The 461373-nt window shown below is 69.1% G+C and carries 411 protein-coding genes, 1 tRNA gene, 15 pseudogenes and 1 riboswitch (2 of these 428 only partly in view); of the genes and pseudogenes, 243 read left to right on the forward strand and 184 right to left on the reverse strand.

Going from position 1 to position 461373, the window contains the following annotated elements; translation table 11 throughout:
* The 8 genes from mfd to ATK36_RS21915 form a co-directional block, all read left to right on the forward strand.
* Nucleotides 1-344: the final stretch of a transcription-repair coupling factor gene (mfd, locus tag ATK36_RS21880; protein ID WP_098515080.1), read on the forward strand. It extends 3232 nt beyond the left edge of the window; 344 of the gene's 3576 nt are visible here — the last part of the coding sequence; the start codon falls outside the window, past its left edge; it ends in the stop codon at nt 342-344.
* 78 nt (nt 345-422) lie between these two features.
* Nucleotides 423-1421, forward strand: a complete 999-nt coding sequence (locus ATK36_RS21885; protein WP_342752044.1) for a hypothetical protein — start codon at nt 423-425, stop codon at nt 1419-1421.
* Nucleotides 1418-2341, forward strand: a complete 924-nt coding sequence (locus ATK36_RS21890) for a nucleoside triphosphate pyrophosphohydrolase (RefSeq protein WP_098513223.1) — start codon at nt 1418-1420, stop codon at nt 2339-2341. Before ATK36_RS21885 ends, ATK36_RS21890 begins: the two co-directional genes overlap by 4 nt.
* Before the next feature lie 116 nt (nt 2342-2457).
* On the forward strand, nt 2458-3012 hold the full coding sequence (locus tag ATK36_RS21895; protein ID WP_098513224.1) for an RNA polymerase sigma factor: 555 nt from the start codon (nt 2458-2460) through the stop codon (nt 3010-3012).
* Nucleotides 3013-3053: 41 nt separating this feature from the next.
* Nucleotides 3054-3842: a zf-HC2 domain-containing protein gene (locus ATK36_RS21900; protein WP_098513225.1), complete on the forward strand. Its 789-nt coding sequence runs from the start codon at nt 3054-3056 to the stop codon at nt 3840-3842.
* 16 nt (nt 3843-3858) lie between these two features.
* Nucleotides 3859-4659: an ABC transporter ATP-binding protein gene (locus ATK36_RS21905; RefSeq protein WP_098513226.1), complete on the forward strand. Its 801-nt coding sequence runs from the start codon at nt 3859-3861 to the stop codon at nt 4657-4659.
* 2 nt (nt 4660-4661) lie between these two features.
* Nucleotides 4662-6014, forward strand: coding sequence for a hypothetical protein (locus ATK36_RS21910; RefSeq protein ID WP_211292057.1), 1353 nt, complete (start codon nt 4662-4664; stop codon nt 6012-6014).
* Nucleotides 6014-6577 (forward strand): hypothetical protein, encoded by a 564-nt coding sequence (locus tag ATK36_RS21915; RefSeq protein ID WP_098513227.1) that lies wholly within the window; start codon nt 6014-6016, stop codon nt 6575-6577. Before ATK36_RS21910 ends, ATK36_RS21915 begins: the two co-directional genes overlap by 1 nt.
* Before the next feature lie 63 nt (nt 6578-6640).
* Here ATK36_RS21915 and ATK36_RS21920 read toward each other — a convergent pair whose 3' ends face one another.
* Genes ATK36_RS21920 through efeU form a run of 4 tightly spaced genes read right to left on the reverse strand, consistent with a single transcriptional unit; the run spans nt 6641 to nt 10342 of the window.
* Nucleotides 6641-7051 carry a PPOX class F420-dependent oxidoreductase gene (locus tag ATK36_RS21920; protein WP_098513228.1) on the reverse strand — a complete coding sequence of 137 codons (411 nt, stop codon included), beginning with the start codon at nt 7049-7051 and terminating at the stop codon, nt 6641-6643.
* Nucleotides 7052-7107: 56 nt separating this feature from the next.
* Nucleotides 7108-8355 carry an iron uptake transporter deferrochelatase/peroxidase subunit gene (gene efeB, locus ATK36_RS21925; RefSeq protein ID WP_098513229.1) on the reverse strand — a complete coding sequence of 416 codons (1248 nt, stop codon included), beginning with the start codon at nt 8353-8355 and terminating at the stop codon, nt 7108-7110.
* Nucleotides 8352-9497 (reverse strand): iron uptake system protein EfeO, encoded by a 1146-nt coding sequence (gene efeO, locus ATK36_RS21930; RefSeq protein WP_098513230.1) that lies wholly within the window; start codon nt 9495-9497, stop codon nt 8352-8354. The genes efeB and efeO overlap by 4 nt, the downstream gene beginning before the upstream one ends.
* Entirely contained in the window at nt 9494-10342 is an 849-nt protein-coding gene (gene efeU / locus ATK36_RS21935) for an iron uptake transporter permease EfeU (protein ID WP_098513231.1), read from the reverse strand. The genes efeO and efeU overlap by 4 nt, the downstream gene beginning before the upstream one ends.
* 269 nt (nt 10343-10611) lie before the next feature.
* On the opposite strand from efeU, the gene ATK36_RS21940 reads away from it, so the two are divergent.
* Together ATK36_RS21940 and ATK36_RS32395 are read left to right on the forward strand one after the other, a co-directional pair.
* On the forward strand, nt 10612-11409 hold the full coding sequence (locus tag ATK36_RS21940; RefSeq protein WP_342752045.1) for a lysozyme family protein: 798 nt from the start codon (nt 10612-10614) through the stop codon (nt 11407-11409).
* On the forward strand, nt 11396-11551 hold the full coding sequence (locus tag ATK36_RS32395) for a hypothetical protein (protein ID WP_170069842.1): 156 nt from the start codon (nt 11396-11398) through the stop codon (nt 11549-11551). Before ATK36_RS21940 ends, ATK36_RS32395 begins: the two co-directional genes overlap by 14 nt.
* Before the next feature lie 82 nt (nt 11552-11633).
* Here ATK36_RS32395 and ATK36_RS21945 read toward each other — a convergent pair whose 3' ends face one another.
* Nucleotides 11634-11876, reverse strand: a complete 243-nt coding sequence (locus ATK36_RS21945) for a hypothetical protein (RefSeq protein WP_098513232.1) — start codon at nt 11874-11876, stop codon at nt 11634-11636.
* Nucleotides 11877-12158: 282 nt separating this feature from the next.
* A complete protein-coding gene (locus ATK36_RS21950; RefSeq protein WP_098513233.1) occupies nt 12159-12563 on the reverse strand; it encodes a tetratricopeptide repeat protein in 405 nt (134 codons plus the stop codon).
* Nucleotides 12564-12634: 71 nt separating this feature from the next.
* Here ATK36_RS21950 and ATK36_RS21955 point away from each other — a divergent pair, with 71 nt between their 5' ends.
* The 12 genes from ATK36_RS21955 to ATK36_RS22010 all read left to right on the forward strand — a co-directional run bounded on the left by ATK36_RS21955 (nt 12635) and on the right by ATK36_RS22010 (nt 24627).
* The gene (locus ATK36_RS21955) at nt 12635-13156 is read left to right on the forward strand and encodes a VOC family protein (RefSeq protein WP_098515083.1); all 522 of its coding nucleotides are present in this window, start codon (nt 12635-12637) and stop codon (nt 13154-13156) included.
* Between the two features lie 60 nt (nt 13157-13216).
* A complete protein-coding gene (eno, locus tag ATK36_RS21960) occupies nt 13217-14503 on the forward strand; it encodes a phosphopyruvate hydratase (RefSeq protein WP_098513234.1) in 1287 nt (428 codons plus the stop codon).
* 193 nt (nt 14504-14696) lie between these two features.
* Complete coding sequence (locus tag ATK36_RS21965) at nt 14697-15059, forward strand: FtsB family cell division protein (protein WP_098515084.1); 363 nt, start codon at nt 14697-14699, stop codon at nt 15057-15059.
* Between the two features lie 217 nt (nt 15060-15276).
* A complete protein-coding gene (locus ATK36_RS21970; protein WP_245915386.1) occupies nt 15277-15798 on the forward strand; it encodes a DUF501 domain-containing protein in 522 nt (173 codons plus the stop codon).
* Nucleotides 15799-16252: 454 nt separating this feature from the next.
* Nucleotides 16253-16531 (forward strand): hypothetical protein, encoded by a 279-nt coding sequence (locus ATK36_RS21975; protein ID WP_141544500.1) that lies wholly within the window; start codon nt 16253-16255, stop codon nt 16529-16531.
* Between the two features lie 155 nt (nt 16532-16686).
* On the forward strand, nt 16687-17826 hold the full coding sequence (locus tag ATK36_RS21980; RefSeq protein ID WP_387000808.1) for a lytic transglycosylase domain-containing protein: 1140 nt from the start codon (nt 16687-16689) through the stop codon (nt 17824-17826).
* 101 nt (nt 17827-17927) lie between these two features.
* Complete coding sequence (locus tag ATK36_RS21985; protein WP_098513236.1) at nt 17928-18881, forward strand: Ppx/GppA phosphatase family protein; 954 nt, start codon at nt 17928-17930, stop codon at nt 18879-18881.
* Between the two features lie 161 nt (nt 18882-19042).
* The gene (locus ATK36_RS21990) at nt 19043-20665 is read left to right on the forward strand and encodes a peptide ABC transporter substrate-binding protein (RefSeq protein ID WP_098513237.1); all 1623 of its coding nucleotides are present in this window, start codon (nt 19043-19045) and stop codon (nt 20663-20665) included.
* Nucleotides 20666-20756: 91 nt separating this feature from the next.
* Entirely contained in the window at nt 20757-21683 is a 927-nt protein-coding gene (locus ATK36_RS21995) for an ABC transporter permease (RefSeq protein WP_098513238.1), read from the forward strand.
* Entirely contained in the window at nt 21676-22629 is a 954-nt protein-coding gene (locus ATK36_RS22000) for an ABC transporter permease (RefSeq protein WP_098513239.1), read from the forward strand. The genes ATK36_RS21995 and ATK36_RS22000 overlap by 8 nt, the downstream gene beginning before the upstream one ends.
* A 5-nt stretch (nt 22630-22634) precedes the next feature.
* Complete coding sequence (locus ATK36_RS22005) at nt 22635-23636, forward strand: ABC transporter ATP-binding protein (protein ID WP_098513240.1); 1002 nt, start codon at nt 22635-22637, stop codon at nt 23634-23636.
* The gene (locus tag ATK36_RS22010; protein ID WP_098513241.1) at nt 23629-24627 is read left to right on the forward strand and encodes an ABC transporter ATP-binding protein; all 999 of its coding nucleotides are present in this window, start codon (nt 23629-23631) and stop codon (nt 24625-24627) included. Before ATK36_RS22005 ends, ATK36_RS22010 begins: the two co-directional genes overlap by 8 nt.
* Before the next feature lie 63 nt (nt 24628-24690).
* Here ATK36_RS22010 and ATK36_RS22015 read toward each other — a convergent pair whose 3' ends face one another.
* Nucleotides 24691-26184: a S10 family peptidase gene (locus ATK36_RS22015; RefSeq protein WP_098513242.1), complete on the reverse strand. Its 1494-nt coding sequence runs from the start codon at nt 26182-26184 to the stop codon at nt 24691-24693.
* Between the two features lie 54 nt (nt 26185-26238).
* Here ATK36_RS22015 and ATK36_RS22020 point away from each other — a divergent pair, with 54 nt between their 5' ends.
* From ATK36_RS22020 to ATK36_RS22030, 3 genes are all read left to right on the forward strand, one after another.
* A complete protein-coding gene (locus ATK36_RS22020; protein WP_098513243.1) occupies nt 26239-26925 on the forward strand; it encodes a uracil-DNA glycosylase in 687 nt (228 codons plus the stop codon).
* An 84-nt stretch (nt 26926-27009) separates the two neighbouring features.
* On the forward strand, nt 27010-28338 hold the full coding sequence (locus tag ATK36_RS22025; RefSeq protein WP_098513244.1) for an NAD(P)/FAD-dependent oxidoreductase: 1329 nt from the start codon (nt 27010-27012) through the stop codon (nt 28336-28338).
* Nucleotides 28339-28419: 81 nt separating this feature from the next.
* A tRNA-Leu gene (locus tag ATK36_RS22030) sits at nt 28420-28493 on the forward strand.
* A gap of 26 nt (nt 28494-28519) precedes the next feature.
* Here ATK36_RS22030 and ATK36_RS34770 read toward each other — a convergent pair.
* A complete protein-coding gene (locus ATK36_RS34770) occupies nt 28520-28741 on the reverse strand; it encodes a DUF5994 family protein (protein ID WP_423682653.1) in 222 nt (73 codons plus the stop codon).
* Between the two features lie 137 nt (nt 28742-28878).
* Between ATK36_RS34770 and ATK36_RS22040 the strand changes: the two genes are divergently transcribed.
* The 3 genes and pseudogenes from ATK36_RS22040 to ATK36_RS22045 form a co-directional block, all read left to right on the forward strand.
* On the forward strand, nt 28879-30030 hold the full coding sequence (locus ATK36_RS22040; RefSeq protein WP_098513246.1) for a N(5)-(carboxyethyl)ornithine synthase: 1152 nt from the start codon (nt 28879-28881) through the stop codon (nt 30028-30030).
* A 97-nt stretch (nt 30031-30127) separates the two neighbouring features.
* Nucleotides 30128-30286: a DUF6307 family protein gene (locus ATK36_RS32400; RefSeq protein ID WP_170069846.1), complete on the forward strand. Its 159-nt coding sequence runs from the start codon at nt 30128-30130 to the stop codon at nt 30284-30286.
* A 229-nt stretch (nt 30287-30515) separates the two neighbouring features.
* A pseudogene (locus ATK36_RS22045) lies at nt 30516-31103 on the forward strand (fatty acid desaturase); the annotation flags it as partial.
* Nucleotides 31104-31288: 185 nt separating this feature from the next.
* Here the strand turns inward: ATK36_RS22045 and ATK36_RS32405 are convergent.
* From ATK36_RS32405 to ATK36_RS22060, 3 genes and pseudogenes are all read right to left on the reverse strand, one after another.
* Nucleotides 31289-31528 carry a hypothetical protein gene (locus ATK36_RS32405; protein WP_098513248.1) on the reverse strand — a complete coding sequence of 80 codons (240 nt, stop codon included), beginning with the start codon at nt 31526-31528 and terminating at the stop codon, nt 31289-31291.
* 14 nt (nt 31529-31542) lie between these two features.
* A pseudogene (locus ATK36_RS22055) lies at nt 31543-31710 on the reverse strand (helix-turn-helix domain-containing protein); the annotation flags it as partial.
* A 516-nt stretch (nt 31711-32226) separates the two neighbouring features.
* Nucleotides 32227-32460 (reverse strand): hypothetical protein, encoded by a 234-nt coding sequence (locus ATK36_RS22060; RefSeq protein ID WP_098513249.1) that lies wholly within the window; start codon nt 32458-32460, stop codon nt 32227-32229.
* Between the two features lie 632 nt (nt 32461-33092).
* Here ATK36_RS22060 and ATK36_RS22065 point away from each other — a divergent pair.
* Nucleotides 33093-33431 carry a hypothetical protein gene (locus tag ATK36_RS22065; protein ID WP_098513250.1) on the forward strand — a complete coding sequence of 113 codons (339 nt, stop codon included), beginning with the start codon at nt 33093-33095 and terminating at the stop codon, nt 33429-33431.
* Between the two features lie 378 nt (nt 33432-33809).
* Nucleotides 33810-34157, forward strand: coding sequence for a hypothetical protein (locus ATK36_RS22070; protein ID WP_098513251.1), 348 nt, complete (start codon nt 33810-33812; stop codon nt 34155-34157).
* A 730-nt stretch (nt 34158-34887) separates the two neighbouring features.
* Here the strand turns inward: ATK36_RS22070 and ATK36_RS22075 are convergent.
* Nucleotides 34888-35253 carry a hypothetical protein gene (locus tag ATK36_RS22075; protein WP_098513252.1) on the reverse strand — a complete coding sequence of 122 codons (366 nt, stop codon included), beginning with the start codon at nt 35251-35253 and terminating at the stop codon, nt 34888-34890.
* Nucleotides 35254-35847: 594 nt separating this feature from the next.
* Entirely contained in the window at nt 35848-36321 is a 474-nt protein-coding gene (locus ATK36_RS22080) for a DUF4188 domain-containing protein (protein ID WP_098513253.1), read from the reverse strand.
* Nucleotides 36322-36399: 78 nt separating this feature from the next.
* On the opposite strand from ATK36_RS22080, the gene ATK36_RS22085 reads away from it, so the two are divergent.
* On the forward strand, nt 36400-37014 hold the full coding sequence (locus tag ATK36_RS22085; RefSeq protein WP_098513254.1) for a MerR family transcriptional regulator: 615 nt from the start codon (nt 36400-36402) through the stop codon (nt 37012-37014).
* A 93-nt stretch (nt 37015-37107) separates the two neighbouring features.
* Here the strand turns inward: ATK36_RS22085 and ATK36_RS34455 are convergent, their stop codons facing one another.
* On the reverse strand, nt 37108-37284 hold the full coding sequence (locus tag ATK36_RS34455) for a glycoside hydrolase family 2 protein (RefSeq protein ID WP_342752046.1): 177 nt from the start codon (nt 37282-37284) through the stop codon (nt 37108-37110).
* Nucleotides 37285-37595: 311 nt separating this feature from the next.
* On the opposite strand from ATK36_RS34455, the gene ATK36_RS22090 reads away from it, so the two are divergent.
* Nucleotides 37596-40421, forward strand: a complete 2826-nt coding sequence (locus ATK36_RS22090; protein ID WP_170069847.1) for an AfsR/SARP family transcriptional regulator — start codon at nt 37596-37598, stop codon at nt 40419-40421.
* A gap of 114 nt (nt 40422-40535) precedes the next feature.
* Nucleotides 40536-41981, forward strand: a complete 1446-nt coding sequence (locus tag ATK36_RS22095) for an alpha/beta hydrolase (RefSeq protein WP_098513256.1) — start codon at nt 40536-40538, stop codon at nt 41979-41981.
* 732 nt (nt 41982-42713) lie between these two features.
* On the opposite strand, the gene ATK36_RS22100 is transcribed toward ATK36_RS22095, so the two are convergent.
* Together ATK36_RS22100 and ATK36_RS22105 are read right to left on the reverse strand one after the other, a co-directional pair.
* A complete protein-coding gene (locus ATK36_RS22100; protein ID WP_098513257.1) occupies nt 42714-43544 on the reverse strand; it encodes an SAM-dependent methyltransferase in 831 nt (276 codons plus the stop codon).
* A gap of 101 nt (nt 43545-43645) precedes the next feature.
* Complete coding sequence (locus ATK36_RS22105; RefSeq protein ID WP_170069848.1) at nt 43646-44023, reverse strand: DUF5997 family protein; 378 nt, start codon at nt 44021-44023, stop codon at nt 43646-43648.
* 42 nt (nt 44024-44065) lie between these two features.
* On the opposite strand from ATK36_RS22105, the gene ATK36_RS22110 reads away from it, so the two are divergent.
* The 3 genes and pseudogenes from ATK36_RS22110 (at nt 44066) to ATK36_RS22120 (ending at nt 46120) form a co-directional block, all read left to right on the forward strand.
* Complete coding sequence (locus tag ATK36_RS22110) at nt 44066-44791, forward strand: LysR family substrate-binding domain-containing protein (protein WP_098513258.1); 726 nt, start codon at nt 44066-44068, stop codon at nt 44789-44791.
* Nucleotides 44748-44936 (forward strand): annotated as a pseudogene (locus tag ATK36_RS33725) (adenylosuccinate synthetase); the annotation flags it as partial. The gene ATK36_RS22110 and the pseudogene ATK36_RS33725, both read left to right, overlap by 44 nt.
* Nucleotides 44937-45430: 494 nt before the next feature.
* Nucleotides 45431-46120, forward strand: a complete 690-nt coding sequence (locus ATK36_RS22120) for a TetR/AcrR family transcriptional regulator (protein ID WP_098513259.1) — start codon at nt 45431-45433, stop codon at nt 46118-46120.
* A gap of 32 nt (nt 46121-46152) precedes the next feature.
* Here ATK36_RS22120 and ATK36_RS22125 read toward each other — a convergent pair whose 3' ends face one another.
* The gene (locus ATK36_RS22125) at nt 46153-46983 is read right to left on the reverse strand and encodes an SAM-dependent methyltransferase (RefSeq protein ID WP_098513260.1); all 831 of its coding nucleotides are present in this window, start codon (nt 46981-46983) and stop codon (nt 46153-46155) included.
* Nucleotides 46984-47123: 140 nt separating this feature from the next.
* On the opposite strand from ATK36_RS22125, the gene ATK36_RS22130 reads away from it, so the two are divergent.
* Both ATK36_RS22130 and katG read left to right on the forward strand, forming a co-directional pair.
* On the forward strand, nt 47124-47555 hold the full coding sequence (locus ATK36_RS22130) for a Fur family transcriptional regulator (protein WP_098515088.1): 432 nt from the start codon (nt 47124-47126) through the stop codon (nt 47553-47555).
* A 27-nt stretch (nt 47556-47582) separates the two neighbouring features.
* Nucleotides 47583-49814, forward strand: a complete 2232-nt coding sequence (gene katG, locus ATK36_RS22135; protein WP_098513261.1) for a catalase/peroxidase HPI — start codon at nt 47583-47585, stop codon at nt 49812-49814.
* 84 nt (nt 49815-49898) lie between these two features.
* Here the strand turns inward: katG and ATK36_RS22140 are convergent, their stop codons facing one another.
* The 4 genes from ATK36_RS22140 to ATK36_RS22150 form a co-directional block, all read right to left on the reverse strand.
* Nucleotides 49899-51035, reverse strand: a complete 1137-nt coding sequence (locus tag ATK36_RS22140) for a right-handed parallel beta-helix repeat-containing protein (RefSeq protein WP_098513262.1) — start codon at nt 51033-51035, stop codon at nt 49899-49901.
* 106 nt (nt 51036-51141) lie between these two features.
* Nucleotides 51142-51642: a helix-turn-helix transcriptional regulator gene (locus tag ATK36_RS22145; RefSeq protein ID WP_245914981.1), complete on the reverse strand. Its 501-nt coding sequence runs from the start codon at nt 51640-51642 to the stop codon at nt 51142-51144.
* A gap of 144 nt (nt 51643-51786) precedes the next feature.
* Nucleotides 51787-51945: a hypothetical protein gene (locus ATK36_RS32410; RefSeq protein WP_170069849.1), complete on the reverse strand. Its 159-nt coding sequence runs from the start codon at nt 51943-51945 to the stop codon at nt 51787-51789.
* A gap of 139 nt (nt 51946-52084) precedes the next feature.
* Entirely contained in the window at nt 52085-52363 is a 279-nt protein-coding gene (locus ATK36_RS22150; protein ID WP_245914983.1) for a YbaB/EbfC family nucleoid-associated protein, read from the reverse strand.
* 39 nt (nt 52364-52402) lie between these two features.
* On the opposite strand from ATK36_RS22150, the gene ATK36_RS34460 reads away from it, so the two are divergent.
* Nucleotides 52403-52627 (forward strand): hypothetical protein, encoded by a 225-nt coding sequence (locus ATK36_RS34460; protein WP_342752048.1) that lies wholly within the window; start codon nt 52403-52405, stop codon nt 52625-52627.
* A 21-nt stretch (nt 52628-52648) separates the two neighbouring features.
* A complete protein-coding gene (gene mycP, locus ATK36_RS22155; RefSeq protein WP_342752049.1) occupies nt 52649-53779 on the forward strand; it encodes a type VII secretion-associated serine protease mycosin in 1131 nt (376 codons plus the stop codon).
* Here the strand turns inward: mycP and ATK36_RS31605 are convergent.
* Complete coding sequence (locus tag ATK36_RS31605; RefSeq protein WP_141544502.1) at nt 53709-54068, reverse strand: hypothetical protein; 360 nt, start codon at nt 54066-54068, stop codon at nt 53709-53711. The genes mycP and ATK36_RS31605 overlap by 71 nt on opposite strands.
* Nucleotides 54069-54294: 226 nt before the next feature.
* Here ATK36_RS31605 and ATK36_RS22160 point away from each other — a divergent pair, with 226 nt between their 5' ends.
* Nucleotides 54295-54639 (forward strand): hypothetical protein, encoded by a 345-nt coding sequence (locus ATK36_RS22160; RefSeq protein ID WP_245914985.1) that lies wholly within the window; start codon nt 54295-54297, stop codon nt 54637-54639.
* A 296-nt stretch (nt 54640-54935) separates the two neighbouring features.
* On the opposite strand, the gene ATK36_RS22165 is transcribed toward ATK36_RS22160, so the two are convergent.
* The 4 genes from ATK36_RS22165 to ATK36_RS22180 form a co-directional block, all read right to left on the reverse strand.
* A complete protein-coding gene (locus ATK36_RS22165; protein WP_211291895.1) occupies nt 54936-56123 on the reverse strand; it encodes an IS701 family transposase in 1188 nt (395 codons plus the stop codon).
* A gap of 157 nt (nt 56124-56280) precedes the next feature.
* Nucleotides 56281-56472, reverse strand: coding sequence for a hypothetical protein (locus tag ATK36_RS22170; protein WP_098513263.1), 192 nt, complete (start codon nt 56470-56472; stop codon nt 56281-56283).
* An 83-nt stretch (nt 56473-56555) separates the two neighbouring features.
* Nucleotides 56556-56852, reverse strand: a complete 297-nt coding sequence (locus ATK36_RS22175) for a WXG100 family type VII secretion target (protein WP_098513264.1) — start codon at nt 56850-56852, stop codon at nt 56556-56558.
* A 1-nt stretch (nt 56853) separates the two neighbouring features.
* Nucleotides 56854-57066, reverse strand: coding sequence for a hypothetical protein (locus ATK36_RS22180; protein ID WP_098513265.1), 213 nt, complete (start codon nt 57064-57066; stop codon nt 56854-56856).
* Between the two features lie 302 nt (nt 57067-57368).
* On the opposite strand from ATK36_RS22180, the gene eccCb reads away from it, so the two are divergent.
* Both eccCb and ATK36_RS22190 read left to right on the forward strand, forming a co-directional pair.
* Nucleotides 57369-58823 (forward strand): type VII secretion protein EccCb, encoded by a 1455-nt coding sequence (eccCb, locus tag ATK36_RS22185; RefSeq protein ID WP_245914987.1) that lies wholly within the window; start codon nt 57369-57371, stop codon nt 58821-58823.
* Nucleotides 58814-59422 carry a hypothetical protein gene (locus tag ATK36_RS22190; RefSeq protein WP_098513267.1) on the forward strand — a complete coding sequence of 203 codons (609 nt, stop codon included), beginning with the start codon at nt 58814-58816 and terminating at the stop codon, nt 59420-59422. The genes eccCb and ATK36_RS22190 overlap by 10 nt, the downstream gene beginning before the upstream one ends.
* A 1-nt stretch (nt 59423) precedes the next feature.
* On the opposite strand, the gene ATK36_RS22195 is transcribed toward ATK36_RS22190, so the two are convergent.
* From ATK36_RS22195 to ATK36_RS22210, 4 genes are all read right to left on the reverse strand, one after another.
* Nucleotides 59424-59726 (reverse strand): MoaD/ThiS family protein, encoded by a 303-nt coding sequence (locus ATK36_RS22195; RefSeq protein ID WP_098513268.1) that lies wholly within the window; start codon nt 59724-59726, stop codon nt 59424-59426.
* Nucleotides 59723-60838, reverse strand: a complete 1116-nt coding sequence (locus ATK36_RS22200) for a WD40/YVTN/BNR-like repeat-containing protein (protein WP_098513269.1) — start codon at nt 60836-60838, stop codon at nt 59723-59725. Before ATK36_RS22200 ends, ATK36_RS22195 begins: the two co-directional genes overlap by 4 nt.
* A gap of 124 nt (nt 60839-60962) precedes the next feature.
* Entirely contained in the window at nt 60963-61784 is an 822-nt protein-coding gene (locus ATK36_RS22205) for a helix-turn-helix transcriptional regulator (protein ID WP_098513270.1), read from the reverse strand.
* A gap of 79 nt (nt 61785-61863) precedes the next feature.
* Nucleotides 61864-62763 (reverse strand): RNA polymerase sigma-70 factor, encoded by a 900-nt coding sequence (locus tag ATK36_RS22210; RefSeq protein WP_098513271.1) that lies wholly within the window; start codon nt 62761-62763, stop codon nt 61864-61866.
* A 156-nt stretch (nt 62764-62919) separates the two neighbouring features.
* On the opposite strand from ATK36_RS22210, the gene ATK36_RS22215 reads away from it, so the two are divergent.
* From ATK36_RS22215 to ATK36_RS22220, 3 genes are read left to right on the forward strand one after another with little or no spacing between them, the layout of a single operon-like run.
* Nucleotides 62920-63405 carry a carboxymuconolactone decarboxylase family protein gene (locus ATK36_RS22215; protein WP_098515091.1) on the forward strand — a complete coding sequence of 162 codons (486 nt, stop codon included), beginning with the start codon at nt 62920-62922 and terminating at the stop codon, nt 63403-63405.
* 31 nt (nt 63406-63436) lie between these two features.
* On the forward strand, nt 63437-63559 hold the full coding sequence (locus tag ATK36_RS34255) for a hypothetical protein (RefSeq protein WP_281259079.1): 123 nt from the start codon (nt 63437-63439) through the stop codon (nt 63557-63559).
* A gap of 57 nt (nt 63560-63616) precedes the next feature.
* On the forward strand, nt 63617-64510 hold the full coding sequence (locus ATK36_RS22220; protein ID WP_098513272.1) for a 2-hydroxyacid dehydrogenase: 894 nt from the start codon (nt 63617-63619) through the stop codon (nt 64508-64510).
* Nucleotides 64511-64516: 6 nt separating this feature from the next.
* On the opposite strand, the gene ATK36_RS22225 is transcribed toward ATK36_RS22220, so the two are convergent.
* On the reverse strand, nt 64517-65209 hold the full coding sequence (locus tag ATK36_RS22225; RefSeq protein WP_098513273.1) for a response regulator transcription factor: 693 nt from the start codon (nt 65207-65209) through the stop codon (nt 64517-64519).
* 364 nt (nt 65210-65573) lie between these two features.
* Here ATK36_RS22225 and ATK36_RS22230 point away from each other — a divergent pair, with 364 nt between their 5' ends.
* On the forward strand, nt 65574-66749 hold the full coding sequence (locus tag ATK36_RS22230) for a thioester domain-containing protein (protein ID WP_098515092.1): 1176 nt from the start codon (nt 65574-65576) through the stop codon (nt 66747-66749).
* A gap of 303 nt (nt 66750-67052) precedes the next feature.
* Here the strand turns inward: ATK36_RS22230 and ATK36_RS22235 are convergent, their stop codons facing one another.
* The gene (locus ATK36_RS22235) at nt 67053-68531 is read right to left on the reverse strand and encodes an LCP family protein (protein ID WP_098513274.1); all 1479 of its coding nucleotides are present in this window, start codon (nt 68529-68531) and stop codon (nt 67053-67055) included.
* A gap of 242 nt (nt 68532-68773) precedes the next feature.
* Here ATK36_RS22235 and ATK36_RS22240 point away from each other — a divergent pair, with 242 nt between their 5' ends.
* Nucleotides 68774-69781 (forward strand): glycosyltransferase family protein, encoded by a 1008-nt coding sequence (locus ATK36_RS22240; RefSeq protein WP_098515093.1) that lies wholly within the window; start codon nt 68774-68776, stop codon nt 69779-69781.
* Nucleotides 69778-70209: pseudogene (locus tag ATK36_RS33730) on the forward strand (polysaccharide deacetylase family protein); the annotation flags it as partial. The gene ATK36_RS22240 and the pseudogene ATK36_RS33730, both read left to right, overlap by 4 nt.
* A 156-nt stretch (nt 70210-70365) precedes the next feature.
* Here the strand turns inward: ATK36_RS33730 and ATK36_RS22250 are convergent.
* Both ATK36_RS22250 and ATK36_RS22255 read right to left on the reverse strand, forming a co-directional pair.
* Nucleotides 70366-71373 (reverse strand): M56 family metallopeptidase, encoded by a 1008-nt coding sequence (locus ATK36_RS22250; protein WP_211291931.1) that lies wholly within the window; start codon nt 71371-71373, stop codon nt 70366-70368.
* A 3-nt stretch (nt 71374-71376) separates the two neighbouring features.
* Nucleotides 71377-71754, reverse strand: a complete 378-nt coding sequence (locus ATK36_RS22255) for a BlaI/MecI/CopY family transcriptional regulator (protein WP_098513276.1) — start codon at nt 71752-71754, stop codon at nt 71377-71379.
* Nucleotides 71755-71845: 91 nt separating this feature from the next.
* Here ATK36_RS22255 and ATK36_RS22260 point away from each other — a divergent pair, with 91 nt between their 5' ends.
* The 7 genes and pseudogenes from ATK36_RS22260 to ATK36_RS22290 all read left to right on the forward strand — a co-directional run bounded on the left by ATK36_RS22260 (nt 71846) and on the right by ATK36_RS22290 (nt 77052).
* On the forward strand, nt 71846-72457 hold the full coding sequence (locus tag ATK36_RS22260; protein WP_098513277.1) for a DedA family protein: 612 nt from the start codon (nt 71846-71848) through the stop codon (nt 72455-72457).
* Nucleotides 72454-73017 (forward strand): phosphatase PAP2 family protein, encoded by a 564-nt coding sequence (locus ATK36_RS22265; RefSeq protein WP_098513278.1) that lies wholly within the window; start codon nt 72454-72456, stop codon nt 73015-73017. The genes ATK36_RS22260 and ATK36_RS22265 overlap by 4 nt, the downstream gene beginning before the upstream one ends.
* 41 nt (nt 73018-73058) lie before the next feature.
* Nucleotides 73059-73196: pseudogene (locus ATK36_RS22270) on the forward strand (SDR family NAD(P)-dependent oxidoreductase); the annotation flags it as partial.
* A 399-nt stretch (nt 73197-73595) separates the two neighbouring features.
* On the forward strand, nt 73596-74210 hold the full coding sequence (locus tag ATK36_RS22275; RefSeq protein ID WP_098515094.1) for a TetR/AcrR family transcriptional regulator: 615 nt from the start codon (nt 73596-73598) through the stop codon (nt 74208-74210).
* A gap of 91 nt (nt 74211-74301) precedes the next feature.
* The gene (locus ATK36_RS22280) at nt 74302-75324 is read left to right on the forward strand and encodes a Dyp-type peroxidase (RefSeq protein WP_245914988.1); all 1023 of its coding nucleotides are present in this window, start codon (nt 74302-74304) and stop codon (nt 75322-75324) included.
* Complete coding sequence (locus ATK36_RS22285; protein ID WP_098513280.1) at nt 75321-76118, forward strand: family 1 encapsulin nanocompartment shell protein; 798 nt, start codon at nt 75321-75323, stop codon at nt 76116-76118. The genes ATK36_RS22280 and ATK36_RS22285 overlap by 4 nt, the downstream gene beginning before the upstream one ends.
* Nucleotides 76119-76203: 85 nt before the next feature.
* Entirely contained in the window at nt 76204-77052 is an 849-nt protein-coding gene (locus ATK36_RS22290; protein WP_098513281.1) for an ion transporter, read from the forward strand.
* Between the two features lie 529 nt (nt 77053-77581).
* Here ATK36_RS22290 and ATK36_RS22300 read toward each other — a convergent pair.
* The gene (locus tag ATK36_RS22300) at nt 77582-77779 is read right to left on the reverse strand and encodes a hypothetical protein (RefSeq protein ID WP_098513283.1); all 198 of its coding nucleotides are present in this window, start codon (nt 77777-77779) and stop codon (nt 77582-77584) included.
* A gap of 1454 nt (nt 77780-79233) precedes the next feature.
* Here ATK36_RS22300 and ATK36_RS34775 point away from each other — a divergent pair.
* Nucleotides 79234-79884: pseudogene (locus ATK36_RS34775) on the forward strand (cytochrome P450); the annotation flags it as partial.
* A gap of 180 nt (nt 79885-80064) precedes the next feature.
* Here the strand turns inward: ATK36_RS34775 and ATK36_RS22310 are convergent.
* Both ATK36_RS22310 and ATK36_RS22315 read right to left on the reverse strand, forming a co-directional pair.
* A complete protein-coding gene (locus tag ATK36_RS22310) occupies nt 80065-80994 on the reverse strand; it encodes a CE1 family esterase (protein WP_098515095.1) in 930 nt (309 codons plus the stop codon).
* Between the two features lie 82 nt (nt 80995-81076).
* Nucleotides 81077-82048, reverse strand: a complete 972-nt coding sequence (locus ATK36_RS22315; RefSeq protein ID WP_098515096.1) for a glycoside hydrolase family 3 N-terminal domain-containing protein — start codon at nt 82046-82048, stop codon at nt 81077-81079.
* A gap of 544 nt (nt 82049-82592) precedes the next feature.
* Between ATK36_RS22315 and ATK36_RS22320 the strand changes: the two genes are divergently transcribed.
* The 4 genes from ATK36_RS22320 to ATK36_RS22335 are packed head-to-tail and all read left to right on the forward strand — an operon-like array spanning nt 82593 to nt 86207.
* A complete protein-coding gene (locus tag ATK36_RS22320) occupies nt 82593-83186 on the forward strand; it encodes a helix-turn-helix transcriptional regulator (RefSeq protein WP_098513284.1) in 594 nt (197 codons plus the stop codon).
* A gap of 14 nt (nt 83187-83200) precedes the next feature.
* Complete coding sequence (locus ATK36_RS22325; RefSeq protein WP_098513285.1) at nt 83201-84466, forward strand: ABC transporter substrate-binding protein; 1266 nt, start codon at nt 83201-83203, stop codon at nt 84464-84466.
* A gap of 5 nt (nt 84467-84471) precedes the next feature.
* Nucleotides 84472-85383 (forward strand): carbohydrate ABC transporter permease, encoded by a 912-nt coding sequence (locus ATK36_RS22330; protein WP_170069850.1) that lies wholly within the window; start codon nt 84472-84474, stop codon nt 85381-85383.
* Entirely contained in the window at nt 85380-86207 is an 828-nt protein-coding gene (locus ATK36_RS22335) for a carbohydrate ABC transporter permease (RefSeq protein WP_098513286.1), read from the forward strand. The genes ATK36_RS22330 and ATK36_RS22335 overlap by 4 nt, the downstream gene beginning before the upstream one ends.
* A 741-nt stretch (nt 86208-86948) precedes the next feature.
* Here ATK36_RS22335 and ATK36_RS22345 read toward each other — a convergent pair.
* The 5 genes from ATK36_RS22345 to ATK36_RS22365 all read right to left on the reverse strand — a co-directional run bounded on the left by ATK36_RS22345 (nt 86949) and on the right by ATK36_RS22365 (nt 100324).
* Nucleotides 86949-88607: an alpha/beta hydrolase gene (locus ATK36_RS22345; protein ID WP_098513288.1), complete on the reverse strand. Its 1659-nt coding sequence runs from the start codon at nt 88605-88607 to the stop codon at nt 86949-86951.
* Nucleotides 88608-89180: 573 nt separating this feature from the next.
* Nucleotides 89181-91535, reverse strand: a complete 2355-nt coding sequence (locus ATK36_RS22350; RefSeq protein WP_098513289.1) for an arylsulfatase — start codon at nt 91533-91535, stop codon at nt 89181-89183.
* 630 nt (nt 91536-92165) lie between these two features.
* Nucleotides 92166-93041: a LysR family transcriptional regulator gene (locus ATK36_RS22355; protein ID WP_098513290.1), complete on the reverse strand. Its 876-nt coding sequence runs from the start codon at nt 93039-93041 to the stop codon at nt 92166-92168.
* 247 nt (nt 93042-93288) lie between these two features.
* Nucleotides 93289-96960: an ATP-binding protein gene (locus ATK36_RS22360; RefSeq protein WP_245914997.1), complete on the reverse strand. Its 3672-nt coding sequence runs from the start codon at nt 96958-96960 to the stop codon at nt 93289-93291.
* Nucleotides 96961-97054: 94 nt separating this feature from the next.
* Entirely contained in the window at nt 97055-100324 is a 3270-nt protein-coding gene (locus ATK36_RS22365; protein WP_098513292.1) for an ATP-binding protein, read from the reverse strand.
* A gap of 376 nt (nt 100325-100700) precedes the next feature.
* Between ATK36_RS22365 and ATK36_RS33740 the strand changes: the two genes are divergently transcribed.
* The 5 genes and pseudogenes from ATK36_RS33740 to ATK36_RS22390 all read left to right on the forward strand — a co-directional run.
* Nucleotides 100701-100979 carry a WXG100 family type VII secretion target gene (locus tag ATK36_RS33740; RefSeq protein ID WP_245914999.1) on the forward strand — a complete coding sequence of 93 codons (279 nt, stop codon included), beginning with the start codon at nt 100701-100703 and terminating at the stop codon, nt 100977-100979.
* Entirely contained in the window at nt 100976-101242 is a 267-nt protein-coding gene (locus ATK36_RS22375; RefSeq protein ID WP_098515098.1) for a WXG100 family type VII secretion target, read from the forward strand. The genes ATK36_RS33740 and ATK36_RS22375 overlap by 4 nt, the downstream gene beginning before the upstream one ends.
* A 121-nt stretch (nt 101243-101363) precedes the next feature.
* The gene (locus ATK36_RS22380) at nt 101364-101999 is read left to right on the forward strand and encodes a response regulator transcription factor (protein ID WP_098513294.1); all 636 of its coding nucleotides are present in this window, start codon (nt 101364-101366) and stop codon (nt 101997-101999) included.
* A gap of 178 nt (nt 102000-102177) precedes the next feature.
* Nucleotides 102178-102255: pseudogene (locus tag ATK36_RS33745) on the forward strand (hypothetical protein); the annotation flags it as partial.
* Between the two features lie 383 nt (nt 102256-102638).
* A pseudogene (locus tag ATK36_RS22390) lies at nt 102639-103205 on the forward strand (amidase family protein); the annotation flags it as partial.
* Nucleotides 103206-103458: 253 nt separating this feature from the next.
* Here the strand turns inward: ATK36_RS22390 and ATK36_RS22395 are convergent.
* The 4 genes from ATK36_RS22395 to ATK36_RS22410 form a co-directional block, all read right to left on the reverse strand.
* Complete coding sequence (locus tag ATK36_RS22395) at nt 103459-104592, reverse strand: coiled-coil domain-containing protein (protein WP_098515099.1); 1134 nt, start codon at nt 104590-104592, stop codon at nt 103459-103461.
* Between the two features lie 99 nt (nt 104593-104691).
* Nucleotides 104692-106686: an SDR family oxidoreductase gene (locus ATK36_RS22400; RefSeq protein ID WP_098513295.1), complete on the reverse strand. Its 1995-nt coding sequence runs from the start codon at nt 106684-106686 to the stop codon at nt 104692-104694.
* A 125-nt stretch (nt 106687-106811) separates the two neighbouring features.
* On the reverse strand, nt 106812-107516 hold the full coding sequence (locus ATK36_RS22405; protein WP_098513296.1) for a class F sortase: 705 nt from the start codon (nt 107514-107516) through the stop codon (nt 106812-106814).
* A gap of 25 nt (nt 107517-107541) precedes the next feature.
* Nucleotides 107542-109113: an MSCRAMM family protein gene (locus ATK36_RS22410; RefSeq protein ID WP_098513297.1), complete on the reverse strand. Its 1572-nt coding sequence runs from the start codon at nt 109111-109113 to the stop codon at nt 107542-107544.
* Nucleotides 109114-109431: 318 nt separating this feature from the next.
* Here ATK36_RS22410 and ATK36_RS22415 point away from each other — a divergent pair, with 318 nt between their 5' ends.
* The 3 genes from ATK36_RS22415 to ATK36_RS22425 all read left to right on the forward strand — a co-directional run bounded on the left by ATK36_RS22415 (nt 109432) and on the right by ATK36_RS22425 (nt 113004).
* Nucleotides 109432-110295: a Bax inhibitor-1/YccA family protein gene (locus ATK36_RS22415; RefSeq protein ID WP_098513298.1), complete on the forward strand. Its 864-nt coding sequence runs from the start codon at nt 109432-109434 to the stop codon at nt 110293-110295.
* A 546-nt stretch (nt 110296-110841) separates the two neighbouring features.
* Nucleotides 110842-111222 (forward strand): hypothetical protein, encoded by a 381-nt coding sequence (locus tag ATK36_RS22420; protein WP_098513299.1) that lies wholly within the window; start codon nt 110842-110844, stop codon nt 111220-111222.
* A 255-nt stretch (nt 111223-111477) separates the two neighbouring features.
* A complete protein-coding gene (locus tag ATK36_RS22425; protein ID WP_098513300.1) occupies nt 111478-113004 on the forward strand; it encodes a DHA2 family efflux MFS transporter permease subunit in 1527 nt (508 codons plus the stop codon).
* Nucleotides 113005-113061: 57 nt separating this feature from the next.
* Here ATK36_RS22425 and ATK36_RS22430 read toward each other — a convergent pair whose 3' ends face one another.
* Nucleotides 113062-114282, reverse strand: a complete 1221-nt coding sequence (locus ATK36_RS22430; RefSeq protein WP_098513301.1) for an acetyl-CoA C-acetyltransferase — start codon at nt 114280-114282, stop codon at nt 113062-113064.
* A 403-nt stretch (nt 114283-114685) separates the two neighbouring features.
* Here ATK36_RS22430 and ATK36_RS22435 point away from each other — a divergent pair, with 403 nt between their 5' ends.
* From ATK36_RS22435 to ATK36_RS22460, 6 genes are all read left to right on the forward strand, one after another.
* Nucleotides 114686-115600, forward strand: a complete 915-nt coding sequence (locus ATK36_RS22435; protein ID WP_098513302.1) for a pentapeptide repeat-containing protein — start codon at nt 114686-114688, stop codon at nt 115598-115600.
* A 354-nt stretch (nt 115601-115954) separates the two neighbouring features.
* Nucleotides 115955-117325, forward strand: a complete 1371-nt coding sequence (locus ATK36_RS22440) for a cystathionine beta-synthase (protein WP_098513303.1) — start codon at nt 115955-115957, stop codon at nt 117323-117325.
* Between the two features lie 112 nt (nt 117326-117437).
* A complete protein-coding gene (locus ATK36_RS22445; RefSeq protein WP_245915001.1) occupies nt 117438-118949 on the forward strand; it encodes a hypothetical protein in 1512 nt (503 codons plus the stop codon).
* Between the two features lie 231 nt (nt 118950-119180).
* A complete protein-coding gene (locus ATK36_RS22450; protein ID WP_245915004.1) occupies nt 119181-119696 on the forward strand; it encodes a hypothetical protein in 516 nt (171 codons plus the stop codon).
* A gap of 108 nt (nt 119697-119804) precedes the next feature.
* Nucleotides 119805-120704 (forward strand): hypothetical protein, encoded by a 900-nt coding sequence (locus tag ATK36_RS22455; RefSeq protein ID WP_098513304.1) that lies wholly within the window; start codon nt 119805-119807, stop codon nt 120702-120704.
* 82 nt (nt 120705-120786) lie between these two features.
* Complete coding sequence (locus ATK36_RS22460; protein ID WP_098513305.1) at nt 120787-121944, forward strand: cystathionine gamma-synthase; 1158 nt, start codon at nt 120787-120789, stop codon at nt 121942-121944.
* A 393-nt stretch (nt 121945-122337) separates the two neighbouring features.
* On the opposite strand, the gene ATK36_RS22465 is transcribed toward ATK36_RS22460, so the two are convergent.
* The gene (locus ATK36_RS22465; protein WP_245915005.1) at nt 122338-122538 is read right to left on the reverse strand and encodes a helix-turn-helix domain-containing protein; all 201 of its coding nucleotides are present in this window, start codon (nt 122536-122538) and stop codon (nt 122338-122340) included.
* 105 nt (nt 122539-122643) lie between these two features.
* On the opposite strand from ATK36_RS22465, the gene ATK36_RS22470 reads away from it, so the two are divergent.
* On the forward strand, nt 122644-123090 hold the full coding sequence (locus ATK36_RS22470) for a hypothetical protein (RefSeq protein WP_141544504.1): 447 nt from the start codon (nt 122644-122646) through the stop codon (nt 123088-123090).
* The gene (locus ATK36_RS22475; protein WP_245915007.1) at nt 123090-123698 is read left to right on the forward strand and encodes a DUF3558 domain-containing protein; all 609 of its coding nucleotides are present in this window, start codon (nt 123090-123092) and stop codon (nt 123696-123698) included. Before ATK36_RS22470 ends, ATK36_RS22475 begins: the two co-directional genes overlap by 1 nt.
* A gap of 404 nt (nt 123699-124102) precedes the next feature.
* Here the strand turns inward: ATK36_RS22475 and ATK36_RS22480 are convergent, their stop codons facing one another.
* Nucleotides 124103-124402, reverse strand: a complete 300-nt coding sequence (locus ATK36_RS22480; RefSeq protein WP_098513308.1) for a hypothetical protein — start codon at nt 124400-124402, stop codon at nt 124103-124105.
* A 97-nt stretch (nt 124403-124499) separates the two neighbouring features.
* On the opposite strand from ATK36_RS22480, the gene ilvA reads away from it, so the two are divergent.
* On the forward strand, nt 124500-125705 hold the full coding sequence (gene ilvA, locus ATK36_RS22485) for a threonine ammonia-lyase (protein ID WP_098513309.1): 1206 nt from the start codon (nt 124500-124502) through the stop codon (nt 125703-125705).
* 80 nt (nt 125706-125785) lie between these two features.
* Here the strand turns inward: ilvA and hppD are convergent, their stop codons facing one another.
* Entirely contained in the window at nt 125786-126985 is a 1200-nt protein-coding gene (gene hppD / locus ATK36_RS22490) for a 4-hydroxyphenylpyruvate dioxygenase (RefSeq protein ID WP_098513310.1), read from the reverse strand.
* A 120-nt stretch (nt 126986-127105) separates the two neighbouring features.
* On the opposite strand from hppD, the gene ATK36_RS22495 reads away from it, so the two are divergent.
* Nucleotides 127106-127573, forward strand: a complete 468-nt coding sequence (locus ATK36_RS22495) for an Lrp/AsnC family transcriptional regulator (RefSeq protein WP_098513311.1) — start codon at nt 127106-127108, stop codon at nt 127571-127573.
* A gap of 111 nt (nt 127574-127684) precedes the next feature.
* Here the strand turns inward: ATK36_RS22495 and ATK36_RS32420 are convergent, their stop codons facing one another.
* On the reverse strand, nt 127685-127822 hold the full coding sequence (locus tag ATK36_RS32420) for a hypothetical protein (RefSeq protein WP_170069852.1): 138 nt from the start codon (nt 127820-127822) through the stop codon (nt 127685-127687).
* A gap of 225 nt (nt 127823-128047) precedes the next feature.
* Between ATK36_RS32420 and ATK36_RS22500 the strand changes: the two genes are divergently transcribed.
* On the forward strand, nt 128048-129322 hold the full coding sequence (locus ATK36_RS22500) for a diaminopimelate decarboxylase family protein (protein ID WP_098513312.1): 1275 nt from the start codon (nt 128048-128050) through the stop codon (nt 129320-129322).
* 205 nt (nt 129323-129527) lie between these two features.
* On the opposite strand, the gene ATK36_RS22505 is transcribed toward ATK36_RS22500, so the two are convergent.
* The gene (locus ATK36_RS22505) at nt 129528-130589 is read right to left on the reverse strand and encodes a class I SAM-dependent methyltransferase (protein ID WP_170069853.1); all 1062 of its coding nucleotides are present in this window, start codon (nt 130587-130589) and stop codon (nt 129528-129530) included.
* Nucleotides 130586-131587 carry an arginine deiminase family protein gene (locus ATK36_RS22510; protein ID WP_245915387.1) on the reverse strand — a complete coding sequence of 334 codons (1002 nt, stop codon included), beginning with the start codon at nt 131585-131587 and terminating at the stop codon, nt 130586-130588. The genes ATK36_RS22505 and ATK36_RS22510 overlap by 4 nt, the downstream gene beginning before the upstream one ends.
* A gap of 313 nt (nt 131588-131900) precedes the next feature.
* Here ATK36_RS22510 and ATK36_RS22515 point away from each other — a divergent pair, with 313 nt between their 5' ends.
* From ATK36_RS22515 to ATK36_RS22530, 4 genes are read left to right on the forward strand one after another with little or no spacing between them, the layout of a single operon-like run.
* Nucleotides 131901-139073, forward strand: coding sequence for a non-ribosomal peptide synthetase/MFS transporter (locus ATK36_RS22515; RefSeq protein ID WP_098513315.1), 7173 nt, complete (start codon nt 131901-131903; stop codon nt 139071-139073).
* Nucleotides 139074-139098: 25 nt separating this feature from the next.
* Nucleotides 139099-140247, forward strand: coding sequence for a pyridoxal phosphate-dependent aminotransferase (locus ATK36_RS22520; protein WP_098513316.1), 1149 nt, complete (start codon nt 139099-139101; stop codon nt 140245-140247).
* Nucleotides 140244-141359, forward strand: coding sequence for a class I SAM-dependent methyltransferase (locus ATK36_RS22525; protein WP_098513317.1), 1116 nt, complete (start codon nt 140244-140246; stop codon nt 141357-141359). Before ATK36_RS22520 ends, ATK36_RS22525 begins: the two co-directional genes overlap by 4 nt.
* A complete protein-coding gene (locus tag ATK36_RS22530; RefSeq protein ID WP_098513318.1) occupies nt 141356-142207 on the forward strand; it encodes a class I SAM-dependent methyltransferase in 852 nt (283 codons plus the stop codon). Before ATK36_RS22525 ends, ATK36_RS22530 begins: the two co-directional genes overlap by 4 nt.
* 401 nt (nt 142208-142608) lie before the next feature.
* Here ATK36_RS22530 and ATK36_RS22540 read toward each other — a convergent pair whose 3' ends face one another.
* From ATK36_RS22540 to ATK36_RS22550, 3 genes are all read right to left on the reverse strand, one after another.
* On the reverse strand, nt 142609-143421 hold the full coding sequence (locus ATK36_RS22540) for an MBL fold metallo-hydrolase (protein ID WP_098513319.1): 813 nt from the start codon (nt 143419-143421) through the stop codon (nt 142609-142611).
* 94 nt (nt 143422-143515) lie between these two features.
* On the reverse strand, nt 143516-144016 hold the full coding sequence (gene greA / locus ATK36_RS22545) for a transcription elongation factor GreA (RefSeq protein WP_098513320.1): 501 nt from the start codon (nt 144014-144016) through the stop codon (nt 143516-143518).
* Nucleotides 144017-144216: 200 nt separating this feature from the next.
* Nucleotides 144217-144675: a DUF4307 domain-containing protein gene (locus ATK36_RS22550; RefSeq protein WP_211291932.1), complete on the reverse strand. Its 459-nt coding sequence runs from the start codon at nt 144673-144675 to the stop codon at nt 144217-144219.
* Nucleotides 144676-144856: 181 nt separating this feature from the next.
* Here ATK36_RS22550 and mca point away from each other — a divergent pair, with 181 nt between their 5' ends.
* The 5 genes from mca (at nt 144857) to ATK36_RS22575 (ending at nt 149888) form a co-directional block, all read left to right on the forward strand.
* Complete coding sequence (gene mca / locus ATK36_RS22555) at nt 144857-145771, forward strand: mycothiol conjugate amidase Mca (protein WP_098513322.1); 915 nt, start codon at nt 144857-144859, stop codon at nt 145769-145771.
* Nucleotides 145768-146097 carry a hypothetical protein gene (locus tag ATK36_RS22560; RefSeq protein ID WP_098513323.1) on the forward strand — a complete coding sequence of 110 codons (330 nt, stop codon included), beginning with the start codon at nt 145768-145770 and terminating at the stop codon, nt 146095-146097. The genes mca and ATK36_RS22560 overlap by 4 nt, the downstream gene beginning before the upstream one ends.
* Nucleotides 146098-146152: 55 nt before the next feature.
* Entirely contained in the window at nt 146153-148147 is a 1995-nt protein-coding gene (locus ATK36_RS22565) for a thioredoxin domain-containing protein (protein ID WP_245915010.1), read from the forward strand.
* 111 nt (nt 148148-148258) lie between these two features.
* Nucleotides 148259-149194 (forward strand): IS5 family transposase, encoded by a 936-nt coding sequence (locus ATK36_RS22570; protein WP_211291933.1) that lies wholly within the window; start codon nt 148259-148261, stop codon nt 149192-149194.
* Between the two features lie 142 nt (nt 149195-149336).
* Nucleotides 149337-149888 (forward strand): hypothetical protein, encoded by a 552-nt coding sequence (locus ATK36_RS22575; RefSeq protein ID WP_098515103.1) that lies wholly within the window; start codon nt 149337-149339, stop codon nt 149886-149888.
* Between the two features lie 548 nt (nt 149889-150436).
* On the opposite strand, the gene trhA is transcribed toward ATK36_RS22575, so the two are convergent.
* Nucleotides 150437-151111 carry a PAQR family membrane homeostasis protein TrhA gene (trhA, locus tag ATK36_RS22585; RefSeq protein ID WP_211291934.1) on the reverse strand — a complete coding sequence of 225 codons (675 nt, stop codon included), beginning with the start codon at nt 151109-151111 and terminating at the stop codon, nt 150437-150439.
* Between the two features lie 87 nt (nt 151112-151198).
* On the opposite strand from trhA, the gene ATK36_RS22590 reads away from it, so the two are divergent.
* The gene (locus tag ATK36_RS22590) at nt 151199-151975 is read left to right on the forward strand and encodes an isoprenyl transferase (protein WP_170069854.1); all 777 of its coding nucleotides are present in this window, start codon (nt 151199-151201) and stop codon (nt 151973-151975) included.
* Between the two features lie 246 nt (nt 151976-152221).
* On the opposite strand, the gene ATK36_RS22595 is transcribed toward ATK36_RS22590, so the two are convergent.
* Nucleotides 152222-152470: a hypothetical protein gene (locus tag ATK36_RS22595; protein ID WP_098513325.1), complete on the reverse strand. Its 249-nt coding sequence runs from the start codon at nt 152468-152470 to the stop codon at nt 152222-152224.
* 681 nt (nt 152471-153151) lie between these two features.
* Here ATK36_RS22595 and phoH2 point away from each other — a divergent pair.
* The gene (gene phoH2 / locus ATK36_RS22600; RefSeq protein ID WP_098515106.1) at nt 153152-154489 is read left to right on the forward strand and encodes an RNA 5'-3' helicase PhoH2; all 1338 of its coding nucleotides are present in this window, start codon (nt 153152-153154) and stop codon (nt 154487-154489) included.
* An 86-nt stretch (nt 154490-154575) separates the two neighbouring features.
* Here the strand turns inward: phoH2 and guaB1 are convergent, their stop codons facing one another.
* The gene (gene guaB1, locus ATK36_RS22605; RefSeq protein WP_098513326.1) at nt 154576-156015 is read right to left on the reverse strand and encodes a GMP reductase; all 1440 of its coding nucleotides are present in this window, start codon (nt 156013-156015) and stop codon (nt 154576-154578) included.
* A 68-nt stretch (nt 156016-156083) separates the two neighbouring features.
* Here guaB1 and ATK36_RS22610 point away from each other — a divergent pair, with 68 nt between their 5' ends.
* A complete protein-coding gene (locus ATK36_RS22610; RefSeq protein ID WP_098515107.1) occupies nt 156084-156551 on the forward strand; it encodes a DUF309 domain-containing protein in 468 nt (155 codons plus the stop codon).
* 95 nt (nt 156552-156646) lie between these two features.
* Here ATK36_RS22610 and ATK36_RS22615 read toward each other — a convergent pair whose 3' ends face one another.
* A complete protein-coding gene (locus ATK36_RS22615; protein ID WP_098513327.1) occupies nt 156647-157270 on the reverse strand; it encodes an MBL fold metallo-hydrolase in 624 nt (207 codons plus the stop codon).
* 597 nt (nt 157271-157867) lie between these two features.
* On the opposite strand from ATK36_RS22615, the gene ATK36_RS34265 reads away from it, so the two are divergent.
* Nucleotides 157868-158464, forward strand: coding sequence for an oxidoreductase (locus ATK36_RS34265; RefSeq protein ID WP_281259081.1), 597 nt, complete (start codon nt 157868-157870; stop codon nt 158462-158464).
* A gap of 75 nt (nt 158465-158539) precedes the next feature.
* Here the strand turns inward: ATK36_RS34265 and ATK36_RS22625 are convergent, their stop codons facing one another.
* The 3 genes from ATK36_RS22625 to ATK36_RS22635 form a co-directional block, all read right to left on the reverse strand.
* A complete protein-coding gene (locus ATK36_RS22625) occupies nt 158540-159847 on the reverse strand; it encodes a S53 family peptidase (protein ID WP_245915016.1) in 1308 nt (435 codons plus the stop codon).
* A 127-nt stretch (nt 159848-159974) separates the two neighbouring features.
* Entirely contained in the window at nt 159975-161498 is a 1524-nt protein-coding gene (locus ATK36_RS22630; RefSeq protein WP_098513328.1) for an ATP-dependent DNA ligase, read from the reverse strand.
* Between the two features lie 183 nt (nt 161499-161681).
* Complete coding sequence (locus ATK36_RS22635) at nt 161682-163079, reverse strand: class II fumarate hydratase (RefSeq protein WP_098513329.1); 1398 nt, start codon at nt 163077-163079, stop codon at nt 161682-161684.
* 181 nt (nt 163080-163260) lie between these two features.
* Here ATK36_RS22635 and ATK36_RS22640 point away from each other — a divergent pair, with 181 nt between their 5' ends.
* Nucleotides 163261-164235, forward strand: coding sequence for an NAD(P)/FAD-dependent oxidoreductase (locus tag ATK36_RS22640; RefSeq protein ID WP_170069856.1), 975 nt, complete (start codon nt 163261-163263; stop codon nt 164233-164235).
* Between the two features lies 1 nt (nt 164236).
* Here the strand turns inward: ATK36_RS22640 and ATK36_RS22645 are convergent, their stop codons facing one another.
* The 6 genes from ATK36_RS22645 to ATK36_RS22670 form a co-directional block, all read right to left on the reverse strand.
* Entirely contained in the window at nt 164237-164992 is a 756-nt protein-coding gene (locus ATK36_RS22645; protein ID WP_098513330.1) for a S1 family peptidase, read from the reverse strand.
* Nucleotides 164993-165012: 20 nt separating this feature from the next.
* A complete protein-coding gene (glpX, locus tag ATK36_RS22650; protein WP_170069857.1) occupies nt 165013-166071 on the reverse strand; it encodes a class II fructose-bisphosphatase in 1059 nt (352 codons plus the stop codon).
* Between the two features lie 89 nt (nt 166072-166160).
* Nucleotides 166161-166388, reverse strand: a complete 228-nt coding sequence (locus ATK36_RS22655; RefSeq protein WP_098513332.1) for an exodeoxyribonuclease VII small subunit — start codon at nt 166386-166388, stop codon at nt 166161-166163.
* A complete protein-coding gene (locus ATK36_RS22660; RefSeq protein ID WP_098513333.1) occupies nt 166385-166792 on the reverse strand; it encodes a hypothetical protein in 408 nt (135 codons plus the stop codon). The genes ATK36_RS22655 and ATK36_RS22660 overlap by 4 nt, the downstream gene beginning before the upstream one ends.
* Nucleotides 166789-168072, reverse strand: a complete 1284-nt coding sequence (gene xseA, locus ATK36_RS22665) for an exodeoxyribonuclease VII large subunit (protein ID WP_098513334.1) — start codon at nt 168070-168072, stop codon at nt 166789-166791. The genes ATK36_RS22660 and xseA overlap by 4 nt, the downstream gene beginning before the upstream one ends.
* A 159-nt stretch (nt 168073-168231) precedes the next feature.
* A complete protein-coding gene (locus tag ATK36_RS22670) occupies nt 168232-168903 on the reverse strand; it encodes a lipid droplet-associated protein (RefSeq protein WP_098513335.1) in 672 nt (223 codons plus the stop codon).
* Between the two features lie 151 nt (nt 168904-169054).
* Here ATK36_RS22670 and ATK36_RS22675 point away from each other — a divergent pair, with 151 nt between their 5' ends.
* On the forward strand, nt 169055-170074 hold the full coding sequence (locus tag ATK36_RS22675; protein ID WP_170069858.1) for a 4-hydroxy-3-methylbut-2-enyl diphosphate reductase: 1020 nt from the start codon (nt 169055-169057) through the stop codon (nt 170072-170074).
* 1043 nt (nt 170075-171117) lie between these two features.
* Here the strand turns inward: ATK36_RS22675 and ATK36_RS22680 are convergent.
* Nucleotides 171118-171951 carry a DUF6542 domain-containing protein gene (locus ATK36_RS22680; protein WP_245915018.1) on the reverse strand — a complete coding sequence of 278 codons (834 nt, stop codon included), beginning with the start codon at nt 171949-171951 and terminating at the stop codon, nt 171118-171120.
* Between the two features lie 662 nt (nt 171952-172613).
* Between ATK36_RS22680 and ATK36_RS22685 the strand changes: the two genes are divergently transcribed.
* On the forward strand, nt 172614-172871 hold the full coding sequence (locus tag ATK36_RS22685; RefSeq protein ID WP_098513337.1) for a hypothetical protein: 258 nt from the start codon (nt 172614-172616) through the stop codon (nt 172869-172871).
* A 269-nt stretch (nt 172872-173140) separates the two neighbouring features.
* Here ATK36_RS22685 and rmuC read toward each other — a convergent pair whose 3' ends face one another.
* Nucleotides 173141-174055, reverse strand: a complete 915-nt coding sequence (rmuC, locus tag ATK36_RS22690; protein WP_098513338.1) for a DNA recombination protein RmuC — start codon at nt 174053-174055, stop codon at nt 173141-173143.
* Nucleotides 174056-174275: 220 nt separating this feature from the next.
* Between rmuC and ATK36_RS22695 the strand changes: the two genes are divergently transcribed.
* The 3 genes from ATK36_RS22695 to ATK36_RS32425 all read left to right on the forward strand — a co-directional run bounded on the left by ATK36_RS22695 (nt 174276) and on the right by ATK36_RS32425 (nt 178998).
* Complete coding sequence (locus ATK36_RS22695) at nt 174276-175430, forward strand: exonuclease SbcCD subunit D (protein ID WP_170069860.1); 1155 nt, start codon at nt 174276-174278, stop codon at nt 175428-175430.
* Nucleotides 175427-178390, forward strand: coding sequence for an AAA family ATPase (locus ATK36_RS22700; RefSeq protein ID WP_098513340.1), 2964 nt, complete (start codon nt 175427-175429; stop codon nt 178388-178390). Before ATK36_RS22695 ends, ATK36_RS22700 begins: the two co-directional genes overlap by 4 nt.
* Before the next feature lie 161 nt (nt 178391-178551).
* Nucleotides 178552-178998, forward strand: a complete 447-nt coding sequence (locus tag ATK36_RS32425; protein ID WP_211291935.1) for a hypothetical protein — start codon at nt 178552-178554, stop codon at nt 178996-178998.
* Here ATK36_RS32425 and ATK36_RS22710 read toward each other — a convergent pair.
* Together ATK36_RS22710 and ATK36_RS33750 are read right to left on the reverse strand one after the other, a co-directional pair.
* Nucleotides 178933-179436 carry a methylated-DNA--[protein]-cysteine S-methyltransferase gene (locus tag ATK36_RS22710; RefSeq protein WP_098513341.1) on the reverse strand — a complete coding sequence of 168 codons (504 nt, stop codon included), beginning with the start codon at nt 179434-179436 and terminating at the stop codon, nt 178933-178935. The two genes, ATK36_RS32425 and ATK36_RS22710, sit on opposite strands and share 66 nt — an antisense overlap.
* The gene (locus tag ATK36_RS33750; RefSeq protein WP_245915020.1) at nt 179433-181166 is read right to left on the reverse strand and encodes a DNA-3-methyladenine glycosylase 2 family protein; all 1734 of its coding nucleotides are present in this window, start codon (nt 181164-181166) and stop codon (nt 179433-179435) included. Before ATK36_RS33750 ends, ATK36_RS22710 begins: the two co-directional genes overlap by 4 nt.
* A gap of 114 nt (nt 181167-181280) precedes the next feature.
* Between ATK36_RS33750 and ychF the strand changes: the two genes are divergently transcribed.
* The 9 genes and pseudogenes from ychF to ATK36_RS22765 all read left to right on the forward strand — a co-directional run bounded on the left by ychF (nt 181281) and on the right by ATK36_RS22765 (nt 189853).
* Nucleotides 181281-182387, forward strand: a complete 1107-nt coding sequence (gene ychF, locus ATK36_RS22725; protein ID WP_098515111.1) for a redox-regulated ATPase YchF — start codon at nt 181281-181283, stop codon at nt 182385-182387.
* A 524-nt stretch (nt 182388-182911) separates the two neighbouring features.
* Nucleotides 182912-183073: pseudogene (locus ATK36_RS33755) on the forward strand (helix-turn-helix domain-containing protein); the annotation flags it as partial.
* 466 nt (nt 183074-183539) lie between these two features.
* The gene (locus ATK36_RS22735; protein ID WP_098513342.1) at nt 183540-184232 is read left to right on the forward strand and encodes a hypothetical protein; all 693 of its coding nucleotides are present in this window, start codon (nt 183540-183542) and stop codon (nt 184230-184232) included.
* On the forward strand, nt 184229-185575 hold the full coding sequence (locus tag ATK36_RS31615; protein ID WP_141544506.1) for a hypothetical protein: 1347 nt from the start codon (nt 184229-184231) through the stop codon (nt 185573-185575). The genes ATK36_RS22735 and ATK36_RS31615 overlap by 4 nt, the downstream gene beginning before the upstream one ends.
* Nucleotides 185475-186389 (forward strand): hypothetical protein, encoded by a 915-nt coding sequence (locus ATK36_RS22745; protein WP_141544507.1) that lies wholly within the window; start codon nt 185475-185477, stop codon nt 186387-186389. The genes ATK36_RS31615 and ATK36_RS22745 overlap by 101 nt, the downstream gene beginning before the upstream one ends.
* Nucleotides 186390-186845: 456 nt before the next feature.
* The gene (locus ATK36_RS22750) at nt 186846-187520 is read left to right on the forward strand and encodes an SAV_915 family protein (RefSeq protein ID WP_098513345.1); all 675 of its coding nucleotides are present in this window, start codon (nt 186846-186848) and stop codon (nt 187518-187520) included.
* Nucleotides 187521-187524: 4 nt separating this feature from the next.
* Nucleotides 187525-187869 carry a hypothetical protein gene (locus ATK36_RS22755; RefSeq protein WP_098513346.1) on the forward strand — a complete coding sequence of 115 codons (345 nt, stop codon included), beginning with the start codon at nt 187525-187527 and terminating at the stop codon, nt 187867-187869.
* Nucleotides 187870-187928: 59 nt separating this feature from the next.
* Nucleotides 187929-189116, forward strand: coding sequence for a WXG100 family type VII secretion target (locus ATK36_RS22760; RefSeq protein ID WP_141544508.1), 1188 nt, complete (start codon nt 187929-187931; stop codon nt 189114-189116).
* A 17-nt stretch (nt 189117-189133) separates the two neighbouring features.
* On the forward strand, nt 189134-189853 hold the full coding sequence (locus ATK36_RS22765) for a hypothetical protein (protein WP_098513348.1): 720 nt from the start codon (nt 189134-189136) through the stop codon (nt 189851-189853).
* A 27-nt stretch (nt 189854-189880) separates the two neighbouring features.
* On the opposite strand, the gene ATK36_RS31620 is transcribed toward ATK36_RS22765, so the two are convergent.
* From ATK36_RS31620 to ATK36_RS22780, 4 genes are all read right to left on the reverse strand, one after another.
* Nucleotides 189881-190264 carry a hypothetical protein gene (locus tag ATK36_RS31620; RefSeq protein WP_141544509.1) on the reverse strand — a complete coding sequence of 128 codons (384 nt, stop codon included), beginning with the start codon at nt 190262-190264 and terminating at the stop codon, nt 189881-189883.
* The gene (locus ATK36_RS22770) at nt 190261-190506 is read right to left on the reverse strand and encodes a hypothetical protein (RefSeq protein ID WP_098513349.1); all 246 of its coding nucleotides are present in this window, start codon (nt 190504-190506) and stop codon (nt 190261-190263) included. Before ATK36_RS22770 ends, ATK36_RS31620 begins: the two co-directional genes overlap by 4 nt.
* Nucleotides 190503-190931 carry a recombinase family protein gene (locus ATK36_RS22775; protein WP_098513350.1) on the reverse strand — a complete coding sequence of 143 codons (429 nt, stop codon included), beginning with the start codon at nt 190929-190931 and terminating at the stop codon, nt 190503-190505. Before ATK36_RS22775 ends, ATK36_RS22770 begins: the two co-directional genes overlap by 4 nt.
* Before the next feature lie 439 nt (nt 190932-191370).
* Nucleotides 191371-192633, reverse strand: a complete 1263-nt coding sequence (locus tag ATK36_RS22780; RefSeq protein ID WP_245915022.1) for a helix-turn-helix domain-containing protein — start codon at nt 192631-192633, stop codon at nt 191371-191373.
* Between the two features lie 18 nt (nt 192634-192651).
* Here ATK36_RS22780 and ATK36_RS22785 point away from each other — a divergent pair, with 18 nt between their 5' ends.
* The 4 genes from ATK36_RS22785 to ATK36_RS22800 all read left to right on the forward strand — a co-directional run bounded on the left by ATK36_RS22785 (nt 192652) and on the right by ATK36_RS22800 (nt 197872).
* A complete protein-coding gene (locus ATK36_RS22785; protein WP_098513352.1) occupies nt 192652-193341 on the forward strand; it encodes an HAD hydrolase-like protein in 690 nt (229 codons plus the stop codon).
* Nucleotides 193342-193525: 184 nt separating this feature from the next.
* A complete protein-coding gene (locus ATK36_RS22790; RefSeq protein ID WP_141544510.1) occupies nt 193526-194860 on the forward strand; it encodes a hypothetical protein in 1335 nt (444 codons plus the stop codon).
* 48 nt (nt 194861-194908) lie between these two features.
* Nucleotides 194909-195661 carry a transposase family protein gene (locus ATK36_RS22795; RefSeq protein ID WP_245914325.1) on the forward strand — a complete coding sequence of 251 codons (753 nt, stop codon included), beginning with the start codon at nt 194909-194911 and terminating at the stop codon, nt 195659-195661.
* Between the two features lie 84 nt (nt 195662-195745).
* Nucleotides 195746-197872 carry a DEAD/DEAH box helicase gene (locus tag ATK36_RS22800; protein WP_098513354.1) on the forward strand — a complete coding sequence of 709 codons (2127 nt, stop codon included), beginning with the start codon at nt 195746-195748 and terminating at the stop codon, nt 197870-197872.
* 96 nt (nt 197873-197968) lie between these two features.
* On the opposite strand, the gene drmC is transcribed toward ATK36_RS22800, so the two are convergent.
* The 4 genes from drmC to ATK36_RS22820 are packed head-to-tail and all read right to left on the reverse strand — an operon-like array spanning nt 197969 to nt 205740.
* A complete protein-coding gene (drmC, locus tag ATK36_RS22805; protein WP_098513355.1) occupies nt 197969-198673 on the reverse strand; it encodes a DISARM system phospholipase D-like protein DrmC in 705 nt (234 codons plus the stop codon).
* Nucleotides 198663-200714 carry a DUF1998 domain-containing protein gene (drmB, locus tag ATK36_RS22810; protein ID WP_098513356.1) on the reverse strand — a complete coding sequence of 684 codons (2052 nt, stop codon included), beginning with the start codon at nt 200712-200714 and terminating at the stop codon, nt 198663-198665. Before drmB ends, drmC begins: the two co-directional genes overlap by 11 nt.
* Nucleotides 200714-204424 (reverse strand): DISARM system helicase DrmA, encoded by a 3711-nt coding sequence (gene drmA / locus ATK36_RS22815; RefSeq protein WP_098513357.1) that lies wholly within the window; start codon nt 204422-204424, stop codon nt 200714-200716. Before drmA ends, drmB begins: the two co-directional genes overlap by 1 nt.
* Nucleotides 204425-204426: 2 nt before the next feature.
* Nucleotides 204427-205740 (reverse strand): recombinase family protein, encoded by a 1314-nt coding sequence (locus tag ATK36_RS22820; protein ID WP_098515112.1) that lies wholly within the window; start codon nt 205738-205740, stop codon nt 204427-204429.
* 83 nt (nt 205741-205823) lie between these two features.
* Between ATK36_RS22820 and ATK36_RS22825 the strand changes: the two genes are divergently transcribed.
* On the forward strand, nt 205824-207065 hold the full coding sequence (locus tag ATK36_RS22825) for a type IIL restriction-modification enzyme MmeI (protein WP_098513358.1): 1242 nt from the start codon (nt 205824-205826) through the stop codon (nt 207063-207065).
* A 59-nt stretch (nt 207066-207124) separates the two neighbouring features.
* On the opposite strand, the gene ATK36_RS22830 is transcribed toward ATK36_RS22825, so the two are convergent.
* The 4 genes from ATK36_RS22830 to ATK36_RS22845 form a co-directional block, all read right to left on the reverse strand.
* Nucleotides 207125-211189: an Eco57I restriction-modification methylase domain-containing protein gene (locus ATK36_RS22830; RefSeq protein ID WP_098513359.1), complete on the reverse strand. Its 4065-nt coding sequence runs from the start codon at nt 211187-211189 to the stop codon at nt 207125-207127.
* Nucleotides 211189-214383, reverse strand: coding sequence for a DISARM system SNF2-like helicase DrmD (gene drmD / locus ATK36_RS22835; RefSeq protein WP_245915024.1), 3195 nt, complete (start codon nt 214381-214383; stop codon nt 211189-211191). Before drmD ends, ATK36_RS22830 begins: the two co-directional genes overlap by 1 nt.
* A 501-nt stretch (nt 214384-214884) precedes the next feature.
* Nucleotides 214885-215121 (reverse strand): hypothetical protein, encoded by a 237-nt coding sequence (locus tag ATK36_RS22840; RefSeq protein ID WP_098513361.1) that lies wholly within the window; start codon nt 215119-215121, stop codon nt 214885-214887.
* Between the two features lie 752 nt (nt 215122-215873).
* Complete coding sequence (locus ATK36_RS22845; RefSeq protein ID WP_098513362.1) at nt 215874-216164, reverse strand: 4a-hydroxytetrahydrobiopterin dehydratase; 291 nt, start codon at nt 216162-216164, stop codon at nt 215874-215876.
* Nucleotides 216165-216188: 24 nt separating this feature from the next.
* A riboswitch (TPP riboswitch) is annotated at nt 216189-216300 on the forward strand.
* Nucleotides 216301-216326: 26 nt separating this feature from the next.
* Between ATK36_RS22845 and ATK36_RS22850 the strand changes: the two genes are divergently transcribed.
* The 3 genes from ATK36_RS22850 to ATK36_RS22860 are packed head-to-tail and all read left to right on the forward strand — an operon-like array spanning nt 216327 to nt 219999.
* Nucleotides 216327-217394 carry a thiamine ABC transporter substrate-binding protein gene (locus ATK36_RS22850; RefSeq protein WP_098513363.1) on the forward strand — a complete coding sequence of 356 codons (1068 nt, stop codon included), beginning with the start codon at nt 216327-216329 and terminating at the stop codon, nt 217392-217394.
* Complete coding sequence (locus ATK36_RS22855; RefSeq protein ID WP_170069861.1) at nt 217370-218989, forward strand: ABC transporter permease; 1620 nt, start codon at nt 217370-217372, stop codon at nt 218987-218989. The genes ATK36_RS22850 and ATK36_RS22855 overlap by 25 nt, the downstream gene beginning before the upstream one ends.
* The gene (locus tag ATK36_RS22860) at nt 218989-219999 is read left to right on the forward strand and encodes an ABC transporter ATP-binding protein (RefSeq protein WP_098513364.1); all 1011 of its coding nucleotides are present in this window, start codon (nt 218989-218991) and stop codon (nt 219997-219999) included. The genes ATK36_RS22855 and ATK36_RS22860 overlap by 1 nt, the downstream gene beginning before the upstream one ends.
* A gap of 49 nt (nt 220000-220048) precedes the next feature.
* On the opposite strand, the gene ATK36_RS22865 is transcribed toward ATK36_RS22860, so the two are convergent.
* From ATK36_RS22865 to ATK36_RS22875, 3 genes are read right to left on the reverse strand one after another with little or no spacing between them, the layout of a single operon-like run.
* Nucleotides 220049-220927: an ABC transporter permease gene (locus tag ATK36_RS22865; RefSeq protein ID WP_098513365.1), complete on the reverse strand. Its 879-nt coding sequence runs from the start codon at nt 220925-220927 to the stop codon at nt 220049-220051.
* Nucleotides 220924-221925, reverse strand: a complete 1002-nt coding sequence (locus tag ATK36_RS22870) for an ABC transporter ATP-binding protein (protein ID WP_098513366.1) — start codon at nt 221923-221925, stop codon at nt 220924-220926. The genes ATK36_RS22865 and ATK36_RS22870 overlap by 4 nt, the downstream gene beginning before the upstream one ends.
* Nucleotides 221922-223010 carry a LolA family protein gene (locus ATK36_RS22875; protein WP_098513367.1) on the reverse strand — a complete coding sequence of 363 codons (1089 nt, stop codon included), beginning with the start codon at nt 223008-223010 and terminating at the stop codon, nt 221922-221924. The genes ATK36_RS22870 and ATK36_RS22875 overlap by 4 nt, the downstream gene beginning before the upstream one ends.
* A 145-nt stretch (nt 223011-223155) precedes the next feature.
* On the opposite strand from ATK36_RS22875, the gene ATK36_RS22880 reads away from it, so the two are divergent.
* The 3 genes from ATK36_RS22880 to ATK36_RS22890 all read left to right on the forward strand — a co-directional run bounded on the left by ATK36_RS22880 (nt 223156) and on the right by ATK36_RS22890 (nt 225729).
* Nucleotides 223156-223866, forward strand: coding sequence for a response regulator transcription factor (locus ATK36_RS22880; protein WP_170069862.1), 711 nt, complete (start codon nt 223156-223158; stop codon nt 223864-223866).
* Nucleotides 223863-225173 carry a sensor histidine kinase gene (locus ATK36_RS22885; RefSeq protein WP_098513368.1) on the forward strand — a complete coding sequence of 437 codons (1311 nt, stop codon included), beginning with the start codon at nt 223863-223865 and terminating at the stop codon, nt 225171-225173. The genes ATK36_RS22880 and ATK36_RS22885 overlap by 4 nt, the downstream gene beginning before the upstream one ends.
* Nucleotides 225174-225339: 166 nt before the next feature.
* The gene (locus tag ATK36_RS22890) at nt 225340-225729 is read left to right on the forward strand and encodes a (deoxy)nucleoside triphosphate pyrophosphohydrolase (RefSeq protein WP_098513369.1); all 390 of its coding nucleotides are present in this window, start codon (nt 225340-225342) and stop codon (nt 225727-225729) included.
* Nucleotides 225730-225814: 85 nt separating this feature from the next.
* Here the strand turns inward: ATK36_RS22890 and trpS are convergent, their stop codons facing one another.
* Complete coding sequence (gene trpS, locus ATK36_RS22895) at nt 225815-226780, reverse strand: tryptophan--tRNA ligase (protein WP_098513370.1); 966 nt, start codon at nt 226778-226780, stop codon at nt 225815-225817.
* 205 nt (nt 226781-226985) lie between these two features.
* Here trpS and ATK36_RS22900 point away from each other — a divergent pair, with 205 nt between their 5' ends.
* The gene (locus ATK36_RS22900; protein ID WP_098513371.1) at nt 226986-227285 is read left to right on the forward strand and encodes a YciI family protein; all 300 of its coding nucleotides are present in this window, start codon (nt 226986-226988) and stop codon (nt 227283-227285) included.
* A 237-nt stretch (nt 227286-227522) separates the two neighbouring features.
* Here ATK36_RS22900 and ATK36_RS32430 read toward each other — a convergent pair whose 3' ends face one another.
* Nucleotides 227523-227669, reverse strand: coding sequence for a hypothetical protein (locus ATK36_RS32430; protein ID WP_170069863.1), 147 nt, complete (start codon nt 227667-227669; stop codon nt 227523-227525).
* A 236-nt stretch (nt 227670-227905) separates the two neighbouring features.
* On the opposite strand from ATK36_RS32430, the gene typA reads away from it, so the two are divergent.
* Nucleotides 227906-229834 (forward strand): translational GTPase TypA, encoded by a 1929-nt coding sequence (typA, locus tag ATK36_RS22905; protein WP_098513372.1) that lies wholly within the window; start codon nt 227906-227908, stop codon nt 229832-229834.
* 269 nt (nt 229835-230103) lie between these two features.
* Nucleotides 230104-231864, forward strand: a complete 1761-nt coding sequence (locus ATK36_RS22910) for an ABC transporter family substrate-binding protein (protein WP_098513373.1) — start codon at nt 230104-230106, stop codon at nt 231862-231864.
* An 83-nt stretch (nt 231865-231947) separates the two neighbouring features.
* On the opposite strand, the gene ATK36_RS22915 is transcribed toward ATK36_RS22910, so the two are convergent.
* The 5 genes from ATK36_RS22915 to ATK36_RS22935 form a co-directional block, all read right to left on the reverse strand.
* On the reverse strand, nt 231948-232979 hold the full coding sequence (locus ATK36_RS22915) for an ABC transporter ATP-binding protein (protein ID WP_098513374.1): 1032 nt from the start codon (nt 232977-232979) through the stop codon (nt 231948-231950).
* Complete coding sequence (locus ATK36_RS22920) at nt 232976-234091, reverse strand: ABC transporter ATP-binding protein (protein ID WP_386999061.1); 1116 nt, start codon at nt 234089-234091, stop codon at nt 232976-232978. Before ATK36_RS22920 ends, ATK36_RS22915 begins: the two co-directional genes overlap by 4 nt.
* Nucleotides 234088-235035, reverse strand: a complete 948-nt coding sequence (locus ATK36_RS22925; RefSeq protein ID WP_098513375.1) for an ABC transporter permease — start codon at nt 235033-235035, stop codon at nt 234088-234090. The genes ATK36_RS22920 and ATK36_RS22925 overlap by 4 nt, the downstream gene beginning before the upstream one ends.
* A complete protein-coding gene (locus ATK36_RS22930; RefSeq protein WP_098513376.1) occupies nt 235028-236008 on the reverse strand; it encodes an ABC transporter permease in 981 nt (326 codons plus the stop codon). Before ATK36_RS22930 ends, ATK36_RS22925 begins: the two co-directional genes overlap by 8 nt.
* A 175-nt stretch (nt 236009-236183) precedes the next feature.
* Nucleotides 236184-237923: an ABC transporter family substrate-binding protein gene (locus tag ATK36_RS22935; RefSeq protein ID WP_098513377.1), complete on the reverse strand. Its 1740-nt coding sequence runs from the start codon at nt 237921-237923 to the stop codon at nt 236184-236186.
* Between the two features lie 701 nt (nt 237924-238624).
* Here ATK36_RS22935 and mshB point away from each other — a divergent pair.
* Genes mshB through ATK36_RS22950 form a run of 3 tightly spaced genes read left to right on the forward strand, consistent with a single transcriptional unit; the run spans nt 238625 to nt 240628 of the window.
* The gene (mshB, locus tag ATK36_RS22940; protein ID WP_098515116.1) at nt 238625-239443 is read left to right on the forward strand and encodes an N-acetyl-1-D-myo-inositol-2-amino-2-deoxy-alpha-D-glucopyranoside deacetylase; all 819 of its coding nucleotides are present in this window, start codon (nt 238625-238627) and stop codon (nt 239441-239443) included.
* Nucleotides 239444-239445: 2 nt separating this feature from the next.
* Nucleotides 239446-239844: a hypothetical protein gene (locus tag ATK36_RS22945; protein WP_098513378.1), complete on the forward strand. Its 399-nt coding sequence runs from the start codon at nt 239446-239448 to the stop codon at nt 239842-239844.
* Nucleotides 239837-240628 carry a hypothetical protein gene (locus ATK36_RS22950; protein ID WP_098513379.1) on the forward strand — a complete coding sequence of 264 codons (792 nt, stop codon included), beginning with the start codon at nt 239837-239839 and terminating at the stop codon, nt 240626-240628. Before ATK36_RS22945 ends, ATK36_RS22950 begins: the two co-directional genes overlap by 8 nt.
* Nucleotides 240629-240633: 5 nt before the next feature.
* Here ATK36_RS22950 and ATK36_RS22955 read toward each other — a convergent pair whose 3' ends face one another.
* Nucleotides 240634-241392, reverse strand: coding sequence for a site-2 protease family protein (locus ATK36_RS22955; protein ID WP_098513380.1), 759 nt, complete (start codon nt 241390-241392; stop codon nt 240634-240636).
* Between the two features lie 222 nt (nt 241393-241614).
* Between ATK36_RS22955 and ATK36_RS22960 the strand changes: the two genes are divergently transcribed.
* On the forward strand, nt 241615-241935 hold the full coding sequence (locus tag ATK36_RS22960; protein ID WP_098513381.1) for a WhiB family transcriptional regulator: 321 nt from the start codon (nt 241615-241617) through the stop codon (nt 241933-241935).
* Nucleotides 241936-242864: 929 nt separating this feature from the next.
* Nucleotides 242865-246191: a glycosyltransferase family 2 protein gene (locus ATK36_RS22965; protein ID WP_098513382.1), complete on the forward strand. Its 3327-nt coding sequence runs from the start codon at nt 242865-242867 to the stop codon at nt 246189-246191.
* Nucleotides 246192-246292: 101 nt separating this feature from the next.
* Here ATK36_RS22965 and ATK36_RS22970 read toward each other — a convergent pair whose 3' ends face one another.
* On the reverse strand, nt 246293-246757 hold the full coding sequence (locus ATK36_RS22970; protein WP_098513383.1) for a metallopeptidase family protein: 465 nt from the start codon (nt 246755-246757) through the stop codon (nt 246293-246295).
* Nucleotides 246758-246836: 79 nt separating this feature from the next.
* Between ATK36_RS22970 and ATK36_RS22975 the strand changes: the two genes are divergently transcribed.
* The 5 genes from ATK36_RS22975 (at nt 246837) to manA (ending at nt 251331) form a co-directional block, all read left to right on the forward strand.
* On the forward strand, nt 246837-247190 hold the full coding sequence (locus tag ATK36_RS22975; protein ID WP_098513384.1) for a DUF3499 domain-containing protein: 354 nt from the start codon (nt 246837-246839) through the stop codon (nt 247188-247190).
* Nucleotides 247191-247264: 74 nt separating this feature from the next.
* Nucleotides 247265-248620 carry a phosphomannomutase/phosphoglucomutase gene (locus ATK36_RS22980; protein WP_098513385.1) on the forward strand — a complete coding sequence of 452 codons (1356 nt, stop codon included), beginning with the start codon at nt 247265-247267 and terminating at the stop codon, nt 248618-248620.
* Between the two features lie 86 nt (nt 248621-248706).
* Nucleotides 248707-248937, forward strand: coding sequence for a Trm112 family protein (locus ATK36_RS22985; protein WP_098513386.1), 231 nt, complete (start codon nt 248707-248709; stop codon nt 248935-248937).
* Nucleotides 248921-250015, forward strand: a complete 1095-nt coding sequence (locus tag ATK36_RS22990; RefSeq protein WP_170070048.1) for an SIS domain-containing protein — start codon at nt 248921-248923, stop codon at nt 250013-250015. Before ATK36_RS22985 ends, ATK36_RS22990 begins: the two co-directional genes overlap by 17 nt.
* Before the next feature lie 83 nt (nt 250016-250098).
* The gene (manA, locus tag ATK36_RS22995; RefSeq protein WP_098513388.1) at nt 250099-251331 is read left to right on the forward strand and encodes a mannose-6-phosphate isomerase, class I; all 1233 of its coding nucleotides are present in this window, start codon (nt 250099-250101) and stop codon (nt 251329-251331) included.
* A gap of 7 nt (nt 251332-251338) precedes the next feature.
* Here the strand turns inward: manA and ATK36_RS23000 are convergent, their stop codons facing one another.
* Nucleotides 251339-251974 (reverse strand): nucleotidyl transferase AbiEii/AbiGii toxin family protein, encoded by a 636-nt coding sequence (locus tag ATK36_RS23000; RefSeq protein ID WP_211291936.1) that lies wholly within the window; start codon nt 251972-251974, stop codon nt 251339-251341.
* Nucleotides 251971-252492: a helix-turn-helix domain-containing protein gene (locus tag ATK36_RS23005; protein WP_098513389.1), complete on the reverse strand. Its 522-nt coding sequence runs from the start codon at nt 252490-252492 to the stop codon at nt 251971-251973. Before ATK36_RS23005 ends, ATK36_RS23000 begins: the two co-directional genes overlap by 4 nt.
* A gap of 205 nt (nt 252493-252697) precedes the next feature.
* Here ATK36_RS23005 and ATK36_RS23010 point away from each other — a divergent pair, with 205 nt between their 5' ends.
* Both ATK36_RS23010 and ATK36_RS23015 read left to right on the forward strand, forming a co-directional pair.
* Nucleotides 252698-253612, forward strand: coding sequence for a cation diffusion facilitator family transporter (locus ATK36_RS23010; protein WP_098513390.1), 915 nt, complete (start codon nt 252698-252700; stop codon nt 253610-253612).
* Between the two features lie 75 nt (nt 253613-253687).
* On the forward strand, nt 253688-255220 hold the full coding sequence (locus ATK36_RS23015; protein WP_098513391.1) for an amino acid permease: 1533 nt from the start codon (nt 253688-253690) through the stop codon (nt 255218-255220).
* 91 nt (nt 255221-255311) lie between these two features.
* On the opposite strand, the gene ATK36_RS23020 is transcribed toward ATK36_RS23015, so the two are convergent.
* Nucleotides 255312-257591, reverse strand: coding sequence for a hypothetical protein (locus tag ATK36_RS23020; protein WP_098513392.1), 2280 nt, complete (start codon nt 257589-257591; stop codon nt 255312-255314).
* An 85-nt stretch (nt 257592-257676) separates the two neighbouring features.
* Here ATK36_RS23020 and ahcY point away from each other — a divergent pair, with 85 nt between their 5' ends.
* The 4 genes from ahcY to ATK36_RS23040 all read left to right on the forward strand — a co-directional run bounded on the left by ahcY (nt 257677) and on the right by ATK36_RS23040 (nt 260420).
* Nucleotides 257677-259185, forward strand: coding sequence for an adenosylhomocysteinase (gene ahcY, locus ATK36_RS23025; RefSeq protein WP_098513393.1), 1509 nt, complete (start codon nt 257677-257679; stop codon nt 259183-259185).
* Nucleotides 259186-259285: 100 nt separating this feature from the next.
* Nucleotides 259286-259573 carry a FitA-like ribbon-helix-helix domain-containing protein gene (locus ATK36_RS23030; protein ID WP_098513394.1) on the forward strand — a complete coding sequence of 96 codons (288 nt, stop codon included), beginning with the start codon at nt 259286-259288 and terminating at the stop codon, nt 259571-259573.
* Complete coding sequence (locus ATK36_RS23035) at nt 259570-260013, forward strand: type II toxin-antitoxin system VapC family toxin (RefSeq protein ID WP_098513395.1); 444 nt, start codon at nt 259570-259572, stop codon at nt 260011-260013. Before ATK36_RS23030 ends, ATK36_RS23035 begins: the two co-directional genes overlap by 4 nt.
* A gap of 191 nt (nt 260014-260204) precedes the next feature.
* Nucleotides 260205-260420 carry a hypothetical protein gene (locus ATK36_RS23040; RefSeq protein ID WP_098513396.1) on the forward strand — a complete coding sequence of 72 codons (216 nt, stop codon included), beginning with the start codon at nt 260205-260207 and terminating at the stop codon, nt 260418-260420.
* A gap of 10 nt (nt 260421-260430) precedes the next feature.
* On the opposite strand, the gene ATK36_RS23045 is transcribed toward ATK36_RS23040, so the two are convergent.
* A complete protein-coding gene (locus ATK36_RS23045) occupies nt 260431-261363 on the reverse strand; it encodes a hypothetical protein (RefSeq protein WP_386999046.1) in 933 nt (310 codons plus the stop codon).
* Nucleotides 261364-261731: 368 nt separating this feature from the next.
* Here ATK36_RS23045 and ATK36_RS23050 point away from each other — a divergent pair, with 368 nt between their 5' ends.
* The 4 genes from ATK36_RS23050 (at nt 261732) to ATK36_RS23065 (ending at nt 263254) form a co-directional block, all read left to right on the forward strand.
* Nucleotides 261732-262004 (forward strand): hypothetical protein, encoded by a 273-nt coding sequence (locus ATK36_RS23050; protein ID WP_245915026.1) that lies wholly within the window; start codon nt 261732-261734, stop codon nt 262002-262004.
* Between the two features lie 21 nt (nt 262005-262025).
* Nucleotides 262026-262676, forward strand: coding sequence for a dTMP kinase (locus ATK36_RS23055; protein ID WP_098513397.1), 651 nt, complete (start codon nt 262026-262028; stop codon nt 262674-262676).
* Between the two features lie 63 nt (nt 262677-262739).
* Nucleotides 262740-262940, forward strand: coding sequence for a hypothetical protein (locus ATK36_RS23060; RefSeq protein ID WP_098513398.1), 201 nt, complete (start codon nt 262740-262742; stop codon nt 262938-262940).
* The gene (locus tag ATK36_RS23065) at nt 262937-263254 is read left to right on the forward strand and encodes a type II toxin-antitoxin system PemK/MazF family toxin (RefSeq protein ID WP_342752055.1); all 318 of its coding nucleotides are present in this window, start codon (nt 262937-262939) and stop codon (nt 263252-263254) included. Before ATK36_RS23060 ends, ATK36_RS23065 begins: the two co-directional genes overlap by 4 nt.
* Before the next feature lie 13 nt (nt 263255-263267).
* On the opposite strand, the gene ATK36_RS23070 is transcribed toward ATK36_RS23065, so the two are convergent.
* Entirely contained in the window at nt 263268-265571 is a 2304-nt protein-coding gene (locus ATK36_RS23070; protein WP_098513400.1) for an FAD-dependent oxidoreductase, read from the reverse strand.
* A gap of 178 nt (nt 265572-265749) precedes the next feature.
* A complete protein-coding gene (locus tag ATK36_RS23075) occupies nt 265750-266535 on the reverse strand; it encodes an IclR family transcriptional regulator (RefSeq protein ID WP_098513401.1) in 786 nt (261 codons plus the stop codon).
* Nucleotides 266536-266708: 173 nt separating this feature from the next.
* Between ATK36_RS23075 and mtrA the strand changes: the two genes are divergently transcribed.
* From mtrA to secA, 6 genes are all read left to right on the forward strand, one after another.
* Nucleotides 266709-267386: an MtrAB system response regulator MtrA gene (mtrA, locus tag ATK36_RS23080; RefSeq protein WP_005150760.1), complete on the forward strand. Its 678-nt coding sequence runs from the start codon at nt 266709-266711 to the stop codon at nt 267384-267386.
* 7 nt (nt 267387-267393) lie between these two features.
* Nucleotides 267394-269145, forward strand: a complete 1752-nt coding sequence (gene mtrB, locus ATK36_RS23085; protein WP_098513402.1) for an MtrAB system histidine kinase MtrB — start codon at nt 267394-267396, stop codon at nt 269143-269145.
* Nucleotides 269142-270893, forward strand: coding sequence for an LpqB family beta-propeller domain-containing protein (locus ATK36_RS23090; RefSeq protein WP_098513403.1), 1752 nt, complete (start codon nt 269142-269144; stop codon nt 270891-270893). The genes mtrB and ATK36_RS23090 overlap by 4 nt, the downstream gene beginning before the upstream one ends.
* A 645-nt stretch (nt 270894-271538) precedes the next feature.
* Complete coding sequence (locus tag ATK36_RS32965; RefSeq protein ID WP_245915028.1) at nt 271539-271829, forward strand: ComF family protein; 291 nt, start codon at nt 271539-271541, stop codon at nt 271827-271829.
* Between the two features lie 1026 nt (nt 271830-272855).
* The gene (gene hpf / locus ATK36_RS23100) at nt 272856-273545 is read left to right on the forward strand and encodes a ribosome hibernation-promoting factor, HPF/YfiA family (RefSeq protein WP_098513404.1); all 690 of its coding nucleotides are present in this window, start codon (nt 272856-272858) and stop codon (nt 273543-273545) included.
* Nucleotides 273546-273774: 229 nt separating this feature from the next.
* Nucleotides 273775-276684, forward strand: a complete 2910-nt coding sequence (secA, locus tag ATK36_RS23105; protein ID WP_098513405.1) for a preprotein translocase subunit SecA — start codon at nt 273775-273777, stop codon at nt 276682-276684.
* A gap of 543 nt (nt 276685-277227) precedes the next feature.
* Here the strand turns inward: secA and ATK36_RS23110 are convergent.
* Complete coding sequence (locus ATK36_RS23110; protein ID WP_098513406.1) at nt 277228-277704, reverse strand: Rv3235 family protein; 477 nt, start codon at nt 277702-277704, stop codon at nt 277228-277230.
* A 188-nt stretch (nt 277705-277892) separates the two neighbouring features.
* On the opposite strand from ATK36_RS23110, the gene ATK36_RS23115 reads away from it, so the two are divergent.
* Nucleotides 277893-278276, forward strand: coding sequence for an HAD-IA family hydrolase (locus tag ATK36_RS23115; RefSeq protein WP_098513407.1), 384 nt, complete (start codon nt 277893-277895; stop codon nt 278274-278276).
* Here the strand turns inward: ATK36_RS23115 and ATK36_RS23120 are convergent.
* Nucleotides 278269-279033: a TrmH family RNA methyltransferase gene (locus tag ATK36_RS23120; protein ID WP_098513408.1), complete on the reverse strand. Its 765-nt coding sequence runs from the start codon at nt 279031-279033 to the stop codon at nt 278269-278271. The genes ATK36_RS23115 and ATK36_RS23120 overlap by 8 nt on opposite strands.
* Before the next feature lie 34 nt (nt 279034-279067).
* On the opposite strand from ATK36_RS23120, the gene ATK36_RS23125 reads away from it, so the two are divergent.
* Nucleotides 279068-280465 (forward strand): WS/DGAT/MGAT family O-acyltransferase, encoded by a 1398-nt coding sequence (locus tag ATK36_RS23125; protein WP_098513409.1) that lies wholly within the window; start codon nt 279068-279070, stop codon nt 280463-280465.
* The gene (locus tag ATK36_RS23130) at nt 280462-280953 is read left to right on the forward strand and encodes a DUF6912 family protein (protein WP_098513410.1); all 492 of its coding nucleotides are present in this window, start codon (nt 280462-280464) and stop codon (nt 280951-280953) included. The genes ATK36_RS23125 and ATK36_RS23130 overlap by 4 nt, the downstream gene beginning before the upstream one ends.
* Nucleotides 280954-281063: 110 nt before the next feature.
* Here ATK36_RS23130 and ATK36_RS23135 read toward each other — a convergent pair whose 3' ends face one another.
* From ATK36_RS23135 to rsgA, 3 genes are all read right to left on the reverse strand, one after another.
* Nucleotides 281064-281858, reverse strand: a complete 795-nt coding sequence (locus tag ATK36_RS23135; protein ID WP_098513411.1) for an SCO4651 family lipoprotein — start codon at nt 281856-281858, stop codon at nt 281064-281066.
* Between the two features lie 139 nt (nt 281859-281997).
* Nucleotides 281998-282903 carry an SCO4651 family lipoprotein gene (locus tag ATK36_RS23140; RefSeq protein ID WP_098513412.1) on the reverse strand — a complete coding sequence of 302 codons (906 nt, stop codon included), beginning with the start codon at nt 282901-282903 and terminating at the stop codon, nt 281998-282000.
* A 147-nt stretch (nt 282904-283050) separates the two neighbouring features.
* The gene (rsgA, locus tag ATK36_RS23145; RefSeq protein ID WP_098515121.1) at nt 283051-284064 is read right to left on the reverse strand and encodes a ribosome small subunit-dependent GTPase A; all 1014 of its coding nucleotides are present in this window, start codon (nt 284062-284064) and stop codon (nt 283051-283053) included.
* Between the two features lie 134 nt (nt 284065-284198).
* Between rsgA and ATK36_RS23150 the strand changes: the two genes are divergently transcribed.
* Nucleotides 284199-284960, forward strand: coding sequence for an SOS response-associated peptidase (locus ATK36_RS23150; protein ID WP_098513413.1), 762 nt, complete (start codon nt 284199-284201; stop codon nt 284958-284960).
* Nucleotides 284957-285565, forward strand: coding sequence for an alpha/beta hydrolase family protein (locus tag ATK36_RS23155; RefSeq protein WP_098513414.1), 609 nt, complete (start codon nt 284957-284959; stop codon nt 285563-285565). The genes ATK36_RS23150 and ATK36_RS23155 overlap by 4 nt, the downstream gene beginning before the upstream one ends.
* A gap of 64 nt (nt 285566-285629) precedes the next feature.
* On the opposite strand, the gene ybaK is transcribed toward ATK36_RS23155, so the two are convergent.
* Complete coding sequence (gene ybaK, locus ATK36_RS23160) at nt 285630-286118, reverse strand: Cys-tRNA(Pro) deacylase (RefSeq protein WP_098513415.1); 489 nt, start codon at nt 286116-286118, stop codon at nt 285630-285632.
* A gap of 188 nt (nt 286119-286306) precedes the next feature.
* On the opposite strand from ybaK, the gene ATK36_RS23165 reads away from it, so the two are divergent.
* Together ATK36_RS23165 and rsrA are read left to right on the forward strand one after the other, a co-directional pair.
* Nucleotides 286307-286933, forward strand: a complete 627-nt coding sequence (locus ATK36_RS23165) for a sigma-70 family RNA polymerase sigma factor (RefSeq protein WP_098515122.1) — start codon at nt 286307-286309, stop codon at nt 286931-286933.
* Nucleotides 286930-287250, forward strand: a complete 321-nt coding sequence (gene rsrA / locus ATK36_RS23170) for a mycothiol system anti-sigma-R factor (protein ID WP_098513416.1) — start codon at nt 286930-286932, stop codon at nt 287248-287250. Before ATK36_RS23165 ends, rsrA begins: the two co-directional genes overlap by 4 nt.
* A 69-nt stretch (nt 287251-287319) precedes the next feature.
* Here the strand turns inward: rsrA and ATK36_RS34780 are convergent, their stop codons facing one another.
* Nucleotides 287320-287394 (reverse strand): 50S ribosomal protein bL37, encoded by a 75-nt coding sequence (locus tag ATK36_RS34780; protein ID WP_098515123.1) that lies wholly within the window; start codon nt 287392-287394, stop codon nt 287320-287322.
* A gap of 200 nt (nt 287395-287594) precedes the next feature.
* Here ATK36_RS34780 and ATK36_RS23180 point away from each other — a divergent pair, with 200 nt between their 5' ends.
* A complete protein-coding gene (locus ATK36_RS23180) occupies nt 287595-289115 on the forward strand; it encodes a sensor histidine kinase (protein WP_098513417.1) in 1521 nt (506 codons plus the stop codon).
* 314 nt (nt 289116-289429) lie between these two features.
* Here the strand turns inward: ATK36_RS23180 and ATK36_RS23185 are convergent, their stop codons facing one another.
* On the reverse strand, nt 289430-289684 hold the full coding sequence (locus ATK36_RS23185; protein ID WP_098515124.1) for a WhiB family transcriptional regulator: 255 nt from the start codon (nt 289682-289684) through the stop codon (nt 289430-289432).
* A gap of 258 nt (nt 289685-289942) precedes the next feature.
* Complete coding sequence (locus ATK36_RS23190) at nt 289943-290884, reverse strand: diacylglycerol/lipid kinase family protein (protein ID WP_098513418.1); 942 nt, start codon at nt 290882-290884, stop codon at nt 289943-289945.
* 997 nt (nt 290885-291881) lie between these two features.
* On the opposite strand from ATK36_RS23190, the gene ATK36_RS23200 reads away from it, so the two are divergent.
* Complete coding sequence (locus ATK36_RS23200) at nt 291882-292364, forward strand: hypothetical protein (RefSeq protein WP_098513419.1); 483 nt, start codon at nt 291882-291884, stop codon at nt 292362-292364.
* Between the two features lie 11 nt (nt 292365-292375).
* Here the strand turns inward: ATK36_RS23200 and ATK36_RS23205 are convergent, their stop codons facing one another.
* Complete coding sequence (locus ATK36_RS23205) at nt 292376-292858, reverse strand: GNAT family N-acetyltransferase (protein ID WP_098513420.1); 483 nt, start codon at nt 292856-292858, stop codon at nt 292376-292378.
* A 1-nt stretch (nt 292859) separates the two neighbouring features.
* Complete coding sequence (locus ATK36_RS23210) at nt 292860-293450, reverse strand: acid phosphatase (RefSeq protein WP_098513421.1); 591 nt, start codon at nt 293448-293450, stop codon at nt 292860-292862.
* 87 nt (nt 293451-293537) lie between these two features.
* On the opposite strand from ATK36_RS23210, the gene ATK36_RS23215 reads away from it, so the two are divergent.
* The gene (locus ATK36_RS23215) at nt 293538-294041 is read left to right on the forward strand and encodes a hotdog fold domain-containing protein (protein ID WP_098513422.1); all 504 of its coding nucleotides are present in this window, start codon (nt 293538-293540) and stop codon (nt 294039-294041) included.
* Here ATK36_RS23215 and rfbC read toward each other — a convergent pair.
* Nucleotides 294008-294619 (reverse strand): dTDP-4-dehydrorhamnose 3,5-epimerase, encoded by a 612-nt coding sequence (rfbC, locus tag ATK36_RS23220; protein ID WP_098513423.1) that lies wholly within the window; start codon nt 294617-294619, stop codon nt 294008-294010. The genes ATK36_RS23215 and rfbC overlap by 34 nt on opposite strands.
* 450 nt (nt 294620-295069) lie before the next feature.
* Here rfbC and ATK36_RS23225 point away from each other — a divergent pair, with 450 nt between their 5' ends.
* Nucleotides 295070-296257 carry an NAD(P)-dependent malic enzyme gene (locus ATK36_RS23225; RefSeq protein ID WP_098513424.1) on the forward strand — a complete coding sequence of 396 codons (1188 nt, stop codon included), beginning with the start codon at nt 295070-295072 and terminating at the stop codon, nt 296255-296257.
* Between the two features lie 193 nt (nt 296258-296450).
* Here the strand turns inward: ATK36_RS23225 and ATK36_RS23230 are convergent, their stop codons facing one another.
* Nucleotides 296451-297704: an ATP-binding protein gene (locus tag ATK36_RS23230; RefSeq protein WP_211291937.1), complete on the reverse strand. Its 1254-nt coding sequence runs from the start codon at nt 297702-297704 to the stop codon at nt 296451-296453.
* Nucleotides 297705-297847: 143 nt separating this feature from the next.
* Nucleotides 297848-299272, reverse strand: a complete 1425-nt coding sequence (locus tag ATK36_RS23235; protein ID WP_098513425.1) for a bis-aminopropyl spermidine synthase family protein — start codon at nt 299270-299272, stop codon at nt 297848-297850.
* Nucleotides 299273-299369: 97 nt separating this feature from the next.
* Here ATK36_RS23235 and ATK36_RS23240 point away from each other — a divergent pair, with 97 nt between their 5' ends.
* The 4 genes from ATK36_RS23240 to ATK36_RS23255 are packed head-to-tail and all read left to right on the forward strand — an operon-like array spanning nt 299370 to nt 302741.
* Nucleotides 299370-300458, forward strand: a complete 1089-nt coding sequence (locus ATK36_RS23240) for an ABC transporter ATP-binding protein (RefSeq protein ID WP_098513426.1) — start codon at nt 299370-299372, stop codon at nt 300456-300458.
* Nucleotides 300458-301153, forward strand: coding sequence for an ABC transporter permease (locus ATK36_RS23245; protein WP_098513427.1), 696 nt, complete (start codon nt 300458-300460; stop codon nt 301151-301153). Before ATK36_RS23240 ends, ATK36_RS23245 begins: the two co-directional genes overlap by 1 nt.
* Complete coding sequence (locus ATK36_RS23250; RefSeq protein ID WP_098513428.1) at nt 301150-301854, forward strand: ABC transporter permease; 705 nt, start codon at nt 301150-301152, stop codon at nt 301852-301854. Before ATK36_RS23245 ends, ATK36_RS23250 begins: the two co-directional genes overlap by 4 nt.
* On the forward strand, nt 301851-302741 hold the full coding sequence (locus ATK36_RS23255) for an ABC transporter substrate-binding protein (protein ID WP_098513429.1): 891 nt from the start codon (nt 301851-301853) through the stop codon (nt 302739-302741). The genes ATK36_RS23250 and ATK36_RS23255 overlap by 4 nt, the downstream gene beginning before the upstream one ends.
* A gap of 77 nt (nt 302742-302818) precedes the next feature.
* Here the strand turns inward: ATK36_RS23255 and ATK36_RS23260 are convergent, their stop codons facing one another.
* Together ATK36_RS23260 and ATK36_RS23265 are read right to left on the reverse strand one after the other, a co-directional pair.
* Entirely contained in the window at nt 302819-303346 is a 528-nt protein-coding gene (locus ATK36_RS23260) for a GNAT family N-acetyltransferase (RefSeq protein WP_098513430.1), read from the reverse strand.
* Nucleotides 303347-303604: 258 nt separating this feature from the next.
* Nucleotides 303605-307306: a multifunctional oxoglutarate decarboxylase/oxoglutarate dehydrogenase thiamine pyrophosphate-binding subunit/dihydrolipoyllysine-residue succinyltransferase subunit gene (locus ATK36_RS23265; protein WP_098513431.1), complete on the reverse strand. Its 3702-nt coding sequence runs from the start codon at nt 307304-307306 to the stop codon at nt 303605-303607.
* 250 nt (nt 307307-307556) lie between these two features.
* Between ATK36_RS23265 and ATK36_RS23270 the strand changes: the two genes are divergently transcribed.
* Nucleotides 307557-307949 carry a hypothetical protein gene (locus ATK36_RS23270; protein WP_245915030.1) on the forward strand — a complete coding sequence of 131 codons (393 nt, stop codon included), beginning with the start codon at nt 307557-307559 and terminating at the stop codon, nt 307947-307949.
* A gap of 7 nt (nt 307950-307956) precedes the next feature.
* Here ATK36_RS23270 and ATK36_RS23275 read toward each other — a convergent pair whose 3' ends face one another.
* Nucleotides 307957-311712 (reverse strand): ABC transporter ATP-binding protein, encoded by a 3756-nt coding sequence (locus ATK36_RS23275; RefSeq protein WP_098513432.1) that lies wholly within the window; start codon nt 311710-311712, stop codon nt 307957-307959.
* A gap of 435 nt (nt 311713-312147) precedes the next feature.
* On the reverse strand, nt 312148-313263 hold the full coding sequence (ald, locus tag ATK36_RS23280; protein ID WP_098513433.1) for an alanine dehydrogenase: 1116 nt from the start codon (nt 313261-313263) through the stop codon (nt 312148-312150).
* A gap of 187 nt (nt 313264-313450) precedes the next feature.
* Here ald and ATK36_RS23285 point away from each other — a divergent pair, with 187 nt between their 5' ends.
* Nucleotides 313451-314392: a zinc-binding dehydrogenase gene (locus tag ATK36_RS23285; protein ID WP_098513434.1), complete on the forward strand. Its 942-nt coding sequence runs from the start codon at nt 313451-313453 to the stop codon at nt 314390-314392.
* A 12-nt stretch (nt 314393-314404) separates the two neighbouring features.
* Here the strand turns inward: ATK36_RS23285 and ATK36_RS23290 are convergent, their stop codons facing one another.
* Complete coding sequence (locus ATK36_RS23290) at nt 314405-315973, reverse strand: PucR family transcriptional regulator (RefSeq protein WP_098513435.1); 1569 nt, start codon at nt 315971-315973, stop codon at nt 314405-314407.
* Nucleotides 315974-316179: 206 nt separating this feature from the next.
* Between ATK36_RS23290 and ATK36_RS23295 the strand changes: the two genes are divergently transcribed.
* Nucleotides 316180-317487 carry a bifunctional o-acetylhomoserine/o-acetylserine sulfhydrylase gene (locus ATK36_RS23295; RefSeq protein ID WP_098515127.1) on the forward strand — a complete coding sequence of 436 codons (1308 nt, stop codon included), beginning with the start codon at nt 316180-316182 and terminating at the stop codon, nt 317485-317487.
* Entirely contained in the window at nt 317484-318605 is a 1122-nt protein-coding gene (gene metX, locus ATK36_RS23300; RefSeq protein ID WP_170069866.1) for a homoserine O-acetyltransferase MetX, read from the forward strand. Before ATK36_RS23295 ends, metX begins: the two co-directional genes overlap by 4 nt.
* Nucleotides 318606-318669: 64 nt before the next feature.
* On the opposite strand, the gene ATK36_RS23305 is transcribed toward metX, so the two are convergent.
* Complete coding sequence (locus ATK36_RS23305; protein ID WP_098513436.1) at nt 318670-319443, reverse strand: SGNH/GDSL hydrolase family protein; 774 nt, start codon at nt 319441-319443, stop codon at nt 318670-318672.
* Between the two features lie 195 nt (nt 319444-319638).
* Between ATK36_RS23305 and ATK36_RS23310 the strand changes: the two genes are divergently transcribed.
* The 7 genes from ATK36_RS23310 (at nt 319639) to ATK36_RS23340 (ending at nt 328274) form a co-directional block, all read left to right on the forward strand.
* Nucleotides 319639-320229, forward strand: coding sequence for an SACE_7040 family transcriptional regulator (locus ATK36_RS23310; RefSeq protein ID WP_170069867.1), 591 nt, complete (start codon nt 319639-319641; stop codon nt 320227-320229).
* A 55-nt stretch (nt 320230-320284) separates the two neighbouring features.
* A complete protein-coding gene (locus ATK36_RS23315) occupies nt 320285-320782 on the forward strand; it encodes a hypothetical protein (protein WP_098513437.1) in 498 nt (165 codons plus the stop codon).
* A 202-nt stretch (nt 320783-320984) separates the two neighbouring features.
* Nucleotides 320985-322598, forward strand: a complete 1614-nt coding sequence (locus ATK36_RS23320; RefSeq protein ID WP_098513438.1) for a carboxyl transferase domain-containing protein — start codon at nt 320985-320987, stop codon at nt 322596-322598.
* A 5-nt stretch (nt 322599-322603) separates the two neighbouring features.
* On the forward strand, nt 322604-324589 hold the full coding sequence (locus tag ATK36_RS23325; protein ID WP_098515130.1) for an acetyl-CoA carboxylase biotin carboxylase subunit: 1986 nt from the start codon (nt 322604-322606) through the stop codon (nt 324587-324589).
* A complete protein-coding gene (locus ATK36_RS23330; RefSeq protein WP_098513439.1) occupies nt 324586-325746 on the forward strand; it encodes an acyl-CoA dehydrogenase family protein in 1161 nt (386 codons plus the stop codon). Before ATK36_RS23325 ends, ATK36_RS23330 begins: the two co-directional genes overlap by 4 nt.
* Before the next feature lie 573 nt (nt 325747-326319).
* Entirely contained in the window at nt 326320-327375 is a 1056-nt protein-coding gene (locus ATK36_RS23335; RefSeq protein WP_098513440.1) for an alpha/beta fold hydrolase, read from the forward strand.
* Nucleotides 327376-327812: 437 nt separating this feature from the next.
* Nucleotides 327813-328274: a DUF4190 domain-containing protein gene (locus tag ATK36_RS23340; protein WP_342752056.1), complete on the forward strand. Its 462-nt coding sequence runs from the start codon at nt 327813-327815 to the stop codon at nt 328272-328274.
* Between the two features lie 44 nt (nt 328275-328318).
* On the opposite strand, the gene ATK36_RS23345 is transcribed toward ATK36_RS23340, so the two are convergent.
* From ATK36_RS23345 to ATK36_RS23355, 3 genes are all read right to left on the reverse strand, one after another.
* Nucleotides 328319-329062, reverse strand: coding sequence for a MerR family transcriptional regulator (locus ATK36_RS23345; RefSeq protein ID WP_170069868.1), 744 nt, complete (start codon nt 329060-329062; stop codon nt 328319-328321).
* A 1115-nt stretch (nt 329063-330177) separates the two neighbouring features.
* Nucleotides 330178-331386, reverse strand: a complete 1209-nt coding sequence (locus ATK36_RS23350; RefSeq protein ID WP_098513443.1) for an acyl-CoA dehydrogenase family protein — start codon at nt 331384-331386, stop codon at nt 330178-330180.
* A 25-nt stretch (nt 331387-331411) separates the two neighbouring features.
* Entirely contained in the window at nt 331412-332707 is a 1296-nt protein-coding gene (locus ATK36_RS23355; RefSeq protein WP_098513444.1) for an acyl-CoA dehydrogenase family protein, read from the reverse strand.
* A gap of 273 nt (nt 332708-332980) precedes the next feature.
* On the opposite strand from ATK36_RS23355, the gene ATK36_RS23360 reads away from it, so the two are divergent.
* Both ATK36_RS23360 and ATK36_RS23365 read left to right on the forward strand, forming a co-directional pair.
* Complete coding sequence (locus ATK36_RS23360; protein ID WP_098513445.1) at nt 332981-333505, forward strand: EF-hand domain-containing protein; 525 nt, start codon at nt 332981-332983, stop codon at nt 333503-333505.
* 5 nt (nt 333506-333510) lie between these two features.
* Nucleotides 333511-334380: an SAM-dependent methyltransferase gene (locus ATK36_RS23365; RefSeq protein ID WP_245915033.1), complete on the forward strand. Its 870-nt coding sequence runs from the start codon at nt 333511-333513 to the stop codon at nt 334378-334380.
* 8 nt (nt 334381-334388) lie between these two features.
* Here the strand turns inward: ATK36_RS23365 and ATK36_RS23370 are convergent, their stop codons facing one another.
* Complete coding sequence (locus ATK36_RS23370) at nt 334389-335567, reverse strand: TetR/AcrR family transcriptional regulator (RefSeq protein ID WP_098515132.1); 1179 nt, start codon at nt 335565-335567, stop codon at nt 334389-334391.
* 159 nt (nt 335568-335726) lie between these two features.
* Here ATK36_RS23370 and ATK36_RS23375 point away from each other — a divergent pair, with 159 nt between their 5' ends.
* Together ATK36_RS23375 and ATK36_RS23380 are read left to right on the forward strand one after the other, a co-directional pair.
* The gene (locus ATK36_RS23375) at nt 335727-336938 is read left to right on the forward strand and encodes an acetyl-CoA C-acetyltransferase (RefSeq protein WP_098513446.1); all 1212 of its coding nucleotides are present in this window, start codon (nt 335727-335729) and stop codon (nt 336936-336938) included.
* An 8-nt stretch (nt 336939-336946) separates the two neighbouring features.
* Nucleotides 336947-339118, forward strand: a complete 2172-nt coding sequence (locus ATK36_RS23380; protein ID WP_098513447.1) for a 3-hydroxyacyl-CoA dehydrogenase NAD-binding domain-containing protein — start codon at nt 336947-336949, stop codon at nt 339116-339118.
* Between the two features lie 45 nt (nt 339119-339163).
* On the opposite strand, the gene ATK36_RS23385 is transcribed toward ATK36_RS23380, so the two are convergent.
* A complete protein-coding gene (locus ATK36_RS23385; RefSeq protein ID WP_098513448.1) occupies nt 339164-340594 on the reverse strand; it encodes a hypothetical protein in 1431 nt (476 codons plus the stop codon).
* A 408-nt stretch (nt 340595-341002) separates the two neighbouring features.
* The gene (locus ATK36_RS34465; RefSeq protein WP_342752102.1) at nt 341003-341173 is read right to left on the reverse strand and encodes a hypothetical protein; all 171 of its coding nucleotides are present in this window, start codon (nt 341171-341173) and stop codon (nt 341003-341005) included.
* On the opposite strand from ATK36_RS34465, the gene ATK36_RS34470 reads away from it, so the two are divergent.
* A complete protein-coding gene (locus ATK36_RS34470) occupies nt 341133-341402 on the forward strand; it encodes a DUF3761 domain-containing protein (protein WP_342752095.1) in 270 nt (89 codons plus the stop codon). The two genes, ATK36_RS34465 and ATK36_RS34470, sit on opposite strands and share 41 nt — an antisense overlap.
* Nucleotides 341403-341592: 190 nt before the next feature.
* Nucleotides 341593-342990, forward strand: coding sequence for an MFS transporter (locus ATK36_RS23395; RefSeq protein ID WP_098513450.1), 1398 nt, complete (start codon nt 341593-341595; stop codon nt 342988-342990).
* 21 nt (nt 342991-343011) lie between these two features.
* Here ATK36_RS23395 and ATK36_RS23400 read toward each other — a convergent pair whose 3' ends face one another.
* From ATK36_RS23400 to ATK36_RS23410, 4 genes are all read right to left on the reverse strand, one after another.
* Entirely contained in the window at nt 343012-344565 is a 1554-nt protein-coding gene (locus ATK36_RS23400; protein WP_098513451.1) for an acetolactate synthase large subunit, read from the reverse strand.
* Nucleotides 344562-344708 carry a hypothetical protein gene (locus tag ATK36_RS32435; protein ID WP_170069869.1) on the reverse strand — a complete coding sequence of 49 codons (147 nt, stop codon included), beginning with the start codon at nt 344706-344708 and terminating at the stop codon, nt 344562-344564. Before ATK36_RS32435 ends, ATK36_RS23400 begins: the two co-directional genes overlap by 4 nt.
* 889 nt (nt 344709-345597) lie before the next feature.
* Entirely contained in the window at nt 345598-346098 is a 501-nt protein-coding gene (locus ATK36_RS23405; protein WP_098513452.1) for a DUF3830 family protein, read from the reverse strand.
* Between the two features lie 3 nt (nt 346099-346101).
* Nucleotides 346102-347361 carry an aspartate aminotransferase family protein gene (locus ATK36_RS23410; RefSeq protein WP_098513453.1) on the reverse strand — a complete coding sequence of 420 codons (1260 nt, stop codon included), beginning with the start codon at nt 347359-347361 and terminating at the stop codon, nt 346102-346104.
* 91 nt (nt 347362-347452) lie between these two features.
* Between ATK36_RS23410 and ATK36_RS23415 the strand changes: the two genes are divergently transcribed.
* The 3 genes from ATK36_RS23415 (at nt 347453) to ATK36_RS23425 (ending at nt 350512) form a co-directional block, all read left to right on the forward strand.
* Nucleotides 347453-348916 (forward strand): NAD-dependent succinate-semialdehyde dehydrogenase, encoded by a 1464-nt coding sequence (locus ATK36_RS23415; RefSeq protein ID WP_098513454.1) that lies wholly within the window; start codon nt 347453-347455, stop codon nt 348914-348916.
* Nucleotides 348913-349968: a tartrate dehydrogenase gene (locus ATK36_RS23420; RefSeq protein ID WP_098513455.1), complete on the forward strand. Its 1056-nt coding sequence runs from the start codon at nt 348913-348915 to the stop codon at nt 349966-349968. Before ATK36_RS23415 ends, ATK36_RS23420 begins: the two co-directional genes overlap by 4 nt.
* Nucleotides 349969-350038: 70 nt before the next feature.
* A complete protein-coding gene (locus tag ATK36_RS23425) occupies nt 350039-350512 on the forward strand; it encodes a DUF4262 domain-containing protein (RefSeq protein WP_098513456.1) in 474 nt (157 codons plus the stop codon).
* A gap of 415 nt (nt 350513-350927) precedes the next feature.
* Here ATK36_RS23425 and ATK36_RS23430 read toward each other — a convergent pair whose 3' ends face one another.
* The 3 genes from ATK36_RS23430 to ATK36_RS23440 all read right to left on the reverse strand — a co-directional run bounded on the left by ATK36_RS23430 (nt 350928) and on the right by ATK36_RS23440 (nt 353196).
* Nucleotides 350928-351626: a GntR family transcriptional regulator gene (locus tag ATK36_RS23430; RefSeq protein WP_098513457.1), complete on the reverse strand. Its 699-nt coding sequence runs from the start codon at nt 351624-351626 to the stop codon at nt 350928-350930.
* A gap of 3 nt (nt 351627-351629) precedes the next feature.
* Nucleotides 351630-352364 (reverse strand): maleate cis-trans isomerase family protein, encoded by a 735-nt coding sequence (locus ATK36_RS23435; protein WP_098513458.1) that lies wholly within the window; start codon nt 352362-352364, stop codon nt 351630-351632.
* Between the two features lie 91 nt (nt 352365-352455).
* Complete coding sequence (locus ATK36_RS23440) at nt 352456-353196, reverse strand: maleate cis-trans isomerase family protein (RefSeq protein ID WP_098513459.1); 741 nt, start codon at nt 353194-353196, stop codon at nt 352456-352458.
* A gap of 163 nt (nt 353197-353359) precedes the next feature.
* Between ATK36_RS23440 and ATK36_RS23445 the strand changes: the two genes are divergently transcribed.
* The 3 genes from ATK36_RS23445 to ATK36_RS23455 all read left to right on the forward strand — a co-directional run bounded on the left by ATK36_RS23445 (nt 353360) and on the right by ATK36_RS23455 (nt 356282).
* Complete coding sequence (locus ATK36_RS23445; protein ID WP_386998998.1) at nt 353360-354292, forward strand: D-2-hydroxyacid dehydrogenase; 933 nt, start codon at nt 353360-353362, stop codon at nt 354290-354292.
* Nucleotides 354289-355671: an amidase gene (locus tag ATK36_RS23450; RefSeq protein WP_098513461.1), complete on the forward strand. Its 1383-nt coding sequence runs from the start codon at nt 354289-354291 to the stop codon at nt 355669-355671. Before ATK36_RS23445 ends, ATK36_RS23450 begins: the two co-directional genes overlap by 4 nt.
* Before the next feature lie 131 nt (nt 355672-355802).
* Nucleotides 355803-356282 carry a MaoC family dehydratase gene (locus ATK36_RS23455; protein ID WP_098513462.1) on the forward strand — a complete coding sequence of 160 codons (480 nt, stop codon included), beginning with the start codon at nt 355803-355805 and terminating at the stop codon, nt 356280-356282.
* Nucleotides 356283-356436: 154 nt separating this feature from the next.
* Here ATK36_RS23455 and ATK36_RS23460 read toward each other — a convergent pair whose 3' ends face one another.
* Nucleotides 356437-357807, reverse strand: coding sequence for a WS/DGAT/MGAT family O-acyltransferase (locus ATK36_RS23460; protein ID WP_098513463.1), 1371 nt, complete (start codon nt 357805-357807; stop codon nt 356437-356439).
* Between the two features lie 182 nt (nt 357808-357989).
* Between ATK36_RS23460 and ATK36_RS23465 the strand changes: the two genes are divergently transcribed.
* Together ATK36_RS23465 and ATK36_RS23470 are read left to right on the forward strand one after the other, a co-directional pair.
* Nucleotides 357990-359636, forward strand: coding sequence for a thiamine pyrophosphate-binding protein (locus ATK36_RS23465; protein WP_098513464.1), 1647 nt, complete (start codon nt 357990-357992; stop codon nt 359634-359636).
* A gap of 119 nt (nt 359637-359755) precedes the next feature.
* Nucleotides 359756-360556: a methyltransferase domain-containing protein gene (locus tag ATK36_RS23470; RefSeq protein WP_098513465.1), complete on the forward strand. Its 801-nt coding sequence runs from the start codon at nt 359756-359758 to the stop codon at nt 360554-360556.
* Nucleotides 360557-360776: 220 nt separating this feature from the next.
* Here the strand turns inward: ATK36_RS23470 and ATK36_RS23475 are convergent, their stop codons facing one another.
* The 3 genes from ATK36_RS23475 to ATK36_RS23485 are packed head-to-tail and all read right to left on the reverse strand — an operon-like array spanning nt 360777 to nt 363331.
* Nucleotides 360777-361277 (reverse strand): GNAT family N-acetyltransferase, encoded by a 501-nt coding sequence (locus ATK36_RS23475; RefSeq protein WP_098513466.1) that lies wholly within the window; start codon nt 361275-361277, stop codon nt 360777-360779.
* Nucleotides 361278-361286: 9 nt separating this feature from the next.
* Nucleotides 361287-362822 (reverse strand): PH domain-containing protein, encoded by a 1536-nt coding sequence (locus ATK36_RS23480; protein WP_386998992.1) that lies wholly within the window; start codon nt 362820-362822, stop codon nt 361287-361289.
* A complete protein-coding gene (locus tag ATK36_RS23485; protein ID WP_098515134.1) occupies nt 362819-363331 on the reverse strand; it encodes a PH domain-containing protein in 513 nt (170 codons plus the stop codon). Before ATK36_RS23485 ends, ATK36_RS23480 begins: the two co-directional genes overlap by 4 nt.
* Nucleotides 363332-363511: 180 nt before the next feature.
* Between ATK36_RS23485 and ATK36_RS23490 the strand changes: the two genes are divergently transcribed.
* Both ATK36_RS23490 and ATK36_RS23495 read left to right on the forward strand, forming a co-directional pair.
* The gene (locus tag ATK36_RS23490) at nt 363512-364420 is read left to right on the forward strand and encodes a proteasome assembly chaperone family protein (RefSeq protein WP_098513467.1); all 909 of its coding nucleotides are present in this window, start codon (nt 363512-363514) and stop codon (nt 364418-364420) included.
* A 256-nt stretch (nt 364421-364676) separates the two neighbouring features.
* On the forward strand, nt 364677-365534 hold the full coding sequence (locus ATK36_RS23495) for a class I SAM-dependent methyltransferase (protein WP_098513468.1): 858 nt from the start codon (nt 364677-364679) through the stop codon (nt 365532-365534).
* On the opposite strand, the gene ATK36_RS23500 is transcribed toward ATK36_RS23495, so the two are convergent.
* Entirely contained in the window at nt 365535-366524 is a 990-nt protein-coding gene (locus ATK36_RS23500; RefSeq protein ID WP_098513469.1) for an MCE family protein, read from the reverse strand.
* Between the two features lie 227 nt (nt 366525-366751).
* Here ATK36_RS23500 and ATK36_RS23505 point away from each other — a divergent pair, with 227 nt between their 5' ends.
* Nucleotides 366752-366949: a hypothetical protein gene (locus tag ATK36_RS23505; protein WP_098513470.1), complete on the forward strand. Its 198-nt coding sequence runs from the start codon at nt 366752-366754 to the stop codon at nt 366947-366949.
* 1564 nt (nt 366950-368513) lie between these two features.
* Nucleotides 368514-368975, forward strand: a complete 462-nt coding sequence (locus tag ATK36_RS23510) for a hypothetical protein (RefSeq protein WP_098513471.1) — start codon at nt 368514-368516, stop codon at nt 368973-368975.
* 16 nt (nt 368976-368991) lie between these two features.
* Here the strand turns inward: ATK36_RS23510 and ATK36_RS23515 are convergent, their stop codons facing one another.
* Nucleotides 368992-370044 (reverse strand): reverse transcriptase family protein, encoded by a 1053-nt coding sequence (locus ATK36_RS23515; protein WP_098513472.1) that lies wholly within the window; start codon nt 370042-370044, stop codon nt 368992-368994.
* A gap of 203 nt (nt 370045-370247) precedes the next feature.
* On the opposite strand from ATK36_RS23515, the gene ATK36_RS23520 reads away from it, so the two are divergent.
* Nucleotides 370248-370712, forward strand: a complete 465-nt coding sequence (locus ATK36_RS23520; protein ID WP_098513473.1) for a MarR family winged helix-turn-helix transcriptional regulator — start codon at nt 370248-370250, stop codon at nt 370710-370712.
* Between the two features lie 257 nt (nt 370713-370969).
* Nucleotides 370970-371572: a chloride channel protein gene (locus tag ATK36_RS23525; protein ID WP_245915035.1), complete on the forward strand. Its 603-nt coding sequence runs from the start codon at nt 370970-370972 to the stop codon at nt 371570-371572.
* On the opposite strand, the gene ATK36_RS23530 is transcribed toward ATK36_RS23525, so the two are convergent.
* Complete coding sequence (locus tag ATK36_RS23530) at nt 371496-372866, reverse strand: class I adenylate-forming enzyme family protein (protein WP_098515135.1); 1371 nt, start codon at nt 372864-372866, stop codon at nt 371496-371498. The two genes, ATK36_RS23525 and ATK36_RS23530, sit on opposite strands and share 77 nt — an antisense overlap.
* A 55-nt stretch (nt 372867-372921) precedes the next feature.
* Between ATK36_RS23530 and wzm the strand changes: the two genes are divergently transcribed.
* The 4 genes from wzm (at nt 372922) to ATK36_RS23550 (ending at nt 376225) form a co-directional block, all read left to right on the forward strand.
* Nucleotides 372922-373830: a galactan export ABC transporter permease subunit Wzm/RfbD gene (wzm, locus tag ATK36_RS23535; RefSeq protein WP_098515136.1), complete on the forward strand. Its 909-nt coding sequence runs from the start codon at nt 372922-372924 to the stop codon at nt 373828-373830.
* 104 nt (nt 373831-373934) lie between these two features.
* Nucleotides 373935-375035 carry a glycoside hydrolase family 3 N-terminal domain-containing protein gene (locus tag ATK36_RS23540; RefSeq protein ID WP_245915043.1) on the forward strand — a complete coding sequence of 367 codons (1101 nt, stop codon included), beginning with the start codon at nt 373935-373937 and terminating at the stop codon, nt 375033-375035.
* Nucleotides 375036-375677: 642 nt separating this feature from the next.
* Nucleotides 375678-375956 (forward strand): hypothetical protein, encoded by a 279-nt coding sequence (locus ATK36_RS23545; protein ID WP_098513474.1) that lies wholly within the window; start codon nt 375678-375680, stop codon nt 375954-375956.
* Between the two features lie 62 nt (nt 375957-376018).
* Nucleotides 376019-376225 (forward strand): hypothetical protein, encoded by a 207-nt coding sequence (locus tag ATK36_RS23550; protein WP_098513475.1) that lies wholly within the window; start codon nt 376019-376021, stop codon nt 376223-376225.
* On the opposite strand, the gene ATK36_RS23555 is transcribed toward ATK36_RS23550, so the two are convergent.
* The 3 genes from ATK36_RS23555 to ATK36_RS23565 all read right to left on the reverse strand — a co-directional run bounded on the left by ATK36_RS23555 (nt 376179) and on the right by ATK36_RS23565 (nt 379382).
* Nucleotides 376179-377042: a LysR family transcriptional regulator gene (locus ATK36_RS23555; protein ID WP_098513476.1), complete on the reverse strand. Its 864-nt coding sequence runs from the start codon at nt 377040-377042 to the stop codon at nt 376179-376181. The two genes, ATK36_RS23550 and ATK36_RS23555, sit on opposite strands and share 47 nt — an antisense overlap.
* A 611-nt stretch (nt 377043-377653) precedes the next feature.
* Nucleotides 377654-377917, reverse strand: coding sequence for a hypothetical protein (locus tag ATK36_RS23560; RefSeq protein ID WP_098513477.1), 264 nt, complete (start codon nt 377915-377917; stop codon nt 377654-377656).
* 277 nt (nt 377918-378194) lie between these two features.
* A complete protein-coding gene (locus ATK36_RS23565; RefSeq protein WP_098513478.1) occupies nt 378195-379382 on the reverse strand; it encodes a cytochrome P450 in 1188 nt (395 codons plus the stop codon).
* Between the two features lie 886 nt (nt 379383-380268).
* Between ATK36_RS23565 and ATK36_RS23575 the strand changes: the two genes are divergently transcribed.
* Nucleotides 380269-380691 carry a hypothetical protein gene (locus tag ATK36_RS23575; RefSeq protein ID WP_245915050.1) on the forward strand — a complete coding sequence of 141 codons (423 nt, stop codon included), beginning with the start codon at nt 380269-380271 and terminating at the stop codon, nt 380689-380691.
* 12 nt (nt 380692-380703) lie between these two features.
* Here ATK36_RS23575 and ATK36_RS34270 read toward each other — a convergent pair whose 3' ends face one another.
* Together ATK36_RS34270 and ATK36_RS34785 are read right to left on the reverse strand one after the other, a co-directional pair.
* Nucleotides 380704-381276: an FAD-dependent oxidoreductase gene (locus ATK36_RS34270; RefSeq protein WP_281259083.1), complete on the reverse strand. Its 573-nt coding sequence runs from the start codon at nt 381274-381276 to the stop codon at nt 380704-380706.
* A gap of 127 nt (nt 381277-381403) precedes the next feature.
* A pseudogene (locus tag ATK36_RS34785) lies at nt 381404-381922 on the reverse strand (FAD-dependent oxidoreductase); the annotation flags it as partial.
* Between the two features lie 171 nt (nt 381923-382093).
* Between ATK36_RS34785 and ATK36_RS23590 the strand changes: the two are divergent.
* The gene (locus ATK36_RS23590) at nt 382094-383635 is read left to right on the forward strand and encodes a S1 family serine peptidase (protein WP_098513482.1); all 1542 of its coding nucleotides are present in this window, start codon (nt 382094-382096) and stop codon (nt 383633-383635) included.
* Nucleotides 383636-383759: 124 nt separating this feature from the next.
* Here the strand turns inward: ATK36_RS23590 and ATK36_RS23595 are convergent, their stop codons facing one another.
* Nucleotides 383760-384986, reverse strand: coding sequence for a metal-dependent hydrolase family protein (locus ATK36_RS23595; RefSeq protein ID WP_098513483.1), 1227 nt, complete (start codon nt 384984-384986; stop codon nt 383760-383762).
* Nucleotides 384987-385216: 230 nt separating this feature from the next.
* On the opposite strand from ATK36_RS23595, the pseudogene ATK36_RS33765 reads away from it, so the two are divergent.
* A pseudogene (locus ATK36_RS33765) lies at nt 385217-385339 on the forward strand (FAD-dependent oxidoreductase); the annotation flags it as partial.
* Between the two features lie 9 nt (nt 385340-385348).
* Here ATK36_RS33765 and ATK36_RS33770 read toward each other — a convergent pair.
* Nucleotides 385349-385690 carry a hypothetical protein gene (locus tag ATK36_RS33770; protein WP_098513484.1) on the reverse strand — a complete coding sequence of 114 codons (342 nt, stop codon included), beginning with the start codon at nt 385688-385690 and terminating at the stop codon, nt 385349-385351.
* Between the two features lie 15 nt (nt 385691-385705).
* Nucleotides 385706-386071 carry an alpha/beta hydrolase gene (locus ATK36_RS33775; protein WP_245915415.1) on the reverse strand — a complete coding sequence of 122 codons (366 nt, stop codon included), beginning with the start codon at nt 386069-386071 and terminating at the stop codon, nt 385706-385708.
* Nucleotides 386072-386314: 243 nt separating this feature from the next.
* On the opposite strand from ATK36_RS33775, the gene ATK36_RS33780 reads away from it, so the two are divergent.
* The gene (locus tag ATK36_RS33780) at nt 386315-386617 is read left to right on the forward strand and encodes a hypothetical protein (RefSeq protein WP_098513486.1); all 303 of its coding nucleotides are present in this window, start codon (nt 386315-386317) and stop codon (nt 386615-386617) included.
* Nucleotides 386618-386633: 16 nt separating this feature from the next.
* On the opposite strand, the gene ATK36_RS23615 is transcribed toward ATK36_RS33780, so the two are convergent.
* The 4 genes from ATK36_RS23615 to ATK36_RS23630 all read right to left on the reverse strand — a co-directional run bounded on the left by ATK36_RS23615 (nt 386634) and on the right by ATK36_RS23630 (nt 389611).
* Nucleotides 386634-387977: a DUF4474 domain-containing protein gene (locus tag ATK36_RS23615; RefSeq protein ID WP_098513487.1), complete on the reverse strand. Its 1344-nt coding sequence runs from the start codon at nt 387975-387977 to the stop codon at nt 386634-386636.
* Nucleotides 387974-388282 carry a hypothetical protein gene (locus tag ATK36_RS23620; protein WP_098513488.1) on the reverse strand — a complete coding sequence of 103 codons (309 nt, stop codon included), beginning with the start codon at nt 388280-388282 and terminating at the stop codon, nt 387974-387976. Before ATK36_RS23620 ends, ATK36_RS23615 begins: the two co-directional genes overlap by 4 nt.
* A gap of 22 nt (nt 388283-388304) precedes the next feature.
* A complete protein-coding gene (locus tag ATK36_RS23625) occupies nt 388305-388598 on the reverse strand; it encodes a hypothetical protein (protein WP_098513489.1) in 294 nt (97 codons plus the stop codon).
* A gap of 101 nt (nt 388599-388699) precedes the next feature.
* Nucleotides 388700-389611, reverse strand: a complete 912-nt coding sequence (locus tag ATK36_RS23630; protein WP_098513490.1) for an alpha/beta fold hydrolase — start codon at nt 389609-389611, stop codon at nt 388700-388702.
* 677 nt (nt 389612-390288) lie between these two features.
* Between ATK36_RS23630 and ATK36_RS23635 the strand changes: the two genes are divergently transcribed.
* The 3 genes from ATK36_RS23635 to ATK36_RS23645 are packed head-to-tail and all read left to right on the forward strand — an operon-like array spanning nt 390289 to nt 393091.
* Nucleotides 390289-390669: a hypothetical protein gene (locus ATK36_RS23635; RefSeq protein ID WP_141544512.1), complete on the forward strand. Its 381-nt coding sequence runs from the start codon at nt 390289-390291 to the stop codon at nt 390667-390669.
* Between the two features lie 53 nt (nt 390670-390722).
* A complete protein-coding gene (locus ATK36_RS23640) occupies nt 390723-391844 on the forward strand; it encodes a PLP-dependent cysteine synthase family protein (RefSeq protein ID WP_098513492.1) in 1122 nt (373 codons plus the stop codon).
* Entirely contained in the window at nt 391841-393091 is a 1251-nt protein-coding gene (locus ATK36_RS23645) for an MFS transporter (RefSeq protein WP_098513493.1), read from the forward strand. The genes ATK36_RS23640 and ATK36_RS23645 overlap by 4 nt, the downstream gene beginning before the upstream one ends.
* 255 nt (nt 393092-393346) lie before the next feature.
* Here the strand turns inward: ATK36_RS23645 and ATK36_RS23650 are convergent, their stop codons facing one another.
* From ATK36_RS23650 to ATK36_RS23680, 7 genes are all read right to left on the reverse strand, one after another.
* Nucleotides 393347-394372 carry an oligopeptide/dipeptide ABC transporter ATP-binding protein gene (locus ATK36_RS23650; protein ID WP_098513494.1) on the reverse strand — a complete coding sequence of 342 codons (1026 nt, stop codon included), beginning with the start codon at nt 394370-394372 and terminating at the stop codon, nt 393347-393349.
* A complete protein-coding gene (locus ATK36_RS23655) occupies nt 394369-395394 on the reverse strand; it encodes an ABC transporter ATP-binding protein (RefSeq protein ID WP_098513495.1) in 1026 nt (341 codons plus the stop codon). The genes ATK36_RS23650 and ATK36_RS23655 overlap by 4 nt, the downstream gene beginning before the upstream one ends.
* Nucleotides 395391-396413, reverse strand: a complete 1023-nt coding sequence (locus tag ATK36_RS23660; RefSeq protein WP_098513496.1) for an ABC transporter permease — start codon at nt 396411-396413, stop codon at nt 395391-395393. Before ATK36_RS23660 ends, ATK36_RS23655 begins: the two co-directional genes overlap by 4 nt.
* A 2-nt stretch (nt 396414-396415) precedes the next feature.
* Nucleotides 396416-397063, reverse strand: coding sequence for an ABC transporter permease (locus tag ATK36_RS23665; RefSeq protein WP_211291938.1), 648 nt, complete (start codon nt 397061-397063; stop codon nt 396416-396418).
* 309 nt (nt 397064-397372) lie between these two features.
* Nucleotides 397373-398854 (reverse strand): ABC transporter substrate-binding protein, encoded by a 1482-nt coding sequence (locus tag ATK36_RS23670; protein WP_170069872.1) that lies wholly within the window; start codon nt 398852-398854, stop codon nt 397373-397375.
* 240 nt (nt 398855-399094) lie between these two features.
* Nucleotides 399095-399418 (reverse strand): hypothetical protein, encoded by a 324-nt coding sequence (locus ATK36_RS23675; protein WP_141544513.1) that lies wholly within the window; start codon nt 399416-399418, stop codon nt 399095-399097.
* Nucleotides 399419-399614: 196 nt separating this feature from the next.
* The gene (locus tag ATK36_RS23680) at nt 399615-400478 is read right to left on the reverse strand and encodes a MurR/RpiR family transcriptional regulator (RefSeq protein WP_098513500.1); all 864 of its coding nucleotides are present in this window, start codon (nt 400476-400478) and stop codon (nt 399615-399617) included.
* Between the two features lie 131 nt (nt 400479-400609).
* Between ATK36_RS23680 and ATK36_RS32445 the strand changes: the two genes are divergently transcribed.
* Together ATK36_RS32445 and ATK36_RS23685 are read left to right on the forward strand one after the other, a co-directional pair.
* Nucleotides 400610-401116 (forward strand): SRPBCC family protein, encoded by a 507-nt coding sequence (locus ATK36_RS32445; RefSeq protein WP_170069874.1) that lies wholly within the window; start codon nt 400610-400612, stop codon nt 401114-401116.
* The gene (locus ATK36_RS23685; protein WP_281259115.1) at nt 401113-402504 is read left to right on the forward strand and encodes an aldehyde dehydrogenase family protein; all 1392 of its coding nucleotides are present in this window, start codon (nt 401113-401115) and stop codon (nt 402502-402504) included. Before ATK36_RS32445 ends, ATK36_RS23685 begins: the two co-directional genes overlap by 4 nt.
* A 186-nt stretch (nt 402505-402690) precedes the next feature.
* Here ATK36_RS23685 and ATK36_RS23690 read toward each other — a convergent pair whose 3' ends face one another.
* Together ATK36_RS23690 and ATK36_RS23695 are read right to left on the reverse strand one after the other, a co-directional pair.
* Complete coding sequence (locus ATK36_RS23690; RefSeq protein WP_098513502.1) at nt 402691-404376, reverse strand: DUF885 domain-containing protein; 1686 nt, start codon at nt 404374-404376, stop codon at nt 402691-402693.
* A gap of 88 nt (nt 404377-404464) precedes the next feature.
* On the reverse strand, nt 404465-405442 hold the full coding sequence (locus tag ATK36_RS23695; protein WP_098513503.1) for an Lrp/AsnC family transcriptional regulator: 978 nt from the start codon (nt 405440-405442) through the stop codon (nt 404465-404467).
* A gap of 258 nt (nt 405443-405700) precedes the next feature.
* Between ATK36_RS23695 and ATK36_RS23700 the strand changes: the two genes are divergently transcribed.
* Nucleotides 405701-406864, forward strand: a complete 1164-nt coding sequence (locus tag ATK36_RS23700) for a M20 family metallopeptidase (protein ID WP_342752057.1) — start codon at nt 405701-405703, stop codon at nt 406862-406864.
* Nucleotides 406865-407273: 409 nt separating this feature from the next.
* Here the strand turns inward: ATK36_RS23700 and ATK36_RS23705 are convergent, their stop codons facing one another.
* Entirely contained in the window at nt 407274-408521 is a 1248-nt protein-coding gene (locus tag ATK36_RS23705) for a sensor histidine kinase (RefSeq protein ID WP_141544515.1), read from the reverse strand.
* 392 nt (nt 408522-408913) lie between these two features.
* Nucleotides 408914-409069 carry a hypothetical protein gene (locus ATK36_RS32450; protein ID WP_170069876.1) on the reverse strand — a complete coding sequence of 52 codons (156 nt, stop codon included), beginning with the start codon at nt 409067-409069 and terminating at the stop codon, nt 408914-408916.
* A gap of 677 nt (nt 409070-409746) precedes the next feature.
* Between ATK36_RS32450 and ATK36_RS34790 the strand changes: the two are divergent.
* From ATK36_RS34790 to ATK36_RS23785, 16 genes and pseudogenes are all read left to right on the forward strand, one after another.
* A pseudogene (locus ATK36_RS34790) lies at nt 409747-410127 on the forward strand (SbtR family transcriptional regulator); the annotation flags it as partial.
* A gap of 48 nt (nt 410128-410175) precedes the next feature.
* Nucleotides 410176-410966 (forward strand): annotated as a pseudogene (locus ATK36_RS23715) (TauD/TfdA dioxygenase family protein).
* A 17-nt stretch (nt 410967-410983) separates the two neighbouring features.
* Complete coding sequence (locus ATK36_RS23720; RefSeq protein ID WP_098513506.1) at nt 410984-411793, forward strand: DUF1684 domain-containing protein; 810 nt, start codon at nt 410984-410986, stop codon at nt 411791-411793.
* A gap of 336 nt (nt 411794-412129) precedes the next feature.
* Nucleotides 412130-413632 carry an APC family permease gene (locus ATK36_RS23725; RefSeq protein WP_098513507.1) on the forward strand — a complete coding sequence of 501 codons (1503 nt, stop codon included), beginning with the start codon at nt 412130-412132 and terminating at the stop codon, nt 413630-413632.
* A gap of 21 nt (nt 413633-413653) precedes the next feature.
* Complete coding sequence (locus ATK36_RS23730) at nt 413654-414430, forward strand: alpha/beta fold hydrolase (RefSeq protein WP_098513508.1); 777 nt, start codon at nt 413654-413656, stop codon at nt 414428-414430.
* A 3-nt stretch (nt 414431-414433) separates the two neighbouring features.
* A complete protein-coding gene (locus tag ATK36_RS23735; protein WP_098513509.1) occupies nt 414434-415561 on the forward strand; it encodes an LLM class flavin-dependent oxidoreductase in 1128 nt (375 codons plus the stop codon).
* Nucleotides 415558-416769: a GNAT family N-acetyltransferase gene (locus tag ATK36_RS23740; RefSeq protein WP_098513510.1), complete on the forward strand. Its 1212-nt coding sequence runs from the start codon at nt 415558-415560 to the stop codon at nt 416767-416769. The genes ATK36_RS23735 and ATK36_RS23740 overlap by 4 nt, the downstream gene beginning before the upstream one ends.
* A 13-nt stretch (nt 416770-416782) precedes the next feature.
* Nucleotides 416783-418120, forward strand: a complete 1338-nt coding sequence (locus tag ATK36_RS23745; RefSeq protein WP_098513511.1) for an NtaA/DmoA family FMN-dependent monooxygenase — start codon at nt 416783-416785, stop codon at nt 418118-418120.
* 80 nt (nt 418121-418200) lie between these two features.
* Complete coding sequence (locus ATK36_RS23750) at nt 418201-419802, forward strand: ABC transporter substrate-binding protein (RefSeq protein WP_098513512.1); 1602 nt, start codon at nt 418201-418203, stop codon at nt 419800-419802.
* 2 nt (nt 419803-419804) lie between these two features.
* Nucleotides 419805-420761, forward strand: coding sequence for an ABC transporter permease (locus ATK36_RS23755; RefSeq protein WP_098513513.1), 957 nt, complete (start codon nt 419805-419807; stop codon nt 420759-420761).
* On the forward strand, nt 420758-421615 hold the full coding sequence (locus ATK36_RS23760) for an ABC transporter permease (RefSeq protein ID WP_098513514.1): 858 nt from the start codon (nt 420758-420760) through the stop codon (nt 421613-421615). The genes ATK36_RS23755 and ATK36_RS23760 overlap by 4 nt, the downstream gene beginning before the upstream one ends.
* Nucleotides 421616-421627: 12 nt before the next feature.
* Nucleotides 421628-423262: a dipeptide ABC transporter ATP-binding protein gene (locus tag ATK36_RS23765; protein WP_098513515.1), complete on the forward strand. Its 1635-nt coding sequence runs from the start codon at nt 421628-421630 to the stop codon at nt 423260-423262.
* Nucleotides 423259-424509 (forward strand): acyl-CoA dehydrogenase family protein, encoded by a 1251-nt coding sequence (locus ATK36_RS23770; protein ID WP_098513516.1) that lies wholly within the window; start codon nt 423259-423261, stop codon nt 424507-424509. The genes ATK36_RS23765 and ATK36_RS23770 overlap by 4 nt, the downstream gene beginning before the upstream one ends.
* Complete coding sequence (locus tag ATK36_RS23775) at nt 424509-425537, forward strand: LLM class flavin-dependent oxidoreductase (protein ID WP_098513517.1); 1029 nt, start codon at nt 424509-424511, stop codon at nt 425535-425537. Before ATK36_RS23770 ends, ATK36_RS23775 begins: the two co-directional genes overlap by 1 nt.
* The gene (locus ATK36_RS23780; protein WP_098513518.1) at nt 425534-426376 is read left to right on the forward strand and encodes an LLM class flavin-dependent oxidoreductase; all 843 of its coding nucleotides are present in this window, start codon (nt 425534-425536) and stop codon (nt 426374-426376) included. The genes ATK36_RS23775 and ATK36_RS23780 overlap by 4 nt, the downstream gene beginning before the upstream one ends.
* A gap of 10 nt (nt 426377-426386) precedes the next feature.
* Complete coding sequence (locus ATK36_RS23785) at nt 426387-427679, forward strand: NtaA/DmoA family FMN-dependent monooxygenase (RefSeq protein WP_098513519.1); 1293 nt, start codon at nt 426387-426389, stop codon at nt 427677-427679.
* 366 nt (nt 427680-428045) lie between these two features.
* Here the strand turns inward: ATK36_RS23785 and ATK36_RS32975 are convergent, their stop codons facing one another.
* On the reverse strand, nt 428046-428474 hold the full coding sequence (locus ATK36_RS32975) for a hypothetical protein (RefSeq protein WP_211291939.1): 429 nt from the start codon (nt 428472-428474) through the stop codon (nt 428046-428048).
* A gap of 131 nt (nt 428475-428605) precedes the next feature.
* Entirely contained in the window at nt 428606-429781 is a 1176-nt protein-coding gene (locus tag ATK36_RS23795) for an LLM class flavin-dependent oxidoreductase (protein ID WP_098513520.1), read from the reverse strand.
* A gap of 131 nt (nt 429782-429912) precedes the next feature.
* On the opposite strand from ATK36_RS23795, the gene ATK36_RS23800 reads away from it, so the two are divergent.
* From ATK36_RS23800 to ATK36_RS23825, 6 genes are all read left to right on the forward strand, one after another.
* Nucleotides 429913-430770, forward strand: coding sequence for a substrate-binding periplasmic protein (locus tag ATK36_RS23800; RefSeq protein ID WP_170069877.1), 858 nt, complete (start codon nt 429913-429915; stop codon nt 430768-430770).
* 73 nt (nt 430771-430843) lie between these two features.
* The gene (locus ATK36_RS23805; protein WP_170069878.1) at nt 430844-431503 is read left to right on the forward strand and encodes an amino acid ABC transporter permease; all 660 of its coding nucleotides are present in this window, start codon (nt 430844-430846) and stop codon (nt 431501-431503) included.
* Nucleotides 431504-431507: 4 nt separating this feature from the next.
* Nucleotides 431508-432179 (forward strand): amino acid ABC transporter permease, encoded by a 672-nt coding sequence (locus tag ATK36_RS23810; protein ID WP_170069879.1) that lies wholly within the window; start codon nt 431508-431510, stop codon nt 432177-432179.
* Between the two features lie 26 nt (nt 432180-432205).
* Nucleotides 432206-432979, forward strand: a complete 774-nt coding sequence (locus ATK36_RS23815; RefSeq protein ID WP_098513524.1) for an amino acid ABC transporter ATP-binding protein — start codon at nt 432206-432208, stop codon at nt 432977-432979.
* Nucleotides 432976-434325 (forward strand): NtaA/DmoA family FMN-dependent monooxygenase, encoded by a 1350-nt coding sequence (locus ATK36_RS23820; RefSeq protein WP_098513525.1) that lies wholly within the window; start codon nt 432976-432978, stop codon nt 434323-434325. Before ATK36_RS23815 ends, ATK36_RS23820 begins: the two co-directional genes overlap by 4 nt.
* A complete protein-coding gene (locus ATK36_RS23825) occupies nt 434322-435071 on the forward strand; it encodes a GntR family transcriptional regulator (protein ID WP_098513526.1) in 750 nt (249 codons plus the stop codon). The genes ATK36_RS23820 and ATK36_RS23825 overlap by 4 nt, the downstream gene beginning before the upstream one ends.
* On the opposite strand, the gene ATK36_RS23830 is transcribed toward ATK36_RS23825, so the two are convergent.
* The 4 genes from ATK36_RS23830 to ATK36_RS23845 all read right to left on the reverse strand — a co-directional run bounded on the left by ATK36_RS23830 (nt 435026) and on the right by ATK36_RS23845 (nt 438415).
* A complete protein-coding gene (locus ATK36_RS23830; protein WP_170069880.1) occupies nt 435026-436255 on the reverse strand; it encodes a M20 metallopeptidase family protein in 1230 nt (409 codons plus the stop codon). The two genes, ATK36_RS23825 and ATK36_RS23830, sit on opposite strands and share 46 nt — an antisense overlap.
* Before the next feature lie 283 nt (nt 436256-436538).
* Nucleotides 436539-436781, reverse strand: a complete 243-nt coding sequence (locus ATK36_RS23835) for a hypothetical protein (protein ID WP_098513528.1) — start codon at nt 436779-436781, stop codon at nt 436539-436541.
* Between the two features lie 285 nt (nt 436782-437066).
* A complete protein-coding gene (locus ATK36_RS23840) occupies nt 437067-437861 on the reverse strand; it encodes an NYN domain-containing protein (RefSeq protein WP_098513529.1) in 795 nt (264 codons plus the stop codon).
* Nucleotides 437862-438076: 215 nt separating this feature from the next.
* Nucleotides 438077-438415 carry a MerR family transcriptional regulator gene (locus tag ATK36_RS23845; RefSeq protein ID WP_245915052.1) on the reverse strand — a complete coding sequence of 113 codons (339 nt, stop codon included), beginning with the start codon at nt 438413-438415 and terminating at the stop codon, nt 438077-438079.
* Nucleotides 438416-439235: 820 nt separating this feature from the next.
* On the opposite strand from ATK36_RS23845, the gene ATK36_RS32455 reads away from it, so the two are divergent.
* Entirely contained in the window at nt 439236-439649 is a 414-nt protein-coding gene (locus ATK36_RS32455) for a hypothetical protein (RefSeq protein ID WP_098513530.1), read from the forward strand.
* A 485-nt stretch (nt 439650-440134) separates the two neighbouring features.
* Here the strand turns inward: ATK36_RS32455 and ATK36_RS33785 are convergent, their stop codons facing one another.
* A complete protein-coding gene (locus ATK36_RS33785; protein WP_245915054.1) occupies nt 440135-440299 on the reverse strand; it encodes a hypothetical protein in 165 nt (54 codons plus the stop codon).
* 394 nt (nt 440300-440693) lie between these two features.
* Here ATK36_RS33785 and ATK36_RS33790 point away from each other — a divergent pair.
* Nucleotides 440694-440819 (forward strand): annotated as a pseudogene (locus tag ATK36_RS33790) (acyl-CoA dehydrogenase family protein); the annotation flags it as partial.
* Nucleotides 440820-441130: 311 nt separating this feature from the next.
* On the opposite strand, the gene ATK36_RS23860 reads toward ATK36_RS33790, so the two are convergent.
* The 3 genes from ATK36_RS23860 to ATK36_RS23870 all read right to left on the reverse strand — a co-directional run bounded on the left by ATK36_RS23860 (nt 441131) and on the right by ATK36_RS23870 (nt 442760).
* Nucleotides 441131-441712 carry a DUF6292 family protein gene (locus tag ATK36_RS23860; protein ID WP_245915056.1) on the reverse strand — a complete coding sequence of 194 codons (582 nt, stop codon included), beginning with the start codon at nt 441710-441712 and terminating at the stop codon, nt 441131-441133.
* A gap of 98 nt (nt 441713-441810) precedes the next feature.
* Nucleotides 441811-442014, reverse strand: coding sequence for a cold-shock protein (locus ATK36_RS23865; protein WP_098513531.1), 204 nt, complete (start codon nt 442012-442014; stop codon nt 441811-441813).
* Nucleotides 442015-442556: 542 nt separating this feature from the next.
* Entirely contained in the window at nt 442557-442760 is a 204-nt protein-coding gene (locus tag ATK36_RS23870) for a cold-shock protein (protein WP_098513532.1), read from the reverse strand.
* 645 nt (nt 442761-443405) lie between these two features.
* Here ATK36_RS23870 and ATK36_RS23875 point away from each other — a divergent pair.
* A complete protein-coding gene (locus ATK36_RS23875; RefSeq protein WP_098513533.1) occupies nt 443406-444425 on the forward strand; it encodes a fatty acid desaturase family protein in 1020 nt (339 codons plus the stop codon).
* A gap of 490 nt (nt 444426-444915) precedes the next feature.
* The gene (locus ATK36_RS23880) at nt 444916-445275 is read left to right on the forward strand and encodes an HPF/RaiA family ribosome-associated protein (RefSeq protein WP_098513534.1); all 360 of its coding nucleotides are present in this window, start codon (nt 444916-444918) and stop codon (nt 445273-445275) included.
* 119 nt (nt 445276-445394) lie between these two features.
* Here ATK36_RS23880 and ATK36_RS23885 read toward each other — a convergent pair.
* Together ATK36_RS23885 and ATK36_RS23890 are read right to left on the reverse strand one after the other, a co-directional pair.
* Nucleotides 445395-445598, reverse strand: a pseudogene (locus tag ATK36_RS23885) (IS66-like element ISFsp10 family transposase); the annotation flags it as partial.
* 376 nt (nt 445599-445974) lie between these two features.
* Nucleotides 445975-446682 carry a terpene synthase family protein gene (locus ATK36_RS23890; protein ID WP_483860565.1) on the reverse strand — a complete coding sequence of 236 codons (708 nt, stop codon included), beginning with the start codon at nt 446680-446682 and terminating at the stop codon, nt 445975-445977.
* Here ATK36_RS23890 and ATK36_RS34930 point away from each other — a divergent pair.
* A complete protein-coding gene (locus ATK36_RS34930) occupies nt 446597-447109 on the forward strand; it encodes an NsdA family TPR-like regulatory protein (RefSeq protein WP_479722930.1) in 513 nt (170 codons plus the stop codon). The genes ATK36_RS23890 and ATK36_RS34930 overlap by 86 nt on opposite strands.
* A 67-nt stretch (nt 447110-447176) precedes the next feature.
* Here ATK36_RS34930 and ATK36_RS34795 read toward each other — a convergent pair whose 3' ends face one another.
* From ATK36_RS34795 to ATK36_RS23930, 6 genes are all read right to left on the reverse strand, one after another.
* The gene (locus ATK36_RS34795) at nt 447177-447497 is read right to left on the reverse strand and encodes an IS3 family transposase (protein WP_098515141.1); all 321 of its coding nucleotides are present in this window, start codon (nt 447495-447497) and stop codon (nt 447177-447179) included.
* Between the two features lie 91 nt (nt 447498-447588).
* Nucleotides 447589-447972 carry an IS3 family transposase gene (locus tag ATK36_RS34800; protein ID WP_098515142.1) on the reverse strand — a complete coding sequence of 128 codons (384 nt, stop codon included), beginning with the start codon at nt 447970-447972 and terminating at the stop codon, nt 447589-447591.
* Nucleotides 447973-448077: 105 nt separating this feature from the next.
* Nucleotides 448078-448383 (reverse strand): transposase, encoded by a 306-nt coding sequence (locus ATK36_RS23910; protein ID WP_170069881.1) that lies wholly within the window; start codon nt 448381-448383, stop codon nt 448078-448080.
* A gap of 1118 nt (nt 448384-449501) precedes the next feature.
* Complete coding sequence (locus tag ATK36_RS23920; protein WP_098513539.1) at nt 449502-450428, reverse strand: hypothetical protein; 927 nt, start codon at nt 450426-450428, stop codon at nt 449502-449504.
* Nucleotides 450429-450616: 188 nt separating this feature from the next.
* Nucleotides 450617-451186 carry a TniQ family protein gene (locus ATK36_RS23925; RefSeq protein WP_170069882.1) on the reverse strand — a complete coding sequence of 190 codons (570 nt, stop codon included), beginning with the start codon at nt 451184-451186 and terminating at the stop codon, nt 450617-450619.
* 263 nt (nt 451187-451449) lie between these two features.
* On the reverse strand, nt 451450-453411 hold the full coding sequence (locus ATK36_RS23930) for an elongation factor G (RefSeq protein ID WP_098513541.1): 1962 nt from the start codon (nt 453409-453411) through the stop codon (nt 451450-451452).
* 393 nt (nt 453412-453804) lie between these two features.
* Here ATK36_RS23930 and ATK36_RS32460 point away from each other — a divergent pair, with 393 nt between their 5' ends.
* The 8 genes from ATK36_RS32460 to ATK36_RS23965 all read left to right on the forward strand — a co-directional run.
* The gene (locus tag ATK36_RS32460) at nt 453805-453945 is read left to right on the forward strand and encodes a hypothetical protein (protein WP_170069883.1); all 141 of its coding nucleotides are present in this window, start codon (nt 453805-453807) and stop codon (nt 453943-453945) included.
* Between the two features lie 70 nt (nt 453946-454015).
* Complete coding sequence (locus ATK36_RS23935) at nt 454016-455266, forward strand: tetratricopeptide repeat protein (RefSeq protein WP_098513542.1); 1251 nt, start codon at nt 454016-454018, stop codon at nt 455264-455266.
* 7 nt (nt 455267-455273) lie between these two features.
* Nucleotides 455274-456620 carry an MATE family efflux transporter gene (locus ATK36_RS23940; protein ID WP_098513543.1) on the forward strand — a complete coding sequence of 449 codons (1347 nt, stop codon included), beginning with the start codon at nt 455274-455276 and terminating at the stop codon, nt 456618-456620.
* A 58-nt stretch (nt 456621-456678) separates the two neighbouring features.
* Complete coding sequence (locus tag ATK36_RS23945; RefSeq protein ID WP_170069884.1) at nt 456679-457800, forward strand: outer membrane protein assembly factor BamB family protein; 1122 nt, start codon at nt 456679-456681, stop codon at nt 457798-457800.
* Nucleotides 457797-459557 carry a M3 family metallopeptidase gene (locus tag ATK36_RS23950; RefSeq protein ID WP_098513545.1) on the forward strand — a complete coding sequence of 587 codons (1761 nt, stop codon included), beginning with the start codon at nt 457797-457799 and terminating at the stop codon, nt 459555-459557. Before ATK36_RS23945 ends, ATK36_RS23950 begins: the two co-directional genes overlap by 4 nt.
* 17 nt (nt 459558-459574) lie before the next feature.
* On the forward strand, nt 459575-460252 hold the full coding sequence (locus ATK36_RS23955) for an O-methyltransferase (protein ID WP_098513546.1): 678 nt from the start codon (nt 459575-459577) through the stop codon (nt 460250-460252).
* Nucleotides 460249-460992, forward strand: coding sequence for an SDR family NAD(P)-dependent oxidoreductase (locus ATK36_RS23960; RefSeq protein ID WP_098513547.1), 744 nt, complete (start codon nt 460249-460251; stop codon nt 460990-460992). Before ATK36_RS23955 ends, ATK36_RS23960 begins: the two co-directional genes overlap by 4 nt.
* 12 nt (nt 460993-461004) lie before the next feature.
* Nucleotides 461005-461373 carry the beginning of an aldo/keto reductase gene (locus ATK36_RS23965; RefSeq protein ID WP_098513548.1) on the forward strand. Its footprint extends 693 nt past the window's final position, so 369 of the gene's 1062 nt are visible here — the first part of the coding sequence; it begins with the start codon at nt 461005-461007; its stop codon lies off the right edge, out of view.

Genomic DNA, 461373 nt, shown 5'->3' on the forward strand with positions numbered 1-461373 from the left:
AGCTGATCGACCGCTACGGCCAGCCGCCCGCCCCGGTCACCCGGCTGCTCGCCGTGGCCGCGTTCCGGCACGCCTGCCGTGCCGCCGGCGTCACCGAGGTGGCGGTGCAGGGCAGCACCATCCGGTTCGCCCCGCTGCCGCTGGCCGATTCCCAGATGGTGCGGCTGAAACGCTTGTATCCCAAGGCGTTGTACAAGGCGGTCACGAACACCGTCTCGGTCCCCAAGCCGACCGAAGGCCCGGCGGGCGGCCGGATGGGGGCGCCCGCGCTGCGGGATCAGGAGCTGCTCGACTGGTGCACGAAACTGCTGGCCCAGTTGACCAAGACCCCGGCCGTGGTCTGAGGTGAGCACCGAAATTGCCGCGACGGTATTGCGTTTCTGGGGCAGGCGTGTGAGAGGGTAGGGCCTGTGATGCGGATCATGAGGCGCCCCCGCGCGCTCGTCGCCGTCGTTGCCGGAGCGTTTCTCCTCGCCGGGTGCGGTGCCGGTCCGGGCCAGGTGGGCATGGCCGCGCTCGTCGACGGCAAGCTCACCACGATCGACCAGGTGCAGGGCCTGCTGAACCGCGCGGTGCGCGAGCAGCCCTTCGCCCGTGAGCTGGCCGCGCAGCACAAGCTCGACCTCGTCGGCCGCGAGATCGTCCGGCAGGCGGTGCTGCACGAGGTGCTGGCCAAAGTGGCGCAGAAGGAAGGCGTCACCGCCGACGCGGACGCCATCGACGCGGTCGCGCAGAAGGATCCGCTGGGCGGTGCGCTTCCCGCGGCCGCCGCGCAGGACGAGGCGGCCGGGGTCACCCAGCTCGTGTGGCGGCTGCGCGACCACCGGGAAGCGCTGACCGACCAGTACCTGGAGCAGAAGCTGGCGGTGAAGTACCTGCCCTCGCTCACCGTCAACTTCGACTACACCAGCGTCGGCGCGCCCTCTTCGGACGGTCAGGCACCGTCTGTCGACGCGAAGACCGCGCGCGGCGAGGCGATCGCCAAAGCCCAGGAGTACGCGAAGAACCCGGGCGCCATCACCGCCGAGCTGCAGGGCGGGGCGCAGGGCAATGTCGGGCAGCAGGTGCCCGCGCTGTCCTCGCCGGCGGACGCGGCGACCGTCCTTTTCGGCGTGCCGGCGAACACCGCCATCGCGTTCCAGCCGAACCCGGCCGCCGCGCCGACCTGGTGGGTCACCGCCGTGGTGCGGCAGCGCGCGACCGGCAAGCAGGTGGCCACCGACCAGGTCCAGCAGCCGACCGCGGCCCAGCTCGGTGCGATCGGGGTCCGGCTGCTGCAGCCCTACGTCCAGGAGGCCGACTACAAGATCAACCCGCGGTACGGCGTGTGGGATCCGGTCGGGATGAACCTCGCGCCGAACAGCGCCGAGCTCGCCGGTGTCGTCCTGCCGGTGCAGGGCGCCATCCCGGCACGGCCATGACCGGCCCGGTCGTCGTGCTCGTCCGGGGGGACGCGATTCCCGCGGCGGCGCTGCCCTTGCTGCGCTCCCCGGCCGCTTGCGCGGCGGCGGACGTCGATGCCGAGTGGCTCGGCCTGCCGCCGGTCGCGACGATGGCTGCCGGGCAGGATCTCGTGCTCGTGGCCGCCTCCCGTGCCGAGCCTGGCGCGGCGGAGCTGATCAAAGCCGGTGCGCGGGTGATCGAGGCGCCGATGCCGCCGCTCGTCGAAGCCGTCGAGGTGATGGACCGGCTGCGCTCGCCCGGCGGTTGCCCGTGGGACGCCGCGCAGACGCACGATTCCCTGCGGCAGTACCTGGTCGAGGAGACCTACGAACTGCTCGACGCGATCGAGGAGAACGATCGCGAGGCGCTGCGCGAGGAACTCGGCGACGTCCTGCTCCAGGTGCTCTTCCACGCCAGGGTGGCCGCCGAGGACGCGCGCGATCCGTTCACTGTGGACGATGTGGCGCGGGCACTGGTGACCAAGCTCGTCAGTCGCCATCCGCACGTGTTCGCCGACGCGGACCGCATGTCCAGCGCGGCTGGGCAGGAAGTGCAGTGGGAAGAGCTGAAGCAGGCCGAGAAACAACGTAAGTCCATTGTGGACGGCGTGGCGCTCGGCCAGCCCGCGGTCGCGCTCGCCGGCAAGCTGGGGCAGCGCAGCGGGCGCGCGGGTGTGCCCCTCGACCTGTTCCCCGGCGGTACCGAGGCCGCCGCGCAGCTCTTCCGCGTCGCCGCAACCGCCCGGCGGGCCGGGGTGGATCCGGAAGGTGAGCTGCGCGCGGTCGCCAAGCAGTTCGCGCAGGACATCCGGGCCGCCGAGGCCGCCGCCCGCGCGAACGGGGTCGAACCGGCGACGCTGGAGGCCGAGGGCTGGCGTCGGTTCTGGCCGTCCGTCTGAGGTGAACCGGGCGTTCTCTCGGCGAAGCCGGGTCGGCGTCCACCCATTCGGCTGAGTTGTGAGGCAGCCCACTCCCGGATGAGAACCGATTTCCGGATCTTGGCGTCTTGCCTGGTGTGAAGCACAAGCCCGCCCCGGAGCCGGACGAGGAACAGCTCGTCCGGCGCACTGCGCGGGGTGATCGTGCGGCGTTCGAGGAGTTCTACCGCCGCACCTCGCCCTGGCTCGCGGTCCGACTGCGCCGCCGCTGCAGCGACGAGCAGATCGTCGCCGAGGTCATGCAGGAGACCTATCTGGCCGTGTGGCGTGCCGCGGGGTCGCTCGCCGGTTCCGCGACCGGCGGCTCCGCCGTGGGCTGGGTGTGGACGATCGCGGCGCGGCGGCTGGTCGACGCCTTCCGCCGCCGCGCGCACCACGCCCAGCCGCCTGCCGCCGCGTACACCGCGGTGGTCGCGCCCGCCGCCGAAGAGGAGGCGCTGGCCGATTCGGTCGGCGATTCCGTCGGCGATGCGCTTCGCACGCTCGCGCCCGAGCTGCGTCAGGTGCTCCAGGCCATGGTTCTGGACGGATTGTCGGTCCGGGAGACCGCGGTCCTGCTGGGGCTGCCGGAGGGCACGGTGAAGACCCGGGCACGCCGTGCCCGGATCACGATGCGGGAGGCGCTGTCGTGAACGAGATCGCCATCCCCCCGCTCCGCGAAGGAGGTCCTGCTGTGAACCACGTGCCCGATCGGATGCTTGCCGAATACCTGGCCGGCGGTGCGCTGCCGGGCGATCAGGAGTGGGCGATGGAAGCGCATCTGGAGACGTGCGCGCAGTGCCGCGCCCGGCTCTCGGGCGCGCCCACCATGGCCGAGTCCGGCCTTCTCGACGCCGTGTGGGCCGGTCTGGAGCCGCGGCTGGCCGGGCAACCGGCCCCGCGATGCCACCGGGTGCGGGCCTGGTTGCATCGCTGGGCGACCCCGGCGATGGTGCCCTGGCTCGCGATGGTCGCGGTGGTCCTGGCGATCACCGTGATCCTGGACCGGATGGGCGACGGCAGTCGTTCGCTGCTGCAGCTGTTCGCGCCGGTACTGCCGGTGTTCGGGGTGGCCGCGGCGTGGTCGCGGGGACTCGACCCGGCCTACGAGCTGACCGCCGGCTCGCCGCGCGCCGGGCTCGAACTGGTGCTGCGGCGCAGCGCCGCGGTGCTGCTGCCGTTGGTGGCGATCCTGCTGCCGGCCGGCTGGTTCACCGGTGCGAACCTCGGGCTGGTGCTCCTGCCCGCGCTCGGTTTCAGCACCGGCACGCTCGCCCTCGGCTCGCTCATCGGAGTCGGCTGGGCGGCTTCGATCCTGAGCGGGGTGTGGCTGGGTGCGCTGGTGGTGCCGGCGATGAGCATGGACGACTCGGTCGCGCTGGAGCCCGCCGCGCTGCCCTACTGGATCGCGCTCGTCGTGCTGACCGCCGGTTTCGTGGTGTTCCGCAAGGACACCTTCATGCGGCTTGCCGCAACTCGTTGAGATAGAGGAGAAACAGATGCGGGCCATGGATGCCGCGGAGGTCGCCCCGGCGACGTATGCCTGGGAAATCCAGGCAGAAGGCCTGAAAGTGCGGGTCGGGCGCAAACGGCTGGCGGTCGACGGGCTGGATCTTTCGCTCGGGATCGGGGTGCACGGGCTGCTCGGCCCCAACGGCGCGGGCAAGACCACGCTGATCCGGGCGCTGGCCACGGTGCTGCGCCCGGAGGCGGGCCGGCTGGCCCTGTTCGGTCAGGAGGTGGGCAGGCTCGACCAGCGGGCGATGCGCCGCCGGATCGGCTATCTGCCGCAGGCATTCGGCTACTACAAGCGGTTCACCGTGCGCGAGTTCGTCGAATATCTGGCCTGGCTCAAGGAAATGCCGAAGCAAGAGATACCGGGGGCGGTGCAGCGCGCGATCGAGCGGGTCGGCCTCGCCGACCGCGCCGACGACAAGTTGAAGACTCTCTCCGGTGGCATGGTCCGCCGGGCGGGGATCGCCCAGGCGATCGTGAACGACCCGCAGATCCTGCTGCTGGACGAGCCGACCGTCGGTCTCGACCCGGCTCAGCGGGTGCGATTCCGGGAGCTGATGCAGGAACTGGGCCGGGAGTCCTGCGTGCTGGTGTCCACTCACCTGGTCGAGGACGTGGCCGCGGCCTGTTCCGACGTGGTCCTCTTCGCCGCCGGCAAGCTGGTTTTCCAGGGCACGCCGGACGATCTGGCCGCTGCGGGCAGCGCGGCAGACATCGGCGACAGCCCGATCGAACGTGGCTACTCGGCGCTGCTCGGGGACCGCGCGGGGAGGGAGTCGTGGTGAGAATGCTGCGCGTCGAACTGCGGCGCACGATCGCGCTCTGGCTCCCGGTCGCCATAGTGGTGGTGGCGGTGGCGATCCTGCTGATGTACCGCGCCCCGCGAATGACGAGCGCCGTACCCTGGGGACTCGACTCGCCAGGGACGGTGGAGTGGACGCGATTTTCCCTGATCTTCCTGTGGCCGATCATTGTCGGCGCGGCCGCGATCCAGGGTATGCGGGAAAGCCGCGCCGGGGTCGGCGAGCTGTTCTCCTCGACACCCCGTCCGACCGCGCATCGGGCGCTGATTCTCAGCCTCGCGGTCGGCCTCGCGGTCGTGGTGGGTTACCTGCTGCTGCTCGTGACGGGACTCGTCCAGGTGGCGGTACACGGCGGGATGTTCACGGCCGCTTCGCTGGTCTCGGTGGTGCTCGGGTTCGTCGCGGTGCTCGCCGGGGTCGCGCTCGGCCTCGGCGTCGGCCGATTGCTCCCGCATCCGGTCACCGCGCCGGCCTTGACCGTGCTCGCGCTGGTGGCCACGGTCGCCGGGCTGGTGGCGACCCAGGACGCCAGCCCCCAGGGCAGTTCGGTGCCGAGTTGGCTCACCGACCTGTCGGTCGCGGTGAGCCCGCCCGAGAGTGCGTTCCTGCTGCCCTCCGCGGGGTTCACCATCGGTCAGCTGTGCTGGCTTTCCGGGCTCACCGCGACCGGCCTGCTGGTGCTGATGGTCCGGCCCCGCGCCCGGTTGCTCGCGGTCCTGCCGGTGGTGGCCGGACTCACGGCCGCGTTGCTGGTCTTCCCCGCCGACAGAGCGGGCAATCTGACCCCGGACAAGACGGCGAGCGCGCTGGTCTGCGACGGCCCGGTGTGTGTGACGAAGCTGCGCGAGAAGTGGCTGCCGACGTTGGCCGGTCCGGGCAAGGAAGCCATCCAGGCACTGCAGAAACTGCCGCAGCACCCCGAACGGGTCGAAGAGTCGACCGAGTCCAATAACTATTACCTGAGGGGGCAGCGGGACCCAGCGCGGCTGCTGGTCCCGTATTCGTCCACGACTTACGTGCCCGTCAGTGACCTGACCGCGGTGCTGCTGGACGGAGCCGGAACCCCACGGTGTATCCCTAGCCACTACGACAGCCCGGAGGAGAAGCGCGAGACGGTGGCGCGGTGGGTGATGCAAGGCTGGCTCGCCGGTTCGGCGACGCCGCCTCCGGCCAAGTCCTACCAGCAGCGGGATGCGGCAGAATTGATGCCGCCGGTGTGGACCGCCCTGCACGCGTTGCCTGAGCAGGAGCAGATCGCGCGTGTCGCCGCGGCGCGGCAGGTCGAGCTGACTTGCCAGGGTGACCCGCTGGCCGCGCTCACCGGAGGCGCGGGCTGATGCGCTGGCTCACGTTGTACGCGCGTTCCCGGCACGTGCCGGTCGTGGTGGCGCCGCTGCTGCTGTCGGTCGTGCTGACCTGGTGGTTTGCCGAGGACAAGTGGACGCCCTTTGCTGCGACGCTCGGGCTGGGCCTGGCAGTCGTCTTCGCCGCGAGCGGGCTGAGCGGGCAGGACATCGACCTCGACCGCACGGCCGGGTTCAGCTGGTTTCCCCGGCGGCTCGCGCATCTGCTGCTGATCGGGGTGGTTGCCGCCGGTGTCATGCTCGCCGTGCAGGAAGCCGGCGACGTCCAGGTCGAGAGTGCGCTGATCGTCCGCGACACGGCCGGCCTGCTCGGCCTGGCCGGGCTGGCGGCCGTGCTGTTCGGCGGCCAGTTCGGCTGGACCCTGCCACTGGGCTGGACCATGCTGGGATTGGGCACGCCCGATGAACCGGAGACGCTGAATCGGGTCTTCACGTGGCTGCGGCTGCCGGCCGACGATGCGTTGTCCTGGTGGCTGGCGGGGGTGCTGTTCGTGCTGGGCGCCGGTGGATACGCGATGGCGGGTGCCCGCCGCTGACCTCGATGACGTGCCTGCGGCGAATCTCGCCGCGGGCACGTCGCCGGTTCAGGCCCTACCCGTTCAGACGCTGCGGTTGTTCGGCACCAGATCGAGCGGATCGTGGTCCGGATCGTCGATGCCGAAGCTGATGATGCGCTCGGGGTGGATGCGGATGGCGGCGTCGTCCAGGTGACCGTCGGTGGTGAAGGCGTCCGGGATGCCCTCCGCGTGCCCACGGATCTCCAGGCAGCGCACGCGCATCGGGTCCAGCGAAGGGCGGTCGTCGATGACGAAGGCCGCCCGTCCGTTGGCTTCGACGTTGCGGTACTTGCGGCTGCGGGTGAGGTGGTATCCGGTCACGTCGATCGCGCGGGCGTCCGGGTTCCAGGTGAACCCGACCGGGCTGACCTGCAGGGTGCCGTCCGGGTGCTGGGTGGCCAGCCGGCCGAGGTCGTGTTCGGCGAGGAACGCGAGTTCCGCTTCGGTGAACATGTTTCCAGCGTGCGACCTCGAGTGCACTCGAGGTCAACACCCGGACGGCCCGAGTTTCAGGTGAACAGCCCGTCGCCCCAGTTCGAGGTCGGCGTGAGCCCCGGCGGAACGGCGAAATGCGCGGATCCGGTGTGCTGCACGTACTCCATCATCGCGTCCTTCGCGGACAACGCCTGCTGCATCGGGATGTACTGCTTGCGCGTGTCCCGGTTGAAGGCCAGGAAGAACAATCCCGCTTCGAGGTGCCCGACACCGTCGGAGCCGTCGACGAAGTTGTAGCCGCGGCGCAGGATCCGGGCGCCGTTGAGCGTCTGGTGCGAGGCGAGCCGGACGTGCGCGTCCGGCGCGATCAGCGGCACGCCGCCCGCCCCGCCGACGTCCAGATCGACCTGGTCGAACTCGCCGGTCTGGCCGAGTGGCGCGCCGGTGCCTTTGGTTCGTCCGACGATCTGTTCCTGCCCGTCCAGCGTTTCCCGGTCCCAGGTTTCGACGTGCATCCGGATCCGGCGGGCCACCAGGTAGGTGCCGCCCGCCATCCAGGCCTGCCCGTCGCCGGACTGCGCCCACACCTGCTCGCGCAGGACGTCGGTGTCCTCGGACTTGACGTTGTTGGTGCCGTCCTTGAAACCGAACAGGTTGCGCGGGGTCTGCTGCGCCCGTGAGGTCGACGAACTGCGTCCGAACCCGAGCTGCGACCAGCGCACCTCGGTGACCCCGAAGCCGAGCCGCACCAGGTTGCGCACCGCGTGCACGGCCACCTGCGGATCGTTCGCGCAGGCCTGGATGCACAGATCGCCGCCGCTGCGGGCCGGGTCGAGCTTGTCCTTGGGGAACAAGGGCAGGTCGACCAGCTGCGGCGGGCGTTTCGCGGCCAGGCCGAACCGCTGGTCGAACAGCGAGGGGCCGAAGCCGATGGTCAGCGTGAGATCGCCGGGCGGCAGGTCGAGCGCTTCGCCGGTGTCGCCGGGCGGTGCCTGCGCCGCACCACCGACCGCGCCGTCGGCGACCACTTCCTGCCCGGCGGTCATCCGACGCGCCGCGGCAGTCCAGGTGCGCAGCAGTTCGCGCAGCTTCCCGACGTCCTTGGTGGTCACGTCCAGTGCAGCGAAGTGCAGGTTCTGCTGGGTGGGCGTGACAATGCCTGCCTGGTGCTCGCCGTGAAAGTCCACAGTGGACGGCTCGGCGTGCGCGGGGGAGCCCTCGCCGAGCCGGTCGATGCCGACCCCGGTGGCCACTCCTGCCCCGGCCAATGCGACACCCGCGCCGGCCATGCCGAACAGTGCGCGACGGGAGACTCCGGTCATTTCGCCACGACCGCCGCGACCTTGCTCAGCGGCTCGCTCAACGCGTCGACGGCCGAGGCGAAGGTCTTGATCTCGTCCTGGGACAGCTGGTCGTAGTACTTGAACCCGTCGCCGACGCGGGTCTTGTCCAGCAGTGCCTGCACGTTCGCGAACTCCTTGTCCAGGGTGGACACCAATGCCGGATCCTTGGCCTGCAAGATCGGCCGCAGCGCGACGATCGCGTTCTTAGAACCGTCCAGATTGGACTGGAAGTCCCACAGATCGGTGTGCGAGAAGGTCTCCTCCTCGCCGGTGATCTTGCCCGTGGCGACTTCGTCGAGCAGGCTCTTGGCGCCGTTGGCCAGATCGAGCGCGCTCAGCTGCAGGGTCTTGGCCTTGGTGACCAGATCCTTGACGTCGGTGAGCAGCTTGTCCGCGATCTGCGGGCTGTCCGGCTGCAGGCCGCTGCGCCACAGATCCTTCTCCAGCCGGTGGAAACCGGTGAACTGCTGGCCCGGCTCCAGATCGGCCTCGCGCGCGTCGATCGCCGGGTCGAGGTCGCCGAACTTCTCCGCGACCGGTTCGATCCGCTCATAGAACACCCGGGTGCGGGCGTACTCGGACTTGGCTTCGTCGACCTTGCCCGCCTTGACCGCGTCGACGAACTTGGCGGTCTCGGTCTCCAGCGCGGCACTGTTGTTGGCCACGTAGGTCGCGTAGCTCTTGGTGGCTTCGGCCTTCTGCGCGTTCGTGTCGTTCTGTCGCGCCACGCCACCGGTCACGGTGAAGTCGCCACGAATGCCGTTGCCGGCCATGCCCGGCTTGCACGCGGTCTGGTACTTGCCCGCGTCCGGCACCTCGACGATCAGCCGCCGGTTCAGCCCCGGCGCGATGTTCTCCACTTCGCCCATGATCCGGTCACCCTCGGCGTAGAGGTAGAACTCGGTCACCTTGGTGCCCTTGTTGGCGATTTCGAAGGTCAGGTTGCCCGCGGCCGCGGTGGTCGTGCTGACCGTGCATGAGGTGTCCGAGGCGTCGATCTTGATCGGTCCGTCCGCGGCATCGGTGGCGGCGCCCGTGCTGTCGCAGCCGGCGAGCGCCACCAGCGCGCCCACTCCGGCGAGCACGGTCAGCGGGGTTCTACGGGACTGGGGCACGGTCACTCCTTGACGGTGGCCGCGCTCGCCGGAGCGGGCGCGGTGGTTTTGCGGGTGGGCTTGAGGAACAGGGGCAGCACGATGGCGACGTACACGATCCACGCGACGGCCTGGAGCACCGTCGTCTGCTGCGAATAGTTGAAGATCCCCTTGAGCAGCGCGCCGTACCAGGATGTCTCCGGCAGCGTGCTGGAGGCGTCGAACGCCAGCGTCGTCAAGCCTGGGAGGAACCCTGCCTCCTGCAGGTCGTGCAGACCATAGCCGAGCACGCCGGCGGCGACGAACACCAGCAGTACGCCGGTGATCGTGAAGAACTTCGCCAGGTTGAAGCGCACCGCGCCGCGGTACAGCAGGTACGCGAGGAGGACCGCGACGATGATGCCGATCACGAAGCCGACCAACGGCTGGATGGTGTCGGACTGGGCGGTCTGTACGGCGGAGTAGAAGAACACTGCGGTCTCGAGACCTTCACGGCCGACCGCGAGGAACGACAGCAGCAGCACAGCCGCGGGGCCGACCTTGAGCGCGTCTTCCATCTTCCCGCGCAACTCCGCGGCGATGTGCCGCGACGCCTTACGCATCCAGAAGATCATCGCCGTGACGAACCCGACCGCGACGATGGACAGCCCGCCGCCGAGCAGCTCCTGGTGCTCGAAGCTCAGCTGCGCGGTGCTGTACGTGAGAATCGCGCCGACAGCCACCGACAGCAGCACCGCCGCGCCGACCCCCGGCCACACGAACCGCAGCGAGTGCCGGCGGTCGGTCTTCACCAGGAAGGCGACGAGGATGCTGACCACCAGCGCCGCTTCGAGGCCTTCGCGCAGCCCGATGAGCGCGCTCGAAAACACCACGTCCCCGCCCTCCTTTGAACGTTCGACCTCACGGTTTTAGGTAAGGCTTGCCTGTAAGTCCAGTGGCGCAGATCGCTCCACGGCGGCGAGGAGTACGGCAAAACGGGCACGAAGATCGGGTTAGGTTAGGGTAACCGCAGGTCAATACGGGTATGGTCGGGTCAGATAACGAATCGGGCGGCCCCAGAAGTTTCCGCGCGGAGTTAACCGTCCGTTTGCCCTTGGCGAGATTCGGACCTGCCGGGCAGGTTCATCAGTAATCTGGCCGGGTGGCCGATACCACCCCGCAGACCACTGCCGAAGCCGCTCCGCCCCGCCATTATCGCGGCCGCCTCGCCATGGCGCTGGGCCTGGTGCTGACCGGCGTGATCCTGGTGGTGACGATCGGCCTGCGGAATCCCGACCCGCCTGCCCCGGCGCCGATCGCCGCGCCACCCCCCGCGGCGACGGAACCCGAGAAGGCCCCCAAAGCGGGCTCGCAGGTTCCGCGCGCCGGGCTGGCTGCCCCTCCGGACCGTCCGGCCGTGTCCGATAAGGCAGAGCTGGACGCCTGGGCCACCCGCGTCCAGGCGAAGACCGGCCTGTCCGCGCGCCTGCTGGCCGGCTACGGCCGGGCGGAGATGTGGATGGCCCGGGAAAAGCCGACTTGTCACCTTTCGTGGCCCACCCTGGCCGCGATCGGCCACCTCACCTCGGACCAGCTGCAGCTCGCCGAGGACGGCACCGTCACCGGCCTGCCACCCGCTCCGCCGGCAGGCCCCGACACCGACGCCGGCAAACTCGACGGCGACCGCACCGCCGACCACAAGCTCGGCCCCCTGCAGATCCCCCCGTCCGCCTGGCAGAAATACGCGGAACGCGCCAACGGCGACGGCAAAATACCCACCCCCGCCAACCTCGACGACTCCGCCTACACCACCGCCCGCTACCTCTGCTCCGGCAACGACGACCTCGGCACCCCCGAAGGCTGGTGGCGCGCGATGCTGCTCTACAACGCGTCCGTGGAGTACGGCCAGAACGCTTTTCTTGCCGCGGATTCCTATGCTGCGGAGAGTGTCGCGCCCTGATTTTGTCGCGGGGTTGGTCTCGTGGTCGGTGCGGGTGGTGCGGGTGGTGCGGGTGGTGCGGGTGGTGCGGGTGGTGCGGGTGGTGCGGGTGGTGCGGGTGGTGACCGTGCGGAGGTGCAGACCGCGATGCGGTGCGGTGTGATGCGGTGTGCGGGTCGGGGTCGGTCGGGTGAACGTTCCCGGCCGGGAGGTTCGGTGCCTCGGTGGGCCTGCGCGTTGCTACGTCAGTGGGTCGGTGCCGCAGCGCTCACCCGGGCGCTCGCGGTCTGCTCGCGCACGGCTTGCGCTTTCGCCGACACGGTCTGGGTGATCGCGGCCTTCGCGGCCACTGCCTGCTTGCGCACGCTCTGCTTGCGCGGCGCCACAGGGAACCGCTCGTTCAGGTCCACCAGCGCCGGGGCGAGGGACATCAGCACCAGCACCATGAGCCCGGCGCTGGCTCCGATCACGGTGAGAGTGGTGTTCATCTCCGCCTCCTCAAGTCGTTCCCTGTGATGACTCAAGGTTGCTCCTTCCGGTCCTTGCCGCGGATCGGCCGACCGGCCGAGCGCCGCCGCCGGATGGCCAGAACGATCCGGCCGGAGCCACCTCGGGTGCCGGCTCCGGCGAGACCGGGCGGGGGCGCGACTAGGGGCCCGGCCAGTGAAGGGGGCGGGCGCGAGGGGGTGTTGATCGGCAGGTGCGGTCGTGCTCCGGAAGCTTCTTGAGCATGATCCACCCAGGTCAGCGTGCTGCGGCGGTGGGGCTGATCAGCTGTCGCTCAGGGTGATGCGGGCCCGGACCTCGCTGATCGCCTCGAGGTACTCCGGGATGGGGTTCATCGCGGAGGCCATCCGCAATTGTGCGAGCGCCTCGGCCAAACGGCCGAGGCGCTGAAGGGTGCGACCCAGGACGAACCGCGCGTAGTGATCGGTCGGATCGAGTTCCAGGACCTTGGTGAAGGCCCGCTCGGCTCGCCGCAGTTGTGCCGAGTGGAAGTAGGCGCGCCCGGCCAGCAGTTGCACGCTCGGCTTGTCGGACTCGTCGTCCAGCAGGGGTTCGAGGGCCTTCAACGCATCGAGCGGCCGACGGCGTCCCACCAGTTCTTCGGCCTGCCGGAAGGCACGGACCTGCGCTTCGCCGGTGGGCTCGGGGGCTGGTTCGGCGTCCGTCATGGTCGCTCCGACGATACCGCCGCGGAGGGTGTTGCACGACCGCCGTCTGCGACGTGATGGACTGTTCCGCCATGAGCAGCGATGAGGACTCCGGCTACCTGGGGCTGGCGCCGTACCTCTACTACACCGACGCCACCGCGGCGCTCGCGTGGCTGACCAGGGTGTTCGGCTTCACCGAGGAGGTCCGGTTCGAGGATGCCTCCGGGGAGGTCTTCCAGGCGACCCTGCGCGCCGGCAGCGGCCGGATCCAGCTTTCCGGCGTCGGTCCCGAGTATTGGGAGGCGAAAGGCGTCGAGGGGCCGGTCGGGCAGCTCAACGTCATCTACGTCACCGACGTGGACGCCCAGTACGAACGGGTGCGAGCCGCGCTCGGGGAGGACGCCGAACCGGAGCCGCCGCAGGACCAGCCCTACGGCGCGCGGCTGTTCACCGTCGCCGACCCGGGCGGCAACAGCTGGACGTTCTGGCAGCAGGTCACCGATACCGTCGATCTGCCTTCCGGATGGCGTGCGGTACGGCCGGACGAGGTTGTTGACCCGTCCGGGGAACACCGAGCGGAACCGCCGGACGACCGCCGAGCCTCCAACGGGTGAAAGCCCTGGACGGCTACGCTGGGCGGCGTCACCGCAGGCACGACCACCAAGGAGCAGAGCGTGGCTCTCATCGAGCAGGTAGGCGCGCGCGAGATCCTCGATTCGCGCGGCAACCCGACCGTCGAGGTGGAGGTGGCACTCGACGACGGCACGTTGGCGCGGGCCGCCGTCCCGTCGGGTGCGTCCACCGGCGAACACGAAGCCGTCGAGCTGCGGGACGGGGACACCGGCCGGTACAACGGCAAGGGCGTGGAGCGCGCGGTCGCCGCGGTGCTCGACGAGATCGGCCCCGACCTGACCGGGGTCGACGCAGTGGATCAGCGGATCGTCGACCAGAAGCTGGTCGACCTCGACGGCACCCCCGGCAAGTCCCGGCTCGGCGCGAACGCCATCCTCGGCGTCTCCCTCGCGGTCGCGAAGGCGGCCTCGGAGTCCGCCGAACTCGAGCTGTTCCGTTACCTCGGCGGCCCGAACGCGCACGTGCTGCCGGTTCCGATGCTCAATATCCTCAACGGTGGCGCGCACGCCGACACCGATGTGGACATCCAGGAGTTCATGATCGCGCCGATCGGCGCCGAGTCCTTCCGCGAAGCGCTCCGCTGGGGCACCGAGGTCTACCACGCGCTGAAGTCGGTGCTCAAGGGCCGCGGCCTGTCCACCGGCCTCGGCGACGAGGGCGGCTTCGCCCCCAGCCTCGGCAACAACCGTGAGGCGCTCGACCTGATCCTCCAGGCCATCGAGAAGGCCGGCTACGCCGCCGGCCGCGACGTGGCACTCGCCCTGGACGTCGCCGCGACGGAGTTCTACTCCGACGGCGCCTACACCTTCGAGGGCACGAAGCGCAGCGCGGAGCAGATGTCGGCCTACTACGCCGAACTCCTGCGCGACTACCCGCTGGTGTCCATCGAGGACCCGCTGAGCGAGGACGACTGGGACGGCTGGATCCAGCTGACCGCCGCGATCGGCGACAAGGTCCAGCTCGTGGGCGACGACCTGTTCGTCACGAACCCGGACCGCCTCGAGGAAGGCATCAGCCGGCGTGCGGCGAACGCGTTGCTGGTGAAGGTCAACCAGATCGGCACCCTTTCCGAGACGCTGGACGCGGTGTCCCTGGCCACGTCCTACGGCTACAAGTCGATGATGAGCCACCGCTCCGGCGAGACCGAGGACACGTTCATCGCCGATCTCGCCGTCGCCACCGGTGTCGGCCAGATCAAGACCGGCGCCCCGGCCCGCGGGGAGCGGATCGCGAAGTACAACCAGCTCCTGCGCATCGAGGAGACGCTGGCGGACGCCGCGCGTTACGCCGGCGACCTCGCCTTCCCGCGGTTCAGCGCGGAGGGCTGAGACGCCGATGGCCGACCGGGGGAGGGCGCGCAACCGCCGCGGCGGCCGGGCCGACGGGAACGGGTCCACCAGGGCCCGTCGTCCTGCGTCGGCCCGGCGCCGCACGGGCGCCGCTTCGACGGAGACGACCAGGTCGCGGCTTCGCCGCGGCCTGGCGGCGAAGCGTGCCTCCGGTGCGGCCAAGGTGCTCGGTATGTCGACCACCCGGCGGGCCGCCGTGGTGGCGATCGTGGTGTGTGCGCTCGCGTTCACCGTCGCCGTGCCGTTGCGCACCTACCTCAGCCAGCGCTCCGAGGTACGTGAGCAGGAGGCGCAGCAGGCCCAGCTCCAGCAGGAAGTGGCCGAACTGCGGAACCGCAAGAACCAGCTGAGTGATCCGGCGCAGATCGAGGCGGAGGCGCGCCGCCGGCTCCGGTACGTGAAGCCCGGCGAGACGCCGTATGTGGTGCAGCTGCCCGAGGACCAGCCCGTGGCCCAGCCTCAGCAACCGGGTCCGCAGCAGGCTCCGGCGGGTTCCTGGTACGAGAATCTCTGGAGCCAGATCTCCGGCGGTTGATGCGGTTCTGCTCGTTCTGGTGCGGGAGTTCAGCGGTGGCCGGCCCATGGCAGTGACCTCCTTCCGGTTCTCGGGTGGGCTCGATGCCATGGACGCTACGCCGCGGATCGGTGGGCGGGGGCGGCTCGCGGAGGGTTGTCCACAGGGGTGCGCCGTTGTGCACAACTCGGCCGTTTTGGCGGAGGGTCCGACCGGCCGGACGGCGGGCGGCATTAGCCTGGAGAGCGTGAACAGCAGCACGCAGACACCCCGTTTCGAACCCGTCACCGACGCCGACCGGGAGGTCATCGCGCAGCAGCTCGGACGGCCGCCACGGGCCTTGCGGGCGGTCGCGGCGCGGTGCCCCGGCGGACATCCTTCAGTGGTTCAGACCAATCCACGGCTGGAGAACGGTACCCCGTTCCCCACGCTGTATTACCTCACGTGCCCGCGGCTGACCTCGCTGGTCGGCACACTCGAGGCGTCCGGCGTGATGAAGGAGATGACCGAGCGGCTCGACACCGATCCCGAGCTTGCGGCGCTCTACCAGCGCACGCACGAGACCTACCTCGCCGAGCGGGATGCGATCGAGTCGCTCGGCACGCAGGTCACCGCCGGCGGGATGCCGGGCCGGGTGAAATGCCTGCACGTCCACCTTGCGCACAGCCTCGCTGCCGGGCCGGGCGTGAATCCGTTCGGTGACGAGACGCTGGAGTGGGTTCGTGCGCAGGGCTGGCCGAGCGGGGACTGCGCCGGGTAACGCCCAGGTTGCCGGTGTGGATGGTTCCAACGGGGCGTGATGCGCACCGAATCGGGGTCTGCACATCGCATGCGGCCGGCGGTGTGCGGAGGGGCATGGAAGGGGAGGGAAATGGGGGTGTTACGCAGGCTGCGGTGCGGGGGCCGCTCCGGTGTGGCGGGGTCGTCGGCCGGTGTGGTGAGCGGGGGTGTGGCTTCTGCGGCGTCGGTCGGCGGTGGCGAGGGGGCGGTGGTCGGCACGCGTGAATTGCCTTGTGGGGCAGGGAAAAACCCGAATGTCGAGGGTGCTGGTCCGGCCGGTGTTCTTTGTGCGCAGGCTTCTGCTGCGGAAGCGGGCGGGGTTGGTTCGGGCTCGGTCGACGAGGTTGTGGTGCCGTCCGGGAGTTCGGGCTGGAGTGGGCCGGATCACAGCGGGTTGGGTATAAGAGGGCTGTGTCAGGCGGGGTGGGATGGTGGTGAACCTGACCACGCCCGGGTGGGTCCGGTCGGGCTGGGTGAGGCTGGGTCTGGTCGAGGTGGGGTCGATCGAGCTGGGCCGGGTAGTGATGAATTTGGTCGCGCGAGGGTGGATCGAGCTGGGCTGGGTCAGGCTGGATCGGGCAGCGATGGACCTCACCACGCGGCGGTGGATCGAGTCGGGCCGGATGAGGCTGACCCAGGTGGTGCTGAGCCTGGCCGCGCTGGGGTTGATCGAGCCGGGCCAGACCAAACTGGACCAGGGCAAGCCAGACTAGAGCAAGCCGGACCAGAGCAAGCCGGACCAGAGCAAGCCGGGCTCGACCAAGCCGGACCGGGTGGCGACAAACGTGACCGCGCCAGAAGATCGGCCCGGAATAGGCCAGGCAACAGCCGGGGCCATCGGGCGCCGGCCCGTGGCAGCCGTGTGCGGATTGCGGTGCGGCGTGGGCGTTATCGGGTGCGGCGGGGCGTCGGGCGGCATCCGACGGTGGCTGCGGTGGTCGTCGGGGTGCTGGGCGTGGTTCCGGTGCTCGTCGGGGCCAAGGGGGTTGCCGCGTGGATGGGATCGGCGCCTGCGGAGCATTCCGTGGACGCGGCGTTGGTTCAGGGGTATGACCCCCGAGACACGGGGATTCGGCAGATCGCGGTGGACGGGCGGCTGCCGGGGGTGCCGTCGCCCCCGGAGTTGCCTGCCTACGATCTTCCGGCCGGGCCGTTGGGGATTCCGGCGTCCGCGCTGGCCGCGTATCGGGACGCGGCGGCAGTGCTCGGGCGGGAGCAGCCTGGCTGCCACCTCGACTGGGCGCTCGTCGGCAGTATCGGGCGGATCGAGTCGGGGCATGCGCGCGGCGGGTACGTCGACGCAGCGGGGGCCACGCTTGAGCCGATTCTCGGGCCTGAACTCAACGGCATCGGGCCGTATGCGGCGATCCCGGACACCGATCATGGCGCGCTCGACCGTGACACGGTCTGGGATCGGGCGGTCGGGCCGTTCCAGTTCATCCCGGCCACTTGGCCGGGCTACGCCTCGGACGGCAACGGGGACGGCCGATCCGATCCGAACAACCTCTTCGACGCCTCGCTGGCGGCGGGACGTTACCTCTGCTCCGGCGGGCTCGACCTGGCCAATCCGGATCAGCTGCGCACCGGCGTTTACCGCTACAACAACTCCGACTCCTACGTCGACACGGTGATCCTCTGGGCTGAGGGGTACCGCAAGGGTGCCGATCGGGTGCCGGACAGCAAGGTCCCGGTCGGCAACCCCAGCATCGCACCAGCCCCGGGCCTGGCGACGTCCACTCCGCTGCCTGCGCCGTTGCCGCCCGTCACCACGGCGGGGCCTCCGCCGATCACGTCGTTGCCGCCGTCGAGCACGACCACCCCGCCACCCACCACCGGTACGCCGACGACCTCGCCCAGTCCGACCTGCGTTTCCGTCCCGCCGTCGAGCACCTCTGCATCGAGTACCTCGCCGGCCAGCACACCGACGCTGCCGCCGTGCGATACGGCCACCAGCACGGCACCGGGCAGTCCGTCATCAGGGAGCACGGCGGAGATTCCCCGATCGTGAGGCGAGGGCGGGACAGCGCGGCGGAGTCGCCTTACCCGTGAGAGGCGGCCGGCCCAGCAGAGGTTCCTCACCCCCGAGCGCCGGGCAGTAAAGTCGGGGGCATGCCTCGGGTAGCCGCGATCGACTGTGGGACCAACTCCATCCGCTTGCTCGTCGCCGAGCTGACGCCCCGCCATGACGGGACGATCGACTTGCGTGACTTGCACCGCGAAATGCGCATCGTGCGGCTCGGCCAAGGTGTCGACGCCACCGGGCGGCTCGCGCCCGAAGCGCTTGAGCGCACCCGTGTCGCGCTCGCCGACTACACGATCGCGGCGCGGCGCAAGGGGGTCGAGAAGGTTCGCATGGTCGCCACCTCAGCGACTCGCGACGCGAGCAACCGTGACGAGTTCTTCGCGATGACCCGGGAGACGCTCGGTGTCGAGGCCGAGGTGATCAGCGGCGACGAGGAGGCGCGGCTCTCCTTCACTGGCGCCGTCGGTGAGCAGGACCCGGATGACGGCCCGTTCGTGGTCGTCGACGTCGGTGGCGGCTCCACCGAGCTGGTGCTCGGCACCTGGAACGGCCGCGAGGCCGAGGTGCTCGCCGCGAAATCGGTCGACATCGGCTGTGTGCGGATCACCGAGCGGACGCTGTCCGGCGACCCGCCCACCGCCGCGGAGATCACCGCCGCGCGGGAGCTGGCTCGCGAGGTGCTGGCCGAGGCGTTCGACGTGGTGGACGTCGCCAAGGCACGCACCTGGATCGGGGTGGCCGGGACAGTGACCACGTTGTCGGCGGTCTCCCAGGAGCTGCCCGAGTACCAGTCCGAGCGCACCCACCTGTCCAAGCTCACGCACGGCGATCTGGACCGGGTCGCGGCGAAGCTGCTCGCCGCCGATCACGCCACGCGTGCCGCCAATCCGGTGATTCACCCGGGTCGCGTGGACGTGATCGGCGGGGGCTCCGTGATCATCCAGGTGCTGGCCGAGCAATTCGCCGCGCGCGGTGGCCCGGACCAGCTGGTAGTCAGCGAGCACGACATTCTGGACGGCATCGCGCTGGCGCTCGGCTGACCATCGTTCCCGGGAAACGGGGGTCACTCATGGTGACACCCGCCGGTAGTTGTAAGCCAAACGGGTGGGGGAACAACGCCGTCGCATATTTGCAACCTGTGCCGGACTGTTCGTCGATAACGTGCGTTTCAACTAATGGGACGTCGATTATCGGAGGGGACATGCGGGGTTCAACCAGGTTCCGTGCTGCGGCCGCGGCGGTGACAACCTTGTCATTGCTGCTCACCGCATGCGGTGGCGGTTCGAGCGGCGGGTCGTCGGGCAAGGTCGACCCGAACGGGACGTTCACCGTCTACGGCACCGAACCGCAGAACACGCTGATCCCCACGAACACGAACGAACTGGGCGGCAGCAAGGCGGTCGACCCGATGTTCGCCCAGCTGGTCGGCTTCAAGGGCGACAACGCCGAGCCGTACAACCTGATGGCCGACTCGGTCACCACGAGCGACTCCAAGGTCTACGACATCAAGCTCAAGCACGGCTGGAAGTTCCACGACGGCACCGAGGTCAAGGCGAAGAACTTCGTCGACGCCTGGAACTACGGCGCCTACGCGCCCAACGGGCAGCTCAACAGCACGTTCTTCGGGAACATCCAGGGCTACGCCGACGTGCACCCCGAGGACAAGAACGCCAAGCCGAGCACGGACAAGATGTCCGGCCTGCAGGTCAAGAACGACTACGAGTTCCAGGTCACGCTGAACGCGCCGTTCTCGGTCTTCGCGATCAAGATCGGCTACACCGCCTTCGCGCCGCTGCCGGACTCGTTCTTCAAGGACCCCAAGGCGTTCGGGCAGCACCCGATCGGCAACGGCCCGATGAAATTCGTCAGCCGCACGCCGAACGCGGACATCAAGCTCACCCGGTTCGACGAGTACCAGGGCCAGAACAAGGTCAAGTTCAAGGACCTGGACATCAAGATCTACGCCAGCCAGGAGACCGCCTACCAGGACCTGCTGAGCAACAAGCTCGACTTCATCGAGACGCTCCCGCCCTCGGCGCTGGCCGGCAGCAAGTACAAGGCCGATCTGAAGGACAACCTGGTCAACGGGCACCTGCTCGGGATCAGCACGATCGCCATCCCGTACTACGTGCCCGGGTATGACAACCCGAACCTGCGCAAGGCGATTTCGCTGGCGATCGACCGGGACCAGATCACCAAGACGGTCATGAACGACACCTACGTCCCGGCAGACGGCTATGTCTCGCAAGGCATCCCGGGCTACCGGCCGGGCGTGTGCAAGTCCTGCCACTTCGACCCGGCGCAGGCCAAGCAGCTGTTCGGGCAGTCCGGTTTCCACGGCAAGCTGACCATCGCTTCGAACGCCGACGGTGGCCGCAAGGAGCCGTTGGTGGCCGCGTGCAACAGCATCAAGAACGTGCTGGGCGTGGAATGCGACTTCGTGCCCGCGACCGACTTCGGCCAGTGGCGCAGCATCGTGACCGGGCACAAGCTCACCGGGATGGGCCGCTCCGACTGGTCGGCCGACTACCCGTCGATCGAGAACTTCCTCAACCCGATCTACCGCACCGGTGCCTCGTCGAACGACTCGGTCTACGCCAACCCGAAGGTCGACGCGAAGCTCGCGGAGGCGGACGGGACCGCGGACAAGGACGCCGCGGTGAAGCTCTACCAGCAGGCCGAGGACCTGATCGCCGAGGACCTGCCCTCGATCCCGGTGTGGGACGAGAAGGGCGTGGCCGCGAAGTCCAAGCACACCAAGGGCGTCGTGCTCGACTTCCGCCGCCGCGCGGACTATTCCTCGGTCGAGGTCACCCAGAAGTGAGGCGCTGACCGCTCCGCTCCCACCACGCGGTTCGCGGGCGCCCGGACGGCCGGGTGCTCGCGAACCCGGCGCGCACACCTAGGAACCACGCATGATCCGCTACGTTCTGCGCCGCCTGCTCCAGCTGATCCCGGTGTTCTTCGGCACCACTTTCCTGATCTACGCGCTGGTGTGGGCCGTGCCCGGGGATCCGTTCGCCGGCAAATGCGGCCAGCAGGCCTGCCCGCAGTCCTACATCGACCTGATGACCGGCAAGTTTCACCTGGACGACAACCTGATCGTCCAGTACTTCAAGTACCTCGGCAGCCTGTTCACCGGCGACTGGGGCGAGACCTTCAACGGCACCTCGGTCGGCGAGCTGATCGCCAACTCCTATCCGATCACCCTGCGGCTGGCGTTGATCGCGGTGCTCATCGAGGCTGTCATCGGGCTCGCCGCCGGGGTGCTGACCGGCTTGCGCGGCAAGGGTTTCCTGGATAACCTGGTCCTGGTCTCGACCACTTTCCTGATCTCCCTGCCGGTGTTCGTGACCGCGATCGTGCTGCAGCTGGTGCTGGGCACGGAGCTGGGCATCATCGACGTGAGCGTCTCCGACGATCCGTCGTTCGGTGAGCTGATCGTGCCGGGCATCGCGCTCGGCAGCCTGTCCATGGCCTACGTCGCGCGGCTGACCAGAACCTCGATCGCGGAGAACCGGCACGCCGACTACATTCGCACGGCGATCGCCAAGGGACAGCCGGCGGGCCGGGTGATCGGCATCCATCTGCTGCGCAACTCGGTGATCCCGGTGCTCACCTTCCTCGGTACCGACCTGGGCGCGCTGATGGGCGGCGCGATCGTGACCGAGGGCGTGTTCAACATCAACGGCCTCGGCGGGCTCATCTTCCGCGGGATCCAGAACCGGGAGAGCGCCACCGTGGTCGGTGTCGTCGTGCTGCTGGTGCTGGTGTACCTGGTGATGAGCCTGCTCGTGGACCTGCTTTACGCCGTTCTCGACCCGAGGATCCGTTATGACTGACCCCAATCTCGTCGGTGGCGGGGGCGTCGACGCGGCGGAGCTGTCGCGTATCGACGATTCCGCGGCCGGGCCGAAGAAGCCACGCAGCCTGTGGGCCGACGCCTGGCGTCAGCTGCGCCGCAAGCCGGCCTTCATCGTCTCCGCGGTGATCATCCTGCTGGTGGTGCTGATCGCGATCGCGCCCGGGCTGTTCTCGCATCGGGAGGCCGGGTACGCCGATCTCACGCATGCGAACGAAGGCCCGTCCGCGGATGCCTGGTTCGGCTACGACAACCAGGGCTACGACGTCTACGCCCGCACCATCCACGGGGCGCGGGCCTCGTTGCTGGTCGGGATCTTCGCCACCGTCCTGACCGTCCTTTTCGGATCGTTCATGGGCATCGTCGCGGGCTACTACGGCCGGTTCGTGGACAGCCTGCTCTCCCGGTTCGGCGATATCTTCGCGGGACTGCCGTTCGTGCTGGGCGCGATCGTCATCCTCACCACGTTCAACGCGCCCGGGTCGACCCCGGGGCAGGTCACCATCGTCGTGCAGGTGGTGCTCTCGATCGCGGTGCTGTCCTGGCCGGTCGCGATGCGGATCATGCGCTCGGCGACGCTGGTGGCCAAACAGCTCGACTACGTCAAGGCGGCGCGGGCGCTCGGCGCGGGCACCCCGCGGATCGTGTTCCGGCACCTGCTGCCGAACACCCTGGCGCCGGTGCTGGTGTACGCCACGATCGCGCTCGGCGCCAACATCGGTGCCGAGGCGACGCTGGCCTACCTCGGTATCGGCATGCGGCCGCCGGTGGTCTCGTGGGGCGTCATGATCAGCGACGCCCGCGACTACTTCCGGGCCGACCCCCACATGCTCCTGTTCCCCGGTGCGTTCGTCACCGTCACCGTGCTCGCCTTCGTGCTGCTCGGTGACGGGGTCCGTGACGCGCTCGATCCGAAGTCGAGGTAGGCCGCATGTCCACAGTGGATGACGAGCTGCTGCTCGAAGTCGAGGATCTGCACGTGGAGTTCCGCACCTCCGACGGCGTGGCCAAGGTGCTCAACGGCGTGGGCTATGCGGTGCGCGCCGGGGAAACGCTGGCGGTGCTCGGCGAATCCGGCTCCGGCAAGAGCGTGACCGCGCAGACCGTGATGGGCATTCTGGACAGTCCGCCGGGCGTCATCACCGGCGGCGAGATCCGGTACCGCGGCGAGGATCTGCTCACCGCGACCCCGCAGCGGCGGCGCGAGCTGCGGGGTGCGGAGATCGCGATGATCTTCCAGGACGCACTCTCCGCGCTGAACCCGGTGTTCACCGTCGGGTTCCAGATCGAGGAACAGCTGCGGATCCGGCAGGGAATGTCCAGAAAGGACGCTCGTAGACGGGCGATCGAGCTGCTGGAGCTGGTGCGTATCCCGGCCGCCTCCCGCCGGATCAAGGACTATCCGCACCAGTTCTCCGGCGGGATGCGGCAGCGCGCGATGATCGCCATGTCCCTCGCGCTGGATCCGGACCTGCTGATCGCGGACGAGCCGACTACCGCGCTGGACGTCACGGTGCAGGCCCAGATCATGGATCTGCTCTCGGAGATCCAGCGGGAACGCCGGATGGGCCTGATCCTGATCACGCACGACCTCGGCGTGGTCGCCGAGGTGGCGGACCGGATCGCGGTGATGTACGCCGGACGGATCGTGGAACAGGCCGGCGCGCACGAGCTGTACCGCTCGCCGGGCCATCCCTACACCGCGGCACTGATGGATTCCCTGCCTCGGCTCGACCTCAAAGGACAGACGCTGGAGACGATCAAGGGGCTGCCGCCGAGCCTGCTGGACATTCCGCCCGGCTGCCCGTTCCACCCCCGGTGCAAACGGGCCGAGCAGCGCTGCCGGGACGAGCGGCCGTCCTCGCATGGGCTCGGGTCCGGCCGGGTCAGTGCGTGTCACTTCGCCGAAGAGGTGGTGGAGAGCCGTGGTTGAGCCGATTCTCAGCGTGCGTGAGCTGACCAAGCATTTCCCGGTGCGCCAGGGGGTCCTGTTCAAGCGCACGATCGGGCAAGTGAAGGCGGTCGACGGGGTCTCCTTCGATCTGCTGCCGGGCGAAACCCTCGGCGTGGTCGGTGAATCCGGTTGCGGCAAATCGACGCTCGCGCAGGTGCTGATGCGCCTGGAGGAGCCGACCGGCGGCACCGCGACCTTCGAGGGCCGGGACCTGTTCCAGGTGCGGGGCGGGGATCTTCGCCGGCTGCGGCGGGAGATCCAGATCGTGCTGCAGGATCCCTACACCTCGCTCAACCCGCGGATGACCGTCGGCGACATCGTCGGGGAGCCGTTCGAGATCCACTCCGACATCGCGCCGAAGGGTTCGCGGGTGGGGAAGGTGCAGGAGCTGCTGGAGGTGGTCGGGCTCAACCCCGAGCACGCCAACCGGTATCCGCACCAGTTCTCCGGCGGGCAGCGGCAGCGCATCGGCATCGCGCGGGCGCTGGCGCTGCGGCCCAAGGTGATCATCTGCGACGAGCCGGTGTCCGCATTGGACGTTTCGATCCAGGCGCAGGTGATGAACCTGCTCGGCGAGCTGCAGAGCGAGTTCGGACTGTCCTATGTGTTCATCGCGCACGACCTGGGGGTGGTGCGGCACCTGTCGAACCGGGTCGCGGTGATGTACCTCGGCAAGATCGTGGAGCTCGGCACCGAGGAGGAGATCTACGAACGTCCTTCGCACCCCTACACCCAGGCGCTGCTTTCCGCGGTGCCGGTGGCCGATCCGGCGGTGCGCGGGCAGCGGCAGATCATCCGGCTGGAGGGCGACGTGCCGAGCCCGCTGGACCCGCCGTCCGGCTGCCGGTTCCGCACGCGCTGCTGGAAGGCCGCGGACAGCTGCGCGACCGAGGTACCGGAGCTGACCGGCCGGACCGACGGGCACCTTTCGGCCTGTCACTTCGCCGAGACGCGCTCCGTCGTACCGTGAGCCGACCGGCTGTGAAGGGTCCCTTCACGGACTCAGAGTCCGTGAAGGGACCCTTCACAGCTTTCAGCGGTTCGAGGCGGACTTGATGAACTTCCCGAGGTCCTTGGCCTGCTGCACGCGCGAGGGTTCGTGGACGTACATCATGTGTCCCGCCGGGTAGTAGGCGGTTTCGATGTTGTCCCGCAGCTCATCGGGGATCTGCAGCTGGGCCAGCACGTGCTCGGACGCGTAGTACGGGGTGGCGCCGTCGTAGTGCCCGAAGGCCACGTGGACCTTCAGGAACGGGTTCGCGCGCATCGCCGCGCTGAGCGTGCCCGTCGCGGACACCGACCGGCCCTCGAACTCTTTGTACGACCAGGCCTGGAAAACCTCGCTGGACAGAATCTCGTACGGCAGGTCGTTCTCGTAGCCGAGTTCGGCGCGCACGTAGTGGTTGAACCCGGCCGCGTAGGCGCCGATGATCCGCGAGACGGACGGGTCCTCGCTCATGTGCTCGCGCCCGCCGTCGGGCTCCCAGGTGGTAAATCGGCCGTCCATCCGGCCCACCGTGCGGGCCTCGTCGCGCAGCAGCTCGGTGAAGAACCGCACGTGCTCGATCCGCAGGTTCACCCGGTCCACATAGGATTCGGTGAGCCCGGTCAGCGACGCGAGCGTGGCCACCGCCTCGGCACGATCCTCAGTGGACAGACGCGCGCCGCGGGAAAGCGCCCACGGCAGGTCCTTCGCGGCGAAGTCCTCGGCGTCGGCGAGCACATCGTCGAGCGGACGATCGCCGTGCCTGCCGTGATAGTGCGCGATCGCCGCGTACGTGGGCACGAACAGCGAGTAAGGCAGATCGTTGCCCTCGTGGAAGCGCAGCGTGCCCATGTCCAATACGGACGAAATGAGCAGCAGCCCGTTGAGGTAGAGCCCGTAGCGCTCCTGCAGGTGCCCGGCGAGCGCGGCCGCGCGCAGCGTGCCGTAGGACTCGCCGGCCAGGAATTTGGGCGACAGCCAGCGTTCGTTCCGGGACACCCACAGCCGGATGATCTCCGCGATCGACTCGACGTCGCTCTGGAACCCGGAGAACTCCTGGGGCTCGCGGCCTTCGGTCACCCGCGAGTAGCCGGTGCTGACCGGGTCGATGAACACCAGGTCACTGTGCTGCAGCAGGGTTTCCGGATTGTCGGCCAGGCCGTAGGGCGGCGGCGCGGGGTCGTCGACATCGCCGGAGAGCACCCGGCGCGGGCCGAGCACGCCCAGATGCAGCCAGATGCTGGACGAGCCGGGGCCGCCGTTGAACGCGAAGGTCACCGGGCGGGTGCCGGGATCCGCGTCGTCGAGGGTGTAGGCGGTAAGGAAGACCTCGGCCCTGGCCTGGTGTCCCTCGGACTTGCCGTCCTTCTTGGACTCCTGGCGGAGCACGATCCGGCCGGTCTGCGCGGTGTAGGCGAGCTTGCGCCGCTTGACGGTGAGCGTGTGCTGCGTCGTCACGAGGTCGTCGACGGGCTCGGGAGCCTTGGTCTCCTCGTCCTTGGTCTGCTCGGCGGTCTCGGCCGCGGCGGTGGTGTCGGGCATGGCACCAACCTATCCCGCGTTACCGTGGGCCGGACACCTTCGAAAAGGGGGCCGATGAGCGCGCTCGCCGAGCTGGACGCCGCGGTGGTGGACTGCTGCGCGTGCCCACGGCTGATGGCCTGGCGGGAACAGGTCGCGCAGAAGCCACGGCCTGCCTTTGCCGGCGAGGAGTACTGGGCACGTCCGGTACCCGGGTTCGGCGCGGAAGACGCGGCACTAGCCGTGGTCGGGTTGGCACCCTCCGCGCACGGCGCCAACCGCACCGGGCGGATGTTCACCGGTGATCCCTCCGGCGATCTCCTGTTCCGCGTGCTGTACGAAACCGGGCTCGCCTCGCAGCCGCAGTCACGTGGCCGCGGCGACGGGCTCGTGCTGCGCGGCACCCGGCTCGTCTCACCGGTTCGCTGCGCTCCGCCGGACAACCGGCCCACGCCCGCCGAGCGCGACACCTGCCGGCACTGGCTCGCCGACGAGCTGGCTCTGCTGCGCCCGACGCTGCGGGCGGTGGTCGTGCTCGGCGCGTTCGGCTGGCAGGCGCTGCTGCCGGTGCTCGCCGAAGCCGGGCTGCCGGTGCCCTCGCCCCGTCCGCGATTCGGGCACGGAGTGCAGGTTCAGCTGGCTGACCTGCGACTTTTCGGGTGTTATCACGTCTCCCCGCGCAATGTCCAGACAGGCAGGCTGACCCACTCGATGGTGGGAACCGTGATCACCGCCGCGGCTACCGCGGCCGGGCTCGTCTGAATCGGTACCGCGCGGGTGGCGACGCTGGTCACAGCGAGGTGGGGTACCCGAGCGACACCGCTGGAGAAGTGCGACCATGAGCTCATGGCTGCTGCGAAGTCGGAACCGACTCGGATTCTCATCCTCGGTGGTGGATACGTCGGCCTGTACACGGCGTACGGGCTTCAGAAGATGCTGCGTGCCAACGAGGCCTCCGTGACCGTCGTTGACCCGCAGCCGCACATGACCTATGCCCCCTTCCTGCCCGAGGCAGCGGCCGGCGCGATCGAGCCGCGGCACGTGGTCGTGCCGCTGCGGCGCGTGCTGAAGCGCTGCCACGTGCTCACCGCGCGCGTCACCAAGATCGAGAACGAGCGCAAGGCGGTCACCGTCGAAGCCGCCGACGGGCACATCGAGACGCTGAACTACGATGTGCTCGTGGTCGCGCTCGGCGCCGTCGCACGGATCTTGCCGATCCCCGGCCTTGCCGAGCAGGGCATCGCCTTCAAGACCATCGGCGAAGCCATCTATCTGCGCAACCACATCATGACCAAGCTCGACGAGGCGGCCAGCACGCTCGACCCCGAGGTGCGCAAGCGGCTGCTCACCTTCACCGTGGTCGGCGGCGGGTTCGCCGGGATCGAGGCGCTGGCCGAGCTCGAGGACATGACCCGGTTCGCGGTGGAGAACTACTACCCGAACATCCAGCCCGAGGACATCCGCTGGGTGCTGGTCGAGGCCGCCGGGCGGATCCTGCCCGAGGTGCGCGAGACGCTCGGCGTGTACACCGTGCAGCAGCTGGAGAAGCGCGGTATCGAGGTGTACCTCTCGACCGCCGCGAAGTCGTTCGAGAACGGTCACGTGGTGCTCTCGGACGGCACCGAGTTCGACACCGAGACGATCATCTGGACCGCCGGGGTGAAGGCCAACCCGGTGCTGGCCGGTTCGGATCTGCCGCTGGACAAGCGCGGCCGGCTCGAGGCCACCGCGGCGATGCAGGTCGTCGGCCAGCCGGACGTGTGGACCGCGGGCGACAACGCAGCCATCCCGGACCTGTCGCGCACCGAGGCCGACCCCACGGCCACCTGTCCGCCGAACGCCCAGCACGCGGTCCGCCAGGCGACCCTGCTGGCGAAGAACATCATCAAGGTGATCCGCGGCGGCAAGCCGAAGGACTATTACCACAAGAACCTCGGCGCGGTCGCCAGCCTCGGCCTGCACAAGGGCGTGGCCGACGCGCTGAACCTGAAGATCAAGGGCTTCCCGGCCTGGCTGTTCCACCGCGCCTACCACCTCAAGGCGATGCCGACCTGGAACCGCAAGATCCGCATCCTGTTCGACTGGATGCTCGGCGGCCTGTTCCGCCGCGAGGTGATCTCGCTGGGCCAGATCAACAACCCGAAGGAAGAATTCGACCGGGTCACCAAGAGCTGACCCGCCTCCGCGAAAGCCGGGCCGCCCGCGACGGGCGGCCCGGCTTTCGCGTGTGGTGCGGGCCGCTAAGGTGGTGCTCGCGCCCCCGTAGCCCAATTGGCAGAGGCAGTCGACTTAAAATCGATTCAGCGCGGGTTCGAACCCCGCCGGGGGCACTCCAAGGATGGGAACGGGAGAGGTGCTAGCCATGGCACCCTCCTTGTTCTCGTTGTTGTGTTTGCGCCCGCTCCGCATTGGCCGGCCCGGATGGGCAGGCAGATACCGACCTCGGCCACCACGCGCCGTCGACGTACCCTGTGGTGGGCGCCTCCGGCTTCAACCGCAGACGCGGTGCGTGCCGGGGCGGCTCGGTGGCCGTCATGGCCGGTAGGGTGGCGACGACTGTGTGCGGGCCCGACTGCATGCCGGTACTCCCGTCCTCGGCCGCTGACACCGGCCGACCTGCGGAGCCGAGGACGACGCGGGCTTGACCACCCACGCACGAGATGCTCTCGGACACCTCCGACACTACACCCGTATGCAGCTAACGAAGGGGCCTTCGTGCACCAGCTCAGTCTCGGCGTCATCGCACGGTCGCGGAAAGAGAATGAGCGCCGGTTGCCGATCCATCCGCGGCATCTCGAGCGGATCGACGCCGACCTCCGGGCGAGCATCTACCTCGAATCCGGCTACGGCGAGCAGTTCGGCATCCCCGACGAGCAGCTGGCCGGATCCGTCGCCGGGATGCGGTCGCGTGAGCAGCTCATCGCGGAATGCGACGTCATTCTGCTGGCCAAACCGCTCCCGCAGGATCTCGCGGACCTGCGGGCCGGTCAGGTGCTGTGGGGCTGGCCGCACTGCGTCCAGGACGACAAGCTCACCCAGCTGGCCATCGACCGGCGGCTGACCGTGATCGCCTTCGAGGCGATGAACCACTGGCGGCGTGACGGCTCGTTCAGCTTGCACGTCTTCCACAAGAACAACGAGCTGGCCGGCTACTGCTCGGTGCTGCACGCCTTGGAGCTGATCGGTTCGACCGGGGACTACGGCCGCCGGCTGCGCGCGGTCGTGATCGGCTTCGGGGCGACCGCGCGGGGCGCGGTGACCGCCCTGAACGCCCACGGGATCCACGACGTCGATGTCCTCACCGCTCGCGGCCTCAGCGCGGTCGGCTCGCCGATTCATTCCGCGACGATGGTGCATTTCGACCACGACCCGAGCAACCCGGGCGACCCCCGCCGCAGCCACGCGCTCACCGGCAAAGGCCGGGTACCGCTGGCCGGATTCCTCGCCGAGCACGACATCGTCGTCAACTGCGTGCTACAGGACACCGGTGAGCCCCTGACGTTCCTCATCGAGGACGACCTCGCCGCGTTCGCGCCCGGCAGCCTCATCGTGGATGTCTCCTGCGACGAAGGCATGGGCTTCAGCTGGGCTCGGCCCACGACGTTCACCCGGCCCACGTTCGTGGTCGGCCGCAACATCACCTACTACGCCGTGGACCACAGCCCGTCCCACCTGTGGAACTCGGCGACGTGGGAAATCAGCGAAGCCTTGCTCCCGCACCTTCGGCCGGTACTCACCGGCCCCTCCGCTTGGGACAGTCACGACACCGTCGGGCGAGCCATCGAAATCCGTGACGGGACCGTCCGAAATCCCGCGATTTTGTCGTTCCAGCACCGTGCACCCGATTACCCGCATCCCCACCGCTGATGGTTCCGCCGGGCGAGTACCGTGGACGGTGTCGAGAGCATCTCGTACGTGAGCGTTCAAGCCCGCGTCGTCCTCGACGCGTAGCAAAGGTCCGGCTATGACACGTGAAACCCCGTACATTTCCCGCTACGAACGACGAGTAAAACTCGCCCAGGATGCCGTGCAGAGCCGGACCACACTCGACGACAAAGCCGCATTCGACCTCGCCGTGCACCTGGTGCATGTCCTCGACACCGTGCCGGAGAAAACGCGCTGACCGGTTCACCGCGCCTGCGGAGCGCTGGATCGAAGGTGGCAGCGCCGGAGTGCCCAGACTCTGCTCTTACGACGACCGACAGTCAGTGACCAGAACGTCCGCGTCCGGGACTCGCGCCTCGCATTCTGTGTAGCGAGAGCCAGCCGGCATCGCCGGGAGCAGGCTCGTGAAGCCCACTGCGCTCGCCCGACGCGGTCGTCATGGTCACTCGCATCGCGAATCGATCACCATGACGACGACCAGGACACCCTCTCGGCACCCGGCTGGGCCGAAACCGTTGCTGTCCGGACAGCATTCCCTCACCGAACTGATCACTATCCGGATCTTCCTCATCGCCCCGTTCCTCGCGCTGGTCGCGATCGTCGTCCTCGTGTGGGGATGGGGACTGAGCTGGCTCGACGTCGGCCTCGCGACCGGCTTCTATGTAGTGACGACGCTCGGGATCACGATCGGCTACCACCGCTACTTCACCCACGGTGCGTTCACCGCCAACCGCCCACTCCGGATCGCACTCGCGGTCGCCGGGGGCCTGGCCGCGCAGGGCCCGGTGATCAGCTGGGTGGCCGACCACCGCCGGCACCACGCCTTCTCCGACTGCGAAGGCGACCCGCACTCACCCTGGCTCTACGGCACATCACCGTTCGCACTGGCGCGAGGATTCTGGCACGCGCATCTGGGCTGGCTGTTCGGCCGCGACAAGACCAACATCGCCCGGTTCGCGCCGGACCTGGCCGCCGATGCCGACATCCGCATGGTCGATCGGCTTTTCCCGCTGTGGGTCGCCGCCACGGTGCTCGTGCCCGCTGGGCTCTGCGGCGACCCACGTGTGGGCGGTGGCCCAGGGCCCGGCTCCGGCGAGAGCGCGTTCGACGTGCAACAGCGCGATCCCAGCCGCGCCCTCAGACAGTGACTGTTCCCGGCCGCTGTGGTCGTCCGGGTCGATGACCGGGTACGCCAGCTGGGCAGCCAACCGGTCGGAGACCACTTCTGGTTCCCGCGTGGTCATGCCTGGTCCTGGCGAAGAAGGGCGAGGCGACGCTGGGCGACGGCGCGGGCGAGTCGGTCGGTGACCTTTTCTGTGCCGGGGTCCACGCTCACCGCGCGCAGGTGGTGACCGTGCAGCAGCATCCGCAGCACCAGCTGTTCCTCGACGTTCTCGTCGTGTACCGCGTACCCGCGGTAGGCGGTGAGGGCGCGGTGGCGCTGCCTCCACGCCTCGGTGACGGCCTGTCCGCCAGGCAATGACTCCAGCCGCGGCTGAACGGTTCACCCTTGCGCAGGTACACCAGCACCAGCAGGGCCTGCTGGCCCGGGTTGAGCTTGCGCCATACCGAACCCAGCTCCCGGCGGTGGGCGCGGACAAGGTTCGACACGAAGGTCAGGGTCTGACGTGACAACGGCAGCGCGGCACGGTAGAACAACATACGAAGCCCTTGCGTAGGATCTGGATCTTGGTCGATTGCTGTCCTACCAACGGCTTCGCCACGTCCACGGCAGCGACACGCCGACGATCAGCCAGATCGCGAGCTACAACCCTTACCTACCAACACATCCATACCAGGATGAAAGGGCTCAGGATAGCCGACGGCCTCCAAGCATCGTGGGGCAAGCTTGTCTCCGTACAGAAATAGGCGACAACCGTTCCAGCCACGGTTTTCGGTGCGGCAGGGGCGTGTGAGGCATGCCATCCGCGACCTCCAACACCGGCACCGCTCTCCGCCGACGATATTCGCGGCATAGGAAGGACGGCACTGCGAACGATGGTGACGGTCCCTTCTACACGTTGGAGCGAGAGTACGTCACGTCGGCGCCTCAGGCTCGGCGTCGCCCGGCTGCGGTCAGATGATCATCCTTGGCATTGACCATCGCGATCAACGGGCCAGTGTCCACAACAATGGGGCGTGCCACGACCTACGACAACTCCACCGAAGCCGGAGCGCTCACGCGTCGGCGCGTCCGCGCACGACGTCCTTCACGCGCTCTGACGCGTCCGCGGGAAGCTCGAACATCCCCAGAAATGACGGCAGCGAATACGGCTTCTCGGGCGCGGTCGTCTCCTCGGCCGGGGGCGCGGCCGACCTACGCAAGCCCAGCCGAGCCACCTGCGCGGCGGTTACGTCGACGCTGACCGTGGCGGTAATCGACTCCGGCTCGATCCTCTTCGGCGCGCGCACGCCAGCAGCACTGACCCGACGCCGACGAGAAGTCCCGATCGGCGCACGGTCGTCAATCCTGCCTCGCACTCATGCCTCTCATGGTACAGGTCGACCGGCAACGCGGCAGATAACTCGTTAGGTGATGAAGAGTCCCGTGAGGGCAGATCGTCTGCCGCCGCCTGCGCTAGGTGTCGGCCGCGGCGCCCCCTGTTCTTGTTGTCGGGTTCGTGTGGCCACTCGCGACGACCGCAGCTACCCGCGCATTCCGTAACGGTCGAAGAAATAGGGGGCAAATCGCTCGCCGGAGCGTCGCGTCCTGGCCCGTGCGCCCTTTCCTGTCGCCGCCGCGCCGGCTCGTCCGGTGTGTCCGGCAATGTCGGCGGTTGTGACTGCGCGGCGGTGGCCGGGTGGCTGCACGCTGTGGGCGACGCTGTGCGGTGCGGAAACGTGGTGATTATGTCCTCTTGCGGCGGGTTGCGTTTCGGCGCTTCCGGCGAATCTGTACGATGAGTGGCCGTTCAGTCGGCAGTCGTGGAAGGACACGACCTCGGGGAGCGTCCACCACTGGTGGGCGGTTCCCGGTAGCGCTTGAAAACCCCGTGTGCAGACGGAAACTACCGCATGTGCGGCTCGGCGGAATCAGGAGCGAAATGAACAGCAACCTCGTTGACGCTCCGGGCGCGCCCTACACCTCGCGCCTGGTGGCCATTACCGGCGATCGGCTCATCCACCCGGCCGATACGCAGAACGACTTGGCGCGCATCGTGCTGAGGTGGGCGCGCGGCTGGGTGCCGGAAACCTGGGCCGCCCGGCAATACTTCGCCTATTGCGGGGCCGGTGACGGCGAATCGCCGCGATACGCCGATCGGGACGTCGCCGGATGGCTGCTGCTCCGGCCGCAACCGGGATCGCTGGCCTCGCGAGTGCGTTCGAACGAACTGGATGTCGCCACCGCGCTCGCGGCGGAGGCGGAGGCATGGCCGGAGTAGCGGGTGTACCCGAAAATTTCTGCGGCGCCGAATGCGGCGACGCAGATTTTTTTTGCCCGGACAAGGTTTCCGCTGGTCCGGGCGGTGACATCGAGCCCCGAAACGGACCTGTTGACCTGCAAGAGTGAATTTTGTTGTCCGCCATACAATAGCTCGGAAATGACCCGAAAGTGATCTTATGGTCCGGTCAGCGGATCGGTTGCCGACACGATAGTGGCAGGCGGCTGGAAGCGACGTCGCGTGTCCGCTAGGTTCGCATCACGCGGTTCGGATATCACACCTGCAATGCCGGATGCGTAGAACCAATCGTCAGAATCGATGGTTGTCGAAAGAATCGATGATTGTCGAACTCGATCATCGAAGCCCAGAGGAGTTCGAATGCTGAAGAAGATCGGCCTTGTCACTGCCACGATGGCGGCTGGCGCCTTCATGTTCGGTGGCATCGCTGCTGCCACCACGCCGGGCGGCCACGGCCACCACCACGGTAGCGACCAGAACGGCCTGGTCAACCTGAACAACACCGACGTTCTGCACAACGTGAACGCGACCCTCGGCCTGTGCGGCAACGACGTCAACGTGCTCGGCGTCCAGGTCCCGATCCGTAACGCGCTCAACGGCATCGGTGTGCCGATCCTGTCGCCGGGTGAGAACGAGGCGTCCGGCAAGTCCCCGTACAACTGCGCTGCGGGCACCGTCATCGACGGTGGCACCTCCCAGGGCAACTGATTCTCCTGCCGAGGCTGCCCGCGGTTCTCGCGAACGCAAGCCGAGGCATGGAGTCCGACGATTCGCATCGAGCGCCTCGAGGTACCCCGGGGCACGGATAGAGCTGCACACTCCTGATCCGTGCTCCGGGCGTACCGGACGCCGTGTGACGTCGGCGGGTGGGATCGGCTGCCTTGCCCAGGTCCATGCCGGTCCCACCCGGTGTGCTCGACACCTTAACCAACATCTCTGGTTCCCGCGACCGGTGGCTGATGCCCCGCCGCGGGAATCCTTTTATGTAGTCCTCTTGCCGAGTGTGGCATTCCGTCCGCGGCCCGTGATCAAGCTGCCAGGCCGACGGCGTGGGCGGATCGGGCAGTCGCCCGGTGTGGTCCCGCGGCGGGAACCGGGCAGGTCGGGTCGTGTGGCCTGTTCCCGGTTGCCTGGCACGGAGTCTCGGCCGGCAGTGCCCCCGTTGGTTGTCCCCGCCGTGACAGTCCGAACAGGAGGGTTCCGGTCCTCTGGACAGGAAAACGGCCGTGGTGTGCGCTGTGCACGCCACGGCCGCAGTCAAGCGAGCGTTGGTCACCCTGCCCGATGTGGTGGTGAAGAACTCCTCGGCGGAAAGGCCTGGACCGGAACCGGTATGTCGGGACCGCGGTTCCGGTCCAGGCGCCGTGCGATTCGCATCCGAATCGCCGGGCTGCTCACCTCAGCCGGACCTCATCTCGGTACGCGCCGGGTGAAAAGCTCAGTTGTGCTGGCTGGTGCCACCGTCGAGCAGGTTGCCCGAAGCGCAGTTGTACGGGTTCGAGCCGGTGGCGGTGTTCTTGCCCGGCGAGAGGATCGGCAAACCGAGGCCGTTGAGTGCGTTACGGACCGGGACCTGGACGCCGAGCACGTTGACGTCATTGTCGCACAGGCCCAGCGTCAGGTTGACGTTGTGCGCCACGTCGATGTTGTTGATGTTCACCAGGCCGTTCTGGTCACTGCCGTGGTGGTGGTCGCCGTGCCCGTCGTGGTGGGCGGTACCCGAGGTGCCGGCGGCGGCGACGCCACCGAACATGAAGGCACCAGCCGCCATCGTGGCGGTGACGAGACCGATCTTCTTCAGCATGGGCTACTCCTATGGAGATCAAAAGGTGATTTGTCGGCGCAGGCTTCCGCCACATCGCACGTGCCAGGCAATCTACGGGCGAGCGGTGCCACTCTTCCACTCTTTGCCACGATGGTGTCGGGTCGCAGTTCTCTGACCGAGGTTTTCTTACCCGGACCGGTGATATCGCGATTTCCTCCGGCGCACGCATCCGGTGGTCGGCGGAGTGGCTGTGTGCCTTTCGCGTTCTGCTGATCGGCAGTATGCCGCAACGTCCCGAAACGGTGGTGGTGCAATCTGCCGGGTTGATCCCGGTGTGTCAGGCCCGGCGGTCGCAGATGACGGTATGACTGCGGTGAGGTGCACGGATGTGTGTCACGGCAGTGAAGTCGCCTGCAGTGCAGGCCGGATCGGATCTTGCTCGGGTCTTGTGGTAATGGGGATGGGATTGGTGTTTCCGTCGAAGCCGGCAATGGGGCCGCGGCTCACGCCGCCCAGGTGCGGGGAATCGCCGATCGCGTCATGGTTGTCGTTTCGGACTGGTTGCGGCGTATTCGAGAACGGGCAATTCCCCAATGAGGGGCGCCGACCGGCACGCGTCGTGGGGAAACGGTGTCACCCGTCCGTCTCGAAACGTTGGCGGGCTCGGTCGGTGTGGCTGGTCACGGGCTTGGTGCCGGTTGCCGCGGCGAGTCCGGTGGGGGGAATGTCGACGTAGATCGACTCGGTTCGGGCGACCGCGTGGGTCTCGTGCCAGATGCCGATGACACCCTTCGCGGCGCGGGTCCGGCGGTTGTACTCGCTCCAGTTCGGACGGTGTTTCGCGGTGGGATCGGAAGCGTAGGCGTACAGCTTGTCGAGGCTGGTCCAGTACTGAATGACCGTGGGGTTGCGGGGAAATCCGAACACGCGGTAGCCGATCATGCCCGACTCGGGATCGCCGGCGAGTTCGCGGAGCATCGGCGGCATCGCGAGCAGGGTCGGCCACCACAGGTCCGGGCGGGTCCACTTGGTGATGCGCATACCGATGAGGAAGACGACGAGCTCGCCGTCGTAGTCGTGGGTCATCCGGGTGGGGATCGGTTTCATGGCTGCCCCTTGCTAGGGTGGATAGTGCTGCTCTCCAATATTGGCGAGTGGCGCTATCCAATGTCAAGGGGTGCCGGTATGCGGATGTCCGAGCTCTCGGCGAGGACCGGGGTCGCGGTCGCGACGATCAAGTACTACCTGCGCGAAGAGCTCCTGCCCGCCGGGCGGCTGATGTCCGCCACGCAGGCGCGGTACGACGACGCGCACGTCGAACGCCTCCGTCTCATCCGTGCGCTGCTGGGACCGGCGCGGTTGAGCATCGCCCAGGTGCGCCGGGTGCTCGACGCGATCGACGCGCCCGAGGCCGACACGCTCGCCCGGCTCGCTCAGGCGCAGCATGCCGCCAGCGTCGGCGCAGCGGTGGACGATCTCGGTCCGGCGGAGGCGGTCCTCGCGCGCGCAGGGTGGAGGTTTGATCCCGAGAGTGCCGAGGTCGCCCAACTCGCGGCGGCGCTCGCGGCGCTCGCGGAAGCGGGGTACGAGATCCCGGAGGAGAACTTCACCGCTTACCTGGACGCGGCGGCCGTGATCGCCGAGACCGAGATCGCGCACATCCCGACCGAGTCGGCCGAAGCGGCCATCCGGTATTCGGTGCTCGGGACGGTCCTGGTGGAGCCGGTGCTGCTCGCGCTCCGGCGCGTTGCCCAGCAGGACGCGGCTTATCGGCGATTCGATCCGGATGGGTCGCGCTGAGCCTGTGGCAGGTAAGGGGAACGGGCGGCTCGCTCCTGAGTGGACTGTTGCGCGGATCAGCTCGGCGAAGCGATCCAGTGAAAGGTGAGTAGTTCAGGCGGGCATCCTGGTGCGGTGTGGCACGGTGAGCCTCGCCGGATCGATGCCGGTCACCCGGATCAGTCGTGTTTCGCCGTCGCGTAGGTCGAAGCAGTTGTCGTCGAGTCGCATGGCTGGTTCCGGGTGGGAGATGCGTACGCCGTAACTGTAGCCGGATGAGCGCAGTGTCAATCCGCCGTCGACGACGGGACTGGGCCGCGCGGAACTCGTTGCCCTGCCGCAATTCGTTACCCGCGTCGAACAGAGCCGTTACGGCATACCCGGTCCATTCATCGAGATCAGTGCCTAGATGGATCGTATTCACGTACGGTCCGGGGGTGTGAAAACACCTTCGCCAGCGCATTCGGATGGGCGCCCGGAGTGATACTCGCACGGTATCGCCGCCGTTCAGCGGGACGATCGCGCGCCGTGCTTGCCTGGTTGACCCGGGTTGCCCGGCGAGCGGGGGACGGATTTTCCGCAGGTCTGGTAAACCCGTTGTCGTGACCCCAGGAGTGACTGTCGAGCTGCTGGGCACCGTGCGGGTACGTCGTGGCGACACCGAAATCGATCTGGGCCCGGCCGGCCGGTGCTCGCTGTTCACGATGCTCGCGCTGCGGGCAGGGACCACCGTCCGGCTCGACGAACTCGTCGACGGCCTGTGGGGTGAGACGCCGCCCAAAACGGCCGAGGGCATCGTCTACACCTACGTTTCCGCTCTCCGTAAGGCAGTCGAGCCCGACCGGACGCGCGGCTCCGCGCCACGGGTGCTGACCGGGACGCGGGCCGGGTATTCCCTGCGGCTGCCCGCCGACGCGATCGACGCGAGCCGCTTCGAGGCGATGACGGAAGAAGCCCGGCTTCGCTGGGCGGCAGAGGACTTCGTGGGCACCCGGGCGCAGTGCGACGCCGCGCTCCGTGAATGGGGCGGGACACCGCTGGGTGGGGCGACCGGTCCGTTCGTCGAGGTGGAGCGTTCCCGGCTGGCGCTGCTGAAACTGGACGTCGAGGAGTTGCGGTGTGCCGCGTTGCTCGAAACCGGCGCGGCGAGCAGTGCGGCCACCGCACTGACCGCGCTGGTCGCGGAGAATCCGCTGCACGAGCGGCTGCACGAGTTGTTCGTGCTGGCGTTGTCCCGTACCGGGCGGCAGGCCGAGGCCTTGCAGGTCTACCAACGGATCCGGCGGCAGCTCGTGGAGGAGCTGGGCGTCGAGCCGGGGCCGGCGCTGCGCCGGGCGCACGAGCAGGTGCTCACCGGCGAATCGGGTTCGCCGGTGGGCCGGCTGGGGCCGACCAGGGTGGTGCCGGCCCAGCTGCCGCACCGGATCGCGGAATTCGTCGGCCGGGAGGACGAAGTGCGGCGGCTGCAGCAGAGGTGCCAGGCCGCGTCCTTCGGGGTGGCCGGCGGTCCGGTGGTGATCTCGGCGATCGACGGTTCGGCCGGGGTCGGCAAGACCGCGCTCGCGGTGCACGTGGCGCACCAGGTCGCGGAGTCCTTTCCGGACGGACAGCTCTTCCTGGACCTGCGCGGGTTCGATCCGCGGCATCCGCCGATCACCGCGGAGGCCGCGCTCGCCCAGCTGCTGCAGAGCCTCGGTGCCGACGCGGAGCTGATCACCGGTGACGTGGCGGCGCAGGCCGCGCTGTACCGCTCGCTGGTGGCCGGCCGACGGGTGCTGGTGGTGCTGGACAACGCCGTGAGCGCGGAACAGGTTCGGCCGCTGCTGCCCGGTTCGGCGGGCTGCCTCGCACTGGTCACCAGCCGCAACCGGCTCTCCGGGCTGGTCGCCCGCAACGGGGCCACCCGGCTCAGCCTTGACGTGTTGCGGCCCGCAGAATCGCGGGAGCTGCTGCGGTGCGTGCTCGGCGCCGAGCTGGTGGACGCCGAGTTCGAGCTGGCCGCCGAGCTGGCCGTCCATTGTGGACATCTGCCGCTCGCGCTGCGGATCGCCGCGGAACGGATCCTCGGCGACGAGTACTACCGGCTGGCCGATCTGGTGGCCGAGCTGCGGGTGGTCCCGGAACGGTTGGATGCACTGTCCACTGCGGATGATGAATCCTCGGTGGTGCGTACGGTGTTCTCCTGGTCCTACCATACGTTGAAGCCGGAGGACGCTCGCGCGTTCCGGTTGCTGGGCCTGCATCCGGCGGCCGAGCTGAGCATCGCGGATGCGGCCGCCCTGCTCGGTGTCGCGGTGACCACGGCGCGGCGCCGGCTCGACAGCCTGATGCGCTGGCACCTGATGGAGCAGGTGGCGCGTGACCGGTATCGTTTCCACGACCTGCTCCGGATTTACGCCGCCGAATGCGCCGAGCAGGACGAATCGGCGGAAGCGATCGAGCAGGCCACCGCCCGGCTGGTGCGCTGGTATCTGCACGCCACCGTCGCCGCGCGCGAACTGGTGGCACCCGGGCTGGGGCCGATCGATCCCGGCCCGGCCGATCGGGATCAGCCACGGCTGGTGCTGCGGGACTACGCGGAGGCGATCGGCTGGGCGGGCCGTTCACTGTCCGGGGTGGTCGACGTGCTGGAACTGGCGGCGGCGCGCGGATTCGACGGGCTTACCGCGCGGCTGGCCACCGCGCTCGGCGCGCTGTGTCACTGCCTGAGCCGCTGGGCGGAATGGCAGCGGGTCATCGGAGCCGGGCTGAGCGCCGCACGACGGGTCGAGGATCGGCTCGCCGAAGGGCGGCTGTGCAACGACTACGGAGTGCTGTGCCATTTCCTCGGCCGCGCCGAGGAGGCGGTGGCGGCGCATCGCCGTGCTGTGCGCATTCTGAGCGCGCTGGACCGGGGGGACGCTGCCGTCGCGGCCAACCTCGCCGTCGCGTATCTGATGATCGGCTGGGAGCTGGACGCGTTGCCACTGCTGGAAAACGCGCTCTTGCTCGCCAAGGCGCACGGCAGCAGGTTCGTCGAGTCGTCAGTGGCGGAGGGCCTCGGTGCGGTGCTGTCCCGCCTTGGCCGGCACGACGAGGCAATCGAGCTGGGACTGTCGTCGGTGGAGCTGGTGCGGGGCACCGGCGCCGAGCACATGCTGGCACACGCGTTGCGTCAGGTCGGTCAGTCCTGCCTGCACGCCGGGCGGGTCGAAGACGCGGTGCGTCACCTCGAAGCCGCACTCGAACTGTGGCGAGCCCTCGGCGACCGATGGGGCGAGATCTCCGGCAGCCACGCGCTTGCCTGTGCACTGCATCAGGCCGAACGGCTTGACGCCGCCCGCCGATTGCTCGTTTCCGCGCTGCAGATCATCGGTGAGTCCGGATATCGCGGAGTGCACTACCGCGAAGAGAGTGAAATGCGGGCTTTGCTCGCCGAACTCGGCTGATCGGATTATACCGTGGTCGAATCCGGCTCATCCTTGCTGCTGACGCCCGGATGGCACTTGCGCGCATAGGGTCCGCAGTGGAAGTCCGACGTGCGGTTCTGGAGAGGATACTCGATGCGTAGAACAGTGTTGTTCGCCGCTCTTGGTGCGATGACAGCCACGACCCTGCTGGCGCCGAACGCGGCGGCGACCGGTGGGCTGCGGTGGGGCGCGTGCCCGGCGGATCTCAGGTCGACGACGTTACAGTGCGCGACGGTGCAAGTGCCACTGGATTACCGGGATCCCGGAGGGCGGAAGATCGGCCTGACGATTTCCCGCTTGGCGAGTACGAATCCGGAGAAACGCCGCGGCGTGCTCCTGACGAATCCGGGCGGCCCCGGTGGTCCCGGCCTGGAGATGCCGGGAATGCTGGTTCTGCCAGGGCTTCCCGGGACTCTGCCACAGAACGTGCGGGACACCTACGACGTGATCGGGATCGATCCGCGCGGAGTCGGGCACAGTTCTCCGGTCACCTGTGACCTGACCAAGGCGCAGCTGGAACTCAGCAATATGCCGTATGCGAACACTCCGGCCGACGTGGTGAAACAGGCCAAGGTCGCGAAGGAGGAAGCGAAACAGTGCGCGTCGTCGAAATCCGCCTGGATGCTGCCGTACGTGACGACAGCGAATACTGCGCGTGATCTGGATCAGGTCCGGAAGGCGTTGGGCGAGGAGAAGATCTCCTACCTGGGCGTTTCGTACGGGACGTATTTGGGTGCGGTCTACACGACGATGTTCCCGCAGCGCAGTGATCGGTTCGTGCTGGATTCCAACCTCGGCTCGGGTGGGTACGACATCGAGGCGATGCACGGGTTCGCGCGCGGAATGCAGGACCGGTTCCCGGATTTCGCGAAGTACGCGGCGGCTCATCCGGAGTTCGGGCTCGGCACGACGCCGGCGCACGTGACCGCGAAGTTCTTCGCACTGGCCGCCCGCCTGGACCGGAAGCCGATCGGCGGCATCGACGGGTCGATCTTCCGCACGCTGACCTTCGAGCATGTTTACCTGGATGCTCAGTTCCCGCAGCTGGCCAAGGCCTGGCAATCCCTGGACCGGGGTGTGGCGCCGGTACCGGGGCAGATGAAGTATCCGGAGAACCTGCTGGCCACGCGGTTGCACGTGATGTGCGGTGATTCGAGCTGGCCGCGGTCGGTGGGCAGCTATCAGGCCGACGTCGCGGTCAGCCGGGGCGAATACCCGATGATCGGTGCGGGCGCGGCGAATATCGGGCCGTGCGCTTACTGGGCGCCGCCGAAGGAACCGAAGGTGCGGATCAGCGATCGCGGCCCGTCGAACGTGCTGATGGTGCAGAACCTGCGGGATCCGGCGACTCCGTTGTCCGGCGCTCGTGACTTGCGTCGCGCCTTCGGCCAGCGGGCCCGGATGGTGACCGTCGACCAGGGTGGGCACGGTGCGTACGCGTTCGCGGCCAATCAGTGCGCTAATGCGGTGGTCAATGATTATTTGGCGACCGGGAAACGTATTGGGCAGGACCGGTTCTGCGCTGCGGAAAGTCGCTGACGAGAGGGGTTTCCGGGGTGTGCTCGCCGGGGGTGGCGGCCCGCCGGGGTGGCGCTCGCCGGAGGGGCGGCGAGCAGGGTGCCGGCAAAGTCGGTATGGAGGGCCTTGCGCAGGTGCGGAGGGCTGTGAAGGGGCCCTTCACGGACTCTGAGTCCGTGAAGGGCCCCTTCACGGACCCGAACCGGTCCGGTGCACGCCACGAGGTGGTCGCACACACCTCCGCAGCGCCCGCTGCCGGGTCCCCGACCAACTTTGCCGGAACCCTGGGGCGGCGAGTGCCACCTTGTGGAATCGGCTGGGTTTGTGGTGGGTGTGACTGGGGTTGGGGTTGGGGTTGTGCGGTTCTGCTTGGTGCATGTGTCTGGGTGGAAGTTGGCGTACGCGTACGGCAACTTTCCGGGGAGAGTGGGGACTTGCACGGGACGAGAGTTGGGAACCTGCGCGGGACGCGGCTGGCTGTGCGCGCTCGATGGTGGACGGGAGCGACCGGCCGTGGGCGTCCGGTCTGTCAGCCGTGTTCGGCCCGGTGTCTGCGCCTGTGGTCGTCGAGTGGCGTACACGTACGCCAATTTTCGGGAGAGAATCGGCCCTTACGGATGCCACGCCCGGCGGCACGGTGCGCTTCGGGCTAGGCACTCGCTGAAGCCGGACGGAAGCCCGGTCCGCGCGTCCGTCCGGTATGTACGGCTGGGCGGGAAGCCGGCGTACGTGTACGCCGGCTTCCGGAGAGAGTCAGGGCTTGTGTGCGACGAGCCCGGCGATGATCCGCTGGGCGTTGGACGGCGCGGTCAGCTGCGGTCCGTCGGACCACCAGTTGCGCACTTCCACGAAACCGGGCTCGATCAGGTCGAGCCCGTCCACCATCTCCAGGATCTCCTCGCGGGTGCGCGCGGTGACGCCGTTCATGGCGCCGTTGGCGACGGCTTCCTGCAGCGCGCGCAGGGCCTCGGGGTCTCCTTCCGGGCCCGCGTCGTAGAAGTGCGAGATGGCCACATAGGAGCCCGAGGGCAGTGCGTCGACGTAGTCGCGCATGATCTCCGCCGGTCGGTGCCGGTCGCCCTGATAGTGGTGCAGGGCGAGGAAGAACAGCAGCGCGATCGGTTTGGTCCAGTTCAGATGGGTCTGGACCACCTCGTTCTCCAGGACGCTCGCCTGGTCGAAGATGTCGCCGGCGACGAACCGGGTCCGGTCGTTGTCCTGCAGCAGGGCGCGGCCGTGCGCGGCGACCACCGGGTCGTTGTCCACATAGACGACCTTCGAGTCCGGCTGCAGGCGCTGGACGACCTGGTGCACGTTCTCCGAGGTGGGCAGGCCGGACCCGCAGTCGAGATACTGCGTGATGCCCGCGTGCGTGGCCAGGAACCGGCACACGCGGATCAGGTACGCGCGGTTCTCGGTCGCCGCGTCCCACAGGCCCGGCATCGCTTCGTTGAGCTGACTGAAGGTCTTCCGGTCGATCTCGTAGTTGGTGGACCCGCCGAGTGCGTAATCGTAGATCCGCGCGACGCTCGCACGGCTCGGATCGACTCCCACCGGAGTGTTCGGATCGACGTTGAACGACATGCGCGGCGCCTCCCTGACCGGGCTCCTGTGGCGGCTGACACACCGGAGCGTATCCAGTCTGCGCGCAGCACGATACCGCGGTCCTGGCGACGGCGCCGGGCTCACTCTCCGGCGGGCTGCGCCTTCAGCCGCGCGGCTTCCCGGCGGACCTCGGCCTGGGTCTCGCGTTCACGGCGCAGCCAGTCCGGCTCGTCCGTTTTGAGCGTCTCGATCTGCTCGGTGGTGAGCGGTTCGGTGATCCCGCCCCGGGTCAGGCCGCCGATCGAGACGCCCAGCCTGGCCGCGACCACCGGGCGCGGGTGTGGCCCGTTGCGCCGCAGTTCGCGCAGCCACTCCGGCGGATCGGCCTGCAGCGCGTTCAGTTCGTCGCGGGAGACCACGCCCGCGCGGAACTCGGCGGGGGTGGCTTCCAGGTAGACGCCCAGCTTCTTGGCCGCGGTGGCCGGTTTCATCGTCTGGGTGCTCTTCTGCGAAGTCATGCCTGCCAGGGTAATCCGACCCGGTCCGGGTAGCCTGGCCCGGTGACAGGAACGCCGGTCTTCCGGCTCGGCTACGTGCCGGGGACGACCCCGGCCAAGTGGGTGCGGATCTGGCGCGAGCGCGAACCGGACGTGCCGCTGGAGCTGATCGCGGTGCCCGCCGGCGAGGCCGCGGACGCGGTGCGCGAAGACCGGGCCGACGCGGTCCTGCTGCGGCTGCCCGGCGACCGCGAGGGCCTGCACGCGATCCCGCTCTACACCGAGACCACAGTGGTCGTGGTGCCCAAGGACCACCTGATCACCGCGGCGGACGAGGTCTCCGGCGCGGACCTGGCCGGTGAGGTGCTGCTGCACCCGCTCGACGACCCGCTCGGCTGGCCGGCCCCGCCCGGCATACTCGCCCGGGAACGCCCGGCCACCACCGGCGACGCGATCGAACTGATCGCCGCCGGGGTCGGCCTGCTCGTGGTGCCGCAGTCGCTGGCCCGGCTGCACCACCGCCGTGACCTGACCTACCGCACACTCACTGACGCCCCGCAGTCGCAGGTCGCACTGTCCTGGCCGGAGGGTACGACGAGCGCGCTGGTGGAGCAGTTCATCGGCATCGTCCGCGGCCGCACGGTGAACAGCACCCGCGGGCAGCAGGAGGCGAAGGCGAAAGGCACGGAACCGGTGCGGGCGCGGAAGCCGCCGCGTGGTCGTGCCACTTCGGGCAAGGGCGCTGGGCCGAAGCCTGGGGGCCGGGGGAAGCCCCGCCGTCGTCGGTGAACGGCCGGGGGTTGTCCCCGGGCCGTGGGTCGTCGGCTTCGGCCCGTTCCCGACCGAGTTGCTCGACGAGTACCTGCGCAAGCAGGGCGGCGAGGTCGGCGTGACCACCGGCCGCTCGCGGCGCACCGGCTGGTTCGACGCGGTGGAGCCGGGTTGACGCAGTGTCCGCCCGCCGGCGGAGTCCGGGGCCTGTCCGCGGGGCGTGGTTTGTCCGGGGGCGGGGAGCCGGGTAGATCGAGTCGCTGGGTCCGCCGGCTGAGTCCGGGGCCGGATCGACAGGGTTGGTATCGGCGGGATGTCTTGTCGGATCGCGGCGCGTGGCGAGATCCTCTCGCCGACGACAGGGACGGTGCGTGTGCCGTCCGGATTGTGCTTGCTGTGAAAGGGTTCCTTACTGTTCGCGGAGTGCGGAGTGGCCACTGTGGACAATCGACGGCTTCCTCGCTGCGCGGGCGAGGGCGGCGGCTGGTGCCCTGTGCGGAGCGTGAGGTGCTCGCGTGGAATGACCGAAGGACCGCGATCACCGGACGGCCGGTGGTCACCGAGGGGCCGCGATACGGAGCCAGGACCAGCCGGTGTACGCGGAGTAGCCGGCGTGATCACCCGTCCGGACCGGGTTCCGGCGATACACTCTCCCCGATGACGGAGTCAGGCTTTCCGCCCCCGCCCGACGGGCGGGCGGCTCGCTGGGCAGGACAGCGGGAACGCCGGCGCCAGGAATTCGTCGACGCCGGTCTGCGGGCGATCGCCCGGTACGGGCCGGAGGCGTCCACCGAGCAGATCGCCGACGCGGCCGGGGTCGCGCGCACCCGCGTCTACAAGCATTTCACCGACGCGGCCGACCTGCAGCAGGCCATCGCGCGGCGGGCCGCGGAGATGATCGCCGCCGAGTTCGAGCCGCTGGCGACGGCCGCGGGCACCACGCACGAGCTGGTGCGCAGCGCGATCGGCACGCATATCGAGTGGGTCGTCCGGCACCGGGCGCTGTACCAGTATCTCGTGCGGCATTCGAGCACCGGGTCGGGCGACGCGGTCGCCGACGTGAAGACCGTGATCGCCGGGCAGCTGGCCATCCGGCTCGACTACTACCTCGGTGTGTTCGGCGCGGACCGCCGGATCGGCGAGACCCTGGTGCACGGGCTGGTCGGATTCATCGAGGCGAGCACCGCACGCTGGCTCGACGAACCACGGGAACTCGGCCGCGGCGAACTGTGCGAGCTGCTCGCGCGCTCGGTGTGGGCGGTGCTGGACGACCTTCTGCGGGCCGGCGGGATCGTGCTGAATCCCGATTCGCCGCTGTCCGATCCGGACTTTCGCAGGCTGCGCTGAACCCGGGTGCGGCCACGCGGGGAGGGACCGGCTCAGGCCTTGCGCCCGACCCCGCCGGCAATGCATTCCCGGACCTGGTTGAGCGCCTGGTAGCGCGGGCCGTCCGGCCACCAGTCGTCGCACAGCGACAGACCGGGCTCGACCAGTTCGGTGCCGCCGAACATGGTGCCGATCTGCTCGTAGGTGCGAAACACCCCGCTGCCCATCGGGCTGTGCGTGAACTTCTCCTCCATCCGCCGCGCGAGCTCGCTGTGCCCGGGCGTCTGCGGGTCGAGGAAATGGGCGACCACCACGAACGAACCGGACGGCAGTGCGTCCACAAAGGACCGCATCAGCTCGGCGTAGTCGTCGCCGAGGTAGTGGTGCAGGGTGCCGTTCTGCAGCAGCGCGATCGGCTTGGTCCAGTCCAGGAATTCCCGCGTGGCCTCGTGTCCGAGCACCTCGGCGGGGGTGAAGATGTCGGCCTCGATGAACTTGGTGTACTGATTTTCCTCCAGCAGCGCGCGCCCGTGCGCCAGCACCACCGGGTCGTTGTCCACATAGAGCACCCGGGCCTCGGGGATGATCCGCTGCACGACCTGGTGGGTGTTCTCTGCGGTGGGCAGCCCGGGGCCGCAGTCCAGGTACTGGGTGACCTGGCCCTGACTGGCCAGGAACCGGCAGGCCCGGATCAGGAAGTTGCGGTTCGCCCAGGCCAGGTCGGTCACCTCGGGAGCGACCTCGGCCACCTGCTGCAGCACCCGGCGGTCGATCTCGTAGTTGTTCGTCCCGTTCAGCGCCGCGTCGTAGACGCGCGCGATGCTCGCCCGGGTGATGTCCACTCCGACGGGTGTGGAACCGGGCGAGGGGGTGGCCTCGGACATCTGGTGTCACCTCGATGTGTCGGGCGTCTCGTGCGGACACTCACCGTACCGTCACCCCATCGGGTTGAGGCCGCCAGGCCGGGGCGCCGCGGCCGAAGGCCAATCTTGATTGATTCCAGAAAATGCGGCACACTGCGGGTGTGCCGACGACTACGGACTTCGAGCGGATGCTGCGCGAGGCGGCGTTGCGGGTGACCCGGCCCCGGGTGGCCGTGCTCTCCGCCGTGCACGCCCATTCGCATGCGGACACGGAGTCCATCATCGGTGTCGTGCGCGCGGACCTCGGTGAGGTCTCGCACCAAGCCGTCTACGACGTGCTGCGCGCGCTGACCGGCGCGGGGCTGCTGCGGCGCATCCAGCCGCCCGGTTCCCTCGCCCGGTACGAAGCACGGGTCGGGGACAATCACCACCACGTCGTCTGCCGTTCGTGCGGCGCCATCGCCGATGTCGACTGCGCCGTCGGCCCGGCTCCCTGCCTGACCCCCTCGGACGCGAACGGGTTCGTCATCGACGAGGCCGAGGTCGTCTACTGGGGTCTTTGCCCGGCCTGTGCGGCTGTTCCTGCTTCTTGAGTGCCATCGATTCCCGGAAGGATTGCAGTGACTGAGACCCCTGACGCCGTTATCGGCGACATCAACGAGGAGAGCGCGGGCGGGTGCCCGGTCGCGGGGGGGCGCTTCGCCCACCCGACCGAGGGGGGCGGCAACCGCGAATGGTGGCCGCGGCAGCTGAACCTGAAGATCCTGCGCAAGCACGGCGCGGCCGCCGACCCGATGGACGGCGATTTCGACTACACCAAGGAATTCCTGTCCCTCGACCTGGACGAGCTGGCCGGCGACGTGGACGCGGCGCTGACCACCTCGCAGGACTGGTGGCCCGCCGACTTCGGGCACTACGGCGGCCTGATGGTGCGGATGGCCTGGCACAGCGCCGGTACCTACCGGATCGACGACGGCCGCGGCGGGGCGGGCGCGGGCATGCAGCGGTTCGCGCCGCTGAACAGCTGGCCGGACAACGTGAACCTGGACAAGGCGCGCCGGTTGCTGTGGCCGGTCAAGAAGAAGTACGGCCGCAAGATCTCGTGGGCCGACCTGATGATCTTCGCCGGCAACCGCGCGCTGGAGACGATGGGCTTCACCACCTTCGGCTTCGCCGGTGGCCGCGCGGACGTGTGGGAGCCGGACGAGGACGTCTACTGGGGCCCGGAGCGCACCTGGCTCGGCGACGAGCGCTACACCGGTGACCGCGATCTGGAGAAGCCGCTGGCCGCGGTCCAGATGGGCCTGATCTACGTGAACCCGGAAGGCCCGAACGGCAATCCGGACCCGCTGGCCGCCGCGCGCGACATCCGCGAGACCTTCGGCCGGATGGCGATGAACGACGAGGAGACCGTCGCGCTCATCGCCGGTGGGCACAGCTTCGGCAAGACCCACGGTGCCGCACCGGATTCCGACGTCGGCCCGGAGCCGGAGGGCGCGCCGCTGGAGGAGCAGGGCCTCGGCTGGAAGAACGGCTTCGGCAGCGGCAAGGGCCGGGACACCATCGGCAGTGGCCTGGAGGTCACCTGGACGCCGACCCCGGTGCAGTGGAGCAACTGGTTCTTCCACAACCTGTTCGAGTACGAGTGGGAGCTGGTCAAGAGCCCGGCGGGGGCGCATCAGTGGACGCCCAAGGACGGCAAGGGGCGCAACACCGTGCCGGACCCGGAGGACGGCAAGCTCAACCGGACTCCCGGCATGCTGACCACCGACCTCGCGCTGCGTTTCGACCCGGTCTACGGGGAGATCTCGAGGCGGTTCTACGAGAACCCGGACCAGTTCGCGGACGCGTTCGCGCGGGCCTGGTTCAAGCTGACCCACCGCGACATGGGCCCGATCCAGCGCTACCTCGGCCCGCTGGTGCCGCAGGAAGAGCTGATCTGGCAGGACCGCGTGCCCGCCGTGGACCACGAGCTGGTCGGCGACGCGGACGTGGCCGACCTCAAGGCGAAGCTTCTCGGCTCAGGCCTGACCGTGGCGCAGCTGGTGTCCACGGCCTGGGCGTCCGCGTCGAGCTTCCGCGGCAGTGACAAGCGCGGTGGCGCGAACGGTGCGCGCATCCGGCTTGAGCCGCAGCGTGGCTGGGAGGTCAACGAGCCGGACCAGCTGGCGCAGGTGCTGCGCACACTCGAAGGCGTCCAGGAATCCTTCAACAGCGCGCAGAGCGGTGGCAAGAAGGTCTCGCTGGCCGACCTGATCGTGCTCGGCGGGGTGGCCGCGGTGGAGAAGGCCGCCAAGGACGCCGGCGTCGAGGTGCAGGTGCCGTTCTCCGCGGGCCGCACCGACGCTTCGCAGGAGCAGACCGACATCGATTCGTTCGCTCCGCTGGAGCCGGTCGCCGACGGGTTCCGCAACTACCGCGGCAAGGGCGGCGAGCTGCCCGCGGAGTTCCTGCTGGTCGATCGGGCCAACCTGCTGAACCTGACCGCGCCGGAGCTGACCGTGCTGGTCGGCGGCCTGCGTGTGCTGGGTGCGAACTACCAGCAGCGTGCGCACGGCGTGTTCACCGAGAACCCGGGCCGGCTGACCAACGACTTCTTCGCGAACCTGCTCGACCAGGGCACGCAGTGGCAGCCGGCGGCCGGGGACGGCGAGACCTTCGAGGGCCGCGACCGGGCCACCGGTGAGGTCAAGTGGACCGGCACCCGGGTCGACCTGATCTTCGGGTCGAACTCCGAGCTGCGCGCCGTCGCCGAGGTCTACGCGAGCGACGACGCCAAGGAGAAGTTCGTGCGGGACTTCGTGTCCGCCTGGCACAAGGTGATGAACGCGGACCGGTTCGACCTGGTCTGATTCGTCCACTGAGGACGGCCCCGGCCGGATTGGTGAAGGTCGTAAAGGGGCCCTTCACGGACTCTGAGTCCGTGAAGGGCCCCTTCACAGCGTTGTTGGGCGTGTCGCGGCGGAGCGGGTGTCCGGTTCAGCCGGGGGCGATCCGGTACCCGTACCCTCGTCGATGAACAGCACCCCGCCGAGGCATTCCTCGAACACCACGGACGTCTTCTCCGCGATGTGCCCGATGTACTGCCCGACGAGATCTCGGCGGGAGACCTCGCGGAATTGCCCGCCGGTGAGCACCCCGAGTTCGGCCAGCAAACTGCCGTAAGTCCGGGCCACGGTCGTCTTCCCGGTACCGGGGGCACCGGTGAAGATCAGGTGGTGGCTGACCGCGCCGACGGCGAGCCCGGCGTTGCGCCGCCATTCGTCCACCTGGATTTCGTCCACGACGGCGCGTACTTCGGCCTTGACCCCGCGCAGGCCGACCATTCCGTCCAGCTGGGTGAGCAGTCCGTCCAAGCCCTTGGCCGCAATGCCGGACGCGGATTCGATGACGGACGGAGCCGCGCCTTCGGCGAGTTCGATCGACGGCTCCTCGGTGTTCTCCAGCCGGCACGCCTCGACCAGTCCGGTGCAGTCGCCGCCGAAGGAGATCCCGGCGCCGGTCACGTCGTGCACGGCGGTCCGCCGGATCGTCGGCACGCTGCGGTGCGCGACCGCGATCCCCGGCCCGTTGGTGCGGGACACGTCGCAGCCTTCGATCACCGGGCGCGCGTAGTGGTAGATGTAGATCCCCCGGTATCCGCAACCGGCGATGGTGCAACCGGCCACCGCCGGATCGGCGCCGAGGCCGATCACCAGCCCGTCCCCCGGTGATGTCACGGATTTCGCAGTTTTCCACCCGGCCGGAAGAGCTTTCCACCACCACGCCCGGTTCGGCACCGCTGATCGTGCAGCGGCTGAGGGTGAAGCGGTGGCAGCCCCGCACGCTGACCGCGGGCCGCCGCCCGCGGTCAGCGTGCAGCGTTCCAAGGTCAGTTCGGCGTCCTTGGCGTGCACTGCGGTACCGGCGGCGTCCACCTCGATTCCTTGCGGGGCAAGGGAACCCGCGCGGACGTGGAGTGCGGTCCACGCCGCGCCGGTACAGTCCAGCCGCACGGTCGCGCCGGGTGCGGCACGCAGCGTCAGGCTGCGCCCGACGAGGTCGAACGTCTCCTCATAACGACCGTCCGTCACGGAGATCGTGGCTCCGTCCGGAGCTTCCGCACTGCGTCGCCGATCGTCGGGTACGCGCCCTGCTGTCCGGGCGCTACCAGCAGAGTCCGGGAACCCGCGGTGGTCATCAGCCCGCCCGCTCGTTCAGCCAGCCGCGGTCGGCGGCCTTGGCGCCGGCCTGGAACCGGCTGCGCGCGCCCAGCCTGTTCATCACGTCGGCGACTGTTCGCCGCACGGTCCGTACCGAAATGCCCAGCTTCACCGCGGCGGCCGCGTCGGTGCAGCCCGCGGACAGCAGTTTGAGCAGTTCCCGTTCCCGCTGGTCGCTCTCGGCGTCTTCGGCGGCCGATTGCAGGGGCACGGCGGTGGGCCACACCCGTTCGAACAGCTCCACCACGGACGTCACGACGCCGGGCAGGTGGAACGCCGCCATGCCGGAAACCCCTGCGGGCAAGACGACCGCGGTGCCGTCGATGACGAGTGCGTCCAGCGGCACCCGCGGGATCGTGCGGGTGGAGGCGCCGGCCAGGCTCAGCTCGGCGAGCCGCGTGGACAGCCGGCGCGGTCCGCGCGGCGTCCGGCGCGAGCACGCGGTAGCGCACGCCGCGGCGCAGATTGTCCTGATCACCAGGCCGGACCAGCCCGATCGGGTCCGGGACGAGCGCGGACTGCGTGCTCATCACGAGGACCTCGAACGAGGCGTGGGAGAGCAGTTCGGCCACGGCGTTCGCGGGCGTGCCGGAAAGCGGGCGGGGCTGGTCGAATGCGAGGGTCATCGCGGAAAACCTCCGATCGGGAGCGACGTGGCCACTGCGGGGAAGTGGTCGCCGTCGAGACGGGACAGCCGGACTCCGGCGGGGACGAGGGAGCGGCCGAGCCGGGCGGCGGTCGCGTCGACCGCCGCCACGGTGGTGGCGGCGAGCCGGAGCACGCCGGACCGGTTGCCGGACAGGGCAGTGCTGGGCCGGGCAGTGCCGGAAAGGTTGACGCTGACCGCGGCGGAGGTTCGCTTCCCTTTGCTGGAGCGGGATTTCGAGGCAGTTGTGAGTACGGTGTGGGCGAGTCTCTGATCAGCGAGAAAACAGCTCGCCTGCGATGCGTTCGATCTCGGCCCGTGCGGCTTCGGCGGCGGCGTGCACGGTCATGGCGATGGTCGCGGCGAGTGCGCGGGAGTCGGTGGCGCGGTAGATCCGCCGGTCGAGTTCGAGTTCGAGCAGACGGCCGTGTGCGTCGGTGGTGGCGCGGACGAGGCCGCCCGGGGAATCCGCGGTGGCTTCGATGCCGGTGAGGGTTTTGCGAAAGCCGCGCAGTGCGGAAGCGAATTCGCGGTACTGAATCTGTCCGTCCACAGTGGTCTCCTCGATTCGGTATCGCCAATTTTCTCCACTGTGGAACGGATCCGGGACACGGTGACCGCTTCCGGTCAGCTGCCGCCGAAGTGGCTGGAAGACAGGGAGCATGGCCACACCATGAAACGATTCGCCGCCCTGCTCGCGCTCGTCCTGGCGTTGCTGGTTGTGGTGCCGCCGCTCGCTGAAGGTGCGCCGCCCGCGGGTGCGTGCACCAGCGCAGAGCCGGCGCACTCGACGATCGTCCAGGAACCGTGGGCATAGCAGCTGCTCGATCCGAAGCGGGTGTGGCCGCACAGCGCTGGCGCCGGTGTGCTGGTCGCGGTGGTGGATTCCGGCGTCGACTCGGATCATTCGCAGCTGAGCGCGCCGGGCAAAGTGCTGCCGGGCCGTGACTTCTTCTACGCCGGCGACCTGCCCGGCGATTACGACTGCGTGTCGCACGGAACGGCGGTCGCCTCCATCATCGCGGCCGATCCGGTTTCCGGAGCCGGGTTCGCCGGAATCGCGCCGGGCGCGCGGATTCTGCCGGTGCGGGTCACCGACCGTTCGCTCAACGACGGTGGCCGGCCACAGCCGATCGATCCCGAGGCGGTTCGTCGCGGTATCCGTTACGCCGCGGACGAGGGCGCGAAGGTGATCAACCTGTCGCTGTCGGGATACCGGGACCTGCCCGCGATCCGGGACGCCGTCGCGTACGCGCAGGCCAGGGACGCGCTGATCGTCGCCGCAGTCGGGAATCGGCGGCAGAACGCAGCCGGTACGGCTTCGTTCCCGGCTGGGTATCCCGGGGTGCTCGGCGTCGGTTCGCTCGACATCTCCGGCGTGCGCGACGACAGTTCGCAGATCGGTGACTATGTCGATCTGATGGCACCAGGCAAGAGCGTGGTCGGCGCGACCCGGGCCGGTGGGCACGACTACTGGGAGGGCACCAGCTTCGCGACCCCGTTCGTCGCGGGCACGGCCGCACTCGTCCGGGCCGCTTGGCCGTCGTTGAACGCGGAACAGGTCGCGCAACGGCTGATCGCCACCGCCGGCATGACCCGGGGCGGCGCGGGCAGCCCCGCCTACGGCGCGGGTGTAGTCGACCCGTACCGCGCGGTGACCGAAGGGCTCTCCGGTGCGCCCGCGGTACTCCCTGCGGTGCCTCCGCAAGCCGTGGATCTCGCTGCGGAACGTGCGCACACCTGGTGGGAACGCACTGGTGCTTCGGCGAAACACGTTGCCGCTGCGTTGGTTCTGGCGATCCTGCTCGCTGGGCTCGCTGGGCTCGCTGCTGCGGTCACCACACGTGGCCGGCGGCGCGGCTGGCGGGCCGGACGGTCTGCCGCCAAGCCCAGGGTCGTCACCCGCGAGGAACCGCCCGAGGAGATGTTCCTGTTCCCGCCGCCCGCAATCGAGCGCCCGCGGCCTTGACCGGCTCGTTGTGATCAGTTGGAGGAACCATGAGACACCGGCTCGCCGGAGTGCTGCTGTTGCCGGCCGTGGCCGGGTGTCCGGCGGAACCGCCCGGCTCGCCGCCGGTCACGCTGCCCGAATCGTCGTCGTTCCACTCGATGTTCTCCAGCAGCCCGGCGCCGTCGACCACCGTCGCGGACGGCCGGAACGTCGCCGCCTGCAGCGACGGTTCGTGCGAAATACTCGTCAGCACCGGCACCCGGGTGGCCTTCACCGCCTCGAACGGCCCCGCCACCCTGGTGGTCACGCGGATCGCCCCCGGACGGCGCGGCCTTATCACTGCTCGGCGGTTTCGAAGGCACTATCGAACCTACTGCGGGACAACTCGACGACGTGCGGTTCGCCATCACCTCGGACCACGAAGGCCGCGGGGTACTCCGGCTGACCCGGGGCTAGATGTCTACATAGGACACTGTCAAGGCGAGTTCCGGGTTTTCCACCCGCGGCTGTCTTCTTCATGGCACGATGATGGGGTGGATGAGTTGGCGCAGGGTGACGACGGCAGCCCGATGACGTTCGGTGACTACCTTCGGCTGCACGTGGCGTGGGCGCGGCGGGCCGCCGAGGTCCAGGCCGAGGCAGCCGATCTGTATCACCAGCTGGCCGAGCGCGGTATGCCCGGCCTGGCCGACCAGCGGGACGAGACCCTTCGCGCGATCGCGCACATGGAGCAGGTGGCCGACGTGAACGCGGCGCAGAGCATCGCGCACGACGAGATGATGGCTGCGGGCGGCCCGGAGAATTCCCGTGCCTATGTCGAGTACGAGGCCATGACCCGCCGCCACCAGGAACTACTCCCCAGAGACACCTTGGGGTGACAGGGTCCCGGCAAAGTCGGTCGAGGACCCGCGACCAGCAGAGAGCCGTGGCTGCCGCGTCATCATCGACGACACCTGCCATCTCGATCGATTACGCCCGGCAGCAGGCGAAGCGGAGGTATTCGAGATACGCGACCACCTCGCGCTGTGCGCCGGACCTGCCCCGGGTCCGTGAAGGGGCCCTTCACGGCCTTAGATAGGGCTTTGTTATGGGGGTAGTTCTCGTTGGCAGAGGGCGCAGGCCCCGGTCCAGCACGTGAGCAGGTTCTGCAGGAGCAGGGCGACCTGTCCGAGTGTCAGGCCGGGGCCGCGTTTTTTAGTGTGCGGGCGCGGTATTCGGTGAGGAACAGCAAGGCCGCGGTGACGAGCGTGACGTGGCGGTGCCAGCCTGGCCAGGTGCGGCCTTCGAAGTGGTCGATACCGAGGGTGTTTTTGAGTTCGCGGTAGCTGGTCTCGATGGCCCACCGGGCTTTGGCGAGCCGGACCAGGCGCGTGATGGTGGGGCGGGCAACGCCGGGAAGGTGAGCCAGCCATACGTGGGCAGGCTCGTCTGGTTTCTTGGTGTCCCATTGGATCAGCAGCCACCGGTCGGGCAGGCAGGTTTTCGCCGCGGACGCTCGTTGCCGTACCGGCCTTCCGGCCTCACGTACCCGTAGCAGGCTGAAATGGGCCACCCGTTCACCGTCGTCGGTGTGCCAGGACACCGGGGTCTTGGTGGCACCGGCGGCGATGCCGGTAGCCGGCAGGTGTTTGCCTTCGCGTGCCCACGCGGTGTCGGGTTCCCGACGCCAGGGCAGCAGGCTGATGTCGTGGTTGACCTGCACCACGAACCCCAGACCACGACCGGCGAGACCGTCCCGGAACTCACCGGCCCGGCCGTAGTCTTCATCAGCCACCACCGGAGGTGGTGTGAGTTTCTGCTCGGCCAGCTCGTCGAGAGCGTCCAGCGCCAGTTGCCACTTGGGGCGATGGCGGACGTCGTCGGGGACCCGGGCGGGTCCCCGACGTTCGCCCGAGAGTTCCGGGTTCCACGACTCGGGCATGAACAACCGCCACGCCAGCGGCACCACACCGGTCCTGCCGCACGCGGTCACCGACACCGCGGCCTGACAGTTGGCCTGCCCACCGACCCGCCCGGAATGCTGACGAGCCACCCCGACACTGTCGTGACCGTCTTTGAGGAACGTCGTGTCATCGATCGCCCACACCGCCGGGCGCAGCAACCGCTGCGCCCGCGCCGCGATCCGGTTCTGCACCGGCTCCCACCGCCACGGCGAGTCCGTGACCAGATGATTCAAACTCTGCGCAGACACCCCCAGCACCCGCCCCATCCCGGTCGCGGTCTTGCGCTTCACGTCGGTCAGCAACGAACCCCGCAGATGATGCACGCACATATCCGCCCGCCGCTCGGCACCCGCAACCGGCTGCCCCGGCACGAACACCTCCCCCACGAACCGCTCCAGCTCACCATTCAACGCCCCCACCACAGCAAGATCCACACCAGAATCACACCACAAGATCAACAACTCCTGACAAAGCCCTATCAGAGTCTGTGAAGGGCCCCTTCACAGACCTCCACGGTCGGCGCAGGGCCCCTCACACCGACTTTGCCGACACCCTGGGGTGACGCGAGCGCGTCGCTCACTTCAGCAGCTGAGTCAGCGCCACGATCAGCACGAACACGATCCCGACCGCCTGCGCGCCCGCCGTCCACGCCGAGGGCTCGTCGCCGGCCTTCCGGGCCGCGCCGGTCTTGATCGAGGCGGGCAGGAACAGCAGAAGCGCGATGGGCGCCAGGAAAATGGTCAGCCAGTCGAGCAGTAGCGGGTTCACCGGGGATCCCTCTCTTCCTTCTTCGCCGTGGAAACGGGTCCTCCGCCGCCGCGGCGGCGAAGGACCTGACCGTCCACGATGGACTAAATGGTGACGCTGCCGACCCGGGCCTTGGCCGAGGCGAGTGCCTGCTGCAGCTCGCCGTTCGCCTTCACCACCCCGCCGCGCAGGGCCTGCAGCATGTCCTGCTGCGCGGTGGAGACCTGCTGCCAGGCCTGGTTCACCTCGGTGAACTGGCCCCCGGCCTGGTCGAGCCAGTCGTTGGCGGTGGCCCCGGAGGCGGTGCGCCAGGTGTCCATCTCCTGCTGCACCTTGCCCACCGTCGCCATGATCTGCGCGGAAAGCTGGTCCAGCTGACCGAAGTTGCCCTTGATCAGCATGTCATCCTCCTGCCGGGTTGAGCGCGCCACCGAACGGGGACATCCCGCCGGCCGCGTGCAGGCCGGACGCGCTGGCCTGGTCGGCCATGTCGTAGGTGTTCGACGAGTACTTGGTGTTCTCGCCGAGGTGGTCGAGCGCCGCGACGAGCCGGTTGAGGCCCTGCTCCCAGTTGGCATGCGCGCGTCGAACGCGGGTCGCGCGGTGCCTTCCCACTGGCCCTTGAGCGCTTCCACGGTGGGCCGCAGCGCCGCCTGATGGGACTGGATGTTCGTGGACACGTTGCCTGCCATCTGCGCACCGCGCTGCAGGCTCTCGGTCACGCCGTGCAGCTGATCGCCATTCGGCATGGGGCTCGCTCCTTTCCGATCGGTCGACGGGCGCGTCAGGCCCGCGTACCCGGGGTCTGGCGCCGACGCCGCAGGTGGCGGGTTCCTGAGGCCTGTTCCTGCCGCTGCGGCCCAGTGCCCCGCGCGGGGAGTGATGATCGCCGGGACGCGAATCTGGAGGAGGCAGTCGTGGTGCGCAGGCCGATCCGCCGCCCGGCGCCGGAGATGCCCTCGGGCGAACTCGTGCTGGACGCGCCGCCGGAGCTGCCCACCGCACCCGGCCGCGGGTGGACGCAGGTGCTGATGGTGCTGCCGATGGTGGCCATGATGGCCGCGATGGTGTTGTTGTTCAGCGGAAACGGCACCGCGTTGCGTTCGATCATCACGTCGCTTGCACTCACGCACACTCCGCGCGAAGTTCAGTTCTACTGTTTGGACTTCGGTGGCGGTTCGCTGTCCTCACTACGCGGGCTGCCGCACGTCGGCGGCGTCGCGGGACGGCAGAACGTCGGTGCGGTCCGGCGCACGATCGCCGAAGTGTCCACTGTGGTCTCCGAACGGGAACGCCGGTTCGCTGAGGACGAAGTGGACGGAATGGCCGCGTACCGGGAGAACCATCCCGAGGACGACCGCTACGGCGACGTGTTCCTTGTCGTGGACGGATGGCTGACACTGCGTAAGGACTTCGAGGATCTCGAAGACGTGGTCGGTGCGATCGCGGCGCGCGGGCTGGCCTATGGCGTGCACATCGTGGCGACGTGCTCGCGGTCATTCGATCTGCGGCCCAATGTGCGGGACCTGTTCGGCAGCCGGATCGAGCTTCGGCTCGGTGACCCGGTCGACACCACTGTGGACCGGATGAGCGCACTCGACGTGCCGGACAACTCGCCAGGCCGCGGCATCGCCAGTACCGGACACCAGCTGTTGATGGCCCTGCCCCGAGTGGACGGGCGGGACACTGTGGACGATCTGCCCGCCGGTGTGTCCACATTGGTCGGACAGGTCGCCGAGTCGTGGCAGGGGGAACCGGCGCCGAACGTCCGTCTGCTGCCACCGAAGCTGGCCTACGCGGCCTTGCCGCCGCGTGACGATCCGGCCGGGCACCGGCTCACCATCGGGATCGCGGAGCAGGACTTGGCTCCGGTGCAGCTCGATTTCGCCGCGGACGCGCACCTTATGCTGCTCGGCGACGCCGATTCCGGCAAGACCGCTTTCCTGCGCTCGCTGGCCAAGCGGATCACCGAATCCTATTCCCCGGAACAGGCCCGGATCCTGCTGGTGGACCACCGGCGCGGCCTGCTCGGCGAGGTCGGTCAGGAGCATCTGCTCGGTTACGGTACCGACCTCGCCACCACCACCCGGCTGATGAACGAGGCGGCCGGCGCGATGGCGCAGCGGCTGCCCGGCCCGGACGTCACCCCGGAACAGCTGCGTGCCCGCAACTGGTGGCAGGGCCCGGCCTCGACGCCGGGTTCGGAGCGCTTTCGTCGGGATCCGGTTCCGTCGGTCCGTTTTCGGCAACTCCAGGCGACGCGCCGGATCCGGTGGCCGGCCAACGCTCGTCAGGTCCAGTGGTGGCTCCGCCAAACCTGCCGGACGGCGCTGGTTCCGTTCCGGTCCCACCGCCCGGCTCGATGGAGGTAGACGGCAGCGAGGGCGCATTCGACGACTTCGGTGCAGTAGGGGCGTCCGTAGGTGGGGACGACTTCGCCCAGCACCCGGTCGAGTTGCCTTCGGGCGAAGGGCAGCTTCCGCCCGGACGCGAGCCGGAGCTGGGGGGTTGGGACGACGCCGCGGTACCTGCCGAGGAGGCGCCGAGCGGTCGGCGGGTGCGGCTGGATCTCGTGGCCGGCGGGCTGATCGTGCTCGTGGTGCTCGGCGTGGGGCTGGTCCTGGCGCTCAGCGGCGAGTCCGACGATCTCGCCACCACCGAACGGACGCCGCCACCCCCGGCCCCGTCCTCGGCGGCGGCGCAGGCGGTCGACGTGCGGCTCGAACCGCCGGCGGATCACGGAACGCAAGTCACGCTCAGCTGGACCAGCAATTCCGACACGGTCGACTACGCGGTCATCGTCGCCCCGGAGGGGGAGCCGAACCGGGCGGTGCTCGCGCAGCGGCAGCACAGCCTGACGGTTCCGGTCGACCCGTTGCGGCGCTATTGCTTCGAGGTGCAGGCGACCGACAGCCGGGCTGTCTATCGCAGTGAACCGCAGCCCATTCGCGGGGCCGCTTGTCATCGGTGAGCTAGCCGCCCGCCATCGCGCCGACGATCAGGAACGGTTCCGCGCCGCTGGTCACCGGGGCGGGGAGCGGCTCGTCGGGGGAATCGTGGGACAGGTCGGTCTCGCAGGCGAAGAAGCGGACGTACGCGCGCCGCTTGCCGGTGGCGGTGTCGCGGACGGTGCCGCGCAGCATCGGGTAGCGCTGTTCGAGTGCGTCGATCAAGGTGCGTTGCGTCGGCAGATCACCGGCGGCCAGCTCGATCTCGCCGTCCACCTTCGCCAGGCGACGCAGGTGGGTGGGCAGCTTGACACGGACGGTGGTCATCGCAACGTCTGTACTTCGACCGAGTACACGGGTGGCAGGTCGCGCACGATCGGCGCCCAGTGCTCGCCGGAATCGGCTGAGGCGTACACCTGGCCGCCGGTGGTGCCGAAGTAGATTCCGGCGTCGTCGAGGGAATCGACGGCCATCGCGTCCCGCAGGACGTTCACGTAGCAGTCGCGCTGCGGCAGGCCGTCCGTGAGCGCCTCCCACTCGTCACCACCGGAGCGGCTGCGGTACACGCGCAGCTTCCCCTCCGGCGGGTAGTGCTCCGAATCGCTGTGGATCGGCACCACGTAGATCGTTTCCGGTTCGTGCGGGTGCACCGCGATCGGGAAACCGAAGTCGCTCGGCAGGTCGCCGCTGATCTCCCGCCACGAATCACCCGCGTCGTCCGAGCGCATCACGTCCCAGTGCTTCTGCATGAACAGCACCTCCGGCCGGGCCGGATGCTGGGCGATCCGGTGCACGCAGTGGCCGACCTCCGCCTCCGGGTCCGGGATGCCCGCGGAACGCAGGCCGCGGTTGATCGGCCGCCACGACTGCCCGTGATCGTCGCTGCGGAACGCCCCGGCGGCGGAGATCGCGGTGAAGATCCGCGCCGGATCGCGCGGGTCGAGGATGATCGTGTGCAGGCACAGCCCGCCCGCGCCGGGCTGCCAGCCGGGACCGGAGGTGTGCTTGCGCAGCGCGGTCAGCTCCTGCCAGCTGGCGCCCCCGTCGGTGCTGCGGTAGAGCGCGGCGTCTTGCGCACCCGCGTACACCGTGTCCGGGTCCGAAGGTGAGGGCTCCAGATGCCAGATCCGGGTGAACTCCCACGGCTTGGGCGTGCCGTCATACCAGAGGTGCTCGCCGGCACCGCCCTCGTAACCGAAATCGTGGTCGACCTGGTGCCAGGTCCGGCCGCCGTCGTCGGAACGCTGGACGAGCTGCCCGAACCACGAGGTGGACTGCGAGGCGTACAGCCGGTCGGGATCGGCCGGCGAGCCCGCCACGTGGTAGACCTCCCACCCGCCGAAATGCGGGCCGTCGACCTGCCATTCGGCACGTTCGCCGTCCGAGGTGAGGATGAACGCGCCCTTGCGCGTGCCGACCAGAACCCGCACTCCGGACATCGCCACTCCCTGCCTTCGACCTCGCTGCTACCGAAAACCCACTGCTGACGAAAAGCCACTGGTACCGAAAACCCACTGTCACAGAAACCTGCGTCACCGAAACGCAACGTCACCGAGCCTGACGTCACCGAAACCCGACGCCGCCGAAACCTAACGCCACCGGTCGCCGGGCGCTTCTCCGTTCTTGCGCTCCCGCCGAGGCCAGCGGTGGCAGCGCCACCAGCACCGGCGGGGTCCACGCCGGTGCGACGTCCAGCGCGATTTCGTGCCACTGCGGCAAAGCAGGGCCTGGCCGGATCCGCACCGGCGCCGCGTACGCGCCGACGACCGGCACCGAAGGCAGCAGCTGCTCACGCGGGTCGCCTCTGGCGGGCAACGCGCAGGCCAGCAGCCGGTAGCCACCCGGTGGCACTCCGCTGAGCAGGAATTCCAGCCGTTCATCAAGCAGCGAGCCGCTCACCGGGATGCCGCGCGCCGCATGCCGTGGGAACAGTCCGACGTAGACGGCCGGTGCCCGGTCGAGCACGGCGGACGCGGCCGGGCTCAGCCGGACCCGCCCGGCGACCATCCCACCGTCCGGAACCGGTCCCGGGACCCCGACCGGCCGCGGCGGGTGGTCGTCGAGCAGCTCGGGCAGCAGCCGGAACTGCTGCGGGCAAACGCCGACGGCCGCGGTGAACCGGGTGGTGAAGGTGCCCGGGGCGCTGAACCCGACCGCGTTGCACACGTCCACGACCTTCTCCCCGGTGTCCAGCAGGAGCTGCTTGGCCAGCTGGAACCGTTGCGCGGCAAGGAATTCACCGGGTGGCAGGCCCACCTGCCGGGTGAACGCGCGGGCCAGGTGGAACGGGCTGTAGCCCACGTGATCGGCCACGTCACCGAGCCGTACCGGCGCGGCGGGGTCCGCAGCGAGGAACCTCGCCGCCTCGAGTACCGCTTCCCGCATCGCACACCTCCTCGCCGGACGTCCGTCCAGCGTAGGCGGGCACCCCGACAATTTCCGAAAATGCGGCGCTGACCTGGGGTTAAGTGGTGCGCTGCAAGGGAGTTTCCCGAGTCAGGTGCGACAGTTTCTCCGGGTTGCGCACGGCGTACAGACCGGAGATGAGACCGTCGTCGATACGCAGCGCGAGTACCGTGTCGATCTCGCCGTCGAAGCTGAGCACCAAAGCAGGGTGGCCGTTGACTTCCGCCGGCTGCAGTGTGGCCGCGGTGAGCCGTCGGAGACCTGCGGACAGCACGCGGGAAACGCGCTCAGCGCCCACGATCGGGTGGAGCACAGCCTGTTTGACTCCGCCACCGTCGCCGAGGAAGACGACGTCCGGTGCCAGCAGATCGAACAGGCCTTGCAGATCGCCGGTTTCGGTGGCTCGCTGGAACGCGGCGAGTGCGTCGCGAGTCTCGGTGGCGGAGACCGCGCCTCGCGGACGGCGCTCGGAGACGTGTACTCGCGCGCGGTGCGCGATTTGCCGTACCGCGGCCGGGGTTTTGCCGACGGCTTCGGCGATCTCGTCGTAGCCGAGGTCGAAAACCTCGCGCAGCACGAACACTGCCCGCTCGGTCGGCGCGAGTGTTTCCAGCACGAGCAGCATCGCCATCGACACGCTGTCGGCCAACTCGACGTCGTCGGCGACATCAGGCGTTGTCAGTAGTGGCTCGGGCAGCCATGTGCCGACGTACGACTCCTTTCGCCGCCCCAGCGTGCGTAACCGGCCGAGAGCCTGCCGGGTGGTGATCTGCACGAGGTACGCGCGCTGGTCCCGTACCGCGGCGAGGTCGACGCCGACCCAGCGCAGCCACGTCTCCTGCAGTACGTCCTCGGCGTCCACCGCGGACCCGAGCATCTCGTACGCGACGGTGAAGAGCAGATTGCGGTGCGCCAGGAAAGCTTCGGTGGCGGGGTGGTCTTCGGGCGGCGTGACCATACGCGACTCCTGTCCCTATTGGCACTGTCGTCTCCTAGATGCCGCTACCCGTGAATTTGTGACAGCGGTGTGGGTCACACTCCGACACTGTCACACGGTCCGGCCGACCGGCATCTCATGGGCATCCAGCCGCACACGAGAGATGAGGGCGACATCATGGACGTTCGGTTCAACCTGATGGGCAACGAGCTGGCCTTGAAGTTCGGGAAACGCTTCGCCAACGCCGCGTTCGCGCTCAAGGAGTCCTCGCTTCCGCTGTCCACGCAGGAACTGGTCGCGTTGCGCACCAGCCAGATCAACGGCTGCGGGTTCTGCGTCGACATGCACACCAAGGACGCCGCTGCGGCCGGCGAGAGCCAGCTTCGGCTGAACATGGTCGCGGCGTGGCGCGAAGCGAATGTGTTCACCGAAGCCGAACGCGCCGCGCTCGCGTTCGCTGAGGAGGCCGCCCGGCTCGCCGACGCCCACCACGGTGTCTCCGACGAAACTTGGGCACGGATGCGCGAGCACTACACCGACGACGAGCTGGCCGTGCTGATCTGCTCGGTCGCGATGACCAACGCGGCCAACCGGATGAACGTGATCGCGCGGACCCCGGCCGGTTCCTGCCAACCGGGCCAGCTCGCCGAACTCACCCACTAGCCACGCTGTCCTGCACCGTCGGGTGAGAAGCATGTCGGGCAAGGTGCTGATCGCGATCGAAGATCGTGGTCCGGACTGCCCGAACCCGGGACTGGAGACCGCCGCGCGGGTGGATTCGATCCGGTCTTGGATCCAGCGGCAGCTCGATTCCTGACGCGTCGCACAATGTCGGTGGCCGCGCCCGCGGTCACCGACCGATGCGGAGGCGTGGATGACTGCCCGAGTGCTGCTGCCCTGGCCGGACCTGGCCGTACCGCCCGAGCTGACCACCGCGGTCTGGGACGGCCGCGGAACCCCGCCGGACGCACTGGAGCAGGTCGAGTTCTACGTGCTCCCCTACGATTCGGGGACCCGGCCGTTCGACCTGTTCGGAAAGCTGCCGTCGCTGCGCGCGGTGCAGTCGCTGTCCGCCGGCTACGACCAGCTGCTCCCACTGCTGCCGGACGGGGTGCGGCTGGCCAACGGCCGCGGCCTGCACGACCTCAGCGTCGCCGAGCACGCGCTCACACTCGTACTGTCCGCGCAACGGCTCTTCCCGCGCTGGTTCGCCCAGCAGCAGAAGCGAACCTGGGACCGGGCGCACACGCGTTCGCTGGCCGACACCAGGGTGCTGCTTGTCGGCTACGGCTCGATCGGCCGCGCGATCGAGCGCTACCTGCTCGCCGGAGAGGCCGAGGTGGTGCCGGTCGCCAGCACCGCGCGCCCCGGCGTGCACGGCGTCGCGGAGCTGCCCGAGCTGCTGCCCACTGTGGACATCGTGCTGCTGGTCCTGCCGGACACTCCGCAGACGATCGGGCTGATCGGCGCCGCCGAGCTGGCCGCGTTGCCGGACGGGGCGCTGGTGGTGAACGTGGGCCGGGGCACGGCGGTGGACACCGCGGCGCTGACCGCCGAAGTGGCCGCCGGCCGGTTGCGTGCCGCGCTCGACGTGACCGACCCGGAGCCGCTGCCCGCCGATCATCCACTGTGGACTCTGGACGGGGCGATCATCACCCCGCACATCGCCGGAGGCTCGGATTCCTTCTATCCACGGGCGAAACGGCTTACCGAACGGCAGCTCCGCCGGTTCGCCGCGGGCGAGGAACTGGAGAACCTGGTCCGCTGACCCGGCTCAGCGCAGTACCCCGGCCCGCATGGCGAGCGCGACCATCCGGGCGCGGTCGCCGGAACCGAGCCGCCGGCCGATACGGGACAGATGCGATTTGACGGTGAGCGCGGAGAGCGAGAGCTGCTCGCCGATCTCCTTGTTGGACTGGCCGTCCGCCGCGAGCTGGAGTACTTCGATCTCGCGGGCGGACAGCTCGTGCGGGGCACCGTCGGCGCCGATCACGACGGTGCCTTTCGAGCGGGCCGCTCCCAGCGGCACCGTGGCGGTGAGCAGGTACGCCTGCGCGCCGGCCTGGAACGCGGCGTGCACCTCCGGTGCGTCACCGTTGGCGGCGAGCACGACCACGCGCGGCCAGCCACAGCCGCGCAGTTCGGCGATGAGCGCGGTGCCGCTGCTCTCCCGCATCCCGAGATCGACGATGGCCAGGTCACGTGGTTCGGCCGCGTACGCCCGTGCCATGGCCATCGTGGTGGCCTGCCGGACCTCGGTCGCGCCCATCCGGGTCAGCTGCACGGTGACGGCTTCGCGAATATTCGGCCGATTTCCGATGACCAGTACCGAAAACCGGTCCTCCCGCGGCCGGGGCGGCCCGCCCGGCCCGGCCGCGGCGCGGGGTGTGCCGGCGCGCAGGTCCGGGAGCAGATCGGAGAGCCGCTGCAGTCGCGGACGACCGGCGTCCTCGAAGGTCGGCGACATGGTGCGCACTCCCTTCACCCGTTCGGGTGCTCTGCTGGTGACCACTTGTCACGGGTCACACTATCGGGCTAATCGGCTTGACGGGACAGATTCGCGAAACCGGTTTTCGCCGCCCTGGCGAACGGGTCCCTCCGCTGGTGGATTGCCGCCCCGCCGGTTACCCGTTTGGTCACTCGAAGGTTGGACAAAAGTGCAGTCGGAGGACCACGCTCGGTGGTCATGTGAGCTGTGTGTATGCTCCGAAATTGCATGATCGGGTGTATCTGATCACCCGATTTGGTGGCCGTTGTGATCGGGGAGCTGGACTCTCACACGGCCCGTCTTTTCGTGTGTTTTCGAGGTTCGGGACTGGATGGGAGAGAACATGCACAACAGGTCGGGCTTGGTGCGCGGCGGGCTCGCGGTGGTGTCCGCGGCCGTGGCGCTCCTGGTGACCTCGCCCGCGGCCGGTGCGGAAACCGCGCAGGCCCAGAGCGGCGCGGCTACCGGCACTGTGGTCCGGGGCGGGCAGATCGGGTACAACGTCAACATCGGCGCCCCGGGCGGTACCGGAACGACGTTGTTCAATCTGAAGCTGGCCGACGGCGGCCTGCTGAAGATGTACTGCGTACAGGTCGAGGTCTCCACGAAGAGCGGCGACGAGGTCGTGGAGCACTCCTGGGGTGACTACCCGGACCCGAAGTCGCCGTTCCGCAAGAACAACGACAAGGTCAACTGGGTGCTGCAGCACGGTTACCCGACGACCACAGAGGACAACCTGGCCAAGGCCGTCGAGGATGGCGGCGTCCAGCTGCACGGCGGGCTGTCGGCCATCGAGGCACTCACCGCGACGCAGGCCGCGGTCTGGCACTTCAGTGATGCCAAGGATCTCGACGCCGAGAACCCTCTGGTGGACGGCCCGGCCGACGACGCGGCGGACGTGCTGGCCGTCTACCGATACCTGACCGGCAAGGGCAACACCGGGATCGGCGAGCAGCCGAAGCCGGCGCTGACCCTCACCCCGGCCAAGGCCAACGGTGCGGCGGGCGACAAGATCGGCCCGTTCACCCTTTCCACCACCGGGCAGATCACCGACCTGACCACCAAGCTGCCCGAGGGTGTCACGCTCGTCGACGCGGACGGCAAAGCGGTCAAGACCGGTGACCTCAAGGACGGCAGCAAGCTCTACCTGCAGGTCGGCAAGGACGCGAAGCCCGGTTCCGCGGAACTGGCCGTGAAGGCCGCCGGCCGCATCCAGACCGGCCGGCTGTTCGTGGCCAAGGACTACGACCGGCACCCGACCCAGTCGCTGATCGTCGCGCAGACGCAGAAGAGCACGGTCGAGGCCAAGGCGAGCGGCAGCTGGACCGAGGCCCCCGTCACGGTGACCACCACCCCGGTCGTGCCGACCAGCGAGGTCCCCGCGGGCGGCGGTGGCGGCCAGACGCCGCTGGCCAACACCGGCGTCAACGCCGCGTGGCCGATCGGCATCGGCGCCGCACTGGTGATCGTGGGTGGCGGCATGCTGCTGCTGGTGCGTCGCCGCCGGAGCAACGCCTGATCCACTGACGTTCCCCGAGCGGGGGCCAGTCCATTGTGGACCGGCCCCCGTTCCGGCGTCTCCCCCCGGAATAAGGGCTGTGAAGGGGTCCTTCACAGACTCAGAGTCCGTGAAGGACCCCTTCACGGACCTCTACACCGACTTTGCCGACACCTTGGACGCACAGGCTGTGAAGGGACCCTTCACGGCCTGTGCGGGAAGGCGGGGCCTAGGGTCGGGAGCGGGAGGCGAGCCCGGGTCGGGCGTGGGAGGGAGCCCGGCCGGGCGGGAGACGGGAGCCTTGTGGCGAGGAGCCGGGCGGGCTCAGTTCACGCAGGTCACGCCGCCGGCGGTGATCGGCGGCGGGGCCGGTGCGGGAGAGGGGGTCTGCGCGGGAGCGAGGTAGGCGGCCGGGTGCACCCCGTTGTCGCCGCCTTCGTAGTCCTTGCCGAGGTAGGCGCGGAAGTGGTTCTCCGCCAGTGAATTGTCGCTGGCGACCGGCATCCCGCCGAGCGTCTGCGCGATCTTCGCGGCCGTGGTGCGCTGACCATGTCCATAGTAGACGATCGACGACTTGCGCGAGCTTCCGTTGGCCACCGTGCCGCGGCCGTATCCCGCCGCGCTCAGCTTGTTCTCGGCGTGTGCGGCGAGACCGTCGACGCCCGAGGAATTGCTTACGTCGACCACATAGGACGACGGCGAAGAGTCGCTCGGCGGTATGGCCGAAGTGGACGGTGCACCGGACGTGGCGCTCGGCGCGCCGCCGGTCTGCCGGCGGATGAAGGCCTGGATCTGTGCGGGATCCACCTGTACCGCGTCACCGTCGGACGGGGTCTTCAGCGAGATGCTCACCACCGGCACGGTGACGAAGTGGATATTGCCCGCGCTCATCCCGTGCAACTGCTGGGCGAAACCGAGGATGTCCCAGTTCGCGTCGACCACCACGGCCTTCTTCACCGCGTCGATGAGGTCGTTCAGCTTGCCCGGGTTGGCGAGGGTGCCCGCGGACAGGATGGTCTTCGCCATGCTGGCCATGAACACCTGCTGCCGCTTGATCCGGTCGAGATCGCCGCCCGGCAGCCCGTGCCGCTGCCGGACGAACTGCAGCGCCTGCGCACCGGCCACGGTCTGGTTGCCCGCGGGGAAGTCCGCGCCCGAGTACGAGTCCTTCACGGCCTTCACCAGACACACCGAAATACCGCCGACGGCCTGGCTCACGTAGTAGAACCCGGCCAGGTTGACCGCCGCGTAATGCGTGATCGTCAGCCCGGTCAGCTGCTGCACGGTGTCGATCGCGGTCTTCGCGCCCGCCTGTGCCGAGTCGGTTTCCAGCTGCGCGCCGGATTCACCCTTGGCGGCGAGGGTCTTCTTCGCGTCGGTCTGGCCGTAGGTGTAGGCCGAGTTGATCTTGTGCTTGCCGAAGCCGCCGGGCACCTGCACGTAGGAGTCGCGCGGGATGGAGATGGCGGTGGCCTGCCCGCCGCCGGCCGGGATGTGCACCACGATCATCGTGTCCGTGGTGTCGCCACCGTCGGCGGAGCCACCGGCGTGCAGCTGGTTGAGCACGTCCGCGGGCAGCGGGTTGCCCTGTGCATCGGTACGCGTGTCGAGCCCGACCATCAGGATGTTCTGCTCGTCCAGCGGGGAGGTGTCCCCGCCGAGCACGTCCGCCCGGGTCAGTCCGTCGGTCAGCTGGTGCAGCGTCGACCAGGCGTAGCCGGTGCCGCCCAGTACCAGCAGGGAGATCGCGACGAGTACCACTTGCGCCGCGCGCAACGGGCCGGAGGTCGGGTTGCGCCGCATGGGTGCTCCTCATTCCTGCCACGCCGGGCGGCGTGCTTCGTCCGGAGGTCGAAGGTTCACGGTAGCGCTCGGCTCACCCGGCCGAGTTACCCCCTGCTCCGGCGGGCCGCTTCGGGAGCCGGGTCTGCCCGGATCGACCGGCTGTGCCGCTGCTCGCCGCCGGTGGCATGCCGGGGGCGCACCGAATTCTACATGGGTGTAGTTTTACTACAAGCATGTAGTAGTCGAGAGGGATGCTGCCGATGGACCGCGTGGTGATCGTGTCCGCCCGGATCGGGGCCGGGCACGACGGTGCTGCCCGTGAACTCGATCGCCGGTTCGCCGCGCGCGGGGCGGAGGTGGTGCGGGCGGACTTCCTCGATCTGCTGCCCGGCAGGCTCGGCGCGCTGCTGTGCGAGACCTACCACCGGCAGCTCAAGACCGTGCCGCGCAGCTGGGATTGGCTGCTGGGCGCGCTGGGTACGCCGACGCTGGCCGGTGCGTCCCGCCGGTTCGCCGGCCTGGCCACCCCGGCGCTGCGTGAGGTATTGGGCGACAGCACGGATCTCGTCGTGTCGACATATCCGCTCGGGACCCACGCGGCCGCCCGGCTGGCGCGCACGGAACGCGGCTGCGCGCCCTTGGTCACCTACCTGACCGATCCGTCGGTGCACCGGCTGTGTGTGAGCCCGATGGCGAAGCTGACCGTGGCCCCCAACGAGATCGCCGCCCGGCAGGCCCGGAGCCTCGGTGCCGGACGAGTGCTGGTCTCGAGCCCGCTCGTCTCGCCCGCGTTCCGGCCGGGTGCGGGCCCGGCGAGCCGGCTGCTGCTGCGCCGCCGGCTCGGCCTGCCCCGGGATCGCGCGCTGGCGCTGGTCGTCGCGGGCTCCTGGGGTGTCGGCCAGATCGGCCAGACCGCGGCTGATCTGGTGGGCACCGGGCTGGTCGAGCCGGTCGTGGTGTGCGGCCGCAACGAGGTGCTGGCCCGGCGGCTGCACCAGGCCGGGCACCGGTACGTGTTCGGCTGGGTCGACGAGATGGCCGACCTGATGCGTGCCTGCGACGTGGTGGTGCAGAACGCGGGCGGCCTGACCACCTCCGAGGCGCTCGCCACCGGGCTGCCGGTGCTGACCTACCGTTGCCTGCCCGGACACGGGCGGGCCAACGCCGCGGTGCTGCACGACGACGGCACGGTGCCCTGGGTACGTTCACCCCGCGAGCTGGCCGGTGCGCTCGACTGGGTGCTGCGCCCGGTTGAGGCGGCCGGATGATCGGCGCGCACGCGGCTCCGGCAGTGCTGTTCGTGCCCGCGATCCGGGCGGTGCTGGCACCCGCGCTGTCCGGCCGTGGCGATCCGGGGCACGTGGCGCTCACCTTCGACGACGGCCCGAATCCGCAGTCCACGCCGAAGTTTCTCCAGGTGCTCGCGGACCTCGACGTCCGGGCGACGTTCTTCATGCTCGGCAGCGAGCTGGCCCGGTCACCATGCCTGGGACGGGAAATCGCCGCAGCCGGCCACGAGATCGCGGTGCACGGCTGGGCGCACCGGTGCTTTCTCCGCCTCCACTCCGCGGTGCTGCACGACGAGCTGGCCCGGACGGTGGATCTGATTCAGCAGGTGACCGGCACCCGGCCACGCTGGCTGCGCGCGCCGTACGGGGTGTTCAGCGCCGGCTCGCTGGTCTCCGCGCGGAAACTGGGGCTCCAGCCAATTCTGTGGACCACGTGGGGTTTCGACTGGACACGCCGGGCCACGGCACGCTCGGTCGTGCACACGGTCTGCCGGAAGCTCGACGGCGGCGGCACGATCCTGCTGCACGATTCCGATGTCGCGGCCGCACCCGGGGCGTGGCGGTCAGCTCTCGGCGCACTCCCGGTCCTGGTGTCCGAGTGCCGTGCTCGTGGTCTGGAGCTGGGTCCCTTGGCTGGGCACGGCCTTGGCGACACAGGCGGCCTGCGCGGTCTCGATCCCGGAGTGCAGATCGGTCGCCGCGTCGAGGGTGCTGGTCGCCGACCAGGCGCAGGCGCCGAGCACCACGGCGACCGCGATGGTGCCCAGTGAGCGTCGCCGAGAGCCCGGTTCCGGTGTGGTCAGCAGGGCACGCACGCGTTGCGGGACCGGACCACCGGTCGCGGCAAGGGCGGGCGACGGCCGGCGAACTCCGGCCAGGGCAGCCTTCGCCACCGCGGTCGCGACGAGCTTGCGATCGCCGACGTGTTCGGCGGCGGCCTCGTCCGCCCAGCGTTCCAGCGCGAACCGGGCCGCCGAACCGAGCGGGCGCAACAGGGGATTGAGCGCTGTCGCGATGGTGACGGCGCCGGCGAAAAGGTGGTGACGCAAGCGCAGGTGCGCGCGTTCGTGGGCTAGCAGCGCGCACCTCTCACCCGGCGCCAGCGCCGCGAGCATGCCGCTGGACACGGCGATCCGGCCGCCACCGCCGGGCACCGCGAAGGCCACCGGCTCCGCACCGGGCAGCAGCACCACGCCTGCCTCGCGCGTATGCGTGTTCAGCTCGGCGTGCACTTCCCGGTGCCAGCGCCGGTAGCGGACCGCAGTGCGCAGAAATGCGGCCACGACACCGCTCAAGATCACCGCGGAACCGGTCGCCAGCGGCAGGCCGACCTCGTCCGCGCCGTGGAAGGCGACCGCGGAGAAGTCGCCCAGCCGGCCGATCACGGGCAGCTGCGCGAGCCCGGCCGCGGCGAGCACGGCCAGCGTCAGCGTGCTGCCCGCCGCGAGCACCAGCGCACAGCTGGTGAGCAGCCAGCTGCCGAGCCGCGGGGACAGCCGGGGCGCGACCCAGCGTGCCACCGGCCAGGAGGCCAGCGGTAGCAGTAGCGGTACCAGCAGGTCCGGCCCCACGTTTCAGCCGCCGTTCTCGGCCAGCAAATCGCGCAGTACCCGCTCGTCGGAAGCGGAAAGATGGGACACGAAGCGCGCGAGCACGCTCGGCCGATCCGCTTCGCTGTCGAGCACCTTGGTCATCCGGCGCGCGGCCAGGCCCGGCTCGTCATCCGCCGCGCGATAGGTGAACGAGCGGCCCTGCTTCTCCCGGGTCGCGACGCCTTTCTCGTACAGCCGCGAAAGAATGGTGACCACCGTGGTGTAGGCCAGCCCGCCGCCAAGCCGCTCCTGCACGCCGGCCGCCGACACCGGCTCGGCGGACTCCCACAGCACCGCCAGCACTTCGGCTTCCAGCTCGCCGGGTGCCCGCCGGGTGCCGCCGTCCTGTTCCTTCCGCATGCTTCCAAATCTACACGGTTGTCGTAGCCGGGTGAATATCTACTACACTTGCGTAGAATTTCTACTGACATGTAGTTGACGGAGGTGGGGAATGGGCGGCCTGCTCGATCCGCAGTCGCTGCTGGCGACCTTCGGTCCGATCGGGGTGTTCGTGGTGCTGTTCGCCGAGACCGGGCTGCTCATCGGGTTCTTCCTGCCGGGGGACTCGCTGCTGTTCACCGCGGGGGTGCTGGCCGCGTCCGGCAAGGTGCACCTGTCGCTGCTCGCGGTGATCGCGTGCGCGGCCGCGGGTGCGCTGCTCGGCGCGCAGACCGGGTTCGTACTCGGCAAACGGGGCGGCAGCGCACTGCTGGCCCGGGTGCGGAACCGGCATCTGCACCAGGGCGTCACGCGTGGATCGGCGATGCTGACCCGATACGGACTGGGCAAGGCGGTGGTACTGGCTCGGTTCATCCCGGTGGTGCGCACCGTGCTGAACCCGTTGGCAGGGGTGGCCGGGATGCCGGCCGCGCGGTTCGCGTTGTGGCAGGTGCTCGGCGGTCTCTTGTGGACAGCCGGGGTGCCGTTGGCCGGTTACGCGCTGGGTTCGTCAGTGCCGAACATCGATACGTACCTGCTGCCGATCATCGCCGTCGTGGTGCTGGTCTCACTCAGCCCCCTGGTGCTGGAGATCGTCCGCGCGCGCGGGAGCCGGGTCCGATGATCGACGCCGGGATCTACCGAAACGTAACGGATTTCGCCTGGGCGCAGCATTGGCTCTCCGGGCTGGGGATCGCGGTCGCCGAGTACGGGGTTTTCCTCGTGGTACCGGTGATTCTCGCGTTGTTGTGGCGAGCCCGGCATCATGGCGCGGACATGCTGGCCGTCGCGGTGTGGGTGCCGTTGTCGATGGCGTTGGCGTTCGTGGCCGACACGGCGCTCAAGTCGCTGTTCGCTGAGGTGCGGCCATGCCGGGTCGTCGCCGGGGTGCACACTCTGCTGCCGTGCGATCCGCCGGCGGATTACGCGTTTCCCAGCAACCACACGGTGCTCGTGGCCGCTTTTGCGGCGGCGATGTTCCTGGTCAACCGGCGCTGGGGTAGGTGGGCGGCTGTCTTCGCCGTGGTGATCGGGATTTCGCGGGTGTACGTGGGCGCGCACTATCCGCACGACGTGCTGGCCGGTCTCGTGGTCGGTGGCGTGATCGGCCTGCTTGGGACGTTCGCCCGCGCCCCGCTGGCGAAGTTGCTGGAACGGACGGTGCCCGCCCTCGTTCGTGGTTAGGCCGCCCCGGGGAGAAGAGAGGCGGCGACCTGACCGGCGCACTGGTCACCGGGGCCTCGCGCGGGATCGGGCGGGCGATCGCGGAGCGGCTGGCCGCGGACGGGCGGCCGGTCGCGGTGAACTACCGCACCGACGAGGATTCCGCACGAGCCGTGGTGGACAAGATCCGCGCGGACGGTGGGCGGGCCAGGGCCTCGGCAAAGTTGGCCGAGGGGCCCGTGATCAGCAGAGAGAGCCGTGGCTGCCCGACCGGTTTCGGGTCCGTGAAGGGGCCCTTCACGGACTCAGAGTCCGTGAAGGGCCCCTTCGCAGCCCTCCGCAGCTGCGCAGGGCCCTCCACACCGACTTTGCCGACACCCTGGTGGGCGGGCGGTCGCACTGCGTGCCGACGTCACCGACGACGACGAGCTGCGCGGGCTTTTCGATTGCCGCACGCTGGGTCACCGGCCAGGCTCTGCGCGCGGGTGGCGGCCAGTTCTGACCTTCGGCGCAGCGGGCGCTCCGGCATCCGGTGTGACATCCGCCAAGATTTTCTTGGACGACCGTCAAGGCTCCCTTCGCAGGTTAGACTTCCGGACGTGACCGTGGCGAAGGAGCGTATTTCCCGCCGCGCCGTGGACAAGTTCGCCCTGCGGCGGGAACAGCTGGCCGAGTCCGCCCTGCAAGCGCTGGCGGAGCTGGGCTACGCCCGCACGAGCCTGCGGGAGATCGCGCAGAAGTCCGATTTCTCGCACGGGGTGCTGCACTACTACTTCGAGGACAAGGTCGAGCTGCTCACCTACGCGGTGCGCAAGTTCGAAGAGACCTGCGTGACCCGCTACGACGACGTGGTGGCCGAGGCCGGCTCGGCCGAGGAGCTCAAGCGCGGCTTCGGCGCGGCCATGGCCGGCACGCTGCGTTCGGACTCGGCGATGCACCGGCTGTGGTACGACCTGCGCAACCAGAGCCTGTTCGAGGAGTCGTTCCGCGCCGATGTGCTCGACATCGACGCGCAGCGCCAGGACATGGTGTGGCGGGTGGTCCAGCGCTACGCCGAGTTCACCGGCGAGCCGCCACGGGTGTCCCCGGCGCTCGCGTACGCCGCCTTCGACGGCCTGTTCCAGCGCGCGCTGCTGCACCTTCTGGCCGGTCAGGACGAGGCCGCAGACGCGCTGGCAGCCGACGCCGAGGATCTGCTGACCCGGCTCGGCTGACGTCCCCCGCGCGAGTGGCGGCGAACGGTGCCGCCTGCCGTCCGCGGTTACGATGCCCGCGACGGCCGGTGCGGCAGGAGGTTGCGGACGCGTGAGTGCGGAGGCGGCGGAATCCCAAGGCGTGCTCGGCCCGCTCACCCGGGCGGCGGTCTTCCTCGTGGTCCGGGTGGACGCGGGGGCCGAGCAAATCGCGAAAGACCTGCTGGCGGACCTGCCCGGACTGCAGCGCACGGTCGGCTTCCGTTCCCTGGATGGCGGATTGACCTGCGTCGCCGGAGTCTCCTCGGCGGCGTGGGACCGGATCTACGGCGTCCCGCGCCCGGCGGAACTCCACGAGCTGCCGGTGTTCGACGGTGACCGGCACACCAGCGTGACCACCCAGGCCGATCTGCTCTTCCACCTCCGGGCGGGCCGGATGGACCTGTGCTTCGAGCTGGAGACACTGATTATGGACCGCCTGCGCGGTGCGGTCACGGTCGTCGACGAGGTGTCCGGCTTCCGCTACTTCGACGCACGTGACCTGCTCGGTTTCGTGGACGGCACGGAGAACCCGACCGGCGCGTCGGCCGCGCGGGCGGTGCTGGTCGACGACGACGGGCCGTTCGACGGCGGCAGCTACGTGGTGGTGCAGAAGTATCTGCACGACCTGGCCGCGTGGAACGCGCTGTCCACCGAAGAGCAGGAGCTGGTGATCGGCAGGCGCAAACTGTCCGATGTGGAGCTTCCGGACGCGGACAAGCCCGCCGACTCGCACCTCGCGCTCACCGTGATCGCCGACGAGGACGGCAACGAGCTGGCGATCCTGCGCGACAACATGCCGTTCGGGCGGCCCGCGCACGACGAGTTCGGCACCTACTTCATCGGCTACGCCAAGAGCCCGTCGGTGATCGAGCGGATGCTGGAGAACATGTTCGTCGGCTCGCCGCCGGGCAACCACGACCGCATCCTGGACTTCTCCACCCCGCGCACCGGTGCGCTGTTCTACGTCCCCACCGCGGATTTCCTGGAGGATCCGCCTGCGCCGCCCCAGCCGGTGCAGGACTCCCCGGACACCGCGACGGCAGACCCGTCGTCGCTGGGCATCGGCAGTCTGCGAAGGAGCGCTCGGTCATGAACAATCTGCATCGCGAACTCGCCCCGATCTCGGCCGCCGCCTGGGCGGATCTGGAGGAGGAGGCCACCCGCACGTTCCGGGAGTCGGCCGCGGCCCGGCGGGTGGTCGACGTGGTGGTGGCCGGGGACCCGGCGCTCGCCGCGATCGGCACCGGGCATCGGGAACCGGTGTCCGGCCCGGTCGCCGGGGTGTCCGCGAGCCTGCGCACCGCGCAGCGGATCGTCGAGCTGCGGGTGCCGTTCACGGTGTCCCGGGAGGCGGTCGACTCGGTGGAGCAGGGTGCCGAGGACGCGGACTGGCAGCCGGTCAAGGACGCCGCGCAACAGATCGCGCACGTCGAGGACCGCATCGTCGTCGACGGCTTCGCCGAGGCGGGGATCAGCGGTATCCGGGCGGCTTCTTCGCTGGCTCCCGTCGCCCTGCCCGCGGAAGCCGGCGCCTATCCGAAAGCGATTGGCGACGCGCTCGCGAAGCTGCGTGACGCAGGGGTCGCCGGGCCGTACGCCGTGATGCTCAGTGACGAGGCGCACACTGCGGCCATCGAGGCCGCCGACTACGGCTACCCGGTGCTGGAGCACCTGCGGCAGATCGTGGACGGGGACCTCGTGCGCACCGCCGCGATCGGGGGCGCCTGCGTGCTCTCCACCAGGGGCGGGGACTACGAACTCCACTTCGGACAGGACCTGTCCATCGGCTACACCGGCCACGATTCGTCCACTGTGGAGCTCTACTTCCAGGAAACGCTCACCTTCCTGGTCAACACCGCCGAGGCCGGGGTCGGGCTGACCGCCTGAGCCGCGACGCCCAGCGGCCGCCACGGCGCCGTCCGGCCGTGCCATGATCGGATCGGCGGGGGAGTACGGACAGCAGGGAGCGGGTATGGCCGGCCGGGGCGCCGAAACGGAGCTCAACAGCGGGATCCTGCCCGGGAACGTGCGGGCGGACGACTGGGTGCTGTTCGTGCTCGCGCTGGGTTCGATCGGGCTGCTGGGCTACACGCTGCTCGCCCCACCGCGGCCGCCCGAGGCCGCGAAGTGGATTTTCGTCGCGGATTGCGTGGTGTGCGGGATTTTCCTGCTGGAGCTGATCTGGCGGTGGCGCAAGAAGGGCTGGCGGCCCGCCTTCCTGGCCCGCACCTGGTACGAGGTGTTCGCGATGATCCCGGTCGCGCACCCGGCGTTCACCGTGCACCACCACGTGCTCGCGGTGATCCTGCTGGTGGTGCGGCTGGCCCGGGCGGCCGACCGCGCGGTCGGTGAGCAATTCACCTTTCGGCTCGTGGACAAGCTTTCCGAGCCGATCGTGCAGGCGATCAAGAAACCGGTCACCATCGCCGTGCTCGACGAGGTGGTCAAGGTGCTCGAGACCGGGAACTACCCGGAGAACCTGGCGAAATCCCTCAGCGAGAACAAGGATGAGCTGCGGGCCATCATCACCGAGAAGCTGGCCGCCGACCCGCAGCTGGGCAAGCTGCGCCGGTTGCCGTTCCACGACGAGATCGTGCGCACCGTCGTGGACACTTCGTTCCGGGTGCTCCTGGAAGTGCTGCTGGACCCGCGGATCGACGACTTCTTCTCCTCGGTCGTGCGGGACAACCGGGAGCAGATCCGCCGGGCGGTCTCGCTGGGGCTGAACGAGGTGGCCGATTCCCCGGACGAACTGCTGCTGCGCACCCGTACCCAGCGCGCCGCGGCCATGGAGTACGACAAGCGCCATCCGGCGGACTGAATGTTCCGATGTGGACAGTCGAGACCACGGTACGCCGTCGCGTGCTGACGCTGCGTGGCAATTCTCGGCGGTGAACCGGGAAAAACCGGCTGGAGTAGGCTTGCCCGCACTCGTTCCGTTGCTGCACAAGGGTTGTGTTCGCAGAAGTACGAGGTGTGCCGGGCGCTCGCCGGGCACACTGGTACGGGCCGGGAGCTTCAGTCGCGGGTTTGGAGTCGTGGGCGTGGTGGATAGCGGGCAGCAGACACAGCGGTGCCGTCGGCAGGACTGCACGGAGCCGCCGTTGTGGCGGGGGTTGTGCTCGGTGCATTGGAACCGCTGGCAGAGCGGCGCCGACGCGCTGGAGCTGCCTGACGACGACGTGCCACCGCCACCCGCCCGGGTCTGGTGGCCGCCGGCGCGTCCGCACGACGAACCACTGAGCAGCCGGGCCCGGCCCCGCTCCTGAACGACCGGTCACCGCAGCGGTACCGGGTCACCAGCCGGTGACCCGGTGTGTCCGTGTGTCTGTGTTTCCGGGGTGCGCCGGCTACCCGGCGAGGATCCGCTGCAGCCGGGCGCGCGCCATCCGGTACAGCAGCTCGCCGACCTCGTCCGGCACGATCCGGCCGTCGAGATCGGCCCGGGTCGCCCGGACCACCGCCTCGATCGCCGAAGCCGGCAGCCGGCCGGTGAACTCGCCGGTCAGCCATACAGAGACGTCGTCCGCCGGGGTGCGCACGTTCATCGGGGTGCTCCAGTCCGCTCGCGGGCCGTTCGGGGTGGCCCTACACCGGTCCGACGCGCCGGTCGGGCGGTCATGACGCGAAAGCCGGGACTCTTCCCGCGCGGGTCGCCTTACCGTGCTCGCCGTGGGTGCGAACAGGGGCGGGACTGCGGCGGCTCGCTGAGGGGCGGTCTCCACGCCCGAACTCTACCGGCGCAATCCGCCGGGACTTCCGGCAGCCATGGCCGCCAGCCAGACGCGGGCGGCGTTCGATCGCGTTGAGTGACGCGCGATACCGATCTGCCCGGAACAGGGTCGTGCCGACTGCGGCCGCCGCGCGAATGCGGCGATGTGGTCAGTCTGGTCACGGAATACGGCGACGATCATGCGGTACTTGTCGGACTGTCGTTCTTGTACTACGGATCTGTGCATTCCTTGTGCGGTGCATGGAATTGCTCACGATCGAATCTGGTAAAGCGTTGGCGCGGATTCGATCCGAGTCATCCGAACGGTGGGCCGTACCCAGGGTCCCGGCAAAGTTGGTCGAGGACCGTGATCAGCAGAGAGCCGTGGCTTCCGCGTCATCATCGACGACACCTGCCATCTTCGTCGATCACACCCGGCAGCGGGCGAAGCGGAGGTCTTCGAGATGCGCGACCACCTCGTTGTGCGCCAGCCCTGTCTCGGGTCTCGGGTCTGTGAAGGGGCCCTTCACGGACTCAGAGTCCGTGAAGGGCCCCTTCACAGACCTTCACGGACCTCCGCAGTCTGCGCAGGGCCCCTCACACCGACTTTGCCGACATCCTGGGGCCGTACCGGCCGGCCAAGTGACTGTCCTCAAAGGACAGTAGGTGTCGGCGCGCGGCCGATCGACTGTCGCCCCGGCCAAGGTGGCCGCTGCGGCGCGGGTGTCGCCCCGGCCAAGGTGGCCGCGGCGGCGCGGGTGTCGCCCCGGCGGGGAACCACGCCATCACCCCGGCCTGGACCGGCCCTGAGGGCATACCCTTGCTGTTGATCAAGTTTGCTGGACGCTCCCGGCATGTCGTGCTACTACTCGTAAAGATCTTTTCACCGTCCAGGCCGTGCCAGGGGAGGTGCCCGCCGTGCCGATCGAGGCCTGTCCGTATCCGTTCCCGGAGGCAGGGCAGCTGGAGCCGGCACCGGAGTACGGGCGGTTCCGCCGAGGGGAGGGACTCGGCAGGCTCCAAATGCCCTATGGCGGTGCGGCATGGCTGGCGACCCGCCTGGCCGACGTCAAGTTCGTCTTGGCCGATCAGCGGTTCAGCCGGGCCGCGGCGCGGGACAATGACATGCCGCGCACGGTGCCGTTGATCGAGCGCACACCGAATCTGCTCAATCTCGACCCGCCGGAGCACACCCGGGTGCGCCGGGTGGTCGCGCGAACTTTCACGATGCGCCGGATCGAGCTGGTGCGCCCCCGGATCCAGCATATGGTGGACGAGCTGGCCGGCCGAATGCCGGCACAGGGACCGCCCGCGGATCTGGTCGCGGATTTCGCGCGGCCGCCGGCGATCGCCACTATCAGCGAACTCCTCGGCGCGCCCGGGGACCAGCGCGCGCAATTCCACGAATGGCCGGACAAGGCCGGCGCGATCTCCGATGTGCCGATCGAGGAGATCATCGCCGCCCGCGGCAATCCGGAGGACTTCTTCGCCGACCTGGCGGCCCGGCGGCGGGTGACGCCGAGTGACGATCTGATCGGCCTCATCGTCTCGGCGCAGGAGGCCGAGGACCGGCGCTCCGACGAGGAACTGGTGCAGCTGGGCACCACCCTGCTGGCAGCGGGCCGCGAGACCACCGCCAACCAGCTCTGCGGTTACGTGTTCACCCTGCTGAACCGGCCGCGGCTGTGGCAGCGGTTGTGCGCCGAACCGGGGCTGGTGCCCAAGGCGGTGGAGGAACTGGCCCGGATCACCGCGCTGGGCGTGGTTACCTTTGGCCGGATCGTCAAGGAGGACGTCGAGGTCGGCGGCACGCTGGCCCGCGCGGGCGAGACCGTGGTCTGCCAGCTCGCCGCCGCCAACCGGGACGAGCCCGCGGATGAGGTGGACTTCGATCGCGAGCACAACCCGCACATCTCGTTCAGCCACGGGGTGCACCACTGCCTCGGCGCGCCACTGGCCAGGCTGGAGCCGCAGCTCGCGCTCGGCACCCTGCTGAGCCGGCTGCCCGGGCTGCGCCTCGCCGTCGCGGCGGGCGAGGTGCCGTTCAAGACCGGCCGGCTGCTGCGCGGGCCGAAATCGCTGCCGGTCATCTGGTGTGCACGGCAGCGATTCCGGATGCGTTCAGAGGCGATGGGAGAGCAGGAAATTCCGGATGATCGGGGTGGCGTTGATCAGGGTCGGGGTCTGCGAGTCCAGGTTCGGCTGCGTGCTCGGCCACACGTGCCCCGCTCCCTCGATCCGATAGCGCGCCAGCGAACAACCCGGCCACCACTCCTTGACGACTCCGCGTGTCGGCGAGACGGAGATCGGCCCGAACCGGCACTGGTCGCGGTCGACCCAGCCGGCCATCCAGTCCGGAATGGACGGCAGGCCCTTCTCCGGGTTGCCGTTGTAGGGAATGGTGGGATCCGCGGTGCCGTGGAAGTCGACCAGCGCCACCTTGCGCGACGGGTTGCACGGGCCGCCCTGCGGGTAGAAAGCACCGGAAACCGGGGCGAACGCGGCGATCCGGCTGGCCATCCGGCAGGCCAGCACGCCGGTGAAGCCGCCACCGTTGGACTTGCCGGTCGCGTAGATCCGCGACGGGTTCACACACAGCGTTCGCTGCAAGGAGGTGAGCAGATCGCTGGTGAACCGCACATCGTCCACATTGGCCGAGTACGGCGCACCGGTCCAGGCGGCCTCGCCGTCGGTGCCGGTCAGGCCCTGCGGGTAGACCGCGATCATGTCGCCACCGGAGAAACCGGACAGTTTCTCCTGCCACTCCGCGGTACGTTTGTGGCCGTGGAAGGAAAGCACCAGCGGGTACGAACGGTGCGGGTTGTACCGGGCGGGCACGTAGATCCGGTATTCCCGGCGCACCCCGCCGGAGGTCAGCTGCCCGACGGTGGTGGTTCCGGTGGCGCCAGGAGCGGAGCGCCCGCATCCGGTGGTCGGGACGGGGTGATCGACCACTCCGGACGGTGAAGCGGACGCGGTGGAGGTCAGCACTGCCCCGAAACCCAGTACCGCGGCACACAACGCGGCGAGTCGGTGGAAGCGTCTGGACATACGATTCTCCTTGAGCGGTGAATAAGCGCGACCATCGTCACATTGCGCTGGAGCGCCTCGCTCGTTTCGTTCATAGAGTTCGTCACATCGTGCAGGCACCCTTGGCCGCGAGCACACGGCCCACCGACGCGGCGACCTGCGCGGCGGGCAGTTCGCCGGTCTGCACGGCTTGCACGAGCCGGTCGAGCACCGCGGGCACGTCCCCGTTGCCGGAGGAGAACAGTGCCTCGTCCGCGCCGGCTTGGAGTGCCTTCAGTACCGCTTCGGGCAGCGGGTACTGATCGGTGATCGCCTTCATTCCGCCGAGATCATCGGTGATCACCGGTCCGGAGAACCGGAATTCGCCACGCAGCAGCCGATACGCGGCCGGGGACAGCGAAGCGGGCACCCCGCCGGTCAGCCCCGGCACGTCCAGATGCCCGACCATCACCCCCACTTTTCCGTACTCCGCGAGGTCGCGGTAGGGCACCAGATCGACCTGCCGCAACCGATCCAGCGGCGGGGTGGTCACCGCGGTGCGATGCGAATCGCCGGATCCGTGGCCGTGCCCCGGAAAGTGCTTGAGTACCGGCAGCACGCCGCCGGCCCGCAGCCCTTCCGCGAAGGCCATCGCGTACGTGCGCACCTTCTCCGGATCGGGACTGTAGGAACGGTCCCCGATCACCGCGTCGTCCGGTTCGTCGCTCACGTCCGCGTCCGGTGCATAGTCCACTGTGACCCCACGGCCATGTAGCTGCCTGCCGCGCTGCTCGCCCAGCGCCCGCACCTCGTCCGGGGTTTTCGTGGCGGCCAGCTGCCGGGCGCTAGGCAATGGCCCGTCGAGCTCGTCGATGCGCTGGACCCGTCCGCCTTCTTCGTCGACCGCGACCGAAACGGGGATGCGTGCCGCCTGGTGCACCGCGGCCAGCGCACCATTCTGCAACAGTGTGGTCTTATTGCCGCCGACGAAGATTCCACCGACCTGAGTGGACCGGACAAGATTTGTCACCGCGGCCGGATTTCCCGCGTCGACGCCGGGTACCACGAGCTGCGCGACCCGTGCGCGCACACCCATCGCGAACACCGCCGCGGTGCACGACGATGCCGGGGAAGAAGGAACCTGCGCGGACGGTGGCGCACTGCTGATACCGGGGATCGCGCCAGGTGAAGGCACTGCCGTACCGGTGACGGACGGCCCGGTGCAGCCGGCGAGCGTTCCGCCGAGCAGGAGAACGACCAGTTTTCCGGCCGAGGACCGCCACGCAGGGTTCCGGCAAAGTTGGTCGGGGACCCGGCGGCGGGCGATGCGGAGGTGTGTGCGACCACCTCGTGGCGTGCGCCGGACCGGTTTCGGGTCCGTGAAGGGGCCCTGCACGGACTCAGAGTCTGTGAAGGGCCCCTTCACAGATCTCCACACCAACTTTGCCGCCTCGGTCGAGCATGCGCCTTCATGTATTCCTCTGGCGGTATGGGACGGGTCCCGAAGACGGTATCCGACGTCACCTCTATCCCCGGCTTCAGCCGGTGAAGAACGGTCGTGAAGCGACTAGAGAATTCATGAAGGCGCCCTCGGCACACTTGCCTTCAGGCAGGGCAGGTGTCTGTACACGGAGGTGGCAATGAACCAGGTCAAGGTGGCGGCGTGGGCTTCGGACCCGATCGCGCTGGCAGGGCTCATCGACCACCTGCGCGCACGGCCCGAGGTCCGGGTGCTGCCCGGCCAGCAGCGCGGTGAGGCCGCGGTGCTGGTGTTCGCGGCCAACCGCATCACCCGTGAGGTGAAGGCGGCGCTGCGGGCCGCGGCCTCGGAGACCCCGGCGGCCATCGTGCTGGTGGCCGGTTACGTGGAGCCGGAGGAGCTGCCGGAGCTGTCGGCCTGCCACGTCGCCGCGGTGCTGCCGCGGGAGGCGATCGCGGGCGACAAGCTGGTGCGCAGCATCGTGGCGGCCGCTTCTGGCCGGGAGACCGCCCTGCGCGACTTGCTGGATCAGGCGGAGAGCCTGCAGGACACCGCGGACGGCGCGGCGCTGTCCGCCCGGGAGGTGGACGTGCTGCGGCTGATGGCCGAGGGCTGGGACACTGCGGAGATCGCGGGCAAGCTCTGCTACTCGGAGCGGACCGTGAAGAATGTCATCTACGGCCTGACCAATAGGCTGAAGCTGCGCAACCGCCCGCATGCCGTCGCCTACGCCCTGCGCGCAGGGGTTATTTGAAGGATGCTCACCACGTGCGAAAGCTGATCCGGCACCCGGCCACCGCCGCGGCCATCGCGGCCACGCTGCTCGTCTCCTCCGCCTGCAGTGGCTCGACCGGGGACGGGAAGATCACGCTGACCGTCGCGACGTTCGGTGAGTTCGGCTACCGGCCGCTGTTCGAGCAATACGAAAAGGACCATCCGGGCATCGAGATCCGCAGCCGGGTCACCGATTTCGACACGCACTTCAAGGCGCTGAGCATGCAGCTGGCGGCCGGTCGCGGTGTATCCGACGTGGTCGCCATCGAGGAGCAGCAGCTCCCGACCTACCTGCAGGTCAAGGACAAGTTCGTCAACCTCGCCGACTACGGTGCCGCGCAACTGAAGGATCAGTGGGCGCCGTGGAAGTGGGCGCAGGGCACCAAGGACGGCTACGTGCTGGGGCTGGGCACGGACATGGGCAGCCTCGCGCTCTGTTACCGCCGCGATTACTTCGAGCAGGCGGGCCTGCCCACCGACCGGCAGGCGGTGGCCGCGCTCATGCCCACCTGGCAGGACTACGCCAAGGTCGCCGGCCAGTTCACCGCGAAGCTGCCGAAGGTGAAGTTCGCCGATTCGGCAGGCACGGTCTACACCGCGATGCTGAACCAGTCGGCGGAGAACTACTTCTCCGCCAAGGACGATTCCTACGTCGCGGACCGGAATCCGAGCGTGCGCGACGCGTTCTACCTGGCCGGCGGTCTCGCGCAGAGCAAGCAGACGGCCGCGGTCACCACCTACACCTCGGCCTGGAACGTGGCCATCAAGCAGGGCGGGTTCGCGACCATCGCCTGCCCGGCCTGGATGCTGACCCAGATCAAGGAAGCGGGCGGCAAGGACGTCAGCGGAAAGTGGGACGTCACCTCGGTGCCCGGCCACAGCGGCAACCAGGGCGGCTCGTTCCTCACCGTGCCGAAGCAGGGCGCGCATCCGAAGGAGGCCTACGACCTCGCGCGCTGGCTGACCGCGCCCGAGCAGGAGAAGCGGCTCTTCCTCAGCGACGGGATCCTGCCGAGCGAGCCGCAGGTCTATCAGGACCCGCAGGTCGTCGCGCACAGGGACGAGTACTTCTCCAACGCCCCGATCGGGCAGCTCTATGCCGCTTCGGCCACCTTGTTGCGGCCCAACTATCGTGGCCTGCACGACGCCGACGTACGCCCCGAATTCGGCAAGGCGCTCGGCCGGATCGAGGACGGTTCGAGGACCGTCGACCAGGCCTGGGCCGAAGCGACCCAGCGCGGGCGCGAGGCGATCAAGTAACCGCCGTGAACACGCGCGGAACCTTCGGGACGCGGCTGGACCGGAAGGTCACGCCCTTCCTGTTCATCGCGCCGTTCTTCGCGATCTTCGCGGTATTCGGCGCATTTCCCCTCTTGTATACGGCGTGGGTGTCCCTGCACGATTGGGGTCTGCTCGAAGGCGACCGGGGCAGGTTCGGCTTCGCCAACTACGCCGAGCTGTTCGGCGATGGGCGGTTCTACAACGCGCTGGCCAACACGATCGGCATTTTCCTGCTCGCCGCGGTCCCGGAGTTCTTTCTCGCCCTCGGCATCGCCGCGCTGCTCAACCGCAAGCTGCGCGCGTCGACCTGGTGGCAGACCGGGGTGCTGCTGCCCAACGTGGTGTCGGTGGTCGCGGTGGGGCTGGTCTTCACCCAGCTCTACAGCCGCGATTTCGGGGTGGTGAACGAGGTACTCGGCTGGTTCGGGGTGTCGCCGGTGAACTGGCAAGCCGGCCGGTGGACCTCGCATCTGGCCGTGGCCAGCATGGTGATGTGGCGGTGGGTCGGCTACAACGCGCTGATCTACCTGGCGGCCATGCAGGCCGTACCGCAGGAGCTGTACGAGGCCGCGGAGCTGGACGGCGCCTCGCACTGGCGCACTTTCTGGTCGGTGACCGTGCCCGGGATCCGCCCGGCGATCGCGTTCACCGTGGTGGCCGGCACGGTGAACGGGCTGCAGTTGTTCGCCGAGCCGCAGCTGTTCGATCCGGGCGGCGGGGGCACCGGCGGGAACGACCGGCAGTTCCAGACCCTGGCGATGTACTTGTACGAGAAGGGTTTCACCAAGTTCGACGCCGGATATGCGGCCGCGCTGTCCTGGGTGACGTTCCTGATCTGCGTGGTCTTCGCGATCTTCAACTACCGGCTGGTGCGCCGGTTCGTGAGCGCGTCGTGAGGCCGCGGCGGCGCGCGGGCGCCTGGGTGTACGTGGTGCTGGCCGGTGTGCTCGCCGGCTCGATCTTCCCGTTGTACTGGTCGTTCGCGGTGTCCAGCCGGGACAATTCGGCGATCGGGGAGACCTCGCCGCTGCTGCTGCCCGGCGGGCATTTCTTCGAGAACGTCCAGCGCGTGTTCGACACGGTGGACTTCTGGCAGGCCATCGGGAACTCGCTGATCGTGGCGAGCACCGTGATGGTGTCCAATGTGGTCCTGTCCACTGTGGCCGGTTACGCCTTCGCGCGACTGCGTTTCCCCGGCCGTAACAGCCTGTTCCTCCTGGTCGCCGGTTCGGCGATGGTGCCGGCGCAGCTCGGCGTGATCCCGCTGTTCCTGGTGATCAACGATCTCGGCTGGTACGGCAGGCTGGAGGCGGTGATCGTGCCCGGCCTGGTGAGCGCGTTCGGGGTGTTCTGGATGCGCCAGGCGTGCGAGGGCGCGGTGTCCGCCGACCTGATCGACGCGGCCACTGTGGACGGAGCCTCGGTCCTGCGCACCTTCTGGCACGTGGCCGTACCCGCACTCCGCCCGCACGCCGCGGTGCTGGCCATGATCACCTTCCTCGGCGCGTGGAACGACTACTTCTGGCCGCTGGCGGTGCTGGATTCCTCGGACAGCCCGACCGTGCAGGTAGTGCTCTCGCAACTGGCCAGCGGGTACTACACGGACTACGCACTGATGCTGACCGGCGCGACCCTCGGCGTGCTGCCGGTGATCGTCCTCTTCCTGCTGCTGGGCCGGTATCTGGTCCGCAGCATCGCCGGCGGCGTGCGTTACGGCTAGCCGTAAGGTTGGCTGTGAAGGGGCCCTTCACGGACTCTGAGTCCGTAAGGGCGGCAACCTATTTGTTTACCTACTTGTGACCTTGGGCTTCCGGTGCGGCGACAACTGTGCTTCTACCTGCGCAGAGGCACATGGTTGCGAGATCGGTTGACGAGGACGCCGCGCAGGAAGGCGGAGTACAGCCGATCTGGACGGTTCGGCTTCACTCCCGGGCGGGACAGTCTCAGGACCGGCGCTCGGGCGTTCCGTTGGGCCAGACACATGGCGAGCTGGCACCGATGCTCAGGCGACCCAGGACAGGTCCGGTTACCGTACCCGTCAAACTCATCAGGTAACCGTCATCGTTATGGGCGTTGGCGAACTGCTTGCCCGACCATGTGTCAGTTTCAACGGTCCAACCGTTATTGTGCCACCACCTTTTTAGGTTTTCGTAGTAGGCGTTGTTATGCGCACGATCTGGGCCGTCAACCCAATAGGTAATGCCGACCCTTATCTGACCCGTGTCATTATCCGATGAGTCGGTACAAGATTCGTTGGGAAATACGATTTCAGTCAACTTGTACCCAGGGGGAAATGAAGCTGTCGCGGCAGAATGAACAGTATTCACTGTTATTCTTTTGGCCTGCTCAGACGAGATGGTCGGTTGCATGGAGGCGCCTCCGCAGGAGGTTAGGGCAATCAGACTGGCGACTGAAACTACGAGCACCAATGGTCGGTCGAGTTTTTTCTTTGATTTGCGAATCATGGTTTACTTCCAGCGATAATCTTACCCATAGCGTCAAGCGAGGGAGAGTCTTTGTTCCAATAGTCGCTGTGAGAGGTCCAAGGGGCTGATGGCGCGGAATCAAATCGTTGTCCGCCGAACCATCCGGTGGTGGGGTCGGGGCCGAGCGGGTCGATTCCGTCTGCCATTGGGGTGTCGAAGTTCGACATGATCGGGATGGGGTCGGTGGGTGCTTTGGTGGAGTAGATGTGTTGCCCGACTTGGTCTTGCGGCATTCCGTCTAGGTGTAATTGATTAGCGTGCTCGACACCGACTCCTGGGCTGGCGACCATGACGACGTTGTTGGCAGGCAAACCGAGGTCACGTGCTGTTTGTCCCACGACGGTGGTGCCGTAGCTGTGTCCTATAACAGTCATGTTCATTGCCCCGTGGTGTGCGGCCCCGAGTCCGTCCTGAAAGTTCCGGAGGGAAGGTTCTGCTTTGTCTGCAAAACTGGTATCGATCGCGTCCGGAATGATGCTTTGCGGTGCGTCATACCCCACCCAGGTAATTACCGACGTCGAAGGCGAACCCAACTGCGCGGCTTTGGCTGCCATCGAATCTGAGCGACCAATGTCAGTGGCCATGCCGTCGTTGAGTCCGGCGGTGGTGCCGGGGACGTAGGTGGCGACGTTGGCGGCGGTGTCAGGGTTGCCGATCGCGACGATGGCTTGCCCAGAGTTCGCGGGGTTGATACCGAGCAGGTACGTGGGCGGCTGGCCGGGTAGTGCTTGGTCCAGTCGGGTTTTGATCTGGTCCATTCCGGCAATCTTGCCGTTTAACGCATCCAATTGTTTTTCCAGGGCTTGATATTCTTCTTGCTGTTGTGGGTCGCTGCGTTTCATCCCGTCCAACCGGTGCCGGATATCATCCCGCTGATGGTGCAGATCTTGATAGTCACGGTCAAGCACGATCCGGTTTGCGCGGTCGCGGTCGGTGGCGGGTAGTCCGTTCATGGCGCCGATCGAGCCCGGCCGGTCACGGATGAGAATGTTCCGGCCCGCGTCGGACAGGGTGGCCCACCACGCGGCGTTGTGGGCCGGGGTCGCGTTGGGTGGTGGTTCCGGCAGGGTCAGGCCGGGATCCTTCATCCCGTCCGCTGCGGCGGCGGTGACGGTGGATTCGTCACCGGTGCCGAATTGGCCCGCCGCCGCCCGGTCCAGCACCGAGGCTAGGTCGTTGTCGATATCGTTGGCGGTGCGCAGGATCTGTGCGACCTCGTCCACCAATTGAGTATGCGTTCGCGCCCGGTCCTCCGGGTGCAGATCGGGCGGCGCTTGCTTGCCCGCGAAGGTATCGGCGACACCACCGTTGTCGGTGATCTGGAACCCGTACTTGCGGGCCAGTTCTTCGGCGTTGGTCAGGGCGTGCTGAACACCGGTGATCGCGTCGGAGGCCTGCCCGATGGTCTTGCCCAGAATGGCGGCACCGGCGGCAATGGTGTCCAACCCGTGCATCAGCGATCGGTGCTGAGCGGTCGCGTCGTCGGCGGCCGGACCGCTCCACCCCTCGACCGGCAGGGTTTTGCCGTAGTCGTCGCCCTCATGGACCAAGATCTGCGTCCGGGCCTGCAGGACCGAGCAGATCTCATTCAGCGCGCCGGGGTTCCAGGCCCGGAGATCAGCCAGCGACACCATCAACGCGGCCCCCGCATCCCCGGCGCGGCGGACGGGAACACCCCGGCCGCTGCGTGGTCGCCCTGCTGGTACCGATCGGCCGCGACACCCAGGTGTTCGGCAAAACGCTGCGCTTCGGCACACCACTCGGCGAACGTGGCCGCCAAGGCATCCCGGCACCGCCGGCCGCAGCAGCCGCGCTCCCGCCCGGCACCGCCCCCGTCACTCGCCCCACCGGCTCCGCACAGTCCGCACCGTGCAGCCCGCCAACCTTCTCACCAGCGGATCTGCCCGCCACGCGGAGCGCGTCGACTACCGTCGTGAAACCCACCTGCGATCCCTCCCCATGATCAGTCCGCCACAGGGTACGGGACTCCGACCAGGCGATTCCACACCTGCCAGCACGGCCGGGGGAACCTACCCACCGACGTCCGCAGGACTCAGGCCCACCCGTGTCCGGCACCTTCGACAACCGGCCATACGAATCCAGCACCGGCTGACGCTGGCCCTGACCTGCACTAACCTCGTCGCCACCGCTCATAACCACCACGGTAGGTAAGCAACACCCCTGTCGCCAAGGACCCCTTCACAGCCCTACTGCGACGTCAATACCCGGCGATGCCGGCCTGCCGCGTCCGGCTCCTCGGCGGCCGGTGCGAGATCGATGCGTACCATGTGGACGGTGCCGGTGAACTCGTTGTCGATCACCGGATAATCCTCCGTTACCGGAGTGCCGAGATCGACTCCGACGTTGAGCGTCTCGTCGAACGAGAAGTAGTACGGGATGGTGCGCTCGACCCGTCCGGAGGCCTGTTTTGTGCCGTCGACGGCGAGTGTCACCGTGGCGCCCATGCCGAGACCTCCGCCGTCGTAGTCGAATTCGGCACGGATCTCGTGCCGCCCCGCCGGTAGCGGGTCCGAGCCCCGCACGGTGTACCTGGACATGCCGAAGTAGTTGTACACATAGGATGGACAACCGTCCACGACGTACAGGGACCACCCGCCGAACCGGCCACCCTGGGCGATCAGCACGCCTTCGGCACCGCCGGCGGGGACCTCGATCTCGGCCACGACGCTGTGCGAGCGGTTCTTCACGTTCGGCGTGGTCTCCTCGGTGCAGCGTCGCATCCCGCCGTGGTAGGTCACCGAGGAGCGACCGCCGAGCAGATCGATCCGCCCGGCCACGGCCGGGTTCTCGCGCTCGGTGACCCGGTCGTCGAGCGGGAACACCTGGTGTTTCGCAGCTTCGATGAGGAACCGGTCCCGCAGATCCGCCAGCTTCTCCGGATGGCGCGCGGCGAGGTCACGGGCCTGGCTCCAGTCGGTGGTCAGATCGTAGAGTTCCCAGACGTCGTCCCGGAAATGCCGGTCGCGGGTGGGCACCATCTCCCACGGCACGCCGTGCCGGGTGACCGCCATCCAGCCCTCATGGTAGATCCCGCGGTTGCCGCACATCTCGAAGTACTGCGTGTGGTGGTACTCCGGCGCGTCCGCGCGGGCGAAGGTCGCCGCGAAACTGCTGCCTTCGACCGGCTGCTGCACCACTCCGTCGACGCTGTGCGGCAACGGGATCCCGGCGCATTCGGCGATCGTCGGCAGGATGTCGATCACGTGGCTGAACTGGTGGCGCAGGCCGCCGCGCTCGGCGATGCGCGCGGGCCAGTGCACGATCATCCCGTCCCGGATGCCGCCGAGGTGCGAGGCGACCTGTTTGGTCCACTGGAACGGGGTGTTCAGCGCGAGCGCCCACCCCGCGGGGGCGATCGGATAGCTGTGCGGCCCGCCGATCTCGTCGAGGTGACCGATCATCTCGTCCGGATCGTCGACGACGCCGTGCCCGAGCCGGTGCTCGACGATCGTCCCCTCGATGCCGCCCTCGCCGGAGGCGCCGTTGTCGCCGAGGATGTAGAGGAACAGCGTGTCGTCCAGCACGCCCAGCTCCGCCAGCGCGTCGGTGAACCGGCCGACCTGGGTGTCCGCGTGCTCGACGAAACCGGCGAAGGTCTCCATGAACCGCGTCGCGAGCCGGCGCTGGTTGTCGCTCAGCTCGTCCCAGTGCGGCACCCCGTCGGCCCAGCGGGCCAGCTCCGCGTCCTCGGCGACCACGCCGATGTGCTTCTGCCGCGCCAAAGTCCGCTCGCGTTGTTCGTCCCAGCCGTGGTCGAACCGGCCGCGGTACTTCTCCTGCCACTCCTGGCCGACGTGCAGCGGCGCATGTCCGGCACCGAGCGCGAGGTAGGTGAAGAACGGCCGTTCCGGGGTCAGCGTGCGCTGCGTGCGCACCCAGTCGATGGCGTGGTCGACGAGATCCTCGGACAGGTGGTAGCCGTCTTCGGGACGGCGGTCCGGCTCGATCGGCGTGGTGCCCTGGTACAGCTGCGGGTACCAGTGGTTCATCTCCGCGCCCAGGAAACCGTAGAACGTGTCGAAGCCTTCACCGGTGGGCCACCGATCGAACGGCCCGACCGCGCTGATCTCGCGCGGCGGCGTCTGGTGCCATTTGCCGAACGCCGCGGTGCTGTAGCCGTTTCCCTGCAGCAGCTGGGCGATCGTGGCGGCGCTGCGCGGCCGGAACCCGTTGTACCCGGGCGCGGCGGTGGCCATCTCGGTGGTCCCGCCCATCCCGACCGAATGGTGGTTCCGGCCGGTCATCAGCGCCTGCCGGGTCGGCGAGCAGAGTGCCGTGACATGGAACCGGGTGTAGCGAAGCCCGTTGTCCGCCAAGCGATCCGCGGTCGGCATCCGGCACGGTCCGCCGAACGCGCTGGCCGTCCCGTAGCCGAGGTCGTCGACCAGCACGACCACCACGTTCGGGGCACCCCGCGGCGGCTCCACCGGCCCGATCGCCCGGAACGGCGCGGACTGGTCGTGCACGCTCAACGCGGTCGCGACGGGTGCCACGTGGTCCGGCCGGGGCAGGAGGTGTCGTTCGGCAGGGAACTCCGGCATACTCTTCCTCTCGTTTCGCGTACATGTACGCCTCGCCAGCTGACCGGGTACGCGGGCGGGCGTACCTCGGTGGGTTTCGGTTCGCCGGTGTCGTACGGGTACGGCATCCGGCGGCGGGTGCGCCCTGCGTTGCGGTCTGTCCTCCGGCGAACTTTGTCCGCGCCGCAGCGAACCGGGTACGCCGCGAAGCGAACCCTGGTGCGCCGCCACCAGATCCGGTTCGCCTCGTCGGCCGACCGAGTCATCACCCAGCACGCCTCGCGCCGAACCCCGCAACGCACTGTGCCGATCATTACCAATCCGACCACAGTCACGGCCTCATGGCTTCGTAGCAACGGTTACGTGCCGGGTGGGGGATCAGTTCTGGGAGTGGGCTTTCGGGCACACTCTTGGGTGGTAGCCGGCCGGTGGGTGAGCACTGTTGTCTTTGGTCGGATTAGTAACTCGCGGCAAGGTCCGTCCTCCGGCGGACCTCGATACGCCACGCGGCGAACCCGGCACCTCCCGCGGCGGGCGCGGGCAGTACCGGGTTGCGGGCCGGTGGGGGAAGGTCGTTCCATGTCAGCAGGTTCGCCGGGGCCGGGCAATGGCCGGGCGAGACCGGATCTGGATCTGCCCGGTAGAAGATCGCTATGTCCCCAGCTCAGCCCGGGCGAGCGCGAGGAAGGCCGCGGCGGCGGGGGAGAGCGGGCCCGGTCGCCAGAGCAGCCGTCCGGACAGGATGGCCGCGGGTTCCAGCGGCACCAGCACCGCGCCCTGGCGGCCGGCTTCCTCGGCCATCGCCCGCGGCAGCAGCGCGGCTCCGGCCCCGGCCAGCACCAGCGGCACGATCATGGTGCGATGCTGGGTCTCCACCACGATCCGCGGTTCGACGTCCAATCCGGCCAGGGTGTCCTCGACGATCCGCCGGGTGGTCGTGCCGGGCGGGGTGGACACCAGGTCCAGCTCGGCCAGCTCGCGCCGCGGCAGCCGGTCGGCCTCGGTGGTGCCGGCCGGCAGGACGGCGAGGATCTCCTGGTCCGGCAGCCGCGCGGTGGCCAGCCCGTGGATCTCCGCATCGGACTCCACGAGCCCGACCTCGCTCTCCCCGTGCCGGACCTTGGTGATCACCTCGGTGTAGCTCTCCGGGGCCAGCACCCGCGCCCGGACCCGCGGATGCCGCACACGGAACCGGCCGAGCAACGGGGCCAGCGGCTGGACGGACAACGTGGTCTGCGCGACGATGTCCAGCGTGCCGCCGCCGAGCCCGAGCACCTCGCGCACCGACGAACCGGCCACCCGCAGATCCCGGACGATCTGCTGCGCCGGGCCGACCAGCGCCGAACCCGCGGAGGTGAGCACGGCGCCGTGCGGCAGCCGGTGGAACAGGGAGCCGCCGAGTTCGCGTTCGAGAGCGCGTACCGCATGGGAGAGCGAAGGCTGCGCCACGTGCAATGCCCGTGCGGCATGGGTGAAACCACCGTGTTCGACCACCGCGAGGAAGTACTCGATCTGCCGCCGCTCCATGGCCTCAACCGGCCGCGGGAAGCGCCCGCCCGCGCTCGCCGGTCACGGGGCCTCCTCCAAATAGTGCGGGAACCCTCGCATAGTGCAACGGGATCGTCGGCCCGTCAAGGATCGGCGCGGTCCGCGCCGCACCTGCCGCCACGGTCACACGTTCGGGTGCCCGGTCGGCTGTCCACAGTGGTCACTGGGGCGGCAGGTGGCCGAATGTGAGTACTGAACGGGTTTTCTCCCCCCGTACGGGGCTGTCTCACCCCGTACGGCGGGCCAGCGTGGACGCCAGCTCGGTGCGGGACGGTGCTTCCAGCTTGCCGAGCAGCCGCGCGACGTGGGCCTGCACGGTCCGCCGCGGCAGGGACAGCTCAGTGGCGATGTCCGGATTGGACCGTCCGGCGGCGACCAGTGTGGCGATGCGGACTTCCAAGGGGGACAGCGAATCCCAGCCGTGTCCCGGCCGGACCGGGATGAACCGCGCACCCTGCCGGACGCCGAGCGGGCGCAGGCGGGCTTCCGCGTGCTCCATGTTCCAGTGCGCGGACAGCTCCGTGTACAGCTCCGCCGCCTCGTCGAACGCGTGATGCGCCGCGTCCAGGTCACCGGCCTGGGCGAGCAGTACCGAGGCGTCTTCCAGTGCGCTCGCCAGCTCGGGTTTCCGGCCCACCGCACGGAAGTGCTCGGCGGACTTCAGTACCGGCAGCGGATCGCCGTCGATCAGGCCGCGGCACCACTGGGTGGCGGCGAAGGCCCGCGCGTGATCGATCTCCTTCGCGGACTCCTCCTCGCACACGGCCAGCGCGCGTTCGGCGCGGGTACGGTCCCCGGTCGCCAAGGCCACCTGCACGAAGAACGGCAACCACTGATGCCGCAACATCATCTGTGCGTAAGTGGGATTCAGGATCGGTTCGAGGACCGAGAGCGCCTTCTCCCGCTCGCCCCGCTGGAACGCGACGAGCCCGTGCGCGGCCATCAGGAAGTCGAAACTCTCCCGTTCGGCGCCGGTGGCGGGTGCGTACGCTTCGGCTGCGTCGAGGTGCGCGACGGCCTGGGTGCGGTCACCACGGCGCGCCGCGATCAGCGAGGCGACCCCGTGCAGCAGCAACGCCGCGGCCCCCGGCTCGCGCAGGCCGTAGTAGGTGATCGCCGGACCGTCCTCGGTGACGGTGTCCAGCTCCACCAGCGCTTCGTCCCAGCGGCCTTCCCAATAGCGGTGCACCGCCACCGAGACCTGCAGGCCGACCGGCAGCGAATGCCGCAGCGCGATCTCGCCTGCCTCGCGCAGGGTGTGGTCGGCGTCTTCCAGCCGATCGAGGTTCTGCAGGGTGAACACGCGGTTGTCGAGCAGATCCAGGCGCAGATCCGCCAGCTCGTGCTCGTCCCCGACCACGGCGACAGCCTGGTCGATGTGTGCCAGCGCGCTCGCGTGGTGCCGTCGCACCGAATCGACCAGCCACAGCGTCTGCAGCGCGTGTGCGGTGAGGTAGGGGTCGCCGTCCGCCTCGGCCCGCGCCCGGTGCGCGCTGGCCTCCGCGCGTTCGAGATCGTCGAGCCCGCCGCGGCGGAAGTTCGCCAGCAGGTGGCGGTGCCGGACCCGCCACAGCTCCGGCACCCGGGGGTCGGCCGAGGCCTCGCCGAGCGTCTCCACGGCCAGCCGGACCTCGCCGCGGCGGAACCGCATGGCGGCCAGCACGTGCCGCATCTCCTCGGCGTTCTCCGGGTCCCCGGCCACCGCGAGCGCCTGCAGCGCCAGCTCCTCCGGCGCGCGTTCGAGCCGGAACAGCACCTTCACCAGCGCCACCAGCAGCGCTTCCCGGCGCGGATCGTCCTCGGCGCAGGAGTCCAGTGCCCGCTCCAGCAGCTCCACCGCGATCAGCGGGGCCCGGTTGGACACCGCCGCCTGGTTGGTCACCAGCCAGTCCAGCGCCCATTCGTCCACAGTGGAGTGTGCGGCGGCGAGCTGCTCGGCCACCCGCTTCACCGGGGCGTCGATCCGGGCCAGTGCCTCGGCCGCCTGCCGGTGCAGCGCCGCACGGGTGCCCGTGAGCAGCCGGTTGTACAACGCCTGGCGCAGCAGCGGATGCCGGAACGCCAGGTGGGTACCGGTGTCGATCAGGACGTTCCCGGACACCGCCTCTTCGAGCGGGCCGAGCAGGTCCGAGGGCCGCCGGTCGAGGACCGCGGCGATGTCGCCGACCGCGAACTCCATGCCGAGCAGGGCACCCCAGCACAGCACGTCCTGCGTCTCGGCCGGCAGGAAGTCCAGCCGCCGGTCCACCGCGGCCAGCAGGGAATGCGGCACCTCGAACTCGGCCGGATCGTCCACCTCGGCCCGGTCCCCGGCCAGCACGACCGCCCCCGCGCGAACCAGCACGTCCATCATTTCCCTGACGTACAAGGGATTCCCGGCGGCTCGCGCGGCCAGCTCGCGCAACCCCGGCCCGGGCTCGGCCCCGACCAGCCGGGCGACCAGCCGGGCCACGTCCGTGCCGTCGAGCGGGCTGAGGTCCAGCACCAGCCCGCCCCGCGCCTCGACGCCGTGACGCAGCTGGGCCACCTCCGGGCGGTCCGGCGCGGACCGCGTGGCCGCGACCAGCAGCAGCGGCAGCTGCCGGGTGGCCGCGCACAGCCGATGCCAGACCAGCAGGCTCGATTCGTCGGCCCACTGCAGATCGTCGACCACCAGCACCAGCGGAGTCTGCGCGCACAGCTCGTCCACCAGCGACAGCAGCCGGTCCACCGCGCCGAGCACCGGATCGCCGGTGCCCCAGGTGCGCGGGGCCGGCTCGCCGCCGAGTTCGTGGGCCACCCGGGCGCGCCGCGGATCCGGGGAGAGCGGGTCGATCGCCAGGCATTCCAGCATGACCTGCAACGGAAATCGGGTGCTCAGCTCCTCCGCGGCGACCCAGGCCAGCTGCAGGCCGGCCACGTCCGGTTCGTCGAAGGCCATCGCGAGCAGCTCCGATTTGCCGATGCCCGCGTCGCCCTCGATCCACACCGCCCGGCCGCGGCCCTCCCGGACCTGTGTGAGCAGCCCCCGTAGCTGCGCGACCTCCTCCGCCCTGCCGAGCAGCGGATCGCTTTCGGCACGCCGGGCCCGCGGCACGGGTGCGATCGGCGGCGCCGGCTTCGGGCGCTCGGGCAGGTTCAGCGACGGATCCTCGGCGAGCACCCGCTGGTGCAGCTCGCGCAGCTGTGGCCCGGGTTCCACCCCTAGTTCGGCGCGCAACGTGCTGCGCGCTTCGCGGAACACGTCCAGCGCGTCGGAATGCCGGCCGCTGCGGTAGAGCGCGAGCATCAGCGACTCGCGCAAGGATTCACGCAGCGGATGGTCGCTGGTGAGCACCGCCAGCTCCGCGATCAGGTCTTGGTGCCCGCCCAGCTCCAGCACACTCCGCGCACGCTGCTCGACGGTGCTCAGCCGCAGCTCCGCCAGGCGCTCGCGATGCCGCTCGGCGAACTCGCCGGGGACGCCGGACAGCGCTTCGCCGTGCCACAGCAGGAGCGCGGCATCGAACCCGGCCACCGCGCGTTCGTGGGCACCGGCCGCGGCGTCCTGCTGCGCGCGTTCGCGGTGCCGCTGGAACACTGCTTCGTCCAGCGCCTCCGGCGTGAGGTCGAGCGAATAGCCCGCGGCCTCCGACACCAGCACGGTCGAGGCGGCCCAGCGGGTGCGCTCCGGCTCCAGCGCGCGGCGCAAGCCGGAGATGTAGGTGTGCACACTGCCTTCGACACTGGCCGGCGGCGAATCACCCCACACCCCGGCGATCAGCTCGGGCCGGGGCACACTGCGCCCGGTGGCGGTCGCGAGCATGGCGAAAATGGCACGCTGACGGGCCGGCCCGAGAGTGATCTCGACCGCGCCGCGCCAAGCTCGCAGCGGACCGAGCACGTTCACTCGCAGCCCGCTGTGCCCGTCCCCTGGCATGTCGTTCCATTCGACGTACCGACCCGACTGTCCCCGTGAGTTTACGGGCGGAGATCTTCTCCCGGCATCGTACGCAAGGCGGGTTTACGATCGTTCACTCCCCGGCGACCGCCCGCGGGCGGACCGGATTCGCCCGGCGGATCCGCCGGATGCCGTAGGGGCGCATCCGGGCCTCGGCCCGGCGTACGTCCCACACCGCGCCGAGGGTGGTGTAGCTGGTGAGCGCGGTGAAGAACGCGGTGCGTGCCTCGTCGAGCCGCTGGTACTCGGCCAGCAGGATCGCCGCGTCCTCGTTGGCCCTGGCCTGCTTGAGCACCCGCCCGGTCGATTCGTAGTGCGTGGCGGCACCGCGGATCGCGTCCGGATCGGCGGTGACCAGCCCGCGGCAGTGCGCGGTGGCCGCGACGTGCGCGGGCGGGGTGTCCAGGCCGGTCGCGTCCCCCATCGCCCGCAGTGCTTGGAAGGCCAGTTGCTGATCACCGATCTGCATGGCCAGCCGGGCCAGGTCGGGCAGCCACTGCTGCCGCGCCGAAGGCGGATAGTTCTGCGCCAGCAACGGCTGCAGCTCGGCCAGCGCGCGCTCCGGCCCGTGCTCCAGCTCGGCCAGCTGTGCCCGTGCGGCCAGGAGATAGTCCCCGCCGTTGGGCTCCAGATCGCGCGGCCACTGCAGGCGGGCGGCGGCTTCGAGGTGCTCGCGCGCGGTCTCGGCATCGTCGCGGTGACTGGCGATCAGCGCGCCGACACCGTGCACCAGCAACGCCGAACCGGGACTGCGCAACACATACGACGAGGTCTCCGCGCCACCGCGGATCACCGTGTCCAATTCGGCCAGTGCGTCCGGCCACCGTCCGCGCCAGTAGTAGTGCACGGCGCCGGCGAGATGCATCTCGCCCGGTACCGCGCGGACCGCGGCGAGCCGGCGGGCGGTGCTCAACGGTTCGGCGGTGTCGTCGAGACCGTCCAGCACGCCCAGCTCGGACAGATCCGGCTCGGTCGACGAACCTTCGGTGGCGAGCCGTTCGATGGTCGCGCGCAGCGTTTCGTGCCTGCCGCGCCACATCTCCGGCACGCGCGGGTCCGCGAGCGTGCGCCGGACCTCTTCGGCAGCTTCGGCGAATTCTCCGCGGCGGTAGTAGATGTAGGCGAGGATCCAGCGCATCTCGGCGGCCTGCCTGCTGTCGCTGGTGCGGGCCACCACCGAGCGCGCCTCCGCCTCCGGCTCGCGGCCGAGCCAGAACAGCAGCCGGGCCAGCGTCGCGGTGAGTGGCTCCCGGGCCTGCGGGGGCAGCGTCGCGTGCGCGACCACGTTCTTGAGCAGGTCCACCGCCATCCGCGGGGCCTGCGCGGCGACCTCGCCGATGTGGTTGAGCAGCCAGCCGGTGACCCAGCCGTCGACCAGGCCGGGCGCCGCGACCAGTTGCTCGGCCACCCGCTGGGTGGGGGCGCCCGCACCGTGAAAGGCCTCGGCGAGCTGCCGGTGCAGGGCGACGCGCATCGCGGCCGGGGTCTTTTCGTACAGCACCTGGCGCAGCAGCGGATGCCGGAAGGCGAGCAGCTCGCCGGATTCGGTGAGCACCCCCGCGGCCAGTGCCTCCTCCACCGCGCCGACCAGCGAAGTGGCCGCGCGCTCGGTGGCGATCGCGATGTCGGCAAGGGAGAAACCCTTGCCCAGCAACGCCGCCCAGCGCAGCACGTCGCGGGTGCCGCTGGCGAGGAAGCTGAGGTAGAGGGTGATCTTCGAGCCGAGCGGCGAGGGGATGGTCCGGCAGGCGCTCCCGTCCACCATCGCCTGCGAGCCGTCCAGCAGGATCATCTGGTTGATCAGCAGGGTCTCGACGACTTCCTTGGCGTAGCGCGGATTTCCGGCCGCCTGGGAGATCAGCTGGGACAGCGTCCGGCCGGGCGGCGCACCGGCCAGTTCGCCGGCCAGCCGCGCGATCGCCGCCTCCGGCAGCGGCCCGAGCGGCAGCACCGCGGTGCCGTCCGCGCCGAGTTCCCCGCGCAGCGCGTCCAGCCCCGGCGGCCGCGGGATCGGCCGGCACGCGCCGATCAGCAGTAGCGGCAGCCGCCGGGTTTCGCGCGCGAGATGCCGCCACACCCGGAGCGTGGCCTCGTCGGCCCACTGCAGATCGTCGACCACCAGCACCAGCGGCTCGTCCGCGCACAGCTCGCGGATCAGGCCGAGCAGCCCGTCCGCCGGATCGAGGCCGGAGTCCTCGGCCAGCGCCACGGCCAGCTCGGCGCGGCGCAGATCCGAGGCCCGCGGGTGCACGCCCAGCGCGTCGAGCAGCGGGCGCAGCGCGAATCGCTGATCCAGCGCGTCCGCCGCGGCGAACAGTGGTTTGCCGCCCTCGCGCTGGGCCAGTTCGAGGGCCTCCGCGAGCAGCGCGGTCTTGCCGATGCCCGGCTCGCCCTCGATCCAGATCGACCGGCCGAGCCCGCCCGCCAGCCCGGCGACCGCCTCCTGCAGCTGGTGCAGCTCCTCCGCGCGCCCGGCGAAGACGGCCGGGCGCGGCGGCAGCACCGGCACCGGGAACCGGGGCACCCGCACCGGCGTGCTCCGCTCGGGTGCCGCGCTGATCGCCGGGGGCCGCCCGGCGATCAGCTGCTCGTACCGGTCGCGCAGGGCCGGGCCGGGTTCGGTGCCGGAGGCCTCGATCAGGCGGTCGCGCAGCCCGGTGTAGACCGACAACGCCTCGTCCCGGCGGCCGGCCAGATGAAGTGCTCGCATGAGCACTCCGTGCAGAGGCTCCCGCAGGGGATGCTCAGTTGCGAGCGCGCTCAGTCCGGGCACCAGCCCGGCGTGCTCGCCGCTGTCCAGCGACACTTCCGCCCGCCGCTCGACGGTGCTCAGCTGCAGTTCTTCCAGGCGTGCACGGTGCGAGGCGGCGTACGGGCCGGGCAGCCCTTCCAGCGGGGTTCCCCGCCACAGGCCGAGCGCCTCGTCGAGCTGCTCCCTGGCCGCACTCGGCCGCCCCTCGGCGAACAGCCGCTGGGCCTGCTCACGCAGCGACTCGAAGCGGTGCACGTCGACGTTTGCCGGGTCGATCCGCAGCGTGTAGCCGGAGCCGACGGAGGCCAGCAGCCGGGAACCGGTGCCCTTGGCCCGGTCGGGCTCGAGCACCCGGCGCAGCCCGGAGATATAGGTGTAGATACTGCCCTGCGCGCTGGCCGGGGGAGCGTCGCCCCATACCGCGTCGATCAGCTCTTCCCGGGAGACACTGCGGCCGTTGGCCAGTGCGAGCACGGCGAACACTGTTCTGCGATGGGCTGACCCCAGGTCGACTCGCTGGTCTCCCCGCCAGGCCCGGACCGGTCCGAGCAGCTGGATGTCCGGCGCGGGGACGCCGTCCGCTGCCGACATCGGTCTCCCTTCGCGCGCCGACCGAATCGTCCGGCGCTGGATGTCTCTGATGAGCTTACGCCCGAATCGGTGACGTGGCGGAGCGCACCCGGGTTGCTCGCACCATCGTGCGACTGATCGTTCGAGCGGCTCATCGGGGTGGTCACTCCGGGCCATGGTCCCGGCGCCCGGTGTCCGCCGACCGGCGCAACGGCGAACGCCGGGCGAACCAGCCGCCCGCCGGGGCCGAGGGTCGGCAGGCAGTGATCCGCGAAAAACGGGCAGCGCGGCCGGTGGCCGGTCGCCGCGTGCCCGTCGGCTCGGGCAGCCTCGGTACCGGGCCTGCGCCGGAAACCTCCTGTGCGGGCAGGGTTTTTTGGTTGGTGAGGAGTGTGTGGTGGACTCGGTGCCTCCCCGGCCATGGCCGGCGAGCCTGCGTGGTGCGGCGGTCCGCTTCGCCCATGCGATCGATTCCGCGAACGCCTGCCTGCGCCCGGTGAACGGCGCGATGGCCGGCCTGCAGGCCTGCTGGCGGGGCGAGGGCTCGGTGCGGTTCGGGCAGGCGATGAGCGACTGGGAACGGGAGTTCGAGCTGATCCTGGACCGGCTCGGCGATCTCCGCGAACTGGCCGCCACCTCCGGTGTGCGCTCAGATGAGCGCTCGTGTGGGCGATGAGCGACGAACTTTCCGACTTTCGTCGTGCCGACGAGATCCTGACGCGGATGGGCGAGACGACCCGCGGGATCCGGGCGCTGCTGACCGAACTGGAATCGGCCGTGGAGGGCGAGCTGGGCGGCTGGCCGCCGGAGGTCGTGGCCCGCTACCGGGCGGCGCGGCGGGACTGGGACGGGGCCGTGCGGCGGATGCCGGAGTGCCTGGACCGGGCTCGGCAAGCCGTCTGGGAGATCGCCGATGAAGACGCGGATAGAGGGCATTGACCTGCGTGAACCCGCCCTCGCGCGGCGGTCTGCAGACTGCCCGGGCAGGGCTGGAGAGAAAACGTGAAGTCCGGCCCGTCAGACTTTGACCCGTCAACGTGAAGTGGCGGTAGGAGTTGTCGTGAAGCTGGTCAAGGTCGCAGTCCTCGCTACGGATCCGATCACCCGTGCCGGTGCGGTGAGTCTGCTGGGCACGCGTCCGGAGTTTCGCGTCCTGTCCGAGGACACCGCTTCGGCGGCCGACGTGGTCCTCGTGATGGAGGAGCACGTGACCGATCGGGTGCTGTCCCGGGTCAAGGAGCTGGCGCTGGAGTCCGACCGGATGACCGGGCCGGATCTGGTGATCGTCGCCGACCACTTCCGGGAGAGCGACCTGATGACCGCGATCGAGTGCGGGGTCGTGGCGATCCTGCCCCGGCGCGAGACCGGCGGTGCCGAGCTGGTGTCGGCGGTGCTCGCCGCGGGCGACGGCACGGCGAGCCTGCCGCCGCGGCTGCAGGGCGCGCTGCTGAGCCAGGTCCAGCGGATGCGCCGCGATGTGCTGGAGCCCAACGGGCTGACACTGTCCGGGCTGGCCTCGCGGGAATGCGACGTGCTGCGCCTGGTCGCGGAGGGCTACGGCACCGAGGAGATCGCGTCGAAGCTCTGCTACTCGGAGCGGACCGTGAAGAACGTGCTGTACGGCCTGATGACCCGCTGTGGTCTGAACAACCGGGCCCACGCGGTCGCCTACGCCTTGCGCGCAGGCGCCATCTGAGCTGCTCCGCGGGTGCGGCGACCGGCGCGGAGTCGCCGCCCCCGCGGAGTCTTGCCCGGCGATAGGGTCTGCCGATGGTGCTGACAGCGGTGGAGATCGCCCGGGAGTGCGGGCCGGGCAACTGAATCCGGTGCAAGTCACCGAGGACGCGCTCGCGCGCATCGCCGCCGCCGATCCGGTGGTCGGCGCGTTCCGGCGGGTGCGGGCCGAGCAGGCCCGCGCGGAGGCGGCCGAAGTCGCCGCCCGGCCGGACCTCGCGCAGCTGCCGCTGGCCGGGGTTCCGGTCGCGGTCAAGGACGTCACCGCGGTCACCGGGAATTCGCACCTGGGGTTCGGTCGCCGGGCCTCACGCGCCTGCCACCGTGGACGGGGTCATCGCGGCCCGGCTGCGCGCGGTCGGCGCGGTGCTCGTCGGTCTCACCCGCGAGCTGTGCATCTTCCCGACGACCCGGACGGGGTCGCCCACAACGGTGTCGGCAAAGTCGGTGTGGAGGGCCCCTGCGTAGCTGCGGAGGGCTGTGAAGGGTCCCTTCACGGACTCAGAGTCCGTGAAGGGACCCTTCACGGACCCGAAACCGGTCGGGCAGCCACGGCTCTCTCTGCTGATCACGGGCCCTCGGCCAACTTTGCCGGGGCCCTGGGGTCGCCCGCAACCCGCGTGAGCCCGCGTTCAGCGCGGGTGGTTCCTCCGGCGGCAGCGCCGCCGCGGTCGCTGCCGGGCTGGTGCCGATCGCGCACGGCACGGACGGGCTCGGCTCGATCCGGCTGCCGGCGGCGGTGTGCGGGCTGGTGGGGCTCAAACCCGGCCGCGGCGTAGCGCGCGAGGAGGACGAGGGCTGGTTCGGCATGTCCGTGCACGGTCCGATCGCGACCACTCCGGCGGACGCTGCGCTGTTGCTTTCCGTACTGGCCGAACGTCCGGAGTGGGCAGCCGTCACCGAACCCGGCCCACAGCGGATCGCGGTGTCCCGTCGCTGGCACCGCCGCGGGTGGCCGGCAGTGGCCTTGCCCGCCGCGCGGGTGGCCGCGTTCACCGGCATGTGGAACCTGGCCGGCTACCCGGCGATCACCGTGCCGATCGGCCGCCACCCGTCGTACGACCTCGCCACCTGTGTGCAGCTGGTGGCCGCCCCGGGCGGCGAGCCGCTGCTGCTGGGACTGGCCGCCGCACTGGAGGCGGCGAATCCCTGGCCGCGGACGGTCTGACCGCCTGGGTGCCGGCGACGGGGTCCCGCGTTTGTGTTGATGGGCGCGGGCTCGCCCGCTGACCAGTTCGGCCTGACCAGTTCGGCCTGACCAGTTCGGCCTGACCAGTTCGGCCTGACCAGTTCGGCCTGACCAGTTCGGCCTGACCAGTTCGGCCTGACCAGTTCGGCCTGACCAGTTCGGCCTGACCAGTTCGGCCTGACCAGTTCGGCCTGACCAGTTCGGCCCGACCAGTTCGGCCCGACCGGCCGGATCAGGGCTGCGGTTTCCCCGCAGCCTGCCGCTGCGACGCACCCTGAACGTTGCCGTTTTCCTTGGCGCCGTTGGCATTCGGCGTACCGTCGTTGCCTGCGGGCTTGGGCGAGGACGACGGGCCCGGCTGAACCGGCTTGGCTGCCGGGGTCGTCGGAGACTCCACCGCGGCAGGCTCCGCCTTCGCGCGAGGAGACCCCGGTTCGTCGCCACCGACCAGCTTCGCCGCGGACGGGATCACCTTCTCCGCGGGCAGCGCGGTCAGCAGGCCTTCGCTGCGGCCGAGCACTTCGTCCGCCATCGCCAGGTTCTTACGGGCCTGCTCGCGGATCTCGGCGAGGCGTTCGACCTTGCGGGTCGCCGCCGTGGTCCGCTGCGCGGCCTGCGTGGTGGCTTCGTCCAGCCGCCGCTTGGCCTCGGCGGTGGCCTCCTCGACGCGGCGGGTCGCCTCCGCGGTCGCCTCGGCGATCCGGCGCTCGGCCTGGTTCTTGCTCGCCGTGCGCTGATCGGCGATCAGCTTCTCGTGCGCGGCGCGCTCCGAGGTGATCTTCGTGTCGAAGTCACGCTCGATCTTGCGGCGCTTGCGCTCGGCCTCGGTGTCGAGCAGTTCCCGGCGCTGCGCCGCCTCGACGGTGAGCCGCTGCACCTCGGCGCGGGTCTGGTTGAGCGCCGACTCGTGCTCCGAGTGCAATGCCTCGGCCTGCTTGTCCAGCTCCTCGACCAGCCGGTGGTAGCGCTCCCGCAGCTTCGTCGACGCCTCGGTGGAGGAGGCCCAGTGCTTCTCCGCGGCCACCTGCGCCCGCTGGGTCACCTCCTCGGCCCGCGCGTGCGCGAGCTGGACGGTGCGCTGCATGCGCTCGTCCAGATCCTCCAGCCGCTCCGGCGGTTTCAGCAGCTCGTCTACGCGGGACTGCAGCTTGCCGACCTCGGCACGGGCCGACTCCAGCTCCCTGGACAGCGTGGCGATCTGGGTCGCAGCCACCTCGCGGTCGCCGATCAGCCGGCGCACCTGCGCCTCGAGCTGATCGAGGTACTGACGCACCTCGGTGCGGTCGAAGCCGCGCCACGCTTCGGTGTACTCGCGGCGCAGGGGCAGGAGGCCGGCCGGGAGGCCATTGTCTCGCTCGGGAACCATGTCCACGACCGTACCCGCGCACACCGTGTCGTCGCCGTCAGGAGTGGTGATTCACTACCCGGCAGCCGCGGTGATCGCCGGAACGGCCGTATCCGGTCTTCACCAGTGGAAGCCGCGGGAGAGCCGGGCCAGTGCGGTGGCCGCGCGGGACAGGTGCAGCTCGCCCCGGCCGATCTTCAGCCGCCCGGTGCCGCCCGCCGCGGTGGAGTCCGGGAAGATCCGGAAACCCTGGTAGGCGATCGCATCGGTCAGCCCGGGAGCGAGCGCGTAGGTCAGCCCGATCGCCTGCCCGGCGGGCGTGCCGATGTGCTTCGGCCGCTCGACGAGCGCCTTGAGCACCATGTCCGCGGCCTGCTCCGGGGACTTGGTGGGAAACGCGTCGTAGATCTTCGTCGGCCGGATCATCGGCGTGCGCACGAGCGGCATGTGGATGGTGGTGAAGGTAATACCGTCGCCGTGCGTTTCGGTGGCCGCGATCCGGGAGAAGTAGTCCAGCGCGGCCTTCGACGCGGCATAGGCGGAGAACCGCGGCGCGATGCCCTGCACCCCGATCGACGAGACGTTCACGATGTGCCCGAACTTCCGCTCCGACATGTGCGGCAGGACCGCCAGGATCAGCCGGACCGCACCGAAGTAGTTGATCGCCATCGCACGCTCGTAGTCGTGCATCCGGTCGTAGGACAGCTTGATGGACCGGCGGATCGAGCGGCCGGCGTTGTTCACCAGCATGTCGATGCGGCCGTGCTCGGCCAGCATCGCGTCCACTGCCTTGTGCACCGAGTCCTCGTCGGTCAGGTCGGCCGGATACACCGAGGCCGTGCCGCCCGCCGAGATGATCTCGTCGCGCACCTCTTCCAGCTCGTGCTGCCTGCGCGCGACCAGCAGCGGAACCCCGCCCGCAGCGGCGACTTTGAGCGCGGCAGCGCGCCCGATGCCCGACGACGCACCGGTGATGATCACGCGCCGGCCGTCCAGCTCCCCGCGCGGACCGTGCTTGCGGGCCCGGAACGGGTCGAGGTGCTCGCGCCAGTACCGCCACAGCGTGGCCGCGTAGTCTTCGAGCCGCGGCACCTCGACGCCCTTGCCCGCCAATGCTTTTCGGGTCTCCGCGGACGCGAATACCGAGGGAAAGGCCATCGTCTCCAGCAGTACCGGCGGGATGCCCAGCCGCTCCAGCACCGCGTCACGCGCGATCGTGAAGCCCGGGATGTGCTCGCTGAGCTTCACCAGCCCGAGGATGCCCTTCGACACCGATTCGCCGAGCTGCGCGGTGATCGTCGGCGCCCCGGCGGCGCGGGCGAACGCGTTGTACACCGAAACCACCGGCTGCGGCTCGGGGTTGACCAGGTGGAAGGCACGCCCGTCCAGGCCGTCCGTGGTGACCAGCGCCAGCAGCGCGTTCGCCACGTAGTCCACCGGCACGACGTTGGTGTCGCCCAGATCCGGGCCCACGACCGGCAGATCGGGCAGCCCGGCCAGCCTGCTGATCGCAGGGAACAGGTAATAGGGGCCGTCGACCTTGTCCATCTCGCCGGTCCGGGAGTCGCCGACCACCACGGCGGGCCGGTAGATCCGCCACGGCACCTCGGCCTGCTCGCGGACCAGCTTCTCGGACTCGAACTTGGTCCGGTGGTACGGCGTGATCAGCCGCTGGCCCACGTCGAACATGTCCTCGGTGAACAGTCCTTCGTGGTCCCCGGCCACAGCCACCGAGGACACGTGATGCAGCAGGGTGCCCGCGCCCAGGTCCGCGGCCAGTTCCACGACGTGCTGCGTACCGTCCACATTGGCCCGGATGCTGGACTCGTCGTCCGCGGTGAGGTCGTAGAGCGCGGCGAGGTGCACCACGTGGTCCACTCCGCGCAGGGTTTCGCGGTCCGCCTCGGACACGCCCAGCATCGGCTCGCCGAGATCGCCGCCGACCAGCGTGACGCGCTCGGCGTGCGGCCAGTCGTCCACCAGCGCGGCCAGCTTGGCCCGCGAACCAGGCCGCACCACGAGCGCCACCCGCGCCACGTCCGGACGGGCGATCAGCCGCCGGGTGAACTGGCGGCCGATCAGCCCGGTCGCGCCGGTCACCAAGAACGTCGCCATCTGTCTCACCCTCCGCCGTGCGCCGCTGGACCCCTAGCGCATTGTGCTGCATGGCCGCCGTACCGGCCACCGTCCGCCCAGCTATGTTACTCGCTGGTAACTAGGACGATGGCCGCAGGGTGAGCTCAGGCCGGGTCGGCGATCACAACCCGGTTCTCCTCGTAGCCGTCGTTCCCGCCGACCCAGCGGCCACCGCAGGTCACCAGCACCACCCGGTGCGGGCCCGCCTGGCCGAACAGCTCGTCCGCGCGGGCGGCCAGATCGTTCTTGTGCACCGTGATCAGCTGCGAGATCCGGTACCGGGTGGTCTTGCCCGCACTGTCCACAATGGTCACCACCCCGCCGATGCGCTCGGCCCACAGCTCCGCGAACGGCCCGGTCGCGCCTCGCCAGTTCACATGCCCGGCGAACACGCTGGCGCCGCTCACCGCGGTCAGCTCGGCACCCCACCAGGCGGCCTGGCCGATGTTCGAAGGCACCGGAAGCGTGTTGCCCGGTCCGAGTCCCTGCCGCATCATCGCCGCGGTGCCACCGCCGGGCAGCCGGATGGTGCCCGGCCGCTGCGGTTCCGGCTGCCGGTGCTCGGCAGGCGCCGCGGGTGGCGGGGCAGCGGCGGGGGAGCCGGGCGGGGGAGCCGGCGACGACGCCGGTGGTGGCGTGGCCGCCTCGGGTGCCCCGGCGAGCGGGGAGAGTGCGCCGGGGGCCGGGATCGCACTCCCGGCCACCGCCGTCGTCGGCGGTGAGGTGATCACCACCGTGGCGAACTCCACCGCCAGCACACTCGCCGCGCCGAGCACGAAGCCGGCGACCAGCCTGCCCTTACCTGTCATGCCTTGCCCGTCCTGCCGGTCCTCGCTACCGCCGTGCCGAACGCCGGGCGAAGAACCCGACCAGGCCCGAGCCGAGCAGCACCAGCGCGCCGAGGCCGGCCACGCCGGGCACCGAGAAGGTGGTCTCGGTCGTGCCCTTGGCCATGGCCACCGGCTGGTCCCCGGCGGGGATCGCGTGGGGCACCTCGTTCGGGGTGTTGGCCAGCGCGAGCGACAGCGTGCCGCCCGGCTCCAGGGAACCACACTCGGTCGGCGGGTTGTTCGGGTCGAAGGCGTTGGTGTAGCCCGGCGGCGCATTCACCTCGACCACGCAAACTTCTTGCGGGGCAAGGAGATTCTCCACGGTGGCCACGCCCTCTTCGCCGTTCGTGGTGACCACGACCGGCTTCCCGTCCGGGCCGTTGAGCGGCTTGCCGTCCTGGCCGGTGGCGGCGCTCTTGCGGTCCTTGCCGGTCACCCGCAGTGTCGCGCCGCCGATGCCCTTGCCGGTCTTGGCGTCCTTCTTGGCGATCTGCACCTTGCCCGGCTTGGCGATCGCGACCGTCCCGGTGGCGGTCAGCGTCTTCTCACCGCCGGTGGAGACCACCTTCTGGATCCCGTTGTCGAGCGGCTTCTGCACGTACGGCCGGTCGGCGGGCGCGGACATCGCGGCGGCCAGCTTCGGCTGGGCACCGGTGGGCGTGAGCTTCACGGTGACCTTGCCCTCGGCGTCGGTCTTCACCGTCGTCTCGGTCTTCGCCGCCTGGGTGGCCGAGCTGCCGCCGTTGCCGGTCTGCTTCGCGTCGCCGGCGCTGCTGTTGGTCTCTTTCGCGTCGCGGTCGCTGGTCTGCTTGGCGTCCTTGCCGCTGCTGCCGGTCTGCTTCGCGTCGCTCGAATCGCTGTCGATGGACGCGTCCGTCGCGGTGAGCTTCACCGGGACATCGGCGACGCCGGTGCCCTTCGCGTTCTTGACCGTGACGGTCCAGCTCGCCGGTGCGTCGAGGTGCTGCGGGTCCTTCGGCCCGGCCATCGAGGCCGTCCACGGGCCGCGGTTGGCTTCCGCGTCCGCGGTCAGCTTGTCCACGTCCGCGTACGCGCCGGGAGCTTGCTCCTTGAGCTTGTTCAGGTGGTACGTCGTGTCGTAGCCGATTTTTTCGGCGGGTAGCGACTTGTCGAGGTCTTTCTCGTTTCGCGGCTTCGAAGTCCACGAGTGCAGCAGGTGCGCCAGTGCGGCGGCCTGGTCCGCGTCCTTCGTGTTGCCGTAGCGGAGCAGCAGGTACGAGATGTTGGCCGCTTCGTCCGCGGGTAGCTTCGTGCCCCACTTCGTGAGCAGCTCGTCGCCCGGCTTGTACTCCTGGTTCGAGTCCGGCGCTTTCAGCTGGAAGCTGACGCAGAACACGTCCTTGCCGCCGACGTGGTACGAGCCCAGCCAGTTGTAAGTGGGCGTGTGCGACGCGACCGGCTGCCCTGGCCGCACCTCGTGCCCGACGCCTCGCTCGGTGTCGGCCATGGCCGGTGTGGTGCCGACCGCAGTCACGGAGAGCGCGCCGAGCATCGCCGTGGCGACCAGCCCGGAGACCGCGCGCATCCGAGCACGCGGGCGTGAGATCCACCCCATGGTGTGTTGACTCCTTCAACGGCCCACGGCGACGTCCGGTTCGACGTTTTCGCAGGTCACCCGATCGAATAACTCCCTGACACGCGTTCGGTTACTTTTCGAACACGCGATGTGCAGGTTCTCGGGTTACCGCCGGTGTTGTCTAGGGGCCATCGGGTGAACTGCGCTCAGCGGTCGTGAGCTGCGTCGCTTACCGTGGCGTATGGGGTTCGGTCCCCACTTCCAGGTGATGGGTAAAGTCAGCTTTACCGACGGGAACCAGCCGCCCCTCATGGTCGTTGAACCCGATGCATGGTGCCAGTAAGTCCAGGAGGACAGGTGCGATCCACTAGCAACCCGGCGTTCCGCAATCTGCCGCGTGACGCTTCCGCGCACGGGCAGTACGGGCCGAATGTCGGCTTCGAGCAGCCCTACGGCGCTCCGCAGGGCCAGGGCGGTGTGCCCGGGTACGGCCCCGGCCGGCCGGGCACGGCTTCGGCCGACCGCCCGATGACAGTCGACGACGTGGTGATCAAGACCGGGCTTTCGCTCGCGGTCGCGCTGGTGACCGGCGTGCTCACCGCGATCTGGGCGCAGTCCCAGCTCGTGGTCGACGGGGCGGGCCGGGTCAGCGGGATGAACGGCGCGCTGCTCGGCGCGCTCATCGGCGGCCTGCTCGTCGGGCTGGTCAGCTCACTGGTGATCATCTTCCGGCGCAAGCCGAGCGGACCGCTCACGCTGGTGTACGCGGGGGCCGAAGGGGTGTTCCTCGGCGCGCTGAGCGGGCTGTTCGAGCTGTTCCTGCCGGGCATCGCGCTGCAGGCCTTGATCGGTACCGCGGGTGTGTTCATCGCGATGCTGGTGGTCTACAAGACCGGCGCGGTGAAGGTCACGCCGAAGCTGACCAAGTGGATCATCGGCGCGGTCGCCGGCGTCGCCATCCTGATGCTGGTCAACCTGCTCACCGCGGTGTTCTTCGGTTTCAACCCGCTGCGCGACGGCAGCCCGCTCTCGATCGTGTTCAGCCTCGTGGTGATCGGCATCGCCGCGTTCAGCTTCCTGCTCGACTTCGACCAGGCCGACCGGATGATCCGCGCCGGGATGCCCTCCCAGTGGGCCTGGTACGCCGCGTTCGGCCTGATGACCACGCTGGTCTGGCTGTACCTGGAAATCCTGCGGCTGTTGTCCTACCTGCGCGAGTAACGCTCGCCCAGGTCTCCCAGAGAAGGCGCTCCGTGCTGCACGGGGCGCCTTTTCGTTCGTCTTCGTTCGTCTTCGTTTGTCCGGGCGGGTTTCTCCGCACTCCGTGGGGGCAGGCTGCGAGCGCCGATCGGCAGTCCTACCGTGCGCGCCCGCTTTCCCGGGAAACCCCCACGGACGACCAGGAGACCCCGGCGGCCGTCGAACCAGCGCCACGCTGAGCTTGCCTCCTTGCCTCCTTGCCTCCTTGCCTCCTTGCTGAGCCGCCTCCCCGCCTCCCCGCCTCCCTGCCTCCCTCTGAGCCGCCTGCTGCCTCAGCCCGTTCCGGCAGCCCGCCACCCCGCCCGTGGCCGCTTCTCCGTTTCCTGCCAGAAGGCTGTGAAGGGGCCCTTCACGGACTCTGAGTCCGTGAAGGGCCCCTTCACGGACCTCACGCCGAGCCGAAGCGGGGTGAGCGGGCGCCAGAGGGGCGGCTGGGGGCGCGGGCGGGTACGACGCTGGGGTTGAGCGCGGCAGGCGGGTGACCTTCTCGCGACTGGGCTGACCGCTGTGCCCTCGCTGTCGAAGCCGAGCTGGCAGGACAAGACCAGCCTCACCGGCGTCGGCATCATGATCTGCGCGTCCGTCGCGTCCGTCGCGTCCGTCGCGTCCGTCGTGACCATCACGACCGCCGCGGCCGGGGCGTCTCTCGTGACCGTCGTGACCATCACGACCGCCGCGGCCGGGCCGTCTCTCGCGACCATCGTGACCGGGGCGACCATCGCGACCGGGGCATGGCAGATCCACAGCTCGATCCCGCGGCGCACCGGCGGCCGCCGCGGTCCTCGGCGGTGTCCTGATGTGCATCGGCGCGCGGCTGCCCGGCTGCACCTTCGACGCCCATCCCGGCTGCGCCGTCGACGCCCATCCCGGCGGCATCCCGGCCGGTAGCCTGCACGGCCGCCTGTGGGGGATTTTCGCGCTTCCGGCACCCGGGTCGGGCTCCGGCCACGGCCGATGTCCGGTCTGCGCAACCGTGCGCCTACCGACAGTATCTGCTGATCACGCCTGCTGATCTGTTCGGTAAATTCGCTGGGAAGCGACTTCGGACTCGGCTACCCTCGGCCACGCGCGCAAGGGGGACCCGCAGCGGCTTCGTCGCACGCGGGCTTGCGCATCCATCGCTTGAGAATATGGGGTACTCACATGTCCGCACCAGCGGCGCCGGAGGGCGCCGGGGAGAAGCTCGACTCCGGCGTGCTCAAGGTCGCCGGCGTGGTGGTGCTCGGCGCCATCATGGCGATCTTGGACACCACCGTGGTCAACGTCGCGCTGCAGAAGCTGACCATCGAGTTCGGCACCTCCTTCGACACCATCCAGTGGGTGGCCACCGGCTACATGCTCGCGCTGGCCACGGTGATCCCGATCACCGGCTGGGCCGCCGAGGCGTTCGGCACGAAACGGCTGTACCTGATCGCCATCGGCACCTTCCTGGCCGGCTCGATGCTGGCCGGGATGGCCTGGAACGTGGAATCGCTGATCGTCTTCCGGGTCCTGCAGGGTCTCGGTGGCGGCATGCTGATGCCGGCCGGCATGACGATCCTGACCCGCGCGGCAGGTCCACAGCGGATCGGCCGGGTGATGTCCGTGCTCGGCGTGCCGATGCTGCTCGGCCCGATCTGCGGCCCGATCCTCGGCGGCTGGCTGGTCGACGCGGTCAGCTGGCGCTGGATCTTCTACATCAACGTGCCGATCGGCCTGATCGCCTTCATCTGCGCGCTGCGCGTGCTGCCGAAGGATCAGCCGGAGCGGGGTGGCCGGTTCGACTTCCCCGGCCTGCTGATGGTCTCCCCGGGCCTGGCGGCGTTGATCTTCGGCGTCTCCCGGATTCCGTCGACCGGCACGGTCGCTTCGGTGGAGGTGTGGCTGCCCGCGCTGGCGGGGATCGTCCTGCTGGTCGCGTTCGTGCTGCGCGCGTCCCGGATCGAGCATCCGCTGATCGATCTGAAGCTGTTCCGCAACCGGACGTTCTCCGTGGCGATGATCACGATGACCGTGTTCTGCATCGGTTTCTTCGGCGCGATGCTCCTGCTGCCGACCTACTTCACGCTGGTGCGCGGGGAATCCGCGCTCAACGCCGGTCTGCTGCTGGCCCCGCAGGGGCTCGGCGCGATGCTGACGATGCCGATCGCCGGGCGGCTGGCGGACCGGATGCCCGCCCGCCGGGTCGTGCTGCCCGGCATGGTGCTGCTGGTCCTCGGCATGGTGGTCTTCACCCAGGTCGGTGCGGACACCCCGTACCCACTGCTGATGGCCGCGCTGTTCGTGATGGGCCTGGGCATGGGGGCCACGATGATGCCGATCACCTCGGCCGCCCTGCAGACGCTGCGGTCGAAGGACATGGCCAAGGCCTCCACCGCGACGAACATCCTGCAGCAGACCGCGGGGGCGATCGGCTCCGCGGCGATGTCGATCGTGCTGGCCGCGCTGCTGGCCGGGAAGTTCGGCGTGCCGACGAGCCAGGGGCAGCTGGCGGCCACCGCGGCCACGCTCAACCCGGCCACCCACGAGGTCGCGTCCGGGCTCACCGCGGACGCGTTCGCGAACACCTTCCTCTGGGGCCTGGTCGCGCTGGCGCTGTGCCTGGTCCCGGCGTTCTTCCTGCCGAAGAAGCGGGAAGTGGCGGCGCGGGAGCCCGGCGAGGACGTGGCGCCCCCGGTCCCGATGCACTGACCGTGAAGGGGCCCTTCACGGACTCTGAGTCCGTGAAGGGCCCCTTCACGGCTTTGGTCAGGAGAGCCGCTCCAGGACCATCGCCATGCCCTGGCCGCCGCCGACGCACATCGTCTCGAGGCCGAATTGCTTGTCGTGGTGCTGCAGGGAGTTGATCAGCGTCGAGGTGATCCGCGCGCCGGTCATGCCGAACGGGTGGCCGATCGCGATCGCGCCGCCGTTGACGTTCAGCCGGTCCAGCTCGATGCCGAGGTCGCGGTAGGACGGGATGACCTGCGCCGCGAACGCCTCGTTGATCTCCACCAGGTCGATGTCCGAAATGGACAGACCGGCGCGGGTGAGCGCCTGCTTGGAGGCCTCGACCGGTCCGTAGCCCATGATCTCCGGGGACAGCCCGGTGACGCCGGTGGACACCACGCGGGCCAGCGGGGTGAGGCCGAGTTCCTTCGCCTTCGTGTCGGACATGATCACCACGGCCGCCGCGCCGTCGTTGAGCGGGCAGCAGTTGCCCGCGGTGATCCGGCCGTCCGGGCGGAACACCGGCTTGAGCCCGGAGACGCCTTCGAGGGTGACCCCCGCGCGCGGGCCGTCGTCCTTGGCGAGCACGGTGCCGTCGGGCAGCGTGACCGGGGTGATGTCCTTGGCCCAGAAGCCGTCCGCGATCGCCTTCTCCGCGAGGTTCTGCGAGCGGACGCCGAACTCGTCCATCTCCGCACGGGTGATCCCCTTGAGCCGCGCGAGGTTCTCCGCGGTCTGGCCCATCGCGATGTAGACGTCCGGCAGCCGGCCGTCCTCGCGCGGGTCGTGCCAGCTGTCCGCGCCGGTCTCGGCGGTGGCCCGGGTGCGCGCCTCGGCCTCGGCGAACAGCGGGTTGCGCGTGTCCGGCCAGGAGTCCGAGCTGCCGTTGGCGAACCGGGACACGGTCTCCACCCCGGCGGAGATGAACACGTCGCCCTCGCCCGCCTTGATCGCGTGCAGGGCCATCCGGGTGGTCTGCAGGCTGGAGGAGCAGTACCGGGTGATCGTGCAGCCGGGCAGGTGGTCGTAGCCCAGCTCCACGGCGACCGCGCGGCCCATGTTGAACCCGGACTCGCCGCCGGGCAGCCCGCAGCCGAGCATCAGGTCGTCGATGTCGGCCGGGTCCAGCTGCGGCACCTTGGCCAGGGCCGCGCGGATCATCTGCACGGCGAGGTCGTCCGGGCGCATGCCGACCAGCGAGCCTTTGCCGGCGCGGCCGATCGGGGAGCGGGCGGTGGAAACGATGACGGCTTCGGGCATGTCGGGACACTTCCTCGGGTCAACGGCACTAAGCGGTTGCTCACCATACTGCCGCTTCCCGGCCGGTACGGAAAGACGAAGGTGACCCATCTCCTGGCCCCGGGCACAGGGTCCCGGCAAAGTCGGTCGGGACCCGTGATCAGCAGAGCGAGAGCCGTGGCTGCCGCGTCATCGTCGACGGCGCCTGCCATCTTCGTCGATCACGCCCGGCAGCGGGCGAAGCTGAGGTGTTCGAGGCGCGACCACCTCGTGGTGTGCGCCGGACCTGTCCCGGGTCTGTGAAGGGTCCCTTCACAGACTCAGAGTCCGTGAAGGGCCCCTTCACAGACCTCCGCCGGCTGCGCAGGGCCCCTCACACCGACTTTGCCGACACCCTGGCCCCGGGCATGGCAGGATCGCCGCCGTGCTTCCGTCCAGCCGGGTACTGACCACCCGCACGATCGCCTGGTGGGGCGCGGGCATCGTGCTGCTCGCCTGCCTCGCCGCCACGGTGCTGCTCCTGCTGCTCGGCCAGGGCAGACCGGAGGACACGGCCCGGCTCGACGCGCTGCGCACCGCGGCGAACGTCGTGGTCGGCACCGGTGGCGCGGCCGCGCTCCTGCTCGCCGCCCGGCGGCAACGCTCGGCCGAGCTGGACTTGGTGCAGAAGGATCACGACGCCACCCAGCGCAGGATCACCGAGATCTACGGCAAGGCCGCCGATCAGCTCGGCAGCGACCGGGCGCCGGTCCGGCTGGCCGGGCTGTACGCCCTCGAACGGCTGGCGCAGGACCACCGAGAGCAGCGCCAGACCATCGTCAACCTGATGTGCGCGTATCTGCGCATGCCCCACAATGACGAAGCTGAGGAGATCCAGGTGCGCAAGGCCGCGCAGCGGATCCTGCTGCTGCACCTGCGCCCGGGGACCGCGCCGGGGCCGCTGGGGTCGTTCTGGCCGGACATCGACCTGGATTTCTCCGGTGCCCACCTTGTCGCACTCACTCTCACGCATTGCCGGATCCGCTCGATCGTCTGCTATCAGACCGAGTTCTTTGAATTCGCCGCGTTCCGGGGCACCGAATTCGGCACGAAGGCGGATTTCAACCAGGCTGTTTTCCGGGAACGCGCGGACTTTCGCGGCACCACCTTCGGCGACGAGCGGGAGAATTTCCACGGCGCCCAGTTCGAGAAACAGGCCGAATTCGGCGTCAAATCGGCGGCCCGGCTGGACGGGGCGCTGGTCCGGCCGGGACACAAGCGGGTCTGGCCGCCGGGCTGGGTGGAGCGGCCCGGCGCGGACGGCTGGGCGAGAATGGTCCGATCGGGCGTTCCCGAATAGTGGCGGAACCGCTAGAATGTTCGGCGCGTCCGAAAGAAAACCCGAAAGCCGTGGAGGTGAACCGGCTATGACCGTCAGGCAGTGGTTTTTGCTGGCTGTCGCCCCGTGGGAATATTCCGATAAGGCGACGGCATGTGGCGCCGGGACGAATCTCCGGGACGGGATGGCGGATCGGCGTTCGGCGGCCCTCGGGCCGATCCCGGTGTAGACGCGCGGCTTGGTGGCTGCCCAGGTCCTCGCCGGGAGGCCCGACCTCGCCGAGCGTCGCCCGCCTGGCCCGACGCGCACCCGGAGACCCCGGTCGCCGCGGCCGTCCGCGCTGGACAGCCCCGCCGGGCCGTTTAGGCTTCCGGTGTGGAGTACGCAGAGCACATCGTGGACCTCGTGGGCAACACCCCGCTGGTCAAGCTGAACTCGCTGACCAAGGGCCTCAAGCCTTTGGTGCTGGCGAAGGTCGAGTACGTCAATCCGGGCGGCAGCGTGAAGGACCGCATCGCGTTGCGCATGATCGAGGCCGCCGAGGCCTCCGGCGAGCTGCGGCCCGGTGGCACGATCGTCGAGCCGACCTCCGGCAACACCGGGGTCGGCCTGGCCATGGTCGCCCAGCGCAAGGGCTATCGGTGCGTGTTCGTCTGCCCGGACAAGGTGAGCGAGGACAAGCGCAACGTGCTGCGCGCCTACGGTGCCCGGGTCGTGGTGTGCCCGACCGCGGTGCCGCCCGAGCACCCGGATTCCTACTACAACGTCTCCGATCGGCTGGTGCACGAGATCGAGGGCGCCTGGAAGCCCAATCAGTACGCCAACCCGGAGAACCCGGCCAGCCACTACCACTCGACCGGACCGGAGATCTGGCGCCAGACCGACGGGCGGGTCACCCACTTCGTGGCCGGGGTCGGCACCGGCGGCACCATCTCCGGCACCGGCCGGTTCCTCAAGGAGGCCAGCGACGGCGGCGTGCGCGTGGTCGGCGCGGACCCGGAGGGTTCGGTCTACTCCGGCGGCACCGGACGGCCGTACCTGGTGGAGGGCGTCGGCGAGGACTTCTGGCCGGAGACCTACGACCGCGAGGTAGCGGACGAGATCATCCCGGTCAGCGACGCGCATTCGTTCGACATCACGCGCCGGCTCGCGACCGAGGAGGGCCTGCTGGTCGGCGGCTCCTGCGGGATGGCCGTGGCGGCGGCGCTGAAGCTCGCCGAACGGCTCACCGAGGACGACGTCGTGGTGGTGCTGCTGCCCGACGGCGGCCGCGGCTATCTGACCAAGGTGTTCAACGACAGCTGGATGTCTTCCTACGGTTTCCTGCCGCCGGACTCCTCCGGGGCCACCGTGGGCGACGTGCTGACCCGCAAGAGCGGCTCGCTGCCCAGCCTGGTGCACTCGCACCCGAACGAGACGGTGGCCGAGGCGGTGGCGATCCTGTCCGAGTTCGGGGTCAGCCAGATGCCCGTGGTCAGCGCGGAACCGCCGGTGATGGCGGCCGAGGTGGTCGGCGCGGTGAACGAGCGCGCGCTGCTGGACGCGCTGTTCACCGGCAAGGCACAGCTCGCCGACCGGCTGGAGACGCACATGTCGCCGCCGCTGCCCACGATCGGCGCAGGGGAGCAGGTGAGCGCGGCGATGAAGGCCCTGGAGGCTGCCGACGGCGCGCTGGTGCTGATCGACGGCAAGCCCGCGGGCGTGGTCACCAGGCACGACCTGCTCGCCTTCCTGGCGGGCCGGTAGCCGGACCTGCGGTTCCCGGGCCGGGGCGTCTGCGCGCGCCCCGGCCTGCGATCCGATAGCGTGCGTCGTATAGAACGTTCTCGCGTCGTCGTCAAGGGGGTTCAAGACCCGCATGAGTGCTCCGCAGCCACCGAACGAGTCCGAGGACGGCGGCCGGCAGCCGTCGCCGCAGGACCCGTCGAGTGGCCCCACATCGCAGCAGGACAGTCCCTTCGGCGCGTCGGAGCCGACTCAGGTGGTCCAACCGGGCCAGCCGCCGCAGCCCGCCTCCGGTGGCGTCTTCGGCGACACGCCGGAGCCGACCCAGGTCGTGCAGCCCCCGCAGCCGGGTGATGCGAACGCCACCCAGGTCGTCAACCCGGCGGGCGGCCCCGAAGGCACCGCGGAGTCGACGCAGCTGGTCCCGCCGGGGCAGCAGCCGGCCATCCCGTACGCCCCGCCGCCGAGCGCGGCGGACAACCCGGCCGCGCTCGGCGGGTTCGGCCAGCCGCCCGCGTTCGGTCAGCCAGGCCAACCGGGTCAACCCGGTCAGCCGGGTCAGGCGCCGCAGGGCTTCGGCGCGCCGGGCGGATTCGACCAGCCGCAGGGCTTCGGCGGACCCGGTCAGCCCGGCGGTTTCGGGCCGCCCGGCTTCGGTCAGCCGCCCGCGTTCGGCGCACCCGCGGGGGCGGGCGGCGGCAACCCGGTGTTCGGTCTCGTCGCCGGCGGCGTGACCGCGCTGCTCGCCGTCGTTTCGCTGATCTACTCCTTCCTCTACATGGGCAAGGTCAGTGACTACTCCGCCTATCTGGACACTGCGCCCAGCCAGGCGGACTTGGACAAGTTCTACGAGCAGTCCGGGCTGTCCAGCCCCGGCACCCTGTGGATCTACGTGATCCTGGTGCTGGTCGGCGCGGTCGCCGCGCTGGCCGGTGGGGTCGGGCTGGCGCTGGCCGGACGGCTCGCCGGGATCCGCAAGTTCGTGCCGATCGCGGTGGCGGCCGGCGGCCTGCTGGTCGCGGTGTTCTCCGTGCTGCTGATGATCGGCACCACGATCAGCGGTCCGCTGGCCGACAAGCTCAAGCAGCTCGGTTCGACCGGCGACACCATCGCTTCCGGCATGGGCCTGCTGACGGTGATCCTCGGCGTCATCATCCTGATCGTCGGGGTGCTCGGCCTGATCCCGGCGACCGCGCGGTATGTCGGCCTCGGCAGCGGCCCCTCGGACGGTCCCGGGCAGCCCGGTGGCTTCGGCCCGCCGCCGGGTGGCTTCGGCCAGCCCGGGCAGCCGGGTCCCTTCGGCCAGCCGGGTCAGCCGAGCCCCTATGGCCAGCCCGGTGGGTTCGGTCAGCCGGGCGGGGCCAACCCGGCCAGCGCCCCGACGCCGCAGCCGGGCTACGGCCAGCCGGGCAGCTATGGCCAGCCTGGCCCCTTTGGTCAGCCGGGTCAGCCGGGCCAGCCCGGTGGCTACGGTCAGCCGCCGCAGCCGGGCTACGGTCAGCCGCCGCCGGGTGGCTTCGGCCAGCCGGGCCAGTACCCGCCGCCGGGCGGCCAGCAGCCCCCGCCGGGCTATGGCCCGCCGCCGCAGCAGCCGGGTCAGCCGGGTCCGGGCCAGCCGGGCTACGGCCAGACACCGCAGTGGTGAGCCGCTGAAAATCCCGCGAAGGGCGCCTCCGTACGGAGGCGCCCTTCGTCGTCCGCGGACCATTTCCGGTGAAATGCAAAATGGTGGTTATCCCGATCTTGCTGCGTTCCGGCAGCCGGGGGAATCGCCGCCGGATTTCCCGGCCGGGTGCGGTGGCCTGGCGGTAGCGGGGATTTTCCGGGTTAGGGTGAGCGCCGATCGTCCCCGCCTTTCATCTCGAGGAGAGTCACGGTGCGCGGATCCACCGCCCGGCAGGTGCCGCGGAATCGGTACCCGGACAGGGAATCTCGGCATCCTGGCCGGGGCAGCGCACTCGCGGCGGGCCTGCTCGGGCTCATCGCGGCGGTGGCTGCCGGTTATCTTCCGGTCACGCGATTCATCGATATTCCGTTCGGATTCAGTCTTGGTGATCTTTCGCCATGGACACTGGTGGATCTCGGCGCTTATCTGGGCGCCGCGCTGGCTTTTCTGGTCGGTTCGCTGGCGACCTTCTTCCGCGCGGTCACCGGCGCGGTACTGCTGGTGCTCGGCGCCCTGCTGGCGATCGGGGCGATCCTGCTCGAACCGTTCCTCGGCGCCGGGATCACCTACGCCGAGTACTTCCGCGCGGTGTTCCGGCTGGACGGGTTCGCCGCGCTGGACCACGCGGTCCTGATGGTCGCGGCGCCCTTGGTGCTGCTGCTCGCCATACTGCCCTCGACCTTCGGGCATCTGCGGTTCCGGGCCCCGGCGCTGCCGCTGGACTGAAGCTTCGCCGGTCGGACCTGCGAAATTCGCCACGAACGGGGCGACGGCCTGGCACGATACGGGGACCGTACCCGCGGCCGGCGGGTCCGCAGCAGCCGAAGGATTCCCGTGACCGACCCCCAGCAGCCGCACGGCCAGTACCCCTACTCCGGTCAGCCGGCGTCCGGGGCGCAACCGTATCCGGGAAGCCAGCCGACCCCTGCCCAGTCCTATCCGGACAGCCAGCCGATGCCCGCCCAGTCCTATCCGGACAGCCAGCCGACCCCTGCCCAGTCCTATCCGGACAGCCAGCCGATGCCCGCCCAGTCGTTTCCGGGAAGCCAGCCGATGCCCGGCCAGCCGTTTCCGGGCAGCCAGCCGACGCCCTCCCAGCCTTACTCGGGCAACCATCCGATGCCCGCGCAGCCCTATCCCGGCGGCCAGCCTGTGCCGGGCCAGCCCTATCCCGGCAGTCAGCCCATGGCCCCGCAGCCCTATCCCGGCGCGCAGTTCTACGGCCAGATGCCGGGCCCTTACCCCCAGCAGCAGTACCCGCCCTATCCCGGCGTGATGCAGCCGAGGCCGAACGGCGCGACCGCGATCATCGCCGGGGTGCTGGCCGCCGTTGGCGGTGCGGCGGCCTTGTTCGGCGCGATCGGCGGGGCGGTCCTGCTCGGGCACCGGGGCGGACTCGGCTACGGGCTGCTGGCCTTGATCGTGAACCTGGCGCTGGCCGTCCTGCTGATTTTCGGGGCGACCACGCTGTTCCTGCACAAGCCGGCCGGCCGGTTGTGCGTGATCGCCGGGTGCGGGCTGGCGATCGCCTACTCGATCACCTCCGCCGTGCTCGTCTCGGCCGGGGTGAGTTCGCTCCGCGGCGGGTCGGAGCTGATCGGCTTCGGGATCGCCGGTGCGCTGGTCGCCCTGATCCCGCCGGTGGCGACGCTGGTGCTCGCACTGGTGAAGCCGACCGTGGATTGGGTCTCGCAGCCCGGTTCCGGTGGGTATCCGCAGCAGCCGGGATGGTGAGCGGTCTTACCAGCCGCCTCTCCCTCCGGGAACCCCGTCCCACCTGACGGGAATATCCGGGGTGGATCGTACTCTGGTACGTATGGCCCACGATTACGCCGCATTTGGCTTCGAGACGCGCGCGATCCACGCCGGGCAGCAGCCCGACCCGCGCACCGGCGCGGTGATCGTGCCCATCTACCAGACTTCGACCTACGCGCAGGACGGCGTGGGCGGCACCCGCGAGGGCGATTACGAATACTCGCGGACCGCGAACCCCACGCGCACCGCGCTGGAAGAGGCGCTCGCTTCGCTGGAGGGCGCTCGCCACGGGCTGACCTTCGCCTCCGGGATGGCCGCCTCCGACGCCGTGCTCCGCACCGTGCTGCGTCCTGGTGATCACCTGGTGCTCGGCAACGACGCGTACGGCGGCACCTTCCGGCTCATCGACAAGGTGCTGAGCCTGTGGGGCATCGAGCACACCGTCGCCGATCTCGGCCGGATCGACGAGGTGCGGGCGGCCATGCGCCCGGAGACCAAGCTGATCTGGTGCGAATCGCCGACCAACCCGCTGCTCGGCATCGCGGACCTGGCCGGGCTGGCCGGCGCGGCGCACGAGGGCGGGGCCCGCCTGGTGGTCGACAACACCTTCGCCACCCCGTATCTGCAGACCCCGCTGGCGCTGGGCGCGGACATCGTCGTGCACTCGACCACGAAGTACCTCGGTGGCCACTCCGACGTGGTCGGCGGCGCCGTGCTGACCAACGAGGACGAGGTCCGTGAGCAGCTGTTCTACCTGCGCAACGCGGCGGGCGCGGTGCCCGGCCCGTTCGATGCCTGGCTCACCCTGCGCGGGCTGAAGACGCTGGCCCTGCGGATGGAGCGGCACAGCGACAACGCGGACCTGATCGCCCGCACTCTGACCCGGCACCCGAAGGTCACCCAGGTCTACTACCCCGGCCTCCCGGACCACCCCGGCCACGAGATCGCCGCGAAGCAGCTGCGCCGCTTCGGCGGCATGGTCTCCTTCCGGGTCGCCGGCGGCGAACAGGCCGCACTGGACGTCGTGTCCCGCACGAAGCTGTTCATCCTGGCCGAATCCCTCGGCGGCGTCGAATCCCTGATCGAGCACCCCGGCCGCATGACGCACGCGTCCACCGCGGGCTCGACCCTCGAGGTCCCGGAAGACCTGATCCGGCTCTCCGTCGGCATCGAGGACGGCCAGGATCTGCTGGCCGACCTCACGCGGGCGCTGGGCTGAGCGGGCCGATCACGCACGTCCCGTCCTCAAGGCTGTGAAGGGCCCCTTCACAGCCTCAGAGTCCGTGACGGGTCCCTTCACGGAACGGTAGCCTCTGACCTGCGCACACTCTCCAAAGGGCGGCACAGATCGTGAGCAGTGACAACAAGCTGGGGCACGCCTGCGCGAAGCACGTCTGACCGCGAAGTGGGAAGTCCGCGAGCTGGGTCGGTCGGATCGGGGTGGGACCAGCCCTCCTACCCAACTGGGAACTCGGGAAGCGCACGCCGAAACCGTTGGACGTGGCGTGCATCTTCGGCGCGCTCGGCATCGTGGGCGACGAGAAGACCCGCATCCTGCGTCTAGCCCTGACAGCCGAGCTGGACCGAGGGCGCTACTTCTGGACGGCCGACGCTAACCTTCCGGCGGCTTGAGCCGCCGGACGAGCGTGGATGCATCGACACCCAGCCCGTAGGCAAGCTTCAGCAGGTTGTGCAGGCTCACATTGCGCAACCCGCGCTCCACCTGGTTGACAAACGTCCAGTGCACGCCCGCCTCGCGGGCCAGACCCTCCTGACTCAGGCCCGCCGCCTCTCGGTGCGCTCGGACGCGCACGCCTAGTTCCCGCGTCGGCTGGCGACTGCGGTCCCTTTGCCGTGCGGAGCAACCTACCGCCCGATTCGACCATGGACGCATTCGGTGATTCGCTACCATCACTCGGTGTCTGCAAATGCAGACACCGAGTATGGGAGGACTCGCGCGTTCGAAGACACCACCTTTTCGATCTACAACCCGTGGGCGAACGAGCCCCGGAGAGACGGCTTCTCGCTTGAGCTGGACGAGGCGAAGAAAATCCTCCGGAACCTCAACGACCACAAGGTCCGGTTGGGAGAGCAGAACCGCAAGATCGCCCAGCTACTCACGATGAAGCCGCCATCGCAGGACCCGACAACCGTGGCCGCGAACACCGCGATGGTCGGCGACGGCAAAGAGCAGCACGGTGCGTACGCCGGCGGAGCGGAAGCGATAGACCAGCAGCTAGCCTACGTCACGGAACTGGCCGACCGCATCGAGGAAGCGCTGGCCGCGATCGGCCAGAACGAGCAGGACCAGACCAAGACCATCAAGAACGTCGACCCCGGCTCCCAACCCCCAGGAAAGCTCTGATGAACCTGCGCGCCACCGCAGCGGTGCTCAGTCTCGCCCTCCTCGCCGCCGCTTGCTCGTCGCCCACAGACGGCACAGCGACCCCGCCAACTTCGGCCACCGCGCCGTCAGGCCGGGCAGTGCCCTACGGCGGTGCACCGAAGGTCAAGAACCCGTTGCCGGACAACGTGCTTTCCAGCGATCCGTGCCAGGCACTCACTCCGCAGCAAATCACCGAGCAGCTTGGCTCCGCGCTCACCGGGAAGCCCGACAGTGATCCGGTTCCGAGCTGCTCGTGGATCAACGCCGAAACCACCGCTTCCATCGGAGTCTCCTACTACCCCGCGCGCAACGACGGTCTCAGCAACGCCTACACCAACGTCAAGCCGCAGATGAAGCGCTGGGACGCGCTGCCGCCGATCCAAGGTTTTCCAGCCGTTGCCTACGCCACTCAGCCAGGATCGACGCCCAACACCTGCAATGTGCTGGTCGGCGTCACGGATCGGCTGTCGTTCCTGGTCGATGTCGCACCCCGAACGAGCAAGATGGGCAAGGTAGACCCATGCCCGCTCGCGGCCGACGTCGCCAACGACGTCCTCACCACGCTGAAACAGCAAGCGGGCCGGTGAAGCCTGCCGTGTGAAACGATGTCGGCACGGGTCCGGTGCTCCACCCTCCCCCTCCGGCCGGCGACGACGAAGAGCCCCCGTCGCACGCGTCCCGGTTGATCGAAGGCGGTCGGCCGCACCGGGGAGCATCCATGGAACATGGTCCGCGACTACATGGGACACGCTTCCATCGTCACCACCAGCCAAGACCTACGGCCACCTGTTCGAGCAAGCCCACGAACGCGCCCGCTCGCTCATGGATGACGTCTTCGCCGCTGTTGTGTACCCCCTGCTTACCGCCGAAGGCCAGTAGCCGGGTCAGCGCCGGTCAGACGGCTACCGGCCGCCGGAGCTACAGAAGGGCACCTTCACTACGTCTCCGCCGTGGGCCGCGGTCGGCGAGAAGCAAGCAGCGGGTACGCGGCTCAGGGCCGGTAGCTGCTCGGCTGTGTCCCGTGCTGGTGGGCGGCGTGCGGGGCCGCCTCCTGGTTCGCCGGGGCCGCGGGCAGTTCGTTGCCGTCCACGCAGCTGCCCACCAGTTCGGTGTGGCTGTCGTGGCGGATGTACTGGGGCTGGCCGCCGCATCCGGCCGCGTCGACTGTGACGTAGGCGGCTCCGGCCAGCGCGGCGGCGGACACGATGCCCGCGACGAGAGGCACCAGGCCGCCGGAACGGGTCGCGCGCATCGCCCGCCGAGCGGTGGTCGCGTCCTGCCCGCGTGCCATGGTCGAACTCCCTGCATACGTGTGGTTGCCGTAGCCAGCCTACCGGTCTTACGAGGCGGGCGGCCCGCAAGTCCGCCGGATGGCATCATCGCAGCTTATGGAACTGGTCAGCGTCGAGCGCATCCTGGAAGCCCGGAAGCTGCTTTCCGGCGTGACCCGGGTCACGCCGATGGAACACGCCCGCGATCTGCGCCGGATGCACGGCGGGCCGGTGCACCTCAAGTGCGAGAACCTCCAGCGCACCGGCTCGTTCAAGATCCGCGGCGCCTACACCCGCATTCACGGTCTCTCCGCCGCCGAACGCGATCGTGGGGTCGTGGCCGCGAGTGCGGGCAACCATGCGCAGGGGGTGGCGCTGGCGTCGTCGCTGCTCGGGATTTCGTCCACGGTCTACATGCCGCTGCGCGCGCCCCTGCCCAAGCTCGCCGCGACCCGCGGATACGGCGCGGACGTGCACTTGCACGGTGCCGTTCTGGAGGAGACGCTCGCCGAGGCCATTGCCTTCTCCGAACGCACCGGTGCGGTGTTCATCCATCCGTTCGACCACATCGACGTGATCGCCGGGCAGGGCACAGTCGGCCTGGAAATCCTGGAACAGGTGCCGAACGTCAAGACGGTGCTCGTGGCGACAGGCGGTGGCGGGCTGGTCGGTGGGGTCGCGTCGGCGGTGAAGGCGTCACATCCGGACGTACGCATCGTCGGCGTGCAGGCCGAGGACGCCGCCGCGTTCCCGCCTTCGCTGGCGGCCGGCGCCCCGGTGCGCATCGCGCGAACGCACACCATGGCCGACGGCATTGCGGTCGGTAAGCCGGGGCTGGTCAGCTACGCGCACGTGTCGGAGCTGGTCGACGAGGTCGTGACGGTCAGCGAGGAATCCCTGTCCCGGGCGGTGCTGCTGTGCCTGGAGCGGCGAAAGCTGGTGGTGGAGCCGGCCGGCGCGGCGACCGTGGCCGCGTTGCTGCAGCATCCCGGCGCGTTCGAGCCGCCGGTGGTGGCGATCCTCTCCGGTGGCAACGTGGATCCGGTGCTGCTGCAGCAGATCATCCAGCACGGCATGACCGCGGGCGGCCGGTACCTCAAGCTGCATCTGCGGGTGCCGGACCGGCCGGGCTCGCTGGTGTCGGTGCTGTCCGATGTGAAGGACCTCGGCGCCAACGTGCTGGACGTCGAGCATTCCCGGATCTCCGGCAGTCTCGCGCTCGGCGAGGTGGACGTGGCACTCGCGCTGGAGACCCGCGGTCCGCAGCACTGCGCGGAGGTCGAGGCCGCCCTCGCCGCCGCCGGGTTCACCATCGTCCCCTGACGATTCCACTGTGGACAGTGGGGCGGCCGATTCGCGCCGAACCGGCCGTTCCGTCGTGAAATCCTTACATTGCAGGGGTTTCAGAGGTTTCCGCGCCGCTCCTGCTCGCGCTCGATGGCCTGGAACAAGGCTTTGAAGTTGCCCTTGCCGAAGCCGAGCGAACCGTGCCGCTCGATCAGCTCGTAGAAGACCGTCGGACGGTCGCCGATCGGGCTGGTGAAGATCTGCAGCAGGTACCCGTCCTCGTCGCGGTCGACCAGGATCCCGTGCTCCTTCAGGGTTTCGATCGGCACCCGCACCTCTCCGATCCTGGCCCGCAGCTCCGGGTCCTCGTAGTAGGAGTCCGGGGTGTTCAGGAATTCCACGCCCGCCGCGCGCATCGCGGTGATCGTGGCGATGATGTCGTTGGTGGCCAGCGCGATGTGCTGGCAGCCCGCGCCCTCGTAGAATTCGAGGTACTCGTCGATCTGCGACTTCTTCTTCGCCACTGCGGGCTCGTTGAGCGGGAACTTGACCCGGTGGTTGCCGTTCGACACCACCTTGCTCATGAGCGCTGAGTAGTCGGTGGCGATGTCGTCGCCGATGAACTCCGCCATGTTCACGAAGCCCATCACGCGGTGGTACCAGTCCACCCAGTAGTCCATCTTGCCGAGTTCGACGTTGCCCACGCAGTGGTCCACGGCCTGGAACAGCCGCTTCGGGGCACCTTCGGGCCGCTTCACGGTGCTTTCCCGCGGCTCGAACCCGGGCAGGTAGATGCCGTGATAGCGGGAACGGTCGATGAGCGAGTGCCGGGTCTCGCCGTAGGTCGCGATGGCCGCCCGGCGGATCGTGCCGTGTTCGTCGGTGACGTCGTGCGGCTCCTCCAGCACGGTCGCGCCCTGCGCGCGGGCGTGCTCGACGCACTTGTCGACGTCGGTCGTCTCCAGCGCGAGGTCAATGACGCCGTCGCCGTGGCGGCGGTGGTGATCGAGCAGGGGCGAGTCCGGACGGACCCCGCCGGTGATCACGAACCGCGCCGAACCGGACTTCAGCACGAAGGATTTGTGGTCCGGCTGCCCGGTTTCGGGACCGGAATACGCGACGAGCCGCATGCCGAACGCGACCTGGTAGAACCACGCGGTCTGGGTCGCGTTGCCGGCGACGAACACCACCGCGTCGAGCGCCTTGACCGGGAACGGGTCGGCCGAGGCGTCGTGGTCGACCAGTCCGACGAGCTGGCGAAGCTGGTCGTAGCTGACGTCGTCGAGGGCGCTCTGGGGCGGCATGATGTCGGTCATGACGAAAGCATGAGCGGAGCCCGGCAAGCTGTGCAATAGTCATTGATTTGACTGGACAATATGTTCAGCCATACTCGGTGACCCGAGGTCATCATGGACAACCTGTGCAGGAGACGACCGATGCTGGACTCGCTGGACGCCCGGCTGTTGCTGCTGCTGACCGACTCGCCGCGGCTGGGCGTACTCGAATGCGCACGGCGGCTCGGCGTGGCGCGTGGCACCGTGCAGGCGCGGCTGGACCGCCTCGCCGAACGCGGGGTGCTCGGCGGGTTTCCCCCGGAACTGGACCTCGCCGCGATGGGCTACGGGCTCACCGCGTTCGCCGTACTGGAGATCGCCCAGGGCAAACGCGGCGGCGTCGCCGAGGCCCTCGCCGCGATCGACGAGGTCTGCGAAGTCCACGCCACCACCGGCCAAGGCGATCTGTTCGTCCGCCTGGTCGCCCGCGACAACGACGACCTGCAACGCGTGATCGACGAGGTGGTCGGCGTCCCCGACGTGCTCCGCACCTCGACTTCGATCGCCTTGTCCACGCCGGTTCCGCCGCGGGTACGGCCGCTGCTGGAGCGGGCGGCGAGGCCGGACTAGATTCGGGCGGGTGGGGGCGGGGTGTCGGCAAAGTCGGTGTGAGGGGCCCTGCGCCGCCTCGGAGGTCCGTGAAGGGGCCCTTCACGGACTCTGAGTCTGTGAAGGGCCCCTTCACAGACCCGGGACAGGTCTGGCGCACGCCACGAGGTGGTCGCGCGTCTCGAACGCCTCCGCGACCTGAGGGAGGGTCTGCGCGAACTCGTTGCCGCGCACGAACTCATGGCGAAACGTAAACTCGATGATCCCCATCGTTAGCCGTTACGTCAGTTCCCGGTACGGTAGCCGACATTCGATGTCCACCGCTCGTGGATAATCTCTGAATTACCCTCGTCGAACCGGCGAGGGTAAAATCGGTCACTCGGATCTCGAGCGAAGTTCGGACTTTGTTTCCGAATTCGGTGAAAGTGACCTGCGTGCGCTGACGATGCCGACCGCTCTGCGTCGGATCTGGAAGGATTTTGCCTCGATATGCCCATGAGTGACGCCTTCTGTCAGCGCCTTATTCCGATACTTCCGCGAGTTGCGGAGCATTTCGGCACACCGTTCCACATCTACGACGTGCAGGGCATCCGCGACACCGCCGAGGGCTTCAACCGAGCGTTTCGCGGCCTGGACTTCCGGGAGTACTTCGCCGTCAAGGCGCAGCCGAACCCCCGGATCCTGCGTACCCTCGCAGACCACGGCTTCGGCTTCGACTGCAGTTCGATCGCCGAGCTCGTGGCCGCCCGGGAGGCCGGCGCGGTGGGTGACGACATTTCCTTCACCTCGAACAACACCAGCTCGGCGGAGCTGGTCGCCGCGCTCGCCGCGGACGCCATCATCACCGTCGACGACGAGACTGTCGTCGACAAGCTCGTGGCCATGCGGGCGCGGCCACGATCGGTCTGTTTCCGAGTGCACCCGGGGCGCTCCGCGTCGGTGCAGAACATGCACCTCGGCGGAGCCGAGTCGTCGAAATTCGGTATCCGGATCGACCGCCTGCACGGCGTGGTGGCGAAAGCGCGGCAGCTCGGCGCGAACACGTACGGGCTACACGTCATGCTGGGCTCGCACCTGAAGACACCGGACTCCTTTCTGCGCAATCTCGACCTGCTGCTCGACACCGTGCTCCGGCTGCGGGACGAGACCGGAGTGCGCATCGATTTCGTGAACCTCGGCGGCGGAATAGGAATCCCTTATCGGCTGGAGGAGCGGGAGTTCGACCTCGCCGGGCTGGCGGCCGGAGTCCGGGACCGGGTGACGACCTTCGAGCGCGACCACGCGTGGCACCTGCGGGTGCTGTTCGAATCCGGCAGGTATGTGACGGGTCCGCACGGGGTGCTGGTCACCCGCGTGCTCAACCGGATGACCAAATGGCGCGAGATCGTGGGCGTCGACTGCGGCATGAACGGTCTGATCCGCCCGGGAATGTATCCGGACGCCTACCATCACCTGTCCGTTTTGGACGGCGAGGGGCGCGAACTCGAGACGGTCGACGTCGTCGGCTCGATGTGTGAGAACAACGACAAACTCGCGATCCAGCGCGTCCTGCCACGCACGGCCGAGGGCGACCTGCTGCTGGTGCACGACACCGGCGCCCATGCGCTGTCGCAGACCTACACGTACGGTGGGCGGCTGCGCCCACAGGAGTTGCTGCTGCACCCGGACGGGGACGTGGAGCGCATCCGCCGGGCCGAGACCGTCGAGGACTACTTCGCAACCCTCCGCTGCGACGCGGACCGGCTTGCGACGGCGGTGGTGCTGCGGTGACCCGTCACGTCGACTGAGGCTTGCCCGTCTCTCCACGGCGCACGCCGAACAATCTGCTTGCAGTACCCGTATTTCGTGCGAGTGTCCGAAGTGGACGGCCGGCGCTGTTGATGGCGAAGAGTCGAGCGGCGGCTGGTGCCCTCCTTCCGCGACCTCGTGCTGGTCACCGGTCGTCCGCTCGACGGGCCTGTGTGACCCCGTCGCGTCAGCGCTCGGTGATGACGACCCCGGGGCCGGCCGAGGCCGGGACGAGCACCAGGTCGAGTGTTGCCGGGTCGTTCCGCGACCACCGCACCACCGAACGGACGCCGGGGGCGACGGTGAGCGGGCGGTCCGGATCCGGTCCGCGGCGTGTGAGCCGGCGATTCGGGATGCCGACGATCCGCACCGGGGCGCGGAGATCCAGCCCGTCCTGGGCGTCGAGCCACGGCACCGTGGGAGCGGCGCCCGCGTCGACCACCGGGCGCTGTGGCCCGACCAGCACCACGTCGTAGCGGTAGCGCGTCAGCTCGTTGTCGGGGCCCTGTTTGCACCGGATCTGGCAATGCAGCCCGAGGCGTCTGGCGGTGGCCGCGAACCAGTCCGGTGCGACGAACAGCTCACGGTCGGTGGCCAGCACGCGCGCCGCCGCCGGGCCGAGGTCGTTCGCGTCGGCCCCGCGGGCGCGGGCCACGTCCGTCGCGAAATGTTCGCGCAGGGGTTCGCAGCGGACATCCCCCACGAGGACGGCTCCGGTGGGTCCTGCCAGCTCGGCTGCCGTCGCCACCACGGCCGTGAGGTAGTCGAGGTCGGGGAAGTACTGCGCGACGGAGTTGAGGACGACGAGGTCGGCGGGGCCGGCCCGCAGGAGTCGCGCGCGCTCGTGCGCGGCGGTCACTTCGAGATGGACCCGATCCGTGAGTTCGGGGCGATCGGCGTTCAGCCGGCGTTTCAGGATCTCGATCGCGGATGGCGAGAAGTCCGTACCTGTGTAGTGCTGCACGTGCGGGGCGACGAGGGCCAGGAGCAGCCCGCCGCCGACGCCGATCTCGACCACCCGGCGCGGGAACAGCTCCAGGATGCGTGCGACGGTGGTATCGCGCCAGCTGCGCATGTCCGCTTCGGGGATCGGCGAACCGTCGTAGGCCGAGTCCCAGCCGCGGAAATCGTCACCCAGCCGCCCCCACGGCTCGCCGTCAAGGTAGAGGGTGTCGTAGACCTCGCGCCAGATCGCGACGTGTTCGAGTGCGGGCGCGGAGATCTCGCCCGCGCTGGCCGGGCCGGTCACACGAAGCTGCGCAGCTCGCCGCGGCGCCGCACGTCGGCGGTGACACAGTGGAAGCACCCACCGAACCGCATGACGTTGCGGAATGGGATCGGCAGGACGTCGAACCCCCATTCGTCCAGCATGTCCGCCAAGGCCGTTTCCTGCGCCTCCACCACCACCTGCGTCTCGCTCAGCATGAGCACATTCATTCCCACGGTGGGGCTGGACATGTACAACTCGAAATCGTCCGGAACTGCCGGCTCGGGTGCCACCCGCACATCCCAGGCGTCGAGGACCGACGGCACATCCTTGACCTTGTTCCGATTCAGCAGCAGCTTCCCCGGGGCGAGTGGCACGAAGGATGCGTCGATGTGCATCGGATACGGATCGATCGTCTCGACGATGTGCACGGTGTATTCCGGGTCGAGATGCCGGGCCACCCACTCGATGCCGAGCCGGTTGGTGACGTGGCTGCGCTGGGCGAACAAGTCGGTGCCGCACCGGGTGAAATCGGCCGCGTCGAAGGTCGGCTCGACCTCGGTGGTCGCGTAGGACTGGGTGGCGAACGGCGTCTCCCGGTCGAAGCCGGCGTCGAAGGTGTCATCGTCGAGCAACGGTCGCGGTGCGGCGATCCACCGGGCGCCGCGCCGGAAGTAGCCGGTCAGCAGGCGATGGTAGGCGTCAGCCTCGAAATAGCGGCTGCGCCATGCCATCGGCGACTCGATGATCATGTCTCCGACGACGAGCAGCAGATCGCGGGGCATCGCGCTGTAGAGCCCACCGGGGCTCGACCAGCGTGGGGTGCTGAAGCTTCGGGTGTGGTCCACCGGATCCGGCCGTGTCACGACGATCCCGCGAGCGGTGAGGAAGCCGGCGAAGGCGTCCAGCTCCGCCTCGGCCGCCTCAGCGTGCTCGCGCGGCCACGGTTGGCCCGCGGTGCGGGTGAACAGTTCGCGCGCGCTGGCCGGCACGCAGGACTCGACGGCCACGTCCCACTGCGGGACCGCTGCGCCGCGCATCGTCCCCACGATGACCTCCTCAAGCGGGTCCCACTCGGTGTAGGTGCTGACGGGGCCTGCTGGACGGGTCGTGTCAGGACGACTCCGGTGATCGACGGTCAATTCTTTTCCCAACCTCGGTGACTGTGGCCGAGGGAAACCAATCCTCATGAACACCGTCCCTCTATTGGGCGAACATCATTTAAATGCGTGACATACAGTCCTGTATCGGCGCGAATTCTTCGGTCGTTCATCTTGATGGCCCCGGTTGGTGACCTCGATCGTGGAGCTTGATCACTGTTGTGACAGTCCGTGAGATCGATGAAGGGCGTAAATGACCGTCCACCCGACCGACGTGATCGACCTGATCACCGCGCAGGTCGAACGCAGTCCGGACGCGGCCGCCGTCGTCGAGGGCACCCGTGAGCTGACCTACGCGGAGCTCGTGGCGGAGGTCGAACTCGTGGCCGCCGACCTCGTGGCACGCGGGGTCCGGCCACGCGATCTCGTCGCCCTCGTGCTCCCGCGCGGGATCCGTGCTGTCGTGGCCATCCTGGCGGTGCTGCGGACCGGTGCCGGATACGTCCCGGTCGAGGTCAACGGGCCGGCAGCACGCATTCACGCAGTGCTCGGCGAGGTTAATGCGCGGGTCGCCATCGTCGATGCCGGCTCCCGTGATCTTCTCGACGGTGCCGTCGGCACCCTCGATCTCGACGGCCCACTTGCCGGCGTAGGGGGATCCGCCGGTCCGGTGCCCGGCATCGGCGACGCGAACAGGGCGGAGGCCGGCGGCGCGACCGTGCTCGCCGAGCGTCCGGCACCGCCGGCGACAGTGGACCCGGACGCGCCCGCCTACGTCATCTACACCTCCGGCTCCGCCGGCCAGCCGAAGGGCGTCGTCGTGCCCCGGCGCGCGGTCGCGTTCTTCTGCGCCGCCGCCCGCGGCCCATACACCACGACCGCCGGCGACCGCGTCCTGCAGTTCGCCTCGCTCGGATTCGACGCGAGCGTCGAAGAGATCCTGCTGCCGCTTTCGGTCGGGGCGACGGTGGTGATCCGCGACGAGGAGATGCTGAGTCGCCCGGACCTGTTCCTGCGCCGCTGCGGCGAGTGGGGAACCACTGTCCTCACTCCGCCACCCGCTTACTGGCGGGAGATACTCGGTGTGCTGGAGCGGGGCGAAGCCACCCTGCCGCCGTCGGTACGGCAGATCGTGCTCGGTGGAGAGGCGGTGTACGCCGACGCCGTGCGCCGCTGGCGCCGGACGGTTGGGCCGCATGTGCGTTTGATCAACTGCTACGGCCCGACCGAGACCACCGTCGTGGCACTGGTGGCCGATCTGACCCACTACGACGGCGACGACCCCGTACCGATCGGCGAGCCGCTGCCCGGCGTGCTGACCGAGATCCGGCCGGTACCCGGTGAATCCGGCGACAGGCCCGAGTGCGCCACCGGCGAGCTGTGGATCGGCGGTCCCGGGGTCACCGACGGCTACCTCGGCCGGCCCGACCTGACGGAGGAGCGCTTCCGCACCGAGCCGGGGCCTGCGGACGAGCCAGTCCGCTGGTACCGGACCGGCGACGTCGTCTCCCAGGGACCGGACGGCAGTTTCGCCTACCTGCGTCGTCTTGACCGGCAGGTACAGGTCCGTGGGGTCCGCGTGGAGATCAGCGAGGTCGAGGCGGCGCTGCGGCTGGTCCCCGGGGTCGCCGACGCCGTCGTCGACGCCGTGCCTGACGCCGGCACCGTCCGGCTTGAGGCCCATCTGATCGCGGACGGCGACCTGGCCCCCAACGAGCCGGCGGTGCGTGCCGACCTGACGGGCCGGCTGCCCGCCGCGATGGTTCCGGCCCGGATCCGGTTCCACCGGCGGTTCCCCCGTACCGACCACGACAAGGTCGACCTCGTCGCGTTGCGCGGGACCCCGGACACCACCGCCCCTGAAAGCACCGCCCCGGAAAGCGCCGCCCCGGACGACGCCGACCCCGCGGCCGCGATGTCGGCGCTGTGGTCGCAGGTGCTCGATCGCCCGGCGATCGGGCCGGACGACGACTTGTTCGCCGCCGGCGCCGATTCGCTCGCCGCCGTGCGCATCCTCACCCGCCTGCGCACCGAGCACGGGGTCGAACTCACGTTGGCCGACCTGTTCGCGGCTGGCACCCCGGCCCGCACCGCCGAGCTGGTGGCCGCGTCGGCGCGGGTCGTTCCCGCCGAGTCGCCGCGCACCGCGACGGGGACCTTCGAACTCGGTGGCCTGCAGCCCGACTACTGGCTCACCGACGTGATCGAGCCGGGCCTGCCCCGCTACCTGCTCGGTCTGCGCTACCACGTCGACCGATCCGTCGAGCCCACCGAGTTGACTGCGCTCCTTGCCGCGCTCGTGCGGCGCCACCCCGTGCTCGGAGCCCGGTTCCCCGAGCGGGACGGACGGCCGGTGATGGTGGTGGACGGCACCGGCCGCATCCAGATCGGTGGCCCGGAGGTCGACCTGCGGGAAGGCCCGGTCGCCCGCGCGGTTCACGACCCCGCGACCGGAGTACTCACCCTGTTCGTCCATCACATCGTGTTCGACGGCTGGTCGGCCGGCGTCGTGGCTCGTGACCTGGGGTTGCTGATCGACGGCGCGACCCTGGAGCCGCCGGCCCGGGGCGTGACCGTTCCCGCGTACGCGGATTCCACTGCCCGTACATCCGATCGGGCTTACTGGCGGCAGCGCCTCGATGGTGTCGGCCCGGCCGTCGAGGTGCCGGCCGATCGGCCGCGCCCGCTGGAGCCTACGTTCGCCGCGCTGCGCGTCGAGCGCCGGCTCGATGCGACGACGGTCGGGCGATGGGACGCACTGGGCCGCGACCGTCGCGCCAGCCTGTTCGCCGTGGTTCTGACCGGCGTGCACGCCCTGTTGAGCAGGTGGACCGGACGGACCGATCCGGTGGTGCTCGCCCCGGTGGCCAACCGGGGCGGCACCGGCCTGGAGGACGAGGTCGGCGCGTTGCTCAACACTCTCCCGCTGCGGGCCGACACGGGCGGCGACCCGTCCTTCGGCGAGCTGCTGGACCGGGTGGCCGCCGACACCGTCGCCGACCTGGACCACCAGCGTCTGCCGCTGCCCGAGATCCTCGCGGTGACCGAGCGACCGGTCACCCCGGGCGCCGGCAATCCCTTCAGCTCCGTCCTCCTCACCGTGTTGAACACGCCGCACGGCTACGACGGCCCGGTCCGGTACGTGGGTGACGTCGTGCCCGCCGCGCAGACCGTCGACCTCGCCTTTGCCCTCGACACGACCAGCGCGGGCCACGTCCTGACGCTCACTGCGCGCAGCGAGCTGTTCGACCGCGACCGCGTCGAGGGCATTCTCGACCAGCTCACGGTTCTCCTTGACGCCGCCGTCGCCGAGCCCGGCACCCCGTTGCATCGGCTGCCGCTGCTCTCACCGGACGCACGCACCCGGCTGCTCGACGCGGTCAACGGCCGGACATCGGGGCGTGCGCCGCGGTTTCCGCTCGTCCAGCACTACCTGCAGGCGGTCGCCGCCGAGCGCCCGCACGCGCCGGCTCTGACCGTCGGCGACACCACGATCGACTACGCGCAGCTGGCGTCAAGGGCCAACCGGCTCGCGCACCACCTGCACCACAGAGCGGGTCGGCCGAGCGGCGGGCGAGACACCCCGATCGCGATCGCGCTGCCCCGTGGCGTCGACCTGTTCGTCGCCGTGTGGGGTGTCCTCACGGCGGGCCGCGCCTATGTCGCGCTCGACCTCGATCATCCCGCGGGCAGGCTGGCCAAGGTGCTGGCCGACTCCGGTGCCGACGTCCTCGTCACCCGCGCAGATACCGCCGGTCCGGCGCTCGCGACGACCGGGGCGGCCATCGAGACGGTCCTGCTCGATCGGGAAGCGGCGGCGATTACCGCACATCCCAGCGACCCACCTGACGTGGCTGTCACCCCCGCCGACCCCGCCTACCTGGTGTACACGTCCGGATCGACCGGGGCGCCGAAGGCGGTGGTGGTGACCCACGACAGCCTGACCCACGCCGTCGAGATGTGGATGCAGCACTACGCCCTGGTACCGGACTGGACGTTCGCTCAGGTGGCCCCGGTGTCGTTCGATCTGTTCGTCGGCGAGACTGTGCGCGCCCACACCGCGGGAGGGCGCCTGGTGGTCGTCCCGAAGGAGACCGCGCTGGACCCACCGGTCTTCGCGGAGTTCCTGCGCCGGGAGCGGGTGGCGTGTACCGAGCTGGTACCGAGCATGCTGAACCCGTTGCTCGCCGTCTGCGGGCCGCTGCCCGACCTGCGGCTGCTCATCGGCGGCGGCGAGGCCTGGCCCGTCGAGGACTATCAGCAGGCTCACGCGCTGCTCGACGCGGGCACCCGCCTCGTCAACTCCTACGGTGTCGCCGAGGCGACCGTGGACAGCCTCTGCTTCGAGGGGCCTCTCGAAGCAGAGGCCACGCTGGTGCCGATCGGGCGGCCCTTTCCCCACCAGCGCGCCTACGTGCTCGATGCCCATGACGAGCTGGTCCCCCCGGGCGTGCCCGGGGAACTGCATCTCGGTGGCGCCGGCGTCGCGGCGGGCTACCACCGCCGCCCGGGCCTGACCCGGCAGCGGTTCGGGCCGGACCCCTTTGTCCCGGGCGGACGTCGTTACCGCACCGGCGACCGTGCCCGCGTGCGGACCGACGGGACCGTGGAGTACCTCGGCCGGCTCGACGACCAGGTCAAGGTGCGGGGCCATCGCATCGAGCTGGGTGAGGTCGAGGCCGCGCTGCGCGCCCTTCCTGATGTCGCCGCCGCGGCTGCCACGCTTCAGGGAGCGGACCTCGTCGGCTACGTCGTGGCAGACGACGGCAGCACCACTCTCCCGGAGCCCGACCTGCTGGCGGCACTGCAGACCCGGCTGCCCACGGGCGCGGTCCCGGCCCGTGTCGTCGTGTTGCCCCGGCTGCCGCGTACCCACAGCGGCAAGCTCGACCGTGCCGCTCTGCCCGCGCCCGGCTCGGCAGGCCCCGCCACACCGGCGATGGCCCCCGCGACCGCGACGGAGCAACGGATCGCCGGGGTCTGGGCCGAGTTGCTCGGCATCGAGGTCGCCGTGGTGACCGCCGACAGCACGTTCACCGGGCTGGGCGGCGACTCCTTCGCGACGGTGCGCATGGCCCGCGCCGTGTCTTCCTCCCTGCGCCTCGTCGACGTGTTCCGTCGCCCCTCGTTGCGACAGCTGGCCCGCCACGTCGACAACCTCGAGACCGACCACCCTGCGGCACCTGACCGGTTGCCCGCCGCCGTCCCGGCCGATGGCGCGGAGCGCACGGTGACCGACGCCGCCGACCGGTTGCTGCAGCCGATCGGCACCGGACGGGCCGACCCGGCCCTCGGCGGAGCCACGATCGTCGGGTTCCCCTACGCGGGCGGGACCTCGATGACGTTCGGTCCGCTGGCCGAGGCGCTGCCGGCCGGCTGGGCACTGCTCGCCGTCGAGCTGCCGGGCCACGACCAGGCCCGGGACGAACCGCTCGCCGGCCTCCACGAGATCGCCGGACGAGTCGTCGAGGAGCTCCTGGCCGTCGAGGGACCGATCCTGCTCTACGGACAATGCGTCGGGACCGCGCTGGCCCTTGAGGTCGCGCGCCGCGTGACCGGCGGCCCGATCGATCTGATCGGCGTCGGCCTGGGTGCGCAGTTCCCGATCGCCAGGCTCCCCGGCCGGTTCTTCGATCGAGTGCGCCGCCTTTTGCCCACGGACGGCTTGGTCGGCAACCGCGCCTACCTGGACTACCTGCGGGCGCGTGGCGGTTTCGCCGACGTCGAGGAGGGGCAGGACGCGGACTTCGTCCTGCGCAACGTCCGCCATGACTCCCGGGAGGCCGAGGAGTACTTCACCGCGGAGACCGGCGACGTGGCCGCCCCGGCGCTCGCGGTTCCGGTGCTCAGCGTGGTCGGCCAGCGCGACCGGGTCACCGAGCTCTACGACGAACGCCACCGGGAGTGGGCGGCGTACTCCTCTCACGTCGAGCTCGCGGTGATCGAGCGGGGCGGACACTTCTTCGTCAAGCACCAGGCCGCCGAACTGGCCGACGTCCTCGTCGACGCTGCGAACCGCTGGCGCGAGAGCCCGTCGGATCCCGGCCTGGCCGATCCTGCCCCGGCGAACATGGATGTGCGTCCGGGGCTGCGCCGGTTCGCGGTGGTCGCGGCGGGCCAGACCGTGTCCGCCGTCGGCAGTGGCATCGCCTCGCTCGTCATCGCCGTATGGGCGCTCGGGGCGACGAATGATCTGACGCTGTTCGGTTTGCTCAGCGCAGTCGGCATGCTGCCCGGTGTGCTGGTGACGCCGATTGCGGGCGCCGTGGCCGACCGCGTCGACCGGCGACTGGTGATGATCACGTCCAACGCCGTGTCGATGGTCGCCACCGTAGGACTGGCGTTGCTCGTCACCGTCGGCGGCGGGCTGCGGATCCCGTTCGCCGTGGTCGCGCTCTGCCTGACCTCCGTGGCGGGAGCGTTCCAACGGCCCGCCTACCTCGCCGCCGTCCCCCAGCTCGTCCCCAAGCGTTACTTGGGGCACGCCGCGGGCGTCGGCCAGATCGCGGTGAACATCAGCCAGGTCGCGGGGCCGCTACTCGGAATCGGGCTCCTCGTCGCGCTCGGGATCGGCGGAGTCCTGCTGCTGGAGGCGGCGGGCTTCGCGATCGGACTGCTGACGCTGCTGCTGGTGCGCATTCCCGATCGGGCGTTCAAACGCCGCGAGGAGAGCCTCTGGGCCGAGATCGCCCACGGCTGGCGGTACGTCATCCGCCGGGCGCCGCTTCGCGCCGGACTGTGGTTCATGGTGGTCGACGTGGCCATCTACACGGTCGGCTTCACGGTGGTGACACCGCTGATCCTCGCCCGGCACTCACCGGTCGTGCTCGGCGTGGTGCTCGCCGTCGGCGGGGTCGGCGGTGTGCTCGGCGCGGTCGTGATGGGCCTGTGGGGCGGCACCCGGCGGCGCACGGAGGGCATGCTCGTCGCGGGCGGGGCCGGCGGGCTCGGGTTGCTGATCGTCGGGATCACCGGCGACCCGGTGCTCGCCGCGGCAGGCATGTTCGTCCTGTTGTTCACCGAGTCGATCATCGACGGCAGCTGGATCGCGGTGCTCGGCACCAAGGTCGACCCGCAGCTGCTCGGCCGGGTCATGGCGATCTTCACGGCCCTGCCGTTGATCACCATCCCCCTCGGGTTCCTGATCGTCCTGCCCGTGGCCGACGTCGCCGTGGTCCCGGCGCTGGCAGATCCGGCGTCGAGTCCGTGGCTGCCGGTCGCACTGTTCGGCGACGGTCCCGCGCGTGGCCTCGCGTTGCTGGTCGTGCTGAGCGGGCTGGGACTGACCGCATGGGCGGGGCGGGGCTGGCTGCAGCGTTCGTTGCGCCACGCCGAGGACGACCTCCCCGACGCCGTCCCCGGCCCGGAGATCCACGACCGCGACACCGTGGCGCAGCGGGCCGACGCCCAGCTGCGCCGCCACTGAGACGACGAAAGCGAGGTCTGGGCAGTTGCCGGAACCGACTACGGACAGCAGCAGCTACCGACAGGGGGGCGGCGGTGCGACACCGCCCGTTGACGGTGGGGCCGCCCTGCTCGACTGGAACGAGAGCCCACTCGGACCATCCCCGGTCGCGGTGGCCCGCGTCTGCGCGCACGCGCGGCAGCTGCACCGCTATCCGCGCGGCCTCGTCGAGGCGGTGACCGGCCGGGTCGCCGCCGACCTCGGGGTGGCTCCGGAGTGTGTCCTGCTCACCAACGGGGTCGACGAGGCCGCCGATCTCCTGATGGTGGGGGCGAGCGAGGCCTGGTCGGTGTTGCCGGGGTTCTTCGGTTATCCCGACCGGGCGCGGGCGCTGGGGGTCACACCCCGGACGATCACGCTCGACGCGGCGTGGGAGCCGCAGTGCGCACCTGAGGAGCTCACCGGTGCCGGACCTGTCTTCCTCGCTCAACCGCACAACCCGACGGGGAGCTTCTTCGACCCGGCCTGGGTCACGGAGGTGATCCGCCGGGCCGCGCTGGTGTGCCTCGACGCGACCTATGCCGAGTTCGCCGAGTCGTTCCCCGTCGACCCGGCCGCGGCCGGGCGGTCCATCGCCGAAGCGGTGCTGGCACCCGGTATCGACCGGACGGTCGTCGCCGAGGCGATGGCGGAGGGGCGGCTGGCCGTGTTCCACAGCTTCTCCAAGAGCCATGGCCTGGCTGGGCTGCGGGTCGGAGCGCTCGTCGCCGCGCCCGAGTTGACGACGCGGCTGCGGGACCGGCAGCGGGCCTACACAGTCGACACGGTGGCTCTGCACGCACTCGACGGCTCGCTCGCCGACCTCGCGCACCGGCGGGCGCTACGTGCCCACATCCGCACGATGCGGCCCCGCTTCGCGGCCGTCCTGCGCGATTGCCCGCTGCTGTCCGACGTCCGGACCACCGACGCGAACTACGTGCTGGCTCGCGGCGCCGATACCGCGGCCACCCGCGCTTTGGTCGCCCGCCTGGCCGCACGCGGGGTCTGGATCAGCGACGGCGACGTACTCGGGCTGCCGGGCTGGCTGCGGGTCAGCCTCGGCGACGAGGAGGCACTGGCCCAATTCCGCTCCGCGCTCGACGCCGAGAGCGCCGAGCCGACGACGCTCACCGAACCTGGAGGAAGTATCCGATGACGATGATCGGTGACCGATCCCGCGACGGCGGCCGGACCGAGGACCGCCTCGTCGCGGCCATCGAACCGCTGCGCCACCTGGCACTGGCCCACGCCGTGTACGCCCTGCTCGACACTGGTCTGGCCGACACACTGGCCGACGCACCGGGCTTGAGTCTCGACGATCTCGCCGCCCGGCACTCGTTCGCTCCCGATCGGCTGCTGGGCTACCTGCACTACCTGCGCAACGAAGGCTATGTCGTCGAGCAGGACGGTGGCTGGTCGCTCGGGGCGCCGGGCGCGGAGGCCGCCGTGTTCCGGCCCTGGTACCAGCTGCTTGTCGGCGGCTACGCGCAGACTTTCGCTGCGCTCGGGCCTACTCTCGCCGCCGATGCCGGCTGGGCCGGTCGCAACGGGGGCGAGGTGGGGGCCGGTGCCTGCGGGATGAGCATGTTCGACGCGGTCCCGCTGGCCGACCGGATTCTGGAGACGGTCACCGGGCCGGCGCGAGACACGCCCGTCACCGTGATCGACTGTGGCTGCGGCGACGGCCGGTTCCTCGCCGAGCTGGCCCGCCGCCGTCCCGGTCTGCGCGGCGTAGGTCTCGAGCCCGACCCCGCCGGCGTGGCGCTCGCCCGTGCCACCGCCGCCCAGCCGGATGTCCGCGATCGGATGCGGATCCAGCAGGGCGGTGCCCTCGACGCGCCGTCGGTCGAGCCCCCACCCGAGGGTCCGGTGGTGTATCTGGCCGCATTCGTGCTGCAAGAGGTGCTGGAGCAGGACGGCGAGGACGCCGTCGTCGAGCTGCTGGCCACCGTGACCGCGGACCGTGACGACGTGTGGTGGCTCGTCCTCGAAGTCGACCACCAGCCCGACGATCCACGGCTGCGTGAGGGCCTGGGCCGGGCGTTCTACAACCCGTACTACCTCATCCATGCCATCACCGAGCAGCGGCTGATGGATGTCGCGGCCTGGTCGGCGCTGTTCGACCGCGCCGGACTGGAGTGCGTGGTCGATGCCGATCCCGATCCCGACATCGACTCGACCGGCCTCCTGCCGGGAATGCTGCTGCGCCGCGCCCGCTCAGCCGCGTCGACGCAGTCGCCTACGGCCGACGGGAGCCGGCAGGCATGACCGACCAGGCCGAGGAGTCGATCGCCAACCGGGCCGTGCATCACGGCCCCGTCGCACTGACCTCCTCGATCCGCTCGACGGACTTTCTGCGCAACCTCGAACCGTGGCGTCGGAGCAAGGAGATCGACCAAATCCTGCACGAGGGAGCGGTCGACCTGAACGCCCTGCACGCCGCCGCCGAGCGCCGGCCGCCGCAGCGCGACTCGTCCTTCGACCAGTACCGCACCGACGACTGGACGAGCGCGCAGGAGAACCTCGACGAGGACGAGCTGATCATCGCGGGGCAAGAGGTGATGCAGGCGTGGGAACGCCCGCTGATGCACCGGATGGCCGCCATCGCCACTCGCACGCACGGCGATGTACTCGAGCTGGGCTTCGGGATGGGCATCTCGGCCACCGCCATCCTTGCCGAGGGTGTACGCAGCTACACGGTCATCGAAGCGAACAGCCACGTCGCCGAAAGAGCCCGCGCCTGGGCCGCCGAGCGCCCGGACCAGACGATCACGATCGTCGAGGGACGCTGGCAGGACCGCATCGATGAGCTCGGGCAGTTCGACGGCATCTTCTTCGACACATACCCGACCTCCGAGGAGGAGGCGCTCGCGCACAACGTCGAAGACACGTTCTACGCCGAGCACTTTCTGCCCGCCGGCGCGCGCCACCTCCGCCCAGGCGGGGTGCTCACCTACTACACCAACGAGATCGACTCGTTGAGCCGCGAGCACCAGCGCATCGTGCTGCGCCACTTCACCAGCGTGGAGATCGGCGTCGTCGAGGGGCTCCTCCCGCCCGAGGACTGCACGTATTGGTGGGCGACCTCGATGGCGGTGGTCGCACTCGTCCGCTGATCCCGACGCCGGATCCGTCAGGCGGGTGATCTCCAGCCGACGCGGGCTCGACGAACGCCGTGCCTGGCGGATCGACGGGGACGGCCTATGCCGGATCTGCCTGGACCAACGACGGGCGACCGCGTTCTCCAGCGGCAGTTCAAGAACCCCGCTCAGGCGGAGCCTGATGACCATGCGTTGGGGCGGGTTGACCAGGAAGCTGCATCTGGGGTGTGGGCAAGGGGCAGAAGCCGTTGTCGATCGTGCTGATCGCCGGGCAGCGCAGCGACAGCCCGCAATTCGTTCCCGTCCTGACCGGGATCCGGGTGCCCGTCTGGCGCTACAACAAACTCGCCGTCCGCTACGAAGCCGCCATCCACAGCGCAGCGAATGGCGCTGACCGACTTCAACACCACAGCCCCCTAGACCGTCTCCTCTACGTACGCGAGGTACCGCTTCGCCGACCGCTGTACGACCGCATGGCCGTCCGTACGCACGATGGCGTCCCACCACGCCCCGTAGATGGCGTCGAATGGGTACGGCTCAAGCAACTCCGCGGCACGGCGTACGACGCTAGGTCGTTCCGGGATCAGATTCGGGTAGCTGTACATGAACCCCACGTGCGTACGGTCCGGGACCACTTGCACGATGTCGCCGGACAGCAGGGCGCCGCGGCTGTTCTCCCCACCGGGCCAGTGCAGGACGGTTCCGCCGGCGAAGTGCACGCCCAGGTTGATCAGCCGGAGCTCGTCGGTCACGTCGAAGGTCGTGCCGGACCACAGGCGGATCGCCGGGTCCGGGCGGCCGATCCACTGGCGATCGGCCTCGTGCAGGTGGATCGGCACGTCGAAGGCGTGTGCCCAGTCGACCATGGTCGTGTAGTAGTGCGGGTGGCTGATCGCGATCCCGGTGATCCCGCCCAGCTCGGTGATCCGGGTGATCAGCTCGTCGTCGAGGTAGGCCGCGCAGTCCCAGAGGAAGTTGCCGCTGCCGGTCCGCACCAGCAGGGCGCGCTGGCCGATGGCGAAGCCGGGCTCCGAACCGACGCCGAGGAGGCCCGGACCCTGCTCCTCGATGCGGGCCCGCCGGTCACCGCTCGCGCGCAGCGTCGCGAGGTCGGTCCACTGCTGGCCGCCCGGGAGTACGTACTGCCGCTCGTCCTCGCAGATCGGGCAGGTAGTGCGTGGCGCGGGGTACTGCATGCCGCACGCCAGGCAGACGGGTTCGGTGCTCATGGTCTTCCTCCCGGTCCTCGTCGGAGGAAACCACGCTAAACCGCGCGAAGCCCGGCCGGGGAGAACCCGGCCGGGCGGCAGTATGCGGGGAAGGTCAGGCTTCGCTGTAGGGCACGGCCTTGACCAGGGTGACCTTCATGGTCTTGCCGTTGGGCAGCTCGTACTCGCGCGACTCGCCCTCCTTGGCGCCGAGCAGGGCCTTGCCCAGCGGCGACTCCGGGGAGTACACGTCGAGCGAACCCTCGGCGCCCTCTTCACGGGTGGCGAGCAGGAACTTCTCCTCCTCGTCGTCCCCGTCGTATTTGACGGTGAGTACCTTGCCCGGCCCGGCCGTGCCGTCGTCGTCGGCCGCCTCGCCGACCTTCGCGTTGCGCAGCAGCTCCTGCAGGTGCCGGATCCGCGCCTCGGCCTGGCCCTGCTCCTCGCGGGCCGCGTGGTAGCCGCCGTTTTCCTTGAGGTCGCCCTCTTCCCGGCTGTCGTTGATGCGTGCGGCGATGACCGGACGATTCTCGATCATTTCGTCGAGCTCGTGCTTGAGCCGGTCGTAGGCATCCTGGGTCAGCCAGGTCACCTTGGTGTCGCTCACGGTCACCATCTCCTCGTAGGGCTTGCCAGGCTTGGGTGTGCAAGCCGGCCACCGCGTGTGCCATCGGGACCCGCGCGGGTGGGGATAAAGGAAAAACACGGCCCGCGCCGGGCCGTGCTGGTGTACCAGCGTATCACGGCGTGACAGGCCGACGCCGGTCGATTCCCACGCAGCGCGGACGTTCACCGCGCATTTCACCCCGTTGGCCGCTACGGGGTTGACAGATAACGTGGTATCGAATACGAGCAGCCGTACACGTCGGCGGTCACCGGCCGCCCGATGCTCTTCACCACCGTGCTCAGGCTGCTGTGCCCGGCCCCGGCGGGGACCAGAACCTCCTTGCGCCCGCTCTCGGCTCCGGAGCGGTCGCGGACCCGTACGACGCACACCCCGGGCTTGTCCGGGTCGTCGCGCGTGACGTTGATGGTGATCTGCATCGCGTCGCCGGGCCGCTCCTCGAAGGCGACCCGCTCCGCTTCGATCGGGGTCTGCCCCAGGTTGACGTAGGCGATCCAGGCGATTCCGAAGCCGGTCAGCACGGCGATCGCGCCGAACAGCCAGGCCCACCTGCGCCGGGTCGGGCGTGGCCGGCGGGCCGTGCCGTACCGGTCCGCGAGCGGCGCCGGATCGGCGTCACTCGCGGTGGTCACGGCATCCCCGCTCTGCAAAACCCGGGCCTCCGGTCGGACTGGTCGTACCCCTGAGGACAATGGGCGGGGCCGGCGAAGCGGCACCACGTCCACGCATCGAGTATCCGCGACCCGCTCCGGCGGCGTGGAGCCGGGGGCGGCCAACCGCGGAAATGCCGGTCAGGACGGAATAATGGACCAGGAAAGGGCCGTTCGGACCATGGTGGGAGCCGACGAGCTGACGACAGAAGACCGCAAGCCCGGACTGCGTCTGATGGCGGTGCACGCGCACCCCGACGACGAGTCGAGCAAGGGCGCCGCGACGATGGCCCGCTACGTGGCCGAAGGGCACGACGTGATGGTCGTGACCTGCACCGGCGGTGAGGCGGGCAGCATCCTCAACCCGGCGATGGACCGGCCCGAGGTGCTGGCGAACATCACCGAGATCCGCCGCGAGGAGATGGCCCGCGCGGCCAAGATCCTCGGTGTGCGGCACCGCTGGCTGGGGTTCGTGGACTCCGGCCTGCCCGAGGGCGATCCGCTGCCCCCGCTGCCGGCCGGCTGCTTCGCGCTGACCCCGCTGGAGGAGTCCACCGAGGCACTGGTGCGGGTCATCCGCGAGTTCCGTCCGCACGTGATCACCACCTACGACGAGAACGGCGGGTACCCGCACCCGGATCACATCCGCACGCACGAGGTGTCCATGGCCGCGTTCGACGCGGCGGGCGACCCGGACCGCTTCCCGGACGCCGGTGAGCCCTGGCAGCCGCTCAAGCTGTACTACGGGCACGGCTTCTCGAAGCGCCGGATGGAGCTGTTCCACCAGGCCATGCTCGACGCGGGGATGGAGTCGCCGTTCACCGAGTGGCTGGCGAAGTGGGACGCCGGCCGCCCCGATGTGCTGGAGCGGGTGACCACGCAGATCGAGTGCGGGGAATACTTCGAGGTGCGGGACGAGGCGCTGAAGGCGCACGCCACGCAGATCGACCCGGACAGCCGCTGGTTCGCCTTGCCAGTGGACGTCCAGCGGAAGGTGTGGCCGACCGAGGAGTACGAGCTCAACCGCTCCCTGGTGGACAGCACGCTGCCGGAGGACGATCTGTTCACAGGCATCAAGGAGAAGGTGAGCCCATGAGTTTCGGTGTGCCGGCCGCGGCGGTCCTTCCGCTCACGGCGTCGGCCGTGGTACTGGCCCAGCAGCCGGGCAACGGGGACAACGGCGGGCAGGGGGAGGACTTCGGCAAGTCCTCCCCGGTCGGCCTGCTGCTGCTGATCCTGTTCCTGGTCGCGGTCGCGTTCCTGATCCGCTCGATGACCAAGCACCTCAAGCGGGTGCCGGCCAGCTTCGATCCGGCGGACGAGACTCCCGCGGCGGACCAGGCCGGAACACCGGCCGAACCACAGGATGCCGAGGCCGGCACACCGGAGAAGGACGCGACCGCGGGCCGGCAGACCGACTGACCCTCACCTCGGCGACTGTTCGCCCCCGGCCCCGTGCGGCCCTTACGGTGGGGGAGTGCGCAACTACCTGTCCACGGCGACCAGTCCGTATCTCCTCCAGCACGCCGGTAATCCGGTCGAGTGGCGGGAGTGGGGTAATGAGGCGCTGGCCGAGGCGCGGCGGCGCGGCGTGCCGATCCTGCTGTCGGTCGGGTACGCCGCCTGTCACTGGTGTCACGTCATGGCGCACGAGTCCTTCGAGGACGAGGGCACCGCGGCGCTGATGAACGCGCACTTCGTCAACATCAAGGTCGACCGCGAGGAACGGCCGGACATCGACGCGGTGTACATGGCCGCGACGCAGGCGATGACCGGGCAAGGCGGCTGGCCGATGACCTGCTTCCTGACGCCCGACGGCGAGCCTTTCCACTGTGGCACTTATTACCCGGCGACGCCGCGCCCGGGTATGCCCTCCTTCCGTCAGCTGCTCGTCGCGGTCACGGAGGCGTGGGAGGAGCGGCCGGATGACCTGCGGGCCGGCGCCAAGCAGATCGTCGATCACCTTGCCGAGCAGAGCGGGCCGCTCCAGGAATCGGTCGTGGACGGCGCGGTACTGGTCGATGCAGTCGCGAAGCTGGGCGAAGAAGCGGACCCGGTGCACGGCGGTTTCGGCACCGCGCCGAAGTTCCCGCCGTCGATGGTGCTGGAGTTCCTGCTGCGCCATCACGAACGCACCGGTTCGGCCGGCGCTCTCGTGCTGGCCGAAGCGGCCACCGAGGCGATGGCGCGCGGCGGTATCCACGATCAGCTGGCCGGTGGTTTCGCGCGGTACTCCGTCGACGCCAAGTGGATCGTGCCGCACTTCGAGAAGATGTTGTACGACAACGCTTTGCTGCTCCGTTGCTATGCGCACCTCGCGCGGCGCGGCTCGGTCTCCGCGCTGCGCGTCGCCGATGCGATCGTTCGTTTCCTCGAGGTCGACCTTCGCACCGCGCAGGGCGGCTTCGCGGCTTCGCTCGACGCGGACACCGAAGGCGTCGAAGGGCTGACCTACGTGTGGACGCCGGAGCAGCTGCGCGAAGTACTCGGCGACGAGGACGGTGCGTGGGCGGCCGAGCTGTTCGGCGTCACGGCTTCGGGCACGTTCGAGAACGGCGCCTCCACATTGCAGCTGAGAACGGACCCCGACGATTACGCACGCTTCGAACGCGTACGGCAGGCGCTGCTCGCCGTACGCGCGACCCGGCCGCAGCCGGCTCGGGACGACAAGGTGGTGGCGGCCTGGAATGGCCTCGCGATCGGCGCGCTCGCCGAGGCTGGCCTGGCGTTGGATCGGCCGCAGTGGATCGGCCTGGCGCGGGCCGCGGCCCAGTTGCTCCTCGACGTGCACCTGGTCGACGGCCGGCTTCGGCGGACTTCGCGGGACGGCGTGGTCGGTTCGCCCACCGGGGTGCTTGAGGACTATGCCTGCCTGGCCGACGGTCTGCTCAGCCTGCACCAGGCGACCGGTGAACCGCGTTGGCTCGCAGACGCGACCGGGCTGCTGGACGTCGCGCTCGCCCGGTTCGCGTCGGAGAAGGCGCCGGGCGCGTACTACGACACTGCGGATGATGCCGAAGCCTTGGTGCAGCGGCCGTCCGATCCGACTGACAACGCGAGCCCGTCGGGTGCCTCGGCGCTGGCCGGTGCGCTGCTCACTGCGTCCGCGTTGGCCGGTCCGGAGAAGGCCGCTGGATACCGGGAAGCCGCTGAAGCCGCGTTGCGCCGCGTCGGGCTGCTCGCGGCGCGTGTACCGCGCTTCGCGGGGCACTGGCTCTCCGTGGCCGAAGCGGCGCAATCGGGACCGGTACAGGTCGCCGTTGTCGGCGACGACGGCGGTGCGCTGCTCTCGACGGCGGCGCGGAACGTGCACGGCGGCGGGATCGTGCTCGGCGGTGCCCCGGACGAGCCCGGTGTGCCGCTTCTCGCCGACCGCCCACTCGTCGACGGCCGAGCGGCTGCGTACGTCTGCCGCGGGTACGTGTGCGCGCGGCCGGTGACGACGGCCGGCGAGCTGATCGCCCAGCTCTGAGAGCCTGTTGGTGGATGGTGTGGCCGGGATGTGAGCGTGGCGTGAGGGCATGAAGGTGGGGCTTCTGGTAGATCGAGAAGTACCACCAACTTGATCACCAGAAGCCCCGGGATGTCTGTCTACCGTGTCGAGGCCGCGCAGGCCAGTTGCGGCGTGTCCGGTTGCGCGTGTCGTGACCGGACACGGCGTTATCCGTCCGATCTGACCGATGAGCAGTGGGAGGTGCTGGAACCAGAAGCGCGGGCGGTCATGGCCGAGCTGCGCAAGAGCCCTGCCGGGGCGCCGATGCGCCATGACCTGCGGGCGGTGCTGGACGCGATCGGCTATCTGACCCGTTACGGCATCGAGTGGCGGGCGCTGCCGGTCGATTTTCCGCCCTGGGAGGCGGTGTACGCGTTCTTCCAGCGGTGGAGTGAACGGGGACTGCCGCACCGGCTGGCCGGCCGGCTGCGGGGACGCATCCGGATCGCGTGCGGCCGGTCCGAACTGCCGACCGCGGCGGTCATCGACGCTCAGACCGTGCGCGGCGCCGACACCGTGACCGCCGAAAGCTGCGGTTACGACGCGGGGAAGAAGACCAAGGGCCGCAAGCGAAATATCGCCACCGATTGCCTCGGGCTCGTGTTGATGGTCACCATTGCCTCCGCCGGCATGCAAGACCGCGACACCGCGTATCGCCTGCTGGCGTTGCTGCGCGAACGCTTCTCCACCATCACCCTGGTCTGGGCCGACGGCGGCTACGCCGGACGCCTCGTCGTGTGGGCCAAAGCCGTACTGCGCCTGACGATCACCATCGTCAAACGCAGCGACGACACGAAGGGCTTCGTGGTGCTGCCCCGCAGATGGGTGGCAGAGCGGACGTTCGGCTGGCTGATCCGCCACCGGCGCCTGGTCCGAGACTACGAACGCCGACCAGAACACCACGAAGCCATGGTGTGGTGGGCCACCGTCGCGATCATGACCCGCCGCCTGACCCGAGAACTAGCCCACACCCCTCCCGCACCACGCTGGGGCAAGACCAGACCACCCGCCCCGACCCCAGCCTGACCATCCACCAACAGGCTCTGAGATTCCGCCCCTGGTGAACACGGTCCACCGGGCCGGTGATCCGGCGTAACTTTGAAAGCGATGTAATCATGTAATCGCGGAGGCGAGCAGCATGTTCAGGCATTTCGAGGCGGTGGCACAGATGAGGCGAGACTGGGCAGGCCGGCGGCAGCAGAGCGAGATCCCGCCGGCGGACGACGCGGCCGCGTGGTTCGGCGGACGGCTGCCGGAAGGCTGGTTCACCGGTGACCCCGAGGTCACCGTGGACCGCGACGAGATCGTGGTGGTGGGTGAGCTGCCGGCGCCGACCGGCGAGTACGCCGACGATGCGGCTCGCGCGGCCGCGGAGGACGGCCGGATCAGCCGGTTCCGCGAAGAGACCCGTGACGAGCGCATCGACATCGCCCGGCAGGCCGAGCACCGCTACCAGCGCAAAGTGGCCTGGGGTGCGCGGATCGGCGGGACGAAGGTGTTGTTCACCACGCTGTCCGCGCCGGTGATGACCCGCTTGCGGCAGCCGGAGCGGCTGGTGCTGGACACCCTGGTCGACGCGGGCGTGGCCCGTTCCCGCTCGGAGGCGCTGGCCTGGGCGGTCCGCACGGTGGGCGAACACGCGGACACCTGGCTGGCCGAGCTGCGGGAGGCACTGACCAAGGTGGACGATCTGCGGGCGAAGGGGCCGGACCTCGGCTGAGTCCGGTTTGGACGGTCGTGCGGGCGTGGGGAATCGCGCTCGCACCACCGTCTTCGGGGTCCGCCGCTGCACGCGAAACACGCTGGATTGGGGGACCGCCGCAATCACCCGCGACGCGCCCGTTTCGCAGGAATGGTCAGGGCTGTTCCAGCGCCCGTTCGATCGCGCGGCGCGCCCGCCCGCCCACCGCCGGATCGTGCTCCAGCTGCATGGCTGCGTTCAATGCGAGCCCGGCGGCGATGATCTCGAACAACGGCGCCGTCGTCGATGCCCCGCACCTTCAGCCGCCCAGCCCGCTACCCGCCGCACTCGGGGTCCCGGCAAAGTTGGTCGGGGACCCGGCAGCGGGCGATGCGGACGTGTGTGCGACCACCTCGTGGCGTGCGCCGGACCGGTTCCGGGTCTGTGAAGGGCCCCTTCACAGACCTCCACACCCCCGGCTACACCGAAGTCCCCCCGCCCGGAACCGGAATTCCACACCCACGCCGGGCAACGCGCATGCGTACTACCCGTAGGAACCTGGCTGGATTTGACGCCCTGATCCGCACCTATGCGTACATTGCCAGCCAAATCGCAATATAATGCGAAGCCGCCGCCAGCACCGTGCAGGCATGAAAAAACTCGTGATACCCAAAGGTCTCCGGCCAATGATTAGGCCACTTCACCGCGTAAAAGACCGCCCCCATCGTATAAAACAGTCCCCCGACGCACAGCAGCACCAACGCGGCAACCCCGGCATTCCGCTCCAGTTCCGGAAGCACGAAAACCGCAACCCAGCCCAGGGCGATATAGATCGGCACCCCGAGCCAGCGCGGCGCGTGTGGCCACAGCATCTTCATCGTCACGCCCAGTGCCGCCCCGCCCCAGACGATGCCCAGCACCACGTACCCGGTCGGCTTGGACATGGCCAGCAGTGTGAACGGCGTGTAAGTGCCGGCGATGAACAAAAAGATCATCGAATGATCGGCGCGCTTCATCCACATGTACGCGCGGGGGCTCCACAGGCGCCGGTGGTAAAGCGCACTCACCCCGAATACGCCGAGCACGGTCAGCCCGTACACCGATGTCGCGAGCGCGGCGACGGCGGATACGGTCGAGGCGGCGAGGCTGATCAATGCGGCTGCGCCGGCGGCGGCGCCGAAGAAAGACCACGAGTGGATGTGGCCGCGCAGTCGCGGCCGGGTGTCGGCGGGGACTGGTGGGGGTTCGGTCGTCACACTCACCGGGCCCAGGCTACGGGACCGTAAGTTTTTCGCTAGCCCCCGTGGCGCGTCACACTCGGATGCCGGGGGTGCGTACGCTCAGCCGACGTGAGCCTTCGGTCTTTCCTGTCCGACGTCGTGTACAGCATCTATGGTCGCCGCCTGATCCAGCAGGCGGGCGGCAAGCATCCGCGGCACATCGCCATCATGCTCGACGGAAACCGCAGGTGGGCGCGAGAGGCGGGGTTCGCCAACGTGGCCGACGGGCACCGGGCCGGCGCGCAGAAGATCTCCGCCTTCCTCAGCTGGTGCCGGGAGGCCGAGGTCGAGGTCGTCACCATGTGGCTGCTGTCCACCGACAACCTCAACCGCGATCCGGACGAACTCACTCCGCTGCTGAAAATCATCACCGATGTCACCGACAACCTGTCGGAACCCGGTGTGCCCTGGCGGTTACGCATTGTCGGCGCGCTCGACCTGCTGCCGGTCGAAGTGGCGAAGAAACTCACTGAAGCGGCAGAACGTACTTCGGACCGCGTGGGCATGGAGGTGAACATCGCGGTCGGTTACGGCGGGCGGCAGGAGATCGCCGACGCCGTGCGCAAGCTGCTGCTGCAGCAGGCCGACGAGGGCACCTCGATTCGCGAGCTGGCGAAAATCCTCGACGTGGACCACATCTCCGAGCATCTGTACACCTCCGGTCAGCCAGATCCGGATTTGATCATCCGAACTTCCGGTGAACAACGGCTTTCCGGATTCCTGCTGTGGCAGTCGGCGCATTCGGAATTCTGGTTCACCGAGGCGTATTGGCCGGCCTTCCGGCGGGTCGACTTCCTGCGCGCGATGCGTGACTACGCCTGGCGGCATCGCCGGTTCGGCGCCTGAGACATGGCGAAGGGCCCCGGAGCGCCTGGCTCCGGGGCCCTTTCCGGACCGGGGTTTCCCCAGGGCCGTCGGCAAAGTCGGTGTGGAGGGCCCTGCGCAGCTGCGGAGGGCTGTGAAGGGCCCCTTCACGGACTCTGGGTCCGTGAAGGGGCCCTTCACGGACCCGAAACCGGTCGGGCAGCCACGGCTCTCTCTGCTGATCACGGGCCCTCGACCAACTTTGCCGGGACCTTGGGGGTCTCCCGGTCAGTGGCCGTGGTGCTCCAGCGAGTGGAGGATCAGGGCCGGCGTCGTGGCGATACCGGTGTAGGCGCCCGCGACCAGCGAGGCGGCGCCGTAGCCCAGTGCGCCGCCGCCTTCGATGAAGGTGGCGTACGCGTCACCGAACGTGGGGTCGGGGGTGCCGGTCGCATGCGCCGGCGAGGCGAACGCCGTGCCGCCGATCATCAGCAGACCCGCGGCGGCACCGGCGACGATTCCAGCCTTCTTCAGCACTTCGCACACTCCTTGGTTGAGATAACTGGATCCGGGACACCGAGCGTTCCGGTGGATACGTCCCGCGGTCAGAAAATTACCCGGATACCGTCGACCGTGAATGTCCCGTGCCCCCATTGTGTGAGGCCTGATCGTGGGGTTTCACTCGGTCCGGTTCACTCCCCCGTGTGGGAAATGCAGTCCGGGCGGTCCCGTGGTACAAGCTGTTTCCCGGAAATTTTCATGCGCACGGTGAGCATTTCTTGGAATTCACGCCAATGCGTTACCCCTCGATCGAGCCACCTGGTCACGCTGGGTGCCGATCGCCTGCCGTGCGTGTCGGCCCACTGACGGTGAGGTGACGAATCGGCGAATCACCTGTGTGGCTGCCTGCACGATCCGGCGGACGTGGGTACCTTCCGGAGGTGAGGGCCCGCGTTCCGTGCGGGTTCTCGCGGGAGGCCCTGGTCGTGGCGTTGATCGAGGGGGCGGCGAAGCCGTCCACACGATGCACGAGGGGGCCGGCACCCGGCCCCCGTGGCCGCGTGCCCTGACGCATCCGGCGTCGGGGAGTGCGGACCGCCGGGGAGGTGCCCGGCCCAGCGAGTGCGGGCGTGGGGTGCACACGCCCTCGAGGGAGATGCCGTCGTGACTGCGCAGCGTTCACCCCGCAAGGCCTCTGGCCGTTCTTCGACCGGCGCCCTGGCGCCGGAGAAAGCCTCGATCTCGCCCGAATCCCCGCGTTGCACCTATGTGCTGGACACGTCGGTGCTGCTGTCCGACCCGTGGGCGGTCACCCGGTTCGCCGAACACGCCGTGGTGCTGCCGCTGGTCGTCATCAGTGAACTGGAGGCCAAGCGCCACCACCCGGAGCTGGGCTGGTTCGCCCGGGAGTCGCTCCGCATGCTCGACGACCTGCGCCGCCGGTACGGCCGGCTGGACGCACCGGTCCCGGTCGGGGAGGAGGGCGGCACACTCCAGGTGGAGCTGAACCACACGGACCCGTCGGTGCTCCCGGTGGGCTTCCGGACCGACTCCAACGACCATCGCATCCTTGCGTGCGCCCTCAATCTGGCCACCGAGCGTGCGTCGGTCACCCTGGTGACGAAGGACATCCCGCTGCGGGTCAAGGCCGGTTCGGTCGGTCTCGTCGCGGACGAGTACCGCGCGCAGGAGGTCACCCCCTCGGGCTGGACCGGCATGGCGGACTCGGACGCGCCACAGGAGATGATCGACGCGCTGTTCGCGGGCGGTTTGGTGGATCCGGCCGAGTTCGGCCTCGCCGAGCTGGGTGAGCTGCCCTGCCACACCGGGTTGCGGCTGCTCGCGGGCAGCTCCAGCGCACTCGCCCGGATCACCGCCGACAAGCGCGCCCGGCTGGTCCGCGGCGACCGCGAGGCATTCGGCCTGCACGGCCGTTCGGCCGAACAGCGCGTGGCGCTGGACCTGCTGCTCGACTCCGACATCGGCATCGTCTCCCTCGGCGGCCGGGCCGGTACGGGGAAGTCGGCGCTCGCGCTGTGCGCGGGCCTGGAGGCGGTGATGGAACGCCAGCAGCACCGCAAGGTCGTGGTGTTCCGCCCGGTCTACGCGGTCGGCGGCCAGGAGCTGGGGTACCTGCCCGGTTCCGAGAGCGAGAAGATGCAGCCGTGGGCGCAGGCGGTGTTCGACACCCTGGGCGCGTTGGTCAGCCAGGACGTGCTGGACGAGGTGTTCGACCGCGGCATGCTGGAGGTCCTCCCGCTGACTCACATCCGCGGCCGCTCACTGCACGATTCGTTCGTGATCGTGGACGAGGCGCAGTCCCTGGAACGCAACGTGCTGCTGACGGTGCTTTCCCGGCTCGGTACCGCGTCCCGCGTCGTCCTCACCCACGACGTGGCCCAGCGGGACAACCTCCGCGTCGGCCGCCACGACGGCGTCTCGGCGGTGATCGAGAAACTGAAGGGGCACCCGCTGTTCGCACACGTGACCCTGACCCGCTCCGAACGCTCGCCGATCGCCGCCCTCGTCACCGAAATGCTCGAAGACCACGGCTGAGTCCCCCCCCTCTGACGTAAAGCTGTGAAGGGGCCCTTCACGGACTCTGAGTCCGTGAAGGGCCCCTTCACAGCTTTTGCCCGGGGTTACCAGCCGGAGGGGAGGGGGCGGCCCTCGGCGAAGCCGGCGGCGGACTGGACCCCCAGTACGGCGCGCGCGTGGAATTCCTCCAGCGTCCGCGCGCCCGTGTAGGTGCAGGAGGAACGCACGCCCGAGCAGATCGAGTCGAGCAGGTCCTCCACGCCGGGCCGGATAGGGTCGAGGGCCATGCGGGACGACGAGATGCCCTCCTCGAACAACCCCTTTCGTGCCCGGTCGAAGCCGTTGTCCGTGCGGGTACGGGCGCCGACGGCGCGCTTCGACGCCATGCCGAACGATTCCTTGTACGGGCGGCCCTGTTCGTCGTAGCGCAGGTCGCCGGGGGATTCGTGGGTGCCGGCGAACCAAGAGCCGACCATGGCCGCGGAGGCGCCCGCGGCGAGTGCCAGCGCGACGTCGCGCGGGTGCCGGACGCCGCCGTCGGCCCAGACGTGTTTGCCCAGTTCGCGGGCGGCGGCTGCGCACTCGGCGACGGCGGAGAACTGCGGGCGGCCGACGCCGGTCATCATGCGCGTGGTGCACATCGCACCGGGGCCGACGCCGACCTTGACCACGTCCGCGCCGGCCTGGATCAGGTCGCGGGTGCCTTCGGCGGTGACCACGTTCCCCGCCACCACCGGCACCTTCGGCGACACCGACCGGACCGCCTTCAACGCGGCGATCATCTTCTCCTGGTGCCCGTGCGCGGTGTCGACCACCAGCACGTCGATGCCGGCCGCAAGCACCGCTTCGGCCTTGCTCGCGACGTCGCCGTTCACTCCGATGGCGGCAGCGACGCGCAGCAGGCCTTCGGCGTCGGCGGCCGGGGTGTAGATGTCCGCGCGCAACGCGCCGACGCCGGTCAGCACGCCGGCGAGGCGGCCATCGGCGTCGAGACCCAGCGCGAGCCGGGCGCCGTGTGCGTGCAGCTGCTCGAAGACTTCCCGCGGTGGCGTGTCGAGCGGCACGGCGACCATCGCGGGCTCGGCAATGTCGGCCAGCCGCGCGAAGCGGTCGACGCCGGCGCAGGCAGCTTCGTCAACGATGCCCACCGGCTTGCCGTCGCCGTCGACGACGACGACTGCGCCGTGTGCCCGCTTGTGCACGAGGTTGAGCGCGTCCGCCACGGCATCGCCGCCGGTCAGCACCAGCGGCGTGTCCCACACCGCGTGCCGGCTCTTCACCCACGCGACGATCTCGGTGACCGCCGCCGTGTCCACGTCCTGCGGCAGCACCACCAGCCCGCCGCGGCGGGCGACCGTCTCGGCCATCCGCCGCCCGGCGACGGCGGTCATGTTCGCCACCACCACGGGGATCGTCCCGCCGGTGCCGTCCACAGTGGACAAGTCGACGTCGAACCGGGACTCGACGTCCGAACGGTTCGGCAGCAGGAACACGTCGTCGTAGGTCAGGTCGTGAGCGGGCACGTGCCCATCCAGAAAGCGCACGATTTCCCAGGTTACGTGCCTTGTACGCGCGACGCGAGCTCAGCGCGGACCATGGGAGAATGGGTGCCGTGAACAGCCGCGACCGCGACGAGACGGGCCGTGCGCGCAACGCCCGCCCGCGCGACGGCCTCGGCCGGCCCCTGCCCTACGGGGCGGAGGGCGTGGCCCGGCAGCCGGAGGGTGTGCTGCGCACGCCGCAGCAGACCCTGACCGAAGCGCAGCAGCTCCTCGACGCCGGCCGCCCGTTCCACGCGCACGAGGTCTTCGAGGACGCGTGGAAGGCGACCGACGGTCCCGAACGCGAGCTGTGGCGCGGCCTGGCCCAGCTGGCGGTGGGCATGACACATGCCTTGCGCGGCAACGGCAACGGCGCGGCCGCGCTCCTCGAACGCGGCGCGGAGAGCATCGCGCCGTACCGCGATGCGCCTCCGCACGGGATCGACGTGCCCGGCCTGCTGACCTGGGCGCGAACGCTGGTCGTGGAGGTGAAGGGCCGGGTACGGGCGGAGCCTGCCAGCCCTCGGCTGACTCGCTAGGGGCCGTGCTCGATTTGCTGCCAGCAAAGGCTGTGAAGGGTCCCTTCACGGACTCTGAGTCCGTGAAGGGACCCTTCACAGCCCCGCGGTGGGGTTCAGGCCGCCGGCCAGCCGCTCGAAGCCGCCTTCTCCGCGCCGACCGTGGTGCCCTCGCCGTGGCCGGTGCGGACGATCGTGTCGTCGGGGAGGGAGAACAGGCGTTCCCGGATGGACTTCACTATGGTCGGGTAGTCGGAGTAGGAGCGGCCGGTGGCGCCGGGTCCGCCGCAGAACAGCGTGTCGCCAGTGAACAGCACGCCGAGGTCGGGGCTGTGCAAGCAGACCGCGCCGGGGGCGTGGCCAGGGGTGTGCAGCACGGTGAGGCCGGTGCCGGCGACGGTGATCCGCTGCCCGTCGGCCAGGTCGCCGTCCGGGGCGCGGTCCGGGTGGGTGAGGTCCCAGACGACGCGGTCGGCGGGGTGCAGCAGGATCGGCGCGCCGGTGCGCTTTGCGAGCTCGGGGGCGGCGTTGATGTGGTCGTTGTGCGCGTGGGTGCACACGATCGCGCGGACCGTGCGGTCGCCGACCACGTCCGCGATGGCGTCCGCGTCGTGGGCCGCGTCGAGCACGATCACTTCGGCGTCGTCGCCGATGATCCAGACGTTGTTGTCCACGTCCCAGGTGCCGCCGTCGAGCTCGAATACGCCCGACGTGACCAAGTTCTGCACTATCGCCGTCATAGCGCAGACCCTAACGGCCACCGGGTGCCCCGCCGAGCTGCCAGTATTATCTACTTCCAAGTAGACTTACTCATGGTAAGTTAGCCCCGGCGACGGGATCGCCGATGACAGTCACCCGGGAACTGCTGGCCGAACCGCTGAAGCTGCGTTGCGGCGCCGTGCTGCCGCATCGCCTCGCGAAATCGGCGCTGAGCGAGCAGCTCGGCGACGCCCGAACTTGCTTCGCTCTACCGAACCTGGGCACGCGGTGGCGCCGGGCTTCTGGTGACCGGCAACGTGATGGTCGACCCGGCCGCGCTCGGCGAACCGCGCAACGGCGCCGCGCCGACCGTGCCGGATGCTGCGGCGTACCGGCCGTGGCACAGGCGGTGGAGGGCACGGACGCGCAGCTTTGGGTGCAGCCCAACCATCCTGGCCGGCAAAGTCCGCGATACCTTTCACGGCAACCGGTCGCGCCGTCCGCGGTGCCGTTCGGCAATCGTGGTGTGAGCACTGCGTTCGCGGAGCCCCGTGCGCTCACCGGTAGCGAGATCGAGCGCATTGTGGCGCGGTTTGCGTTGTCGGCAAAGGCTTTCGTGGAAGCCGGGTTCGCCGGGGGTGCAGCTGCACGGCGCGCACGGTTACCTGATCTCGCAGTTCCTGTCCCCGCTGGTGAACCGTCGTGGCGACGAATGGGGGCGGGACCGTAGCCGGTTCCTGCTCGAAGTGGTGCGCGCGGTGCGGGCCGCGGTGGGGGACCGGGTGCCGGTCTCGGTGAAGCTGAACAGCGCCGATTTCCAGCGTGGTGGTTTCAGTGAGGACGAGTCCCTGCGCGTGGTCCGGGCACTCGACGAGGCGGGTATCGACCTGCTGGAGATCTCCGGCGGCACGTACGAAAAGGCTGTGATGATGGGCGTCGCCCGTGAGAGCACCGCGCGTCGGGAAGCGTATTTCCTGGACTATGCGGCGAAAGCGCGCCAGATCAGTGACGTCGCGCTGATGGTGACCGGTGGGTTCACGACCGCGGCCGGGATGGCTGAGGCGTTGGATTCGGGTGCGGTGGATGTGATCGGGCTCGGACGTCCGTACACTGTGGACCCAAGGCTGCCTGCCCGGTTGTTGTCCGGTGTGGATGTGCGTGCGGAGCGTCGGTGTCCGCGGCCGGGGATTCGGCTTGCCGATCCGCTCAATGCGTTCCGCCGGGTCCGCGGCTGATCGTGGTGTCGTCACCGGCGGGCCGGACGCTTGGTTCACGGCCCGCCGGCGACGGGGTCATCGGCGATTTACCTTTCAGTGCAGGGCATTCACCAGCGATGGGACGAACACCAAAGCGTCCACGGTGCCCCAGCCGCTGGCGATGTCGAACCCTGGGGCGGCCTTGAAGCCGGTCACGCCGTCCTGGCTGTTGTCGCCCTCGGTCACGTCGATGACGCCCGCGGCGGTGCCGGACGGGCCCAGCTTCGTGTACAGCGCCGGGTTGATCTGGCCGAGCCGCCCGTGATTGGCCTGCACGGCCAGCGCCAGCACGCCCGCGAACAGCGGCGCCGACTGCGAGGTGCCCTGGACACCTTCCATGCTGATGTCCGGGAAGGAACGCATCTTACTGCCGGTGATCTCCTTGACGCCGTTCTGCCAGGACGGCCGCGCGTACGCCTTGGACAGGCCCGCGCCTTCACTGAAGCCGTTTTTCTCGGCGGTCACCAGGTCGTCCGGCTTCGTGCGGTTGCCCTTCGCATCCAGGTGCAGCTGGGTTCCGCCGAGCGTGGTGACCCGCGGATCGCTGGCCGGCCAGCTGGCCACGCGGTACGGGTAGTTGCCAGGGCCTTGCAGGTAAGCGCCGGTCGGGCCGTCGTCGCCGGACGAGGCGACCATCGTGACGCCCGCGCGGGTCGCCCGGTCCAGCGCCGGGTCCAGCGTCTTGATCGAGGAGAACGAGGGGAAGTTCTCCTCCGTGGTGCCGAAGCTCATCGAGATCACGTCGGCGATCCGGTGCTGGGCAAGGTAATCCACCGCGTGCATCATCTCCGGCAACCCGGTGAAGCCCTGGGTCTCGGCGATCGGGGTGGCCGCGACGACGATCTTCGCGTTCGGCGCCATCGCGTGCATCATCGTGACATCGAGGTCGGTTTCCCCGCCCCACGACTGGCATTCCGAGGTGTTCACACCGGGGTCGGTGCAGGCCGGTACAGGGCCGGAGGGCTGCAGTATCTCGACGTTCGCCGGGGGCAGGCCGTGCTTCTGCGAGTACTGGTCGAGTACCTCCTTGACCTTGTCGTCCCCGAACGAGACGAGCGTGGCCACCGTGCTGCCCGCGCCGGTGATGCCTTCGTTCCACAGCTTCGTGGCCTGATACGCCGTGCTTTCCTTGGGTAGCGCGGACATCGCGGCTTCGAGCTTCGCGACCCGGTCCGGCACGGTGGTGGCGCCGACGAACGACTTCGCCGCGGCGGAGAAGTGGTGCCCGGTGGGCGGTTTCGGCGGCGCGGCGTTCGCCGCCGCGGCGCCTGCGGCGAGTGAGGTGCCGGCCAGCGCCACCCCCGCCAGCAGAACCATCGGGCGGCGGAACCCGCGGACCACGGGCCGAACCCGGAACGTCATGCTCATCTCCCCTTCGCCGGAAGAGTCTCCTCCTACTCTCGGCCAACCGACCGGTGCGACGACATCGACTTTCGTCGGGCATTTCCCCGGAATCGGCACTGATCCCGGAGAATTGCCCGGATTGCGGTCATTCCGCGCGATCGCCGCGCAGCAGCGAGCGCACCGTGTCCAGGGTGTCCGCCTCGGCGGGTTCCTTGTCGGGGCGGTAGCGCACGACGCGCGCGAACCGCAACGCCAGCCCGCCCGGGTACCGCGTGCTCACCTGAGCGCCGTCCAGCTCGATCTCCACCACCAGCTCCGGCCGGACGTGCACGGTCCAGCGGTCGCGGTGCGTCTCGATCTCCTGGAACCGCTCGGTCTGCCAGGCCAGCAGCTCGTCGGTGAGGCCCTTGAACGTCTTGCCCACCATGATCGGCGGCCCGCCGTCCGGGTCCCGCGCGCCGAGGTGCAGATTGGACAGCTTGCCGGTGCGCCGCCCGTGCCCCCATTCCGCGGCGAGCACCACCAGATCGATGGTGTGCACCGGTTTCACCTTGAGCCAGGCCCGTCCGCGCCGCCCGGCCGCATACCCGGAGTCCAGATCCTTGATCATCACGCCTTCATGCCCGGCCGCCATCGCCGCGTCGAGTACCGCGGCCGGATCGGGTGGGCGCAGCTCGCCCGGGATCACGTGCGGACCGGCTACTCGTCGCAGCGCCGAGTTGCGCTCGGACAGCGGCGCGTCCAGCAGGTCCACTCCGTCGAGATGCAGGCAGTCGAAGAAGTACGGCCGCAGCAGCAATGCCCGCACCTGTTCCTCGCGGGTGCTGCCGAACCGGCTCATCGTCTCCTGGAACGGCCGCGGCCTGCCGTCGTCGCTGAGCGCCAGCGTTTCCCCGTCCAGCACCACGGATTCGCACGGCAGTGCCCGCACCAGCTCGACCAGCTCGTCCACACTGGACGTAATCTCCCGCAGAGTGCGCGTGTACACGTGTACCCGTGCGCCCTCGCGATGCACCTGGATCCGCGCACCGTCCATTTTGTACTCGATCAGCGCGTGGGCGTGTTCGGCCACGGCCTCTTCCAGCGATTCCGCGGGCGAGGCCAGCATCGGCCGCACCGGACGGCCGAGTGCCAGCCGGAACCCGGCGAGCGCCGCGGCCCCGCCGGTCAGCGCCGCCTGCCCGGTGACCGGCAGCTTCCCGGACAGCATGAACGCCCGCCGGACCTGGTCGAGCCCCACCTCCGCGGCCACCGCGATGGCGTCGACCATCACCCCCTCCAGCGCGCCCTGCCGCAGCTCCCCGGTGATCAACCGGACGACGAACTCCTGCTCGGCAGTGGTGAGCCGGATGAACAACGCGCCGAGCACCTCCGCCCGCCGCTTCACCGAACCGGCCCCGGCGGCCGCCGCGACCTCCGACAGCGCCGCGTCCACCTCGGCCACCTCGACACTGGGCTCGGCCGCCGGCCCGACGGCGAGGTCGGCGAGCGTGCGCCAGCCCGCGCCGAGACGGTCCTGCGCGGTCTGCCCGGTGAGATAGGCGATCACCGCGGGCAGCTCGGCGGCCGCGGCAGCCCGCAGCACCCCGGCCAGTACGGCGATCTTCGCCTTCCTGGACCGGGTGGCCGCCAGCTCGGCGGAGGCGGTGACGAGGTCGGTCAGCAGCACCCGACCATGATGACCCCGGGCACCGAAAAAAACCGGCTCAAGCGTCCGGACGGGTGCAATACGCGTCCAGCATCCCCTGTTTCGTGACGCACGGGGTGTAGCCCTCGTCCTGCAGCTCCGCCCGTGCGGTGGTGCTTTGGCCTTAGGTGTCGCATGTGGACGGTGGGGCTGGAACCAGCGGAGTCACCGCCCGCCGTGCGCCATCCGCAGCACGTCGAGAGCTTCGTCCAGCTGTGCTTCGGTGAGCATGCCGTCCTTCACGAACCCACGCTCGATGACGACCTCGCGAATCGTCTTCAGCTCCTTGAGCGCCTGCTTCGCGACCGCTGCGGCAGCTTCGTAACCGATGTACTTGTTCAGCGGCGTAACGATCGAAGGCGACCCTTCGGCGTACTGCCGTGCACGGTCGACGTTCGCGATCACCCCGGCGAACACCTTGTCCGCCAACAGCCGCGAGACGGCCGCGAGCAGCCGTGCGGACTCAAGGACGTTGCGCGCGATCACCGGCAGGTTCACGTTGAGCTGGAAGTTGCCCGCGGCGCCGGCGAAGGCGACCGCCGCGTCGTTGCCGATGACCTGCGCCACCACCTGCAGCGTCGCCTCCGGGATGACCGGGTTGACTTTGCCCGGCATGATCGACGAACCCGGCTGCAGATCCGGCAGCGCCAGCTCGGCCAGCCCGGTGCGCGGCCCGGACCCCAGCCAGCGGAGGTCGTTGGCGATCTTGTTCAGCGACACCGCGATCGTCCGCAGCTGCCCGGAGGTCTCCACCACGCCGTCCTGCGTCGCCTGCGCCTCGAAGTGGTTGCGAGCTTCGACGAGCGGCAGCCCGGTCAGCTTCGCCAGCTCGGCGGACACGGCGGCGCCGAAGCCCTCCGGCGCGTTCAGCCCGGACCCGACCGCGGTCCCGCCGATCGGCAGCTCGCCCAGCCGCGGCAGGCCCGACCGTAGCCGCTCGATGCCGAACCGGATCTGCGCCGCCCACGCGCCCGCCTCCTGGCCGAGCGTGATCGGGACCGCGTCCATCAGGTGCGTGCGCCCGGACTTGACCACGTCCTGCCACTCCCGCGCGCGCGCCTCGATCGCGCCCGCGAGGTGCTCCAGCGCCGGGATCACGTCGGTCAGCACGGCCTCGGTAGCGGCCACGTGGATGGTGGCCGGGAAGGTGTCGTTCGACGACTGCGACGCGTTGACGTGGTCGTTCGGGTGCACGTCGCGGCCGAGTGCGCGGGTGGCGAGGGTGGCGATGACCTCGTTCGCGTTCATGTTCGACGAGGTGCCGGAACCGGTTTGGAACACGTCGATCGGGAAGTGCGCGTCGTGCTTTCCTTCGGCCACTTCGCCGGCGGCTGCGGCGATCGCGTCAGCGACTTCGGCGTCCAGCACGCCCAGCTGCTTGTTCACCCTGGCAGCAGCCGCTTTCACCAGGCCGAGCGCGCGGATCTGCGCCCGCTCCAGACCGCGGCCGGAGATCGGGAAGTTCTCCACCGCACGCTGCGTCTGCGCGCGGTAGAGCGCGTCGACCGGGACGCGGACCTCGCCCATCGTGTCGTGTTCGATCCGGAATTCCTGTTCAGCCATACCCCGATTCTGGCCCCGAATCGGCGCGACGGCGTGGTGGCGTCGCCCACCCCAGGTACCGCACCGGGTCCATCTCCGCCTTCCTCCCCTCCGCCGCCCTCAACCGAGTGGCGTTGCCACACTGGCTATTCTCAATGTGTTCTCGATCACCGCCACCCCACCACTGGCTGGAGCGAGCTTCATGGATTCGTACGACATCGTGGTCATCGGCGCCGGACCCACCGGCCTGTTCGCCGCCTACTACGCGGGATTCCGCGGCCTGTCCATGGCCGTGCTCGACTCGCTGCCCGAACCGGGCGGCCAGATCACCGCGATGTACCCGGAGAAGATGATCTACGACGTCGGCGGGTTCCCGGCCATCCGCGGCCGGGATCTGGTGCAGGGCCTGGTCGAGCAGGCTGAGCCGTGGCATCCGGTCTATCTGCTGGGGCGCAAGGCGGAGAAGCTGGAAAGCGTCGACGGCGGGGTGGAGCTGACTCTCGACGGCGGCGAGACCCTGCGCGCGGGCGCCGTGCTGATCACTGCGGGCATCGGTGAGTTCACCCCGCGCCCGCTGCCCGCCGGAGACGGCTGGCTCGGCCGCGGCATGGTGCACTTCGTGCCGTCGCTGGCCGCGCACGCCGGGCAGCACGTGGTCGTGGTCGGCGGCGGTGATTCCGCTTTCGACTGGTGCCTCGCGCTGCATCCGGTCGCGGCGAGCGTGACGCTGGTGCATCGCCGCGCGAAGTTCCGTGCGGCCGAGTCGATCGTGCGGCAGGTACGCGAGCTGGGCGTCCGCCTGGTCACCGACGCCGAGGTGACCCGTTTCGTGGCCGCGCCAGGCGGCGAGCTGACTGCTGTCGACGTCGCGGTGAAGGGCGGCGAAGCGGAACAGCTGCGCGCGGACGCCGTGGTCGCGGCGCTCGGTTTTACCGCCGACCTCGGCCCGATCGAAAGCTGGGGACTGGAAATCGACCACCGGGCGATTTCCGTCGATTCGACCATGGCGACCGCCCGCCCGCGGGTCTACGCAGCCGGTGATGTCGCCGCGTACCCGGGCAAGGTCAAGCTGATCGCCACCGGATTCGGCGAAGCCGCCACCGCGGTCAACAACATCGCCGTGGCCCTGAATCCGGAGGCGCACCTGTTCCCGGGCCATTCGAGCAACGTGGAGTGAGTCAGCCCGTCTTCTCCGCGATCCACGGCTGGTGCGCGACCACCGAAGTGGCGATGGACGGCGCCGTCGCGCAGGTCGCCGAGCCGTTGCCCGGCCGGCTGACCAGCCCGACCAGCACCCAGCGGTCACCGTCGCGCGCCAGCTCCGGGCCACCGGAATCGCCGTAGCACGAGCCCGCTTTGCCGTCCGCGTTGTCGGTGCACAGCTCGGTGGTGCCGTCGAAGGTGGAGGTGCACTTCGCACCGTCGACCAGCTTCGTGTCGAGTTGCTGCAATGACGAGGCGAGCGGGCCGCATTCCGGTGTCGCGCAGGTCTGGCCCCAGCCGAGCAGCCGCACGGCCGTGCCGGGGCCGGCGGTGCCGCCGATCGGGACCGGGGCGGCCTTCACCGGCTTGGCCAGCCGGACCAGCCCGAGATCCCCGGTCCGGTTGGCCGCGTTGAAGTGCGGGTTCAGCACGAACTCGGCCGCCTCCGGCTTTTCCCCGCCTTTCCCGGCTTCGTTCGTGCCGACCCGCAGCTGGATCGTCTCGGGCCGCTCGCGGGACAGGCAGTGCGCCGCGGTGACCACCCAGGTCGGCGTGACCAGCGAACCCGCGCAGTACAGCGTGTCGTCCGAGGTGTGCAGCGAAACGGCGTACGGATACGGCTGATCCGCCGCCGTGCCACCGACGATCACCGAGCCCGCGGTCGCGCTGCCCGTGCTGAGCGCCATACCGGCGACGACGGCGGACAACAGGGTGAGCAACCGTTTCGGCACCAGGGACGCTCCTTGCAGCTCTAGGGAAGTGGCGGGGCCGTGCTGTCTTCCTCGTCGAGTTCGAGGTTGCCGTCGAAGTTGATGGACGAGTACGCCCGCAGCTTCTCCAGCCGGTGGTAACCGTCGATCATTCTGACTGTGCCGGACTTGGACCGCATGACGATCGACTGGGTCGTCGCGCCGCCGGCGCGGTAATGCACGCCGCGCAGCAGGTCGCCGTCGGTCACGCCGGTGGCGCAGAAGAACGTGTTGTCCCCGCGTACGAGGTCGTCGGTGAGCAGGATCCGGTCCAGATCGTGGCCCGCGGCCAGTGCCTTCTCGCGCTCCGCGTCGTCCTTCGGCCAGAGCTTGCCCTGCAGCTCGCCGCCGAGGCACTTCATCGCACAGGCGGCGATGATGCCCTCGGGCGTCCCGCCGATGCCCAGCAGCAGGTCCACGCCGGTGGCCGGGCGGGCCGCGGCGATCGCGCCCGCCACGTCCCCGTCGGAGATGAACCGGATCCGGGCGCCCGCCTCGCGGATCTCCTTGACCAGCCGCTCGTGCCGCGGCCGGTCGAGCACGCACACCGTCACGTCGCTGACGCTGGAGTTCTTCGCCTTGGCCACCCGGCGGATGTTCTCCGCGACCGGCGCGGCGATGTCCACCTTGCCCGCCGCGTCCGGGCCGACCGCGAGCTTCTCCATGTAGAACACCGCGGAGGGGTCGAACATCGCGCCACGCTCGGCGACCGCGAGCACGGCCAGCGCGTTCGGCATGCCCTTGGCCATCAGCGTGGTGCCGTCGACCGGGTCGACCGCGACATCGCAGTCCGGGCCGTCGCCGTTGCCGACCTCCTCGCCGTTGAACAGCATCGGCGCTTCGTCCTTCTCGCCCTCGCCGATCACGACGACGCCCCGCATCGAGACGGTGGAGACGAGCTGGCGCATCGCGTCGACGGCCGCCCCGTCGCCACCGATCTTGTCGCCGCGGCCGACCCATCGGCCGGCCGCCATGGCGGCCGCCTCGGTCACGCGAACCAGTTCCATGGCAAGGTTGCGATCGGGCGCTTCACCGCGGCGTGGGTCACTGGCTGTGGTCATACGGGCCTCCGGGATCACAGTTGCTCAGCGGATGACCAGTCTGTCAGATGACCGTGCGGCCTGACCGATTCAGTTGCGCATGGTGCAGGTCACTCTGTGTCGTCATCCTCGACGGAGGACAGCGCCGCCTCGATCCGCTCGCGCGCGCCTTCCAGATGCCGCTCGCACACCTTCGCGAGCCGCTCGCCCTTCTCCCACAGCTCAAGCGACTGCTCCAGGGACAGCCCGCCCGCTTCGAGCCGTTTGACGACCTCCACGAGCTGATCGCGGGCCTGCTCATAGCCGAGGGCGGCGGTTTCGCCGGCTGATTCGCTCACGCTGGACGTTCTCCGACCTTCCGGTGCACGGGGCTGTGCGCGCAGACTACCGCGCTGGCCATCGCGTGGTCGTAGCCGACGAAAGCGAGGGCGAACTCCTGCCCGTCACCGTCCGCGATCGCGTCTTCGAGGTTCTCCTGCGCCCTGGCCACCCGGCGCCGGTGCCCGGTCCCTTCGGCCACCCACCAGCGTGCCCCGACCTGTTCCGAGGTCGCCTCGGAAAGCCGGCGCAGCTGCGGGGCGAGCCCGCGGCGCGCGGCCGTGCCACAGCCGGCGAGCAGCGCCGTCCAGCATTCGTCCGCCGCGCGGTCGGTGGCCAGGGCCTGCCGCAGCAGGGGACCGGCGCCGAGCCGGACCGCGGCGTCCACGGTGAGCGGGAGGAACGCCGGTGCCCGGTGCGTCACGGTCTGTCCCCTTCCGTGGTCTTCTCGTTCGTGTTCGTTCCGTTCGTGGCTTCGACGGATTCGGCTACTGCGTGCACTGCTCCGTCGGCGACCCGTACCCGCAGCTGCGCGCCGTCCCGAATTTGGGAGACGGACCGCAGTACCTGAAGGTTGCCCGCCGAATCGGTGAACTGGGCGACGGCGTAGCCGCGGGCCATGGTGGCCGCCGGTCCGAGCGCGGTGAGCTTGCCGCGGGCGCCGGCCACCTCGGCCTGATCCTTGGCGAGCAGCCCGAGCATCGCGCGCCGTCCGCGTTCGCGGTGCAGCTCGACGTCTTCGAGCCGGCGCTGGACCGGCCCCAGCGGATCGGCCAGCGACGGACGGCTGCGCAGCTGGCTGAGCAGCCGGGTCTCCCGATCCACCCACCCGTGCAGCGCCCGGCGCCCGCGGTCGCGCATCTGCCGCACGCGGGCGCTCTCCTCGCGGACGTCGGGCACAATGCGTTTGCTCGCGTCGGTCGGCGTGGAACAACGCAGGTCGGCGACGTGGTCGAGCAGGGGGGTGTCCGGCTCGTGCCCGATCGCGCTGACGATCGGCGTGCCCGCGGCCGCCACCGCCCGGCACAACGCCTCGTCGGAGAACGGCAGCAGATCCTCCACGCTGCCCCCGCCACGGGCCAGCACGATCACGTCCACCTCGGGGTCTTTGTCCAGAGTGGACAGTGCGCGGAGGATCTGCGGCACGGCCTGCGGTCCCTGCACCGCGGTGTTGATCACCTTGAACAGCACATGCGGCCACCGCGCCTGCGCGTTCGCCAAGACGTCCCGCTCGGCCGCCGATGCCCGTCCCGTGATCAGCCCAATTCCCTGGGGCAGGAACGGAATCGGCCGCTTCCGCTCGGCCGCGAACAGCCCTTCCGCGGCAAGCAGCTTGCGCAACCGCTCGATCCGCGCCAGCAGCTCCCCGATGCCGACCGCCCGGATCCGGTCGGCGCGCAGGCTGAGCGTGCCCCGCCCGAAGAAGTACGTGGGCTTCGCGTGCACGACGACGCGATCCCCTTCGCGCAGCGGCGTTTCCAGCTCCCGCACCAGCCAGATCGGGCAGGTGACCGACATCGACACGTCCGCGGCCGGATCGCGCAACGTGAGGAAGGCCGTCTGCGTCCCCGGGCGCGCGTTGATCTGCGTGACCTGCCCCTCGACCCACACCTCCCCGAGCCGGTGGATCCAGTCCCCGATCTTGCGCGCGACGGTGCGCACCGGCCAGGGCTGCTCCGCGCTGGTGGCCGGTTCGGTGCTCATTCCGCCTCCGGGGCGTCTGGGTGCTCACGGGCTGGGTGTGACGCGTCGATGGTGGCCTTCTGACGGGCAGGTCGCTGATCGCCGCGCCGTAACAGCGCCACCTTGCCCTCTTTCGCGCTGATGGGCGCTCGCTGCGATTCGCTCGTGCCCGGCCGTGGCTCACTGGCCTTCCGCAGGACCCTCGCCCAGCTCTTCGGCCTTGCGCGCGTTGGCGATCCGCCGGGCGAGCATGCCGGTGAAGGACGCCCGGTCGGCGTGGTCCTTCTCGTAAACCAGCAGCTCTTCCAGCTGCGTCACGGTCAGCCGTCGCAACCGCGCCCGCAGCTGGGGCAGCGTGAGCTCATCGTAACTACCGAGCCCCGCAGGTCCAGCGCTCGCTGTGTCCGCTTCGCCTTCCTCGGCCGCCGCGGTCCCACTGTCGTACTCGCCGTCCACGTGTTCTTCGCCGAGCGCCCGCGTCTCCGCGTCCCACGGGTCGTCGTCGACTGAAGACGCGAGGTCGAGATCCGGCGCGTGACCGTTGGTGTGCGGGGGCGGAAGGTCGTCCACGGGAACGAGCTTCGGACGGGCCGCGGCGAAATCGGGCTCGGCGTCCTCGTCGAACGTTGCCCAGCTGGGGGTGTCTTCGACCGGGCGAAGCATCGACAATGCGTCGTCGCCCTTGATGGCCAGTTCGGTGACGTGCTGCTGCACGCGCATGGACAGCTGCAGCACCTGGCTCGCCACGGTGACCGGCAGCCCGGTGAGCTGTTTCGGGAGTTCACGAACCCGCTCGGCGGTGGTGAGGGCGAGGCCCGCGGCGACCCGGATGGGGAGCGGGAATGGCTTCATGGATGACAGCGTGCCGCATCCAGGCCGTCCTGCCCAACCGAACGTGTGGTTGGTTCACACGACGTGACCGTGGGCACACCCTGGATAGCGCAACCGGTCCATCCCAACGAGGACTTCGAAGCCGGGCCCCGGCAGCCCGTACCCTGAGGGCATGACTTCAGCGAGTCCCGGAATCGAGCCCGCCGGCCGCCCGACGATCTCCTCGTCCAGCGCCGCCAAACGCGTGCTGCTCGCGAAGCCGCGTGGCTATTGCGCCGGCGTGGACCGCGCGGTCGTCGCCGTGGAGAAGGCGCTCGAGCTTTACGGTCCGCCGGTGTACGTGCGCAAGGAGATCGTGCACAACCGGCATGTCGTGGACACCCTGCGTGAACGGGGCGTGATCTTCGTCGACGAGACGTCCGAGGTGCCCGAAGGCGCGCTCGTGGTGTTCTCCGCGCACGGCGTGTCCCCGGCCGTGCACGAGGAGGCGGCCGAGCGCAACCTGCGCACGATCGACGCGACCTGCCCGCTCGTGACCAAAGTGCACAAGGAAGTCAACCGCTTCGCCAAGGACGATTACGACATCCTGCTGATCGGCCACGAGGGCCACGAGGAGGTCGAGGGCACGGCCGGGGAGGCGCCGGACAAGGTCCAGCTGGTGGACCAGGCCGAGGATGTGGCGAAGGTCGCCGTGCGCGACCCGTCGAAGGTGATCTGGCTGTCCCAGACGACCCTGTCGGTCGACGAGACGATGGAGCGGGTGGATCAGCTCCGGGAACGCTTCCCGCAGCTGAGCGACCCGCCGAGCGATGACATCTGTTATGCCACGACGAATCGCCAGGTGGCGGTCAAGGCGATGGCCGCGGAGTGCGATCTGGTCCTGGTGGTCGGCTCGACGAACTCGTCGAACTCCAAGCGCCTGGTCGAAGTCGCCCTGAAAGCGGGCGCCCGCGCTTCCTACTTGATCGACTTCGCCACCGAGGTCGACGAATCCTGGCTGGACGGTGTGTCGACGGTCGGCGTGACCTCCGGCGCCTCGGTCCCGGACGTCCTGGTGATGGACCTGCTGACCTGGCTCGCCGAACGCGGCTACGGCCAGGTGGACGAGGTGACGACGGCGAACGAGAAGATCGCCTTCGCCCTCCCACAGGAACTCCGGAAGGCGGCCAAAGCAGATTCCGGACGGTCCTGAGGTTCGCGACTTTGTGGCTTTCGTGCGCGGGTCGGCGGCGCTTTTTCGGCGCCGTTTCCCGGCCGGTGGTTCCTTCTTTTTGGTCCAGGCCATAGGTGGCTCACGCTTTGCGGGGATGTTCGTTTGGTTGGCTTTGGCGTGGGACGAAGACCTTGTCAGCTAAGGTTTTTGGGGCTTTTGAGGGCCGGATTTCGGGTGTGGTAACGGTTTGGGTTGCGCTGGACTGTGTGCTCGCTCCGGTGTTTAGTGCCTCGTTTCGTTTCTTGGGGTGCACATCGGTTTCGTTCTGTGGACGTGCCACGGCTTCTCGCGGCGCTTGCGCGTCGCGCTTGGTGTGCTGCGCCTGCGATACTCGCAGCGTTGTTCGCCGTACGCCCTGGCTGGCTCAGCTCATTTCACCGCGCTGCGCTGACCACCGCTACGCCACTTTTGGTTTCTTGCTGCATCGCATCTTCTCCTGTGCCGCTGGGCAATAACACCACTCGCCGCTGAGCCACAGCACCACCGCGCCGTTGTGCCGCAGTCGCGGTGTCGTCAGCTGAGTTGTTTGCGGTGTCGTGTGGTGTTGCCTGCTGAAATGTCGCGATGCCGCGCGGCATCGCCTGCCGCAGGGTCGGTTCGCGTAGTGTCGCCTGCCGTAAGGCCGCCTGCCAACCGCGGCGTGGCTCTCTCTCCACATATCATGTTCATGCCCCACACTGCAGGCGGCTACACGCACTACCGCATTACGACCGCAACATTTGCACAACCCACCGCGCCGCCACCCCGCCAATCGCACCGTTTGCCCACTCAGCCAGCGACCGTCACCGCGCTGCCCCCAGTTGCTCCAATGTTGTCCGCTGTTCCGCACGTCGGCCACCAGGTTCGCCGACACTCGCATCCCATTGCGTGCTGCAGTGACTTCCTTCTGCGTCCTCGCTCCGCCAACTATTGCGGCTCCGCGCGGTGATGGCGTAAGAACCCGGTCATGGCATAAGAAAAGCCGCCGATCCGGATTGGATCGGCGGCCCTCTTCGTGTGCTCCAACGGAAACGGCGGCCTGGTCAGGCCTCCTCGTCCCATGGCCGCTGGCGTCGTGGCGGCTCCCGCCGCGGCGGACGCGGACGACTGGGCGGCGGTTCGTCCGCACGCGGTCGGCGTCGTGGCGGCGGCTCTCCACGCGGGTCCCGGCGCCGCGGGTCACCCTCCGGCGGGCGCGGACGGCCGGGCGGCTGGGGCGTCTGCCCGCCACCGCGGGCGTTCGGGTCGATGGGTTCCCGCCGAGTCCGTGTGCCGGGATCGCCGGGCGGCCGCGGCCGACGCGGCGGCGGCCTATCGACGCCACGTTCGCGCGGCGGCCGGCGGGAGCCGGGGGGCAGAGGCGTCTGCCCGGTACGTCCTGCAGGCGGCCGGTTGCGCGCACGCGCCGGACCTTCGTCCTCGTCCCGATCCTGCGGCGGTTTGCCGTCTTTGAGCTTGATCGGGGCGTTCGGATCGCGCTCGCGGTAAATGCGGAAAAATCCGAACAGCAGCGTGACCCCGGTGGTGATCGCCATCGTCGGGAAGCCGTTGATCAGCGGGGTACCGATGTTGAGCAGCTTCGACAGGGTGTCGGAACCGCCGGAGCCACCACCGCTCACCAGCACCACGCACGGCACCGTGATGGCCAGCACCAGCGGAGGCTGCACCATCGGGCCGAACAGAGCGCGTCTCTGCACCGCGCCGACCGCGATCACGGCCCCGAGGAAGTACCCCGCCTTGAAGACGAAATCGAGGCTGCCCTTGATGTTCTCGTCGATGATGGCGCCGAGCACGGCCAAGCCGAAACCCACGAGCACGGCCGCCCACCAGGGCAGCCCGCGCCTCGCGCCGACGACGAGACGCTCGTCCCAGGGCACGGGAGCATCATCGGCATCAGGATCGCTCTGGCGATCGCGTATCGCGGTCACAAAGCACACCGTAGCCCGTACTTGTCAGGATCTTGGCGGCACTGCCGGAGACGGCACTCAGCAGCCACTCAACCGCGTGATCCCTTGTGCTGTCGAGTGGCACCCGCCGACTCGACCCTCCGCCCGGTACGTGCGGCTCTCTGCCCCGCCAGTCAACGCTCTGACCAGCGCTCATACCGACAGTATGGACAGTCGGGCCGCTCGCCGGAGCAGCGTCTGCCCCAGGCTATGCCACTCCGAGAGTTCTGTCGCACAAGCACCCATGACGCGTTCCGGAATATCCGTCACACTGGGAACTTGACCGGAAATTAACGCGACGCCCGCCGCGACTGGCAAGCGACTCTGCCCGCACGATGCCGGAATCATGCCCTTTCGCTCCCTCTGATGCCCCACACCTTGCCCCTTTCGCGTCGACCCGCCCTCACTCCTTTCCCTGAGTCCACCCCGCCTGCACCATCGTCGGCGCACCCCTGGCGGCTGATGACCCTGTCACGCTCGCCCTCCATAGCCGAGCGCCCGCGGCCATCCGGTGCCCACCGCTGCCTCGCGCCGGCGACGCAGTCCGCTGGCGACGCCCAGTACCCAGCAACGGTCCGAACGGTCGGTGTCCCATGGTCACCACGATCAAACCATCGATACCGCACATTCGCCTCCGCGCCACCACCACCGCGTGCCCGCCAAACCCGGCACCGGAAGGCCATCACAACGCACGGCCGTCGCGAATCGACGAGCCAAGGTTGATCCGCGCTGCCAAGGCCGAGCCGCCCGGCCTGCGCCGAGCCGCCTTGCCGGACCCGCGCCCGTCCGCCGCAAAGCCGAACCGTTTCGCCGAGCCGGCCCGGCTCGAGGGATCCGAGCCCACCGACTGAAGCCGAAGCGCCCAGTCTGACCCGAACCTGCTTGCCCGAGCCGAATCGCCATCGCTCGAAACCCGCCCGACCGTCCGTTGATCCACCGACCCGACGAGCACCGATCGACAAGACCGCCCAACGAATCCGCCGGCCAATCCCGGCCCACCATGTCCGATGCAAAGCCTGCCTCGCCAATCAATCCGCCACGCCCTCCGCGGCGAACCCATTGGCAACCCGCGCAACCGTTGCGCGACAAGCCTAGCGAACACATGAAGCCCAGTTCCGGCTCAGCTAGCTGTCACTTCGTCTCCCTTCCGTAGCTGCGGAACCGGTGCCGGGCTGCCGGACGCATCGGTAAGTGGTGCCACGGTGGTGCGAAACGCCTCCAGCGCCTCCAATTCCCGCCGTCGCGCGGATACGAAGCGCTGCAGATGCGTAGTGGACAGGTTCAGGGCCTCCACGGCATTTCCGGCCGCCCGGTGCGCTGCGGCCGCACCGGTCCGGACCTGTTCCACGTCTTCCACGAGCGCTCGATCGCTGGCCGCGAACAACGCGGCCGAGGCCAGCACCCCGAATCCGGTTGGTCCACAAAGGAACACCCGGCGGTCGATGAGCCAGCGCAGCAGCTCCGGGTCGGTGTCCAGTGCGGCGACCACGGCCGCATCGGACGGGACGAACATGATCGTGCCGTAGATCGCGTCCGCCCAGCGCTGGTAGCCCTTGCTCGCCAGCTCCGCCGCGCGGGAACGCAGCTGCCGGACATGGACGCGCAGTGCGTCGAGCCGCTCTTCGGGGTCGTCGGTCTCTACTGCCTCCGCCCAGATCGCCATGCTCGCCTTTGCGTCGACCGGAACCGCCCGGCCGCCACCGACGTTGAGCACCAGGTCCGGTTTGGCGCTTCCGCCGCCGCCGAGGTCGGTCTGGAGGGTGAAATGCAGTCCTTCCCGCAAGCCCAGCGCTCGCGCGGTTTCCACCAGTACCTGTTCGCCGAGCTCGCCCCGGCCGTGGATGGACGCGAACGCCACCTCGTACCGGCGCAGAGCGAGTTGCTGCTGATCGCCCTTCGCTCGTTCGGCCGCGACGAGGCGCGCGGCCGCGTCGGCCCGGCGCATCCCGTCGTTGTACAGCCGCCACAGCACGGCGACAGCGACGCACAGGATCAGTGCGAGCACGACTGCCGCGGTGGTGATCACCGTTTCCACCCGGGCCTCCCTTCCGTCGGGGTGTCGGTCGAGGAGACATCATGGCGGAGCCCACCGACAAAAACCGGCACGGGCGTTCGCACTCCGTAGCTGACCAGTGAGTTCACTATGTCGGGGACGGCGTGTCCGGAGCAACCCTGATCGGCTTCGTACACACGTTCGAGTGGGATACCGGCGAGCCTGCGGCATTTCGTCGGTCTCGGCTCCTAACGTGGTCGTCGTGATCGTTCTCCACACTTCCGACTGGCACCTCGGCCGCACGTTCCACGGCGCCGACCTGCTCGCCGAGCAGGAGGCCGTCCTCACGCACATCGCCGAACTCGTCGAGCGCGAGGCGGTCGACGTCGTGGTGGTGGCCGGCGACATCTACGACCGCGCGGTGCCCTCCGCCGAAGCGGTCCGGGTCGCCACGACCGCGCTTACCCGCATTCGCCGGGCGGGCGCGGAGCTGGTGCTGACCCCGGGCAACCATGATTCGGCGGCGCGGCTCGGCGCGTTCGCGGACTTCGCGGCAGCCGGTGGCCTGCACCTGCGGGCGACCGTCGCCGGTATCGCGGAACCCGTTCTGCTGCAGGACGAACACGGTCCGGTGGCGTTCTACGGCCTGCCCTACCTCGAGCCCGAGCCGTCGCGGCATGCGCTGGGCGTGCCGGAGGCGCGTGGCCACACCGGTGTGCTCGGCGAGGCGATGCGCCGGGTGCGGGACGATCTGGCCGGGCGCCCGGCCACCCGGTCGGTGGTGCTGGCGCATGCGTTCGTGACCGGTGGCGAGCCCAGTGAGTCGGAGCGGACCATCGCGGTCGGTGGTGTCGAGCAAGTGCCCGGTTCGGTGTTCGACGGCGTGGATTACGTCGCGCTCGGGCATCTGCACGGCCCGCAGATCCTCGCCGAACACCTGCGTTACTCCGGCAGTCCGCTGGCCTACTCGTTTTCCGAGGCGAGGCAACGGAAATCGGTTTGGCTCGTGGACCTCGACGGCGACGGTCTCGCCGGCGTGCGACGGCATGAGCTGCCGGTACCGCGGCCGCTCGCGGCCCTTTCCGGGGAACTGACCGCGCTGCTCACCGATCCGGACCACGAGCAGTGGTGTGAGCATTTCCTCTCGGTCACCGTCACCGACCGGGTCCGTCCGGTCGATGCGATGCGCCGATTGCGGGAGCGATTTCCGTATGCAGTGCACCTGGACTGGCGGCCGGAAGGAGGAATCCCCGGTGCGGAATTGAAGTACGCGGAAGCGGTGCGCGGCCGCAGTGATGTCGAGATCGCCCGGAGTTTCCTCGATGATTGCCGAGGCGCCGCCCCGAATGAGCGGGAAGAGCGGCTCGTGCACCTCGCGCTCGAAGCGGCGAACCGGGCGGAGGTGGCGAAACTGTGAGACTGCACCTGCTGGAAGTGGAGGCATTCGGCCCGTATGCGCGTCGAGAGGTCATCGATTTCGACGCGCTCGGCGCCGACGGCCTCTTCCTCCTGCACGGCGACACCGGCGCGGGCAAGACCACGTTGCTCGACGCGATCGCCTTCGCGTTGTTCGGTGTGGTGCCGGGCGCGCGCGGGGACGTCAAGCGGCTGCGGTGCGATCTTGCGGGGTCCGAGCAGCGCACGGAGGTGGTGCTGGAGCTGACCGTGCAGGGGCAGCGGCTGCGGATCGTGCGCAGTCCGGAATACGAACGGCCGAAGAAGCGCGGCGCCGGAGTCACCACGCAGCAGGCCCGGGTCTCGCTGACCTGGATCGGTGCGCCACCGACCGGGCTGCCACCCGACGGGCTGATCCGGATCGACGAGGTGGCGCGTGCGGTCGAGCGTCTGCTGGGTATGACCGCCGCGCAGTTCTTCCAGGTCGTGCTGCTGCCGCAGGGTGAGTTCGCGAAGTTCCTCCGCAGTGACACCACCGAGCGGGAGAAGCTACTGGAGCGGCTCTTCGGCACGGAGCGGTTCTCCGGCGTCGAACGCTGGTTCGCTGACCTGCGCACCGAGCGTGGCCGGGAGCTGGAGAAGCGGCAGCTGGAAGTACGCGAGCTGCTGGCCCGCTACGTACAGGAAGCCCAGCAGGATCCGCCGGAAGAAGGGCGTGCGGACTGGGCGGAAACCGTGCTGGCCGAGGTCGCCACTCAAGCTCTGGCGGCCGAAACCGAAGCGGAACAAGCACGTTCCGCGTCCTCGGCGGCGGATGCCTTGCTACGAGAAGCTGAGGAGGACGTGGAGAAGATCCGCCGCGTCCGCATCGCGCACACCCGGCTGGCGCAGCTCGCCGAGCAGGCGGATGAACGGGCCGGATGGGTCGACGAGATCGCGGCCGCCCGGCGGGCGGCCGCGGTGGTGCCCGAGGTCGAGCTGCTCGAACGACGCACCGCCGAGCTCGGCGACGCCCAGATACGCGAGGCAGAACGCAGTCGCGACCTCGCCGGTCTGGGATTCGATACCGCCGGATTCGCCGTGGCCGACCTGCGGGAACGAGCGGGTTCGCTGCGGGAGGAAGCAGGGGCGCTCGCCGAGCTGGCTGCGGAAGCCCGGCAGCAGGAGGTCGACGAGCAGCGCCAGGCAGCACAGGCCAAGGCCCTCGAAGAGGCCGCCGGGCAGGTTGCCGATGTCACGGAGAAGCTAGCCGTGCTGCCGGACCAGCTCGCTGCGGCGCGGGCTGCGGCAGGAGCGGCCGGTGAAGCCGCGGCCAAATTGGACGGCGCAGTGGCGAAGGTGGATGAGCTGACCGCCGTGGCTCGTGCCGCCGAGGAACTGCCCGCCGTGGTGGCCAGGGTCGAGCGTGGCGAGGAGAAGCTTCGAGAAGCGGTCGATGTGCACCAGTCGGCCCGGCAACACCGATTGGATCTGCGGGAGCGGCGATTGGCCGGGATGGCTGCGGAACTGGCGTCCGGGCTGGCGGACGGCGCGCCGTGTCCGGTCTGCGGTTCGGCAGCGCACCCGGCGCCGGCCGGGCACGAGGTCGAACTGGTCGATCCCGCCGAAGAACGGGCCGCCGAAGAGGCCGAACAGCGGGCTTCGGCGATGCGGCAACGGGTGGTCTCCACCTTGGAGGAGGTCAAGGCCCGAGCCGAGGTATTGCGCGAACGGCTGGACGGGCGAACCGCCGAATCGGTGGCGGCCGAGCTGGCCGGAGCACGGGCGGCGGTTGCCGGGCTGACCGAACAGGCCCAGCGCAAGGACCGCATGGCTCGGCAGGTCGGCGAGCTGGAACTTCAGACGGAACAGCTGGCCGAGCGCCGTCGCCGGGCAGAACAGGCAGTGACCGAGACGACCGGCGAAATCCGCGCCTTGGCGGAGCGGCTCGCCGAACGCGAGCAGCGGCTGGTGGCCGGCCGGGGCGACTTCCCGGATGTTCGCACGCGGCGGCAGCACCTCCTCACTGTCGCCGGTGCCTTCGACGAGACCGCCGAGGCACGGACTGCCGTCGAAAGCGCGGAGTCCCGTCTCTCCGAGCAACGGGGTGTTGTCGAGATTTCGTTGCACGCCAAGGGTTTCGCCACCCTCGAAGAGATGCGCGCCGCAGTCCGCGAGGACGAACAGATCACCAAACTCGAACAGGGTCTCGCCGAGGCCGAGGCGATGACCGCCGGTGCGCGCGAGCTGCTTGCGCAACCGGACCTGTTCGGGATCTCGCCGGACGACGTCGTGGAGGTCGCGCCGAAGGCCGCGGCCGCCAAGTCCGCACGCGAGCGTGCGGAGACGACATACGTGCGCCGGCAGGCGCTGACTGCGCAGCATCGGGAACTGGAGAAACTCGCCGGCCGGATGGGCAAAGCGCTTGCCGAACTGGCTCCGGTCGAAGAGGAATACGCCGAGCTGCGCGCACTGTCCGAAGTGGTCAATGGGCGGGGGCAGAACGCCCGGAAGATGTCGTTGCGTTCGTACGTCCTCGCTGCCCGGCTGGAGGAGGTCGCGCTCGCCGCGAGTGCCCGTCTGCGCACGATGAGTCAGGGGCGGTACTCGTTCGTGCACTCGGATGCCGCAGGTGCCCGCGGCACTCGCGGCGGGCTGGGGCTCGACGTGCTGGACGACTATTCCGGCGCCATCCGGCCGGCGAAGACGCTGTCGGGTGGGGAGTCCTTCCTGGCGTCGTTGTCACTCGCACTGGGTCTTGCCGACGTCGTCGCAGGCGAGACCGGTGGTGCTCTGCTCGACACGCTCTTCGTGGACGAAGGCTTCGGCACCCTCGACGCCGAGACCCTGGACGTGGTGATGAACATCCTCGACGAACTCCGGGCCGGCGGCCGCGTGGTCGGTCTGGTGTCCCACGTCGAGGAGCTGCGCCAACGCATCCCGACCCGCCTCCGGGTGCGGAAGGCGCGTGCCGGCTCGACCGTGGAGCTGACCATGGCCTGACGAACTCAGCGCCGGACGCTGAACAGCAGTGGTGGCCTTCGCACCCGGTCAACCGGCTGAGACGGCGGACGTTGCGGCGTATGGTGGCCGGCTTCCGGCTTCGCCGTTCCCGGTTTGTTGTTCTCGGTTTGCCGCCCGACGCGCGCTGGAGTTGGGCTGGCTTGTCTGGCCGAGCAGTCTGCCCCGGCCCCGGCAGGCTGCTACGGTCCGATTGCCGAGACGGCCTTCCCACGGCTGGCATCGGATGGTGTGCTCCGGCCGAAGCCGAAGCCGAAGCCGAAGCCGAAGCCGAAGCCGAAGCCGAAGCCGAAGCCGAAGCCGAAGCCGAAGCCGAAGCCGAAGCCGAAGCCGAAGCCGAAGCCGAAGCCGAAGCCGAAGCCGAAGCCGAAGCCGAAGCCGAAGCCGAAGCCGAAGCCGAAGCCGAAGCCGAAGCCGAAGCCGAAGCCGAAGCCGAAGCCGAAGCCGAAGCCGAAGCCGAAGCCGAAGCCGAAGCCGAAGCCGAAGCCGAAGACCCCCCACGGAGCGGTTGCCGGATCCGGCCGTCAGGCGGGCTGTTCGTGGGTGAGGAGCCAGCGTTTGGTGTCCGTACCCCAGCGGAAGTTGCCTAGGGCACCGCCGGTGCGGATCACCCGGTGACAAGGGACGAAGAGGGCGGCAGCGTTACGAGCACAGGCCGAAGCAGCAGCGCGAACGGCGTTCGGGTTGCCGGTCATGCCGGCGTACTCGGCGTAGCTGACGGGGCTTCCGGCAGATACTTTCCGGAGCATTTCCCAGGCGTGCTCGCGGAAAGCGCCGGAGCGTTGGCGGACTTCGACGTCTGCGATGACGTCCAGGTCGCCGGCGTGGTAGCGGTGCACGGCCGTGCTGACCGGGCCGAGGTCCCGGCGTTCGGCCAGTGTGGCCGGGGCCAGCGCCGGGGAAATGAGCGGCGTCAGCTCGGCGACGTCGGCGGTCCAGCCGGAGGCGAGTACGGCGCCGTCGCCGGCCACCACGGCGGTGAACGGCCCGGCCTTGGTGTCCATAGTGGACCAGAAAGCAGTGCTCACGAAAATTCTCCTCGAACGGCTTGAACAGCGAGAGTACGGAGGTACATGCCCGCATACGAACTCCACGGTCGCCATGCGCGTGCCGAAGTCGCCAGGTCGATGCCCAGCGCATCGGCACCTTGCCGTACGGCGGGATCGGCGGACAGCAGCACGTCGGGCGAGCCGAGCAGACGCATCACGACGTAAGCGGTGGTCGCCGGATCAACGCCGGTGGCGAGCAGGTCATCGCGCAGCTCGTCCGGGTCGCGGCCGACGTGCAGGTCGAGGCGTCCATCGGCCAGCGCGGTGGCGGCTTTGCGGACCAACGGTGTCACGTCGGCGTCGGCGACTGCCTCAGGTGTCGGGAACAGGGTGGTGAGAGTGTCCATCGGCGGCTCGGACGATCGGCGGGCGCAAGGCGGGACGGACTCGGATACGGCGGCACGGGGCGCGGCGGCCCCGGATACGGCGACGGGGAAGCTGGGCCCGCTCTCCACTGACGATGGGGAATCAGGCTCGGTTGAGTGAGCCGCCTCAGCCGGGAGCGGTCCCCCGAGACGCGCCGAGGACAGCTCGTGCAGGTGCGGCGAAGTTGGCTCGCTGCAGAGGACCGGCGAGTCCGAGCCGGGGCGGACCGAGTCCCCCGCACGGGTCGGGCCGGGTCCGTCCGAGGTCGGCTCACCGAGGTGAAGTGACAGCGGCTCACCGAGGTGGACGAGGCGCGCCGCGCTGTTTCCCAGCAAGGTCCGGAGCAGGACTTCCGAGCCATCGACCGCGCCAGGAACCCGGACGCCGGGGGTGGCGGTGACGAGAGGGGCCAGCGCCGGGTCGGCGGCCAGCACCCGGGCGACGGCCTCCGGATCCGCGTCCAGATCCAGCAACCGGCGGATCCGGGTGACAGCGCTGCCCAGGTCACGCAAGTCGGTCAGGGCCAGGTCACAGCGGACATGGTCGGGCTGAGGGCAGGTCCAGAACACGCCGGCGCCGTGGGGCAGCCGGAGCGTACGGCCGTAGCCGACGACAGTAGCACCGCCTTCGAAGGCTTCGATGCCGCGAAGCGCGCCTGAAGCGTGGTAGCGCAACACACCGTGTACGTCGAACGGCGCGCGGAACGGCAGGCGCAGGCTAAGGCGCGTCGCGGTGCTTGGTTCGCCGCGACGGCCCCGGCGGAGGCTCGCTGCACGTAGCTGGGACGGCGTCGTCGCGAAGACCTCGCGGATCGTCTCGTTGAACTGTCGGACGCTCGAAAAGCCCGCAGCGAACGCGACGTCGGTGAGAGGTAGCTGTGACATCTCGATCAACAGCCGCGCCGAATGCGCTCGGTGGGCGCGTGCGAGAGCGAGTGGGCCGGCGCCCAATTCGGCTGTCAGGACGCGGCCAAGCTGGCGCTCCGAGTAGCCGAGCCGTCTTGCGAGGCCGGGTACGCCGTCGCGTTCGACGAGGCCGTCGGAGATCAGTCGCATTGCGCGGGCGGCCAGGTCGGCGCGGACGTTCCAGTGCGGCGACCCCGGTACGGCATCGGGCAGGCACCGGCGGCACGCGCGGTATCCGCCGGCCTGCGCGGCCGCCGACGTCGGGTAGAAACGCACGTTCTGCGCCTTCGGCGTGAGCGCTGGGCACGACGGGCGGCAGTAGATCCCCGTGGTGCGTACGGCCATGATGAACTGGCCGTCGAACCGCTGGTCGCGGGCGGTGACAGCCCGGTAGCAACGCTCGGTGTCGCGCCAGACCGGAGTGCTCGTGGAGGCCATGTGTTCGATGATGCCAGCAGGTGAGGAGGCCGACTGGCGGGAATCCGACACGACGCTGCACGCCCGCTCACCGGGTCGCCGGTGACCGGTGCGGGGCACGTAGACTCACTCGTCGTGAGTCTCACCCTCGGCATCGTCGGCCTGCCCAACGTCGGCAAGTCCACCCTGTTCAACGCGCTGACCCGCAACGACGTGCTCGCCGCGAACTACCCGTTCGCCACGATCGAGCCGAACGTCGGGGTGGTGCCGCTGCCGGACCCGCGGCTGGACAAGCTCGCCGAGGTCTTCTCCTCGGAGAAGACGGTCCCCGCTGTGGTGTCCTTTGTGGACATCGCGGGCATCGTGAAGGGGGCTTCCGAGGGAGCCGGGCTCGGCAACAAGTTCCTGGCCAACATCCGCGAGGCCAATGCGATCTGCCAGGTCATCCGGGTGTTCGACGATCCGGACGTGGTGCACGTGGACGGCCGCATCGACCCGTCCAGCGACATCGAGACGATCAACACCGAGCTGATCCTCGCCGACCTGCAGACGCTGGAGAAGGCGCTGCCGCGGCTGGAGAAGGAGGCCCGGACCAAGAAGGAGGCCCGTCCGGCGCTGGAGAACGCGCAGCAGGCCAAGGAGATCCTCGACGCCGGGCGCACGCTGTTCCAGGCGCAGAAGGAGATCGACGCCGAGTCGCTGCGGGAACTGAGCCTGCTCACCACCAAGCCGTTCCTCTACGTCTTCAACGCCGACGAGAGCATCCTGACCGACGAGGCGCGTCGCGAGGAGCTGACCAAGCTGGTCGCCCCGGCGGACGCGGTGTTCCTGGACGCGAAGGTGGAGGCGGAGCTGCTCGAACTGGACGACGAGGAGTCCGTGCGCGAGCTGCTCGAATCCGTCGGCCAGCCGGAGCCGGGCCTGCACGCGCTGGCCCGCGCCGGATTCCACACGCTCGGCCTGCAGACCTACCTGACCGCGGGCCCGAAGGAATCCCGCGCCTGGACGGTTCCGCAGGGCGCCACCGCCCCGCAGGCCGCGGGCGTCATCCACACCGACTTCGAGCGCGGCTTCATCAAGGCCGAGGTGGTCTCCTTCACCGACCTGGTCGAGGCGGGCTCCATGGCCGCCGCCCGTTCCGCGGGCAAGGTCCGAATGGAAGGCAAGGACTACGTGATGGCCGACGGCGACGTGGTCGAGTTCCGACACGGTGCAACCTCAAGTCTCACCAAAAAGGCGTAACCGTGTCGGAAGCCCGCGAGGCTTCCAGCACGTAGTGCGCTCGGCCGAGCGGGTCCGACTTCAGGTCGCCCCCGGCCAGCGCTGAACCCGCCAACCGGGGCCTCCGACGGGGATGGAGCCCCGGCGTGAGCCACAAGTCTCTCACTCCGCACGACATTCCACCGCTGTCCGTCAACGCGCTCGTCGAGCGCTGGTCCGATGCTCGTTGTCGAGCGTTCCTGGCTAAGCACAACGGCGAGGAGTCGAACCCGCGCGATCTGTTCGCCGAACTCGCTTACGGGGTCCGGATCGCGGAGGAGGCCACGGCCAGCCGGTGGTGTGTGATCGCCGAACTACTGCGCTTGGGCGCGGTTGATTCCTGGCACCAGGCGGCCGACGCGATCGGCGCCACCGAAACCGAGGCCAGGGACGGCTTTCACACCTGGGTCGCGGCTCAAGCGGCATTACGGCTTCGAACCGGAACCGTCGGACTCACCGAGGCCGACGCCACGGAGCTGTACGCGTTTGTTCGAGACGGTGGCCTGGTGAGTATCGAGGTCGTCCACTGGGCGCTCAATTCTGCGCCGATTCCGCGGGATCGACGTGACGCGTCCAGCCTGGCAATCGTCCTGGTTGGACTCGCAAGCCACGCGGACCCCGACGGCTGCAACGCTTTCCCCTCGTTGGCAACGCTGACGCGGTACACGCGCCTGTCGGAGCGGTCCGTCCGCTATGCCCTGCGTTCATTGCAGGAGCTGAACCTGATCAGGCCGTCGGACCCGGAGATCGTGGCGGCGTACGTGAAGCGGGCCGACCGGCGACCCAACGGATACAACCTCGCGGTGCATCGCCGCGAGGATTCTGTGGATAGCTCGTCCGGCGAGGGGCAGAGTGTGCCACCCGCTGAACAGTACGGGGAGCAAACAGCGCAGGCACGAGGGGCAGACAGCGACACCACGAGGGGCAGCGCTTGCCCCCGAACCGTCCTGGGAACCGTCCTGTGCGCGCCCGCCCGCCCGAGGCGCGCTTGCCGCCACCGCCGCCGTGCGGTCAGTGCGACGCTCGCTCCACCGACCCCGTCTCGGCCCGAGTCATCTGGCTCGATGCCGACCGAATGCGGTCAGCACCGTGCCCCCGCTGCCACCCGGCCACCAGCCGCGCGGGAGGTGCCCGGTGAACGTCGATGTTCTCGACAAGGTCCGCCAGGCCGTCGCCAGCGCGCACGCAGCTGGCCACCGCACGCCGGGCCGACCGACGCTGATGAAGATGACCGGCGCGACCGACTACCAGGTCCGCAAGGCTTTGGACGCCCTCGGCGAAGACGAACCGCCAGCTGGCGCCAGTGCTGACGAGCCAGGTGAAGCCGAACCAACGATGGCTCTCCCCGAGCCTCCGCGTGATGCAGTCGTGCGGCTTCCCCGACCCTGGCCGCTGATCTTCATCGGGCTCGCTGCGGCCGTGGCGATCTGGGGCGGCTGGGTGCGGCTCGGCGAGCTGACCGGGTTCGGCCCGATCAACCTGCTGCCGGGGGTTGGCGGCGGCTTCACCGTGAACACGGCCGTCGTGCTGCCGTTGTCGGTCGAGTTCTACTCGGCGTACGCCTTGCGCGTGCTGCTTGCGTCGGACCGACTGAGCGAACGCACCCGGCGGTTTGCGCGGCGATCGTTCCTGGCCAGTTTGGTGGTGGGTGGTGGCGCTCAGATCGCCAGCCACATCATGGTCGCCGCCCGCGTCCCCGACGCGCCGTGGCCAGTGACCACCGTCGTGGCGTGCGTGCCGTTGCTTGTGATCGGGTTGGCAACCGGCCTGGCAACGCTGGTGAAGCGGGACGCCCCTATTGGCGGCGCTGGTGGTGATCGGCGATGAACGCCGCTCGACGGGACGGCCAGTCCGGTGTGCCCGTAGCATTCCCCGCTCAGGAGGCGTCGCCGGTCGGTGTCAGCTCTGGTGAGGTCGGCCCGGCCGGGCCGGTGCTCGACGGTGAACTGCTGACCGACGAGCAGTATCGGCGGGCGCGGCGGCTGGCCGATCTCGCGAGGTCGCGGTTGCCCGCCCGTTGGCAGGACCGCAACCACTTCGAGCGGGTTCGCGCGGACCTGGTGCGCCACCTTGTACGGGCACCGTTCCGGTATCCGGCCGCCGTCGCGCGCGGGGTGCCGATCGCGGTGCGCGTCTGGTGGTCGTGGATGTCGGTGAAGGACTTCTACGACGCGGCGAAGCAGACGCAGCAGCTGGCGAACCGGTACGAAGAGATCCACCGCTTCCGGGTGCGGCGCCGCTGGTGGACGCTCGCCACCACGGCCACCAGCGGTGGCGGCCTCACCGTCGCGAGCCTGGTGGAAGGCCCGGTCGTCTGGTGGATCGCGGGTGGTGCGGTATCCGCCGGGCTGGCGGTCGCCGGACGCCGCAAGGACGGCTCGGGCCGGTCGGCGGTAATCCGGCCGCGCAGCATCGCGTGGGCGATGGACGGCAACAACCTCGTCACCGCCTTCCGCGACGCCAGGCTCATCGGCAAGGACGACGGACTCGCCTTCGTCCAGCTGCCGAAGCGCGACGGCACCGGCTGGGCGGTCGAAGTGGACCTGCCCGCCAGCCGGAAAGCCAGCACCGCGATCGCGAAACGCGAAGACCTCGCCTCCGCGCTGGCCGTGGACGAAGTCCAGCTCATCGCCGAACGCGTCCGCGGCAAAAGCGGGCACGCGGGACGGCTTTCCCTCTGGATTGCCGATGACGACCCCTACGCTGCGAAGCCGCTCGACTCGCCCCTCGGGGAGGTCGAGAGCTGGGACTTCTGGCAGCCCACGCCGTTCGACACGACCGCGCGCGGACAGCTCGTGCACCTGTCACTGGTGTGGACCTCGCTGCTGGTGGGCGCGATCCCGCGCATGGCAAGACCTACGCGCCCGGATCCCGGTCACCTCCGCCGCCCTCGACCCACACGTCCGGCTCATCGTGGCCGACGGCAAGGGCGGCAAGGACTGGAAGCCGTTCGAGCTGGTGACTCACCGGTTCATCCCCAACGCCCGCGCCGAGGCGATCATCCGGCTGGTCGCCGTGCTAGAAGAGACGGCGGCCGACGTCGAGACCCGCTTCGGACGACTCGCCGAGATGGACGACGAACTGTGCCCCGAGTCGAAGGTCACCCCGGAGCTGACCCGCAACCTGGTTCACGACATGCCGCTGACCGTGATCGCGATCGCGATCGCTGAGATCCAGAACTACCTCGAAGACGACAGCCCACTCGACCCCGACCAGCCCAAAGGCAAGAAGCGCGGACAACGCGTCCTGGAACTGCTGACGTTCATCGCGAAAACCGGCCCCGCGGCCGGTTTCGTGTTGATCGTCGCGACGCAGAAGCCCGACTCCCAAGTCATCCCCGACAAGCTGCGCAGCCAACTCGGCGCCCGCTTCGCCCTCAAGGTCATGACCTACCAGGCCAGCGAGACCATCCTCGGCGCCGGGACGTACAAAGCCGGAATGGACGCCTCCAAACTACTCAAATCCCACTGCAGTGTCGGGCTTCTCCTCGGTGCGGACGGGGAAACCGACCTCGACGCCGGCGACGCAATCACCGTGCGAACCCACCTGCTGCCCATCAAAGACATCCGCACTGCATGCCATCGAGGCCGCGCACTGCGTGAGATCGCCGCAACGCTGACCGGCGACGCGATAGGCGCTCGGAATATCGGAAGCCTGCCGGACGACGTCGCCCGGCGAATCGAGGAGACCGCGGCAACGAGCGAACCGGACACGACCTTCGAGGCCGTGAAAGAACCCGAACTCCCCGAAATTCTCAGCCTCCTGATCGACGTCATAGGCGGTCACGAGACTGGACTCGTTGCCACAGCTGAACTCGCCAGCCGCATCAGCTGGGACGCCAAATCACTCGGTGAAGCACTACGCCGCGCTGGGATTCCCGCAGCAACGCCACCCCGACAACGGATCAACGGCTCGCCATATCCTGTTTCCGTCACCGATCTGAGCGCAATCCGGGCCGGAGTCGTCGGCTGGCTGGACGGCTGACCCAGGTTGGGTCCGCACAGCTCAGTGCGGACCCAACCGATCGCCATTGCGACTAAAGTCGGGACTCGCGCGGCTGTGAACAGCGAGAACCGCCTACAGCGCGACGATTCCGGACGTTCGGACCACCTGCGAAACGTCCGCACAGGTCCGCACGAGCCCTGGTCTGTCAAGCCGCTCATACTATTTCGACTCGCAGGTCGAGCGACGCTGAATTGATCTCGGCGGCGGACACGCGCTTGACCGGTCGCCCGCTTGTATCGCCCGACCTTGTGCGAACCGCTACTCCACCTGGGTGACAACCGCCGCTCCCAGCGAGAAGCCTTCTTCATCGAGGTCATATTGCTACCCTCGGCAGCCGAGGGAACGCAGGAAGGCACCTCGGAGTCTCATGGAGGGAGCCGAGGAGGGCCTTGCCAGGCGGACGGGAGCGCGCTGGCTGAAGCGTCAGGGGAGGACGTGAACGACTCAATTGCGGCCAAGGCCCGGCAGGCGTTCGTTCGGTTTGACGATCTCAACGAGCGCCTTTCAGAACTGCTGTTTGTGCTGGTAACGCCGGCTGAGGCCGGTCGCCCTGGCAGCATTGAACTCCGCCGAACCGCCCGTCACGAGTTGGCGGTCGCTGCCTACTCGTCCATCACGAGGCTGGTCGGGGTGTGCGGCAATGGTCGGCCGTGGGTGCAGGTCACCCGCGGCCGGCTCATCGAGTTCTGCGACGCCAACGACGTCGGCATTGTCGTGTTGGATGCGGTCCTGGACCTCGCGCCGCGGTATCCAGAGGTCGACAGCCGCGAACAGCCACCGCTTGAACCGCTGGAGCCGTTGCCTGAGCACGACGACCTGCTCTACGTGCCGTCGCGGCCGGTGGAGTTCGGCCAGTACGTTGTGGAGCTGGAGTTGCAGCCTGACCGCGCCGGCCGACCTGTGTTGATGGCTTACACGACGCCGGAATTGCTGACCGCCTGCTGCGGTGAGTTCCAGCCGTGGGTGGCCGTCCACATGGATGACATCAAGGACGTCATCGCGGAGTCCGGTGCATCCGGCGTGCTGATGAACCCGGTGCTGGCCGAGGAGTCGCGGCATACGGCGACAGTGCAGGACTGGTCGCGACGTTCATCCATCGGAAGGGAATAAACCGATGACCATGCCGTACGGAGGCGGTGGCGGCTACAGCTACACGCCGGAAGGACTCAACAGCATCGTCGGCCAACTGCGCCACGGCGCCAAAGCACTCGACGGCGTCGCTGCCCGTGCCGTCCAGGGTGTTGACGCTGGTACCTCGTCCGACGTTGTCGGGACCGTGCTGGCCGACCTGATCAAGATGGCCACCGCGTCGGCCGGAGCCCTGAGCGGCTCGGCGGAGAAAGTGCACGCTGCCAACGGTGCCTACGACGACATCGAGAACTCCCAGACCGGGCAGATCAAACGCGCTGGCCAGTCGGAGGATCCGGATACGCGGCGCGAAATGCACGTCCACGGCTGAGGGGGAGCAGCATGGGACAAGTTCTGAACACCACCGTCAACGGTGCCTCCGGTACCTGCGTGGCGGCCGCCGACTGGCTGCGCACCGTGGCGGAAGCTGGCCGCCAGGCGGCAGGCGACGTCCGAGGAGCTCGCACCACGGCGGAGGCCGGCTGGCAAGGACCGGCGAGCGAGGCTTTCCGGGACTCGATCGACAACATCGACGTCGTCGGCGACGAAATGGCCGACTGGGCGTCGCGCACCGAGCGCGGCTTGCGCGACTTCGCCGGCTCCTTGGACACGGTCATCGCCCGCGTGCAGGACGCGATGACCAAGGCGACGGCGGGCGGCCTTCAGGTCGACGGCCCGTTCATTGTCGAGCCGGACCCGGTGCCGATGAACAAGCCGGGCACGCCGGCGGAGATGTGCACCGCCAACAACCTGCATGCGGTGATCGGCACGTATCAGGGCGACATCAAGAAGTACAACGCTCTGGTCGCCGACCACAACGCAAAGGTCGCGGTCTACAACGAGTGCAAGTCGATCGTGGACGCCGCTCGGACCACCGAGGACAATGCGCACATGGCACTGCGGCAGGCGGTCCAACCGCCGGCGGGCGGCCTGAACATCGATGCGTACAAGGTCGGCACCACCGTCATCGCACGCGTGAATAGCTACATCAGCTCGTTCGAGAATCCCCGGCACGAAGCGCTGCTCAAGGCCGCACGTGCCGAGAACAACGCCCAATTCTTCGAGGGCTGGGCCAAAGGTACCTTGATCGACATGAGTGCCGACGACAAGGTGCTGCTTCAGTGGGCTGCGGACAACTCACGCGGAAACAAGTACGGCTACGAAACCCGCGCCTCACAGTTCGGCAAGTACGTCGACATGGTGCCCAAGCCCGTGCTGGAATTCATCGCTGCCTACCCTGGCAAGCGAGCCCTGCACATGCTGCCGCCGGATGCGGAAACCGGGCTGAAGACCGGGCAACGGCTGCTCAAGGGCTTGCCGTACGTGGGCAGCACGTTGACGATCGTCAACGAAGCCGTCGGTGCGGCGAATGGCGAGGAGACCTGGGGTAAGGCCGCTGCCGACTCCGGCGGCCTGATCGTCGGCGGTGCCCTCGGTGCGGCCGGAGCTAGTGCGCTGGCCGGTGCAATCTACGGCGCGCCCCTTGGGCCAGTAGGGTCGTTCGTGGTCGGCACCGTAGGCGGGATCGCCGGAGCCATCGGCGGACAGGCCGTCGCCGATTGGCTGGTGCCGAAGTGAATGAGGAGCCAAGGCAGATGCCGGACGAACAGTCCCCGAAGGATGACGAAGCCGTGGATCGCGTGCCGCCGCGTCCTGACCGTGAGACCGGAGAACCATTCCCGCCTAACGGGTTGAGCTACTTCGGCGGGAAACAAGTCGATCCCCTCACCGACCCGTATCGCGACTTGCGGTTGTCACAAAAGCCCGAACCGCCACCTGGCCTCGGACCAGTGCTGGCCTGGCATCGGGAGAGCCGCAAGGGCAAGGTGGCCGTAGCCGTGGCCGGGTTGGTGATCTTGAGCGGCGGGACGGCCGCCATTTCGCTTCTGCGCGGCTTCGGCCTCGATGCGTTGGGCTACTGGCAGATCTGGGTCATCATCCTGGTAGCCACCTTCCTCGCTACCGGTCCCTTCAGCTACCTGACGTACGCGGTCGGAGCCGACTGGCTCCTGGTGGAACGCGCCAGCTGGGGCGTGAAGAAGCGAATCTGGGTCGACCTGTACGACCTGACGAAGATCGACGCTTCCTACGGCGGCACGACGTTCCACTTGTTCCTCTACGACAATGGCGGCGGTCTGTCCCGGAGTTTTGAGGAACTGCAACGTGATCGCCGGATCTGGGACCTCGTTTACAACGGCATCCTGCACTCGGTCGTGAGTGGAGCCCAGGTGAGCAAGCAGGCTGTCGGGATCCTCAAGCTCCACGAGACGCCCGCGCTGCGGCTGCGAGAAGCTGCTCGTTCGGACGGCGTGTAGCTCGGTGGTGGACGATGTTCCAAGCGATCATTCGAGGCGTTTCAAGCCGTCCAGCACTCGTTGCATAAGCTCAAGGTCTGGTTGCTGAGGCGCTGGTGAGCGTTGCCAGGGTCTCGGTGATCTTTTGATATACGGCCGAACTCGGTGTGGCAGCACCGGAAGTACCTCCGTTGGCAACCCGTCCGGCGAGATGACCGGCAGCACGTCCGTGGCTTCCGGGTCGGCGGTCGGCCAGGCGGCTGCCTCATCAGCTCGTTCCTGTTCGACCCGCGTGATGATTGCTTCTACCGACCAGTCCGGGCCATGCCGAGAGACGCCACGTTGCCGTCGTCGCCCAGGTGCCAGACATCGGACGACCAGCACCGCGAGCACGGCGGCGACCACTACGGCGGCGAGCGCCCAGACGGTCATGGGCCGGCAGGCTGCTGTTCGTCTGTCGGCCCATGCTGCTGATCGTCAGTCACGATAGGGACGTCTGCGTCGTGGTCGTCGGCGTGGGCGTGAAGCAGTTCGCCGAGCTCGATCAGCAGCCCGGCGAACTCGTGTTGCTTCACGACCGACAGCGATTCCGTGAGCAGCTCAGTCGTGGCACGGGGGATGTGCTTGGTGACCGCGGTCATCGCGTTGACCAGCTCGCCGGTTTGGCGGTTCACGGTTCGCACACCCCGTTCGCCTCGATCACGTCTGCGAGCACGCGCAAGGTGGCACCGGTTCGGCGGATCGTCTGTGTCAGGTGCGCAGCTACCGAATTGCTGTCCGAGAGATGGCGGTTGGTCAGCACGAGCGCCGCGGTGCTGTCCGGCAAGCGCAGCACGTCGAGCAGCCCTGTGAAGCCGGGGCGCTCCAGGACGGAACCCAGAACACCGAGATCGCGGAAGACGCCGCCGAGCCGCCAACCCTCGCGTTGAGACCAGTCCCGCAGGAGGTCCGTGCAGCCGTCGGCGTAGGCCATGTCGAAGACCGCGGTGCGCACGTAGCCGTACACGGCCGGCGGTTTGCTGGCGGCCAGCTTCGGCAGCGGGAGTGTGGCCAGGCGGTCCCTGAGGTCGCAAAGATCGGGGTAGGAATTGTCGGCCACGGCTCAGAAGCCCTCGCGGAGCCGGTAGGCCAAGCTGGCCTGCGGGCAAGGCCAGGGAGCGCCGCACTGTCGACAGCAACCGGTCCTCAGCGGTTCGTGCAACACCAGCGCCAGCCCGACGAGGCAGTAAAGCTGGGCTGGTTCGGGAATCCGCGTTTCTGCCGGTGGCTGCAGCCGGTTCTTGTGCCAGCGCCTTAAGGGAGTGACTGTCGCCAGGTCCGCCACGACTCCGTCGCCTGCTTCCGTCTCGTCTACGTCTTGGACGGCGCCCCGGCGGCAGGGACATCACGGCGAACGAAATCGTGCGTGCGGCAGTTCGTCCGTGACCTCGGAGGCGAGAGGAAGATCAACCGGTCGCCGGGGCACCAGGGCGCGACGGTATGGCCGTTACTGGTCAGTAATCCGAACTGTCAGTTCGGGTATGACGGACCCGGACGATCTACACGGGCAAGCCGACCTGGGCGGCGAGGCGCGCGGCACCAGCGGACTCGTTGCGCCGGCCGCGTTCGATGACCGTCGTCAAGAGGGTGTGCGCCGCGGGGCGGAAGCGGACGTCTTCGGGCGCTTCGTGTTCGGCGGAGTTCAGCAGTTCCAGCGTCGTCGCGAAGTCGCGCCGCTGGACGTGGGCTTTGGCCTGGTCGAGGAGGAATGCCACTCGGCGTTCGATCGAGGGCGAACTCTCGTGGTCGATCTTGGCCGCCAGCCGCAGGCCTTCGACAGCTTCGCCCGATTCAACCTCGACCGTCACTGCATGCATGGCGACGTTCGTCGGCCCGAACGCCGTCCAGCAGACGTTGCGGTCGCCGATGCGATCAGCGAGCGGAACCGCCTGCCGCAGGCGATCGCGGCCGGTCCAGACATCGCCGGCGCGGACCGCCGCCACGGCGGCAATCAACAGGAGCGCACCCGACAGCGCCACAGCGTCTATGTGGTCCGCTTCCACGAGAACACGGAGGTCGCCTATGGTCGCCAACGCGACGGCTTCGGCTTCGTCCGCTCGGCGATCAGCCAGCAGCACCTGCGCCAGATTCCAGCGGGCGCCAGCCAGGCGAACCGGGTCGTCGGCCTGCTCGGCCGCTCGCTGCGCGCGATCAGCCGCGAGCAATGACAGATCAACACGGCCTACGCGCTTCGCCACTGTGCGAAGAAGACCGTACAGGTCAGCGGCCACGGCCTGCGCTCGGCGGTATTCGACATCTGACGAACTACGGATTGTGGCTTCGGTGGTGGCGATGAGCTCCGGCAGATCGGTGGTCAGCTCGCTGTAGCGGTGGGGCGATGTTTGCCAGGCATGCCAAGCGGCACGCACCTGCTGACCGAGGACGTCAACGGCGGCCGGAGTGATGGCTTGGGGTGCGGTCATGGCACGGTAAATGGCGTCTGCCGTGACGTTCGAGGAACGCCGCCTCGGCGCGGCCGGCCGGGCGGACAGCAGGTCGCCCGGTTCCACGCGCAGGACCTCGGCCAGCTGGGCGAGCACCGGAATGGTGGGGACCTTCTGGCCACGTTCGATCTGGTAGAGGTAGTCCGGCGTGATACCTGCGAGACCGGCAACGACCGTCTTCGTCTGGTGGGCGGCCGTCCGGTAGAACCGCACGCGATCGCCCACCGTCTGCGCCAACTGGTCGTTCACGATCTCGTGCCGCCTTCCACCGGGCTTCTGACCAGGACGAATCGTATCGCGCCGCATCCGGTCCGTCACGGATGGCACACTCGCGTCATGACTGTGCCCGCCGCCGCGTCCCGAACGCTCGTGCTCTGGGACGTCGACCACACCCTGATCGAGACGCGTGGCGTCGGCCGGGCGATCTACGACCGGGCGTTTCCAGCGGCCACCGGCAAGCCGCTGGCGAAGCTGGCGAACATCGCCGGACGAACCGAGCTGGACATCATGGCGGAGTCGCTGCGGCTCAACGGCGTGGAGCCGACCAACGAGGCGATGAAAACGCTGGCCGATGCCCTGGTGCGGGGCTACGAAGACGCTCGGGACGAGTTGGCGATCACAGGCCGGGCCCTGCCGGACGCCCGCGAGATACTCGAACGGTTCGCAGCCGACCGCTTGATCCACCAGGCAGTCCTGACCGGCAACCTGCGCGACGTGGCGCGGATCAAGCTGGAGACGTTCGGCCTCGCGGACTACCTGGACTTCGAGAGCAGCGCCTTTGGCGATGACCACGCCGAGCGGCCGGAGCTGGTGCAGATCGCTCGGCGGCGAGCTGAAGCACAGACCCGCGACCGCTTCGACAACGCCCACGTCGTGGTGATCGGCGACACGCGGAACGATGTAAAGGCAGCTCTGACCGCTGGAGTGCGGGTTATCGGCGTCGCGACGGGCAAGTCCAGCGAAGCTGATCTGCGGGCAGTCGGAGCTACTGAAGTCGTTGCTAGGTTGTCAGACCTCCAGTTGTAAGAAATCCCGCGTGCGCGCAACACGCTCTGTTGTCGTGGTTGTCCCTGGTACTGTCGGTCCGTCGGATACGTAGGGTGTCGCAGCGACGGCGCTCCGCAGCTACGGGGAGAGCGCACTGACGACGAGTTCGACGGGTGGAGACACGCGTGCCGCGCAAGTGGTGCGGTTCTGGCGTGCGGTAGAGATGTTCAGCCCGCAGGGGGTTCCAAAACCGAAGAAAAATTGGCGTACAAAAGCCAGCGAAATCGTATTTGATCTGGCTGTCGACGACATCCCTCCATGGGACGAGAGGCACTGGGTAGCTAGAGCAAAGCTGCCCGCGGGTAAGGTCTGGCAGTTCAGTGTTTACGGCGGAATCTATAGTCTGTCCGCTGTTCGGGAGGTATTGACCTCGGTTTTCGGTCGCGACGGTGACGAATTCGTCGAACGCGACGATTCGGAAACCGCGATGTTCGCGTTCACCCTCGACGCCGAGGGGTATCTGGCCGAGGATTCACCCGCGTTGTCCGCGTGCGCGTGGGCGATCAGCCGGCTCCGGGACCCTGGGCCGGACGCGCCGGGCTGGCTGGAAGGTTTCAGGAGCGAGGAGGAAACGTTCATCGCCGCGCTCAATCGGCTGGTCCCACCGAAGCCAGACCGTCCCGGCTCGACGGGCAACGGTGTTGCGACGAAGGCCGGCAAGGTGGTGCTCTGCCAGGTAAAGGGGGCGGCGACCGATGCGGCCTCGTCCGGCGCGAAGGCGGCGGGAGACGCGATCAAGGTGACGACGGCGGCGGCGCTCACCGCCGTGGCTGGTCCGATCGTGGGCGGCATTGCGGGCGCCACGGCTGGCACGTTCGTGGAGAAGGTGCTCACTCCGCGTAAGGCGAAGTCCGATTTGAAGACTGATGCTGGGGTCACCGCCCCGGACCAGCAGACGGCCGAGCAGCCGTCGTCGGAACCACCCCGGATGACGCCACGGCTGGTGCACGCCTTCGTGACGAGGCTTGGGCAGGCGTTGGGCGTGACCGACCTGCTCAAGATCGACGGGGTACGAGTCAAGTGCGTCCAGGTGCACCAACGGACCGCGGACGAGGCATCCGAACAGAACTTCCTGAACAGCTTCATAACCGACGACCTGCTACGTATCGAGGACGCAGTCCGCGGCGGCGACGTCGGTGCCGGTGTCAGCACCTACCTCGCCGACACGGCCTCCATTCCCGCTGGCGCCCGGATCGACGTCCGTGCACGCCCCGACGACGTCGTGACCAGGGTCGCGCCAAGCCGCATTCCTACCGGGCGTTGGCCGACGAGTATCGATCGGCCGTTGGTTGTGAGCCAGCAGTTCGCGGTCAATCAGATCATGGGCGAGTTCGCTTCGGCGTCCGGTGTATTCGCGGTGAATGGGCCGCCGGGCACCGGCAAGACCACCATGCTGCGTGACGTGCTCGCCGCGATTGTCGTCGACCGTGAGGCTTATTCACGGCACCTGAGATTGCCGTTTCCGGCGTGTCAACATGAACGGCGGCCCGTTTATTGAGAGAATTGGGTTTCCACACTCAGTACTCACAAAAACGGACCGCCTAACATGTATCATACCACTGGACTTACCATCGAGCAGATCACCGACCTGTGCGGGTTGGTCGACATGGATACCACAGCTGAGCAGCGTAGGTGGCCACCGATTCTGGGCCTGTTCAACTCGGCGGTGATCGCGCTGACATACATGCGATGCAATCGGGTTCAGGCCGAACTGGCGGAAGCGTACGAGGTATCTCAACCGACAATCAGTCGTGCGATCACCGGAATGACGCCGCTGATAGAACGTGTTCTCAGGAAGTTCGTGCCGACGGCGGACGAATTGGACGACCAGACGCAGTACATCGTGGACGGAACCCTGCTGCCGTGCTGGTCATGGGCCGATCGCCCGGAGCTGTACTCCGGCAAGCACAAGACGACCGGCATGAACGTACAGATCGCTTGCACCCTTGACGGACGACTCGCGTGGATCTCCGATCCCATCGAAGGACGCCGGCACGACACGTACTGCCTGAAGGAATCCGGGGCGCTTCTGACTCTGAATCCGGACAACTGGATGGGCGACAAAGGATACGTGGGAAATTATATGCTCACCCCGATCAAGAAGCCGAAGCACCGCAAGCTCTTGGACTGGGAGAAGGAATTCAACACCCAGATCAACAAGATTCGCTACGTCATCGAGCAGACCATCGCCAACGTCAAAACCTGGAGGATCCTGCACGCCGACTACCGACGGCCCATTGAGACCTTCGCGGAAACCATCTCAACGGTAATCGCTCTGCACTTCTATGCGGCTGCCTGAATAACCCTCCGTGCCCAGCGCATCGTCGATCTGGGAGTCGCCCATCCGACGGATGCGTTCGCCGCAAGGACCGCCCGAGTTCCGTTGAGCCCGAAGTACACCGCGACCGTACATTGGCTCCGGCCCGAACTCACCGGTTCCGAAATCGTGGTGGCCACCGCGGGAAACAAGGCGGCGGCCAACATCACCGAAGAGATCCCCGGCATCGACGCGGTGCGCGGAGCTGAGGAAGCGGCCTGCGACGCCGACTACTTCACCGAATTGGCCAGCAACGTCCTAGGCGGGAACGCCTGGGGTCTGATCGCGGCCAAGCTCGGCAAACGCGGCAACCGCATCGCGTTCGTCAAGCGCTTCTGGTGGGGCGACCCGGCCGGCAAGGTCGACGAGTCCGCCCAGGAACGGCCAAAGCCGATCAAGGGCATGAAGAAGATCCTCGACGACGCGGCCGCGCATCCGCTGACCGCGGACATCTGGGCCGGATCCGTGCGCCGGTTCAAGGAAGCCCGTGCCGAGGTCGATCGCTTGGCAACCCAGCGTCAGCAGGCCGCGGAGGCGATCGCCCGTATCACCCAGCGCAGTGCGGAACTTCCCGCCCTGCAGAGCGCTGTCGAGATGGCACGAGCGCAGACCGTCCGCCACGGCGCTGAACTCGCCGCGGCGCAGGTCCAGCTGGCCGACGCCGAGAAGGAGGTCGGCGAAGCCAATGACGCGTGCGACAGGCATGCGAAACGCCAACCGAACTTGTGGGTCATCCTCTCCACCTTCTTTCGCGCGGGACGCGAGTGGCACGAGAAGGCAGCTCGACTCGACACAGCACTCGACAACGCGAAGACGGCTGCCGACTCGCTGCGGTCGGCCATCGGCTTCCACAAAGTCGCGGCCGGTCAGGCCAGCATCGCGCAACGACACCACGAGGTCGCGTTGGAGAACGCGATGTATGAGGTGGCGGTGTTGGAACAGCGGCTCGGGCAGGCCCGCGCGCGGTGGCCCGGACGTCTGCCGTATCGACCGGATTTCGCTACCGACGACGAGTTCCACCTGTGCGCTCCCTGGGCCGACGCCGCGTACACCGAGGCCCGTAACCGGCTGTTCCTCGAAGCGCTCCGTCTGCACAAGACGTTCATCCTTGGGGCACAACCCCGGTTGAGGGACAACCTCGACGTCGCCATGGCAGTCCTGCGCGACGGGCTACAGGTGCCGACGGAGACGCTGCACATGGTGTGGCAGTCTTTGTTCCTCGTCGTTCCGGTGGTCTCCACCACCTTCGCCTCGCTGCCACGCTTGTTTCGTGGCCTGGGGCGGGAAGCGTTCGGATGGCTGTTCATCGACGAGGCCGGTCAGGCAACGCCACAACAAGTGCTCGGCGGCATCTGGCGGGCCAGGCACAGCGTGATCGTCGGCGACCCACAGCAGCTCGAACCGATCGTGTCGCTGCCACTGTCCGCGCAGCACGCCCTGCGGCGCAATAACAAGGTCGACGAGCAGTGGACACCGGAGAACACCTCCGCGCAGCGGATCGCTGATCGGTTGGCGCGGTTCGGCACGTCGCTGCCGGAACCGGATGGCAATACTCGAGTGTGGGTCGGTGCGCCACTTCGAGTGCACCGGCGCTGTGAGCGATTGATGTTCGGCATCTCGAACGACATCGCCTACGGTGGCGACCTGATGATCTACGGCACCCAAGTCAACGGCGACTATCCGGGCCACAGTGCCTGGATCGACGTGCACGGAATATCAAGTGACAATTGGGTGCCGGATGAGGGCAAGGCACTGTCCGAACTGTTCGAGGAACTGCGACGGGACGGCGTCGGTCCCGGGGACATCCGCGTGATCAGCCCGTTCCGCGACGCCGTCCGGGGCGCCGAGGAGATAGCCCGTCATCGATTCGACTGGTCGTTCGTCAAGGACAACGTCGGCACCGTGCACACTGTGCAGGGCCAAGAGTCGAACGTGATCATCCTCGTGCTGGGCAGCGCGCCGCGCAAGACTCGGGCCCGCGAGTGGGCGGCTGAGACTCCGAACTTACTCAATGTCGCGGTATCGCGAGCCAAGCGACGTCTCTACGTCATAGGTAACCGGGCCCTCTGGCAGGACCAGCGCTACTTCGACACACTCGCCGCTCGCCTCCCGGTGCGCGCTTGGCCAGCGGATCGCCCCACCAACACGCGTCCGCGGCTGACTGGCGACCACAGGACCTCCGACGAGCGGTAGCGAACACAACCGCACAAGAAGTCCGTTGAAGTCAGCGAGACCGGATCCGCAGGCCCGGGTTCAGCCTTCTCCACAAGGGTCGCTCAAACGCCGATGCTAGACCAGCTCGTAGAGCGTGCCGTGTTTGCTTTTCATGGTGGACTCGACGGACTCGGCGAGGGCGGAGTCGCGGACGAGGAGGCCGAATTCGACGTTGCGGTTCTCCGCGCTGAATGAGAAGTTGGCGCTGGTGAGCATCAGCACCTCGTGGTCGATGACGATGAACTTGGCGTGGCTGACGACGTGCTTGCCGTTGATCAGCTGGGCGGACCGGTAAATGGTCGCCCTCGGGAACTGGGCCTTGACCTTGGCGGCGTCGGCCTTGTCTCCGTCGACGTATACGGTGACGACGACTCCAAGTTGCGGGGACGCTTCCTCGAGCACCTTCCACATCTGGGATGTCGGCTCGAAGTTGTAGGTCGCACAGACGACCGACTGTCGTGCTGCTTGGACCAGACGATGGAACTCGCTAGTGAGGTGCCCGATGGTGGCTTCATTGCCGGGCATGGTCCAGACGGGCGTGAGGTCGCGATGGATCGACTTCGCTCCGGCTATCGCTCGGAGGGTGCCCGCCGCCCGTTCGCCATCGCGAGGGCTCAGACCCGCTGCGTCAAGCAGGCGCCTGGCCGTCGCGCGGCGGACTGCGTTGACAACGGCGAGCGCCTTGACGATGTGCTGGCCCGCCTCGAACTGGACGGCCAGTGCTTCGGCCTCACTCGCAGTTAGAAATTCCCCAAGCTTGGCGAAGGGGTCAGAGGGCATCGACGCTCCCGAAGAATCCGGGCACAGCCTCGCCCGTGGCCGTAGGAAGGTCGAGGAGGAATCGCCGGTCGAGGAAGCGGTTGGCCTTCTCGCAGGAGGTCTCCGAGGCGAACGAGCAGCAGTGACATGCTGCGCCGTGCAGAAAGTCCTCCGGAGCACTCGGGGTTCGCATCGCGCAAACAGGGTCCGACGAGCACCTCGAGGCACGTCGCAGCGCTGCGACCAGGAGCGCGTGGAGCCGTTCTGGTTCGGAGAGCGCGACTAGACCGCCGAGGGTGCCTTCGCTGTCGGACGCGGTGGTACAGATCAGTAGGCCGGCAGCAGCATCACGCTGAGGCGAGCCGGTCCAGCCGTAGATCCTCTCGCTCAGGCTCGCAGCCCCGTAGCCGCTGAACATGGCCATTTCGCGGATGAGGGCGTGCGAGAGTGTGTGCAGCAACCAGTAACGAGGTGCGGGCAGGCGAGTATCAGGGTGGACTTTCTCACCTGTTTCGGAGAAGCGGCTCTCGAGGTTCCGCTGGTGGGCCGCTCGATGAGCTTCCCACATCGGGATCGGGGGCGACAGGATCGATTTCTCCCAACTGGCGACGGTGTCGAGGTCGAGTTGGAGGAAGATTCCCTCCCCCCGATCCTCCGTCGCCGGTACCCAGGTGGGTTTGTCGTTGCGGGTGAGCTTGACCAGGCGGCTGGAGAGGTCGTTGACGCGGTCCATTTCATCGAGCCGGGTGAAGCCGAGAACGGCGTTGACCTTCTTCATCTGGTTGACCGCCACGACCCGGCTGATCATCGGGTGCAGGTCGCCGTGGCGCTGCGTCTCGGTAACCATCAGGCCGTTGGTGTTCTGTTGCTGCGGGAACAGCGCTGGCTTCTGAAGGTAGCGCCACTCCGGGACCAACAGATCGACCGGATCCCAAGCAGCGCGCTTCTCCTGTTGTTCCTGCTCGGAGTCCGCCGGTGCCAGCAGGTCGGCAACGGCGGCGGCGATGTCGCCGTCCGCCACGTCGGCCAGGTCGAGATTCCTTGCCGCAGCCAATGCCCTGATCACGTCGATCTGATTGCCGAACTGCCTGATCTGCTCGACACCGAACTCGGCCCGCAGCCGGTCGGCGAGCGCCTCCTTCTCCTCGGCCTCGGTGCGGGGCATGACGATGATCGACTGCGTGGAGGTGAACCAAAGGTTCGACGCGCCCATCATGATCAGTGCGGGTTGGGTGTCGCATTCGCCGTCGAAGGCGTTGAGATGCGGGTGTCGCCCTCGGCACCGCCGGGGGAGCTTCTCCCGGCCGACTGAGCCCTGAGCCTCGGCCATGCCTCGGGTCTGGCCGCACGACGCGCACGCGATAATCGAGCCAACGCTCCTGCCGACGTTGGCGTCACGCATCTTCATGTCGGGCAGTTCGGCCTTGGAGCACCTCATCCCTCGGTGCACCCACAGCGAGTACGGGAACTCATCGAGATGACCGTTGGCGCAGGTCAGCAGGTGCTGCGCGGGCACGGCAGGGCTGCCGGATTTTTTGGTCGACTTGCCACCACGGCCGGGACAATTCTTGTGGGTGAACTGCGCCAAGTCGGGCCTGAATGGGTGCGTGTTGGTGTAACTGAAGCGGGTTAGCGGGCCGAGATAGTCACATCCGGTGCAACGGAACCATTGCGGGAATACTCGCGCGGGGACGCCGAGATCAGAGCCTTCGTTGGACATGCCTGTCCGCTTCGGCTGCCAGGGGAACGGTCGCAGTGCGTCGACCTGCGGGCCGAGGTGCAGCCGGACGACGTCGAGCAGGCGCGGTTCGATGATCGGCAGGATGTGCTCACGGCGCTTCCAGATCGGCTCCCAGTCGTCGAGGCCGGCAGGCATGATCGAGAAGTTCGGCAGGTCCATGATCGCGCCGGGACCATAGGTGTAGAGGAGCGACGACGGGCGGGCGGAGCCGACCTTGGCGCGGTTCTTGACCATGCCTTCCTCGGCGTCGCCGAGCGGGTCAAGCAGCTCATGCTCGTCGTGCAGCATGTCGTCACCGGACTCAGGCAGCACGTCGGTCATCAGTCTTCCTCCCCGATCGGCAACGTCCAGTCGGCTACGCCTTCGGGTGCTCGAGAAAAGAGGCGCTCAGGTACTGGGCTGACCAGCAGGTTGATCTCAGGTTGGACTTCGCGCATTGAGTTCGCGATCGTGAACGGCGCTTCGAGGGATCCGCCGACCGATGCCTTGGCGTTCTCTGGGCTGATGATCAGAGGCAGGTACTTGCCGCCTTCTCCGGTGCGTTCGTAGACAAGTGTCTTGTGCATTTGCACGGCGCGCGTAGCACGCTCGCTCCAGCGTTCGACCCGGTTGACTAGCAGGTCGTTGGCTCGCTTGGTTGCTGCTTCGTCGAGCGCGGCGGCCGCGATGCGCTTCTTGAGTTTCTCGACGATCGCTTCCACAGCCGTGCGCTGGTCCTTGATCCGCCACGCCTCCCGCTCCGGTGAAAGACCACCAATGACGGAGGCTTGCAGCACCCGAGCCGCGCTGACAAGCAGGCCGTCGATACCGCGAGCCAGCGACGTCGGCGAGTACGGCGTAACCGAAAGCGCTTCGACCTGGGCGTAGAAGGTCTCGTGGTAGTGCCGGAACTGCTCGAAATGCGCGAGATCGCGAGGTCGGGCCCAGTTGCCCAGCGAAACCACCAACCCGGGCCGCACGGACGCGTCACGGCCTACGCGCGAGGAAGCCTGGATGTACTCCGCAGTGTTCTTCGGCTGCCCCACCACAAGCATCAGGCCGAGCCGCTGGACGTCGACGCCGACCTGCAACATCGAGGTCGCCAGCACCACGTCGAAGGGTGAATCGGCTTCAGCTCGTCGTGCGACCTGCGTGCCCTCCTTCCCCGCGGCGATGCGCTGGCGGGCAGCGTCAGTGGTGTCGTAGTCCGGATCGAACTCGAGCCCGAGGCGGTCGAGCGTCGCACCGATCTCCGAGGACGCAATGCGGGAGGTCAGCTCGCCGGTCTTCAGCAAGCCGAAGGTCGCGCCACGACGGCTCGGGAATCCGGAGTCCTTGCGAGGCCGCTTGACCCGGCTCTGGACGTCGTCGGCGACGTAGCGTGCCATGCCGGCCAGCTCGCGGGTGGCGTTGAAGTAGCCGACCAGCGTCATGTAGGGGTCGGCTGCGGCCCCGGCCTTGTCCAGCAGCAACTGGCCCGCGGAGAGCAAGACCTCCGAGACACGGATCTCAACGCTGGACAGGCGCACACCCTGAGCACTGACCCCGACGTAGCGACGGCCCGGGTTGTCGGCGTCTATCGGTATTTCCCGGGAAAAGAACGTGTCCGCGACATCCAGCACCTGGGGTGGAAAGATCTCGACCCGGCGGCCGTAGAGGCCGCGGACCTGATCCTGGGCGTTGCGTACCGTCGCGGTCGAGGCGACGATCAGTGGTTTCACTGGGGAGCCGTCCGGCTTCTCCCACGACGACAACGTCTCGACCACGACCTCGAAGAGACCTACCGAGGTTCCGAGCGCGCCGGTGATGAGGTGCAACTCGTCCTGGATGATCAAGTCTGGCGGACGGAGCCGTCCGACTGGTACGACCGTCGCCGCCGGTATGCCATCCTTGGCTGGGTGTGAGCCGACTTGACACGGAGCATAGTCAGCGTGGACATAGCCGTGGCGGCCGCAACGCCGGCTGACATATCCGAACAACGCGGCGGCTTCGCCCTCGCGCGCCAGCCGGGCGAACTTGTCGACTGTGGCGATCACGAAGGCCGGTGTGAGGCGGTAGATCTCCTCGTCGACGGTGAGCACCGGAAGGCCCTCGCCTACGGCTCCGCCCTTGGCGAACGGGCACCGACGTAGCTCGTCGCCGCAATGGACGAAGACCCGCCGCTGTGTGGCATCGGCCTTCACATGGGCCGCGGTAATCGGGGTGCCACACCACGGGCAGCGCTGGATCTGGAGAACTGTCAGCCTATGACGGCCGAACTCGTTGGCCTTCGTGAGCTGTTCGTCAGCCTCTTCGAATCTCTTAGGACTGACATCGGTTCCGACCCACAGGCCGATGCGGAACGGCTCGCTGCCCCAGGTCGCTTCGTCGTCACGGCGTGCGAGCTCGGCCGCGCACACGAGCGTGGTCGCCCGCTGGAATTGTTGTGCGGTCAGCAGACGCAACGTGTAGCGCATGAGGACCGCGATCCCGTCGCGGCCGTCCAGCGGCCCGGCCGCAGACTCCACAACACCCTGACGGCGGCGGATGGCAAACGTGTACGCCGCGAGACCGAGGTAAGCCTCGGTTTTGCCACCACCGGTCGGGAAGAACAACAGTTCGACCTTCGACCAGTCCTCCGAGCTGCGGATCGGCGCAGCGGGATCGGTCAGGGCGCCGAGCTGCATCAGGATGAAGGCGAGCTGGAATGGACGCCACGACGCAGATGAGGCGCCGCGTTCTGCGACAAGCTTCTGAGCCTGCTCGATCGACAAGGTGGCGTCAGCGGCTCGTGCAGCGGCAACCTGAGAAGCGATGCGCTGATCACGCATGACGCGGTTCATGAACTGGAAACACCGCAACGCTTCTCGGTCATTGGCGAGGTGCTCCAGACCCGCGGTCAGCCGCTTGTGTGCCTCCCGGGCCTCTCCCAAGACAAACTCGGCAGTTTCTTGAAGGTGGCTCGGCAGATTGGCGGTCTCCGCGTGCTGGCTGTCCAGCCACGTCCCGTAGCCATCGACAAGTGGCGCCAGTCCGGTTCGCAAGTCATCTGCGGAAGCGGATGCCAATCCGCCCATAGCCAGCAGCGCGTCTTCGACAGATCGCGCGCGGGTCTGCGCCGTTTCGGCAACGGGCAGCCAGGTCGTCTCGACCGCCGTTGCGCGACGCGATCCAGCCTTGACCGTCCAGCCAGCCGAACAAGTGCGTCCGATTGCGAATTCTAGCCGATTGCGGTACTGGAGGTTGAGCTGCTTGACCTCCTCGTCGTGCTCCGGCCAGTCGTGCTCCAGCACGTCCTGTACCGGCAAGAACACCTCCGTGCCGCCCGCATCGACCACGAGCTTGGTCTGGAACATCCACATACTCAGCGGGATCGGCATGGGCGTCTCGCGGTCGTTGCACAGCGCGATCTCGACCAGGATCCGGCCGCACGCGGGGTCGTCATATCGATCGACCCGCAGCACTATCGACTCCTGCAGCGGCACTGTCGCAGTCTGGCCTGGCACGAGGTCAGCCACACGGATCGTTCGAGGCACCTCGACTGGGGTGCGCTGGTACGCACGGATCGGGCGACCCGCTTTGGAGACCTTGTCCGTCTCGACCGTTTCGTACTTGCCCCATGACGCGATGACACGGAACGCATCGAGTTCGTCAGGCACTTGGAACCGCAGACCCATCGAAGCGGGGATCATCAGCCCCTGCTTGGGCGCACGATCCTCGGCGTCGTCATCTTCAGCGTCGGCCTCTGTCTCATCGGCCGCGTATGCCGGCACACCACGACCGTCGGTGGCAGCATCGTCGTCCGTTCGGACCTCGATCAAGTCGCGGCCGTCTGAGTCGCTGGGCGACGCCGTCGCCGCGCCGACCAACTTCACCGGAGCGATGTGCCCGACGAGGTACTGCGAGCGCGGGCTGAACGGCAGCGCCTCCTTCGGGCCGTGGATCGGTCCAAGCAGCTCCCGCTGGAGGATGTCCACGAGGTTCTCGCGTACCGCGTACGACGAACCGTCCAGGTCGTAGTTGAGCTCGTACGACGCCTGTGTACCCGCCGCCTCAGTGGTTGCCTCTGTCACGGTTACGAGTCTGTCGTAGCGGTCCGACAAGTTCCAGCTGACACCAGCGACGGGCGCCAACGGAGCAGCACCCGCTCTTCATCGAAATAACGCCCGACGACGCCGCGGCGAATACGTAGGCTCTCCAGCTGGGTGAGGAGAACCTCTCGCTTGGCCAACTCGTCAGCACCGGCGGCATCCCAGCAGTCCTGAACGGTCGCCGCTGCGAGTGGCTCGCTTCCCCGCTCCGCGTGGAGCCGTTCCACCAGGTACGGGTCGAGCGTTGTCCGGCTCAGCGTCTGTTTGCACTTCGGACAGTAGATGACGGGTCGCTTCTGGTTCGTCCCTCGACACATGTACACGTCGCAGGCGTCACATCTCGCTACACGAGACAGAAAGGGGCTTGTCGTCACCCTGTCGCGCCGCTTGCGGACCTGCGGGCTCTCTTGTGAATTCAGGGTGTTCTGCAGCGCCGTGAATTCGCTGACCGTGATTACAGCCAGTGACTCACTCGCCACGGGTGTGCCGCTCTCGTCGCGGACGACCGCGAACGGGTCGACGTCCTTGGCGTTCCTGCCCCTGCCCGGGTTGCGTGGCGTCATCCCGGCCAAGATGGGGTTCCGCAGCAGTCGGTCGACCGTGTGATAGTTCCATTCGACGTTCCCCGGCGTGCGCTTGTTCCTTCCTCCATTAGGAAGCGGCGCGCCCTCGTCTGTCAGCCACTTCGTGACGGCGTACACGGTGGCACCGTTCAGCGCCATCATGACGGCCTCGGTAAGCCAACGGAGACGCTCCGGATCCTTGACAAGCACTCGCCCTGGCCCATCTGGGTTCGCTGCTGAGAGATAGCCGTACGGGATCCCGCCGCCAGCCCAACGGCCGTCCTTGAGCAGCTGAGCGCGCGCCGCGCGGACGCGCGCCCTGATGGCCTCTGCCTCCATCTCGCCGAACACAGCGAGCATGACCGCGAAGGCGCGGCCCTGCGGGCTGGTCATGTCGATCGGGTCCTCGACCGCGACGAGCCCTGCGCCGCGCTGCTGCAGGGCCTCGTCCGCGTGAAGGAAGTCCAGTACGCGCCGTGCGAGCCGGTCCACCTTCCAGATCACCACGGCGTCGAAGCCCTCTGCTTCAAGGAGTGTGGTCCACCCCTTGCGATCTTCAGGGCGGTTGGCGGTCGCGGAGACACCATCGTCGATGAACTCGCCGACGACTTCCCACCCTCGAGCCTGCGCGTACCTGCGGCAAGATTGGAGTTGCCGAGTGATCGAGACGGACTCCTCCTTGGTGACGCTGAGCCTGGCATAGAGGGCGCACCTGCGTACCTTGTTGACGTTCACGACAGTCACTGTGTCGCACCGACGACCTTGCTTACTTCTTTCTGCGTGGCACCTCACTCCTACAGAGGAATGGCACGCTCGGCTTGGTCGCCACCAACACGGTCGCTCAGGGAGACACCCGCGAGGTCGGCCTCGACGCGATGGTCGCCGACGGCTTCACCATCACCCGCGCCATCCAGTCCCGCTCCTGGCCGGCCTCGAGCGCCAACCTGGAGTACGCCGCCGCCTGGGGCACCCTCAGCCCCGTCGCCGACAACGTGCCACGAGTGGCCGACGACATCGAGGTACGTCGCATCAGCACCCTCCTCGAACCCACCGGCCGAGCCGAAGGCAACCCAGCACGACTGCTGGAGAACACAGGCGTCGCCCACATTGGAAGCCTGGTTCTAGGTATGGGCTTCACTATCACCCCCGAGGTGGCGGCAGAGTGGATCAGCCTCGACTCGCGGAATGGCGATGTTCTCTTTCCATTCTTAAATGGCGAGAACCTTAACCAGCGACCGGATGCGTCGGCAGCTAGGTGGATTGTCGACTTCGGCCAGCGATCACTGGAGGCGGCGCGTGCGTACCCGACCCCCTTCGAGCATGTCGTTTTGAATGTTAAGCCGGAGCGCACCAAGAATCCTCGAAAGCCTTACCGGGACCGTTGGTGGCAGTTTGCTGAGAAGCAGATGTCGATGCGCAAAGCGATCGCCGAACTGCGTGAGGTGCTCGTCATCGCGTTGGTGAGCAAGACCGTCATGCCGATGCGGGTTCCTTCTGGCCATGTGTTCAGCCACACGCTAGGCGTCTTTGCCACCAAATCGTTCGCGGATCAGGCCGTACTCAGCTCGTCGGTTCACCAGCTCTGGGCTATCAAGTACGGATCAGGTATGAGGAACGATCCTCGCTACACACCCTCCGACGTGTTCGAGACCTTCCCGCGGCCTGCACCCTTCGACCCGCTCGAAATCATGGGGCGCGCTCTAGACGTGGAGCGTCGCGAGATCATGCTCCGCCGCGACCTCGGCCTGACCAAGATCTACAACCTGGTCAACGACCCTGTTGTCCAGCGTGACACAGACATCGATCGGCTGCGCGAGATCCATGTCGAACTCGACCGGGAAGTCTTGGCCGCCTACGGTTGGTCCGACATCTATCAGGCCCACGGCTTCCATAGCTATCGCCAGATGGCCCGCTGGAGCGTCAGTCCCGCCGCTCGGGCAGAGATCCTCGATCGGCTACTGGAGGAGAACCAGCGGCGCGCGAACGAAAACAAGAAGGTCGGCCGAGCCTCCGCATCAAAGGTCGGGATCCCGAGGGAAGAAGGAACCCTGTTCACCTGACTCGAACCTCACACTGACTGTGGCCTCTCGGCCTGGGGTGTACGGGCAAACCGAACCAGTCAGGCGAAGAGTGTCCCGTCCTCCCTGGGAACCTCGCTCGCCGCTACCGTGTTATCCCCCCGTTGCTCACGTTTAGCGCGGCGGTGGTTTTCCTCGAGGAGGCGATCGAGGGTCTCTGCCCGAGCAGTTGGGCTTACCGTCCATCGCTCCATCTGGCGGTAGGTGTGGAATCCATGATCGAGTTCGATGTCGTCCCAGTCGTACGCAGCTACGGTCGCCTCATCAACCTCAATGTGGATCTCACGCAGCCGATCAACGTCTCTGTCACGCAGGACGACAGGGTCGTTGACCAGGTTGTAGATCTTGGTCAGGCCGAGGTCGCGGCGGAGCATGATCTCCCGACGCTCCTCATCTAACGTCTGCCCTGCTGCCTTGAGACGGTCGGTCACGTCCGGACGAGGGAAAGTCGCGAACACATCCGACGGCGAGTAGTTCACGTCTAAGCGTATCGTCGATCCGTATTTCATTGCCCACAACTGATGGAGAGAAGATGAGAGCAGGGTCTGATCCGCGAACGAGTTGGTGGCAAAGACGCCTAGCTTGTGGCTGAACACATGGCCAGAAGGAACCCGCATCGGCATGACGGTCTTGCTCACCAACGCGATGACGAGCACCTCGTCGAGGTTCGCAATCGCCTTTCGGAGCGCCGGCCGCTTGTCACCGTATTGCCACCACCGGTCAGGCAACGGCTTTCGTAGGGCGAACGAGCCGTCTGACTTCAAACGTTGGCGCTCAGGTTTTACCTGCTCTGTGATCCGACAGAAGGGCAGCGCGTATTCCGCAGCCCGAGTTTTGGACCAGTCGTTGAAGTCGATGACCCAGCGGGAGGCGGTGGTGTCAGGACGTTGGTTGAGGTCTTCGCCATTAAGATAGGGAAAGAGTACCTCTGCATTGCGTTGATCGGCATCGATCCATTCTTGCGCTTCCTCAGGTTCGAGAACGAAACCCATTCCCAGCACGTAGCATCCGATGAAGCCGACGCCTGTGTTCTCCAGCAGTCGTGCTGGGTTGCCTTCGGCTCGGCCGGTGGGTTCGAGGAGGGTGCTGATGCGACGTACCTCGATGTCGTCGGCCACTCGTGGCACGTTGTCGGCGACGGGGCTGAGGGTGCCCCAGGCGGCGGCGTACTCCAGGTTGGCGCTCGAGGCCGGCCAGGAGCGGGACTGGATGGCGCGGGTGATGGTGAAGCCGTCGGCGACCATCGCGTCGAGGCCGACCTCGCGGGTGTCTCCCTGAGCGACCGTGTTGGTGGCGACCAAGCCGAGCGTGCCATTCCTCTGTAGGAGTGAGGTGCCACGCAGAAAGAAGTAGGCGACAAGATCCGCGTTTCCCTTGGTTCCTCCTGCGACCTGGTTAACCAGCCACTCGCGCACCTCGGTGCTTATCGCGCCGCTGATCTTCTTACCGCCGAGGAACGGCGGGTTGCCGACGATGGCGTCGAAGCCACCGTTGTCGATCACAACGTCGGGGGCCTCGAGGACCCAGTGCAACGGCTTCCACCGCGCGTAGTCCGTCTCGACTGTCGGCTTGAGACCGGCATCGATGAGCGATTCGAGGGACGTGCTGTCGTCCTCGCCCTTGTCTGGGTATGCAGCACGGGCGGCGACGCGTAGCTTCTCGTATGCCTCGTCGAGCGCCTTGCCGGGCTTTCCACCGAGTGGAAGCCCGGCAGCGACGACGCCGTGAGCGAGCTTGCGAAGGTTGGAAGTCACCTCGCGGAACTGGGCGAGTTGACGACGCTTCGCGGTGCTATTGCGGACAGGGTGGGTCTCATCGATCTCTTCCAGCAGCCGGCGGCGGATCTCGGCAGCTCGGCGAAGGATCGCATCGACGTCGATAAGGCGGCCGTGGAAGGTCTCTCCGCGGGCCTTGGCCGGGTCAATGTGGAGCCATCGGAGTTGGTCGATCTTGGTGAGACCGAGCAGCGAGTTGCCGTTGAAGACTTTGTCGTCGACGAACGAGAACGGCAGGTCGCGGTCGAGTGATACGAGCCAAAGGGAGAGCTTGCACATCTCGACGGCCATGTCGTTGATGTCGGCGCCGTAGAGACAGTTGGCGACAACCTGGCGGGTCGCTCGAGTGTAAAGGTCCTTACGCCCGCTATTGGTCGGGTCCTCGGTGGTCCATGCCTCGACCACTCGCTCGGAGAGGTAGCGCGCCGCGGCGACGAGGAAAGCGCCGGAGCCGCAGGCGATGTCAGCGACCTTGAGCTCCAGGAGTTCGTCCGAGGACTTGAGCTTCCACTGTTCCTCGGCGGCTGTGTCGTGCGGGCCAGGCGAGTAGCAGAGCGGCTGAAGCGCGTGGAGGACAACCTCCTCGGCCAGTGATTTGGGCGTGTAGTGGGCGCCGGCGTTCTTGCGCGACGGTGTCTCCTTGACGATAAGACCACCGCCGAGAACGACGAAGGGCCGCTTACGGAGGTCAAGGCGGATCAAGCCGAGCCACGGCTTCACCCTGTCGCGCAGTTGGAGATCGCCACCAACGGCCGGGGTGAGCGAGCTGACCACACTGGGCTCGACTTCGGCGCCGATCGCCTTGGCAATGGCGGCCGCCGATGAAGGCTTCGACGATGGCTGGTCTTCCTCGACGAACGCACGAATCGCGGCAGCGAACTTCTTGGGATCGGTGTGCTTGGCGGCGAGCGCTTCGAGCTTCGCAAGTGAGATTTCAGGTTCCTCGCCGAGAGCGCCCTTGAGCCCGACGGTGGCTTCGCTGGCGACGGCTGCGGTGTAGCCGAGCAGGCCCTCGTAGATGTATCCGATCTGCTCGACGTCGATATCACGGAAGGAAATGCGGCGCGCTTCGCCCTTGATGCTGGCGATCTGGACCGATCGGAGCACGTGGAGCATGACGCGGTCCGAGACGGTGATCGCGAGGGCGTTCTGTTCGTTCGTGTCGGTCAGGAACGGGAACCGCGCCGGGTCGAACAGGGAACCGCCATAGGCCGGCATCCGGAGGTTCTCGAAGCTGGCGCCCTGATAGAGGGCCTGGCTGGTGGCGAGAAGCCGGTGCCAAGTGAGCGATGTGGAGTCGAGCGCTTCCTCGCTCTCCTCTGTCTCGCGCCCGATGAGGCGGTCGAGTTCGCGGGCGATACCGTAGCCCTGCTCGAACAGCTCACCCGAAGGCAGGAGTCCTCGTTCCTCGGCGAAGAGCAGGAAGACGACTCGCATCATTACCGTGACGGCGCCTTCGTAGCTGTCGTGGGTGCGCTCCGGCAGCGGATCAGGGAGACCGCGGCGGCGCGCATCGGCGGCCGATTCGGAAAAGGACTGAATCAGGAGCTCGACGGCTCGTCGTACCTGGGCACCGAGGGCCTCGGTGATCTCCTCGGCCTCGGCGACCGAGTCCTTGAACAGGACAGGCAGACGTTCGGTCGGGTCACCGCCGACGAGGTACTGGCGGCCGATCAAGGTGAGAAATGCGTCGCGAGTACGAGGCTCTTCGATCCAGGTCAGCGCGTCGACGGCGCCGGACGCAGCCATCGCGCCTTCACGTGCGCAGACCAGACCCCACCAGCGACCGTCGGTGACGATGCCGATCGGGATCTTGTTCTCCCGCAGCATTACCTCGAGCCTGTCGATCGGGTTCGCAGCCCACAGGCCACCCGGTGTTTGGCGCAGTGAGTCGACGGGATCGATGGTGTGGACGAGCGCGCCGATGCCGTCGGCACCGTTGAGGGCCGCCTGCGCCCGGATCGTGACCGTGTGGTTGGGCGACTGGGCCTCGACGCCCGGAACATCGCCCCAGGACAGGGACTCGGCCCAACCAGCGATATCACGCAGGATCGTCTCGACCCACTTGTCGCGGGCGACGCGGTAGGACTCAAAGACGGACTCGGAATCCGGGGAGCGGTCGTGCTTCTCCCATGCGGCTTCGAAGTCCTTGCGGGCGTCAACGAGTGCTTCCTTGCGATCCCTGGCCAGGCTGGGCATCCCCTGCGGCCAGACCCGCTTCAGCGGCGGGATGGCAAGGAACGGGCCTTCGGCGTCGACCAGTTCGAGCCATGCCCGGTGCTGGTCAGTGGCGTTGATGACCGTGCGACGAGGAGACGATGCGCGTGCCATCACTCGACCCAACCTTCTGCATTACCTCGCGTCAACGCGAACACGACCGCCGCGGCGGTCGTATGTGGCTTGACATCGACGTAGCGGTCGGTGATGGTGGCGATCTCGCGCTCCTCTTCGTCGTCGAGCTCATCGAGACGCCGGTTCATGGCGTCGATATCACGCCTCCATTGCCGCTGCTGGTCGGGATCGCTGAACAACTGCCCTTGTGCCTCGTCCTCCTCGGCTTTCAGACGGGCGAGGGAGTCTCGCAAGTTGGTGCGAAAGGCCGCGAAGATCTCCTTGGCACGTTGTACGTCAGCAGCCTGACGCTTGGCGAGTTGCTCTATCACCAGCTCGTGTCGCCTTCCTGCGCGGGCCTGCATCGATTCTTCGAGCCGGAGGCGAAGCGGGGCGTCGGGAACGTTCCACAGGTCGCAGAGCTGATCGCGAACCCGCTCATCTGCCAACGACAGATACTCGCGGTCGAGCGCCTTGTCGAGCGCCGCCTCTGCCTTCTCCTCCGCCATCGCCCGGCGTCCCCTCAACCGGACACCGGCGAGAAAGACTTCCTCGTGAAGGCGGACGCCACCACGGCCGACCAAGACCATGCGGGTGACCGCCGCGACGAAGGACTCGTCAAGATCGTCGACCACAACAGCGGTGACACGGCTGAGCGGTGAGTCGACGCTCCAGAGCGAGCGGCGGAGGAGTCTCTGAGCCTTTTGCACGATCGGGTGACCCAGGTGGACGTAGACGAGATCGGCACGCCCTTCTGCGGCTTCGGGGTCGAAGGTGATGGGACGAAGAACACCGGGGTTGAGACGGGTATCGAGCCCACGCAAGGTGTCGTGCCAGCCAGCCGTAAGGGCCGGGACGGTGAAGACCTCGGCGTCCGTGTCCTCTGCGAAGTCGTGGTTCGGTACGAGGGGTGACTGGTGGTTGATGCGCAGTGCTGTATCGACGACTCGACGAAGGTTGGCCGGGTCGAGGTGCATCTCGGTGCGCGACACGCGATAGCGCTGCTCCAGCTGCGTCAAGCGAGCGTTGAGCTCCATGCCGCCAGCCAGGGCGGAGTTGATGACCTCGTTGGTGTCGAGGCCCTTCGACCTCGCCTTGGCCGGAGCCCGCCGCTTGCCGAAGTGGCCCTGGATCTGTTCGCCGACGACTTGATTGGCCGACCCGAGATCGTATTCGACCTGAGCTATCTTGCGGGCGATCCGCTCCATGAAGCTCAGGTCGGCGGCATAGGTGGACGAGTCGACGACGGGGACGAAGTGGAAGACCTGGGGTTCCTCAGTCTGCCCATAGCGGTCGATTCGGCCGATGCGTTGTTCCAGCCGGGAGGGGTTGAACGGGATGTCGAAGTTCACAAGGCGGTGGCAGTAAGTCTGCAGGTCAATGCCCTCACCTGCGGCATCGGTGGCGAGCAGGACCCGCACCGGCTCCTTCACGGGGTCGGCGGTGAACTGCGAGCGGACGTACTCGCGCTCGTCGGTCGGTGTCGAGCCCTGGATGACCGCGAGTCGATCTTCTGTGTAGCCACGCTGGTTCAGGACACGGGTGAGCCAGTCAACTGTGTGGGCGTATTCGGTGAACACTACGACGCGCTCGTTGGACCAAGTCTTGCCATCGGGACGGCAAACGGCTTCGAGGAAACCGATCAGTCTGTCGAGCCGGGAGTCGGCACGGCTCTCATAACCAAGCCCCCACTCCATAAGGGCTTCGAGCTGACCTGGCTCGGCGGCGATCAGCGGGTCGGAGCCCTTCGACTCCCGGAGCTTCTCAGACTCGTCCTGCTCCCATAGACCTTCTTCCTCGTCTGCCTGGCCCTCACCGAAGATGTCGTCGTATTCATCGCTTGGTAGCCCACGGCCGACCTTGGACGACAGATAGTGGCTCAGCGTCATCCCGAATGCGAACGGGCTGGACAGGAAGCGCTTCTTCAACAACATGGTCACAATGTCACCGCTGGGCTTGGTACCGTTCTGTTTCGCGCTCTTTGTGACGATGTCGTCGAGCAGGGAGAACATCTGCTGCTCGGAATCAGTCGGGGTGACGTCGAGAGCGCTGACCTTGCGCTGCTTGAACCCCTTACCGGTCAGGTCTGTCTTGAGCCGACGAACCGTTACATCCTTCAACGCGGCGGAGTCCAGGTTCGCGCCGCGCGCGAATCGGCGTGGCTCGATCATGGCCATCAGGGCAGTGAATGACTCAGGATGACCGTTGTGCGGTGTCGCGCTCAGGAACAGTCGGTGCTCGCACTTCTCTGCGATCTGGCGGACTGCGACTGTGCGCTGCGTGTCCACCGCGTAGCCACGGCCTCCGGCGATGACCGATGGGCTGGAAGGTGCGACGTGATGGGCCTCGTCGACCACGAGGACATCGAATGCGTATCGCTTACCGATCTTGGGGTTGGTGGCCTGAGCGTATACGTCACGAAGCAGGCGTTGGGCGCGGATCTGAGGCAGCCACGCCATGCTGACGATCACGCGCGGAAAGAGTTGGAAGGGGTTGGCGTGCAGGCCGTGGGTGCGACGAACCTGCGCCATCAACTCGGAATTGACGACCGTGAACTCCAGCCCGAACTTCTCGCGCATCTCGTCCTGCCACTTCAGCGCGAGGCTCGGTGGGCACACGATCACCGCAGTGCGCGCGCGGTGCCGCAAGAACAACTCTTGAATTACCAGGCCCGCTTCGATCGTCTTGCCGAGACCGACGTCGTCCGCAAGGAGGAGGTTTGATCGAGGCGCCCCGAGGGCGCGACGGAGCGGTTCGAGTTGATATGCCTCGACGTTCACACCTGACCAAAACGGTGCTTGGTAGCGGTTCGGGTCGGCGCTCGTGACCGCTCCCCAGCGCATCGCGTCGATGAAGCCAGCGAGCGTCGCCGGTTCGTCGAAGACATCAGCATAGACGATATCTGGCAACCCCTGCGCCGGCGTGACCGTGTGGCCGACTTCCAGCTCCCACACAACTGAGAGCTGCTCACCGAGGCGTTCTTCGTCCAGCGACTGGAGGACGACCACGTGGGAAAGCTGCGCTGTCGCCTCGTCAGCCGGGCTGCGTGGCAGGCCCTGGGCGCGAACATCGGCGACGGCCCACATCGAGCCCCGCACCTCGACAACCTGCCCAGGCTCAGGCAGGGGCGGCATCGCCGATGTACAGCGCGTCGAACGCTCGGCAGCGAGTGTGGTGATATCGATCCCAGGCACAAGTCAAAACGTATCAGCGGCGTACCACGGAAGCAGCCTCTACCTCAGCGAATGCGCCGTCAACGGCCTCATCCCCGCCGCCACCGCAGTAGCTTCCGGCTGTAGTTGGTGCTGGCGGTTCAATCCGGTTCTGCGCTGGTCGGCGGCCGCGTCTTTGACTGCTCGGTCATGTGGTCGAGCGCGCGGTTGAGTAGGTCGACTTCGAGTGGCAGCGCCAGCGGCAGCTCGCGCGCTGCCAGTGTGGACGAAGGTATCGTCGGCCAGTCTTCTGCGAGGCACCTTGGTCTGGTGGTCTTCGTGAAACTTGTCCGCCGCAGGTCCCGCCACGCTTCGGTATCGATCCGCACTAAAGTGCAGGTACCCCGTTCGTGCTCCAGTCAAACGAACCGTATTAACACGCGAAAAGGCAAGCTGGAAATCCGCGACCACTACCCGGTGATCGCGGATTTCCGCCATTGGGCACACTTCATCCGCAGAATGGCGGAATGCGCCGCACAGTGCTCAGTAGGTCGGCTGAACCATCAGCAGGTACTGGCCGTGGTTGTGGAGGTCCTTGCGGGTCCAGTCGACCCAGCGGTGCTGCGGGAAGCCTGCGTTGCCCGCGGCGGCGCAGGCGTCGGAGGACGGGTAAACCCCGGCAGGCACAAAGGTAGCAGCGGAAGCGGTGCCCTGGGTGGCGGCGATCGCGCCAGCGACCCCCAAAGCCAGCACGGTGCCCGAGACGAGTTTCCGGATCATGTGAACAGCTCCGTTCTTGGATCGTGTGCACGCGTTGCCTTGCGTCATAAGGACGGTGGGGCTGTGCGCGAGTGCACCGATTCTTTGTCCGGGGCATTCCGAACGGCAAGAGTGCAGTGCCGCGACGGCAAAGTGAGGGCGGCCAAGTTGCCCGATCGCATTGTGGGCGACGAAGTTCTGAGGGAATCCCGGCCACGAGAGAGGCCAAAAGAGTGATTCGCAATGCGGGGGACGGTTCGAAATGATCATGACGTTAAACCGTCGGCCTTCGAGATCACGGTGAACGGGGAAGGCCGCCGATCGAACAGGACACGGTCACAAGGGATCGGGGCTCGTCACCTGTGTGGTGACGAGCCCCGAGAGAAACGGAGTGACTCAGCCGAGCAGGCCGAGCACGATGATCGCGAGCAGGGTGAAGGCCGTCGCGTAGGTGGTGATCCAGGTGCGCTGGACGGTGGTGAGCTGGGCCGACGTGCTGTGCATGACGTGTCCTAGTGGCCGGGTGCCGAACGATTCCGCCCGGATAGCGCCTTGATCATGCCCGCTGTTACCAAGTGTGTCACGAATCACGCCGGGCGCGGGCGGTGTGCCAGAGCACCCCGCCCGCGGCGGCCACCATCAGGCCGAACGACACCATTCCCACCACGATTGCCTGCGTCAACTTCGCCACCCTCCGGTTCGCTTGTTTCCCCTGTCCGGGAGACGTCCGAGACGGCTGGTGGTGTCGCCGGTGTTACCGATGTCACGCTTGGTCAGGTGGTTGCCAGCAGCGCGTCGATCTGGCGGGCCAAGGCGAAGTCGCGTTCGGTCAGGCCGCCGAGGTAGTGCGTGCTCAGCCGGAAGGTCAGGGTCCGCCAGCGGATGTCGATGTCCGGGTGGTGATCGGCGGCCTCGGCCAGCTCGGCCACCCGGTCGACCACCTCGATCGCGGCCGGGAACGAGGACAGTTTCACAATACGGACGATGGTCTCGGCCTCGCGATGCCAGCCGGACAGGGTGCGTACCGCCTCGTCGGCGGCCGAGTCGCTCAGGAGTTCCGTCATCCCTCCATGGTGTCGGCTACGCTCCGAGGTTGCCACGGGAGTCCGGTACGCCGGGCTGAGAGGCGGGCACCCGGTCCGCGACCGTTCGCACCTGAATCCGGATCATGCCGGCGCAGGGAGGCCCTACCCTCCTCCGCTGCCCGGTGCACTGCAGGAGGACAGATGATTCCGCGGACCGCACGCACGGTGCTGGGCCTTTTCACGGTCGCGGTGCTGGCGAGCGCCTGTTCGCTGTCGGGCGGCGACACCGGCGGCTCGGCGAGCTCCGAACAGCAGGAACCCACGCTGACGCTGGTCACCCACGATTCGTTCGTGGTACCGCAGGAGGTGCTCGACGCCTTCCACCGCCAGTCCGGCATCACGCTCAAGATTCTCAAGTCCGGCGACGCGGGCGCGCTCACCAACAAGCTGGTGCTGACGAAGGGCAACCCGATCGGCGACGTCGCGTACGGGGTCGACAACACGTTCGCGTCCCGCGCGCTCGGCGAGGGCGTATTCCAGTCGTACACCAGCCCTGAGGCCGACCGTGGGCCGCAACGGTACGCGGTGGACACCCAGCACCGGCTTTCCGCGGTGGATGTCGGCGATGTGTGCGTGAACGTGGACACGGGCTACTTCGCAGCCAAGGGCATCCCGGCCCCTACCTCCTACGACGAGCTGGCCGAGCCCCAGTACAAGGACCTGATGGTCGCGGAGAGCCCGGCCACGGCCTCGCCGGGGCTGGCCTTCCTGCTCGGCACGATCGCGAAGTACGGCGAGAACGGCTGGCAGGACTACTGGAACCGGCTGAAGGCCAATGGGCTCAAGATCGACAGCGGCTGGGAGGAGGCCTACACCAAGGACTTCTCCGGCTCGTCCGGCAAGGGGCCTCGCCCGATCGTGGTCTCCTACGCTTCGTCGCCCGCCGCTGAGCTGGGCGAGGACGGCAAGCCGCGGACGAAGGCGCTGCTCGACACCTGCTTCCGGCAGGTCGAGTACGCCGGGGTGCTGACCGGCAGCAAGCACGTGCCGGAGGCGCAGAAGGTGGTCGACTTCCTGCTGTCCCAGCAGTTCCAGACCACGGTCGCGGCGAACATGTACGTCTATCCCACGCGCACGGGCGTCGAGCTGCCCGCGGGCTGGGCGAACGCGGCACCGCTGCCGACTGCCTCGGCGACCATGCCGGCCGACAAGATCCAGGCCGGTCGCGAGAAGTGGATCGGTGCATGGCGCTCGCTCATGGGAGCCTGAGACCGGCTCGCACCGCCGGGCTGACGCTGCTCGGCCTGCTGCCGGTCGCGTTTCTGGTGGTGTTCTTCGCCTGGCCGGTGGTGGCGATCGTCGGCCGCGGATTCTCCGCGGGCGGCGTGGACACCGTCCTGGGGGACCCGCAGACCTGGCGGCTGGCCGGATTCACGCTGGGCAGCGCCGCCGCCTCCACGGTGGTGGCGCTGGTGGCCGGGCTGCCCGTGGCGTTCCTGCTCGCCAGGGTCCGGCTGCCTGGCATCGGGCTCGCACGCACCATCGTGCTGATCCCCTTCGTGTTGCCGACGGTGGTCGTCGGCCTGGCCTTCCGCGCGTTGTGGCCGGACGGCGGAGTACTGCCGCTCGTGCTGGCCAACGCGTTCTTCAACGTCGCGGTGGTTGCGCGGACCGTCTCCGGGCTGTGGGCGCATCTCGATCCGCGGGCGGCCGAGGCAGCGCGGGCGCTGGGTGCGTCGCCGTGGCGGGCGTTTCGCACGGTCACGCTGCCTGCGCTCGCGCCGGCAGTCGCGTCCGCGGCAGCAGTGGTGTTCCTCTTTTGTGCCACCAGTTTCGGCGTGGTGCTGATCCTCGGCGGCGGAAGCTACCGCACCCTGGAGACGGAGATCTACCTGCGGACCGTCGACCTGCTGGACCTCTCCGGCGCTGCCGCGCTCTCGTTGCTCCAGTTCGCCGCGGTGGTCGCGGCCCTTGCGCTCGGCGCCATGGCACGGCGGCGCCGGGAGAGCGCCGTACGGCTGCGCGCAGCGCAGGTTACTGCCCGCAGGCCGCAAGGCGGGCAGTGGTACGTGGTCACGGCCGCGATGGTGGTGCTCGGGCTGCTGCTGACGCCGATCGTCGCGTTGCTCGTCGAATCCGTCTCCACACCGGACGGGTGGAGCTTCGCGGGGTACCGCGCGCTGGCGGGTACTGGAGCGAACGGCGCGCTGCAGGTGACGGGGTGGGTCGCCGTCCAGAATTCGCTGGCGGCGGCGACCGACGCGACCCTGCTCGCGATGGCCATCGGGGTGATCGCGAGCGTGGTGCTGGTCGTGCTGCGCCGTTCGCCCGGACTGCTCGCGCGCGGCGCCGGGGAGACGATGGACGCCGCATTGATGCTGCCACTCGGGGTTTCCGCGGTGACCGTCGGATTCGGTTACCTGGTGACGCTCGACGCGCTGCCCGGCGACCTGCGGACGTCGCCGATGCTCGTGCCGCTGGCCCAGGCGCTGGTGATCATTCCGCTGGTGGTGCGGATGATCCTGCCGGTGCTGCGGGCGATCGACGAACGGCTGCGTCAGGCCGCGGCGACCCTGGGTGCGAGCCCGCTGCGGGTGTGGCGGGAGGTCGATCTGCCGCTGGTCGCGCGTTCGCTGGTGGCCGCGGCCGGTTTCGGTTTCGTGGTCGCGCTCGGCGAGTTCGGCGCGACGAGCTTCCTCGCCCGCCCGGACGCGCCGACCTTGCCGGTGGCGGTCGCCACGCTGATGGGCAGGCCGGGGGAGCTGAACAACCAGATGGCCTACGCCGCGTGCGCGTTGCTGATGCTGGTGACGGTCGCGGCCGTCGTGCTGATCGACCGGTTCGGTTCGGCAGGGGAGTTCTGATGGCGCTGTCGGTACGGGATGTGACTGTCCACTATGGATCTTTCACCGCGGTGCGGGAGGCCCGGCTCGACCTCGCCGACGGTGAGGTGCTCGCGTTGCTCGGGCCGTCCGGCTCGGGAAAGTCGACGCTGCTGCGCGCGATCACCGGCCTGGAACCGATGTCCGCCGGCACGGTGGCCTGGGACGGCGCCGATCTGGCTGCGGTCCCGGTGCACAAACGGGGTTTCGGCCTGGTTTTCCAGGACGGCCAGCTGTTCCCGCACCGCGACGTCGCCGCGAACATCGCGTTCGGGCTGCGTATGCACGGAGTGCCGCGGGCGCAGCACGCGAAGCGGGTCGCCGAGCTGCTGGACCTGGTCGGGCTGGCCGGGTTCGAACGGCGGCGGGTGACCGAGCTGTCCGGTGGCCAGGCCCAGCGGGTCGCGCTGGCCCGTGCGCTGGCGCCGGAGCCCCGGTTGCTGCTGCTCGACGAGCCGCTGTCCGGGCTCGACGCCGGGCTGCGCGAACAGCTGGCGATCGACCTGGCGGAGTTGCTGCGGCGCAGCAAAATCACCGCGCTGCTGGTCACGCACGATCAGGAGGAGGCGTTCACCCTCGCCGACCGGGTGGCGGTGCTCGACGCTGGAGAGATCCGCCAGGAAGGCGCGGTCGGTTCGGTGTGGCGGCGTCCGGCCGACGAGGTGGTCGCCCGGTTCCTCGGCGTCAGCACATTCCTGCCCGGTACCGCGGAGTCGGGCGTGGTGGGCACGGAACTAGGCGCCGTCGCCGTACCCGACGCTCCGGACGGCCCGGTCCGGCTGGGACTACGTCCGCACGGCCTGCGGGTGGCCGCCGAGGGGCTGCCCGGCGAGGTCACCGCCGCCGTGCACCGGCGTGATCACGTACGCCTCGTCGTGCGGCTTGCTGAGTCCACAGTGGACGCCGTCGCGCCGGCCGCCGCGGACCTGCGCGCGGGCGACCCCGTCCGCCTCACCCTCGATCCGGACGGGATCACGGTAGTAGGGCTGTGAAGGGGCCCTTCACGGACTCAGAGGCTGTGAAGGGCCCCTTCACAGCCTTTCAGCCATCCCGCGTCGACAGCCGGCCGTAGGCGATCGACAGGCCGACCACGAGGTAACAGGCCGCGCGCAGGGCGCCTTCGCCGAGCATGGCCGAGGACATCGGGTCCTGCAGCACCTCGGCCGGCGCCTCGGTCCAGTTCTGCGTGAGCAGGAACGGGTGCAGCCAGTCCAAAGAGGACAGGAGCCCGAGGATGGTGAACACGATGTTGCCCGCCAGCACCGAGGCGACCACCAGCATCGGGTGCTCGGTCCAGCTGGACACGGCCAGCGCGACCGCGCCGACCGCCCACATCTGCAACACGATCCAGCCCGCCACGAGCAGGATCCGGACCAGCGCCCCGCCGAGGGACAACGTGGTGCCGGACAAGGTGAACAGCGAGTCCGTGCCGTTCAGGATCAGCCCGGTGACCACCCCGGTCACGCACATCCCAAGCACCGCGACCAGCGTCACGACCCCCACGCCGATGGCCTTGACCGTCAGCAGCCTGCCCCGGCTCACCGGCGCGATGAGCCAGCCGCGCAGGGTGCCGTGCGCCGCCTCGCCGGCGATCGCGTCCGCGCCCGCCATCGCCGAGGCCAGCGGCAGCAGCAAGGTCAGCGTCATCACCATCGCGGCGATAGGCAGGACGAACGCGTTGTTGACCGCCGCCGAGATCAACGCGCCTTCTTGGTCACCCCCGCCGTTGCCGGACGCGTTCTGCCCGACCAGCGTCAGCCCCACGCCGATCACGATCGGTACCAGCGCCAGGAGGCCGAGTACCGCCAGCGTGCGTGGCCGCCGGAAGATCCAGCGCAGCTCCGCGGCGACCAGCCGGGCCAGCGGCACGGCGTCGTGTCCGGTCCGGCTTACCGGCGCGGTGAGCGTTGCGGTGGTCATGCCGCCCCCTCGTCTTCGCCGGCTTCCGATTCCCCTTCGGTGAGCCGCGCGAACAGATCCTCCAGCCCGGTGCGTGCCCGGGTCGCCTCGTGCACCTCGATGCCGCCCTGCACGAGCACCTGCAGCACGCGCGGCGCGGGCGTGGCGGTGAGGTCGGCGCGCACGCCGTCCGGGGTCAGCCGGGCACCGATCCGGTTCTCCCGCAAGGTTTCCAGCGCCCGCTCGGCGTCCGGGGTGCGGACCACCAGCGCCGCGTTCCCGGATTCCAGCAGCTCGGCCAGCTCGCCCTGGGCGACCACGGTGCCCGACTGCAGCACCGCCACGTGTGTGCAGGTCGCCTCGACCTCGGCCAGCAGGTGCGAGGAGACCACCACGGTCACGCCGTCCGCGTGCAGCTCGGCGATGATCCGGCGGATCTCCCTGGTACCCGCCGGATCGAGACCGTTCGTGGGCTCGTCGAGCACGACCATCCGGCGGGGCACCAGCAGCGCGCCGGCCAGGCCGAGCCGCTGCTTCATACCGAGCGAGTAGCCCTTGTACCTGCGCCGGGCGGCCACGGTCAGGCCGACCCGCTCCAGCGCCGCGTCCACCGCGGCCGGAATGGCCTTCGCGGCCAGCCGTGGTTCCGCCGCGGCGAACCGCAGCAGGTTCTCCCGGCCGGACAGGAACGGGTGGAAGCCCGGTCCTTCGACCAGTGCGCCGACGTCCGGCAGCGCGTGCGCGGACTCGTCCGGCATCTGCTTGCCGAGCAGCTCGACCTCGCCTTCGGTCGGCCGTACCAGCCCAAGCAGCATCCGGATCGTGGTGGTCTTGCCGGAACCGTTCGGGCCGAGCATGCCGAGCACCGCACCCTCGGGCACGTCCAGGTCCACGTGGTCCACCGCGACCGTGCTCCGGTAGACCTTGCGCAGGCCGCGGGTGCGGGCGGCCAGCGGGACCGCCGGGGCGGGCAGCTCGTCCGAGATGCCCGCCCCGGTTTCGATCGTCGTGCTGGTCACTTGCTGCCCAGCGCTTCGAACAGGACCTGCTCCGGCACCGCACCGGCGGCGAAGCGGCCGTCATCGGTCAGCACGGCCGTGCCGACCTTGGTGGTGAACAGGTGGCCGCTGCCCCAGGTGCCGTTCACCGGCTTGGTGAAACGGTCCAGCAGCTTCTGCGGGTCCACGTTGCCCTTCTCGCCGTTCTGGCCCTGCTTCTGCTGCAGCGCTTCGGCCGGAAGCTTGCCGACGACGACGGTGTCCCAGCCGTTGCCGACGACCTTCGTGTCCTGCTTCGCCTGGCCGGCCATCGACTTCGCCTTGTCGTCCGCCTTCGGGGTCTTCTCGGTCACCTTCGCGCCCTTGGGCGGGGTGAAGGTGAACAGGTCGGCCGACTGCGGTGCGAACTCGATCTGGTCGAACGCCAGCTGCAGCACCGGCGAAGTGGTTCCGTTGCCCATCACGGAGACGCGCAGCGGCATCCGGGTCTGCGAGTCGACCGCGACGCGGATCTCACGCAGCAGGGTGCGCTCGGACGGCTTCGGAGTGAGCACCAGCTCGTACGCCGACCGGTTGGCGACGTTGGCCGTGCCGTCGACCGCCACGGTGCTGGTCTCCTTGACCTTCGCGAGCAGGTCCTTCGCCGCGGTGGCCGGGTCAGTCGCCTTGCCCTCGCCGATGCCGTGCTGCCCGGTCGCCACGCCGGCCGGGATGGTCGTCTTCGTCGCGGTGTTGTCCTGCGACTTGTAGTCCCAGATGGTGTTGCCGTTGTGGATGAACGTCTCCTGCGAGCTGCCCCGGGCGAGCGACACCTTCGCCTTGCCCGCACCGTCGCTGAACACATGCGCCGAATCGACGTTCAGCATCGCCGCGCCGGGGATCGCGTTGCCCACCTGCGGCAGGCCGAGGTCGTTGCTGACCTGCACCGTGCCGTCGAACGGGCCGGGTTTCGCCGTCATCACCGACTGTACGAGGTCCTCCGCGCTGACCTGCGGCAGCTGGGGGGCAGCCCCGGCGGAGGCCGGCATCGCGACCACAACCAGCCCGCCGACACCGAGGGCGGTGCCGACGACGGCCGCGGTGATGGCCTTCTTCTTCGGATCCATGTCGTCTCTCCCTGTGTTCCCGAGCCCGATTGTGCTCGGCTCCCGGTGCAGACGCTGCCTTCTCGAGGCTGAGATACCCCTGAATGGTCCGGCCCCGAGGCTGAGATCGCGCTGAGAACGCAGGCGTCAGCTGCGCAAACCGGTCATGATGAAGTCCGTGAAACCTCGGGTGCTGGTGGTCGACGACGAGCCGGGTGTGCGCAAAGCACTGCAGCGCGGCCTGCGTGCGGAGGACATGGACGTGGTCACCGCCGCGGACGGGCCCAGCGGGCTGCAGCTCGCCCGCACCGGCTCGTTCGACGTCGTGCTGCTGGACATCATGCTGCCCGGGTTGTCCGGGTACCGGGTGCTGGAACGGCTGCGCGCGGAGGGCGTGAGCACGCCGGTACTGCTCGTGTCCGCAAAGGACGGGGAAATCGACCAGGCCGACGGTCTCGACCTGGGCGCCGATGGGTACCTCGTGAAGCCGTTCTCCTTCGTCGTGCTGGTCGCGCAGCTGCGGGCGGTGTTGCGTCGCGCCGGGCCGGAGGCGTCTCGCGGGATGCTGAAACTCGGTGCGCTGGAAGTGGATCGCGCGCTGCGACAGGTGCGCTGGGACGGTCAGGAGGTCCCGCTCAGCCCGCGCGAGTTCGCGTTGCTGGAGGTCCTCGTCGGCCGGTCCGGCACCGTGGTGACGAAGGACGAGCTGCTGCGTACGGTGTGGGGTGAGGAGCAGTCGGTCACGCGCAACCTCGTCGAGGTGTACGTGGGGTACGTGCGGCGCAAACTCGACGGGGTCGGCGCAGGTTCGCTGCTGCGTACGGTGCGTGGGCACGGCTACCTTGCTTCGGACCCGCAGCCGGACGAGGTCAAGTGATCGGCTGGTGGCACGCCCGTTCGCTGCGCGTGCGGATCACCGTGCTGGCAACCGTGCTCACCCTGGTCGGCTTGCTGGGTCTCGCCACGCTGGCCGCCGGACAGCTGCAGTCGTTGCTGACCGGCTCGGTCGACCACGAACTGGCCGAAGCAATCGGCCCAGCCACCGCGGAGGTCACCGCCGGCCGCCCGCTCGCTTCCACCGGCCCGGTGACCTTACGGGTGCTCGACATCGCGGGCGGTCCGGTCGACGGGCAGCCGCGCCCGGAGCTGATCGGTCCGGAGGTCGCGCAGCTCAAGGCGGGCGCGTCAGTGCAGCACGGCAGTTCCCGCTGGCAGGGCCAGGTGGTGACCGCGCCGGACGGCAGCCAGCGGCTCGTGGTCGCAGGCGCCGGGCTGGTCGGGTTCGCCGCGACGGTGCACTACGGCGGGGTGTGGCTGGTGCTCGTCGCAGTGCTCGGCACCGTGGTGGCGGGGTTTGCGACATGGCTGGTGGTAGGACGCGCGTTGCGGCCGGTGGCCCGGCTGCGCGGGCTGGTGCGCGCCCTGCCGTCGGGTTCCCGGCTGCCGGTACCGAAATCGCAGGACGAGATGCGCGCGCTGGCCGACGAGTTCAACGCGCTGCTCGCCCGGCAGGAGGAGGTGAGCGCGCGGTTGCGCCGGTTCACCGGGGATGCGGCGCACGAGCTGCGCTCGCCGGTCGCCTCGATCCGGGTGCAGGCCGAAGTGGCCGTGACGAACCCGGATCCGGAGCTGGCGCAGGAAACGCTGTCGGACATCCTCACCGAGGCCGAACGGCTTTCCGCGCTGCTGGACGGTTTGCTCACCCTCGCCCGCTCGGACGCCGGCGAGGTGCCGCCCGCGGAACCCGTCGAGATGGTCTCGGAGGTGCGTGCCGCGGTCGGCAGGTTGCCCGCCGGTGCGCCGCAGACCCGGGTGAGTACCGCCGTGGCGCAGGCCTGGGCTTTTGCCTCACACCAGGAGGTCGAACTGGTGCTGGACAACCTGCTGCGCAACGCTTGCCGGTACGCGGCGGGGCAGATCGTGGTGTCCGTGCTGGCTTCCCGCTCAAGCGTGCGGGTCGTCGTGGACGACGACGGGCCGGGCGTCGCGCCGGAGCACCGGCGGAAGGTGTTCGACCGGTTCTACCGGGCGGCCGACGATCGGGCGCGCAGCTCCGGCGGTACCGGGCTGGGGCTGGCGATGGTCGCCGAGGCGGTCCGCCGGCGCGGGGGCCGGGCCCGGGTCACGGAGTCCCCGGACGGCGGGGCGCGGTTCGAGATCACCTGGCGAGCCACCGGCCAGTGAGGTCGGTGGGGCTGGCTGGCTGGGTCGATCGCGCGCCGCGGCTGTGAAGGGGCCCTTCACGGACTCAGAGTCCGTGAAGGGCCCCTTCACAGCCCTAAGATGTCGTGAGCGGGCCGAGCGCGGGGTGGGCCGCCGCGGGGCATCCACCGTGCGAGAGACTGGGCGGATGGACGGGGTCATCGTCGGGGCCGCGCTGGTGCGCGAAGGCAAACTGCTCGCCCAGCAACGGGCTTGGCCGCCGCACCACGCGGGGCAGTGGGAGCTGCCGGGCGGCCGGGTCGAGGCCGGGGAGACCGAGGCGTTCGCGCTGGCGCGGGAGTGCCAGGAGGAACTCGACGTGGTGGTGACCGTCGGTGCCCGGGTGGGGCCGGAAGTGCCGCTGCCCGGCGGGAAAGTGCTCCGGGTCTATGCCGCCGAGCTGATTTCGCCGGGTGCCGAGCCGCGCGCGGTCGAGCACACGGCGTTGCGCTGGGTCGGGCCGGACGAGCTGGACGACATCGACTGGCTCCCCGCCGACCGGGGCCTGCTTCCCGCGTTGCACGGGTTGCTGGCCTGACGCGCCCTTCGACCGCCGACCCGGGGGCAAGAAACGACACCGCCGAAACAAACGACGGTGCGCCCTGCCGGAAGAACCCGCACTTTCACACCCCGCCGATAAGCCGCAACGCCGCGGAAACCCGATGCTCGCCACGGTCTGCCGCACGTTCCGCGCCGGCCTTGCGCACCCGCTCCAGCTCGGCGACGTCGTCGAGTAGCGCGCGGGTGCCTTCCCGCACCGGGCGCAGCTCCTCGATCACCGCGTCCGCCACGGCGTCCTTCAGCACCCCGTAGGACGGGTACTGCTCGGCCAGCGCGGCCGGATCACCGCCGGTGCACGCGGCGAGGATGTCGAGCAGATTGGCGATTCCCGGGCGGGTCTCGGGGGCGTAGGCGGGTACCGAACCGCCGTCCGTGCGTGCCCGGCGGATCTTGCGGCGCACCTGGTCCGGGTCGTCGAGCACGAACACCACACCGGCCTCGTCCCTCGCGGACTTCGACATCTTGCGCGTCGGCTCGGCCAGGTCCTTCACCCGCGCACCGGTGGGCGGCAGCACCGCCTCGGGCACGGTGAACACCTCGCCGTAGGTGGCGTTGAACCGGCGGGCCAGCGTGCGGGCCAGCTCCACGTGCTGGCGCTGGTCCTCGCCGACCGGCACCTCGTCGGCGCCCTGCAGCAGGATGTCCGCGGCCATCAGCACCGGATAGGTCAGCAGGCTCAGCCGGACCCCGGCCTGTCCCTTCGACTTCTCCTTGAACTGGATCATCCTGGCTGCCTCGCCGTACGCGCAGGTGCATTCGAGCACCCAGGTCAGAGCACCCAGCGCACGGGCGAGATCGGACTGCACGAACACGCGTTCCGGCTCGATCCCGGTGGCCACCAGCACGGCGAGCTGCTCGGTGGCCAGCGAACGCAGCTTCGCCGGGTTGTGCGCGGTGGTCATCGCGTGCAGATCGGACACGAAGTACAGGTCCTGCGGCCCGCCCTCGGCCGCCCAGCGCCGGGTGGCGCCGAGGTGGTTGCCGAGCTGGACGTGGCCGGACGGGGTGATGCCGGACAGCTGGACCATGGGTTTCCTCTCCCGGTTTCGGTCGTGCACCCGGGGGGAGACGGACATGGAGAAGGCCACCCACCGGGGCGGCCTTTGCTTGATCAGCGCAGAGCTTCGGGGCCGCCGTCGGGCGGCCACCACTGGGTACTCGAAGCGCGCATGCCCCGAATATAGCCCACGAGACCGCTGCCGGACCGCGGACGAGGGGACTACCGTCGAACCCATGTATGTCGTCTTGCTCAGCTACACCGCGCCGTCCGAGGAGATCGACGGCGCGCTGCCGGAACACCACGAATGGCTGGGAGAGCAGTACGACCAGGGACACTTCCTGGCCTCCGGCGCGCAGCGGCCCCGCGTCGGCGGGGTGATCATCGTCCGCCCGATGGACCGCGCGAGGCTGGATGCGATCCTCGCCACCGACCCGCTCGCCGTGCGGGGGCTCGCGCAGTACGAGGTGATCGCGTTCTCGCCGACCAGGACCGCCCCGGAACTGCTGCTGATCAACGAGGCCGCGCCGCACTGACCCGCATCCGGGACCTCGCTTCGGCCGCGGTGCCGTGAAGGACCCCTTCACGGACTCAGAGTCTAGGGTTCCGGCAAAGTTGGTCGGGGACCCGGCAGCGGGCGTTGCGGAGGTGTGGTGCGACCACCTCGTGGCGTGCGCCGGACCCGTTTCGGGTCCGTGAAGGGGCCCTTCACGGACTCAGAGTCTGTGAAGGGCCCCTTCACAGACCAAAAGCGCACACCGCACGCACCCGGCTCAGGCTGCCTGCTTGGCTTTCTTCAACGCCAGCACCGGGCACTTCCCGCAGCGGCTCTTGGACCGGCAGCACTTCTTCTTGACCTTGCCCTTTTTCATGAGCTTGCGCACGACGGCCCGCGGGTCGTCGGGGTGCTTCTTGCCCACTGCGCGCCTCGTTCCGGAAGCCGGCCACCAAGAGCTTCCAGGTTAGGTGAGGCTAACCGACAATAGGGCGTGGCGCTCCTCACATCCCGCCACCAGGTATCCTGATGAAGTCCGCGTGTGGCCAGAGCCGGTCATCCCGAGCCGGTCCGCTGTCCGGCACCCGTGGCCCCCGGCCCGGTTTCCGCCCGCGACGCGGCCGCCCACCCGCATTTCATTCGACGTTCAGGAGTACTCGCGTGCCCGCAGCAAGCGCCACCGCGGTCGAACCCGGCCGCGCGTCCGGCAAGATCCGGTCCGACCTGCGCAACGTCGCGATCGTAGCGCACGTCGACCACGGCAAGACCACGCTGGTCGACGCCATGCTCCGGCAGTCCGGCGCGTTCGCCGAACGTGCCGAGGTGGTCGACCGCGTGATGGACTCCGGTGAGCTGGAGCGGGAAAAGGGCATCACGATTCTCGCCAAGAACACCTCCATCCACCGCCAGACCCCGGACGGGCCGATCACCATCAACGTGATCGACACCCCGGGCCACGCCGACTTCGGCGGCGAGGTCGAGCGCGGCCTGTCCATGGTCGACGGGGTCGTCCTGCTCGTCGACGCCAGCGAAGGGCCGCTGCCGCAGACCCGCTTCGTGCTGCGCAAGACGCTTGAGGCGCACCTGCCGGTGATCCTCGTGGTGAACAAGGTCGACCGTCCGGACGCGCGCATCTCCGAGGTCGTGGAGGAGACCCACGACCTGCTGCTCGACCTGGCCGGCGACATCGAGGACGCCGATCACGACGCGATTCTCGACCTCCCGGTCGTCTACGCCTCGGCGCGGGCCGGCAAGGCGAGCCTGGAGCAGCCCGCGGACGGCGGACTGCCCGACAGCGAGAGCCTGGACCCGCTGTTCGACACCCTGCTCAAGCACGTCCCGGCCCCGGTCGCGGACCCGGACGCCCCGCTGCAGGCGCTGGTCACCAACCTCGACGCGTCCAACTTCCTCGGCCGGATCGCGCTGATCCGCATGCACGCGGGCCGGCTGCGCAAGGGCCAGACCGTGGCCTGGATGCGTGCCGACGGTTCGGTGCAGAATGTGCGCATCTCCGAGCTGCTGGTCACCGAGGCGCTCACCCGGGTACCGGCCACCGAGGCCTCCGCGGGCGATCTGGTCGCCATCGCGGGCATCCCGGAGATCACCATCGGCGACACGCTGGCCGACGCGGACAACCCGGTCGCGCTGCCGCGGATCACCGTGGACGAGCCCGCCATCTCGATGACCATCGGGGTGAACTCCTCGCCGCTGGCCGGCCGGGGCGGCGGCGACAAGCTCACCGCGCGGCTGGTCAAGTCCCGCCTGGACGCCGAGCTGGTCGGCAACGTGTCGATCCGCGTGGTGCCCACCGAGCGGCCGGACACCTGGGAGGTGCAGGGCCGCGGCGAGCTGGCGCTGGCCATCCTGGTCGAGCAGATGCGCCGCGAGGGCTTCGAGCTGACCGTCGGCAAGCCGCAGGTGGTGCTGCGCACCATCGAGGGCAAGCTGCACGAGCCGTTCGAGCGGCTGTACATCGATTCGCCGGAGGAGCACCTCGGCGCGATCACCCAGCTGCTCGCCGCGCGCAAGGGCCGTATGGAGGACATGAGCGGCAACGGCAGCGGCCGGATCAAGCTGGTCTACGTGCTGCCCTCGCGCGGCCTGATCAGTTTCCGCACCGACTTCCTCACCGAGACCCGCGGCACCGGCATCGCGAACCACGTGTTCGAGGGCTACTTCCCGTGGGCGGGCGAGATCCGCACCCGGCACACCGGCTCGCTGGTGGCCGACCGCTCCGGCCCGATCACCGGGTACGCGATGATCCAGCTGGCCGACCGCGGCACCTTCTTCGTGGAGCCGGGTGCCGAGGTGTACGAGGGCATGGTCGTGGGCGAGAACCCGCGTATGGAGGATCTCGACATCAACATCACCAAGGAAAAGAAGCTCACCAACATGCGCACCTCCGCGGGGGACGAGCTGGAGCGGCTGGCCCGCCCGCGCAAGCTCAGCCTGGAGGAGGCGCTGGAGTTCTGCGCCAGCGACGAGTGCGTCGAGGTCGCCCCGGAGGCGGTGCGCGTCCGCAAGGTCACCCTTGACATCTCCACCCGCGCCAAGGAGCGTTCGCGCGCCAAGAGCCGCGATAACGGCTGATCCGGAGGCCTTCGCCGAGGGCGCCTTCCCTGCCCGGGGAGGCGCCCTCGGTGTTTTCCGGCGGAACCTTCCGGGCTCCGGCACGTCCACCCTGTTGGCGGTACTCACTCCGGTGGTGCCGGTCATGGACCGATATGGGAATCTCGGTGCCTGCCGGATGGCCGGCGTGGCAGCATGTCCGCTCGGATCGGCGGGACGTGCGGCCCGGTGCCGCCTCCCGCGGGAGGACAGTCCGTCGGCGGTTGCCGGGAAATTTCGGGAGGACGAGCGTGCGATTCGGACGCCGGGCAGCACCGGTGCTGGCACTGGCGGGGGTGCTGCTCGCCGGGTGCTCGAACACGCCGCCGCCCCCGGTGGTCACCTCCACACCCGCGCCGAGCACGTCGGAGCGGCCGGCCCCGTCTCAGATCGTGGCCGGGGTGGACGACGTGGTCGGCGGCTACAACCCGCACGTCATCGCGGACTCCTCCACGATCACCTCGGCGCTGTCCCAGCTGCTGCTGCCCTCGGTGTTCCGGCAGGCCGACGACGGTACCCGCACCCTGGACAAGACCCTGATGACCTCGGCCGAGGTGGTGTCCCAGTCCCCGTTCACGGTCCGCTACGAGATCCGCCCGGACGCCTCCTGGTCCGACGGGGCACCGATCGCCACCGAGGACTTCATCTACCTCGCCGACCGGATGCGGAACGAACCAGGGGTGATCGAGCCCGCGGGCTACCGGCTGATCTCCGACATCAAGCAGCGCGACGGCGGCAAGGGTGTCGAGGTCAGCTTCAGCAAGCCGTACCCGGCCTGGCAGACGCTGTTCGACAACCTGCTGCCACAGCACCTGCTCAAGGACGCACCGAGCGGCTGGCAGGGCGCGCTCGCGTCCAGTTTCCCATCGGTGGCCGGGCCGTTCGCGATCAAGACCCTGGACACCGCGCGCGGTGAGGTGGTCCTGCAGCGCAACGACCGGTACTGGGAGAAGCCCGCCGCGGTCGACACGCTGATCCTGCGCCGGTCCGATCCCTCCGGGATCGCCGCCGCGCTGCGCAGCGGCAACGACCAGTTCTCGCTCACCCATCCCGATTCCACCGGTCTCCAGCTGCTCAACGAGCTGGGCCCGACGGTCCAGCTGCACACGCTGCCGCGGCCGCTCACCGCGTCGGTGCTGCTGCGCCCGGTCAGCGCGACGCTGTCCGATTCCCAGGTTCGCGCCGGAGTCGCCGCGCTGCTGGACCGGACCAAGCTGATCAACGCCGGCGCGAAGGGCGGTCCGCCGGCCACGCTGAAGGCGGACGCACAGGTGCTGCCGCCTTCGGCGAAGGGCTACACGCCCACCATCCCGGCCGGTTCGCCCGCCGCACCGGACCCGGCCGGCGCGGACCGGTACTTCACGGCGGCCGGGTACAAGAAGGAAGCCGGAGTCTGGCGCAAGGGCGGCAAGACGCTGTCGCTCGTGCTCGCTTCACCGGGCACGGAGGAGCCCTACGCCTCGATCGCCAAGGAGCTGTCCGCGGAACTCATCGCCGGCGGGATCCAGGTCTCCACGATCACCCCGCAGCCGCGGGAGCTGTTCTCCTCGCTGCTGGCCATGCCGGTGGTGAACGGCCAGCAACAGGCGGGCCCGGACTCGACCGGCAACGTGGGCGTGGACATCGCCGTGGCCGGCCTGCCGGTCGGCGGCGATCCGGCGACCGTGCTGGCCTCCACCTTCGGCTGCGCCCCCGGACAGTCCACAACGGACAAGACGAAAGCGGCGGTGCCGGCCAATCCGGCCGGGCTGTGCGACGAGGCCTTACAGGCCACCATCGATTCCGCGCTGACCGGCTCGGCCACCCTCGCCGATTCGCTGAAGACCCTGGAACCGCAGCTGTGGTCGGAGAACGCGGTGATCCCGCTGTTCCAGGACGCCGAGGCCCTCGCGGTGGGCAAGGGCATCTCCGGGCTCACCCCGGGCGCGCCGATGCAGGGCCCGTTCGGCACCGCGGTGAACTGGACCCGCGGCGCCTCCTCCGGCCCCGAGACGACCACCTCCGCCGGCTGACCTCTCGGGATGCTGTGAAGGGGCCCTTCACGGACTCTGAGTCCGTGAAGGGCCCCTTCACAGCTTTGACTGCAGTGCGCGGATCAGATCAGCCGAAGGCTTTCGGCGAAGTGGCAGGCCACGGGGTGGCCGTCGCCGCGGTCGGTCAGCGCGGGCTCCTCCGTGGTGCACTTCTCGCGGCCCGCGTCGTCGAGCTGATTCGCGAACTTCGGGCAGCGGGTCCGGAACCGGCAGCCCGACGGCGGGTTCGCCGGGCTGGGCACGTCGCCGGTGATCACGATGCGCTGCCGGGTGCGTTCCTTGCGCGGGTCGGGCACCGGGATGGCCGAGATCAGCGCCTGGGTGTAGGGATGCGCCGGATGCTCGAACAGCTGCTCGGCCGGGGCCGTCTCCACGATCTTGCCCAGGTACATCACCGCGATCCGGTCGGACACGTGCCGCACCACCGACAGGTCGTGCGAGACGAACAGATACGACAGGCCCAGCTCCGCCTGCAGGTCCTTGAGCAGGTTGAGCACGCCCGCCTGGATCGAAACGTCCAATGCGGACACCGGCTCGTCGAGCACCAGCACCTTCGGCTTGAGCGCGAGCGCGCGGGCGATGCCGATCCGCTGGCGCTGCCCGCCGGAGAACTCGTGCGGGAACCGGTTGCCGTGCTCGGGACGCAGGCCCACGGTCTTCATCAGATCGCGGACCTGCTGACGGCCGTTGTTCTCGTACAGCCCGTGGATGCGCAGCGGCTCGGCGATGATCTCGTTCACCGGCAGCCGCGGGTCCACCGAGGCGTACGGGTCCTGGAACACGATCTGCATGTCGCGCCGCAGATGCTGCAGCTCCCGCTTGGACATGGCGGCCAGATCGCGGCCTTCGTAGGTGACCTTGCCGCTGGTGAGCGGCTGCAGGGCCAGCGCCACCCGGGCGGTGGTCGACTTACCGCAGCCGGACTCGCCGACCAGCGCCAGCGTTTCGCGCGGGTAGATGTCGAAGGACACGTCCGACACCGCCTGCACCGCGCCCGCGGTGCGGCGCAGCAGGCCGCCACCGCGGATCGGGAAGTGCTTCACCAGGTTCTGCGCGGAAAGAACGGGGGTCGCCGCCGCCGTTGCCTCGCTCATCGGTTCGTCTCCGTGTCGGTCGCCGCGTCGACGGTCGGGGTCACCGCGGCGGTGTCGGCCGAGGTGGCGCTGAACAGGTCTTCGGGGTCCTTGCCTTCGACCTGCTCGCTGAAGTGGCACGCCGCGTGCTGGCCGTGCCCGACGGCCACCAGCGGCGGCTCCTCCTGCTCGCAGATGTCCTGCGACAGCGGGCAGCGCGGGCTGAACGGGCAGCCCGGCGGCATGTTCGTGGTGGCCGGTGGTGCCCCGGTGATCGGGGTCAGCCGCTCGGTCTTGACGTCCAGCCGCGGCAGGCTGCCCAGCAGGCCCAGGGTGTAGGGCATCCGCGGGGTGTAGAAGATCTCGTCCACCGTGCCGGATTCGACCAGCCGGCCCGCGTACATCACGTGTACCCGGTCGGCCGACCCGGCGATCACGCCGAGGTCGTGGGTGATCAGCACCATCGCGGCGCCGGTCTCCTGCTGCGCGGCCTTGAGTGCTTCGAGGATCTGCGCCTGCACCGTCACGTCGAGTGCGGTGGTCGGCTCGTCCGCGATGATCACGTCCGGGTTGTTGGCCATCGCGATCGCGATCACCACCCGCTGGCGCATCCCGCCGGAGAGCTGGTGCGGGTACTCGTCGGCACGCTGCTTCGGATTCGGGATGCGGACCAGGTCGAGCAGGTCGATCGCCTGCTTCTTCGCCACGTCCTTGCGCACGTCGTGGTGCGCGGTGATCGCCTCGGCGATCTGGTCGCCCACGGTGTACACCGGGTTCAGCGAGGTCATCGGGTCCTGGAAGACCATCGCGATGCCCTTGCCGCGGACCTTGTTGAGGTCCTTCTCGCTCGCCTTCAGCAGCTCGGTGTCGCCGAAGCGGATCGAGCCGGACACCTTGGCGGTGCGGGGAAGCAGGCCCATCACCGCCAGCGAGGTGACCGATTTCCCGGAGCCGGACTCGCCGACGATGCCCAGCACCTCACCGCGCTGCAGCTGGTAGCTCACCCCGCGCACGGCGTTGACCACGCCGTCGCCGGTCGGGAACTGCACCGTCAGATCGTCGACGGTGAGGACCGCGTCGCCGGTGTGCTCGGTGGTCATGCCGCCGCCGGGGGAAGAAGTACGGGTCGTCATGCGCGCACCTTCGTCTGCTGGGGGTCGAACGCGTCCCGCAGGCCGTCGCCGATGAAGTTGATCGTCAGCGCGATCAGGATGATGAAAATGCCCGGGAAGTAGAACAGCCACGGGCGGGTGTCCACCGCGGTCTGCGCGGTGGAGACGAGCAGGCCGAGCGAGGTGTCCGGGACCTGCACGCCGAAGCCGAGGAAGGACAGCGCGGTCTCCAGCAGGATGCCGATGGACACCAGGATCGTCAGGTTGACGATGATCGCGCCGAGCGCGTTGGGCACCAGGTGCCGGAAGATGATCCGCGCGTCGCTCGCGCCGAGTGCCTTGGACGCCTCGACGAATTCCTTCTCCCGCAAGGAAAGCACCACACCGCGGGCGACCCGGGAGACGTAGGCCCAGTACAGCCCGGCGATCACCACCGCGATCAGCCACCAGGTGCCGCCGGACTGGTGCGCCAGCACCGCGGCCACCGCGAGCAGCGGGAGGGTGAGCACCAGGTCGGCGATCCGCATCAGCACCGTGTCCACCCAGCCGCGGTAGTAGCCGGCCACGGCACCCCAGACGGTGCCCACGATGGTGGCGAACAGCGCGACGAGCACGGAGATCTGCAGGGAGATCTGGGTTCCGCGCATCACCTGGGCGAGCTGGTCGTGCCCGACCGCGTCGGTGCCGAACGGGTGCGCGCCCGAGGGCGGCGCCGAGTTCGACTCGGTGATGGTGTCCGGGCCGTACTTCCACAGCGCGCCGCCGACGTAGGCGAACAGCACGATCAGGATGAACACGACGAGGCTGATCATGGCCAGCCGGTGCTGGAGGAAACGCCGGAAGACCAGTTGTGCCTGGCTGCGTTCCTTGACGGTGAACTCGCGGTCCGGGGCGCCCTTGGGGGTGTGCGGGGCGGCCGGCGCGGCAGCGGAGCCGCCGGAGGTGGTGAAGGAGTCGTCAGGCATAGCGGATCCTCGGGTCGAGCAGGCCGTAGAGCAGGTCGGCGATGAGGTTGAGCAGGATGATGAACGTGGCCGCGATGAGCAGCCACCCCTCCACGGCGTAGACGTCGCTCGTCTTGATCGCGTTCAGCAGGAACGCACCCGAGCCCTGCCACTGGAACACGGTCTCGGTGACCACCGCGCCGCCGAGGATGGCGCCGATGTCCAGCGCGGTGACAGTGGTCAGCGGGATCAGCGCGTTGCGCAGCGCGTGCCGCCGGGTGACCGTCCAGCGTGGCAGCCCCTTCGCCCGGGCCAGCCGCACGTAGTCGCTGTTGAGCACCTCGAGCATGGACGCGCGCTGGAAACGGCTCCAGGCCGCGTAGCTGGTCAGCGCGAGCGAGATGGTCGGCAGGATCAGGTGGCCGAAGATGTCGCCGAGGGAAGCCCAGAATCCGCCGGAGGCGATGACCGAGGAGGACCCGATGGTGTAGAAGACCTGGTCGCCCACCGCGGTGTTGATCCCGATCCCGACCTGCTTGAGCAGGATGGCGAACCAGAACGCGGGCATGGACAGGAACAGGAAGCCGAAGAACGTGGCCGTGTAGTCGAACTTCGAGTACTGGCGGGCGGCGCTGACCACGCCGATGATCACCGCGAGGATCAGCGCGACGACCATGGCGAGCACGATCAGCCGCAGCGTGACGCCGAACCGGGCGAAGATTTCGTTGCCGATGTTGGTGGTCGAGTCCACCGAGGGGCCGAAGTCACCGCTGAAGATGCCGGTGACCCAGTGCCAGTAGCGTTCGAGGATGGGCTGATCGAGGTGCAGCCGGATGCGTTCCAGCTCGATGGTCTGCGGTGGGGGTGGTGGATTCCGCGCGATCAGCGGGCTCAGCGGGTTGGCCGACAGCGAGACCATCACGAATACGACGAAGGTCGAAACGATCAGGATCGGCACCGAGACGAAGAGCCGGCGCAGTGCGAAGGCAAGCATGGAGATCTTCCTGCTCTGGGCGGTGTTCTGCCGGCGCCCGCCGCGGGTGGTGGCAGGGCCGGGGCGACGAGGCGGGGCAAGGGTGCGTTCGGGAATGAATCGGGCAGCCGGTGAGGGGCGGGCTGGTCCGCCCGCCCCTCACCGGCTGGTTCAGCGCGAATCTACCGGGCGGTGATCACTTGCGGAGGCCCCACTCGGTCATGTTGTACACCGGCCCGTCCAGTGACGAGTTGTTGCGTATGTTCGCGATCTTGTCCGAGGACGCGAGGAAGGTCGGCTTCTGGTACAGCGGAAGCACGTACGCGTCGTTGGTCATGACCTGGTCGGCCTGGTTGAGCAGCTCTGCGCCCTTGGCCGGGTCGGTCTCGGCGCTGGCCTGGGCTATCAGGGTGTCCACCTGCGGGTTGGTGTACTTGCCGAAGTTGCTGCCCTGACCGGTGCCCCACAGCTGCTTGGCCCCGCCGATCGCGAACGGCGTGGACACCCAGGCGAACACGATGGCGTCGTAGTCGCCCTCGGTGGTGGTGGCGCCGAGGTCGTCGGTCGAGGACACGTTGACCTTGATGCCCAGCGGCTCGACCGCCTTGGCGAACAGCTGGCACTCGTCCTGGCGGATCTGGTTGCCCACGGTGTAACGGATCCGCAGGGCCGGCACGGGCTGGCCGCTCGGGTCCATCAGCTGCTGGCCGTTGAGCTTGTAGCCGGCGTCGGTCAGGATCTTCTTCGCCTTCTCGACATCACCGGAACCCTGCCCGGTGGACGAGACCACGTCCTTGTAGCCCTCCTGCTGCGGCATGAAGTTGTGGTTGTTCAGCGGCTTCACCTTGTCGGTGAACTGGCCGACCGTCTTGGCGATGATGTCCTGGCGGTTGACCGCGGTGAACATCGCCTGCCGGATCGCGGCGTTCTTCAGCGCCGGTGCCTGCAGGTTGAAGTCGAAGTGCTCCCAGGTCAGGCCGAGGCCGATGTAGGAGGAGATGTTCGGCATGTTCTTCACCTGGTTGACCAGGTCCACCTGCGGCTGCGGGTAGATCGCCTGCACCTCGTTGTTCTGCAGCGCGGTCGGCTCCTGGGTGGCGTCGGTGATGATCCGGAAGACCACGCTCTGCAGCTTCGACTTGGTGCCCCAGTACTTGTCGTTGGGCACCTCGGTGACCGCCGTGTTGTTCTCGAACTTCGAGATCTTCCACGGGCCGCCGGTCCAGGTCGGCACGGTCTTGCTGAACCAGGCGTAGGAGGCCGCGAGCCCGTCCGGGGTGTCCACCCCGCCGTTCTGCTTGGCCAGGTGCGCCGGGTACATGCCACCCGACGAACCCCACAGCTTGCGCCAGTCGGTGAACGGCTTGGACAGCGTCGCGGTCACGGTCTTGCCGCCGTCCGAGCCGACCACCGAGGTGACCTGGTCGTAGCCGGAGGTGTCCGCGGCGGAGCAGCCCGGGCAGTCCTTGCCGTTCTGCACCTTCCAGTTGTAGATGAAGTCGTCCGCCGAGAGCGGGGTGCCGTCCGACCAGACCGCCTTCGGGTTGATCTTGTAGACGATCGTGGTCGGGTTCGTCAGATCGGCGGATTCGACGAAGTCCTTGTTCAGCACCGACTTCAGTTCGGGCGTGGTGTAGAAGGTGTGCGGCAGCAGGCCGCGGGTGACCTCACCGGTCTCGAAAACGTTGCCCTTGGCCGAGGTGACGTTCCAGTCCGGGATGTTCTTCTCGATCGCGTAGGTGACGGTGCCCCCGTCCTGCACCTGGTCGGACTGGGCCGAATTGCAGGTGTTCGGGTTCTGGTCACAGTCGGCGAACGCCTGGCCGGTCTGCACTGCGCTGTTGCCACCCCCGCCACCACAGGCGGAGAGCAGAAGGGCCGCGCCCGCGACGAACGCACCGAGTTGCACGGCGCGCGACCTTGTCGTCACTAACATTCATTCTCCTTGCTCGACGCCGTCGCGGGTGTGCGAGGCGACCTCTTCCTGACCGCAAGCACCGGAGTAATCGCGTTGCTCACCGTAGTCGTGAAACCTAGGCAGTGGACAGCTGGCAAAACCATCGATCCGGACACTCTGAGTGAGATCGTTGTGGAACAGCAATCTCATCCTGACGAGGTCCGTCAAGGATTCCCCGGGTCATCAACTACTGAGGGTGGTTGACCGTAAGGGTTGCGCGAACCCGTTTGGGTGATTCTGCAGCCCGGTCGGTCGTTTGGTTCGGGGGACGATAACCCACGCTCTGCAATTTGGGGAGCCCAGCGAATGGCGCAGCTTCCCGTCCGGGGAAGACCACATGTGACCAGGAATTAACCCGATCTCGTGAGTCGAATGCGCCGCTCGAGGAATTCGGCGGCACGTGCTCCGGCCGGACAGTGGTCTGCACCTCCTGATATGTGTTCTCCGGCAGGCGGAAGCCGGCCATCACGCGGCGACCGCCGGGAGGCCGCCGCGTCGCCCCAGCCGGGCGGACCACCCGTGCCGAGTGGTCCGCGATCCTGCTGCGCGGAACGTTCCGCCCCCGGGAACGCCCAGGTGCCGGGACGCATTTCCGACGCAGTGGGATGCGTTTGCAGCTACCTGTGCATAGGTGACGCCGTCGTCGGCGGATGCGCCCGGAGGGTCGTTAACCTGAGGTGGTGAAGCGGAAGCTGCTGCTGGTCCACGCGCACCCGGACGACGAGAGCCTCACCACCGGCGGGGCCATCGCCCGGTATGCGGCCGAGGGCGCGGAAGTCTTCCTGGTCACCTGCACCCTCGGTGAGGAGGGTGAGATCGTGCCGCCGCGGCTGGCCCGGCTGGCCGCGGCCGAAGCCGACCAGCTGGGCGGCTACCGCTTCGGCGAACTCGCCGGCGCTTGTGCCGCGCTCGGCCTCACCCGGCACGACTACCTCGGCGGGATCGGCCGGTGGCGAGATTCCGGCATGGCGGACACGCCGGCCGCCGAGCACCCGCGGGCCTTCACCGGCGGACCGGTCGTCGAGCAGGCCGCGCAGCTGCGCGGCCTGCTCGACGAACTGGCGCCGCAGGTCGTCGTCACCTATGACGCGTTCGGCGGCTACGGCCACCCGGACCACATCCGTGCGCACGAGATCACCATGGCCGCCGCGACCGACGTGCCGCGCGTCTTTCATGTGGTCCAGTCCAGGGCCGCACTCGTCGCCGGGCTCGCCGAACTGCGCGCGGAGGGGACCTCTCCCTTCCGTATACCCGCGGACGACGAGCTGCCCTCGGTCCCGGACGAGAAGATCACCACTGTGCTCGACATCTCCGCACACGTTCCGGCGAAGCTCGCCGCCTTGCGCGCGCACGAGACACAGCTGACCGTGTGCGAAGACGCGGTCGTCCACTTCGCACTCACCAACGACGTCGCCCAGCCGATCCCGCCCGCCGAGTACTTCGTGCTCGCCCGCGGCGACGCGGACGGTGCCGGGACCGATCTGTTCGGCGGGCTGTGATCATGGCCGCCCCGCTCACCCGCGCCCAGTGGCTCCTCTTGCTGCTGCTCGCTTTCGACGCTGTGCTGCTGGCGCTGCTCGAAGTGTTCTTCCTGCCGCTGCGCGTCGGCTCACTCGGCGAGATACCACTCCCGGTGACCGCGCTGGTCGGTGCGGTCACCACTCCGTGGCTCGTGCTCACCACGGCGAAGCTCGTGCGTCCCGGGCTGTCGTTCGTCCCGCTGGCGGTCTGGGTGATCGTGGTCTTCGTCATCGGGCTGACCGGTCCCGGCGGGGATCTCGTGCTGGTCCAGGACTGGCGGGCGCTGCTGCTGCTCGGCGGGAGCGCGCTGCCCGCCGCGCTGGTGCTCGGCGGCGGGCTCGGCCGGGCCGCCCCGGCCAAGGGATCCGGCCGTGGCTGAGGCCATCTCGGATCGGCAGGTCGTCGCGGTACTGCGGCCCTTCGTCCGCGCCAGCGCGCCGATGCTCGACGCACTGCGCGAATCCGATCCGTTCGGCCTGCAGGACCGCGCCCGCCGTGGCGAGGACGAATTCACCGACCGCAAACTTCGCGAGAAGGTGCTCGGTGCACTCACCTCGGTCCAGGTCCCGGGCACCTCGGCGTGGGCCGCGATGGACATCGACAAGCGCGCGGGCTGGTGGATCAACCGGGTGGGCAGGCTCACCGCGCTGATCACCTCGATCCCCGGGCTCGGCGGGGCGCTCGCCGACCGGCTCCCCGTGCAGGACGCGCTCGGCGCCGCGTCACAAGGCCTGCTGCTGTGCGCGATCGCGGGGGAGTACGGCGTGACCGACGTGGGCAGCCGGGTCCGGCTGATCGCGTCCGTGCTGTTCGAGCGGGACATCGACCCGCGGCTGGCCGCCGGCGAGCACGCCGGGCATGACGAGTCCGCAGAGGACAGTGCGGCCGCGAAGCTGACCGAGGAACTCGATCAGTCACGGCGCGCGCACGGCAAAGTCACCGTGAAAGCGGTCGCCGGCACGCTGTGGCGCTTCGGCCGCTCGCTCTGGGGCATCGCCGGGGAACTGGAGAAACGCCCGAGCGGCCGGTTCTACCACCGGCTGATCGGGATGCTGCCGGTGGCCGGCGCCGCGGGCGACTACTTCGGCGAACGCGCCGGGCTGCGCACCGTATGGAAGCGTGCGCACGCTTGGCTGATGGCCAACTCCCCGCGGTGGGCCTGAAGAGCTCAGCGCCAGAACAGGAACGCGGTCTGCCCCACATTGGCCGCGAGCGAGCTGCCGCCGAGCGCCAGGAAGACCTTCCCGGCCACGGACCAGAGCAGATCCCCGGCCGGGCGGAACACGAAGAAGAGCGCGAACAGCGCCAGCGGCGCCCACGGCCGCACCCTCGCACCGAACATCCGCGCCTGCGGCGACAGATAGGGCTCCAGTGCACCCCATCCGTCCAGCCCCGGCACCGGAAGGATGTTCAGCAGGAACGTCATCACCTGCAGCAAGGCCAGATAGGACAGTGCGTAGAACAGGCCCGTCGCCATCGGCACCAGCGCGACCACCAGGCACAGCGCGGCGCCCACGGCCAGATTGCTCAACGGCCCGGCCAGCGAGACCCACGACGAAGTGGCCCGGCTGCGCAACGCGCCCCGGTTGATCCACACCGCGCCGCCGGGCAGCGGAATGCCGCCGATCAACAGGAAGATCAACGGCAGCAGCAAGGACAGCACCGGGTCCGTATAGCGACGGACGTCCAGCGAGAGGTACCCCTTGCGGGCGACTTCGTGATCCCCGCCGCGGAAGGCCACGAAGGCGTGGCCGAACTCGTGCAGGGTGAGCGAGGCGATCCAGCCGCCCGCGACGAGCAGCACCACACCCGCGACGAACATCGGGTCGCGGCTGCTGAGCAAGGTCGAAGAGTCCCCGTATGCGGCCAGGAAACCGCCGGCCACGGAGACGGCGAGGATGCCGAGGAAGATCGGACTCGGGCGCACTGCTGATCTCTGCACCACTCCAGTCTTCCGTATGCCCGGTGTGAAGTCTTCGGCGTGTCCCCTTGCGCAGCCGGCGAGAGGGATCCCCCGAACTCGCTACTCCGCTTGACCTGGCCGCACTACACGGGTGTAATCACAGTGATGTCATTCGCTGTCGAGGGGACAGCGGGTGGCGTTTCACCACCGCCAGCCTGGGGAGTGCGTAGGAGCGAGGAGGCGGACGTGCGGTTGGAAGCAGAGAGCAAGGAATGGGGGCACGTCGTGGGGTGGGGAGAGAACCCGGAGCAGCAGCTCGGGGATCTGACCGACCTCTTCGATGCCACCGAAGAGCAGGACTGGCAGGAACGCGCGCTCTGCGCGCAGACCGACCCGGAGGCGTTCTTCCCCGAGAAGGGCGGCTCGACCCGGGAAGCCAAACGGATCTGCCTTGGCTGTGAAGTCAAGGACGAATGCCTCGAGTACGCCCTGGCGCACGACGAGCGCTTCGGCATCTGGGGCGGACTGTCCGAACGGGAACGGCGGAAGCTCAAGAAACGCGCCTGATCGATCCTTGTGGCCCGGAGTATGTCCACGGAGAGCGTGGACCGGTGGGCTCGATCACTGTGTTTTCTGGGGGTGCAACCCCCAGGCCCCGCCCGGGGGCGAGCCCCCGGACCCCCGCCGTGGTTGCGTTGCGGCGGGGGTTTTACCTGGGTGCTGTTCGGGGTGAGTTCCTGGATCTTCGTCGTGGTTGGGTTGCGGCGGGGGTTTTACCTGGGTGCTGTTCGGGTTTGTTCCTCGGTCCTGGTCGTGATTTCGTTGCGGCGGGGGCTACCTGAGTGTCGTTCGGGTTTGTTTCCGGGCTCTCGTCGTGGTTGCTGCGGCGGGGGCGTTGCCGGAGTGCCGTTCGGAGTGAGCCTGAACTCCTCGCCGTAGGTGCGTCTTGGCCTTTCGTCGTTGCGTTGTGGCGCAGGGTGGCGAGGCTCGCCTGAATCGTTGCTCGTTGCGGTGCGGCGGGGCAGGGGGCCCGGCAAAGTTGGTCGAGGACCCGTGATCAGCAGAGTGAGCCGTGGCTGCCGCGCATCATCGATGGCGCTTGCCATCTCGATCTATTGCGCCCGGCAGCGGGCGATGCGGAGGTGTTCGAGGCGCGCGACCACCTCGTGGTGTGCACCGGACCTGTCTCGGGTCTGTGAAGGGGCCTTTCACAGACTCAGAGTCCGTGAAGGGCCCCTTCACAGACCTTCACGGGCCTCCTGCGGTCTGCGCCCCCTCGCGCCGACTTTGCCGACACCCTGGTGCGGCGGGGCGTCTCGTGATGGGTCGTGGCGGGGGTGTTTTGGGGTGGGCTCTTGGGGAATCGGGGTTGGTTTGAGCGGGCCGGTTTGGGGTGGTGGCGTCCGTGTGGGTGATACGGCGTGGGTCCGGGCCGGTGCGGTGGGTGAGGTCGTAGGGTGGCCGCACCGCATCGTTCTCCCGGTCAGGAGCCGTTCTTGCCCCGCCCCGTCGCCCCGCCCGCTGTGCGCACCCTGCCCGTACTGGCCATTGTGGTCTGTCACGACGGCGAGGAATGGCTGCCGCTGGCGCTTTCCGCCCTGCGGCGCAGCACGGTCCGGCCCCGGCACGTACTCGCGGTCGACACCGGATCCACCGACCGGACCGCGAAACTGCTCGCCGAAGCCGCCGCCGGCGCGAGCGGGCCGGAATCCGCGCCGGTGCTCTCCGGCGTGCTCACCCTGCCCGCCGGAACCGGCTTCGGCGCGGCGGTCGCGGCGGCCGTCGAACACGCCGTCCAGCGCTGGGGCGACCCCGGCTCCTGGCTGTGGCTGCTGCACGACGACTGCGCCCCCGAACCGGACTGCCTCGAAGCCCTCCTGCACACCGCCGAGCAGAACCCGTCCGCCAAAGTGCTCGGCCCCCTCGCACTCGACTGGACCGACCCACGGCTGATCGTCGAAGCCGGGCTGTCCACCGACGCCTCCGGCCACCGTCAGCACATGGCCGCACCCGACGGCGAACCCAGCGAAGTACTCGCCGTGCCCAGCGCAGGATCGTTGGTACAACGGGAACTCTGGCACGAACTCGGCGGCTTCGACGAGAATTTCCCGCTGCTGCACGAGGATCTCGACTTCGGCTGGCGCGCCAACACAGTCGGCTCACTGGTGCTTTCGGTGCCTGCGGCACGCGTACGGCACGCCCGCGCCCTCACCACCGGACAGCGCACCCCGGACGCGACCGGCCGCTCGCTCGCCGCACTGAACCGTTCCCACGGGCTACGGGTCTTCCTGGTGAACTGCTCGCCCGCGTCGTATTGGTTCGGGCTCGTCCGGCTGCCCTTGCTGCTGGTACTGCGCGCGCTGGTGTTCTTCGTGCTGCGCCGTACGACCGAGGCCGGCGCGGAGCTGGCCGCGCTGCGCTATCTCTGCGGCGGCCGGGGAAATCTCCGTGCCGCCCGGGCCACGCGGCGGGAATTGCCGCGCCCCGGCACGGTTCGCGGGCTCTTTACGAGCCGGAACACCCGGCTGCGCAACGCGATCCGGGCCGGTGTGGTCGGCCTCGTGCAGCGCGGGGTGCAGAACGACGTGGCGCTCGGCACCGTGCCGGACAGCGTCGAGCAGGACAGCGCGTGGATCCCGCCGGAGGCGCTCGCAGCCTCCGGCGCCCGGCCGGTCGGGCCGGCTGCGTTGCCCGCCGGAGCGTTGCGGGGGCTCAGCAGCCGCGGCTCCCGGCTGCAGCGTCCGGCCACGGTCGTCGCGGTCGCTCTGCCGGAGGCGCCCCCGCAAGAGTCCGAAGAGGACGGTGAAGCACCGGAGGTCGAAGCCCGGCCGACACCGGTGCCGCGTCCGGCGGAGCCGGCCGCCGAACCCGACCTGGTCTTCGTCGCGGTCGACCGCCGCCGGGTGCTCGCGGCCACCGTGTTCGCGCCGCCGTTCGTCCTGGTCGTCGTGCTCACCGCGCTGGCCTTGGTGATCAACCGCGGCCGGCTCGGCCTCGACTTGTGGGGCGGGCAGCTGCTGCCGGTCGGCGGGCTGGGCGAGATCTGGTCGACGTACTTGTCGTCGTGGCATCCGATCGCAGGCGGCACGGGTGCGCCGGCTCCCGCGACGCTGCCGGTGCTCGGCACCCTCGGGGCGATCTTCACGCCGATCGGTGGCCCGGCCGCGCTTGTCGCGATCCTGCTCATCGCCGACCTTCCGCTCGCCGGGCTCAGCGCGTACGTGGCCACGCGCAAGCTTCCGGTCCGCCGGTGGGTCCGCGCGGCCATCGCCGCGGCGTACGCGCTCCTGCCCGCCGCCACCGCTTCGGTCGCGCAAGGCCGGCTCGACGTCGTCGTGGTCCACATCGTGCTGCCACTGGTGGTAGCCGGGCTGGTGCGGCTGCTTACCCGGCCTGGCACCCGCTGGCTGCACGTCTCCGCGCTGTCCGCGTTCGGCGTCGCGCTGCTTGGCGCGTTCTCCCCGCTCGCGCACGGGCTCGCGTTGGTCGGCCTGCTCGTCGGGTTCATCGTGTTGCCCGCGCCGTCCGGGCTGGCCCGGCGGGTCGCCTCGGTCGGGATCGTGGTGATCCTGCCGCTGGTCCTGCTGCTGCCGTGGCCGACCGTGCTGCTGCGCCACCCCGAACTGCTCGTGCAGGGGCTCGGTGGCGCGTCCGCCCCGGCGTCCGCCGCGGATCTGGCCGGGCTCACTCCGGGCGGACCGGGCGCCTGGCCGATTGGGGTCGCGGTCCTCGCCGCCACGCTCGTCGCGCTGGTCGTCCGGCCACGCCGCGAGGTCGCCGGTGGGCTGGCGCTCGCGATACTCGGTGTCGTCGGCCTGTTCGTGGTCCGGCAGGTGCAGCTCACACCGTTGCAAGGTGGCACCCCTGCGGCCGGGTACGCGGGGGTGCCCCTGCTGTTCGTGGGTGCCGGGCTGCTCTGGACGATTCTCGCGACCTGGCAACGCGGCGGCCGCGCGGCCGTCCCCGCACCGTGGCTGCCGAAGGTGCTCGCGGTGGCCGGGACAGTGGTGGTGGTCGCCCTAGGCGTGGGCGCGGTGCTGTCCGGTGCCGAAGGGCCGCTGACCGCGCAGCCGCGCCCACAGCTGGCGTCGGCGGTCTCAGCGGGACGATCCGTGCTCGACCTCAGTACCGGCTACAGCCCTGTACGCCAGACCGGCGGTCGTCTCGCGCAGTTCGGCGACGACGAACTCGCTCCGGTCGCCGGTACGCCCGAACGGCTCGCCGGTTGGCGTCGTGACCTGGGACAAGGCGACGTCGCCACGCTACGGAGCACGTTGGCCGCCGCAGCCGCGTCCGGCGTGCAGTACGTGATCCTCCCGGCCGGCACCAACGCGGCCGCGTTCGCCGACGCCGCCCGCGACCTGACCGCGGTGGCCGCACCGATGTCGGACGGACGGCCGGTGCTGCGGCTGCTGCCGAACACCGGCGAAGTGGCGTTGATCTCGCCGGAGCTGGCGAAGAAGGCGGTGACCCGCGGCGGCGCGCCCGGCGTGAGCCCGGGCGTTTCCCCCGTCGACGCGCGGCTGCCGGACGTGCGCGTGCGAGCGTCGGAAGGGCCGACCGGACGGCTGCTCGTGGTCGCCGCCGAGCAGGAGGCCGGCTGGCAGGCGAGCGTGAACGGCAAGACAGTGCCGATCGTGCCCGCCTGGGGCCACCAGGTCGCGGTGTCCATACCTCCGCAGCCTTCGGAGATCTCCGTGACATTCCCGGGCACCGAACGCGGATTGCTCCTGCTTGTGCAGCTCGCCGCGGTGCTGTTCACCGCATTGACCGCGATCCCCGCCCGCCGCCGCGGCCCTGGTTCCGCTGCGCTCCCGGCTTAAGTCCGTGAAGGGGCCCTTCACGGACTCTGAGTCCGTGAAGGGGCCCTTCACAGCCTTCACAGACGAGTCGACCACGGCGGCGGAAGGCGAGGAAAGGAGGCTCAGTCGCCTTCGATCACGTCGGGTTCGACGCCGAGGTAGCCGGCCACCTGCTCGACCAGGACGTCGTGTACCAGGTCGGCCAGCTCCGCGGGGTCCTTCGCCCTGGCCTCCAGCGGGCGCCGGTACAGCACGATCCGCGCGCGGGTGGGCAGGCCGGTACGGTCCACCCCGGCCGGGACCAGGCGGGACAGCGGGACCACGCCGTCGTGCAGCACGCCGTCGGTGGCGGTACGGCCGTCCTCGCGGACTTCGGGCACGTCGTCGACCGCGACGTCCAGCTTCGTCAGCTCGTGGCGCCAGCGCGCTTCGATCGGCTCCAGCGCGTCGAGCACCAGCGCGTCGAACCGCTCCGCGCGGCTGGTCGCGACGGGCAGGGACGCCGGATAGAGCGTTCCGCGCAGGCCCCGGCCGTGCCGGTCCCGCCGAAGCCGCTGCCGTTGTCGATAATCACGAGCCGTCGCCACCTGCCAAGTCTATGCGGTCGGCCGGGCCACGCGCGTGTCGCCGGTACGGCCTTGCGGCGACGCGCTATCGTTTCGAATCGTGCGGAGCGTACGGAAATGTTCGCGAACGGGTTGCCTCGAGCCCGCAGTCGCCACGCTCACGTACGCCTATCGTGACTCCACCGCCGTCGTCGGTCCGCTGGCCACCGCCTCCGAACCCCATTCCTACGACCTGTGCGAGGCACACGCGCTGCGGCTGACCGTGCCGAAAGGCTGGGAAGTCGTCCGCCACGAAGGCACCTTCGCCGCTCCAGAGCAGTCGGCGGACGAGCTGACCGCGCTGGCCGAGGCCGTGCGCGAGGCCGGCCGCTCGGACCGGCCCGCCGCGCCACCCGAGCCGGAGAGCCCCTCCGGCAGACGCGGTCACCTGCGCGTGCTGCCCGGGCGCGCCTGAAGGTAGCTCCCGCCGGTAGGCTTTCGCCCGCGGCGCGACCGGCGCCGCGACGACACTAGCGGCGGGGAGAAGGCGTGCCAGACCTTTCCGGCATCGTGAAGGCCTACGACATTCGTGGCGTGGTCGGCGAACAGCTCGACGAGGCCCTGGTACGGGACTTCGGGGCAGCATTCGCACTGCTGGTCAAGACCGAGGCGCCGACCGTGGTGATCGGTCACGACATGCGCGACTCTTCGCCGGGCCTGTCGGCGGCGTTCGCCGAGGGCGTCACCTCGCAGGGCCTTGACGTGGTGTCGATCGGCCTGTGCAGCACCGACGAGCTGTATTTCGCGTCCGGTTCGCTGAACCTGCCGGGTGCGATGTTCACCGCCAGCCACAATCCCGCGAAGTACAACGGCATCAAGATGTGCCGCTCCGGTGCCGCTCCGGTCGGGCAGGACACCGGGCTGGCCGAGATCCGCGACACGGTGGAACAGGGCGTGCCGGTCTTCGAGGGCAGGCGCGGCAGCGTCACCGAACGCGACGTGCTCGGGGAGTACGCCGGGTACCTGCGCGGCCTTGTCGACCTGAGCGGCTCGCGGCCGCTGAAGGTGGTCGTGGACGCGGGCAACGGGATGGGCGGGCACACCGTGCCGACGGTGTTCGCCGGCCTGCCCATCGAGATCGTGCCGATGTACTTCGAGCTCGACGGCACCTTCCCGAACCACGAGGCCAACCCGCTGGACCCGAAGAACATCGTCGACCTGCAGGCCAAGGTGCGCGAGACCGGCGCGGACGCGGGCCTGGCCTTCGACGGCGACGCGGACCGCTGCTTCGTCGTCGACGAGCGGGGCGAGCCGGTGTCGCCGAGCGCGATCACCGCGCTGGTCGCCGTGCGTGAGCTGGTCAAGGAGCCGGGTGGCACGATCATCCACAACCTGATCACCTCCACCGGGGTGCCGGAGATCGTCGCCGAGCACGGCGGCAAGCCGATGCGTACCCGGGTCGGGCACTCGTTCATCAAGGCCGAGATGGCCCGCACCGGCGCGATCTTCGGCGGCGAGCACTCCGCGCACTACTACTTCCGCGACTTCTGGCGGGCCGACACCGGCATGCTGGCCGCACTGCACGTGCTGGCCGCGCTCGGCGAGCAGGACGGTCCGCTGTCCGCGCTCACCCAGGACTTCTCCCGCTACGCCGCCTCCGGCGAGATCAACTCGACGGTGGACGACCAGGTGGCGCGGATGCTCGCGGTGAAGGACGCCTACGCGGGCAAGTCCGGCGCGCAGATCGACGAGCTGGACGGGCTGACCGTGCGGCTGGCCGGCGGCGCGTGGTTCAACCTGCGTCCCTCGAACACCGAACCGCTGCTGCGGCTCAACGTGGAGGCGGCCGACCGGACCGCGGTGCAGGCGCTGACCGACGACGTGCTGGCGCTGGTCCGTGGCTGATCGAACCGTTCCGCGGGAGTCTTCCGGGCAGGATCGTGTCCGGAAGGTGCCCTCCACAGGCAACCTTCGCGTGGTATGGAGGAACCATGGCCCTCACGCTTGACGCACAGCTGCTCGAGATCCTCGCGTGCCCGTCGCCGGATCACGCGCCGCTGCGCCCGGGCACCCCGGACGACGCCGAGGCAGAGGCACTGACCTGCACCAGCTGTGGCCGGGTGTACCCGGTCCGTGACGGGATTCCCGTGCTGCTGCTCGACGAGGCGGTGGCACCCGGTACCGCCGGTGAGCCGGATGACGACCATGCCGACAGTGCTTGACGATTCGCTGCTCGACGACCCCGCGCGGCTGGCCGAGGCCGACCGCGGGGGTCTGCTGCGGGCCGCCGCGATGGCCGGCGCGCAGGTGCGGGCGACTGCCGAGGCCGCGGCCGAGCAGGAACTGAGCGAGCGGCTCGACCTCGGCCGCCCTCGTTCGCTGGTGCTGATCGACCGCCCCGGCGTGAGCCGCACGCTGACCCGGCTGCTGGCCTCGCTGCTCACGCCGTCCTGCCCGGTGCCGGTCGTGCTGGCCGAATCCGTGCCCGCCTGGATCGGCGCGCTGGACGTGGTGTTCGCGCATACCGACGATCCCGGCGACCGCGAGCTGGCCGCTTCGCTGGAGCGGGCCGCCCGCTTCGGTGCGTCGGTGGTGCTGTCCGCGCCCGAGGACGGGCCGGTCGCGGCCTCCGTCGCGGGCAAGGGGGTGCTGCTCGCGCCACGGGTGCCGGTGCCGCCGGAGATGGCGTTCCCGCGTGGTCTTGCCGCCGGGCTGCTCACCGCGAACGCGCTGGGCCTGCTGGTCGCGGACGTGCAGGCGCTGGCCGACCAGCTCGATCTGGAAGCGGAGAAGGACTACTTGGCCCGGGAGTCGTTCACGAACCCGGCCAAGGCGCTCGCGCTGCGGATGGCCGAACGCGTGCCGCTGCTGTGGGGGCTGGATCCGGTGGCCGTCGCGGTCGGCGAGCACGCCGCGCACGCCTTCGCCGCGCATGCCGCGGTGGTGTGCGACGTAGAGGACTACCGGCAGGCGATGGCGCGGCCTGCGTTGTGGCGGTCGGCGCAGTCGGGTGAACGCGAGCGGGACATCTTCGCGGATCCCGGCGACGGCCCGGAGGCGCTCGCCAAGCGTGTGCTGGTGGTGTCGGTGCGGACCGGCCCGGCCACCGAGGCGGCCCGTTACCAGGTCGGGGATCTGCTGCCCGGGGCCGATCTGGTGGTGCCCGCCGAGGAGATCGAGGCCGACGAGGTGATCCGGGCCGCGGTGCTCGCACTGCGATTCGAAATCGCCGCCGTTTATCTCGGGCTTGCCGCGGGCAGCATCGGCGGGGCCGGCAGATACGCGCCGGTCACCGCCTGAAGGAGCCGCCCGGACGCCGGGAAACGCCTGTCGGGCGTGCCGGCTCCGGTCGAGGGGAAGAAAATTGGGGAGTTGAGGTGACAGTGGAGCTGCTGCGCAACGCCGTACGGCCCTATGCTTGGGGATCGCGCACCGCGATCCCGCAGCTGCAGGGCCGTCCGGTACCTGCGCCGCACCCCGAGGCCGAGCTGTGGATGGGTGCGCACCCTGGCGATCCGTCCCACGTGATCGGTCCGGACGGTACCGAGCGGAACCTGCTCGCGCTCGTCGAGGCCGACCCGGTCGGCCAGCTCGGGCAGCGGTGTGCCGCGCGCTGGGGCGGCAGGCTGCCGTTCCTGCTGAAGATCCTGGCCGCCGAGGAACCCCTGTCCATGCAGGCGCACCCGTCGGCGGCGCAGGCCGCGGAGGGCTATGCGCGCGAGGAGAAGCTCGGCATCCCGCGGGACGCGGCCGACCGGAACTACCCGGATCCCACCGCGAAACCCGAGCTGGTCTGCGCGCTCACCGAGTTCCACGCGCTCGCCGGGTTCCGCGATCCGCACCGCACGATCAAGCTGCTCAAGGCGATCGAAACACCCGGGCTGGCCAAGTACACCGCCCTGCTGGAGGCACAGCCGGATCCCTCCGGGCTGCGCGCGTTGTTCACCACGTGGATCACGCTGCCCCAGCCGGCCTTCGACGAGCTGCTGCCGGAGGTGCTCGACGCCTGCGTGCGGCACGTGGCCGACCACGGCGAGTTCACCGTCGAATGCCGGACCATCCTGGGGCTGGGCGAGACGCACCCACGAGACGCCGGGGTGCTCGCCGCGCTGCTGCTCAACCGGCTGACCCTGCGCGCGGGCGAGGCGATCTACCTGCCTGCCGGGAACCTGCACCTGTACCTGCACGGTATTGCGGTGGAGATCCTGGCCAACTCGGACAACATCCTGCGCTGCGGTCTCACCCCGAAGCACGTGGACGTCCCCGAACTGCTCCGCGTGGTCGACTTCTCCTGCGGCGAAATGCCGGTGCAGCACGGCGAATCCGCCGGCCGCCGGATGGCGGTGTACCACACCGACGCCCCCGAGTTCGAGCTTTCCCGGATGGACTGGGCGCCGGACGAGCGCACCGAGGTGGTGCTCGATTCGGCGGGGCCGCAGATCCTGCTGTGCACGGTGGGGGATCTGCTGGTGGTGGCCGCCGACGGCGCACAGGTGGAGTTGCGTCAGGGGCAGTCTGTGTGGCTGCCCGCCGCCGATCCGGCGGTTCGGGTCCGTCCGCTCAGCGGGGTCCGGACCCAGCTTTTCCGGGCGACGGCGGGGGCCGGGGAGGGCTGAGCGGGCTTCAGGAGGTCAGCTCGGCCATCCAGCTTGCGAAGAAGTGGCGCACTGCGAATGTCTCCTCGAGCGCGACCGGAAGCTCATGGTCGGCGAAGCGGCTCAGGGTGCGCAACATTTCGCTGAACACCGAGATGTCGAAACCGGGATCCTGTTGCTCGGCGAGGGCGAGTAGCCGTGGCTTGGGATATGTCGCGGACAAGGCGTATACGTCGGTGAAGTCACGGGCTTCAGCACGGTCGAAGAGCGCTATCACCTTCTTGCCCGCAAGTTCTTCCCGATTGAAGGCCGGACCAAGGAAGGTCAACGTCGGCGGGCTGCGGGGCGGGGCGTCGAGCGCCAAGTCGAGCACGAGATCGTCCGGGCCGGTCACCACCAGCCGGCAGAACGTGATGGCATCACGGATCCGGCGCACCTGCCAACCACGCGCTGCGGCGGCGGCTTCCAAGGCGTCCCTGGCGTCCGGCACGTCGCCGCGGCCGGGACTGGCGAAGAAGTCCAAGTCCTGCGTCGGCCGGTTCGTCAGGCGTTGTGCAACCAGTGCGGCGCCCCCGGCAAGCAGAAAACCGTCGCTTTGCGGTAGCTCGAAGAACATCTGCGCGACTGTTACTTGAAACGGGGTCAGCGCTTCCGATGAGCTCACGTCAAGTGCTCATGCCGGGCGTTGTGGACGAGCGTCTCCCATCCGGAGCGAACGTCGCGCGGAAGGACGAGCTCATCCCACAGATCGATCAGCAGCGCGCCGTCGATGTACTCGATGATGTGGTCGCCGGTACCTTCTCTCAGCACGATCTCGTAGAGCCGCGCCCGGTCCGCGCGCGCGGCGAGATCAAACCGGCGATCCGGTTCCGACCAGTTCAGCTCCACCGGCAGGACGACCGATGCGAATGCCTTGGCCAGGGGAAGCCGGGGTAGCGCGGAAGGAAGCGAGATCGAGCGACCGCCGGGAGCGGACTGCTCGTGGAAAACGATCCGGGATTCCAGCGCCAGCTCGAACCCCGCGCCGGCCAGCAGCCGGGTGACGGTGTCGAGGGTGGGGGACTTCCTGCCTCGTTCGTAAGCGGACAGCGTCGGCCGTGAGGTGCCTGCTCGCTGTGCCAGCTCGTGCTGGCTCAGTTCGGCCGCGCGGCGTGCTTCCGCCAGTAATTCACCAGTACGCATTGCCCCACCTGATCGCCGCCCCACCTGAATCGCCCGACTTGAGCTGTGTATGTATCCGAAAGGATACCATAGGCGAGGGGTTCACTGTATCTCATGGGATACCTTGGCGGGCGGCTGCCGGGAATCGGCCTGCGCGTACCCGGCCCATCTCCACCATCTAGGCTGCCCTCCGGGCAATTCGGGCGCCGACCAACGGGAGCAGGCCGTGTCAGCTGGTGGGGGTAGCAAGGCGATCATCGCGGCGTTGTTCGCGAATGCCGGGATCGCGGTGGCCAAGTTCGCCGGGTTCCTGGTCACCGGGTCCTCTTCGATGCTGGCCGAGTCGGTGCACTCGGTGGCGGACACCGCCAACCAGGGGTTGCTGCTGCTGGGCAAGAAGTCCGCGCAGCGGCGGGCCACCCGCGAGCATCCGTTCGGGTTCGGGCGGGAGCGGTACTTCTACTCGTTCATCGTCGCGTTGCTGCTGTTCACGCTCGGTGCGGCGTTCGCGTTGTACGAGGGTGTCCACAAGGTGCTCGAACCGGAGCCGCTGGAGACGCCGCTGGTCGCGGTGATCATCCTGGTCGTCGCGATCTGCCTGGAGAGCTACAGTTTCGCCACCGCGATCAGCGAAGCGCGCGAGATCAAGGGCGGGGTCGGCTGGTGGCGGTTCATCCGGCAGGCCAAGGAACCCGAACTGCCGGTGGTGCTGCTGGAGGACGCCGGCGCGCTGGCCGGGCTGGTGCTCGCGCTGGCCGGGGTCGGCCTTTCGGTGCTCACCGGCGACCCGGTGTTCGACGGACTCGGCACCGTGGCGATCGGGCTGCTGCTCGGCGTGATCGCGGTGATCCTGATCGTGGAGATGAAGAGCCTGCTGATCGGCGAAGGCGCCACCGAGTCCGAACTGGACACCATCGTCGACGAGCTGGCCGCGGGCAAGGTCGAGCGGGTGATCCACATCCGCACCCAGTATCTCGGCCCGGACGAGCTGCTCGTGGCCGCCAAGCTCGCGCTGGTCCCCGGTCTCGACACCGAGCAGGTGGCCACCGCGATCGACGACGCGGAGACCCGGGTACGGGCGAAACTGCCGGTGGCCTCGTTGATCTACCTCGAGCCGGACCTCGATCGCACGCCCCGGTGACCTGCTGCGGATCGGTCCGGTGATCACCCGCTAGGGTGGTTGCCTGGTACCTGAAGTCCTTGCAGGAGGTCAACGTTGCCCGGCACAGGGTTGTGGCGCACCAAGTCGATCGAACAGTCGATCAGAGATACCGACGAGCCGGGCAGCCGGCTACGGCGGAACCTGAGTGCCTGGGATCTGACCGTATTCGGCGTGGCGGTGGTCGTCGGCGCCGGGATCTTCACGCTCACCGCGCGCACCGCGGGTGACTACGCCGGCCCGTCGGTGCCGGTCGCGTTCGTGATGGCGGCGATCGCCTGCGGGCTGGCCGCACTCTGCTACGCGGAGTTCGCCTCGACGGTGCCGGTGGCGGGCAGCGCCTACACGTTCTCCTACGCCACGTTCGGCGAATTCGTCGCGTGGATCATCGGCTGGGACCTGATCCTGGAGCTGGCCGTCGGTGCCGCCGCCGTGTCGAAGGGCTGGTCGGCCTATCTGCAGACGGTGCTCGGTTACCTCTTCGGCGACGACGCCAAGACGGTGATCGACCTCGGTGGCGGGTTCCAGATCGACTGGGGCGCGCTGATCGTGGTCCTGGCGCTGATCACCCTGCTGGTGCTGGGGACGAAGCTGTCCTCGCGGTTCTCCATGGTGGTCACGGGGATCAAGGTCGCCGTGGTGCTGTTCGTGATCGTGTTCGGCTTCTTCTACATCAAGAGCGCCAACTACACGCCCTTCATCCCGCCGGGCAAGACCGCGGGCGGCGGCGGCGAGACCGGCGTGGACGCTTCGCTGTTCTCCGTGCTCGCGGGGGGCTCCAGCAGCTCGTTCGGGGTCTTCGGCCTGCTGGCCGCGGCCTCGGTGGTGTTCTTCGCCTTCATCGGGTTCGACATCGTCGCGACCACCGCGGAGGAGACGCGCAACCCGCAGAAGTCCGTGCCGCGCGGCATCTTCGGCTCGCTGGCCATCGTGACCGTGCTGTACGTGGCGGTGTCGCTGGTGGTCGTCGGCATGACGCCCTACACCGACCTGGCCACGTCCGCGGGCGACGGCAGCCACAAAACCCTCGCTACGGCGTTCTCCGCGAACGGCGTGAACTGGGCGGCGAACCTGATCTCCGTCGGCGCGCTGATCGGCCTTACCACCGTCGTCATGGTCCTGATGCTGGGCCAGATCCGGATCATCTTCGCGATGTCGCGCGACGGCCTGATGCCGCGCAGCCTCGCCAAGACCAGCGAACGCGGCACGCCGAAGCGCGCGACCATCGTGGTCGGCACCCTGGTCGCCGTCGGGGCCACCTTCTTCCCGGCCGAAAAGCTGGAAGAAATGGTGAACGTCGGCACGCTGTTCGCGTTCATCCTGGTGTCCGCCGGGGTGCTGGTGCTGCGCCGCACCCGCCCGGACCTGCCGCGCGTGTTCAAGGTCAAGGGGGTCTGGGTGATCGCGCCGGTGGCCATCCTGATCTGCCTGTGGCTGATGCTGAACCTGACCGTCCTCACCTGGCTGCGGTTCATCGTGTGGATGGCGGTCGGGGTGGTGGTCTACTTCGCCTACGGTCGCCGCAATTCCCTGCTGGGCAAGCGAGTGTCCGGCGAACAGGCCGTGCCCGCCGAGGTCCCCGAAAGCTGAGAACCAAGGCTGTGAAGGGGCCCTTCACGGACTCAGAGTCCGTGAAGGGGCCCCTTCACGGATCTGCGACCGGAGAACTGAAAGGCCGGGGTCAGCGGGGCCGCGGCAGGTCGCTGAACAGCGAACCCTGCTCGCCGAGGGGCCGTACCTGTCCGGTACGGCCCAGCCCCGCGGCCATGGCCACGGCGTGGTCCCATTCCGGGTCCGCGACGTAATCGAGGTGCCGGAGCACACCGGGCGTCCAGCGGCGCCGTCCGTCCGGTGCGCGCAGCGGATCGGGCAGCCAGTGGTCGCCGCCCAGCACCAGGACGCCGGACTCCTCCGGGGTGGCTTCCAGCGGGCCGGTGCCGCCGGTCGGGAGGTAGCCGTCGCCCAGCAGGTGCCGGCCGCTGGTCTGGTGGCGCCAGGTGGTCACCCCGCCGCCGAAGATGTCCGTGCCCCGGCACAGTGCTCGCCAGCGTCCGTCGAGCTTGGCGAACAGCGTGGCCAGCGATTCCTGCGGCAGAACAGCGGGGAACGCGCGCTGATAGCCCCACTGCAGCGGGGAGCCCGCGGTGAGCAGCCCGAGCCGGCTCAGCTCGTCCTCCGGCAGCTCTTCGCTGAGCCGGGCGGCGGTGAGCACGGTCAGCACGCTGCCGAGGTTCAGCCCGGACAACACCACTCGCGTGCCGGGCTCGGCCAGGTGCTCCTTCACGCGCTCGGCCAGCTCGGGCACGACCTTGAGCGCGTAGCACGGCGGCACCCCGGGATGCGCTGCGCGTGGCCAGAACGAGACGAGATCCGACAGCGCACCCAGGTGCCTGCTGCGTTGCGGTGACCGCGCCGCCGAGTAGACGACCCGCAGCAGCCCGGCCGCGAGCCCGCCGAGCGCGAACACGCCGACCGTCGACACGGGCGCCAGCCAGGGTGGCTGCCGCAGCCCGAACCCGAAGCGCACGATGAGCAGCGCCACCGCGCCAACGCACAGGCCGAGCGACACGATCGTGGTCAGGTGGTGGAGGTGCCGGCGTTCCCAAGCCGACCTCGCCCAGGCGCGCGCGGCGTCCTGCTCCTGGCCCCGGTCGTGCTCCATCAGCCCGACGATCGGCGGCACCCCGCGGCGGCGACGGCGCAGCGGCACGGCGATCGCGTAGCCGGCGACCGAGACCAGCCCCATCAACGCGAGCCCGCCGCCCCACAACGCGGTGACCAGGTCGTAGGTCTTGGGCAGCTGCAGATCGTCGGTGCCGAGGAGCTGGCGGATCGCGAACGCCAGCCCGGCGCCGAACCCGCCACCGAGCAGCCCGGCCAGCGCGACCACCGGCGCCGCGGCCCAGCCGCCGAGCCAGGGCCGCAGCCGGTGCGGCCGGTCTCGCCAGGTCTTCCTGGCCAGCAGCGCGGCGGGCACGAGCACGAGCGCGAACAACGTGGTGATCACGACCAGCGAGGCGCCAAGGCCTTCGACCGTGCCGTCGATGCCGGTACGGCGTTCTTTCGCCGGTACCGCCAGCAAAGCCGCCACGATCGTCACCAGCGTGGCGAAGCCGATCAGAGTGCGCCGGGCGATCCGGCCGGTGTCGTTGCCGACTGCGGCACCGATGAGCACCGCGAGCACCAGCGCGAGCGTGCAGATCCACCCGATCAGCTGCGGCACCTGCTCCGGCGGCCGCAACGGCCCGCCGAACAGCGGCAGCGCGATACAGGCCAGCGCGGCGACGGTGTGCAGCGCGGACATCCCGTGGACCTCGGGGTCGGCATGCAGCTGCAGCGGAACCCGTTTACGTGCGCTGCGCGCGCCACCGCGCACGTGCCAGTTCGTGGACGAGATCCGGTGCAGCACGTACACCAGCACCAGCAGGGCAGCCACCCCGGCGCCGATCCGCAGTGGCTCCGCGCGCAGCCCGCTGGGCACCCAGCTCAGACAGGCTGTGCCGGGGGCGAGGCATTGGGTCGCGACGAGGTCGATCACCATGGCCGAGACCTGGCTGATCAGCAGCATCGTGAGCAGCACCGCGATGATCCGCAGCAGCCCCCGGCACACCCCGCCGAGCCGGCGCGCGCGGTGGACCGGCGGGAGCATCCAGAACGCGACGTTCGCCAGCGAGAACGGGAACAGCAGCGCCCAGACCGCCTTCGCCGCACCACCGGAGGTCATGCCGGTCCACAAGTACCCTTCGAGGGTGCGCGGGATGGACCGGCCGAGCGCCGGGACGACCGGACCCGGCGCGGGACGGCGGAGCCGGTCGGACGGGCGCACCACCCGGCCGAGCCCGTCGCCCGCCACGTCCACCGTCGACACCGCGTCGAGCAGGGTCTCCCCGCTCGTGCCGACCAGACCGGCCACGCGCAGCTCGACGATGCGGGTGTCGGGACCGGGGAGCGGGGCGGGCACGGTGGTCTCTCCTCATCCGATCGAGTTGGGGCCGAGCCGACAACGGTACTGTTCAAGTGCCATCAAACCTTGGAGGAACCGCACTATGACCCCCGAAAGCGTAGTGAAGCGGCACGACACCCGGGGCGGCATCGAATTCGCCGTCGCGGATCTGGACGCCGCCGAGTTCGGACGGAAGGAGATCCGCCTCGCCGAACACGAGATGCCGGGCCTGATGGCGCTGCGCCGTGAGTACGCCGAGGTCTACCCACTGCGCGGAGCACGGATCTCCGGGTCGCTGCACATGACCGTGCAGACCGCCGTGCTGATCGAGACGCTGGTCGCCCTCGGTGCCGAGGTGCGCTGGGCCTCGTGCAACATCTTCTCCACCCAGGACCACGCCGCCGCGGCGGTCGTGATCGGCCCGCACGGCAGCGCCGAGGAGCCCAAGGGCGTGCCGGTGTTCGCCTGGAAGGGCGAGTCGCTCGAGGAGTACTGGTGGTGCACCGAGCGGATGCTCACCTGGGACGGCGAGGGCCCGACAGCGTCTGATGGTCGGACCCTGCAAGCAGGTCCTAACATGATCCTCGACGACGGTGGCGACGCGACGATGCTCGTGCACAAGGGCGCCGAGTACGAGAAGGCGGGCGTGGTGCCGGCCGCCGGCGCCGACGACGCCGACGAGTGGAAGGTCTTCCTGGAGCTGCTGCGGGCTTCGGTCGTCGCGGACGGCTCGAAGTGGACCACGATCGGCGCCGGCGTGCGTGGCGTCACCGAGGAGACCACCACCGGCGTGCTCCGGCTCTACCAGCTGGCCGCCGCGGGTGAGCTGCTGTTCCCGGCGATCAACGTGAACGACGCGGTGACCAAGTCGAAGTTCGACAACCGGTACGGCATCCGGCACTCGCTGGTGGACGGCATCAACCGTGGCACCGACGTGCTGATCGGCGGCAAGGTCGCGGTCGTCTGCGGCTACGGCGACGTCGGCAAGGGCGCCGCGGAGTCACTGCGCGGCCAGGGCGCGCGGGTGATCGTGACCGAGATCGACCCGATCTGCGCGCTGCAGGCCGCGATGGACGGCTACCAGGTCAAGCGCCTGGAGAACGCGCTGCCCGAAGCGGACCTCGTGATCACCACCACCGGCAACAAGGACGTGGTGATGGTCGAGCACATGGCGAAGATGAAGCACCAGGCCATCCTCGGCAACATCGGGCACTTCGACAACGAGCTGGACATGGCCGGGCTGGCCCGGTACCCGGGCATCCGCCGGGTGACCATCAAGCCGCAGGTCGACGAGTGGGTGTTTCCGAACGGCAACACCATCATCGTGCTGTCCGAGGGCCGTCTGCTCAACCTCGGCAACGCGACCGGGCACCCGTCGTTCGTGATGTCGAACAGCTTCTCCAACCAGGTGATCGCGCAGATCGAGCTGTTCACCAAGCAGGCGGAGTACGACAAGGAGGTCTACCGCCTGCCGAAGAAGCTGGACGAGAAGGTCGCCCGCATCCATCTGGACGCGCTCGGCGGTGAGCTCACCAAGCTGACCAAGGAGCAGGCCGAGTACATCGACGTGGACGTCGAAGGTCCGTTCAAATCGGAGCACTACCGCTACTGACGCACTGCCGGAAAACCGCCCCGGATTCGTTCTGGGGCGGTTTTTTGTCGGCAAATGAAAACAGTGATAACCCTATTGGGTGATAGGCTATCTTGGTGGGGTGAGACAATTGATCACCCGCATCGACGACGAGCTGCACGCCCGGCTGAAGGCGCGAGCCGCGGCCGAGGGGCGCACGCTCAACGACCTGGTCACCGAGGCCCTGCGGGGCGTGCTCGCGCAGGAGGAGAGTCCGCGGCAGTGGAAGGAAAGGCTGCTGGCGGAAGGGAAACTGGTCTCGTTCGAACCGGCCCGGGAACCGGTCGGACTGGACGAGCTGGAGTGGCGGTCGCAGGGCTGGGGCACTGCGGTCAGCGAGGCACTCGACTGGACGAGGGGGGACCGGTGACCGTCTACTACGCCGACCCGAGTGCGGTGGTGAGCGCCTTCGTCGCCGATGAGCCGCAGCATTCCGAGCTGCGCGAGTTGCTGTTCGGTGGTGACCACCGGGTGCTGACCAGTGAACTGACCCGAATCGAATGGGCGAGTGTGATGACGGCGGCGGAACGTACCGGCCGGATTCCCGATGCCCGCGAGTTCCTCGATGAATTCGACGCGCTGGGCCGTGATGCTGCGCTGGGCCTCATTCCGTTCCGGCCCGCGCGCATCTTCCGCCCGGCACAGCGGCTGGTCGCCGAGAACCACCCGCTGCGCACCCTCGGCGCACTGCACCTCGCCGTGGCCATACACGAGACCGCGGATCTGACCGGCGGCGAGCCGATCACCCTGGTCACCCGGGACGAGCGGCAGGCCGACGCCGCGAAGGCCAACGGGTTGCTCGTGTACTAGGCCGACAGGGTGCCGTCTCTCCGGTGCGCCCGGCAAATCGGGCGGAGTTTCCCAGCCCTTTAGGACAGAATGATCGGTCTGGCCGGTCATGGTCGGGCGGTATGCCTTGCCGGGCCGGGCGCACCGGTCGAAGGATCGTGCTCGTCCGGGCTTCCGGGCGTTTTCCACCGGTCAGAGAGGTGTGCTCAGTGATGCGCAAAGTGTGGATGGCCTTGGCGGTCGCCGCCGCGGCGACAGTAATGGTCGCTCCGGCGGCGTCCGCGGGGACGAACTACCCCGCCGGAGTGTTCCCCAGCATGGACGCCGCGAGGGCGAGCTGTGATGCCGGGATTGCCCAGGGACGCTGGAAGGCGTGCAGTTACCAGCCGCTCGGGGGTGGGCAGGCGCAGCTGTGGGTCTTCATCTGACCGGAGGAGGTCAGTTCCACTCCACCGCGATACCGGACAGCCCCGGTCCGGTATCGCGGAAATAGCCACTGGTCACGCCGCCGGTGTCGCAGGCGAGCTCCTCCGCCTCCACCGGCAGGGCGTCGTCGCGGGCGCGGACCTCGCGAGTGCAGCGGGCGGGCATCGCTGCCGGCGGGAACTGCAGCTGCAGCAGGTAGCTGGCGCACTGGTCGCGCAGCATCCGGTAGTAGCCGGGGAACAGCGCGGCCGAATCGTCGCGCACCTCGAAGCAGAACACGTGGATGTCGCCCTCGCCGAGCTTGCGGTCGAACAGCAGTTCGGTGGCCATCGTCTCGCTTTCGGGGTGCCGGCGGATCCGGCCGACCCGGCAGCCCTCCGCGGTGCGCATCTCGACGTCGCCGATCCGGCAGCCGGGATCGCCGTTGTACACCGTGACGTACCGGTCCGGCCCGTGCCGCCGGGCGCGGGTGACCAGCCGGGTGCGGATGCTGACCTGGTGCCGGTGCTCGTCCACGGTGATCTGGTCGTGCACGGCGAGCATCTCCAGATCGGCGTTGGAATGCTGGGCCGCGGGCGCCACGCCCAGTTCGTCGAGCAGCTGCTCGACGATCGAGCCCATCCCGCCGGAGCGCAGATCGTGGAACGAGGCGGCGGCCTGGTGCCCGCGCGGCCGGGCGGTGCGCGGGCCGATCAGCACCACCAGCGAATCGGCGGGCAGCTGCAGCACCGATTCGAGGGCGCGGACGGCGGGCAGCGCCTTGGGTACCTCCGGCTGGCGGAGCCCGCGTTGCCAGTAGCTCAGGGTCGACTGTCCGATGTGGACGCCGCGGAGCGCGAGGTGGGCCCGCAGCCGGGCCAGTGACAGGCCGCGGTGTGCGATGGCCAGCCGCAGTGCCAGATGGAACTCGCCGGTGCGCAGCGCTTCGGCCAGTTCGGGCGGCACCTCACCGGGACCACGCTTGCCAGGTTCGATGATCAGTGGGCCTTCCCCGTTCTCATGCCATCGCGGTCCCGCCGCCGGCCGGTCGCACGGCGGGCGTGAACACTCCGGAATGTTCACGGTAGCAGTGAATGGCGCCTCTTCCGACGACAGTTCGGTGGGCCTGGCCACGGCAGCCGGGCCGTTCCGCGTTCCGGCGCCGCCCCGGAATGTCCCCGCGGCGGCGGCGGCATCTTGCTCTCGGTGACCGCACTGTTCCACTGTGATGATCACCGAAGACCAGATCGGTGGGAGGTTTCCGTGCCGTGCTGAGGAAGAAGCAGGAAACCGGGGATCCCGGCAGACCGGTCCGTCCCCCGAAGCGAAACCGCTTGACCCGCACACTGCTGCTCGCTCTGCTGGCGGGCGTGGCGTTGTTCACGGCGGCTCCGGGTGCGAGCGCGACGCAGCCCACCGGCCATTCTCGCCAGTCCGCGCCGTACGCCTCGGTGGCCGAATCCCGTCCCCGTGTGGTGACCGGAGGCGGTGGGCAGGAGTCACCGGAACCGCCCGACGACAGCTGGATCTCGTTGCTCGCACTGGTCGGCCTGCTCGTCGCCGCTCCGCTGGGCTACCTGGCCCACACCCGGCGGGAAGCCGCTTAGCCCGGCAGGTCATGTCCTAGGCTGAACGCTGTGGGGCAACTGGTCGTTATCGAAGGTCTGGACGGCGCGGGCAAGCGGACGCTGTCCGATGGGCTCACGGCTGCGCTGGAGGAAGCCGGGGCGAGTGTCGCAGGGCTGGCGTTCCCGCGCTACGGCCGAAGCGTGCACGCCGACCTGGTGCGCGAAACGCTGCACCGGGGGCACGGCGATCTCGCCGACTCGGTGTACGGCATGGCCATGCTCTACGCCCTCGACCGCAGCGGTGCCGCGGACGAGATCCGCGAACTGCAGGCGGCCAACGACGTCGTCCTGCTCGATCGGTACGCCGCGTCCAACGCCGCGTACGCCGCGGCCCGGCTGCGCCAGCACGCGGACGGCGAGGTCGTGCGCTGGGTGTGGGACCTCGAAGTGAGCCGGTTCGCGCTGCCCCGGCCGGATGCGCATCTGCTGCTGCGGGTCAGCCCGGCGGTCGCGGCCGAGCGTGCGGAACGCCGTGCCGAAGCGGATTCCGCGCGCACCCGCGATGCGTTTGAAACCGACGATTCGCTCCAGCTGCGGTGTGCCGAGGTGTACGACGAACTCGCCGCGGCCGGCTGGCTGGCGCCGTGGCACGTGCTCGACGGGGTGGCCGGCGTCGATCTGCCGACGCTGGCGAAGGCGCTGCTCGGCTGAACACCCCAAGGCTTGTTTTACGTCTGCTGGACAACTGTACAACGCAAGCGTAGGCTGTCCACTATGACTGCGACCATAGGTTTCCGGCCCACGGAGGAGGACGACCTCATCATCAAGGCCGCGATGCAGAGCGGTGAGCACAAAAGCGACGTGATCCGGCGCGCGCTGCGGCTGCTGGCGGAAGAGGTCTGGGTCAAGCAGGCGCTCGCCGACGCCCGGCGGCTCAGTGGCGAGGACCTCTCCGCCGAACAGGACGCTTGGTGATCCGGGGCGCGGTCTACCGGGTCGATTTCGGTCATGCCAGACGAGGCCACGAGCAGCGCGGCAAGCGCTACGCGGTCGCGCTGAGCCCCAGTTCGATGCCGTGGAGCGTGGCGACGGTCGTGCCGACGTCCACGAGCGCGCAGCGGGCGGTCTTCCGCCCGGAGCTGGAAGTGCTGGGCACGAAGACGCGGTTCCTCGTCGACCAGATCCGCACGATCGACGTCGCCCACGTACACGGTGATCCGGTCGCCTATCTGGGCCGGGAGGAGCTGGCGCAGATCGAGGAAGCCGCCCGGCATTACCTCGGCCTGTGACCCGGCCCTTACGTCATTCGTTGCCCCGCAACGGTTCCGCGGCCACTTTCGCCTTGCGGCGCTGTCCCGCGCACTCGATCTCCACCGGCGTCCGCGGCCTCGTGTATTCCACCGGAAGCCAGGCGTGGGCGAGGTTCTTGCCGACCGTGTAGCCGTACGCCGCGCTCGTGACGTATCCCGCCGGGCGGCCTTCGGCGTACACCGGTTCCTTGCCCGCCAAGACGAAAAGCGGGTCTTCGACGATCAGGCACACCAGTTTCCGGCTCACTGTCGCGGGAGAACGTTCGCGCAGGGCGTCCCGGCCGAGAAAGTAGCCTTTGTCCATCCGCACCAGATAGCCGAGGCCGGCCTCGTACGGATCGTGTTCGGTGGTCACGTCGACCCCGCATTCGCGGTGGCCTTCTTCGAGCCGCAGGCTGGTCAGCGCGATCTGCCCGGCGGCGACGATCCCGTGCGGCCGCCCGGCCTCGTGCAGCGTGTCCCACAGCCGCCGCCCGAGGTCCGCGCTCGTGTGCAGTTCCCAGCCCGCTTCGCCGATGTCGGATCCGCGGATCGCGAGGAGCGGCACATCCGCGACGTAGGTCCGCCGCGCCCGGCCGGATGAGTCCATCGTGGACAGTTCCGGTAACACCTTCCGGGCGAGCGGTCCCCACAACCCGATGCAGCAGTTCCCGGACGTGGTTTCGCGCAGCTGCACGGCCCCGTCCCTGGGCAGGTGACGGGAGAGCCAGTCGATGTCGAGCCGGCTGCGCACCTGTACTCCGAACAGCTCCGCGCCCAGCCGGGCCACGGTCAGTTCGCTGCGCACACCGCCGTCCTCGCCGAGCAGCAGGGTGCTGGTGACCGTGCCCGGCGCGCGGTCGAGCTGATTGGTCGTCAGCGTCTGCAGGAACGGGAGCGCGCCGGGGCCGGTAATCTCCAGCTGCCGTCGCGGGGTCAGGTCGAACATCGCCACCCGGCTGCGCGCTACGAGTGCTTCCGCGCCGCCGATCGGGGACAGTTCCTCCTCGCGCCGGGGGACCCGGGAGACCTCCGGCAGCCGTTCGTTGGCGCCGTACCACTGCGGCCTGGCCCAGCCGTCGCCTTCGCGGAAGCTCGCTCCCAGCGCGACTTCCCGTTCGTAGAACGGGGAAGTCCGACGCGGCACCGCCTGCTGCGCCGAGCGCGCGAGCGCGGCCGCGATGCTGCGTGCCCGCAGGCTGTCCGGTGCCAGCTGCAGCCGGTCGAACCGGGCGAGGTCGACCGAGTGCAGTGCGAGGTGCGCCTGTCCTTCCACGAGCCATCGCGCCAGTTCCCTGGCCACCCCGGCGGACCAGGTGGTGCCGAGTGCCTCGGCCACCCAGAACCCGTCCAGATCGGGATGCTCGCCCAGCAGCGGCAACCCGTCCGGGGTCATCGGGGCCGGCCCGGACGTGCCCTCCTCGACCTTGCCGTCGGCGAGCGCCGGGATCAGTTCGGCCGCGCGCACCCACAGTGGTTCGAACCCGGCCGGGCTGAACCGCCCGGCATCCGGCCGGAACGCGGTCACCCCGAGCCGGTCCACGTGCTCGCGGAACCACAGCCCCGCGTCCGGATGGCCGAGCACCGGCTTGCCCGCTTCGGTGAAGTCGTCGTTCTGCCCGGCCAGCTCGGGTAGCGGCGTGCTGCGCGCGTGCTCTCGCACGACCGGGACCACCGGCACCGGCAGCTCCACCAGCGCACCCAGCTCCGGTCCCCGTACCCCGGCGCACGAGATGACCACGTCGGCGCGGAACCGTTCGGTTTCCGTGCGGACTGCGGTCACCCGCCCTCCGCCGCGGACGATCTCCACGACCCGTTGCCCGGAAAGGAATCGCGCCCCACGCTCGGCTGCCCGGCGTGCCTGCGCGGTCGCCGCGCGTGCCGGATCGGCCAGGCCGTCTTCCGGCGCGTGCAGGCCGCCCGACAGCTTCGCCGGATCCAGCAGCGGATGCAGCTGCGCGCACTCGGCCGGGGACCGCAGGTAGCTGCGCACTCCCCAGGCCGTGGCCCAGCCGTGCTGCCTGCGCAACGCGGTCAACCGCACCGGGGTAGTCGCCAGGGCCAGGCTGCCGACCGGCTGGAAGCACCAGCCCCCGTCGACGGTCAGCGCGCTGTACTTCTCCACGGTGTACTTCGCGAACTCGGTCACGGTGCGGTCCGGATGCGTGCGGAACACCAGCCCGTGGTCGAGCGTCCCCGCGTCCGGTTCCAGCGCCAGCACGGTCACGTCGGTCCAGCCCGCCGCGGTGAGTTCGTCGGCGACCGCGCAGCCGAGCAGACCGGCGCCGAGCACGACCACACGCGGTCGAGGTGCCATCACGGACCTTCCTGCCGGCCGGGCACGCGCGGAGCCGGTTCGGGGGAATCAGGCATGCCGAACGGCCGCCGGGGGGCGGGCTGCGTTGCGGAGGGGGATGGATGGTGCGTTCTCCGGCACCAAAGTGCGGGATCCGGCCCGCGCTGTCAAGAACGCGGACGCGGCCGACCGGGTCCGGTCAGCGTGCGAAATAGCCCAGTTGCGAGGAAAGTTCCCGCGCCGCTTCGGTCATCGGCTGCACGATCTGGCGGATCCGCTGCTTGGACAGCCGGTAGGACGGGCCGGAGGCGCTCATCGCCGCGACCACCTCGCCGCCCGGCCCGCGGACCGGCACCGCGACCGCGTGCATGCCCAGCTCCAGTTCCTCGAACGAGGCCGCGTACCCGTCCTCGGCCACCCGCTCCAGCTCCGCCTCCAGCTCGCCGGCGTCCACCGTGGTGCGCGGGGTGTACTGCTCGAGGTCCGGCCCGAGGGCCCGCTTGCGGTCCGCGTCGTCCATCGCGGCGAGCAGCACCTTCCCGCTGGAGGTGGCGTGCAGCGGGGTGCGCTGGCCGGTCCAGTTCTGCGTGGTGATCGCGGCCGAGCCGCGGGCCTGGCTGAGATTGATCGCCACCCCGTCGTCGGCGATCGCGATGTTCACCGTCTCGCCCAGCTCCTCGGCCAGTGCCTGGCAGGTCTGCCTGCCGAGCTTGGCCAGGTCCATCCGGCCGGTGGCGGCACCGGCCAGCCGGACCACCCCGAAGCCGATCACGTACTTGCCGCGCTCGCCGAGCTGCTCCACCAGCCCGTGCGATTCCAGGACGCTGAGCAGCCGCGACGCGGTCGACTTGTGCACCCCGAGCTCCCCGGCGATCTCGGTGATGCCGGACTCCCCGTTGCGCGCGAGCAGCTCCAGCACGGTGATCGCGCGGTCGACCGACTGAACTTGGCTGCCCGTTGCGTTGCCCGAGTCCTGGTTCCGCATGACGCAACAGTAACCGCTCGGGTGCGTACTGTTCGGCTGAGCGGGCGAATCCGCCCGCGACCGCCGTCGGGGCAGGTCCGGATGGCCTAACCCGGCCGCCGATCCCGATCTTTCCGGGGCCCGGCCGCGCGGGTCGGGCGCGCGCACGTGGGCGAGAGTGCGAACATGTGCACATGAAGGCACGTGTCTTGGTGGTCGACGACGACCCTGCACTCGCGGAGATGCTCACCATCGTGCTCCGTGGCGAGGGGTTCGACACTGCGGTGGTCGCGGACGGTTCCCGCGCACTGCCGGCGCTGCGCGAGCTCAAGCCGGACCTGGTCCTGCTCGATCTCATGCTGCCCGGCATGAACGGCATCGACGTCTGCAAGGCGATCCGCGCGGAGTCCGGCGTGCCGATCGTGATGCTGACCGCCAAGAGCGACACCGTGGACATCGTGCTCGGGCTCGAGTCCGGTGCCGACGACTACGTGGTCAAGCCGTTCAAGCCGAAGGAGCTGGTCGCCCGGGTGCGGGCGCGGATGCGCCGCACCGAGGCCGAGCCCGCCGAATCGCTCACCATCGGCGATCTGGCCATCGACGTGCCCGGCCACGAGGTCACCCGCGAGGGCAAGGCGATTCCGCTGACCCCGCTCGAGTTCGACCTGCTGGTCGCGCTGGCCCGCAAGCCCCGCCAGGTGTTCACCCGGGAAGTCCTGCTGGAGCAGGTGTGGGGCTACCGGCACGCGGCCGACACCCGGCTGGTCAACGTGCACGTCCAGCGGCTGCGCTCGAAGGTGGAGAAGGACCCGGAGCACCCCGAGGTGGTGCTGACGGTGCGTGGTGTCGGCTACAAGGCCGGTCCGCCGTGATCCGGCGATGAAACCGCTCGCGGGCCGGCTCTCCTCCGCCGTCCGCGCCACCGGCCGCCTGGTGCGGCGGCTGGTGGTCTTCGCACGGCGCCGGGCCGTGGCATGCAACGAGCTGTGGCGGCATTCGCTGCAGTTCCGGGTGACCATCTCGACGCTCGCGCTGTCCTTCGCCGTGGTGTTCGTGCTGGGCATGGTGCTGCAGAACCAGATCACCGAACGGCTGCTGGACACCAAGCGCAAGGCCGCCATCGAGCAGACCCAGTCGCTGGCCGACACCGCGGCGCGAGAGCTGGTCGGCGTCGGCGGCGAATCGCCGGACGCGTTGCACACGCGGCTGGAGAACGCGCTGAAGAAGCTCTCCTCCGTGGGGTCGTCGCCGAGCGGCGCGGGGGCGGGCACCTTCGAACCGGTGCTCGCCAGCGTCGAGCCCGGCCAGCCCAACGCCGACCCGATCCACGTCGGGCCGTTCTCGTCGGTCCCGGTGCAGCTGCGCGAGTTCGTCGAGAACAACGCGTTCTCCCGGCTGGAGCACACCGTCGTCGGGGAAGACGGATCGCGCACCACGTACCTGATCGTCGGCACCCCGCTCAACACCGTGGCCACTCCGATGCAGCTGTACCTGCTGTTCCCGCTGACCGGTGAGCAGAACACGGTGTCCACCGTGCAGAACACGCTGCTGGTCGGCGGGCTGGTGCTGCTGCTCCTGCTGGCCGGGATCACCAACCTGGTGGTCCGGCAGGTGGTGCGGCCGGTCCGGCAGGCGGCCGCGGCGGCCGAGCAGTTCGCCGGCGGGGACCTCGATCAGCGCCTCGCCGTGGTCGGTGAGGACGACGTGGCCAAGCTCTCGGTGTCCTACAACCGGATGGCCGCCAGCATCCAGCACCAGATCCGCCAGCTGGAGGAGTTCGGCGGGCTGCAGCGGCGGTTCACCTCCGACGTGTCGCACGAGCTGCGCACCCCGCTGACCACCGTGCGGATGGCCGCGGACGTGCTGCACGCCTCGCGCGAGCAGTTCCCCGCCGGGCTGGCCCGCTCCACCGAGCTGCTGGTGGATGAGCTGGACCGGTTCGAGGCGCTGCTCGGCGACCTGCTGGAGATCAGCAGGCTCGACGCGGGCGTGGAGGAACTGGCCGCGGAGTACATCGACGTACGGCCGATCGCGACGCGCGCGGTCGAGCAGGTCCGGGTACTCGCCGCGGGCACCGGCAGCGAGGTACGGCTGGTGCTGCCGGACGAGGACGCAGCGGCCGAGGTCGATGCGCGCCGGGTCGAGCGGATCCTGCGCAACCTGCTCGCCAACGCGGTCGACCACAGCGAGGGGAAGCCGGTGGTGCTCACCGTCGCGGCGGACGAGACGGCGGTGGCCGTCACCGTGCGGGACTACGGCGTCGGCCTGCGGATGGGGGAGTCGGACCTGGTGTTCAACCGCTTCTGGCGGGCCGATCCCTCCCGTAACCGGCGCACCGGCGGGACCGGGCTCGGCCTGGCGATCAGCCAGGAGGACGCCCGGCTGCACGGCGGCCTGCTCGACGCGTGGGGCGAGACCGGGCACGGCGCCTGCTTCCGGCTGGTGCTGCCGCGCCAGCAGGGTATGCCGCTCGACGACGGGCCGTTGGCGCTGCCGCCCGCGGACGCCGTTTCGGAGATCACGCTGTCGCCCTCGTCGGTGCTGGAGCTGCAGCCGGAGCCGGAGGTGATCCTGCCCGAGCCGGAGCAGGCGAACCCCGGCAATGCGGATCGGGAAGGGGTCGGCCGGTGAGGCGGGCGCTGCTGGCGGTGGCCTGCGTGCTGCTGCTCGCCGGGTGCGCGAACGTGCCGCAGGAATCGCAGCCGGTGGTGGTGTCCCCGGAGGGGGCGAAACCCCAGCCGAACGAGGTCGTGCCGCCGGATCCGGGGCTGGACGCGCTGTCCATCGTCCGCCAGTTCGTCCGGGCGTCGGCCGATCCGCGCTCGAACAACGCGGCCGCCCGCGCCTACCTGGAGGACCGGCTGCGCACGCCGTGGCATCCGAGCCGGGCGATCACCATCATCGACAACACGTTCAGCACCGTCTACAACGACGCCCTGCCCCCGACGCTGGCCCCGGGGCAGCCGTCGGACCCGAACGTCCGCACGATCTCGGTGCGCGGTTCGGTCCTCGGCACGCTGAGCGCGGACAGCGCGTTCATCCCCGGCTCCGGCACGGCCGAGCCGACCTTCCAGGTGCGCAAGCAGCCGGACGGGCAGTGGCGGATCTCGGTGCCGCCACCCGGCCTGCTGATCACCGACGACGATTTCGACGCGAACTACAACTCCGTCGCGGTGAGCTTCTACTCGCCCGAATCCGCGACCTTCGTGCCGGATCTGCGTTACGTCGGCGCGAAACCGCAGTCCGGCCTGCCCAGCCGGGTGATGGACCTGATCCTGCAAGGCCCCTCGGCCGGGCTGGCCGGCGCGGTCAAGAACCTGCTCGGCGACCAGGTCACCCTCGAGACGAACGTGAAGAACAACGACGACGGTTCGCTGCTGGTGCATCTGTCCGGGCTCACCGGGGCCGGCCCGGAGACCCGGTCGCTGATCGCCGCGCAGATCGTCCTGTCCATGCAGACCGTCACGTCCACCCGCATCCGGCTGCTCGCGGACGGCACCCCGCTGGTCCGCGACCACGAGTACTGGCGCGCCAGCGACGTGCCCGCCTACAGCGCGGCCACGTCACCGAGCCCGGATCTGCCCGGCCTGATGACGGTCGACCGGCGCATCCGCTCTCTCGCCGACGGCGGCCCGATCCCGGGCCCCGCCGGCAACGGTTCGTTCGGGGTGGTCAGCGCCGCGCAGTCGATCGACGGGAAGCGGCTGGCCGTGGTCGAACAGAACGGTGACCGCGTCAGCCTGCGCGTCGGCGACTTCGGCCGGGACATGCCGCAGGTCGAGCTGGGCGGCGGTTCGCTCAGCCGCCCGACCTGGCGTACCGCGCCGACCGGAGCCGGCCCGTCCGGCGAGGTGTGGACCGTGGTGGACCACACGATCATCGCCCGCATGGTGCTCGATCCCGGTGGCCACTGGCAGCGCCAGAGCGTGAACGCGAACGACCTGCTGGCGCTGGGCCCGATCGATGCCCTGCGCCTGTCCCGCGACGGCGCCCGCGTCGCCGCGATCGTGCGCGGCCGGCTGGTCGTGGCGGCCGTGGTGCGTACCGGAGACGCGGTGACCCTGCGCGAACCCCGCGTCCTCCAGCCCTCCGCGCTGGCCGATGTCGTCGACGTGGACTGGGGTTCGACCCCGGACACGCTGGTCGCGGTCACCTCCTCGATCTCGCAGCCAGTGCAGCGGATCTCCCTCGACGGGCGGCGAATGGACACCTTCAACAGCTCCAACCTGACCGCCCCCGTCCGCGCCGTGACCGCCGCCCCGAGCCGCCCGATCGTGGTAGCCGACGCCGGTGGCCTGTGGAACGCCACGGAACTCGGCGAGGTCTGGCGCCCGCAGGCCCACACCCTGGCGAACGCGGACCCGTTCTATCCGGGGTGACTCTCGCTGTTTCGCTGGTGGTGAACCTTTATTCGCTCGACACTTTCAGTAGTCGAGCGCATGCTGAGAGTTATGTTGCTCGATTTGCTGCTGCCCACCCGTTGCGCCGGCTGCGACACCCGCGGCGCTGCTGTGTGCTCCGGCTGTACCCGTGAGTGGTCTTCCCTCTCTGAGGTGACCCGGCCCCTGCTCGCCGTCCCCGCCTATGCGCTTGCGCCCTACCGTGGCATCGCGAAACGCATCCTGCTCACCTACAAGGAGCGTGGCCGTCGAGATCTTGCCCCCTCTCTGGGGTGGGCCTTGGCCGTCGCCCTGGCCGCCCTCCCGCGCCTGGGTGCCCTTCTCTTGCCTGGGGGCCGGAATCGCGCCTCCCGTCCCTTGCCGACGGGCCGAATTCTCGCTTCCCCTTTCCGGTCAGGAGGCTGCCTTCCCACGTCGCTTCTTTCGTCAGGAGGCCGCGATCCCGCGTCGCCTCTTTCGTCAGCAGGTCGAATTCTTGAGTCCCCGCTCTTGCCAACAGGTCGCCCTCCCGCGTCCCCCGCCACTCGGCACCCGGATCGATCCCGGAACCAGACTCGCTCGGCCCTCTGCCTGATCCCGGTACCCAGCCGCCGTCCTGCCGCCCGAGCCCGAGGCGGTCCGCATATGCAGCGAATCGCCGAAGAAGCCGCCCGCCGCCTGAGCAATACCCTCGTCGCACCCGCACTGACCCTGTCCGGCGGCCGGGACTCCGTCGGCCTCACCCCGGACCAGCGAGCCCGGAACCTGTACGGGCGCCTGCACTTCATCCCCGCCCGACGCCCGCCGCCGAACACCCACGTCCTCCTTGTCGACGACGTGATCACCACCGGCACCACCTCCGCCGCCTGCGTGACCACGTTGGCTGCCGCGGGTATTCCGGTGGCCGGTGTCGTCGCCCTCCTCAGCGCAGGCTGACTGCTTTGCGGGCTGATTGCTTCGGGCTTGCTTCGGGGGTCTGCTTGCCGACGTCGGGGGCTGCTGTCGGTTTCTTTCGTCGGTTCGCTCCGTTGGCTTGCTCCCTGGCTTGCTTCGTTGGCTCGCTTCGTTCGGCGGCCTCGCCGATGTCTGTGAAGGGGGCCTTCACAGACATCCGGGCCGGACCTCCGGCGGGCCGGTTGCCTCCGGCGGGCCGGTCGCCCACCGCGGGTCGGCTCTTCGCCAGTCCCGCGGACTTCGTGACTCGGCTCTCGCTGCCCCGTCGCCCACGGCCCTCGCTGCCCCGCCGATCGCCACCCACAACTCTCGCCACCCGCTGCCCACCTGCCGACCCTGCCTGCCCCTCAAACGCCACTCACCGCCCGTCACCCGCCGCCCCGCCTCAGTGGCTTCACCAGCCCCGTCCGGCCCGTCGTCACCATCCGCACCACCAACCACCCGGGTGACCACCACACAACGCCGCGGTGAATGTCACCTACACGAGTGATGTCGACGGGGAACCAGCGGTTGCTGCCGCCCGTTGTCCGAGCATGCGGGTCAGGGACGGAATCGCTCCGCCGGCCGGGCGCTCCACCGGGGTGGCGGCTGCGGCGGAGGGGGCCGTCACCCTCGGCGTCCGAGGGACGGAGCCGTTGCGCCTTCCGCGTGAAACCCAACGGGCTGCGCTGCGCCTTCCGCGCAAGGTTTTCGGAGTCGGCACAAGCGTTTCGCTGCGCGGCGTGACGGGTTCCCGAATTGTGACATCCCCCGGCTCGGGGGCTGTTGCGGACGGCGTGATGAAGCTAACGTGCTCCGCTATCAGCAAAGCCCGCAGGCAGGGAGGTGTGCAGCCCATGTCCCTGGCGCCGGAGGCCCGCTGAGTCCGCGCTCGCGCATCCGCCACGAGACGTCGTGGACCGGCTGCCGGGTTCTGCTCAGCCCGCCGGATCCGGGCTCCGTCCCGCAATTACCGGCGCCATGTGAACGCACAACAGCTCGCAGTCATCTCGGCGAGGGAGGTCGTGTATGGACATCGTCATCAAGGGCCGCAACGTGGAGGTGCCCGAGCACTATCGGGCACTCGTCAGCGAGAAGCTGGCCCGCCTTGAGCGCTACGACAAGAAAGTCATCCGCTTCGACGTGGAGCTGTTCCACGAGCCCAATCGCAGGCAGGCCAAGAACTGCCAGCGCGTGGAGATCACCGGAAAGGGCCGTGGCCCGGCCGTGCGCGCCGAGGCGTGTGCCGCCGACTTCTACGCAGCGCTCGATTCTGCCGTGACCAAACTGGAAAACCGGTTACGGCGGACACACGACCGCAGGCGCGTGCACTACGGCCGCAGCCGTCCGGAATCGGTCGCCGAAGCGACTTCGGTGGTGGCGGCAGGCGGTGCGGGCTCGAGTGCCGGGCCGGCGATGAGCACCGCGGTACTGGAGGCACCCGACGCGACCGCACCGATGGTGAACGGTTTCGCGGCGACGAGTGCCGGTGACATCCCCCAGCAGCAGCGCTGGGAAGGCGACGAACCGGGATACCAGCCCGGCCGCGTCGTCCGCGAGAAGCAGCACAACGCGGACCCCATGACGGTGGACCAGGCTCTCTACGAGATGGAGCTGGTCGGCCACGACTTCTACCTGTTCAACGACTCCGAGGCCGGCCGGCCGAGCGTCGTCTACCGGCGAAAGGGCTTCGACTACGGCGTGATCCGGCTCGGCTGAGCCCGGCGTCCGGATGGCCCGCGCACCCCGGGTGTGCGGGCCATCCGCATGCCCGCGCCGGCCGCCGCCGAAACGCCCGGTGACCTTCGGCGACGCCGTGCGTGCACGGACCTGGGCGCGTTCCCTACGATGGGGTATGCGACGGCGGCGCAGTCGGGCGTCCGCCGCGGGAGAGACTGCCCGGGACCGGCTCGGGTGCGATCATGATTCAGCTAGTGAGGTCGACCGGATGGTGCTGAACCGCCTGCTCCGCGCGGGCGAGGGCAAGATGGTGAAGCGGCTGCGCAACATCGCCGATCACATCAACACCCTCGAAGACGACGTGTTGGACCTGTCGGACGACGCGCTGCGGGCCAAGACCGACGAGTTCCGTGCGCGGTACGCCAAGAACGAGTCCTTGGACGACCTGCTCCCGGAGGCGTTCGCGGTCGCCCGGGAGGCCGCGAAACGGGTACTCGGCCAGCGGCCCTACGACGTCCAGCTGATGGGCGGCGCCGCATTGCATCTCGGCCAGGTCGCCGAGATGAAGACCGGTGAGGGCAAGACGCTCACCTGTGTCCTGGCCGCCTACCTCAACGCGCTCGCGGGTGAGGGTGTGCACGTGGTCACCACCAACGACTATCTCGCCAAGCGGGACGCCGAGTGGATGGGCCGGATCCACCGCTTCCTCGGGCTCGAGGTCGGCGTCATCCTCGCCGAGCAGGACCCGCAGGAACGCCGCAGGCACTACAACGCCGACGTCACCTACGGCACCAACAACGAGTTCGGCTTCGACTACCTGCGCGACAACATGACCTGGTCCCTGGATGACTGCGTGCAGCGCGGGCACAACTTCGCGATCGTCGACGAGGTGGACTCGATCCTCATCGACGAGGCGCGTACCCCGCTGATCATCTCCGGCCCGGCGGACCAGTCCTCGCGCTGGTACGTGGAGTTCGCCCGGCTCGCGCCGTTGATGCAGGGCATCGACACCACCACGATGGGGACGCGTGAGCGGGTCGAGAAGGCCAACCTGATCAACTCGAAGTACCACTACGAGACCGACGTCCGCAAGCGCACCGTGGCGGTCACCGAGAAGGGCGTGCGGTTCGTCGAGGACCAGCTCGGCATCGAGAACCTGTACGAGGCGGCGAACACCCCGCTGGTGGGTTACCTGAACAACGCCTTGAAGGTCAAGGAGCTCTACCACCGGGACAAGGACTACATCGTCCGCGACGGCGAGGTCATGATCGTCGACGAGTTCACCGGCCGGATCCTGGTGGGCCGCCGCTACAACGAGGGCATGCACCAGGCGATCGAGGCCAAGGAACGCGTCGAGATCAAGGCGGAGAACCAGACGCTGGCCACGATCACGCTGCAGAACTACTTCCGGCTCTACGGCAAGCTTTCCGGGATGACCGGTACCGCCGAGACCGAGGCGGCCGAGTTCCACCAGACCTACAAGCTCGGCGTGGTGCCGATCCCGACGAACCGGCCGATGGTCCGCGCCGACCGCGCGGACCTGATCTACAAGACCGAGCAGTCGAAGTTCGAGGCGGTCGCCGAGGACATCGCCGAGCGGCACGAGAAGGGCCAGCCGGTGCTGGTCGGCACCACCAGCGTGGAGAAGTCCGAGCACCTGTCGAAGCTGCTGCTGAAGCTGGGCGTGCCGCACGAGGTGCTCAACGCCAAGTACCACAACAAGGAAGCGCTGATCGTCGCGCGCGCGGGCAAGAAGGGCGCGGTCACCGTCGCCACCAACATGGCGGGCCGCGGTACCGACATCGTGCTCGGAGGGAACCCGGACATGATCGCCGACCAGGTGCTGCGCGAGCAGGGCCTGGACCCGGTGGAGAACTCCGAGGAGTACGAGGCCGCCTGGCCGAAGGTGCTCGAGGAGGTCAAGGCGGAGGCGAGCGCCGAGGCCGAGCACGTCCGTGAGGTCGGCGGGCTGTACGTGCTCGGCACGGAGCGGCACGAATCGCGCCGGATCGACAACCAGCTGCGCGGTCGTTCCGGGCGGCAGGGCGACCCCGGCGAGTCGCGGTTCTACCTGTCGCTGGGCGACGATCTGATGCGCCGGTTCAACGCGGTGATGGTGGAGCGCGTGATGACCACCATGCGGCTGCCGGACGACGTGCCGATCGAGCACAAGATGGTCTCCAAGGCGATCAAGAGCGCGCAGACCCAGGTCGAGCAGCTCAACATGGAGACGCGCAAGAACGTCCTCAAGTACGACGAGGTCATGAACGAGCAGCGCAAGGTGATCTACGCCGAGCGGCACCGCGTGCTCGAAGGCGAGGATCTGCAGGAGCAGATCGAGCACATGCTCACCGACGTCGTGCAGGCCTACGTGCAGGGCGCGACTTCGCAGGGATACGCCGAGGACTGGGACCACGACCAGCTGTGGACCGCGCTCAAGACGCTCTACCCGGTGAGCCTGGACTGGGACGAGCTGATCGAGGACGGCGACCTCGACGCGGAAGCCCTCAGCGTGGCGCTGACCGAGGACGCGCTCGCCGCCTACGCCCGGCGTGAGACGGAGATCGACGAGCTGGTCGGCGAGGAAGGCTCGATGCGCCGCCTCGAGCGTCAGGTGATGCTGACCGTGCTGGACCGCAAGTGGCGCGAGCACCTCTACGAGATGGACTATCTCAAGGAGGGCATCGGCATGCGGGCGCTCGCCCAGCGCGATCCGCTGATCGAGTACCAGCGCGAGGGCTTCGACATGTTCCGCGCGATGCTCGACTCGCTGAAGGAGGAGGCCGTCGGCTTCCTGTTCAACCTGCAGGTCGAGCGCACCGAGGCGGAGCCGGCTCCGCAGCCGGAGCCGTCCGCGTTGCCCGGCGGGGTCACCTCCGCCACCGGCGCGGCCGCCGCCTCGTTCGGCGAGAACGGCGGCAGGCACGCCCGCCCCACGCCCCCGCAGCCACCGGCCACGGACGCCGAATCCGTGCCGTCCGCCTTGCGGGGCAAGGGAATCGGCGGCGGTGTCCAATCCGGACTGACGATGTCCGGCCCCGGCGAGGACGGCGACGTCGAGTCCCGTTCGGACAGCCCGAAGCCCGCGGACGGGGCGTCAGGCGCCAACACCCGGCGGGAACGCCGGGCGGCCGAACGGGCACAGGCGAAGAAGGCCAGGAAGGGCACACAGCGCTGAGCCGCTCGTGAACCGACGCGGGCCGTCCCGGATGGGGCGGCCCGCGTTCATGTCCCGGGGCGGACTTGCCAAGGCCTGGGCCACCCGCGTTGCCCGCGATCGGGCTCCCTATGGCCCCCGGATTGGATGGCTGTGAAGGACCCTTCACGGGCTCTAAGGCCGTGAAGGGTCCCTTCACAGCCTTTGGCGAGCGCTCGGTGGCGGGCGCGCTCGCGCGCCGGCTCGGGTGTGCCTGGTCGGCGCATCGCCATCGCGAACCGGCCCGCCGCACCCCGCGCTCCTCCGCTTCGGCGCGCCCGGATACCACCTGCGCGGGCTGGTGACGCTCCTGGTGTTGACCGGCTGACCTGGTCGTTGGGACGACTGTCCCGATCCAGGCGCCGGTCGAGTCGAGCCGAGTCTGTTCAGCCCGGATGAGCCGAACCAGTCCGACTCATCCCGACCCGAACCCCGTGCTGGGAAGAGAGTCCATCCGGTCCGCTCAGCCCGAATCTGCGCTGAGATGAAACCAACCGCCCGGACCCGGTTCAGAAAGCGCCCGGCTCAAGCCACCGACGGCCGGTCCGGTTGCGGGCGGCGCACCGGTCCGAGGCGCGGCGCCAGCACGTGGAATCGAGTGCACACCCAGCCGGTGCGGGTGAGTTCGAAGCGGGCGGCGACCGCGTGTACGCGGCCGTGGGTGATCAGAGTCGTGCTGGTCTCGATGGCGGTGTCCGAGGGCTGGCACACGTGCAGGTCGCCGACGCGGTAGCGCAGGCCGGGCAGCGGGCCGTGGGCGGACAGGCGGGCGAACAGGGCGTCGTCGACCAGCGACTGGATCTGTCCGGCCGGGCGGCGGCCGGCCAGGACTTCGAGGATCGCCTTGAGCCGCTGGGTGAGGTGCCGTTCGTGCGGGACTTCGGCGAAGCGCAGGATCCGGTGGCCGGCGGGCGGCAGATCCCGGACCGCGGGCCGCGCGACGCGGTGGTGGACCCTGCGGACGGGCCCGGACGTCAGCAGCCGGAGGTGGTGTTTCGTCATGAGGTTCCTCCCCTGGATCGTGGCGTTGCTACACAAATGGCCACGCGCACATGACTCAGTGCATTTGTGCCAAACGGGTGGGACAGCGTGCGTCGGATCGGGCGAAACGGCAGGGAACGGACTAGACGTATGTGCTTGGTGTGCTAGCGCCCGAGCACCGGCCGACGACCCCGGATACCCTGGATGACGTGCTGAAAGGCTTGCTGGTCGATTACGCGGGGGTGCTCACCGACCCGGACGCGCACCTGCTCTTCGACTACCTCCATGCCGCCCGTGCCCGGGGTACCCGGACCGCGCTGGTGTCCAACGCGCCCGGGGCCGCGCCAGGGGCGAAAGCCGCGCTGGGCGAGTATTTCGACGCGCTGGTGTTCTCCGGTGAGGCCGGGGTCGCCAAACCGGCCCGCGGGATCTACCTGGTGGCCGCCGAGCGGCTCGGGCTGGCCGCGCCGAGCTGTGTCTTCGTGGACGACGCCGAGCGCAACGTTCGCGGGGCGGTCGAAGCGGGCATGGTCGGGGTCCACCACGTGGCTGTGCCGGAGACGCTCGCCGAGCTGGCCGTCCTGTTCAGCTGAGGCCGCGCCGTACCAGTTCGAACGACACCACGGCGGCCGCGGCGGAGACGTTCAGCGATTCCACGTCGCCGGGCATCGGAATGGTGACCCATTCGGTGACCAGTTCCGCGACTTCCGCGCCCACCCCGGCCGTTTCGCCGCCCAGCACGAAGACCGCGCGCTTCGGCAGGTCGACTTCGAACACCGTCACCCCGGCGGAGGCATCGAGCGCGTACAGGCCGTAGCCCGCCTCCATCAACAACTCCGCCGCTTCGCGGGCACTCCCGCAGCGCAGCACCGGCGCCCGGAACGCGATCCCCGCGGAGGCCTTGACCACCATCGGATCGAGCGCCGCCACGCCCCGGCGCGGCACGATCACTCCGGCCAGCCCGGCCGCGGTGGCGGTGCGCAGGATCATCCCTACGTTCGCCGGGGTGGTGATCCCGTCGAGCAGCAGCAGCCGCTCCGGCGGGCGGCGGTCCGCCAGCGCCGCGGCCAGCGCGCGCATCCGCGGCGCGACCACGTCCGCCAGCACGCCCTGGTCCTGTTTTCCGTTGCCGGCCAGCACTTTCACCCGATGCGCGCTGGCCCGCCGCACGGGCACGCCGGCCGTCTTCGCGGCGCGCTGGATCTCCGCGGCGGCCGGGCCGCGCGCGGTGTCGGCGAGGATCACCTTGTCCACGCGCAAGTCCGCGTCCGCGAGCGCCTCCAGCACCGGTTTGCGCCCGTAGACGGTCAGGAATCGGTCCTTCGGGGAAACCGCCTCGTCATCACCCACACCGGTCAGTCTCGCACTGTGTAAGGATCGGCCCATGCCCGACCGCCTGTCCGCCCTCGATGCCTCGTTCCTGTACGTGGAGGACCAGACGACGCCGATGCACGTCGGCGGGGTGGCGATCTTCGACCGGCCGCCGTCCGGGTTCACCTACGAGCAGCTGCTGGCTCTCGTCGGCGCGCGGCTGGCGTTCCTGCCGCGCTACCGCCAGCGGGTGCTCGGCGTGCCGGGGCACCTGGCCCGCCCGGTGTGGGTGGACGACGTCGACTTCGATCTCAACTACCACGTCCGCCGGTCCGCGCTGCCCGAACCGGGCAGTGACGAGCAGCTGTTCGACCTGGTCGCCCGCCTGATGTCGCGCCGGCTGGCCCCGGAGCGCCCGCTCTGGGAGGCGTACTTCGTGGAGGGGCTCTCCGGCGGCCGGGTGGCGCTGGTCACCAAGACCCATCCGTCCGTTGTGGACGGTATCGGCACGATCGATCTCGGCCAGCTCATCCTCGAGGAGACCCCGGCGCCGCCGGAGCCGTTCGAGGACCTGTGGACCCCGCGCCGGGAACCGAGCCGCACGCAGCTGGTGCTCGACGCGGTAAGCGAGGCCGTGCAGCGGCCCGGCGAGCTGGCCGAGAACGTCCGGGCCGCCGCCACCGACGCGGTCGCCACGGTGGGCAAGGTCGCCGAGACTCTCGGTGGTGTCGCGTCCACGGTGGTGCGGCCCGCGCCGTCCGGACCGCTGAACGTTCGTGTGTCCGGTGGCCGGATGTTCGCCGTCGTGCGCACGCGGCTGGACGACTTCCGGTCGGTCCGCGCGAAGCACGGGGGCACGGTCAACGACGTCATTCTCGCCGCGATCACCGGCGCGCTGCGGGAGTGGCTGCTGTCCCGTGGCGAGAGCCTGACGCCGACCTCCACCGTGCGCGCGCTCGTGCCGATGGCGGTCAACGATGCGGAAACGGCCGAGTACGCCACTCCCGCGCTGATCGGCAACGAGGTCGCCGCGTACCTGGTCGACCTGCCGGTGGGCGAGCCGAATCCGGTACTGCGGCTGCAGCACATCGGCCACGCGATGACCGACCATCTCGACTCCGGCCGTTCGGTGGCCGCGCGCGGGCTGCTCAAGGTCAGCGGGTTCGCCCCGGCCACCCTGCACTCGCTGGGTGCGCGGGCGGGCGGGTCGCTGTCCGGGCGGATCTTCAACCTGATGATCACCAATTCCCCCGGCCCGCAGGTGCCGGTGTACGCGGGGGAGGCGAGACTGGTGGAGATGTTCCCGGTGATGCCGCTGATGCGCACCCAGGCGCTGGCGATCGGGGTCACGTCCTACCACGGTGGCGTCTACTTCGGACTCAACGGCGACCGCAAGGCCGCTTACGACGTCGGGCTGCTCGGCGGGATGATCGAGGAAGCGTTGGAAGAGCTGAAGGGGGCGCACTGGTGAGGGTTTATCTGCCGGCCACGATCGCGATGCTGCGGGACTTCGAGGCGAGCGGGGAGTTCCGCGCCCGCAGCGGTACCGGGTTCGCGCTCACCCCGGCGCTGCGCGAGGCGTACGTGAGCGGCTCGGACGAGGAGCTGGAGTACGCCGCGCTGCTCGACGCGGCCAGGGCGTCGTTGCGCCTGATCGCCGCGGAGGAGAAGGGCGAGCCCCGTCGTGTGGTGGTCTCCGTGGACGTGGACGACGTCACCTTGCGTGCCGATCTCGATGCCCCCGTGGTCCGCCTCGCCGGTCCGGTCCCGAGGTCGAAGGTCGCCGCGATCCACGTGGACGCCGCCGAGGCAGCCGACGCGGTGGCCGCCGCAGCCGCCGTGATCGACGCCGCGGACCTTGGGGACGAGGACGCGGAATTCACCTTGGGCGATGCCGAGGACCACGAACTGGCCTGGTACGCGCCCCAGGAGCTGCCGTTCCTGCTGGAACTGCTTTAGCCGGGCTGTCCTCGATCCGGCCGCCGGTCCTCTGGACGAAGGCTGTGAAGGGCCCCTTCACGGACTCTGAGTCTGTGAAGGGCCCCTTCACAGCCTTGCTGACGGTCGGCTCATCGGCCGGTGAGCGTGCCCACGTCGGCCGCGGGGGGCGGGTCGACGGTGACCGGAGACCCCCAGCCGGAGTACCGCGCGGTGATCCGGGCGTCCCCGGTCTCGCCGGTGGCTTGCAGCACCGGCGACAGGTCCAGCACCAGCTGTACCGGCCGGTGCTGCGGATCGAGCCACAGGTCGAGCGGGACCGTGGCGCCGCGGCCGGCCAGTTGCGCCATCGCGTCGGCGGGCAGGCCCGCGGGCAGTTCGGAGCCGAGCTTCGCCAGGTCCACGGTCAGCCGGTAGTGCTCGACCGGGGCGTCGCCGAGGCGGGTCTGTTCGCTGGTGGTCAGCGTGCCTGCCGTGCGCACCTGGGCGAGCGTGCGACCGGGGTCGTTCTGCTCGGCCAGCTGGGTCAGGCTGCCGCCGAGAACCTGCGAAAGCGGGTCGTTGCCCTCCGGCGACACTTGCACCCACGGCTTGCCGCCGGTCACCTGATCCCGTGCGTCGGCGGGCACCTTCGCGTACAGCGCGCGGTTCACCAGCCGCAGTTCGAGCGGCTCGCCGACGTAGTCCGTGGTCATTTTCAGCGCGGTCCCGGACGGGTCGAACCGGGCCTGTCCGGTGCCGTGCGACACGAACGTCCCCGCGGTGACGTCGGTGGTGAACTCCGCCGACCGACCGGCGAGGGTCGCCGCCGTGGCCGCGTCGGCGAGCGTTCGCGCGTCGGCGAACCGCTGGGGCTCGTCGTCCGAGCAGCCGGCCAATGCTGCCGCAAGCACCACCACGGCACCCGCCACCGCCGTCCTGCGCATCCGGAAACCCCCCACTGACCGGCGAAAAGAGCCCTTACCCAAGCACAGCTCGCGGTTACTGCTCATTCGGGGGAACGCGGGCAGCCGAAAAACAAGCCCCGAGCCGGCCGGCTCGGGGCTTGTCACCGCAGGATCGGCCTCAGCGGCCGCCGCCCATCTTCTTCGCGATCTCGCCGAAGTCGCTCACCTGATCGGCCGGCGGTGCGGCGACGTCCACCGGGGCGCCCCAGCCGGAGTACTTGACGGTGATCTTGCCCGGCCCCTGCGTGCCCGCGCCCATGGCCCGCATCAGCGAGCTCTCGTCCATGGTCACCTGCAGCGGCAGCTGGTCCTTGTCCAGCCACAGCTCGGCCGGGAGCTTGATGTCCTTGCCCGCCAGCATCTTCGTCATCTGGTCCTTGGCCTCCGCCGGCAGGTCGCCGGTGAACTGCCCGATCGCCTTCTGCACGTCCAGTTCGACCCGGTAGTGGTTGACCTCCTGGCCGTCCAGCCGGGTCTGGTCGGAGCTGACGATCCGGCCGGCCTTGGCGACCTGCTCAAGGATCTGCGTCGGGTCGCTCTGCTTCGAGGCCTGCTGCATCGACTTGCTCAGGGACTGCGAAATCGGGTCGTTGGCGTCCGCCGCGATCTTCAGCCACGGCTTGTCCGTGCCGAACTGCTTGGCCTGGCCGGAGGGCACCTTCAGGTAGAGGGTGTTGTCCAGGTAACGCATCTCGGTGGAGCCGTCCGGGGTGTTCATGGTCATGGTGAACTTCTGGCCCTGGCCGTCGAAGCTCATCGCGCCGGTCGCGGTGACCGACTGGCCGCCCATGGACATGTCCATCGACATCTTCGCCGATTTGGACTTCTCGGTGCCCTGCTTGGCCGCGTCGGCCAGCTTGAGCACGTCGCCGAACGGCGCGGCGAGGCCGCCGCCCCCGGCGGACTGGTCCTGCGCCTGGCCGGCCGGGGAGGCCGTGCCGCTCTCGGTGTTCGCACCACACCCGGTCAGGACGAGTGCCAGCGCGGCACCCGCGGCGACGGCGAAGGTCGTGGTCTTGCGCATGTGCGTTCCCCCAGGGAATCGGTTCTCATCCGGTGTTGCCCCTGCAGTATCGGCGGATCTCCGTAGTGGTTACACCTGTTCGGGTGAAATCGCCAGGGCGATACCGGATCGGTACGGATCGGACGTTACCTGTCCGCAGATGGTTCCTCAGGATTCCGCGCCGCCCGCCCGGGACACCAGCAGCCGTCGCAGCGAGGCCAGCCGGTCCGCACCCGCCGGGTGCTGCTGCACGACCTCGTCCAGCGCGCAGTCCGGGTCCTCCGGCGGGCCGAGGTGCCCGCAGTTCGGCGGGCACTCCTCGGCGGCTTCGGCGAACTCGTCGAACGCGTCGACGATGTCGTCCGCGGTCACGTGCGCCAGGCCGAACGACCGGATTCCCGGCGTGTCGATCACCCAGCCGCCGCCGGGCAGCGGCAACGGCAGCGCGACCGCCGCCACCGAGGTGTGCCGCCCCTTGCCCACCGCGCTCACGTCGCCGGTGGCGAGTGCGGCGTCCGGGACCAGGCGGTTGACCAATGTCGACTTGCCGACTCCGGAATGTCCGACGAGCGCGGTCACCCGGCCCGCCAGCCGCTGCGCGAGTCCCTCCGGCGGCTCGTCGTGCCGGGTCACGACGGCGGGCACGTCCAGCCCCGCGTAGCCGGCGAGCAGGACGTCCGGGCTCGCCAGATCCGCTTTCGTCAGGCACAGCACCGGATCCAGCCCGCCCGCGTAACTGGCGACCAGGCACCGGTCGATGAATCCGGGGCGGGGGAGCGGGTCCGCCAGCGCGGTGACGATGAGCAGCTGCGCGGCGTTGGCCACCACCACCCGCTCGTGGGGATCGGTGTCGTCCGCGGTGCGCCGCAGCACGCTGGTCCGCTCGTCCACGCGGACGATCCGGGCGAGCGTGTCCGGCCGTCCGGACACGTCCCCGACCAGCGCGACCCAGTCGCCCACGACCACCGAGACCCGGCCGAGCTCGCGGGCCCGCATGGCGGTCACCAGCCCGTCCGGATCGGCGTCCAGCGCGCAGGTCCAGCGGCCGCGGTCCTTGCCGACGACCATCGCGGTGACCGCGTCGGCGTGCTCGGGCCTGCGCTTGCTGCGGGGCCTGGAACCCTTGCCGGGACGGATCCGCACGTCGGATTCGTCCAGCCGTCTCCAGTCGCCTCGCGCCAAACCGCCCACGTCCTCCCGGTCGTCCTGCCCGGGTCCTGCCGGAGCCCGTGCCTGGTCGAATGATCCCACGCGCCTCGCGCGGCGCCCCTCCAGCGTGCAACGATGGCCTGGCGAGCATCCCCGAGGAGGTTGGCATGTGCGGCCGTTACGCCGCGACGAAGGACCCGGCGAAGCTGGTCGAGGAGTTCGCCGCGGTCGACCTGACCGAGGGCCGGGTGCGGGCGGACCACAACGTGGCGCCCACCAAGAACGTGGTCACCGTGGTGCAGCGGCATCCCCGCGACGCCGAAGGCCAGGTGCTCGGCGACGAGCCGGCGCAGCGCTCATTGCGGATGATGCGCTGGGGTCTCGTGCCCTTCTGGGCGAAGGACCCGTCGGCCGGCTCCCGCATGATCAACACCCGCGCGGAGACGGCGAAGGAGAAGCCCGCGTTCAAGCGTGCCCTCGCCGCGCGGCGGTGCCTGGTCCCCGCGGACGGCTGGTTCGAGTGGCGGCGCACGGGCAAGGAGAAGGAGCCGTTCTACATGACGGATCCGGACGGCGCCTCGCTCGCGTTCGCCGGGATCTGGGAGACCTGGCGGCCGAAGGACGACGCGGACGCCGAGCCGTTGATCACCTTCTCGATCCTCACCACCGATGCCGACGGCCGGCTCACCGAGGTGCACCACCGGATGCCGCTGATCGTGCCGCGGACGCACTGGGACGGCTGGCTCGACCCGGATCGCTCCGAAGTGGACGGTCTGCTCGTGCCCACTCCGCCGGAGATCGTGGAATCGCTGGAACTGCGCCCGGTTTCGAGCCTGGTCAACAACGTCCGCAACAACGGCCCGGAGCTGCTGCAGCGCATGGAACCCGACCAGCCGGTGGACGCGCTGTTCGACGTGCCGGCGACATGACCACCCTCGAAATCCCCACCGAACACGGCCCCGCGCGAGCCGAGCTGCACTGCGCGAAGGACGGCGTCGCGGTACTGGTGCTCGGCCACGGCGCGGGCGGCGGCATCGGGGCGAAAGACCTGGTGACGGTGGCCGGCGCGGCCAAAGCGGCGGGCGTGCACGTGGCGCTGGTCGAACAGCCCTACCGCGTGGCCGGCCGCCGCGCCCCCGCCCCGGCCGCGCAGCTGGACACGGCCTGGCTCACCGTCGTGGACGAACTGTCCACTCGATTCGCCGCGCTGCCGCTGGTGTTCGGCGGCCGCTCGTCCGGCGCCCGCGTGGCCTGCCGCACGTCCGGCGCGGGCCAGGCGGTCGCGGTGCTGTGCCTGGCTTTCCCGGAGCATCCGCCGGGCCGCCCGGAGAAGACCCGTCAGCCGGAACTGGACGCGGTGACCGTCCCGGCGTTGATCATCCAGGGCGAGAGCGACCCCTTCGGCCGTCCGGCGCCCGCTCCGCACCGCGAGATCGTCCTGGTCCCCGGTGACCACAGCCTGTCCAAGGACCTGGACACCGTGGCCCGCGCCACGACGGAATGGCTGGGCCGGGTCCTCCGCCCGCACCTCTGACTTCGCCCCGGGTCCAGGGCTGTGAAGGGGCCCTTCACGGACTCAGAGTCCGTGAAGGGCCCCTTCACAGCTTTTGCGGCGCGGAAATGGCCGCGACCACCGCGCTGGTAAGGCGGGTCAGCTCGGCCGGGGGCAGTTCCACCTCCAGCCCGCGGCGTCCGCCCGAGCAGTAGATCGTCGGGAACCGTGCCGCGGACTCGTCCAGCACGACCGGGAGACGGGTGCGGTGGCCCAGCGGGGAAATGCCGCCCAGCACGTAGCCGGTCGCCCGCTGGGCGGCCGCCGGGTCGGCCATTTTCGCGCGTTTCCCGCCCGTGGCGGCGGCCAGTGCCTTGAGGTCCAGCTGGCCGGTCACCGGGACCACGCCGACAGTGAGCCTGCCGTCCACCTCCGCGACCAGGGTCTTGAACACCCGTGCCGGGTCCAGCTCCAGCGCCTCCACCGCTTCCAGGCCGTACGACTCGGCCCGCGGGTCGTGGTCGTACACGTGCACCGTGTGCGGCACCTGCTGTTTCGAGAGCAGCGCCGTCGCCGGGGTTCCCTTGCCTGCCATGGGCGCCGAGTCTAAAACCGCACGGGAATGCGGTGCGGCCGCCTTCTGTTGAACCGGGCGTGACCACCACGCTCGCCACTCCACGACCCAGCGCCGGCCGTGCCCGGGCCGGTCTGCCCGGTTCGCGCGTAAACTCGAGGACGCTGTATGCGCGTCCGCGCATCGAAGCCGAACGGGAAGGGAACGGTTTGCCGAGCACGTCCAACTCCGCGCCGGAGACCGCGGCCGACGAGGTGGAGCTCGCCGAGCGCTTCGAGCGCGACGCGATGCCCCTGCTCGACCAGTTGTATTCGGCCGCGATGCGGATGACCCGCAACCCCGCCGACGCCGAGGACCTGGTCCAGGAGACCTACCTGAAGGCCTACGCGGCGTTCGCGTCCTTCAAGGCCGGCACGAACCTCAAGGCGTGGATGTACCGCATCCTCACCAACACCTATATCAACGGCTATCGCAAACGTCAGCGGCAGCCGGTGCAGCAGCCGACGGAGGAGATCTCCGACTGGCAGATCGCCCGTGCGGAGAGCCACACCTCCCGGGGGCTGCGCTCGGCCGAAGTCGAGGCGATGGACAACCTGCCCGACACCGACGTCAAGGCGGCGCTGCAGAAGCTGCCCGGGGAGTTCCGGCTGGCGGTCTACCTCGCCGATGTCGAGGGCTTCGCGTACAAGGAGATCGCCGAGATCATGGACACGCCGATCGGGACCGTGATGTCGCGGCTGCACCGCGGCCGCGCCCAGCTGCGCGACCTGCTGGCCGAGGTCGCGCGCGAGCGTGGCTTCATCCGCGGGGGTCGCGAGGAGGTGGCCAAGCGATGAGCACGGATGACGCGTCGAAGGCCAGGATGCGCTGCGAGGACGCGCTGGCCGAGATCTACCTGCTGCTGGACCGCGAGTGCAGTCCGCAGCGGGACGCGGAGCTGCGGCGCCACATCGAGGACTGCCCGCCGTGCCTGGCGGAGTACGGCATCGACGATCAGCTCAAGCAGCTGCTGGCCCGCAAGTGTGGTGGCGAGCACGCGCCCGCCGAGCTGAAGAGCCGGTTGCGTGCCTCGATCCGGCAGACCGTGGCCACCCGGGGCGGGGTCACCGTGGAGCGCGCCGAGCTCACCGTCGAGCAGCAGACCGGCGAATAACCCGCCGCCGGACGACGACGACCCCCGTACCGATCCGGTGCGGGGGTCGTGCCGTGTCCGGGCGCGAACTCAGGCGTTGGGCTTCTTGCCGTGGTTGGCGCCGTTCTTCTTGCGGTCGCGACGCTTGCGGGCGCGCTTCGACATACTTCTCTCCTCTGTGCGCGGCCTGGCCCGGAAAAGCACCGGCCGGGCTCGGGTCAACCTCTCCAGTGTGGCATGCGGGTCCGGGCTGAGCGGCGGCACCCGGGCGGATCGCCGTACTCTCGGTAGAGGGCAGGAGCCGAGGAGGAGGCCGGGATGACCGATCGCAGCAAGGTGCCCGTGGCGGGGAGGGATCGCTGACCGTGTCCACGCTCTCCGATCTGCTCGCCGAGAACACCGGCCTGCCCGGCGCGGCGGCCGACCACCTGCAGACCGTCGTCGCGGAGTGGCAGCTGCTCGCCGACCTGTCCTTCGCCGACTTCCTGCTGTGGGTCCCGGTCGCCCCCGAACTGCGCCAGGACGGCGGCGATTTCGTGTGCGTCGCGCATGCCCGCCCGACCACCGCGCCCACCGCGCACCCGGAGGACGTGGTCGGCACCCGGTTCACCGTCGACGAGCACCCGCAGCTGGCCAAGGCCATGCGCGAGAAGAAGATCGGCCGCGAGGAGGATCCGCACTGGTACCGCGATCTGCCGATGCGGCGGGAGGCGGTGCCGGTGAGTTTCGGCGGGGAGATGATCGCGGTGCTCAGCCGCGAGACGAACCTCGCCGCCCCGCGGGTGCCGAGCCCGCTGGAGATCGCCTACCTCGGCAGTGCCGGCGACCTGTGCCAGATGATCGTGGACGGGACCTTCCCGCCGGCCGGCGGCAATCAGACCGACACGCACACCAGCCCGCGGGTCGGCGACGGCCTGGTCCGGCTCGACACCGGCGGCACCGTGGTGTTCGCCAGCCCCAACGGCCTGTCCGCCTATCACCGGATGGGCCACGAATCCGATCTGGTCGGGCAGCGGCTGGCCCCGTTGACCCGGTCACTGATCCGGGACCCGTTCGACGCCACCGAGGTTTCGCACCGGATCATCGAGGCGCTGGACGGCAAACCGTCCTCGCGGACCGAGGCCGATTCGAAGCTCGGCGCGGTGGTGCTGTTCCGCGCGCTGCCGCTGCGCCCGGCCGGACAGGCCGCCGGGGCGCTGGTGCTGGTCCGCGACGTGACCGAGGTCAAGCGCCGGGACCGCGCGCTGCTGTCGAAGGACGCGACGATTCGCGAGATCCACCACCGGGTCAAGAACAATCTGCAGACCGTGGCCGCCCTGCTGCGGCTGCAGTCGCGGCGGACCACCAGCGAGGAGGCGCGGCTCGCGCTGGGCGAGTCGGTGCGCCGGGTCTCCTCGATCGCGATGGTGCACGAGGCGTTGTCCATTTCCGTGGACGAGCGGGTGGATCTGGACAAGCTGCTCGACAACGTGCTGCCGATGGTCGGCGAGGTGGCCACGGCCGAATCGCAGGTCGGGCTGACTCGCACGGGCTCGTGCGGGGTGGTGGTCGCGGAGATCGCCACACCATTGGTGATGGTGCTCGCCGAACTGGTGCAGAACGCCATCGAGCACGCTTTCCCGCATGGCCGTCCCGGCAAGGTCGAACTCATCGTGGAACGGTCCGCGCGCTGGCTGGACGTGCTGATCCGGGACAACGGGCGCGGCCTGCCGTCCGGATTCTCGCTGGAGCGCAGCGACGGGCTGGGGCTGCAGATCGTGCGCACGCTGGTGGAGTCGGAACTGCGCGGATCGCTTTCACTGCGCAAGATTCGTACCGACGACGCGGGCAACCGGGTGCCGGGCACCGAGGCCGCGCTGCGGATTCCGTTGTCCCGTCGGCTTTGAGCCCGGCCCGGGGTGTACATAGTGGACTGATCCACATCGGACACTCGGGTGCGGACACGGCGAAGGGCCGGTACCCGAGGCGGTACCGGCCCGTTCGACGGTTCTGCTGAGACGGCACCCGGGTGCGGATGACCCGTCTCACGTTGCTAAGATTGAACCGGAGATGTATCAGCCCCGACCGGGCGAGCGCAGAAATAGGCCCGCCCGGTGAATCGCGGTGCTGCATGGTTCTTGCTGTGCCGGTACCGATGGTGCGTGGTGCCGGGTTTTTCGGTGCTACCGGTTCTGGGTGGTGCTACTGAGCCGGAGAAGGCTCAGGCGGTGGTCCGCGTGCCGATGTACGTACGGCGGCGCTTGAGCGCGCGTCGCTCGTCCTCGCTCATGCCGCCCCACACGCCGGCGTCCTGGCCGCTGGCCAGAGCCCAGGCCAGGCAGTCGGAAGCGACGGTGCAGCGGTGGCACACGGCCTTCGCCTCGGAGACCTGCAGCAGAGCCGGACCGCTGGTTCCCACCGGGAAGAACAGCTCGGGGTCCTCGTCTCGGCAGGCCGCATCGTGGCGCCAGTCCATGTTCGTGAGCTCCTTCATAGTGGCGCGGGAAGACCGCGCCACAGTCGTCATGGCGGTCGTGTTTTTGGGTGCTTGTGAATGCTTTCACGAAGCACCGCGTTCGACAAGGGTTTCCGGAAGATCGGTGAGTCAGCTCACCCGGCCGAGTTATGCCTCTGACCTGCGGTTTCTGTCCGAAACGGCGGTGTTGGCGGAAGGCCGATGCGGTGAGTGGAGGTTCTGCGTCGACGAACGGCAGCGACACTTTGCCGCGGACGATCAGTGGTCATTCGGTGACGCGATTACCGTGAGTGCGTCCGGCACGCTCTGGAATTCCACGCGCGTCCGCTGCCCCACGAGGTCGCCGTCGACCTGGAAATTCACCGGCTGAGCTGCGTCGATGCGGATCAGCGGCAGATCGTCGCGGCGCAGCAGCCGCCGACCCCGCTGGTCGCTGTCGGTGAGCAGGGCCTGCCGTACATGCGTGAACACGGTGGGCAACCGCAGACCGCTCAACGCGAACAGGCCCAGCCCGGTCTCGAACGAGCAGCCCGCGTTCAGATGCACCGGACGCCCGCCCAGGTAGGTCCACGGATCGGTGTTCGACACGAACGCGGTCAGCACCTCCGCCGGTTCCTCCCCCTGAATCCGCACGGTCAGCGTCGGACGGCCGTGCGGCGGGCGGAAGTAGGAGCGCACCGCGGCCCGCATGTACAGGCTCGGGCTGGTCTGCTTGCCCCGGCGTTTCGCGACCCGGCCGACCACGTCGGCGTCCCAGCCGAGCCCGGCGTTGAAGGTGAACCAGTGCCGGTCGGCCAGCCCCAGCCCGATCCGGCGGTGCAGGTTCTGCTCAAGCGCGGTGAGCAGCAGGTGAGTGGCCTCGACCGGATCCGCGGGCAGCCCGAGCGCACGGGCGAAGACGTTGGCCGAACCGCCGGGCACCACGCCCAGCATCGGCACGGAGCCCGCCCCGCCGGGACGCCCGTCGCAATCGGCGAGCAGCCCGTTCACGACCTCGTTCACCGTGCCGTCCCCGCCGTGCGCCACGACCAGGTCGATCCCGTCGCGCGCGGCCGCTCTGGCCACGGCCATCGCGTGGCCGCGGTAGTCGGTCTCCACGACGTCGAGCTTGACGTCGCTGGCCAGCGCGTGCGCCAGCACGTCCCGGCCACCGGCGGTGGTCGAGGTGGCCTGCGGGTTTACGACGAGGATGGCGCGCACTACCGCAGAGTAGGTGACGTCCGCCCGGCACGAGAACCTCCCGGGACCACAAGGTGACGCGAAGCTCAGGCGGGGATGAACAGGATCCCGTCGCGGTGTGGTGGTCCCGGCGGTGGCCTGGTGTGGGTGGTGCTGTGGTCCTGGCTGCGGCGCAGGGTGCACGGTGTCCCGGTCCCGGTCCCGGTCCCGGTCCCGGTCCCGGTCCCGGTCCCGGCCCCGGTGCCAGTCCCAGTTCCAGTCCCGGTGTTCCAGTCCCGGTGCCGGTCTCGGTCTCGGTCCCGGTGCGGGCGGGGCGGGTGTGGTGATTCCGGCCGCGGCGCGGCGTGCGCGGTGTGGTGGTCCCTCCCGGTCCCGGCGCGGTATAGGCGGTGTGGGCGTCCCAGCCCGGCGCATTGGTCCTGGCGCAGCGCGATGGTTGCCAAGCCGCGGGGAGGGCTTGGGCGACGTGGACAGGGTTGCCGCGGGGCTCGGCAGGCCGCCGGAGGTCCGGATTGGATGCTGTGAAGGGGCCCTTCACGGACTCTGAGTCCGTGAAGGGCCCCTTCACAGCCATTGGCCAGGCTGCGGGGCGGGGCGGGTTGCGGCAGTCGCGGCCGGGTGGGTTCGTGGCCCGTGCGGCGAAGGGCATGTGGGGCGACGGCCGGCGATGCCCTGGGCGCAGCAGCGGATGCCCAGCCGCTCATCAGGCACAGCGGCGGACCCCCGGTACCACGTACCCGCTTGCCCGGCCGCGGAGACCCGGTCCGGAGGCGGCGGAACGTCCCGATTACCGATGCGACCCTGTGGCGGGCGCCCTCCTTTGCGCACGGCAAAACAGCACGTCGTGACAAGTGCACCCGGGCCGACCGCCCGCTCATCGACGACACCATGATTTTTACCTGACCGCCGCCATGCGAAAACGGCCGACCGGGTGGCATACCATCGAAGCTGCTCACGCACGGTGACTCGCGCTGGTCGGGTGCCTGTGCTCCCGCAAAGCAGCTGAAAGGCCGCCCCTGTGCCGCACTCGGAAGACCTGCCGCCCACGCCGATCGAGGTGCGCCTTGCCGGGGTGTTCACCGGACTGCCCGGCCTCGGGCTGCTGGTCTTCGGCGTGGTGATCCTCCTGGAAGGACTCGACACGCCGCCTCGCCTGGGCAACAACATCTGGGCCGAATTCGGCACCTTCGCGGTGATGGCGCTGGCGTTCCTCGCCGCGTCGGCAGGGCTGGTGCTCGGCCGCACCTGGGCACGTTCGCCGGGCGTGGTCGTCGCGTTGCTGCTGATCGGGGTCGGCTGGTACATCCTCGGCCCGTCGGAGCAGCCGGTCTGGGGCGTGCCGATCGGGCTGTGCGGGATCGCCTCGCTGGTGCTGTTGTTCCGCCGGCCGTCCCGCGCGTGGGCGCTGGGTATGCACGACGACGAGACCGAGGAAGAAGCGGCCGAACGCGGTGGCCTGGCAGGCCGTCGCGCGGAGCGGGAACGGCGCGAACGCGACTGACGGGTCGTCGCTCAGGCGTCTCCGGCCAGGGCGTGCAGTGGACCGTCGGTGAGCCGGTAGGTCGTCCACTCGTCCTGGGGGAGTGCGCCGAGTGCGCGGTAGAACCCGGTGGCCGGGTTCCAGTTCAGCACCGCCCACTCCAGCCGGGGGTAGCCGCGGGTAACGCATTCCTGCGCGAGCGCGGCCAGCAGCGCCTTTCCGAGCCCGGAGCCACGCAGTTGCTCGCGGACGAACAGGTCCTCGAGATAGATCCCGTGTTCGCCGCGCCAGGTGGAGAAGCTGAGGAACCACAAGGCGAATCCGCCGATCGCACCGTCCACTTCGGCCACATGACCGAACAACGCGGGGGTGTCGGAGAACAGCGCGGTGTGCAGCTGCGCGGCGGTGAGGTGGCATTCGCCGGGGGCGCGCTCGTAGTCGGCGAGCGCGTACACCAGCTCCACCACTGCGTCGACGTCCTCCGGGCGGACTCGCCGTACGCGGGGGTCGGTCACTTCACGCCTCCAGCGCGGGCAGCAGGTTCAGGTGCTCGATCTGCGGCTCGCCGCGCTCGTCGCCGAGTACCACGAGGCCGGCCGGGTCGAGTCCGAAGTGGACACCGGACGTCGCGGGAAGGCCGATCCAGCGCGCCACCAGCACCCGGCTGAAGTGCCCGTGGCCGACCAGGACCACGTCCCCGTTCTCGATCTCGCGGCGGGCGCGGTCGAGCAGCTTGTCCGCACGGGCGCCGACGTCCGCGGCGCTCTCCCCGCCGGGGATCGGGTGCGTCCACACCGTCCAGCCGGGCACCTGCTCGCGGATGACCGGGGTGGTCACGCCCTCGTAGTCGCCGTAGTCCCATTCGGCGAGGTCCTCGGTGACCTCGTCCACGAGCAGGCCGGCCAGCTCCGCGGTGCGCAGCGCCCGCGCGCGAGGGCTGGACAGCACGAGCTTGGCGCCGCCGAGCAACATTCGGAGGGTGCCGCCGGCGGCCCGCGCCTGTTCCTCGCCGGCTGCGGTGAGCGGGACGTCGGTGCGGCCGGTGTGCCTGCCGTTGACCGACCACTCGGTCTGGCCGTGCCGGAGGAGAAAGAGCTGATGTGCCACGGGCCCGAATATAGCCCGGTCCGACCGCGGTGGCCGGTCGGCGGGTTAGCCTGCCTACTGGCGAGTAGTAACGAGCTGGAGGTGGGGATGGTGGCGCTCTCGACGTACTCGCTGTGGCGTGGACTGGCCGGAAAACCCGGTGGTAAGCAGCTGTTTTCCGCCGCGATGTGCCTGCGCGTGCCCTACTTCGGCACGGTGCTGCCCACTGTCCGGGAGCTGCGTCCGGGCCACTGTTCGGTGACCGCGCCGAAGTGGTGGGGTGTGCACAACCACATCCGTACTTTTCCTGCGATCGCCGCGGGCAATTTCGCCGAAATCGCGATGGGCATGCTGGCCGAGGCGACCGTCCCGGACTCCCATGGATGGCTGCCCAAGGGGATGGCAGTGAGGTATCTCGCGAAAGCCGGGTCCGGGCTGCGGGCGATCGCCGAACTGCCGGAGATTCCACCCTTCGGTGCGGACGGATTCGATCTTCCGGTTCCGGTGCGGATTCTCGACTCGCATGGCGACATGGTGGTCACCGCCACGATCACGATCTGGGTGACTCCGCGCGAGCGTCAGCTCGGGTTCGCCGAGCGCAGCTTCTCGTAGTAAGCGGTGCAGTCCGCGTATGAGGGCAGCAGGCCCTGTTCCCGAGCCTCCGCGAGGGTCGGCGCGCCGCGGTCCTTTTCGGACACAACGGGCGACAGCTGCTGGGGCCACGGCAGCCCGAGCGCCGGGTCGAGCGGGTTGATCCCGTGCTCGGCCGACGGGTTGTACGGCTCCGAACAGAGGTAGGCCATCACCGTGTCGTCGGTGAGGGCCACAAACGCGTGGCCGAGACCTTCGGCGAGGTAGACGGCGTTGAACTCGCGCGCGTCGAGGCGGACCGCATCCCAGCGGCCGAACGTCGGGGAGCCGACGCGCAGGTCCACCACCACGTCCAGGAGTTCACCCGCCGGACAGTAGATGTACTTGGCCTGACCGGGGGGCGTGTCCGCGAAGTGCACCCCGCGGATGACCCCGCGGCGGGAGACGCTGTGGTTGGTCTGGCCGATCCGCAGCGGGTGCCCGGTGGCCCGCCGCAGCGCCTCCTCCTGGAACGGCGCGACGAACAGCCCGCGCTCGTCCGGGAAAACGCGCGGGGAGAACGCGTAGGCGTCGGCGATCTCGAGGGGGCGGAAGTCCATGGGCTCACCTTATCGAGTGCTTTCCGGTACGGGCTCGTCGCGGTCGGTGGGGCTGAATCGGTTCCGCAGCCGGGAAAATCCCCTTCCCAAACCGGACGGACGTCTTGGGAATGGCCGGTTTTCCCCGGTCCGGCCGGGGAATCTGTGACGTGAACCGCACCGAGGGTTCGGGACCGTGGCGGCGCCTGTCATGATTGGCGGACCGCAGCGTCCGCGGCCTTTCGCCTTACCCCAGGGATCGGATGGCCGCTACGACGCCTCGCCGACAGACCGGCGCTACCGCGCTGGGCTGCCGTACGGAGGACTAGTTCCACCGGGGACGGGTGCGCCTTCGCCCGTGCGCGGTGGTCCCCCGCTCGCAGTCCCAGGAGTATCAGCATGACCCAGATCCACCCCCCGAGTTCCGTGGTCCGCCGCCGGCGGGCGCCGGAGACGACGTCAGGAAACCCGATGACCGAGCAAGCGGGCAGCGCCACCGTCGCCCCGGTGACCGATTCCGAGATCTTCGCCGGGCACGAGGGCGGCAAGCTCTCGGTGGCGGCCACCCGGCCGATCGCCGACCAGCGGGATCTCTCGATCGCCTACACGCCCGGCGTGGCGAAGGTGAGCCGGGCGATCGCCGAGGACGCGGTGCAGGCCAAGCGCTACACCTGGGCCGACCGGCTGGTCGCGGTGGTCAGCGACGGTACCGCGGTGCTCGGCCTCGGGGACATCGGCGCGAGCGCCTCGCTGCCGGTGATGGAGGGCAAGTCGGTGCTGTTCAAGACCTTCGGCGGGCTCGACTCGATCCCGCTGGTGCTGGACACCACGGACGTGGACGAGATCGTGCAGACGCTGGTCCGGCTGCGCCCGTCGTTCGGCGCGGTCAACCTGGAGGACGTCTCCGCGCCGCGCTGCTTCGAGCTGGAGGACAAGCTCAAGGAGGCGCTCGACTGCCCGGTCATGCACGACGACCAGCACGGCACCGCGATCGTCACGCTCGCCGCGCTGCGCGGGGCGAACCTGGTGCTCGACCGGGACATCGCCGGGGAGCGCGTGGTCATCTCCGGTGCGGGCGCGGCCGGAGTGGCCTGCGCCCGGATCCTGATCGCCGCCGGCGCGGGCGACGTGACCGTGCTCGATTCGCGCGGCATCGTGCACGTCGGCCGGGAGGGCCTGAACCCGGTCAAGCAGCAGCTCGCGGAGATCACCAACCGCGCCGGGCTCACCGGCGGCATCGCCGAGGCGATGCGGGGTGCCGACGTCTTCCTCGGCCTGTCCAGCTCCACGGTGGACCCGGAACTGCTCGCCACCATGGCCGCCGGCCCGATCGTGTTCGCACTGTCCAATCCGGACCCGGAGATCCACCCGGACGCGGCGGCCCGGTACGCGGCCATCGTGGCCACCGGACGCAGCGACTTCCCCAACCAGATCAACAACGTGCTGGCCTTCCCCGGCGTGTTCCGCGGCGCGCTGGACGCCGGCGCCCGGGCGATCACGGAGAACATGAAGCTGGCGGCCGCGGACGCGATCGTCGCGGTGGCCTCCGACGACCTCGGCCCGGACCGCATCGTGCCGAGCCCGCTCGACCCGCGCGTGGCACCGGAAGTGGCCGCCGCGGTCGCCAAGGCGGCCGAGGCGGACGGCGTCACGGGCTGAGACGGTTCGTCGGCAGGGGCTTCCCGGGGCGGTTGACCGGGGAGCCCCTGTTTTTGTGCCGGGGTGTTACTAATCCGACCCATTAGCAGGCCGACCCCACCCGGCACGTAACCGTTGCTACGAAGCCATTAGGCCGTGACTGTGGTCGGATTGGTAATGATCGGCACGGTACGGCGAGGAATGGCTCGGCGGGTCAGCCGGCAAGCTGCCACAGCGCGCTGATCGGCACGGCGCGCAGTTTCGGGCCGAACGGCAGGGTTTCCGTCCCGGTATGCAACACGTAACCGGCCAGGAAGTCGCTGCCGAGTCGTTGCTCGAGGTGCCGGATTCCGCGAAAGTCCCGGGAACTCACCGTCGTGGCCGCTTTGACCTCGATGGCGATGACCTGGCCCCGCCGATTCTCGAGTACCGCGTCGACCTCCACCTTGTCCTTGGTGCGGTAGTGGTAGAGCTCGGCCCGGGTCTGCGACCAGGTCAGCTGACGGGCCAGCTCCATCAGTACGAAACCCTCGAGCAGCGCGCCGAACTCACCACCCGGCCGGACCAGCGCGGCGGGCTCCGCCTGGATCAGGTCCGCGGCGATTCCGGTGTCCACAAAGGCCACTTTGGGGGTGTCGACCGCCCGCGCGCTGAGATTGCGGGACCAGGCCGGGATGCGCTTGATGAGGAAGACCTCCTCGAAGAGCCCGAGGTACCGCTGGGCGGTGTGGTGACTCAGCCCGGCGGCGTTGCCGAGTGCGGTCGGGACCAGCAGACCGGCGTTGCGGGCCGCGACGAGCCGCAGCAGCGTGCGTAACTGGGAGAACCGCTCGATTTCGCCGAGCTGACGGACATCCCGCTCGACCAGATCGTTGAGATAGGACTGGAAGAAGCGTGCTCTTCGCTGAGGTACCGTCCGGCGTACGGCTTCAGGGAAACCGCCCCGTACCGCCCGCTCGGCGTAGTCCTGCCGGCGGAGTTCGGATCGGTGGTGCACGTCCGGCCCCAGCGCGAAAGCGGCATCGACGAACTCGTCGCGGGTGCCGTCGATCTCTCCCTGGGAGAGCGGCCACAGTTCGATGGTCTCGCTCCGGCCCGGCAGGGTGTCCGGCAGGCCGCGCAGTGCGAGCACCTGGGACGACCCGGTGAGCAGGAACCGGCCGGGCCGCGGATCCAGGTCGACCTTCGCCTTGATCGGGAGGAAGAGCTGTGCGGCACGCTGGATCTCGTCGATGATCATCAGCCGGTCGAAATCGACGAAGCCGCTGGGGTCGGCGATCGCTGCTTCGAGATCTTGCGGGAGGTCGAGGTTGCGGACCTCGGCTACGCGGGCCTGCGCGGTGAGCCGGGCGAGGGTGCTTTTGCCGACTTGGCGAGCGCCGTTGACCAGGACTACGCGCGTGTCGGACAGGGCCTCCGTCACCGCGTCGAGGGCATGTCGCGCGAAGAGCTCGGGCACACTGGTCACTTCGGCATTTTAGCAGTTCAGAGGCGTTGACTTCCAGATAGTCGCCCGGGTGGCTTCCGAAAAGTCGCTGGACTGCCTTCCAGATGGTCGCCGCATTGCCTTCCGAAAAGTCGCACCTCTGACCGCCCGGAAGTCGCGGTCGGTCAGCCGGGCAGGAGGGCCGCCAGCCGGTGTCGCGGGACGTCGACGAGGCGGAGGTCGGCCAGGTCCGGTGGGGCGTCCAGGACGGCGTTCGCCAGGCGGGCGTGGGCGCGGGTCAGCAGGTCGGAGGGGTGGTCGGTCAGGTCCGCGACGACGACGGCGTGGCGGTTGTCCGGGGTGCTGCGCAGCAGGCTGAGGCGGTACTTCGGGGAGACCAGCGCGGTCAGCGCGGCTTGCGCGGCCGCGTCGGTGAGGTCGGGGTGGTTGTTCGGGAGCAGCAGGGCCAGCCGGCGGGCGTTGGTGCCGAGCAGGGTGCGCAGCAGCCACGGGCCGGGGTCCGCGGTGAGGTCCATCGCGATCGCGTCGCCTTCCGGGCCTGAGGTGGCCCAGCCGACGGGGCGGGTTTCCAGTGCGAGACCGCCTTCGGAGGCGATTTCGCGGACTGCGCGCACCAGTGCCGGTTTGGTTCCGGTGGCTTCCACCGACTGCGGGCCGTGCGTGTAGATCGCGGAGCTTCCCTTGCGTACGCCGGATTTCTTCGCCTTCGCGGTCGGCTGGCAGACATAGAGATCGGCTTTGGCGCCGATAGCCTGCGCGCCGGTGTAGCGGTTGAAGTCCGGCAGGATCGCCTCGAAGGTCAGGCCGAGGGTGGCGAGCGCGCGTTGCACCTGCGCACCCAGCGCCGGATGCCGCGGGCTGTATCCGTACGCGAGCAGGATTCGCCCGATCGTCGGTTCCCGCAACGCTTGCACCGCCCGCGCGGCGAACAGTCCCATGCCCTCCGGTGTGTACGGCGGATCGCTGAACACCAGATCCGCCTTGCCGGTGACCGCGGGCGGCAGCCCGACCCGCAGGTCGGTGTGCACCGTCCGCACTTCGCGTGCACTTGTTTCGTCCAGGTACGACAACACGCGCTCGTCGAGATCCACCACGGTCAGCCGGGCCTGTGGGCACACCGCGCGCACGGCCAGCGACGTCAAGTCATGATCGCCGAGGAAAAGTACTTCGCTGCGACGTAAGTCGTACCGGGCGTTCAGCCACAACGCGCGGCGTAGGACCGTCTCCGGCGTCGCCTGCACGTGATCCAGCGCAGCCAGCGGCGGCGGGACCGCAGCGATCCGCTCGGCCAGCTCGGTCAGCAGCTCCGGCCGTGCGGCCACGGCGGCGTCGAGTGGGTCGGGCAGCTCCGGCAACGCATAGGTCTCGTACGCGTCGCGGGCGTGCGGGGCGATCCCTACGCCGGAGGGAGAACGCTCCAGATCCTCGGCCAGTGCGGCCAGCACGTCTTCCACGCTCCGCCGCGGTGCGCCGGTCAGCCGGATCAGGTCGGCGAGTTCGTGCGAACCGCCGCGCAACAGGGCGAGCACTTGGTACAGCGGGCGGACCGCGGCACCGTGCGCGGCGAGAACGTCGTCGAGAGCGGTCACAGGTACCGAGAGTAGTAGTCCGCTCCGCGGGACATGCTGCCAAGGCCTGTCGATTCGGCTAACGTCGGATCCTGCATCCGATGGTGGGGAGAAGTCTGTGACAATCGAATTTCGCGACGTCACCAAGCGGTATCCGGATGGCACAGTAGCGGTCGACGGGCTCTCCCTGACCGTGGAGGACGGCACCATCACGGTGTTCGTCGGCCCCTCCGGCTGCGGCAAGACGACCTCGCTGCGCATGATCAACCGGATGGTCGAGCCCACCTCGGGCAGCGTCCTGCTCGACGGCGAGGACGTCAGCGCGGGCGACCCGGCGGTTCTGCGCCGCGGGATCGGCTACGTGATCCAGCACGCCGGGCTCTTTCCACACCGGACAGTGCTGGACAACATCGCCACCGTGCCGCTGCTGTCGGGCTGGGACAAGCGCAAGGCCCGGGCCCGGGCGGCCGAGCTGCTGGAGACCGTGGGCCTGCCCACCGGGCTCGGCAAGCGTTATCCGGCGCAGCTGTCGGGCGGGCAGCAGCAGCGGGTCGGCGTGGCCCGCGCGCTCGCCGCGGACTCCCCGGTGCTGCTGATGGACGAACCGTTCTCCGCGGTCGACCCGGTGGTCCGGGAGGGGTTGCAGGACGAGCTGCTGCGGCTGCATTCCCAGCTGGGCAAGACCATCGTGTTCGTCACGCACGACATCGACGAGGCGGTCCGGCTCGGGGACAAGGTCGCGGTGCTGCGGGTGGGCGGGAAGCTCGCCCAGTACGGCACTCCGGCCGAGGTGCTGCGGCATCCGGTGGACGATTTCGTCGCCTCCTTCGTCGGCCGCGACCGGGGCTACCGCGGGCTGTCCTTCCTGCCGGCGACCGGGGTACAGGTCTCCCCGGTCAACACCGTCGAGCTGGGCAGCACCGTGACCGGCCCGTCGGAAGGCTGGCAGCTGGTGGTGAACGAGGACAAACAGCCACGCGGCTGGCTACCGCCGGGCTCCACAGTGGACGGTCCGCTGGCGGAGACCGATCTGGTGGCGGGCGGTTCGCTCTACCTCGAGGGCACGCCGATCCGCGGCGCGCTGGACGCCGCGCTGTCCTCGCCGGCCAGCCTCGGCGTGGTGGTGGACGAGGATCTTCGCGTGCTCGGCACGGTGCTGGCGCACCAGGTGCTGGACGTGATCGAGGCTTCCCCGCAGGGGTCCTGATGGGCGGCTTCTTCGGCGATCTCGGCCGGTACCTGTCCAGCGTGCACAATCGCGACGATCTCCTCGGCGATCTCGGCCAGAACGTCTACCTCGCGCTGGTGCCGCTGGCGCTGGGCATCGTGCTGGCGATCCTGCTCGGCTGGCTGGGGCACCACAACCGGGCCACGCGCTCGGTGCTGCTGGTGGTGTCGAACCTGCTGTACACGATCCCTTCGCTGGCGCTGTTCGTGGTGATCCCGGGCCTCATCGGCTCCCGGATCCTGGACCCTGTCAACGTGATCGTCGCGCTCACGATCTACAGCACGGCGCTGCTGGTGCGGCCGGTGCTGGACGCGCTCGACGCGGTGCCGCCGCACATCGTCGCGGCCGCCACCGCGATCGGCTACCGCGGGCCGCGCCGGTTCCTGGCCGTGGAGCTGCCGCTTTCGGTGCCGGTGCTGGCCGCGGGCGTACGGGTGGCCTCGGTGAGCAACATCAGCCTGGTGAGCGTCGGCGCGCTGATCGGCACCGGCGGGCTGGGCCGGCTGTTCACCGACGGGTTCCAGCGCGAGTACTTCCCGCCGATCGTGATCGGTATCGTGTTGACCATGGTGCTGGCGCTCGTCGTGGACCTGCTGCTGGTGCTGCTGCGGAATTTGCTCACCCCCTGGGAACGCGCGGGCCGGACCACGGCCGCAGCGGAGGTGGCCGGATGATCGGCGATGTCTTCGGCTGGTTCACCACAGCCGCGAACTGGCAGGGTCCCGACGGCATCGGGGCGCGGCTGGGTGAGCATGTGGGCTACGTGCTGCTCTCCCTCGTCATCGCGCTCGTGATCGCCATTCCGGTGGGGCTGTTCGTGGGCCACACCGGCCGCGGCGGGGTCGCGCTGGTCAGCATCGGCAACGCCGTCCGCGCGCTGCCCACGCTGGGGCTCATCACCTTCTTGTTCTTGCTGTTCACCGAGAGCACCACGGCCACCGTGATCGGGCTGGTGGTGCTGGCGATCCCGCCGGTGCTCGCGGGGACCTACGCCGGGCTGCAGTCGGCGGAGCACGAGGTGGTGGATGCCGCGCAGGGCATCGGCATGACCGGCTGGCAGCGGCTGTGGCAGGTGGAGGTGCCGATCGCGCTTCCGCTGGTGCTCGGCGGGATCCGCAACGCGGTGCTGCAACTGGTGGCGACCGCGGCGGTGGCCGCCTACGTCGGGCTGGGCGGGCTCGGCCGGTTCCTGCTCGACGGACTGGCCATTTTGGACTACACCGAGGTCGTCGCGGGCGCGATTCTCACCGCCCTGCTGGCGATCGCGTTCGATCTGGTGCTCGGCGCAGTGCAGCGGGCACTGGTGCCGAAGGGGGTTCGGCTGGCCGCCAAGGCGGCGTCCGGCCGGGCAGTGGCCGTGGGAGGTACGGCGTGAAGCGGTTCGGTGTTCTCGTGGCGGGCCTGGCCCTGCTGCTTTCGGCCTGCGGTAATCCGCTCGCCGGCGGCGGCGAGGGCGGGGCCGGCGGCGATATCATCATCGGCGCCTCCGATGTCGGGGAAAGCCTGCTGCTGGCCCAGATCTACGCCGGGACGCTGCGTAACGCCGGTGCGGAGAACGTGACCGTGCGCCCGCCGGTGGGCAGCCGCGAGGTGGTGGTCAAGGCGCTGCAGGACAAATCGCTGTCGCTGGTGCCGGACTACAGCGGGAACCTGTTGCGGTACTTCGACAAGGACACCCCGGCGACGACCTCGGCCGAGGTCTACGCGCAGCTGAAGCAGAAGCTGCCCGCCGGGTTCGAGGTGCTTGAGCAGGCCCCGGCCGAGGACAAGGACCTGCTGGTGGTGGGCAAGCAGCTGGCCGATTCCGGGGTCCGGACCTTCTCCCAGCTCGGCCCGCGCTGCAAGGACCTGGTGATGGGTGGTCCGGGCCAGTGGAGCAGCCGGTGGAAGGACCGGATCAAGCAGCTCTACGGCTGCGAGTTCAAGGAGATCCGCACCACCGACACCGGCGGCCCGGTCACCGTGGCCGCTTTGCGCTCCGGTGACGTCCAGGTGGCCGATCTGTTCAGTACCTCGGCCACCATCGCGGCGAACGGCTTCGTCCCGTTGGAGGACGACAAGCACATGTTCCCGGCGCAGAACATCGTGCCACTGGTCGCGAAGGGCGTGCTCAACGAGCGCGAGACGGCCGCGTTGAACCGGGTGTCCGCCGCGTTGACCACCGAGGAGCTGATCCAGCTGAACGTCGAGTTCACCGGGGAGAAGCGCAATCCGCAGGACATCGCGGACGATTTCCTCGCGCGTAACGGGCTGAAGTCCTAGCGCCTTACCGCAGCGCCAAGGGCTGTGAAGGGGCCCTTCACGGACTCAGAATCCGTGAAGGGGCCCTTCACGGATTCTCAGAGCCGGTCGAAAGCCGGTGCGTAGCGGAATGCGCCGTGGTTCTCCGGGCGGTATGCGGCCAGCGGGAGCGCCTGGAAGTACGGCGCCCACTCGGCGACCGGCGGCGTGATGCCCAGCGTGCCGGCCAGGACGAAGCCGAACCGGGAGTAGTACTCGGGGCTGCCCAGCAGCATGACGAGCTGATAGCCGAGGGCATTCGCGGCGCCGACTGTCGCATGCACCAGCGCTGCGCCCGCCCCGGTGCGCTGGTGCTCGGGCAGCACGCCGAGCGGGCCAAAGCCGATCGCGGACTTCGCGTCGTCGCCGATCCGGCCGGGGCTGCTGCAGGCGTGGCCGATTACTTGCCCTTCGCGTACGGCGACCAGAGACAGCTCGGGGAGCAGATCGCCGTCCGCGCGCAACTCGTCGACGAGCCGCGCTTCCGGCAGCTCCCCGGTCACGCCCGGGTTGTGCGGTGTGAACGCGGCGTTGTGCAGTGCGTGAATCGCGGCTGCGTCGTCCACGGCCGCCGAACGGATCAGCATAGGTGCCATTCTTGCGGTTCCGCCGGGGGAAAGCTGTGAAGGGTCCTTCACGGACACAGAGTCCAGGGTCCTGGCAAAGTTTGGCCGAGGGCCCGTGATCAGCAGACAGAGCCGTGGCTGCCCGACCGGTTTCGGGTCCGTGAAGGGACCCTTCACAGCCCTCCACACCTGCGCAGGGCCCTCCGCACCGACTTTGCCGACACCCTGGACGCAGAGTCCGTGAAGGGTCCCTTCACAGCTTTGATCACTCGAAATGGGTTACTCGAAGGCCTTGGCGATCAGGGCCTTCTGCTCGACCTCGTGCACCTTCGACGAACCGGCCGACGGCGCGGCCATCGGGCGGCGGGCCACCACGTCGAGCCCGGCGAAGACCTCCGGGAGCTTGCGCGGCAGGTTGAGACCGAAGAACGGCCAGCCGCCCTGGTTTTCCGGCTCCTCCTGGACCCAGGTGATCTGCCGGGAGTTCGCGTAACGCTCGATCGCGGCCAGGAGCTTCTTCTTCGGCAGCGGGTAGTACTGCTCGATGCGGACGATCGCGACGTCGTCCACCCCGAGCTTCTCCCGCTCGGCGATCAGCTCCCAGTACAGCTTGCCCGAGGTCAGCAGGACCTTGCGGACCTTGCCGGGGTCGATCTCGGCGTCGTCGATCACGGACATGAACCGGCTCTGCCCGGTGAAGTCCTCGACGGCGGAGGTGGCGGCCTTGTTGCGCAGCATCGACTTCGGGGTGAAGACGATCAGCGGGCGCTGGATGCCGTCGAGCGCGTGGCGGCGCAGCAGGTGGAAGTAGTTCGCCGGGGTGGAGGGCACGGCGACGGTCATCGAGGCTTCCGCGCACAGGGACAGGAAACGCTCGATGCGGCCGGAGGTGTGGTCCGGGCCCTGGCCTTCGTGGCCGTGCGGGAGCAGGAGCACGACGTCGGAACGCTGGCCCCATTTGGCTTCGCCGGAGGAGATGTATTCGTCGATGACGCTTTGGGCGCCGTTGACGAAGTCGCCGAACTGGGCTTCCCACATGACCAGGGATTCGGTGTTGGCCACGGAATAGCCGTATTCGAAACCGACCGCGGCGTATTCGGACAGCGCGGAGTCGTAGATCATCACGCGGCCCTGCTCGTCGGAGAGGTGCTGCAGCGGCGAGTATTCCTGGCCGGTGCGGCGGTCGATGTAGACCGAGTGGCGCTGGGTAAAGGTGCCGCGGCGGGAGTCCTGGCCGGACAGGCGGACCAGTTTGCCTTCCAGCGCAAGCGTGCCGAAGGCGAGCAGTTCGCCGAAGGCCCAGTCGACGCCGCCTTCGCGGGACATCTTGTGCCGGCGTTCCATGACGGGCTTGACGCGCGGGTGCGGGGTGAAGCCCTCCGGCACGTTGAGGAAGGCGTCGCCGATGTGCTCGACGACTTCCTGCGACACGGCGGTGGCGACCTTGGCCGGGATCTGCTGCTCTTCCTCGACCGAGGGGCTGGCCTTCGCCGGGTGCTTCTCCAGCTCGCGGACCTCGTTGAAGACGTGTTCGAGCTGGCTGGAGAAGTCGCGCAGGGCGGCTTCGGCCTCTTCGACGGAGATGTCGCCCCGGCCGATGAGGGACTCGGTGTAGGTCTTGCGGACCGAGCGCTTGGTGTCGATGATGTCGTACATCGCCGGCTGCGTCATCGACGGGTCGTCGCCCTCGTTGTGCCCGCGGCGGCGGTAGCAGATGAGGTCGATGACGACGTCCTTGTGGAACGCCTGCCGGTATTCGACGGCCAGCTTGGCCACCCAGTGCGCCGCCTCCGGGTCGTCGCCGTTGACGTGGAAGATCGGCGAGCCGATCATCTTCGCCACGTCGGTGGCGTACTGCGACGAACGCGAGTGCTCCGGCGCAGTGGTGAAGCCGACCTGGTTGTTGACGATCACGTGCACGGTGCCGCCGGTGCGGTATCCGCGCAGCAGCGCGAGGTTCAGCGTCTCGGCCACGACACCCTGCCCGGCGAACGCGGCGTCGCCGTGCATCAGCACGGGCAGGACGGAGTAGCCCCCGGTGACACTGTCGCCCTTGTCGAGGATGTCCTGCTTGGCGCGGACGATGCCTTCCAGGACCGGGTCGACGGTCTCCAGGTGCGAGGGGTTCGCGGTGAGCGACACCTTGGTCTCGCCGTCGCCGAACATGCGGAAGTACTTGCCCTCGGCGCCGAGGTGGTACTTCACGTCGCCGGAACCGTGGGCCTGGCCGGGGTCGAGGTTGCCCTCGAACTCCTGGAAGATCTGGCTGATCGGCTTGCCGACGATGTTGGCCAGCACGTTCAGCCTGCCGCGGTGCGGCATGCCGATGACGACCTCGTCGAGCTCGTGCTCGGCGGCCTTGTCCAGGATGGTGTCCAGCAGCGGGATCGCGGTTTCGCCGCCTTCGAGGGAGAACCGCTTCTGCCCGACGTACTTGGTCTGCAGGAAGGTTTCGAAGGCCTCGGCCGCGTTGAGCTTGGACAGCACGTACTTCTGCACCGCGGGGTCGGGCTTGGCGTGCGGGATCTCCACCCGCTCCTGGATCCAGCGCCGCTCCTCGGGGTCGAGGATGTGGGTGTACTCGATGCCGACGGTGCGGCAGTAGGAGTTGCGCAGCACGCCCAGGATGTCGCGCAGCTTCATGGTCTCTTCGCCGGCGAATCCGCCGACCGGGAACTCCCGGTCCAGGTCCCACAGGGTCAGGTTGTGCGAGAGCACGTCCAGGTCGTGGTGGCTGCGCTGGCGGTAGTTCAGCGGGTCGGTGTCGGCCATCAGGTGCCCGCGCATGCGGAACGCCTCGATCAGCTCGATCACCCGCGCGGTCTTGTCGACCGGGCCGTCCGGGATGTCGGCGACCCAGCGGATCGGCTCGTAGGGCAGGCGCAGGCTGGTGAAGACGTCGTCGTAGAAGCCGTCCTCGCCCAGCAGCAGCTCGTGGATCCGCTTGAGGTACTCGCCGGACTCGGCGCCCTGGATGATCCGGTGGTCGTAGGTCGAGGTCAGCGTCATGATCTTGCTGACCGCGAGGTCGACCAGGGTCTTCTCGCTGGTGCCCTCGAACGCGGCCGGGTACTGCATGGCGCCGACGCCGATGATCGCGCCCTGCCCGGCCTGCAGCCGCGGCACCGAGTGGTTGGTGCCGATACCGCCCGGGTTGGTCAGCGAGATGGTGGTGCCGGAGAAGTCGTCCGCGGTGAGCTTGTTGGTGCGGGCCTTCTTGATGATGTCCTCGTAGGCCTGCCAGAACTGCATGAACGTCATGTCCTCGACGCCCTTGACCGAGGCCACGACCAGCGTGCGCGCGCCGTCCTTGCCCTTCATGTCGATCGCGAGGCCGAAGTTCACGTGCTCCGGAGTGACCGCGAACGGCTTCCCGTCGACCAGCTGGTAGTGCCGGTTCATGTTCGGGAAGTCCTTCAGCGCCCGGACCATCGCATAGCCGATGAGGTGGGTGAAGGAGATCTTCCCGCCGCGGGTGCGCTTGAGGTGGTTGTTGATGACGATCCGGTTGTCCGCCATCAGTTTCGCCGGTACGGCACGGACACTGGTCGCGGTCGGCACGGACAGCGACGCGTCCATGTTCTTCGCGATCGCGGCCGCGGCACCACGGAGCTGCTTCGACTCCGGCTCGACCTTCTTCGCGGCCGTGGCGGGCGCGGCCTTCGCGGGCTTCGGCGCCTGGGCCTTGGCGGGCGCGGGCTTGGCGGGTTCGGCGGTCGCCGGGGCCTTCGCCGGGGCAGGCTGGGACGCGGGGGTCTTCGCCTCGGTTGCGTGTCCGTTTTCGCCGCTCGCCGCGCTATCGGCCGCGGCGGGCCGGGCGGCGTCGGCCTTCGCCTGCGGCGACTGCGTCGGCTTGAAATCCGCGAAGAAGTCGTGCCAGGCGGCATCGACTGAGGAGGGGTCCGCAAGGAACTGGTCGTACATTTCCTCGACCAGCCACTCGTTGGGGCCGAACTGTGACGCAGGGCTGCTGCTGGACACGGCTTGGGCTCGCCTCTATCCGTCTCGATCTTGTCTGTGCTAATGCGCCTACCAGGCTAACCCCCTCCGTGACTGCCGTGTGATGGAACTGCCCTGTGTGAGGCCTGGCGCACTAGGGGATCGGTCACTGACTCGATCAAGTGTTCCCGGTCGCGCCGCCGGAGCGCACTGATCGCTCCTGGACATGGCCTCTTCGGGCAACGTTGGTGCCGGGTTGGCCGCACGTGCGCACCAAGTTCACTGGCCGGCGGTGCACTCCGTCGGTGGAGGATGCGGCCTGTCGTTCGCCTGCTCGTTCAGGGGCGCCCGGGCCGGTGCCGCCCGGCACGGTGCCTCCCCGGCCGACGAGGTGGTGTGCGCGATGTGGCTGATCGAATGTCCCTCGTTCTGGGACGAAGGCCTGATCCGCCCGCTCGTGACGGAGAACGGCGCGGTCGTGCTGATGTGCGACACCTGCTCCGTGGTCTGGCACACCCCGGCCGGGATCGAGGAGTTCGAGCATGTGGAGCCGGCCGCGCCGGATTGGTCCATCGGCCCGGGTACCCACGTCCGGCCCGGTACGACCCGCTGGGCCGATCCCGCCGACGTGACCACGGCCGGCTGGGGGGACCTTCGCTGGCGGGAACTGCCTTACGCGGGTTGATCGTCGCTCAGCCCAGCGCCCACAGGCGGGCATAGGGACCGCCGGCGCTGAGGAGGTCCTCGTGAGTGCCTTGTTCGGCGATGCGCCCGTGGTCGAGTACCACGATGCGGTCGGCTTTCGCGGCGGTGGCCAGGCGGTGTGCGACGACGAAGGTGGTGCGGCGCCGGGACAAGCTTTCGGTGGCGCGGAGCACGGTGGCTTCGGTCGCGGGGTCCAGGGCGGCGGTGGCTTCGTCCAGCAGCAGGACGTCCGGGTCGACCAATTCCGCTCTGGCCAGGGCGACGAGTTGCCGTTGCCCGGCGGACAAGGAGCGGCCGCGTTCGCCGACCGGCTGGTGGAAGCCGGCGGGTAGCGCGGCCACGCCCTCCAACGCGCCGACGGTGCGTACGGCGGCTTCGACCTCGGCATCGCTCGCGTCGGGGCGGCCGTAGCGGACGTTGTCGGCGACGGTGCCGGAGAACAGGTGCGCCTCCTGGGGGACGACGCCCATTCGCGCCCGCAGGCCGGGTAAGTCGTACTCGCGGACATCTACGCCGTCGATCAGTACGGCACCGTCGGTGGCGTCGTAATAGCGCGCGACCAACTTGACGGCGGTGGACTTCCCGGCACCCGTGGCGCCGACCAACGCGACAGTCTCACCAGGGGCTACGTCGAGCGAAAGCCGTTCCAGCGCGGGCGTGCCGGCACCGGCGTAGGAGAACCCGACGTCCTTGAACCGCACTTCGCCGGACAGGTGGGCGGGCAGCGTGACCGGCTTCTCGGCAGTCGGCACGGAGGTCGGCGTACGCAGCAGGTCGCTGATCCGGCTGAGGCCGACTCGCGCCTGCTGGTAGCCGTCGAATACCGACGACAGCTGCTGGATCGGCGCGAAGAACTGCTGGAGGTAGAGAAGGAACCCGAGCAGGACGCCGGCCTCCAGCGTGCCCGCGGCGACGCGGTGCGCGCCGACCACCAGCACCGTGGTCGTCGCCAGGTCCGACAGCAGCGATACGAGCGGGAAGTACGTCGCGACGTACCGCTGTGCGCGCAGCCGTGAGCGTCGGTACTCGTCGCTGCGCGAAGCGAACGCGGCGGCCGAGCGCTCTTCGCGGGTGTACGCCTGGGCCACGCGCAGGCCGCTGACGTTCTCCTGCATGTCGGCGTTGACGACGCTGACCTTTTCGCGCGCTTCGCTGTACGCGCGCGAAGCGGCCCGCCGGAATACGAGCGTGGCGACGAGGAGCAGGGGGAGCATGGCGAGCGCGTATGCGGCCAGCGCGACATCGGTGACCAACAGTGCAACGGCGATGCCCACGAGCGTCAGCGCGCTCACCACCGCGGTGGCCAGGCCGGTCTGCAGGAAGGTGGACAGCGCGTCGACGTCCGTGGTCATCCGGGTCATGATCTTCCCGGACAGCTCGCGCTCGTAGTAGTCGAGCCCCAGCCGCTGCAGATGCGCGTAACTACGTACGCGAAGCGAGTACAGCACGGTCTCACCGACTCGCGCGGTGAGCTTGGTCTGCCCGTGCACCACGAACCAGTCCGCGGCGACGACCAGCGCGCCCACCGCGGCCAGCGTCCACACCACGCCCGCGGCGCCGGGCAGCACGCCGTGGTCGACTCCTCGCTGGTACAGCGCGGGCAGCGCGAGCGAAGCCAGCGCGTCGGCCGCGACGAGCGCGATCACCCCGATCAGTGGCCACCGCACCGGCCGCAGCAGCCGCCCGAGCCGGAAGCCGGGATCGGGTGTCGTAGCGTCCACTTCGGACAGTCGTGGCCGGTCCACCGCGGGCGGCAGCTTCCGTACGCCCTCCAGCAGCTCCGGAGTCGGCGGCACGTCCGCTCCCGCTCCGGCGAACCCCGATCCGCCGCTTTCCGGGCCACCACGTGCGTGCGCGGCTTCGCCGAGCGCGTCGACTTCGTCGGTCTCGCCGACATCCGGCCACAGCTCGGGGGTACGCCCGTCTGCGCCCCGTGTGAGCACGCTGTGCCGATGTGGTTCCTCCGCGTCGTTGCCCGGCCCGGTGACCAGCTCACGGAACAGCGGGCACCGCGCTTGCAGCTCGGCCTCGGTGCCCACGTCGACCACCCGGCCCTGGTCGAGCACCGCGATCCGGTCGGCCAACTGCAGGGTGGAGCGACGGTGCGCGACGAGCAATGTGGTGCGCGCCGCGGTGACCGCGCGCAGGGTCTCGTGGATGGCGGCCTCGGTGACGGTGTCGATCGCGGACGTCGCGTCGTCGAGGATGAGCACGCGGGGGTCGGTCAGCAGCGCGCGGGCGAGGCCGAGCCGCTGACGCTGCCCTCCGGACAGCGTGAGCCCGCGTTCGCCGACTTCGGTGGCGTACCCCTCGGGCAGCTCGCGGATGAACTCGTCGGCTTCGGCGGCCCGGGCCGCGGCGAAGACCTCCTCGTCGCTCGCATCCGGTCGCCCGTAGGCGATGTTGTCGCGGATCGAGGAGGAGAACAGGAACGCCTCTTCGAAAACCACGCCGATGGACTGCCGCAGTTGCTTGAGCGGCACGTCCCGCACGTCCACTCCGCCGACCCGCGCCGAACCGTCGTGCACGTCGTAGAACCTGGGCAGCAGCAAGGAAATCGTGGACTTGCCGGACCCCGCCGTGCCGACCAGGGCGAGCGTCTCACCCGGCTGCGCGGTGAGCGTGAGCCCGTCGAGCACCGGATCGCTGCGCGTGTACCCGAACCGGACGTCGGACAGCTCCACCCCGAGCGGCCCTTCGGGCAACGGCCGCGCGTCCGGGCTGTCCGCGACCTCGGGTTGCGCGTCGATCAGCTCGTACACCCGCTCCGCACCCGCGCGCGTCAGCTGCGCCTGTACGACCAGACTGGACAACATCCGCGCCGGCCCGATCAAGGTGGCCAGGTAGGTCGCGAAGGCGAGGAAGGTCCCGAGGCTGATCTGGCCGTTCAACGCAAGCATGCCGCCGATGGCCAGCACCGCCACTTGCCCGGCCGCGGGCAACGCCGAAGTGGTCGCAGTGGGCAGGGCGGACAGCCTCGCCGCGCGAAGCCGCTCGGCGAACAGCTTCCGCGCCGTACGCTCCAGCCGGGACACCTCGCGCGCTTCCTGCCCGAAGCCCTTCACGACGCGTACGCCGGTGACGGTCTCCTCTACCTGCTGCGCGACGTCAGCCGCCCGCTGTTGCGCCGACCAGGTGGCCGGGAACAGCCGCCGTCTGCTCAACGTCACCACGATCCCGACCGCGGGCGCCACGATCAACGCGATCACCGTCAGCAGCGGCGACATCCACAGCATCGCGCCGAGCGACAGCACCGCGAAGATCACCGACCCGGCCGACAACGGCACCTGCATGAGCAACCCGGTGACGAGCTGCAGGTCCGAGATCGCCCGCGAGACCACTTGCCCGGTGCGCAATGCGTCCTGCTTGCCGCCATCGAGCCGGGACACCGCGTTGAACACCTGATTGCGCAGATCGTGTTGCACGTCCAGCGCGAGCCGGCCGCCCACGTACCGGCGCAGGAACGCCGAACCGAACGCGACCACCTGCAAGGCGACCAGCGCGATCGCGATCCCGGTCAGCTGCGCGGTGTGCCCGTCCACCGCGCCGTCCACCGCCGAGCGCACCAGCAGCGGGCTCGCGGCCTGCACGCCGACGCTGAGGATCGCCGCCGTCATGGCCAGCACGACCACGCCGCGGTGCTGCCAGCATGCGGCGGAGAGGCGGCGCACCCAGCCGGTGGGCCGGGGCGCCGTCCCGGAAACCGGACGGTCTTGACGCGCAGGCGTCGCTGTGGTGCTCACGTCACAAACCTAGGGACCAGGACCGACAATTTATTCCCGGACGCCCGCCGCGCCGGCCCGGTAGTGCCTGCCGCAGTGGGCCGGACGAGCGATGTTCATCACCGGCCGGGGAGTTCCCGCCGTTGCCACGCAGGTCTGACAACTACGCCTGACGACGTGTTTTGCCCGGCATGTGCAGAAAGAGCACCGGTAGTTGGCCCTCGGGGCAGGAAAACGCAGCCGGACGGATGTGCCCCCCGGGGAGGCGCGGCGGCACGTTATTACCTAAGCTGGTACTTGGCGGCCCGCTCCCAGTGACCCCCAGGCTGGTTGAGCGGGTCGCCCCTTTTGTCCGGGGATCCGCTGCCCCGCATCCGAGTGCGAAACCGCGAAGGGCCACTGCGTAGTGCAGAGGCCCTTCGCGTCGCCAGATGGTTTCGTGGTCGGGAAAGCGGGTCAGGAAAGGACGGTCTCCAGTGCCGTGTGCGGCAGATCGTGCGCGGCCGCGACCGGTGCGTTGGTCAGCGCGCCGTGGTGCGTGTTGAGGCCGAGGGCCAGCGCCGGGTCCGCGGACAGTGCGGCTTGCCAGCCGTGGTCGGCCAGTTGCACGGCGTAGGGCAGGGTCACGTTCGTGAGGCCGTACGTCGACGTACGGGGCACCGCGCCGGGCATGTTCGCGACGCAGTAGAACACCGACTCGTGCACGCGGTAGGTCGGGTCGTCGTGCGTCGTCGGCCGAGAGTCGGCGAAGCAGCCGCCTTGGTCGATAGCGATGTCCACCAGCACGCTGCCCGGCTTCATGCGGGACACCAGGTCGTTCGACACCAGCTTCGGCGCCTTCGCGCCGGGCACCAGCACCGCGCCGACGACCAGGTCGGCTTCCAGCACGGCTTCTTCGACCGAGAGCCGGTTGGAGGTCACCGTGCGGATCCGGCCGCCGAAGTCGTTGTCGATCTGGCGAAGCCGGTCCACGTTGGTGTCCAGGATCTCCACGTCCGAGCCGAGGCCCAGCGCCACCCGTGCGGCGTTGAGGCCGGCCACGCCGCCACCGATCACCACAACGCGCGCCGGGTGTACGCCCGGGATACCGCCGGGCAGCACGCCACGGCCACCGCTCGGCTTCATCAGCGCGAAGGCGCCCACCTGCGGCGCCAGCCGTCCCGCGACCTCCGACATCGGGGCCAGCAGGGGCAGCGCGCCGTTCGGCTTTTGTACGGTCTCGTACGCGATTGCGGTGGTGCCCGAGGACAGCAGCGCGTCGGTCAGCGGCCGGTCCGCGGCGATGTGCAGGTACGTGAACAGCACCAGGTCCTTGCGCAGCCGCGGGTACTCGTCGGCGATCGGCTCCTTGACCTTGAGCACGAGTTCGCCCTCGGACCAGGTCTCCTCCGCCGTGGCCAGCACCTTCGCGCCCGCGGCGACGTACTCCTCGTCGGTGATCGAGGAACCGGCGCCGGCCTGGGTCTCGACGAAGACGTCGTGTCCGCGGCCGACCAGTTCGTGCACGCCGGCCGGGGTCAGCGCGACCCGGTACTCGTGCCTCTTGATCTCACGGGGAACGGCGATACGCACGGCGGCCTCCTGGGGGCTTGGTTCGAGGTGCTGCCACTCACGGTGATACACCCGGACAGCGGTGTCATCGTGTTCCGATCACAGTTTTCAGGGCATTTCGTAGTGCTCGCGAAACAAAGCCCTTGACTTCGAGCGCGCTCGAGGTAGTTCGCTGTCCCGCGGCGGTGACGAGGCGGAAGGGCGGGATATGCGCGCGGTGTGGCTGAGGGAGTTCGGCGGGCCCGGAGTGCTGGTCGCGGGGGAGGCCCCGGATCCGGTGCCCGGTCCGGGGCAGGTGCTGATCGAGGTGGCGTTCGCGAACATCACGTTCGTGGAGACCCAGTTCCGGGCCACCGGATCCGGACCGTACGCGGTGGAGCTGCCGATGGTCCCCGGCAACGGCGTCGGCGGCGTGATCAGCCGCATCGGCGCGGACGTGGACCCGGCGCTGGTCGGCCGCCGGGTGGTCACCTCCACCGGCGGTCGCGGCGGGTATGCCCAGCGGGCCGTGGCCGACGCGACGCTGGTGTTCCCGGTGCCCGACGCGCTGAGCCTCGACGTCGCGGTAGCCCTGCTCGCCGACGGCCGCACCGCGACCGGCCTGATGCATGCGACGGACGTACGCGCGGGTGATCGCGTACTGGTCGAAGCTGCCGCCGGTGGTGTGGGCAGCCTGCTGGTGCAGCTGGCGAAGGCGGCGGGCGCGGAGGTGGTGGCCGCCGCCGGTGGCCCGGCGAAGGCTGCTCAGGCCCGCGACCTCGGCGCCGACCTGGCGGTCGACTACACCGATCCCGGTTGGCCGGTCGTTGCCGGGCCGGTCGACGTGGTCTTCGACGGTGTCGGCGGTCCGGTCGGCACGGCCGCGTTCACTCTGCTCCGTCCTGGCGGCCGGATGGCGATCTACGGACTCTCCAGCGGATCGTGGGCGGAAGTGTCCGAAGAGGACGCTCAGGCCCGGGACGTGACGCTGGTTCGTTCCATCGGTGACGCGAAAGCGTTGCGCGGGTTCACCGAGGCCGCGCTCGAAGCGGCCGCGGCGGGCGTGCTCAGCCCGGTGATCGGCCAGCGGTTCCCGCTGGAACGTGCGGCCGACGCGCATGCGGCGATCGAATCCCGTGGCACAGTGGGAAAAACCTTGCTAATCGCGTGAACAAGGCCCGGGTCAGCTCCAGCGGAGCGCGACCAGCTGGGTGAGCAGCGCCAGCCGGACGTCCGGGTCCTCCAGATCGAGCGGCACCTGGTCGAGAAGCCGTTTCATCCGGTACCGCAAGGTGTTCGGGTGAATACGCAGCTGTTGCGCGGCCGCTCGCGGGTCGCCGGGGTGGCGGAGCCATTCGTAAAGCGTGTCGACGTACCCCGTCCTGCTTGCCTCGTCGTGTTCCTGCAGGACGCCGAGCGGACCGAGTTCGGCGACGCGCGCGGCTGCGGCTCCGGTCGCCGCGCGGTGCAGGACCAGGGCGGTCCACACCTCGTCGTACGCGACCACACGGCTTTCGACCAATCCGGCGCGCAGCAGGCCGATCGCCTCATCCGCCTGGGCGCGTGAAACCGCCAGCGCGGCAACGGTTCCGGGCGCGCCCGCAGCCGCTCGGGGCACTCCGCCACGGCGAGACGCCGGCTGTGCGCGCAGTGCGTCGCGCAATTCGGGCCAGCCGCCGGGGCCGGCACGGTCGGGGACGACGGCGTACAGCAGCCCGCCCAGCTCCGTCGCGGGTGGGCGGCGGCCGACGCCCTGGGAGATCCGTTCCAGCAAGGCCAGCTGGAGTCCTTCGGCGTCCCGGCCGTCGCCGCCGGTCACCTCGATGACCACGACTCGGTGCGGTTCGTCGGACAGGTCCAGCTCGGCGACCGCGCGACGCGGTGCGGCACGGCCTTCCAGCACCGCCCGCAGCAGCTCGGCGGACGCCCGGCGCTGCGCGTCCGTGTGCGCTCGCCGCCGCAGCAGATGCAGTGCGACGACCGGGGCGGAGTCCGCGAACGCCGCGGCGCGCTCCTCCGGCACCGGGCCGGTCACCACCGCCCACATCGACCCCAGCAGCTCGCCGCCCATCCGGATCGGCACGATCAGCCGCGGGAGCGTGCCGTCGCGCTGGGCAGGCACGAAGATCGTCTGCCGTCCGCGCGAAAGCTCCCGGAACACTCCGCGGGAACGGAACCGGGCGAGCACGTCGTCCGGGATGCGGCGGCCCATGATCGTGGCCACCCGAGCCGGGTCGGTGAGATCCTGGCGGGCGGAGTAGGCGAGCACCCGCGAGTTGGTGTCCTCGATGGTCACCGGCGCGTCCACCACCGAGGCGACCGCGTCGGCGAGCCGGAACAGGTCGCCGGAGCCCGGATCACTGCCCTCTTCGAGTGATTCGGATTCGTCGGCCAGCGCGTCGAGGACCGTGCGCAGCAACCACACGAGCTGCGCCCACGAGGTCGCCGCGTGCACCTGGATCAGCGCTATCCCGGCCGCTTTCGCCGCCCGCCGCACCGGCTGCTTCGCGGCCAGCGGCGGCTTCAGCAGCACGGCCGCGGCCCCCTGCGCGGCGCTCACCCGGACGAGTTCGACCGCGTCCGCCGGCTCCGCGGTGGCCACGCCCAGCACCAGATCCCCGGCGGCAAGCCCGGACGGGGCACCCGGTTCGGCGATCACCACGTCACCGACTGCGGGGCAGTCCTCGGGTAGCTGCAGCGCGTGCAGCAACGTCGGCCCGACCCGGTCCACCACACTGCGCACCGAGACCACTGCCACCTCCGTCTTTCCCGCTCAACGGTAGAAGACCGCGGCCGCTGCGCCACTCGCGGGACACCCCAACCGGTTGTGCCACCCGATTACCGGCTTCTCCCAGCTCCTGGGAACAGTAGGGTGGGACGGTCCGCGCGGTTAGCGTCGTGGCCGATCCGATTCCCCGCCGGGTCATGCCCAACCCTTTGACCCGCAAGGAGAAACCGATGCCGGACGACACCGCGGCCTGGTCCTTCGAAACCAAGCAGATTCACTCGGGAGCGGCTCCCGACCCGGCCACCGGAGCCCGTGCGACGCCGATCTACCAGACCACTTCGTTCGTCTTCCGGGACAGCCAGCACGGGGCCGATCTGTTCAGCCTCGCCGAGCCGGGCAACATCTACACCCGCATCAACAACCCCACCCAGGACGTGCTGGAGCAGCGGGTCGCCGCGCTGGAAGGCGGGGTCGCGGCGCTCGCGTTCGCCTCCGGCTCGGCCGCCACCACGGCGGCGATCCTGAACCTGGCCAGCGCGGGCGACCACTTCGTGTCCAGCCCTTCGCTCTACGGCGGCACCTACAACCTGTTCCACTACACGCTGCCGAAGCTCGGCATCGAGGTCACCTTCGTCGACGACCAGGACGACGCCGAGCAGTGGCGGGCCGCGGTCCGGCCGAACACGAAGCTGTTCTTCGCCGAGACGCTCGCCAACCCTGGCGGTAACGTGCTCGACATCCGCAAGGTCGCCGACGTGGCCCACGAAGCGGGCGTACCGCTGGTCGTGGACAACACCGTGCCCACGCCGTTCCTTCTGCGGCCGATCGAACACGGCGCGGACGTCGTCCTGCACTCGGCCACGAAGTACCTCGGTGGCCACGGCACCACCGTCGCCGGCTTGCTGGTCGACGGTGGCACGTTCGACTTCGGTAAGGACCCGGCCCGCTTCCCCGGGTTCAACGAGGCCGACCCGAGCTACCACGGCCTCAAGTACTGGGAAGCGCTCGGCCCGGGTGCGTACGCAGCGAAGGCGCGCGTACAGCTCCTTCGCGACACCGGCGCGTCGATCGCCCCGTTGAACAGTTTCCTGATCCTGCAGGGCATCGAAACGCTGTCGCTGCGTCTGGAGCGGCACGTCGCCAACGCGCAGGCGCTCGCCGAGTGGCTGGAGCAACGAGACGAGGTCGAGAAGGTCTACTACGCCGGTCTGCCGTCCAGCCCGCACTACACCGCCGCGCAGAAGTACCTGCCGCGCGGCGCGGGCGCAGTGCTGTCGTTCGACTTGCGTGGCGGCGCGGATGCGGGCCGCAAGTTCGTGGACGGCACGGAGTTGCACAGCCAGCTGGTCAACATCGGCGACGTGCGGAGCCTGATCGTGCACCCGGCGTCCACCACGCACAGCCAGCTCAACGAGGACGAACAGCTGGCCAGCGGGGTCACCCCTGGGCTCGTACGGCTGGCAGTCGGCCTGGAAGGGCTCGAGGACCTCAAAGCCGACCTGGAAGCGGGGTTCCGCGCCGCGAAGGCGGACCTGTGACCGATCCCGTGCCCGCCACCGGAGCGTGGCGGGCCGGGGATCCGCCCGGGCGGCGGAAGTGGTTCACCGTCCCCGGCGCGCTCGCGCTGGAGGCCGGCGGTGTGCTGCCCGGCTATACCCTCGCCTACGAGACGTGGGGAACTCTCGCCCCGGACGCGTCCAACGCGGTGCTGATCGAGCACGCGCTCACCGGCGACAGTCACGTCGCCGGTCCGGCCGGGCCGGGACACCCGAGCCCCGGCTGGTGGGACGAGCTGGTCGGGCCGGGTAAGGCGTTCGACACCGACGAAGTGTTCGTGGTCGCCGCGAACGTGCTCGGCGGGTGCCAGGGTTCCACTGGGCCGGCATCCCCCGATCCGGACGGCAGGCCCTGGGGCAGCCGGTTCCCGGCGGTGACCGTGCGGGACCAGGTGCATGCAGAGGCAGCGCTGGCGGATGCGCTCGGCATCGAGCGCTGGGCCGCCGTGGCCGGTGGGTCGATGGGCGGTATGCGGGCCCTCGAATGGGCGGTTTCGCTACCCGATCGGGTCATCTCGGCGCTCGTGGTGGCCTCGACCGCGCAGGCCTCCGCGGACCAGATCGCCTGGGCTTCGCCGCAGCTGCACGCGATCCGCACCGATCCGGGCTGGCGTGGCGGCGACTATTACTCGGCCGCACCGGGTGAAGGCCCGCATTCCGGGCTCGGGATCGCCCGGCGGATCGCGCACACCACTTACCGCAGCGAGGCCGAACTGGCCGTACGGTTCGGCAGTAGTCCGCAGGAGGCGGAGGATCCGTTGCGGGGCGGCCGGTTCGCCGTCGAGTCCTATCTGGACCATCACGCGGACAAGCTGGCCCGCCGGTTCGACGCGGGCTCCTACGTGCGGCTCACCGAATCGATGAACACCCACGACGTGGGCCGCGGCCGGGGCGGGGTGGCCGCCGCACTGGGCCGGATCACCGCCCGGGTCGTGGCCGCCGGCGTGCACAGCGACCGGCTCTACCCGCCGTATCAGACGGAACGGATCGCCGCCGGTACCGGGACCACCGCCGCGGTGCTGGACTCCCCGCACGGCCACGATTCGTTCCTGCTGGAAACCGCCCAGCTCGCTGCCCTCGTCAAGTCTCTCCTCGGCTGAACAGCTGTGAAGGGGCCCTTCACGGACTCAGAGTCCGTGAAGGGCCCCTTCACAGCCCGGAAAATCAGCCGATCGCGGAGGAGAGCGGAGCGTAGTAACCGCCCCGCTGGCCTGCCACGGTCGGGTGGTAGGACTCATCGACCGGGAAGGTGAGACTGTGCAGGTAGTCACCGGCCGGGGAGCAGATGTTGTGGCCGGTGAAGGCCGGGCGGACATCCACGAACTTGGCTCCGGCCGCCAAGGCGCGCGCGGAGAGCACCGAGGCCAGCGTGTCGGCGCCGGAGTTGATCGCGGACCGCTTCGTGTCGCTCAGCCCGACCGAGCACGAACCCGGCACGGTGTAGAAGCGTGGGTAGGACAGCACGACGAGCTTTGCGTTCGGCGCCTTGGCCTTGACCGCCGCGTAAACCTTGTTGAGCAGCCCCGGCAGGGTGTTCTGCACGTAGGACTTCGCCGTGTTCACCCGGTTGACGCAGGTCTGGTCGTTGTTGAGGGTGCACGTGGTGATCACGTCGGTGAAGCCCGCGTCGTTGCCGCCGACGGTGACCGTGACCAGCGTGGCATTCGACGGCATCGAGCCGATCTGGTTCAGCACGTCGCCGGTCTTGGCGCCGGAGCAGGCGAGGAAGGTGAACTTGGTGCCCGAATGGGCGTTGGCCCACAGCTGTCCGTAGGCGTTCGCACTGCGTTTGCAGGCGCCCGAGTTGCCGTAGTTCCCGGCGCCTACTCCGGAGGAGTAGGAATCGCCGAGCGCGACGTAATTGGTGGCCTGGACGGCGTTCGCGGTGCCCGCGATGCCGAGTGATGCAAGCAGAGCGACCCCCAGGGCCGCGCACATCCGGGAGAGGTTTCGTGATGGTGGACGGGTGGCAGCAGCCATGGGTCACTCCTGTCGTGACAGCTTGACGGAGTAAAGCAATACCAGGCGCAATCCCCACAGGCACCCCGAAAATGGCAGGTCACCCCACTTGGCCCAACCCGGAAGTCTGACCGGAGGTTAGTGCCCGCTAACACCCGGTCTTACTATGGCCAGATGCGGGCGAATCCCACCCCACTCGTGCAGGGCGAGAAGGCGAACAGGCGGGAACAGATCTTGGCGGCCGCCGCCGAACTGTTCGCCCACCACGGCTTCCACGGCGTGGGCATCGACGACATCGGTGCCGCGGTCGGCATCTCGGGGCCTGCGTTGTACCGGCATTTCCGCAGCAAGGACGCGATCCTCGGTGAGATGCTCGGCTCGATCAGCGACTTTCTGCTGACGGGGGGTACCGCGCGGGCCGAGGCGGGCGGCACGCCGGAGGAGCTGCTCGGCGCGCTGGTCCGCTTCCACGTCGACTTCGCCCTCGAGAACCCGGCCCTGATCACCGTCCAGGAACGCAATCTGGCGAACCTCACCGACAGCGACCGCAAGCAGGTGCGGGCCCTGCAGCGGCAGTACGTCGAAGTGTGGGTGCGGGCGATCCGCGCGGCGCGGCCGGGCCTCGGCGAGCGGCAGGCCCGGTCCGCGGCACACGCCGTGTTCGGCCTGATCAACTCCACCCCCTACAACCGCCATCTCGGTGACGGCGAGCTGGCCGATCTGCTGTGCCGGCTCGCGCTCGGTGCCCTTTCCGCGGCGGGCTGAGCACCCGGGTTTCGGGGTATCCCCACGAGTGCCGGTGCTGGTGTTTGATAGGCACGTGACCCCCGACCGGAGCGAAGACGAGCAGCGGCTCGTCGAGAAGGCGCAGCGTGCGCTCGTCGCGATCAGTCTTGGCGAAGACGCCGAAGCACTCGACGAGGTCATGCCGTCGGCCGATGAGCCGGACGCCCGGTCCGAGGAGACCAAGGCGCTGATGATGCTGCTGTTCGGCGAGTGCAGCGCGATGGTGTCCACGCTGGGTGACGGTGGCACCGCCCCGGTCAAGGTCCAGGTCTTCGACGAGGACGGCGAAGAGGTGTCCATCGATCAGGCCGACCCGCCGGTGCGCACCGCGGTCCGCACGCTGCTGGCCGAGGTGCACGGCAACACCGCCGCCGCGCGGGAGCAGGTGGAGATCGCGCTCGCCAGCGCCGCGCCGAACGAGGTGGACAGCCTGGTCCTGCAGGCCTTGCGCTGGACCATCCGGCTGTCGGTGGAATGTCTCGACCGGGATCTGCCGGTCGCGTCCTGGATCTCGGACGCGGTCGCCGACTGAGGTTCGCCCGGATACCGGCCGCCGTCTGCCGCCGCGCCGGTCGCGGCTCGGTCGGTCCTGAGCGAAACACTGCTGGGTGACGCCGAGATTGAAGCCCCGCAGTTGCCCTGGGCACACTGAGCACGGCCGGACTGGACAGGCTGGTTAACGACCACTAACCTCGAAGTGGAGTTAACGACCGCTAACGTCTCGACGGAGAGCCATGGACACGCCGGTACTGCGCAGTTCCGCGGACCCGCGCAGCGATACCTTCACCCGCAGCGTCACCTCGCACGGTGAGCTTGTCGAAGACCTGCGCAAGCGTCTGGCCACGACCCGGCTCGGCGGGCCGGAGAAGTCCCGGACCCGGCATGTCGAGCGCGGCAAGCTGCTGCCCCGCGACCGGGTGGACACCCTGCTCGACCCGGGCTCGCCGTTCCTGGAGCTCTCGCCGCTGGCGGCGACCGGGCTCTACGAGGACGAGGCGCCCGCAGCCGGGATCATCACCGGGATCGGGCGGGTGTCCGGCCGCGAATGCGTGATCGTGGCCAACGACGCCACGGTCAAGGGTGGCACCTACTATCCGATGACGGTGAAGAAACACCTGCGTGCGCAGGAAGTCGCACTGCACAACAACCTGCCGTGCATCTACCTGGTCGACTCCGGCGGCGCGTTCCTGCCGCGGCAGGACGAGGTCTTCCCGGACCGTGAGCACTTCGGCCGGATCTTCTACAACCAGGCCACCATGTCCGCGCGCGGCATCCCGCAGATCGCCGCGGTGCTCGGCTCGTGCACCGCGGGCGGCGCGTACGTGCCGGCGATGAGCGACGAAGCGGTGATCGTGCGCAATCAGGGCACGATCTTCCTCGGCGGCCCGCCGCTGGTGAAGGCGGCGACCGGCGAGGTGGTCACCGCCGAGGAGCTGGGCGGCGGCGACGTGCACTCGCGGCAGTCGGGCGTGACCGACCACCTCGCCGACGACGACGCGCACGCGTTGCGCATCGTCCGCGACATCGTGTCCACGCTCGGCCCGCGCACGCCGCGGCCGTGGGACGTGCGGCCGGTCGAGGCGCCGGCGGCCGATCCGCGTGAGCTGTACGGCGTGGTGCCCACCGATTCGCGGACGCCCTACGACGTGCGCGAGGTGATCGCGCGGGTTGTGGACGGCAGCCGGTTCTCGGAGTTCAAAAAGGAATACGGCAGCACGCTGGTCACCGGATTCGCGCATATCCACGGGCATCCGGTCGGCATCATCGCGAACAACGGCGTGCTGTTCGCCGAGTCCGCGATGAAGGGCGCGCACTTCATCGAGCTGTGCGACCGGCGTTCGATCCCGTTGGTATTCCTGCAGAACATCACCGGGTTCATGGTCGGTCGCGCGTACGAGGCGGGCGGGATCGCCAAGCACGGCGCGAAAATGGTGACCGCCGTGGCGTGCGCCAAGGTGCCGAAGTTCACCGTGATCATCGGCGGTTCGTTCGGCGCCGGGAACTACTCGATGTGCGGCCGGGCGTACTCGCCGCGGTTCCTCTGGATGTGGCCGAACGCGCGGATCTCGGTGATGGGCGGGGAGCAGGCCGCGTCCGTGCTTTCCACCGTGCGCCGGGACGCGATCGAGGGTCGCGGCGGCGAATGGTCCACAGAGGACGAAGAGACGTTCAAGGACCCGATTCGCGAGCAGTACGAGGAGCAGGGCAGCCCGTACTACTCCACCGCGCGGCTGTGGGACGACGGCGTGATCGACCCGGCGGACACCCGCACGGTGCTCGGGCTCGCGCTGTCGGCCGCGGCCAATGCCCCCCTGCCCGAGGTCAACTACGGCGTCTTCCGGATGTGATGAGCATGTTCACTACTGTGCTGGTCGCCAACCGCGGGGAGATCGCCGTCCGCGTGATCCGGTCGTTGCGCGAACTCGGGATCCGTTCCGTCGCGGTGTACAGCGACGCGGACGTCGACGCCCGCCACGTGCGCGAGGCCGACATCGCGGTGCGGCTCGGCCCCGCCGAAGCGGCGAAGAGCTACCTGTCGATTCCGGCGATCGTCGATGCCGCCCGGGTGACCGGCGCGCAGGCGGTGCACCCGGGTTACGGCTTCCTCGCCGAAAACGTCGACTTCGCCAGGGCCTGCGCCGAGGCGGGGCTGGAGTTCATCGGACCGCCGCCCGAGGCGATCGAGAAGATGGGCGACAAGATCCGCGCGAAGGCCACGGTGTCCGCGGCCGGTGTGCCGGTGGTGCCCGGTGCGTCCGATGTGGACATACCGGAGGGCGGATTCGCCGAAGCCGCTGCCCGGGTGGGCTATCCGTTGCTGATCAAGCCTTCCGCGGGGGGCGGTGGCAAGGGCATGCGGCTGGTCCACGAAGAGTCCGAATTGGACGCTGCGGTGGAGTCGGCCCGCCGTGAGGCGAAGAGTTCTTTCGGCGACGACACGTTGCTGATCGAGCGGTTCGTCACCACCCCGCGGCACATCGAGATCCAGGTGCTGGCCGATGCGCACGGAACCGTGCTGCACCTCGGTGAACGCGAATGCAGCCTGCAGCGGCGGCACCAGAAGATCATCGAGGAAGCGCCTTCGGTACTGCTCGACGAGGCGACCCGGCAGAAAATGGGCACTGCCGCCGCGGAGGCCGCCCGCTCGGTCGGTTACGTCGGCGCCGGCACCGTCGAGTTCATCATGTCCGCGCACAATCCGGACGAATTCTTCTTCATGGAGATGAACACCCGGCTGCAGGTCGAGCACCCGGTCACGGAAATGGTGACCGGCTTGGATCTGGTGGCCTGGCAGGTGCGGATCGCCGCCGGGCAGCCGCTCACCGTGCGGCAGGAGGACGTCCGGCTCGAAGGGCACGCGATCGAGGCCCGCGTCTACGCCGAGGACCCGGCCCGTGGCTTCATCCCGACCGGTGGCACGGTCCTGGCCGTACGCGAGCCCTCCGGCGCCGGTGTCCGGGTGGATTCGTGGATGACCCCCGGCGCGGTGATCGGCTCGAACTACGATCCGATGCTGGCCAAGGTGATTGCCTACGGCCCGGACCGCGAGGCCGCGCTGCAGAAGCTCGACCGGGCGCTCGCCGACACGGCGTTGCTCGGGGTCGGCACGAACATCGCGTTCCTGCGCGCCCTGCTCGCGGACGAGGACGTGCGGACCGGGCGCCTGGACACCGAACTGGTCGACCGGCGACTGTCCGAATTGGTCTCTCCGGCGGTGCCACTGGAGTTCTTTGTGGCCGCCGCCGTGGATCGGCTGCTCTCGCTGGAGCCTTCCGGCGCGGTAGTGGACCCGTGGGAGGTGCCGTCGGGCTGGCGGCTCGGCGCTCCCGGCGGCGTGACCTTCCGCATGCGTACCGGGGAAAACCAGGCGGTGGTGCGGGTGACCGGCACGCCGTCGGCGGCTTCGGTGCGAGTGGACGACGAAGAACCGGTCGAGGTCTCCGCGTATCGCGAAGGCGATCTGCTCGAAATTCACCGGGCAGGCGGAACCGAGCGCTACCGGCGTGCGGACGGTCCGGAAAGGACGGTCTGGCTCTCCCGGGAGGGCAGCGCGTTCGCGTTCGCCGACCAGGAGTTCACGCTCGCCGCGCGGGGTGAGGCGGCCGGCGCCGGTCCGGTCAAGAGCCCGATGCCCGGCACCGTGCTGGTGGTCAAGGCGGCCAAGGGCGACGTCGTACAGGCCGGGGCGCCGTTGCTGGTCGTCGAGGCGATGAAGATGGAACACACCGTGACCGCGCCGATCGACGGGGTGGTGAGCGAGCTGCCGGTCCGGGTCGGACAGCAGGTCGCATTGGACGAGACGCTGGCCGTGGTGACTGCCGGAGAGGAGAAGCCGTGATCGACTTCCGGTTGGACGAGGAATACGAAGCACTGCGCAAGACCGTCGAGGACTTCGCACACACCGAGGTCGCGCCGGTGATCGGGCCGTTGTACGAGAACGAGGAATTCCCGTACGACCTGGTCGCCAAGATGGGCGAGATGGGCCTGTTCGGCCTGCCGTTCCCCGAGGAATTCGGCGGGATGGGCGGGGACTACTTCGCGCTGTGCCTGGCCCTGGAGGAACTGGCCAGAGTGGACTCCTCGGTGGCGATCACCCTGGAGGCCGGGGTTTCGCTCGGCGCGATGCCGATCTACCGGTTCGGCACGCCCGAGCAGAAGGCGCAGTGGCTGCCCGCCCTGTGCTCCGCCGAGGCACTCGGCGGATTCGGGCTCACCGAGCCCGGCGGCGGCTCGGACGCGGGCGCCACCCGCACCCGCGCCCGGCTCGACGGCGACGAGTGGGTGATCAACGGCAGCAAGGCGTTCATCACCAACTCCGGCACCGACCTCACCCGGCTGGTCACGGTCACCGCCGTGACCGACGTGATGGAGAACGGCCGCAAGGAGATCTCCGCGATCATCGTGCCCTCGGGCACCCCCGGGTTCAAGGTGGCGCCGAAGTACTCGAAGGTCGGCTGGAACTGCTCGGACACCCACGAACTGTCCTTTTCGGACGCCCGGGTGCCGGCGGACAACCTGGTCGGCCGCCGTGGCCGTGGCTATGCGCAGTTCTTGTCCATTCTGGACGAAGGCCGGGTGGCGATCGCCGCGCTCAGCGTGGGTCTCGCACAGGGCTGTGTGGACGAATGCCTGACCTACGTGAAGGACCGGGTCGCCTTCGGCCACCGGATCGGCGAGTACCAGGCGATCCAGTTCAAAATCGCGGACATGGAGGTGCGCACGCACACCGCCCGGCTGGCCTACTACCAGGCGGCGTCGAAGATGCTGCGCGGCGAGCCGTTCAAGAAGGAAGCCTCGATCGCGAAGCTGGTCGCCTCGAACGCGGCGATGGACAACGCTCGCGACGCCACGCAGATCTTCGGCGGCTATGGCTTCATGAACGAATCGCCGGTCGGCCGCTTCTACCGTGACGCGAAGATCCTCGAAATCGGCGAAGGCACGAGCGAGGTCCAGCGGATGCTGATCGCCCGGCACTTGGGTGTCGGCGTGGCCTAGATGGTCGAGGGCCCGTGATCAGCAGAGAGAGCCGTGGCTGCCCGACCGGTTTCGGGTCCGTGAGGGTGCCCCTGACGGACTCAGAGTCCAGGGTGTCGGCAAAGTCGGTGTGAGGGGCCCTTCGCCGACCGCGGGGGTCCGTGAAGGTCCGTGAAGGGGCCCTTCACGGACTCTGAGTCTGTGAAGGGGCCCTTCACGGACCCGAGACAGGTCTGGTGCACAGCGCGAGGTGGTCGCGCGTCTCGAATAGCTCCGCATCGTGCGTTGCCGGGCGTGATCGACGAAGAGGGCAGACGCCGTCGATGATGACGCGGCAGCCACGGCTCTCTGCTGATCACGGGTCCCGACCGACTTTGCTGGAACCCTGGCCTCTGAGTCTGTGAAGGGGCCCTTCACAGCCCACCGCAGCTGCGCAGGGCCCTCCACGCCGACTTTGCCGACACCCTGCGGCACCTGGGTGTCGGCGTGGCCTGATTCCCTGGCGGGGTCCGCGGGGCTTGTGTGTGGCGTGGTGGACCGGCGCTCGTCGGCACGGCAAAATGCCGGGGGACGACGAGCGCCAGGAGGCACGACATGGTTTCCCCACCGGCACGGCTGGCCGCCGCCGCGTCCAATGTCGTGGGCAAGGTGTTCCACGGTGGGGTCGCCGACCTGCGGCCAATGCCGCGGGTGCTGATCGACCAGGGCCCGAACCGCTCGCTGTACCGGATGACGCACGGCGCCGCCGAGGCGTCCGGCCCGCCGATCCTGCTCGTGCCGCCGCTGGCCGCGCCCGCGTTGTGCTTCGACCTTCGCCGGGGCTGCAGCCTGGCGGAGCACCTGGTGACGGCCGGGCGCCGGGTGTACCTGGTGGACTACGGCATGGTCGCCTTCGCCGACCGCAGGCTGGGCATCGAGCACTGGATCGACGAGGTGCTGCCGCGGGCGATCCGCAAGGTGAGCGAGGACGTCGGCGGTCAGGGCGTGCACCTGGTGTCCTGGTCGCTCGGCGGGATCTTCGCCATGCTGGCCGACGCCGACCGGCCGGACCTGCCGATCGCCTCGATCACCGCGATCGGCTCGCCGGTCGACTTCACCGCGATCCCGATCGTCGCGCCGTTCCGTCCGCTGGTGGACCTGACCGGCGGGCACCTGCTGACCCCGGTGTACCGCGCGCTCGGCGGCGCACCGTCCTATGTGGTCAGCCGGGTGTTCCGGGTCACCGGGATCTCCAAGGAGATCACCAAGCCGCTGGCCATCCTGAAGAACCTCGACGACCGCGATTACCTCGCGCAGATCGAGGCGGTCGACCATTTCATGGGCAATATGTACGCCTATCCCGGACGCACCTTCGGGCAGCTGTACCACCGCTTGTTCCGCACCAATGACCTCGCCGAGGGCACTGTGGACCTCGGCGGCCGCAAGATCAACCTGTCCGACGTGCGGTCCCCGGTGCTCGTCGTGGCCGGCGAGAACGACACGATCGCGCCGCGTGCCTCCGTGGAACGGGTGGTCCAGCTGCTCGACAACGCCCCGTCCGTGACCTTCCGGACCGCGCCCGGCGGGCACCTCGGCGTCCTGACCGGACGCCGCGCCCGCGGCACGACCTGGCGTTACCTGGATGAATTCCTGGACGGGCAGATCGGCTGAGATCCGGCGCTTACGTATGCCATTGGCTACAGCTATTACCTTTTCCAACGGTGCCGCCCGGGTGCCGCGGACCGGAGGTGACTCGTGATCCCGAAGACCTGCCCGGAATGTCTGGGTTCCGGCATGGACCCCGACCGCAAACCGTGTCCCCGCTGCGGCGGACTCGGTGATGTCTACGGCATTCGCGCTCCGGAAATCACGGCCCAGGCGCCGAACCGGAAGGCCGCGGTGTAACGAACGCACCGTCCGAGACGACCTTTTCGTGCACACATCGAGCACGAGAGGTTCGGATGTCCGTTCCCAGCCATTCCCAGTACCAGGCCGCTCCGCAGCCGCCGCAGCCCAAGAACGGTTTCGGGACCACCGGGTTCGTTCTCGGGCTGCTCGGCCTGATCTTCTCGTTCATTCCGATCATCGGGGTCATCTCGTGGCCGCTGGTGATCCTGGGCATCGTCTTCGCCGCGCTCGGAATCGCCCGGGCCCGCTCCGGCAAAGCCACGAACAAGGGCCTCGCCATCGCCGGCCTGGTACTTTCCGTGCTCGGACTGATCGTCGCGATCCTGTGGGCCGCGGTGTTCACGAAGGCAGTCAACGATGTGACCACCGAAGCGAACCGCACGGTCACGGTGCACTATGAGGTAACCGGCACCGCGCCGGACGCCTCCGTCGCCTACACCACGTTCGGCGATGGCAATTTAACCACCAATCAGGAAACGCCGAAAGCACTGCCTTGGTCGAAAGACCTTACGACCAAGGGTCTGGTGAAGGGCGGCACCCTGACGGTCACGACCGGAATGGCGGGCGGAAACGTCACCTGCAAGGTCGTCGTCGATGGGAAGCCGGCGAAGACCGCGACCGCTTCGGGCAATTTCGCCACCGCCTCGTGCGACGGTTTCTGACCCGGAGGCCCGCATTCGGGTAGTCCGTTGTCCCGCTGACCCGGTCAGCCCGTCAGGACCGCCGGGAGCCGGTCGTCGCAGGCCTGGCCGGTGACGAGCAAATGTGCTCGGTAGAGCACTTCGAGCTGCGCGAGGTTGTAGAACTCGCTGACCGCTTTGACGACGGTGCTTTCGGCACGGTCCGAGGACTGCATCCCGGGATTACCCACCCAGTCGTACCGATCCCCTCGCTCCCGCAGCACCGCGGCGATGTCGGCGGCGAGCCGGACCTTCGTCGCGGTGTCGGCATCGGCGGGCAACCAGCTGAGTTCGCGCTCGGCGGCGGAGAGCCCGGAGTTCACCATCTGCCGGATCTCGTCCATCGCGGTCTTGGTCAGGACCCGCGAAAGCACGAGGAGCAGTGCCCGATCGCCCGGACTGAGTTCGTTCGCCCCCGCACCGAATTCCGGCGGCAGGTCGACCGACCCACCGGAACGCCGGAATTCGGCCAGCTCGGCGTGGACCCGCTGCAGCCGCTCGATGGTCGCCAGCACCTCGGACTCCACCATCTCCAGCGCTCGGCCGGGGTCGTCGCCCTCGGCCCGCACCTGCGCGATCCGCGCGAGCGGCATCCCCAAATCGACAAGTCGGCGGATCTGCAGAAGCTGCACCAGATGCTGCGCCGTGTACTGCTTGTACCCGTTGGCCAGCCGCTTCGGCTCCTCAAGCAGCCCGATCTGGTGATAATGCCGCACGGCCTTCACCGTCGTTCCCGCCAACCCGGCCAGCTCGCGAGTACTCCAAGTCACGTGGATCATTCTCCGTAACTTTCCCTTTTGCCCGATCTCTCGAACCGTACCGGAGCGGCTTCGGGCGGTGAGACCGACCGGTCGGTGTCTTCTGTTCGTCACGGACCCCCGCCTCCAGCCGCTCCCGGACCGGTATCCCGATCCAACACCCCAACACGTTCGGTAATGCGAAGTTGCTGAAAGTAGTCACACTTGGCGTTCGGGATGGCTCCCCTTGCTCATCGACTCCACCATCAGCTGACCTGCGTGTTTCGACGTCGAACCGTGCGAAGCTCATTCCGTGGACGACATGCGCGGCGTGGATCTGTCACTTGGTGCCTGGTCTGGTGACGCGTCAGGGCTTTACTGCACAACGACGAGTGCCTCGTGACCCATGCGGACGGCTCAGGATGGCACCTGTATAGCCGCCCCGCGATCACAGATTTCATGTGGCGCGAGGTTGCCCCGCAGCGAGTCGAGCTGGTTTGGTCCGCCATTACCTGCGTGGTGGAGGGCGGAGTCGAGACAGAGGAGCCGTCGGATCGAGTACGGAGTTCGTTTGCCTGGCAGGTCAATGAGGAAGACATCCCGATTGCCGGACGGCATCAGGTCCTGAGGGTCGACCCCTCGGTCGTGTATGCGCGTATGTTCGGCCGATGGGCGCCGCCTCTCCGAGGCAGGGTGTCGGCAAAGTCGGCGCGAGGGGGCGCAGACGGCGGGTCCGTGAAGGTCTGTGAAGGGGCCCTTCACGGACTCAGAGTCTGTGAAGGGCCCCTTCACGGACCCGGGACAGGTCCGGCACACACCACGAGGTGGTCGCGCATCTCGAACACCTCCGCTTCGCTCGCTGCCGGGCGCAATCGACGACGATGGCAGGCGCCATCGATGATGACGCAGCAGCTACGGCGCTCTGCTGATCATGGGTCCTCGACCAACTTTGGCCGGGACCCTGGCCCCCTCCCAGGGTTCCGGCAAAGTCGTTGGTGCTGGTCGGGCCGGGTGAGGGGCAGGCACGGCTCTCCCGCCGAAGGCCGTGCCTGCCCTTCACCCGGCCTGACCAGCCCCTACACGACTTTGCCGGGACCGTGCTCTCCGAGGTGAGGCAGGGGCCGAGGCGGCTTTCCGTTACGCCCGAACTACTTCAACTCCGCCGAGGACTTCCCCAGCACCCGCCGGGCCACGATCAACTGCTGAATCTGCTGCGTCCCCTCAAAGATGTCCAGAATCTTCGCGTCCCGAGCCCACTTCTCCAGCAGTGACTCCTCCGTATACCCGTACCCCCCAGCCAGCTCTACGCACTTCAACGTCACCTCGACCGCCGTCCGCCCGGCCTTGGCCTTTGCCATTGAAGCCTGCAGTGAGTTCGGCTTGCGATTGTCCGCCATCCACGCCGACTCCAAGGTCAGCAGGTACGCTGCCTCGTAGTCGGCCTCCAGCTGCAGAAACACCGCAGCCGCAGCATGTTGAGTGTGCGCCGGGCGGTCGTAGTCGATCCGTACCCCGGCCTCGGTGAGAATCCGGCGGGTCTCTTCCAGTGCCGCACGGGTGACGCCGATCGCCATGGCCGCGACCAGTGGCCGGGTGTTGTCGAAGGTCTGCATGACCCCCGCGAAACCCTTGGCGGTGTCGATTTCCGGCGAGCCCAGGAGGTTCTCCCTGGGAACGCGGCAGTTCTCGAAGCGCAGCACGGCGGTGTCGGACGCGCGGATGCCCAGCTTGTGCTCCAGTCGCACCACCTCGAACCCGGGGGTGCCTTTCTCCACCACGAACGACTTGATCGCGGCGCGCCCCTTGCTCCGGTCCAGGGATGCCCACACCACCACGGCGTCGGCGCGTTCGCCGGAGGTGACGAAGATCTTCTCGCCGTTGATGAGGTAGTCGTCACCGTCCACAGTGGCGGTAGTGGTGATCGCGGCGGAGTCCGAGCCGCAGCCGGGTTCGGTGATCGCCATCGCGGCCCAGACGCCCTTGAATCGTTCCAGCTGCTCGTCGGTGGCGACGGAGCTGATCGCCGCGTTGCCGAGGCCTTGGCGCGGCATGGAAAGCAGCAAGCCGACGTCGCCCCAGCACATCTCGATGGTGCCGAGTACCACGTTCAGGTTGCCGCCGTTGCGGTTTCCCTTTTTCTCGTCCTTTTCGGACCGTCGGACGCCGGCCGCGCCGGCGCCGCCTTCGCCGGAGGAGTTGAGCCCGTCCAGGAGCGCGGCGAACATGTCCAATTCGGACGGATAGCTGTGTTCGGCGCGGTCGTACTTGCGGGAGATCGGCCGGAAAACCTCGGCCGCGGCCTGATAAGCCTGGTTGATCAGCGCGCCGGCCTTCTTCGGAACTTCGAGGTTGATCATAAAACTAGCCCTTTCGCGGAAATCCTCAGAGCAGGACTGCGCCTTCCATCACGCCGATCGCCCGCAGATCGCGGTACCAGCGTTCTACCGGGTGCTCTTTGACGAAGCCGTGTCCGCCGAGCAGCTGCACGCCCGCGCTGCCGATCTGCATGCCCTTGTCGGTGGCGAGTTTGCGGGCCAGCGCGGCCTCCCGCGCGTATTCCTTGCCCTGTTCGGCGCGGGCCGCTGCACGCAGCGTGACCAGGCGCAGGCCTTCCAGCTCGATCGCGATGTCGGCAACTGAGAACGCGACCGCCTGCCGATGGCTGACCGGCTCGCCGAAAGCGGTCCGCTCGTTCACGTAGGGAACCACATAGTCCAGCACGGCCTTGCCGACACCGGCGGCCAGCGCCGCCCAGCCGAGCCGGGAGAGCCGGACCACCTCGGTGAACACCTCCGCCTTGCCGCCACCGAGCAATGCACCGGCGGGCAGCGCGACCTTTTCCAGGTGCAGTTTTCCGGTGGCCGCCCCGCGCAGCCCCATCGCCGGTTCGCGCTCGATCGTGACGCCGGCGTTGCCTGATTCGACCAGGAACAGCGCAGGTCCGCGGCCCTCCAGATCGGCTGAGACGAGGAACAACTCCGCCTGGGCGGCCCGTGGTACGAGCGACTTCACTCCGTCGAGCTGGTAGCCCTTCGGCGTGCGCTTGGCTTTCGTCGCGGGCTTGACTGGGTCGAACAGCGGCGCGCGCTCCAGCAGTGCGAGCGCGGCGGCCGGTACGTGCTCACCGGTGAATGCTGGTACGTAGTCGGCTTGCTGCTGTTCGTCTCCCCAGGCGACGAGCGCGGTGCTGACCGCGGACGGCGCCAGCACCGCGACGGCGAGCCCGAGGTCGCCGTGCCCGAGTGCTTCGGCGACCAGCGCGTTGGTGACCACGGACCGCTCGGTGCCCGCGCCGCCCAGCTCCTCGGGGATCCCGGCCAGGCTGATGCCCAGCTCGGACGCCCGGCTCAACAAGCCTTCGGGGGCGTCGAGTTTTGCGTCCGCGTCCGCCGCGGCAGGGCGCAGCTGCTCGGCTGCGAACTCGCGCACCGTGTCCGCGATGAGCTGCTGCTCTTCGCTTGGTGTGACGTCGAATAGCCCGCCGTCCGCAGCTGGGGCCAGCCGGGCCGGACTGTTCAGCCGTCGAGCCGAGGTGAACGACCGGGTCGCCGCACCGGCCGCTCGGAAGCCGGTCCGGGTGCCAGCCTTGACCAGGTTCTGCAGCGGTTCGCGCAGCCCGGCCCGGACGAACACCCGGCTCCCCGCCAGCCGGGTGAGCGCGGCCAGGCCGATGCCCATCGCGTCGCGTCTCCTTGGCGCAGCCATGTCGCCCTCTCCATCGACTACCTACTGGTGAGTAGGTTAACGCTAGACGGTGACCTGCGCCAGCGCGGGCCGTCCGGTCGCGGTGGGTGAGGGGTGGTGTCCCCGGTCGGCCGAATGGTTCGTGCACCCCGGTGAATTCTTCCGGAAACCGTTTTTGCACACTTTGGAGTGAAAGCGGTTTCGGGCTTCTCGGCGTACGCGCGAAACTGCTTCGGACCATTTCCTCAGGTGAAAGGTGCGCGATACATGACCACGGCCGTCGACCGTATCAAGCTGATTTTCGAGCTCTTCGACGTCGATCGGAACGGATTTCTGGAGGCGCGGGACTTCTCGTTGATGGCCGGGCGCGTGGACGCCGCCGCGGCCGACGAAGCCGCCGGTGACGCGCCGAGACGCGCCATGCGCGCGGCCTTCTCCCGCTACTGGGAGACCTTGCGTCACGAGCTCGACGCCAACCGTGATGGCCGGGTGAGCTACGAGGAGTTCGCTGCCTGCGTGCTGTCGCCGGAGAAGTTCGAGGGCACGATCGCCGAGTTCGCCGACGCGCTCTCGACCCTCGGCGACCCGGACGAGGACGGGCTGGTCGAGCACGAGCTGTTCACCGAACTGATGCTCGCGATCGGTTTCGCGCCCGACAACATCGACGCGTTGTTCGACGCATTCGGCCCGGACGATCAGGACCGGATCGAAGTGTCGGTGTGGAACGGATCCATTCGCGATTACTACCATCCGGAAAAGACCGGAATCGCCGGCGATCATCTCGTCGGCTGAGCCCGGTGCCCGTTTCCCCCGTCGGCCGCACCGCACTGATGGTCGCCGCGGCGAGGGCGATCGAGGGCACCCGCCCCGACGCGCTGGCTTGCGACCGGTTCGCCGAAGCGTTCGTCCGAGCCGACGAATTCGCCGCCGGATGGCCGGTGAGCTGGGCGGAAGTGCCCGACGGCGACGCCGACCCGCTGTGGGGCCGGCTCGCGCACTACTTCGGCCTGCGCACGCGTGTCCTCGACGATTTCCTGCTGCGCGCCGTGCGCGACGGGATCCGGCAGATCGTGCTGCTCGGCGCCGGCCTCGACACCCGCGCTTTCCGGCTCGGCTGGCCGCCCGGTTGCCGCTTCTTCGAACTCGATCGCGCCGAAATCCTCGTCCACAAGCAGTGGGTCCTCGACGGCATGGCCGCGCAGCCGGTCGCCGAACGTGCCACGATCGCCGTCGACCTGTGTGACGAGTGGTCGAAACCGTTGCAGAAGAACGGTTTCGACCCGACGCTGCGCACGGCGTGGCTGGTGGAGGGGTTGCTGCTGTACCTGCCGGGCGACGCCGAGCGCAGGCTGTTCGACGCCGTACATCAGCTGTCCGCCCCCGGTTCGGTGCTGGGGTATGAGATCAAGCTGACCCCGGAGCGTCCAGTGGTGCAGCACAGCCCGATCTACCGGCACGCGCGCGAGCGCATCGGCCTTGATCTGCTGGGCCTGTTCGACTACGAACCGCGTCCGGAATCCGCGGCCGACCTGATGGATCGCGGCTGGGCCATGCAGGTGCGCACGCCGTTCCACTTCACCGCGAAGTACGGGGCGGGCCCACGACCGCTGCCGAGCGACGCGCTGGAGGCGAACCGGTGGATCTTCGGCCGCCGGTCGTCTGGGTGAGCCGGGGCTCAGCCGAGCCCGAGCGCGGTTTCCAGCAGCGCCGTCAGCTCGGCTTCGAGCCCTGGCCGTCCGTTCACCGGCCGCGTCCGGCTCAGGTCGTTCGCGATCGTCAGCGCCGCGTGCACCCGGATCTTCGCCTCGCGGGCGGGCAGCCCCGGCTGTGCCGCGGTCAGCAGAGCGACCCACTGCCCGACGTAATCCCGTTGCACACGAAGGAGATCGGCCTTGTCGCGGTCCGGGACCGCGACCCGGCCCTCGGTGAACGAAACCAGCATTTCGGGGGTACGCAGCAGCGTTCGCACGTACGACGCGGCCAGCTGCCGCAGCGCCGTCGTCTCGTCCGGGGCCTGTAGCGCCTGCTCGGCGGCCAGCGCCAGCCGGTCCGCCGCCCGATGGCCGATCGCCCCCATCAGCGCCGCCTTGCTCGGGAAGTGACGGTAGACGCTCGGGCCGGCGATGCCCGCGGCCGCGCCGATGTCCTCCATGCTCACCGCGTGGAAACCACGTTCGCCGAACAGCGACGTGGCCGCGGTGAGGATCTGCTCCCGGCGCGACGGCGTGCCCAGCCCGGGGGTGATCGTGGCCACCGGAGCGCTCTCGGGGAGTGTGGCGTCGAGCACATCGCTGGCCAGCTCGGCGAGCAGTGACACGAAGCGTTTGCGAGCCACCGATGTGTGGTGCACGGCGACGCTTCCGAACACCGACAACGCGGCCCAGCACAGGAACTCGGCGTTGTCGGTGGTCAGTTCCGGACGCAGCGTGCGCAGCAGCTTCGTCCACGCGTCGAGTACCGCGCTCGACCGGCGGCGGATCTCGCGGCGCTCTTCGCGCGGCAGATGCGGCCCTTCCCAGCGCCACAGCGCGGCGATCTCCCGGCGTTCGACGCCGTGCGTCGCCATGCCGGTGAGTAAGGTGCTCAGCTGCTCGGCTGGCACTTCGGAGCAGGCCAGCGAAGCGCTGGTGACTGCTTCCATCTCATCGATCCCGCCCAGCACGACGTAGGCCAGGATCGCCTGCTTGTCCGTGAAATGCCGGTACAGCGCGGGTCCTGTGATACCTGCCTCAGCGGCGATGTCGATGACCGAGACGCCGTGGAAGCCACGCACGCGGAACAGCCCGGCTGCCACCGCGGCGAGCTGGGCTTTGCGGTCGCGAGGCCGCGAAGCGCGTGCGGGCTGGGTACTCATGGTGAACCGACCATAGCCGTATTTGGAACGGGAGCAAACCATTGACACCTTGGGGTTCTCAGGGCCTATGTTAATGGCCATTAGCACCTACTGGTGGGTATGCTCAGCGGGGAGTTACACCGCAGTGTCCAACCACGCCGCTTCGCGGAGGAGTGTTCAGTGAGTAGCGAGGCCTACATCTACGAGGCGTTGCGCACGCCCCGGGGCAAGAACAAGGGCGGTGCCCTGCACGGCACCAAGCCGGTCGACCTGGTGGCCGGCCTGATCGAAGAGCTCAAGGTCCGTCACCCGAACCTCGACCCGAAGGCGATCGACGACATCGTGCTCGGCGTCGTGTCCCCGGTCGGCGAGCAGGGCGCGGACATCGCGCGGACCGCCGCACTGGTGTCCGGCCTGCCCGAGACGGTGGCCGGGGTGCAGCTCAACCGGTTCTGCGCGTCCGGCCTGGAAGCCACGAACACCGCCGCGCAGAAGGTGCGTTCCGGCTGGGATCAGCTGGTCATCGCGGGCGGGGTGGAGTCGATGTCGCGGGTGCCGATGGGCTCCGACGGCGGCGCGCTGTTCATGGACCCGGCCACCGCCTACGACCAGTACATCGTGCCGCAGGGCATCGGCGCCGACCTGATCGCCACCATGGAGGGCTTCTCCCGCGAGGACGTCGACCGGTTCGCGGTCCGTTCCCAGGAGAAGGCCGAGGCGGCCTGGTCCGGCGGCTACTTCGCGAAGTCCGTGGTGCCGGTGAAGGACCTCAACGGCGTCACCATCCTCGACCACGACGAGCACCGCCGTCCGGGCAGCACGGTGGAAGGCCTGGCGAAGCTCAAGCCGGCGTTCACCGCGATCGGTGAGATGGGCGGCTTCGACGCGGTCGCGCTGCAGAAGTACCACCAGGTCGAGAAGATCGACCACGTGCACACCGGCGGCAACTCCTCCGGCATCGTCGACGGCGCCGCGGTGGTGCTGGTCGGCAGCGAGCAGGCGGGCAAGACCTTCGGCCTCACGCCGCGGGCGCGCATTGTGGCCACCGCGGCCATCGGCTCGGAGCCCACGATCATGCTCACCGGCCCGACCCCGGCCACCCGGAAGGTGCTCAAGACCGCGGGCCTGACCGTGGACGACATCGACCTGTGGGAGCTCAACGAGGCGTTCGCCTCCGTCGTGCTGAAGTGGCAGAGGGATCTGGACCTGCCGGACGAGAAGATCAACGTCAACGGCGGCGCGATCGCCATGGGCCACCCGCTCGGCGCGACCGGCGCGATGCTGGTCGGCACCGTGGTGGACGAACTGGAGCGCCGTAACGCGCGGCGTGCGCTGGTGACGCTGTGCATCGGCGGCGGCATGGGCGTGGCGACGATCATCGAGCGGGTGTGAGGATAGAAATGGCTGAGAGCAAGACCATTCGCTGGGACTCCGACGCCGACGGCATCGTCACGCTGACCCTGGACGACCCCGGCCAGTCGGCCAACACGATGAACGCCGCGTTCCGCGAGTCGCTCGGTGTGATCGTCGACCGGCTCGAAGCGGAGAAGGACGACATCACCGGTGTCGTGGTCACTTCCGCGAAGAAGACCTTCTTCGCCGGCGGCGACTTGCGCGACCTGATCCAGGCCAAGCCGGAGGACGCCGCGGACATCACCGCGTCGAGCGGCGAGATGAAGAACGGGCTCCGCAGGCTGGAGCAGCTCGGCAAGCCGGTCGTCGCGGCCATCAACGGCGCCGCGCTCGGCGGCGGCCTCGAGATCGCGCTGGCCACCCACCACCGGATCGCGGCCGATGCCAAAGGCAGCCAGATCGGCCTGCCCGAGGTCACCCTAGGCCTGCTGCCCGGTGGCGGCGGCGTGGTCCGCACCGTGCGGCTGCTCGGCATCCAGAACGCGCTGCTGAACGTGCTGCTGCAGGGCCAGCGGCACAAGCCGCGCAAGGCGCTCGAGCTGGGTCTGGTGCACGAGGTCGTGGACACCGTCGAGGAGCTGGTGCCCGCCGCGAAGGCGTGGATCAAGGCCAACCCCGAGGGCGGCGTGCAGCCCTGGGACGTCAAGGGGTACAAGATCCCGGGCGGCACCCCGTCGAACCCGGGTTTCGCGGCGAACCTGCCGGCGTTCCCGGCGAACCTGCGCAAGCAGCTCAAGGGCGCGCCGATGCCCGCCCCGCGGGCGATCCTGGCCGCGGCGATCGAAGGGTCCCAAGTGGACTTCGACACCGCGATCACGGTCGAGACGCGCTACTTCGTGCACCTGGCCACCGGGCAGGTCTCGAAGAACATGACCAAGGCGTTCTTCTTCGACCTGCAGACGATCAACTCCGGCGGTTCGCGTCCGGACGGGTTCGAGAAGTACACCGCGAAGAAGGTGGGTGTGCTCGGCGCCGGGATGATGGGTGCCGCGATCGCGTACGTGTCCGCGAAGGCGGGCATCGACGTGGTCCTCAAGGACGTCTCGCGGGAAGCGGCCGAAAAAGGCAAGGGTTACGCGGTCAAGCTGGAGGAAAAGGCGCTCTCCCGCGGCAAGACGACGCAGGAGAAGTCGGACGAGCTGCTCGGCCGGATCATCCCGACCGGCGACGCGGCCGACCTCAAGGGCGTCGACTTCGTGATCGAGGCGGTGTTCGAGAGCGTCGAGCTGAAGCACAAGGTGTTCGCCGAGATCGAGGGCGTCGTCAACGCCGACGCCGTGCTCGGCTCGAACACCTCCACGCTGCCGATCACCACGCTCGCCGAGGGCGTGCAGCGGACCGAGGACTTCATCGGGATCCACTTCTTCTCGCCGGTGGACAAGATGCCGCTGGTCGAGATCATCTGCGGGGAGAAGACGTCGCCGGCCACACTGGCCAAGGTCTTCGACTACACGCTGCAGATTCGCAAGACCCCGATCGTGGTCAACGACAGCCGCGGCTTCTTCACCTCGCGGGTGATCGGCACGTTCATCAACGAAGCCGTGGCCGCGCTGGGCGAAGGCGTGGAGCCCGCGACGATCGAGCAGGCCGGTTCGCAGGCCGGCTACCCGGCGCCGCCGCTGCAGCTGATGGACGAGCTGACGCTGACCCTGCCGCGCAAGATCCGGGCCGAAACCCGGGCCGCGGTCGAGGCCGCGGGCGGCACCTGGACGCCGCACGCGTCGGAAGCCGTGATCGACCGGATGCTCGACGAGTACGACCGCAAGGGCCGCAGCACCGGCTCGGGTTTCTACGAATACGACGAGAACGGCAAGCGCACCGGCCTGTGGCCCGGCCTGCGTGACGCGTTCAAGTCCGGCACCGGCGACGTTCCCTTCGAGGATCTCAAGGAGCGGATGCTCTTCGCCGAAGCCCTGGAAACCGTGAAATGCTTCGACGAGGGCGTCCTGACCTCGATCGCCGACGCGAACATCGGCTCCATCTTCGGTATCGGCTTCCCCGCGTGGACCGGTGGCGTGATCCAGTACATCAACCAGTATTCCGGCGGCCTGCAGGGTTTCGTCGACCGGGCACGGGAACTGGCCGCCCGTTATGGCAGCCACTTCGAGCCTCCGGCTTCGCTGGTGGAGAAGGCGGCCAAGGGAGAGATCTACGAATAACGCTTGACGGACGGGGCCGCTCTGTTCGCCGGAGCGGCCCCGTTTTCATTCCTGCTCTTTACCGCGGCGGTTGGCGGCGTCGCCGCGCAGGTAGCGGATTTCGGCTCGGTTGCGGTCTCCGTCGTCGATCTTTCGCAGGGCCATCACGGCGCCGTCGCGGTCCATGGTGATGATCCCGCCCCAGTGCCGCTCCGCCGCGGATTGCCGCCACTGTCGGTGAATCGCCTGCAGCTCGGCTTCGTAGCCGGGATGGCCCGGGTCTTCCTTGAGGAGTTCGTACAGGTGCAGGGGAAGGCCGGAGAAGACCTCGACCCGGACTCCCCGGAACCGGAACACGTGATCCGTGCTGTCGAGGTCGATCCCGTTCACGGTGATCCGGACGTCACACTGGGCGTCGAGCCCGTGCTGCGCACGTTCTCCGCCGATCCGGAATCCCTGTCTCTGGGTAAGGTACCGGCTTGCGGTATCACGGTCGCCGGCGAAGGTGAGCAGCATGGCCGCCGACGATCGGACGAGGACCCGGGACAGCCACTCGTAGCCGCCGGGCTCAATGTGGAATCCAAGGCGGTCTGTCGAATTGCCGTCCTCGTCGGTGGTGGTGATGAACGAAATGAAGTTCTGCTGTTCCACTTCCCCGGACAGGTTCGGCAGTGATCCACCGGGGACGCCCAGCTCACCGCCGTCGTCGTTGCCGAGCATGAGAACTTCGATACCGTTCTTGCCGGCGAAGGTGGTGGACAGCAACAGATTCGGTACCGGGTGGGCGTCCGATCCCAGCGCTATCAGGTAAGCCAGTTCGGCGGACCGCGTTAGTTGCTTATGCTGAAGTGGCTCCTTCGCGTGCGAGCCACGGCCGTCGGCCACCGCCAAGAGCAGTGGCGCGGCCGCCTTCCGGCCGACGAGGAAGAAAGCCGGTCGTTCCGGCGGAGGTTTGGGTGCGTCCTGCTCGCGGTCCCTTGCGCGCATCGCCCAGCCCGCCGCGAGTGCGAGTTCGAGATCGACCACCTCGAAGCGATAGCCCGGGTGCAATCGTTCCAGGGTGCGCCGGGCGACCAGGAGCGCGACGGCGATGCCGAGATCTCGGGACTGCGTCCCTTTGTTGTGGTACCTGGTGTCTTTGGCATCCTCGGAACGGGCCAGGATCCCGTTTTCGGAACACAGGGTGGTGAGATAGCGCAGGCAGTTCCAGTGGTGGGAGAGGCCTCGCGAAGGATTCTGGCTGGACAATGCGGTGGCTCGGCCGAATGCCTGCAGGATGTCCCATGGCGTGGTCCCGATTCGCGGCACGGGCATCTTGCCCGGATCGGGTGGCTCCTCGCCTTCCTCTCCTTTCTTGCGGCGTTCGTCCCGGAGTTCGGCGGCCAGTCTCGCCACTGCCCCGGCGAGGCGCTCGTTCGAGCGAACCGGTATCTCCGCCGGTTGTCTCAGCTGAGCCATGCCCTTTTCGAAGGTCGCGTCAGCCGGCAGATCTGCCATCCTCACCCCTCATCGGTCGCCGTGGTCGGCCAGGCCCTTCCACGCAATCGAAAATCGGAGTCCTTGTCTGCCTCCTTCCGGTGGATATCTGTCACCGGAGTCGGCACCCACGGTGATCACCGGCCCCGGCGCGACTGGGTTGGTGGCCAGGCGGGCAGGCAACGGATGCGGCGTGCACGTCCGGCAGCATTCGTTGCCAGGCAACAGGTTTCCCGAAAACCGGTTTAATCGGCAACGGGTGTAACGGAATCCGGTCACCGCTCGACTACTCCTGCGCGTTGCATTGTGCGAGGAGGCAGGAATGCTGCGGAGACTGGGGATTGCCCTGGCTGTGGGCGTGTTGCTCGCCGGATGTGGAGCCGGCCCGGCACCGGCCGGGAATACCGGGACTACGTTGTCCACAAGCGGCTATCCGACGTCCTCGGCGCCGTCGTCCGCGACCAGCGTGCCGGAGTCGCCGGTGGTTTCGAGCAGCTCAGCCGTGCCTGCGACGTCGGTGGCTGCCGCGCCGGAAACCGCTGCCGCGCCGGACACCACGGTGAAGACGGCTGCGCCGAAAGTCGCCGCACCGAGAACCACCGCACCGAAAGTCGCTGCAGCGAAGCCGAAACCCCCCGATGTCGCAGCCCCGGCGCAGCCGGCCGCGTGCGGTGACGACTACTACCGGAATTCGTCCGGCATCTGCGTGCACCGCCCGTCGTCGAATTCGTCCGGTGCGACCGCGCTCTGCAAGGACGGCAGCTACAGCTACAGCCAGCACCGCTCGGGAACCTGCTCCGGGCACGGCGGGGTGCGGACATGGCTGTGATTTGACCCGCTGATCCGACCGCTCTGCCCCGACCGCTCGCCCCGGCCGTTCTGACCCGGCTGCTCCGTTCGGCCCAGTCCGGCGTATCCGGAGGGTCTGATGGGTCACGAACCCGCCGGTTCGGGTGGCTCGCCCGGTAACGTACGTTTCAGTACCGCGTACGGATTGGAACGACCGGGCAGGGGGAGTCGTGGCACAGGCTGGTGGGCGGGCGATCGTTGTGGTGCTCGCCTCGTGCGGGCTGGTCGCGGCGTTCATGCAGACGCTGGTCGTTCCGTTGATTCCGGCCTTTCCGCGGCTGCTGGACACCACGCCGACCGACGCGTCCTGGGTCGTCACGGTCACTCTTCTCGCCGGCGCGGTCATCACGCCGGTCAGCGGGCGGCTCGGCGATCTCTACGGCAAACGGCGTGTGCTGCTGGCCAGTCTCGCCGTGCTGGTGGCCGGTTCGGTGCTGTCGGCGCTGACCAGTTCGCTGATGCTGATGGTGCTCGGCCGGGGGCTGCAAGGCTGCGCGATGGGGGTGATCCCGCTCGGCATCAGCATCATGCGGGATGAACTGCCCGCCGAACGCGTCAGCGGTGCGATCTCGCTGATGAGTGCCACGCTCGGGGTCGGCAGCGCGATCGGGCTGCCGCTCGCCGCGGTCGTCGCGGAGCACGCCGACTGGCATGTGCTCTTCTGGGGTTCGGCCGGGCTCGGCCTCGGCTGTGCGCTGCTGATTCTCCGTTATGTGCCGGAATCTCCGGTGCGCGCGTCCGCGCCCTTCGACTACCTCGGTGCGTTCGGGCTGGTAACCGGGCTCACCTGCCTGCTGCTGCCGATCGTGAAGGGCGGTGAATGGGGCTGGGGCAGCCCCGCGACGCTCGGTTTCGCGGCGGCGGCAGTGGTCGTGTTCGCGGGCTGGGGCCGGTACCAGCTGCACCGGCGAGACCCACTGGTCGATCTCCGGGTGTCGGTCCGGCGGCCGGTGCTGTTCACGAACCTGGCCTCGATCCTGGCCGGGTTTGCCATGTACGCCATGGCTTTGTCGTTCCCGCAACTGCTGCAGGCACCTTCCTCGACCGGGTACGGCTTCGGCCTGACCATGGTCCAGGCAGGCTTGTGCTTGGCGCCCAACGGACTGGTCATGATGCTGCTGTCGCCGGTCTCCGCGCGACTGACCAACCGCTACGGCGCGCGGACCACCCTGATCACCGGCACCGTCGTGATCGCCCTCGGCTACCTCTTCGCGATCCTGTTGATGGACAACGTGTTCGAGCTGGTCGTCGCATCGGTGATCATCGGCGCCGGGGTCGGCATCGCGTACGCGGCCATGCCCGCACTGATCATGAGCGCGGTGCCGGTCACCGAAACCGCGTCCGCCAACGGTCTCAACGCGCTCATGCGCGCGGTCGGCACCTCCACCGCCAGCGCGGTGATGGCGACCCTGCTCGCCCACCTGACCGTGACGGCGGGCGCGCTGACCGTGCCGTCGCTGACCGGGTTCCGCGTCGCCTTCACCGTGGCCGCGGTGGCCGCTCTCGGCGGACTGGCGCTTACCCTGGTGGTACCTCGCGCGCAGGCGCGGGAACTGGTCGGGGTCTGAGCGCAGAGCCCGTGCCTGAAGTCAGACCAACGGCGGTACCGCCGCGTCGATCAAGTGCGGGCCTGGTTCGGCGACCGCGTGGCGGAACTGCTGGGCGAGTTCCTCGGCGGTCGTCGCGCGGGTGGCCGGTACGCCCATGCCTTCGGCGATTTTCACGAAGTCCAAGTCCGGCCGTCCGAGGTCGAGCAGGTTCTTGGCGCGCGGGCCGTCGCCGGACGCGCCGACGCGTTGCAGCTCCATGCGCAGGATCGCGTAGGCGTTGTTGTTGAGTACGACTGTGGTCACGTCGAGGTTCTCGCGGGCCTGCGTCCACAGCGCCGAGATCGTGTACATCGCGCTGCCGTCTGCCTCCAGGTTGATCACCGGCCGCTGGGGCGCGGCGATGGCGGCGCCGACGGCCACCGGCATGCCGAAGCCGATCGCTCCGCCGGTGAGCGTCAGCACGTCGTGGCGTGGCGCACCTGCGGTGCCCGCTGGGAGCAGCACGCCCGAGGTGTTGGTCTCGTCGACGACGATCGCGTCTTCCGGGAGCAGCGCGCCGATCACATCGACCCAGTTCTGCGGGCTGAGCGGTCCGCTCGGCAGGTCCGGCCGGACTGCCTGCTGCACCACCGGTTCGGTGTCCGCGGCGACCAGCGCGGCGACCTCGCCGAGTGCGGCGGCCACGTGCTGGCCCGGCGCCGCGAGCATGTGCACCTGCGCGCCGTCCGGGGCCAGCTCGCTCGGCATCCCGGGATAGGCGAAGAACGACACCGGTGCCTTCGCGCCGGCGACTATGAGATGCCGTACTCCGTCGAGCTGGTACCTCGCTTGTTCGGCCAGGTAGCCGAGCCGTTCGACGTGTGGCAGCCCGGCCCCGCGTTCGATCCGCGCCGGAAACGTTTCGGTGAACGCCTTGGCCCCGGTGGCCTCGGCGATCCGGCTGGCCGCCCGCAATCCCGCTGCGCGGCAGGCGTCGCCGCCGATCAGCAGCGCGACCGGCTCGCCGCTGCGCAGGACGTCCGCGATCGCCTGCACCGTGGTCGAGTCCACTGCGTGCGGCACCCGCGGAGGAATCGGTGCGCAGGTTTCGCCGCCCTCGCCCCAGGACACGTCCGCGGGCAGCACGAGCGTGGCGATCCGGCCGGGAGCGTCCTGTGCGGCGGCGACTGCGGCGGCCGCGTCCGCACCGACGTCCTTGGGGTGCCCGGAACGCCGCGTCCAGCCGTCGAGCCAGCCGGTCAGCGAGTCGATGTCCGACTCCAGCGGCGCGTCATACTGCGCGTGGTAGGTGGCGTGGTCACCGACCACGTTGACGATCGGAGCCGCCGCGCGCCGTGCGTTGTGCAGATTCGCCAGGCCGTTGCCCAGACCCGGACCGAGGTGCAGCAAGGTGGCCGCGGGTTTGCCGGCGATCCGCGCGTAACCGTCGGCCGCGCCGGTGGCGACGCCCTCGAACAGCGCCGGCACGCCGCGCATTTCCGGCACCGAGTCGAGCGCGGCCACGAAGTGCATCTCCGAGGTACCTGGGTTGGCGAAACACACTTCGACGCCGCAGTCGACGAGCGTGCGGATCAGGGATTGGGCGCCGTTCATCGGTTCTGTGCTCGCTTTCCCGGCTCGGCGAGCATGCCGCCGCTCGCACTCAGTTCCCCTGGGTCCACCGGGCAGGTGAGGGCTTGCCCGGTAGTGGTCCGGTCCGGTTCGGCGAGCGTGACCCCCGGCTGGGCGACTGTCACGGCCTCCCTCAGCGCCACTGTTTCCCGCTGCGCCGCTTCTCTCTGCGCCACTTCTGTCTGCGCCACTGTTTGCCCCTCCCTGAGCACTCGGACGTTGTGCTTCGAGCCTAGCTCTTCTGGGCGGGGGTAAGCATGAAGATGGTTCACGTCCAGCAGGTGTGATCACCGAGGGTAATGGCCGGGTTGACGCTGTGTCGGGCAGCTTCGGCGGGTGGGAAAACAAAAAACCCACGCTATTCCGAATGTCTCGGAATAGCGTGGAAAATTGCGCGGAGACCGGCCCGCGCCAACAGGCCGGCCTCCGCGATCAATCCTTGGGGCCGCTCAGACGAGCCAGCCGACCAGGTGCGCGACGCCGGCCAGCAGGTTGCTGAGGATGTCGTGGCCGTGGTGCGCGCAGTGGATGAGCGAGTGCATGGAGGGGCTCCTTGTTCCTGATGGTTTTCACTGTTGCTCTCGCGAGGAGCGAGGAGAAGATTTGCATCGGGGTGCCGGAAGTGTCAAAAGCCGGTTCCGGTGCGAACGCGCACCCAGGAATCTTCCCATGCTAAACGTGTAAGGCTTTCGGGTTTGATGGCGGGGGTGGCACTGCGGCGCAACCACCACCGTTGGTAGCGAGCGAGGGGAGCGATCACCCTCGGTAGCAGAAGCTCATTGCGACAACCGGGCGTCGTCGCGACCCGAAATGATGAACGTGGCACCACGAATGGTGAATATCGCATGTTCACACTTCAGGGTGATCATCACCGGTCCGAAGGGGGTTCGGGGCCGGGGTGCGCAAGTACGGATCGTGATCATTTGTTCACTGAGAAGTGCGTCATTCCTCGACCGGTGGCGGCCAGGCTGCTGCTTCCGCTGTCTCGGCGCGGCACGCCTGGCCGCCGTCCGCTCAGTCGGCGCGGGCGAAGGAGAGCGTCTCGCCTTCGACCCCGCGCAGCCAGAGATCCTTGGCTGCGGCGGCGATCTCGGACAGCCCCTCCTCGATGGTCGCGAAGACGTTCCCGGGTATCCAGCCGGCGTCACCGTTGATCAGGAGGTTGTTCCGGCCGTAGAAGATCGCCAGGTCTGTGGCGCCCTGGTCGCTGTGTGCTTCGCTGCCTTCGTCGTAGCCGTACGCCGGGTTGCCGATCTCCCAGGCTTCGAAGCCGAAATAGACGACGTCGCCCGGGATCGGCGTGATGGTCGGGTTTTCCCGGCCGGGCTTGGGCTCGGCGAACGGCGGTACCAAGGTGTAGATCTCGTTGCGCGCGTACTTCGCGTGGTACGCCGAGCCGCTGTGCGGGAGTGCGTCCCACACCGCCTTGCAAGTGCGCGGTGCCTCTTCGTCGAGTAGGCGGGCTCGGCACGAGACCCCGCGCTTGTCGAGGGTGATGGTGATGTACCGCGCCATGCTTCAGCTCCCTGTCGCGACGGAAGCGACTACGTCGCCCCAGATCCGCAGTGCTTCGTCGACCTGGTCCGAGGTCACCACTAGCGGCGGCACCATGCGTACGACGTTCGAGTACGCGCCGCAGGTGAGTAGAAGAAGGCCGCTGCGGGCGGCTGCATGTTGCACGGCCTGCGCGGTCGCGGTGTCCGGTTCGCCGTCGGCAGTGGTGAACTCGGTGCCGACCAGAAGGCCGAGGCCGCGTACGTCGCCGATGGCCGGCGTCTTGTCTGCTACGACTTGCGCGCCTTCCAGCAGTTGGCGGCCGCGCTCTGCGGCATTCTCGACCAAGCCCTCGTCACGGATCACGTCGAGCGTTGCGACCGCGGCTGCGCAGGAGACAGCGTTGCCGCCGTACGTGCCGCCTTGGGAGCCTGGGAGCGCCTTCGCCATCAGTTCCTGCGAAGCCGCGATACCCGACAGTGGGAAGCCACTGGCGAGCCCCTTGGCGATGAGCACAATGTCAGGGGAGACGTCGTAGTGGTCGTGGCCCCAGAACTTGCCGGTGCGGCCGAAGCCGGTCTGCACCTCATCGAGCACCAGGAGGATGCCGTGCCGGTCAGCGCGCTCGCGCAGCCCGGCGAAGAACTCGGTGTTCGCCGGGACGTATCCGCCTTCGCCGAGAACCGGCTCGACGAACAACGCGGCTGTCTCGCTCGGCGCGGACACTGTCTGGAACAGATAGTCGAGCTCGCGCAGTGCGAACTTCGTGGCCGTGTCCTGATCCCAGCCGTAGTGGTAGGCGTACGGGAATGGTGCGACGTGTACGCCGGCCATCAACGGCGAGATGCCGGCGCTGAACCGCGTGCCGGACGTCGTCATCGACGCGGCGGCGACAGTGCGTCCGTGGAAGCCGCCTTGGAACACGATTACGTTCGGCCGCTTCGTCGCTTGACGCGCAAGCCGCAGCGCGGCTTCCACGGCTTCGCTGCCGGAGTTCGCGTAGAACAGCGAGTCGAGCCTTGAGGGCAGCACGGTGCCGAGCTTCTCCGTCAGCTCCAGCAGCGGCTTGTGCATCACCGTCGTGTACTGCCCGTGTACGAGTTTGCCGATCTGTTCGCGCGCGGCCTCGACCACCCGCGGGTGGCAGTGGCCGGTACTCGTCACGCCGATCCCCGCGGTGAAGTCGAGGTGGCGTTTGCCGTCCACGTCGTAGAGGTAAACCCCTTCACCGTGGTCGACGACAACGGGCGTGGCCTGCTTGAGCAGCGGGGACAGCTGTGCCATGCGGCGCGCTCCTAGGTCTGGTTCAGCGGTTGTCGATTGTTGACAATATCCATAGCATGGCTTCGGGACAACAGGAACGGGAGCGATCCGGATGAGTGTGATCACCGAAGAAGGTGTGGTCGGCGCGGTCGGCAAGGACCTCTTCATCGGCGGCAAGTGGGTGTCGGCGCGCAGCGGGCGGACCTTCGACGTGCAGGACCCCTCGACCGGTGCGGTGCTGTGCCAGGTCGCAGACGCCGGCGTCGAAGACGGCCTTGCGGCCCTCGACGCAGCTGTCGCGGCGCAAGCCGGCTTCGCGGCGGTCGCACCTCGTGAGCGTGGGGAGATCCTGCGCCGGGCGTACGAGAAGCTGCTTGAGCGCCGTGACGAACTGGCGCTGCTCATGACGCTTGAGATGGGTAAGCCACTCGCCGAAGCGGCCGGCGAGATCACGTACGCTGCCGAGTTCTTCCGCTGGTTCGCCGAAGAAGCCGTACGCATAGACGGTGGGTACGCGGTGGCGCCGAACGGTGCGGGGCGATTCCTGGTCACCCGTCAGCCAGTAGGGCCGGCGCTGCTCATCACGCCGTGGAACTTCCCGATGGCGATGGGTACGCGCAAGATCGGCCCGGCTATTGCGGCCGGCTGCACCACAGTGATCAAACCCGCCGCGCAGACGCCGTTGTCGATGCTGGCGCTCGCCGGAATCCTCGCCGAGGCCGGGTTGCCCGAAGGCGTTCTGAACGTCATCACGACGAGCGATGCGGGCGGCGTGATGGAGCCGTTGATCCGGGATGGCCGCGCACGGAAGCTTTCGTTCACCGGCTCGACCGTGGTCGGGCGCAAGCTGCTGGAACAGTGCGCGGAGAAGGTGCTTCGCACGTCGATGGAGTTGGGTGGCAACGCACCGTTCGTCGTATTCGAGGACGCGGACCTGGACGCTGCTGTCGACGGCGCGATGCAGGCGAAGATGCGCAACATCGGCGAAGCGTGCACTGCAGCGAACCGCTTTTACGTACAGCGCGGTGTCGCCGAAGAGTTCTCTCGTCGGCTGACCGAACGGATGCAGTCGTTGCCGATGGGCCGCGGTACCGAGGAAGGTGTGGTCGTCGGCCCGCTGATCGACGAGGCCGCGGTGAAGAAGGTGACCATGCTGGTCAAGGACGCCGCCGACCGTGGCGCACGCGTGCTGACCGGCGGTGCGCCGGTGGACGGGCCGGGGCACTTCTATCCGGCCACAGTGCTCACCGACGTACCCGAAGATGCTCGGCTGGGTGCGGAGGAGATCTTCGGCCCCGTCGCGCCGATCACTCCGTTCGATACCGAGGACGAGGCCGTCGCGAAAGCCAACGACACCGAGTTCGGCTTGGTTTCCTACCTCTTCACGGCCGACCTGAAGCGAGCGCTGCGCGTGTCCGAACGGCTTGAGGCCGGCATGATCGGGCTCAATCAGGGCATCGTCTCGAATCCGGCGGCGCCGTTCGGTGGCATCAAGCAGTCCGGCCTCGGGCGCGAGGGCGGCACGGCCGGCATCGACGAATTCCTTGAGACCAAGTACATCGCGGTGAGCCTGTGAACTACCGGATTGCCAGTATCCCGGGTGACGGGATCGGCACGGACGTCACGATCGAGGCTCGCAAGGTGCTCGACACGGCCGCCGCGAAGTATGGATTTTCCTTGTCATGGCAGGAATTCGACTGGAGCTGTGAGCGGTACGCCAAGAGCGGCTCGATGATGCCCGACGACGGTGTCGAGCAGCTTTCGGAGTTCGACGGCATCCTGCTCGGCGCGGTCGGCTTCCCCGGGGTGCCGGACCACGTTTCGCTGTGGGGCCTGCTGATCCCGCTGCGGCGGGCGTTTCAGCAGTACGTGAACCTGCGCCCGGTCCGGCTGCTGCCGGGCACCACCTCGGCGCTGGCCGGGCGGACCGCGGACGAGCTGGAGATGGTGATCGTCCGGGAGAACTCCGAGGGCGAGTACTCGGCGATCGGCGGACGGCACAATGCCGGCCGGCCGGACGAGTTCGTGCTGCAGGAATCGGTGTTCACCCGGGTCGGCGTGGAACGCATCATCCGGTACGCCTTCGAACTGGCCCGGACCCGCTCCGGGCACGTCACCTCGGCCACGAAGTCGAACGGGCTCATCCACTCGATGCCCTACTGGGACGAGATCTTCGCCGAGGTCGCCGCGCGTTATCCGGACGTGCCCGCGCAACAGTGCCATGTGGACGCGCTGGCCGCCCGGATGGTGCAGGCCCCGGACCGGATCGACGTGGTCGTGGCCTCGAACCTCTTCGGCGACGTGCTGAGCGACCTGGCGGCCGCGGTCACCGGCGGACTGGGCATGGCACCGTCCGGAAATATCAACCCATCAGGTGAATTCCCGTCCATGTTCGAGGCCGTTCACGGCAGTGCCCCGGACATTGCCGGACAGGGCATCGCCAACCCGGTGGCGCAGATCCTCGCCGCCGCGATGCTCCTCGAACACCTGGGAGAAACCGTTGCCGCACAAGCAATCCGCACTTCGGTCGACGAGGTGCTGACGGCCGGTTCGGCACGCACCCCCGACCTCGGCGGCACCGCTACCACAACCGCGCTCGGCACGGCGGTGGCCGAAACGCTGCGCTGACTTTTCGTCGGTGCCGCGCGCTTCACTCTTCCCCGGGGCCCACCGAGGGTCCCGGGGGAGGAGAAGACCGATGTGCCGGATGTGCGAGGAACCGGAGAGAATCGCCGGGCAGCAGTACCTGAGCGAGGTGCTGGAACGGGTCCGGGAATACGGCTGGTGCATCCAGGGCGTGCTGGGCACCGGAAACCGCCCGCCCTGGGCGTACACCCTCGGCCTGCTCGGGCATGGCCTGCCCGAGCTGGTCGTCACCGGGCTGGCGCCGCATCCGGCCGCCGCCCTGCTGACCGAAGCCGCCGACCGAGCCTTGACCGGGGGGCCGCCCGAACCAGGCGAACGCCTTGCCCTGCGCGGTCATCCGGCGCTGGAAGCCGTGGCTCTCGCTGCCCCGGCCGCCCACCTGCACTTCGCGGTGGCCTTGTACGGCCCGGAAATCCAGGCGATCCAGCTGGTGTACGCGGACTCCACGGGAGTGTTCCCGTGGTCCGCGCTCTACCGCGCGGGCCAGGGCGGTCAGCCGGTACTGGGGGAGCGTCACGATGGCTGACCGGCAGCGTTTTCCTTGGCGGGCAAGGGATCGACGTGCACCTTGGCGGCCGCGCGCGCCGCGTCCGGGGCGGTCTCCGGTAGCGTTCCTCGCACGCTTGGCCGCACGCTTGGCCGCACGCTTGGCCGCACGCTTGGCCGCACGCTTGGCCGCACGCTTGGCCGCACGGTCCGGGCGTTCGCCCGCGACCCGGCCCGCGCGGCCGACGCCCCCGGGCACCGCCGGTCACCCGCATCCGGCACCTGCGACGCCCGCGCCCGCAACCACCGTCCGCCGGGAATCCATGCGGCACCCCGCCGTGCGGCGGACTGCGCCGTCCGGAATGCGGCACCTTGCCGCGCACGCCGCTTCACCCGGCCCGTCACCGAACCGTGCCGGTCCGCGGCCGTCGCGAAGTATCCGGAACCCAGGTGGCTCAGGCCTTCGCCGGTGGCCCGCCGTTGTGCAGGCTGGTTCCGGGGACGAGGCGGCTGATCGCGTCCTCCATGTGCGCATCCAGCAGCCCCAGGGCGGTGACCTCGTCGCCCGCGCGCAGGGCCTCGATGATCCGCGTGTGCTCGTCCACCCGCTCTTCCACGCGCTGGTAGGTGCTCTGCAGCAAGGTCAGGCACATGCGGGTCTCGATCAGCAGCGTGCGAGCCATCCGGATCAGGCGCTTGCTGCCGGAGGCCTCGATCAGCGCCTCGTGGAAGCGAAGGTCCGCAGTGGACAGTGCGGAGGGATCGTCGTCGCCCGCGGCAGCGGCCATCTCGGCCACGGCCTGTTCCAGGGCGGTCGCCGCCTCCTCGCGGTCGCCGCCGCGCAGCACGCGCAGCAGCGCGGTGCGTTCCACCGCGGTCCGGGCGAGGTAGATGTCGTACACGTCGGTCGGTTCGAGGTCGATCACGAACAGGCCCCGATGCCGCTCGCTGCGCAGCAGCCCCTCCGACACGAGGTGCTGCATAGCCTCCCGCAGCGGGCCACGGGAAACCTGGAACCGAGCGGCGAGATCGGTTTCACCGAGCTGGGTGCCCGGCGGCAGGACACCGTTCATGATCGCTTCGCGCAGCTGGCGCGCGATCACGGTGGCGGTCGACTCCCGGCTCACCGGTTCGATACCGGGCAGGGCGGCCATGGCTCAGCCCCTCACCCGGAACAGCGCGCCCAGCGAACGGACGAGCCGGGTCGAGCCGGTCAGCCGCAGGCCTTCCCAGATGGTCACCTGGTTCGCGGTGAGCACCGGTTTGCCCAGCTTCTGCTCGATCTCGGTGATCTCGCCGAGCGTGCGCATCGCGGTGTCGGGCACGAGCACCGCCTCCGCGTCCGGGTGATCGTGGCGCACCGCGAGGTCCACCACGGCCTCCGGGGACAGCGTGCCGACCTCGGCTGCGGTGTCGATGTCCGCGCTCGACACGGACAGCACCTCGACGCCGCCCGCGGCGAGGAAGTCCACGAACAGCCGGGCCACGTCAGCCGGGTAGCTGGCGGCGACCGCGACCCGCCGCACACCGATCGCCTGCGCCGCGTGCACAAAGGCGAACGAGGTGCTCGAAGCCGGGACGCCTGCGGCCGCCGCCAGCTGGTCGGCCTGGTCGCGGGCGCCGTCCCAGCCGTACACGAAGCTGCCGGAGGTGCATGCCCAGATCACCGCGTCCGGTGCGTGCTTGGCGAGCAGTCCGGCGCCCTCGGCGAGCCGGGCCTCGCTGCCGAGGTCCAGCAGCTCCGGTACGGCATGCAGATCGGTGCCGTAGATGTGCGCGACCGGCAGCCGGATGTCGCCCTCCGCGACGTCCGTCCCGCCGAGCAGCTGCTCCGCGAGCGGGTAGTCGTCCTCGGCCGCATGGTCGGGGTAGATGAAGCCGATCGTGGTCACGAAACCTCCGGAGTACGCAAATTGTCGACAATCTTACCGGTGCCGGTCCTGCTCGGCCGTGCCGGTCCGCGTGGGTGGCTTACGGGGTGGTTCAGGAGACCTCCCGCAGCCAGCCGCCCGGTCCGACGATCGGCAGCCGCATCCGGCGCAGGCAGGCCCACATGGTCAGCTGATTCGCGGTCAGCACGGGCTTGCCGAGTGCCTTCTCCAGCGGTTCGATCAGATCGAACGTGGGGAGGTTGGTGCAGCTGACGAAAATGGCCTCGGCCGCACTGTGGTCGGCGGCCAGGATCCGCTCGGCGATGGTGCGGTAGCCGACCTTCCAGATTCCGCCACCGAGACCGAGGTGGTCGCTGGCGACCGTGCGCACGCCCAGTTCGGTGAGGAAATCGTGGAGCTTGCCGGTCAGATCGGCGTCGTAGGGGGTGAGTACGGAAACCCGGTGCAGGTCCAGTCGCTGCAGGACCTCGGCGAGCGCGCCTGAAGTGGTCACCGCGTCGGGCGCGCCGGCGTCGCAGATGGCTTTGGTGAGGGAGCGTTCGTAATCGACGCCGTTGACGAAGCTGCCGGAGGTGCACAGGTAGGCGACCACTTCGGGCTCCACGTGCAGGATGTCGCGCGTGGCGGCGGCCAGGTGCCTGCGGTCGCTGACCAGTTGCGCCATTTCCATGCTGACCGGGACCGGTTCGTACGGGGTGCGGGCGAGATGCAGCGACACCTCCATCGGCACCCAGCGCCAGAGCTCGCGCTCGAGCGCCAGATCGAAAGGGGCGATCACCCCGATGCCACGCTGGGCCAACGGGCCTTCGAACGCGAGGAAGTCCAGATCCACGGCTCAGCCTCCGGAATACGCCGGTGCAGATGACACGTCCGGTGCTCCGGGGGTCGTTCCTCGGATTGTTGACAATCATACGAGCCACTTCTACGGTGTCAATGTGCTCGCCTCGGAAATCCCTGTGCTGACGGTGCTCTGCGGGGCAGACTCACCACCGGACATGGCTGCAGTCGAATCGGCCGCCGTGGTTCGTTACACCGATGCGCGCGGGCTGGCGGACGCGCTGCGCGGTGCCGACGCGTTGTTCGTCTACGACTTCCTCTCCACCGCGGTGCCCGGTGCCTGGCCCGCGGCGGACCGGTTGCAGTGGCTGCACATCGCCGGCGCCGGGGTGGATCCCGTGCTGTTCCCGGAGTTGCAGGAAAGCGACGTGGTGCTCACGAACTCGCGCGGGGTGTTCGACGACGCCATCGCCGAGTATGTGCTGGGCGTGGTGCTGGCCTTCGCGAAGGACTTCGCGCGGTCGCTCGATTTGCAGCGCGCCACGACCTGGCGGCATCGGGAGAGTGAGCGGATCGCCGGGCGTCAGGTGCTCGTGGTCGGTACTGGGCCGATCGGGCGGGCCATCGCGCGGCTGCTGCGTGCGGCCGGAATGCAGGTGTCAGGCTCCGGGCGGCGGGCGCGCACCGGTGACCCCGACTTCGGTGTGGTGCGCGATTCCGGTGAGTTGCCGCAGTACCTCGGCGAATTCGATTACGTGGTCGCGGTCGCGCCGCTCACCGCGCAGACCAAGGGCATGTTCGGCGCGGAGGCGTTCGCCGCGATGAAGCCGTCCGCGCGGTTCGTCAACGTCGGCCGTGGCGAGCTGGTGGTCACCGCCGAACTGGTCGCGGCGCTGCGCGCCGGCGAGATCGCGGGTGCCGCGCTGGATGTGTTCGAGACCGAGCCGCTGCCCCCGGACAGTCCGCTGTGGACGATGCCGGGCGTACTGGTCTCCCCGCATATGTCGGGGGACTTCACCGGCTGGCGACGCACCCTGGTAGAGGTGTTCACGGCGAACTTCCGGCGCTGGTGTGCCGGCGAGCCGCTGCACAACGTCGTGGACAAACGGCTCGGATACGTGCCGTCCGAACCACAGGGAGCTGCGGGATGAGTGACCGGGAACTGACCGCCAGCGAACTCGTGGCCGCGTATGCGACAGCGGAGCTGTCGCCGGTGGAGGCGACCGAGAACGCGTTGCGGGCCATCGAGGAACGGGATGGCGAGCTGCACGCGTACTGCCTGGTCGACGCGGATCGCGCGCTGGAGCAGGCGAAGGCGGCGGAGATCCGCTGGCGGGACGGCAACCCGATCGGCTGGCTCGACGGCGTGCCCGCGTCCATCAAGGACATGTTCCTCACCCAGGGCTGGCCCACGCTGCGCGGGTCGACGAGCATTCCGCGGGGACAGCCCTGGGATGTGGACAGTCCGGTGATGGCGCGGATGCGCGAGGCCGGCCTCGTCGTGCTGGGCAAGACGACCACGCCGGAGATCGCCTGGAAGGGTGTCACCGACAGCGCGCTCACCGGGATCACGCGCAATCCGGCCGACCCGAGCAAGACCGCGGGCGGTTCGAGCGGGGGCAGCGCGGCGGCCGTCGCGGCGGGAATGGGTGAACTGTCGGTGGGCACCGACGGCGGTGGCTCGGTGCGCATCCCCGCTTCGTTCTGCGGAATCGTCGGGATGAAGCCGACGCACGGCCGGATTCCGCTGTACCCGGCGAGTCCGTTCGGACCGCTCTCGCACGCCGGCCCGATGGCCCGCAGCGTCGACGACACCGCACTGCTGCTCGACGTCCTGGCGACGCCCGACCACCGCGATCCGGCCGGGCTGGCTCCACCGGTGAGCACCTATCGCGAAGCCGTCCGACGCGACGTGCGTGGTCTGAACGTGGCGTACTCGCCCACTCTCGGCTACGTGACCGTGGACCCTGAAGTGTCCGCGATCGTTGCCGCCGCCGTACGTGCGCTCGACGACGCCGGTCTGCAGATCGAGGAAACCGACCCGGGTTTCGCGGATCCGAAGCCCGCCTTCGACGTGCTGTGGTCCACCGGTGCGGCCAAGCTGCTCGACTCGTTCCCGGACGGCAGCGCCGGCCGCGTCGACCCCGGTCTGCGGCGCGTGTGGGAAAAGGGCCACACCTTCTCCGCGGGCGACTACCTGGACGCCACTGCGGAACGCGCCGCGCTCGGCATCCTGATGGGCGAGTTCCACACCCGCTACGACGTGCTGCTCACCCCGACCATTCCGATCCCGCCCTTCGAAGCAGGCCACGACGTTCCACCCGGCAGTGGTCTGACCGAGTGGCCGGAGTGGACGCCGTTCACCTACCCGTTCAACATGACCCAGCAACCGGCGATCAGCGTGCCCGCCGGGCGCACGTCCGCGGGCCTGCCGGTCGGGCTGCAGATCGTCGGCCCGCGTCACTCGGACGATCTGGTGCTGGCCGTGGCGAAGCTGCTGGAGGAGGTTCGCCCCTGGATCACCCACTGACCCAGGAGGATCGCCGTCTCGCGGCGGCTGAGGCTTCCTGCGCGGGTTCCGTGCGCGCCAGGCGCCCGTGCCGGTGGACGAATTGTGCCGAGTCCCGGAAGGTTGCCCGTCGGTGTGGCAGGCTGGCGAGCATGACCGAGTTCGCAACGCCGATCGGGGACCGCTGGTTCGAGGACTATCCGCTCGGGGCGGTGTACGAGTTCGGGGAAGCCACCGTCACCGAGGAGGAGATCGTCGAGTTCGCGCGGCAGTTCGATCCGCAGAGCTTCCACGTCGATCCGACCGCGGCGAAGGCCGGGCCGTTCGGCGGGCTGGTGGCCAGTGGCTGGCACACCTGCGGGCTGATGATGCGGATGTTCGCCGGGCACTACCTGTCCACGGTGGCCAGCCTCGGCAGTCCGGGCATCGACGAACTGCGCTGGCCACGACCGGTGCGGCCGGGCGATCGCCTGCGCATGCGAGCCACCGTCACCGAGACGCGGCCCTCGAAGTCCAAGCCGGATCGCGGCCTCGTGCGCACCCGCCTGGAACTGTTCAACGGCGAGGACGACCTGGTGTTCAGCGCTACCGCGGTGAACTTTTTCGCGGTGCGGCCCGCTGCCCGAGGATAGTCCACAAAGGACATTACGCCCGCGGGTGACGGCCGGGGTAGCACCTGCGGGCGACCGGGCGGCATGGCAACCGGGACAACGGGTTGCGATGGCTTGTTGCCGGATACCGGAGCGCCGGGGCCAGCAGGGACGGGGCCAGCTGAGCCGGTCAGGCTCAGCGCAGCCCGGTGGCCCCTTCCAATTCGGCCAGCGCCGTGTCCAGATGGGTCAGGATCCGCTGCAGGTGGGGGACGCTGCGGCGGCAGCCGGTGATGCCGAAGTCCAGGTTGTCGCCGTTGCTGGTCAGGGTGATGTTGAGGGCTTGGCCGTCGAGCAGGACCGAGGCCGGGTAGATGCCGTCCAGGGCGGCGCCGTTCCAGTACATCTGGGTGCGTGGGCCGGGGACGTTGGAGATCACCAGGTTGAATGGCGGACGCGTGTTCGACACGACGCCGGGGATCGGGGAGATGCCCAGCGCGGCCACGTTGATCCCGGACAGCAGCAGGGTCTGCAGCGGCGACAGTTGTGAGAACAGCTTCTTCCCGTTGGACATCGACGCGGAGATCCCGGCCAGCCGGTCGGCGGGGTCGGGCAGGTCGGTGGCCAGGTTGCAGAGCAGGGCGCCGATGTTGTTGCCGGTCGCCTCCTGGGCGTCGCGGCGGCGCAGGGACACCGGCACCATCGCGACCAGCGGGGCATCCGGCAGCGCGCTCTGCTCGATGAGGTAGTCGCGCAGCGCGCCGGCGCACATCGCGAGGACGACGTCGTTGCGGGAGGTGCCGGCGGCGGTCGCGATCGCCCGCACGCGTTCGAGCGGCCAGGACTGTGCGGCGAACCGGCGCGCGCCGCCGATCGGCACGTTCAACATGGTGCGGGGGGCTTGCATCGGCAGCGTGAGGCGGTGCTCGCGGAACGCCTCGCGCGCCACCTTCGCCGCGGCCGGGGCGATTCCGGTGAGCTGCCCGAAAGTCTTTCCCGCCGCGTCGAAAAGGGAACTCGGGGCACGGTTGTTGCGGCTCCGGCCGGTTTCTCCGCGGCTGCCCCACGGCGGCGGGCAGTCCAGGTCCGCCGGGTCGTCCGACAGGGTGCCTTGCATGTGCCGCACCGCGGAGACGCCGTCCATCAACGAGTGGTGGATCTTCGAGTACATCGCGAACCGGCCGTCACGAAGACCCTCGATCAGGTGGAATTCCCAGAGCGGACGGTGCCGGTCCAGCAGGGTGCTGTGCCAGCGCGAGGCCAGCTCCAGCAGCTCGCGGATCCGGCCCGGCTGCGGCAGCGCGGAATGGCGGAAATGGTAGTCCAGCTCCAAATCGGTCTCGGTGGACCAGCGCAGATGGCCCACCGTGTTCACCGGACGACTTGGCCGCCGCCGGAACACACTGCGCATGTTGTCCGATTCCAGCAGCGAACGGCGCAGTTCGCGCAGATAGTCCTCGCCCGCTCCGTCCGGTTTGCGGAACAGCTGCAACCCGCCCACGTGCATCGGATGCTCGCGGGTTTCGACCATCAGGAACATCGAATCGGTCACGGGCATCATCGGCATTTCCGGTCACCCTTTCGCGCGGGACGGGACTCCGCGCCCCGGCCCGAGTCTACGCACGCCCGAATCCCGCCGGGGCGCCGCGATTCCGCCGCGCGCCGGAAAAACTCCGGCTGACCAGCACGCACCCGGTGCTGCGGTGACGTGTCGGAGAGCGCGCGCCGGTGCCGGATACCATCGCTGGCGTGGCAGGACGGACTGGAGCTCAGCAGCTTGTGGACGCGCTCACGGCTCTCGGGACCGAGGTGGTGTTCGGCCTGCCGGGAGTGCACAACCTGCCGCTGTGGGAGGCCTTGGCGGAGACCGGGATCCGCGTCATCGGCGTGCGGCACGAGCAGACCGCGGGGTTCGCCGCGGACGGTTATGCCCGCCGGACCGGGAAACTCGGCGTCGCGCTGGTGAGCACCGGCCCCGGTGCGGCGAACACGCTCGGCGCGGTCGGCGAGGCGATGGCGTCCGCGGCGCCGGTGCTCGTGGTGGCCACGGACATCCCGTCCACGCTGCGCCGGCCCGGGGTGGTCCGCGGGGTGCTGCACGAGACCGCCGACCAGCAGGCGATGTTCGCGCCGGTGACCAAGGCCGGCTTCACTGTGCACCGCGCGGACCAGATCGGCACCACGGTGCACCGCGCGGCGCGGCTCGCCCTGCAGCCGCAGACCGGACCGGTCTACCTCGGCATCCCGATGGACTACCTGCGCGAGGTCACGCCGCCGCGGGAACCACCGGCGCCGCCCGCCGAACGCGTGCTCGACCTGCCGGATCTGCCCCGCGCCGCGGCGTTGCTCTCCACTGCCCGCCGTCCGCTGATCTGGGCGGGTGGCGGGGCACTGCGTGCCGAAGCGGGCGAGGCGATCGGCAAGCTCGCCGAGCGGCTGGCCGCGCCGGTGCTCACCACGTTCGGCTCGCGTGGCCTGCTGCCGCTCGAACATCCTTGCCTGGCCCCGAATCCGGTGCACGCGCCGGAGGTCGGCCAGCTGTGGGACGAGGCGGACGTGGTGCTCGCCATCGGCACCGACTTCGACGGCCTGATGACGCAGAACTGGCTGATGCCCGCGCCGCCGCGGCTGATCGCGGTGAACGTGGACGCCGGGGACGCGGCGAAGAACTACCGCCCGGACGTCACGCTCGTCGGCGACGCGCGCCGCGTGGTCGAATCCCTGCACCCGGAACCCCGTCCGGGGCTGGCCGAGCTGACCGCGCGGCTGGCCGGGATCGGCCGCCGGGTGCGCCGGCGGATCCGCGACGAGGACCCGCACGCCGCGGACTTTCTGTCCACTTTGGAGGAAGTGCTGCCGCCGGATGCCATGCTGGTCACCGACATGTGCGTGGCGGGCTACTGGATCGGCGGGTTTCACCGGGTCCGCGGTCCGCGCCGGCTGGCCTATCCGATGGGCTGGGGCACGGTCGGGTACGGCTTTCCGGCGTCGATCGGCGCCGGCGCGGCGGCCGAGGCGGCGCGGGGCGGGCGCGTCCTGTGCGTGACGGGTGACGGCGGATTCCTTTACGGGGTAGGGGATCTGGCCACGCTGGCGGAGGAGCAGCTGCCGGTCACCGTGGTCGTCGTGGACGACGGCGGCTACGGCATGCTGCGCTACGACCAGGACGCCGAGGGGGTCGCGCGCCGCGGAGTGGACTGGGACAGCCCGGACTTCGTCGGCCTGGCCCGGTCGTTCGGAGTGCACGCGGACCGGGTGTCCGGGTTCGGCCGCGCGTTCCGCAGGCTGCTGGGCGAATTCGTGGAATCCGACGAGCCGAACGTGCTGGTGGTGCGTGCGAAGCTGAAGCCGCCGCTGAACGCTTCGCCCCGCTGGTACCGCAAAGAGCGCGGCTGAGCCGGCCGTCTGGCCCACTGTGCACGGCGTCTGCCCCGGGGAAGACGGTTTACGGCCGCACCCGAGTCCCGTAGCCTTCCACTATCCGAACAGTTCGTCTCACAGAGTGGGAGGATGACATGTCGCCCAAGGACGTGTACACCCACGGGCACGGTGAAGTCGTCGTGCGCAGTCACGCGGCTCGGACCGCGGCGAGTTCGGCCGCCCACCTCCTGCCGCTGCTCCGGCCGGGGCTGGATCTGCTCGACGTCGGGTGCGGCCCCGGCAGCATCACCGTCGACCTCGCCGAGGCAGTCGCCCCTGGGCGGGTGCGCGGTGTCGAGATCACCGACGCGGCCCTGCCGGAGGCGCGGAAGAACGCCGAACAGCGCGGGGTGGCCGTGGAATTCGCGGTCGACGACGCCTACCGGCTGTCCGATCCGGACGACAGCTACGACGTCACCCACGCTCACCAGGTGCTCCAGCATCTGTCCGACCCGGTCGCCGCGCTCCGCGAGATGCGGCGGGTGACCCGTCCTGGCGGCGTGGTGGCGGTTCGCGACGCCGACTACGCGGCGTTCACCTGGTGGCCCGGTGACGAACGGCTGGACACCTGGCTCAAGCTGTATCGCGCGGTGGCGCACGGCAACAACGCCGAGCCCGACGCGGGCCGCCGGTTGCTGTCCTGGGCGCACGAGGCGGGTTTCACCGAGGTCACGTCGTCGGCTTCGGTCTGGTGCTACGCCACTCCCGAGGAGCGGGCGAGCTGGGGCGGCATGTGGGCGAAACGGATCTATTCCGCCGTGGGCGAGATGGCGGTCGAACGCGGGCTCGCCACTCCGGCCGAGCTGGACGCGATCTCCCAGGCCTGGCAGGAGTGGGCGGCCCACCCCGACGGCTGGCTCATGATCCCGCACGGCGAACTGCTCGCCCGCGCCTGAGCCCGAAGCGGCTGTTCACCGTGGACTGAGCAAGGCTGTGAAGGGGCCCTTCACGGACTCAGAGTCTGTGAAGGGCCCCTTCACAGCCTTTGCCCCGGGCAGTCTGAAGAGTTGGAACGGCGCAACGCCGGCCTTCGCAACCTCGACGACCTGCCCAGCGACGATGATCGCCCGGAGCACACGGCGCTCCGTCTGCCGGACTTTGCTTGACGTACGGGGTTCACGGGATCCGCACCATGGCTGCGCGCGGCCAGTGGTCCAGGCCACGATCGATCTCGGCCTGGCGGATCGCGCGCAGCTGCGGACCCTGCTCTTCGGGCGGTAGCAGACGGAAACCGAGTCGTACGTAGTACGGCCCGTTCCACGGCACGTCGACGAACGTGGTGAGGGTGAGGCCGGGAAGTCCGCGCGCGGCGGCCCATGTGCCGACGGTTTCGATCAGCCGCCTGCCCAGTCCACGGCGGGAGTGTTCCGGAAGGATCGAAACCTGTTCCAGGTGACCGAATCCGTCCACCTCGGCGGCCACCGCGTACCCCACCGGGCAGCCGTGCGCCTCGTACACCCAGCAGCGGCCGTCGGACTGGTACTCGCCCAGTTCCGCGGGGGAGGGCGGGGCGTCATCGGCGATCGCGGTCATTCCGATGGCCCGGAACGGTGCGCCTGCCGCGCGTTCCAGTTCGGTCAGCAACGGCAGTTCGGCGAGAGTGGCGAGGCGGATCACCCGTCCTTCCTACTGCGAATCCTCTTCACCCGCGCGGTTATCCGGGACAAGAAACGGCGTAAGCAACCCGGGTTGCACAGCATCCGCGAGGGAGACCCCCTCGGCTTCGCCGACGTCGAGTACGCGGTAGTGCCCGCGCCCGGCGGCGATCGGTGCCAGTACGGTCAGCAGCCCGGCTCTCCGTTGGAAGAGCGACTGTTCCACGACGATCCCGGTCAGCCCGTCCCGGCGTACGGCGACCGTCGCGCGGGCCAGTGAGCCTGAGCGCGTGACGAGGTACCGGCCGGTGATCGCGTGTCCGAGCGTGCGGTAACGGTCGAGGCCGATCAGGACGGCGAACGGCAGCAGCACGGGAGCCGCCTGCCACGGCCAGTTCGGCAGCACGCCCAGCTGTGCCAGCCCGAACAGCGCTGCGGCGAGGACCAGCACACCGGCGACCGCGCGGGTGATCCGCCGGGTCCGGGCACGTCGGGGGTGCCGGGTGAGCGGCACGCTCGCGAGGTCTTCGCCGATGACGGCGGCGGCCACTTCGTGGGCACGGGCGACCGGGGCGGGCGGCAGCAGCAGGCCACCCCCGCGATCGGCCTCGTGCAGCCCGGTGGCCATCGCGACGCACTTGGCGCCGCCGACCATTCGCAGCGGGAACGGTTCCTTCAGCTCGGCGCCCCGCAGCCGGTTCTCCTCGATGGACACCGAACGCGTGGTCACCAGCCCACGGCGGATGTGCAGGGTGCCGCCGGGTTCCCTGGCGAGCCGGAAGTTCCAGTAGGACAGCGCATATCCGCCGACCGACAGCACCGATACGAGCGCCAGCAGGCTCACCGCGGCGATCAGCACGGTGAGCCACACGGGCTGTTCGAGCGCGCGCCGGGTGAGTTCGCGGATCGGGCCGTAGCGGGCCGGGTCGAAGTGCAGTTCGTGCGCGAAATGGTAGGTGGCACCGAGGACCGCGCCGACCACGGCGATCCCGGACAGCGTGAACGGCGCGTACCGCAACCACCGTTTGTCGACGGTGGCGAGGACGGTCTCCGCCGGGGGCTCCTCCTCGGTGACCGGTTTGCGGTGCAGCAGCAGGGTTCTCAGCCGCGCGGCTTCGGACCGGGTGACCGCGTCGAGGATCAGCTCCTCCTTGCCCGGCCCCTTGCCGTGGGCATGCCGCCCGGTGCCGATTCGTACGGCGGCAAGGGAGAAAAGCCGGTGTTTCGGTTCCGAAACCACGTCCACGGTGCGGATTCGGTCGCGTGGCACGGCGCGGTGCTTGCGCAGCACCAGCCCGGTGCGCCATTCCGCTTGAGTCTCGGTGATGCGGTAGCGCGAGGTGAGGCAATGCGAAATGCCGAAGGCCACGGTCACGCCGGTGGCGACAAGGCCGATCCACTGCCAGTAGCTCCCGTGCCCGAGGAACAGCGCGCCGGCGAGCACCGGCAGCGAACGGACCACGTCCAGTACCGGGCGGATCAGCAGCATCCGCCGGTCGAGCCGGCGCCACGGGGCCTGCGCACTGCCCTCGGCGGCAACCGGCGCGGACGGTGCCCGCGTGTTCACGTCGCGTCCCCCGGCACGGCCTGGGTGGTCCGGGTCAGCTCGTCGGCCAGCGCGACCGCCCGGTCGTGGTCGAGCCCGGAGATCCGCAGCGCCCCGGCGGCGGACGCGGTGGTCACGGTGATCCGGGACAGCCCGAACAGCTGCTCCAGCGGCCCCCGTTCCACGTCCACGGTCTGGATCCGCGAAATCGGCGCGATCCGCCATTCCTGCTTGAGCCAGCCCGACTGGGTGTAGACCGCCTCCCCGGTCACCTCCCACCGGTGCACGCGGTAGCGCCACAACGGCATCACGAGCAGGTGCAGCGGGGCGAACACGCAGCAGAGCACCAGTGTCACCGACAGCCACGACGGCGGGTCGCCCACCATCGACAGGGCCACCGCCTGGCCCGCGATCAGCACCAGCCAGCCTGCCCCCGCGGACGCCGCCCAATGGCCGATGGCCTTCCGGCTCACCCGATGCCCGGGTGGCCGAAGGCGTAGTCGCAATACGGGACTTTCCGCTTCGCTCACCTGCACAGAGTGCCCGAATCGGGGTCGCCGTGGCCACGACAAGTGTCACGGACCCCTGATCCGCGGGGCCGTCCGGCTGCGGCGGGTTACTATTTTCGTCGCGGACGGGATGGAATCGCCGTCGCGGCGCGTTGTACGTCGATACGTCCGCGCACGACAGCGAGCAGCAGGAGGATTCCGGTGGGATTCGATCCCGAGGAACTGTATGAGGTGGACTCGGACGTCCCCGACCTGGACGGAGCCGTGCTGCTGCACTTCTTCGAAGGTTTCATGGACGCTGGCTCGGCCGGGCGGCTGGTCACCGAGCACCTCACCGGCGAGATGACGCACCGGGTGATCGCCCGGTTCGACGTGGACCGCCTGATCGACTACCGCGCGCGCCGCCCGTCGATGATCTACGACGTGGACCACTGGGCCGAATACGAGGCCCCCGAACTGGTCGTCCGCCTGCTGCACGACGGGGACGGCACGCCGTTCCTCCTGCTGACCGGTCCGGAGCCGGACCGGGAGTGGGAGCTGTTCGCCGCCGCTGTGCGCCGCCTCGTCGAGCGCTGGGGAGTGCGGCTGACCGTGGGCTTCCACGGGATCCCGATGGGCACTCCGCACACCCGCCCGCTCGGCGTCACCGCGCATGCCACCCGTGCGGCTCTGCTCGGCGAGCACCAGCCGTTGCCCAACCGGATCCAGGTGCCGGGCAGCATGGCCGCGCTGCTGGAGTACCGGTTCGGCGAATGGGGGCTGGACGCGCTGGGCATCGCCGCGCACGTGCCGCACTATCTCGCCCAGTCGACCTACCCGGCCGCGGCATGGCACTTGCTGCAGAAGCTCGGCGACGCGACCGCGCTGGCCCTGCCGGAGGGGGAACTGGCGTCGGCCGCCCAGGTGGCCAACGCGGAGATCGACCGGCAGGTCGCCGAATCCGACGAGGTCGCCGACGTGGTGCAGGCGCTGGAACGTCAGTACGACACGTTCACCGCCGCGTCCGGGCCGAGCCTGCTCGCCGAATCCCAGGAGCACCTGCCCACCGCGGACGAGCTGGGCAGCCAGTTCGAGCGGTTCCTCGCCGAACAGGACGGCGGAGAGCGCTGAGTCCTCACTCCGGCGGCCGCCTGCGGTAGGACAGCGCCGCGGACCGCACCGTCTGCCAGGCCCACCAGAGCCGCCTCGTCATGATCGCCACGCTGGACATGGTGGGGACACTACGTTGCCGGGAGGCGGCGTGGTGGAGTGCGTCGGATGACGATCGGGCGCCGGGCTCGCGCCGTACACTGTGGACACTTCGGTTACCCGTGGGTAGAACGGGGGGTCCCGCCCCGTACCGGGGTGGTTCGGCTATCGTCCGTGAATGAGCCAGCAGCGCCAAGATCGTTTCACGGCAAGGAATCTCGGCCCCGCGGTGCGCCGGAGGGCGGCACTGGCGCTGCGCCGGGCGGCCACCCGGCTGGACGACCCCTATCCCGGCCGGCTGCACGAGCTGGAGCAGGAACTCCGCCGCATGCGCGCGGAACTGCACACCGAGATCGTCCGGCAGGGCGACCGGGTGCTGGACCGGGTGGTGGAGTTCGAGATCCGCAGCCGCCGCGACATCGTCTACGCGGGTGATCAGGATGCGGCCTTGCAGAGCAACGTGTTCGCCAGGGAGAACCTGATCGGCGCGAAGCATTTCGGCCACCCGAAGGAGACCCTGCAGTACGCGCTGTCGCTCGCGCCGCGTGGCGGGATGGCGCTGGAGTTCGGGGTGGCTTCGGGGAACACACTGCGGACCATCGCGACCGCGCGCGGCGGCATCGAGGTCTACGGCTTCGATTCCTTCGACGGCCTGCCCGAAGCATGGCTCAACGGCATGCCGGCGGGCGCGTTCGCGCGCGACGACCTGCCGGAGGTCCCCGGTGCCGAACTCGTCGTCGGGCTGTTCTCCGACACGCTCGGCGAATTCCTGGACAGGCACCCCGGACCGGTGGATTTCCTGCACGTGGACAGCGATCTCTACAGCTCCGCGAAGACCGTGCTCGACCTCGTCGGCCCGCGGCTGCAGGTCGGCAGCATCGTGCACTTCGACGAGTTCTTCAACTTCCCCGGCTGGCAGCGGCACGAGTACCGGGCCTGGCTGGAACACGTGGACAAGACCGGGGTGTCCTACGAGTACGAGGCCTACACCTACAACGACAACCAGGTCACCGTCCGGATCACCGGGCTGGGCTGATCAGGGCGGGAAGCACCCGGGCCGGTTGACCGGTCCGATGGCGGGCAGCACGAGGCCGCAGAGGTAGCCGTCGACCCAATGCCCGTTGCCGCTGAGGTTCGTGGCCAGCCGGACGAACGGGGCGAGCGTGCGCACACTCTGCGCGAGGGAGTCCTGGTTGCGGTGCAGCATCGAGGTGAGCTGGTCCAGCTGGGTGAGCGTGGGGGCGAGGTCGCGGTCGTTGTCGCCGACGAGGCCGGACAGCTCGGCGGCCAGCCGGCGCGACCCGTCCAGCAGCGCGGAGATCGCCGACTCGCGGCGTCGCACCTCGGCGAGCAGCTGATTGCCGTCGGTGAAGAGCCGGGCGACCTCGGCGTCCCGGCCGGCGAGCGTGGCCGAGACGGTGCGGGTGCCCGCGAGCAGCCGGCTGAGCTGTGAGTCCCGGGACGCAAGGGAATCGGCGAGCCGGGATAGTCCGGAGAGTGCTTTGCGCACGTCGGCCGGGGTGTGCGCGAGGGTGGTCGCGATCGTCTGGAAGGCAAGGGAAAGCTGATCGGTGTTGATGCGGTCCACCGTCGAGGAGAGCTGGTGGAACGCGGGCAGCACGTCGTAGGGAACGGTCGTTCTGGCGCGCGGGATCGGCACGCCCGGGTCGAGCTGATCGCGCCCGGCCGGCTCGAGCGCGAGGTACTTCTGGCCCAGCAAGGTCTTCAGCCGGATCGACGCCGTGGTGGTGTCGCCGAGCCAGGCGCCGGACACCCGGAACGAAACCCGCGCCGACGCGCCGTCCAGCGCGATCGCGGACACCCGCCCCACCCGTACGCCCGCGATTCGCACGTCGTCGCCGGTCGCTAGACCGGCCGTTTCACTGAATTCGGCGGCGTACCCGGTGCCGTCTCCGATGATCGGAAGACTCCGCCCGTGCAACGCCGCGACGATCCCCAGCAGGAGCACGGTCAGCCCGACGAGCGCCGTGTGCACAGGGTGGCGGGCTGTGCTCACAGCGTGCATGGTGGCCCACCCGCGTGAGTGAGGCCAGTCACGCCACTCGAACGGACGCCCCGGCCCGCACGTCCACCGGAGGTCCACAAAGGACAACGTTCCGCGTCACCGCCCGGACCCCCGTGGCGGGGGCGTGACCGGAGTCATCGGAACATCCGGCGCCGGAACGTCGTTGTACGAGGTAGCACCAGCGCGGGAAAACCTTCCGCGCCGCTGCCGAACGGGGAGGAGCCATCATGCGAGACCAGAGCACCGGACTGCACCCGGCACCGGACCTCGTCACCGACGAAGCCGACACCACCGCGCAGGAAGCCCGCCGCCACAAGGCCGCGCTGGCCGTGGCCGCCCAGGCCAAGGACGCCGAGGAATGCGCAATGTTGCTGGACATGCTCGGCCTGCACACTCGCGGCGGGAGCCGCACCGAGGTGGCCTGATTTTCGGGGCCTGACTTTCACGGCCTGACTTTCACGGCCTGACCTCGGAAACTCGGCCGCCCGTCGCATTCGGGTAACGGGGGGGGCGGCTGTGCATATGGTCGGCCCCTGCCGTCTTGGCCGCGGCGGGGGGTGTTCGAGTTGTGCTTGTGTCGCGCGGTCTGGGGTGCGGTTTCGGCTTGGCCGGGCCGGATGTGATGGGGGTTCGGCCGGGTTTCAGGGCTCGGCTGTGCTGGTCGCTGCCGGGCAGGGCTGGGCCGGGTGGGGGTTGGCCGGGCTCGGCGTGGTGTTCCGGTGGGTGACGGGTTCGTGGAGTCCGTCCGACAGTCCTGCCGCGGCGGTGTTCGGCCGCATCGATGTGCTGGTGCGATCTCGCGCAGGTCCCGTGGTGACGAGGTGGGGGCGCATCGATGTGCTGGTGCGATCTCGCGCAGATCCCGTGGTGACGAGGTGCGGGCGCGTTCGGGCGGAATTCTTTCCGGTCCGGTGTTCGGACGAGCAAGGGGCTCGGTCGGCCGGCGTCGTCCCGTCCGTCGGAGCGATCGGCGGATTCGGCAGGTGTGACCTGGTTTCTCGGTAGCGGCCTGCTGACGAAGAACTGCGCGTGTCTTTCCCCAGGGTCCCGGCAAAGTTGGTCGAGGACCCGTGATCAGCAGAAGGAGCCGTGGCTGCCGCGTCATCATCGACGGCGCCTGCCCTCTTCGTCGATCACGCCCGACCGCGGGCGATGCGGAGGTGTTCGAGATGCGCGACCACCTCGTGGTGTGCGCCGGACCTGTCCCGAGTCTGTGAAGGGGCCCTTCACAGACTCTGAGTCCGTGAAGGGCCCCTTCACAGACCTTTACAGTTCACAGACCTTCACGGACCTCTGCGGACCTTCACGGACCTTCGCCGTCTGCGCCCCCTCACACCGACTTTGCCGACACCCTGTGTCTTTCCCAGCCTGGGTGACCGGTGGCTTTCCGCCGTTTCGGCGACTGTCAGTGACCGCAGCGCGGCAGAGTGACGGTCTCGGCCACGACATCCCGGGCTCGCACATGGAGTGCCCCCGGTACCGAATCGATCCTTCGACCGTCTCCTCTGCCACGGCCGCCGTTCGATGCAGCGGCAGCACAGAGGTTTCGCCTGCGGGAAACCCCGCTCCGAACGCGCGGAGGAATTCCCGGCGCAGGCGCCCATTACCGGCGATTCACGGAGGAGTCGTGCGGCGCCTCGGGCAGGATCGGCGAGGGCGTTGTCCGAGCGTTGGTCCAGACGGCACCGGACTCTGTCATCGTTGTCAGCCGCGGGCACCCGGCCGGTCGCGCGGTGCGCTCCTTCGGACCCGAAGCAGGACCCCCACCAAATGGGGGTCATCCAGTGGGGTGAAAGCCGATCGGATGGTGCGGTCAAGACTGGGAAGACGCTGAGAATGACCGCGGTCGCGCCGCCGGGACGGGTATGCCGGGTGGAGACGGCGGGGTGATCGGCGGTAGCGTTTTGCTCTCAATGGGGGCTTGCTTCAGTGCGCCGTCACCCGTTGGGAGAAAAGTGGCCGGGATCGGCCACGGAACTGGGGGCATGAATGCAGGAGCCAGGGAGCGCAGTCTGCGGGGACTATCTGACACGCCAGCGTTGTGCGCTGGCCACCGCGTTGCGGCAGGGCCGGGGCAAACGCAGTTACCAGCTGGCCGAACACCTGGCCGCGGAGGGCGGGGTGCACCGATCCGACGTTCTCGCCGCGACCACACTGCTGCTGGCCTGCCGCGCGGTCCGCGACGGCGACACCGAAGCGGCGAGCCGGTTCACCCGGCGGTTGCGCGGGCTGGACAAGGGCAGCGTGGAATTGGTGCACCAGCTGATGTGGCTGGAAACCGGTCGTGAACAGGGCTGGCTGCCGCGGGCGCGGTACGACGCGTTGCTGGCCTACGCCCAGCGCGAGAACCGGTTCGACCTCGTGCGGCGGGCGGGTTCGATCCAGGCCCGGGAAGACGCGCCGTCGGGCTGGTGGGCGGATCTCGAACACCAGCTCGGGCCCTGGAACTGACCGGCGGAATCGGCGGTCAGTCCCATTCGATCCGGTGGAACAGGTCGGTGAGCTTCGCTCCGCGTGCCGGATTCGTGGCGGAAATCCAGGCGATCCGGCCGCGCAGATGTGCGCGGAAATCCGGGTGACCGGCGCGATTCTGCGGTGCCGGGCCGGTTTTCGCGCAGTTGTGGAGTACGGCGCGCAGTTCGTCGTACTGCGCGCGGGCGGCGGCGGGCGTCGCGTTCACCACGAGCCCGGCGACCCGTTGCTGCCGATACGCGGGGGTCACCGAGGTCTTGTCGTCGCGTAGCCGGAAACCCTCATCGGTGACGATCCGGCGGACTCCGGGCAGCAGCCGGTGGAGCGGCAGCCCGGCGTCGCCGGAGAAAGCCAGGTCGTCGGCGTAACGGGTGTAGTTCACGCCGAGGCTCGCGGCCAGGCCGGACAGCCGCCGGTCGAGATGGTGTGTCACCGCGTTTGCGACCGACGGTGACGAAGGGGCGCCCTGCGGCAGGTGGGTTCCGGCGAGCCGGCCGAGCGAACGGGCCCGGACGGGGGCCGCGCGCAGCACGTCCACGGGCGTCCGCGTGGTGAGGATTCCGGCGAGCGCGGCGCGAACGGCGGGAGGGTAACCGGCCAGCTCCAGCAGCGCACGCACGCGCGTCGCGGACACCGCCGGAAAGAAACCTTCGAGACCCATCCGCACCACCATTTCCTGCCCGGCGTGCGGTTGCGCGCAGGTGTGGATCGACCGGCCGCCGCGGAATCCGTGGGCGGCTTCGTGCACCGGCAGCGCGTCGAGCACGTGCCGGCGGACCCGGCGCTGCAGCTCGGCCAGCCGCGGTTTCGGCCGTTCGATCAGCCGCGCGCCGCCGGACGCGGTGGGAATCCAGTGATGGCAATGGTGCCGCAGCCGGGCGGGTGCGCGGCGATTCCAGCCGCGGGTGTCGGCGAACCAGCTCAGCTCACCCGGCGGGAGATCGAGGGCCGCGGCGCATTCGTCGAACGTCGTCCATCGCGCGACCGGCCAGCGCCACACCGGCATCGGCCCGAGCAGCGACGCGGAGGTGACTCTTTCTCCGTTCATCCGCGCGGTCTTGTACGCGGAGCGTGCCGCGTTCGCGTGGGGTGCGGTGTTTGCGTGCCGTACTGCTCCCCGGGGTTGCCCCGGAGTGGGTGGTGTTCCACCGGCTCACCTCCGCGTCGCCACGGCTCACCTTAGGCGAATCCGGGCACGGGTGACCGAGCGCACCCTCGACCCCGTGCCTTGTCTATAGCAACTCTTGCGCTATGGAAGCTCTGCCGGACGAGGTCGCCGATCTCGAACAGCTCACCCGGGTCCTGGTGGCCGTGGCCTGGGACAGTGCGCACGCCGCCCCGCGAGGGGTGACTTTCCCGCAAGTGCGGTTACTCGTCGTGCTCGACAGCCTCGGCCCGGTGCCGTGCTCACGGCTGGCCGAGGCGATGGGCGTGAACGCGTCTTCGGTCACCCGCCTGGCGGACAAGCTTGAGGCGCACGGCTACGTGACGCGGCAGGTGGATGCGCACCGCCGCACCGTGGTCACCCTTGAAACCACCGAGGCGGGCCGGTCCGTGGTAGCCGGTGTGCTCGACCGCCGTCACCGTGCACTGGCCGACTTGCTGGCCGAGCTGCCGGCGTCCCGGCGGCATTCGGTGACGCGCGCCTTACGCGATCTGGTGACTGCCGAGGAGGCCGCGCCCGCCCTCCCCGCGACCGGGCCGGGACGATTGTGAATACGCCGCCGGACGACCGGCTGACTCCCGAACCCGGCATTCACCTGGACCGCGGCGGCGCTTCGGACGGAGTTGCGCCTGCTCTGCCGGATTCCTCCACGAGCCGCACAACTCCGCCGGAGGGAGGACCCGCGAAACCGGACTGCGATGATGCCTCGGACGGCCGGGCCGCGGGTCCGGGTCGTTCGCCTCGCGCCGGTGGAGTGGCCGGGATGCGTTGTGGCGAAACCGATTCCTCCGATGGTAAGCCAAGGGAAGTGCCGGATCACGTTCCGCCGGGCCGGGCGGCGCACCTCGGGGACTTCGCCGTCCACCCCCGGATGGTGCTGATCGCCGGGTTCGCGGTGTTCGTCGGCGCGGCTTCGGCGGTGGCGGCGTTCGGTCTGCTGAAGTTGATCGGGTTGATCACCAATCTCGTCTTCTCCCAGCGGGTGGCTACTGACCTGGTCGCGCCCGGCGCGCAGCAGCATCCGTGGTGGCTGGTGGTGCTCGCGCCGGCGTTCGGCGGGCTCGTGATCGGGGTGATGGCCCGCTACGGCTCGGAAAAGATCCGCGGGCACGGCATGCCCGAGGCGATCGAAGCGATTCTCACCGGGGGCAGCCGGGTGGCGCCGCGGGTGGCGGTGCTCAAACCGGTGTCCTCGGCGGTCAGCATCGGCACGGGCGGGCCGTTCGGGGCCGAAGGGCCGATCATCATGACCGGTGGCGCGATCGGGTCGATTCTCGCGCAACTGCTGAAACTCTCCGCCGACGAACGGAAAACGCTCCTCGTCGCCGGTGACATCATGCGATGTTCCGCGGATGCCCCAGCCAGAACGGGGAACGCAGCAGAGCCTTGTCCACTTTGCCCACCGCCGTGAGCGGGAGACTGTCCACAAAGTCCACAGTGGTCGGTACAAAGTGCTCGCCGCCCAGCGTTTCCCGGACGTGCGCACGTAGTTCGTCCACTGTGGCCGGGCCGTTGGTGACGACTGCCGCATGTACCAGCTCGCCTTCGCCGTCCGGACCGGGTATCGCGAACACGGCTGCGTTGCGAACCCGTGGATGACTGAGCAGCGCATGCTCCACAGTGGTCGAAGCGACCTTGGTTCCGTGCTCTCCGGTGACGATCACGTCGCCGGATCGGCCGTGCAGGAAGAGATAACCGTCCTCGTCGAAGTGGCCGAGGTCGCCGGTCCGCAGCCAGCCGTCGGCGATCGGCGGCTTCCCGTGGTAACCCTCCATCATGGACAGCCCGCGCACGATCACCTCACCCTCGGCGGTGCGTGCCTCCATGCCCGGCACGATCCGGCCGACCGAGCCCAGTAGCTCCGGCCGTTCGAGCATTTCGCCGGCGGAGATGCCGGCGATCATCGGCGCCTCGGTGAGCCCATATCCCTGGCCGACGACCGGGCCGAATACGGAGAGCGCTTGGCCCAGGCGGCGCGGCGAAAGGGGCGCTGCGCCGACCGAAAGCTGCCGCACGCTGGACAGATCGGTGTGCGGTAACGAAGGGTTGTCCAGTACTGCAGCCAACCGCGCAGGAGTAAGGGAAAGGGAGGTGACCCGGCGGCGTTCGATATCCGCGAGCACTGCCGACGCGTCGAATTTCCGGTGCAGCACAACGGTGTCTCCGCAGAGCAGTGCGCCGAGCACGGCGGCGTTGCCGGTCATGTGCGTAAGCGGCGCGGTGACCAGGACCGTTCGCGTACCGTCCGGACGGAAAATGGTCGCCATCCCGTCGTAGATCCCGCGGTGGCGGACCAACTTGGGCGTGCCAGTGGTGCCGCCACTGGGGAAGATTGTCGTGACCCCGCCAGGTAATGTGTCCTGAGTGGACAGTGGTGAGGCGGCGAGCGTGGTCAGGTCCGCGTCGGTGAGCAGCGTGGCGCCAGTCGCTTCCACCGCGGCCGTGCGAGCCGGACGGCTGGCCGAAGCGGCGATCAGCAGCACTTCCAGGCCGCGCTGCTGTGCGGCAAGTTGGGTGAGCACGACCTCCGGGCGGTTGCCCGCGTCGATCGCCACCGTCCCCCGGATGCCGGAAAGTCCGTAGTATAGGCAGGACAGCAGTTCTGCCGCCTGACGACGCGTCATGGTGGTGTCATCGTGGCGGAACAGCACGGTGTCGCCGCCGTCGTCCAGTGCGGCCATTACCCGGGACAGGAAGAGACTCACGGTCTCACCGTAGCCGGGCGTGGCCAAGATCCGTGTTCGCCGCTACGTTGGCGCCATGTCCACTGTTCCCGCCCTTGGCATGCCGTCGAAGAGCTTCCGCCGCGCGCTGGCCGACCTCGGCGCCGGATTGCGGGCGCGGGAACTGTGGGCGTTGCTCGCCTGGCAGGACATCAAGCAGCGCTACCGCCGTTCCTCGCTCGGTCCCTTGTGGATCACCGTGGGCATGGCGGTGACCGCGCTTGCCCTGGGTGTGGTGAACTCGGCGTTGTTCGGCACGTCGATTTCCACGCTGCTGCCCAGTATCACGACCGGTCTGATCCTGTGGAACTTCATGAACGGCTGCATCGTCGAGGGTTCGCAGACGTTCATCGACAACGAGGGCATGATCAAGCAGCTGCCCGCCCCGGTTTCGGTGTACGCGCTGCGCACGGTGTGGCGGCAGGCGCTGTACCTGATGCACAACCTCGTGGTGTACGTGCTCATTCTGGTGATCTTCTTCGGTAAGCTCTCCCATCCCTACCGGCTGGTGGAGAAGGCGGGCGCGCTGCTGCATCCTGGGCTGGGCTGGGAGGTCGTGCTGGCGCTCCCGGGGTTGGCGTTGCTGCTGTTCAACGGCGCGTGGGTGGTGCTGCTGCTCGGCGTGGTGTCCACCCGTTTCCGGGATGTGCCGCCGGTGATCCAGAGCTTCATCACGATGCTCTTCTACGCCACCCCGATCATGTGGTCGATGGACCAGGTCCGGGTGATGAACCAGGGCAGCAAGGACGGATTCGGCTCGCTCGCGGTGCAGGTGCTGCAGCTCAACCCGGTCTACCATTTCGTGGAGATCGTTCGTGCCCCGCTGGTCGGGCAGCAGCAGTCCTGGACGCACTGGGCGGTGGTCGGGGCGGCCACGGTGGTGGGCTGGGCGCTTGCGCTGGCCGTGCTGCGCAACTACCGGGCGCGGGTGCCGTACTGGGTATGAAGTCCATTGAGGACGGTCATTCCGGACATCGGCACGCCCTCCGGCCGGAAAGTTTCCGTCGTCACCTGGACGCGTTACCGTATAGGCTCGCGGGAGGGAGCATCATGACCGAAATGACGCGCCGAAGGACGTTGCAGGCACTCGCCGGGGTGGTGCTGGCCGGCGCGGCCACCACGATCGCCGCCACCCCCGCGCCGGACGGGATGACCCTGCGGCAGCTGGCCGGGCAGCGGGTGATCTATTCCTATGCGGGGCTGACCCCGCCGGATGCGCTGCTGCGGCGGATCCGGGCCGGGGAGGCCGCCGGGGTGATCTTCTTCGGAGAGAACGTTTCCAGCACGCAGCAGATCGGCGGGGTCGTGCGGCAGCTGCGGGACGCGAACGCGCAGAGCCCGGTGCGGCGGCCGTTGCTGCTGATGACCGACCAGGAGGGCGGCAAGGTCCGGCGGTTGCCCGGCGAGCCCGCGTTGTCGGAGAAGCAGGTGGGCCAGGCGGCCGACCCGGAGGCGGCGGCGCGGGCCGCGGGCAAGGGTGCCGGGACCACGCTGTCCGGCGCCGGCATGAACCTCAACCTCGCGCCGGTGCTCGACGTGTTCGGGCAGCCGGGGAATTTCATCGACCAGTACGGCCGGTCGTTCAGCGATGATCCGCACACCGCCGGCGTGCTGGGGCGGGACTTTGTCACAGCCCAGCAGGCGACCGGCGTCGCCGCCACCGCGAAGCACTTCCCCGGCCTCGGCGCCGCGCCGGCGGGGAGCAACACCGACCTCGGCCCGGTGACGCTGAACGTGCCGCTCTCGGAGCTGCGGGCCAAGGACGAAGCCCCGTACGGCCCGGCGATCGCGGCCGGGGTCAAGCTCGTGATGCTGTCCTGGGCGGTCTACCCCGCGCTCGACGCCACGCGCCCGGCCGGCCTGTCCCCGGCCGTCGTGCAGGAACTGCGTCAGCACCAGAAGTTCCAGGGGGTGACCATCACCGACGCGCTGGAGGCGAAGGCCCTGCAGGCTTACGGGACGACCGGCGAACGCGCGACACTCGCGGCGAAGGCGGGGATGGACCTGATCCTTGCCTCCGCCCGCGATGTGGCCCAAGGGGAGGATGCGGTTTCCGCCCTGGCTGCCGGGCTGTCGGGCGGGTCGCTGCCGAGCGCGGAGTTCCGGGCGGCGGTGGGCCGGATCTCGGCTTTGCGGGAGGGGCTGCGGTGAGTGGCGGGGTTTGCTTGGGGTGATGGGGGTTGGGTGTTGGGGTGCGGCGGGGTGAGGGGATGTGTCCTGCAAGTGGGTGAGGTTGGGTGGGGGCCTGCGTGTGGGTGGGGCTGGCTGGGTTGGGCATGCAGGTGGGTGGGCTGGCTGGGTGGGTCCTGCATATGGGTGAGTGGTGGGTGGTGGGGCCTGAGTGTGGGTGAGGGTGGGCAGGCGGGGCATGCATGCGGGTGAGGGTGGGCAGGCGGGCCTGCAAGTGGGTGAGTGGTGGTGGGTTGTTGCGCACCAAACGAGCCGTGTCGAGCGACCGTGCTGCGTACGTGAGCGATGTTGGGTGGTCGTGCCGCGTACGTGAGTGATGTTGAGCAGCTCCACGTACGCGAGCCACCCGGGCGATCGCTGAGTGATGTTGAGCAGCCCCGCGTACGTGAGCCATTCGAGTAATCGCCGCACACCCGCGAGTGCCGAGCAACTCCGCCACCCACGCGAGCCTCACCAACGCCCCCACCCGAATCGCGCCGGACGCAAGGGTTCTGGTGGTGAATCACCCGACCCCGATCCGGGGTCACTCGGGTGGGTAGACATCCGTCCTGACGCGGGTGGAGCGGGCACGCTTGCCTGCGACCACCCACGACGGGAGGACGCATGCACGCCTGGTGGCCACTGGCGGCGGGGGCCGCGTTGTTCGCGTTACTGGCGGTGTTGTTCCTGCGCCGTTCGGCCCGTTCGCGGCCGGGTGTTCCGCCCTCGGGCGGGGCAGCCGCGGGGCGGCGGCTGACCTCGCCGGTCGACGACTCGCCGCGGCGGGCCAGGCATCGGCTGGATGTGACGCATCCGTTCGCGCGTTATCCGGTGGCGCGGCAGCGGCCGGTGCCGCATCCACCGGGGGAAGGCCCGGACACGGAGCCGATTCAGCGATTTTAGTGCTGAATCAGATCGGAAAACGGCGTTGGACGTGCTGGTCGAGGGTATCGAATACTGCCAGCATGACCGAGCCGAATCTGGACCTACCGACCGATCTGGTCCGCTTGCTGCGGCAGTTCGGCGTCCGGGCGTTCGCGCTCGCCTTCGTCGCGGGGATCGCCGGGCTGAGCACGGTCGCGCTCGCGCTGGCGCTGGCCGGGTTCGCGTTGGTGCTCGCGCCGGTCAGGCCAGCAGGTGGCTCAGCAGTGCCCGGGCCGCCGGATTCGTGATCTCGGCGGTGCGGCCGACCAGGTGAATCGTCCGGCCGAGCGCCGGTTCGACGATGCGCGCGAACGGTAGCCCGGACTGCTCGGCCACCGCCTCCGGCAGCACTGTGCTGCCCAGCCCGGCCGCCACCAGCGCGACGAGCAGCGGTACGTGGCTGGCCTCGCAGACCTGCTCCCGCCGGATGCCCGCACCCGTGAACGCGCGGTCGACCAGATCCTCCAGCGCACTCCCGGTGAAGTCCACGAACGGTTCGCCGGCCAGCTCCGCGAGCCGGATCCGGCGCCGCGCGGCCAGCCGGTGCCCGGGGTGGGTCAGCAGCACCAGCCGCTGATCCCAGCGGGCGAACGCGACGAGGTCGTCCGGCAGCGGATCGGAACTGACCACATAGGACAGATCGAGTTCACCGGCGAGCACCGCCGCGGTCAGCGTCGGGTTGGTGCCCTCACGTACGTGGATGCGGATCGCCGGGTACCGGCCGCGGAACTGCCCGAGCAGCGCCGGAAGATCGACCGCGGTGAGCGTCTGGATGGTGCCGATCGACACCTGCCCGCGCGCGAGACCGGCCACCGCGGCGATCTCCCCGCGCGCCGCCTCCGCGTCGGCGATCATCCGCCGGGCGGGCGGGAGCAGCGCCTCCCCGGCCGGGGTCAACGTGACCCGCCGGGTGGTGCGGTCGAACAGCTCCGCGCCGAGATCGGCTTCCAGCTTCCGGATCGAGGCGCTCAACGCCGATTGCACCACATGCACCTCCCGCGCCGCCCGGGTGAAGTTCCGGTGCCGCACGACGGCGAGGAAGTGTTCGACCTGCCTCAGCTCCATACGCCGAATCTACCCGTTTCCACCACAGCCCACCGAGAGTCCACAGTGGAGTAATCGGCACGGTGCGATGGCGACGGCGCTGTGAAGGGTCCCTTCACGGACGCTGAGTCCAGGGTCCCGGCAAAGTCGGTCGGGACCCGTGATCAGCAGAGTGAGCCGTGGCTGCCGCGTCATCATCGACGGCGCGCCTGCCCTCTTCGTCGATTGCGCCTGGCAGCGGGCGATGCGGAGGTGTTCGAGGCGCGACCACCTCGTGGGTGTGCGCCGGGGACCTGTCTCGGGTCTGTGAAGGGGCCCTTCACAGACTCAGAGTCCGTGAAGGGCCCCTTCACAGACCTTCACAGACCTTCACGGACTGCGCCCTCTCACACCGACTTTGCCGGAACCCTGGACTCTGCGGCGGTGAAGGGACCCTTCATTACCTTCGGGGTAGGCGGGGAGCCGTCCGGGGGAGGGCCTCGGTAGCGCCTGGCGGCATTCGGGGTCCACCGCGACTGGCACCCGGCTCGTGATCACCACAGCGGAACTGGTGGTGCACAAGAAGGGAGCCGCGGCGGACCCGGTGGCGACGGTGGGCCGGTAACCTCACCGCGGCGGGCGCGGGTGATGCGCTAGACCGGCTCCGCCGAAACGACCGCGGGTAGCCGGCGCAGCCGTTCGAGCAGGGTGTCGACCTCGTCGGCGGCCACCAGGACCGCGCAGGCCATGCTACTTTCGGTGACGCCTTCGCGGACGTCGACGGACAGATCGTGCACGTGGCGCCCAGTTTCGGCGAGGGTGCGGACGAGGGCCGGGATTTCTTCGACGCCACCGGTGAAGTAGGTGGCTATCCGGCGGCGCAACAGGAGCGGGGAACGGGTCGGTGCGGCGGACATGGCGGCTTCCTCCGGAAGGGGAACTGGCAGGAACCGGGCCAGGTCTCCGGGGAAGCGGCGGCGGCGCGCCGAAATCGCGCGCCGGCCTCCTGGTTCAGCCGGCGCGCCCGGCTACGAACCGCCCGAGGCACGACATGGCGTCAGGCTAACACGGCTTCCGGCCCCGGCAAAGACCGCCGAAAGCTGGGCACGACGCTCGCGGTGCCCGGGGTACGGGCGGCGCGAACATCGTGCCCGGGGTGCCGGTCCCGGAAATGTCCTTTTCGGACACTTCCGGTCACCCCCAGGTGACCGGCAGGCTCACCGGACCGTAGATGGACGCCTGATCGGGCAGCACGATCTCCGCCGCGGGCACGGCGAGGCGCAGGTCCGGGAAACGCGTGAAGAGCCGGGCCAGCGCGATCCGCATCTCCACTCGCGCCAGCTGCTGGCCGAGGCACTGGTGCACCCCGTGGCCGAAACCGACGTGACCCATCGCCTTGCGTTCGAGGTCGAGCACGTCCGGGTCGGGGTAGCGCTTCGGATCGCGGTTGGCCATCGGGACCGAGACGGTGATGCCGTCGCCCGCCTTGATCGCCTGCCCGGCGAACTCGAAATCCTCCAGCGCGGTGCGCACCGGTCCGATGTGGATCACGCTGAGGTAGCGCATCAGCTCCTCGACCGCGCTCGCGGCGAGTTCGGGATCGGCCTTGAGCTTGGCCAGCTGCGCCGGGTTCTCCAGCAGCGCGTAAGTGCCGAGGGCGAGCATGTTCCGGGTGGTCTCGAACCCGGCGACGAGCAGCATCATGCCGATGTTGGCCAGCTCCTCGTCGGTCAGCGAACCTTCTTGGGCGAGATCGGAGAGCAGATCGTCGGTGGGCTCGGCGCGCTTGTCCCGGACCTGCCCGGCGATGAATTCGACCACGCCGGCGCCCGCGGCGTACCGCTCCTCCATGCTGACTTCCGTGCCTGGGGCGAACATCGTTGCCGCGTAGCCCTGGAACTCGGCGCGCCGCTCGTAGGAAGTGCCAAGCAGCTCGCAGATCACCAGCGAGGGCACCGGCCGCGCGAACGCCTCGACCAGATCGACCGGCGCACCCGCCGCGGCCATCGCATCGAGGTGCTCCTCGACGATCTCGGCCACCCGGTCCTCCAGCAGCCGCATGCGCCGCACGGTGAACGCCCCGGTCAGCAGCTTGCGGTACCGGTGGTGCTGCGGGTCGTCCATCCCGGTGAACACCCCGGGATCGGCCGGCTTGCGCGGCGGCATCGGCCCGAGGTCGAACGGCACCTTGGCCAGCTCGGTCCGCGCCGAGACGCGCTTGTCCGCGAGGATCGCCCGCGCCTCGTCGAACCCGGTGACCAGCCAGCCGGAGCTGCCGTCGGGATAGCGGAGCGGTCCGACCGCCCGCCGCCCCCGCAACGCGGGCGGCGGATCGAACGGACAGGCGCCACGCTCCAGCGGAAGTCCTGGGTGAAGGCTCATTCCTGCTCCTTCTTCGCTACGTAAACCGGTGCGTCCTTCAGAAGGTACACATATTTCACAAAGTTGTGAACCGCGTAGGGGTGGCGAAGGGGAGAAATTGACGGGGTATCGCCGGTTTGGGGGAATGACTGAGGGCGGCGGGCTGCGGCCCGCCGCCTGCGGGTGGTTGGCCTGCGGCCTGCGGGTGGTGGCGGGTGGCGGGTGGTGGCCCGTGGGTGGCGGGTGGTGGCCTGCGGCCTGCGGCCTGCGGCCTGCGGGTGGTGGGTGGTGGGGGGTGGCGGGTGGTGGCTCGCGGGCGGCGGGTGGTGGGTCGCGGCCTGTGGGTGGGTGGCTCGCGGCCTGTGGGTGGCGGGTGGTGGGGGGTGGGTGATGGGGGCGGCAGGCGGGGGATGGGCGATTGGGCGGCGGGTGGCAGTCGGTAGGTCGCGGGCGGCGGGCGATGGATAGCAGGTGATAGGCGGCGGGTGGTGGGTCGGGTGGTGGGCGATGGGCAGCGAGCGGTGGGCAGAGGGTGGCGGGTGGGGTTCGGTACGGGCGGGTGGAACGTGTGGGGCAGGTGCGGGTCCCGAGGCAGGTGTGTCCGGGCAGGGTGCGTCGGCTCGACGTGGTGGCGGTGAGACGGTGGCGTCGTGGGCTGTGAAGGGCCCCTTCACAGCCTTCGTGCCGTCGGCAGGGCGGCGGGGCAAGGCAGAGCAGGGCAGCGCAAAGCAGAGCAAGGCAAGGCCGGATGGTGCGGTACCGCCGAGAGTGGCGACCGACCTGCGCGGGCGGCCCAGGCCATGACAGATGTCACGAGGCTTTCCCTGCAGGATCTCACTGGTCGCCGAAGGGCTTCCCGCTGACGATGGTTTCCATGCGAAACCACGTTATTTCCCAAGGAGAAGCAGTGCAGACCACCGCGAGCGGCCACGCCACCGTCAGTGCGGACGCGCGGTCCGCGCTCGGCACGGTGCGGGTGCTGGTGATCAGCTACGCCGTGCTGAGCGTGCTTACGCTCGGGGCCATCGTGCTGCTGCGCAACCACCATGATCTGGTCACCGTCTCCGTCTGGATCCGTGGCGGGCTCGTCGCGCTTTCCTCGTGGCTCACCCTGTTCTTCGTGGCCCGCGCCGCGCAGGGGCACCGGGGCGCACTGCGGCGGTTGCAGCGCATCTCGGTGGTGCTGGTGGTGGCAATCGTGGTGATCATCGCGTTGCCTGGCGCTTTCCCGATGTGGCTGAGGATCGAGCAGGGCGTCTGCGGCCTGTTGCTGCTCGGGGTGGCTGTGCTGGTGAACAGCCGCAAGGTCCGGTCCTCGTTCGCGAACTGAGCAGTGCCGCGGTCATGGCAGGCTCATCGAGGCTTTCCCACCGTGGACGGAACCGGCGCGCCGGCCGGCGGTCGGGTTGGTCAGGCCTGCGAGGCGGTGCGCGACTTCACGGCAGCGTGCCGGGTCGGCCAGCCATGCGTAGTCCCGCAGGACGTTTTCGTCGACCTCGGCGCCGGTCGCGGTCTGCGCCAAGGCCTGTTCGTGCGACGCCTTCAGCACCACTTCGTTGGCCGGACGGCGAAGCCGGTCGTAGCGGGCGAGCCCGGCTTCGATCGGACGAGGTTCGTCAAGGCTGCGCCGGATCACGGCGGCGAGCACATCCGCGTCCAGGATGGCCATGTTCATGCCCTGTCTCACGGTCGGCGGCACGACGTGCGCGGCCTCTCCGACCAGGCACAGCCTGCCTTCCACGTACCTGTCCGCGTGCCGGAGGTGAATCCGATAGGCGTGCCATCCGCCTTCGACCGGTCCCGGCGCGCTTTCCAGCACCGGCGCCCGCGCCACCATCCGCCGCCACAGCTCTTCCGGCGGCATAGCGCGCCACAGCGCGTCTTCCTCGACCGGCACCTGGAACGGGACTCGCACTTCTTGACCGCCGTCGAGCGGGAATGGTCAAGCCTTCCGCACCGACCCACCGCATCGTGCGGTGTTCCAGCTCCGGCACGGGCGGACGGGGGCAGGTGGGCATCAAGTACTCGGTGCCGTAGGTGTAGCGGTCCTCGAACTGGATTCCGGCGGCACGGCGTAGCGCCGAAGCGGCTCCGTCTGCGGCCGCGACCACCTGTCCGGTCGCGCGGAACGGCTCGCCGCCCGCCGTGCCGGTGACCCCGCGCAGCACGGCGCCGTCGAACAGCGGTGCGCTCACCTGGGCGCCCCGGTGCACCGAGACCAGGTCGGTGTCGAATGCGGCGTAGAGCGCGCGGTGCAGGTTCGTGTGCCGCAACAGCGTCTGGTGCGGATGCGCGGTTTCCAGGTCGGCGAATCCCCATTCGCCGAGAAACCCGTGCGCGCGGTGGAAGAACCCGGATGCCACGACGGGATATCCGCCCATCGCCTCGATCGAGGGCAGTACGCCCCAGTTCTCGAACAGGCTCAACGACAGCGCCTGCAGCACGTCGCCCCGGTTGAGTTCCGGAAAGTCTGCGGTCCGTCCGAGCAGCACCGACGACACCTCGAGCGCCGCGAGCGCGTGCGCGGTGCCGGCGCCGCCGACCGCACCACCGACGATCACGACGTCGGCCTCCCATAGCTGCGACGTTCGTTCTCCTCAGGGTGCCGGTCCTGCCGGGTGATCAAGGTACTCGTACCGTGGCCTGTTTCCGGTCCGGACGCGATCCCGTTGTGACAGAACCGTCACAGAGCCATCGAAGTCCGCAGCACTTGGCGTGCCACGGTGTGGCTTATGCGAAAACGATCTTTCTTTCTTGCGGTGCTCTGTGCGCCGGTGCTCGCGGTGGGTGCGGCCATGCCGGCTCAGGCGATCATCGGCGGGCACGATTCGAGCGAGGACTATCCGTTCATGGGCTCGTTCCAGCCCGAATACCCGGCGCCGCCGCGGGCGGACGGGCACGGGTGCGGGGTGGAAGTCCTTGCGCCGCAATGGGTGCTGACCGCCAGCCACTGTGCCGGGAAGAACCCGACCGATGCCCGTACCGGGGTCCCGCGTGGCTGGAAGGTCCGGGTCGGCTCGGCCGACACCACCTCCGGTGGCGAGGTCGCGGAGATCGACCACTACTACCGCCTGGCCACCAGGAAGGACGAGGGCGGCTTCTTCAGCAAGGACGTCGGGCTGTTCCACCTGCGCACGCCGGTGCGCGCCAAGCCGATCCGGCTCGCCTCGGCCACGCCCCCGGTGAACACTCCGGTCCGGATCATCGGCTGGGGCATGACCTGCGAGAACCCCGAGGACGGCTGCTTTCCGAAGCGGCTGCAGGAGGCGGACACCGTGGTCCAGCCGCCTTCGGCGTGCCAGGCCCCCACCGAGGGCGAGCTGTGCATCGGTGGCCGGGACGGCAAGCCGACCTCGGCGAACATGGATTCCGGCGGCCCGGCGCTGGTCCGCGACGGGAAGGACTGGGCGGTGGCCGGGGTGGTCAGCGCGGGCGGCGATTCGTCGAAGCCGACGTCGTTCACCGACGTCACGCGGCACGCGGACTGGATCACCAAGGTGATCACCGGGAAGCTGGTCCCGCCCGACGACGTGATCCCGGATGTCGAAGGTGTCGTCGACCTCAGGGGCTGCGTGGGCTCGGTGGTCCGCACACCTGCTTCCCGGCCGCAGGATCCCGCGCTGGTGCTGACCAACGGGCACTGTGTCGAGGGCGAGCGCCCGGCCCCGGGCAAGGCACTCGTGGACCAGCCCGCGGACCGGCCGGTACCGATCGGCGATCCGCAGGGCTACCCCAAGGTCCAGGCAAAGGCGAACCGGTTGGTCTACGCGACGATGACCGGTACCGACGTCGCGCTCTACCGGCTGGACAGCACCTACGGGCAGCTCGCCGCCAAGGGCGCCAAGGTGTTCCAGCTGGGGACCGCCCCGGTCAAGGCGGGCGCGCAGTTCACCTTGAACAACGGCTATGAGCCGGGTTCCTGCAGCGCCGAAGCGGTGGTGCCGCATCTGCGCGAAGGCGGCTATCAGCTGGACAATTCGATCCGGTACGTGACCATCCCGGCCTGCTCTGGCGGGCACGGCACCTCCGGCTCGCCGCTGGTCGGTCCGGACGGTACGACAGTGGTGGGCATTCACAACACGCACAACGACGACGGTGCGAAGTGCACGGACGACAACGCGTGTGAGGTCGATGCGGACGGGAAGGAGACCGCGGTCAAGGGCCGCTCCTACGGCCAGCAGGTCGCCGGGCTCGCCGCGTGCCTCACCGAAGGGTCCACGCTGGACCTCACCCGGCCCGGTTGCGCACTGACCGGGGCGAAACCGAAGCACTGAACCAACCCACCGGCCACCACCTGACCACTTGACCACGTCTCCCCCCCGTCCAAAGGCTGTGAAGGGGCCCTTCACGGACTCAGAGTCCGTGAAGGGCCCCTTCACAGCTTGAAAGCCGGTGGGGTCAGCGGATGTCCTTGACTACGCGGCCGTTTTGGATGACGACCTTGACCTGTGCCGGATCGTCGAATACCGCCGGGTCGGCCAGGGGGTCGGCGCCGAACACGGTGAGGTCGGCGAGTTTGCCGGGTTCGATCGTGCCGACTTCGTCGTCGATGCGCAGGACCCGCGCGTTGTCGCGGGTGGCCGTCACGAGCGCCTGCATCGGGTTCTCGATGGCACTGCGCAGCACCAGTTCCCGGCCGCGGTGGGTCTGGTGCGGGCCGATGAGATCCGAACCGGACCCGATCAGCACGCCGGCCGCGCGGGCGTGCCGGATCGCGTTGGTCTGGCCGTCGATGACGTTGCCTACGCGGGCGGCGATGTGGGCGGGCAGCCCGGCCGACGTGGAGTCCGCGGTCAGGGCGTGCACCACGGCCATCGTGGGCACCAGCGCGACGCCCTGTTCGGCCATGATCGCCGCCATCTCCTCGTCCACCGCACTGCCGTGTTCGACGCACTTCACGCCCGCTTTGACGGCGGTGCGCAGGCCGTCGTTGTTGTGCGCGTGGACGGTGACGTATGTGCCGCGCGCCTCGGCCTCGGTCACCGCGGCGGCGATCTCCTCGTACGTGAACTGGGTGTCGCTCAGCTTGTCGTGCCGGGACACCACCCCGCCGGTGACGCACATCTTCAGGAATGTCGCACCGCGCCGGAACGCCTCACGCGCGTTGCGCCGCACCTCGTCCGGGCCGTCGGAAAGCAGGGACGTGCCGAGCAGCCCGGGGATCTGCCTGCCGTGCCAGTCGTCCGCGGAATCCCAGTCCGCGCCGAGGTAACCGTGGCCGCCGGTCTGCGCCAGGATCGGCCCGCAGTGCAGCACCCGCGGGCCGGGCACCTTGCCTGCCGCGACGACCCCGGCGATACCTTGGTCCACACCGCCGGTGTCACGGACCGTGGTGAACCCGGATTCGAGCGTCTGCCGGCAGTTGGCGAACATGTCCGCGGCCAGTTCCGCCACGGACAGCTCACGGGTGGTGCTCACCTTGTCGATGTCGCTGGACAGGCCCAGGTGCACGTGTGCGTCGATCAGTCCGGGGGTGAGCACCAGACCGGACAGATCCAGTACCTCGGCACCGGCCGGTGGGGTGCCGCCGACCGCGGTGATCCGCCCGTCCTCGACGAGCAGGTGCCGGTCGGCAACCGGATCCGCGCCGGTGCCGTCGATGACGGTCGCGCCGGTCAACCACATGGAAAACTCCCGTCCGCAGGGATTTCGGAACACCCTCCACGCTACTGCCCGCGCGGGCCATGGACATTCGTCGAACCGGATCCCGAGTCCGCGCGACACGTGGTGATCGAGGGGCGCGTGGCTACCCATGTCGTGTCCGCCGGGCTCCGGACTTGACGCTTGGTGGCTGTCGCGCCCCTGCCCGGCACCCACCCTGAATGGGCACGTGAACGGGCAGGGAGGACAACGACATGAGCTCGGAAGTCAGCGCGGACGCAGTGGTCGTGGGTGCGGGGGTGATCGGTTCGGCCATCGCGCTCGAGCTGGCCAAGACGGACCGCCGGGTCGTCGTCGTGGACCGCGCGAGCGGGGCGGGTCAGGGGTCACCGGCGCCTCCAGCGCCGTGGGCCGGTGACGACCCTGGTGGGGTTGGCCGGGAACTGCTCGTCCGCGTCGCGAATGAAACGGTCCTGCAGGGCCGGGCGGATGACCAGGTCCGCGGCGCACCGCAGGGAGGTTCGCGGCAGGGAGCCCCAGCCGGGGGGCGTACCGACCGCGATGCCGACCAGCGCGTCCCTGTTCAGCAGCGAAATCGGCGCCTCGCCCACCTCCGGGGCAACGTCGTGGTAGAGCACCTCGCGCAACTGCCGCCTGGCCGCCGGGGAACCGGTGTCGATGCGGGACACGCCGATGTCGAACGGATCGGCGACCAGCGCGGCGGACAACAGCTCCCCCTCCTGCTACGGGCTGGCGAGGTACTCGGCCCCGGAACGGCCACCGGCCGGCATGACCGCGGCGACATAGGCGAGATGCGCGATCAGCTCCGGAATCTCTTGCGTGGCCCGGCCGGCGACCGCGCCACCGAAGCTGTGCGCGACGAGGACGACCCGTTCCCCGCCGGAGAACGCGCGAATCTGGTCGATCAGCAGCGCCGCCGCGTCGTCGAGCGTCGTTTCCGCGAGTGCCGAGGGTTCCGCGGCGTAGGCGGCCTCGTCGAACGGGCGGGCATATGCGCTCTCCGGGGTGCGTGCAGGCCCTGCCCGAGGCGATCGACGGCGAGCGTGCGGCGTTCCGGCGCCAGGTGTTCGACGACTTTGTTCCAGCACCACGATCCGTGCCAGAATCCGGGAACGAACACCAGTGGCGAATGCGACATGCGGTCCAATGCAGCGGGTTCGTCCCGCGGTACGGTCGATCTTGCCCGAACGTTCATTCTGCCGGCCCCGTCGGGTGGCGGCTGGACATGCCGCTTTGGCCGGCCCGATCCGGCGGCCGGTGGCCCGGCGGCGCCGACCCGTCTCACTGCACGATCGGCTGAATTCTTCGGCCCTGCCGGATATCCTGGCCGCATGAACGGTCCACGACGCGATTCCCGCCGCGCAGGCTCTTCGCGCGCCGACCCTCCCGAGGAGTCCCCGGCGGCCCTCGCCCGGACCCTCCGCGCCCAGGCGCGGGCCGCCGCGACCACCGCCCTGCGCAACGGTCTGGAACAGCTCGAAGACGCCCACGGCCAGCACGTCGCGGATGAGGTTGCCGGGCTGCTGGAGGTCGAGGAGATCTTCGCGGGCCTGCATGATCCCGACCGGCGCACCGGGTCCGGTGCCGGGGGAGCCGACGACGAGCCTTGGGTGCTGAAGCCCCTGCGGCCGTGATTCCCCGGGACCGGGGCTACTTCCGCCAGTCGTAGCTCAGGGTCGGTGGGTGGTCGCTGCCCATCGTCACCGTCAGGTTTTCTTCCGGGTGAGCGGTGGCGTACCGGGTCATCTCGCGGTACAGCCGGTCGCGCAGGTCGGCATCCGGCATTTCGAGGGTGGCCCGCTGCCCGAGCTGCTCGGGGCGCACGTCGGGGTCGGTGCGGATGGCCAGGTTCCAGAAATGGCGTTTGTCATCGCCGTCGGCGCCTTGGCCGTCGTTGGTGAAGTAGACTTCGCCGCTGTTCTTGTCGTAGACCTGCTGAGTGATCTTGATCTGATCTTCGCCCTGGGCGGTGGAATAGTAGCCGGGGTGGTCGTGCTCCAGCTTTCCGCGCAGCCCGTCCGAATCCGGGTCGCGGGTGTAGAAGCCGACCTCGCCGCCGTACGCGCCGTGGAATCCGTAGCTGCCTTTCCACAGTTCCAGCCGGTACTGCTTGCCGGTTTTCGGGTCGGTGAACTCCATGTTGTCCCCGCCGGCGCTGGTCTCGTCCAGGTGGGTGCCGATCAGGCCGCCCATTTTGTCGTAGAAATCGTGCCAGCCCAGGAAGCTTTGCAGGGAATGCTCGCCGGTGGTGTAGAAATCGCCGTTCTCGACGTACTTGAAACCGAAGTAGTCGTAGACCTTCTGCGCGACCTCCGGGTTCTTCATCAGCGTGTCCCAGTCCCGCCGGAGCACGGCCATGCGCAGGTTCGGGTCCTTGGCCACGAGCGCCGCGAGGCCGGGCATCTCCCGGAGCGCGAGGGCGATGATCTCCGCCGGTTCGCGCTTGTTCGACCCGGCCAGTTCCCATACGCGACCGGTCAGGTTGCGGATTTTCAGGCCCTCGGCGAGCAATACCGCGTCGTAGGTGATCGAGACGCGTTCCAGATCAGCCAGCACCAGTAGCGCTTCGCCCTTGATCACCTTGTCCTCGGCCCAGGCCAGCACCGTGTTGCTCTTGCCGTCCTCGACTTTCTGCCAGACCCCGTCGAGCTTCTTCTGCAATGCCTCGGCGTCGGCCAGCTTGCTCCGGGCGTCTTTCTGCGCCTTTTCCAGTGCGTCGCGGACCACTTCGAACGAACGTGCGGAGTTCTCGAGATCCTCGGCCTGTTCGTCGCGGTTCTTGGCGAACGCGTCCAGCGCGGCGATCGCTTTTTCCCCGGCCCCGCCGGACCAGTCTTCGCGCAGTTCCGTGCGGACGTTCGCGAGCAGCGCCTTCGTCTGCTCGACCTCGCCTTTGGCAGCCCGGCAGGCCCGCGCGCGATCGTCCAGCTGTGTGGTGCTGCCCTTTTCGATCTTCCCGGCCAGCTCGCGGATCTTCTCGAAGACCGCGCTCACCGGTCGATCCGCTCGAATCCGCGGTCCAGCGACTTCAGGAAGGTGTCCCGCGCCGCCGCGTCGGTCGCGTCGTACTTCGCCGCTGCCTGCCGGATGCGCTTCACCAGGCTGGTCACCTGCTCCTGGGCGGCGACCAGGTCTTCCTTGCGAGTCAGCAGCCAGACCTCGTAGTCGCCCGCGTACCCACCGGCGCGCGCGGTCTCACCGACGTTCGGTGATCCTTCCGCGGACAGCACCGGTGCGTCCCCGGTGGCCAGTTTCCCGGCGGCTCGGTTGATGTCTTCGACTTGTGCCTCGAACCCCATGACGGTCTCCCCAGTGACCGAGTTACATCCAGGCGGACAATGTAACACCCCGGACGCGTGCCGGTGGCGGAATCCGGTAGTCCGCCGGATGCTGGAATTTTGAGGAACGATTGTGCTTGACTGTGGCGAAATAGTGATAGCGCGCCGAGGTCGCCACGCCCAGCTGCCGGGCGAGGGCGGGCATGGTCAGATCGGCCGCGGGGAGTTCCCCGGCGGCCGCGAGGATCGCCGCCCGGTCGATCCGGGACGGACGGCCGCGCGGCCGCCGCCCCGGGCAACCCGCCCCGTCCGTCCCCTCCACAGGGGTGCTGCTCATGACTGCCACGCTCCCGGTCCGCACTGCGACCAGGCCGATAGCGGACAGGTTTATTCACATCTGTCAATAAAGGTGTTTCTGCAGGTCGGAGTCATCATCGGTCAGAGTTGGCGGAGGAAGTCGAGCAGTGCGGCGCTCACTTCGGCCGGCCGCTCCTGCTGGATCCAGTGCCCGCCGGGCAGGTCGATCGCGGCGTGCAGATCGGGCACCATCGCCCGCATCGGGTCGCCGAAGGGCAGGAAGGTGCGCACGACGTCGTCGGTCCCGCTCAGGTACAGCGACGGCGGGGTGATCCGGGCGCCCTGCCAGGCCGCGGTGAGTTCCCAGTTGCGGTCGATGTTGCGGTACCAGTTGAGCGGGCCGCGGAACCCGCTGCGCTCGAACTGCTCGGTGAAGACCGCGAGGTCGTCCTCGCCGAGCCAGTCCGGTAGAACGTCCGGTGTGGACAGTCCGCCGAGGAGTCCGGGGGCCGGATCCTCGGCCTGGCTGCCGGTCAGGACCGTGCGCATCGTCGTGGCCACGTCGCGGCTCAGCTCCGCTTCCGGGATTTCCGGCAGCTGGAAGTAGTTCTGGTAGAAGTTCGCGCCGAAGCGCTCGCGCGCCAGGGCCAGCGGCGGGAACGGCCCGCGGGGCACCGGCGGCACGCTCAGCCCGGCCACCGCGCGGACGACGTCCGGGCGCATCAGGGCGGTCTGCCAGGCGACCGTTGCACCCCAGTCGTGCCCGCACACCACCGCCTCGGTCCGGCCGAGCGCCTGGATGAGGCCGACCACGTCGCCGACCAGGTGGTGGATCGTGTACTGATCCGTCGCTTCCGGACGGTCGCTCGCGCCGTAGCCGCGCTGATCCGGCGCCACCACGTGGTATCCGGCCGCGGCGAGCGGGGCGAACTGGTGCCGCCAGGAGTACCAGCTCTCCGGGAATCCGTGCAGGAGCAGCACGAGTGGTCCTTCGCCCTGTTCGGCCAGGTGCACGGAACGGCCGCCGACCTCGATGGTCCGGTGTTGTGGCATGGGCTTTCCTCTCAGGTGCGTTTCGCGATCCGGTTCAGTAGGAGTTCCTGTGCTACCAGGCGCGCCTCCGTGGTCGCGCGGGTCCGGGCACGCCGAACAGATCTGCGCCGCCCATTCCGGTGTACAGCGAGGCGCACCTGGCGGAGTCCCGGTCGGCGCGACTCGGCCCGCGGTGCCCGCTGCCCGGATGGATCCGCGCGACGGAATCGCGGAGCAGGTTGTCCGCGGCTTCGCATGGTGCAAGAGATCCCGTTGACGTCGTGTCAGACCACCAGCGCCCGCCGGGTGCCGGGGAGGTGCGGTGTGCGGCGTCCATTCGGCCAGGGTAGTCGGAATGATCATTGGTTCATTCGTGACGTGGATCATGAACGGGAGCTGGGGCCCGGCCGGGACGGGTGAGGGTCTTGGCGGTCCCGGGTTGGGCGGCGCGGATCTGCGCGAACGGGTCCTCGGGGCCCGTCCGGCCGCCGGCGGCACCCACCCGGGTGCGTATGCGCATCGCGGACAAATACTCCGCGCAGGCTGATTACGTGATCTCGACGATCTCCGGCAACCGCGTGCTGGATCGCCACCCGCATCACGTGGTCGCGTCGTGCCGACGGGTGCGGCCTAGCCGGATCGGTGGCTGGTTCACCGGTCGGACCAGGGCAAGGTCAACTTCTGCTAGCTTGGCGACCGTGCGCACCAAGACGACTACGCGAAGTCCGCGGTCCGTCGTCTTGCTCGTGCTTGCCCTGTTCGTCGTCGCGGTCCTGCACCCGGAAGCAGGCGCCGGCTGCGCCGGAGTCGACCGCGGCGCCTCCGCCCACCAGGTCGCCGCATCGTCAGGCGCCCCCTGCCCGACCGACCACCGCCTGGACGGACACCCCGCCCCCACCCGCGTGACGCAGATGCCGGGGCAGCATCGCGAACCGCCCCCCGTGCTGGTCGGCGATATCACGGCCGACGTCACACCCGCACTCGCCGCGCGGCCGCAGCCCGCGGTCGGCGATTCCCGTCGCCCCGGCTCGTCCCCGCGGCGACCGCTGCGCATCGAACTCGACGTCTGGCGTATCTGACAGGGCCGGTTCACGCCGTTTTCCCTTACCCAGACTAGAAGAGATCGAAGGACATGACGACGTTTCCCCGGCCTTCCGTGCTGCCCTCAGCCGCTCGCTCGATCGCCGCGACGTGCGACCGCTCCCTTGCTTCCGCGGTCGGCAACACCCCCGTACTCCGGATCGCCGACCCGTGCGAAACCTCCGAAGCAGGGTTCTGGGCCAAACTCGAAGGATTCAACCCCGGCGGCATCAAAGACCGGCCCGCACTGCACATGGTCGCCGCCGCCCGCGAACGCGGCGAACTCGCCGATGGCGCGCCGATCATCGAGTCGACCAGCGGCACGCTCGGACTCGGCCTCGCGCTCGCGGGCGGCGTCCACCGGCACCCGGTGACGCTCGTCACCGACCCCGGCATGGAGCCGATCGTGTTGCGGCTGCTGACCGCGTACGGGACCCGGGTGGAGATGGTCGAGCAGCCACACCCCACCGGCGGCTGGCAGCAGGCTCGGCGCGACCGCGTCCAGCAGCTGCTGGCGGAACATCCTGGGGGTTGGTGCCCCGACCAGTACAACAACCCCGACAACGTGAGCGCCTACACCCCGCTGGCCGACGAACTGGCAGCGCAGCTCGGGCACATCGACGTCCTGGTGTGCTCGGTGGGGACGGGCGGCCATTCCGCCGGGACCTACCGCGCCCTGAAGCGGCACTTCCCCCGGCTGCGGCTGGTCGGCGTCGACACGATCGGCTCGACGATCTTCGGCCAGCCCGCCACTTCGCGGCTGATGCGCGGGCTCGGGTCGAGCATCCATCCGCGCAACGTCGACTACGACGCTTTCGATGAGGTGCATTGGGTCGCGCCGCGCGAAGCGGTGTGGACCGCACGCCGGCTCGCGGCGGCTCACCAGGCGAGCGGCGGCTGGAGCGTCGGAGCGGTCGCCCTCGTCGCGGGCTGGCTGGCCCGCACCGACGACCCGGACGCCCGGATCGCCGCGGTGTTCCCGGACGGCCCGCAACGCTATTTCGACACCGTCTACAACGACCAGTTCTGCCGCCGGCACGACCTGCTCGACGTCCCGCCGCCGCGTGAACCCGACGTACTCGACGACCCACGCGAACGCGTCGTCGAACGCTGGACCCGCTGCCGCAACGTCATCGACCCGGCGACTTTCGACGCGCAGGGAGCCGGGCGGTGAGCCGGCTCGTCCACAGGTTCCGGTCCTTCGGCCGGCCGAGCCGCCTGCTGATGGTCAACCAGTTCAGCATCAATCTCGGTTTCTACATGCTGATTCCCTATCTCGCCGGGTATCTCTCCGGCCCGCTCGGCCTGGCCGGCTGGGCGGTCGGGCTGGTCCTGGGCGTCCGGAACATCTCCCAGCAGGGAATGTTCCTGCTGGGCGGCACGCTCGCCGACCGGCTCGGGTACAAGCCGCTGATCGTTGCCGGTTGTCTGCTGCGGACCGGCGGTTTCGCGTTGCTCGGCCTGGTCGATTCGCTGCCCGCCCTGATCGTCGCCTCGGCCGCGACCGGGTTCGCCGGGGCGTTGTTCAACCCGGCTGTGCGGGCCTACCTGGCCGCCGATTCCGGTGACCGGCGGCTGGAGGCCTTCTCGCTGTTCAACGTGTTCTACCAAGGTGGCATCCTCGCCGGGCCACTGGTCGGGCTGGCGCTCGGCCTGGTGGATTTCCGGCTGACCTGCTGGATCGCCGCCGTGGTGTTCGCCGTCCTGACCGTCGCCCAGCTGCGCGCCCTCCCGGCGTCTCCGGCGCGTCCGGACCGCGAAGGGAGTTCGGTGCTCGCCGACTGGCGGGCGATCGCGGGTAATCGGACGTTCGTGGTGTTCTCGCTGATCATGATCGGCTCGTACGTGCTGTCGTTCCAGACCTATCTCGCGCTCCCGATGGAGGTCCGCCGGATCATCGGGTCCTCGGGGGGCGGGGACGCGCTGGTCGCGGTGCTGTTCCTGGTCTCCGGCGGGCTGGCGCTCGCCGGGCAGTTCAAGATCACCGCATGGCTCAAGGCGAGATGGAGCGCCGGAACCTGCCTGGCAGCCGGGCTTTCGCTGATGGCCGCGGCCTTCGTCGCACCCGCCGCCGCGGCTCGCCTCGGGCCGGTCGCCGGCGCCGTGGCGCTGGTGCTCGCCGCGGCCGCGCTGGCGTTGGGAACCGTGGCGGTGTTCCCGTTCGAGATGGACACGATCGTCCGGCTGTCGGGAGATCGGCTGGTCGCCACCCACTACGGGTTCTACAACACGGTGGTCGGCGTGGGCATTCTTGTGGGAAATCTGGCCACCGGCACGGTGTTCGACCTCGCCCGCGCGGCGGGCTTGCCGGAGTTGCCGTGGCTCGGCCTGCTGGTGATCGGCGTGCTGTGCGCGGCCGGCCTGCGGTGGCTCGATCGAGGCCGCCGGTTGGACCGCCGGCCTGATTACGCGACAGCCTGATCGAACCGGATCGGGGTGACGTCGCACCCGGCGACGTCACCCCGGTCACGGCTCAGGCCACCTTGATGACGACTTTGCCCGAGGCGTGACCGTTTTCGACGGTGGCAAGGGCGGCCGGGGCGATCCCGTACCCGCCGCACTGGACCAGAACCCTCGCCGAGCTTCTCGACAGTGCGACGAACGCGGTCGTCGGCCAGGTACCGCCGGTCACACCGGGTCAGGCGCCGATCCGCATCTTGGTGCGCCCAGGCCCGCTCAACCCTCGCGAGGCTCCTCCTCGAAGAAGTGACAGGCAACCAGTTGGCCGCGCGGACCGGGGCGCGGTAGCGGAACCTCCGTCACGCACCGGTCCCGTCCGTTCCGGAGGGCGCACCGGGCCTGATACGGGCAGCCCGCCTCCGGCGGGGCGACGACCGTCTCCTTCGTGGATCGCCCGGACAGCGGCCGGCGCTGCGTCGGATCGGGGAGGGGAGTGGCCGACACGAGTTCGCGGCTGTAGGGATGCAGCGGCGATCCGAAGATCTCCGCACTCGGACCGGTTTCCACGATCCGGCCCCCGAACAGCACGGCGATACGATCGCAAAAGTACTCGGCCACCACCAGGTCGTGGACAATGAACAGGTAGGTCAGGCCAATGCGCTCGCGCAGCTCCGTCAGGAGATTCAGGACCTGAGCCTGGATCGACACGTCGAGCGAGGAGATCGGTTCGTCGAGGACGATGAGCTTGGGGTCCAGCGCCAAAGCACGCGCGATGGCAATGCGCTGCCGTTGACCTCCGGAGAGCGCGCTCGGCTTTCGATCACCCTGCTCCGAGGTAAGGCCGACCAGTTCCAGTAGCTCGTCGACCCTTTCGCGCCGCTCCTGCTGGGAGCCGATCCGGTTGATGTCCAGCGGCTCCCGGATGAGCGCTCGTACGGTCATCCGCGGATCCAGCGAGGCATACGGGTCTTGAAATACCATCTGCATCCCGGCGCGCAACCGGCGAAGCGGCCTGCCGCGCTGCCGAAGCCAGGACACCCCATCGAACTCGACCTCTCCGGATGCCGAGGACAGGTGCATCAATGCGCGGGCGATACTGGACTTGCCGGATCCCGACTCGCCGACGAGCCCGAACGCCTCGCCCGAGCCGATCGAGAAATCGACGTCATGGACGACATTCACGTGGTTGCGACGACTCGCGGAGTACGTAACGGTCAGTCCGCGAACGTCCAGCAGGGCGTTGGATTCGCGAGCTTCCTCGGCTGCGCCGGCCGCCGATCGGCCGGCATTTCCCATCCTCATGGGGTGTTCCCCCGTTCAGTTCGACGATCCACTACTCGCTGCCGGCTGAAATGACACGCCGCGCCTCCGGAATAGCCCACGTCCGACAGTTCGATGAGCTGCGGATCCAGGGCCGTGCAAGGTTCGCCGCGCTGTGGGCACCGCGCGGCGAACGCGCAGCCGGCCGGTAGTTGATGCAGTGGCGGTGGTGTGCCCGGGATCGACGGCAATCGTCCTTCCGGCAACCGGTCCGGATGGAGAACCGCCTTCAGCAGTGCCTCGGTGTACGGGTGAGCCTGGTGGGCGAAGAGTGCCCTGCTCTCGGCCTCCTCGACAATGCGGCCCGCGTACATCACCATGACCCGGTCACAGAATTGTGCTACGACGCCCATGTTGTGGGTGACCAGCAGAACTGCCGTATCGTGCGAGTCGGCCAGCCGCTGAAGCAGGTCCAGCACCTGCGCCTGGGTCGTGACATCCAATGCGGTCGTCGGCTCGTCGGCGATGATCAGCTCCGGCTCGTTCGCGATCGCCATCGCGATGAGCACCCGCTGCCGCATGCCGCCGGAGTACTGCATGGGGTAACTGTTGAGCCGGTGCTCCGCGTCCGGAACCTCGACCGCCCGGAGCAGTTCGACAATCCTGGCCCGCAGCGCTGCTCGGCTGATTCTCCGGTTGTGCCGCCGGATCGCCTCACCCATCTGCCCGCCGATCGTCCACACGGGATCGAGCGCGGCCATGGGGTCTTGGTACACCAAGGATATGTTCGCGCCGCGAACTCGGCTCATCTGCCGTTCGTCCTGCTGGTCGATCACTTGGCCGTTGATGGCGATCGTGCCACCGCTCACCTGCCCGGCCGGCCCGATCAGGCCCATGATCGACAGGGCGAGCGCGGACTTCCCGGAGCCGGATTCCCCGACCAGACCGACCTTTTCCCCTTTCTTGATCTTCAGGTCCACGCCGCGGACGGCGTGCACGCAGCCGGGGCCGGAGCCGAACTGGGTCCGGAGATCGTTGACTTCGAGTACGAGCTGCTCATTCATGCGAGGACCTTCGACTTCAGGCGAACCCGGGGATCGACCAGGCGATAGAGGATGTCCACGCACGCGTTGATGACCACGTAGCCCACCGCGCCGAGCTGGATGAATGCCTGCACGACCGCAAAGTCCTGCCCTTGGATTGACTGCACGATAAGTTGCCCGATGCCGGGCCAGGAGAAGATCGATTCCACCAGGACGCTACCCACCAGCAGTTCACCCAGGATGAGCCCGCTCGCGGTCAGGGTGGGAAGAAAGGCGTTCGGCAGCGCGTGCTTCCGGAATGCCGACCACGGCGAGATGCCCTTTCCCCGGACGACCGTCAGGAAGGGGTCGTCTCGGACTCCCAGGAGACTGCTGCGCAGGAGGCGGAAAAGAGCCGCCGACGCCGGAAACGCCAGGACCGCGGCCGGCAGGATGAGATGCCAGCAGGCATCGGCGAACGTCGAAAACCTGAGCGTCAGCAGCGAATCGACCGAGTACAGGCCGGTGATCGAGGGTGGCGGCTCGCTGCCTGGGCCGAGGCGCCCTTCGGGGCCGGGAAACAGGTGCAGAGCCTGCCAGAAGATGATCAGTGCGATGAGGCTCGTCCAGAACGGCGGCGCTCCGGTGCCGACGAAGGACCATGCCATGGCGCCTCGGTCGACCGCGCGGCGTCGCCGGTAGGTCGAGATCAAGGCCAGGATCAACGCACCGCCGAAAGCGAATACGAAGGCAGTGAGCCCCAGCTCCACAGTCGGCATGACACGTTCCGAAAGGAGCGTGCGTACGGGAAGGCCGCTCGTATAGGAATAACCCCAATCTCCGGTGAAGAAGTCGTGCAGGTAGAGGACGAACCGTTCGAGGAGCGGTTTGTCCAAGCCCATGGACTGGCGCAGCGAGTCGACCGCGTCCGGTGGTGCCAGGGGGCCGAGAATCACCCGAGCCGGATCCCCGGGTATCGCGCGGAGAAGAACGAAGCAGAGCAGCGACGTGAGCAGAACAGTTGCCGCGGCGCCCAGTACTCGTCGTATGACTGCGTACATCCTCAACCACCCGCCCGTTCGCCAGGTCGGCTGAAAGCTTCTCGTCCGTTGTCGGCGATGATCGCGGCCGCGGCGGTGACCGCCAGGACGCCGAGGCCCGGGAACGTACTGATCCACCATTGCCCGCCGAGGGCGTATTCGAGTCCTTCGGTGATCATCGATCCCCAGTCGGCTGTGGGCACCTGGACCCCGAGCCCGAGAAACCCGAGGCCCGCCATCGCCAGGATCCCGTACGAGAAGACCCCGGCGGCCTGGGTCAGGACGGTGGGCACCAGGTGCGGCAGGATGTGGCGGCGAACAACACGCACCGGCGACGCACCCATCGTGACGGCCGCATAGACGAACTGTTGCGATCTGATTCTGAGGACCTCACTCCGGACAATTCTGGCGTACCACGGAATCGAGATGAGGACGATTCCCCACGTGGCCGTGGCGGCTCCGGGGCCGAGGCCGACCGTCACCGCCATGGCGAGGACCAGTGGCGGGAATGCGAGGATCGCATCCATTCCGCGCATCAGCACGGCGTCGACCGCGCCGCCGCGGATTCCTCCGATGATCCCGATCGTGCCGCCGATGATCGCGCCGACGACCGCGACGGTGAGGCCGATGAGAAGTGAGACGCGGGCGCCTGCATTGAAGCGCGCCAGCACGTCCCGCCCGTTCCCGTCCGTGCCCATGGGGTGGGCAGGAGACGGCGGGGCCAGAGCATGGCTCAGGTCCACCGCCGTCGGACTCACTCGCCAGAAGAGTGGTAGCACCAAGGCCATCACCAAGAGGACCACCAGCAGGCCAAGCCCGACGAGCATGCCTCCCCCCACCCTCGGCCGTCGGCCCGGCCTGCCGGCGAGCGGTCCCCGAAGGCGCGGACCGGGCCGGCCAGGTCGAGGAGCCTGGTCCGCGCCGGCCTGCGCGATCGCGCGCTCCGCTGTGCCCGCCATTTCACGCAATCCCTTCCGTGGCTATGCCCACGTCATGAAGTCCATTACCACGGAGTAAAAGTAGTTCTTCACGCGTTTGCCCAGAACGACGACCGCCTGGTCCTGATAGGCGGAGGCGAACGGCGCTTCGTCGTTGACGAGGGTCACGATCTGGTTCAGCAGTTGCTGCCGCTTGGCCAGGTCGGTCTCCGCCGCCGCCGCAACGGCGAGCTGGTCGGCCTCCTTGATGCACAGATTCGTCGTGTTGGACGGAGATCCGCACTTCAAGTCGTCGGCGTAGTCGTAGATGGCGGAGTAGACGAACCCGCCGTTGTTGCGCACGAATGTCGGGTATCGGCGCGCGCCGAGGGATGCGACGATATCGGCGGCAGAGAGCTTGACAACCTCGACATTCACGCCGAGCGGTTTCCACTCGTTCTGCACGATCGTCGCGATCTGCGTATCGGTCGAGTTGTCATTCTGCACTGCCATCTGGACCGTGACCGGAAGTTTTACGCCGGACTCCTTCAGTAGGGCCGCCGCCTTGTCCATGTCTTTTTTCCTGGGCTGTGCGAGGGAGGTATCGAAATCCGGAATGGTCGTGGCCCAGGGTCCGAAGAGCAGGCTCCCGTACCCCTTGTTCACCTGAGCGCGGATACCCTCGTAGTCGATCGCGTACGTCAGTGCAGTGCGGAACTTCTTGTTGTCGAAGGGGGCTGTGGTGGTCACGAAGCCGATCCGCTTCGTCGTGTCGGTATCGAAGGCCGCGACCCGGAGGTTGGGATCACCCTTCAGGCTTGTCGCCGAAGTCTTGCTCATCCCGATGGTGACGTCGGCCTGTCCATTGCGGGCCTGCAGTGCGAGGGTGACGTCCGACGAGGTGAAGTTCAGGTTGATCTTGCCGACCTTCGGCGCGTCGCCGAAGAACTTCGGGTTTCGTACCGCAACGGCACCCCGGCCGGCTGTGTAGCTTTCGAGCGTGAACGGACCGCCGCCGCCGGCGATATGGGTCGTCATCCACTTGTTGGGCGAGCCCTTGGTGTCCCCGCCATTGTGCGCGACGATCTTACTGTCGACGATGCTCGACCAGGGCGAGGCCAGAATGGACAGGAGCGGCGGATACGGCCGGGAGATGTTCAGGACGAGTGTGTCGTCGGCCGGCGCCTCGATCGACTTGTAGAATCCGTCCTGGTCGCCGGTCAGAATGACTTTTCCGGTGCCGCCGGCGGCGAGGACCCGTTCGAGGCTGGCCTTCACCGCGGCCGCGGTGATCGGGGACCCGTCGCTGAAGTTGGCCTTGGTCAGCTTGAATGTGTAGGTCTTGCCGTCGGGACTGATCACCCACGATTTCGCCAGGTAGGGGGTCACCTTGACCGGATCGAACTGAGTCGTCCCCTCGGGCCCCGGCTTCGCGCCGAAACTCGTCAACCTGACGTAGAAGTTCTGCAGCAATCCGAGACTCGACGCGTCGTATCCGAACGCGGGGTCGAGGGTCGTCGCGGGCTGGCCCACGTTGACCGTCAAGGCGTCGGTGGATCTACCGCTGGTGGTACTACCGCTAGAGCACGCTGCCATCGAGGTGACAACACAGGTTCCTGCCGCCAGCAAGGCGGCGACCCTGGTCAGTGTTCGCATGGCTACTCCGATCTACCCGTCTGCCATAGACGTTCTTGTAGAGGTACTGCTGGGATGACGTGCTTGGCGAAGCGTGCGTACTGGTCGTCAGCCGTCTTGTCGGGTGGTGTGTGCCGGATATCGGGTGGGTCATGCGGTGGCGTCCTTGACGAGTTTCTGGAGTTTGGGCATGACGGTGTTGATGAGGGTGCGGATGTTGCCGTGGTAGGTGTCGCGTTGGCGTGCCCAGTCGTGCTCGTCGCCGTCGGTGGTCACGCATTCGTAGAAGGTCGCGTAGCGGAAACGTGATCCTTCGGGGGTGGGGGTGAGGGAGAAGTCGACGACGGCGAGCGCCGGGTCGCCCGGTGCGGGTGCCTCGCGCACGAGCTTCCAGACGATCCGCTTCCCCGGCTCCAGCAACGCCGTGCGCGCGAAGACCGGGCGACCAACGGCAAAATCAGATGAAGCGGACACAGGCCCCTCCTAGAATGAAGGAAGTTCACTTGAGGTTCGCCATGAGTGAATCTGGTTCATTCTTAGCCCGCGGTGAACCCTCTGTCAACTGCGCGGGGTGCCTGCGCTGAAGGTGAAGCTCAGTTGATGTTTTGGCCGGCTCTCCGTGCCCGTGCGGAGGCCCGGTGCCGGCCGGCGCAGACGATCTCGATGCGCTTTACAGCCACTGCTGTATGTACTCGTTCGCGCGCTGCTGGTATGCGGCGGTCTGCGGTCGAGCCTTGCGGATGAGGGACACGAAGATCGTGTCGACGAGGGCCATATGGGTCACCAGGGACGGCAATGGCGTCGTGAACGTATCCATGTCCGCGGGCGTCGCCAAAAGCTGGATGTCGGAGGTGTTCGCGACGGGCGAGCCGAGGGAATTGGTGATGCACACGGTCGTGGCACCTTGCGATTTCGCGACTTCGAGACTGCGAATCGTCTCCGGTACCCGGCCGGTCGGGGAGATGCCGATGGCCACGTCCTTCGGGCCCAGCTGGCTGGCGGTCACCAGTTGCATATGCGCGTCGGGTGCGGCGTTGGCGCGGAATCCGATCAGCGTCAACCCCGCGGAGGCGATGGCCGCCACCGGATGGGCCACGCCCACGGCGTAGAACTCGATGCGGCCGGCGTCCAGGATGGCATCGACCACGGCGTCGACCGTCTCCGCCGGGTTGAGCGTCATCGTCTCGGCGAGCGCGAGGCGGTGGAATTCGACCACATTTTCCAGGTCGGATGTCGATCGCCGATCCGTGGGCAGCCCCGACTCGGCGACCTCGCGGGCGAGTGCGATCTTGAAGTCGGAGAACCCCTTGAACCCCAGTCGCTGGCAAAATCCCACGACCGAGCCGACGCTCACGCCGCACCTCGTGGCAAGGTCGGCGACGGCCGCCGGGATGACCTCCTCGGGGTTGCCGAGGACGTAGTCGGTGACGGCTTGGTCCACTCTGGACATGGTCGGCCGCGAGACCCGCAGGCGCGGGATCAGGGAACCTTGCCGCTGGGATTCGGCAGCCGCGGGTGCTGACTTGTCTGCCATGGAACGACACCTGCCCGTTCGTTGCGAGCTCACGGTGCCGGCGTTGACAGAGCGCTCACCGCGAGGCTATGAATGAACCAGATTCACCACAAGTCTAGCTCAAGTGAACTTCCTTCATTCTAGGAGGGCCTGTGTCCGCTTCCTCTGATTTTGCCGTTGGCCGCCCGGTCTATGTCGTCCGGGAGGGGGAGCTGGACCTGGCGGCTCCGCCCGAGGTCGCCTGGTCGCATGTCATGAATCTTACCGCCTGGCAGAACTTCAAGAAGTTCGAGCATGTCTCGGGCCCGGTCGGGGCCGAGGGGGAGCTGCAGGCGATGCTCAAGGACGAGCCCGGATCGGGTAAGACTCCCTACTTCGCGCGCACGGCGTTGCTGGAGCCGGGGAAGCGGATCGTCTGGAAGCTCGTGCGCGAGGCACCCGCACCGGGCGACCCGGCGCTCGCCGTCGTCGACTTCTCCCTCACCCCCACCCCCGAAGGATCACGTTTCCGCTACGCGACCTTCTACGAATGCGTGACCACCGACGGCGACGAGCACGACTGGGCACGCCAACGCGACACCTACCACGGCAACATCCGCACCCTCATCAACACCGTCATGCCCAAACTCCAGAAACTCGTCAAGGACGCCACCGCATGACCCACCCAATATCCGGCACAACGACGAAGGGTACGACGCATCCTGTGCTCAACCCGGCGACCGGCGAGGTGGTCGCTTCGGTCGAAGTTCTCGACGGTGCCGCTGTGGATGCCGCGGTCCTGGCGGCGCAAAAGGCCTTCGAGGCTTGGCGTGACACGTCCATCGAGCAGCGCGTCGAAGTCCTCGACCGGATCGCGGACATCGTGCACGGGAACGCCGGCAAACTCTCCGAGCTCCTCACGCTGGAGCAGGGCAAGCCGATCGCCGAGTCGCGCATGGAGGTCGATACGACGGAAGCGACCTTCCGCCGTTACGCGGACCTGGGCCGGGAGAAGGGTGCCGCGCTCTTCGCCGAGAATCTGGGCGAGCACGTCCGCACCTTCACCCCGCTCGGCGTAGTGGCAGGCATCATCCCGTGGAACGCCCCGCTGATCGTCGCCGCGATGAAAGCCGGGCCGGCCATCCTGACCGGAAACACGATCATCCTCAAACCGGCACCGACGACGCCGCTCGCGACGCTCGAACTCAGCCGCCTGCTCGCGGACGCAGTGCCGGAGGGGCTCGTGCAATGCCTCGTCGACGACGGATCGATCGGCCCGCTGCTGGCGTCGCACCCTGGTGTGCGGAAAGTGGCGTTCACCGGCTCGACTGTCAACGGACGCAACGTGACAGCCGCGGGCGCGTCGACGCTGAAACGCCTCACCCTCGAGCTCGGCGGAAACGACCCGGCGATCGTGCTCGGCGATGCCGATCCAGGAACGGCCGCGGCAGGGATCTTCGCGCGTGCGTTCCTCAACGCCGGCCAGGTGTGCGGCGCGGTCAAGCGCGTCTACGTTCACGATGACGTCTACGACCGCTTCGTCGAGGCGATCGCCGATCTTGTCCGAGACGTCGTCGTCGGAGACGGGTTCGACCCAGCGGTCACGGTGGGACCACTGCAGAACCGCATCCAGCACGAGAAGGCCACGGCCCTCCTCGCCGAGGCGGCACGCGATGGCACGATCCTCGCGCAGAGCGGCGTCCCGGACGTGGACGGTGGCTACTTCGTCCCGGTAACCGTGGTGGGCGATCTCGATGACGCTCACCCGCTCGTCGCGGGCGAGCAGTTCGCGCCGATCCTGCCGCTTCTGCGCTTCTCTGACGAAGCTGACGCGGTGGCCCGCGCCAACTCGACCGAGTACGGGCTCACCGCGTCGGTCTGGACGTCGGACGTCGCTCACGGTGAATCCGTGGTTCAGCGGATCGACGCGGCATTGTTGTGCGTCAACAAGCACAATCGGGTCGATCCGGCGCTCGGCATCGCCATGTCGAAGCAATCCGGCACCGGCTGGCTTTTCGGGCCGGAGGGGGTCCGCGAGTACCTGCAGCCCCACCTCCTCTTCCGATAGCCAGGGCGCAGGGTTCCCGGATTCGCACCGCTACCTCGGCGACGCGTGGGCCGACGGCGACAACGCCGTCGGCCCATTTGGTCTGTGCAGGCGGTTCTGCCCCTGCTTGGGGCCGTGATCAACACCGAGACGACCTCAGCCGCCCGGCCCACGGCCGGATCAAAGGCTGTTGTGGCGCTGGTATCTTCACCGCTTCGCGGTAGCTTCGGTGACGATCTCGTCCAGTACCGGCATCGGCACGGATCCGCTTCCGAGCACCGCCGCGTGAAACTCGCGCAGGTCGAACTCCGCACCCAGCCGCTGCTCCGCGGCGGCCCGCAGGCGGACGATCTCACGCTTGCCCGTCAGGTATGCCAGTGCCTGTCCGGGGATCGTCAGGCAACGGTCCACCTCGTTGACGAGGAACCCCTCGGGCAGCCCGACGCGGGTGAGCATGAACTCGATTGCGCGAGCGCGGCTCCAGCCGAACGCGTGCAGGCCCGTGTCGATGACCATGCGGGCCGTACGGTGCATTGCCATGGACACCGCGCCGAGTTCGGCACGCGCGTCGGAGTACAGGCCGAATTCGCCGGCCAGCTCCTCCGCGTAGAGCGCCCAGCCCTCGGAGTGGACAGTGATCGACATCTGCTGCAGTAGCGGCAGACCCTCGATCAGCTGCGCGCGAGCATGCTGGGAATGATGCCCCGGCACCGCCTCGTGGAACGCGATCGCTTCCAGATCCCAGCCGGCACCGCAGGTCGGGCGCATCGTGTTGAACCAGTATGTGCCCGGCCGCCCTGCCCCTCCGGCGATACCCCTGCCGCGCTGTGGCCGCACGTAGTGCGGCGCCATCCCCGACGCACCAACGGTTTCCGGCATCGGCTCGACCCCGCACGGCGTGGGCAACGGGTCGGGCATCAACCGTGACGCGATCGCTTCCGCGCGCGCGATCGCCTCGCGGGCGGCTGCGATCGCCTGCTCGGCGGTGCGCTCGGACACCGACGCACGTAGCGCCGCCACGATCGCGTCCCGGTCGTTCAAACCGAGCGGGCTGCCGAGTTCCTGCGCCCGCGCCTCCAGCTCCTCGATAGTCTCCAGCCCGATCCGGTGCAACTGCTGAGCAGTCAGCGGCAACGTCGTGTGCATGGCAATATCGCGCGTGTAGTCGGCTTCGCCGCCGGGCAGCGCACAGCGGCCCGGCCGTTCGGCACTGCGCGCGATCGGCCGCAGCTCGGCCAGCAGGTCTCGCCACCGTGCGAGTGCCGGCATGATCGCATCCTTGACGGTGTCTTCGACCCGTGTGCGCCAACCGGAGGCGCCGGCCCAGCCCTGTGGTGGTACCGGGGCGGCGAACGCGGCCGGCACACCCTCGGCAAGCGCCCGGTCGGCCCAGCCGACCGCGTGATCGACGAGTTCGGCGACGGGCAGCCGTCCCTTGGCCCGTCCGTCGCGCAGCCGATCCGTCTTCGCGTCGATCCAGGCCGCGGCGCCGGCCAGCCGTGCGAGGTAGTCGTCCGCGGCCTGAGCATCGGGGAGTGTCGTGCGCGCGGCGACCGCGAGCAGCGCCGGGGGTCCGGCGAAGGGCGTCGCGGTGGCGGTGCACTCGGCGTCGGCGTTCGCGATCGAGGCACGTTCACGTTCGCATGCCGACCGCACCACGCCCAGCGTCACGCGGTCGGCAGACTCCGCGGTGCTCAGCCCGGTCGCCCTGTCCGCCAGTACGGCGAGGTCGGCGTCGAGGTCCATGGCAGCTTGTGCCGACGCGGCAGGGACCAGCCTGTCGTACTCGCGTACACCCAGCGTGGACGCGCCGAACGGATCGGCCGTGAGGAGCCGATGGACGAGTTCGTCCGCGATCTCACGGATGGGGGACCGGTGATTCGTCCGCTGCATTATTGCGCACCGCCAATCTCATGACCGTCGTCTGTGGAAAGGTTCCTGGATCTTGTACGTCCATAGTGGACTCTGGGGAAGCCGCATTTCACTGCCCACCGGCCGCTCGCCAGTAGCGCTTCAGCACCTCCAGCTGAAGCGTGCATTCGACGGCGGTCACGTCGGCACTCCCGGGAAAGCCACCGCTGACGAAGTCGGCCAGCTCGTCCTCATCGCGGAAAACGCCGTCGTAGACGAACGTCGACGAGGCCGCGGTCAGCGCCAGGAACCGCGTGGCCGGGTGGGCGGCTATCGCCGTGCCGACGCGGGTGGTCGTGGCCGGTGGGCACGAGATGCCGAGTACGACCTCGACCTCGTAACCCAGCCTGCGCGGCTCGATCTCGACGCGGGGCCGCAGCAGCCCGGAGCCGAACATCGCGGTGGCCGTGCGGCGGGCCCGGGATTCGGTGATGTCGAGCATGCGTGCGACGTCCGAGTGCGGCACTCGCGCGTCGTCGCCCAGCAGTGCCGCGATTTCCCGCTCCAGCGGGCCGAGTTCGGTGCTCGGTGCATCCCCTGCCGTACCCGCGTGCCCGGCGAGCGCCTCCTCCTGGCCGGGGGTCAGCCGGGGCAGGTGCCACGCCGCGGAGCTGGTCAGCCGGCGCAACACCCACTCCGTGCGGACCGAGCGGATGCCTGGCACGGCGGGGATCTCGTCGACCAGCGCGCGGGCCGTCGCCGCGCGGGTTGGTCCGTGGACCACGGCGTAGATGTCGCCGCGGCCGGACGCGAGCGCTACGTGCGTGGTGTCATCGCGCAGCGCCAGCGCCTCCGCGGCCCCGCGCGCCCGGCCGGGCTCGACGCCGAGCCACACGTGTGCCGGCGGACCTTCGGTCAGCAGGGACCAGTCGACCTCGCAGATGACGCGCAGCAGGCCGTCTTCCAGCATCCGGCCGTAGCGCCGCCCGACCGTGCGCGCGGAGATATCCAGGACGCGAGCGAGCACGTCGAGGGACGCGCGGGGCGCGCGTTGCAGCGCGGCGACCAGGTCGAGGTCGATGTCGTCCAGTACGCCGTCGTCGGCCACCGGGCGCCCTCCTTCGGTTTCGGACGGTGACGGCCTGTTTTTTGACTGAATCAGGCGTAACAAGGCCAATCATTGCATGTCTATGGCACTGCATGCGAGACTTCTGCTCGAACGGGACGGAGAGCGGGTGGCCGCTTCGGACACCGCGGGATGCTCACGTCGACGGCGATGGGTCTGTCCACAGTGGCCACACTCGTCGTCGGTATGCCGGAACTTTGCGCACGTCCCGGAAAACAAGCTCGCCGAGGAGGCATTGCGGTGATCCCTGATGTACCAGGCCTGCACCGGTGGCTCGACAAGCACCGCGACCAGCTGCTGGACGACGTCCTCACGCTCGTCCGCCACGAAACACCCAGCCGCGACCAGGAACTCCTCGCGCGGGCGCTGGCCTGGCTGGACCGCTGGGTCACCGCGTCGCTCGGCGAGACTCCGCACCGCTCCCGCACCGAGAACGCGCTCAGGTTCGATTACCCGGGTACGGGACCGGCGCCGGTCGTGCTTCTCGGGCACTACGACACGGTGTGGCCCGCGGGCACCCTGGCCGGGTGGTCGGCCACGGTGACCGGCGACCGGGCGAGCGGGCCGGGGATCTTCGACATGAAAGCCGGTCTGGTACAGGCGGTCTGGGCGGTACGCGCGCTCGCCGCCACCGGCCACGACCGGCCGCCGATCCGGCTGGTGCTCACCGGGGACGAGGAGGTGGGCAGCCCCGCCTCCCGTCCGGTGATCGAGCAGGCGTGCGCGGACGCGGCAGCCGTGTTCGTGTTCGAGGGCAGCGGGCCAGGTGGTGCGCTGAAGACCGGCCGCAAGGGCGTCGGCCTCTTCGACGTCACCGTGACCGGGCGCGAGGCACACGCCGGGCTGGAGCCGGAGATGGGGGCGAGCGCCGTCGACGAACTCGCCCGGGTCACGCTGGCGCTGCATGCGCTCGCCGACCCGGCGACCGGCACCACGGTCAACGTCGGTCTCGTCGAAGGCGGCAGCGCGGTCAACGTCGTCGCGGGTCACGCTCGTGCGCACGTCGACGTCCGGGTTGCCAGCCAGGCCGAAGCCGACCGAGTGGACGACGCCCTCGCCCGGCTCACCCCGCACGACCCGCGCGCCACCCTCGCCGTCGCCGGCGGGTGGAACCGGCCGGTCATGGAACGCACACCCGCGATCGGTGAGCTGGTCGCCCGCGCCCAGGCCGCCGCCGCACAGCTGGGACTCGACCTGCCGGAGGTCTCCGTCGGCGGCGCCAGCGACGGCAATTTCGCCGCAGCCTTGGGGATCCCGGTACTCGACGGCATCGGCGCGGCCGGCGACGGCGCCCACGCCCGCCACGAACACGTCTCGGTCGCCGCGCTGGCCGAACGCGCCGCGATCGCCGCCGCCGTGCTCACCACGTTCTCGAATGGACAGTCCGGCCGGAAATCGAGCTGATTCCTGTTGCGGCAACGGTTCCTCACACCGTCCTGCCTGTCGGCGAACGCGACCCGCTGCTGACGAACAGCAAGCCGCCGCACGGGAAGTCGTGGCCAGGGCGCCCGACGGCGCCACCGTCGCGGTCGCCGGGTGGCTGGCCCCGCATGTGACGAGCCGGTGCCGAGTGCTGCTATATCCCCCTTGTCCTTCGGGCGCGGAGCAGTCCGAATGGGTCGTGGTGACCCGGCCGGAAGGAAGCCGGCCGCTGTTCAGCGGTGGGGTCCGTGGCCAGGGCCCCGGCAAAGTTGGTCGAGGCCCTGTGATCAGCAGAGAGAACCGTGGCTGCGACCACCTCGTGGTGTGCGCCGGACCTGTCTCGGGTCTGTGAAGGGGCCCTTCACAGACTCAGAGTCCGTGAAGGGCCCCTTCACAGACCTTCACGGACCTCCGCCGTCTGCGGAGGGCCCCCACATTGGTTCTCCGGGGAGGTTGTGAGTGGGAGCTGTGCGGTGATCTGGAAGCCTCCGTCGGGCTGGGGTTGTGCGGTCACGTCGCCGCCGAACATCGAGGCGCGTTCTCGCATGCCGCGGATGCCGTAGCCTGCCCGAGCTTGTTCGGCGGGGTGAGCGTGTGGTCCGTGGCCGCCGTCGTTGACGATGTCGGCCACGACGGTCCGGTGTGGGTCGCCTGGTGTCCCGTAATGCACCGTCACTGTGCACCGGGCGCCGGGCGGGGCGTGTTTGACCACATTGGTCAGTGCTTCCTGGACGATCCGGTGTGTGGTGAGCACGGCGCCTGGCGGGACGCCCTCAGGCTCGCCCTCGATCACGAGACGGGTCTCCAGCCCGGCGGAGCGTACCTTGCCGACAAGGTCGCCGAGCGCGCCGGCACTCGGTTGGGGTTCCGTGCCGTTCTCGGTTCCGCGTAGCAGGCCGAGGATCCGGCGTAGTTCGGCGACGGCTTCGCGGCCGGTGACGCCGATCGTGCGTAGTGCTTCGTCCACGGCTGTGGGATTTCGTTCGCCCAGCAGCCGTGCGCCTTCGGACTGCATGACTATGGTGCTGACCGCGTGGGCGACGACGTCGTGCATCTCCCGGGCGATCCGGGCGCGTTCTTCGACGACCGCGGTCCTCGCCAGCGCGTCACGGTGTTCCTCGGCCTCGATCGCACGCTCCTGCGCGTCGGCCAGCTGCCGCTTCCGGTTTCGCGTCACCTCGCCGATCGCCACCGCGGCCACCATGGTGGCGGTCTCCACCAAGAACAGGGTCGACGCGGTCTGGCCGTCCCCGAAGAAGAACGCCCCGATCAGGTACAGCACCTCGGCCGCGAACAGCAGTACCCACTTGCGGCGCCGGCCGCCGTGGACGACCACCGAGTACATCAGAACGGTCAGTGCCAGATTCGCGGGGAGCAGCACACCCGTGTACCGCGACGGCAGCAGCGCTTGCGCGGCGAAGACGGCGAGCACGAACAGCATCACCTGTGAGGGGAACCGGCGCCGCGCGAAGATCGGCAGCAGCATGGCCACGATGATCGCCAGCACCGCACTCCACAACGGGCCTGACAACAAGAGGCTCAGCAGCGAGCCCGCACCGATCAGCACGACGACCAGCACGACGATCAGCAGGTCGACCACTCGTGACCGGACACCCGTCCCGGCGAACAGCTTGCGCACCTTGACCACCTAACTACGCATCCCGCTTCCGCGCGACCGCGATATCGAAGAACGCTGCGGCCACCACGGCCGGCAACGAAACGCCGTCCAGGGCCTCGTGCCACCCGGGACCGCAGAAATCCATGGCGAGGAGAGGCGGGAACCGCGCGACGTCACCGCGACGAGGCCCAGCGCAAGTTCGGCCATCGGATAGAGGAGCACGACGCCTCCAGAGCGAACACCGGGCCCGCGCCGAACAACACCCGCCCTCGGGCGACGAGCCACCAGACCCGTCACTCCGGCGCCGAATGCCGTTGGTGGAGAACCGGTACTCGCCGGTGACCGGAGTGAAGGGCGTTCTGACGCGTTCGGAGATCAGCAGGTTCATGACGATTCCTCGGTGAGTAAAGGATTCAGCGGGTGTCGGCGTGGTACTCGACCGCGTGACTGGTGAGGTGCTGCGGGATGATGCCGTTGGCAGCGGCCGGTTCGGCAATGCTCGCAGTGTCCATTCCGGACACGACGACGGCGTCCCCGTCGTCGGCGAACATCGCCTGCCGCCGTCCCACCGCGCCACGTAGCTCCGTCCTCTTCGGGGCACGCTCCTGTCCCCGGCCCGGTCGGCGAATTCCTTGACCCCGCACTGCGCGATCAGCTTCCCACGCCCGTTTGCTCAGGTTCACCGCCTCGATCAAGGACCCTCCGGGTATTCCGCTTCGTGACTCCCATGGTGCCGTCGTGCGGCGGCGAAGACATCCCATCCCGGGCCGCACCAGGTCATCCGCCGAAACGACCCGCGTCGTCCCAGAGGATGATGTCCTCGAACCAGCACGTAAACGATCGCCCGCAGCACAAGGCGATTCGGTGAGTTCACTACGATAGTGGCCTCCACGACGGCTGTCCGCGGCAGCGTGTACGCTTTCGTGCTCGACCTTGTAGAACGCCGGTTTCGGCTGGTCAGCGGGCTGGGCGTAGGCGTGCCGAATCGTTCAGGGAGATCAGGGGCCGTTCCTGCATTACGGCTTCGGCGCATGGATGTCGAGAGAATTTCCGACAGTCGTGTTCGAGCGTTTCGCGGACGATGCGGTGGTCCATTGTGTGACCGAACGCCAGGCCGCCCAGGTGTGGGAAGCGATTGCGGATCGGTTCGCTGAGATCGGGTGATCGAAAAGTCGGCGGGTCGCCAACACGTCTGTGACGCGCTTCACCGGCGACCACAGCGGCCCCACGCCACACTGGCCGCCGCCGCGGGCGTCTCGGCGAGGCACTGGATGGCCTGCTGCGTTGGGCCAAACATGTGGGTGCGGTCCGCGCGGACCTGGGGGCCGAGGATCTGTCCGCGCTCGCCGTCGGCGGCACGGCGTTGCGGTCGGCGCACCGGAACCAGGCGCGCGCAACGGTTTTGGTGCGGCTGCTGCTGGACGGGTTACGACCGCGGGAGGTCACGGAAGCAGCCGGGTTACGTGACCCACGACCGGCCCGTCGTCACGGAACCGGGCCCGAGAGCACGGGATTCCGCCTGGAATGCGGCGGGCCGCTGCGCATCGGGGCGACCGGCAGGCCGCCCCGCGGCCCGGCCTGCCGGCAGCGTGCGCACCGACGCCGTTCACGAAATGGGATTCGTTGACCCGGCCGCCGCAGCGCGCTTAGCGTCGCGAGACGAGGAGGTCTCGCCATGACAACCGTCGCCCACGGTGAACTGCGCCGGACTGGGCCCAGGATCGGTGCCGAGATCACCGGTGTCGACTTCGGACACGACATCGACCCGTCCACCGCGGACGCGCTCGTGCGAGAGTTCCTGGCCTGCAAAGTGCTGGTGTTCCGCGATCAGCATCTTACCCCGGACGAACACGTGCGCGCGGCGCGGATCTTCGGCGAGCCCTTCGACGACCCGACCGCGGCCAGGGACGACGCGAACCCGCTCGTCTATCCCTTCAACGTCCGCCGGAACGGGAAAGCCGGCACCTGGCACATCGGCGGGCTGTGGCGGAATCCGCCCTTCAGCATCGAATCCCTTACCTACCAGGAAGTATCGGAGCTGGGGGGCGACACGGTGTGGGCCGACCTGCAGGCCGCCTACGACGACCTGTCCCAACCGCTCCGGCAACTGCTGGAGTCGGTCAGCGCGGTCTATGACGCGGACGCGGCGAACTACGCGCAGGGCAGCAAGCGGGACCGAGTCCAGGACACGATCGAGCACCCGGTGGTGCTGCGGCATCCGGACACGGGCCGGCTCGGCCTGTTTCTCAGTTCCTCGGCGCTGCGGCTGACCGGTGTCAGTGCCGAGGAGAGCACTGCGCTGCTGCCGTTCCTGCTCAAGCACGCTTCGTTGCCCGACTACACGAACAGTTCGGATGGCGCCCAGGCGACTTCGTGTTGTGGGACAACCTGGCCACCTGGCACTACGCGGTCGACGACTATGGCGACGCGCCGCGCGTCTATCGCAAGGTCATCGCGACACGCTGAGCCCAGAAGGAGTACCCATGACCACCACCGAAACCGACGTCTTCACGGCCGAGTGGCAGGCCTGGCATCGCGACCACGAGCAGAAGCGGGCCGCCCCGCACGGGTTTCTGGCGATCACTGGCCTGCACTGGCTGAGCGATGTGCCGGTGCGGTTCCCGGACGCGCCGGGCGTGTGGTTCACCGGCGCCGAGGGCGGCGTCATCGTGGCGCTCGACGAGGGGGCGGAACTGGTCGTCGACGGGGAAACGGTGCGCGGGCGGCACGAGTTCGGGATCATTCCCGAACGCGGTGGGGTGAATGCCGTGTGGAACGACGCGGTTATCGAGGTCGCCAAACGGGGCGGGCACGACATCGTGCGGCCCCGCCACCCCGACAATCCGTTGCGCGTCGCCCACACGGGCACGCCTACGTTCGCACCGGATCCGAAATGGGTGGTGCCCGGTCGCTACGAACCGTTCGCGCATCCCGAGCCGACCACGGTGGGCGCGGCCGTGGCCGGGCTGGAGCACGTCTACGACGCGCCGGGCCGGATTCACTTCGCGGTCGACGGGCAGGAGCTGAGCCTGACCGCTTTTCCGGGCCACGCACCGGAAAGCCTGCTCGTGCTCTTCACCGACGCCACGTCCGGCGTGACCACGTATGCGGCGAACCGGGCGCTGCAGTTGCCGCCGCCGGGCGCGGACGGCACGATCGCGCTGGACTTCAACCGCGCGACCAACCTTCCGTGTGCATACACCGATCTGGCGACCTGTCCGTTGCCGCCGGCGGAGAACCGGCTGCCGGTCGCGATCGAGGCCGGCGAACAGATTCCCCGCGAACGTCGCTGACCCCACCGACACGGCCACGCAGTCCCCTTGGCCGGGGCTGCGTGGCCGTTTTTCGCCGCGGGTGAAACCTTCGGTTCCCCAGGTGATCGGAATGTGGGAATAGTGGAAACACCCGGCGGCACCCTCTAATGTCACCTCGTGCTCCACACGGTCCCCTTCGTCAGCCGGCACTACCTCGATCTGTGCCGGCTGTACGGCGCTCTCTGTCACTGATCTGGGACGTTCTGCCCGCGCTGGTAACCACTTCCGCACCGCGAAGACTGTTCGTCGTGTCTGACGATAATCCTGTCAGGAATTCCCGATTTTCGGTTTGATTCCCCGAGAGGTTCGGCCGATATGACCGCAGAAGACTCTATTCCACAGACTAGTCCCGTCGTTCTCGACGAGCCCGAGGGTGAATTGCGCGCCGGTGCGTTGTCCGGCGTCGGTGTGTTCGCGCAAGGACTGGCCGCCGCGGCGCCCAGCGTGGCGATCGCGAGTGTGCCCGGCTCGTTGTTCCTCGTCGCCGGGAAAGGCGCCCTCTGGGCGGCCATCGTCGGCGGTGTCCTCGTTTACCTGGTCGCCACGGTGATCGCGCTGCAGGCGCGCCGAACTGTGTCGTCGGGCTCGCTGGGCACTTACGCCGGCAACGGGCTCGGCCCGGTGGCGGCGTTCGTCACCGGGTGGGCGCTGATCATCGGCTACATCGGGTTCGCCGCGGGTGGCGTGCTCGGCGCCGTTCTGTATTTCAACGCGTTCCTGCAGGAGATCGGTCTGCACACCGACCATCTGGCCGTCAAGATCGTGCTTCTGGTGCTCGCCACCGCCGCGGCGCTCTACATTCCGTTCCGGGGTGTGAGCGTGTCGGTGAAGTTTGGTCTCGGCTTCGAAGTGGTGTCGCTGCTGGCGATCGCGATCATCCTCGTCGCCTCGTACGTGACCTACGGCGCCCGGTTCGACGGCGCTCAGTTCTCGCTGAGCCATCTGGGCAGCAGCGCCACGCTGATCGCCGCGGTCACCGCGGTCGGCTCCTATGCCGGCTTCGAAAGCGCCGCGTCGCTCGGGCACGAAGCCAGGGACGCCCACCGTAACGTGCCGCGAGCGATCCTCCGGCTGGTGATCGGGCTTGGGATCCTGTACCTGCTCGCCACCTATCCCGAGGTGCTCGGTTTCGGAGGCCCGAAACAGCTCGACGCCGACAGCACACCGCTGCCGATCGTCGCCCAGAACGCCGGGGTCAGCTGGGTGACCTACGCCGTCGACCTCACCCTGGGCACGGCGATGATCGTGTTCTCCTCGGCAGTCATCAACTCCGGTTCTCGCAGCCTGTTCACGCTGTCGCGAGAGCACGCCCTGCCCCGGGCGCTGGGGCGGGTGCACACCCGCTTCCGGACACCGCACGTCGCGATCGCGTTCGTCGGGCTCGTCGGGTTCGTGATCGGGCTGATCGGCACGGTGACCTCGGTCGGCCGGTTCCAGTGGGACGTCTATGTCGGGATCGTGTCGAGTTACGCCTACCTGTTCGCCTATCTGCTGGTGGCGATCGCGACGCCGTTGTGGCTACGGCGGATCAGGGCGCTGTCGCCGGCCGGCCTGGTCGTCTCGGTGCTCGCCGTCGCCGGGATCGTCTACGTGATCTACAAGAACCTGATTCCGGTCCCGGAGGGCGCGTACAAGTACCTGCCCTACGTCTTCCTGGCCCTGCTGCTGATCGGCCTGGTCCGCTTCCTGCGGTTGCGGATCAGCCGCCCAGACGTGGCCGCCAGGGTCGGGTCGATCCAGACGTTGTCCGCGGCCGAACAGGAGCGGCTCGCCGACCTGGGCATCCTCGACGCCATCCGCCGCCCTACCGCCCACTGAGGACATCCAAAGGAGACAGTCATGCCGTTTTTCGACAGCCCCGACGCCCGGCTCTACTTCCGTGCCTGGGAGGTCGACGAGCCCGTGGCCGGGTTCGTGTTCCTGCACGGGGGCGGGGAGCACTCGGGTCAGTTCAGCCGCCTCGCCTCGCGGCTCAACGCCGCGGGTATCGACGTGTGGGCGATCGACCACCAGGGCCACGGCATCTCCGGGGGAGAACGCGGCGTGGTGCGTTCGCTCGACGTGCTCGCCCGGGACGCGCTCGCTCTGGCCGACCTCGTTCGCGAGCGCAGGCCCGGGCTGCCGCTGGTGATCGGCGGGCATTCGCTCGGCGGCTGGACGACCGCACTCGTGGTCACCAAGAACCCTGACCTGTTCGTGGGCGCGGTACTCACCGGTGCCAGCCTGCGCGGGCGCACCGCGGTCGGCCAACCGGCCCCCGGGGATCCTTTCCGGTTCGACATCAGCCTGCTGGCCGCCGATCCGGACTATCTGGAGGAACTGCGGAAGGACCCGCTCGTGCAGTTGGTGCTGCCCGAGCCGGAGGCGACCGCGGCCGCGCTCGCGGTGGCCGCCGAGGACCTGGCCACGGCGTTCCCCACGGTGTCCCTGCCGGTGCTGCTGGTCAACGGCACGGACGACGCGCTGGCCTCCATCGAGGACGCCCGGTACTGGCGGGAGCGGTTGCCGGATGCGCGGCTGGTCGAGATCGGCGGCGGGCTGCACAACGTGCTCAACGACGTCGACCACGTCGAAGCGATCACCGCGGTCCGCGACTTCGTGCTCGAGCGTGTCTGAGTCATGCCGATTCACCTGCACTGGTACCTGCCCACCAACGGCGACAACCGGGACATCGTCGGCTCGGGGGACGGGTCACAGCAGACGCTTTCCGCGGTGCGGTCCGGGTTCCGGGCGCCGACGGTCGACTATCTCGGCGGGATCGCCCGCGCGGCGGAGCAACTGGGTTTCGAGGCAGTGTTGACGCCGACGGGGACGTGGTGTGAGGACGCCTGGATCACGACGGCCGCGTTGTCCGCGGTCACCACCCGGCTGAAGTTCCTGGTGGCGTTCCGGCCGGGGTTCATCTCGCCGACGCTGGCCGCCCACCAGGCCGCGACGTTCCAGCGCGTGTCGGGCGGTCGGCTGCTGCTGAACGTCGTCACCGGCGGCGATCCCGCCGAGCAGCGGCGCTTCGGTGACCGGCTCGGCCACGACGAGCGCTACGACCGCACCGAGGAGTTCCTGACGGTGCTGCGCGGTGTCAGCGACGCGGCCGAGCCGTTCGACTTCCGGGGCCGGTACTACGACGTCGAGCAGGCCGCGATCCCGTTCGCGCCCTACGCGCCGCCCGCCATATTCTTCGGCGGCGCGAGCCCGGCCGCGCAACGGGTCGCGGCGCGGACCGTCGACACCTATCTCGCCTGGGGCGAAACCCCGCCACAGATCGCCGAGCGGATCGAGCACGTCCGCAAGCTCGCCGCCGAGGCGGGGCGCGCCGTTTCCTTCGGTATCCGGTTCCACGTGCTGAGCCGGGACACCTCGGCGCAGGCGTGGGCGGAGGCCGACCGGCTGATCAGCCGGATCGATGACGAGCGGATCGCCCAGACCCAGCGCTCGCTCGCCGCCAGCGAGTCGGTCGGCCAGCAGCGGATGGTGGCACTGCACGGAGGCGACCGGCGCACCCTCGAGATCTACCCCAACATCTGGGCCGGATACGGGCTGGTCCGCGGGGGAGCGGGGACGGCCATCGTGGGCAGCCACGAGGAGGTCGCCGACCGGATCGCCGAATACCACGCGTTGGGCATCGATCACTTCATCCTCTCCGGCCAGCCTCATCTGGAAGAGGCCTATCACTTCGCCGAGGGCGCGGGCGTCGAACTGCGCCGTCGCGGCCTCGTCGAACCGCCCGGGAACGGAGCGCGGCCATGACCACCAACCCTGATGTCGTCATCCGGACACTGGAGACCGCCGACGAGATCAACGCCGGGTTCCGGGTGTTCCTGCGCGCAATGGTCGGGCTGCCGATCCGGACGGTGGACGCCACGGAGATCACCGATCCGGGCCGGTATCTGGGCGCCCTCGACGGCGCAACCGTGGTCGGTGGAGCCGATTCGTACGGCAGCTGGCTGGTCGTGCCGGGCGGTGGCCGCGTGTCGCACGCGGCGGTGACCCATGTCGGGGTGCTGCCGACCCACCGGCGCCGCGGCATCGTGAGCCGGCTCATGGCCCGGCAGTTGCGCGACATCGCGGAGCGCGGCGAAGTGGTCGCGTCGCTGCGGGCGTCGGAGACGGTGATCTACGAGCGGTTCGGTTACGGCGTGGCGAGTTCCGTGCTGTCCGGGCAGGTGGACCTACGGCGCGCGCGGCTACGCCCGAACCTCCCCAGCGGCGGGGTCGTGCGGCTGGTCGACGCCGGTGTGACCACAGAGTTGCTCGCCGGCATCTACGACCAGGCGGCGTGGCCCGGCGCGATCAGGCGCCCGGCCGGCTGGTGGCGGCAGCACGAGAAACTTCGCGACGCGGACCCGACGGTCCACTACGTCGTCGTGCACAGCTCCGATGGCGTGGACGACGGCTACGCGGTCTACCACCCCGTCAACACGGCCGGCTGGTTCACCAGCGCGGACAAGACGGTCATGGTGAGCGATTTCGTCGCGCTGAACGATTCCGCGCGGGCCGGGCTGTGGCGGCACCTGCTCTCGCTGGACCTGGTCGACGTGGTCGCGTTCGAGTCGCTGGCGCCGGACGACCCGCTGCCGCTGGCCGTGCTCGACCGGCGAGCGGTGCAACTCGGCTCCGCACGCGACGAGACCTGGCTCCGACTCGTCGACGTCGAGGCCGCGCTGCGGGCCCGATCCTGGGGCGGCGAGGACCCGATCACGGTGCACGTGACCGACTCGCTGCTGGGCGCGAACAACGGAACCTTCGAGGTGGGCCCGAAAACCGTGGGGCGGACCGACTCGGCGCCGGAACTGAGCGTCGACGTCGCGACGCTGGGCGCCGCGTACCTCGGCGGGTCGCGGTGGCGTCACCTGGCCGCCACCGGGCAGGTCACCGTCCACGATCCGGACGCGATCGCGCGCGCCGACACCCTGTTCGCCTCGGCGTCCGCGCCGTTCTCCGGCACGACATTCTGAGAGGACTCAGGCTATGTCCCGTCAACTGCATCTGCTGCTACTGGGAAATCCGCGGTTCGGCAGTACCTGGCGCTATCCGGGCGTGGAGAACGGTCCCGCCGCGACCCTGCGGTCCGTGATCGACGCGGCCAAAACCGCGGAGCGGGGTACGTTCGACGCGATCTTCTTCGCGGACACCCTGAACTACGGCCCCGACGCCGCCTGGCCGCACAAGTCCACCGAGGACTTCGAGCCGTTCACCACGACGGCCGCGCTCACCCGCGAGACCGAGCGGCTGGGCCTGGTCGTCACTGGGTCCGCGACCTTCCAAGCGCCCTATCACCTGGCCCGGCAGCTCATCTCGCTCGACCATCTCAGTGGCGGGCGCGCGGGCTGGAATGTCGTCACCAGTTTCGCGCAGGCGGCGGCCGCCAACTTCGGCGGCGCGGGCGTGCTCGCCCACGACGAGCGATACCGGGTCGCGGGGGAGGCCTTGGACGTGGTCCGCAAGCTGTGGCGGTCCTGGGGCCCGGACACCGTGGTCGAGGACCGCGTCGCCGGTGTCTACAACGACCCTGCCCGGATTCGCGTCCCGGCCCACGAGGGCGAGTTTTTCCAAGTCCGGGGACCGCTGGGCGCGTCGCCGTCCGCGCAGGGACACCCGGTGATCTTCCAGGCGGGTTCATCTGTGGCCGGGCGCGCCTTCGCCGCGCGTAACGCTGAGGTCGTCTTCACCGGCCAGGGCGACTTCGAGCGCGGGCGCGTCTTCGTGAGCCAGATCCACGACGAGGCACGCTCCTTCGGCCGGGTGGCGGCGCCGCTGGTGACGCCGTCACTCGGTTTCGTCATCGGGGCCACCGATGCCGAGGCGCGGCAGGTGGAGGAGACGATCTTCGAACACTTCATTCCCGAGCACCAGATCGGCTGGCTGCAGGAGGTCGACATCGATCTGACCGGAGCCGATCTCGACGCACCCGTGCCACTCGCGGCGTTCGCCGAGTCGACGCAGACCCATCAGACCGCACTCGCCGGTTACCGCGCGCTCGCCACCCAAGGGAATCCCACCCTGCGAGAGTTCCTGTTCCGCACGGTCACCGCTTTCGGCGCTCGTGTCGTCGGCTCCCCGGAGCGGATCGCCGACGAGATCGAGCGCTGGTTCACTGGTCGTGCCGCCGACGGGTTCATCCTCGGCCCGTCCGGAATACCCGGGCAGCTGGAGACCTTTGTGGACCATGTGGTGCCGATCCTGCGCCGCCGTGGCCTGTTCCGGCACGAGTACGCGGGCCGCACGCTGCGCTCGCATCTCGGCCTGCCGGAGTCTTTCCCACTTGGTGAAAAGTCTCAGCGAAAACCTTCCGTGGCACTACATTGATGCTTGATCGGGTCCCGCTCACCGGGACCCGCTGTCCGTCCGTTGTAGACGGTCGTCCCCCCGAAGAGAGACCCCGAATCATGGCCTCATACAGACGCAAGCTTCTCGCCTGGGCCGCCGTGGCCGCGAGCCTGGTGCTGCTGCTCGCCGGTTGCGGCTCGAGCGGTGGCTCCGTCGCCGGCTCGCAACCCCGTGACGGCGGCACCCTCATCGTCGGGCAGTACCAGGAGGTGACCCAGTTCGACCCGAACCGGCAGTACTCCTGGGAAACGTGGCGGATCGACCGCAACATCTACGAAACGCTGGTCGATGAGGACCTGTCGTCGCCGACCGGGGTGCCCAAGATCGTGCCGAAGCTGGCCACCTCGTGGACGGTGAGCCCGGACGCCACCACCTACACCTTCCAGCTGCGCCAGGGCGTCAAGTTCAGCGACGGCACGCCGTTCAACGCGCAGGCCGCGCAGTTCAACGTGCGCCGGTTCACCGACCCTGCCTTCCAGTACTACGACAAGGTGAGCGCGTCGACGATGTCGCTGGTCTACGGCGACCTCGCGTCGTTCAAGGTGCTCGGCGACTACACCGTGCAGTACGTCTTCAAACACCCGTTCCTGGACTTCCTGCGCCAAATTCCCAATAGCGGCAACGCCGTGTCCGGCTTCTTCAGCCCGGACGCGCTGAAGAAGCACGGCCAGGACGGGCTCGCCGACCACCCCGTCGGCACGGGGCCGTTCACGTTCGCCGAGCGGGTCCGCGGCGACCACACCACGCTCGTGCGCAACCAGGACTACTGGGGCCCGCGCCCGCACCTGGACAAGGTGATCTTCAAGCCGATCGGCGACGACCAGAGCCGGGTCGCCGCGCTGCAGACCGGCGCCGTCGACCTGATCAGCCGGGTGCCACCGGACTCGGTGTCCACTTTGGAGAAGGGCGGCTTCTCGGTGCCCGAGAACCGGGGCGTGCCGCAGATCATCTACTACAGCTACAACTTCGCCAATCCCTACCTGCAGGACAAGCGCGTCCGGCAGGCGATCATCGAAGCCGTCGACCGCAAGCAGCTCGCGGCGAACATCTACAAGGGCTACGCCGAACCGGCGACCTCGATCCTCAACCAGGGCAATGAAGCGCACGACGCCTCGGCCGTGGACTACCCGTACGACCCGGATGCGGCGAAGAAACTGCTGACCGACGCGGGCTACCGGCCGGGCCAGGTGAAGTTCACGATCCTGTCCGACACCACCGGCCAGCCGACCGCGGAATACATCCAGCAGGCCCTGCAGAAGATCGGGATCGACGCGTCGGTGCAGTCGTTCGAGTGGATCACCTACGGGACCCGCTCGGCGAACCTCAAGCCGGACGACGGGCTGTTCCTGGGCGAGTGGGGCTACGTCGCGGCCAACTGGGTCCAGATCGCGCACGCCTACAGCGTCGGCAAGCGGGACGGGGACAAGTACTCCGACACCAGTGCCGCGACGGTGCAGGCGATCAACGCGGCGGCGTACAACTCCGACCCGGCCAAGGCGAACCAGTTGTGGCAGGCGGCGGCGCAGGCGTGGGCGAAGGACGCGACGGTCTTCCCGTTGCTGTCGTTCAACCGGTACTACGCCGTGTCGTCGAGAGTCGGCGGGTTCGTCTGGCCGCAGCAGAACCACTACGACCTTGCCAAGGTCTGGGTGGCGAGCTGAACATGGTGCGCCGGATCCTGTGGCGGCTGGGCGGTCTGGTGCCGCTGCTGTTCGTGATCAGCCTGCTGGTGTTCTTCATCGCGCAGGCCGGCCCGGCCGACCCGGTCCAGGATGTGCAGAGCCAGCGGATGTCGGCGGAGCAGATCGCGCAGATCCGGGCCGCGTACGGGCTGGACCTGCCGGCCTGGCAGCAATACCTGAACTGGGTCAGGGACATGGTCACGCACGGCGGCGGCATCTCGCTCAGCGTCCGCAGCCCGGTCTCGGGGATCGTGTTCCCGGCCTTCGTCAACACGCTGATCCTGATCGCGGGGGCGACGGTGCTGACCGTCGTCCTCGGGGTCGCGATCGGGTTCGTCTCCGGGATCCGGCACGGCCGGCTGATCGACCGGATCGTGATGCTGTTCGTCCAGGTCGGCAGCAACCTGCCGATCTACTGGTTCGGGCTGATCATCATCTGGCTGACCGCGGTGCGGCTGAAGTGGTTGCCGGCCGGGGGAATGCACGACCTGCGCGGTGACGGCGGCACGGGTGACCTGCTGGCGCACCTGATCGCGCCCGCGTTCGCCGCCTCGCTCGTGTCGATGCTGATCATCGCGCGGTTCGTGCGGGCGGCGGTGATCGAGAGCGAGCAGTCCGACTACATCCGGACCTACCGGTCGCAGGGTTTCGGGCGGGCGGCGATCCTCGGCAAGCACATCGGCCGCAACATCCTCGCGCCGATCGTCAACATCACCGGGCTCACCATCGGCTCGGTGCTGACCGGGGTCGTGTTCGTCGAGACGATCTTCTCGTGGCCGGGTATCGGCAGTGTGCTGCTCAACGCGATCGCCGGCGCGGACTACCCGGTCATCCAGTCGGGCATCCTGGTCGTCGCCACCTCGTTCGTGCTCGTCAACCTCGTCACCGACGTGGTGCTCGACCTGCTGAACCCGCGCTTGCGGCACGGTGCCGCATGACCGCCGTCATCGAGGGCCCCCCGCGGCTGCGGCGCTCGGCGCTGTCCCGGTTCGTCCGCAGTCGCGAGGCGATGCTCGGGTTCGCCGTGCTGGCGCTGGTCGTGCTCATGTCGCTCGGGGCGCCGCTGCTCGCGCCGGACGATCCGAACGCCGGCCACGCCGGCAACGTGCTCGCCCCGCTCGGTTCGCCCGGTCATCTGCTCGGCACCGACGACCAGGGCCGCGACGTGCTCAGCCGGGTGATCTACGGCGGGCGGAGCGCGCTGGTGGTCTCGATCTCCGCCGTCGTGGTGGCGGTAGTGATCGGTACCGCGCTCGGGCTGCTGGGCGCCTTCGCGGGCCGCCGCACGTCGGGTCTGCTGATGCGCGTCGTCGATCTGCTGTTCGCCTTCCCGGTGATCCTGGTCGCGTTGTCGCTGGCCGCGATCGTCCAGCCGGGGCCCTGGGTGCTGATCGGCACGGTCGTGTTCGGCGCGGTGCCCTACGTGGCCCGCATCGTGTTCGCCGAGGCGAAGATCGAGCGGGAGAAGGACTACGTGGAGGCGGCGCGCGCGCTCGGCGCCTCCGAGATCGAGATCCTGCGCACGGAGGTGCTGCCCAACCTCGTGTCGTCCGTGGTGATCTACGGGACCAGCCTCGTCGGGGTCAACATCGTGTTCACCGCGAGCCTGAGCGCGCTCGGCCTCGGCATCCAGCCGCCGAACGCGGACTGGGGCCGGATGATCTCCGAGGGCGCGAAGGTCCTGGTGACGGGCAATCCCGGCGTCGCCACGTTTCCCGCGGCCGCCATCCTCCTCGTCGCACTGGCCTTCAACTGGCTCGGCGACGGGCTGCGCGACGTCCTCAACCCGTGAGCAGGTGACCAGATGACAACAGCGGTACTCACCGTGACCGATCTCAGCGTCGACTTCACGCTGCCCGGGACGACGGTGCACGCCGTGCGCGGCGCCGATCTCGTGGTGCGGCCGGGAGAAGTGCTGGCGCTGGTCGGCGAGTCCGGATCCGGGAAGAGCGTCACCGCGGCGGCCGTCCTCGGACTGCTGCCGCGCAACGCGCGCATCGCCGCCGGCAGCATCGCCTTCGGCGACACGGAACTGGTCGGCCTGAAGGACCGGCAGCTCAACGTGTTCCGCGGGGCCGGCATCGGGATGATCTTCCAGAATCCGGCCACCTCGCTGGACCCGTCGTTCACCATCGGCAGCCAGCTCGGCGACACCGCCAGGCTCCACCTCGGCGTGTCCCGCGACGAAGCCCGCGACGTGGCGCACACCTGGCTGGAGCGGGTCGGGCTGCGCGACGCCGGCCGAGTGCTGCGGTCGTACCCGCACGAGCTGTCGGGCGGGATGCGCCAGCGTGTGATGATCGCGCTCGCGAGCCTGTCGGGCCCGAAGCTGCTGATCGCGGACGAGCCCACCACTGCGCTCGACGCCACCGTGCAGAAGCAGATCCTGGACCTGTTGCTGGGCCTGGCCGAGGAGACCGGCACGGCGATCCTGCTCATCACCCACGACTTCGGCGTGGTGTCGCACACCAGTTCGCGGGTCGCGGTCATGCGTGACGGGGTGATCGTCGAAGAGGGCTCCACGGTCCGGGTGCTGAACGCGCCGGAGCATCCCTACACCCGCACGCTCATCGACGCGGTCCCCGAGCTCGGGCAGCGGCACCCCCGGGCCGGCCAGGCCACGCCCGGTGACAAGCCAATGCTGGAACTGCGCAACGTGACCAAGGACTTCGTCACCGGCGGGTTCGGCACCGGACGGCACCGTTACGCCGTCCGCGCGCTCGACGACGTGTCGCTGACCGTGCACCGGGGCGAGATCTTCGGGCTGATCGGCGAATCGGGCTCGGGCAAGTCGACGCTGGCCCGGTTGGCGGGCGGGCTGATCCCGCGCACCAGCGGTACGGTCGCCTTCGACGGCACCGACCTCGACCGGTCCGACGGCCGGGAATTGCGGCGGCGCTTCCAGTACGTGTTCCAGGACGCCGCCACGGCGCTCAACCCCCGGCTCACCGTCGGCGAGCAGATCGCCCGCCCGCTGCGCCGGCTCGGCAAAGCAGCCAACCGCAAACAGGCGATCGAACAGGCGCACCGCGCGCTCGAACTCGTCGGGCTGAACGCGGGCTACGCCGGCCGATACCCCCGCGAGTTCTCCGGTGGCCAGCGCCAGCGCGTCGGGATCGCCCGCGCGATCGCGCTGGAACCGGATCTGCTCATCCTCGACGAGCCGACCTCGGCGCTGGACGTCTCCACCCAGGCCACCATTTTCGACCTGCTGCTGGACCTCAAGGCGAAACTCGGGCTCACGTATGTCCTCATCGGACACAACCTGGCGATCATCGAGTCCCTGTGCGACCGCGTCGGCGTGTTGCGCGAGGGCTCGCTGGTGGAGACCTTCGCGGCGGGCGAACTGTTCTCACCCGAGCGGCATCCGGACACCCGTGCGCTGCTCGACGCCGTGCTCCCCATCGAACCCAGCCGAGAAAGAGAGGCAGCACCATGACCGCGACCGAGGAACAGACCGCGCTGACGTACCTGCGTCCCGCGACCGCGACCGACGCCGAGCTTTCCGCCCGCTTCCAGCCCGTGTTCGACCGGGTCGCCGAGGGAAACGTGCAGCGCGAGAAGGACCGCGTGCTCCCGCACGAGCAGGTGGGATGGCTCAAGGAGGCCGGTTTCGGCCGCGTGCGCATCCCGGCCGGCGCCGGCGGCTTCGGCGCGTCGCTGGAGCAGACCTTCGCCCTGCTCGCCGACCTGGGCGAGGCGGACGCCAACGTCGCCCACATCTGGCGCAACCACCTCGCGTTCGTGGAGGATCGGCTCAACTCGCGCTCCTCGGCGGGCAACGACCGCTGGATCCAGCGGTTCCTCGACGGCGAGTTCGTCGGCGGCGGGTGGACCGAAGCCAACAACGGGACCTTCGCCAACCTCAAGACGAACGTGCGCCGCGACGGCGACCGGTGGCTGGTCAGCGGCGCCAAGTTCTACGCCACCGGCAGCCTTTACGCCGACTGGCTGGACGTGCTCGGCAAGGGCGAGGGGGACAGCGTGCTCACCGCGCTGGTGCGCCGGAACGACCCGGGCGTCGAACTGGTCGACGACTGGACCGGCTTCGGCCAGCGCACCACGGCCAGCGGCAGCGCGACCTACCGGGACGTGCCCGCGGAGGAGGGCGATGTGTTCCCGGCCGGGGAGCGGTTCGTCTACCAGGGGCACTTCTACCAGACGGCGATGCTGTCCGTGCTCGCCGGCATCACCCGCGCGGCCCTGCGCGACGGCATCGCCGCGCTCAAGGCCCGCGGCCGCAACTACCCGCAGGGCCTGAACCCCGAGCCGACCGAAGACGCCCAGTTGCTGCAGGTCATCGGCCAGGTCTCGGTGCACGCTTTCGCCGCCCGCGCGGCGCTGCGCACGTCGTCGAGCACGCTCGACCTGATCGCCGCGGCGCACGCGGCCGGCGACGAGGACGCCCGCAAACAGCGCGTGCTCGAAGCCGAAGTCGCGACCACGCAGGCGCAGCTGACGATCATCGAGGCCGCACTGCAGGCGACGACGACGGTTTTCGACGCGCTCGGGGCCTCCGGCGTGTCCGAGACGAGGCTGCTGGACCGGCACTGGCGCAACGCCCGCACGCTGGCGTCGCACAACCCGCGGGTCTACAAGGCACGGATTCTCGGCGACTGGCTGGTCAACGAGACGGACCCGGTGCCCAACCTGGCCGCGCTCGGGCGCGGCGGTCAGGGCAACTGATGGCGGTACCGAGAATCGGCTTCGCGCTGAACTTCCGCACGACGTCCCGGGACATCGCCGAGGTCGCCCGCGTGTACGAGGACGTGCTCGACACGATCGTCTGCGCCGAGGAACTCGGCATCGACAGCGTGTGGGTGGGCCAGCACCATTTCGACAACACCGACGGACCCTTCGCGTCACCGCTGCCGTTCCTGGTCGCGGTCGCCGGGCGGACCTCCCGCATCACCCTGGGCACCGGAATCACGACGCTGCCGTTCGAGGACCCGATCCGGCTCGCCGAGGACGCGGCCGTCGTCGACGCCCTGACCGGCGGCCGTCTCCACCTCGGTCTGGGCACGGGCGGCGCGAACCTGGACGGTTTCGACGCGTTCGGCCTGCGGCCCGGGGAACGCCACGCGCTGTTCGCCACCAAGGTGGCCAGGCTCCACGCGGCGCTCGACGGAGAGTCGCTGGTGCCCGGCGCGGACGGGCCGCGCCTCTACCCGCCCGGCTCCCGAGTGCGGCGGCACCTGTGGCAGGCGGCCACCAGCGTCGAATCGGCGGCGGCCGCCGGATCCGCCGGCGACGGCCTGCAGCAGGGCGCGTTCTTCGATCCCGCGGACACCGGGCAGGCCCCGAAGGTCCGCGCCTACCTGGAAGCACACCAACGCGCGCGGCCGGACGACGAGCCGCGCGTCGCCGTGTTCCGGTTCGTCTACGCCGGCCGCGACAAGGAATCGGTGGTGCGGGAGGTCGAACCCGTGCTCGGGCCGAGGCTGCGGGCGCTGGCCGAGCGGGCGGCGGTCAGCGGCAACCCGGCCCTGCTCGGGCTGACCGTGCGGGAATACCTCGACCGGGTGCCGTTCTCCGGCTCCCCGGACGACATCGCCGAACGCGTCGCCACCGACCCGGCCATCGTCGCGGGCGCGACCGACTTCGTGGCCAACTTCTCCTACCGCGACGACTTCGGCGCGGTCAGCGCCCAACGCCGGCTGCACACGCTGGCGACCGAGATCGGGCCGGCGATCGGCTGGAAAGGACGGACATGACGGCTCCCTATCTCGCGCTCGGGCTCGCCGGCGCGCACCTCGTCGAGCTGACCGGTAGCCCGGAGCTGCTTCGCCGGTGGGACGAGCTGCCTGCGGCGTTCACGGTGCTCGGCATCGACCGCGTCGACGGGAGCGAGCCGGGCACGCACACACTGGACAGCAGCGCCGTCGCCGCCGTCCTCGCCGGGCGCACCGACCGTGGCCGCTTCCTGGTCGTGGCGAGCCCGCAGCGCGACCACCCCTACAACCTCGCGCGCCGGGTCGCCTCGCTCGGGCATCTCTCGCACGGCCGCAGCGGTCTGCTGGTCGGGGTCCGGGACGGCTACGCGGCCCCGGCCGAGGCGACGGTGGCCCGGGCGCAGGACGCGGCCCGCGCCGTACGGGCGCTGGAGCAGAGCTGGCCCTACGGGTCCATCGTCGGCGACCGCGGGACCGGGATTCTGGTGCGCTCGAACGAGATCGTGCACGTGGACCTGGGCGGCGAATTCCCCATCGCGGGCCCGCTGAACGCGCCGGAACCGCCCACGGGCGCGTCGGTGCTCGCCTGGTACGGACTCGGGGCGGTCGGTCCGGTGGACCTCGTCATCGGGAACGAGTCGGTCGTGGTCACCCCGCTGGGCGAGCGACCACCGAGCGACGTCACCGGCGTCGTGCTGCGTGCCGCGCCGGCACAGTCCGTCGGAAAGCTGCTGACGGCGGCGGAAAGCGTGCTGTCCCAGGGATTCCGACCCGTCGCGGCAGGCGGATCGCTGCGGTCCGCGCTCGGCCTCCCAGCTCCGGCGGCCAGGCCGGCCGGACGCGCGGCGTTCGCCGTCCCCCAGCCCCACCCTTCGTTGTGAGGAAACAGCCATGACCCAGCGCCGCACCGGACACGTCATCCTCGGTATCAACGTGCTCGTCCTGGGCTACCTGCCGGCCGCCTGGCAGTCACCGCTGCTGAAGAAGGACTCGTTCGTGGACCCCGGCTACTGGGCCACCATCGGCCGGATCGCCGAACGCGGCACCCTGGACGCGATCTTCCTCGCCGACGGGCCGCTGCTGGGCGACCCGGCCTACGACGCGAACCCGATCCGGTTCGAGCCCACCGTGAACTGGGGTTATGTCGCGAGTGTGACCGAGCGGGTCGGCCTGGTGGCCACCGCGTCGACGACGTTCAACGACCCGTTCGACTTCGCCGAGCGGCTCTTGTCCTGGGACTACCTCTCGGGCGGCCGGGCGGGCTGGAACATCGTGACCACTCGCGGAGCCACCGCGGCCCGCAACTTCGGCCTGCCCGACGTGCCGCTGCGCGACGACCGGTACGACCGCGCGTCGGAGTTCGTCGATGTGGCACGGGCACTCTGGGAGTCGGCGGCCACCGGCGAGAACATCAGTCACCACAAGGAGTTCTTCGACATCGAGGGGCGTTTACGGGTGCCGCCGTCCAGGCAGGGCAGCCCGGTGCTCCTGCAGGCGGGCGGCTCACCCAAGGGACGGGCGCTCGCCGGCCGGGTCGCCGAAGGCGTGTTCGCCGCGGAACTGACCAAAACCAAGGCCATCGAGCACTACCGCCTCGTCAAACGCCTCGCCCAGGACAACGGTCGCTCGCCGGACGAGGTCAAGATCCTGCCCGGTCTGCTGCTGAGCCTGGGCAGCACCGAGGAGGAGGCGCGGCGCCGCAGCGACGAGCTGCACGACGCCGGACCCGCGGCGTACTCGGTGAACTGGCTGTCCCAGTCGATCGGTTACGACGCCTCGAAACTCGACCTGGACGAGCGGTTCCCGGAAGAGGTGCTGGCCGCGCCGGCCGATCCCCAGACCTTCCAGGGCAGTATCGGCTTCCGCGAGTCGATCGTCGCGCAGATCCGGCGCACCAACCCCACCGTCCGGGAGTATCTCAAGCAGACCCGTTACACCGGCTCCGGCCACGCGGGATTCGTCGGCACCCCGGAACAACTGGCCGACCACATCGAAGACTGGTTCCATTCCGGCGCGATCGACGGGTTCAACCTGCAGCCCGATGTCCTCATCGACGGACTGGCCGTGATCGCCGACGAACTCGTGCCGATCCTGCGCAAACGCGGACTGTACCGGCACGAGTACGAGACCGACACCCTGCGCGGCCACTTCGCCGCCGCGTCGCCGACCCCGGACCTGAACTAACGTCCTGTATGGACTCGTGGTCCCCGCCCGGCGCAGCGCCAAGCGGGGCATTTCCCGGCCGTAGGCCCGGGGCGGGCCACCTCGGTCGCCTCGGTCAGATCGAGTCCTGCCAGCACGCGGGCGGGCACGTAGGTCTTCGAGGCGGGCGCGATGACCCCCACACTCACGGCGATCATGTCCCGGATGTTGCCGTAGGAGACCAGTTTGGAGTCCCCGATCAGCAGGAACCGTCGTGGGCCGGCGATGGTTTCAGCGCGGTCATCGAGCCCACGACCTGGTTGACTTCCCCGGCGCCCCCGGCATAGGCGTGGTGCAGCACCGGAATCCCACCGTCGCCGGCGACCGCCAAACCGGCTTGAACCTGTTTCAGATCCGGGCGGCGGTCTTTGGGGTGGCCAAAGGGGCAACGAACTCGTCCTCGGTCTGCTCGTGGGCCCCGTACACCGAGATCGAGGTCATGTCCCCATGCGGCCGGGACACGTCCATCCCGAACGCCGCGATCGCCTGTGCACCAACGGATCCCACGATCCGATCGCACTCAGGGGCGATCGCGTCCAACGCTCGGGCGATCCGGTCACCAGTGAGCGCGGCCGGGTCGATCCCGAACGTTTCGGCCACCCGCGGCAGCGGCGCCGGAGAGGTCAACCGATTGGCCACCACCGCCTCAGTGACCTGCCCGTAGGTCAGGATGGCCACATAACGGCGGATCGGGCAGGCCCGATCGATGATCCCGGCCAGGTCCAACGGTCGCCCGTAGTCGGCCACCACCGGCAGAGCGCCCAGCATCTTTTCCACGCTCGGCTCGCCATAGGCCAGGTCGATGCGTGTGGCTATCGTGCGCTGGCGCCGATCCGCTGGTTTCGATCACTGGGCCGTCTTGCGCGGACGGCGATCACGATGTGGGGGGCAAAGACCGGCAGGCAGGCTCATCGGCCGACCGGGTCGGGCTCAGCGGACGCATCTCGGACCGCGCTCCTCGCGGAGGCGGCTTCCCGCTCGGCGACGGCCTGCCGGACCAGACGTATCGTTTCGAGCTTGAGCTCACGCTCTTCCTCCGTGTACACCTCCGAGCTGCAGCCGAAGATCTCGATCCCGAGGTCGTGGTACTTCAGCAACGATTCGGCGATGGTTTCGGGCGATCCGACGAACGAAGGAACGTGCTCTCCACCGGTGATGCGGGTCAGCCGCGTGTAGAGCGCGTCATCATGCCAGTCGCCCTCAGCGGCGGCCGCTGCGAGCCGCTTCCGGCTCGTGGACTCCGGCCCCGCCGCGGCGGCGGGGTCCAGGGCGAGGTCGCCGGGAGACGCATGCTCGAGTCCCTTCGCGATCGACTCCGCCAGTGCCCGCGCGTCCCGGTCGGTGCGCCCCACGATGTGGTTGGCGTTGTGCCAGTACCTCAGGGTCCGGCCGTGTGCGGCGGCCGCGCCACGCACCTTGGTGACAATCTCCGCGGTACCCGCCAGCGGTTCCGCGGGCAGGGCGAACACGTCACAGTACTTCGCCGCGATCTCGATCCCGGGCGCCGACGATCCGGCCCACGAGATCGTCGGCCTCCTGCCTTGGGTCTCGACCAAGCCGCTCGAGGCGCCGCGTACCCGGTAGAACTCGCCCTCGAAGTCGAACGGCTCGGTCGAGGTCAGTTCCCGAGTGAAGACGTCGAGGAACTCATCCGCGCGACGGTAACGGTCACTTTTGGACAGAAAGTCGCCGTCACGTTGCTGATCGGCGTCGATGTGGCCGGTGATCAGGTGGAACGCGGCCCGCCCGCCGGAAAGCTGATCGAGCGTCTGGAGCAACCTCGCCGCCGTCGTCGGCGACTGGCGGCCGACTCGGTGCGCGGTCATGAACGTGAGCCGCCGGGTCTGCGCCAGTGCCCAGCCCGCCCGGACCGAAGGCTCCGGCCACCCGCTGCGCTCGGCGACCAGGGCACCGTCGTACCCGGATTGTTCAAGATAAGTGCCAATCGTTCGGGGCGCCTCGGGATCGATCGACGTCCTGATTCCCCACCTCGTCATCGCCTTGAGGCGACGGTCCAGCGCGGACGCCTGATCACCGATCATGGGCGGGGTCGTGAAGTTGTTCGTGAAGAACTGTACCACCATGTGGTCTCCTCGGCGTTTCCAGGATTGTAGCCATTACGCTAACAGTCCCGGTTCACGGAACGCCGACCGTCCACATTGTGGAGTCGGTGCACCAGAGCCGCTTCGCTCACCCCGCGCCCTTGGAGCATCACGTGAAACGCTTCGTCCTGTCGATCGCGGCCGTGCTGTCGATCACCGTTCTCGCCGCGTGTGGCGATGGTCCGTCGAGTACGGCGAACCAGCCAGCGCCGGCACGCCTCACCATCTCGGTGCCGGCACCCGGTCAAAGCACCACCATCGACCGGGTCAAAAAGGAGGGTGTCATCCGGGTCGGGGTGATCGTGTCCGCTCCGTTCATCCTGCAGGACCCGGTCTCGTCGACCTGGTACGGGCCCGCCGCCGACGTGGTCGCGTCCTTCGCCGGCACCCTCGGTGTCAAGGCGAACTGGATTGGCTCCGACTTCGACACAATCGTGGCCGGCCTGCAGGCTGACAAGTTCGACATCGCGGCCACCGGCCTGTACGCGACGCCCGCGCGCAAGGCGGTCGTGGACTTCGTCAACTACGCCAAGTCCGGTGCGTGCTACGCCGTCCGCAAGGACGACACCCGCGTGAACTCACTCGCCGACCTGAACAACCCCGATCTGCACGTCGTCGTGGTGAGCGGATCGTCCTTCATCACCCAGTTCCCCACCGAATACCCGAGGGCGCAGGTGACTCCCAAGCCGCTGCCGCCAGGGGCGGCGAACTTCTACAACGAGATCAAGACCAAGCGCTTCGACGTGACGCCGATCGAGAGCACCCTCGCGAAGCAGGTGGCGCAGCAGCAGCCCGATCTCAAGATCGTCCCTGACGCGGAGACGTGCCTGCTGCACCCGGACCTGCCCCAGGACGTCGGTTTCGCGGTCCGCAAGGGCGATACCGGGTTCCGGTCGACGCTCCAGGACGCCGCCACCGCGCTTCAGTCGCAGACGGATGCCGGTATCTCGAAGTACTCCTCGGCGCAGTAAGCGAACTGACCGGGTCAGAGGCCGGCGGTGGTGCAGGCGACTGCACCCCGCCGGCGCTCGACGAGAGGCCGACATGCATTTCTACCTGCAGACTCTGGAGTACTTTCCCTTCCTGCTGAAGGGCTTGTTGTGGACCGCGCTGGTCAGCGCTGGAGCCATGGGCTTTGGTCTTGTCCTCGGCGTGCCCACCGCGATGGCCCGGGACAGCGGGAACCGGCTGGCCCGCACCATCGGCGCCGCCTACGTCGACTTCTTCCGGACCACGCCGCCCTTCATCCAGCTGCTGTGGATCTACTACGCCATGCCGCTCGTCACAGGATGGAGCCTGACCGGATTACAGGCCGGGCTGCTCGGCATGAGCCTGTACTCCGGCGCGTTCCTCACCGAGGTCATCCGCGCGGGGATCAACTCGGTCGAGCGCGGCCAAGGCGAGGCGGCGCTGGGACTGGGCATGAACCGGCTTCAGGTCATGCGCCGTGTCGTGCTGCCGCAGGCGTTGGCCAACATGCTCCCCGCGCTCGGCAACGTGCTGATCATGACGGTCAAGTCGACTTCTCTGCTGTCCGTCGTGGCGGTGCCCGACCTACTGCGCAACGCGCAGGTCATCAGCGCGTTCCTGCAACGGGATCTCGAGCCGCTGACCGTCGCCGCCTTCATGTACCTCGCCCTCACCCTGCCACTCAGCCTCGGCGTCTCCTATTACCAGAAGCGCCGACGACCAGGAATCGCGTGACCACGTGAAGAGCGACTACGATTGGCACTTCGGCGTCGTCGCCGACGCGCTGCCGGCCCTGGCCGTCGGCGCCGCCTACACCATTCTGATCACCGCGCTGACGTTCGCAGGTGGCATCGTGCTCGGGCTCGGGCTGTGCCTGACGAGAATGTCGGGGCGGAGATGGCTCGCCTGGCCGACCATCGCCGTGATCGACTTTCTGCGGCTCACACCGCTTCTGGTGCAGATCCTCTGGATCTACTCCAGCGTGCCGCTGCTTACCGGGGTCACGCTGTCGCCCTTCTGGTCCGGCGTGCTCGCCTTGGCCGTCAACAGCTCGGCCTTTACCTGCGAGGTGTTCCGCTCCGGGTTCGGCTCGATCGACGACGGTCAGCGCGAGGCGGCGAGCGCACTGGGCATGAGCTGGTTCCAGATGCTGCGCAGGGTGCTGATTCCCCAGGCGGCGCGGCACGTTCTTCCGCCACTGGGGACCAGCTGGGTCTCCTGCTTCCAGGACACCTCGCTCGTCGCGGTGCTCGGTGTGCCCGAGATCCTGCACAACGCACAGCTCGTCTCCACGGAGACACTCAGGCCGGTCGAGGTTTTCACTGCCGTTGGAATCGTGTACTTCCTGCTCGCCTACCCCCAGGCACGCCTTCTCGACCGGCTCGACCGGCGCGAGCGGCTCAACAGATGACCCATGCAGACAGGACCTGTTCACCCATGACGACCACCCACACCGGCGCACCGGTTCCCATCGTCCGTCTCGAAGATCTGCACAAGCGGTTCGGCGACAACGAGGTTCTGCGTGGTATCGACCTTGAGATCCAGCGCGGCGAGGTCGTCGCGATCATCGGGCCCAGCGGCTCGGGCAAGAGCACGCTGCTGCGCTGCCTCAACCGGCTCGAGGAACCGAGCCGGGGAAGCGTGGCCATCAACGGCACCGAGCTGACGGGGAACCGCCGGGAACTGGCACGGATGCGCCGGCAGGTCGGGATGGTCTTCCAGCACTTCAACCTGTTCCCCCATATGACCGCGCTGGGGAACGTCATGGAAGGACCGCGGACGGTACTCGGCCTTCGGCGCGAGGAGGCCGAACGTCGCGCAAGAGAGCTGCTCGCCAGAGTGGGGCTGGAAGACAAGGCGGACGAGCGGCCAGGCACGCTGTCGGGAGGTCAGCGTCAGCGGGTCGGGATAGCGCGAGCACTCGCGATGAATCCCGATCTCGTGCTCTTCGACGAGGTCACCTCAGCGCTCGACCCGGAGCGGGTCGCCGAGGTCCTCCGGGTGATGAAGTCGCTCGCCGACGATGGGATGACCATGGTCATCGTCACGCACGAGATGAACTTCGCCAGGCGCGTCGCTTCTCGCGTGGTCTTCCTCGACGAGGGCCGTGTCGTCGAGGACGGAACGCCGGAACAGATCTTCGCGGGCGCACGCGAGCCACGCACGCGACGTTTTCTCAACCAGCTCGAGTGGGAGTCCTCGGTCGCATGAGCACACGTACGATGCACCTCGCGGTCGAGGCGTCCCTCTGGCACACCGACGGCCGGTGGCGGTTGCCGGGAACGTTCACGCGGGACGACTACTTCACCGATCCCCGGCGGTGGGTGGAGATGGCCAAGATCGCCGAACGCGGCGCCATGGACCTCATCTTCTGGGGCGAGGGCTATGGGATCCCGTCCACCTTCGAAGGCCGGACCGACGCGGCCGTCCGCTGGGGTGTGCAGTGGCCGCGGCACGACATGTCGACGATGATCCCCGTGCTCGCCTGGGAGACACGGCACATCGGCTTCGTCCAAACCCTGTCGACCACGTTCTACCACCCGTTCCATGTCGCCCGGTTCTCCGCGTCGATGGACCACGTCACCGGCGGCCGCCTCGGGCTCAACCTGATCAACTCGGCCCGCACCGCCGACTTCGGCAACTTCGGATACGACGAATTGCCCGCGCACGCCGACCGCTACGAGCGGATGCAGGAGTTCGTCGACGTCTGCAAAGCACTGTGGGACTCCGTCGACCCGCTGGCGCTGGTGCTCGACCCCGAAACCGGCGAGTTCGCCGACCCCCGGCTTGTTCGTGCCGTCAACCATCGCGGACGTTTCTTCTCCAGTGCGGGGCCGCTGCCGGTGCTGCCTTCCCCCCAGCGACGGCCCTTGCTCCTGCAGGCCGGCGGTTCGGCCGCCGGCAACGCCTTCGCGGCCCGCAACGTCGACGTTCAGTACGCCTCGGCAGGTGACGACGAGGACGCCTGGCGGAAGATGCGCCGGCAGCGACAACTGCTGAACGAGAACCTCGCGGCCGCCGGTCGCCCCACCGACGACGTGAAGCTGATCTTCGACGTGGCACCTGTCATCGGCGACACGCAGGACGATGCTCGAGAGCTGTTGCGCGCCATGCGGGCGACGGTGACACCGGAGGCCGCCCTCGCCTACCTGTCCCACAACACCACGTTCGACTTCGCCACGCTGCCGGAGCGGTTCACGCTCGCCGAGGTGGTCCACCAAGCGGAAGAACGTGGCGGATCACGGAACGGCGCGCTGCACGCGCTAGCCTTCACGTTGGGTCCGGACGACAAGATCACCAAGGAGGTGCTGGTGGACGAGGTTCGGCGCATGATCGTGCCGGGCGGCTGCGTCGGTACCCCGGCGCAGGTCGCCGATCGCATCGAGGCGCTTCATCTCCGGGGGGACGGGGACGGTTTCGCACTGCACCTCCGGCCGTCGATCACCGGGTCCGTGGCCTTGTTCGTGGACCGGGTGATACCGCTTCTCCAGGCCCGGGGCGTGTTCCGCCGGGACTATGGCGACAGTGCCACGCTGCGCGAACGGATGGCCCGGTGACGCCGCCGGGATCCGAGCGAGCCACGAGGCAGGGACTCGCGGACGAACTGGCCGACTCGATCCATACCGCCGTGCTCAACGGCGACCTTCCCATCGGGTCGTGGTTGCGGCAGGAGGCGCTGGCGGCTCAGCTCGGTGTATCGCGAGGGCCGGTTCGTGAGGCGCTGCGAAAGCTGCAGGAGGTCAGGGTGGTCGAGCTGATCCCGAACCGCGGAGCACGCGTGCTCGGGCCCACGGTGCGCGAGAGCGGCGACGCGTTCTTGCTGCGCGCCGAGATCGAAGGCTTCGCCGTCGAGCGTGCGGCCGCCTGCATCAGCGCCACCGACCTGGCCGAGCTCAGCGTCGACATCCAGCGCCAGCGCGAGGAGCTGCCACACCTTCGGTCCCTGCCGCCGGGCGACTGTGAGCGCGGCTTTGCCCGCAGCCCCTGGCATGTCGCCGATGTCCACTTCCACCGCGTGATCGTCCGCGCCTCCGGATTGGCGCACGTGCACGAGATCGTGGAGGGCCTGCGCCGGTACTGGCCGTGCCACCTCGCGTGGGCTCCGGCGTCCGGACCCGGGATACTCGAAGCCAATCTCGCCGAGCACGAGGGCATCCTCGCCGCGCTCGAACGGCGCGACGCCGCTACGGCGCGGCGGCTGATGGAGGCTCACAATCGCAACAACGGGGCCAACGCCACGAAGTGGATGCAGACCCGCTACGAGGAACTCGGCGTCAACAGCGGTTCCCGCGAGTCGGCCTGAGCCAGTGCCAGCGCCGACCGGAGGAGGACCTCGGTCGCGATCGGCAGCGCGGCCTCGGCGAAGTCGAACCGCGGGTGGTGCGGAGGATACGGAGCGCTTGCCTCGTCCGTCGGGTTCGCCCCGATGAGCACATAGACGCCCGGGACCCGTTCGAGGTAGTACGCGTAGTCGTCACCGCCCATGACCGGCTCGATGTCCGTGACCTGCCGGACTCCGGCGATTTTCCGCGCGACCTCAGCGACCTGATCCGCCACCTCTGGCGTGTTCACCACCGGCGGCGGGCCGAACTCGTGTCGGACGTCCACGGTGAGCCCATGCAGGGCGGCGATGCCCTGCGCGAGCTCGGTCACGCGTGTGGCGAGTCGCGTTCGGACGGACGACGACAGGGCCCTGATGGTGCCGCCGACCACAGCTGCTGACGGGATGATGTTGTAAGCCTCGCCGGCGTGCACCTGCGTCACCGAAACCACCACGGGATCCTGGGGCGCGAACTCGCGCGCGGCCAGGCGATGCACCGCGTGCACGAAGTCAGCGGTGGCGGGTATCGGATCGGCCGATTCGTGGGGCAGGCCCCCGTGACCGCCACGACCGGTGAAGGTGATTGAGAAGGCGTCCGCGCTTGCCAGCAGCGCACCGCGGTTGACGCAGACTGTGCCGGTACGCTCGGTCGGCACCAGATGCTGCCCGATGATCACGTCGACGCCATCGAGGGCACCGGCGGTGATCAGCTCCGGCGCGCCCTTCGGTGTCTGTTCCTCCGCATGCTGGAAGACGAGGCGGTAACTTCCGCTCAACTCGCCGGAGACGGCGGCAAGCACTTTCGCCACGCCAAGCAGGGCCGCCACATGGCCATCGTGCCCGCAGGCGTGCATCACGCCCGGAACAGCGGACGCGAACGCCAGCCCCGTCTCCTCTTGGATCGGCAACGCGTCGATATCGGCGCGCAGCGCGACCGTGCGCCCCGGGTCACGACCCTGCAAGGTCGCCACGACGCTGGTCGCGGTCGGCCGCTCGGTCTTTACACCGAACGACGCGAGCACGGACTCGATGTACTCGGCGGTCCGGTGCTCGTCGAACGACAGCTCCGGATGCTGGTGCACATGTCGGCGCCAGGTTCGCAGGTCAGCACCGAGATCACTGAGAAGCGGGCTGATTCGTGCATCGACATCTTTGACAACCGGCATGTTTCCGACAGTATCCGTCAACGACGGGAGCCCCATCGTGTCTCAGCTCTTGGACTTCGCGAGGTCCTTGTCTACGGCGGTGGCCGGCTGGTGCTCGTGGACGGGCCACCGCAGACACCGGCCGTGTGGAAACCCCTCCGCCGTGCGACCGAACTCGACTGGATCAACCTCGCGCCCCCGCGCCTTCATGTGATCGTTTCCCGCCGCATGTTCGTGACCCCGTTGTCGCGGGTCGGGGAACGAGAAGGCCGGAGCACGCCGTCGCCATGTCGGAGTGGTGGGTTCACGAGTTCCGGGTGATCGCCCGCAAGCTCTCGCGCAACAGGTCGCGCACGGACTCACGACCGTCGATGAGCCGATGGGTGCGACGGACTGCCTTCCACTCGCCCGATTCCTGGCGACGCCATGCCCACTGGCTCGCGGTGAGGCGGGACAGCTTCGCGCCGCTGTCGGTATGCAGGTCATTTGTGTGGTATCCGATGCTGACCGCGCGGTCGGCATCGATCTTCAGCAGCGGCATCGACATGACGTGCGCCGCAGCCCTGTTCCATGTATTTGCGGCTCGACTCCCCTTCAAGCATCGCCCACACCTCCTCGGGCCGCGGCGAGGTCGAACAACCTGCGCGGGTGCCCGCGGCCGAACCCGAGACCATCCCCTTCGCGCAGATCAATATGCCGTCTCCGCGCCCCACGTCCGCAGAAGCGGCCGGTGTCCAGCCTCGTCGGCGGCGCTGGTGGCAGGTGTGGCGTCGCACCTCGTAGGTGATGCCGCCACCGGCCACCGGGCCGATGGGAGGACGTAGCTGCAGGTTCAAGCGCTTGCCGTGGCTGTCGCGGAGTCCCGATTCGGCTTCCGTCGCCGGTCTCGCACGTAAACCGTTGCTTGTTTTCGTTCGCCGGGGATGCGCCGGTCGACGTCGAACAGCGTGGTCGCGGTGATCAGGTCGCTGAGCTTGGAGTAGCCGTAGCTGCGGGAATCGAACTCTGGGCGTTGCTTGGTGATGATGCTGCCTACCGCGGACAGCGGTGCCCAGCCGTCGTCGTCGGAGGCGGCTTCGACGGCGTTGCGTAGGAGGTTGGTCAGGGTCGTGTCGCCCTTGAGTTGGGTGCTGGAGGCAACCGATTTCGGTGCTTGTGCCGTCGCTGCGGTCTGCTCGGCGTAGGCGAGGTTTTCGACGTAGATGAACTTGTCGCAGGCGGCGACGAAAGGTTTGGGCGTTTTACGTTCGCCGAAGCCGTACACGGTGAGTCCGGATTCGCGTAGTCGTGCGGCCAGGCGGGTGAAGTCGGAGTCGCTGGAGACGATGCAGAAGCCGTCGAAGCGCTCGGAGTAGAGGAGGTCCATCGCGTCGATGACCATTGCGGCGTCGGTGGCGTTTTTGCCGGTGGTGTAGGCGAATTGCTGGATGGGCTGGATCGATTGGGCCAGGAGGTGGTCTTTCCACCCTTTGAGGTTGGTGCCGGTCCAGTCGCCGTAGGCGCGTTTGACGTGGGCGGTGCCGTACTTGGCGACCTCGGCGAGTAAAGCTTCGGTGATCGAGGGCTGTGCGTTGTCGGCGTCAATGAGCACCGCGAGCTTCGCGGCGCTCTCGCTGGTCGTGGCCACTCGCTTCCTCCTTCGCCGACAACGCCGGCCGTCTTGCCCGCAGCCGCTCCCACGATCGCCGGCGCAGTACGCACTTACCGTTCCGCCGGACGTTTGGGCGGCGAAGAGTTCGTCGAGCTGTTACCTGTGTTTCCCCAGCGTACGGCGGTGCAACAGACTAGTCACCGCACTTTGACCTGTGCTTGGCATAGAGGCCCAGGCGATCGGCCAGACGTTTAGTGCGGTGGGTCGTGCTGGGCGTTGAGGCGTCGGGCTTCGGCGAGCTGGTCTTCGAGGATGATGATGCGGCACGCGGCCTGCAGCGGGGTGCCCTGGTCGACGAGTTCGCGGGCGCGGGCGGCAATGCGCAGCTGGTAGCGGGAGTAACGGCGGTGTCCGCCCGCGGAGCGTTGCGGCGTCAGCAGTTTCGCCTCGTCGAGGCTGCGCAGGAATCCGGGGGTGGTGCCGAGAATCTCGGCGGCCCGGCCCATGGTGTAGGCGGGGTAGTCCTCGTCGTCGAACTTGTCCGCCGCGCTCGAGCGCGCGGCGGGGTCGTCGGAATGGTCTGGGCTCACTGCACCTCCACATCACAAGGGACCCCAGCGCCGTGCGGCGCCGGGGTCCCGAGGGTTGGGTTCATATCACTGTTGTCAACCGGTCGTGAGACCGGCCTTCCGTACCCGCGTCCGCCCGAGAGGCGGACAACGCGGAGATCGCTGATGCGTAACCGAGAACCACCTTCCAATCCGATGGGACTGCGGTACCCGCCCGGCGAACTACAGCCACAGCGGGCGATCCAATGACGCGACCCTTCCCTTCTTTCCTCTGTATTCCACTTGCCTGGTACTGCCACTGCACTTTTCGGTACTGCCGCGAACGCCACCGGCTGGAACCCTTCACCGAGATCGGTCCCAGCACGCCTGACGCCGCCGATCAGGTAGCCGGAACCCCTTGTACTAGCCCGGTTCCGGCCACCTGACCGTCCTGCTTCGGATACTGCGAACTACTCGTTCACTTGCTTCGCGGGCGCACTGTCTCCGCCCGCGTCCTGCATTGCCTCGCCGGGACCGTCATCTGCTGTGTTTCGTCGTTCTTGCCCGGTCCCGGTACTGCCTGGCGACCACCGGAACCTGTTGCCTGCGTGGCTCCGGACTGCCTGGCCGCCGTGTCGTGCTTCGCGGGCAGTTACGTTCTCTCCCGCGCCTGCTGGACGTTGTCTCTCTGCGTACGAGGAGAACACTACACACACCTGCAGCCGAATGTCTACCCCAGCGATCACAGATTTTCTTCCGGCGACGGTGGGGCCGCGGATTGGTCGGTGGAGCGCAGGGCATCCTGGGGTCCTGCCCAGGCCGGTGCGGCGGCCTGGCTCCGGGCAAGGGAAGGCGGGATCTGATGGACAGCGAGAAGCCGTCGGCGCGGCAGGGCCGGACCGGCGAGGAGGTTCTCGCGGCGGTGCCCTTCGGCCTGCGGGTGGGAGCAGCGGCGTTCGGGCGACTGCGGTGGTCGCCGGGGGCTGGGGTGATCGGTTTCGCCGCGGTCCGGCTGGCGACCGTGCTGGTCCCGGTGGCGGTGGCGGTGGCGCTGGCCGGGCTGCTGGCGCCGTCGGCGTCGTGGCCGGTGGGCAAGAAGGGTTCCCCGCGGGCCGGCCACCGCGGTCGTGCTCGTCGGAGGGCTCGCCGCGGTGGGCGGGGTGGTCACCTTCGTGGTGCTCACCGTCTCCGCCGGGATGCCCGCCCTGAGCGAGCAGATCCTGCGCAGCGTGGACGATCTGCGCACCTGGCTGCGGTACCGGTCCGCTGCACCTGAGCCAGGGCCAGCTCGACCAGGTGCTCGACCAGCTGTCCGGCACCCTGGGCCGGAACCAGGGCGCCCTCGCCTCCGGCGCGCTCTCGACTGCGGTCACCGTCGGCGAGGTGCTCACCGAGTTCCTGCTGATGGTGTTCTGCCTGATCTTCTTCTTCGCCCAGGTCCGCCCGGATCTGGGCATCTTGCCGCGCCTCCCCGGCCCGGTTCCGGAGCCGGGTGGAGCGGTCCGGAAAGCGGCTCGGCCGAGCAGTCGGTGCAGGTCCGCCGTTCGCGGCGGCGTCTGGCCGGTTTCCTTGTCCAGCACGGTGATTTCGGCGGGCGCGTCGGTGCGGCAGCAGCCTGGAACAGCTTTGCCGCACACGCGCGTCACGCCGCAGCCGGATACCAGCGCCGCGACGGCGGCGCCAGCGGCGAAAAACCGGACTCGCCGGACACCGTCTGCTGCTCGGAAACCTTGCCGGGCAACAGACATTGCCGGCCAGGCCTCAGGTCGTGGCACGGTGAACCGACGGCCGGGATGACCGGCGGGTGCCCAGTCGGTACGGAACCGCGGCCGCGATGTGCTCCGCGCCCGGTTCCACGAGGTTTCCGGCATCCTGGCTGGGCAGGCGCGGCCAGTCCTCGCGCAGGGTGTCCAGCGGAGCGGCCACGCCGAATTCCGCTTCGAGCCGCGGCGAGCAGTGCGGCCGGCCTGCCGAACTATCCGGGCCCGCGGGCGGCGGCGAACACCGTCCCTTCGTCCTCGGTGCGCAGCCGTGTCCGGCCGCCGGGCCACATTGCGACCTGCGAAACTCCGCAACGGAGAGCGATCGGCCGGGGTCTCGGACAAGACCACCGCCACCAGCTTCGCCGACGGCGCGGTCGACGCGGACTCGTTTGCCGGCCCGACCGCGCTGCCGTGTTGCCGGAGGCGGCCCGCTGGCACCAGCCCAGGCTCTCAAGCACGGTTGGCCGATCTGTTCACGAGCGTCGAATCCGCGTTGCAGCGGCGCTCGCGACCGGTGATCCGGATGTGCCGGTCACGGTCTCCGTGCGCGGGCTTATTGCGGCGAGGCCGCGGTGACGGCTGCAGCGGAAGCCGTCCAACTGCACGGCGGCATCGGGATGACGTGGGGGCATTCGGCGAACCTCTGCCTCAAACGCACCAAGGCGGACCAGATTGCGCGCGGGACCTCCGGTGCCCGCCGCGCGCCCGGCTTTCAGCGCCGACCGGTCTCCCGGCTTGATCAGAAACCCCGGGAACGGCGCGCGGACTACCGGGTTCCGTTCGGACTCCTGGTTGATACGCACACTCCGAGCGATTGCCCGCTGCTGCGCGTCTTCAATCCCCGCGCCGGTTGTTGCGCTTGGACGGCCGGGGATTCAGCGGTTGCTGTATGCGCGCATCCCTCGCCATGTCGGTGTTCTCCGTGGTTGGAGGCGTCATGGCGAGCCGGCGTGTCACCCCGGCTGGACGGCGTTGCTGCCCGCTGTGGCGATGATCAGGCCGAGGAGCCGGTCATCTGCGCGGCCAGTATCGCCCGGTCGAGCCGCGCCGGTACCGGGCTGAGCTGGCCGTGCCGGCTCCCGCGCAGGGCGTCGGCGACGAACTGCGCGACGGTCGCCGGGGGCGGCGCGATCTGGCGGCCGAGGCGGCAGATCACCGGCGGTTCGTCGTCGCCGCGCGGTTCGATCGCGACGGACCAGCCGAGCCGTTCGTCCCACACGAGCATCAGGTCCCGCTGCGGGAGATCGGCGGTGCGCGCGGTGAGGCCGAGGTAGGCGGTCGCGGTGTCGGTCACCTCGCAGGTCACCGCCTCGGCGGGGACGCCGATCAGCTCGGCGACCTGGCGGGTGTACCCGGCGAGCGCGGACTCCAGCCCCGGTGCGCCTGTCTCGGCCGCGGGTTCCAGGCCGAGGATCGACAGCAGGAGGATCTTGTCCGGCCGGTCCCGGGCCATCCGGGCGACCGCGCGGGCGGCGCGGTCGCGGTGTTCGTCGCGCTCGCGCAGCTCGTTGGCGTGGGAGGCGGCGAACCGGGCGGCCGGGCCGTCGGCGTGCGGAGGGGAGAGCGTGGACGTCATGGCCGACGCCTCGCGGCCGGCCGGAGAGCCGGATACGACGGCGGGGCGGCCCGCCGGCCGCGGCGCCGCGGCCGGCCCGCCGGCCGATGCGGTGGCGGTCAGAGGACCGACACCGCTATGGCCTGCGGGCCGCGGTTGCCCTGGCCGACGTCGAACTTCACCCGGGCGTTTTCGTCCAGGCTGCGGAAACCGCCGCCGGCGATTTCCGAGAAATGGACGAAGACGTCGGCGCTGCCGTCGTCGGGGGCGATGAAACCGAAGCCTTTTTCGGCATTGAACCACTTCACAGTGCCTTCGGACATTCACGAACTCCTAGTCGCGTCGAACATGCGGCACGGCCTCGGACGAGGCGGCCAGCTGCGAGCGCGGAAAGCAGAAGCCGGAAAGGCAGATGCCGACGCTCGCCAAAAACCTCTGCGAGCGTCAGGAAAAACGAACACAAAAATCTTCAACCGCCCCCAGTTGACCACAGTCGACGGCCGTCGTCAAACGATCTGCGCGTTTCAGCCCTGACGCGGCGGTCCTCGCCAGCACGGCGCAGCGCGGCGGTCAGCGGGGTTCACGCCATGCTTCCTGACGCGGGTCACGCGGAGCCGCGACGACCCCGCTGGCCACGACTGGTCCGACGGCAGCCTGCGACATTCGCCCCTGCGCCTACCGCGGCGACGCGGTGGCGACCGCGACTTCGCCCGCCCGCCGGTGCCCACGCCTGACTTCCGGGGTGTGGGCACGCGCACGTCGGGTGGCGCTGGCCGTGGCGGCTGCGCTGCCGGACTGGCTCGAGGCCGGTACCCCGCCGCGGATGCGCGGCCGCCACCCGTATGGCCTCTGCTGTCCGCGGACGTCAGAGGACGGATACACCGGTGGCGTGCGGGCCCCGGTCGCTCTGGCCGGTTTCGAACTCGACGCGCACGTTTTCGTCGAGGCTGCGGAAACCGTCGTCGGCGATCTCGGAGAAGTGGACGAAAACGTCGCTGCCGCCGTCGTCGGGGCTGATGAAACCGAAGCCCTTGTCCGCGTTGAACCACTTCACAGTGCCTTGAGCCATAAGGGAATCTCCTTGGTCGCGTCGAACCGGGGAGGACCGCCTCGGCGAGGGGGACCGGGTCGCGAGCTCGCGGATCGAGAATCGGGAAAGACACCGGATACGCTCGCTCGACATTCTTGCGAGCGAAATGACGAACACAAAAATCTTCAACCGGCATCAGTGGAGCACACCGGTCGAGAGCCGGTCGATCCGGCCCGGCGCCGGGAACGCGTTGCCGCCCTGCCGCGCGCCGCGGACCGGGCTCGCGTACCGTCGAGGGCAGGGCCGAGAGTCCCGGACGCCGTGAACACCGGTTGCGAGGAGCACCGAACGGCGAAGACCCGGGCCGTCGAGCCATCCACTGGCGGGGAGCGTGCCGCTCCGTTTCCCCGTGATACGCGACGACTTTCGCCGAGGCCGCACACCGCTGGCCCGCCCACGACGACCATCGGCGCCGCGCCGCGCGACCGCGGAGCCGCCACCCCGATTTTCTTGAGGAGACCGCACCATGAGGAACACCCTTCACCCGCCGAGGCCGCCGTCCGCCGTGTCACCGGTCGTGTTCAGCCATCCCGATGCCGGCCAGGCGCCCGCCCGCCCCGTCGGCGGGGCCCTTCGTTCCCGGCGGGTCGCGTTCGCGGCGCCGGGCTCCACGCCGCGGTCGCGATGACAGCGACTCCGGCGCAGCCCGGCAGCGAGTACGCGGCCCTGTCCCACCAGATCCGGGCAGCGGGGCTGCTGCGCCGCCGCCATGGCTACTACGCGCTGAAAATCGCCGGCAATCTCGCCGTGTTCGCCGGAGCATGGGTCGGGTTCGCGTTCCTCGGGGACACCTGGTGGCAACTGTTCATCGCCGCCGCACTCGCGATCGTCTTCGCGCAACTGGCCTTCATCGGCCACGACGCCGGCCACAAACAAATCTTCCGCACCCGCCGCCCCAACGACCTGCTCGGCACGATGCACGGCGGGCTCGTGGGCATCAGCTACCAGTGGTGGATCCACGGACACAACCAGCACCACGCCAACCCCAACCACGAACACCACGACCCCGACCTCGACATCCCCGCCCTCGCGTTCACCAGCACCCAGGCACGACTGAAAACCGGGTTCCTCCGGTGGATGGCCAAACACCAGGCCGCGCTGTTCTTCCCGCTGCTCACCCTGGAAGGGCTGAACCTGCACGTCTCCGGGATCAAGGCCGTCATCCGGGGCGAGACCCCGGCACGGCGACTCGAAGGCGCCCTGCTGTGCCTGCACATCGTGGCCTACCTCGCCGCGGTGTTCCTCGTGCTCTCACCCGGTCTCGCGGCCGTGTTCATCGTCGTGCACCAAGCACTATGGGGCATCTACATGGGCTGCTCGTTCGCGCCCAACCACAAAGGCATGCCCACCATGACCGAATCCAAAGTCGACTTCCTCCGCAAACAAGTCCTCACCTCCCGCAACGTCCGCGGCGGACGCGTCACCGACTTCCTGCTCGGCGGGCTCAACTACCAGATCGAGCACCACCTCTTCCCGAGCATGCCCCGACCCCACCTCCGCCACGCACAACCGATCGTCCAACAATTCTGCGACACCCACCACATCCCCTACACCCAAACCAGCCTCATCGACTCCTACCGCCAAGTCCTCACGCACCTCCACGCCATCGGCGCACCACTGCGCACCTCCCGCGCAGCCGCATGACACGCTGCCGCCGCGTGGCCGGTGTCTCGGGCTGCATACGGCGGCAGGGCCCTGCGTGGTCGCGACGCCCCGGCGGGATACGGAAGAGCGCCGGTATCGGCGGCAAGCAAAACCCTCGAACGGTGAAGATATCGGCTTCGTTGTCGACAAAGGCAAAACTTTCGGCTTCGGCGACGTTCCTGCTCATTGCGGCTACTTTCCGATGTCGAGGAAGTAAGGCGTCATGGAAAGCGAAAAATTGCTGCTTGCGTTCAATGCGGGTCGGCGTGGCGGATCCAAGAGTAGTCACGAAGCGCGACAGCCGCCAGGAGCGTGTCGTTCGACGACACTCAGGCTCGGCAACTAGACTCACACCGACAACGCCCGGTTGAGTGACTTCGCCCGCGTCCTCGCCGATCGAAGCCCGGTCCCGTCGTCGTGGCACCGCAGTCCGTCATCGAATCGCTGAACGTCGGCGGCGAGTCAGACCGGCCTTCGAAAGGAGCAACGCATGGAGATTCAGATCAGCACGGACAAGAACGTCCACGGAGGCGAGCACCTGATCCAGCGGCTCGAGGCCGAACTCCAGTCGACGCTTGCGCGCTTCAGCGGCCACCTCACCCGCCTGGAAGTCCACTTGAGCGACGAAGTCTCAACCGGCGGAGGCGTCGCGGACCGGCGGTGCGTGATCGAGGCGCGCCCGGAAGGCAAGCCGGCGGTGGCAGTCACCCACCACGCGGGTTCGGTGGACGAGGCGTGCCACGGCGCCGTCCGCAAACTCGAGAGTGTGCTCGAGAGCAAATACGGACGGACGGACCACCGCAAAGGCGGGGAATCCATCCGGCACATGCCGGAGAACAATTCGAGGTGAGGTGCGCCGGTTCCTGATCGGGATTCGAGCCGGGTTCGCTGTCCCGGCGTTTGCGACGCCCGCTTCGGCGGGCTGGAATGGGGGCCCGATCGACAACCGAATCGGGCGTCATCTCGTAGCTATTCAGCTGGTGTGAGCGCGGGTGGTAGCCAGGCGCCGGTGGTGAAGAGTTCGCGGAGGGCGTCGAGCTTGCTGCGGCCCCGTTGGGTGGCTGTGTCCAGATAGGACTGGACGATGGCGAAGTCGGTGAGGCCTTGCAGGGTGCGCCAGGCGCCGCCGGAGGTGCGTTGCTGGATCTTGACGGGCCGGCATGCGCGCTCGGCCGCAAGGGCGGTCCCTACCGCGACCGTCATCTCGATGGTGCGAGTTTCGGCGAGGGGAGTTCCAGCTGTCACGCGTGGAATAGAACGACGACAACGCCGTCTACCATCCGAAACCTTCAAGTGCAAGAAGTGCAGTATCGCCCAACGCCGCGCCGAGGTGGCGGCCGAAGCCATGCGGTCGCTCGACCCGTTGGGGGTCGGCCCCCGTCAGCGCTCCCAGCGCGCAGGTGCAAGCCAGCAGTGCCCCGGCCTTGCCGGCGGCCATCGCCTGGCACTGGGCGAGGGTGACCTCGGCAGGCGTGCACGGTGTGCGGCGACGGTCACCCTCCGGGTTCAGCCTCCTCTTTTGCCCAGACCTCGGGAAGGACTTCTTTGCTCACAAAGGCGGGTTCGACGTAGGCGCGGGGCGGTAACGCAGAGCGTCTCTGTGGTGCCAGGTGTAGATCCCCTGCACGTTCGTGCCCAGATCGGCGGCGTAGATCTTTGCTTTCGCTTGCCATTCCCCGAAGTCGGGCAGGTTTTCCTGAAGAAGGATGAATTCATGCAAGGCCTGGTCGTGAAGTTCCATCGCGTCCATCCACGCGTCTTCCAGGGAAAGGTCGCGTTCGTGGGCGATGACAGCGACGATGTTGACGACATCGCCCTTGCGGGAGAGTTCACGGAAGGCGGAGATAAAGTCGTTGTGGTATGCGACTAGGAGGCCGGTGAGCCAGTGCATGCGTAGGATATGCGGGTGTTCGAGGACAAAGTCGGGTAGGTCGCGGTAGTCGCGCTGAACGGGGGCGTACTTGCAGTAAGGGATGGCACCGGCGGTGATCGAACGCACGGCGTTGTAGATGGGAAGGGGCGGCGGAGTGTCGGCGACCTTCCATTTCTTCTCGTCCTGGAATCCTGTGAGCAGGTCGTTGATGGAATTGACGAACTTCTCGTAGTGCCGGGGTGGGATACCGGCTTTCTGGGCTTCGTCGTACATGAGACGGAACGCGTGATGGAGACCGATTTCACCCGGAGCCGCAGGACCCCGCACAGAGTCATTCCTGCACCTGCACGCGGCAGTGTGCTGCGCCGCATTAGGGCACCACACCGCCGCGCTCGAACACTGCGGAACGGCTCGGAAAAACCTGGCCCAGGCCACCGGTCCACATCCCGTTATCGGCTCGTCCCACACCGCCGAACTTGCCTTCCACAACGCTCAGATCATGCGCTGGCACAACGAAACCGATGGCGCCGTCACCGCGTTGCACGCCGCCTTGCGCACCTATCCCGCCGGCGAACATCGCTCCCGCGCCCTCACCCTCGCCCTGCTGGCGCAACTCCTCCTCGACATGGGCCAATTCACCGACGCCCGCACCATGTGGCGCCGCGCCCTCACCGGTTACCCTCACCTGCGCTCAGCACGCACCACCGCCGCTCTCACCACCGTCGGCCAACGCCTTTCACGAGTCGGTAACCCGGGGACTGCCCGACAACGGTGTTTTCCGGCCAAGCGCGGGAAGGGACGGAAACACTGAGCAAGCCTGGATCCCCGTCCGGTTCTGGGGTTGACCCGTTTTGACGGACGGGGTCGTTGAGGTGGTGTCAGGCTATCTGACGGTCGGTGGTGTTGTGGGTCGCGTGGTGTCTGGTTTCGTAGGTGCTGGGGCTGAGGTAGCTGAGGCTGGAGTGCAGTCGGCGGGTGTTGTGCCGGCCTTCGATGTAGTCGAAGATCGCTTTGTGTGCGGCGGTTCTGGTGGGCCAGGCGCGGCGGTTGATCAGTTCCGCTTTGATGGTCGCGAAGAATGATTCGGTGACTGTGTTGTCCCCGGCACTGTCTCTTACGTCCCACCGATAAGCGCACTCCGTGGTTGTCGGCGAGGTCGCCGAACTGGGTGGAGGTGTGTTGGCAGCCGCGGTCGGAATGGAAGATCACCCCAGGCTCTGGGCGGCGCTGGGTGACGGCGTTGTTGAGCGCGTTGGCGATGAGGTCGGTGCGCAGGTGGTCTGCGGTGGCCTAGCCGACGACCCGGCGAGGCCCGAGGTCGATGACGGTGGCCAGGTATAGCCAGCCTTCCCAGGTGTGGATGTAGGTGATGTCCCCGCACCAGCGTTTGTTGATTTCTTGTGCGCTGCACGAGAAATCTCGCGTGATCAGATCGGCGGGGGTGGTCGCGGCCGGGTCGGGAATCGTCGTGGTGCGCCACCGTTTCGGAGCCCGGCCCGCGCGGCCGGCGGCGCGCAGGAGCCGGGCGACGCGTTTGCGGGAATGCCGCCGCCCGCGGGCCCGTAGTTCGGCATGCAGCCGGGGTGTCCCGTAAGTGCCCTTCGACTCGTCGTGGATGGCGAGGATCTCCGCTGGTCGGTTCCGCGTCGGTTCGTTCGCGTGCGGACGGCTCAGCGGCGCGGTGGGCGTAGTAGGCGGCTCGGGGGACCTTCAGCAGTTCGCATGCGCGTTTGACGTTGCCGCTGCCGGCGTTCTCCGCCTCGATGAACGGGTACACGTTCACCGGGTCTCCTTCGCGAAGAAAGCCGTCGCTCGTCCGAGGATCTCCACGTCCTCGGACAGACGGCGGTTCTCCCGCCGCAACCGGGCCAGCTCGTCCCGCTCGTCGCTGCTCAGCCCGCCGTCGGCGCGGGTCCCCGCGTCCCGCTCGGCCTGCGCGATCCACTCCCGCACGGCGGTCTCGGTCAGGTCGAAGTCCTTCGCGACCTGACCGATCGAGCGATCACCGCGCCGGCACAGCTCGACGATCTCAGCCTTGAACCCCCGCGTGAACGAACACCGCGCCCGAGGCTTCTTCCTGCCCATAGTCTCCATGATGAGGGACATCCTTCCGGAGGCACACGCCTCCTGATCTTGGATGTCCGTCAAAGCGGGTCACGCCCAATGAGGATCGCAACTGAGTTGTACTGCGCTGAGCGGGAAGTGGCCCGCCCCGGTGGCATCGGCCATCAGGGGCCGATGAGGATCGCAACGTTGACGGGCTGGAAACCCTCAAGGGCGGTCACGACGGTGGCATCGGCCACCCCAGGGGCCGATGAGGATCGCAACTACGCTGCGTCAGGGGATAACCCGAGCGCGCATGTCGCGTGGCATCGGCCCCGGGGGCTGATGAGGATCGCAATGCGGATCAGGGCTGCGACGTAGTCGCGGGCCTCGGCCAGCGCCACCGGCCCTCCGGGGTCGATGAGGACCGCAACTTCAACCGGCTCGAGAACCACCTCGAAGAAGACCACGTGGCGTCGGCCCCGGGGCCGATGAGGATCGCAACAGCCTGGTCGCTTCGCTGGTGATGGCGTGCTCCGCCGAGGGTGGCATCGGCTCGAACCGATGGACCGTAACTCCCGTAGCCCAGTCAGCCGAATGGCCTCGGTACCGATTGGTACCCCAGAGGTGATCTCGTAGAAAGCAGGCTGGCGAGTGCGCGTGAGTGGCTCTGATCGCGGTGTGGGGTGGGGCAGACGGGCGTGGAGTCCCTGGCAGAAGAAGAAGTCAGGCAGTTCGCCCAGTTCCAGCTTGTCATCTGTGGAGCTGCCGGTCAGCACGCGCGTACGGGCAATGACCCGCAAACGCGGGCTGACTAGCAGAAACAGGTGAACTGCTGATGCTCACACCCTGAAGGCTGTGTCACGGTCCTGCATTGCGCGCTGGGACGCGTAGAGTGGCCAGGAACCTCAGGTTTCGCTATTGTCGATGGTCGCGGTGAGCGTGTCGGCGAAGGTGTCGAGGCGTTGCCGGAGAGCGACGTAGTGGCCTGTGGGCTGGCGTGCGCTGATGAGCGGCCATCTCGTGTGGACGTGTCGGATGATCGGCCCGCCTGGTCGGGGCTGGTCGACGTTGGGGCGGATGGCTGGGGCGAGGACGTGCTCGCCGTGGGTGATGCGGACCCAGACCCAGACGGAGGCGAGCAGGCGTTTGCTGTCGCCTCAACCGATGTAGGGGCGGACGGGGCCGGAGATGGGGTGCGTGGGCAGGCCGGCGATCAGGGTTTCCCATTCGTCGTGCGAGAACGACCAGGTTTTGAGCGCGTCGCGCCGCTTGCCGTAGTCGGTCCGAGTGGCCGCGGTGTCGAGGTGGTGGGCGATGCTGTGGATGGCGGTGTCGAAGGCGTCAGAGGCTTGACCTCGGAGCTTCTGCTTGACGACGGCGAGCGCGTTTTCGCTGGCGTAGTAAGGGATTCCGAGGAGCTCCGCGGCCTCGGCGGCATGTCCGCCGACACAGATTTGCGCGAGGCGGGCCGCCGCGGCGCGACGCAGCAGTTGAGGTTTGACGTCGGTGATGTGAGCAAGGTGTTCGGTGTGCCATTCCGCCAGCAGATGCTGCGGGATGTGCTGGATGCCGAACCGAACCGGCTGCGGACGCGGGGACCGTGGTCGGCAGCGAACACCGAGCTCCTTCATCACGTTGCGGTCTCTGATCTCCAGACCGAGCGCGGTGCGCAAGCCGGGCGAGCAGTGCCCGCCGCCGGCCAGGAACTGCCGGGTCCAGAGGGACGCGCTGGCCGGCGCCGCGATCACGAGCGGGCGTAGCAGTGTGCGGACTCTGTCGGTGTCGGCCGTGCTGGCGATCTGGTTGGCCAGGACGAGCAGGTACACGCCAACGGTAGAATCCAGGGGCGGTTTGTCGTAAAGGGCGATCTCCCGCGCAGCGTGGCCGGAACGGCGGATGGCGTCAATCTGCTCGCGGGTGTTCCGAATGTGTTCGTCGATTGCTTGTGCGGCGGGCGCGGCGGGCGTGAGGAGATCGCCGGCCGTAGGCCAGGATGACGCGATGAGGCAGCAGATCAGGCGCAAGTCAACGAAGTAGCGTGCGGGGTCGGTGGGCTGCCCGACGCTGGTGATCGTCTCCGGCATGTCCGCGAGGAGCAGGGCGAGCAGCCGCGTTTGGAAGCGAAGGAACTCGCTGTCACCGGGGAGATCCGGTCCCCGGTGCGACGGACCATCGAGTCGGGTTTGGCAGATGCGCCCGCGAGTGCCGTTGTGCGTGGGCGCGATGGAGTTGCGGCACTCGACTGGATGCAGCTCGGCGCTGGCGGGTTGGGTCAGCAGTTGGACCTGGCCGGTGGCGCGATGGTGGGCGGGCTGGTCGCAGCTTGGGCAGGTATGGCGGAGCAGGCGTCGGTGAAGCGGACAGGCGAACACGACGGGCAGCCGCCAGGTGAGTTTCCAGGCCCCGCCGTGCTGGTCTTGGATCGGCTGCCGTCGCCGGCCAGGCAGTCGGGGCAGTAGCGGCTGGCTCGGGAGAACACCCAGTTCTCTTTGACGAAGATCCCGTGGTTCTGGCGTTGGCGGCCGGAGAACGCGGGATTCACCGGCGGGTAGCGGTCGGCGAAGCTGATCAGGGTCAGCGCGGTGACTTCCGCGGTGGACAGGTGTGTCGCTCGGGCGAAGGCCGCGGCGTGGTCAGGGGTGAGGGCAAGCAGACGGCCGGCGGGAATGCTGGGCAGGTGGGCGTCGGCGAGGCCGGTGAGTACGGCGACCCTGGCAGGTGATAGATCGAGCCGGTGGGCGAGCCGCAGCAGGTAGCCGACAAGCGACTCGCCGGCCAGCGGATCGAGACTGCGGGGAAGCGGCTGGACCCCGGTCTTCGGGCGGGGTCGGGGTCTGGTCACCAGCACAGCGCCCACCACAGTGCTTCGTCGGCGCCGCTGACATAGTCGCCGCTGTGGCGGAGCTTGTTCAGCTTGTCGACCCGCTGCATGGTCTCGTCCTCGGTGCGACTTCAGTTCGGGGTGCACGATGTCCATCCCCTGGACAACGGCCAGCGTATCGACGTCGGTGTGCTCGACGATCTCGAGAGCGACGTAGTCGGGCCAGCTTGCCGGCACCGGTCCGCCAGGTATCCGATCCGTCAGATCGGTTCCATCTCGGGTAGTCAGACGCGGCGGGTCGTGTGGAGGAGGTATTCCTTGGGGTTGAGGGGGTTGGCATCGGTGCGAGGGCGGCGGGGTGGTTGACCTTGGGTAGGGCGATGGGCGTGGGGGCGAGAGGCCATGGCGGCTTCGCCTTGGGTGAGGGTGGGGAGGGCTTGGCGGATGCGCTGCGTTGACGCGGCAGGCAGAATGCCCTCGATCGCACAGTTGTCACCGGTGAAGACAGGTGCTTCTGGCGTTGCGCCAGCTGCGGCGAGGGTGGAGAGAACGGTGCTGGTGTGGGCGATCGGGCAGTCAACGTGGAACCAGTCGACGGGTTCCAGGACTTGAGTGCCTGCACGGCGGAGGGCTTGCATCAGGACCAAAGGTGTCACGCCACGGAAGTCTCCCGCGGTGCTGTGGGGAGCATCGTAGCCAACGTGGGTCAGGCGGACTTTGATGTCCACCACCTCCCAGCCGTAGATGCCTTGTTGCAACGTAGAGGTCACGGACTCCTCAATAGCCGCGTAGAAAGACAGCGGTAGGGCACCGAGACCGACGGCGAGTTGGTAGTGCACACCTGATCCGACAGCGCCGGCGGCAACGGAAACACCCACCGTGGCCCAGAAGTGGTTCCGTCCTCTATGGATGAACTCGTGCAGTGCAGACCCTGTGCCGACTGGTCGCTCCAAGCACACCACCTCTATAGGGGAGAAGGTGACTGCCAGCCCGTAACGCTCGGCCAGCAGCACCTCCAACACTTCCCGCTGGACCTCGCCGTAGAGGGATACCTGAATTCCGTCGGCCGCCCTGCACACGTTGATGTGCGGGTCCTCCTCCGTGAGTTCTTGTAAAGCCGCGTACAGCGCCTCCGCCTCGGCGCGGTCAACGGACTTCACGGTGGTTCGCATGCCAGGTGGGGCGAACGGTCGGCCGCGCCTGGTGCCATCGTCACAGCCGATGCGGTCGCCGACCCTAGCCTCAGCGAGTCCGCTCACCCGTCCGATGTCGCCGGGTAGTGCGTTGGCAGGTACGGTGCAGACGCCGCGGTCGAACACCTCAACCCGGCTCGGTCGTGCAGTCACCGACATCCGGCCCGCCCGGTGCAATTCCAGTGGTGACCGGGCCGCCAGTGTGCCGGAGTCGACTCGGATATAGGCGACCTTCTCCCCAGTGGGGCGTCGCTCGACTTTGAACACTGTGCCGCGCAGGTCGTCGGCCGGGGTGCCTGCGCTTGCCGGGATCAGGTCGACGACCGCGTCGAGCAACGGTCCGACGCCGACACCCAGCACCGCGGAACCGAAGTACACCGGGTACATAGCGCCCACAGCGGTCCGCTTGGCGACCCGATGCCAGTACTCGGCCGCGCTGACCGGGCGCTGGTCATCGACATACCGTTGCAGGAACCCGGGATCCACGTCGGCGAGCACTTCAGCGGCCTCGGCGGCGAACCCCGTACCCGCGAAGGACCGCGGAGCCACCGCCACCTGTGGCGTGCCCAGATCCGAGACGTCGCACATCCGTAGCACCGAGGGTGAGAGCGCCGAGCTGATCGCCGCGACGAGGTCGGCGCACCGGGCACCGCGCCGGTCGACCTTGTTGACGAACAGCAGCGCGGGCACACCCATCTCGGCCACGGTCCGCATCAGCAGCCGAGTCTGTGGTTGCACACCTTCTACAGCGGACACAACGACGATGACACCGTCGAGCACCCCGAGCACGCGCTCCACCTCGGCGATGAAGTCTGCGTGTCCCGGTGTGTCAATCAGGTTCACCTTGGTACCGCGCATGGTGAACGTCGCCACTGCGGCCCGCACGGTGATGCCACGCCGCCGCTCCACGGCAAGCGAGTCGGTCTGGGTGTCACCCGAATCGACGCTGCCCACCTCGTCGATGACGCCCGCGGTGTGCAGCAACCGCTCGGTCAGGCTGGTCTTACCTGCGTCGACGTGCGCCAGCACCCCGATGTTGATCGTCGTTCCCACGCTGTGCCACTCCGCTGTGGTCGGTGTTGCCCGGCAGGTTTCCTTGGACACCGCTGTGGCTACGCATGGTTACCCCCTGTTTGAAACGACAGCACTCAACGTTACCTTATGATCACGCCGCATGGTAGCCCGAGCGGGGGCGCGTCCAGTAACTGGTTGGCGATTCAGCGGTGTTCGACCAAGCAGGTGAACGTCCCATATTGGCCATATTGGCCATTGACGCCCAGCGGCCGTGGAACCTACGTTCGAACTGTATGCGTTGGGAGGCCGCATCATCTGGGGATTTTCCGGAAGTTGCGTGCCTTTCTGGTCGCATATTTTCTGATCCGCGCCTGTCGGAGGTGACGTCGCCGAGCGGCGCTTTCTGCTGAATTCGACGAAAGGGGAACGACAGTGGAGAACTATCCGTTCGAGAAGAAGCCCGCATTCTTCCCGTCGGTCTCGGCCGAGATGTTCTTCGAGGCCCAGGCGATGCCGGAGCTGTTCGAGAACGTCGAGGTGGACGCCGAACTGGACGCTCTGCTCAACGCGTGAGCCCCGCCGCGGGAGGGGCTGGCCCCCTCCCGCGGTCTTGCCCACCTGACCGGCACGAAAGGGGGCCACCGTGCCCGACGCCACGAATCCGCGGCCCAGCAGCTTCACCGCGGCGTTGATCGGCCTCGAACACCCCGAGCCGCCCGCGGATGTGGACCTGTTCTCCCGGGCTTGCGTCGACCAGTTCCGCGTCGCCGACCCGACCCAGTTCGGCTACCAGTTCACCCAGGTGTTCGAGCCCGCGGTGTTGCGCGAAGTGGCTCTGCTGGCCGGGATCGACTATTCCGCGCTCACCACACTTGGCCACCACCCGACCGGAGCGGTCGACAGGCTCGTCGACGCGTTGGGGCGCGCGTCCCGGATGCCGGTCGTCGAGTTGGTCTGGCTCGCCTCGGTCCTGATCAGCGTGTCGCGGTTCGACCGGGTGTCGGACGTGCTCGCCATCGCTCGTGGAATGGGGCGCGGGCCACGTGAGGTCTTCGAGGTTGCGATGCTGGAGTTCATGGTCACCAACCGCGTCGAGGACGGGCGCGGCTCGCCGGCGGCGTTCCGCCGGGCCCGCGCCGCCGCGTTGACCGGCGAGGTCCCCGACGACCGGGTGCTCGACGCCTGCACGCAGGCGGTGGTCTGGCAGCTCAAGCGCAGCGAGGTCGACCCTGCCGACCACGAGTGGTACCTCCGGCGCGGGCACGAGTTGGCCGGCGCGCCCGACCGGGTTCGCTCGGCGTCGCTGTCGGCCTGGTATCGCGGGGTCGCGATGATGCCTGCGGCCGAGCGCGACGCCGAGCGGACCCGCTACTACATGGAGCACGCTCACGACGTCGCGAGCGAAATCGTCCAACGCAACCCACGGTCCTACGAGCTCAACCTGGTCAAGACCTACTATGAGTCGACCATCAAGGAGCACCTGCACGTCACCGGTGACCTCGACCGGGCACAGGAGGCCGGGTTCGCGTTGGTCGCGTTGGACCGGGTATGGGCGCCCAGTTACGGCGAACTTGCCGAGGTGTACCTGCGGGCAGGCAAACCGGAGGAAGCCGCCCGGCTCTATGAACGCGCGGCCGAGCTTGGCCCACCCTATTACGGCAACCATCTGCGCAGCGCCGCACAATGCCGGGAAAAGGTCGGACAGTTCGATGTCGCCGTTGAATACTATTTGCGCCTGTCCGAACTGGCGCCACTGAGTGAACCCGTGGCAAAGGCTGGTCTCGCCGCCGCGAGTAGGATTTCGCATCCGTCGATTCGACACTTCGCCGGTGTACTGGAGTACACCGCCGGGAGATCGGAACCGACACCCACGCGATCCACGGACGACCAGTAGGTAGGACATGCAACACACCCAGCTCACAGCGCGTAACTACGGGAGCTTCGCCTCGCTGATCGTGGTGCTCGGCTTCGCCACAACGGGGGTCGGAGCGGTCGACCTGGCGATGATCGCCCCCAAGGGGGTCCAGCACGTCGCCGCGGTCGGCCAGGGCGACCTACTCGTGACGGGTGTGTTGGCGTTCTTCCTCGGCGTCGTCGAGTCCTTCAGCAGCAGGCTGGCGCTGGCCGAGGGAGAACGGACGACGGCGCAGAGGCTGCCCGTGTTGGCCGGCGCCCTTCTGGTGATGGTTGTACTGTGCCAACTCCTCGCCTTCGGTGTCGCCGCTTTCTCCGAGCCCGCGTTGACCCTGCTCGGTCAAAAGGGCGACATCGTCCCGCTGATCGGCGACTACGTGAGCACGCGCATGCTCGGTGCCGCGTTCGTGGTGCTCTACTACGGTCTCAACGAGGCGTTGAAAATCTGCGGCGCCCGCAACATGTCGCTGGTGGTCCTGCTCGTCGGCCTAGGCCTCAACGCGGTGTTGGACTGGGCGTTCCTCTACACCGGCGGGCAGGCGTGGTTCGCGTCGCCGGAGAGCGCGGTGGCCGCCTCGACCGTTGCCGCCCAGTTGGTCATGGTCGTGCTGGCCGGATGGATGTTCGCGGTGCGGATGCGGGCCAGGGGCCAGCGGTGGGCGCGGCCGTCACGGCGGGCGGTGACCGAGGAGTTCCTCGGCCAGTTGCGTACCGGGCCAGGTGTCGGTGCCCGCCACCTCAATGACTACGCGGGCTCGGTCGTCCCGGTCATGTTCATCGGCGCCACCGACGTGCAGGTACTCGCCGCCGCGCTGGTGGCCACGAAGATCTATACGTTGTTCTGCCGCTTCCCACAGGCTTGCTTCGAGGCCACCTTCGTCTTCTACGGCTACTCGCTGGGCCGTGCCGACACCGACCACGCAGCGACGGTACGCACGCTGCGCCGCTACGCCGCGGCACCCACTGCCCTCGCCGCGGTCCTGGCCATCGTCGCGCTCCCGTGGGAGGTTGACCTCTTCGCCGGCGAGGGCTTGGACCATGGCCTGGCGCAGCTGTTCTTCCTGGCATACATGCTGTACCTGCCGGCATATTTCTTCGAGCAGATGCTGGGCCGGATGCTCACCGTGCATCGGAAGGGCGGCCTGCTGTTCACCGCGTCGACCACACTCACCTACCTGGTGACCATCCCGTTGGCCTGGGTGTCCGTGTTCGTCTTTCACTCGGTGTTCTTGGCCATCGCGAGCAAAGGTGTCGCCACCGTCGCGCTCGCCTACATCTACTGGCGTGCCTTCCGCACAGCCACAAGGTCCCCTGCGGAGGTCCGCGTTGCCTAGTCCACCAGCGTTCCGACACGATCCGCGCAAGTCCGTGCTGTGCCTGCCGTCGGCCCCCGTGCCGACTTCTTGTTGGGAGCGCGAACCAGCGGTCTGTGGACTCGACCGGCTCGTGCACCACGACGGCGCCGGGCACGCAACCGCAGTCCCGGTCAGCTCCAGCCCGGCGGTGGTCACCGGCGCGGGGGTGGTGTTCGCGGCAGGCGACGGGACCGTGCGCTTCTACGACCGCGAGCTGTCCAAGGTGTTCTGGCGTCAGCGGCTCGACAGCCCGGTCTACGCCTCGCTGGTGGTCGACGCCGAGCGGCGGCATGTCGTCGTCGCTGCGACCAGTGGCCTGGTTGTGTGTTTTGACCTGCGTGGTTCCGTGGTGTGGTCCACCGAGACCGGGGTCCCGGTCTATGCCACGCCGACCAGGCTGCCCGGGTCCGACGTGCTGATGATCGCCGCGTTCACCAGCCGCGCCATCGGGTTGGACCTGGCGACCGGCGTGATCCTGTTCGACCGCGCGGTACCCCGGCCGTGGCACGCCGAGCACGGTGGGTCGGCTGCGCACCGGGATCCCTATGCCAGTCCCGTCGCCACTGCGAATGGCACCGCCGTGCTGGCCTGTGGGGAGCACGCCCTGTGTCTCGCGCCGGACGGCACCGAACTCTGGCGCCACGACCTTGGCGTCGCGGTCAAGGCATCCCCCGTCGCCATACACGAGACCGGGGACGTCATGATGTGCCCGGTCGACGGTCGGTGCGTGTTCATGGATAGCGCCACCGGCTCGGAACGCGGTCACACACGCCTGGGCGCCAAGGTGATCGGCAGCCCCGCGGTCTCCGAGGGGGTCGTCGTCGCGGGCACCCAGCACGGGACCGTCACCGCGTTCGACGCCGACGCCCGCGCTGTGCGGTGGACAGCGCCCTTCGGGGCCTCGCGCGAGTACACCTCCTTCACCGTTCTGCCCAACGGTGACTTCGCCGCCACCTCGACCAGGGGCAACATCGTGGCGCTGCGCCGCGCCGACGGCGGTTTCCTCTGGGAGACAACGCAGGTCCTCGGCCTAGTCGAACACGAAACCGCCATGGACATCACCCCCGTCGTGGGCCCGGACGGCAGCATGTACTGCGCGTCCTACACGGGCTCGATCTACCACTTCAGGTTCCAACCGACCCGCGAGGAGGACCAATGACCACGGCAGTGACCGCGCCCGATCGGGCGAGCCTGTCGTCGATGGACGAGCGGCTCTCGGCGATGATGGTCCGCACCAAGGCGATCCTGGCGGACGCTCCGCTCACCGAGGACACCCTGGTCGAGATCACCTCCATCTACAACAACGTGGCCTACGTCTTCCTGTACCTGGAGGCCAACGAGCGCTACGTCAACTTCGACCGGCTGCTGCCCTGGCGCGCGGCCTTCCACCAGGATCCCGAGCTGGACCGGGCGCTGCTGGCGCGGTTGGTGGCGTTGCGCTGCACCGACCCGGAGGCCGAACGCTCCAGGCTGGACTGGGTGAACCAGTTGCGGGCCAAGGAGCACGAACCCGACACCGAGAGCGCCGATCGGATGGCCGGGCTGGTCGGCGCCGCCAAGGACACGCTCGCCGCGCTCGCCGACGACCAAGCCGCGCTGTTGGCCAAGCTCGGCGTCGAGGTGGGCGCGGTCAACCCACCCGCGGTGTTCTACAAGATGTCCGCGAGGATCGCGAACCCCGTCAGCCGCACCAAGCTGGCCAGGGCGTGGCGTGCGCTGCGGGACCGCAAGGAGGACGAACTCGTCGACCTCGTGGACCACATGGTCGGCGAGCTGCGCAGGCAGAGCACCGCACGCGGACACCACACCGTGCTCGACGAGACGTTGACCAAGTGCCGTGTCACCGAGGCGCAGGTTGACGCGTTCCTACAGCGCTACCTCGATCACGCCCTCTCGAGCTACCGCGATCTCGAGGATGAGGTGCGCACCACCACCGGCGCGGTCGACAATCCCATGGACCACTTCGGACGCCACCTGGAGACCCTCGTCGGCGCGGTCGAGGTGCCGAAGCTGCCGCTGCGTGGCTGTCTGGACTTCGTCTATGCCGTGGCCGCCGGCGCCTTCGGGCTGACCGTGGAGATGGTGAGCCGGACCGAGGACGTCGTGATGACCGTGCGCGTGCGCGCGGGCGACCAGGAGGTCGGACAGATCGACTTCGATCTGTGGAACGACGAGGGCAAAGCGCTCAAGGCCAATCACACCAAGGGAATCCGCAACCGGACCGACTGGGCCGGGCTGGTCCAGCTGCCAGTGGCTTACGTCTCGTGCCGGTTCAGCCGAACCGAGGGCGAGGAGCGGATCACGTTCCAGAACGCGCACAGCCTGTTCCACGAATTCGGCCACGCGATCAACCACCTGCTCATCCGCAAACGCATCTCCAACCAGTCCGGTCTGGAATACCTGCCGCTGGAACGGCTGGAGTACCTGAGCATGTGGTTCGAGAAGTGGGTGTTCCACCCTGCCTTCGCCGATCACCTCGGGATGTCCGAGAGCGACCACGCCGGCCTGAGCTGGTGCCAGCGGATCAAGATGATCGAGTACCGGCGCACCTACGTCGACCGGGCCGTGACCGCCGCGCTTGACTTCGACGTCTACCGACACACCGACGGCGGGGTGCGCGAGTCCTTCCAGCGGCTCGACCAACGGTTCGGCATCAGCGCCCACTGCACGCTCGACGACTTCCTGCCCTACTTCACCTGGCCGATGCTGCAGGCCAACCCCGGCGCCTACTTCGCCTACCTGTGGGGAGCCGCGGACAGCGGCGAGCAGTTCCGGCCCTTCCAGGACGCGACACTCGCCGCCGTGGCCGCGATGGGCGACCAGCGCGGCAGGTTCGCCTCCTGCCTCGACTTCGACCTGCCAAGCAACGAACCTGATGTGCGCGCGGTCTTCGAGTTCTACGACCGGGCGCGGTGAACGAGCGGAGCGACAGCATGACCGACTCGATGACCAGTCCCCCTGCCCACCCCACCTTGCCGACCGACTACATCCGCGCCGTGCTCGGCCCTCGGGACGCCGTGCTCGACGGTGTCCTGCGTGAGTCGCTGCTGCAACGAAGCATGCCGACCATCCAGATCGACGACAACGCGGGCCGGCTCCTGCAACTGTTTACCCAGCTGCGCAAACCCGCCCGCGCACTGGAGATCGGTACCCTGTTCGGCTACTCGGCGATCCACATCGCCCGCGGCCTACCTCCCGGCGGGAGGCTGACCACCATCGACAACGACCCGGTCGCTGCGGAACTGGCCAGAGCCAACCTCGTTGAGGCGGGGGTCGCCGACAGGGTGGATGTCGTTGTCGGCAACGCCACCGAGTACCTCGCCACCCTCACCCCCGCCAGTGTTGGGCTGATCTTCATCGACGCGGACAAAAAGGCGTACCCTGCCTACCTCAAGGCATGCTATCCGTTACTGGAGGACGACGGCCTGCTCATCGCTGACGACGCGTTCGCGCAGGGCGACTTCAGCGCCGAGAACGACGCCGGCGACGACAGCCGCGAGCGCGCCGCGATCCACGCCTACAACGTGGCGGTCAGCCGCGCGGCCAAGCTGTTCTCCGCCTTCGTGGGCACCGAGAACGGGCTCATGGTCAGCCAGCGGAGGGTGTCATGACCGGCGGGCGTGCCCTCGTGATCGGCGCCAGCCAGGGGCTGGGTGCGCACTTCGCGCGCCGACTGGCCGAGGACGGCTGGAAGGTCACTGGCCTCGGGCGGCGTCTGGCCGAACGGGTCCCCGGAGAACTGGACTACATCCAGGCCGATCTCGCCGCCCCCGCCGCAGTGACCGAGGTGCTGGCACGAATCGGGCCGACGCCGGAACTCATCGTGCACAACGCCGTCGTCTACCCGGGGCAGGGACCGCACGCACTGCCGGACCTGGAGTCGGTGTTCCGCGCCAACACCTTGGCACCCTACTTGCTGCTGTCGGAGCTGCTGGCCGCCAGGCCGCCGGAACAGCCCTGTGCCTGTGTGGTGGTCAACTCCGACTCGATCTTCCATGCCCGTGCGCAGTCCGGTGTGTACGCGGCGAGCAAGGCGGCGCTGCGGGTGTTGACGACCACGATGGCCGACCGGTTCCGCGGTTCGGGGGCCAGCGTGTCCACCCTGCTGCTGGGACCGATCGCCGACCCGAAGAAGGTCGCGGATCTGCGCCGTGTCGCCGAGCAGCGCGGGGTCGACGAGCAGGCGATCACCCGGACCTTTCTCGGCAGGTCCAACACCGACCTGGTGATAGACGAGCTGATCGGGTTCGAACCGTGCTATCAGGCCCTCGCCACCCTCGCCGGGCTTGGCAAGGCCGGTAACGGCGCGGTGTTCCGGGTGGACGGCGGCTCCGGCGGCTCACTGGTCTGAGGGGGAGAATTGATGCGCTACCGATGGCTGGGGCGAACTGGCGTGAAGGTCTCCGAATTCGGCTTTGGCGCGGCGACCTTGGGATCGCGCTGGGGTCCACGGTGGACGATGTCCGAGGAGGACGCGGACGTCGTCGTCGGGCTGGCGCTGGACGCGGGGATCAACCACTTCGACACCGCCAACGTCTACAACGGCGGGGAGAGCGAGGTGTGGCTCGGTCGGGCGCTGAAAGCGCACTCGGCCCGCGACCGAGTGGTCCTGTCGACCAAGTTCGGCTACCGGACCGACCCGAGGAACGTCAACAGCGGCGGCAGCGGCAGACGCGCGATGACCGCCGCCGTGGACCGCTCGCTCAGACGACTTGGCACGGACTGGATCGAC

This window comes from Amycolatopsis sulphurea (genome assembly GCF_002564045.1).
In the GTDB taxonomy this organism is placed as follows: Bacteria; Actinomycetota; Actinomycetes; order Mycobacteriales; family Pseudonocardiaceae; genus Amycolatopsis; species Amycolatopsis sulphurea.

What these genes read in the sequence shown, in the direction of transcription:
- ATK36_RS21885 (WP_342752044.1), top strand. Translation starts at nt 423, where the DNA reads ATGAGGCGCCCCCGCGCGCTCGTCGCCGTCGTTGCCGGAGCGTTTCTC.
- ATK36_RS21890 (WP_098513223.1), top strand. Translation starts at nt 1,418, where the DNA reads ATGACCGGCCCGGTCGTCGTGCTCGTCCGGGGGGACGCGATTCCCGCG.
- ATK36_RS21905 (WP_098513226.1), top strand. Translation starts at nt 3,859, where the DNA reads ATGCGGGCCATGGATGCCGCGGAGGTCGCCCCGGCGACGTATGCCTGG.
- ATK36_RS21910 (WP_211292057.1), top strand. Translation starts at nt 4,662, where the DNA reads ATGCTGCGCGTCGAACTGCGGCGCACGATCGCGCTCTGGCTCCCGGTC.
- ATK36_RS21915 (WP_098513227.1), top strand. Translation starts at nt 6,014, where the DNA reads ATGCGCTGGCTCACGTTGTACGCGCGTTCCCGGCACGTGCCGGTCGTG.
- ATK36_RS21920 (WP_098513228.1), bottom strand. Translation starts at nt 7,051, where the DNA reads ATGTTCACCGAAGCGGAACTCGCGTTCCTCGCCGAACACGACCTCGGC.
- efeB (WP_098513229.1), bottom strand. Translation starts at nt 8,355, where the DNA reads ATGACCGGAGTCTCCCGTCGCGCACTGTTCGGCATGGCCGGCGCGGGT.
- ATK36_RS21945 (WP_098513232.1), bottom strand. Translation starts at nt 11,876, where the DNA reads ATGAACACCACTCTCACCGTGATCGGAGCCAGCGCCGGGCTCATGGTG.
- ATK36_RS21950 (WP_098513233.1), bottom strand. Translation starts at nt 12,563, where the DNA reads ATGACGGACGCCGAACCAGCCCCCGAGCCCACCGGCGAAGCGCAGGTC.
- ATK36_RS21955 (WP_098515083.1), top strand. Translation starts at nt 12,635, where the DNA reads ATGAGCAGCGATGAGGACTCCGGCTACCTGGGGCTGGCGCCGTACCTC.
- ATK36_RS21965 (WP_098515084.1), top strand. Translation starts at nt 14,697, where the DNA reads ATGTCGACCACCCGGCGGGCCGCCGTGGTGGCGATCGTGGTGTGTGCG.
- ATK36_RS21985 (WP_098513236.1), top strand. Translation starts at nt 17,928, where the DNA reads ATGCCTCGGGTAGCCGCGATCGACTGTGGGACCAACTCCATCCGCTTG.
- ATK36_RS21990 (WP_098513237.1), top strand. Translation starts at nt 19,043, where the DNA reads ATGCGGGGTTCAACCAGGTTCCGTGCTGCGGCCGCGGCGGTGACAACC.
- ATK36_RS21995 (WP_098513238.1), top strand. Translation starts at nt 20,757, where the DNA reads ATGATCCGCTACGTTCTGCGCCGCCTGCTCCAGCTGATCCCGGTGTTC.
- ATK36_RS22000 (WP_098513239.1), top strand. Translation starts at nt 21,676, where the DNA reads ATGACTGACCCCAATCTCGTCGGTGGCGGGGGCGTCGACGCGGCGGAG.
- ATK36_RS22005 (WP_098513240.1), top strand. Translation starts at nt 22,635, where the DNA reads ATGTCCACAGTGGATGACGAGCTGCTGCTCGAAGTCGAGGATCTGCAC.
- ATK36_RS22015 (WP_098513242.1), bottom strand. Translation starts at nt 26,184, where the DNA reads ATGCCCGACACCACCGCCGCGGCCGAGACCGCCGAGCAGACCAAGGAC.
- ATK36_RS22020 (WP_098513243.1), top strand. Translation starts at nt 26,239, where the DNA reads ATGAGCGCGCTCGCCGAGCTGGACGCCGCGGTGGTGGACTGCTGCGCG.
- ATK36_RS22025 (WP_098513244.1), top strand. Translation starts at nt 27,010, where the DNA reads ATGGCTGCTGCGAAGTCGGAACCGACTCGGATTCTCATCCTCGGTGGT.
- ATK36_RS34770 (WP_423682653.1), bottom strand. Translation starts at nt 28,741, where the DNA reads ATGCAGTCGGGCCCGCACACAGTCGTCGCCACCCTACCGGCCATGACG.
- ATK36_RS32400 (WP_170069846.1), top strand. Translation starts at nt 30,128, where the DNA reads ATGACACGTGAAACCCCGTACATTTCCCGCTACGAACGACGAGTAAAA.
- ATK36_RS22065 (WP_098513250.1), top strand. Translation starts at nt 33,093, where the DNA reads ATGAACAGCAACCTCGTTGACGCTCCGGGCGCGCCCTACACCTCGCGC.
- ATK36_RS22070 (WP_098513251.1), top strand. Translation starts at nt 33,810, where the DNA reads ATGCTGAAGAAGATCGGCCTTGTCACTGCCACGATGGCGGCTGGCGCC.
- ATK36_RS22075 (WP_098513252.1), bottom strand. Translation starts at nt 35,253, where the DNA reads ATGCTGAAGAAGATCGGTCTCGTCACCGCCACGATGGCGGCTGGTGCC.
- ATK36_RS22080 (WP_098513253.1), bottom strand. Translation starts at nt 36,321, where the DNA reads ATGAAACCGATCCCCACCCGGATGACCCACGACTACGACGGCGAGCTC.
- ATK36_RS22085 (WP_098513254.1), top strand. Translation starts at nt 36,400, where the DNA reads ATGCGGATGTCCGAGCTCTCGGCGAGGACCGGGGTCGCGGTCGCGACG.
- ATK36_RS22095 (WP_098513256.1), top strand. Translation starts at nt 40,536, where the DNA reads ATGCGTAGAACAGTGTTGTTCGCCGCTCTTGGTGCGATGACAGCCACG.
- ATK36_RS22100 (WP_098513257.1), bottom strand. Translation starts at nt 43,544, where the DNA reads ATGTCGTTCAACGTCGATCCGAACACTCCGGTGGGAGTCGATCCGAGC.
- ATK36_RS22105 (WP_170069848.1), bottom strand. Translation starts at nt 44,023, where the DNA reads ATGACTTCGCAGAAGAGCACCCAGACGATGAAACCGGCCACCGCGGCC.
- ATK36_RS22120 (WP_098513259.1), top strand. Translation starts at nt 45,431, where the DNA reads ATGACGGAGTCAGGCTTTCCGCCCCCGCCCGACGGGCGGGCGGCTCGC.
- ATK36_RS22125 (WP_098513260.1), bottom strand. Translation starts at nt 46,983, where the DNA reads ATGTCCGAGGCCACCCCCTCGCCCGGTTCCACACCCGTCGGAGTGGAC.
- ATK36_RS22175 (WP_098513264.1), bottom strand. Translation starts at nt 56,852, where the DNA reads ATGCTGATCAAGGGCAACTTCGGTCAGCTGGACCAGCTTTCCGCGCAG.
- ATK36_RS22190 (WP_098513267.1), top strand. Translation starts at nt 58,814, where the DNA reads ATGGAGGTAGACGGCAGCGAGGGCGCATTCGACGACTTCGGTGCAGTA.
- ATK36_RS22195 (WP_098513268.1), bottom strand. Translation starts at nt 59,726, where the DNA reads ATGACCACCGTCCGTGTCAAGCTGCCCACCCACCTGCGTCGCCTGGCG.
- ATK36_RS22200 (WP_098513269.1), bottom strand. Translation starts at nt 60,838, where the DNA reads ATGTCCGGAGTGCGGGTTCTGGTCGGCACGCGCAAGGGCGCGTTCATC.
- ATK36_RS22205 (WP_098513270.1), bottom strand. Translation starts at nt 61,784, where the DNA reads ATGCGGGAAGCGGTACTCGAGGCGGCGAGGTTCCTCGCTGCGGACCCC.
- ATK36_RS22210 (WP_098513271.1), bottom strand. Translation starts at nt 62,763, where the DNA reads ATGGTCACGCCGCCCGAAGACCACCCCGCCACCGAAGCTTTCCTGGCG.
- ATK36_RS22215 (WP_098515091.1), top strand. Translation starts at nt 62,920, where the DNA reads ATGGACGTTCGGTTCAACCTGATGGGCAACGAGCTGGCCTTGAAGTTC.
- ATK36_RS34255 (WP_281259079.1), top strand. Translation starts at nt 63,437, where the DNA reads ATGTCGGGCAAGGTGCTGATCGCGATCGAAGATCGTGGTCCGGACTGC.
- ATK36_RS22220 (WP_098513272.1), top strand. Translation starts at nt 63,617, where the DNA reads ATGACTGCCCGAGTGCTGCTGCCCTGGCCGGACCTGGCCGTACCGCCC.
- ATK36_RS22225 (WP_098513273.1), bottom strand. Translation starts at nt 65,209, where the DNA reads ATGTCGCCGACCTTCGAGGACGCCGGTCGTCCGCGACTGCAGCGGCTC.
- ATK36_RS22230 (WP_098515092.1), top strand. Translation starts at nt 65,574, where the DNA reads ATGCACAACAGGTCGGGCTTGGTGCGCGGCGGGCTCGCGGTGGTGTCC.
- ATK36_RS22235 (WP_098513274.1), bottom strand. Translation starts at nt 68,531, where the DNA reads ATGCGGCGCAACCCGACCTCCGGCCCGTTGCGCGCGGCGCAAGTGGTA.
- ATK36_RS22240 (WP_098515093.1), top strand. Translation starts at nt 68,774, where the DNA reads ATGGACCGCGTGGTGATCGTGTCCGCCCGGATCGGGGCCGGGCACGAC.
- ATK36_RS22255 (WP_098513276.1), bottom strand. Translation starts at nt 71,754, where the DNA reads ATGCGGAAGGAACAGGACGGCGGCACCCGGCGGGCACCCGGCGAGCTG.
- ATK36_RS22260 (WP_098513277.1), top strand. Translation starts at nt 71,846, where the DNA reads ATGGGCGGCCTGCTCGATCCGCAGTCGCTGCTGGCGACCTTCGGTCCG.
- ATK36_RS22265 (WP_098513278.1), top strand. Translation starts at nt 72,454, where the DNA reads ATGATCGACGCCGGGATCTACCGAAACGTAACGGATTTCGCCTGGGCG.
- ATK36_RS22285 (WP_098513280.1), top strand. Translation starts at nt 75,321, where the DNA reads ATGAACAATCTGCATCGCGAACTCGCCCCGATCTCGGCCGCCGCCTGG.
- ATK36_RS22290 (WP_098513281.1), top strand. Translation starts at nt 76,204, where the DNA reads ATGGCCGGCCGGGGCGCCGAAACGGAGCTCAACAGCGGGATCCTGCCC.
- ATK36_RS22300 (WP_098513283.1), bottom strand. Translation starts at nt 77,779, where the DNA reads ATGAACGTGCGCACCCCGGCGGACGACGTCTCTGTATGGCTGACCGGC.
- ATK36_RS22310 (WP_098515095.1), bottom strand. Translation starts at nt 80,994, where the DNA reads ATGTCCAGACGCTTCCACCGACTCGCCGCGTTGTGTGCCGCGGTACTG.
- ATK36_RS22315 (WP_098515096.1), bottom strand. Translation starts at nt 82,048, where the DNA reads ATGGGTGTGCGCGCACGGGTCGCGCAGCTCGTGGTACCCGGCGTCGAC.
- ATK36_RS22320 (WP_098513284.1), top strand. Translation starts at nt 82,593, where the DNA reads ATGAACCAGGTCAAGGTGGCGGCGTGGGCTTCGGACCCGATCGCGCTG.
- ATK36_RS22345 (WP_098513288.1), bottom strand. Translation starts at nt 88,607, where the DNA reads ATGGTGTCGCTGGCTGATCTCCGGGCCTGGAACCCCGGCGCGCTGAAT.
- ATK36_RS22350 (WP_098513289.1), bottom strand. Translation starts at nt 91,535, where the DNA reads ATGCCGGAGTTCCCTGCCGAACGACACCTCCTGCCCCGGCCGGACCAC.
- ATK36_RS22355 (WP_098513290.1), bottom strand. Translation starts at nt 93,041, where the DNA reads ATGGAGCGGCGGCAGATCGAGTACTTCCTCGCGGTGGTCGAACACGGT.
- ATK36_RS22360 (WP_245914997.1), bottom strand. Translation starts at nt 96,960, where the DNA reads ATGCCAGGGGACGGGCACAGCGGGCTGCGAGTGAACGTGCTCGGTCCG.
- ATK36_RS22365 (WP_098513292.1), bottom strand. Translation starts at nt 100,324, where the DNA reads ATGTCGGCAGCGGACGGCGTCCCCGCGCCGGACATCCAGCTGCTCGGA.
- ATK36_RS22375 (WP_098515098.1), top strand. Translation starts at nt 100,976, where the DNA reads ATGAGCGACGAACTTTCCGACTTTCGTCGTGCCGACGAGATCCTGACG.
- ATK36_RS22395 (WP_098515099.1), bottom strand. Translation starts at nt 104,592, where the DNA reads ATGGTTCCCGAGCGAGACAATGGCCTCCCGGCCGGCCTCCTGCCCCTG.
- ATK36_RS22400 (WP_098513295.1), bottom strand. Translation starts at nt 106,686, where the DNA reads ATGGCGACGTTCTTGGTGACCGGCGCGACCGGGCTGATCGGCCGCCAG.
- ATK36_RS22405 (WP_098513296.1), bottom strand. Translation starts at nt 107,516, where the DNA reads ATGACAGGTAAGGGCAGGCTGGTCGCCGGCTTCGTGCTCGGCGCGGCG.
- ATK36_RS22410 (WP_098513297.1), bottom strand. Translation starts at nt 109,113, where the DNA reads ATGGGGTGGATCTCACGCCCGCGTGCTCGGATGCGCGCGGTCTCCGGG.
- ATK36_RS22425 (WP_098513300.1), top strand. Translation starts at nt 111,478, where the DNA reads ATGTCCGCACCAGCGGCGCCGGAGGGCGCCGGGGAGAAGCTCGACTCC.
- ATK36_RS22430 (WP_098513301.1), bottom strand. Translation starts at nt 114,282, where the DNA reads ATGCCCGAAGCCGTCATCGTTTCCACCGCCCGCTCCCCGATCGGCCGC.
- ATK36_RS22445 (WP_245915001.1), top strand. Translation starts at nt 117,438, where the DNA reads ATGAGTGCTCCGCAGCCACCGAACGAGTCCGAGGACGGCGGCCGGCAG.
- ATK36_RS22460 (WP_098513305.1), top strand. Translation starts at nt 120,787, where the DNA reads ATGGCCCACGATTACGCCGCATTTGGCTTCGAGACGCGCGCGATCCAC.
- ATK36_RS22475 (WP_245915007.1), top strand. Translation starts at nt 123,090, where the DNA reads ATGAACCTGCGCGCCACCGCAGCGGTGCTCAGTCTCGCCCTCCTCGCC.
- ATK36_RS22480 (WP_098513308.1), bottom strand. Translation starts at nt 124,402, where the DNA reads ATGGCACGCGGGCAGGACGCGACCACCGCTCGGCGGGCGATGCGCGCG.
- ilvA (WP_098513309.1), top strand. Translation starts at nt 124,500, where the DNA reads ATGGAACTGGTCAGCGTCGAGCGCATCCTGGAAGCCCGGAAGCTGCTT.
- hppD (WP_098513310.1), bottom strand. Translation starts at nt 126,985, where the DNA reads ATGACCGACATCATGCCGCCCCAGAGCGCCCTCGACGACGTCAGCTAC.
- ATK36_RS22495 (WP_098513311.1), top strand. Translation starts at nt 127,106, where the DNA reads ATGCTGGACTCGCTGGACGCCCGGCTGTTGCTGCTGCTGACCGACTCG.
- ATK36_RS32420 (WP_170069852.1), bottom strand. Translation starts at nt 127,822, where the DNA reads ATGGGGATCATCGAGTTTACGTTTCGCCATGAGTTCGTGCGCGGCAAC.
- ATK36_RS22500 (WP_098513312.1), top strand. Translation starts at nt 128,048, where the DNA reads ATGAGTGACGCCTTCTGTCAGCGCCTTATTCCGATACTTCCGCGAGTT.
- ATK36_RS22510 (WP_245915387.1), bottom strand. Translation starts at nt 131,587, where the DNA reads ATGCGCGGCGCAGCGGTCCCGCAGTGGGACGTGGCCGTCGAGTCCTGC.
- ATK36_RS22515 (WP_098513315.1), top strand. Translation starts at nt 131,901, where the DNA reads ATGACCGTCCACCCGACCGACGTGATCGACCTGATCACCGCGCAGGTC.
- ATK36_RS22525 (WP_098513317.1), top strand. Translation starts at nt 140,244, where the DNA reads ATGACGATGATCGGTGACCGATCCCGCGACGGCGGCCGGACCGAGGAC.
- ATK36_RS22530 (WP_098513318.1), top strand. Translation starts at nt 141,356, where the DNA reads ATGACCGACCAGGCCGAGGAGTCGATCGCCAACCGGGCCGTGCATCAC.
- ATK36_RS22540 (WP_098513319.1), bottom strand. Translation starts at nt 143,421, where the DNA reads ATGAGCACCGAACCCGTCTGCCTGGCGTGCGGCATGCAGTACCCCGCG.
- greA (WP_098513320.1), bottom strand. Translation starts at nt 144,016, where the DNA reads ATGGTGACCGTGAGCGACACCAAGGTGACCTGGCTGACCCAGGATGCC.
- mca (WP_098513322.1), top strand. Translation starts at nt 144,857, where the DNA reads ATGGTGGGAGCCGACGAGCTGACGACAGAAGACCGCAAGCCCGGACTG.
- ATK36_RS22560 (WP_098513323.1), top strand. Translation starts at nt 145,768, where the DNA reads ATGAGTTTCGGTGTGCCGGCCGCGGCGGTCCTTCCGCTCACGGCGTCG.
- ATK36_RS22570 (WP_211291933.1), top strand. Translation starts at nt 148,259, where the DNA reads ATGTCTGTCTACCGTGTCGAGGCCGCGCAGGCCAGTTGCGGCGTGTCC.
- ATK36_RS22575 (WP_098515103.1), top strand. Translation starts at nt 149,337, where the DNA reads ATGAGGCGAGACTGGGCAGGCCGGCGGCAGCAGAGCGAGATCCCGCCG.
- ATK36_RS22615 (WP_098513327.1), bottom strand. Translation starts at nt 157,270, where the DNA reads ATGACGGCGATAGTGCAGAACTTGGTCACGTCGGGCGTATTCGAGCTC.
- ATK36_RS22625 (WP_245915016.1), bottom strand. Translation starts at nt 159,847, where the DNA reads ATGACGTTCCGGGTTCGGCCCGTGGTCCGCGGGTTCCGCCGCCCGATG.
- ATK36_RS22635 (WP_098513329.1), bottom strand. Translation starts at nt 163,079, where the DNA reads ATGGCTGAACAGGAATTCCGGATCGAACACGACACGATGGGCGAGGTC.
- ATK36_RS22640 (WP_170069856.1), top strand. Translation starts at nt 163,261, where the DNA reads ATGGATTCGTACGACATCGTGGTCATCGGCGCCGGACCCACCGGCCTG.
- glpX (WP_170069857.1), bottom strand. Translation starts at nt 166,071, where the DNA reads ATGACCACAGCCAGTGACCCACGCCGCGGTGAAGCGCCCGATCGCAAC.
- xseA (WP_098513334.1), bottom strand. Translation starts at nt 168,072, where the DNA reads ATGAGCACCGAACCGGCCACCAGCGCGGAGCAGCCCTGGCCGGTGCGC.
- ATK36_RS22670 (WP_098513335.1), bottom strand. Translation starts at nt 168,903, where the DNA reads ATGAAGCCATTCCCGCTCCCCATCCGGGTCGCCGCGGGCCTCGCCCTC.
- ATK36_RS22675 (WP_170069858.1), top strand. Translation starts at nt 169,055, where the DNA reads ATGACTTCAGCGAGTCCCGGAATCGAGCCCGCCGGCCGCCCGACGATC.
- ATK36_RS22685 (WP_098513337.1), top strand. Translation starts at nt 172,614, where the DNA reads ATGGTCACCACGATCAAACCATCGATACCGCACATTCGCCTCCGCGCC.
- ATK36_RS33750 (WP_245915020.1), bottom strand. Translation starts at nt 181,166, where the DNA reads ATGGCCTCCACGAGCACTCCGGTCTGGCGCGACACCGAGCGTTGCTAC.
- ATK36_RS31615 (WP_141544506.1), top strand. Translation starts at nt 184,229, where the DNA reads ATGAACGCCGCTCGACGGGACGGCCAGTCCGGTGTGCCCGTAGCATTC.
- ATK36_RS22745 (WP_141544507.1), top strand. Translation starts at nt 185,475, where the DNA reads ATGGACGACGAACTGTGCCCCGAGTCGAAGGTCACCCCGGAGCTGACC.
- ATK36_RS22755 (WP_098513346.1), top strand. Translation starts at nt 187,525, where the DNA reads ATGACCATGCCGTACGGAGGCGGTGGCGGCTACAGCTACACGCCGGAA.
- ATK36_RS22765 (WP_098513348.1), top strand. Translation starts at nt 189,134, where the DNA reads ATGCCGGACGAACAGTCCCCGAAGGATGACGAAGCCGTGGATCGCGTG.
- ATK36_RS31620 (WP_141544509.1), bottom strand. Translation starts at nt 190,264, where the DNA reads ATGACCGTCTGGGCGCTCGCCGCCGTAGTGGTCGCCGCCGTGCTCGCG.
- ATK36_RS22785 (WP_098513352.1), top strand. Translation starts at nt 192,652, where the DNA reads ATGACTGTGCCCGCCGCCGCGTCCCGAACGCTCGTGCTCTGGGACGTC.
- ATK36_RS22790 (WP_141544510.1), top strand. Translation starts at nt 193,526, where the DNA reads ATGTTCAGCCCGCAGGGGGTTCCAAAACCGAAGAAAAATTGGCGTACA.
- ATK36_RS22795 (WP_245914325.1), top strand. Translation starts at nt 194,909, where the DNA reads ATGTATCATACCACTGGACTTACCATCGAGCAGATCACCGACCTGTGC.
- drmC (WP_098513355.1), bottom strand. Translation starts at nt 198,673, where the DNA reads ATGCCCTCTGACCCCTTCGCCAAGCTTGGGGAATTTCTAACTGCGAGT.
- drmB (WP_098513356.1), bottom strand. Translation starts at nt 200,714, where the DNA reads ATGACCGACGTGCTGCCTGAGTCCGGTGACGACATGCTGCACGACGAG.
- ATK36_RS22830 (WP_098513359.1), bottom strand. Translation starts at nt 211,189, where the DNA reads ATGGCACGCGCATCGTCTCCTCGTCGCACGGTCATCAACGCCACTGAC.
- ATK36_RS22840 (WP_098513361.1), bottom strand. Translation starts at nt 215,121, where the DNA reads ATGATCCGGAAACTCGTCTCGGGCACCGTGCTGGCTTTGGGGGTCGCT.
- ATK36_RS22845 (WP_098513362.1), bottom strand. Translation starts at nt 216,164, where the DNA reads ATGACGGAACTCCTGAGCGACTCGGCCGCCGACGAGGCGGTACGCACC.
- ATK36_RS22850 (WP_098513363.1), top strand. Translation starts at nt 216,327, where the DNA reads ATGATTCCGCGGACCGCACGCACGGTGCTGGGCCTTTTCACGGTCGCG.
- ATK36_RS22855 (WP_170069861.1), top strand. Translation starts at nt 217,370, where the DNA reads ATGGCGCTCGCTCATGGGAGCCTGAGACCGGCTCGCACCGCCGGGCTG.
- ATK36_RS22860 (WP_098513364.1), top strand. Translation starts at nt 218,989, where the DNA reads ATGGCGCTGTCGGTACGGGATGTGACTGTCCACTATGGATCTTTCACC.
- ATK36_RS22865 (WP_098513365.1), bottom strand. Translation starts at nt 220,927, where the DNA reads ATGACCACCGCAACGCTCACCGCGCCGGTAAGCCGGACCGGACACGAC.
- ATK36_RS22875 (WP_098513367.1), bottom strand. Translation starts at nt 223,010, where the DNA reads ATGGATCCGAAGAAGAAGGCCATCACCGCGGCCGTCGTCGGCACCGCC.
- ATK36_RS22880 (WP_170069862.1), top strand. Translation starts at nt 223,156, where the DNA reads ATGATGAAGTCCGTGAAACCTCGGGTGCTGGTGGTCGACGACGAGCCG.
- ATK36_RS22890 (WP_098513369.1), top strand. Translation starts at nt 225,340, where the DNA reads ATGGACGGGGTCATCGTCGGGGCCGCGCTGGTGCGCGAAGGCAAACTG.
- trpS (WP_098513370.1), bottom strand. Translation starts at nt 226,780, where the DNA reads ATGGTCCAGCTGTCCGGCATCACCCCGTCCGGCCACGTCCAGCTCGGC.
- ATK36_RS22900 (WP_098513371.1), top strand. Translation starts at nt 226,986, where the DNA reads ATGTATGTCGTCTTGCTCAGCTACACCGCGCCGTCCGAGGAGATCGAC.
- ATK36_RS22915 (WP_098513374.1), bottom strand. Translation starts at nt 232,979, where the DNA reads ATGAGCGAGGCAACGGCGGCGGCGACCCCCGTTCTTTCCGCGCAGAAC.
- ATK36_RS22920 (WP_386999061.1), bottom strand. Translation starts at nt 234,091, where the DNA reads ATGACGACCCGTACTTCTTCCCCCGGCGGCGGCATGACCACCGAGCAC.
- ATK36_RS22925 (WP_098513375.1), bottom strand. Translation starts at nt 235,035, where the DNA reads ATGCCTGACGACTCCTTCACCACCTCCGGCGGCTCCGCTGCCGCGCCG.
- ATK36_RS22930 (WP_098513376.1), bottom strand. Translation starts at nt 236,008, where the DNA reads ATGCTTGCCTTCGCACTGCGCCGGCTCTTCGTCTCGGTGCCGATCCTG.
- ATK36_RS22935 (WP_098513377.1), bottom strand. Translation starts at nt 237,923, where the DNA reads ATGTTAGTGACGACAAGGTCGCGCGCCGTGCAACTCGGTGCGTTCGTC.
- ATK36_RS22945 (WP_098513378.1), top strand. Translation starts at nt 239,446, where the DNA reads ATGGCCGCCCCGCTCACCCGCGCCCAGTGGCTCCTCTTGCTGCTGCTC.
- ATK36_RS22985 (WP_098513386.1), top strand. Translation starts at nt 248,707, where the DNA reads ATGGCCCTCACGCTTGACGCACAGCTGCTCGAGATCCTCGCGTGCCCG.
- ATK36_RS22990 (WP_170070048.1), top strand. Translation starts at nt 248,921, where the DNA reads ATGCCGACAGTGCTTGACGATTCGCTGCTCGACGACCCCGCGCGGCTG.
- ATK36_RS23005 (WP_098513389.1), bottom strand. Translation starts at nt 252,492, where the DNA reads ATGCGTACTGGTGAATTACTGGCGGAAGCACGCCGCGCGGCCGAACTG.
- ahcY (WP_098513393.1), top strand. Translation starts at nt 257,677, where the DNA reads ATGACCCCCGAAAGCGTAGTGAAGCGGCACGACACCCGGGGCGGCATC.
- ATK36_RS23040 (WP_098513396.1), top strand. Translation starts at nt 260,205, where the DNA reads ATGCGCAAAGTGTGGATGGCCTTGGCGGTCGCCGCCGCGGCGACAGTA.
- ATK36_RS23060 (WP_098513398.1), top strand. Translation starts at nt 262,740, where the DNA reads ATGACTGCGACCATAGGTTTCCGGCCCACGGAGGAGGACGACCTCATC.
- ATK36_RS23070 (WP_098513400.1), bottom strand. Translation starts at nt 265,571, where the DNA reads ATGGCACCTCGACCGCGTGTGGTCGTGCTCGGCGCCGGTCTGCTCGGC.
- ATK36_RS23075 (WP_098513401.1), bottom strand. Translation starts at nt 266,535, where the DNA reads ATGCGGAACCAGGACTCGGGCAACGCAACGGGCAGCCAAGTTCAGTCG.
- mtrA (WP_005150760.1), top strand. Translation starts at nt 266,709, where the DNA reads ATGAAGGCACGTGTCTTGGTGGTCGACGACGACCCTGCACTCGCGGAG.
- mtrB (WP_098513402.1), top strand. Translation starts at nt 267,394, where the DNA reads ATGAAACCGCTCGCGGGCCGGCTCTCCTCCGCCGTCCGCGCCACCGGC.
- ATK36_RS32965 (WP_245915028.1), top strand. Translation starts at nt 271,539, where the DNA reads ATGCAGCGAATCGCCGAAGAAGCCGCCCGCCGCCTGAGCAATACCCTC.
- hpf (WP_098513404.1), top strand. Translation starts at nt 272,856, where the DNA reads ATGGACATCGTCATCAAGGGCCGCAACGTGGAGGTGCCCGAGCACTAT.
- secA (WP_098513405.1), top strand. Translation starts at nt 273,775, where the DNA reads ATGGTGCTGAACCGCCTGCTCCGCGCGGGCGAGGGCAAGATGGTGAAG.
- ATK36_RS23110 (WP_098513406.1), bottom strand. Translation starts at nt 277,704, where the DNA reads ATGACGAAACACCACCTCCGGCTGCTGACGTCCGGGCCCGTCCGCAGG.
- ATK36_RS23125 (WP_098513409.1), top strand. Translation starts at nt 279,068, where the DNA reads ATGCCCGACCGCCTGTCCGCCCTCGATGCCTCGTTCCTGTACGTGGAG.
- ATK36_RS23135 (WP_098513411.1), bottom strand. Translation starts at nt 281,858, where the DNA reads ATGCGCAGGACGGCGGTGGCGGGTGCCGTGGTGGTGCTTGCGGCAGCA.
- ATK36_RS23140 (WP_098513412.1), bottom strand. Translation starts at nt 282,903, where the DNA reads ATGCGCAAGACCACGACCTTCGCCGTCGCCGCGGGTGCCGCGCTGGCA.
- ATK36_RS23150 (WP_098513413.1), top strand. Translation starts at nt 284,199, where the DNA reads ATGTGCGGCCGTTACGCCGCGACGAAGGACCCGGCGAAGCTGGTCGAG.
- ATK36_RS23155 (WP_098513414.1), top strand. Translation starts at nt 284,957, where the DNA reads ATGACCACCCTCGAAATCCCCACCGAACACGGCCCCGCGCGAGCCGAG.
- ybaK (WP_098513415.1), bottom strand. Translation starts at nt 286,118, where the DNA reads ATGGCAGGCAAGGGAACCCCGGCGACGGCGCTGCTCTCGAAACAGCAG.
- rsrA (WP_098513416.1), top strand. Translation starts at nt 286,930, where the DNA reads ATGAGCACGGATGACGCGTCGAAGGCCAGGATGCGCTGCGAGGACGCG.
- ATK36_RS23185 (WP_098515124.1), bottom strand. Translation starts at nt 289,684, where the DNA reads ATGGACTGGCGCCACGATGCGGCCTGCCGAGACGAGGACCCCGAGCTG.
- ATK36_RS23215 (WP_098513422.1), top strand. Translation starts at nt 293,538, where the DNA reads ATGGTGGCGCTCTCGACGTACTCGCTGTGGCGTGGACTGGCCGGAAAA.
- rfbC (WP_098513423.1), bottom strand. Translation starts at nt 294,619, where the DNA reads ATGGACTTCCGCCCCCTCGAGATCGCCGACGCCTACGCGTTCTCCCCG.
- ATK36_RS23225 (WP_098513424.1), top strand. Translation starts at nt 295,070, where the DNA reads ATGACCGAGCAAGCGGGCAGCGCCACCGTCGCCCCGGTGACCGATTCC.
- ATK36_RS23245 (WP_098513427.1), top strand. Translation starts at nt 300,458, where the DNA reads ATGGGCGGCTTCTTCGGCGATCTCGGCCGGTACCTGTCCAGCGTGCAC.
- ATK36_RS23250 (WP_098513428.1), top strand. Translation starts at nt 301,150, where the DNA reads ATGATCGGCGATGTCTTCGGCTGGTTCACCACAGCCGCGAACTGGCAG.
- ATK36_RS23260 (WP_098513430.1), bottom strand. Translation starts at nt 303,346, where the DNA reads ATGCTGATCCGTTCGGCGGCCGTGGACGACGCAGCCGCGATTCACGCA.
- ATK36_RS23285 (WP_098513434.1), top strand. Translation starts at nt 313,451, where the DNA reads ATGCGCGCGGTGTGGCTGAGGGAGTTCGGCGGGCCCGGAGTGCTGGTC.
- ATK36_RS23295 (WP_098515127.1), top strand. Translation starts at nt 316,180, where the DNA reads ATGCCGGACGACACCGCGGCCTGGTCCTTCGAAACCAAGCAGATTCAC.
- ATK36_RS23305 (WP_098513436.1), bottom strand. Translation starts at nt 319,443, where the DNA reads ATGTGCGCGGCCCTGGGGGTCGCTCTGCTTGCATCACTCGGCATCGCG.
- ATK36_RS23310 (WP_170069867.1), top strand. Translation starts at nt 319,639, where the DNA reads ATGCGGGCGAATCCCACCCCACTCGTGCAGGGCGAGAAGGCGAACAGG.
- ATK36_RS23320 (WP_098513438.1), top strand. Translation starts at nt 320,985, where the DNA reads ATGGACACGCCGGTACTGCGCAGTTCCGCGGACCCGCGCAGCGATACC.
- ATK36_RS23325 (WP_098515130.1), top strand. Translation starts at nt 322,604, where the DNA reads ATGTTCACTACTGTGCTGGTCGCCAACCGCGGGGAGATCGCCGTCCGC.
- ATK36_RS23335 (WP_098513440.1), top strand. Translation starts at nt 326,320, where the DNA reads ATGGTTTCCCCACCGGCACGGCTGGCCGCCGCCGCGTCCAATGTCGTG.
- ATK36_RS23350 (WP_098513443.1), bottom strand. Translation starts at nt 331,386, where the DNA reads ATGATCAACCTCGAAGTTCCGAAGAAGGCCGGCGCGCTGATCAACCAG.
- ATK36_RS23355 (WP_098513444.1), bottom strand. Translation starts at nt 332,707, where the DNA reads ATGGGCATCGGCCTGGCCGCGCTCACCCGGCTGGCGGGGAGCCGGGTG.
- ATK36_RS23360 (WP_098513445.1), top strand. Translation starts at nt 332,981, where the DNA reads ATGACCACGGCCGTCGACCGTATCAAGCTGATTTTCGAGCTCTTCGAC.
- ATK36_RS23370 (WP_098515132.1), bottom strand. Translation starts at nt 335,567, where the DNA reads ATGAGTACCCAGCCCGCACGCGCTTCGCGGCCTCGCGACCGCAAAGCC.
- ATK36_RS23380 (WP_098513447.1), top strand. Translation starts at nt 336,947, where the DNA reads ATGGCTGAGAGCAAGACCATTCGCTGGGACTCCGACGCCGACGGCATC.
- ATK36_RS23385 (WP_098513448.1), bottom strand. Translation starts at nt 340,594, where the DNA reads ATGGCAGATCTGCCGGCTGACGCGACCTTCGAAAAGGGCATGGCTCAG.
- ATK36_RS23400 (WP_098513451.1), bottom strand. Translation starts at nt 344,565, where the DNA reads ATGAACGGCGCCCAATCCCTGATCCGCACGCTCGTCGACTGCGGCGTC.
- ATK36_RS23405 (WP_098513452.1), bottom strand. Translation starts at nt 346,098, where the DNA reads ATGGCGCGGTACATCACCATCACCCTCGACAAGCGCGGGGTCTCGTGC.
- ATK36_RS23410 (WP_098513453.1), bottom strand. Translation starts at nt 347,361, where the DNA reads ATGGCACAGCTGTCCCCGCTGCTCAAGCAGGCCACGCCCGTTGTCGTC.
- ATK36_RS23415 (WP_098513454.1), top strand. Translation starts at nt 347,453, where the DNA reads ATGAGTGTGATCACCGAAGAAGGTGTGGTCGGCGCGGTCGGCAAGGAC.
- ATK36_RS23425 (WP_098513456.1), top strand. Translation starts at nt 350,039, where the DNA reads ATGTGCCGGATGTGCGAGGAACCGGAGAGAATCGCCGGGCAGCAGTAC.
- ATK36_RS23430 (WP_098513457.1), bottom strand. Translation starts at nt 351,626, where the DNA reads ATGGCCGCCCTGCCCGGTATCGAACCGGTGAGCCGGGAGTCGACCGCC.
- ATK36_RS23445 (WP_386998998.1), top strand. Translation starts at nt 353,360, where the DNA reads ATGGCTGCAGTCGAATCGGCCGCCGTGGTTCGTTACACCGATGCGCGC.
- ATK36_RS23450 (WP_098513461.1), top strand. Translation starts at nt 354,289, where the DNA reads ATGAGTGACCGGGAACTGACCGCCAGCGAACTCGTGGCCGCGTATGCG.
- ATK36_RS23455 (WP_098513462.1), top strand. Translation starts at nt 355,803, where the DNA reads ATGACCGAGTTCGCAACGCCGATCGGGGACCGCTGGTTCGAGGACTAT.
- ATK36_RS23460 (WP_098513463.1), bottom strand. Translation starts at nt 357,807, where the DNA reads ATGCCGATGATGCCCGTGACCGATTCGATGTTCCTGATGGTCGAAACC.
- ATK36_RS23470 (WP_098513465.1), top strand. Translation starts at nt 359,756, where the DNA reads ATGTCGCCCAAGGACGTGTACACCCACGGGCACGGTGAAGTCGTCGTG.
- ATK36_RS23495 (WP_098513468.1), top strand. Translation starts at nt 364,677, where the DNA reads ATGAGCCAGCAGCGCCAAGATCGTTTCACGGCAAGGAATCTCGGCCCC.
- ATK36_RS23500 (WP_098513469.1), bottom strand. Translation starts at nt 366,524, where the DNA reads ATGCACGCTGTGAGCACAGCCCGCCACCCTGTGCACACGGCGCTCGTC.
- ATK36_RS23505 (WP_098513470.1), top strand. Translation starts at nt 366,752, where the DNA reads ATGCGAGACCAGAGCACCGGACTGCACCCGGCACCGGACCTCGTCACC.
- ATK36_RS23510 (WP_098513471.1), top strand. Translation starts at nt 368,514, where the DNA reads ATGCAGGAGCCAGGGAGCGCAGTCTGCGGGGACTATCTGACACGCCAG.
- ATK36_RS23515 (WP_098513472.1), bottom strand. Translation starts at nt 370,044, where the DNA reads ATGAACGGAGAAAGAGTCACCTCCGCGTCGCTGCTCGGGCCGATGCCG.
- ATK36_RS23520 (WP_098513473.1), top strand. Translation starts at nt 370,248, where the DNA reads ATGGAAGCTCTGCCGGACGAGGTCGCCGATCTCGAACAGCTCACCCGG.
- wzm (WP_098515136.1), top strand. Translation starts at nt 372,922, where the DNA reads ATGTCCACTGTTCCCGCCCTTGGCATGCCGTCGAAGAGCTTCCGCCGC.
- ATK36_RS23540 (WP_245915043.1), top strand. Translation starts at nt 373,935, where the DNA reads ATGACCGAAATGACGCGCCGAAGGACGTTGCAGGCACTCGCCGGGGTG.
- ATK36_RS23545 (WP_098513474.1), top strand. Translation starts at nt 375,678, where the DNA reads ATGCACGCCTGGTGGCCACTGGCGGCGGGGGCCGCGTTGTTCGCGTTA.
- ATK36_RS23550 (WP_098513475.1), top strand. Translation starts at nt 376,019, where the DNA reads ATGACCGAGCCGAATCTGGACCTACCGACCGATCTGGTCCGCTTGCTG.
- ATK36_RS23555 (WP_098513476.1), bottom strand. Translation starts at nt 377,042, where the DNA reads ATGGAGCTGAGGCAGGTCGAACACTTCCTCGCCGTCGTGCGGCACCGG.
- ATK36_RS23560 (WP_098513477.1), bottom strand. Translation starts at nt 377,917, where the DNA reads ATGTCCGCCGCACCGACCCGTTCCCCGCTCCTGTTGCGCCGCCGGATA.
- ATK36_RS23565 (WP_098513478.1), bottom strand. Translation starts at nt 379,382, where the DNA reads ATGAGCCTTCACCCAGGACTTCCGCTGGAGCGTGGCGCCTGTCCGTTC.
- ATK36_RS23590 (WP_098513482.1), top strand. Translation starts at nt 382,094, where the DNA reads ATGCGAAAACGATCTTTCTTTCTTGCGGTGCTCTGTGCGCCGGTGCTC.
- ATK36_RS23595 (WP_098513483.1), bottom strand. Translation starts at nt 384,986, where the DNA reads ATGTGGTTGACCGGCGCGACCGTCATCGACGGCACCGGCGCGGATCCG.
- ATK36_RS33780 (WP_098513486.1), top strand. Translation starts at nt 386,315, where the DNA reads ATGAACGGTCCACGACGCGATTCCCGCCGCGCAGGCTCTTCGCGCGCC.
- ATK36_RS23620 (WP_098513488.1), bottom strand. Translation starts at nt 388,282, where the DNA reads ATGGGGTTCGAGGCACAAGTCGAAGACATCAACCGAGCCGCCGGGAAA.
- ATK36_RS23625 (WP_098513489.1), bottom strand. Translation starts at nt 388,598, where the DNA reads ATGAGCAGCACCCCTGTGGAGGGGACGGACGGGGCGGGTTGCCCGGGG.
- ATK36_RS23630 (WP_098513490.1), bottom strand. Translation starts at nt 389,611, where the DNA reads ATGCCACAACACCGGACCATCGAGGTCGGCGGCCGTTCCGTGCACCTG.
- ATK36_RS23640 (WP_098513492.1), top strand. Translation starts at nt 390,723, where the DNA reads ATGACGACGTTTCCCCGGCCTTCCGTGCTGCCCTCAGCCGCTCGCTCG.
- ATK36_RS23650 (WP_098513494.1), bottom strand. Translation starts at nt 394,372, where the DNA reads ATGAGGATGGGAAATGCCGGCCGATCGGCGGCCGGCGCAGCCGAGGAA.
- ATK36_RS23655 (WP_098513495.1), bottom strand. Translation starts at nt 395,394, where the DNA reads ATGAATGAGCAGCTCGTACTCGAAGTCAACGATCTCCGGACCCAGTTC.
- ATK36_RS23660 (WP_098513496.1), bottom strand. Translation starts at nt 396,413, where the DNA reads ATGTACGCAGTCATACGACGAGTACTGGGCGCCGCGGCAACTGTTCTG.
- ATK36_RS23680 (WP_098513500.1), bottom strand. Translation starts at nt 400,478, where the DNA reads ATGGCAGACAAGTCAGCACCCGCGGCTGCCGAATCCCAGCGGCAAGGT.
- ATK36_RS23685 (WP_281259115.1), top strand. Translation starts at nt 401,113, where the DNA reads ATGACCCACCCAATATCCGGCACAACGACGAAGGGTACGACGCATCCT.
- ATK36_RS23690 (WP_098513502.1), bottom strand. Translation starts at nt 404,376, where the DNA reads ATGCAGCGGACGAATCACCGGTCCCCCATCCGTGAGATCGCGGACGAA.
- ATK36_RS23720 (WP_098513506.1), top strand. Translation starts at nt 410,984, where the DNA reads ATGACCACCACCGAAACCGACGTCTTCACGGCCGAGTGGCAGGCCTGG.
- ATK36_RS23725 (WP_098513507.1), top strand. Translation starts at nt 412,130, where the DNA reads ATGACCGCAGAAGACTCTATTCCACAGACTAGTCCCGTCGTTCTCGAC.
- ATK36_RS23730 (WP_098513508.1), top strand. Translation starts at nt 413,654, where the DNA reads ATGCCGTTTTTCGACAGCCCCGACGCCCGGCTCTACTTCCGTGCCTGG.
- ATK36_RS23735 (WP_098513509.1), top strand. Translation starts at nt 414,434, where the DNA reads ATGCCGATTCACCTGCACTGGTACCTGCCCACCAACGGCGACAACCGG.
- ATK36_RS23740 (WP_098513510.1), top strand. Translation starts at nt 415,558, where the DNA reads ATGACCACCAACCCTGATGTCGTCATCCGGACACTGGAGACCGCCGAC.
- ATK36_RS23745 (WP_098513511.1), top strand. Translation starts at nt 416,783, where the DNA reads ATGTCCCGTCAACTGCATCTGCTGCTACTGGGAAATCCGCGGTTCGGC.
- ATK36_RS23750 (WP_098513512.1), top strand. Translation starts at nt 418,201, where the DNA reads ATGGCCTCATACAGACGCAAGCTTCTCGCCTGGGCCGCCGTGGCCGCG.
- ATK36_RS23755 (WP_098513513.1), top strand. Translation starts at nt 419,805, where the DNA reads ATGGTGCGCCGGATCCTGTGGCGGCTGGGCGGTCTGGTGCCGCTGCTG.
- ATK36_RS23760 (WP_098513514.1), top strand. Translation starts at nt 420,758, where the DNA reads ATGACCGCCGTCATCGAGGGCCCCCCGCGGCTGCGGCGCTCGGCGCTG.
- ATK36_RS23765 (WP_098513515.1), top strand. Translation starts at nt 421,628, where the DNA reads ATGACAACAGCGGTACTCACCGTGACCGATCTCAGCGTCGACTTCACG.
- ATK36_RS23770 (WP_098513516.1), top strand. Translation starts at nt 423,259, where the DNA reads ATGACCGCGACCGAGGAACAGACCGCGCTGACGTACCTGCGTCCCGCG.
- ATK36_RS23775 (WP_098513517.1), top strand. Translation starts at nt 424,509, where the DNA reads ATGGCGGTACCGAGAATCGGCTTCGCGCTGAACTTCCGCACGACGTCC.
- ATK36_RS23780 (WP_098513518.1), top strand. Translation starts at nt 425,534, where the DNA reads ATGACGGCTCCCTATCTCGCGCTCGGGCTCGCCGGCGCGCACCTCGTC.
- ATK36_RS23785 (WP_098513519.1), top strand. Translation starts at nt 426,387, where the DNA reads ATGACCCAGCGCCGCACCGGACACGTCATCCTCGGTATCAACGTGCTC.
- ATK36_RS23795 (WP_098513520.1), bottom strand. Translation starts at nt 429,781, where the DNA reads ATGGTGGTACAGTTCTTCACGAACAACTTCACGACCCCGCCCATGATC.
- ATK36_RS23805 (WP_170069878.1), top strand. Translation starts at nt 430,844, where the DNA reads ATGCATTTCTACCTGCAGACTCTGGAGTACTTTCCCTTCCTGCTGAAG.
- ATK36_RS23815 (WP_098513524.1), top strand. Translation starts at nt 432,206, where the DNA reads ATGACGACCACCCACACCGGCGCACCGGTTCCCATCGTCCGTCTCGAA.
- ATK36_RS23820 (WP_098513525.1), top strand. Translation starts at nt 432,976, where the DNA reads ATGAGCACACGTACGATGCACCTCGCGGTCGAGGCGTCCCTCTGGCAC.
- ATK36_RS23830 (WP_170069880.1), bottom strand. Translation starts at nt 436,255, where the DNA reads ATGCCGGTTGTCAAAGATGTCGATGCACGAATCAGCCCGCTTCTCAGT.
- ATK36_RS23835 (WP_098513528.1), bottom strand. Translation starts at nt 436,781, where the DNA reads ATGTCGATGCCGCTGCTGAAGATCGATGCCGACCGCGCGGTCAGCATC.
- ATK36_RS32455 (WP_098513530.1), top strand. Translation starts at nt 439,236, where the DNA reads ATGGACAGCGAGAAGCCGTCGGCGCGGCAGGGCCGGACCGGCGAGGAG.
- ATK36_RS23860 (WP_245915056.1), bottom strand. Translation starts at nt 441,712, where the DNA reads ATGACGTCCACGCTCTCCCCTCCGCACGCCGACGGCCCGGCCGCCCGG.
- ATK36_RS23865 (WP_098513531.1), bottom strand. Translation starts at nt 442,014, where the DNA reads ATGTCCGAAGGCACTGTGAAGTGGTTCAATGCCGAAAAAGGCTTCGGT.
- ATK36_RS23870 (WP_098513532.1), bottom strand. Translation starts at nt 442,760, where the DNA reads ATGGCTCAAGGCACTGTGAAGTGGTTCAACGCGGACAAGGGCTTCGGT.
- ATK36_RS23875 (WP_098513533.1), top strand. Translation starts at nt 443,406, where the DNA reads ATGACAGCGACTCCGGCGCAGCCCGGCAGCGAGTACGCGGCCCTGTCC.
- ATK36_RS23880 (WP_098513534.1), top strand. Translation starts at nt 444,916, where the DNA reads ATGGAGATTCAGATCAGCACGGACAAGAACGTCCACGGAGGCGAGCAC.
- ATK36_RS23910 (WP_170069881.1), bottom strand. Translation starts at nt 448,383, where the DNA reads ATGGGCAGGAAGAAGCCTCGGGCGCGGTGTTCGTTCACGCGGGGGTTC.
- ATK36_RS23920 (WP_098513539.1), bottom strand. Translation starts at nt 450,428, where the DNA reads ATGCCGGAGACGATCACCAGCGTCGGGCAGCCCACCGACCCCGCACGC.
- ATK36_RS23940 (WP_098513543.1), top strand. Translation starts at nt 455,274, where the DNA reads ATGCAACACACCCAGCTCACAGCGCGTAACTACGGGAGCTTCGCCTCG.
- ATK36_RS23950 (WP_098513545.1), top strand. Translation starts at nt 457,797, where the DNA reads ATGACCACGGCAGTGACCGCGCCCGATCGGGCGAGCCTGTCGTCGATG.
- ATK36_RS23955 (WP_098513546.1), top strand. Translation starts at nt 459,575, where the DNA reads ATGACCGACTCGATGACCAGTCCCCCTGCCCACCCCACCTTGCCGACC.
- ATK36_RS23960 (WP_098513547.1), top strand. Translation starts at nt 460,249, where the DNA reads ATGACCGGCGGGCGTGCCCTCGTGATCGGCGCCAGCCAGGGGCTGGGT.